This window comes from Enterococcus sp. DIV0170 (assembly GCF_051710765.1).
Classification (GTDB): Bacteria; Bacillota; Bacilli; order Lactobacillales; family Enterococcaceae; genus Enterococcus_A; species Enterococcus_A raffinosus.
Genome location: NZ_JBIOLG010000001.1, coordinates 1,952,672 through 2,414,044 on the forward strand (window position 1 = coordinate 1,952,672; position 461,373 = coordinate 2,414,044).

The 461,373-nt window shown below is 38.2% G+C and carries 434 protein-coding genes, 3 tRNA genes, 2 pseudogenes, 1 riboswitch and 2 other annotated features (2 of these 442 only partly in view); of the genes and pseudogenes, 90 read left to right on the top strand and 349 right to left on the bottom strand.

What is annotated here, in order from left to right:
* Window positions 1-60 carry the beginning of a PTS sugar transporter subunit IIA gene (locus tag IGI50_RS09450; RefSeq protein WP_218255800.1) on the bottom strand. It extends 399 nt beyond the left edge of the window, so only the first 60 of its 459 coding nucleotides appear in the window; it begins with the start codon at window positions 58-60; the stop codon falls past the left edge of the window.
* 17 nt (window positions 61-77) lie between these two features.
* Entirely contained in the window at window positions 78-1,145 is a 1,068-nt protein-coding gene (gene ulaG, locus IGI50_RS09455; RefSeq protein ID WP_438776799.1) for an L-ascorbate 6-phosphate lactonase, read from the bottom strand.
* Between the two features lie 222 nt (window positions 1,146-1,367).
* Between ulaG and IGI50_RS09460 the strand changes: the two genes are divergently transcribed.
* Window positions 1,368-2,132, top strand: coding sequence for a DeoR/GlpR family DNA-binding transcription regulator (locus IGI50_RS09460; RefSeq protein WP_218255804.1), 765 nt, complete (start codon window positions 1,368-1,370; stop codon window positions 2,130-2,132).
* 50 nt (window positions 2,133-2,182) lie between these two features.
* Here IGI50_RS09460 and IGI50_RS09465 read toward each other — a convergent pair whose 3' ends face one another.
* The 10 genes from IGI50_RS09465 to IGI50_RS09510 form a co-directional block, all read right to left on the bottom strand.
* Window positions 2,183-3,430 carry an MFS transporter gene (locus tag IGI50_RS09465; RefSeq protein WP_438776800.1) on the bottom strand — a complete coding sequence of 416 codons (1,248 nt, stop codon included), beginning with the start codon at window positions 3,428-3,430 and terminating at the stop codon, window positions 2,183-2,185.
* A gap of 2 nt (window positions 3,431-3,432) precedes the next feature.
* Entirely contained in the window at window positions 3,433-4,626 is a 1,194-nt protein-coding gene (locus IGI50_RS09470; protein ID WP_311855237.1) for a M20 family metallopeptidase, read from the bottom strand.
* Between the two features lie 257 nt (window positions 4,627-4,883).
* Window positions 4,884-5,522: a bifunctional 2-keto-4-hydroxyglutarate aldolase/2-keto-3-deoxy-6-phosphogluconate aldolase gene (locus IGI50_RS09475; RefSeq protein WP_438776801.1), complete on the bottom strand. Its 639-nt coding sequence runs from the start codon at window positions 5,520-5,522 to the stop codon at window positions 4,884-4,886.
* 9 nt (window positions 5,523-5,531) lie between these two features.
* The gene (gene hxlB, locus IGI50_RS09480) at window positions 5,532-6,074 is read right to left on the bottom strand and encodes a 6-phospho-3-hexuloisomerase (protein WP_438776802.1); all 543 of its coding nucleotides are present in this window, start codon (window positions 6,072-6,074) and stop codon (window positions 5,532-5,534) included.
* Window positions 6,074-6,697, bottom strand: coding sequence for an orotidine 5'-phosphate decarboxylase / HUMPS family protein (locus tag IGI50_RS09485; protein ID WP_438776803.1), 624 nt, complete (start codon window positions 6,695-6,697; stop codon window positions 6,074-6,076). The genes hxlB and IGI50_RS09485 overlap by 1 nt, the downstream gene beginning before the upstream one ends.
* Complete coding sequence (locus IGI50_RS09490; RefSeq protein ID WP_438776804.1) at window positions 6,694-7,656, bottom strand: sugar kinase; 963 nt, start codon at window positions 7,654-7,656, stop codon at window positions 6,694-6,696. The genes IGI50_RS09485 and IGI50_RS09490 overlap by 4 nt, the downstream gene beginning before the upstream one ends.
* A 68-nt stretch (window positions 7,657-7,724) precedes the next feature.
* Window positions 7,725-8,996: a gluconate:proton symporter gene (locus IGI50_RS09495; protein WP_218255817.1), complete on the bottom strand. Its 1,272-nt coding sequence runs from the start codon at window positions 8,994-8,996 to the stop codon at window positions 7,725-7,727.
* Window positions 8,997-9,009: 13 nt separating this feature from the next.
* Window positions 9,010-9,255: a hypothetical protein gene (locus IGI50_RS09500; RefSeq protein ID WP_218255819.1), complete on the bottom strand. Its 246-nt coding sequence runs from the start codon at window positions 9,253-9,255 to the stop codon at window positions 9,010-9,012.
* Window positions 9,256-9,358: 103 nt separating this feature from the next.
* Entirely contained in the window at window positions 9,359-10,099 is a 741-nt protein-coding gene (locus IGI50_RS09505) for a sugar phosphate isomerase/epimerase family protein (protein WP_438776805.1), read from the bottom strand.
* A 184-nt stretch (window positions 10,100-10,283) separates the two neighbouring features.
* Window positions 10,284-11,267 (bottom strand): LacI family DNA-binding transcriptional regulator, encoded by a 984-nt coding sequence (locus IGI50_RS09510; RefSeq protein WP_438776806.1) that lies wholly within the window; start codon window positions 11,265-11,267, stop codon window positions 10,284-10,286.
* A 247-nt stretch (window positions 11,268-11,514) separates the two neighbouring features.
* Here IGI50_RS09510 and IGI50_RS09515 point away from each other — a divergent pair, with 247 nt between their 5' ends.
* The gene (locus IGI50_RS09515; protein ID WP_218255823.1) at window positions 11,515-12,303 is read left to right on the top strand and encodes a Cof-type HAD-IIB family hydrolase; all 789 of its coding nucleotides are present in this window, start codon (window positions 11,515-11,517) and stop codon (window positions 12,301-12,303) included.
* A gap of 31 nt (window positions 12,304-12,334) precedes the next feature.
* Here the strand turns inward: IGI50_RS09515 and IGI50_RS09520 are convergent, their stop codons facing one another.
* Window positions 12,335-13,660 (bottom strand): citrate/2-methylcitrate synthase, encoded by a 1,326-nt coding sequence (locus IGI50_RS09520; protein WP_376713201.1) that lies wholly within the window; start codon window positions 13,658-13,660, stop codon window positions 12,335-12,337.
* 186 nt (window positions 13,661-13,846) lie between these two features.
* On the opposite strand from IGI50_RS09520, the gene acnA reads away from it, so the two are divergent.
* Window positions 13,847-16,495: an aconitate hydratase AcnA gene (gene acnA / locus IGI50_RS09525; RefSeq protein WP_438776807.1), complete on the top strand. Its 2,649-nt coding sequence runs from the start codon at window positions 13,847-13,849 to the stop codon at window positions 16,493-16,495.
* Complete coding sequence (gene icd, locus IGI50_RS09530; protein WP_438776808.1) at window positions 16,495-17,730, top strand: NADP-dependent isocitrate dehydrogenase; 1,236 nt, start codon at window positions 16,495-16,497, stop codon at window positions 17,728-17,730. Before acnA ends, icd begins: the two co-directional genes overlap by 1 nt.
* Window positions 17,731-17,959: 229 nt before the next feature.
* Here icd and IGI50_RS09535 read toward each other — a convergent pair whose 3' ends face one another.
* On the bottom strand, window positions 17,960-18,187 hold the full coding sequence (locus IGI50_RS09535) for a hypothetical protein (RefSeq protein WP_010746156.1): 228 nt from the start codon (window positions 18,185-18,187) through the stop codon (window positions 17,960-17,962).
* A gap of 117 nt (window positions 18,188-18,304) precedes the next feature.
* Window positions 18,305-18,781, bottom strand: coding sequence for a GAF domain-containing protein (locus IGI50_RS09540; RefSeq protein ID WP_218255831.1), 477 nt, complete (start codon window positions 18,779-18,781; stop codon window positions 18,305-18,307).
* A 324-nt stretch (window positions 18,782-19,105) separates the two neighbouring features.
* On the opposite strand from IGI50_RS09540, the gene IGI50_RS09545 reads away from it, so the two are divergent.
* A complete protein-coding gene (locus tag IGI50_RS09545; protein WP_438776809.1) occupies window positions 19,106-20,515 on the top strand; it encodes a peptidoglycan DD-metalloendopeptidase family protein in 1,410 nt (469 codons plus the stop codon).
* 146 nt (window positions 20,516-20,661) lie between these two features.
* Here the strand turns inward: IGI50_RS09545 and budA are convergent, their stop codons facing one another.
* From budA to IGI50_RS09565, 4 genes are all read right to left on the bottom strand, one after another.
* The gene (budA, locus tag IGI50_RS09550; protein WP_438776810.1) at window positions 20,662-21,375 is read right to left on the bottom strand and encodes an acetolactate decarboxylase; all 714 of its coding nucleotides are present in this window, start codon (window positions 21,373-21,375) and stop codon (window positions 20,662-20,664) included.
* 95 nt (window positions 21,376-21,470) lie between these two features.
* A complete protein-coding gene (gene alsS / locus IGI50_RS09555) occupies window positions 21,471-23,123 on the bottom strand; it encodes an acetolactate synthase AlsS (RefSeq protein ID WP_438776811.1) in 1,653 nt (550 codons plus the stop codon).
* Between the two features lie 141 nt (window positions 23,124-23,264).
* Complete coding sequence (tsaA, locus tag IGI50_RS09560) at window positions 23,265-23,729, bottom strand: tRNA (N6-threonylcarbamoyladenosine(37)-N6)-methyltransferase TrmO (protein WP_218255836.1); 465 nt, start codon at window positions 23,727-23,729, stop codon at window positions 23,265-23,267.
* Window positions 23,730-23,912: 183 nt separating this feature from the next.
* Window positions 23,913-24,737 carry a MerR family transcriptional regulator gene (locus IGI50_RS09565; protein WP_438777584.1) on the bottom strand — a complete coding sequence of 275 codons (825 nt, stop codon included), beginning with the start codon at window positions 24,735-24,737 and terminating at the stop codon, window positions 23,913-23,915.
* Window positions 24,738-24,843: 106 nt separating this feature from the next.
* Between IGI50_RS09565 and IGI50_RS09570 the strand changes: the two genes are divergently transcribed.
* The 4 genes from IGI50_RS09570 (at window position 24,844) to IGI50_RS09585 (ending at window position 27,713) form a co-directional block, all read left to right on the top strand.
* Window positions 24,844-25,707 carry an SPL family radical SAM protein gene (locus IGI50_RS09570; protein ID WP_438776812.1) on the top strand — a complete coding sequence of 288 codons (864 nt, stop codon included), beginning with the start codon at window positions 24,844-24,846 and terminating at the stop codon, window positions 25,705-25,707.
* Window positions 25,708-25,786: 79 nt separating this feature from the next.
* Entirely contained in the window at window positions 25,787-26,059 is a 273-nt protein-coding gene (locus IGI50_RS09575) for a hypothetical protein (protein WP_438776813.1), read from the top strand.
* Between the two features lie 23 nt (window positions 26,060-26,082).
* Entirely contained in the window at window positions 26,083-27,003 is a 921-nt protein-coding gene (locus IGI50_RS09580) for a LacI family DNA-binding transcriptional regulator (protein WP_438776814.1), read from the top strand.
* Window positions 27,004-27,266: 263 nt separating this feature from the next.
* A complete protein-coding gene (locus IGI50_RS09585; protein WP_438776815.1) occupies window positions 27,267-27,713 on the top strand; it encodes a hypothetical protein in 447 nt (148 codons plus the stop codon).
* Window positions 27,714-27,754: 41 nt separating this feature from the next.
* Here the strand turns inward: IGI50_RS09585 and abc-f are convergent, their stop codons facing one another.
* The gene (abc-f, locus tag IGI50_RS09590; RefSeq protein WP_438777585.1) at window positions 27,755-29,248 is read right to left on the bottom strand and encodes a ribosomal protection-like ABC-F family protein; all 1,494 of its coding nucleotides are present in this window, start codon (window positions 29,246-29,248) and stop codon (window positions 27,755-27,757) included.
* A 741-nt stretch (window positions 29,249-29,989) separates the two neighbouring features.
* Between abc-f and IGI50_RS09595 the strand changes: the two genes are divergently transcribed.
* Window positions 29,990-30,964 (top strand): serine hydrolase domain-containing protein, encoded by a 975-nt coding sequence (locus tag IGI50_RS09595; RefSeq protein WP_438776816.1) that lies wholly within the window; start codon window positions 29,990-29,992, stop codon window positions 30,962-30,964.
* 33 nt (window positions 30,965-30,997) lie between these two features.
* Here IGI50_RS09595 and IGI50_RS09600 read toward each other — a convergent pair whose 3' ends face one another.
* The 3 genes from IGI50_RS09600 to IGI50_RS09610 all read right to left on the bottom strand — a co-directional run bounded on the left by IGI50_RS09600 (window position 30,998) and on the right by IGI50_RS09610 (window position 33,052).
* A complete protein-coding gene (locus tag IGI50_RS09600) occupies window positions 30,998-31,537 on the bottom strand; it encodes a DUF1697 domain-containing protein (protein ID WP_438776817.1) in 540 nt (179 codons plus the stop codon).
* A gap of 10 nt (window positions 31,538-31,547) precedes the next feature.
* The gene (locus tag IGI50_RS09605; RefSeq protein WP_438776818.1) at window positions 31,548-32,297 is read right to left on the bottom strand and encodes a GNAT family N-acetyltransferase; all 750 of its coding nucleotides are present in this window, start codon (window positions 32,295-32,297) and stop codon (window positions 31,548-31,550) included.
* A 185-nt stretch (window positions 32,298-32,482) separates the two neighbouring features.
* The gene (locus tag IGI50_RS09610; protein ID WP_438776819.1) at window positions 32,483-33,052 is read right to left on the bottom strand and encodes a TetR/AcrR family transcriptional regulator C-terminal domain-containing protein; all 570 of its coding nucleotides are present in this window, start codon (window positions 33,050-33,052) and stop codon (window positions 32,483-32,485) included.
* A gap of 283 nt (window positions 33,053-33,335) precedes the next feature.
* On the opposite strand from IGI50_RS09610, the gene IGI50_RS09615 reads away from it, so the two are divergent.
* Together IGI50_RS09615 and IGI50_RS09620 are read left to right on the top strand one after the other, a co-directional pair.
* Window positions 33,336-34,067 (top strand): ABC transporter ATP-binding protein, encoded by a 732-nt coding sequence (locus tag IGI50_RS09615; protein ID WP_438776820.1) that lies wholly within the window; start codon window positions 33,336-33,338, stop codon window positions 34,065-34,067.
* Complete coding sequence (locus IGI50_RS09620) at window positions 34,067-35,158, top strand: ABC transporter permease (protein WP_438776821.1); 1,092 nt, start codon at window positions 34,067-34,069, stop codon at window positions 35,156-35,158. Before IGI50_RS09615 ends, IGI50_RS09620 begins: the two co-directional genes overlap by 1 nt.
* A 77-nt stretch (window positions 35,159-35,235) precedes the next feature.
* Here the strand turns inward: IGI50_RS09620 and IGI50_RS09625 are convergent, their stop codons facing one another.
* Together IGI50_RS09625 and IGI50_RS09630 are read right to left on the bottom strand one after the other, a co-directional pair.
* Window positions 35,236-35,835: a PepSY domain-containing protein gene (locus IGI50_RS09625; protein WP_438776822.1), complete on the bottom strand. Its 600-nt coding sequence runs from the start codon at window positions 35,833-35,835 to the stop codon at window positions 35,236-35,238.
* 327 nt (window positions 35,836-36,162) lie between these two features.
* Window positions 36,163-36,558: a TraX family protein gene (locus IGI50_RS09630; protein ID WP_438776823.1), complete on the bottom strand. Its 396-nt coding sequence runs from the start codon at window positions 36,556-36,558 to the stop codon at window positions 36,163-36,165.
* Between the two features lie 343 nt (window positions 36,559-36,901).
* Between IGI50_RS09630 and IGI50_RS09635 the strand changes: the two genes are divergently transcribed.
* Window positions 36,902-38,377: a helix-turn-helix domain-containing protein gene (locus IGI50_RS09635; protein WP_438776824.1), complete on the top strand. Its 1,476-nt coding sequence runs from the start codon at window positions 36,902-36,904 to the stop codon at window positions 38,375-38,377.
* A gap of 47 nt (window positions 38,378-38,424) precedes the next feature.
* Here IGI50_RS09635 and IGI50_RS09640 read toward each other — a convergent pair whose 3' ends face one another.
* The gene (locus IGI50_RS09640; RefSeq protein WP_438776825.1) at window positions 38,425-39,471 is read right to left on the bottom strand and encodes a BtrH N-terminal domain-containing protein; all 1,047 of its coding nucleotides are present in this window, start codon (window positions 39,469-39,471) and stop codon (window positions 38,425-38,427) included.
* A 63-nt stretch (window positions 39,472-39,534) separates the two neighbouring features.
* Entirely contained in the window at window positions 39,535-40,347 is an 813-nt protein-coding gene (locus tag IGI50_RS09645; protein WP_218255867.1) for a MerR family transcriptional regulator, read from the bottom strand.
* A gap of 223 nt (window positions 40,348-40,570) precedes the next feature.
* Here IGI50_RS09645 and IGI50_RS09650 point away from each other — a divergent pair, with 223 nt between their 5' ends.
* Together IGI50_RS09650 and IGI50_RS09655 are read left to right on the top strand one after the other, a co-directional pair.
* Entirely contained in the window at window positions 40,571-40,948 is a 378-nt protein-coding gene (locus IGI50_RS09650; RefSeq protein ID WP_438776826.1) for a hypothetical protein, read from the top strand.
* Window positions 40,949-40,985: 37 nt separating this feature from the next.
* A complete protein-coding gene (locus IGI50_RS09655) occupies window positions 40,986-41,594 on the top strand; it encodes a PadR family transcriptional regulator (RefSeq protein WP_438776827.1) in 609 nt (202 codons plus the stop codon).
* A 374-nt stretch (window positions 41,595-41,968) separates the two neighbouring features.
* Here the strand turns inward: IGI50_RS09655 and IGI50_RS09660 are convergent, their stop codons facing one another.
* Both IGI50_RS09660 and IGI50_RS09665 read right to left on the bottom strand, forming a co-directional pair.
* On the bottom strand, window positions 41,969-42,349 hold the full coding sequence (locus tag IGI50_RS09660; protein WP_218255873.1) for a VOC family protein: 381 nt from the start codon (window positions 42,347-42,349) through the stop codon (window positions 41,969-41,971).
* A gap of 41 nt (window positions 42,350-42,390) precedes the next feature.
* The gene (locus IGI50_RS09665; protein ID WP_438776828.1) at window positions 42,391-43,338 is read right to left on the bottom strand and encodes a LacI family DNA-binding transcriptional regulator; all 948 of its coding nucleotides are present in this window, start codon (window positions 43,336-43,338) and stop codon (window positions 42,391-42,393) included.
* A 528-nt stretch (window positions 43,339-43,866) separates the two neighbouring features.
* Here IGI50_RS09665 and IGI50_RS09670 point away from each other — a divergent pair.
* The 3 genes from IGI50_RS09670 to IGI50_RS09680 all read left to right on the top strand — a co-directional run bounded on the left by IGI50_RS09670 (window position 43,867) and on the right by IGI50_RS09680 (window position 48,102).
* Entirely contained in the window at window positions 43,867-44,367 is a 501-nt protein-coding gene (locus IGI50_RS09670; protein WP_311855264.1) for an NADH-quinone oxidoreductase subunit NuoE family protein, read from the top strand.
* Between the two features lie 96 nt (window positions 44,368-44,463).
* The gene (gene nuoF / locus IGI50_RS09675; RefSeq protein ID WP_438776829.1) at window positions 44,464-46,341 is read left to right on the top strand and encodes an NADH-quinone oxidoreductase subunit NuoF; all 1,878 of its coding nucleotides are present in this window, start codon (window positions 44,464-44,466) and stop codon (window positions 46,339-46,341) included.
* Window positions 46,342-46,353: 12 nt separating this feature from the next.
* Window positions 46,354-48,102 carry an NADH-dependent [FeFe] hydrogenase, group A6 gene (locus IGI50_RS09680; protein ID WP_438776830.1) on the top strand — a complete coding sequence of 583 codons (1,749 nt, stop codon included), beginning with the start codon at window positions 46,354-46,356 and terminating at the stop codon, window positions 48,100-48,102.
* 53 nt (window positions 48,103-48,155) lie between these two features.
* Here IGI50_RS09680 and IGI50_RS09685 read toward each other — a convergent pair whose 3' ends face one another.
* The 9 genes from IGI50_RS09685 to IGI50_RS09725 form a co-directional block, all read right to left on the bottom strand.
* Window positions 48,156-48,698, bottom strand: a complete 543-nt coding sequence (locus tag IGI50_RS09685) for an ECF transporter S component (RefSeq protein WP_218255881.1) — start codon at window positions 48,696-48,698, stop codon at window positions 48,156-48,158.
* Window positions 48,699-48,990: 292 nt separating this feature from the next.
* Window positions 48,991-49,986, bottom strand: a complete 996-nt coding sequence (locus IGI50_RS09690) for a sugar kinase (protein ID WP_438776831.1) — start codon at window positions 49,984-49,986, stop codon at window positions 48,991-48,993.
* Between the two features lie 139 nt (window positions 49,987-50,125).
* On the bottom strand, window positions 50,126-50,863 hold the full coding sequence (gene dagF, locus IGI50_RS09695) for a 2-dehydro-3-deoxy-phosphogluconate aldolase (RefSeq protein ID WP_438776832.1): 738 nt from the start codon (window positions 50,861-50,863) through the stop codon (window positions 50,126-50,128).
* A gap of 12 nt (window positions 50,864-50,875) precedes the next feature.
* Window positions 50,876-51,970, bottom strand: coding sequence for a DgaE family pyridoxal phosphate-dependent ammonia lyase (locus IGI50_RS09700; protein ID WP_438776833.1), 1,095 nt, complete (start codon window positions 51,968-51,970; stop codon window positions 50,876-50,878).
* Complete coding sequence (locus IGI50_RS09705) at window positions 51,960-53,066, bottom strand: amidohydrolase/deacetylase family metallohydrolase (RefSeq protein ID WP_438776834.1); 1,107 nt, start codon at window positions 53,064-53,066, stop codon at window positions 51,960-51,962. The genes IGI50_RS09700 and IGI50_RS09705 overlap by 11 nt, the downstream gene beginning before the upstream one ends.
* Before the next feature lie 8 nt (window positions 53,067-53,074).
* The gene (locus tag IGI50_RS09710; RefSeq protein ID WP_311855272.1) at window positions 53,075-54,163 is read right to left on the bottom strand and encodes a DUF871 domain-containing protein; all 1,089 of its coding nucleotides are present in this window, start codon (window positions 54,161-54,163) and stop codon (window positions 53,075-53,077) included.
* Complete coding sequence (locus IGI50_RS09715; RefSeq protein ID WP_311855273.1) at window positions 54,160-54,447, bottom strand: hypothetical protein; 288 nt, start codon at window positions 54,445-54,447, stop codon at window positions 54,160-54,162. Before IGI50_RS09715 ends, IGI50_RS09710 begins: the two co-directional genes overlap by 4 nt.
* 43 nt (window positions 54,448-54,490) lie before the next feature.
* A complete protein-coding gene (locus IGI50_RS09720) occupies window positions 54,491-55,840 on the bottom strand; it encodes a PTS sugar transporter subunit IIC (protein ID WP_311855274.1) in 1,350 nt (449 codons plus the stop codon).
* Between the two features lie 169 nt (window positions 55,841-56,009).
* The gene (locus IGI50_RS09725) at window positions 56,010-56,711 is read right to left on the bottom strand and encodes a GntR family transcriptional regulator (protein WP_218255893.1); all 702 of its coding nucleotides are present in this window, start codon (window positions 56,709-56,711) and stop codon (window positions 56,010-56,012) included.
* A gap of 165 nt (window positions 56,712-56,876) precedes the next feature.
* Between IGI50_RS09725 and IGI50_RS09730 the strand changes: the two genes are divergently transcribed.
* On the top strand, window positions 56,877-57,482 hold the full coding sequence (locus IGI50_RS09730) for a DUF1349 domain-containing protein (RefSeq protein ID WP_311855276.1): 606 nt from the start codon (window positions 56,877-56,879) through the stop codon (window positions 57,480-57,482).
* A 251-nt stretch (window positions 57,483-57,733) separates the two neighbouring features.
* Here the strand turns inward: IGI50_RS09730 and IGI50_RS09735 are convergent, their stop codons facing one another.
* From IGI50_RS09735 to IGI50_RS09760, 6 genes are all read right to left on the bottom strand, one after another.
* The gene (locus IGI50_RS09735) at window positions 57,734-58,912 is read right to left on the bottom strand and encodes a tyrosine-type recombinase/integrase (protein ID WP_161900764.1); all 1,179 of its coding nucleotides are present in this window, start codon (window positions 58,910-58,912) and stop codon (window positions 57,734-57,736) included.
* Between the two features lie 102 nt (window positions 58,913-59,014).
* On the bottom strand, window positions 59,015-59,284 hold the full coding sequence (locus IGI50_RS09740; RefSeq protein WP_420022098.1) for a helix-turn-helix domain-containing protein: 270 nt from the start codon (window positions 59,282-59,284) through the stop codon (window positions 59,015-59,017).
* Window positions 59,285-59,840: 556 nt separating this feature from the next.
* A complete protein-coding gene (locus IGI50_RS09745) occupies window positions 59,841-60,077 on the bottom strand; it encodes a helix-turn-helix domain-containing protein (RefSeq protein ID WP_161900765.1) in 237 nt (78 codons plus the stop codon).
* On the bottom strand, window positions 60,077-60,493 hold the full coding sequence (locus tag IGI50_RS09750; RefSeq protein WP_161900766.1) for an RNA polymerase sigma factor: 417 nt from the start codon (window positions 60,491-60,493) through the stop codon (window positions 60,077-60,079). Before IGI50_RS09750 ends, IGI50_RS09745 begins: the two co-directional genes overlap by 1 nt.
* A gap of 1,047 nt (window positions 60,494-61,540) precedes the next feature.
* Window positions 61,541-61,876 carry a hypothetical protein gene (locus tag IGI50_RS09755; protein WP_438776836.1) on the bottom strand — a complete coding sequence of 112 codons (336 nt, stop codon included), beginning with the start codon at window positions 61,874-61,876 and terminating at the stop codon, window positions 61,541-61,543.
* Between the two features lie 663 nt (window positions 61,877-62,539).
* The gene (locus IGI50_RS09760) at window positions 62,540-62,779 is read right to left on the bottom strand and encodes a metal-dependent transcriptional regulator (protein WP_161900768.1); all 240 of its coding nucleotides are present in this window, start codon (window positions 62,777-62,779) and stop codon (window positions 62,540-62,542) included.
* Between the two features lie 231 nt (window positions 62,780-63,010).
* On the opposite strand from IGI50_RS09760, the gene IGI50_RS09765 reads away from it, so the two are divergent.
* Together IGI50_RS09765 and feoB (IGI50_RS09770) are read left to right on the top strand one after the other, a co-directional pair.
* Entirely contained in the window at window positions 63,011-63,247 is a 237-nt protein-coding gene (locus IGI50_RS09765) for a FeoA family protein (RefSeq protein WP_161900769.1), read from the top strand.
* Window positions 63,234-65,135, top strand: coding sequence for a ferrous iron transport protein B (feoB, locus tag IGI50_RS09770; protein WP_438776837.1), 1,902 nt, complete (start codon window positions 63,234-63,236; stop codon window positions 65,133-65,135). Before IGI50_RS09765 ends, feoB (IGI50_RS09770) begins: the two co-directional genes overlap by 14 nt.
* Window positions 65,136-65,540: 405 nt before the next feature.
* On the opposite strand, the pseudogene IGI50_RS09775 reads toward feoB (IGI50_RS09770), so the two are convergent.
* The 32 genes and pseudogenes from IGI50_RS09775 to rpsP form a co-directional block, all read right to left on the bottom strand.
* Window positions 65,541-65,868, bottom strand: a pseudogene (locus IGI50_RS09775) (integrase core domain-containing protein); the annotation flags it as partial.
* A gap of 469 nt (window positions 65,869-66,337) precedes the next feature.
* The gene (locus IGI50_RS09780) at window positions 66,338-67,456 is read right to left on the bottom strand and encodes an RNA-guided endonuclease InsQ/TnpB family protein (RefSeq protein WP_272927992.1); all 1,119 of its coding nucleotides are present in this window, start codon (window positions 67,454-67,456) and stop codon (window positions 66,338-66,340) included.
* Window positions 67,457-67,775: 319 nt separating this feature from the next.
* Complete coding sequence (mgtA, locus tag IGI50_RS09785) at window positions 67,776-70,514, bottom strand: magnesium-translocating P-type ATPase (RefSeq protein WP_237580451.1); 2,739 nt, start codon at window positions 70,512-70,514, stop codon at window positions 67,776-67,778.
* 117 nt (window positions 70,515-70,631) lie between these two features.
* Complete coding sequence (locus tag IGI50_RS09790) at window positions 70,632-71,096, bottom strand: GNAT family N-acetyltransferase (RefSeq protein WP_438776838.1); 465 nt, start codon at window positions 71,094-71,096, stop codon at window positions 70,632-70,634.
* 4 nt (window positions 71,097-71,100) lie between these two features.
* A complete protein-coding gene (locus tag IGI50_RS09795; RefSeq protein WP_237580453.1) occupies window positions 71,101-71,784 on the bottom strand; it encodes an MgtC/SapB family protein in 684 nt (227 codons plus the stop codon).
* Between the two features lie 137 nt (window positions 71,785-71,921).
* Window positions 71,922-72,091: riboswitch (M-box (ykoK) riboswitch) on the bottom strand.
* 611 nt (window positions 72,092-72,702) lie between these two features.
* Window positions 72,703-73,614, bottom strand: a complete 912-nt coding sequence (locus IGI50_RS09800) for a conjugal transfer protein (protein WP_438776839.1) — start codon at window positions 73,612-73,614, stop codon at window positions 72,703-72,705.
* A 15-nt stretch (window positions 73,615-73,629) separates the two neighbouring features.
* Complete coding sequence (locus tag IGI50_RS09805; protein ID WP_161900047.1) at window positions 73,630-74,637, bottom strand: bifunctional lytic transglycosylase/C40 family peptidase; 1,008 nt, start codon at window positions 74,635-74,637, stop codon at window positions 73,630-73,632.
* A 292-nt stretch (window positions 74,638-74,929) separates the two neighbouring features.
* Window positions 74,930-76,751, bottom strand: a pseudogene (locus IGI50_RS09810) (CD3337/EF1877 family mobilome membrane protein); the annotation flags it as partial.
* Window positions 76,752-76,755: 4 nt separating this feature from the next.
* A complete protein-coding gene (locus IGI50_RS09815; RefSeq protein ID WP_438776840.1) occupies window positions 76,756-79,203 on the bottom strand; it encodes an ATP-binding protein in 2,448 nt (815 codons plus the stop codon).
* Window positions 79,190-79,579 carry a conjugal transfer protein gene (locus tag IGI50_RS09820; protein WP_438776841.1) on the bottom strand — a complete coding sequence of 130 codons (390 nt, stop codon included), beginning with the start codon at window positions 79,577-79,579 and terminating at the stop codon, window positions 79,190-79,192. The genes IGI50_RS09815 and IGI50_RS09820 overlap by 14 nt, the downstream gene beginning before the upstream one ends.
* Window positions 79,580-79,790: 211 nt before the next feature.
* Window positions 79,791-82,031 carry a S8 family peptidase gene (locus IGI50_RS09825; protein ID WP_438776842.1) on the bottom strand — a complete coding sequence of 747 codons (2,241 nt, stop codon included), beginning with the start codon at window positions 82,029-82,031 and terminating at the stop codon, window positions 79,791-79,793.
* Window positions 82,021-83,088, bottom strand: a complete 1,068-nt coding sequence (locus IGI50_RS09830) for an AAA family ATPase (RefSeq protein WP_438776843.1) — start codon at window positions 83,086-83,088, stop codon at window positions 82,021-82,023. The genes IGI50_RS09825 and IGI50_RS09830 overlap by 11 nt, the downstream gene beginning before the upstream one ends.
* Before the next feature lie 148 nt (window positions 83,089-83,236).
* Complete coding sequence (locus IGI50_RS09835) at window positions 83,237-83,740, bottom strand: antirestriction protein ArdA (RefSeq protein ID WP_438776844.1); 504 nt, start codon at window positions 83,738-83,740, stop codon at window positions 83,237-83,239.
* Between the two features lie 14 nt (window positions 83,741-83,754).
* Entirely contained in the window at window positions 83,755-83,976 is a 222-nt protein-coding gene (locus IGI50_RS09840; protein WP_438776845.1) for a hypothetical protein, read from the bottom strand.
* Between the two features lie 4 nt (window positions 83,977-83,980).
* Window positions 83,981-84,118, bottom strand: coding sequence for a DUF3789 domain-containing protein (locus IGI50_RS09845; RefSeq protein WP_438776846.1), 138 nt, complete (start codon window positions 84,116-84,118; stop codon window positions 83,981-83,983).
* Entirely contained in the window at window positions 84,115-85,299 is a 1,185-nt protein-coding gene (mobT, locus tag IGI50_RS09850; protein ID WP_438776847.1) for a MobT family relaxase, read from the bottom strand. The genes IGI50_RS09845 and mobT overlap by 4 nt, the downstream gene beginning before the upstream one ends.
* Before the next feature lie 255 nt (window positions 85,300-85,554).
* Window positions 85,555-85,845: a hypothetical protein gene (locus tag IGI50_RS09855; protein ID WP_438776848.1), complete on the bottom strand. Its 291-nt coding sequence runs from the start codon at window positions 85,843-85,845 to the stop codon at window positions 85,555-85,557.
* Window positions 85,835-86,977 (bottom strand): DNA cytosine methyltransferase, encoded by a 1,143-nt coding sequence (locus tag IGI50_RS09860; protein ID WP_438776849.1) that lies wholly within the window; start codon window positions 86,975-86,977, stop codon window positions 85,835-85,837. The genes IGI50_RS09855 and IGI50_RS09860 overlap by 11 nt, the downstream gene beginning before the upstream one ends.
* 76 nt (window positions 86,978-87,053) lie before the next feature.
* Window positions 87,054-87,218 (bottom strand): hypothetical protein, encoded by a 165-nt coding sequence (locus IGI50_RS09865; protein ID WP_202622208.1) that lies wholly within the window; start codon window positions 87,216-87,218, stop codon window positions 87,054-87,056.
* Entirely contained in the window at window positions 87,211-87,885 is a 675-nt protein-coding gene (locus IGI50_RS09870; RefSeq protein WP_161900057.1) for a zeta toxin family protein, read from the bottom strand. The genes IGI50_RS09865 and IGI50_RS09870 overlap by 8 nt, the downstream gene beginning before the upstream one ends.
* Before the next feature lie 78 nt (window positions 87,886-87,963).
* A complete protein-coding gene (locus tag IGI50_RS09875; RefSeq protein WP_161900058.1) occupies window positions 87,964-89,313 on the bottom strand; it encodes an FtsK/SpoIIIE domain-containing protein in 1,350 nt (449 codons plus the stop codon).
* A gap of 63 nt (window positions 89,314-89,376) precedes the next feature.
* Window positions 89,377-89,718 carry a type II toxin-antitoxin system RelB/DinJ family antitoxin gene (locus IGI50_RS09880; RefSeq protein ID WP_161900213.1) on the bottom strand — a complete coding sequence of 114 codons (342 nt, stop codon included), beginning with the start codon at window positions 89,716-89,718 and terminating at the stop codon, window positions 89,377-89,379.
* Between the two features lie 9 nt (window positions 89,719-89,727).
* Window positions 89,728-90,102 (bottom strand): YdcP family protein, encoded by a 375-nt coding sequence (locus tag IGI50_RS09885; protein WP_438776850.1) that lies wholly within the window; start codon window positions 90,100-90,102, stop codon window positions 89,728-89,730.
* Window positions 90,103-90,114: 12 nt separating this feature from the next.
* Complete coding sequence (locus IGI50_RS09890) at window positions 90,115-90,429, bottom strand: YdcP family protein (protein ID WP_161900060.1); 315 nt, start codon at window positions 90,427-90,429, stop codon at window positions 90,115-90,117.
* A 113-nt stretch (window positions 90,430-90,542) separates the two neighbouring features.
* Window positions 90,543-93,752 (bottom strand): MSCRAMM family collagen-binding adhesin EcbA, encoded by a 3,210-nt coding sequence (ecbA, locus tag IGI50_RS09895; protein WP_438776851.1) that lies wholly within the window; start codon window positions 93,750-93,752, stop codon window positions 90,543-90,545.
* An 80-nt stretch (window positions 93,753-93,832) separates the two neighbouring features.
* Window positions 93,833-94,495 (bottom strand): hypothetical protein, encoded by a 663-nt coding sequence (locus IGI50_RS09900; RefSeq protein ID WP_161900062.1) that lies wholly within the window; start codon window positions 94,493-94,495, stop codon window positions 93,833-93,835.
* A gap of 370 nt (window positions 94,496-94,865) precedes the next feature.
* Window positions 94,866-95,213, bottom strand: a complete 348-nt coding sequence (gene rplS, locus IGI50_RS09905) for a 50S ribosomal protein L19 (RefSeq protein ID WP_010746105.1) — start codon at window positions 95,211-95,213, stop codon at window positions 94,866-94,868.
* Between the two features lie 311 nt (window positions 95,214-95,524).
* On the bottom strand, window positions 95,525-96,262 hold the full coding sequence (trmD, locus tag IGI50_RS09910) for a tRNA (guanosine(37)-N1)-methyltransferase TrmD (RefSeq protein ID WP_438776852.1): 738 nt from the start codon (window positions 96,260-96,262) through the stop codon (window positions 95,525-95,527).
* Window positions 96,252-96,776: a ribosome maturation factor RimM gene (rimM, locus tag IGI50_RS09915; protein ID WP_438776853.1), complete on the bottom strand. Its 525-nt coding sequence runs from the start codon at window positions 96,774-96,776 to the stop codon at window positions 96,252-96,254. Before rimM ends, trmD begins: the two co-directional genes overlap by 11 nt.
* A 22-nt stretch (window positions 96,777-96,798) precedes the next feature.
* Window positions 96,799-97,647 carry a membrane lipoprotein lipid attachment site-containing protein gene (locus IGI50_RS09920; RefSeq protein ID WP_438776854.1) on the bottom strand — a complete coding sequence of 283 codons (849 nt, stop codon included), beginning with the start codon at window positions 97,645-97,647 and terminating at the stop codon, window positions 96,799-96,801.
* A 78-nt stretch (window positions 97,648-97,725) separates the two neighbouring features.
* Complete coding sequence (locus IGI50_RS09925; RefSeq protein WP_010746101.1) at window positions 97,726-97,971, bottom strand: KH domain-containing protein; 246 nt, start codon at window positions 97,969-97,971, stop codon at window positions 97,726-97,728.
* A gap of 11 nt (window positions 97,972-97,982) precedes the next feature.
* Window positions 97,983-98,258, bottom strand: a complete 276-nt coding sequence (gene rpsP / locus IGI50_RS09930) for a 30S ribosomal protein S16 (protein WP_010740297.1) — start codon at window positions 98,256-98,258, stop codon at window positions 97,983-97,985.
* Between the two features lie 191 nt (window positions 98,259-98,449).
* Here rpsP and IGI50_RS09935 point away from each other — a divergent pair, with 191 nt between their 5' ends.
* On the top strand, window positions 98,450-99,004 hold the full coding sequence (locus tag IGI50_RS09935) for an NADPH-dependent FMN reductase (RefSeq protein WP_222225547.1): 555 nt from the start codon (window positions 98,450-98,452) through the stop codon (window positions 99,002-99,004).
* Window positions 99,005-99,068: 64 nt separating this feature from the next.
* Here IGI50_RS09935 and IGI50_RS09940 read toward each other — a convergent pair whose 3' ends face one another.
* Window positions 99,069-100,400, bottom strand: a complete 1,332-nt coding sequence (locus IGI50_RS09940; RefSeq protein ID WP_218257583.1) for an ISL3 family transposase — start codon at window positions 100,398-100,400, stop codon at window positions 99,069-99,071.
* A 265-nt stretch (window positions 100,401-100,665) separates the two neighbouring features.
* Here IGI50_RS09940 and IGI50_RS09945 point away from each other — a divergent pair, with 265 nt between their 5' ends.
* Entirely contained in the window at window positions 100,666-101,313 is a 648-nt protein-coding gene (locus IGI50_RS09945; protein WP_438776855.1) for a GNAT family N-acetyltransferase, read from the top strand.
* Window positions 101,314-101,337: 24 nt separating this feature from the next.
* On the opposite strand, the gene IGI50_RS09950 is transcribed toward IGI50_RS09945, so the two are convergent.
* Together IGI50_RS09950 and IGI50_RS09955 are read right to left on the bottom strand one after the other, a co-directional pair.
* Window positions 101,338-101,850 (bottom strand): dihydrofolate reductase family protein, encoded by a 513-nt coding sequence (locus tag IGI50_RS09950; protein ID WP_438776856.1) that lies wholly within the window; start codon window positions 101,848-101,850, stop codon window positions 101,338-101,340.
* An 84-nt stretch (window positions 101,851-101,934) separates the two neighbouring features.
* Entirely contained in the window at window positions 101,935-102,498 is a 564-nt protein-coding gene (locus IGI50_RS09955) for a DNA-3-methyladenine glycosylase I (protein WP_218255906.1), read from the bottom strand.
* A gap of 141 nt (window positions 102,499-102,639) precedes the next feature.
* Here IGI50_RS09955 and IGI50_RS09960 point away from each other — a divergent pair, with 141 nt between their 5' ends.
* The 4 genes from IGI50_RS09960 to IGI50_RS09975 all read left to right on the top strand — a co-directional run bounded on the left by IGI50_RS09960 (window position 102,640) and on the right by IGI50_RS09975 (window position 105,716).
* Complete coding sequence (locus tag IGI50_RS09960) at window positions 102,640-103,026, top strand: GntR family transcriptional regulator (RefSeq protein ID WP_218255908.1); 387 nt, start codon at window positions 102,640-102,642, stop codon at window positions 103,024-103,026.
* Window positions 103,023-103,907: an ATP-binding cassette domain-containing protein gene (locus IGI50_RS09965; RefSeq protein WP_438776857.1), complete on the top strand. Its 885-nt coding sequence runs from the start codon at window positions 103,023-103,025 to the stop codon at window positions 103,905-103,907. Before IGI50_RS09960 ends, IGI50_RS09965 begins: the two co-directional genes overlap by 4 nt.
* Window positions 103,904-105,106, top strand: coding sequence for an ABC transporter permease (locus IGI50_RS09970; RefSeq protein ID WP_438776858.1), 1,203 nt, complete (start codon window positions 103,904-103,906; stop codon window positions 105,104-105,106). The genes IGI50_RS09965 and IGI50_RS09970 overlap by 4 nt, the downstream gene beginning before the upstream one ends.
* 121 nt (window positions 105,107-105,227) lie before the next feature.
* On the top strand, window positions 105,228-105,716 hold the full coding sequence (locus tag IGI50_RS09975; protein ID WP_438777586.1) for a VanZ family protein: 489 nt from the start codon (window positions 105,228-105,230) through the stop codon (window positions 105,714-105,716).
* Window positions 105,717-105,759: 43 nt separating this feature from the next.
* Here the strand turns inward: IGI50_RS09975 and ffh are convergent, their stop codons facing one another.
* From ffh to IGI50_RS09990, 3 genes are all read right to left on the bottom strand, one after another.
* On the bottom strand, window positions 105,760-107,175 hold the full coding sequence (gene ffh, locus IGI50_RS09980) for a signal recognition particle protein (RefSeq protein WP_010746092.1): 1,416 nt from the start codon (window positions 107,173-107,175) through the stop codon (window positions 105,760-105,762).
* A gap of 136 nt (window positions 107,176-107,311) precedes the next feature.
* On the bottom strand, window positions 107,312-107,650 hold the full coding sequence (locus tag IGI50_RS09985) for a putative DNA-binding protein (protein WP_010746091.1): 339 nt from the start codon (window positions 107,648-107,650) through the stop codon (window positions 107,312-107,314).
* Window positions 107,650-108,111: a DUF523 domain-containing protein gene (locus IGI50_RS09990; RefSeq protein WP_218255916.1), complete on the bottom strand. Its 462-nt coding sequence runs from the start codon at window positions 108,109-108,111 to the stop codon at window positions 107,650-107,652. The genes IGI50_RS09985 and IGI50_RS09990 overlap by 1 nt, the downstream gene beginning before the upstream one ends.
* Window positions 108,112-108,232: 121 nt before the next feature.
* On the opposite strand from IGI50_RS09990, the gene IGI50_RS09995 reads away from it, so the two are divergent.
* From IGI50_RS09995 to IGI50_RS10005, 3 genes are all read left to right on the top strand, one after another.
* Complete coding sequence (locus IGI50_RS09995; protein ID WP_218255917.1) at window positions 108,233-108,928, top strand: response regulator transcription factor; 696 nt, start codon at window positions 108,233-108,235, stop codon at window positions 108,926-108,928.
* Window positions 108,925-110,658: an ATP-binding protein gene (locus IGI50_RS10000; protein WP_438776859.1), complete on the top strand. Its 1,734-nt coding sequence runs from the start codon at window positions 108,925-108,927 to the stop codon at window positions 110,656-110,658. The genes IGI50_RS09995 and IGI50_RS10000 overlap by 4 nt, the downstream gene beginning before the upstream one ends.
* A 154-nt stretch (window positions 110,659-110,812) precedes the next feature.
* Complete coding sequence (locus tag IGI50_RS10005) at window positions 110,813-112,282, top strand: IS1182 family transposase (protein ID WP_438776860.1); 1,470 nt, start codon at window positions 110,813-110,815, stop codon at window positions 112,280-112,282.
* A 167-nt stretch (window positions 112,283-112,449) separates the two neighbouring features.
* Here the strand turns inward: IGI50_RS10005 and IGI50_RS10010 are convergent, their stop codons facing one another.
* Window positions 112,450-113,322, bottom strand: coding sequence for a phosphate ABC transporter substrate-binding protein PstS family protein (locus tag IGI50_RS10010; RefSeq protein ID WP_438776861.1), 873 nt, complete (start codon window positions 113,320-113,322; stop codon window positions 112,450-112,452).
* Between the two features lie 238 nt (window positions 113,323-113,560).
* Here IGI50_RS10010 and IGI50_RS10015 point away from each other — a divergent pair, with 238 nt between their 5' ends.
* The gene (locus IGI50_RS10015; RefSeq protein WP_218255922.1) at window positions 113,561-113,761 is read left to right on the top strand and encodes a DUF4649 family protein; all 201 of its coding nucleotides are present in this window, start codon (window positions 113,561-113,563) and stop codon (window positions 113,759-113,761) included.
* A gap of 42 nt (window positions 113,762-113,803) precedes the next feature.
* On the opposite strand, the gene IGI50_RS10020 is transcribed toward IGI50_RS10015, so the two are convergent.
* Window positions 113,804-114,970 carry a pyridoxal phosphate-dependent aminotransferase gene (locus tag IGI50_RS10020; RefSeq protein WP_218255923.1) on the bottom strand — a complete coding sequence of 389 codons (1,167 nt, stop codon included), beginning with the start codon at window positions 114,968-114,970 and terminating at the stop codon, window positions 113,804-113,806.
* A gap of 347 nt (window positions 114,971-115,317) precedes the next feature.
* On the opposite strand from IGI50_RS10020, the gene IGI50_RS10025 reads away from it, so the two are divergent.
* On the top strand, window positions 115,318-115,701 hold the full coding sequence (locus IGI50_RS10025; RefSeq protein WP_438776862.1) for a hypothetical protein: 384 nt from the start codon (window positions 115,318-115,320) through the stop codon (window positions 115,699-115,701).
* 47 nt (window positions 115,702-115,748) lie between these two features.
* Here IGI50_RS10025 and IGI50_RS10030 read toward each other — a convergent pair whose 3' ends face one another.
* The 24 genes from IGI50_RS10030 to rpsB form a co-directional block, all read right to left on the bottom strand.
* Window positions 115,749-116,660 (bottom strand): AraC family transcriptional regulator, encoded by a 912-nt coding sequence (locus IGI50_RS10030; protein WP_438776863.1) that lies wholly within the window; start codon window positions 116,658-116,660, stop codon window positions 115,749-115,751.
* A gap of 69 nt (window positions 116,661-116,729) precedes the next feature.
* Window positions 116,730-116,918, bottom strand: coding sequence for a DUF6440 family protein (locus tag IGI50_RS10035; protein ID WP_010746082.1), 189 nt, complete (start codon window positions 116,916-116,918; stop codon window positions 116,730-116,732).
* A gap of 144 nt (window positions 116,919-117,062) precedes the next feature.
* The gene (locus tag IGI50_RS10040) at window positions 117,063-117,890 is read right to left on the bottom strand and encodes a MerR family transcriptional regulator (protein WP_438776864.1); all 828 of its coding nucleotides are present in this window, start codon (window positions 117,888-117,890) and stop codon (window positions 117,063-117,065) included.
* 20 nt (window positions 117,891-117,910) lie between these two features.
* The gene (locus IGI50_RS10045) at window positions 117,911-118,651 is read right to left on the bottom strand and encodes an ABC transporter permease (RefSeq protein ID WP_438776865.1); all 741 of its coding nucleotides are present in this window, start codon (window positions 118,649-118,651) and stop codon (window positions 117,911-117,913) included.
* Entirely contained in the window at window positions 118,644-119,366 is a 723-nt protein-coding gene (locus IGI50_RS10050) for an ABC transporter ATP-binding protein (RefSeq protein WP_438776866.1), read from the bottom strand. The genes IGI50_RS10045 and IGI50_RS10050 overlap by 8 nt, the downstream gene beginning before the upstream one ends.
* Before the next feature lie 68 nt (window positions 119,367-119,434).
* Window positions 119,435-119,833 carry a GNAT family N-acetyltransferase gene (locus IGI50_RS10055; protein WP_438776867.1) on the bottom strand — a complete coding sequence of 133 codons (399 nt, stop codon included), beginning with the start codon at window positions 119,831-119,833 and terminating at the stop codon, window positions 119,435-119,437.
* A gap of 94 nt (window positions 119,834-119,927) precedes the next feature.
* Window positions 119,928-120,875, bottom strand: coding sequence for a riboflavin biosynthesis protein RibF (ribF, locus tag IGI50_RS10060; RefSeq protein ID WP_311855394.1), 948 nt, complete (start codon window positions 120,873-120,875; stop codon window positions 119,928-119,930).
* A gap of 3 nt (window positions 120,876-120,878) precedes the next feature.
* A complete protein-coding gene (gene truB / locus IGI50_RS10065) occupies window positions 120,879-121,802 on the bottom strand; it encodes a tRNA pseudouridine(55) synthase TruB (protein WP_438776868.1) in 924 nt (307 codons plus the stop codon).
* Window positions 121,803-121,936: 134 nt separating this feature from the next.
* Window positions 121,937-124,018, bottom strand: coding sequence for a cation:proton antiporter (locus IGI50_RS10070; protein WP_438776869.1), 2,082 nt, complete (start codon window positions 124,016-124,018; stop codon window positions 121,937-121,939).
* A 4-nt stretch (window positions 124,019-124,022) separates the two neighbouring features.
* Entirely contained in the window at window positions 124,023-124,313 is a 291-nt protein-coding gene (locus IGI50_RS10075) for a hypothetical protein (protein WP_218255939.1), read from the bottom strand.
* A gap of 123 nt (window positions 124,314-124,436) precedes the next feature.
* Window positions 124,437-124,784: a 30S ribosome-binding factor RbfA gene (gene rbfA, locus IGI50_RS10080; RefSeq protein ID WP_010746073.1), complete on the bottom strand. Its 348-nt coding sequence runs from the start codon at window positions 124,782-124,784 to the stop codon at window positions 124,437-124,439.
* Between the two features lie 85 nt (window positions 124,785-124,869).
* Complete coding sequence (gene infB, locus IGI50_RS10085) at window positions 124,870-127,599, bottom strand: translation initiation factor IF-2 (RefSeq protein ID WP_438776871.1); 2,730 nt, start codon at window positions 127,597-127,599, stop codon at window positions 124,870-124,872.
* 12 nt (window positions 127,600-127,611) lie between these two features.
* The gene (locus IGI50_RS10090; RefSeq protein ID WP_311855391.1) at window positions 127,612-127,914 is read right to left on the bottom strand and encodes a L7Ae/L30e/S12e/Gadd45 family ribosomal protein; all 303 of its coding nucleotides are present in this window, start codon (window positions 127,912-127,914) and stop codon (window positions 127,612-127,614) included.
* Window positions 127,907-128,203 carry an RNase P modulator RnpM gene (gene rnpM / locus IGI50_RS10095; RefSeq protein WP_010746069.1) on the bottom strand — a complete coding sequence of 99 codons (297 nt, stop codon included), beginning with the start codon at window positions 128,201-128,203 and terminating at the stop codon, window positions 127,907-127,909. Before rnpM ends, IGI50_RS10090 begins: the two co-directional genes overlap by 8 nt.
* Window positions 128,204-128,222: 19 nt before the next feature.
* Window positions 128,223-129,440 carry a transcription termination factor NusA gene (gene nusA, locus IGI50_RS10100; protein ID WP_010746068.1) on the bottom strand — a complete coding sequence of 406 codons (1,218 nt, stop codon included), beginning with the start codon at window positions 129,438-129,440 and terminating at the stop codon, window positions 128,223-128,225.
* A 114-nt stretch (window positions 129,441-129,554) separates the two neighbouring features.
* The gene (rimP, locus tag IGI50_RS10105; protein ID WP_010746067.1) at window positions 129,555-130,028 is read right to left on the bottom strand and encodes a ribosome maturation factor RimP; all 474 of its coding nucleotides are present in this window, start codon (window positions 130,026-130,028) and stop codon (window positions 129,555-129,557) included.
* Between the two features lie 166 nt (window positions 130,029-130,194).
* On the bottom strand, window positions 130,195-134,520 hold the full coding sequence (locus IGI50_RS10110) for a PolC-type DNA polymerase III (RefSeq protein WP_438777587.1): 4,326 nt from the start codon (window positions 134,518-134,520) through the stop codon (window positions 130,195-130,197).
* 117 nt (window positions 134,521-134,637) lie between these two features.
* Window positions 134,638-135,906 (bottom strand): RIP metalloprotease RseP, encoded by a 1,269-nt coding sequence (gene rseP / locus IGI50_RS10115; protein ID WP_438776872.1) that lies wholly within the window; start codon window positions 135,904-135,906, stop codon window positions 134,638-134,640.
* A gap of 175 nt (window positions 135,907-136,081) precedes the next feature.
* Window positions 136,082-136,876: a phosphatidate cytidylyltransferase gene (locus IGI50_RS10120; RefSeq protein WP_218255948.1), complete on the bottom strand. Its 795-nt coding sequence runs from the start codon at window positions 136,874-136,876 to the stop codon at window positions 136,082-136,084.
* Window positions 136,873-137,673 carry an isoprenyl transferase gene (locus IGI50_RS10125; RefSeq protein WP_218255950.1) on the bottom strand — a complete coding sequence of 267 codons (801 nt, stop codon included), beginning with the start codon at window positions 137,671-137,673 and terminating at the stop codon, window positions 136,873-136,875. Before IGI50_RS10125 ends, IGI50_RS10120 begins: the two co-directional genes overlap by 4 nt.
* A 190-nt stretch (window positions 137,674-137,863) precedes the next feature.
* Window positions 137,864-138,421, bottom strand: coding sequence for a ribosome recycling factor (frr, locus tag IGI50_RS10130; protein WP_010746062.1), 558 nt, complete (start codon window positions 138,419-138,421; stop codon window positions 137,864-137,866).
* Window position 138,422: 1 nt separating this feature from the next.
* The gene (gene pyrH / locus IGI50_RS10135) at window positions 138,423-139,145 is read right to left on the bottom strand and encodes a UMP kinase (protein ID WP_010746061.1); all 723 of its coding nucleotides are present in this window, start codon (window positions 139,143-139,145) and stop codon (window positions 138,423-138,425) included.
* Between the two features lie 128 nt (window positions 139,146-139,273).
* Window positions 139,274-140,158 carry a translation elongation factor Ts gene (gene tsf, locus IGI50_RS10140; protein WP_010746060.1) on the bottom strand — a complete coding sequence of 295 codons (885 nt, stop codon included), beginning with the start codon at window positions 140,156-140,158 and terminating at the stop codon, window positions 139,274-139,276.
* Window positions 140,159-140,236: 78 nt separating this feature from the next.
* Entirely contained in the window at window positions 140,237-141,034 is a 798-nt protein-coding gene (gene rpsB / locus IGI50_RS10145; protein ID WP_010746059.1) for a 30S ribosomal protein S2, read from the bottom strand.
* Between the two features lie 393 nt (window positions 141,035-141,427).
* On the opposite strand from rpsB, the gene IGI50_RS10150 reads away from it, so the two are divergent.
* Window positions 141,428-141,907: an arginine repressor gene (locus tag IGI50_RS10150; protein WP_218255952.1), complete on the top strand. Its 480-nt coding sequence runs from the start codon at window positions 141,428-141,430 to the stop codon at window positions 141,905-141,907.
* A gap of 71 nt (window positions 141,908-141,978) precedes the next feature.
* Here IGI50_RS10150 and argS read toward each other — a convergent pair whose 3' ends face one another.
* The 10 genes from argS to galE form a co-directional block, all read right to left on the bottom strand.
* The gene (gene argS / locus IGI50_RS10155) at window positions 141,979-143,670 is read right to left on the bottom strand and encodes an arginine--tRNA ligase (protein WP_438776873.1); all 1,692 of its coding nucleotides are present in this window, start codon (window positions 143,668-143,670) and stop codon (window positions 141,979-141,981) included.
* A gap of 285 nt (window positions 143,671-143,955) precedes the next feature.
* Entirely contained in the window at window positions 143,956-144,969 is a 1,014-nt protein-coding gene (gene argF, locus IGI50_RS10160) for an ornithine carbamoyltransferase (RefSeq protein WP_438776874.1), read from the bottom strand.
* Window positions 144,970-145,321: 352 nt separating this feature from the next.
* Window positions 145,322-145,804: an IS200/IS605 family transposase gene (tnpA, locus tag IGI50_RS10165; RefSeq protein ID WP_174520530.1), complete on the bottom strand. Its 483-nt coding sequence runs from the start codon at window positions 145,802-145,804 to the stop codon at window positions 145,322-145,324.
* Window positions 145,805-146,203: 399 nt separating this feature from the next.
* Window positions 146,204-147,226 carry a tRNA (adenosine(37)-N6)-threonylcarbamoyltransferase complex transferase subunit TsaD gene (gene tsaD, locus IGI50_RS10170; RefSeq protein WP_438776875.1) on the bottom strand — a complete coding sequence of 341 codons (1,023 nt, stop codon included), beginning with the start codon at window positions 147,224-147,226 and terminating at the stop codon, window positions 146,204-146,206.
* On the bottom strand, window positions 147,219-147,644 hold the full coding sequence (rimI, locus tag IGI50_RS10175) for a ribosomal protein S18-alanine N-acetyltransferase (RefSeq protein ID WP_218255959.1): 426 nt from the start codon (window positions 147,642-147,644) through the stop codon (window positions 147,219-147,221). Before rimI (IGI50_RS10175) ends, tsaD begins: the two co-directional genes overlap by 8 nt.
* Entirely contained in the window at window positions 147,645-148,193 is a 549-nt protein-coding gene (gene rimI, locus IGI50_RS10180; RefSeq protein ID WP_218255961.1) for a ribosomal protein S18-alanine N-acetyltransferase, read from the bottom strand.
* A complete protein-coding gene (tsaB, locus tag IGI50_RS10185) occupies window positions 148,177-148,884 on the bottom strand; it encodes a tRNA (adenosine(37)-N6)-threonylcarbamoyltransferase complex dimerization subunit type 1 TsaB (protein WP_438776876.1) in 708 nt (235 codons plus the stop codon). The genes rimI (IGI50_RS10180) and tsaB overlap by 17 nt, the downstream gene beginning before the upstream one ends.
* Before the next feature lie 125 nt (window positions 148,885-149,009).
* The gene (locus tag IGI50_RS10190; RefSeq protein WP_438776877.1) at window positions 149,010-149,999 is read right to left on the bottom strand and encodes a LacI family DNA-binding transcriptional regulator; all 990 of its coding nucleotides are present in this window, start codon (window positions 149,997-149,999) and stop codon (window positions 149,010-149,012) included.
* A 12-nt stretch (window positions 150,000-150,011) separates the two neighbouring features.
* Complete coding sequence (galT, locus tag IGI50_RS10195) at window positions 150,012-151,493, bottom strand: UDP-glucose--hexose-1-phosphate uridylyltransferase (protein WP_438776878.1); 1,482 nt, start codon at window positions 151,491-151,493, stop codon at window positions 150,012-150,014.
* 11 nt (window positions 151,494-151,504) lie between these two features.
* Complete coding sequence (gene galE, locus IGI50_RS10200) at window positions 151,505-152,494, bottom strand: UDP-glucose 4-epimerase GalE (RefSeq protein ID WP_438776880.1); 990 nt, start codon at window positions 152,492-152,494, stop codon at window positions 151,505-151,507.
* A 204-nt stretch (window positions 152,495-152,698) separates the two neighbouring features.
* On the opposite strand from galE, the gene IGI50_RS10205 reads away from it, so the two are divergent.
* Window positions 152,699-152,866, top strand: coding sequence for a DUF3042 family protein (locus IGI50_RS10205; RefSeq protein WP_010746048.1), 168 nt, complete (start codon window positions 152,699-152,701; stop codon window positions 152,864-152,866).
* Between the two features lie 27 nt (window positions 152,867-152,893).
* On the opposite strand, the gene IGI50_RS10210 is transcribed toward IGI50_RS10205, so the two are convergent.
* The 11 genes from IGI50_RS10210 to IGI50_RS10260 form a co-directional block, all read right to left on the bottom strand.
* A complete protein-coding gene (locus tag IGI50_RS10210; protein WP_438776881.1) occupies window positions 152,894-154,666 on the bottom strand; it encodes an FAD/NAD(P)-binding protein in 1,773 nt (590 codons plus the stop codon).
* Between the two features lie 108 nt (window positions 154,667-154,774).
* Window positions 154,775-155,587: a sugar-phosphatase gene (gene yidA, locus IGI50_RS10215; RefSeq protein WP_222225575.1), complete on the bottom strand. Its 813-nt coding sequence runs from the start codon at window positions 155,585-155,587 to the stop codon at window positions 154,775-154,777.
* 139 nt (window positions 155,588-155,726) lie between these two features.
* On the bottom strand, window positions 155,727-156,128 hold the full coding sequence (locus IGI50_RS10220) for a rhodanese-like domain-containing protein (RefSeq protein ID WP_438776882.1): 402 nt from the start codon (window positions 156,126-156,128) through the stop codon (window positions 155,727-155,729).
* 26 nt (window positions 156,129-156,154) lie between these two features.
* Window positions 156,155-157,111: an ROK family glucokinase gene (locus tag IGI50_RS10225; RefSeq protein ID WP_438776883.1), complete on the bottom strand. Its 957-nt coding sequence runs from the start codon at window positions 157,109-157,111 to the stop codon at window positions 156,155-156,157.
* Between the two features lies 1 nt (window position 157,112).
* Window positions 157,113-157,319: a YqgQ family protein gene (locus IGI50_RS10230; protein ID WP_010746043.1), complete on the bottom strand. Its 207-nt coding sequence runs from the start codon at window positions 157,317-157,319 to the stop codon at window positions 157,113-157,115.
* 255 nt (window positions 157,320-157,574) lie between these two features.
* Entirely contained in the window at window positions 157,575-158,237 is a 663-nt protein-coding gene (locus IGI50_RS10235) for a rhomboid family intramembrane serine protease (protein ID WP_010746042.1), read from the bottom strand.
* A gap of 47 nt (window positions 158,238-158,284) precedes the next feature.
* Window positions 158,285-158,821 (bottom strand): 5-formyltetrahydrofolate cyclo-ligase, encoded by a 537-nt coding sequence (locus IGI50_RS10240; protein WP_438776884.1) that lies wholly within the window; start codon window positions 158,819-158,821, stop codon window positions 158,285-158,287.
* A gap of 56 nt (window positions 158,822-158,877) precedes the next feature.
* Window positions 158,878-159,873: a GDSL-type esterase/lipase family protein gene (locus tag IGI50_RS10245; RefSeq protein WP_438776885.1), complete on the bottom strand. Its 996-nt coding sequence runs from the start codon at window positions 159,871-159,873 to the stop codon at window positions 158,878-158,880.
* Between the two features lie 17 nt (window positions 159,874-159,890).
* Window positions 159,891-160,874: a FecCD family ABC transporter permease gene (locus IGI50_RS10250; RefSeq protein ID WP_438776886.1), complete on the bottom strand. Its 984-nt coding sequence runs from the start codon at window positions 160,872-160,874 to the stop codon at window positions 159,891-159,893.
* Entirely contained in the window at window positions 160,871-161,854 is a 984-nt protein-coding gene (locus IGI50_RS10255) for a FecCD family ABC transporter permease (protein ID WP_438776887.1), read from the bottom strand. The genes IGI50_RS10250 and IGI50_RS10255 overlap by 4 nt, the downstream gene beginning before the upstream one ends.
* Window positions 161,855-161,858: 4 nt before the next feature.
* Window positions 161,859-162,644 carry an ABC transporter ATP-binding protein gene (locus IGI50_RS10260; RefSeq protein WP_438776888.1) on the bottom strand — a complete coding sequence of 262 codons (786 nt, stop codon included), beginning with the start codon at window positions 162,642-162,644 and terminating at the stop codon, window positions 161,859-161,861.
* 159 nt (window positions 162,645-162,803) lie between these two features.
* Between IGI50_RS10260 and IGI50_RS10265 the strand changes: the two genes are divergently transcribed.
* The gene (locus tag IGI50_RS10265) at window positions 162,804-163,730 is read left to right on the top strand and encodes an ABC transporter substrate-binding protein (RefSeq protein WP_438776889.1); all 927 of its coding nucleotides are present in this window, start codon (window positions 162,804-162,806) and stop codon (window positions 163,728-163,730) included.
* A gap of 58 nt (window positions 163,731-163,788) precedes the next feature.
* Here IGI50_RS10265 and IGI50_RS10270 read toward each other — a convergent pair whose 3' ends face one another.
* The 7 genes from IGI50_RS10270 to IGI50_RS10300 form a co-directional block, all read right to left on the bottom strand.
* Window positions 163,789-164,526, bottom strand: a complete 738-nt coding sequence (locus tag IGI50_RS10270) for a DUF6681 family protein (RefSeq protein WP_438776890.1) — start codon at window positions 164,524-164,526, stop codon at window positions 163,789-163,791.
* Window positions 164,523-164,930 carry a hypothetical protein gene (locus tag IGI50_RS10275; protein ID WP_438776891.1) on the bottom strand — a complete coding sequence of 136 codons (408 nt, stop codon included), beginning with the start codon at window positions 164,928-164,930 and terminating at the stop codon, window positions 164,523-164,525. The genes IGI50_RS10270 and IGI50_RS10275 overlap by 4 nt, the downstream gene beginning before the upstream one ends.
* A 177-nt stretch (window positions 164,931-165,107) precedes the next feature.
* Window positions 165,108-165,257 (bottom strand): 50S ribosomal protein L33, encoded by a 150-nt coding sequence (gene rpmG, locus IGI50_RS10280; protein WP_010740369.1) that lies wholly within the window; start codon window positions 165,255-165,257, stop codon window positions 165,108-165,110.
* 124 nt (window positions 165,258-165,381) lie between these two features.
* Complete coding sequence (locus IGI50_RS10285; protein ID WP_010746033.1) at window positions 165,382-165,855, bottom strand: glutathione peroxidase; 474 nt, start codon at window positions 165,853-165,855, stop codon at window positions 165,382-165,384.
* Between the two features lie 105 nt (window positions 165,856-165,960).
* Window positions 165,961-168,078 carry a penicillin-binding transpeptidase domain-containing protein gene (locus IGI50_RS10290; protein ID WP_438776892.1) on the bottom strand — a complete coding sequence of 706 codons (2,118 nt, stop codon included), beginning with the start codon at window positions 168,076-168,078 and terminating at the stop codon, window positions 165,961-165,963.
* Window positions 168,079-168,461: 383 nt separating this feature from the next.
* Window positions 168,462-170,402, bottom strand: coding sequence for a threonine--tRNA ligase (gene thrS, locus IGI50_RS10295; RefSeq protein ID WP_438776893.1), 1,941 nt, complete (start codon window positions 170,400-170,402; stop codon window positions 168,462-168,464).
* A gap of 314 nt (window positions 170,403-170,716) precedes the next feature.
* Complete coding sequence (locus IGI50_RS10300) at window positions 170,717-170,893, bottom strand: 2-hydroxymuconate tautomerase (RefSeq protein WP_010746030.1); 177 nt, start codon at window positions 170,891-170,893, stop codon at window positions 170,717-170,719.
* Window positions 170,894-171,085: 192 nt separating this feature from the next.
* Here IGI50_RS10300 and IGI50_RS10305 point away from each other — a divergent pair, with 192 nt between their 5' ends.
* From IGI50_RS10305 to helD, 3 genes are all read left to right on the top strand, one after another.
* Complete coding sequence (locus IGI50_RS10305) at window positions 171,086-171,496, top strand: VOC family protein (RefSeq protein ID WP_218255990.1); 411 nt, start codon at window positions 171,086-171,088, stop codon at window positions 171,494-171,496.
* A gap of 17 nt (window positions 171,497-171,513) precedes the next feature.
* The gene (locus tag IGI50_RS10310) at window positions 171,514-172,380 is read left to right on the top strand and encodes a VOC family protein (RefSeq protein ID WP_222225588.1); all 867 of its coding nucleotides are present in this window, start codon (window positions 171,514-171,516) and stop codon (window positions 172,378-172,380) included.
* 129 nt (window positions 172,381-172,509) lie between these two features.
* Window positions 172,510-174,792 (top strand): RNA polymerase recycling motor HelD, encoded by a 2,283-nt coding sequence (gene helD, locus IGI50_RS10315; protein WP_438776894.1) that lies wholly within the window; start codon window positions 172,510-172,512, stop codon window positions 174,790-174,792.
* A gap of 57 nt (window positions 174,793-174,849) precedes the next feature.
* On the opposite strand, the gene IGI50_RS10320 is transcribed toward helD, so the two are convergent.
* The 31 genes from IGI50_RS10320 to IGI50_RS10470 form a co-directional block, all read right to left on the bottom strand.
* Window positions 174,850-175,569: a YebC/PmpR family DNA-binding transcriptional regulator gene (locus IGI50_RS10320; RefSeq protein WP_218255996.1), complete on the bottom strand. Its 720-nt coding sequence runs from the start codon at window positions 175,567-175,569 to the stop codon at window positions 174,850-174,852.
* A 71-nt stretch (window positions 175,570-175,640) separates the two neighbouring features.
* Window positions 175,641-176,780, bottom strand: a complete 1,140-nt coding sequence (locus IGI50_RS10325) for a nucleotidyltransferase (protein ID WP_311855360.1) — start codon at window positions 176,778-176,780, stop codon at window positions 175,641-175,643.
* 88 nt (window positions 176,781-176,868) lie between these two features.
* Complete coding sequence (locus IGI50_RS10330) at window positions 176,869-177,597, bottom strand: class I SAM-dependent DNA methyltransferase (protein WP_311855359.1); 729 nt, start codon at window positions 177,595-177,597, stop codon at window positions 176,869-176,871.
* Window positions 177,597-177,953 carry a ribosome silencing factor gene (gene rsfS, locus IGI50_RS10335; protein WP_278758301.1) on the bottom strand — a complete coding sequence of 119 codons (357 nt, stop codon included), beginning with the start codon at window positions 177,951-177,953 and terminating at the stop codon, window positions 177,597-177,599. Before rsfS ends, IGI50_RS10330 begins: the two co-directional genes overlap by 1 nt.
* Window positions 177,954-178,028: 75 nt before the next feature.
* Window positions 178,029-178,625: a bis(5'-nucleosyl)-tetraphosphatase (symmetrical) YqeK gene (yqeK, locus tag IGI50_RS10340; protein ID WP_218257361.1), complete on the bottom strand. Its 597-nt coding sequence runs from the start codon at window positions 178,623-178,625 to the stop codon at window positions 178,029-178,031.
* A complete protein-coding gene (locus IGI50_RS10345; protein WP_376713204.1) occupies window positions 178,615-179,199 on the bottom strand; it encodes a nicotinate-nucleotide adenylyltransferase in 585 nt (194 codons plus the stop codon). Before IGI50_RS10345 ends, yqeK (IGI50_RS10340) begins: the two co-directional genes overlap by 11 nt.
* Before the next feature lie 86 nt (window positions 179,200-179,285).
* Window positions 179,286-179,597 (bottom strand): ribosome assembly RNA-binding protein YhbY, encoded by a 312-nt coding sequence (gene yhbY, locus IGI50_RS10350; protein WP_010746020.1) that lies wholly within the window; start codon window positions 179,595-179,597, stop codon window positions 179,286-179,288.
* A 30-nt stretch (window positions 179,598-179,627) separates the two neighbouring features.
* On the bottom strand, window positions 179,628-180,737 hold the full coding sequence (yqeH, locus tag IGI50_RS10355) for a ribosome biogenesis GTPase YqeH (RefSeq protein ID WP_010746019.1): 1,110 nt from the start codon (window positions 180,735-180,737) through the stop codon (window positions 179,628-179,630).
* Window positions 180,738-181,262, bottom strand: a complete 525-nt coding sequence (locus tag IGI50_RS10360; protein ID WP_010746018.1) for a YqeG family HAD IIIA-type phosphatase — start codon at window positions 181,260-181,262, stop codon at window positions 180,738-180,740.
* Window positions 181,263-181,389: 127 nt separating this feature from the next.
* A complete protein-coding gene (locus tag IGI50_RS10365; protein ID WP_010746017.1) occupies window positions 181,390-182,124 on the bottom strand; it encodes an amino acid ABC transporter ATP-binding protein in 735 nt (244 codons plus the stop codon).
* Window positions 182,125-182,142: 18 nt separating this feature from the next.
* Window positions 182,143-182,832, bottom strand: coding sequence for an amino acid ABC transporter permease (locus IGI50_RS10370; protein ID WP_010746016.1), 690 nt, complete (start codon window positions 182,830-182,832; stop codon window positions 182,143-182,145).
* Between the two features lie 12 nt (window positions 182,833-182,844).
* The gene (locus tag IGI50_RS10375; RefSeq protein ID WP_311855357.1) at window positions 182,845-183,684 is read right to left on the bottom strand and encodes a transporter substrate-binding domain-containing protein; all 840 of its coding nucleotides are present in this window, start codon (window positions 183,682-183,684) and stop codon (window positions 182,845-182,847) included.
* A gap of 152 nt (window positions 183,685-183,836) precedes the next feature.
* The gene (locus IGI50_RS10380) at window positions 183,837-184,643 is read right to left on the bottom strand and encodes a transporter substrate-binding domain-containing protein (RefSeq protein WP_438776895.1); all 807 of its coding nucleotides are present in this window, start codon (window positions 184,641-184,643) and stop codon (window positions 183,837-183,839) included.
* Window positions 184,644-184,774: 131 nt separating this feature from the next.
* A complete protein-coding gene (locus IGI50_RS10385; RefSeq protein WP_438776896.1) occupies window positions 184,775-185,560 on the bottom strand; it encodes an acetyl-CoA carboxylase carboxyl transferase subunit alpha in 786 nt (261 codons plus the stop codon).
* Window positions 185,557-186,426, bottom strand: coding sequence for an acetyl-CoA carboxylase, carboxyltransferase subunit beta (gene accD / locus IGI50_RS10390; protein ID WP_218256012.1), 870 nt, complete (start codon window positions 186,424-186,426; stop codon window positions 185,557-185,559). The genes IGI50_RS10385 and accD overlap by 4 nt, the downstream gene beginning before the upstream one ends.
* 11 nt (window positions 186,427-186,437) lie before the next feature.
* Entirely contained in the window at window positions 186,438-187,802 is a 1,365-nt protein-coding gene (locus tag IGI50_RS10395) for an acetyl-CoA carboxylase biotin carboxylase subunit (protein ID WP_438776897.1), read from the bottom strand.
* 6 nt (window positions 187,803-187,808) lie between these two features.
* Window positions 187,809-188,231 carry a 3-hydroxyacyl-ACP dehydratase FabZ gene (gene fabZ, locus IGI50_RS10400; protein ID WP_010746010.1) on the bottom strand — a complete coding sequence of 141 codons (423 nt, stop codon included), beginning with the start codon at window positions 188,229-188,231 and terminating at the stop codon, window positions 187,809-187,811.
* Between the two features lie 12 nt (window positions 188,232-188,243).
* On the bottom strand, window positions 188,244-188,714 hold the full coding sequence (gene accB, locus IGI50_RS10405) for an acetyl-CoA carboxylase biotin carboxyl carrier protein (protein ID WP_438776898.1): 471 nt from the start codon (window positions 188,712-188,714) through the stop codon (window positions 188,244-188,246).
* 2 nt (window positions 188,715-188,716) lie between these two features.
* Window positions 188,717-189,943, bottom strand: coding sequence for a beta-ketoacyl-ACP synthase II (fabF, locus tag IGI50_RS10410; protein ID WP_010746008.1), 1,227 nt, complete (start codon window positions 189,941-189,943; stop codon window positions 188,717-188,719).
* Between the two features lie 17 nt (window positions 189,944-189,960).
* Window positions 189,961-190,692: a 3-oxoacyl-[acyl-carrier-protein] reductase gene (gene fabG / locus IGI50_RS10415; RefSeq protein ID WP_010746007.1), complete on the bottom strand. Its 732-nt coding sequence runs from the start codon at window positions 190,690-190,692 to the stop codon at window positions 189,961-189,963.
* Window positions 190,676-191,620 (bottom strand): ACP S-malonyltransferase, encoded by a 945-nt coding sequence (gene fabD, locus IGI50_RS10420; RefSeq protein WP_218256020.1) that lies wholly within the window; start codon window positions 191,618-191,620, stop codon window positions 190,676-190,678. Before fabD ends, fabG begins: the two co-directional genes overlap by 17 nt.
* Before the next feature lie 64 nt (window positions 191,621-191,684).
* Entirely contained in the window at window positions 191,685-191,912 is a 228-nt protein-coding gene (locus tag IGI50_RS10425; RefSeq protein WP_010746005.1) for an acyl carrier protein, read from the bottom strand.
* Window positions 191,913-191,964: 52 nt separating this feature from the next.
* Complete coding sequence (locus IGI50_RS10430; RefSeq protein ID WP_438776899.1) at window positions 191,965-192,927, bottom strand: beta-ketoacyl-ACP synthase III; 963 nt, start codon at window positions 192,925-192,927, stop codon at window positions 191,965-191,967.
* Window positions 192,924-193,364 carry a fatty acid biosynthesis transcriptional regulator FabT gene (fabT, locus tag IGI50_RS10435; protein WP_010746003.1) on the bottom strand — a complete coding sequence of 147 codons (441 nt, stop codon included), beginning with the start codon at window positions 193,362-193,364 and terminating at the stop codon, window positions 192,924-192,926. The genes IGI50_RS10430 and fabT overlap by 4 nt, the downstream gene beginning before the upstream one ends.
* Before the next feature lie 199 nt (window positions 193,365-193,563).
* The gene (locus IGI50_RS10440) at window positions 193,564-194,727 is read right to left on the bottom strand and encodes a class I SAM-dependent methyltransferase (RefSeq protein WP_438776900.1); all 1,164 of its coding nucleotides are present in this window, start codon (window positions 194,725-194,727) and stop codon (window positions 193,564-193,566) included.
* Between the two features lie 164 nt (window positions 194,728-194,891).
* Window positions 194,892-195,122: a YkuJ family protein gene (locus tag IGI50_RS10445; protein ID WP_010740403.1), complete on the bottom strand. Its 231-nt coding sequence runs from the start codon at window positions 195,120-195,122 to the stop codon at window positions 194,892-194,894.
* A 104-nt stretch (window positions 195,123-195,226) separates the two neighbouring features.
* Complete coding sequence (locus IGI50_RS10450; protein ID WP_438776901.1) at window positions 195,227-196,093, bottom strand: NAD(P)-dependent oxidoreductase; 867 nt, start codon at window positions 196,091-196,093, stop codon at window positions 195,227-195,229.
* A 63-nt stretch (window positions 196,094-196,156) separates the two neighbouring features.
* Window positions 196,157-197,395: a glycosyltransferase family 4 protein gene (locus IGI50_RS10455; RefSeq protein ID WP_438776902.1), complete on the bottom strand. Its 1,239-nt coding sequence runs from the start codon at window positions 197,393-197,395 to the stop codon at window positions 196,157-196,159.
* 15 nt (window positions 197,396-197,410) lie between these two features.
* A complete protein-coding gene (locus IGI50_RS10460; protein WP_438776903.1) occupies window positions 197,411-198,454 on the bottom strand; it encodes a glycosyltransferase in 1,044 nt (347 codons plus the stop codon).
* A 168-nt stretch (window positions 198,455-198,622) separates the two neighbouring features.
* Complete coding sequence (ptsP, locus tag IGI50_RS10465) at window positions 198,623-200,350, bottom strand: phosphoenolpyruvate--protein phosphotransferase (protein WP_010745998.1); 1,728 nt, start codon at window positions 200,348-200,350, stop codon at window positions 198,623-198,625.
* Window positions 200,350-200,616, bottom strand: a complete 267-nt coding sequence (locus IGI50_RS10470; RefSeq protein ID WP_010745997.1) for a phosphocarrier protein HPr — start codon at window positions 200,614-200,616, stop codon at window positions 200,350-200,352. The genes ptsP and IGI50_RS10470 overlap by 1 nt, the downstream gene beginning before the upstream one ends.
* 439 nt (window positions 200,617-201,055) lie before the next feature.
* On the opposite strand from IGI50_RS10470, the gene IGI50_RS10475 reads away from it, so the two are divergent.
* The 3 genes from IGI50_RS10475 to IGI50_RS10485 all read left to right on the top strand — a co-directional run bounded on the left by IGI50_RS10475 (window position 201,056) and on the right by IGI50_RS10485 (window position 205,218).
* Window positions 201,056-203,278 carry an ATP-dependent Clp protease ATP-binding subunit gene (locus IGI50_RS10475; protein ID WP_010745996.1) on the top strand — a complete coding sequence of 741 codons (2,223 nt, stop codon included), beginning with the start codon at window positions 201,056-201,058 and terminating at the stop codon, window positions 203,276-203,278.
* 149 nt (window positions 203,279-203,427) lie between these two features.
* A complete protein-coding gene (locus IGI50_RS10480; RefSeq protein WP_010745994.1) occupies window positions 203,428-203,724 on the top strand; it encodes a DUF1827 family protein in 297 nt (98 codons plus the stop codon).
* 162 nt (window positions 203,725-203,886) lie between these two features.
* Entirely contained in the window at window positions 203,887-205,218 is a 1,332-nt protein-coding gene (locus IGI50_RS10485) for an ISL3 family transposase (RefSeq protein WP_438776904.1), read from the top strand.
* 22 nt (window positions 205,219-205,240) lie between these two features.
* Here the strand turns inward: IGI50_RS10485 and IGI50_RS10490 are convergent, their stop codons facing one another.
* The 4 genes from IGI50_RS10490 to IGI50_RS10505 form a co-directional block, all read right to left on the bottom strand.
* On the bottom strand, window positions 205,241-207,058 hold the full coding sequence (locus tag IGI50_RS10490; protein ID WP_438776905.1) for a hypothetical protein: 1,818 nt from the start codon (window positions 207,056-207,058) through the stop codon (window positions 205,241-205,243).
* A gap of 23 nt (window positions 207,059-207,081) precedes the next feature.
* The gene (locus IGI50_RS10495) at window positions 207,082-208,659 is read right to left on the bottom strand and encodes a peptide chain release factor 3 (protein ID WP_010745992.1); all 1,578 of its coding nucleotides are present in this window, start codon (window positions 208,657-208,659) and stop codon (window positions 207,082-207,084) included.
* 217 nt (window positions 208,660-208,876) lie between these two features.
* Window positions 208,877-210,253 (bottom strand): hemolysin family protein, encoded by a 1,377-nt coding sequence (locus tag IGI50_RS10500; protein WP_028020446.1) that lies wholly within the window; start codon window positions 210,251-210,253, stop codon window positions 208,877-208,879.
* Window positions 210,254-210,365: 112 nt separating this feature from the next.
* Window positions 210,366-211,490, bottom strand: a complete 1,125-nt coding sequence (locus tag IGI50_RS10505; protein WP_010745990.1) for an AI-2E family transporter — start codon at window positions 211,488-211,490, stop codon at window positions 210,366-210,368.
* 76 nt (window positions 211,491-211,566) lie between these two features.
* On the opposite strand from IGI50_RS10505, the gene IGI50_RS10510 reads away from it, so the two are divergent.
* On the top strand, window positions 211,567-212,022 hold the full coding sequence (locus tag IGI50_RS10510; RefSeq protein WP_438776907.1) for a GNAT family N-acetyltransferase: 456 nt from the start codon (window positions 211,567-211,569) through the stop codon (window positions 212,020-212,022).
* A 59-nt stretch (window positions 212,023-212,081) separates the two neighbouring features.
* Here IGI50_RS10510 and ntdP read toward each other — a convergent pair whose 3' ends face one another.
* The 3 genes from ntdP to recX form a co-directional block, all read right to left on the bottom strand.
* Window positions 212,082-212,615 carry a nucleoside tri-diphosphate phosphatase gene (gene ntdP, locus IGI50_RS10515; RefSeq protein WP_010740416.1) on the bottom strand — a complete coding sequence of 178 codons (534 nt, stop codon included), beginning with the start codon at window positions 212,613-212,615 and terminating at the stop codon, window positions 212,082-212,084.
* Window positions 212,616-212,712: 97 nt separating this feature from the next.
* Window positions 212,713-213,864 (bottom strand): A/G-specific adenine glycosylase, encoded by a 1,152-nt coding sequence (gene mutY, locus IGI50_RS10520; RefSeq protein WP_438776908.1) that lies wholly within the window; start codon window positions 213,862-213,864, stop codon window positions 212,713-212,715.
* Complete coding sequence (gene recX / locus IGI50_RS10525) at window positions 213,857-214,654, bottom strand: recombination regulator RecX (protein ID WP_438776909.1); 798 nt, start codon at window positions 214,652-214,654, stop codon at window positions 213,857-213,859. Before recX ends, mutY begins: the two co-directional genes overlap by 8 nt.
* A 184-nt stretch (window positions 214,655-214,838) precedes the next feature.
* On the opposite strand from recX, the gene rlmD reads away from it, so the two are divergent.
* A complete protein-coding gene (gene rlmD, locus IGI50_RS10530; RefSeq protein ID WP_438776910.1) occupies window positions 214,839-216,212 on the top strand; it encodes a 23S rRNA (uracil(1939)-C(5))-methyltransferase RlmD in 1,374 nt (457 codons plus the stop codon).
* 33 nt (window positions 216,213-216,245) lie between these two features.
* On the opposite strand, the gene IGI50_RS10535 is transcribed toward rlmD, so the two are convergent.
* The 3 genes from IGI50_RS10535 to IGI50_RS10545 all read right to left on the bottom strand — a co-directional run bounded on the left by IGI50_RS10535 (window position 216,246) and on the right by IGI50_RS10545 (window position 218,866).
* Entirely contained in the window at window positions 216,246-217,478 is a 1,233-nt protein-coding gene (locus IGI50_RS10535; protein WP_438776911.1) for an LCP family glycopolymer transferase, read from the bottom strand.
* Between the two features lie 239 nt (window positions 217,479-217,717).
* Window positions 217,718-218,326 (bottom strand): superoxide dismutase, encoded by a 609-nt coding sequence (locus tag IGI50_RS10540; protein WP_010745984.1) that lies wholly within the window; start codon window positions 218,324-218,326, stop codon window positions 217,718-217,720.
* A gap of 72 nt (window positions 218,327-218,398) precedes the next feature.
* On the bottom strand, window positions 218,399-218,866 hold the full coding sequence (locus tag IGI50_RS10545) for a GtrA family protein (protein ID WP_438776912.1): 468 nt from the start codon (window positions 218,864-218,866) through the stop codon (window positions 218,399-218,401).
* Between the two features lie 162 nt (window positions 218,867-219,028).
* Between IGI50_RS10545 and IGI50_RS10550 the strand changes: the two genes are divergently transcribed.
* The gene (locus IGI50_RS10550) at window positions 219,029-219,844 is read left to right on the top strand and encodes a DUF1189 domain-containing protein (protein ID WP_010745982.1); all 816 of its coding nucleotides are present in this window, start codon (window positions 219,029-219,031) and stop codon (window positions 219,842-219,844) included.
* 88 nt (window positions 219,845-219,932) lie between these two features.
* Window positions 219,933-220,880, top strand: a complete 948-nt coding sequence (locus tag IGI50_RS10555) for a phosphoglycerate dehydrogenase (RefSeq protein WP_438776913.1) — start codon at window positions 219,933-219,935, stop codon at window positions 220,878-220,880.
* A 60-nt stretch (window positions 220,881-220,940) separates the two neighbouring features.
* Here IGI50_RS10555 and IGI50_RS10560 read toward each other — a convergent pair whose 3' ends face one another.
* The 13 genes from IGI50_RS10560 to IGI50_RS10620 form a co-directional block, all read right to left on the bottom strand.
* Window positions 220,941-221,873: a glycosyltransferase family 2 protein gene (locus IGI50_RS10560; RefSeq protein ID WP_438776914.1), complete on the bottom strand. Its 933-nt coding sequence runs from the start codon at window positions 221,871-221,873 to the stop codon at window positions 220,941-220,943.
* 11 nt (window positions 221,874-221,884) lie between these two features.
* Window positions 221,885-222,178, bottom strand: a complete 294-nt coding sequence (locus tag IGI50_RS10565) for a HesB/YadR/YfhF family protein (protein WP_218256058.1) — start codon at window positions 222,176-222,178, stop codon at window positions 221,885-221,887.
* A 12-nt stretch (window positions 222,179-222,190) separates the two neighbouring features.
* Window positions 222,191-222,856: a potassium channel family protein gene (locus tag IGI50_RS10570; protein ID WP_028020455.1), complete on the bottom strand. Its 666-nt coding sequence runs from the start codon at window positions 222,854-222,856 to the stop codon at window positions 222,191-222,193.
* 104 nt (window positions 222,857-222,960) lie between these two features.
* Entirely contained in the window at window positions 222,961-223,593 is a 633-nt protein-coding gene (locus IGI50_RS10575) for a response regulator transcription factor (RefSeq protein ID WP_010745977.1), read from the bottom strand.
* Between the two features lie 33 nt (window positions 223,594-223,626).
* A complete protein-coding gene (locus tag IGI50_RS10580; RefSeq protein WP_222225618.1) occupies window positions 223,627-224,724 on the bottom strand; it encodes a sensor histidine kinase in 1,098 nt (365 codons plus the stop codon).
* Window positions 224,721-225,443, bottom strand: a complete 723-nt coding sequence (gene liaF, locus IGI50_RS10585) for a cell wall-active antibiotics response protein LiaF (RefSeq protein WP_010745975.1) — start codon at window positions 225,441-225,443, stop codon at window positions 224,721-224,723. The genes IGI50_RS10580 and liaF overlap by 4 nt, the downstream gene beginning before the upstream one ends.
* 137 nt (window positions 225,444-225,580) lie before the next feature.
* On the bottom strand, window positions 225,581-226,060 hold the full coding sequence (gene greA / locus IGI50_RS10590; protein WP_438776915.1) for a transcription elongation factor GreA: 480 nt from the start codon (window positions 226,058-226,060) through the stop codon (window positions 225,581-225,583).
* A gap of 95 nt (window positions 226,061-226,155) precedes the next feature.
* A complete protein-coding gene (gene mltG / locus IGI50_RS10595; protein ID WP_028020457.1) occupies window positions 226,156-227,298 on the bottom strand; it encodes an endolytic transglycosylase MltG in 1,143 nt (380 codons plus the stop codon).
* 688 nt (window positions 227,299-227,986) lie between these two features.
* A complete protein-coding gene (locus tag IGI50_RS10600) occupies window positions 227,987-228,937 on the bottom strand; it encodes a glycosyltransferase family 2 protein (RefSeq protein ID WP_438776916.1) in 951 nt (316 codons plus the stop codon).
* Window positions 228,938-229,004: 67 nt separating this feature from the next.
* Window positions 229,005-229,955, bottom strand: coding sequence for an NAD-dependent epimerase/dehydratase family protein (locus tag IGI50_RS10605; protein ID WP_438776917.1), 951 nt, complete (start codon window positions 229,953-229,955; stop codon window positions 229,005-229,007).
* A 117-nt stretch (window positions 229,956-230,072) separates the two neighbouring features.
* Window positions 230,073-231,164, bottom strand: a complete 1,092-nt coding sequence (locus IGI50_RS10610; RefSeq protein WP_438776918.1) for a glycosyltransferase family 1 protein — start codon at window positions 231,162-231,164, stop codon at window positions 230,073-230,075.
* A 12-nt stretch (window positions 231,165-231,176) separates the two neighbouring features.
* On the bottom strand, window positions 231,177-232,217 hold the full coding sequence (locus IGI50_RS10615; RefSeq protein ID WP_438776919.1) for a glycosyltransferase family 2 protein: 1,041 nt from the start codon (window positions 232,215-232,217) through the stop codon (window positions 231,177-231,179).
* A 14-nt stretch (window positions 232,218-232,231) separates the two neighbouring features.
* A complete protein-coding gene (locus tag IGI50_RS10620) occupies window positions 232,232-233,623 on the bottom strand; it encodes a sugar transferase (RefSeq protein ID WP_438776920.1) in 1,392 nt (463 codons plus the stop codon).
* Between the two features lie 419 nt (window positions 233,624-234,042).
* On the opposite strand from IGI50_RS10620, the gene IGI50_RS10625 reads away from it, so the two are divergent.
* Together IGI50_RS10625 and IGI50_RS10630 are read left to right on the top strand one after the other, a co-directional pair.
* A complete protein-coding gene (locus IGI50_RS10625) occupies window positions 234,043-235,344 on the top strand; it encodes an ISL3 family transposase (RefSeq protein ID WP_438776921.1) in 1,302 nt (433 codons plus the stop codon).
* 221 nt (window positions 235,345-235,565) lie between these two features.
* Window positions 235,566-236,897, top strand: coding sequence for an ISL3 family transposase (locus IGI50_RS10630; RefSeq protein ID WP_218257583.1), 1,332 nt, complete (start codon window positions 235,566-235,568; stop codon window positions 236,895-236,897).
* A gap of 192 nt (window positions 236,898-237,089) precedes the next feature.
* On the opposite strand, the gene IGI50_RS10635 is transcribed toward IGI50_RS10630, so the two are convergent.
* From IGI50_RS10635 to map, 29 genes are all read right to left on the bottom strand, one after another.
* Window positions 237,090-237,836, bottom strand: a complete 747-nt coding sequence (locus IGI50_RS10635) for an acylneuraminate cytidylyltransferase family protein (RefSeq protein ID WP_438776922.1) — start codon at window positions 237,834-237,836, stop codon at window positions 237,090-237,092.
* Complete coding sequence (locus IGI50_RS10640; protein ID WP_438776923.1) at window positions 237,833-238,747, bottom strand: Gfo/Idh/MocA family oxidoreductase; 915 nt, start codon at window positions 238,745-238,747, stop codon at window positions 237,833-237,835. Before IGI50_RS10640 ends, IGI50_RS10635 begins: the two co-directional genes overlap by 4 nt.
* Before the next feature lie 3 nt (window positions 238,748-238,750).
* Window positions 238,751-239,740, bottom strand: a complete 990-nt coding sequence (locus IGI50_RS10645; protein ID WP_438776924.1) for a Gfo/Idh/MocA family protein — start codon at window positions 239,738-239,740, stop codon at window positions 238,751-238,753.
* Window positions 239,740-240,885: a DegT/DnrJ/EryC1/StrS family aminotransferase gene (locus IGI50_RS10650; protein ID WP_438776925.1), complete on the bottom strand. Its 1,146-nt coding sequence runs from the start codon at window positions 240,883-240,885 to the stop codon at window positions 239,740-239,742. Before IGI50_RS10650 ends, IGI50_RS10645 begins: the two co-directional genes overlap by 1 nt.
* A 2-nt stretch (window positions 240,886-240,887) precedes the next feature.
* Window positions 240,888-241,541: an acetyltransferase gene (locus IGI50_RS10655; protein WP_438776926.1), complete on the bottom strand. Its 654-nt coding sequence runs from the start codon at window positions 241,539-241,541 to the stop codon at window positions 240,888-240,890.
* On the bottom strand, window positions 241,514-242,662 hold the full coding sequence (gene neuC / locus IGI50_RS10660; protein WP_438776927.1) for a UDP-N-acetylglucosamine 2-epimerase: 1,149 nt from the start codon (window positions 242,660-242,662) through the stop codon (window positions 241,514-241,516). The genes IGI50_RS10655 and neuC overlap by 28 nt, the downstream gene beginning before the upstream one ends.
* Complete coding sequence (neuB, locus tag IGI50_RS10665) at window positions 242,659-243,672, bottom strand: N-acetylneuraminate synthase (protein ID WP_438776928.1); 1,014 nt, start codon at window positions 243,670-243,672, stop codon at window positions 242,659-242,661. The genes neuC and neuB overlap by 4 nt, the downstream gene beginning before the upstream one ends.
* 5 nt (window positions 243,673-243,677) lie before the next feature.
* Complete coding sequence (locus IGI50_RS10670; RefSeq protein WP_311855665.1) at window positions 243,678-244,691, bottom strand: UDP-N-acetylglucosamine 4,6-dehydratase family protein; 1,014 nt, start codon at window positions 244,689-244,691, stop codon at window positions 243,678-243,680.
* 11 nt (window positions 244,692-244,702) lie between these two features.
* Window positions 244,703-246,127: a lipopolysaccharide biosynthesis protein gene (locus tag IGI50_RS10675; protein WP_438776929.1), complete on the bottom strand. Its 1,425-nt coding sequence runs from the start codon at window positions 246,125-246,127 to the stop codon at window positions 244,703-244,705.
* Window positions 246,124-247,197, bottom strand: coding sequence for a polysialyltransferase family glycosyltransferase (locus tag IGI50_RS10680; protein ID WP_438776930.1), 1,074 nt, complete (start codon window positions 247,195-247,197; stop codon window positions 246,124-246,126). Before IGI50_RS10680 ends, IGI50_RS10675 begins: the two co-directional genes overlap by 4 nt.
* Window positions 247,194-248,657, bottom strand: coding sequence for an O-antigen ligase family protein (locus IGI50_RS10685; protein ID WP_438776931.1), 1,464 nt, complete (start codon window positions 248,655-248,657; stop codon window positions 247,194-247,196). The genes IGI50_RS10680 and IGI50_RS10685 overlap by 4 nt, the downstream gene beginning before the upstream one ends.
* Window positions 248,658-249,819: 1,162 nt before the next feature.
* Entirely contained in the window at window positions 249,820-251,964 is a 2,145-nt protein-coding gene (locus tag IGI50_RS10690; RefSeq protein ID WP_438776932.1) for a glycosyltransferase family 2 protein, read from the bottom strand.
* 4 nt (window positions 251,965-251,968) lie between these two features.
* Window positions 251,969-255,130: a glycosyltransferase gene (locus tag IGI50_RS10695; protein ID WP_438776933.1), complete on the bottom strand. Its 3,162-nt coding sequence runs from the start codon at window positions 255,128-255,130 to the stop codon at window positions 251,969-251,971.
* Between the two features lie 2 nt (window positions 255,131-255,132).
* The gene (locus IGI50_RS10700; RefSeq protein WP_028020287.1) at window positions 255,133-256,338 is read right to left on the bottom strand and encodes an ABC transporter ATP-binding protein; all 1,206 of its coding nucleotides are present in this window, start codon (window positions 256,336-256,338) and stop codon (window positions 255,133-255,135) included.
* A 14-nt stretch (window positions 256,339-256,352) separates the two neighbouring features.
* Window positions 256,353-257,165 carry an ABC transporter permease gene (locus tag IGI50_RS10705; RefSeq protein WP_010745955.1) on the bottom strand — a complete coding sequence of 271 codons (813 nt, stop codon included), beginning with the start codon at window positions 257,163-257,165 and terminating at the stop codon, window positions 256,353-256,355.
* A 337-nt stretch (window positions 257,166-257,502) separates the two neighbouring features.
* Window positions 257,503-258,144 (bottom strand): DUF2922 domain-containing protein, encoded by a 642-nt coding sequence (locus tag IGI50_RS10710; RefSeq protein ID WP_438776934.1) that lies wholly within the window; start codon window positions 258,142-258,144, stop codon window positions 257,503-257,505.
* Between the two features lie 48 nt (window positions 258,145-258,192).
* Window positions 258,193-258,576: a hypothetical protein gene (locus IGI50_RS10715; RefSeq protein WP_438776935.1), complete on the bottom strand. Its 384-nt coding sequence runs from the start codon at window positions 258,574-258,576 to the stop codon at window positions 258,193-258,195.
* A 312-nt stretch (window positions 258,577-258,888) separates the two neighbouring features.
* Window positions 258,889-260,151 carry an EpaQ family protein gene (locus IGI50_RS10720; RefSeq protein WP_438776936.1) on the bottom strand — a complete coding sequence of 421 codons (1,263 nt, stop codon included), beginning with the start codon at window positions 260,149-260,151 and terminating at the stop codon, window positions 258,889-258,891.
* Between the two features lie 20 nt (window positions 260,152-260,171).
* A complete protein-coding gene (locus IGI50_RS10725; RefSeq protein ID WP_438776937.1) occupies window positions 260,172-262,268 on the bottom strand; it encodes a DUF7657 domain-containing protein in 2,097 nt (698 codons plus the stop codon).
* Window positions 262,225-263,097, bottom strand: coding sequence for a glycosyltransferase (locus IGI50_RS10730; protein WP_311855648.1), 873 nt, complete (start codon window positions 263,095-263,097; stop codon window positions 262,225-262,227). The genes IGI50_RS10725 and IGI50_RS10730 overlap by 44 nt, the downstream gene beginning before the upstream one ends.
* 17 nt (window positions 263,098-263,114) lie before the next feature.
* Window positions 263,115-263,960: a dTDP-4-dehydrorhamnose reductase gene (gene rfbD, locus IGI50_RS10735; RefSeq protein WP_311855647.1), complete on the bottom strand. Its 846-nt coding sequence runs from the start codon at window positions 263,958-263,960 to the stop codon at window positions 263,115-263,117.
* A 190-nt stretch (window positions 263,961-264,150) separates the two neighbouring features.
* Entirely contained in the window at window positions 264,151-265,179 is a 1,029-nt protein-coding gene (rfbB, locus tag IGI50_RS10740; RefSeq protein WP_311855646.1) for a dTDP-glucose 4,6-dehydratase, read from the bottom strand.
* Window positions 265,180-265,282: 103 nt separating this feature from the next.
* Entirely contained in the window at window positions 265,283-265,855 is a 573-nt protein-coding gene (gene rfbC, locus IGI50_RS10745) for a dTDP-4-dehydrorhamnose 3,5-epimerase (RefSeq protein ID WP_218257364.1), read from the bottom strand.
* Between the two features lie 11 nt (window positions 265,856-265,866).
* Complete coding sequence (gene rfbA, locus IGI50_RS10750) at window positions 265,867-266,736, bottom strand: glucose-1-phosphate thymidylyltransferase RfbA (RefSeq protein WP_311855645.1); 870 nt, start codon at window positions 266,734-266,736, stop codon at window positions 265,867-265,869.
* 68 nt (window positions 266,737-266,804) lie between these two features.
* Window positions 266,805-267,542 carry a glycosyltransferase family 2 protein gene (locus IGI50_RS10755; protein WP_311855644.1) on the bottom strand — a complete coding sequence of 246 codons (738 nt, stop codon included), beginning with the start codon at window positions 267,540-267,542 and terminating at the stop codon, window positions 266,805-266,807.
* A gap of 15 nt (window positions 267,543-267,557) precedes the next feature.
* Window positions 267,558-268,352 (bottom strand): glycosyltransferase family 2 protein, encoded by a 795-nt coding sequence (locus IGI50_RS10760; RefSeq protein WP_311855643.1) that lies wholly within the window; start codon window positions 268,350-268,352, stop codon window positions 267,558-267,560.
* A gap of 15 nt (window positions 268,353-268,367) precedes the next feature.
* Complete coding sequence (locus IGI50_RS10765; RefSeq protein WP_010745943.1) at window positions 268,368-269,486, bottom strand: glycosyltransferase family 4 protein; 1,119 nt, start codon at window positions 269,484-269,486, stop codon at window positions 268,368-268,370.
* An 87-nt stretch (window positions 269,487-269,573) separates the two neighbouring features.
* A complete protein-coding gene (locus IGI50_RS10770) occupies window positions 269,574-270,497 on the bottom strand; it encodes a YihY/virulence factor BrkB family protein (RefSeq protein ID WP_010745942.1) in 924 nt (307 codons plus the stop codon).
* Between the two features lie 15 nt (window positions 270,498-270,512).
* Window positions 270,513-271,277: a type I methionyl aminopeptidase gene (map, locus tag IGI50_RS10775; protein WP_311855641.1), complete on the bottom strand. Its 765-nt coding sequence runs from the start codon at window positions 271,275-271,277 to the stop codon at window positions 270,513-270,515.
* 335 nt (window positions 271,278-271,612) lie between these two features.
* Between map and IGI50_RS10780 the strand changes: the two genes are divergently transcribed.
* Complete coding sequence (locus IGI50_RS10780; RefSeq protein ID WP_028020300.1) at window positions 271,613-272,056, top strand: flavodoxin; 444 nt, start codon at window positions 271,613-271,615, stop codon at window positions 272,054-272,056.
* 112 nt (window positions 272,057-272,168) lie between these two features.
* Window positions 272,169-273,407 carry an aminopeptidase gene (locus IGI50_RS10785; RefSeq protein WP_311855640.1) on the top strand — a complete coding sequence of 413 codons (1,239 nt, stop codon included), beginning with the start codon at window positions 272,169-272,171 and terminating at the stop codon, window positions 273,405-273,407.
* Between the two features lie 47 nt (window positions 273,408-273,454).
* Here the strand turns inward: IGI50_RS10785 and IGI50_RS10790 are convergent.
* The 4 genes from IGI50_RS10790 to sfsA all read right to left on the bottom strand — a co-directional run bounded on the left by IGI50_RS10790 (window position 273,455) and on the right by sfsA (window position 276,732).
* Window positions 273,455-273,528 (bottom strand) — tRNA-Arg (locus IGI50_RS10790).
* A gap of 189 nt (window positions 273,529-273,717) precedes the next feature.
* Complete coding sequence (locus tag IGI50_RS10795; protein WP_311855639.1) at window positions 273,718-274,896, bottom strand: DEAD/DEAH box helicase; 1,179 nt, start codon at window positions 274,894-274,896, stop codon at window positions 273,718-273,720.
* A gap of 8 nt (window positions 274,897-274,904) precedes the next feature.
* On the bottom strand, window positions 274,905-275,906 hold the full coding sequence (locus IGI50_RS10800) for a Gfo/Idh/MocA family protein (RefSeq protein WP_010745935.1): 1,002 nt from the start codon (window positions 275,904-275,906) through the stop codon (window positions 274,905-274,907).
* Window positions 275,907-276,000: 94 nt separating this feature from the next.
* The gene (gene sfsA, locus IGI50_RS10805) at window positions 276,001-276,732 is read right to left on the bottom strand and encodes a DNA/RNA nuclease SfsA (RefSeq protein WP_311855638.1); all 732 of its coding nucleotides are present in this window, start codon (window positions 276,730-276,732) and stop codon (window positions 276,001-276,003) included.
* A gap of 233 nt (window positions 276,733-276,965) precedes the next feature.
* Here sfsA and IGI50_RS10810 point away from each other — a divergent pair, with 233 nt between their 5' ends.
* Complete coding sequence (locus IGI50_RS10810; RefSeq protein ID WP_010745933.1) at window positions 276,966-277,322, top strand: DUF4828 domain-containing protein; 357 nt, start codon at window positions 276,966-276,968, stop codon at window positions 277,320-277,322.
* Between the two features lie 112 nt (window positions 277,323-277,434).
* A complete protein-coding gene (locus tag IGI50_RS10815) occupies window positions 277,435-278,907 on the top strand; it encodes an IS1182 family transposase (protein ID WP_438776938.1) in 1,473 nt (490 codons plus the stop codon).
* On the opposite strand, the gene IGI50_RS10820 is transcribed toward IGI50_RS10815, so the two are convergent.
* Complete coding sequence (locus tag IGI50_RS10820) at window positions 278,901-280,337, bottom strand: glutamate synthase subunit beta (protein ID WP_438776939.1); 1,437 nt, start codon at window positions 280,335-280,337, stop codon at window positions 278,901-278,903. The two genes, IGI50_RS10815 and IGI50_RS10820, sit on opposite strands and share 7 nt — an antisense overlap.
* Window position 280,338: 1 nt before the next feature.
* Window positions 280,339-284,835, bottom strand: a complete 4,497-nt coding sequence (gene gltB / locus IGI50_RS10825) for a glutamate synthase large subunit (RefSeq protein ID WP_438777588.1) — start codon at window positions 284,833-284,835, stop codon at window positions 280,339-280,341.
* Window positions 284,836-285,044: 209 nt separating this feature from the next.
* Between gltB and IGI50_RS10830 the strand changes: the two genes are divergently transcribed.
* Together IGI50_RS10830 and zwf are read left to right on the top strand one after the other, a co-directional pair.
* Complete coding sequence (locus IGI50_RS10830; RefSeq protein ID WP_028020306.1) at window positions 285,045-285,692, top strand: metal-dependent transcriptional regulator; 648 nt, start codon at window positions 285,045-285,047, stop codon at window positions 285,690-285,692.
* A gap of 120 nt (window positions 285,693-285,812) precedes the next feature.
* Entirely contained in the window at window positions 285,813-287,327 is a 1,515-nt protein-coding gene (gene zwf, locus IGI50_RS10835) for a glucose-6-phosphate dehydrogenase (protein WP_010745929.1), read from the top strand.
* Between the two features lie 95 nt (window positions 287,328-287,422).
* Here the strand turns inward: zwf and ileS are convergent, their stop codons facing one another.
* The 17 genes from ileS to IGI50_RS10920 form a co-directional block, all read right to left on the bottom strand.
* Window positions 287,423-290,209 carry an isoleucine--tRNA ligase gene (ileS, locus tag IGI50_RS10840; protein WP_218256091.1) on the bottom strand — a complete coding sequence of 929 codons (2,787 nt, stop codon included), beginning with the start codon at window positions 290,207-290,209 and terminating at the stop codon, window positions 287,423-287,425.
* Between the two features lie 98 nt (window positions 290,210-290,307).
* Window positions 290,308-290,521, bottom strand: a binding site (T-box leader).
* Window positions 290,514-291,218 carry a DivIVA domain-containing protein gene (locus tag IGI50_RS10845; protein WP_218256093.1) on the bottom strand — a complete coding sequence of 235 codons (705 nt, stop codon included), beginning with the start codon at window positions 291,216-291,218 and terminating at the stop codon, window positions 290,514-290,516. Its footprint overlaps the feature before it by 8 nt.
* Window positions 291,219-291,240: 22 nt before the next feature.
* Complete coding sequence (locus IGI50_RS10850) at window positions 291,241-292,023, bottom strand: RNA-binding protein (RefSeq protein WP_010745926.1); 783 nt, start codon at window positions 292,021-292,023, stop codon at window positions 291,241-291,243.
* A 12-nt stretch (window positions 292,024-292,035) separates the two neighbouring features.
* Complete coding sequence (locus tag IGI50_RS10855; RefSeq protein WP_174520502.1) at window positions 292,036-292,311, bottom strand: YggT family protein; 276 nt, start codon at window positions 292,309-292,311, stop codon at window positions 292,036-292,038.
* Window positions 292,312-292,324: 13 nt separating this feature from the next.
* On the bottom strand, window positions 292,325-292,963 hold the full coding sequence (locus IGI50_RS10860; RefSeq protein WP_010745924.1) for a cell division protein SepF: 639 nt from the start codon (window positions 292,961-292,963) through the stop codon (window positions 292,325-292,327).
* Window positions 292,964-292,972: 9 nt separating this feature from the next.
* Window positions 292,973-293,650 carry a YggS family pyridoxal phosphate-dependent enzyme gene (locus IGI50_RS10865; protein WP_438776940.1) on the bottom strand — a complete coding sequence of 226 codons (678 nt, stop codon included), beginning with the start codon at window positions 293,648-293,650 and terminating at the stop codon, window positions 292,973-292,975.
* Window positions 293,651-293,664: 14 nt separating this feature from the next.
* Window positions 293,665-294,903: a cell division protein FtsZ gene (gene ftsZ / locus IGI50_RS10870; protein WP_010745922.1), complete on the bottom strand. Its 1,239-nt coding sequence runs from the start codon at window positions 294,901-294,903 to the stop codon at window positions 293,665-293,667.
* A gap of 21 nt (window positions 294,904-294,924) precedes the next feature.
* Complete coding sequence (gene ftsA, locus IGI50_RS10875) at window positions 294,925-296,250, bottom strand: cell division protein FtsA (protein WP_010745921.1); 1,326 nt, start codon at window positions 296,248-296,250, stop codon at window positions 294,925-294,927.
* Window positions 296,251-296,415: 165 nt separating this feature from the next.
* Window positions 296,416-297,525, bottom strand: a complete 1,110-nt coding sequence (locus IGI50_RS10880; RefSeq protein WP_438776941.1) for a cell division protein FtsQ/DivIB — start codon at window positions 297,523-297,525, stop codon at window positions 296,416-296,418.
* A 3-nt stretch (window positions 297,526-297,528) separates the two neighbouring features.
* A complete protein-coding gene (gene murG, locus IGI50_RS10885) occupies window positions 297,529-298,620 on the bottom strand; it encodes an undecaprenyldiphospho-muramoylpentapeptide beta-N-acetylglucosaminyltransferase (RefSeq protein ID WP_438776942.1) in 1,092 nt (363 codons plus the stop codon).
* A 9-nt stretch (window positions 298,621-298,629) separates the two neighbouring features.
* Window positions 298,630-299,994: a UDP-N-acetylmuramoyl-L-alanine--D-glutamate ligase gene (gene murD / locus IGI50_RS10890; protein WP_438776943.1), complete on the bottom strand. Its 1,365-nt coding sequence runs from the start codon at window positions 299,992-299,994 to the stop codon at window positions 298,630-298,632.
* Window positions 299,995-300,008: 14 nt separating this feature from the next.
* The gene (mraY, locus tag IGI50_RS10895; protein ID WP_438776944.1) at window positions 300,009-300,971 is read right to left on the bottom strand and encodes a phospho-N-acetylmuramoyl-pentapeptide-transferase; all 963 of its coding nucleotides are present in this window, start codon (window positions 300,969-300,971) and stop codon (window positions 300,009-300,011) included.
* A gap of 15 nt (window positions 300,972-300,986) precedes the next feature.
* The gene (locus IGI50_RS10900) at window positions 300,987-303,176 is read right to left on the bottom strand and encodes a penicillin-binding transpeptidase domain-containing protein (RefSeq protein WP_438776945.1); all 2,190 of its coding nucleotides are present in this window, start codon (window positions 303,174-303,176) and stop codon (window positions 300,987-300,989) included.
* On the bottom strand, window positions 303,177-303,554 hold the full coding sequence (ftsL, locus tag IGI50_RS10905) for a cell division protein FtsL (RefSeq protein ID WP_010745915.1): 378 nt from the start codon (window positions 303,552-303,554) through the stop codon (window positions 303,177-303,179).
* A gap of 5 nt (window positions 303,555-303,559) precedes the next feature.
* Window positions 303,560-304,513, bottom strand: coding sequence for a 16S rRNA (cytosine(1402)-N(4))-methyltransferase RsmH (gene rsmH, locus IGI50_RS10910; RefSeq protein WP_438776946.1), 954 nt, complete (start codon window positions 304,511-304,513; stop codon window positions 303,560-303,562).
* Window positions 304,514-304,528: 15 nt separating this feature from the next.
* On the bottom strand, window positions 304,529-304,960 hold the full coding sequence (gene mraZ, locus IGI50_RS10915; protein WP_010745913.1) for a division/cell wall cluster transcriptional repressor MraZ: 432 nt from the start codon (window positions 304,958-304,960) through the stop codon (window positions 304,529-304,531).
* 168 nt (window positions 304,961-305,128) lie between these two features.
* Window positions 305,129-305,500 (bottom strand): DUF3397 domain-containing protein, encoded by a 372-nt coding sequence (locus IGI50_RS10920; protein ID WP_010745912.1) that lies wholly within the window; start codon window positions 305,498-305,500, stop codon window positions 305,129-305,131.
* A 227-nt stretch (window positions 305,501-305,727) separates the two neighbouring features.
* Here IGI50_RS10920 and IGI50_RS10925 point away from each other — a divergent pair, with 227 nt between their 5' ends.
* On the top strand, window positions 305,728-305,844 hold the full coding sequence (locus IGI50_RS10925) for a DUF4044 domain-containing protein (RefSeq protein ID WP_010745911.1): 117 nt from the start codon (window positions 305,728-305,730) through the stop codon (window positions 305,842-305,844).
* A 26-nt stretch (window positions 305,845-305,870) separates the two neighbouring features.
* Here the strand turns inward: IGI50_RS10925 and recN are convergent, their stop codons facing one another.
* The 13 genes from recN to IGI50_RS10990 form a co-directional block, all read right to left on the bottom strand.
* Window positions 305,871-307,541: a DNA repair protein RecN gene (recN, locus tag IGI50_RS10930; RefSeq protein WP_218256108.1), complete on the bottom strand. Its 1,671-nt coding sequence runs from the start codon at window positions 307,539-307,541 to the stop codon at window positions 305,871-305,873.
* Between the two features lie 28 nt (window positions 307,542-307,569).
* Entirely contained in the window at window positions 307,570-308,028 is a 459-nt protein-coding gene (locus IGI50_RS10935; RefSeq protein ID WP_010745909.1) for an arginine repressor, read from the bottom strand.
* 15 nt (window positions 308,029-308,043) lie between these two features.
* A complete protein-coding gene (locus tag IGI50_RS10940; RefSeq protein ID WP_438776947.1) occupies window positions 308,044-308,859 on the bottom strand; it encodes a TlyA family RNA methyltransferase in 816 nt (271 codons plus the stop codon).
* Window positions 308,860-308,903: 44 nt separating this feature from the next.
* Window positions 308,904-309,788, bottom strand: coding sequence for a polyprenyl synthetase family protein (locus IGI50_RS10945; RefSeq protein ID WP_010745907.1), 885 nt, complete (start codon window positions 309,786-309,788; stop codon window positions 308,904-308,906).
* Complete coding sequence (locus tag IGI50_RS10950; RefSeq protein WP_438776948.1) at window positions 309,788-310,009, bottom strand: exodeoxyribonuclease VII small subunit; 222 nt, start codon at window positions 310,007-310,009, stop codon at window positions 309,788-309,790. The genes IGI50_RS10945 and IGI50_RS10950 overlap by 1 nt, the downstream gene beginning before the upstream one ends.
* On the bottom strand, window positions 310,009-311,343 hold the full coding sequence (xseA, locus tag IGI50_RS10955) for an exodeoxyribonuclease VII large subunit (protein ID WP_010745905.1): 1,335 nt from the start codon (window positions 311,341-311,343) through the stop codon (window positions 310,009-310,011). Before xseA ends, IGI50_RS10950 begins: the two co-directional genes overlap by 1 nt.
* A gap of 15 nt (window positions 311,344-311,358) precedes the next feature.
* The gene (locus IGI50_RS10960) at window positions 311,359-312,216 is read right to left on the bottom strand and encodes a bifunctional methylenetetrahydrofolate dehydrogenase/methenyltetrahydrofolate cyclohydrolase (protein ID WP_438776949.1); all 858 of its coding nucleotides are present in this window, start codon (window positions 312,214-312,216) and stop codon (window positions 311,359-311,361) included.
* A gap of 57 nt (window positions 312,217-312,273) precedes the next feature.
* The gene (nusB, locus tag IGI50_RS10965) at window positions 312,274-312,732 is read right to left on the bottom strand and encodes a transcription antitermination factor NusB (RefSeq protein ID WP_010745903.1); all 459 of its coding nucleotides are present in this window, start codon (window positions 312,730-312,732) and stop codon (window positions 312,274-312,276) included.
* Window positions 312,725-313,150: an Asp23/Gls24 family envelope stress response protein gene (locus tag IGI50_RS10970; protein WP_010745902.1), complete on the bottom strand. Its 426-nt coding sequence runs from the start codon at window positions 313,148-313,150 to the stop codon at window positions 312,725-312,727. Before IGI50_RS10970 ends, nusB begins: the two co-directional genes overlap by 8 nt.
* A 182-nt stretch (window positions 313,151-313,332) precedes the next feature.
* On the bottom strand, window positions 313,333-313,890 hold the full coding sequence (gene efp, locus IGI50_RS10975; protein WP_010745901.1) for an elongation factor P: 558 nt from the start codon (window positions 313,888-313,890) through the stop codon (window positions 313,333-313,335).
* A gap of 216 nt (window positions 313,891-314,106) precedes the next feature.
* Window positions 314,107-315,171, bottom strand: a complete 1,065-nt coding sequence (locus tag IGI50_RS10980) for a M24 family metallopeptidase (RefSeq protein ID WP_035016346.1) — start codon at window positions 315,169-315,171, stop codon at window positions 314,107-314,109.
* A 124-nt stretch (window positions 315,172-315,295) separates the two neighbouring features.
* The gene (locus IGI50_RS10985; RefSeq protein WP_438777589.1) at window positions 315,296-315,529 is read right to left on the bottom strand and encodes a GlsB/YeaQ/YmgE family stress response membrane protein; all 234 of its coding nucleotides are present in this window, start codon (window positions 315,527-315,529) and stop codon (window positions 315,296-315,298) included.
* 200 nt (window positions 315,530-315,729) lie between these two features.
* A complete protein-coding gene (locus IGI50_RS10990) occupies window positions 315,730-316,431 on the bottom strand; it encodes a hypothetical protein (protein ID WP_438776950.1) in 702 nt (233 codons plus the stop codon).
* A gap of 154 nt (window positions 316,432-316,585) precedes the next feature.
* On the opposite strand from IGI50_RS10990, the gene IGI50_RS10995 reads away from it, so the two are divergent.
* On the top strand, window positions 316,586-317,113 hold the full coding sequence (locus tag IGI50_RS10995; protein WP_010745897.1) for a PadR family transcriptional regulator: 528 nt from the start codon (window positions 316,586-316,588) through the stop codon (window positions 317,111-317,113).
* A 109-nt stretch (window positions 317,114-317,222) separates the two neighbouring features.
* Entirely contained in the window at window positions 317,223-318,446 is a 1,224-nt protein-coding gene (locus IGI50_RS11000) for an MFS transporter (protein ID WP_438776951.1), read from the top strand.
* A gap of 84 nt (window positions 318,447-318,530) precedes the next feature.
* Here IGI50_RS11000 and IGI50_RS11005 read toward each other — a convergent pair whose 3' ends face one another.
* From IGI50_RS11005 to IGI50_RS11040, 8 genes are all read right to left on the bottom strand, one after another.
* Window positions 318,531-319,241 (bottom strand): glucosamine-6-phosphate deaminase, encoded by a 711-nt coding sequence (locus tag IGI50_RS11005; protein ID WP_438776952.1) that lies wholly within the window; start codon window positions 319,239-319,241, stop codon window positions 318,531-318,533.
* A 63-nt stretch (window positions 319,242-319,304) separates the two neighbouring features.
* Complete coding sequence (locus tag IGI50_RS11010; protein ID WP_311855817.1) at window positions 319,305-320,117, bottom strand: RnfABCDGE type electron transport complex subunit B; 813 nt, start codon at window positions 320,115-320,117, stop codon at window positions 319,305-319,307.
* Window positions 320,118-320,130: 13 nt separating this feature from the next.
* Window positions 320,131-320,721 (bottom strand): electron transport complex protein RnfA, encoded by a 591-nt coding sequence (locus IGI50_RS11015; protein WP_010745893.1) that lies wholly within the window; start codon window positions 320,719-320,721, stop codon window positions 320,131-320,133.
* Window positions 320,721-321,398: an electron transport complex subunit E gene (locus tag IGI50_RS11020; protein WP_311855816.1), complete on the bottom strand. Its 678-nt coding sequence runs from the start codon at window positions 321,396-321,398 to the stop codon at window positions 320,721-320,723. Before IGI50_RS11020 ends, IGI50_RS11015 begins: the two co-directional genes overlap by 1 nt.
* 12 nt (window positions 321,399-321,410) lie before the next feature.
* Window positions 321,411-321,974: an FMN-binding protein gene (locus tag IGI50_RS11025; protein WP_438776953.1), complete on the bottom strand. Its 564-nt coding sequence runs from the start codon at window positions 321,972-321,974 to the stop codon at window positions 321,411-321,413.
* Window positions 321,971-322,912, bottom strand: a complete 942-nt coding sequence (locus IGI50_RS11030; protein WP_010745890.1) for an RnfABCDGE type electron transport complex subunit D — start codon at window positions 322,910-322,912, stop codon at window positions 321,971-321,973. The genes IGI50_RS11025 and IGI50_RS11030 overlap by 4 nt, the downstream gene beginning before the upstream one ends.
* Window positions 322,909-324,234, bottom strand: a complete 1,326-nt coding sequence (rsxC, locus tag IGI50_RS11035; RefSeq protein WP_028020337.1) for an electron transport complex subunit RsxC — start codon at window positions 324,232-324,234, stop codon at window positions 322,909-322,911. Before rsxC ends, IGI50_RS11030 begins: the two co-directional genes overlap by 4 nt.
* Window positions 324,235-324,563: 329 nt before the next feature.
* Window positions 324,564-325,928, bottom strand: a complete 1,365-nt coding sequence (locus IGI50_RS11040; RefSeq protein WP_438776954.1) for an adhesive domain-containing protein — start codon at window positions 325,926-325,928, stop codon at window positions 324,564-324,566.
* A gap of 345 nt (window positions 325,929-326,273) precedes the next feature.
* Here IGI50_RS11040 and IGI50_RS11045 point away from each other — a divergent pair, with 345 nt between their 5' ends.
* The 9 genes from IGI50_RS11045 to IGI50_RS11085 all read left to right on the top strand — a co-directional run bounded on the left by IGI50_RS11045 (window position 326,274) and on the right by IGI50_RS11085 (window position 332,575).
* Complete coding sequence (locus tag IGI50_RS11045; protein WP_438776955.1) at window positions 326,274-326,642, top strand: LPXTG cell wall anchor domain-containing protein; 369 nt, start codon at window positions 326,274-326,276, stop codon at window positions 326,640-326,642.
* Window positions 326,642-327,268, top strand: a complete 627-nt coding sequence (locus IGI50_RS11050; RefSeq protein WP_222225671.1) for a WxL domain-containing protein — start codon at window positions 326,642-326,644, stop codon at window positions 327,266-327,268. The genes IGI50_RS11045 and IGI50_RS11050 overlap by 1 nt, the downstream gene beginning before the upstream one ends.
* Window positions 327,269-327,430: 162 nt before the next feature.
* Entirely contained in the window at window positions 327,431-328,447 is a 1,017-nt protein-coding gene (locus IGI50_RS11055) for a DUF916 and DUF3324 domain-containing protein (RefSeq protein ID WP_438776956.1), read from the top strand.
* Window positions 328,448-328,607: 160 nt separating this feature from the next.
* Entirely contained in the window at window positions 328,608-329,132 is a 525-nt protein-coding gene (locus tag IGI50_RS11060; RefSeq protein WP_438776957.1) for a PadR family transcriptional regulator, read from the top strand.
* Window positions 329,133-329,158: 26 nt separating this feature from the next.
* Window positions 329,159-329,974 carry a helix-turn-helix domain-containing protein gene (locus IGI50_RS11065; protein ID WP_438776958.1) on the top strand — a complete coding sequence of 272 codons (816 nt, stop codon included), beginning with the start codon at window positions 329,159-329,161 and terminating at the stop codon, window positions 329,972-329,974.
* Window positions 329,975-330,022: 48 nt separating this feature from the next.
* Window positions 330,023-330,445 carry a VOC family protein gene (locus IGI50_RS11070; protein ID WP_438776959.1) on the top strand — a complete coding sequence of 141 codons (423 nt, stop codon included), beginning with the start codon at window positions 330,023-330,025 and terminating at the stop codon, window positions 330,443-330,445.
* 113 nt (window positions 330,446-330,558) lie between these two features.
* Window positions 330,559-331,176: a TetR/AcrR family transcriptional regulator gene (locus tag IGI50_RS11075; RefSeq protein WP_438776960.1), complete on the top strand. Its 618-nt coding sequence runs from the start codon at window positions 330,559-330,561 to the stop codon at window positions 331,174-331,176.
* A 17-nt stretch (window positions 331,177-331,193) separates the two neighbouring features.
* Window positions 331,194-331,973, top strand: coding sequence for a M23 family metallopeptidase (locus IGI50_RS11080; RefSeq protein ID WP_174520503.1), 780 nt, complete (start codon window positions 331,194-331,196; stop codon window positions 331,971-331,973).
* 188 nt (window positions 331,974-332,161) lie between these two features.
* The gene (locus IGI50_RS11085) at window positions 332,162-332,575 is read left to right on the top strand and encodes a GNAT family N-acetyltransferase (RefSeq protein WP_438777590.1); all 414 of its coding nucleotides are present in this window, start codon (window positions 332,162-332,164) and stop codon (window positions 332,573-332,575) included.
* Window positions 332,576-332,607: 32 nt separating this feature from the next.
* On the opposite strand, the gene IGI50_RS11090 is transcribed toward IGI50_RS11085, so the two are convergent.
* From IGI50_RS11090 to IGI50_RS11120, 7 genes are all read right to left on the bottom strand, one after another.
* Window positions 332,608-333,216, bottom strand: coding sequence for a DUF3267 domain-containing protein (locus IGI50_RS11090; RefSeq protein WP_438776961.1), 609 nt, complete (start codon window positions 333,214-333,216; stop codon window positions 332,608-332,610).
* Window positions 333,217-333,769: 553 nt separating this feature from the next.
* Entirely contained in the window at window positions 333,770-334,147 is a 378-nt protein-coding gene (locus IGI50_RS11095) for a DUF3021 domain-containing protein (RefSeq protein WP_438776962.1), read from the bottom strand.
* A gap of 14 nt (window positions 334,148-334,161) precedes the next feature.
* The gene (locus tag IGI50_RS11100) at window positions 334,162-334,611 is read right to left on the bottom strand and encodes a LytTR family DNA-binding domain-containing protein (RefSeq protein ID WP_438776963.1); all 450 of its coding nucleotides are present in this window, start codon (window positions 334,609-334,611) and stop codon (window positions 334,162-334,164) included.
* A gap of 157 nt (window positions 334,612-334,768) precedes the next feature.
* Window positions 334,769-335,488 carry a hypothetical protein gene (locus IGI50_RS11105; protein WP_438776964.1) on the bottom strand — a complete coding sequence of 240 codons (720 nt, stop codon included), beginning with the start codon at window positions 335,486-335,488 and terminating at the stop codon, window positions 334,769-334,771.
* Window positions 335,489-335,791: 303 nt separating this feature from the next.
* Complete coding sequence (locus IGI50_RS11110; protein WP_438776965.1) at window positions 335,792-336,943, bottom strand: hypothetical protein; 1,152 nt, start codon at window positions 336,941-336,943, stop codon at window positions 335,792-335,794.
* Window positions 336,944-336,963: 20 nt separating this feature from the next.
* On the bottom strand, window positions 336,964-337,761 hold the full coding sequence (locus IGI50_RS11115; protein ID WP_438776966.1) for an SDR family NAD(P)-dependent oxidoreductase: 798 nt from the start codon (window positions 337,759-337,761) through the stop codon (window positions 336,964-336,966).
* Between the two features lie 15 nt (window positions 337,762-337,776).
* The gene (locus IGI50_RS11120) at window positions 337,777-338,526 is read right to left on the bottom strand and encodes an SDR family NAD(P)-dependent oxidoreductase (protein WP_010745872.1); all 750 of its coding nucleotides are present in this window, start codon (window positions 338,524-338,526) and stop codon (window positions 337,777-337,779) included.
* A 441-nt stretch (window positions 338,527-338,967) separates the two neighbouring features.
* Here IGI50_RS11120 and IGI50_RS11125 point away from each other — a divergent pair, with 441 nt between their 5' ends.
* Window positions 338,968-340,212 (top strand): HlyC/CorC family transporter, encoded by a 1,245-nt coding sequence (locus IGI50_RS11125; protein WP_438776967.1) that lies wholly within the window; start codon window positions 338,968-338,970, stop codon window positions 340,210-340,212.
* A gap of 210 nt (window positions 340,213-340,422) precedes the next feature.
* Here the strand turns inward: IGI50_RS11125 and sufB are convergent, their stop codons facing one another.
* The 18 genes from sufB to IGI50_RS11215 all read right to left on the bottom strand — a co-directional run bounded on the left by sufB (window position 340,423) and on the right by IGI50_RS11215 (window position 356,091).
* A complete protein-coding gene (gene sufB / locus IGI50_RS11130; protein ID WP_218256163.1) occupies window positions 340,423-341,817 on the bottom strand; it encodes a Fe-S cluster assembly protein SufB in 1,395 nt (464 codons plus the stop codon).
* Between the two features lie 70 nt (window positions 341,818-341,887).
* Window positions 341,888-342,361: a Fe-S cluster assembly sulfur transfer protein SufU gene (gene sufU / locus IGI50_RS11135; RefSeq protein ID WP_010745869.1), complete on the bottom strand. Its 474-nt coding sequence runs from the start codon at window positions 342,359-342,361 to the stop codon at window positions 341,888-341,890.
* Window positions 342,348-343,583, bottom strand: a complete 1,236-nt coding sequence (locus IGI50_RS11140) for a cysteine desulfurase (RefSeq protein WP_010745868.1) — start codon at window positions 343,581-343,583, stop codon at window positions 342,348-342,350. Before IGI50_RS11140 ends, sufU begins: the two co-directional genes overlap by 14 nt.
* A complete protein-coding gene (sufD, locus tag IGI50_RS11145) occupies window positions 343,583-344,860 on the bottom strand; it encodes a Fe-S cluster assembly protein SufD (protein WP_438776968.1) in 1,278 nt (425 codons plus the stop codon). The genes IGI50_RS11140 and sufD overlap by 1 nt, the downstream gene beginning before the upstream one ends.
* Window positions 344,861-344,873: 13 nt before the next feature.
* The gene (sufC, locus tag IGI50_RS11150; protein WP_010745866.1) at window positions 344,874-345,644 is read right to left on the bottom strand and encodes a Fe-S cluster assembly ATPase SufC; all 771 of its coding nucleotides are present in this window, start codon (window positions 345,642-345,644) and stop codon (window positions 344,874-344,876) included.
* A gap of 125 nt (window positions 345,645-345,769) precedes the next feature.
* On the bottom strand, window positions 345,770-346,207 hold the full coding sequence (locus IGI50_RS11155) for a GFA family protein (RefSeq protein WP_438776969.1): 438 nt from the start codon (window positions 346,205-346,207) through the stop codon (window positions 345,770-345,772).
* A gap of 175 nt (window positions 346,208-346,382) precedes the next feature.
* A complete protein-coding gene (locus IGI50_RS11160) occupies window positions 346,383-347,153 on the bottom strand; it encodes a DeoR/GlpR family DNA-binding transcription regulator (protein ID WP_010745864.1) in 771 nt (256 codons plus the stop codon).
* Window positions 347,154-347,247: 94 nt separating this feature from the next.
* Entirely contained in the window at window positions 347,248-348,108 is an 861-nt protein-coding gene (locus IGI50_RS11165) for a ketose-bisphosphate aldolase (RefSeq protein ID WP_218256167.1), read from the bottom strand.
* Window positions 348,108-349,505, bottom strand: a complete 1,398-nt coding sequence (locus IGI50_RS11170; RefSeq protein WP_438776970.1) for a PTS fructose transporter subunit IIC — start codon at window positions 349,503-349,505, stop codon at window positions 348,108-348,110. The genes IGI50_RS11165 and IGI50_RS11170 overlap by 1 nt, the downstream gene beginning before the upstream one ends.
* Window positions 349,502-349,960 (bottom strand): PTS sugar transporter subunit IIA, encoded by a 459-nt coding sequence (locus IGI50_RS11175; protein WP_438777591.1) that lies wholly within the window; start codon window positions 349,958-349,960, stop codon window positions 349,502-349,504. Before IGI50_RS11175 ends, IGI50_RS11170 begins: the two co-directional genes overlap by 4 nt.
* Before the next feature lie 219 nt (window positions 349,961-350,179).
* Window positions 350,180-351,022 carry a MetQ/NlpA family ABC transporter substrate-binding protein gene (locus IGI50_RS11180; RefSeq protein ID WP_010745860.1) on the bottom strand — a complete coding sequence of 281 codons (843 nt, stop codon included), beginning with the start codon at window positions 351,020-351,022 and terminating at the stop codon, window positions 350,180-350,182.
* A gap of 75 nt (window positions 351,023-351,097) precedes the next feature.
* Entirely contained in the window at window positions 351,098-351,784 is a 687-nt protein-coding gene (locus IGI50_RS11185) for a methionine ABC transporter permease (protein ID WP_010745859.1), read from the bottom strand.
* On the bottom strand, window positions 351,777-352,811 hold the full coding sequence (locus tag IGI50_RS11190; RefSeq protein ID WP_035016339.1) for a methionine ABC transporter ATP-binding protein: 1,035 nt from the start codon (window positions 352,809-352,811) through the stop codon (window positions 351,777-351,779). Before IGI50_RS11190 ends, IGI50_RS11185 begins: the two co-directional genes overlap by 8 nt.
* A gap of 159 nt (window positions 352,812-352,970) precedes the next feature.
* Window positions 352,971-353,222 (bottom strand) — a binding site (T-box leader).
* A 62-nt stretch (window positions 353,223-353,284) separates the two neighbouring features.
* The gene (locus IGI50_RS11195; protein WP_010745857.1) at window positions 353,285-353,617 is read right to left on the bottom strand and encodes a glycine cleavage system protein H; all 333 of its coding nucleotides are present in this window, start codon (window positions 353,615-353,617) and stop codon (window positions 353,285-353,287) included.
* A 4-nt stretch (window positions 353,618-353,621) separates the two neighbouring features.
* Window positions 353,622-353,975, bottom strand: coding sequence for an arsenate reductase family protein (locus IGI50_RS11200; protein WP_010745856.1), 354 nt, complete (start codon window positions 353,973-353,975; stop codon window positions 353,622-353,624).
* Window positions 353,968-355,167, bottom strand: a complete 1,200-nt coding sequence (locus IGI50_RS11205; RefSeq protein WP_010745855.1) for an FtsW/RodA/SpoVE family cell cycle protein — start codon at window positions 355,165-355,167, stop codon at window positions 353,968-353,970. The genes IGI50_RS11200 and IGI50_RS11205 overlap by 8 nt, the downstream gene beginning before the upstream one ends.
* A gap of 89 nt (window positions 355,168-355,256) precedes the next feature.
* Entirely contained in the window at window positions 355,257-355,877 is a 621-nt protein-coding gene (locus IGI50_RS11210; RefSeq protein WP_438776971.1) for a DUF1361 domain-containing protein, read from the bottom strand.
* Window positions 355,878-356,018: 141 nt separating this feature from the next.
* Window positions 356,019-356,091, bottom strand: a tRNA-Thr gene (locus tag IGI50_RS11215).
* Window positions 356,092-356,225: 134 nt separating this feature from the next.
* Here IGI50_RS11215 and IGI50_RS11220 point away from each other — a divergent pair.
* A complete protein-coding gene (locus IGI50_RS11220; protein WP_438776972.1) occupies window positions 356,226-356,462 on the top strand; it encodes a hypothetical protein in 237 nt (78 codons plus the stop codon).
* Window positions 356,463-356,582: 120 nt separating this feature from the next.
* Here IGI50_RS11220 and upp read toward each other — a convergent pair whose 3' ends face one another.
* From upp to IGI50_RS11250, 6 genes are all read right to left on the bottom strand, one after another.
* Window positions 356,583-357,212, bottom strand: a complete 630-nt coding sequence (gene upp / locus IGI50_RS11225) for a uracil phosphoribosyltransferase (RefSeq protein ID WP_010745795.1) — start codon at window positions 357,210-357,212, stop codon at window positions 356,583-356,585.
* A 157-nt stretch (window positions 357,213-357,369) separates the two neighbouring features.
* Window positions 357,370-358,611, bottom strand: coding sequence for a serine hydroxymethyltransferase (glyA, locus tag IGI50_RS11230; RefSeq protein WP_438776973.1), 1,242 nt, complete (start codon window positions 358,609-358,611; stop codon window positions 357,370-357,372).
* 68 nt (window positions 358,612-358,679) lie between these two features.
* Window positions 358,680-359,693, bottom strand: a complete 1,014-nt coding sequence (locus IGI50_RS11235) for an L-threonylcarbamoyladenylate synthase (protein ID WP_438776974.1) — start codon at window positions 359,691-359,693, stop codon at window positions 358,680-358,682.
* Window positions 359,694-359,870: 177 nt separating this feature from the next.
* On the bottom strand, window positions 359,871-360,704 hold the full coding sequence (prmC, locus tag IGI50_RS11240) for a peptide chain release factor N(5)-glutamine methyltransferase (protein WP_438776975.1): 834 nt from the start codon (window positions 360,702-360,704) through the stop codon (window positions 359,871-359,873).
* A complete protein-coding gene (prfA, locus tag IGI50_RS11245; protein WP_010745791.1) occupies window positions 360,697-361,770 on the bottom strand; it encodes a peptide chain release factor 1 in 1,074 nt (357 codons plus the stop codon). The genes prmC and prfA overlap by 8 nt, the downstream gene beginning before the upstream one ends.
* A gap of 3 nt (window positions 361,771-361,773) precedes the next feature.
* Window positions 361,774-362,355, bottom strand: a complete 582-nt coding sequence (locus IGI50_RS11250) for a thymidine kinase (protein WP_010745790.1) — start codon at window positions 362,353-362,355, stop codon at window positions 361,774-361,776.
* A 210-nt stretch (window positions 362,356-362,565) separates the two neighbouring features.
* On the opposite strand from IGI50_RS11250, the gene IGI50_RS11255 reads away from it, so the two are divergent.
* The gene (locus IGI50_RS11255; RefSeq protein ID WP_438776976.1) at window positions 362,566-364,101 is read left to right on the top strand and encodes a YfcC family protein; all 1,536 of its coding nucleotides are present in this window, start codon (window positions 362,566-362,568) and stop codon (window positions 364,099-364,101) included.
* Between the two features lie 15 nt (window positions 364,102-364,116).
* Here the strand turns inward: IGI50_RS11255 and IGI50_RS11260 are convergent, their stop codons facing one another.
* A complete protein-coding gene (locus tag IGI50_RS11260; RefSeq protein WP_438776977.1) occupies window positions 364,117-364,575 on the bottom strand; it encodes a MerR family transcriptional regulator in 459 nt (152 codons plus the stop codon).
* Between the two features lie 81 nt (window positions 364,576-364,656).
* Here IGI50_RS11260 and IGI50_RS11265 point away from each other — a divergent pair, with 81 nt between their 5' ends.
* From IGI50_RS11265 to IGI50_RS11280, 4 genes are all read left to right on the top strand, one after another.
* The gene (locus tag IGI50_RS11265; RefSeq protein WP_438776978.1) at window positions 364,657-365,388 is read left to right on the top strand and encodes an SDR family oxidoreductase; all 732 of its coding nucleotides are present in this window, start codon (window positions 364,657-364,659) and stop codon (window positions 365,386-365,388) included.
* A gap of 113 nt (window positions 365,389-365,501) precedes the next feature.
* Window positions 365,502-366,899, top strand: coding sequence for a TrkH family potassium uptake protein (locus tag IGI50_RS11270; protein ID WP_438776979.1), 1,398 nt, complete (start codon window positions 365,502-365,504; stop codon window positions 366,897-366,899).
* A gap of 188 nt (window positions 366,900-367,087) precedes the next feature.
* Window positions 367,088-368,440 carry a MurT ligase domain-containing protein gene (locus IGI50_RS11275; RefSeq protein WP_438776980.1) on the top strand — a complete coding sequence of 451 codons (1,353 nt, stop codon included), beginning with the start codon at window positions 367,088-367,090 and terminating at the stop codon, window positions 368,438-368,440.
* Complete coding sequence (locus IGI50_RS11280) at window positions 368,433-369,119, top strand: type 1 glutamine amidotransferase (RefSeq protein ID WP_028020371.1); 687 nt, start codon at window positions 368,433-368,435, stop codon at window positions 369,117-369,119. The genes IGI50_RS11275 and IGI50_RS11280 overlap by 8 nt, the downstream gene beginning before the upstream one ends.
* Before the next feature lie 40 nt (window positions 369,120-369,159).
* Here IGI50_RS11280 and manA read toward each other — a convergent pair whose 3' ends face one another.
* The 3 genes from manA to IGI50_RS11295 form a co-directional block, all read right to left on the bottom strand.
* The gene (gene manA / locus IGI50_RS11285) at window positions 369,160-370,110 is read right to left on the bottom strand and encodes a mannose-6-phosphate isomerase, class I (protein ID WP_438776981.1); all 951 of its coding nucleotides are present in this window, start codon (window positions 370,108-370,110) and stop codon (window positions 369,160-369,162) included.
* 87 nt (window positions 370,111-370,197) lie between these two features.
* The gene (locus IGI50_RS11290; RefSeq protein WP_438776982.1) at window positions 370,198-371,229 is read right to left on the bottom strand and encodes a serine hydrolase domain-containing protein; all 1,032 of its coding nucleotides are present in this window, start codon (window positions 371,227-371,229) and stop codon (window positions 370,198-370,200) included.
* A 137-nt stretch (window positions 371,230-371,366) separates the two neighbouring features.
* Window positions 371,367-372,188: a VOC family protein gene (locus IGI50_RS11295; protein ID WP_010745781.1), complete on the bottom strand. Its 822-nt coding sequence runs from the start codon at window positions 372,186-372,188 to the stop codon at window positions 371,367-371,369.
* A 301-nt stretch (window positions 372,189-372,489) separates the two neighbouring features.
* On the opposite strand from IGI50_RS11295, the gene IGI50_RS11300 reads away from it, so the two are divergent.
* Together IGI50_RS11300 and IGI50_RS11305 are read left to right on the top strand one after the other, a co-directional pair.
* Window positions 372,490-372,798 (top strand): rhodanese-like domain-containing protein, encoded by a 309-nt coding sequence (locus tag IGI50_RS11300; RefSeq protein ID WP_010745780.1) that lies wholly within the window; start codon window positions 372,490-372,492, stop codon window positions 372,796-372,798.
* A 98-nt stretch (window positions 372,799-372,896) separates the two neighbouring features.
* Window positions 372,897-373,517, top strand: coding sequence for an NAD(P)H-dependent oxidoreductase (locus IGI50_RS11305; protein ID WP_438776983.1), 621 nt, complete (start codon window positions 372,897-372,899; stop codon window positions 373,515-373,517).
* 36 nt (window positions 373,518-373,553) lie between these two features.
* On the opposite strand, the gene IGI50_RS11310 is transcribed toward IGI50_RS11305, so the two are convergent.
* Window positions 373,554-374,717: an AI-2E family transporter gene (locus IGI50_RS11310; protein ID WP_438776984.1), complete on the bottom strand. Its 1,164-nt coding sequence runs from the start codon at window positions 374,715-374,717 to the stop codon at window positions 373,554-373,556.
* Between the two features lie 12 nt (window positions 374,718-374,729).
* Window positions 374,730-375,074: a PTS glucitol/sorbitol transporter subunit IIA gene (locus tag IGI50_RS11315; RefSeq protein WP_438776985.1), complete on the bottom strand. Its 345-nt coding sequence runs from the start codon at window positions 375,072-375,074 to the stop codon at window positions 374,730-374,732.
* Window positions 375,075-375,180: 106 nt separating this feature from the next.
* Here IGI50_RS11315 and IGI50_RS11320 point away from each other — a divergent pair, with 106 nt between their 5' ends.
* The gene (locus tag IGI50_RS11320) at window positions 375,181-376,200 is read left to right on the top strand and encodes a lactonase family protein (RefSeq protein ID WP_438776986.1); all 1,020 of its coding nucleotides are present in this window, start codon (window positions 375,181-375,183) and stop codon (window positions 376,198-376,200) included.
* A 7-nt stretch (window positions 376,201-376,207) separates the two neighbouring features.
* On the top strand, window positions 376,208-376,375 hold the full coding sequence (locus IGI50_RS11325; protein WP_438777604.1) for a hypothetical protein: 168 nt from the start codon (window positions 376,208-376,210) through the stop codon (window positions 376,373-376,375).
* Between the two features lie 813 nt (window positions 376,376-377,188).
* Here the strand turns inward: IGI50_RS11325 and IGI50_RS11330 are convergent.
* The gene (locus IGI50_RS11330) at window positions 377,189-377,614 is read right to left on the bottom strand and encodes a hypothetical protein (RefSeq protein ID WP_010745774.1); all 426 of its coding nucleotides are present in this window, start codon (window positions 377,612-377,614) and stop codon (window positions 377,189-377,191) included.
* A 153-nt stretch (window positions 377,615-377,767) separates the two neighbouring features.
* Here IGI50_RS11330 and IGI50_RS11335 point away from each other — a divergent pair, with 153 nt between their 5' ends.
* Window positions 377,768-378,274 (top strand): GNAT family N-acetyltransferase, encoded by a 507-nt coding sequence (locus IGI50_RS11335; RefSeq protein WP_010745773.1) that lies wholly within the window; start codon window positions 377,768-377,770, stop codon window positions 378,272-378,274.
* Window positions 378,275-378,323: 49 nt separating this feature from the next.
* On the opposite strand, the gene IGI50_RS11340 is transcribed toward IGI50_RS11335, so the two are convergent.
* From IGI50_RS11340 to groES, 9 genes are all read right to left on the bottom strand, one after another.
* Complete coding sequence (locus tag IGI50_RS11340; RefSeq protein ID WP_010745772.1) at window positions 378,324-381,002, bottom strand: calcium-translocating P-type ATPase, SERCA-type; 2,679 nt, start codon at window positions 381,000-381,002, stop codon at window positions 378,324-378,326.
* 243 nt (window positions 381,003-381,245) lie between these two features.
* Window positions 381,246-381,992 carry a tRNA 2-thiocytidine biosynthesis TtcA family protein gene (locus IGI50_RS11345; RefSeq protein WP_438776987.1) on the bottom strand — a complete coding sequence of 249 codons (747 nt, stop codon included), beginning with the start codon at window positions 381,990-381,992 and terminating at the stop codon, window positions 381,246-381,248.
* A gap of 18 nt (window positions 381,993-382,010) precedes the next feature.
* Window positions 382,011-383,816, bottom strand: coding sequence for an LTA synthase family protein (locus IGI50_RS11350; RefSeq protein WP_438776988.1), 1,806 nt, complete (start codon window positions 383,814-383,816; stop codon window positions 382,011-382,013).
* A 191-nt stretch (window positions 383,817-384,007) separates the two neighbouring features.
* Entirely contained in the window at window positions 384,008-384,832 is an 825-nt protein-coding gene (gene nadE, locus IGI50_RS11355) for an ammonia-dependent NAD(+) synthetase (protein WP_438776989.1), read from the bottom strand.
* Window positions 384,833-384,847: 15 nt separating this feature from the next.
* Window positions 384,848-386,320, bottom strand: coding sequence for a nicotinate phosphoribosyltransferase (locus IGI50_RS11360; protein WP_010745768.1), 1,473 nt, complete (start codon window positions 386,318-386,320; stop codon window positions 384,848-384,850).
* Window positions 386,321-386,483: 163 nt separating this feature from the next.
* Complete coding sequence (locus IGI50_RS11365; RefSeq protein ID WP_438776990.1) at window positions 386,484-386,843, bottom strand: DUF1827 family protein; 360 nt, start codon at window positions 386,841-386,843, stop codon at window positions 386,484-386,486.
* 154 nt (window positions 386,844-386,997) lie between these two features.
* Window positions 386,998-389,913, bottom strand: a complete 2,916-nt coding sequence (locus IGI50_RS11370; protein ID WP_438776991.1) for an FAD-dependent oxidoreductase — start codon at window positions 389,911-389,913, stop codon at window positions 386,998-387,000.
* Between the two features lie 361 nt (window positions 389,914-390,274).
* The gene (gene groL / locus IGI50_RS11375; RefSeq protein ID WP_010745765.1) at window positions 390,275-391,903 is read right to left on the bottom strand and encodes a chaperonin GroEL; all 1,629 of its coding nucleotides are present in this window, start codon (window positions 391,901-391,903) and stop codon (window positions 390,275-390,277) included.
* A 22-nt stretch (window positions 391,904-391,925) separates the two neighbouring features.
* Complete coding sequence (groES, locus tag IGI50_RS11380) at window positions 391,926-392,210, bottom strand: co-chaperone GroES (protein ID WP_438776992.1); 285 nt, start codon at window positions 392,208-392,210, stop codon at window positions 391,926-391,928.
* Window positions 392,211-392,409: 199 nt separating this feature from the next.
* Between groES and IGI50_RS11385 the strand changes: the two genes are divergently transcribed.
* Window positions 392,410-393,054 (top strand): lysostaphin resistance A-like protein, encoded by a 645-nt coding sequence (locus IGI50_RS11385; protein WP_438776993.1) that lies wholly within the window; start codon window positions 392,410-392,412, stop codon window positions 393,052-393,054.
* A gap of 78 nt (window positions 393,055-393,132) precedes the next feature.
* Window positions 393,133-393,753 carry an NAD(P)-dependent oxidoreductase gene (locus IGI50_RS11390; protein ID WP_438776994.1) on the top strand — a complete coding sequence of 207 codons (621 nt, stop codon included), beginning with the start codon at window positions 393,133-393,135 and terminating at the stop codon, window positions 393,751-393,753.
* 47 nt (window positions 393,754-393,800) lie between these two features.
* On the opposite strand, the gene IGI50_RS11395 is transcribed toward IGI50_RS11390, so the two are convergent.
* The 7 genes from IGI50_RS11395 to IGI50_RS11425 all read right to left on the bottom strand — a co-directional run bounded on the left by IGI50_RS11395 (window position 393,801) and on the right by IGI50_RS11425 (window position 400,982).
* Window positions 393,801-394,610, bottom strand: coding sequence for an MBL fold metallo-hydrolase (locus IGI50_RS11395; RefSeq protein WP_010745761.1), 810 nt, complete (start codon window positions 394,608-394,610; stop codon window positions 393,801-393,803).
* A gap of 48 nt (window positions 394,611-394,658) precedes the next feature.
* A complete protein-coding gene (locus IGI50_RS11400) occupies window positions 394,659-395,504 on the bottom strand; it encodes a two-component system regulatory protein YycI (protein ID WP_010745760.1) in 846 nt (281 codons plus the stop codon).
* The gene (locus IGI50_RS11405; protein ID WP_010745759.1) at window positions 395,505-396,818 is read right to left on the bottom strand and encodes a YycH family regulatory protein; all 1,314 of its coding nucleotides are present in this window, start codon (window positions 396,816-396,818) and stop codon (window positions 395,505-395,507) included. It abuts the gene before it with no gap.
* Window positions 396,815-398,644, bottom strand: coding sequence for a cell wall metabolism sensor histidine kinase WalK (gene walK / locus IGI50_RS11410; RefSeq protein WP_010745758.1), 1,830 nt, complete (start codon window positions 398,642-398,644; stop codon window positions 396,815-396,817). The genes IGI50_RS11405 and walK overlap by 4 nt, the downstream gene beginning before the upstream one ends.
* Before the next feature lie 2 nt (window positions 398,645-398,646).
* Entirely contained in the window at window positions 398,647-399,351 is a 705-nt protein-coding gene (gene yycF / locus IGI50_RS11415) for a response regulator YycF (protein WP_010745757.1), read from the bottom strand.
* 235 nt (window positions 399,352-399,586) lie between these two features.
* Window positions 399,587-400,441, bottom strand: coding sequence for a DegV family protein (locus tag IGI50_RS11420; RefSeq protein WP_010745756.1), 855 nt, complete (start codon window positions 400,439-400,441; stop codon window positions 399,587-399,589).
* Window positions 400,434-400,982: a DUF1836 domain-containing protein gene (locus IGI50_RS11425; RefSeq protein WP_438776995.1), complete on the bottom strand. Its 549-nt coding sequence runs from the start codon at window positions 400,980-400,982 to the stop codon at window positions 400,434-400,436. Before IGI50_RS11425 ends, IGI50_RS11420 begins: the two co-directional genes overlap by 8 nt.
* Window positions 400,983-401,139: 157 nt before the next feature.
* Here IGI50_RS11425 and IGI50_RS11430 point away from each other — a divergent pair.
* From IGI50_RS11430 to IGI50_RS11440, 3 genes are all read left to right on the top strand, one after another.
* Window positions 401,140-401,212, top strand: a tRNA-Lys gene (locus IGI50_RS11430).
* Between the two features lie 444 nt (window positions 401,213-401,656).
* Window positions 401,657-402,835, top strand: a complete 1,179-nt coding sequence (locus IGI50_RS11435) for an LPXTG cell wall anchor domain-containing protein (protein WP_438776996.1) — start codon at window positions 401,657-401,659, stop codon at window positions 402,833-402,835.
* Between the two features lie 214 nt (window positions 402,836-403,049).
* Window positions 403,050-404,147: an LPXTG cell wall anchor domain-containing protein gene (locus tag IGI50_RS11440; protein WP_438776997.1), complete on the top strand. Its 1,098-nt coding sequence runs from the start codon at window positions 403,050-403,052 to the stop codon at window positions 404,145-404,147.
* Window positions 404,148-404,302: 155 nt separating this feature from the next.
* Here IGI50_RS11440 and IGI50_RS11445 read toward each other — a convergent pair whose 3' ends face one another.
* From IGI50_RS11445 to opp3b, 5 genes are all read right to left on the bottom strand, one after another.
* On the bottom strand, window positions 404,303-405,262 hold the full coding sequence (locus IGI50_RS11445; RefSeq protein WP_438776998.1) for a hypothetical protein: 960 nt from the start codon (window positions 405,260-405,262) through the stop codon (window positions 404,303-404,305).
* Between the two features lie 457 nt (window positions 405,263-405,719).
* Window positions 405,720-406,673, bottom strand: coding sequence for an ABC transporter ATP-binding protein (locus tag IGI50_RS11450; RefSeq protein ID WP_438776999.1), 954 nt, complete (start codon window positions 406,671-406,673; stop codon window positions 405,720-405,722).
* Between the two features lie 27 nt (window positions 406,674-406,700).
* Window positions 406,701-407,747, bottom strand: coding sequence for an ABC transporter ATP-binding protein (locus IGI50_RS11455; protein ID WP_222225720.1), 1,047 nt, complete (start codon window positions 407,745-407,747; stop codon window positions 406,701-406,703).
* 6 nt (window positions 407,748-407,753) lie between these two features.
* On the bottom strand, window positions 407,754-408,788 hold the full coding sequence (gene opp3C, locus IGI50_RS11460) for an oligopeptide ABC transporter permease (RefSeq protein ID WP_010745748.1): 1,035 nt from the start codon (window positions 408,786-408,788) through the stop codon (window positions 407,754-407,756).
* Complete coding sequence (opp3b, locus tag IGI50_RS11465) at window positions 408,788-409,729, bottom strand: oligopeptide ABC transporter permease (protein ID WP_010745747.1); 942 nt, start codon at window positions 409,727-409,729, stop codon at window positions 408,788-408,790. Before opp3b ends, opp3C begins: the two co-directional genes overlap by 1 nt.
* Window positions 409,730-410,043: 314 nt before the next feature.
* Here opp3b and IGI50_RS11470 point away from each other — a divergent pair, with 314 nt between their 5' ends.
* Window positions 410,044-410,388, top strand: a complete 345-nt coding sequence (locus tag IGI50_RS11470; RefSeq protein WP_438777000.1) for a DUF3899 domain-containing protein — start codon at window positions 410,044-410,046, stop codon at window positions 410,386-410,388.
* 45 nt (window positions 410,389-410,433) lie between these two features.
* Here the strand turns inward: IGI50_RS11470 and IGI50_RS11475 are convergent, their stop codons facing one another.
* Window positions 410,434-412,095, bottom strand: coding sequence for a peptide ABC transporter substrate-binding protein (locus IGI50_RS11475; protein ID WP_438777001.1), 1,662 nt, complete (start codon window positions 412,093-412,095; stop codon window positions 410,434-410,436).
* Between the two features lie 605 nt (window positions 412,096-412,700).
* On the opposite strand from IGI50_RS11475, the gene IGI50_RS11480 reads away from it, so the two are divergent.
* From IGI50_RS11480 to leuD, 4 genes are all read left to right on the top strand, one after another.
* A complete protein-coding gene (locus tag IGI50_RS11480) occupies window positions 412,701-414,215 on the top strand; it encodes a 2-isopropylmalate synthase (protein ID WP_438777002.1) in 1,515 nt (504 codons plus the stop codon).
* 55 nt (window positions 414,216-414,270) lie between these two features.
* A complete protein-coding gene (leuB, locus tag IGI50_RS11485) occupies window positions 414,271-415,317 on the top strand; it encodes a 3-isopropylmalate dehydrogenase (protein WP_060789421.1) in 1,047 nt (348 codons plus the stop codon).
* A gap of 74 nt (window positions 415,318-415,391) precedes the next feature.
* Window positions 415,392-416,765: a 3-isopropylmalate dehydratase large subunit gene (gene leuC / locus IGI50_RS11490; RefSeq protein WP_438777003.1), complete on the top strand. Its 1,374-nt coding sequence runs from the start codon at window positions 415,392-415,394 to the stop codon at window positions 416,763-416,765.
* Window positions 416,765-417,349 (top strand): 3-isopropylmalate dehydratase small subunit, encoded by a 585-nt coding sequence (leuD, locus tag IGI50_RS11495; protein ID WP_438777004.1) that lies wholly within the window; start codon window positions 416,765-416,767, stop codon window positions 417,347-417,349. The genes leuC and leuD overlap by 1 nt, the downstream gene beginning before the upstream one ends.
* Before the next feature lie 109 nt (window positions 417,350-417,458).
* Here leuD and IGI50_RS11500 read toward each other — a convergent pair whose 3' ends face one another.
* From IGI50_RS11500 to IGI50_RS11520, 5 genes are all read right to left on the bottom strand, one after another.
* Window positions 417,459-419,234 (bottom strand): ABC transporter ATP-binding protein, encoded by a 1,776-nt coding sequence (locus IGI50_RS11500; protein ID WP_438777005.1) that lies wholly within the window; start codon window positions 419,232-419,234, stop codon window positions 417,459-417,461.
* A gap of 43 nt (window positions 419,235-419,277) precedes the next feature.
* Window positions 419,278-419,979 carry a MarR family winged helix-turn-helix transcriptional regulator gene (locus IGI50_RS11505; RefSeq protein ID WP_438777006.1) on the bottom strand — a complete coding sequence of 234 codons (702 nt, stop codon included), beginning with the start codon at window positions 419,977-419,979 and terminating at the stop codon, window positions 419,278-419,280.
* Between the two features lie 231 nt (window positions 419,980-420,210).
* Window positions 420,211-420,345, bottom strand: coding sequence for a FeoB-associated Cys-rich membrane protein (locus tag IGI50_RS11510; protein ID WP_141741222.1), 135 nt, complete (start codon window positions 420,343-420,345; stop codon window positions 420,211-420,213).
* The gene (gene feoB / locus IGI50_RS11515; RefSeq protein ID WP_438777007.1) at window positions 420,333-422,495 is read right to left on the bottom strand and encodes a ferrous iron transport protein B; all 2,163 of its coding nucleotides are present in this window, start codon (window positions 422,493-422,495) and stop codon (window positions 420,333-420,335) included. The genes IGI50_RS11510 and feoB (IGI50_RS11515) overlap by 13 nt, the downstream gene beginning before the upstream one ends.
* Complete coding sequence (locus tag IGI50_RS11520) at window positions 422,496-422,966, bottom strand: FeoA family protein (protein WP_438777008.1); 471 nt, start codon at window positions 422,964-422,966, stop codon at window positions 422,496-422,498. It lies immediately after the preceding gene.
* 393 nt (window positions 422,967-423,359) lie between these two features.
* On the opposite strand from IGI50_RS11520, the gene nrdH reads away from it, so the two are divergent.
* The 3 genes from nrdH (at window position 423,360) to nrdF (ending at window position 427,096) form a co-directional block, all read left to right on the top strand.
* Window positions 423,360-423,578 carry a glutaredoxin-like protein NrdH gene (nrdH, locus tag IGI50_RS11525; protein WP_010745735.1) on the top strand — a complete coding sequence of 73 codons (219 nt, stop codon included), beginning with the start codon at window positions 423,360-423,362 and terminating at the stop codon, window positions 423,576-423,578.
* 308 nt (window positions 423,579-423,886) lie between these two features.
* Window positions 423,887-426,046: a class 1b ribonucleoside-diphosphate reductase subunit alpha gene (gene nrdE / locus IGI50_RS11530; RefSeq protein WP_060789414.1), complete on the top strand. Its 2,160-nt coding sequence runs from the start codon at window positions 423,887-423,889 to the stop codon at window positions 426,044-426,046.
* Between the two features lie 84 nt (window positions 426,047-426,130).
* Window positions 426,131-427,096, top strand: coding sequence for a class 1b ribonucleoside-diphosphate reductase subunit beta (nrdF, locus tag IGI50_RS11535; RefSeq protein WP_010745733.1), 966 nt, complete (start codon window positions 426,131-426,133; stop codon window positions 427,094-427,096).
* A gap of 105 nt (window positions 427,097-427,201) precedes the next feature.
* Here nrdF and IGI50_RS11540 read toward each other — a convergent pair whose 3' ends face one another.
* From IGI50_RS11540 to IGI50_RS11640, 21 genes are all read right to left on the bottom strand, one after another.
* Window positions 427,202-429,682, bottom strand: a complete 2,481-nt coding sequence (locus IGI50_RS11540) for an ABC transporter permease (RefSeq protein WP_438777009.1) — start codon at window positions 429,680-429,682, stop codon at window positions 427,202-427,204.
* Window positions 429,683-430,342, bottom strand: a complete 660-nt coding sequence (locus IGI50_RS11545; protein ID WP_438777010.1) for an ABC transporter ATP-binding protein — start codon at window positions 430,340-430,342, stop codon at window positions 429,683-429,685.
* 142 nt (window positions 430,343-430,484) lie between these two features.
* Window positions 430,485-431,612, bottom strand: coding sequence for a sensor histidine kinase (locus IGI50_RS11550; protein ID WP_438777011.1), 1,128 nt, complete (start codon window positions 431,610-431,612; stop codon window positions 430,485-430,487).
* Window positions 431,585-432,259 carry a response regulator transcription factor gene (locus tag IGI50_RS11555; protein WP_438777012.1) on the bottom strand — a complete coding sequence of 225 codons (675 nt, stop codon included), beginning with the start codon at window positions 432,257-432,259 and terminating at the stop codon, window positions 431,585-431,587. Before IGI50_RS11555 ends, IGI50_RS11550 begins: the two co-directional genes overlap by 28 nt.
* Before the next feature lie 115 nt (window positions 432,260-432,374).
* The gene (locus IGI50_RS11560) at window positions 432,375-433,079 is read right to left on the bottom strand and encodes an MgtC/SapB family protein (RefSeq protein WP_010745728.1); all 705 of its coding nucleotides are present in this window, start codon (window positions 433,077-433,079) and stop codon (window positions 432,375-432,377) included.
* Window positions 433,080-433,148: 69 nt separating this feature from the next.
* Window positions 433,149-433,856 carry a pseudouridine synthase gene (locus IGI50_RS11565; RefSeq protein WP_438777013.1) on the bottom strand — a complete coding sequence of 236 codons (708 nt, stop codon included), beginning with the start codon at window positions 433,854-433,856 and terminating at the stop codon, window positions 433,149-433,151.
* A gap of 95 nt (window positions 433,857-433,951) precedes the next feature.
* Window positions 433,952-434,527: a CatB-related O-acetyltransferase gene (locus tag IGI50_RS11570; RefSeq protein ID WP_438777014.1), complete on the bottom strand. Its 576-nt coding sequence runs from the start codon at window positions 434,525-434,527 to the stop codon at window positions 433,952-433,954.
* Window positions 434,528-434,759: 232 nt separating this feature from the next.
* Window positions 434,760-435,461, bottom strand: a complete 702-nt coding sequence (nagB, locus tag IGI50_RS11575) for a glucosamine-6-phosphate deaminase (protein ID WP_010745725.1) — start codon at window positions 435,459-435,461, stop codon at window positions 434,760-434,762.
* Window positions 435,462-435,617: 156 nt separating this feature from the next.
* Window positions 435,618-436,106: a hypothetical protein gene (locus tag IGI50_RS11580; protein WP_010745724.1), complete on the bottom strand. Its 489-nt coding sequence runs from the start codon at window positions 436,104-436,106 to the stop codon at window positions 435,618-435,620.
* A complete protein-coding gene (locus tag IGI50_RS11585; protein ID WP_438777015.1) occupies window positions 436,087-436,893 on the bottom strand; it encodes a DUF3100 domain-containing protein in 807 nt (268 codons plus the stop codon). Before IGI50_RS11585 ends, IGI50_RS11580 begins: the two co-directional genes overlap by 20 nt.
* On the bottom strand, window positions 436,890-438,158 hold the full coding sequence (locus IGI50_RS11590) for a M20/M25/M40 family metallo-hydrolase (RefSeq protein ID WP_438777016.1): 1,269 nt from the start codon (window positions 438,156-438,158) through the stop codon (window positions 436,890-436,892). The genes IGI50_RS11585 and IGI50_RS11590 overlap by 4 nt, the downstream gene beginning before the upstream one ends.
* Before the next feature lie 461 nt (window positions 438,159-438,619).
* Window positions 438,620-439,759: a mannitol-1-phosphate 5-dehydrogenase gene (locus tag IGI50_RS11595; RefSeq protein WP_438777017.1), complete on the bottom strand. Its 1,140-nt coding sequence runs from the start codon at window positions 439,757-439,759 to the stop codon at window positions 438,620-438,622.
* Window position 439,760: 1 nt separating this feature from the next.
* Window positions 439,761-440,198, bottom strand: a complete 438-nt coding sequence (locus IGI50_RS11600; protein ID WP_028020713.1) for a PTS sugar transporter subunit IIA — start codon at window positions 440,196-440,198, stop codon at window positions 439,761-439,763.
* A gap of 28 nt (window positions 440,199-440,226) precedes the next feature.
* A complete protein-coding gene (locus IGI50_RS11605; protein ID WP_438777018.1) occupies window positions 440,227-442,278 on the bottom strand; it encodes a BglG family transcription antiterminator in 2,052 nt (683 codons plus the stop codon).
* Window positions 442,279-442,365: 87 nt separating this feature from the next.
* Entirely contained in the window at window positions 442,366-444,132 is a 1,767-nt protein-coding gene (locus IGI50_RS11610; RefSeq protein WP_438777019.1) for a PTS mannitol transporter subunit IICBA, read from the bottom strand.
* A 179-nt stretch (window positions 444,133-444,311) separates the two neighbouring features.
* Window positions 444,312-444,683 (bottom strand): DUF956 family protein, encoded by a 372-nt coding sequence (locus tag IGI50_RS11615; RefSeq protein ID WP_438777020.1) that lies wholly within the window; start codon window positions 444,681-444,683, stop codon window positions 444,312-444,314.
* 250 nt (window positions 444,684-444,933) lie between these two features.
* Window positions 444,934-445,563 carry a 4'-phosphopantetheinyl transferase family protein gene (locus tag IGI50_RS11620; protein WP_438777021.1) on the bottom strand — a complete coding sequence of 210 codons (630 nt, stop codon included), beginning with the start codon at window positions 445,561-445,563 and terminating at the stop codon, window positions 444,934-444,936.
* A gap of 6 nt (window positions 445,564-445,569) precedes the next feature.
* The gene (locus IGI50_RS11625; RefSeq protein WP_438777022.1) at window positions 445,570-447,993 is read right to left on the bottom strand and encodes a non-ribosomal peptide synthetase; all 2,424 of its coding nucleotides are present in this window, start codon (window positions 447,991-447,993) and stop codon (window positions 445,570-445,572) included.
* A 40-nt stretch (window positions 447,994-448,033) separates the two neighbouring features.
* The gene (gene yqeK / locus IGI50_RS11630) at window positions 448,034-449,011 is read right to left on the bottom strand and encodes a bis(5'-nucleosyl)-tetraphosphatase (symmetrical) YqeK (RefSeq protein ID WP_438777023.1); all 978 of its coding nucleotides are present in this window, start codon (window positions 449,009-449,011) and stop codon (window positions 448,034-448,036) included.
* Window positions 449,012-449,013: 2 nt separating this feature from the next.
* Window positions 449,014-449,397 carry an aspartate 1-decarboxylase gene (gene panD, locus IGI50_RS11635; protein ID WP_438777592.1) on the bottom strand — a complete coding sequence of 128 codons (384 nt, stop codon included), beginning with the start codon at window positions 449,395-449,397 and terminating at the stop codon, window positions 449,014-449,016.
* Window positions 449,398-449,409: 12 nt separating this feature from the next.
* Window positions 449,410-461,373, bottom strand: partial view of an amino acid adenylation domain-containing protein gene (locus IGI50_RS11640; RefSeq protein ID WP_438777024.1) — the 3' portion only. 3,930 nt of this gene lie beyond the right edge of the window; only the last 11,964 of its 15,894 coding nucleotides appear in the window; its start codon lies off the right edge, out of view; its stop codon occupies window positions 449,410-449,412.

Sequence of the window (461,373 nt, forward strand, 5' to 3'; positions counted from 1 at the left end):
ATCCGTTATTTCTTTTTCGGAATAGTTGATTAGTTCATTATCAAAAAAATATTTAAGCATGTTGCTGCTCCTTTCTTCTATAGGAATGATGGAAATGGCGTGTCATTTTCTATTGAGAAGACATCTTCAAAACCGCGATAGAAGTTAAATTCAAGATCATCTCTATCTGTTGGATAAATGAATTTCCCGCCAACTTGCCAAATATATGGCTTAAAATCATATTTCAATCGGTCTTTTTTGAATTTCCATATTTCAGTGATTTCCTTTGGATCTGCCATGAAGTTCGCCCAAATGTCGTAATGAACTGGAATAACCACTTTTGCATTGAGCGATTCCGCCATCCGAAGCATATCCACAGAAGTTACCTTATCGGTGATGCCTCGTGGATTTTCACCATAGGCGCCAAGACAAACATCAATTTGGTGTTCATTTCCATGCTTAGCAAACATATTTGAATAATGTGAATCTCCTGCATGGTAAAGATTGCCGCCAGATGTTTCGAATAGATAGTTCACAGCGATTTGATCCATGTCTTGCGGTACTTTCCCTTTTAATGTTACTTCTGGGTCTTCATAAGTTACTAAGGCCGTCCGGTCAAAGGCTTCTAAAGCCACTACATTAATATCTTTGATTTTGACTTTATCTCCTGGTTTTACAATGATTGTCTTTTCTTTTGGAATCCCCCATTTCAACCAAGTGTTAACGACTTCTGTTGGGCCAACAAATTTTGCTTCTGGGCAATTTTGATGAACTGCCGCCGCTGTATTGATATCAAGATGATCGGAATGGATATGTGTTACGACAAGAGCATCGACATTTTTCACTTCAAACGGATCAATGACAAATGGCTGTGTTCGTAAGTTAGGCTGCATCTTTTGTACACCGCTCATTCGCATCATTTGATGGCCTTTTTTCATCATACCGTTACCATGACTACGTTTCCCCGTTCCACACCATAAGTCACACAAGATATTGGTTCCTTCATGGCTCTTCAGCCAAATTCCTGTACAGCCCAACCACCACATAGCGAAAGTTCCTTCTTTAACTACTTCTGATTCAATTTCCTCATTTAAATATGTTCCCCATTCGGGAAAGGTATCTAATACCCAGCTTTCTTTAGTAACTTCATTGATGTTTTTACTCATTATGATTGCTCCTCACATATGTTTGTTATGACTTACATTTAAAGCTTAAAGTGTTTTCGAAGCTATGAAAACCCTTTTATATGACTTTCTACTCTTTATATGATTTTCTTTCCATTTTTAATGATTTTCTTAGTATAATGTAAGCGGTTAAAGAATTTTAAACGAACTTCTCGATGATTAAAATCATTTATACAGACTAAGTGTCCTATAGGAGGTAAAACAATGAAGAACTCACTCATAAATATCGATAAACGTCAAAAAGAGATTCTAGAGCTACTCCAGCAATCGGAAAAAATGACGACTCTTGAACTGGCGCAGTCTTTAGGCGTATCGATTAGTACGATTCGGAGAGATTTAAACTTATTGGAAGAAAAGAACGATATTATCCGTAATTATGGTTACTGCTCCTACAATTATGATAATAAGACCGACTTTGATCAATCTGGTCCAGAAAGAATCAAGCAAGCGATTGCAAGAGAAGCTAGTAAATATATTAACGATTACGATACACTATTCATTAATTCAAGCTCGACCGCATTAAAAACCTTAGACTTTATTCATTCCAATCATCTAACGATTGTTACCAACAATGTAAAAGTCAATTACTCCCCTCACAAAGATAATTGCAGCTATATTCTGACAGGGGGAGAAATGCGATTTCCAAAAGAAGCATTAGTCGGTGATATTGCATTAAATACAATCTCTTCAATGAATGCAGATGTTTGTGTCATCGGATGCAGCGGTGTCAGCGTAGAAGATGGGGTAACAACTAAAATCCTAAATGAGTCTACTATTAATGAAATGATGATCAATAAAACAACTAGATGTAAAATTCTAGTTGCTGATCATCGAAAAATCGGACTGACCTCAAAATTCAAAATTGCGGATATATCTGTCTTTGATTACTTGATAACCGATCAATTTTGCTCACAAAAAAGATTGAGCGAAATCATGAATGCCGGAGTAAAAGTAATTCAAATTGAGTAAAACAAATACCCTTCAAACACTGTTACGATGTTTGAAGGGTATTTGTTTTACTATTCGGCTTCTAAGGTATTGCCTTTTCTTTTCGGTATTTGCATTGAAAATATCCAAGTGATCATTGTAATAATCGTTAAAGCAATCAGTAATTGCCAACCTGTTTGATAGGAACCTGTTTTGTCATAGATATTCGCTATCAATAAAGAACCAAATGTTAAGCCAACCTGTGAAATACTACTAATTAATCCATAAACGTCAGCATAATGTTTTCTGCCGTAAATACGAGCCGTAATTAGTGGTGGCGATACGGTTCCAATAGGTGTTCCCAATCCGAAACAGACTGCCATCAGATAGACCATCACAATCTGATGCCCATTTAGTAACAAAATAAAAGCTAATGTCATGAAGCCACATCCAAATATTGTACTTTTTACTGTTCCAAACCGATCGTCAATCCAGCCTAATATTAATTTCCCAAAAACTCCGACTAAAGAATACAACGAAATGATAGAGGATTTTACAACTACCCCATGCATTTCTTCAAGAGCCGGCGGAAACTGCCCTAATGATCCAGAATTCAGCAACCCATTACAGAAAATACCAATCACCAGCATTAAAAAGATCGGCTGTTTGATTAGTTGATTGATCTTTAGCGTTTCTTTGCTTTCAGCCCTTTCCGCTTGAATGGACTTATCACTGGCACCATAAGCCTGTAAGCCCATTTCCGCCGGCGTTTTTTTCAGCACAAACAATGAGACGGGAATGGTAATGACCAACAATAGAATTGCGATAATTCGATAGGAAGCACGCCAGCCGAAATTTGCTAACAGGTAGCTCAATACGGGACTAAAAATGAAGCCCCCCAATCCTATACCTGCCATAGCAATACTCATCGCCAATCCACGCTTTTCCTCAAACCAGTTCGTAATAATCATACTTACAGGAATCAGTGTACTGCTTGTGTAAGCAACTCCCAATACAATTGCCAATAGATATAGTTGCCAAACAGCTGTGGCAAATGAAAAGCTAAAATATGCCGCAATGAATAACAGTAACGCGATCGTTTGAATCCTTTTTAGATTTCCAGTTGCCAATTTTCGTGCCACAAATGGAGAAAATACTATACCCATCGATTGTGTGATGGTATTGACTAAAGTAAAAGCACTGCGAGAAATCCCCATATCTTCTGTGACAGATAGAAGATAAACGTTAGCTAATGACATAACCATCGGAACAACTGTCGCGGTAATACATACACATCCGATGACAACTTTCCATCCGTAGAAAATCTTTTTATCCCCCATAACTAAGTCTCCTGACTAAAATAGCCTGAAACAATAGTCGCCATTGATTTAGCAGCAATCAGCATAGACGCTTCATCAATATCAAATTTGGGATGGTGATGAGGATAAGCAGTTTGTCCTTCTCCTGTTGCCCCTATATAAAAGAAACAGCTAGGCCTTTCTTGACAATAATAGGCAAAATCTTCAGAAGGTGCGATTGGTCCACTGTCAATAACATTTTTTAATTCTGTAAAAGAATGTTCCTTTAAGCAGTTTGCAACAAAACCAGTCAAGTCTGGATCATTCATCAAAACTGGATAATCGTCAACATAATCTAGCTCGAAAGAAGCACCATAAGCTTCACAAACACCTTTAACCACAGCTTCAAAAGCCTCTTTAACAGTTGATCGACTCGCCTCATTCATCATGCGAATGTCCCCTTCAAGAAAAACAGCATCTTTCAGAACATTCGCAGAACCTTTTCCGTCAAAGGACCCAACAGTTAAAGTCGTCATATCAAATGGATTCACACGTCTGCTGACAATACTTTGTAGATTGACAACAATTTGGCTTCCGACTAATACAGCATCGATTCCAGCATTTGGCATCGAGCCGTGGCTCCCTTTCCCTTGGATCTTTAGTTTGAATGTTGCACGTCCGGTTTGTGTTGCTCCAGCATGATAATAAACAGTTCCTAAATCAAATCCAGACATTACATGACAACCAAGCACATGGTCCACCCCTTGAAGACAACCATCTTGAATCATTTGGATAGCTCCTCCAGGCGGTGTTTCTTCTGCCGGTTGATGAAGAATTGTAATTTTCCCATTCAATCGATTCTTCATTTCGATTAGACTCTCTGCTAAGATCAGCATATAAGCCGTATGAGCGTCATGACCACAAGCATGCATTACCCCAGGGTTTTCTGATGCAAAAGGCAACCCTGTTTCCTCTTGGATTGGTAACGCATCAAAATCAGCTCGCAACGCTACATTCTTCCCTGGCTTTCCACTGTCAATTTCAACAACTACTCCGTAACCGCCTACATTTTCTTCCACCTTACAATCTAACTCTTGATAAAACTCAGCAATGTACTTCGCTGTTTTTTGTTCCTTGAAAGATAACTCAGGGTGCGCGTGTAAATAACGTCGGATATCAATCATTCGCTCTTTTTTACTTTCAAGAATCAGGTGGATTTCTTCTTCAAAATTATTCATAATTTCCTCCTTTAAAGAATAAATTTCCTTATCAAAGAAATATTATCATATGTTTCCGCCTATTTACAAGGATTCCAGGAGAATATAAAACACAATTTTATTATTTTTATTTACAAAAATGAATAAATAACTGCAAGTATTTTTGGTTAAAATGCGTATGCATTTCGCCTATAAAATTACACTGGTTATTTAATTTTATAAAAAAATTAGTTTTCTTGTCTATTTTTCAATAAACAAGAAAACTATCAAAAAAAGTATTAGCTATTTTGCCATTTTTTTAAATATTCTTTCGACGCATTTGTTACCTGAATAAAGTCATTTTCTTTTACACCCTTAAATAAATTACCGCCTACACCTACAACTACCGCACCTGCTTGTTTCCATTCTGATAAATTATCTAGATTAATGCCCCCAGTAGGCATAATATTCAACTGGGGCAAAGGTGCTTTCGCTGCTTTGATCATTTGTGGTGTAAAATTATTAGCTGGAAATAGTTTTACAAGCTCTGAGCCGCTTTTCATTGCCTGCTGCATTTCTGTCACAGTCATACACCCGGGAATATATGGAACTTGATATAGGTTGCAAAGCTCAGCGGTTGTCTGATCGAAACATGGACTAACAATGAATTCTGCGCCCGCTTCAATCGCTAAACGAGCAGTTATCGCATCTAAAACGGTCCCTGCGCCTATGACAACCTCAGAATCACTTTCAACCATTTTTTTCAGGTTGGTGATTAGTTTCGCTGCTTGTGGAACAGAAAAGGTTACTTCAATTCCTTTTATTCCTCCCTTTACAACTGCTTTGGCAGCGTTATAAGCATCTTCACTAGATTTTTCTCTTATTACAGCGACGACACCAGCTTTTTCAATACGTGTAAGTACTTCAGGCTTTTTCATTGTTTTCACCTACTCTACATTCACATGTTCGTGAAGCGCATCTTCATTTGATGTTTGATCTCTCTGAGCAAGTTTCAACGTTAATGCATCTAAGGTGATGTGTACCGTTTGATCGAACAGTGTGGACAATAGTTGAATAGATTTTACACCCGCGCCTGTTTTAGTCGCTCCTGGTACTACAATCACTCGATCAGCTAATTTTGCCAACGGCGACTCTTTATCACTTGTCAAAACAATAATAGACAAGCCCATTTTTTTTGCTGCTTCAGTATCTGCCACTATCCCCTTTGTAGTTCCTGATCCTGAAATGGCAATCCATGTATCCCCTTTTTGAATAGACGGAGTGATTGTTTCACCCATAACATAATCTGTATAGCCTATATGCATCAAACGCATAGCAAACCCTTTTGCCTGAAAGCCACTTCGACCCGCACCGATAACAAAGACTCGTTTGTTCTTTTGGATCAGTGGCATTGCTTGATCTAATTCTTGTTCATCTACTAATTCCATGACTTGATTGATTTCTTGCATAATTGTTTCGATTGTTTTCATTAATGAACAGCTCCCATAAATTCATTTACTGCTTGTAAAGGATCTTTAGCTTTAGCAATTTTTGATCCTACTATGACAATTTCAATAATCCCTTGTTCTGTTAAAGACTTTGCCTGCTGTAAATCAATGCCACCCGCAATTGCCAGTCGTTTAATTTCTGGAAATCTTTTTCGAAAAGCTGCAACGCTAGCTATTGCATCAAACTGATCTTTACGATCAATAGAATGGTGCAGCGCGTAAATCGCATTTGGAAAGCCCTTGATTTTCTCAATCTTATCCTCTTCAACTTCTAACAGATCAATCATCATCGTTTTCTTCTCCTGCTCCGCTACTTCATAGCATGCTCTCAGAGTTTCGACAGATGCTGCCCCCATCGCAGTAACAATATCAGCTCCGTGACGAAATGCCTGTGTAAACTCATAAGCACCTTCATCAATAGTTTTACTGTCTACCAGTAAACTAGTTTCTGACAATGCTTCTCTCAATTTTTCTATCGCTAAATTACCATAATCCTTCACTAATGACGTGCCCATTTCTAAAATGTCTGTTTTACCATTTAATTGTTCCGCTAAATGGACTGCATCTTCCATTGAGACACGGTCAATTGCCGTTTGTAATCTCATGCTTCCACTTCCTGTTTTTGTAAAAATTCTTCTAACTCCTGCGGTGTTGGGTAACCGTCATTATCTCCAGGTGACTGAACAGCCATCGCACCGATCGCATTGGCTCGAACAACTGCCTCTTCTAATGTTTTTTCTTCTATTAAAGCAGTGATTAATCCCACCGCAAATCCATCCCCTGCTCCAACAGTGTCCACAACCTTTTCAACTGTAAAGCCTGGTACAGTATAACTTGTTCCGTCTTTCTGTTTTACATATGCGCCATCAGTGCCTAATTTTACGATGACTGTTTGAGTAACCTCACCATTATTTAGATAAAAATCTGCGATTGCTTCGGGCTCACGGCTACCCATTAAAATTTCACCCTCATTGATTCCTGGTAACACAATCTCAGCATGTGACGCTAAACCATTGATTGTTGTTATCATTTCTTCTTGGCTCGCCCAAAGTTGAGGGCGCAGATTAGGATCAAACGTTGTTCGAATTTGATTTTTTTCTAATAGATTGATTAAGTACCTGAACGCTTTTTGCGCTTCTTTTGAAATCGCTGGGAAAATACCCGATAGATGCGCCATCTTTACTTCCGAAAAATCAATTTTATCCAACACAGCCTGATCAAAATGCGCTGCGGCGGATCCTTTACGAAAGTAGAAAATACTTGGATCTCCTTGACTGACACGATCCTTTAATTGAAATGCTGTCCAAAAATCAGCAGTTTCAGAAATATAATCGGTTCCAATTTTATTCTCATGCAAGCGGTCAATGATAAATTCACCGAAAGGATCTTTTCCGACCTGTGTAATGTATTCGCTGCTATGCCCTAAACGTGATACTCCGACGGCAACATTCACTTCTGCACCAGCAAGAAATTTTTGAAAGTGGCAAGCGTCTTTTAGAGACTTGTCTACCTCTTCCGATCCAAATAATGCAATAGGTTCTCCGATAGTCAAAAATTCACTCATGTTTATTACTCCTTTTCAAATTTAATGTATTTTCAAGTCATTTAAATAATGAAACTAATAGTTATTTGTTACAGCAAGATATACGCAGCGACTAAATTTAGAACAGTCGCAGCCCAAGCCCATGGCATTCCCGTCAATAGGAAGGTTTTGGTGTCTAACCCAGCATATTGGACAGACCATAAGTTCCATGATTGAGTAATACATGCAGATACCCCCATCATAGACGGTACAACTAGCAATCCATATAAGAAGTATTGGTCAAACATCCCCGTTCCTACCAAGATTGCCGCAGTAGCAGCACCTGCACCATACAACATCAATGGTCCTCTGAAGTACGAAAGTGGTGCGATAATGGCCACAATAATGATTAGAACAAGCTTGCTGCTTGGAATGATCTCTTGGAATACACTAGTGAAACCACTCATTGCATGAACTGCGGCGGATTGGAACATCGTTAAGACAAACAGCATAATCAATAAGCCAGCAATGTCACTAATTGCATGTTTAGCGGTTTCATTCATCATAGTGACAAATTTGCTGTAACGTTTCATATTACCAGTAGCAGCGAAGGCAATAATTGTAGATAATAAGAGTGCTGGTACTGCATCCCATTTAGCAAAAATACTTAATGCCACAGGCATGACTGGCAACACATAGGTCCAGACAGGGACTTCAACAATTTCTTCTTCACTATCACTTTCAATGATCTCAGGCTTGCCATTTCGAATTTTCTTCGCATTAAACAAGATAAATAGGATCAAAATCACCATTTGGACGCCCATCGCTACAAAACCAAAACGTTGATAGTGCGGACCCCATTCAACTTTTGGAAAAAAAACTTGAAATTGAACGAACAATACATTATTGACATACATCGCTGCACCAATTGCGATGGTAAAAATAGATACTGCAATATTTTTTGGTACACCGATTGAAAACATGATTGGGAATAAAATGACTCCAACTGCTATAGCAGAACCCACACCATATGAACTAGTAAATATTAAAGCGATTACAAGAGCGATTAAAATCGTAGCTAAGACTGGACTCTTCTTTCCAACCTTTTCTGTACGGCGACTGATACTACCAGCAATCCCCGTATCAACCAACACTCGACCAAACCATGAACCGAAGATGATATATGAAGCTGTTTTCCCATAATTCAATACGGGTTCAGTAAAGATTTCTTTAACAGCCGTATTAAAGGGAACCATTCCGATGATTGTCCACAGAACAGCCATTACAAAGAAACCAACAGTTAAGTTCCCGCCTTTCATAGCATAAAGAACAAAGATGATAAAAGTTACTGCTAATAGTATTCCAGTTATTGCACTCCCCACGGTGGTTCACCTCCTAATATTTATTTAACTCACTTAAGATACGTTGATATTTTGAGATTGGTTTCCCATGATCTTCAACAAAAAAATCATTTTCCATATGATTAAATTTTTGAATTAAATAGTAACCAGTCAAGTATGCTGCCAATGCTTCTTTTGCGGCACCTTCCATATTTTCTTTATCAATCTCTGGTCGATGAATCGTTTCCATAAAATGATACGCGAATTTTTCTGGATCAATCTTTGTTTGTTGCTCGGTCATAATACTTCCTCCTAAACTATATGAATGAATTCGTTGTATTTTGTTTGACCTTTCGACAATCCGACACAACACAGCGACGTGCCAGTTTATCATCTAGACACTTTTACTTACCGTTTCCTTCTAATAATTTCTTTGCCTCTAAAATTTCAGTAGTTATAGTTGTCGGATACTCAATTGCGACAGGAACGTCTTGTGGTAAAATTTGTAAAACTTTTCGCCAATCAATTTCCCCATGATCAAGCCCAATAGCCTGTGGATTTTGGTCTACCAATTGAACATCCTTTACATGGATATACTGTACATAATCTTTTAGTAATTCAGCAGCCGCTCTTTCATCTTCTCCAACAAATCGCCAATTTCCAAGATCATAAACATACCCAATGTTAACGCCTGCTTTCGTCACAGCCTTCATATAAGTGTCAATTGCAGCGATTGTTCCAGATGTTTGGGTTTGATCATTTTCAATTGAAATAGCTATACCCCTATCAAGAAGCGCTTTCAATTCATTCAGATAGAGTTCACCATTGTAGTCGCCAATGTTCCATTTAATATGCTTAACACCCATTTGTTTTGCTTCAATCACATATTGTTCTAACTTAGGATTGATTTTTCCATTAACATAGACCTCATCAGGAACACTGTAAAACAAGTCTAGCCCCAAGCGCTTCGCTTCTGATTCAATAACATTTTTTTCTTCGTTAATATCTCTAAAATACTCTCTTCTAATTTCAACCTGTGTAAATCCTAAGTCTGCGGCTTTTTGTAATAAATCAGCCTGAAGTGCTCCATCTTTAACTTTATCAGCAAAAACTAAAAAATTTAGAACTAATTTTTCTTTCTTCATAATTTCGCTTCCCTTCAATTGGTTAACCGGTTTCTATATACGTATAGTAAACCGGTTTCCAAATAATGTCAACGGTTTCATTTTTAAAAAACATTTTTTTGAACAAAATAAAATAAGCTATGTTTAGAAATCGGTTTCTAAACATAACTTATCTTAGAAAAACATCTTTTTTAAAATAACTAAATTAAACTGATTTCCGCCAACGAATAACTGAAGGCACGATAATTTCCTGTTGTATTTCACGTTTAATTAACAGATCCATCAAATATTGACCAGCAATTTTCCCAATTTCTCTAGATGGCTGTTCGATACTCGTTATTCCTGGTCCAACAAGCTCTGTTAAATTCCAATCATCGAAACCAGTAATTCCCACATCCTCTGGTATTTTGATTCCATGTTGGATCAGCCAAGCAAGAACATCCATTAAAACTCGGCCATTTGATGCAAAGAGTAAATTTTTTCTTGTATCAGCGATAATCGGTGGCAAAGATTCAGTTAATTGATCTTCATCTGTTACTTCAAGCAGCTTCCATCCTTTTCCAGCTTTCTCCATTGTTTTCTTAACCGTCTCATAACGGAGTTCTCTGGTACTCACATCTTGTACGGGTTCGCTAATAACAACTACATTTTCATAACCTTTAGCTAGCGCCTTCTCTATAACTTCTTGTGTCGAGTCGATATTATTGGTCATCACGGAAGACCACTTTTCTGGCTCAGTTTGTCGATCAACTAATAGTAATGGAATATTTCGTTCAGTAATGAAATCATAATTGGCCGTTTGTCGTGAGGATGGTTGTAGAATAATTCCTTCGACGTTTTGATCAATCAGTTTTTCCAAAAGTTCTTTTTCTTGTTTTACGGAATTTGCAGCATCCACAATAATCATTTGGTAGCCGCTTTTTTCAAGAATCGATCCAATTCCTTTTAATAATAAGGAGGAATAAAGATTAGAAATATCGGCAACCACAACACCAATCAAATAGCTATGTTTTGATTTTAATGCTTGGGCCTGCTTACTAGGACGGTAATTCAACCGTTCAATTACTTCCGCTATTTTTTCCTTTGTCTCTTTAGACATATTGCCATAGTTATTATTTAAAAATCGAGAGATCGTTGTTTTAGAAACCCCTGCTTCTTCGGCAACCTCTTTGATTGTAATTTTTTTCATTTCGTACGCTCCAACTATCTTTTTTATTATTGTAGCGAATTTCTAAGCAATTGGAAAGATTAGCCTTTTGCTGAAATTGTTTTAATTTTATTTTATACTTCTAAACGTTTTTTTATGCAAATCATTAGTTACTTTGCTATCGAACTCATTACGTTCACATTAACAGAAGGGTTTTAAAAAGTTTCGTGCTGTATCGCCTTTTTTCTTTTATAATTAGTGTAATCGAATTCATTAAGGAGGAAAACGTATGAATGATTATCATGTGGCCTTTTTTGACATTGACGGTACACTAGTGGACCATCGATTACCACATCACTTATCTTTTCTGGATCGCATTCCGGATTCTGCAAAAAAAGCACTAAAGCAGCTAAAAGAAAATAATATTGAACCTGTGATAGCTTCGGGGCGGCACTACCAATTAATCGATGAATTTGCTTCTGACTTAGGAGTAAGTAGCATTATTTCTTCTAATGGTAATTGTGTTCACTACCAGGGAAAGATGATTCACAAAAATGTATTGTCCCCCAAATTACTAAATAATGTGTTAGATCATCTACAAGAACGAGAAATTGACTGCTTGATTGAAACACCACACAATTTATATTGCTTTGAATCGAATAAAACAATGAAGCATCAGATTGCAGAGAATAATATTTTAAAAAGTCATGATCCATTACCCAATGATGTTGTTCAACTTCTTGTTCCTTGGAATGAGACAATTGATTACCAGCTACCCAAAGACTCTGTTCTAATTGCTGAAAAGGTAGCTCCTGTCGCAGCAAGTATTCATTTGAGGAACGGAACAAAATCAGAAGGGATTCAGAAAATATGTAGCGCCATGAACATTTCGACAGAACAAGCTTTAGCCTTCGGTGATGAAGAAAATGATTTCACTATGTTTGATGTGGTAGGCTTCCCTGTTGCCATGGGTAATGCCGTATCTGCTTTGAAAGAAAGGGCTGCTCATGTGACATCATCAGTATCTGATGATGGGATTTGGAATGCTTGTATAGAGCTAGGGTTAATTACGGATTAGAAAAACCGTCAGAAATATTCTGACGGTTTTTTTATCGTTTGATCAGTTCTTGGTACACACGATCCTCTGAGACTTCCATATAAGCTGGACGAATAATCTTTTGTACGTTGATTAGTTCTTCAATTCGATGAGCGGACCAGCCGACAATCCGAGCGATTGCAAACATTGGTGTATACAACTCCTGCGGCAAATCGAGCATATGGTAGACAAACCCGCTGAAGAAATCAATGTTCGCACTGACTCCTTTATAGACTTTACGTTTTTCAGAAATAATCTCTGGTGCTAAGCGTTCAACCTTGCGGTACAAATTAAACTCGGCAGATGCTTCTGATCCCTTTTCTGCCGCTAATTTTTCAACATATCGTTTAAAAATTTCTGCGCGCGGATCAGATTCAGCATAAATCGCGTGCCCCATCCCATAAATCAGCCCTTGTTTATCAAAGGCCTCTTTATTCAGTATTTTTTCCAAATAATCTCTAATTTCGTTCTCGTCTTCACAATCGTTGACAGTCGCTTTCAAATCTTCCATCATTTGTGTAACTTTGATATTTGCGCCACCGTGTTTAGGTCCTTTCAATGAACCTAATGCTGCTGCAATCGTTGAATAAGTATCTGTCCCGCTGGAAGTTACTACTCTGGTTGTAAACGTTGAGTTATTTCCTCCGCCATGTTCCATATGTAAAACAAGGGCCATATCCAATGTCTGTGCCTCTTGGAAAGTATACTTTTTATCTGGCCGTAACATTGTTAAGATTGCTTCTGCTGTGCTAAGATTTTCATCTGGCCGATGAATATACATACTATCTCCTTTTGTATAATGATTATACGCATGATAGGAATAGACCGCGATCATTGGAAATGTAGCAATAAGAGACAAGCTCTGATCCAGCACATTTTCTATACTAACATCATCAGTTTTTTTGTCATAACAGCCTAATGTTAGAACGCTTCGAGCCATCATGTTCATGATATTATGTGATGGCGCCTTCATAATAACATCACGTACAAAGTTTGTAGGAAGTGTTCGTCTTTTGCCAATCAAAGCTCTAAATTCCGAGAGTTCTGTCTGAGTCGGCAAGGTACCAAATAATAACAAATAACTGATTTCTTCGAAGCCTAAACGTTCTTCTGAAACAAAACCGTTGACTAGTTCATTGATATCTATTCCACGATAACGTAACTCTCCATACTTGGAAATGACCTTGTCCCCATCCATAATTTGGGGATGAATCGTAGAAATATTGGTTAAACCAGCTAAGACACCTTTCCCGTCGAGGTCACGCAAACCCTTTTTAACATTGTGTTTCCTATATAAAGAAGCCTCTAAATAATCTTCTTTTCGGCATACCTCAGCCATTTGGTTCAAATCTAACATCTCTGTGTCCTCCTAACCATTTTTATTTTACAATCGGGTTAAGAAACATTATAACACCATTGGCGTAAAATGAAATACTTTTAATAATTTCATTTACTTTCTTTTTTTTTATTCGTATAATAAACCCATCTGATTTTAAATGATAACGTAATTAGGAGGTATTTTGTATTGAATTGGAAAAAAGAGCTTACTGTGAATAACGAACATTATACATACTACGATCTTTCAGAAATTGTCAGTGCTTACCAGAAAAGGATTGCTGATTATCCATTCAGCATAAGAGTCTTACTAGAAAGCTTAGCGCGGCACAATGAATTGGTTGATTTAGAGAATCTAATTGCTTTTAATGCAAAGGAGCCGACAGGCGTTGTTCCTTTTCGTCCGTCACGAGTCGTTTTACAAGACTTTACAGGTGTTCCAGCAGTAGTGGATCTCGCTGCTATGCGTGATGCTGTTGTTAAACTAGGGGGAAATCCTAGAGTAATCAACCCTGAAATTCCAGTAACATTGGTTGTGGACCACTCTGTACAGGTGGACTGCGCAGGTACAAAAGACAGTTTATCCTACAATACCGAAAAAGAGTTTGAACGAAACCACGAACGCTATCAATTTCTCAAATGGGCCCAACAAGCCTTTGATAACTTTGAGGTGGTTCCTCCAGAGACCGGGATCATCCATCAGGTTAACCTTGAATATCTTTCAGATGTAATTTTAAAAAATGATCAGAATCTACTTTATCCCGATTCTCTCGAAGGAACAGATTCTCATACCACAATGATTAATGGATTAGGAGTACTGGGTTGGGGTGTCGGAGGGATTGAGGCGGAAGCTGCTATCCTAGGCGAGGCCTCCTATTTTCCTACTCCTGAAGTCATTGGAGTAGAATTAACTGGAACGTTAAGCCCAGGAGCAACAGCAACAGATTTAGCACTTTATTTAACTGAACTCCTGCGTAATGAAAAAGTAGTAGGTAAATTTGTTGAATATTTTGGCTCTGGCTATAAAACACTCAGTCTTTCCGACCGAGCAACAATTGCAAATATGGCACCTGAATATGGTGCTACCTGCGGTTTCTGTCCGATTGACGAAGAAACCTTAAGCTACCTTCGTTTAACAGGTCGTTCCTCCGAGCAAGTTGAGTTAGTCGAAGCGTATGCAAAGAAAAATCAACTATTTTATGATGGAAGTGAAACTCCTGTATATACACGTATCATAGAGTTAGATCTGTCAACAGTACACTCTTCTGTCGCTGGCCCTAAGAGACCTCAGGATCGTATTCCGTTAGCAGATGTCGCTGACAATTTTGAATCATCGTTAACAAACCCAAGTGGACCGAAAGGCTTTGGCCTAACACCGGAAGAATTCACTCGGAAAGAAACAATTCAAGGGACCGATCAATTTATTGAAACTGGCGATTTAGCTTTAGCGGCTATTACTAGTTGTACAAATACTAGTAACCCGTCTGTCATGATAGCTGCTGGCTTGTTAGCTAAAAAAGCGGTTGAACTGGGACTAAAAGTTCCGTCAACTATCAAAACTTCTTTGGCCCCAGGTTCAAAGATTGTGACGCAGTATTTAGAAAAAGGCAACTTGCTAGATCCTTTAGCTAAACTAGGCTTTGATATTGTGGGTTATGGCTGCACGACATGTATTGGTAACTCCGGCCCTTTAGATGATGAGATTGAAACTACTTTAAAAGAAAGTGAGCTCGTTGTTTCCGCTGTTTTGTCGGGGAATCGAAATTTTGAGGGACGTATTCATCCATTAATCAAGGCGAACTATTTAGCCTCACCGCCATTAGTAATCGCCTATGCTTTAGCTGGCTCTATCAAAAAGGATTTAACAAAAGAAGCACTTGCTGAAGTTAACGGAAAAGAAATTTATTTAGCTGACCTATGGCCTTCTCAAGAAGAGGTAAATAATTATATCAATAATTTTTTAAATCCCGAAGATTTTAGAGAAGCATATAAGAATGTTTATCAATCAAATGAACGTTGGAACAAAATCGAAACCTCAGATGGTGATTGTTACGACTGGGATGATACGTCGACTTATATCGCTAATCCCCCTTTCTTTACAAATCTCGATCAAGAAAATAAGAATAATTCATTGATAAATCTCCAAGTATTGGCTAAATTCGGAGATACAGTAACAACAGACCACATTTCACCAGCGGGTAACATTGGACTTCAATCACCTGCCGGTAAATACCTAAAAGAACATGGATTGACTTATAAAGAATTTAACTCTTTTGGATCAAGACGTGGAAACCACGAGGTAATGATGCGTGGTACATTTGGAAATATCCGTATTCAAAACCAACTAGTCCCTGATACAACAGGGGGATATACGAAGCTTTCTAATACAGGAGAGGAGCTTTCGATTTACGATGCTGCTATGCGCTATCAAAACGAAGGTATTGGGACAATTATTCTTGCTGGTAAAGATTACGGCATGGGTTCTTCCCGCGACTGGGCTGCTAAAGGAACAAATCTTTTAGGAGTCAAAGCAGTACTGGCTGAGAGTTATGAACGAATTCATCGTAGTAACCTTGTCATGATGGGCGTTATTCCTTTTGAATATCTTGCAGGTGAATCAGCAGAAACACTCGGTTTGAACGGTTTGGAAAGCTACAGTTTTGCTCTTCCTGCAGAACCAGAGATCAATCAAATCATTCACGTGACTGCCAAAGGCGAAAAAGATATCGCCTTCCAAGTAAAATTACGTTTCGATTCCGAAGCAGACATTGCTTATTGGAAAAATCAGGGTATTTTACCACTTGTTATCAACAAAAAAATGCAAAAGGAGCAAGCTTAATGACATACACATTCAATCCAGTCATCCCCTATATTGAAGGCGATGGAATCGGCCCAGAAATCTGGCAAGCTACAAAACAAGTTGTTGATGCAGCGGTCTCCTCAGCATATTCGGATGAACGCAAAATTGATTGGCTAGAAATTCTTGCTGGCGAAAAAGCTTTCAATGAAAAAAGTACTTGGCTTCCAGATGAAACACTGGAAGCTATCAAAAAGCATAAGATCGCTATAAAAGGGCCATTAACGACTCCAATTGGAGAAGGCTTTCGCTCGTTGAATGTCACTTTGCGCCAAGAGTTGGATCTCTACGCTTGTGTTAGACCCGTACGCTATTTTAAAGGAGTTCCATCACCTTTGAAGGAACCTGAGAAAACGAACATGACCATTTTTCGTGAAAATACGGAAGATGTGTATGCGGGTATTGAATTTGCTAAAGATTCCGAAGAAGTTGAAAAGCTTATGAATTTTTTGACAGACCAGTTCTCTGTCACCAAAGTTCGTTTTCCTGCAACTAGTGCGCTAGGAATCAAACCGATTTCCCAAGAAGGCAGTAAACGATTGGTAGCCGCTGCGTTAGACTATGCGATTGAACAAGGAAAAAAACGAGTCACATTAATTCATAAGGGAAACATTATGAAATTTACAGAAGGTGGGTTTAAAAATTGGGGTTATGATTTTATTGAAAAAAATTATCCTCAAGCCTTCACCATGAATCATTATAAAAATATCTCTGCAGATTCAACAATTGAAAAAGCAGAGAAAGCATTAGCAGATGCCCAGGCTTCAGGAAAGATTATTGTCGATGATGTAATTGCTGATAACTTTCTGCAACAAATTCTGCTTTATCCCGAGAAATATCAAGTAGTAGCTACTACCAATTTAAATGGTGACTATATTTCAGATGCTTTAGCTGCTCAAGTTGGTGGTATAGGCATTTCCCCAGGTGCCAACATTAATTACAAAACTGGGCACGCTATTTTTGAAGCAACTCACGGCACTGCCCCAGATATTGCTGGGAAGGGCTGGGCTAATCCTTGTTCTCTACTTTTGTCAGCAACGATGATGCTAGATCACCTTGGGTGGTTTGAAGCAAGTCAAAAAATTGTGAAAGCTATTGAACAAGCACTCCAGAAACAAAAAATGACTCATGATTTCGCTCAAATGCTGAATATCGATGAACTGTCTACAACTGAATTTGCAAATTACTTAACTTCCTTTATCTATGAAAAACTATAAAATAAAGCAAACACCCATGATATCACGTTCGTCATGGGTGTTACATGCGTTTATTTCTAAGTAATAAGCCATTTAAAAAAGGATTTTAGCTCCGTTATTCTCTTTTTTTATAGTTTATAATAAAAAAGGTGCCGTTATTTAAATAATGTGGCCAAAATAGTTTTATTATGACACATCAAAAAAGCACTCAGAAAATCATTCTGAGTGCTTTTTTAACAGGACGGTCTTTTTAACTAAAGAAACATTCTTTAGAAATGATTCCAGCAACTTCACTATATTTGATCAACACTTGCCCATTTACTTGGTCAATCTTATCTGCATCCAATCCGTAAAATCGTTCAACATTTACGATACAGCCGTTACTCTCTTTACGGATTACTTCTCCAATGATCGGCCGAGCAAAATCAGTTTTACGGCACTCATAGCTTTCCCCTACAATAATCGCTTCTTTATTCATTCAACCACCTCATTAATGTTTTATACTACACTTATATAGTAGCATTAAGCGGATTAAAAAGCCACATTAAGGGTGTTATTTATGAAATAAGCGTGTTTTTAAGCAACATTCGTAATTTTAACCGATATTTTCTAATAATAATGAGACATATTGCTCTAAATAAAATCTGTCAATTTGATCGTACATACCAATTTCCGAACTGTCTAAGTCTAATACACCAATTAAGCTATTCCCCTTCTTCATAGGTACAACAATTTCCGAACGAGCAGCAGAATCACAGGCAATGTAATTTTTGTGTTCTAATACATTATCAACAATGAATGTTTGATTTTTTTCAGCTGCTTCTCCACAAACTCCTTTTCCCATCGCGATATGGACACAGGAAACATTCCCTTGAAATGGCCCCAAGACCAACTCATCATTTTTGAACAAATAGTACCCAGCAAAAACTGTGTCTTGCAACGTTTGATTTAATAATGCAGATGAATTTGCTAAGTTTGCTATTAAATCTGTTTCACCTTCCAATAATGCTTTTTGTTGTAATAGCAACAGTTTATATGCTTCCTCTTTCGCTTCCTGATTTTTCCAAGTCATAAAGGTACCCCCATTTTTATACAAATATATTTAGTTAATAGTTTATTTGAAATATCGAATCCTTAGTAAACTAATAACTTTTGGTTTATTCTACCCTAACTTAATGAATAACTCCATTAACTATAAAGAGTTATTCAAAGAAAAAACTTTAACTCGCTCACCAAATTGACATTCTGTCAAGTGATTTATTGCTTATTTTTACATTTAAATATTTCATTCTCATTACAAACTATACGGTTAGATAAAAATTCAAATACTTTAAAGTTTTTGCTCATATCTTCTTATATAATTGAATCCGAAAGATGAAAAAAGTGAGGGAATCCATTGATTAAGTTGAAAAAATATACGGCGCTAACTTTATGTGCCTTAACATTAACTAGTACTCCATTGAGCGTCTTAGCAGATGAATATGATCAAAAGATTGCCGATCAAGATAAAAAAATCTCTGAGTTGCAGCAAACAGAGCAATCTGCTGAGGATCAAAAAGCGGCTGTAGAACAACAAGTTGCAGCTGTAGAAAAAGAAGTTAGCGAAGTCTTGAAAGAAAAAACCAATGAAGAAAAGAAAATGAGTGACTTAACTGCTAAGATTGGTGTCCTTCAAGAAAAAATTCAAAAACGTGAAGAACAGATTCGTAATCAAGCAAGAGATGTTCAAACCAAGCATGATTCTGCTTCTATCGTGGATGCCGTAATCAACTCTAAATCAGTTGGTGAAGCTGTGAAGAAAACCATGGCTGTCTCTACTATTTTAACAGCTAGTAAAAATATCATGGAACAACAAACAAAAGATAAAGCTGAGCTTGAAAAGCTTGAAAAAGAAGCGGAGCAACGTTTAGTAGTAATTAATAAGAAAACTGCTGAATTAAAGGAAAAACAAGACCAACTGGTACAAACGAAATTGGATCAGCAAGTGAAAATCAATGAGATTCAAGCAAGCATTGCAACAGAAAAAGGTCAAAAAGAAAAATATGAAAAACAAAAAGAAGAAGCAGAAAAAAAACGCCAAGAAGCATTGAAGGCTTTAGAAGAACAACGCAAGAAAGAAGAAGAAGCGCGTGCTAAAGCACAAGCCGAAGCTGAGAAACAAGCGAAAAAAGCCGCAGAAGAAGCTCAAAAAGCAGCGGAAGAAGCGGAAAAGCAAGCTGCTGAGGCTGAGACTGCTAAACAAAAACAAGAAGCGGAAATCGCTCAATTAGAAGCTCAACAGCAAGAACAGCAAGCGAAACAGCAGCAAGAGCAAGCTCAAACAGTCACAGATACAAGCGCAAGTCAAGTAACAACGAATCCAATGGTTACAACAGAAACAGAGTCAAAACCCGCTACAAACAGTAGCGGCTGGGCTTCTCCTCTATCAATTGGTTTAGTAGTTACTAGTCCATTCGGACCTCGTCAAGACCCTACTGGAGCTTCTGGTACCCAGCATGACGGTATCGACTTCGCTGGTTCTGCTGGCACACCAATCATGGCTTCTAAAGGTGGAAAAGTTGTTGAGGCTGGCTTCCACTGGTCTGCAGGGAATCATGTGGTCATTCAACATCCAGATGGTTACTACTCTTATTACATGCATATGGTCTCTGCGCCAAGTGTTGGTGTTGGTTCTGAAGTAAGTGCCGGCCAAGTATTAGGTGGCATGGGAACAACAGGCAACTCAACTGGTGTCCATCTACACTTAGGAGTTTCAACTGCTTTATGGTCAGGCTTCGTTAATCCTGCCCCACTATTAGGTATTTAATATGATTTAAAAAGTGTGGAACAAGAATGGTCAGACTGTATCTGATTCCTGTTTCACACTTTTATTTTGCTAGAAAGAATGATTTTCTATCAGTCCTAGAAATTATAGAGCCATAAAAATACCGCACCTGAACAGGTGCGGTATTTTTATTCGGCTTCTTCAATATCTTTCGTAATCTGGTCTAATTTAATTTCATTTTTTAAATAGGCTGCATTTTCTGTTGGAAAATGTTGACGAAATTCTGCTAACTCCATCAGATTGACCGAACCTTCACTTAATTGGAAATCTAATACATGACCGCCGAATTTACGATCATCACTAATAAAGTGAAGATGAAAGCCTGCTGCGGCGGCTCCATGAAATAATCCGGGTGTAAAAAATCCTACAATTGTACCGGTTATATCTTCTGCTTCAAACTCTGGCTGGTTTCGAGCAATTTCTACAAAACGTGGATACGGTTTTTCTTGTTTTGGTGCAACACGCACATGCATGTTTTTAAACAAGCCTTCTATTTTGACCGCTGCAAATAAATTGTGACTAATTTGGTCTAATATCCAATTTTTAACAGTATCGTCAGTAACATTAGATAAGGAGTAATTTACATCCGATTCAAAATTCGTTACTGCAGCATATGGCGTCAACTCTTCACCAGATAATTGGTTGATTTTTCCCGTTTCATCAGCATGATAAATAATACCATCTAGAAAGATAACCTCTCCGTTTGATCCCTCTAACGTTCCTAGACCAAAATTTCCGTAATTTGATAATGTACCAATTTTTTCTGTACCCTCCATCAAATCTTGCATTAACCCACCCAATGTTCCATGTTGGTAGATATAACTTTTTGTTTTCACTATCATAATAATCCCTTCCTATTACTCTCACAACTATTAGTCAGCTTATTGTTCACAGTTAATTGAGATAACGATGCCGTTTGGTTTATATAATTCGTATCTTAATAAAATTGATCCGGTAAAATTGTCTTCCCTAATTCTTTGTTGTCTGTATAATCAATAGGGATATCAATAACCACAGGTCCATCTGTTGCTAAACCTTCTTGGATCGCTGCTTCCAACTCCGTATTTGATGTTGCACGCAGACCCTTTGCTCCAAAAGCTTCCGCATATTTTACAAAATCAACAGGTCCGAAATGAACGCCTGAAGAACGATCATATTTCATTTCTTCTTGGAATTCCACCATGTTGTAGCTGCCATCATTCCAAATCAAATGAATAATTTTTTGTTTCAAACGAACGGCTGTCTCTAATTCTTGTGCCGAAAACAAGAAACCCCCATCTCCAGAAATTGAAAAAATTTGTGTATTAGGTCGAACCAGTGCAGAAGATATCGCCCATGGTAGAGCAACACCTAATGTCTGCATCCCATTACTAAATAGTAAGTGACGTGGTTCGTAGCTGCGAAAATGACGAGCCATCCAAATATAATGACTACCCACATCCACAGTCACAGTCATATCATCTGTTACATTTTTTTGTAAGGTCTCAATCACTTCTAGTGGATGTACTCGACCTTCAACTGTTTTAATTTTGCTATTGCCATTGGTTAATTTTTCTTGCAGCGTAGATAAATAATGTTCAGCATCAGCAGACAACTGATACGATTCAATTGTTTCGCTTAGTTTTTCAATTGTTTTTTCAATGCTACCAATTAGCTCTGCTTCTGGTTGCATGTATTGATCAATTTCCATAGGCACTTCATCGATGACCACAATACGCGCATCCTTTTCTGCATTCCAGTTTCTTGCTTCATACTCAATTGGATCGTAACCAATCGCTAAAACAAGATCACTGCGCTTCAGCAACATATCTCCCGGTTGATTACGGAATAATCCCACGCGACCAAAGAAACGGTTCTCTAATTCCCTAGAAATAATCCCGGCACCTTGGAAAGTCTCAACCACAGGCAAACCTGTTTTTTCTACTAATTTTCGGATAGCCGCTGTTTCTTTTTTACCAGAAGCACGCATTCCGACGAGTAGTGTCGGCAGCTTCGCATCACTGATACGTTTTACTAAATCAACAATATCTTCATCAGAAGCTGATCCCAATATCGGCGCTGATAGCGGATTGATCGCATCTCCGTTAACCTCTCCATCCGTCACATCTTGAGGGATGGATAAGAAGCTTGCACCTTTTTTGGCAGTCTTGGCAATGCGATAAGCATTTGCGATGTTTTCAGATAATGTTTCTGGATCCTGTATTTCTGAACTATATTTTGTAATTGGCGCGAACAGCGCGGCGTTATCCATGCTTTGATGAGTTAACTTAGAAAGGTCTGAGCGTTTTACTTGTCCAGCTAAAGCTAATACTGGATCCCCTTCCGCTGTTGCTGTAACTAAACCGGTCGCTAGATTACTTGCGCCGGGGCCGCTTGTAGCAATCACTACTCCTGGTTCTCCAGTTAATCGTCCAATAGCTTGAGCCATAAAAGCAGCGTTTTGTTCGTGACGTGCCAAAATTAATTTTGGTCCGTGATCCTCTAATGTATCAAACACACCATCAATCTTGGCACCAGGGATCCCAAAGATAAACGGTACGTTATGGTTTTCTAAACTTTTAACAATGATTTCTGATCCTTTACTACTCACTGTATTACATCTCCTTAAAATCTGTATCACTTACATTTGACAATATAGCACCATTTGATTTATTTATCAACGATGAAACACTCTATCGAATTGTTTTATCAAAATTCAAAAAAAGAAGCCTCATTTCTGAGACTTCTTCCTTTAATCTGTAAAATTGAATTCTGCTTCCCAATCAAAATCTCCTGAGCTTTCAAAACTTTGCGGCCAATGCTTACACCACTCTGGACCTGTGAAGGTCTCTAAAATATCTGAACTTGCTGTATAGGGCTTAATATCCAGAATAGGACTGTCATCCTCTGCATCAAGGTATTCCAAATACACTTTATTTCCCTGAATATTCATAATTTTTGCGGCAGATAATGCGATTGGGTTGGGTCTTACGGGGCCTCGCGTCGCAAATGTTCCCAGTTCGTCTGGCCCATTTGTATAAGGCTTGCTTACAGTCACTCCTCTAAGTTCCGGAATATCTAAATGGTGAAACCAGTACAAAACATAAAGATGACTGAAATCATCTAATCCTATAAGACCCTCTTGATATTCAGGTAACACTTCTAGATAGACTCCTGTATCCATCTGTTTTACTTTTCCAATTTCTCTAATTTCCATAATATCTCCCCACTCGGATTAGTAGGCCTCCGTATTTAGAACAATAAAAAATGATAACGAACAGTTTAGTAATAAGTAAGAATTATCTATTATTTTTAATTCTATCTAAATAGCCATTAATCAAACCTACATCTCCTAATTTTTTTTGAGTCGCGACCTCTAATTAGAAGATAAATCCTTACGTTACGTGAGAGTCAAGGGGATCAATGGAATTTGTAGTTCGGTTAGAAATTCTTCTGGATTATCAGTATGTTCTGGCCCAATATGACAAATTTGTCGAGTTGTTTTTATCATTTCAAATTCTGGATGTTTGTCTAGCCATTCGGCAAAGGATCGATAAGCTTCTGGAAGTTGATGGTAATTTCCCTTAACGAGCATGATAGCAGCTTGATCATATTCAGAGAGCTCTCTTACTTCCAATGGATTGCATCCCTCCTCGTCAGAAATAATCGCCACCTCAATGTCTACGTCCTCTTCTAGATATTCCTCATCGTGAAAAATAGTTAAACTTTTTTCAGGCTCAGAAGGAACAAAAATTTCCTGTTTTTTTAGCAAGTCCATGAATTCCTCCCATAGCAAACCCTCATGATAAAAACTTTTGATTTTTTTTCGAAGACTAATGACTCTGGTAGCAGGAAGTTTTCTTATTGTTACTTGATATTTTTCCTTCTGCTCCATTCGCTGGATCATTTGATAGATTTGTTGTTGGCGAAATCGATCTCGCTGAATTTCTTTTTCAATCTCACGATCTTTTTTTAATAATGCTGCAGTAAAAATCTTTTTATCTTCTTGGATTAAACTTTTAATTTCTTTTAAAGAAAACTTTAAGTCCTTCAATAAAACAATTTGTGCCAAAATTTCTAATTGCTTTACTGAATAATAGCGATAACCAGATTCTTCATCAATTAGTTGTGGGTGAAGCAGATCAATTTCATCGTAATGACGCAATGTTCGAATTGATACTTGTCCAAGTTGAGAGAATTCCCCAATTTTCAGCAATAAAAGCACCTCCATCTAATATTATACTGATACTTTTGATTGTTTACAGTAGATTTTTATGGGATAATATAAGCGAACGTTCGTTCTTTTTAGTGTTTTAAGAAAGTGGTGTCCCATGCATTATAAAGAGTACAAAACAATTCTATCTGCAAAAAATGGTTTGAACCTTTTTCGAGGATGCACTCACGGCTGCATCTACTGCGATAGTCGCAGTGACTGTTATCAAATCAATCATATCTTCGAGGACATTGAAGTGAAGTCCAATGCCCTAGAAATCTTTGAACAAGAATTACAGCGACGTCGTAAACCTTGTATGATTGGTACTGGCGCTATGACTGACCCCTATATCCAAATAGAGTCGCGTCTGCAACTAACACAAGGAGCATTGAAGTTGATTGATAAGTATGAGTTTGGTGTCGCAATCCAAACGAAGTCTTCACGGATTCTTCGTGATTTAGACCTACTAACATCCATCAATCAGAAGACAAAAGCCGTTGTGGAAATGACTTTGACCACCTATGATGAGAACTTGTGTAAAATTCTCGAACCTCACGTTTCAACTACTAAAGAACGATTTGAAACATTATTAAAGTTTAAGGAGGTTGGCGTCCCAACTGTTGTTTGGTTATCACCGATCCTTCCTTTCATAAATGACACGGAAGAGAATTTACGTGGGATCTTAGATTATTGTATTCAAGCTGGTGTAAAGGGAATCCTTTGTTTCGGTTTTGGTGTAACTATGCGGGCCGGAAACCGTGAATATTTTTATCAGCAATTCGATAAGCATTTCCCAGGAATGAGACAAAAATATACATATGCTTTTGGTGATAATTACGTCTGCAATAGTCCCAATAATGAGCTATTAATGAAGATTTTTGGCGAAACTTGTCAAGAACATGGTATCCTTTGGAGAAGTAATGAAGTGTTTGATTATTTACATTCGTTTGAAGATAAACGCAAGCAGCTCTCCTTATTCTAAAAAAAGGAATAAAATGCTTGCTATGAAACTCGTTTCATAAATTATACTTCCTTTGTAAAGAAAAAAAGGAGGAATTTTTATGAATACGTATGTGAAAGTTCAACACGAGAATACACAAGAGCATTTTCAAGTTTCCCTGCATTTTTCTGAAGATCATTTGAGGCTTGTTCAAAGTCGAGGGTTTAAACGACCAATTATACAAAACCTTAAATTGCGTGAAATCAAACATTTATTTATTAATGAGTTTTTAGGTTGTCCCATCGTTAGTTTCTTTTATGAAGATCGATGGTACACATTTTATCAATTTGGACCAGCAGTTATCGAATATCTAAAGGAGCATTTAGCTGCTTAGTTTTATTTTAAAGAGGGGATTCCATGGCAAATATCCGTGACATCGCAAAAATCACCGGCTACTCAGTCTCCACAATTTCAAGAGTTATTAATAACCATCCATATGTTGATGACGAAAAGCGAGCAAAAGTTCTGCAAGTCATGTCTGACTTAAATTACGTTCCTAATCGTTCTGCGCAAAATCTTAGTTATGGACGAACCAAAAATATTGGTGTGATTTTACCATTTATCAATCATGATTATTATGATCAGATGCTCAGTGGTATCATGCAGGCGGCTTTTGACCACGGGTATCAAATTAGTTTGTTACCTACGAACTATGATCAAGAATTGGAAAAGCGCTATTTAGCTGAATTTTCAAAGCGCGCATTTGATGGGCTAATCGTCACAACAAAGGCGAACTCGATCAAAGTCTTTCTTGATTACTTGCAATACGGACCAATTATTTTTTGCGAGGAAATTCCTAATGCTGATGTAAGCTGTGTGTATATCAACTTAAAAAATTCGATTAAAGAAGCATTTGGCTATATGAAAGAAAAAGGAATCAAAAATCCTGGTATGACACTGGGACGAAGTAAAAATATTAGTCACAACTCAGAATTTTCTATTCAAAAAGCAAAAGAGGTCTATCCTGATTTTGATGAGGCGAATATTTTTTGGGATTGTATTGTTGCTACAGATGGTGTGCAAGCAGCTAGTTTCTTCAAAAAACAAAAAGTCGATGGCATTTTAACTTTTGGGGATAGCATCGCTGCCACAATTTTACAACAATACAAAAGTGAAAAACCTTTAGTGATTGGACGAGAAAATCTTTTGATTAGTGAAGTGATGGGTTTTGCAACCATCGATCATCACTTAGCAGAATGCGGTAAGAGGGCATTTGAGGCTTTCTACCATAACAAACATGAAAAGATTTGTATCACTCACCATTTTATAAAAAGATAAAAACGACAACCAGCTGACTATGTTGGTTGTTTTTTTATTCGATCTAACTTCATCATATATTTTTCCCAATAATTTGATGATTGCTAAATTTCCTGAATGGAAAGTTTACTTTACATACGTGTAAAATGAACTTATACTTATCATAAGGAGAAGGAAAGGAAACTTTCCATGTTTTGCTCATTGAACTACAATCTATTCATTGTCTCCTATTTATTCTACTCTTGGTATAGGTATCTTTCCATTTTGCTAAAGGAGGAGGAATCATGAAAAAAACAATGCTTTACACAGGGATTCTATACATGTTATTTGGATTCGTATGTTTAACGATTGCTTTAACGACAACTTTTAAATTAGAATCCTTATTATGGGGTTTTGCAGGTGCAGGGATTTGTCCGGGGGCAATTATGATTGGCAAGTACTTTTATTGGTCAAGCTCTAAACATCAAGCAGAATATGAGAAGCGTCTGAAGAAAGAAGCAATCGATCTGACTGACGAACGGAAAATTATGTTGAGAGACAGAAGCGGACGTATAGCTTATACAGCTATGTTACTGCTACAGCTCCTTCTAGTATTTCTATTTCCCATTCTTAGTATCTTAGATTACTTTTCTCCATTTTCTAAGTACGCTTGTATTGGGTTGGGGCTCTTACTAATCATCCAATATCTTTTCGGGATTGTCGCTTACAATCGTTTAAGTAAAACTTTATAGTTAAAGGACCAATTGAATTTTCCACTCAATTGGTCCTTTTATTACAGTATCACCATCTTGTCATTAACCTTTTTCACAAAATATTCGTCATGTTCAATCAGAATCATCGTAGGCTTTGCGCGAAGCAATAAATCTAAAATTTGCTTTTGATTGAAGACATCGAGATAATTTAAAGGTTCATCCCAAACATAGAGATTGGCCGCTTGCGACAACGATTTTGCTAATTCAACTTTTTTACGTTGCCCCATACTCATATCTTGGATTTTATTATTGAATACTCGTCGCTCTATGCCAAGTTTTCTCAGATTGTTTAAAAATTGTGAGTACTCCAAATTCTCTTTTTCCGCAAACTCTGCTAGTGTCCCTTCATTGCTTTCATAATTTTGTCTTATTCGACTAATCTTTAAGCCATGTGCTCGGTGGATCACACCACTAACTTCGCCTGAAAACTCTCCCAGAAGTGCTTGAATTAACGACGTTTTTCCGCTTCCATTTCTCCCTATGATCGCTAGACATTCTCCTCGTAATAGTTCAAAACTAATTGGTTTAAATAATGGTTTGTCAGAATATCTCAATACTAAATTTTCTACATTGAATATTCGTCGATGATAATTTTCTTCGTATGAAATTTTTAAGGAATCAATAGACTCGATATTTTTTAGTAACTTTTCTTTCTCACTGATTTTCCCTTCCACTCGTTGAACAATTGCTTTTGACCGCTTCATCATACGAGCTGCATCAGCACCAATCGCGCCTGGACTAACTCTTCGATATTCAGTATCGATAAATCCCTTAGGTTTATTTGTTTTATCTTTCTCTCTTGTAAAGGACCACTCTGCTTTTTCCTTAGCTGTCTTATGCAATCGATTTATTTCTTTTTTTAGTTTGATATTCTGAATTTGCTCATAGGCATCGCGCTGTGCTTTTTGCTCTTCATAGGTCGAAAAATTTCCTTGATAAAGAATCAATTGATTTTTTTCGATCGCTAAAATATGATCGACTGTTTGATCTAAAAATGTTCGATCATGACTGACTACGATGTATCCTTGCTGCTTCTTTTTAAGGTACTTCGCAACCTGCTCTCTTCCTTTTATATCTAAATGGTTCGTTGGTTCATCAATCAAAGGAAAAGAATTTTCATCAGCAAATAAGAGTGCCAGAAGAACTTTTGTTTGCTCGCCACCAGACAATGTGAAAAATGGACGCCAAAGCACATTCAAGTCACAATCCAACATTGTTAACTCCCGCTCTATTTTCCAAATCTCTAACTCTTCCTCCGATATAGCAAAATATGTTATCTGTGTAGGATCTTCAATTTTTTTAGGAAAATAGATCATCTGTAACTGATGCGTAATTTTTCCTTGATAAGGAAGTTCTCCTCTTAATAGCTGTAATAACGTTGTTTTCCCACGCCCGTTTCTCCCCACTAAACCAAGCTTCCAATCAGCAGAAATAGTCAATGTAGTATCATCAAAAAGCAATGATCCAAGTTGGTCATAGCCAAAGGTTAAGTGATCAATTTTTATGTTTGTAATAATAAACACCTCATGTTAGCTTCAATGAAGCTCACAGCTAGCTCAGCGTAAATGAACGCGTTCTATCTTCATACTCATACGATTCTACTAGACTGTGCCCTTCAATATCTGGCAAAAGCCACCTGCATGATAATGCTTTTCCAATAAACTGCGAAAAGCAGAACACGCAAAAGACCCAGTTATTTCCGAAAAACTGGGTCACAGTGTTTTTTTAGACAATCAGGCCTACAACAAATAAGCCTTTTTTTGCATAAAAAAGAACCCCGATGACATTCACCAATTTTTCGAAAATCTGCACACTGCTCCCTTAGTCTCCAGAGGTACAGTCTAAATGCAGCTTCCTACTTCATTGATGAATAAAACATACGGGATCCCTCGCTTTCCTTCTTCTAACTTTACAATATCACGAAAACGTTTTAGCGTCAAAATCTCCTCAATTCGGTTATGCAGGAGTAAATAATTAATCATCTATTTCATTTTCTTTATCGGCAACCAGATTTCTAAACAAGCTTGATCTTCTAAGGATACGTAAGTTTCCAGCTCCGTTTTTGAGTAAAATAATTATAATCAAACTAAAAAACTAATTTAGAATATAGAAAACTAAGTATAAAAATTCCATACATGCCCTTCAAGTTGGATTGAGATGAAAATATAAAGTAATTTTTTAAAATAACGCTTGATTATGATTTTTAATCCGCTTACTCTAAATATAGAAGGCGCCTTCGGAAATGGAGGAACACGATGAACGATAAAGAATTTAAGCTGATTCAACAGAAAATCGAGACAACTCACGAAAACATTACAGGGATTATTGTGCAAAAAAATAATCAGAGGATTTATGAACAGTATTTTAACGGCTGCGATGAAGCCAGTAAGATCCATGTGTATTCAATTGCAAAAAGTGTTTTATCATTATTATTGGGAATCGCTCACGATGATGGCTCTATCGATCATTTAAATCGTCCGCTAATGGATTATTTCCCTGAATATCAACCGAAAGATCCAGCGCTCAAAAATATTACACTAAATAATTTACTGACGATGACCACACCCTACAAATATAAGTCTGGGCCGCTGACTTATATCAGATATTTTATGAGTAAAGATTGGGTGAAATTCACGTTAAAAAAAATAGGCGGACACCAACCAATTGGAGAGTTTAACTACACACCGCTGATTGGACCTGATCTACTGTCTGCGATTCTTGCTCGTTCAACGAATCAAAGTACTTTAGAATTTGCTCGCGAAAAGCTATTCGAACCATTAGAGATTGCTATCGAGAAAACCATCCATTTAAAATCCGCTAAAGATCAAATGGTATTTAATCAATCGACCACCTCAAATGGATGGGTCGCAGATGATACCGGGTTGAATGCAGGGGGCTGGGGATTAACCTTTTCAACGCGAGATATGATAAAGCTTGGAGAATTAATCTTAAACAACGGTATTTGGAACGATCAACAGATTGTTCCAAAAAGCTGGTTAGAGGCTATGCAGAAAAAGCACAGTCATTGGGAGCAAGAAGATCTTCATTATGGCTATTTATGGTGGATTGTTGATCCCTCTAAACCGATTATTGCGGCGATGGGAGATGGTGGCAATATTATTTACATCGATCACGAACAAAAACTTGTTGTTGCAATCACCGCTTTTTTCAAAGAAAACGTTTTCGATCGAATCGATTTTATCCAGCAAGAAATTTTACCGCTTATCTAAAAAAATCAAGCAGTTTAGCGGCTGCTTGATTTTTTATTGATTCATTAATAATAGCTTATTAATCGTATTCGCATTACGGATTGTCACCTGTTTATTGACCGAGGAACTGGCGATTTTTGACCAGCGCGCCTTATTGAATGTTTGACGAGGTGCCGACCAGAAAATCACCTCTCCATGATGTGCGATTTTTTCATAATCAGGTTTTATTTCACCAACTACTTTAAATACTTCTGATACCGTCATTGGAGGAATCAGAAAAATAGCGTAATGAACCGTTTCCTTCTCCTGATTCCACCAATCTGGTGCATTCATTATGGTATCAGCTAGTTCTTCAACAGCCACAACAGTTACTGGAATGGTTAAATCAAATTGATCAGTAATTATTGCTTCACATTGTTGGATCAATTTTTCTCTATCTTCACTTTCACTAGAAAACAGCACATTCCCGCTATTAATATACGTTGCAACTTCTGAAAATCCGATTGCCTCAAAGGCTTTTTTCAATAAAGGCATCGCAATTTTATTTTTACCGCTGACATTGACTCCCCGTAAAAAGGCAATATACTTTTTCAACTTCTTACACTCACACTCCTGCCAATAATTTTTTTAATACATTCTTGTTCAACATATGAATCGTTAAAAATTTCCCTTGATAATACACTGCCCAATTATTGAATATTCCCGGCAGATTTTTTGCTTTTTCAAGGCTGTCTACTGGAATCAGAGTCAATGGAACCTTTTCTTCCTCACAATATTCCTGCACCTCTTTTAAACCATTAGGAATGAAGGGACATTGTTGACCATAAAAAATCGTCAATGCCTGATCATTAATAGTCTGTTGCCTAGCCGTCTCGGAAAAAGCAGGCACTGTTCCATCAAGAGATAATGCTAAAAGTTCGTAACCGCCCTCAATTTGATCAACTACTTTAAACCCGTGCCTTTCAACAAATTTTTTATCTGTCAAAAAAGGCGTCTTTTTTTGGGAACTGATCACACAAACACCAGATTTATTTTGACACTTAGCATCGTCAATGCAAGACTGCAGCAGATTTTTCCCGTGACCTTGTCCTTTAAAACTACCAGAAACCCATAAACAATAAATATACAAATAGTTTTCTCCAACTACCGGTACCCAAGCCGTTTCCAAAGGTGCATATTCAATAAATACTTTCCCATTAGCATCCAATTTGCGAAACACATGACCTTCCGACAAACGCTCACTGAGCCAGGCTCTTTTTGTATCGACACCTTCTTGATGCTTTTTGCCTGAGATCGCACAACATAAGTGTTCATTTGCAATATTTTTTTCAGTAAGAGTCACATAATCAACCATCAAATCCCACCTTCATTTTTTTATTTTAAGTATAGCATTAAGTTGACTTTCGCCAATTCAATTTTTTTATTCATTATAAAAAATCTTTAAAGAGTATCAAAATTTGATATGCTCCCTATAAAGTAGATTTGGAATTTTCGTTTTTTTCCTTGTCTACTTTATAGGGAGCATATCATTGAATCTCTTTAAAGCTTTTCCGATTTCTTAAAATCAAAGGTTATTAATCGGTCCATTATCCTAACCAATTCTTCTGGTGATTCCTTTTGTCCTCGATTGATCCAATCCTGTAAAACACCAAACAGCGCATTACTTAAAAACAATAACGCGTAATGTTCTTCAATCTCATTCTTGATCTTTAAATCTAATTTCGGAAAAATATTGATTCGGGCGTTTTCCTGCATCATACGTTTAATATAATTTTGAACCTCGACCGATCCATTTTCTGAAATTAAAGCGGCGATTAACTTACCATCACTTTGGAGATAGACCAACATATTAGAAAACAAAGCTGTTTTACTGGTATCGGCATTTGAGAAAATAAATTGATTCGCCTGATCCCGAAATTCTTTTAAATTGACTTCTACTAAATCGTATTTATCTACATAGTGCAGATAAAAACCGCTGCGGCTGATTTCTGCTTCCTCACAAATATTCGTTACAGTAATCTGCTCAAATGCTTTCGTTTGTAGCAATCTAGTCATTGCCGATAAAATATTTTTACGAGTTCGATAGTAACGTAGGTCTTTTTCCTTCAACGTGGTATATCCTTTCACAACATAGTGAACATTTTTTTATAATATGTCCATTATTAGAGTTCTTTTCTTGCATCACAAATTCGTCGTTCTATAATCCATATAGTACAAAATGATAGACAGTCTGTCTATTATGCTATCTCTATCCTAGACTTTTAGCAGTTCAGTAAATAGATTATGTACGAAAAAATATTCGTTCTATTGTGTTAACAGCCATCATTTTTCCCATCTAATTCATTAACACTATAAAACGAATAATCGAAAAGAAGAACAGGAGGAACATATTTTGACGACAGAAAATAATACTGTAGCGAAAATTTCTCACGCCTACAAAGCTTTTGATAAGCGTGAGGTCTTACAAGATGTCAATCTTCCAATTGAATCCGGAAAAATTTTAGGATTGATCGGACCGAGTGGTGCTGGAAAGTCTACAACTATAAAATGTTTGCTGGGAATGGAAAAGTTAGACAAAGGGGAAACGACCATTTTCGAAACCAAAATGCCTAATCGAAAAATTTTAGGTCGTGTCGGCTACATGGGACAAAGCGATGCTTTATACAATGAGCTGACTGCCAAAGAAAATTTGATTTTCTTCGGACAGCTGATGGGAATGGAAAAGGATAAACTGAAACAAGCGATCGATAAAAATATGTCCTTAGTCAATTTAACGGATTTTCTAAACCAAACTGTCAAAACATTTTCAGGTGGAATGAAACGACGACTATCCTTAGCAACTACTCTCTTGTCCAATCCAGATTTAATCGTTTTGGATGAACCAACAGTAGGAATCGATCCTAGCTTGCGAGTGGCAATTTGGGACCAGCTTCGTTCTTTGGCCGATCAGAATAAAGCCATCGTTGTCACCACTCATGTCATGGATGAAGCCGAAAAATGTGATTACGTCGGATTAATTATCGATGGAAAGCTATTCGCGTTTGGAACCCCTACTGAGTTGAAACAAAAATTTGAGGCTGATTCAATTGAAGAAGTCTTCTTAAAAGCCGAGGTGGAAAGCTAATGATGCGCTTTAATGCAATTTTAACCCGTGTAGTCAAAGAATTAATCCGTGATAAGAGAACGTTAGCCCTTATGTTGATTGCGCCAGTTATTGTCTTATCCTTGATGAACGTTGTTTTTGATTCCAATTCTGAAACACATGTCAAAATCGGAGTCGACCAAACGGTTCCCTCCGCTTTAGTAAAAAGTTTTCCTTCAGATGAAGTCAAAACCAAAAAATATTCCGATATCAAAAATATTCACGACACTATGAAGGAAAATGATTTAGATGCCTTTATCACTCTTGACGGATCAACCCTTCATGTTTCCTATGAGAATGAAGACCCTAGCAGTACTGCCCAAATTAAAGGGATGATTCAAAATATTTTGACTGCTAACAAAATGAAAGAGATGAGTAAAGAGCTTCAGGAATTAGCTGTTCAAGCACAAAAACCGATAACTATTCAAAATTTTAAAATCAAAGACTCGTATGTTTACGGTGATGCAAACAGTACCTTCTTTGATAAAATCTTTCCAATTTTAATTGGATTTTTCGTGTTCTTCTTTGTTTTCTTGATTTCTGGAATCGCCCTTCTTCACGAGCGAACCAGCGGAACACTAGAGCGATTGCTAGCAACACCTGTAAAAAGAAGCGAAATTGTTATGGGCTACTTAGTCGGTTATGGTCTTTTTGCGATTCTGCAAACTTTTATTATCGTCTTTTTCTCTATTTATGTCCTCGACCTGCAAATAGTCGGTAGTTTATTATGGGTAATAATGACTAATATTCTTATTGCATTAACCGCATTGTCAGTGGGAATTTTTGTCTCGACATTTGCTAGTTCGGAATTTCAAATGGTTCAGTTTATTCCGTTGATCGTTATCCCACAGGTATTCTTCTCAGGATTGATTCCTTTAGATACCATGGCAGACTGGGTACGTGATCTTGCTTACATCTTCCCTCTCAGCTACGCGGGTAATGCATTAACTAATATTATGATTAAAGGACAAGGATGGGAGAACATTTGGCCTGATCTAGCCGTTCTCGTACTTTTCATCGCCCTCTTTACTATTCTAAATATTATTGGGCTTAAACGATATCGAAAAGTTTAATAATCTGAACGAATAATCTCCTCAATCTAAATAAAAAAGGCTCATGGATACTATCTCCATGAGCCTTTTTTAAAGCATTAATCATCCGTTTCAGTTTCTAAAACATCCCCAGATTGTGCATTGATCTTTACTTCTGTTTCTTTCTGTCCATCGATTACTTTGACTTCCCAATAGGTAGTCCCCATATCCTTGTCTAAGCTCCAGTCAGTCGCTTTCCCGCTGCCAACATTTTCTGTAGCAATTTCGGAAACTTTCTCGATGCTTAAAAGATTTTCTATGTTCAGCTTGTCTTCTTTTCTTTTTACACCTTCTTTGTCTTCAATATCTAATTCTTCTTCACGTTCTTTAGAGACCTTCTTCGTATCGGCGTCCACTCGGACTTCATATTCTTTATTGTAGTCAACCCCTTCGATTTTGTAAAAATAGTTCCCAAAAGAAGTTTCTAAATCAATTGAAGTAATATCGCTATCTGGGTATTCCTTTTGATATTCCTTGATCGCATCCTCTACACTAACCTTGAAATTTGTGTTTTTTTGACTACTTGATTGACTTTTGCTTGTTTGACTTGTCTGTTTTGAGGTAGAACTCGAACTGATTGATTCCTCCGAATCTGAATTACAGCCTGCTAGACCACCTAACAATGCAACTGATAAACCTAAAATAATTACCTTCTTCAAAAATATCCTCCCCTTGCTTCATTTTGTTTATACCATTTTACAATCATTATAGATTATTTTGGACCCGTCTAAAGTCCTATTACACTACTTGAATCATCTCATTTATTTTAGAATCTGTAAAATTTTTAGTTATTTTGATGATAATTCTAAGGTTTACACTTTACTCTTTCAAAGGAAACCTTAAAATAGAGTCTTTTTTCTGTTAAAAATCAAGTATAATCTCCCACTTACCATCGCCGATAGAACTACTGATTAATAATTTAAAAAAATTTTGACCTGCGATTTTTCTAGTCTCATTAAAGTTCACCTGTTTCTTCTAAAATCACTTCATTGAATCACTAGACGAATCAATGCTAAAGCAACTAAATGTAAAGGATAAAAATTATAAAATCCCCATTTTACCCAACTTGGCGAATAGCCTCTTTTACCGTTATACGCAAAGAGTAACGGGATGACTAATAGCATACCTAATCCAGAAAAAACTTGAGAAAATGGCCTTGATTGGGGTGAAGAGACATATATTAATAGCCGCATCGACATTAGAATAAATGTCGTATATATAATTGGTAATTGGATTTCCCACTTCGTATTTTTCCATCTGTAAAAACCAAAAATCAGTAAAACACCCACCAAAGGCCAATCAGAAAACATAGTCACCATCGTAAAGAATAAAACCACTAAATGCCTCAAGAAGGATGAATCAACTTTCTTATAAACTATCATTAGTAGCAATCCTGTTGGTAAAGTGAAAAAAAATTATTTACTAATTCAATAAGAGTGAAGGGATTTTTTCCATTAAAGAGGAGATGAAAAGGATAAATAGAAATCAGCAAAAAAAACATCATTCTTATAGCATAATGTTTTCGATTACTTTCAACTTAAACCCATCTATTATTTTATTCACTCTATACATCCCTCCATATATAACGAGTATGACACAAATAAATCAATAATTCTTCCAATTTTCAAAATAAAAAGGACTTTATATATTAATTATATTATTTATTTTCAGTTGAGAAATTTTACTATATACTAAAGGTATCAATCGATTGAAAGAGGGTTTAACATGAGACATGCCTTATCTTCTACCCAAAATCGTCAAATTAAGATAATTGAATTACTTCGAACAACTAACAGCTATGTATCTGTAAAAAAAATAGCGAAAATTGTGGATGCGGTTCCAAAAACAATTGTAAATGATTGCCAAGAAATTGAAGAGCGATGGAATGCTATTCTACAAATCGAAAGAAATACCTCTGGAGATTTACATCTAAGTGAAAAACATAACCATACCGTACGTGAAGTCTTTTCTGATATTTTAAAAGAATCTCCAACTTTTCAACTTTTGGAAATTCTTTTTTTTCAACCTGGAAAATTACGGACTGAATTGGAAAAGGAACTTTTTCTCAGTTCTTCAAGTCTGTATCGCCGCATCGTCAAATTGAATGAAGGACTAAAGATGCGTGGTTTACAAATTGATCGTAATAATCTGATGCTAACTGGAACGAACGAGCTTCAAGTTCGTTTATTCATGGCTGCTTATTTTTTAGAAGTTTATGATGTCTATGAATGGCCCTTCCAGTTAGATCAAAAAGTAGTCTGGACTACTGTTAATCAAATAGATAGGCATTTTGATCTAAAGTTGAACTTCCTGCAAAGGGCTGAGCTCTCCTTTTTAATAGCCGTTAGTATCATTCGACAACAGCAAGGATTTCTTAACTCAGATAAGCGTGACTTATCTAGTGAAAAAACGCTCTTGTATGAAACACTAATCACTGAGTTGCTGCCTAGTTTCTCTCTACCTATTACTGAACTGGTAAAGAAAGATTTGATCCAAACTATTTTTTGGTATGATTTCAGCTGGGATAATTTAGCTGAAGAGGAACGAATCGAACGCTTTAGTGATAATATAATCGATTTAATCGTCAATGCTTTAGGAATTACTATTTCTAATGAAAGCCGTAAAAACTGTATTTCATTATTTAAAACGGTCTATAACTCCTACAAAACCTATCCCTATGAAACGTACATTGCTTATAACAGACAGCTATACAATAGTTTGACTATTCAACGAGATTTTGCTGTTTTTAGTAAGGTCTTAGAAAAAATCTTAAAGGATCAAGAATCAAAAAACCGATTTCCTTGGTACACAATGTACTATCATCAAGTTTTATTTGAGCTATTTATTTATTGGAAGGATCTTCCAAAACAATTAGATCAATTAAGAAGACCTGTCCTTACTGAAGTCTGTAGTGACTTAGGACCAAAACATGCTCAACTTCTCGCCTATTATCTGAATAAAAATTTTCATGATAAACTTTTGTTGGATATTCATTCCGAAAAAATTTATGCTGAAGTCGCGTCTGATTCATTAATTTCTGACCTTTATGTGACAAATTTTTCTACTCCAATAATCCCTGAGGAAAGATTATTTGTTTTAGAGGACGTCCCTTCAATAAAAAGTCTGGCTGCTTTGGGAAGAAAAATTGATGACTTCAGAATGAATACGTTAATTAAACAGCTAGATTATTTGAACGAGTAAAACAGTAAATTGAACAGTATTTCTGTTCAATTTACTGTTTTATTACTTTAATTACATATCGAAAATTCTAGCTCTTCCAATAGAATTTTTTCGGTATCCGCTAATGTAAGAATGTGTTCACTTAATGTGCATAATAAACTGTCATCACCCGTCGCTCCCAGCTGCCATAACTCTTCTGCAAGTGAATCCCATTCTTCTCCCAGTTTCATGAAGCCTTGACCAATCTGCTCAAGACTCTGATTGTTAAACAACTGATTGGCCTCGATTAAAAACTCTCCGTACATTTTTCGGAAGGCGCCTCCACCTGTACCACCATCTTCACTAATCTGGAAGTAGTTCGTTATACCAGCGATTTTCCTTTTACTTTGGTCAAAGGATTTCCATTTTAAAATTTCTTGCGAAAACTTGATGATTCCATTGATTCCTAACAACTTAGCTGGAGGACGCAGCATATTGTCACAGGTCTCTTTTATAGCAGCAATAAGTTCCCTTTTTTGAATTCCCTCGTAAGATGAAAAATCAAACTCTAGATATTTATTGTTTGCTGGAAAGGGTCTAAAATTGCTATTTCGTGCACGTTCCATTTCTTGATAGCTGACCCGATGATAATCACAGGCGATTTTTCCTTTAGGTGTACGAATGGGATAATCCGCGCAATCACGATCAGTTAGATAAAACTCTTGATTTTCATCATCATAGCCAAATAATACGACAGCATGTCCGCCAAAATGACTGTTTCGATCCATGTTTAAATAATTTAGAAACGGCATGTCCACATAAATCAAAACAGGTTTATTTTTCTGAATCAGTTTTTTCGTTTTAGCTAGAGCTACTGGATAGTTTTTCGGTTGGCGACATTTGATACGAACTCCTAAACGTTCCGCAAGCTTTGCTTCAAACTCGATTGGTTTTGATCTGCCAGAAATCATCGGCGAGTGGGCTAAGTTGATGTAAGTAAATGACAAGCCAGAACCAATACCGAAGAGCATAGCTTCAGATAGTGGTCGATGATAATAGTCAAAAACCTGCTTTAAAGCATTAGTAATACAGTGCTTCCCTCCCGAGGGATGAAATGCTTCAATAATATGTTTCATCGTGCTTATCCTTTCAATAATAAAAAGCGGTTAGATAAAAGAATTAACTGCTAGATACTAAGCTTATTTTGAAACAACAAAACCTGATTCAGTCACCCAGTTTTCTGGATTTGGATCTTCTCCTGGAGAAACGTGACCAATATTGATCATAGGACCAACGATTTTATACTCGTTTGCTTCTAACCACTCGGCGATAGTTTGAGTCACTTGCGGCATTTGCTCAAAGCTGCCGCTGAAGGTCACCGAAGCCATGATAAAGGCTGGCTCTTTTTTGAACTCAACGGTGTGAACTTCAGGGTAGTCTCCAACCACACTTGTTTGAACTTCAACATCCGCATTTTTCTCGACATATTCCACATCATGAAAAAGAGTCATATTCAATGGCGGCTGCTTCATTTTAGCATTCGTTTCTTTCAAACCTTGCTGCAATTTTTGCCACAAGTCCCCTTCCAACGTGTAATCCGCGATTACACTGCGAACACTGAGCACATTTCTTTCTGGAACTTCCTTTACTACTACGTTATATTGAGTCATGCTTTTTCCTTCTTTCATCTTCTGCTTGAGTAAAGAGACCATTCGCTGTTTTTTCAACAGCTCATCTAAGTCTTCCTGCAATTTTTCTTCTTGAAGTGTGTAATGTTTCTCTAAAAAATCTAAATCATTGGTGTCAATAATTTCCTTGATTGTTTTTAAAGGCAAACCCGTTTGCTGCAACAATTTGATTTGATTGAGTTGTGCCAATTGGTCCGCCGAGTAGTATCGATAATTGGTTTGATCATCAATTCCTTTCGGTTTTAGAAGACCTAACGTGGCATAATGGTCTAATGTGCGAACTGTAGTGTTTGATAATTTTGAGAATTCTCCAATTTTAAACATTTAGTTTTCTCCTTTTTTGTTTCGCTAGCTTACTTATAGTATAGAGTCACACGTAACGTGGGAGTCAATCACAAATTCAAAAAAATTTTAAAAGAGATTGCGTATTACTTTTAGTAATGTTACTATTAGTAATATAAAGGCAGAAAATTTTTACAATCTCGTTTGACAAGTAGCGGATTGAACAGATTACCAAACATCATAAAACTATTTAGGGGGAAACAAAATGGAATTATTTTCAATCATTGGGGCAGTGATTTTTGGAATGATGGCAGTATTAACCTTATTAGTGACACTGGGACTTCCGTTTGGTGAGTTTACTATGGGAGGAAAACATAAGGTTCTACCAGTTAAAATGCGTTTTGTTAGTGGCAGTGCTTTCGTTTTTCAATTAATAGCGATCTTCTCTGTCCTTTATGTTGGCAAAATTATTTCATTGAACATCTCTTTTTCGCTAGCACGTGGAATCTGCATCTTCTTCGGATTTTACTTGCTGTTGAATACTGGCATGAATCTTATGTCCTTCAGCAAAAAAGAAAAATATGTAATGACACCTTTAGCCTTGATTGGATCAATCTGTTTTTTCGCAACAGTCTTTTTATAATTTTTTTAATGATATAGCTTTTTGAGGAGTTGGAAAAATGGACACTATTATCTTAGGTTTTCTAATGATTCAAGCATCAACAATTTACGAACTGCGTCAATCAATTAAAAATTCCCTTTCAACCGTTAGCAGCGATAGTACCGGCAGCATCCAAGCAGCTTTAAAAAAGCTGCTGAGCAAAAACATGATCACCTTTAAGGAACGAGTTGACACTGGGGTGAACAAAAAAGTTTATTATATTACTGATACTGGAAAAGAATATTTTCAAAAAGCAATTTCTCAACCGATCCTTTACAAGGAAAAGAATATTGAATTAAGTAAATTCTTTTTTATGGGGTTTACTAACGAAACAAAACGAGATGAATTACTAGCAAATTATATTAAAGAATTGGAACAAGAGCTGGCATCTTTAGAAAAACTCAGTGAAAGGATAAGTCCTCGCTTTCAATTTGATGAAACTACTATTAATGATTTAAAAGAGCACGGTGGTGCCGTTGAATTCATGACCTTAAAAAATGTGGAGGATATCGCCCGTTTTCAATACGCAACTTTGGATCTAGGAATTGAAAAGGCAAAATTTGAAATTCAATGGTTTAAACAATTTAGGAAACTACTTAATTTAGAACCGTCCAAAAAAGAGCAGTGAAAAAATCACTACTCTTTTTTATTGCAATAATCGCTCCATTATTTATAGAGATACTGGATGACCTAGTTGGTGAAACGATGTGCTTGGGTATCCCCTATACATATATTATATTTTCTTCCGCTGGAACCGATTCAATATAAAAATCAGCTCTTTATTAAATTAAGCTATATCATGAATGTTTCAAAACTCTCATTTATCGCCCTTTATCTTCATCTGTAATAACGAGAGCCATTTCCTTTTCACAAATCTATGATAGCAATTTGAATTATTCAATCACATTTGTTGATTAAAGATACTTCTCAACATGATAGAAGTTTTTTTACCTGGCCAAACAAAAGCAACCAATTATTCAACTTCTCATAACATAAAATAATTTAATCTGTTGTAAGCTCAATCAAATTCCCTTCAGGATCTTGGATGACCGCTTCATAATAACCATCTCCAGTAGTTCTAGGTCCACTCAACAATGGAAAACCATCTGCTAAGAATGTTTCAACATACGCATCGACATCCACCTTTGTTCCAACTGAAATCGCCAAATGCGTGTAACCTAAACTATCTGCTATCCTGTTAGAAAGATGTTGCTTAGAGGTCAGCTCTAAGCGACTTCCTGAATCAAAGCTGACAAAATATGATTGAAAACCAGTTCTTTTATTATGATAACGCTCTGAACTGCGAACATTAAAATACTTTTCATAAAACTCTCTCATTTTTTCTAAATCCTTCGTCCAAATTGCTACGTGCTCGATATGCATTCTCTTATTTCCTTTCCTAAATCAAAATTTTCTATTGTATTTTATCTTCTGATAATTAATGGCTCCTTAGCTTTATGAATCATTTCTTGCTTAGATACAATATAATCCACTACTTCAAATCCAATGTCCTCTGCAAGAAAATCAATTGTAGTAAAATTTAATAACTGACTATAGGGTAAATTCCCTTCACCAATAATATGATAATCCTGCTTGTGAAGGAAGCCTATTTCTTGGAGCCCATGAATAATCCCTGCTGCTGTATCATCTGCACTCGCATAAATCACCTCAGGAATCGTCATTTTTTTGTAAGTTTCTTTTGCCCAATAATAACCGTCATTGAAGCCTTCAATTCCTGGAAAGAAATTCTCACCAGTTATTACCTCACCGAAGTACTTTTGATAGCCCTTTGCCTTATCTTTAGCACTAATGCTCTCAGAAAGTGCTCGTTTATTAGTGAAGACCACCTTGGAAAATCCCTTCTGAGCAAGTTCCTTAAACAACCGATGGTATACCATAGTACGGTCTGGATAAATCATAGGAATTTTTGGATCATCAACCTTTTCAGTAGAAATAATTCGGCCTCTAGAGTTGAGCTTGTCCCAATTTTTTAAATTTTTCGCTCGAGAAACCAACACTAATCCATCAATCATTCGTTTCTCTAATAGTGAGTAATACTCCTTTTCTGCTTTTTCATCATAATAAGTCGGTAGAAGTAAAACCTGATACCCCTTTTCTCTTGCGTGAAACAGCAAGCTATTTACTAATCTATCGTAACAAGAGCTGTTATAAGGCAAGGTAACACCAAGTGTATAATTTTTGCCATTACTCAATTTTACTGCATTGCCATTAACCACATACCCTGTATCCTCAATCACGGATTGTACCTTCTTTCGGATATCTTCTGAAACGTATGGATGCTTGTTAATTACCCGTGAAACCGTTGACTTAGAGACACCTGTAATTTTTGCAATGTCGCGGATATTTACCATTGGAACTTCCTCCTAAAGACAGTTTACACTACCAATGTAACCTATGGGACGCGTCCCATGTCAATAAACTATTTTATCATGGTCCGTTCATCTTTCTCCTCTTTTTCTGCCAAAAATGAATCATGCAGCTAGAACAATTATCAGGTAAAAACAACTAAACAAATCTTTTTTAAGTTTTATTTTCCTTCTCCATATTTTCATCAAAGAAATTAAAATAACACTGTGTAAAATAAATCTTAAATATTCAGCCTTCTTTATGTGCTTTTACTAATCATCATTCACAATTTTTAGATAACAAATTTTTTATCTATATCAAATCTTTTTAGTTCATTCACCCCTATAAAAACAATGTCTATTAATGCAACGAAGATTATTCGAGAACAGTTCTCATTCTCATTTGTCTGATTAATCACAAAGATGCTGATATTTTTGATATACTTATTTTATATAGAATAATTTTTTCAAATAAAATTATGATGAGTAGTCAGAAAATTTGATTTAACATTAGGAAGGAGGAGGCATAGATTTATGAGTACAGAAGCAGTATTTGAATTTATTGAAACTGAAAGCCAGTATCAAGAGTTTCAAGCTTGTATCGAGGAGTTAAAAGGCCAACGAGGCGCGCAAATGCCCGCTCTACAAGAGGCACAGAGAATCTACGGCTATTTACCAATCGAAGTTTTGAAAAGGCTTTCTAAAGAGCTGGAACTTCCCATGGAGGAACTTTACAGTACAGCAACCTTTTACGCGCAGTTCACTTTCGTCCCTAAAGGAGAACATACGATTAGTGTTTGTATGGGAACTGCTTGCTATGTAAAAGGTGCAGGAGATATTTTAGATTCGTTTTCAACGGAACTAAATATCGAACCTGGTGAAACAACAACCGATCGGAAATTCACCTTGGAATCATGCCGTTGTATTGGTGCCTGTGGCTTAGCACCTGTCTTAACTGTAAATGAAGAAGTTTATGGTCGCCTATCTAAGAAGAAGGCCGACAAAGTATTGTTAACGTATCAAAAGAAAGAATAACTGGTTGTTGCTCCTTTACTTTTCAAAAGGTGTATAAAAATCTTTTGGAAAGAACGTTGTCGTTGAATAAAGCCTCAAGAGTCAGGAGTAAAAAATATGAGAGATTGGAATGAATTAAAGGAACTTCGAGATACATATCGTCAAACCGTAACAATGCGTTTGGACGATGAAGGTCTCAATAAAAATCAGTACGAAAAGGAAATATTAGTTTGTGCCGGTACAGGATGTATTTCTTCTAAAAGTGGGGAATTTGTTGAAGCTTTAAAAGAAGAAATGGCAAAACATGAGTTAACAGACAAAATAAATATTGTAAAAACTGGCTGTTTTGGATTATGCGCTCAAGGACCAATTGTCATTATTTATCCAGAGGCCGTCTTCTATCACCAAGTACAGCCAAAGCATGCAAAAAAAATTGTTTCAGATCATTTAGTTAAAGGAAAACTAGTTGAGAAACTTTTGTACCACGATAACGAAACGAAAGAAATTATCAATAAATTGATGGATACACCTTTTTATCATAAACAAAAGCGTGTCGCCCTGCGAAATTGTGGGCGGATCAATCCTGAAAAGATCGACGAATACATTGCTTTCGATGGCTATCAAGCCTTAGCAAAAGTAGTCTACGAGTATTCACGAGATGATGTGTTGAATACCTTAGAGACCTCAGGGCTAAGAGGACGCGGCGGCGCTGGTTTTCCTACCTTTATGAAGTGGTCATTTGCTAAAGCTAGCCAATCAGATCAAAAGTATGTTATCTGTAACGCTGATGAAGGAGATCCTGGTGCGTTTATGGATCGATCAGTTTTGGAAGGAGATCCTCATGCTGTTATCGAAGCAATGGCTATCGCAGGATATACGATTGGAGCAAACCAAGGATATATTTATGTGCGAGCAGAATACCCGATTGCTGTTAATCGATTACGAATCGCAATCAAACAAGCTCGCAAAGAAGGTCTTCTAGGAAAAAATATCTTTGGCAGTAATTTTTCCTTTGATTTAGACCTGCGTTTAGGCGCGGGAGCATTTGTTTGTGGCGAAGAAACTGCATTACTAGAAAGTATCGAAGGACATCGTGGTGAACCACGTCCTCGGCCTCCATTCCCTGCTGTAAAAGGATTGTTTGGAAAGCCGACAATCGTAAACAACGTTGAAACCTTAGCCAACATTCCTCAAATTATCTTAAGAGGTCCTGAATGGTTTGCTAGTTTTGGAACGGAAAAATCGAAAGGAACGAAGGTTTTCGCTTTAGGAGGAAAAATTCAAAATACTGGCCTGGTTGAAATCCCAATGGGAACGACTTTGCGAGAAATTGTTGAAGATATTGGCGGAGGTATACCTGAAGGCAAGAAATTTAAAGCCGCTCAAACAGGTGGTCCTTCAGGTGGCTGTATCCCACAAGAGCATTACGATGTTCCGATTGATTATGAAAATTTAAAGAAAATCGGCTCAATGATGGGGTCTGGCGGTCTAATTGTTATGGACGAGGATAACTGTATGGTGGACATTGCTAAGTTCTTCCTTGAGTTCACCGTTGAAGAAAGTTGCGGAAAATGTGTACCTTGTCGTGTGGGGACGAAACGTCTTTTAGAAATTTTAGAAAAAATTACTATGGGAAAAGCAACTCTAGCAGACTTGGATCGAATGGAAGAACTTTGTCACCACATACAAGAAAATTCCCTTTGTGGACTTGGTCAAACCGCTCCAAATCCTGTACTTTCGACCTTCCGATATTTCAAGGATGAGTACTTGGCCCATGTTGAAGAGCGTCGATGTCCTTCTGGCGTATGTAAGAACTTGATTCAATATCGAATTTTGCCTGATAAATGTACAGGCTGTCGAGCATGTGCTAAAGGTTGTCCAGTTAGTGCGATCAGTGGTGAAGTGAAACAAGTCCATGAAATCGATCAGTCGATCTGTACGAAATGTGGCTTATGTATTGATACTTGTCGCTATGATGCGATCACGGTCATATAGGAGGTGGAGCAAATGAAAGAAGTTATGATAACAATCAACGGAAAAATTTGTACTGCTCCTGAAGGATCGACGATTCTTGAAGCAGCTCGAATCAACAACATTGAAATCCCTACTTTGTGCTTTTTAAAAGAAATTAACGAAATTGGCGCTTGCCGTATGTGTGTGGTGGAAGTTAAAGGTGCTCGCAGTTTAGTGACTGCTTGTGTTTATCCAATTAGTGAAGGAATGGAAATCAATACCAATTCTAAGAAAGTTTTCGATTCACGTAGAGTCACACTGGAATTGATCCTATCCACACATGAACGAAAATGCCTTTCCTGCATCCGTAGCGGAAATTGTGAGTTGCAAAAACTATGTAAAGAATTTAATGTCGCAGATGAGGATTATTTCAATGGAGAAAACTGTGAATACGAATTCGATGACAGTGCGGTGCACATGGTCCGTAATAATAATAAATGTATTTTATGTCGCAGATGTGTTGCCGCTTGTTCGAAATGGCAAGCTGTCGGCGTGATTGGACCAAATGACCGCGGATTTAATACGCATATTGGCAGTGCTTATGAACAGAACCTAGATGATGTCCCATGTATCTCTTGTGGCCAATGTATTGTTGTTTGCCCAACAGGAGCGATCCATGAAAAAGATCAAACACAGGAAGTTTGGGATGCATTAGAAGATCCAACGAAGCATGTGATTGTACAAACAGCCCCTTCTATTCGAGTTACTCTTGGTGAAGCTTTCAATATGCCAATCGGTACTAATGTTGAAGGAAAAATGGTTGCTGCATTAAGACAAATCGGCTTTGATAAGGTTTTTGATACGAATGTCGCTGCAGATTTTACTATTATGGAAGAAGCCAATGAATTTTTAGAACGGGTTGGAAACGATGGACCTTTCCCAATGTTTACCTCTTGTTCGCCAGGTTGGGTTAAGTATTTAGAAGCCTATCATCCTGAATTGATTCCTAACCTGTCCACCTGCAAATCACCGCAGCAAATGTTTGGCGCATTAGCGAAGACTTGGTATGCGGAAAAAGAAGGCATCGATCCAAAAGATATTTTTGTTGTCGGAATCATGCCATGTACGGCGAAGAAATTCGAAGTCACCCGTGAAGATCAAGCCGCAGCCGGATATTCTGACTGTGATGTGGCGTTGACGACTCGTGAATTAGCACGGATGATTGATAAGGCCGGGGTTCGTTTTGTGGAACTGGCAGACGAATCGTTCGATGATCCGTTCGGTGAAGCAACAGGAGCTGGCTATATCTTCGGTGCTACCGGTGGCGTTATGGAGGCAGCGTTAAGAACAGCTGCGGAAACTTTGGCTGGTCATTCACTGGAACAAGTGGAGTTCACAGAAGTTCGCGGGATGAAAGGAATCAAAGAAGCAACCTATGAAATGAGCGGAGCAACGATCAACGTGGCGGTCGCTTCCGGCATCAGCAATGCGAAGAAATTGCTAGAACGAATCGAATCTGGCGAAAAATTCTATCATTTTGTTGAAATCATGGGCTGTCCCGGCGGCTGTATCAACGGCGGCGGGCAACCTGTCCAACCTGCATCGGTTCGCAATTTTGTCGATTTGAAAACCAAACGGGCCGCGGCTTTGTACTCTGAAGATAAAGGCAAAGGCTTGCGGAAATCAAACGACAACCCACTTGTTCAAAAAATCTATCAAGATTTCTTAGAAAAACCTGGAAGCCTAAAAGCTCATCATATTCTCCATACAAGCTATCGTGATCGTACTAAAGTGAAGGCATAAAAATAGGGCCCTAATCGTGAAATTCGATTAGGGTCCTATTTTTTAGCTAACTGCTATGCTCTTTGACGATTTAATGCTTTTGACAATACAGGTACAACTAAAATTGATAGCCCTCCACCAATTAAGGCAGTAATTAACTGCGGAAATGAGAAGGCTCCTGAAACCATAGCTGCTTTGGGAGCAGGCATTTTAAGTAACACTGGAACGACGAACTGTACAATTGATAAGTATAAGACACCAAATTTTGCCACCGCTCCGATGATGGTCGCTACCACAAAATTAGTAACACTTTGTCTTTTGTTGAAGCCCGCAATGAAATGCCAGATGGTTACTAATACAGCATTTCCAATCGCAACACAAAAAACAATTTGTGGGAATGCCGGTCCAATACCAAAGATAAAAGCAAAGAGCGGTGATAATAACGCAATAGTAATGCCACTGGCCAAGCCTCCAGTAGTAACAGCCACAATCAAAATCAAATTGACCAATGAGCCTGTCACTAAGGTATTCCCTAACCCAGAAGTCACCGCCTGTACGACAATCAATAATGCCAGTAATACACCTGTTTGAGCAACCCATAATGCTTTTCGATTCATACCTTCGGAAAAGACTATTTGCAGAGTTTCACAAATAGCTTTCCTTCACTTCCCTTCTCATTTCGATTTGAATGACGATCATTTGAAGATGAGTAAACCATGAATAATTACTAGTTATTTCCTAATATAATAATTGTACCAGATTTAGGTATCTAAAAGAAAACCAAATTAAGCAGTCTTTTATTATTAATTTGCATGGAGTAAACTTGCTTCAAAAGTACAAAAAAGAATGAACAGCTTTATTCAGCTATTCATTCCTTCGTTTCTATATGATTTTAAATAGTTAGATGAATCAGCGTATCAAATCAATCCCCGGATTTTCCAAAACGGTAAAAACCTGTTCTTTCGTTGTCAACGGCACATCCCCATGGATCGTGTGAGCCAGTACCGCATTCATCGCAGCAAATTCAACTGTTTCTTGTAAACGCCATCTCTCCACATACCCCGTTAAAATTGCTGCAGCATAGGCATCACCAGCACCAATTCGATCTAAGATTGTTAATTCACGCTTTGGACTAACCGCATATTCTTCACGACTATAAAGAAACCCCTCTTGCTGTTTTTGTTTGTTTTCTGAGAATCTTCTAGTACCCGCAAACCACTCAATCTGATACTTATCCATGAATTGCATAATCAACTCATCTTCCGTGCCTATCATCTCTAACTGAAGTAATTCAGTCAAATCTCGCACACTCCCAAAAACAATATCACAATACGGCAGGATTTTTTCATACTGTTCCCTCATAAAGGCAACTTTATCAGGCTCAGTGTTCAGACTCGGGCGGAAATTAAAATCGAAACAAACTTTTTTTCCGGCCTCAGCCGTTTTTTTCGCTAAAGTGTGCGCAGCATCACGTGTATCATCCGTCAAGCTTAATGAAATCCCACAAATTTGGACCAGATCATTCTCAGCAACAACTTTCTCGAAATCATAGGCCTCATGATTGCTAAGACCAAATGAACTATGGTGACGATTCTGATACGTCACTTGTGTCGGACGTGCGCCATACCCATTTTCGGCAAAATAGCTGCCAATATGATGATGAGCGAACCTTAATAAATCCGTCTTGATTCCGTATTTTGCTATCGCTGCTTTAGCCACTTGTCCAAGCCGATTATCTGGCAATACCGTCACCAACGAAGTCTCATAACCAAACTGAGCCAGATTCGCCATGATGTTGACACCGGTACCCGTGTAATCCATCCGTAAATCATTTGTTTGATCCAATAATAGGTATTCTGGCGGTGATAGCCGTAGCATTACTTCGCCAAAAGCAGCAAATCTCATAGCTGACTCCCCTCTTCTTATTCATCAGTAGATTTTCATTTAAAAAATGAATTCTTTTCACTTGCCATATATCATTCGATTTGTTTTTTTATAGGTATATTTCTTCTGCCACATCAACTGTAAAAAGTGAACGAACTTATTACAACACTTTTTTACAGATTTCAAGCAATTCTTTAACGTCTTCAGGACGTGTATCGCCGGTTTCAGCATCGATAATCGAGCTGTATACATGAGGGATGATTTTCTTCACGTCGGCATCTACTGCGATTTGAATGATTTCTTCAAAGTTGTCCAAATCAATCCCGCCAGTAGGTTCTAAGTAAAAATTATACTTGGCACAAGCCTCCGCCACTGCTTTAAATTCTTCCTTATGAGCAAGGCCTTTCATTGGGAAATACTTAATGGAGCTTCCACCCATATCCTGCAATAATTTGATTGCTGTTTCGATTGGGACAATTCCTTCTGCTCCTTGCGAACTCAACGGTCCTGTCGCGATATTTACGTAGCCGACTTTTCCTGTTGGTGAAACTAAGCCATTGATAACTGTTTCAGATTGACCTAACAACGCTCTTGATGTACCAACACCCGTAAAGACTTGGTTTACATGCTGAGGCTGTAATTCTCCAGATATACGTGAAACCATTTGACTCTGATTTGGATCACCCGCTCCTAAGCCAACAGATAGCGCATTGTTCGTCGCCTTTTGATAATTTTTCATATCTATGATTGCAGCTTCATCACTCTCATAATTTTTCGACAATACACCTAAGATAACATGCCCTTCAGCTGCTTCATAGCAGTCCTTGGCATTTTCCACTGAATTAGCCAAAACGTTTAAACAAATTCGATCTTCTAAATAATTTGGTTGTAGTGACATTTTCTTCTCCTTTTAATTCATAATCTCACGTAAACGTGCTGCGATTACAGCCATTGCTTTTGCATCCACAGAACGGATATCAAATTCGATAACGCCATTATTGGCTTGATATTCTCTCGTATAAACAGCCGGCGATTCTTTTTTTAGCTCGGCAATGACTTCTTTTGCTGTATGATTGCCTGAAACATGAACGTTTGCGCGGTAAATATCACGACCGGCACCATCTTGAACAACCTTAGCTGTTAAGCCATCGATTTGATTGACTGATTCAATGAATGGTGCCAATCTTTTTTTCATCGAATCCCCTGATTCACTTCCGTTGTTTAAATAGTCCTCTATCGCCTGAGTAAAACCAAGAATATTGTCTTTACCAATCTTCATCGCTCTGCCGATTCCTTTGCCCTGTAAACGAACCCATTCGATTTTATTCTTTTTACCGATCACTAACCCAGCACTTGGTCCTTCGATCGCCTTTGCCCCAGAATAAATCACTAAATCAGCACCCGCCTTGTAATAGAAGAATAAATCTTCTTCCGCAGCGGCATCCACGATTAGAGGCAATTGATTTCTGTTCGCAACAGCCGCCGCTTCTTCTACAGTGAGCATACTTTTTTGAACCGTATGATGGCTTTTAACATATAAAATTGCTGCTGTATTTTCAGTGATCATCATTTCTAGATGCTCTGCTGAACACATATTGGCATAGCCAGCCTCTACGACTTTCCCACCGCCTTGCTCCACCATTACTTCGACAGGAGTTCCATAGTCGACATTATGGCCTTTCGGTAAAATGATCTCTCGTTGTGTGATACGATCAGTATAGGGATGATAAGCATGATAGATATCTCCTTTACCAATGACCGCGGCAACACTTTGTACAATTCCTGCTGAAGCAGAAGAAACGATCTGTGCGTCATCTACCTTTAAAAGCTGCGCAATATATGCTCCGGTTTTTTCACTTAAATCAGCCATTTCAAAAAAATGTTCGCCACCAAAACGCTGCGCTGCCAATACCGATTCTGATACTTTTGATACACCTAAAATTGTCATCCGACCAGAAGCATTAATCACTTCTTTTAACCCTAGCTTTTCAAAATTAATTGTCATAGACTTGACCTCCAATGATGGTTTTCACAGGGATGATTTCCTGCTTTACTGTACAAGTATTCCCATTAGAATCTGTCACTTCTTTTTCAGAGTCCTCAAGGATGAATATTGTAATATCCGCATCAAAACCAACAGCCAGTTTACCTTTTCCTTTTAAATAGAAATTTTTTGCTGGTGCTTCTGTGACCTGTTTGATGATTTCTTCCCAAGAATACCCTACTATGAAGAGCTTTTCCATTGTTGTTGCTAGATCATAAACTGGTCCATTTTGACGATTTCGGACATAGATATCTGAACTAATGGAGGAACTGATCATTCCTTCATTCAATGCCTGTTTTGCCACTTCAAAATTGAAACTATCCGTACCATGCCCAATGTCAAAAATAATTCCTTTTTTATATCCTTCCCATACAAAATCCTTTATTTTATGAGTTGTTCTATCTAATATTCCATTTTCCTTACCATTAAAACAGTGCGTCAATACATCACCTGAATCCATCAAATCCATTATTTCTGACAATTCAGGAGGAGCGGAGCCAACATGAACCATCAAGGGCAGTCCACCATACTCACTTTGAAATTCTTTAGCTAAACGTAAGGGTTCGATCCCACTTGAACCAATCACTGTTTTGCTCATCCGAGCTTTCAAACCTACGATAAACTCTGGATATTTTTCAATTGCATCTCTAACAGCATTATGTTGGACTTTAGTTAGATCAGCTAATTCATCTTGCTCGACAATCCCCCATTTAGAAATGTTCAGTAGCGCATACACATTGGTTTTCGCCTTTTTTACTAGTTCACAAAAATTGCCGATGTTTTCTGCTCCGGTTGTTCCCGCATCGATGACAGTCGTTACACCTCTATTTACTCCGACCTCATCAGGGTAATCATAGTACAGACTCATTTTTTCATAACAATGAACATGATCATCGATCCAGCCTGGTGAAAGGTACTGATCATCTGTTAAAGCAAATTCATTTTGACTTTTATTTGTGATTTTATCAGCTATTTCTACTATTTTTCCATCAGAAATCCCTAAATCAAATTTCTGTCCGTCAATTGTTTTGGCATTCCGCACAACTAAATCCAACATTTTCGTTCCTACTTTTCTGTGAATTTGAATTTTGACCATGGATGAATAAATGATAAAAGAATCTTTTCATCCTCAATGATCTGCCCAACTTTATTCTTTCTTGAATCTTTATGGGCTTTTAGTACAACTTGCAACTCATTTTTATACTTACCAAATTCATCGTTTCCGATCACAATATCACCTGGCTGGAACTCAATTTCATTGTCATGCGGTGGATTGGCTTCTTGTCCGTATTTTTTGCGGACAAAAGTCGAACGAACCATCTGATCTGTGATGTCTCCTCGACGATAATGTTGTTCGTTTAAAACAATTTGTTTCTCTACATCAGTAATATCTGATACGAACTCAACGGCAAATTCAGTTTGATAGCGATCCACTTCTCCCATCGCTTTTAGCTCTTCTTCTGAAGCATAGGCATTTCCGATGATCACGTCGTCAATTAATTTGGTGGCAAATAAATGTTTTGTTGCTGTCTCAACCGACAAGTGGCGGTGCATCTCTAGAGTTGGCAAGCCATCATTGATATCCCATGGGCCAATAGTCCCTACTTGAGAAGAAACAAACGCTGCTGTTCGGATCCCATAAGCTTTAAAGCGTTCACTGCATTTCACAAAGAAATCATAAGGTAGAGCTGTTCCCTCTTGAGGATAAAAATTGTGACAACCATATAGAAATGGCGTATTGGCTTCATAGGTCAGAATATTGTCTAAGTAAGCCACGTCATTACTCATGTTCAGTTCGATTGCCACACCAAATGGATTATAGGTCAGCATAGCTTCTTTATTTCCATCAAAGCCTAAATCCAAACGAATGCCGTCTGCACCTAATTCATGAAAGAAACTCATATCATCATAAGAGATTCCCAATTCTTCAAAAATATTTGGTGCCACGTCTAGGATCGTTTCATACCCTAACTCTTTGGCAAAGAAAATCAATTCTTTAAATTTCTTTTTGACAACCTCTTTGCCTTCAGTAACCTCTAGCATACTCATAAAAATACGGCTAAACCCATATTTATGCGCCAACTTAATGTAAGCTTTATCTTGTTCAATCTCACTGTGGTCTGGATAGACCGAAATTCCTAATACACGTTTCATACACTTTTTCCTCGTTCCATGTCATCAAATTTTGAGCGGTATTTATAAGCAATCAATGATGCCGAACAAATCGTAACGGTCATCACCAAGAATGGAGCAATATTTAGTACGACACCCACCACGACCGCTGACGTAATACCTGCCAAAGAGCCTAATAAAATATACCTGAGTTTCATTTCTTCCAATTTTGCTGGTAGTTTCCCCTTTTCCAAATAAATATGGCTCGCTAGAAAAAGAAGGATCAAATAAATTAAGTTCATTTCATTACCGAAGAGGACAGTCATTGGACTATCCTCTCTACCCTTTCTGCTATTGAACAATTACTTCTTAATTTGAAGTTGCCTCCTGCAAGCTTGCAGCTTGTTCTTTTTTCGATTTTTCTTCTGCTTCCAGTTCAGCTGCTTCACGCGCTAATTGCTGTTTTTCAAATACTTTAAAGAACGGGTAGTAAATCGCCATTGAGATCAAGAAGTTGACGATTACCAGAATCGCTGCGCCAATACTCCAATCGGTACTCATCCAAGCAGCAATCGGTGCGGGGATGGTAAAGCCATAACGCGCGACCATCATTGGAATTAATCCTGAGACTGTCAAGAAATAAGACAGCGTCGTTGTCACTAATGGCGCTACGATAAACGGAATCCCTAATAGTGGATTCATTACGATCGGCGCACCGAAAATCATCGGTTCGTTGATATTGAAAAGTCCTGGTAAGAAAGACAAACGGCCAAGGCTCTTTAAATATTTTGATTTTGAGAACATGAAGAATACGACCAATGCCAGAGTAGTTCCTGCTCCGCCGATCCAGATGAACCATTGTAAAAATTGCTCAGTGAAAATATTTGGCATTGCAGTGGCACTAGCACCATCCGCAAAAGCTTCCATATTTTCAGCAATCGACAATTCCCAGAAAGGACGAATCACTGGCCCCATGATCGCTGGGCCATGAATTCCTAATACCCAGAAGAAGCAAATCAAGAAAACTGTTAATAAGCCGCCAAACAAGCTATTTCCTGCTAATACATCTTTAAACGGCATTAATAAATTACTCAAGAATCCATTGATATCAAAACCAATCATATGGCGAATCACCCAAAATAAAACTAAAATCGCTCCTCCGGGGATTAACGCCATAAATGAGTTGGTTACTTCTGGTGGAACTCCGTCTGGCATTTTAATCGTAATGTTCTTTTCGATGAAAATACGATAGATTTCAACTGAAATAAGTGCTGTCACAATTGCGCCAAACAATGATGCTGCACCAAGGTTTGCAATATTGATGTAACGACCAGCATCAATAACGCCGTCCACATTGTCGAATACGCGAAGCGGAGGTGCTGCAGTTACTAGAAAAGCCATGACTGACAAGATTCCGGCAGTTAAGGAATCAACTTTATAGCTTTTAGCTAATTGTGAAGCTATCCCGAATGTTGCGTATAATGCCAAAATACCTACTGTGTAACGAAAAGGAATATCTAAAATAGCTAAATACGGTTCAATCATTGCGGCGACTGAAGGAATCGGAAAATTCAAGAAGATCGTGAAGAATGAGCCGACGATCGTCAGCGGCATCGTTGCCACGATTCCCTTTCTGATTGCCATCATATGTCGCTGGGTACCAATTTTGTTAGCGAACGGCATCAATTTCTGTTCAATCGAATTTACAAGTCTATCCATTTCTTAACCTCCGTTTATAACATTATAATGTTTACAAGGTGAATAATAGCATATGCATTTTCTATTGTAAACGCTTTTTAGATTTTATTTTTCACTTCTTTTTAAAAAAAGCTTTTCAATTGTTTTATATTTAAAAAAGCTGCAATAGAAATCTATCACAGCTTCACTCTTAGGTTTCATATTCAATTTGATACGCATGGTCGGAAGTATTGTAAAAAGCTTCAGAATACTCAATCACCTTTTGATCATAGTCATACGATTTTCGCATTCTCTTCAAAGCAACCTTTGCCTCAGTTTGAAGAAGTTTTTGTTGCTCATTTGTTAGCTCAATCGCTAGGAAATCATCCATGAAACGTTCGATGTCTAATCCATTTTGATAAAGGATTCGATAGAGGGATTCTTGCTCTAACTCTTCTTTCGTAACCCTTTCCAAAGAAGTCGGCAAATAATGCGTCGCGTAGATATAAGGCTTCCCATTTAAAACATACATTCGCTGAAAGCAAATCGCTTCAGAACCAAAATACTCAAATGCCGAATCACATTCATTAAGCTCTACGTTTTTAACGTCAATTATGACTTTTTCCACGCTTAGATTTGATTTTTCTAAAATTTGAGTGAAACTAACAGCCTTCGATAATTTATTGTAGGGGCGTTCACTGAGTACGGTTGTCCCTTTTCCACTCTTTTTTTCTACATATTCATCCGCCGCGAGCAGCTCAATGGCTTTTCTGACAGTGATTTTACTTACATCAAAAAGTTTTTCAAGCTCCGTTTCCGTCGGCAGCATAGTACCAACAGGATATTTGCCGGAAAAAATATCTTCCTTTATTTTTTCTGCAACTTCTAAATACAACACACGTGTTTTTTTCATACGTTCCACCTTCCCCACAAGCAGTTCTTCATTTAATTAGAATAGCATTTAGATGAGTGTTTGCAAAGTTAGATTGTATTTACTGCTTAAATACATGTTAACGTAGCGCATCGGTTTAATTTTTGCTACTCTCTTTATATCATAACTATTACAGGAGGACCATAGATGGAATTACGAGATTTCCAATGGACACGTTTTCCGGCAAGCTATCAACTTTTCGAAGACAGGATAGAAATTGTGACAAAGCCTCAAACAGATCTTTGGCAAAATACTTATTATCACTTTCAAAATGATAATGCCCCTGTATTTCAAATGACAACCGAAAAACAATATTTCAGTTTTGTCGTAAAGACGGATTTCGCTGACAGTCATCAGCGTTTTGATCAATGTGGCATCGTCATGTACCTAGATAGTAAAAACTGGTTAAAAGGTTCTATTGAATACGAGAATAAAGACTATCAGCATTTGGGAAGTGTCGTGACAAATCAAGGCTTTTCTGATTGGGCGACAACAGAGATTGATGCCTCAATCAAATCAATGTGGTACCGCTTGAGCAGACGAGAAAACGACTATTGTATTGAGTGTTCAACTGATGGAATCACATTTCAACAAATGCGGATTTGTCATATGATCAACGGAGGTGGAAAAATTCAGTTCGGAATCTATGCATGTTCTCCTGAGTCCTCTTCTTTTAAAGCAGTCTTTACAAACATACAGTTAATGGACTGTCAATGGTTGGTCCATGATGGACAACAACCTGACACAGAGTAATTTAAAAAAGAAGGAGCTGATACAAAAAATGTTCGGCTCCTTCTTCTTTAAAATGGGTAAATAAAAAACCCTTGATTTCTCAAGGGTTCGAAAGACATCTTTAAAATTAACGACGAATTTCTTTGATACTTGTGAAAAGTCGTTAAAGTATTGATATAAAAGGATTTTTTCTACCTCTGACTACATATTGACTAACTTGATAAAAAATCATTTTTCAAGAATCTTGTAATACCAGTGCTTTTACCATTTTTTTAACTCTCTAAAGAACTAAAAGCAATCAGAGGTTTTACCTTTTCATTTGACGTTAAGTGGCGATAAATTTTCGAAGTTGTTTGGTCAGTATGGCCTAAGCGATCCTTCAAGACTTCCCAGCTACAGTGCTCCGCTACTAAACTTGCCATTGTATGACGAGCTAAATGAGTATGAAATGGCTTATTAATTCCTGAGCGGTTCACACACCGTTTCACATGATCGTTTACATACTCTCGACGATAAGGAACACCACGTTTACTAGAATCAAGATACACAAATAAATATGTTTCTTCTATAGTAAGCCTGTGATATTGTCTCATCTCATCCAAAGCTTCAATCAACTGTTGTAGCTTTTCCATAACTAGAGGAGTTACTAAAACTCGTCTAGCAGAGCTAACTGTCTTAGTAGTTTCAATTCGAAAATCCTTACTCTTACCTTTAACTGCTGTTTGCTTATAGAATAGAATTTCATTTCTTTTGAAATCTATATCTTCAGGCTGTAAAGCAAGAGCCTCGCTGACACGGCAACCAGTGTAAAATAGAACATGGAATAGTACAGACATTGGTAACTCCTCATGAACAATGCCATAATTCAGAAAAGTTCTTAATTCATCAACAGTAAGAAACTTGTCCTCAATATTATTCACGGCTTCTTTTAAATCAGTTACCGTTAACTGATATTTTGGTATTCTCACAGTCTTCATTGGATTTTCACTCATCAAATTCATTCTTTGACAGTATTTGAAAACCATATTCAGAACTTGAATAAGTGATTGTAAACTATTTTTGGCATAGCCAACATTTGTTCCATTAACGCCACATTCCTTTAGAGTAAAAAGCAGTTCTTGAAGGTATTCTGGTGACAAATCAGACAACTTTTTATCACCAATCCATCGAACAATAATTTTTAATTGTTCTTCTCGCTTATCATAGGTTGTTTCCTTTTGCTCATTTAATGAGCGATAATATTGGAACCATCTCGCGCCTATATCACTAAACCTCTCGCTATTCGAAATTAATTGTTTCTTGTCTCTGTGCCGTATTTCCATTTGCAAATATGCAAGTTGGGCTTCACGCCTCGACTTGAAACCACGTCTAGTTGTTCGAAAAGCTTGAAAATACCATGTAACTCTCCCCGACGAACTTATTTGTTTCTTAAATCGATCTGTTTTCTTCATTGCTATCTCCTCCTAATTTGAAGGAACCCAACAGGTAGAAAACTCTTGAAATTCTCTCTATCTATATCATGATTGTATCGCAAATTAAAGGAAAGGAAAATACTATAAAGATCGAAAATAACGTATTTTCTCATGATAATCATCTGAATCACATTCCTGTATCCAATCTAACACTTTCTCACGAAGATAATGTCCTCTTATGCCGTTCCAACAAGGAGGAAAGTCTCCATTTGTTATCAATCGATTCAAAGTGCTCGCACTAATTTGAAACTCATTCATTAAATCTTGGTTTGTTAAAACTAAGGGCAGGCAGTGAAAATTTTTTAAATCACTGAACTCAGATTGAATCTGAGTTTTTATGGTAGAATAAATATTCTCGATTTCTTTGTCACTCACGTTAAACTCACCTACTTCATGTATCGTATTTTAACTATTGGATACTCCCAAAAAATGGTATACAAACGGTACATACTTCGGAACTTAATTTTCTAATAAAATTAAATACTCTTCATAAATTAATTATTTGACTGAGTCAATAAAACAATATAGTTCTCACAATTGATTTACATTTTAGGAATTAGCTAAAAACTATCCCCATTCTTCTGCTTCATCACCTCACTACCAGTGCCCTAGTCATAGGCATCATTGGAATTTCACCACCCCCCAAGTTTACGACGGGCCTTACGGAAGTATCATTATCGACTTTATCATCATTGCAGCAAATGACAAATTTGCTTTACTCATTCTTATTCGCTCGTGCAAAAAGCATGTTTTGGCAAAATAGCAAGAGCGTCGCTCAAACAAAGCCTTCGTCTGATAGAGATGTATTTAATTATCAAAGAACGAGTGACTTTTCAGCCTAGAGAAATAATTCATCCAATGAGCTATTTGACTCACTTCTCTAGACTGAAAATGGGAAGGAAGCAGTTTATTTAACTTTAAATACGAGAATTTTTTCAACTAACTTTGCTTCGATCTGATGGCACATATATTCATCAATGCAATATTTTTCATAGTTATCTGCCCCTTCGTAATACCCTTTGCAGAAACTTTGAATATAGGAATGATATTTGAGCAACACCTTATTTATTGCCTCCCGTTCGCCTTTTACCGCCAGAATTATTAAATTAAAAGATACAAGATTATCCGTTTGATTTTTCTTCACTAAGTATCACCGCCTAAATAATTCTTCAGATATTCTGTCGCTCTCTTTCTTCTATACCAAGCACCACTTAGACTGATCCCCATCAAATTAGCAATTTCTCTATCCTTAAATTCAAAATAGTAAAACAAAAAAATAATATTCCTGTCTGTATTATTTAGACTTAGCAAGGCTTCTCCTAGTACATCGTTGTGAACAGCGATGGTCTCACCTAAAATTTTAAATTGATCGAAACCAATTTCTGATTCCAATCCCTGATTATTATGAAATCTTTCATCTTCTATCACTCGCTCCAATGAAACTTCCTTTTTCAATAAAACTAACTTTTTACGCTGTAAATCAATCCCCTCATGTTTAATAATACTTTTACAGTAAGAATCAAAAATGTGTTCAATTGATTCTCGATATTCTTTGTCCATATCAATAACCCTCCATACTGCTCCTTCCCATTGTTCAGGTGTTTGAATATGAAACAAATTTTTTCTTCACTATTACTACGAAATCAACCCAACGATTTTTCGAAAACTTTTGTTTTTTTAATAAAAAAACCCATACCAGATGGTATAGGCGCTTATTGTACCGATAACAATACATAATTATTAATAAAGTCGGTTTGAAGACACAATGTGCGTCAATCCTAAACTTTATTGTGAGAAGAATGGAATAGTTTCCCAATTGTTTTAAAAACTACTAGTATTTGAGCAATCTAACTCAATTGCATTTTGATTTTGCGAAAAAATTAACATACTTGGTGTCAGTGCTTCATTCCCAATTACATAGTCCATACTCAACCTAACCATAATTTCAATTTTCGATAATCCCGAAGCATCCGATAACAACAACTGAATCATCAAGCTATTGCATAATAAGTTAACTCTTGAATTGAAATGCGTTTTTTTCTCGTAGAACCACTAATAATTTATAAAACGGATACTTTACTCTCCCTCAAATACACATATGAACAAGCAATCACAATTTTCCGAGTGTCTTAAAACCGTTCAACTCTTAATCATCTAAAACATTAACCTCATTTTTTTATATGTTCTTAGAAGCACCCAACGACGATATGTCAAATGACACTCTCAACCTAAAAAACACGAGAAAAAATGAAAAACGTTTACTGTTAATTGAGTTTAGATAATTATGTTATTAATGTTTATTTTAGCTAATCCGTTTATATCCAAAATTTTTGTGACGACATGGTATCTTTCATGTTTATTAACATTATACCCATACAATAAATTTTCTTTTATTTACTTAATCTATGAGCCAATCGGTCAAATCACTTTAAATTATTTAAGAATTTAGAAAATACAACTCTTTTAATAATCTCGTTTTTAATCATTCTTTTTTCAATCCTCTTTTTTGTAAGTTCGCACATTTTTCTCTCCTTAGAATTTATTTATAGCTGAAAAATAAATAATAAATATTCTTTTTATAGATTAAATTTTTGAACACTATACGCTTCACTTATCTTTCTTCTCGGTCTCTTCTAACATCATAGAAAGAAATCCAGGGTCTATCTCTTCTGAATATGGACTGAAATGCTTGGAAAGAACATCACCACATTCTTCTAAAACCGCATAAATGTAACATTCCACTGTCCGGGATATCAACATTTCTAAATCTAGCTCTTCAACACTTTCAGTAGCAGTATTGAATTGATGATGCATAGCAGATAAATACTTTTCTATCTGTCTTTCATATTTTTTGTTATTCCAAGAAATATGAGCCGCTCCATGAGCAGCAAAAATATCAGATAATATTCGCCAGTCCAAATATTTTTCATTTTCTAAGATCACAACAATTTCCCCTCCTACATAATAAAATGTTCAACTTTCTCATTTTATTCAGTTTTCTTATCCTTAGTTGTATTTCAGCTAAATTTTAGTTGTTTCTGTAGTTCAGACGAGTATTGTTTTTAATAATTGAGAATCCAAAATGGGCTATGTTGCTAGCTAACAGCAACGAAAAGTCTCCATTTATAAGATTGGGGGATAAAGACTAGAACATAAATTCAAAAACGTACCTCCAATCATATATAACCGTTTTTAAAATTCTATCGTAAAGATATTATGAATTAAACAGTCATATTAGTATTAAGTACAGCGGTAAATATCTTTGATTTAAAATATAAGAGTATCCAAAATAATGCATATTCAATATAGAGTTAATCCTTCTATTTGCAATATCCCCCGAAACTGGGCAAAGAGAATCTTTTAGATTCGTTACTAATATTTAATTAAATTACGATATATGCATAAGCATTCAATCATACTAAAACACTATTTTCTAGCGTCTGTTTTTAAAAGTATAGTGATTACTATCAGCAAAATTATAGAAAAAAATAGTAACCCTAGCGTTAAAAAAAAGTAAGCAAACATGCACTACCTCTCCTATTCTTGAGTCAAACAATAATTACAACAAATTGCCCGTTACCACTTCAAATAAACTCCGCTAATTTTTCATCCCCTTATATTTTTACTGTAATCTCCAATTAAATTTTCCCCCTTTTTTGTTAACTGAAAACAGCTCTTATTCAAATAACCTTCAAGTTCTAGCTTTTCCAACATTTCACTAACGGAGGACGGACTAATACCTAGAATTTTAGCTAAATCATTATTCTTGATTACCTTATCTTTAGCTGATAACTCTTGTATTACTAACAAATAAATTAATAGTGTAGTCGATTTTATTTTCACCATAGCAGCTCTCTCCTAATCATCTAAGAACATTACGATGCCCCTTTCCACGTGTTATATATCAAGAACCTTTTCAAAATCCAAATTGCCCTGTCTTTTTTAGGATAACCTAAATTTTTTCTTAGTTCAACTTAAATAACGATGAGAATTTGTAATTTCTACCTTGAACGTATAAAGTTTTAGCCATATAATAAATAAGTATTCGGTTTGCCTAAAATATAAAGGAGGTACAAAATGCAGTTACAAAATATCATTATGGATGAAGCGTATGATGTTGTATCAGTTAATCATCCAGATGCTGAAATGAATCGAAGGTTACTAGACTTAGGTTTTTATGAAAGAACTCCCATAAAAAAGATTCTAATAAGTCCAAAAGGGGATCCTATAGCCTACAGAGTACGCGGCACAACGATTGCTCTACGGAATAGCGATGCACAATATATCGAGGTGAAAAGATATGGAGATAACTAACTCTGGGTTTGAAATTCAAAAGAAAAAAAAGACTGATCGAACAATAGCGTTGGCCGGGAACCCCAATGTAGGCAAAAGTACAATTTTTAACGAACTAACAGGAATGAGACAGCATACCGGTAATTGGCCCGGAAAAACCGTTGATCTTGCCCAAGGATACGTTGAACACGATCATAACGGGTACGTCTTCGTCGATTTACCCGGAACTTATTCGTTGTTAGCTCATTCTCAAGAAGAAGAAGTTGCAAAAAACTTCATCAAATCCAAAGATGCAGAAGCAACGGTAGTTGTTTGCGATGCTACTAGTTTAGAGAGGAATTTAAACCTTGTGTTGCAAATAATTCGAATAACTCCAAAAGTGATTGTGTGTGTCAATTTAATAGACGAGGCAAAAAAGAAGAAAATTTCTATTAATTTAGCTAGGTTAGAAATGCTTTTAGGCGTTCCTGTTGTAGCTACATCTGCTGCAAAAAAACAAGGACTAAATGAATTGATGGATACCATAGAAAAAGTGATAGGTAAAGAAGTTACTTCCAACCGAAATATGCGTAAGGCACTAGATCAAATTCATGAAGATACTCAAACTGAATCATTAGCACTTTTAGAAAGAGCATCTATTATTGCAAAAGAAGTAGTGAAATTTGAAAATCAGAATTATGATCGGAATGATCGTATCCTAGATAAAATATTAACTCAAAAAATTACTGGAATTCCAATGATGATACTACTACTACTAATTATTTTTTGGTTTACAATCGCTGGTGCTGATGGACCATCTGATTTTTTGGCTGATCACTTCAGCCAACTTGGAGAGTGGTTAACTATTCAAGCAACGCGACTAAATATTCCTAAAAATATCCAAAGTGTTCTTATTGATGGGATTTATAAAGTTTTATCTACAGTTGTAGCGGTAATGTTACCCCCAATGGCCATATTCTTTCCAATTTTCACAATGCTTGAAGATTTTGGTTATCTACCAAGAATAGCTTTTAATCTTGATAAGTATTTTCAAAAAGCTGGCGCATGCGGAAAACAAGCATTAACTATGTGTATGGGTTTTGGTTGTAATGCAGCGGGAGTTGTTGGAGCAAGAATCATTGATTCACCTCGTGAGAGACTGATTGCTATTATTACAAATAATTTTGTTCCTTGTAATGGTCGCTTTCCAATTTTAATAGCTGTAATTACTATGTTCTTTGTCGGATCTTCAGGAAGTTTAGTTAATTCAATAATATCAGCAATATTTTTAACATCAGTGATTGTATTAGGTGTTATATCAACAGTAGTTGTATCTCGTTTATTATCAAAAACTATTTTAAAAGGACTTCCTTCTTCATTCACATTAGAATTACCTCCATATAGAAAACCTCGCGTCGGTCAAGTGCTCGTTCGCTCAATTCTTGACAGAACACTCTTTGTTTTGTGGCGAGCTATCATAGTGGCCGCTCCAGCGGGACTAATAATCTGGATTCTAGCTAATATATCAATTGGGGAGCTATCATTGTTCCAACATATAACACAATTTATTGACCCCCTTGCAAAACTTATGGGACTTGATGGAACTATCTTAATGGCTTTCATTTTGGGGCTTCCAGCCAATGAAATAGTTATACCGCTAATGGTTATGGGATATATGGCGACAGGCACAATAACTGAATATAATTCGTTAAATGAGTTCCACCAACTATTGATTGATAATGGTTGGACGTGGTTGACAGCAATGAACGTATTACTATTTACGCTGTATCATTGGCCTTGTTCCACTACGCTTTTAACAATTTATAAGGAAACCAAAAGTAAAAAATGGACATTTGTTTCCTTCATCGTACCAACCATAATAGGCGTTGCAATTACTATAATCACCACCACCATTGTTCGTGCATTCTAATTTACGTCTCAAACGTATTAGTTACGTCGTAAAATATTTGAACATAGTAAAAAATATATCCACAAGCTGTATTCCGCAAAGAGTTAACTTTTCCTGAAGGCTCTAACGGGCTGTAAACGTCGATATAACAGTATTTTATTGCTTTAGTAAATACTGTTATATTCCATTAATTTTTTGTTAATTGTAGTTAGTTTTGATTTAGTTTTGAGCTGTTTTAACCAGAAAAACATCGATATTTTGAGAAAATCCAGTGAGGAAATTGCGATCTAGAATGAATACTTAAAATCAACTAATAATTCTTTTGTTTATGTCTATCATTTTAGACTTACATTAAATACTAGAAGCATATATTTTTAGCTGATGAAGACTAGTTATTTAGATTTGAGTCAATATATTAGACACATTTTAGTAGAAATGGTTACCCCGTTTTCTTTTTGATAGGTTCTCAAACTTCTGTGAAGTTAGATAGTCAATCGAGTTATGAATTCGATTACGATTATAGAAACCTTCAATGTAGCTAAATAGCGCACGATTTGCTTTTTCAAAATCTGAGTAATTTGTTGTATATACTCCTTCCTTTTTTCAATGAAGCATGAAAAGATTCGATACTTTCATTGTCATAAGGTGTTCCTTCTCGACTATAGGAATGCCTTATTTTGTTGGTTTTAAGCCATTCTTCCACTTCGATTCCTGTATACTGGCTGCCGCCCAAATCAGTGTCTAGAATCATTCCTCCGGAATGTGATAATATATGTTTGTCTCTACGAAAAGTTGTCTGAAATTTGATACTAACACTAAAAAATTGAAGTCTACTTTTCAACAGACGTTTACCAAAAGAATATGGAAATTTGATCTGTCTACAATAAAAAACTCCTTTCGATAAAATAAATGGTTGATAACCATTTATCGGTATATCGTAAGGAGTTTTTATCGCTAAAACATCTTTTTCCGCCATAGAAACATGATTTTTATATACTTTCCAAAAGATATTGGCTAAAAATCATTGATATAAATACCTAAAGAATACTATTATGACCCACTAACATGCATTCTAGGAGTCGTTGCCAATATCTATCAAAGTCAATATAAATATTGTTTATTTCCTGATTCATCGTGTTGAGGCTAAACTATTAATTATAAAAAATGAATAGAAGCATAACACTCCACAGGCGTATATTCGGATGCAACGCGTCCTATATTATCTAATTAATACTATAATCGATTAAATTCAAACTAGTATTTCTATCCTTTAAAATTGTATTGTTGCATTCTAGACACTGGTATACAGCTCCAGATTCTAAAAGATTAAAGTTCATACTTTTACATCTATAACATATTTTACTACAAGGGTAGGTTGGGGCCACTTCGGTAAAATCAATATTTAGTTCTTCACATTTGTAGTGGAGTTGCCTTTTTAATTCATAATAGCACTCCTTTGATAACCTTTTCTGATGTTCTTGTTTTTTCATTAATTCATGAAGAGGTAAATAAGAAATCACTATTTTCTCAGGGCGCTTCTTGAGAATGGTTGTGGTAACATAGTGCCAATAGTTTTCACGAATATTTGAAATTTTCCTGTAGATCAATTGAATTCTTATCTCTAACTTGTGAAGATTCTTTTTTTCAACAAATAATTTATCTTCATTCATCCTTATCTTTCGACGATGTTGTTGTTTTAGTCTAGCTAGTTTTTTCTCAAGTTTTTTCATTGTGTTAGTTTGGTTTATTGAAGTAAATTTTTCTCCTGTAGACAACACAACTGGATAAGTTCCATCCAAGCAAATTCCCAAAGTACCACTTATTGGATAAGTTATTTGATCAACTTCTAATCCCACAGCTAAATACCAATACTTTCCGTCAAAAGAGATTCTAGGATTATATACTTTCTTATTCACCGGCAAATTTACATTCGTTTTTACCCAACCTATTTTTTCCAACAATACAGACTTATCCTTAAACTTTATACGTGTTGAATCATTATAAAATGAGGGAGTTGTTTTCTTCTTGGTTTTATATTTCGGAATTTCAACATATAAATTACTTGACCCATCTATTGTATGAAACCACTTTTTGTAAGCATCACAAGCATCTTTAACAGCTTGTTTTGCTATATTATTCGACACTAAGCTTAACCAATAGTATTTAGGCCGTTTTTTCATTTTTGTAATATGTTTTCGAATCAACTGGTCGGAAAGGAATCCCCCATCATTAAATCGATAATTCATACGTTGCATACTTATTGTATAATTATAGACCCAACGAGCAGTTCCCGCGGATTGCCATAGCTTCATTAATTGTTCATTCGTGGGACATAGCCTTATCTTTTTCCTCGAATCATTTTTTTCCCTCCCTCGAGATTAATGATCTCTTCACCAGAATATTATTGACAAGTCTCCATTAAAATCATTAATTATAAATAGATAATGAAATGGAGTCTTCACTATATTTCTGTTGCTTTGAATCACAAACGACCAGTACAGACACACACACATATACAACAAGAAAAGTATAAAAATCACTAACAAGCTCACTCTTCTCACTTCTTTCGTTGTTCCCTTCGTAAAAGAAACACACTATTTTTTTGATGACGGGTAACCTGAAAAATTGCCTACTTGACTGTATACTGTAAGATAATCCATTTTATAATAACTCTTTATAACGATGGATATAGAATCGTTTCACGATGGTCACTAAAGCCAAGTACGCCACAATAGTAGCTGCTAACCATAACCAATAATCGGTCGGCAAAGCCGCCAATCCTAAGCTTTGTCCAAAGTTTGTAAATGGCAAGACCGTCCCTACAGCGATACCTAGTGAAGTAATAGCTGTCATGATAAATGAACCCCTGCTTTGAATAAACGGAATCTTCGGCGTCCGTAATGCATGTAGTACTAAAGTCTGTGACCATAAGGATTCCACAAACCAACCAGCATGGAACACAGCAATAAACGCGACTTGTTGAGCTGGTGTCAGAGTATGAAATTCTCCGCCAATAACAGCCGGACAAATGACAAAATACATGAGTAAATAGGTCGTAATATCAAACACGGAACTTGTTGGTCCTAACCAAATCATAAATTTCCCAATACTAGAAGCTTCCCAACGTTTCGGTTCATCAAGATATTCTCTATCCATGTGATCCCAAGGAATCGATACACAGGAGATATCATAGATAAGATTTAAAAAGAGGATTTGCAAAGGCAACATCGGTAAAAATGGTAAGAATGTACTGGCAACTAAAACTGAAAACATGTTTCCGAAATTTGAACTTGCTGTGGCTTTGATATATTTCATGATGTTTCCAAATGTTTCTCGTCCAGAAATAATCCCTCGTTCCAAAATCATCAAGTCTTTTTCCAATAAAATAACGTCGGCGGATTCTTTGGCAATGTCAACTGCGGTATCCACTGAGATACCAACATCCGCTGCTTTCATAGCTGGTGCATCATTGATTCCGTCACCAAGAAATCCTACAGTATGACCATTTTCGCGTAAAATCCGCGTAATTTGTTGTTTTTGGTGTGGATTTAGTTTTACAAATACGTTGTATTTTTCTACTAAATGGCTGAGTTCTTGATCTGAAATATTTGCAATATCCTCGCCACTGATTAACTTTTCTGTCCCCAAGCCAACTTGTTTACAAACTGATTGTGTTACCAAGGCATTATCCCCAGTCAACACTTTCACACCAACTCCATGCGTCTTTAAAGTCTCTAAGGCTTGTTTAGTTGTTTCTTTTGGAGGGTCTAAAAAAGCTAAATAGCCAATTAAAACCATCTCAGATTCGTCTGCTACTGAAAACTCTCCTACAACGCTAGGATTTGTCTTTTGTGCAACACCAATCACTCGTAAGCCGTCTTCATTTAATTCGCTTACCTTTTTCAATATTTCTTGTCTAACCTCATCAGTCAATTCTGTAACGGTCCCTCTAAAATCTACAAAGCTTGAGATGCTCAACATTTCTTCAATTGCACCCTTAGTGATCATTTGGGTTTTTCCACTAGTATCTTCTACTACCACACTCATACGTCTACGTTCAAAATCAAAAGGAATCTCATCAACTTTTTTGTAACGTATTTCTTTCGTATCCAGTTCTTCTTTTGCCGCATCAATAATAGCAACGTCCAACAAGTTTTTTAATCCTGTTTGATAATAACTGTTTAAATAAGCATGGCGTAATACACGATCGTCTTCCTCGCCAGATAAGTCCAAATGATACTCCAAAATGATCTTATCTTGTGTCAGTGTTCCTGTTTTGTCGGTACACAACACATCAATAGCACCGAAATTTTGAATCGAATTCAGATTTTTTATAACCGTTCCTTTCTTCGCCATAGCTGTTGCCCCTTTGACCAAATTGGTTGTAACAATCATAGGCAACATTTCAGGCGTCAAACCAACCGCTACAGATAAACCAAATAGAAAAGCTTCCATCCAATCCCCTTTAGTAAATCCGTTGATGACTATAACTGTTGGGGCCATCAAAGCCATAAACTTGATAAAGAGAAAAGAAGTTTTTCGAATGCCCGTTTCGAAACTTGTTTGAATCGGCTTACTTGATAATGATCCCGCAACATTTCCAAATAGAGTACGATTACCAGTTCCAATTACCACACCTTCGGCACTTCCGCTAATAACATTGCTTCCCATATACACCATATTCTCGTAGCTAGTTTCTGAATTATGTTGTGTAACAATGATATCTGATCTTTTTTCTACTGGGTAACTTTCTCCTGTTAGTGCGGATTGTGAAATAAACAAGTCCTTAGTTGCAATGAGTCGGATATCAGCCGGAATCATATCCCCAGCTGATAATTTGACAATATCTCCACAGACAATTTCTTCCATAGGAATTTCATCATATTTGTTCTTCCGTTTTACGGTTGCAGTTACTTTTACAAGCGATTTTAGTTTTTCCGCCGCTTGATTTGATCGCACAGATTGAATTAAAGTCATTGTTCCGCTGATCAAAACCATTGCGAAAATAATACTACTCCCAAAAAAATCACGATCTTCCGGTGCTACAATAACAACATCTGTAATAAAAGAAGTAATCCCCAATCCAATCAGAACTAACGTAAAGGGAGTGATATAGGCTTTTACCATTTCAATGAAAAATGGTGTTTTCTTTCCATATGAAATCTTATTATCCCCATATTCATTTCTTGCTCTGATTGCTTGTCCCTCAGATAGTCCTTTTTTTGATGTTTGAAATGTATCAAAAAGATTTTCAATTGTTTTTCGTGCTATTAAACCATAATTTACATCGTGATTCCCATTATTTTTAATTTCCACTCTTCTTTCCTTCTCTCCAAAAAAAATTCGCCACAATCCTATCCCAATCATTAGGTATAGAATGATATTTCCTAGCGTCTTCATAAAACTTCCTCCTTGCTAGGGTTTGGAGAGTCCAGGAACTAAAAACAAATAGACAATAATAATTTATTTGTTTTTAGTTCACTCTTTTTCTGCAAACCCAACTGCCTCGAACTACTGTCATCCATTTGTTTTCATCTCCTTTTTTTTCGAAAAGTATACTAATTCTTTTTTAAATACTTTTAATGTCAACCCATTTTCATGATAAGCATCCATTAAATCACAATACCCCATTTTTTCATAAAATCCCCAGGCTTGTTTTCTTCCAGTTAAAAAAATGATGGAAAAGTTAAAATTTCTAGCTACCTGCTCGGCATACACAATCAGTCTTTTCCCCAGACTTATTCCTTGATAATCTGGATGAATAGCCACTTGCTTTATTTGAATGCAGTTTGAAGAGCAGGGATGCATTAGTAGAGTACCTACTGTCACGCCATTCCGTTTGACCACCAAGTGAATGTCATTTATCTCACTAATAGGTGAGGCTGTCATATAGGGTTGCCCTGCGCTGGCTTTCAACAACTCATTCCGTAAGATAATCGCTTCCCTGTAAGTTTGACTGTCCCATCTAACTATAGTAAACACTGTTTTACCATGTTTCTTCCTCCTTCGTTAGCTGATAAACTTCAAGTACCTCTTTGTTTCTCGATAAATGAGCAATGATTTCCTTCATTGCTAGATCCATATTTGAAGCGGGCTCAAGCTCAACCTGTAATTGAACCATATCTCCAGCAAGGTCTTGACATACAAAATGACAGAATGATAAATAATACCGATCTAGTTGGGCGATAGTTTCTGTTCTCAGCGAAACTTCGGATGAAATTTTACCTGTAATGATCAAAAAAGAATTTTGCACGTTATTTACAGTATCAGGTCGATAAACTTCCGCAATTTGATCAAATCGATGAGAAATAAAACGTATCACAATGTTAACAAAAGTGATCACAATTGCTGCCAAGAAACCTTCTTTAATCGATCCCGCACCAATCATTACTCCTACTGCCGCTGTACACCAAAGTGTCGCAGCAGTATTTAAACCTGTAACGCTAAAACCATCCCGTAAAATGATGCCTCCTGCCAAAAAACCTATCCCACTAACTACTTGTGCTGCTATTCTTGTTGGGCTAGTATCTGTCGTAAATGTCGAAGACAAAGAAACAAAAATTGTTGCCCCCAGTGAAACTAAAACCATCGTACGTACTCCAGCTAGTTTTTTTCGCCACTGACGTTCAATTCCAATCAATCCACCTGCCAGCACACTCATAAACAACATAATTAAAAATTCATAGCATCACTTCCTCTCTACGTTATTAAAAATAAAAATGAATATGTTAAATAAAAAAACGGTTTTCCGCACAAAAACTCCGCGAAAAACCGTTCTAAAATCATCAAATCACATGACAAAATAAGACGTCGATCTAATCGTTGAGTTTTGGCACTATACAACGTAAAGACAAACATCTTAGCTACCTTAAGAAAAGCCTTGTATTCGACAATCCCTGTTCTACCCATTGGCGTCTCTCGACATTTTTGGGCAGTAGCCTATGTTTGCATAGGAGCCTCACCTAACAAATCATATTTTATTTTCATGGAAATAGTAACAAAATGAATTAGCTCTGTCAACAAATAGTTTTAGACTTGTAAAAAAAATTTGAATAATAATTAGTCAATAATAGAACAATCCGGTTTAGATATTCAAATTAAAAACGAAATTTGATCCCAAAGAATACTATGGATTTCCAAGTAACTAGGCTAAACCCCTCGTTAAGGTATGTTCACTATCTACTAGAACAATACTTGCTAAGGTACAGTTTCTCGACCATTCATATCTTCGGATTGTGGGTTCTTTTTGCCATTGCATCTCACAATAATATATAGAATTCGTATATAAAGAATCTATTCTAATAATTTTAACCCAAGTTTCGAATTGTTAATATGTCAAATGTTCGAGGTAAATATTCTACCAAAATTCTGACCTCGATAAAAACTAACCTATTTTCCAACAAACAAATTTAGACTAGCTCAGCTTGATCATCCTCATTACTATATCAGGAAATTATTTTCTCACTCCTAAATCTGCCATCAGTGGATACTTTTGTGAACTATATAATATGATATTTCCAAAATAAGATTTTTTTATATTCATACGTTATCAAGTTCAAAATGTCAATTTAGATTAGTTTTTTTTAATTTAATACACATTTATAATTTTCCAGTTCCCTGACTTTTGTAAAGTAAAACAATATTGAAAGCTATCCGTTGACTTCGAAATGACATCTAGATACTTAGCCACAACTGAAACTTGAATACTATCTCCTTTTTGTTGATAAACAATCCCAGCCAGCTCAGAAAATTTTAAATTGGTATTGATTGGTGGCATTGCGTTATTTTCAACATAATACTCAAGTTCTTTTTCTGGTGCTGTCGGATAAAGTTTGAAAAACGTCTCTAAAAATTCAGTGATTTCTTCCGTTGTTTCGGCATCAATTTTTGAATCACTTTCTAATTGTTTTGCCTCATATTTTGCCTTCTCTGGTTTTCCAATCATAGTAGGTAAATTAGTCACAATATAATTTCCCTTTTCGTCTTTATAGATTGTCACTCGATAAGCAGAAGAAGTAGGTTGTGACTTTTCCTCTTCTGTAATCTTTTGATTCACTAAAAATGAAATGACAAATTTTGTTGACTGTTTTTCAACACTTAAAATTTTCACAGATTCAACCTCTGAACTAGTTGGAATGTCCGCTCTAACCATATCTTGGCTCAATCCTAATCCTTCTTCTGTTAAATATTGACTAAGTGTACTCACTCTCTTTTCAATTGCTTCTTTGTTATTCTTCCATGAAAAGTATTCTTTCGCAAAATCGATCGTAAAATTCTCTACTCCTGAGGTATTTACTACTTCCTCTCTCACTACTACTTTTTCATGAGTCGTATGCTGATCAATCGCAGTAAAATTCTTGTAGATACCAAAAGACACACTACAAAAAAGTAAAATCCAAAGAGCAGTCACTATTTTTCGATGTTTGCCCACTGATACTATCCGTTCTTTCTTCTGTTTAGAAATCTTCTCCTTTTGACTTCGTTCAATTTTTATCTTCATCGTGATTCCTCTTTTCTATTGTTTATATCGTCCAGCGCCAATGATATGCTGTTGCCAATAGGTTTCTGTAAGATTGGTCCATCCCACTGGATCACCCGCATGGAACATTCGATTGTCTCCTGCGTAAATGCCCACATGAGTGACATAAGTACCCGCATCATAAGTGGAGTGGAAAAAAATCAAATCTCCTGGTTTAGCATCTTTCAGGTCAATATGAGTCATGGCATCATACTGATCTTGTGCGACTCGCGGAAGCTTCAGACCAACTTTGGCATAACACCATTGGGTTAATCCACTACAATCAAAACCTGTTTCAGGACTCGAACCACCAAATACATAAGCAGTACCTTCATATTTAAACGCCTCATCGAAAATTCCCTGAACCGTTTTATCATCAAATTGTGTCGTAGTCAGGTATTGTTTCACCAACAAACAATAAAACATATTCCCGTAGTTATAGCGCCAGCCACCATTTTCCTTAATCGCAATTGGATTGGAATAATGAACCTTTTGTCCTCCTGACTTTTCTTTTGAAAAAGATTCAGCTAAAGCAAAACGATGCTTTTTACCATTTTTTGCCACATGATCCAAATACCCGCCACCATAGTTATAGGCCTGAATGATACTATCTTGATCACATCCTAGCTCCTTTGCCCGCTCGACTAACGAAGCAAAGTAAACACACCCTTGTTTGATAGATGCTTCTGTACTCAATGAATTTGGAGGTAGCCCTGCCGATTCAGAACTTTGCATCACATCTTCCATCGTGCCGCCTGATTCTATTTGAATAATCGCCAAAAGAATCGGAACATAGTCTAATATGTCCGATTCCTTGGCATATTTCTCTACAAGCGAACGATGCTTTAAAACTGCCTCTGAAACACTGCTAGACCCAGCAGAAGAACCATTGCCACTACTTCCTTCACTATCGTCACCAAACAATAAACCGACACACATCACAATCCCCATAAAAGAAATCATTAGAATAGTTAGGGTGATTGTACTCAATTTCTTTATTGTCATTTTTCATCACCTTGCCTTAACTTAGCTCTATTAGAACGATTCTTTTGATAATGAAGGCTTTTTTCTTTTGCTAAAGTGGATTGATTTTTCAATTGTTGGCTACGCGTTAATTTTCGATTTACTGGCGAATGAATAGTTTGTTGGAGAATTTTACGTTCAACTTGTGGTTTCCTGCTTTTCTGCGAATCTTTTTCTAGTTGACGGCGATCCTTTGAAGGACGTTGCTTTGTAGTGACAAGTTCTTTCGCTGACACATTGGTTCGTCGATTAAAGGTAGAATCTCGCTGAGCACCCAACACTTGACGCTTTTCATCCATTATTTTTTGCCGTTGTTGTCGGTGATTGTCTCGTTGTTTCTCTCGTTCTTTTTTCTCCCGAACAAGACCTCGCTTAAATTCTTCTGGTGCTTTTTTTGTTTTTTCTATTCCTGTATGAAGAAGATATTTCAAGTTCATTGGTGTATCAGACAACTGTTCTTTTGCTTGTTTGGCTTTATCTTTTATTCTGGCTTTTGAATCAAGTGCCACACCAACTTTTCTACCCACTAAGTTCATTCGTGAAGGTTTCTTATTACTAACTACCGGATTTTGTTCCGTCATATCAGGGACTAATTTTTGGCTATCTTGCATGGACTGGTTCTTTCGACTAGATAATTTAATGGTTTTTGAACCATTTTTCACTCTTGAAGGATTGGCTGCTAATTTCCCGCCAATTGCAGCACCCTCACCAAAAGCTAGAGTTCGTCCAACATTTCGATTGAGTTGTCGTAATTTTCGATTCATCAACATTTGAGGTCTCCGCATGACAAGTCTCCCCATTGACTGACTATCATTACTTTGAAGATTGAACATACTCATAATGTCGCCTAATTTGAAATAGATACCGGCAAAGGTCACGATTTGAAGAAACGCAACCATAAAGAACGGGTAAGTAGCTGAGATATTGAAAAACATCGTGGAGATACTAAAAGCAGTCGTAATTACTAAGGTGACCCCTGCTCGCATCATAATCGTATTGAACAAACGAATAATCGCCTTTTTTCCCAAGCTCTCATAAGTTGGTAGCATCGATAATAAGAAGCTGATTGGCAGAAACATAGCGAAAATGATAAAGAGAATTTGGGAGAACAACATAATCCCCGTCAATAAGAAGACAAAGAATGAGATACCAATATTAAACAACACCAAAAAGGCCACGGTCCCTAATCGGTTCATGGTCTTTGTAATACTTAGATTCGCATTGTCGTTGTCTTCAATTTCAGCTTTTACCGCTTCTTCTCGATCCTTTCCCTTATTTTCATCCGGACTCACAGATAAAATCTTATTGACCCGGTCTTCACCAATTTCTTCAATATTGGAATCATCAAATTGCAACAAGAGCCAGGGTTGTTGAACTTGAATCGAAAACAAACTATCTCGAATCAAATCAACGCTATCCTTTCCTTGACTTTCAGAATTAGGGACGACAATCTTAGTTCCTAACGTAAGAGCTGCTTCACTAACATCCGAACTGAATTCATTGATTTTCGTGATATAAGTTGGTGCATATGCAATAAAGGAACCGGACAGCAGAAAAATCACCACAAAATTAATCACTGCTCGTACTGCTTTAGTGGCTTCACGTTTAAGTAATCCAGTATAAGCCACATACATTCCCAAAGACAAAATCATCAATAGCAAAAAACCAAAGTAAAAACCCGAAGTCTGCATACCATTTTCATTTATTCCAGCCAGTGTTTGAATATTTTTTCCAATACTTTCTGCCGTATCCGAAATAAAATCCAACTTGTAAGCTTCTTGTACCACATACCCAGTCGCATTTGATAAATACAAACTAACGGTCCAAATAAAATTTGTAATGGCATAGAGACCGTACATTACACTTTTCCCTAACCCATCGCCCCAGTTCCAAGGTAACCAGTCCCATGAACTATCTACAAAGAAATCCAATTGATAGTTATCAAGTGAATACTGAGAATAAAGATTACCATCTTTAACGGTATCATCAACTAATCCAGTTGCTTCCACTACTGTACCAATCAGACTCGAAAGAAGTAAAATGGTGCAGAGACTAATTGCAATTATTCCCACAATTTGGAAAAAGTTCTTTTTCATCTCCTCACTCCGTTCTTCCTTGAATAGGCGGACGAGTATCAAAAGCATAGAAGAGTTCTTCAAAGACTGGATGTACTTGTACCACACCAACGCGGCCATACAAATCTTGCATCAAGCATTGGCCATTTTCCAAATCCCGCAGACGCTTTTGATTGCTTTCATCTTCCTGATCCAAACCGAAGAATTCTAACGTCTTCTTTATTTCATGAATATCCGTGCTGCGAAAGGCAAACTTCAGTCCAATATTATTTTTCAAACGTTCATCTAATAGATCATCACTATTTTGAGTGACAAAATAAACGCCGGCATTCATGGCCCGGCCAGCACGAACTAGTTTATTCGAAAGAGTTTTTCCTTGGGCAACTTGAAGGAAGCTCCAGGCTTCATCCAAATCTACAATTTTAAAGATTTCACGATTGCTATGGATAAAATCTAAGGCAAAGGTCGAAATGACGATCAACATGGAAACACTAAGCAATTCCATCGTGGTGTATTCTTCAAATGTAGTCTCCGCATCTGGTAAAACCAAATCTGCCACCTGAATGATATTCAATTGTTTATCTAAGCTAATCGATTGTGTAATTGAACCATCTGAAAAAAGTAAATGCGCAAAATCATAATCAGTAAACGATTCAATATGATCGGCAATATTTTCCGCAACTGGTGTCCCATCGTTTCGAAGCTCGGTAATGACTTGTAACAACCCACATTGATTGCTTTGGGTAACGGTTCGAATAGCTTTTCGTAAAACGGGAAATTTCTCTCCATCCCGGCTGGAAATACCAGTTAAGAAAGTCAAGATATCACTTGCTAGACTTTCAGAATCCTTCTTTTTCTTCATGATCACATAGGGATCAAGTAACCCTTGATTTTCTGGTTTACTAGTTAGATTGAGGATATTAATTTCACTTGCAATTTCTGGCAAGGTTTCTTTCCAGCTACCGCGCTCTCCTTTTGGATCAACAATTACTGCTTGACCGCCAAATAAGACAGCATAATAGACTAAGAGATTGTTACTAAAAGATTTCCCACCACCTAATGAACCAAGAAAAGCGGCAGCCAGTGCATTAGTGATAGAACCTTTGACTCCTTGTGAAGCCAATGCCGGTTTAAGATACACATTGCGTCCGGTATCCGCATTGTAACCAAAGTAAATTCCCTCCAATTCTCCTAACATTTGAGTTGCCCCGAAACCAAGTCCGGCAAGAAAATCAGAAGTGACATATTGGATATAGTCGTTCATGTATCGCTTACTAGCTGGCAAAAACTCTTCATGTAGTCCTATCATATCGCCAAAGGGGCGAACCAATTTTACGTTGGTATCATCGTAAAAATCTAAAACTTCATCACACCGGCGCTTTAATTCGTCCAATGATTCTGCACTCACTCGAACAACATAGCTTAATTTATACATGGATTCTTTTGATTGATCCAAGGTATTTTCTAGTTCATCTACTGAATCCAAGGCATCTAGAACATTGGAATTGGTTTCATTGTCGGACTGGTACGCATGATTGTCTAAGTCTTTCAGTTCTTTTTTCTTATTGCGAACTGTCGCCAGTGCCTTTTTATTCGTCACGATTTCTACATTCATACTCGTGTCGATTGGGAAAGTGAATTGTTGTTGCTGATAATAGAAAAGTTCCGAGGAAGGAAACTCCATCTCACCGACAATCGTATTAATCGTTAGATAGGCCACATAAGATTCATGATTCTCGTGCTCCATTCGTAAATACCGTGGCTTCTCTTCAATCAAACATCGACTTGGACGAAGTAGGTCATATCGCTTTATCAATGTTTCAGATTTTAACTTTTTCTTAGGTAGTTGAAATTCATATTCTTCAAACGGTGTTCCCTTTTCTCCATAAATATGTTCAATCAAATAAGTCAGATCACTAGGTGTTACTCGTCTTACTTTGAATCTACGAGCCAATTTACTTTCCATCAATTTTTCAAGCTTAGTATACCGTCGAATTTCTTCATTGGATAAAGAAACAAAATCACCCATCAAATGATGATTGACCCCATAAACAAACTCTTGAAGTCCGGAAAAGAAAGAGTTCTTGATATTTTTCAGGTTTACTTCTTCATCTGTCACAATTAGTTTGAAGCCAATAAAAAAACGATAGTCAATTTGACTATCGCCAATCATAGATACTAAAGCATCCGTCTGTAAGTCGATTCTCTGTTCTGCGACTTCTTTCAAGCGACCAGTAATTTCCTTTTTCGATCGTTCCTGCGTGGCACGAATACTACTTTCTGTTGCAATCTGTAAAGCATGGATCTTCCCCTCACGATTTTGCGCAATCAGTTGACGAAAGTTATCATGAACTTGATATTTCTGTTCAGGAGATAAAAAAGAATAATTGTACGGAACTAGTTCATAGTAAGCAAAGCATTCCCCCTCTTGATTAAAAACAAGATTATTTTCGATATATTTAATCGGATACATAATTCACACTCCTCACTAGGGTGATTGGTTCATCCCATCGTTTTTTCTGTTCTTTAACTTTTTTTCCCGCAAATGTAACCTTAAACCGCAAGCGATAACTAATAAAGGATCGTAAAAATCCTAATGGTTTCTTTCCATCAAAGGTCTTTTGTGACATAAACCAAGTGACTGCCACTGGTATCCCTAAGTATTTTAAAAATGCCCCCTCTATCATAGATAGCGGAGGCACATGGGCAAATACAATGACAAACAGCAAGGATAAGACAAACCAAGCCATCTGATTAAAGGTTATAGGAAAAGGCAGCTGAAAGTCATTTATCGCGTAAATGACTTTTTCAACTGCCCAGATACTGGTATAACTTTTTATTTTTTTCATAATAAACCCCTTTCTAAAATCCATCAACAATAAAATGTTCAAAAATAATTAAGAAAACTGTTCATACTCAATGTATAGATAGAAAAAAGGATGATAATTTGGAACAATCCATGTTATCATCCATCTTTTTCTATGCATAAACTACTATTTTTTCAGAGCGTATAACTCTAATTCTAAACAAATTTATTACTGTATAGAATACTGTTATTTTCTACTCGAATTTAACTTCTTCATTTAATGTTTGGAAAATGTCTTGTTTCACTTGAATATCCAATTGATTTACTATCCAACCATTCAAATTACAGTTACGGATAAATTCATCAATACGATTAACTCCATTAATTTCTTTCAAAGTAACTACAACTCCAAATCTGAGCCCCTCTCCATCTTTTGGGTCTAACCTGTTTGTTGTTTTTACTTCCATTCCCCAATTCTTATTGTTTTGATAAGATTTTTTCATTTGTTTATTTGGTTTAGGTACTTCAGCGATATATTTTACATTATCCCACTTTCGGAAATTTGAACGAGCATCAACTTCAAGAAGTAGAAACCTGTCTTCGAGATTCACTTCATCCTCATTTTGTCGGTCACCTTTGATATCTTTAATTTTCCCATCATCTTTGATTCTTCCAAAATGAATATTTAATTCGGTATTCGTATAATCAACCCCTTGCCCCCGATTACAAGTTGGGAAGTAGCACATTGTTGCTCTTGCTACATAAGGGTATTTATTTTCAGTCAAAGGTACTGGAAAACTATAATTATACGAATTCCATTTTTCACTTACATCAGTCACAAGAAATTTGATTTCATCATCTGCAGTTTGAACTATATCTTCGATTCTTATTGGAACCGTTCCGTGTCCGTATAGAGAGATTTGTTCCGGCGTAGGTTTGTCGTTCCAGCCTTTTGCTGAATCAATAATCATAGCCTTTGCAAGTTCTCTGTTTAATCCTAATATATCAATAAGATACGATAACTTCCTTGCAATCCAAGGTGCAGCATATGATGTACCTGACACCTTCGCCTCCCCTAAAGGCTCACAGACAGTAATATATTGCTCTTCACTACCACCGTAGTAACTTACGTCAGGCTTCGCGAAGAATGATAACGCAATGCCTCTTCTAGAATAATTTGTAGAAAGTCCTTGCTTTGTTACAGAATTTACAATCATTCCATTTATAGAATCAGCGGGTGATCCAATTTTTTCAATATCTGGAACTGTTTTATTGGTTCCTGCTATTACAAAAATAACATCATACTGGAATTGAATTTGATCCAAAACTGCAGCCTCTGCAGAAATGAAATTATCATTAATTTCTTGATTACTACCTAGTGAAATATTCCAAACCTTGATATCCAAGTTAGATGACACAATTTCTCTGATTTTTTTTATGATGGTAAAGGAAGAAAAATTTCCACCTGTTGCTATTCCAAAATGTCGTACTCTAAATCGACCACACCCATCATCTAACCAAGGATTTAACTTTGGTCCATCTACGATAATTGAGGAAACACCAGTACCATGTCGAAAATCTTTCGCTTCAATTGGTATTTCCATGTCAATCATTTGATGATATTCTACCCAGGTACTAAAATACACCCGATTATCAAAAAGTGTATCAATTACGCCAATAGTTGGTTCCCCATCTGGATCTGGAATACTCATTAATACATCTGAAAAATCATCAACAAAATCACTAGGTGACATTTCAGATAAATCTTCAGTTGCCATAGATACTAAATAAGGGGCTTTTTCATATAAGATATTTAGTTCATTCTCATTCAGAAATACTGTTTGGTCTCCCAATACACGTGAGTTGATTATATCAATTCCTAATCCTTTAAGCAGTTTACGAACATCCATATTTGTATCAAATAAAGTAACAATACTTTCGCTGTTCTTCCTATCAGCTAAATCAACTTCAAAATTTTCAATATAGGATACATCTGCGATAACTTGCTTGAAAAGTGACTTACTGATAACTGAGTTCTCAAATTTGATACGTCTAATTATTGCCGCATCATCAAAACTCTCCTTGTCTATTGAACCATTATAATGCTCAATTAATATTTCTTTTGCACTTTCAAGTAACCTTATTGTTTTTTCAAGATCAGAAATTGATAAATAATAAGTAATTATATGTTTTGTTTTATCGTCATTAAATTTTGCACCTACAATTGCAGCATTTGAGTTTACTCCCTTTAATAAACCCGCAATCCGATTGCTTTTAGCAACTATTTTACAATAGTGGACACTTATTAATACCCCCGAAAATGGTCTGGATTCTTTTAACCAAAATTTCTTAATTTGATCTATTTTATTTTTTAGCAAATCCAAGCTACTAACAGCTACATCACGTTGACTATTCATATTTGCCCCACCTGGTCGGCCTGATCTAGCTGCTTGAACAAACCTTTTACCTCGAAGTTCTAATACGTTATTCGCCATCTAACTTATCCTCCATCAATTTTCTAGAGACACTACTTTTTGAATCTCCCGTCAACTTTTCAATTTCTCGGACAGTAAAACCTTGCTTATGCAATTCTTTGATACGTGTACTTTCAAGATTCCCAATAAGATTATTATACAGTCTTCTTAGATAATCATATCCATTTTCAGTATCGCTAAATGCCAATGAAGTTTTTATAATATTTTTCAAATCCCCAGGATATGGTAGGTCTGGGGAAACATTAAGGATTTTTCTGAATAGTCGTACATCCTTAGAGATATTTTTAAAGTTCTTAGAATAGGAAGCAAAAAAGTACTCGCCTACTTCAATAAGATCTTGTTTTGAATATCTATTGAAACTTATAACCGCATCAAAACGTCTAGAGAGGGCTTTGTCAAAATTGGAAAATAAATTTGTAGTTGCAATTAATACGATTTCGTTGTTCAAATCAGTCAATCGATCTAACTCTCTTAATATAGTGGAAGTTACACGCCCCATTTCACGTACATCATTTTGATTTATCCTATCCAAAGCTATAACATCGATTTCGTCAAACAGAATAACGGTTCTATCTGGATAAGGTAATTTATTAATTTCTTGGAATACATTAGATATATTTTTATTAGTCTGACCAAGTCTACTATCAATTAGGTTATCGAAATCAACATAGTATAGTGCTCTACCTAAAAGTCTAGCAACTTGCTTAGCGGCCTCTGTTTTGCCACTCCCAGGCACTCCTTCAAAAAGAAATTTATTAATACCAATATTGTGATGTACAGCATTAATGATTCCCTTTATGTCTTCAGTAATCTCAACAGGTAAATTTAATGGTGACAGATTATTTGTATCAATCGTTTTAAGAAGGTCACTTTCAAAGTCACTCGCTTGCGGAGTATACAGATTTGCCTCGGCTATCAATCCCATTATATACTCTGCCAATTGATGGTCCCCCATACTATCAAACCGTTTAGCAATCTCGATCGCTTCGTTTCTAAAGGCATTTTCGTTTTTTTCAACATGGTACTTAATTAGATTTAAAATATTTTGTTTTCTCACGATTTGACCCTCCTATCTTAACAAGAGCATAACACATTTCGGGACAAAAATACATATATTGGGACAAAAATGTGATTTTTATTCCATTTGCTATGTGAAGCAGACAAAAATACCTTTATACCAATAAAATATTTCTTAATAAGAATTTCTAGACTATATATTCAAACACACCACGACTAGTTACCAGATAATTTCCTTCAATCTCCAAGTCACGGCCATAAGCCTCATAATCAATATAATTCTGAAGATTAGTCGGTACCTCACCCAAAACACCAGTTTCTTCAATCAAATAATACGCCACATCACTCATATCATTACAATCCGGATAACAAATAATATCATCCACATGTTCCACCATCTCCTCAAAAGAATTGAAGAAGGCATGTTGAATTTCTGAAGCAACTTCTCCGATTGGGGTTCCGTCTAGCTCTTCTGCTAGTTCACACAACCGATTAATCTCTTCAATCGGTGTGTATTCATCAATCTCAAAAGGAAGTTCATAATCATGAATCGCATACTCCTCGTGTTCATCGTTTAGTCCAATACGTTCTTTAACTTCATCAAAATCAACAGGTGGGGTAAACCACGCCCCCACCAGCTCTCCTTCATTATATTTCCCAAGGTTCGCAATATAAATTCGCATCTGCTCCATAGTCTGATTCCTCCTTATGCGCCGACAATCCGGTTAAACAAATTGAGTAGAACATCTTTCACGCCCGCTGCATTAAAGACCAATCCTACCGCAATTAAAGCAATTACCAAGAAGCCAATCAGTTTGGAAAACTCACGTTTGAAGCCTAAAAACAAACCAATGATCACAATCGCCAATAAAACTAAGGATTGGGCATTGGTTAAAAACCATTGATATAAATTCTGTCCAAAATTCATTTCATCACTTTCCTTTCTTTTCCATTACTCGGTCTGCAGCTTCACTTACATTCATCAAACACATCACGGTGACACCAATTATGTCACCACCGAATACCAATAAAATAACTTTTACAATTCCCATACTGACTCCTCTTTTCATATAATTAAGTTTTCAATCGCCATACTTTGTTGCTCCAAAATCTTTTTATGCCGATCCGATAACTGAGCATTCTGTACCATATCAAGAATATAAGTTGTCTGATTTAACCGATCTAACTCCTTAGCCATCTTCCAAGTAGGTGCTACTTGTCGCCCCAGCCAGTTTAACGTTCTTTCAATGGTATACGGCTTCGGTTCAGAAGTCAGTTGAATTTCCTTGCGATTTCGCCCGATAAAGCGACCCCATTGTTCATTTAGCGGCCAGTTCGTTCGCCGTTTCCCTTCGACTTTATCTGCAAATCGTAAGTAGCGGGTAATAATGGAAAATGCGGTACTTTCAATACTTCGCCCTTTTAACAAATCTTGTATCGCATGATAAGCACGATCATTTTTCAATCGGATTTCAAAGCGATTCTTCGTTTCAGTCTGGTCTAATGGAATCCCCAATTTGATATATTGCTCATAGTCTTTTTCGTACAAACAAAAATAAACCTCACTCTTGAGGCTCCCGATATACAAAGTATTTCCCATCCCATCTTTTTCATCTGATTTTAAAAGTTCACCCGAATGGTAACTCTTAAAGGTACGAAACAAAGAAATACATTCTTCCTTCTGACATTTTCTCGTTAATTCAGGAATATTCAATAATCCAATCCGATCATTGATTGCTAAATCCAAGCGTTTCATCACGCCCCCTGCTTTTAGACAATCATCGAAGAAGTCATACCAGCTACGTTTTTGAGCGAGCAAAAAGGTTTCAAATTGTCGACACCCTCGCCCCTTCAATTCCAAAAGAACTCCTTTCTCTTCCTCATGAGAAAGCATCACCACAATATCACCCATGATGTATTGTTCTTGGTAAGAATAAAAGGCATAGTCTTCATGAAGCATATAGTCAAATTTCAAATGCAAAATCTCTTGCACAATCTTTCGGGCATTCGTTGTGGGAAACCGAATTCTCACGTAATCAAATAGTAACGTCAAAGGCAAATCAGGATTAAAACTTTCCAATTGGTCGAATACTTTTCTCATTGTCTTCGCAGATGCCGTCACGCCACCATTTTCCATTTGATTCAAATAGGGACGACTCAATCCACAAGCAGTAGCCAATTTATTTTGAGAAACACCATATTGAGTGCGTCGCTCTTTTAATAAACGATAATCTAAGTTTCGTTGTGCCAAGTTCTCACCTCCAAATGAGTATGTTAAATTTTTCAAATGAGTTAACATCGGGTCAAACAGCTAATTATTCTTGCTATAACAACAATTCTTAATCGCTGCTTGCTTGTTTTTTGTGTTTTTGTACCCCCCTGTTAGATACGGGGGGTGAAACATCATGGCCGGCTAACGCCGTCCATGAACAGGCACAGCACCGCAGAGGATTTCTGCTTCGCAAATCCCCCGCGGTCAGTGCCTATCAGTTTGGTTACTTAGTTGTCATTCATCCGTAATGCCATCTGCCTCAAGCTCTGCTTTCATTTCTAACAAGTATTGACGAATATCCAGTTCTTTCGCTTGGTCCGCAATCCGTTCAAATTCTGCGATTACTTGATTTATTTCAATTCGAGGATCACTCTCCTCGTCCATCAAATAAGGATCACTAGCGACTTTCACCCCATTCTTGCGAATTTCAAAGTTTAGCCAACGTAATTGCTCTTCCAATTCTGGGTCTGACTGAATCTTTCCAATCACCCAATAAACTTCCCCAATTAATTCATCATAAATCATGGACCTCCGCCTCCTTTAATCTTCTGGCAATATCAAAAACGACCGGAACTGTTACAGAATTTCCAGCCTGTTTATACAACTGACTATCTGAATTCACTTTTGCTGCTCTTTCAAAAGCCCAGTCAGGAAATCCTTGTAGCCGCCAGCACTCTCGCGGTGTCAATTTACGTATCTGATATTCTTCTGTGAGAACTGCTTGTTGGTCTCCTGTCAGTAAAGTATGAACACTCTGTTTTCCAAGACGACCACGGCGACTTTTAGAACGAGGAAAAGCCAGGTTCACACTATCCCCTGGCTTGACTTCTTGATATTCTGTTTCATTTTTGCGAACCATGATTTTTGTGCCACCTTGTTTCGTGGACAAGGTTGGCGCTGTTCCAGTGATATCATAAACTCGTTTATCTTGTTCATAATTTCCAGGCAACATACCCGCCACCAATATGCTCTCCTTTACTGGCTGAGCAATTTTTATACTCTCATCACCTGTTAGTGTTGGCGAAATACCGTCTGAACCATAGACTTGCCCACCCATCCCGCGATTGGAGGGATTAATATTCAGCAAGTTTCTGATTTTTTGATCAGATGCTGCAGACGATCCAAGGATAGGAAATACTTGTTCGGTACATGCGTCTCGAGAATGTCCGATAAGAAATACTCGCTCACGGCTTTGGGGAACGTAGGCCTTTGAGTTAAGCACCTGCCATTCCACATCATACCCCAATCCATCCAACGTTCGGAGGATCGTTTCGAACGTAGCCCCTCCTTCGTGATTAAGCAATCCTCGGACGTTCTCAAGGAATAAAAGCTTAGGTTGGAGAAGAGCGGCGAACCGAGCGATTTCAAAGAATAGAGTACCTCGAGTATCGGAAAATCCTTTCCGCTTTCCCGCAATTGAAAAAGCTTGGCACGGAAAGCCACCGCAAAGGATGTCAACTGGTCCGAGGGATTGAACAAGCTCGTCTGGTACACTTGTGATGTCATACATTTCCACCTCCTCTTTCGTATTATGGATTGCCTTATAGCTACGTCTAGCAAATTCATCAATTTCACAAAAGCCGATACAGTGATGTCCAGCTTGTTCCATGCCAAGACGAAAACCACCAATACCGGCAAATAAATCTAAAAAAGTCATAACTCACCCATTTCTTTGCAAAGAAAAAAGCCAAGAACATTTTCGTTCTTGGCTCATAAATAACTGTTTTACCTTTCTATTTCTTATCTAATCCAACCAATTTTCTTTGTTTTTCATTGGCTTGATCGGCAATATACTTAATTACCATTTTAAATTCTTTCGCAGTAGCCTTTTCTGATAAATCAGCAATGCTCTTATTATATTTTTTTACAATATTCGTTACTTGTTCTTTCTCAGTCATGTAATTGAACCTCCAAATCTTCCTCACTATACTGTAATGGCAAAAATAACTCAAGATTATCTGCGGCATAATGAACTTCAGAAATATTATTCATATAATCTTTGATAATGATATGAAGCAATACATCTGGATGTTTGCTCTTTACTTTTTCAATATTTTCTCTTGATTTAAAAAAAGCATTAATGAACGCTTTTTTCGGAACATGGCGACCTTCCGCAATTTCGCGCTTTTGAGTAAAATGCCATGCAGTCTTCGGATCTTGATAAACATAGAAAATTGTTACTCGAAAATGATTTTTCAATGCTCGAGAAATATTTTTTTCAGCACTCAATATAGCAAATGTAGCATCTAATATAAATGAATAGCCATACTCCAAAACATATTTGAGGGACTGTTCAACTAACCACGAAGATGCTTTTTGGAAAAGGCTAGAATTTTTCCCATTGTAATCAGGAAATTGTGTACGAAAAAAATCGGCATCAATAATCACATGATTATCATAATTTTCAGCCAAGCCAATCGCAACTTCTGATTTTCCAGCACCAGGACTTCCAGCCATAAAGACCGCATCTCGACCAGCTTCAGGGGACTTTCCTTCGATAATACAAGAAATAAACTTATCCTTATTTGCTTTTGCGTATTCTAAATAAGAATCATTCATTTCCACTTTTTTCCTCCCCTTTCTCTCCATCCATTACAAGTATTATACGTCATTTTCAGTATAAAGTCAGTCTTTGAAAGTTATTCAATTACTCCTATCTATTTTTACTAATTTGTGAATAGAACTTAAAAAATCATATTCCTTTGGAACCAATGGCGTGTAAAACTCACTGATCACGCTACCTCCTGTATCGACATAGCCACGACCTTTGATTCGCTTCATAAAGAAATTTTTATCAACTTCACCAAACATCATGGAATATCCAAGATCACTCATTCGACCCAAAGCGACACGAAAATTGAACTGATCACGAATCCCGTCTCCCAGATATTTTGCATCAGGTCTTTGACAAGCAAGAACTAAAAAGAAACCTGATTGTCGGCCTAACATGACAATTTGCTTGAGTTTATTTAAAATCACGGCACTCTCTTTTGTCGTTAACATTTCCATATAAGCCACATATTCATCAAAAATCAAGAAATTTGGCGCAAGTCCTAGATACGCATAATTCTCTCCTGTTTTGTAGTTTGGCATTTCTTTCATCGCCGTACTACGAGCCATCATACGTTCATAAAAATTCGCCACGCAAGTAGAAATCTCCTCCTTCTGATAATAAACGTGGGGCATTACGGTAGTTAAATCCGCCAAATCTGCATTTTTCGGATCGAGGACAAACAATTCCGCATCAGATTTTAGTAGAGCTTGAATAATCGTTAATAAAAAATAGGTTTTCCCACCGCCCGTACCGCCAGCTATTAACATATGGGGCAATGAATCATACGCCCATACTTGGTTTTTCATCAATCGCAAACTGCCGTTTTCTGCTACGACTTCCTCAATTCCAATCCGATTGGCGATCATATCATAGAGCAACGTATATTCGACATAAGAATCTTTCAACTCCTTTTCTACTAGCTCACAGTACAATCCACTTTCCAACTTTTTTTCCAACTTCAAGAGCTGATCCTGATACTTGCCTAGCGAGATTTGAACAAAAATTGAAAGTAGACCGTCCTTCATTCGATAATAGATTTTGGGAAAGTAACTGATTGTCTCTTTAGTTCGATTGCTATTGAGGTCTTTGAAAAAACCTTCCTGCTGCGATTGTTTCACTTCATACCAGTGATTTTCTAAAATCATTCGCGCCAGCTTTTGTCGATGCCACAGGCTCCGCCAATGATTGGGAAAAAAATGAATATAAAGTAATATCATACTCCCTGATAGTGCCATACTTGCAAGTATAAAAATCAAATCCCAGATGGACCAAGACCTTTCTATTCTTAGTAACGATAACTTTGTAAAATCAAGACTCAGAAGTTCATCGAGATAAAAGATACTCAGCCAACCTAAAAATAGGATTATCAGCCATCCAAGAACAAAGTGATAAATTAGATTTTGATCTCCTGCACGTATACGGTGTCCTTTGTAATACACTTTTTCTTCACCTCCAAAAAAAGACCCAAAGAAGTTTAATTGGGCCGCTTTCCACTATTTTCTTTAATTATTTACCTTGGCGGGAAACTGTTTAGTTTGGATGAGTTGTTGCAAAAATCCTTCAATCACAGTGGGCATTTCCATTCCCAGTGTTTCTATCACTGATTCCGCTTCCCGACAAAGACGTTCATCTACTTCCACCACTATATAGAAAGAGCCAGCTTCGTCTAACCAATCTAGGACGTCCAACTCATCCACATTTTCTTCCGTTTCAAAAAATTCCGGATGCATAAGGAGAAACATCTTTTCATCTACTGTCAGTGCTTCATTAACTTGTTCACTCGTCAACTCCCCCTTTCCATACTGATCCAAGCAGTCTAAAATATGTTCGACATTGATTTCCATTTTCTTCACCTATTTCTTTCCCTCATTTTTAACATCAGAATTACCTTGATTGATTTGACGTTTCAATACCAAATCATCTGCTTTAATAAACCAATTAACTGTCGTTCCTTCACGGAAAACATAATTCGCAACAGTATCCACGACTGGGTTTACTAATTCGATCTCAGTGTCATAGCCAAACTCTCGTAAAGGTACATTCGCCGGAATGCTCACTTGAATCATTCGACCTTGAGCAGATGATTTCAAATTATACGTCCGCTCTTTTACCTCATTACTAACCGTCCCATCTTCATTTTGCTTGCGTACTTCTCGACGCAGTGCTGAAAAACGCAACTTGCCAAACGTTAATTCTGAATCTACGACAATACCTTCTGCTAATCTCATATTCTCTTCCCCCTATGCTTTCACTAAATCATCGACATACAATACATAATCCGTAAAACCTCGGTTTTCGATTTCATAACCATTGGCAACTAAGTGAGGATTGACTGCTTTTAACGGTTGATCTTGGTCAAAATCTTTTTCACCGGCCTCTGCTGCTACCACTACCTCAATATCATCGGCGCGTTGTTTACTAGAATATAAATGGTAACTACGTCCAATTACAGAAGTGTTTCGACCATACCCTTCTGTGAGAATTCTTCCTTCCCCACCATAAGTTATTTTTCCAAAAGTCTCTGTCATATCTGGCACGACAAATTTTAATTCCATTATTTTTCCTCTTTTCATTTTTAGTTTTGGATACAAAAATAGCACGACCACTATAATCTGGAGGTGGTCGCGCACATTGCTTCATATAGTTAAATTTTTTCATTCAATCATTCTTAATTTCGACGATTCCAGAAGTAGTAACCAGCCGTTACAAAAATCAAAGTAAAGCCGATAAACAATAAAAGGGTGGAATTCTTTTCACCAGTTTTAGGGAATTCTTTCACTGTTGAATCTCCTGGTATCGTAGATGCTTTGGGTTGTTCTGGTGTACTAGGAATTGTTGGAACCTCTATTGGTGATAGTGTTTGCGATTTTTCTGACAAGTCTTCATTATGCTTGCCATTGATAGTTCCATCTTTATCGTAATTAATTTCCGTAAAAGTAAACTTGGTGCCTTCAGGATACTTGCCGGTATCTACTTTTTCAGCAAGCACAGTTCTGGTGAATTCTTTGTCATTCACTTCATAATCAATCTTGCCAGATTTCCAAATTTCTTTGTTTGTTCCATCTGGAAGTAAAGCATACAGGATTGTTTCAAAAGCTTCTTTTGATCCGTCTAGTACATCATGAGTAATGGAAACATCATCAAACATATCCACTACATCCCCATGAGTGAAGGTTTGTGAACCATCCTCTAAGTGAGCCTTGGTTTGAATTGATACATGACGTTCAACCGTACAATTCACCGTTTGGGCTTGATTATTCAAGCTGGCATCTTCGGCAACTGGTTCATCGCCGGCATCATAGGACTTTTTGTCTTCATATACATAATTGAATAAGACGATTGTTTTGTCCAAAACTTGTTCAGCCGTCAGTTTATGAAGTATCTCCCAAGTGCCAGCTTTTTCTTTATTGGATAACGCAGCAGTTGTTTCAGCAATCACAACTGGTTTCGCCTTTTCATCTTTTTCTTGTGCTTCTTTCGTTGCCTGAACGTCAATCGCCTGGGACACCACATACCAATCTTTTCTAATTTCATGCAGGTTGTAGCTCAATTTATCAATTAACTCAGTAGAATCTAAATTAGCTAATTCTTTGTTGCCATCTTTCCAAGTTGCGAGGGAAGTCAAACTATCTTCTTCCTCAGGCAAATCATAGAGCATCAACCGATTCAAGCTAACAGAAAAATCATTATTGGTTAATTTCTCATAAGGAACCGTTACAGTCTTAATCGGATGTTTTTGACCTTGTTCCGTAATGGTAAAGATATACTCGCTTTTGTCATAGTTTTCTTTATTTTCCTTGAAATTAGAACAAATTTCTAAAGGCTGAATCTTCTGAAATCCTTCTGGCGCCTTAACCTCTTCCAATAAATAGTCACCATAAGGAATGTTTTCAAACTTGCCGTATCCATTAAATCCCAATTGTTCATTGTAACCTGTCGTTGCCTCATCTTCAGCGCCGGTAATTTCATTGGTTCCTTCCAACGGTATTAATTTGAAAGTCAAATCATTAAACCCGGTTCCGGCAGTTCCAGCAGCAGATCCAGCAAACTTGAAGAAATCAAAACCAAAGCGGATTACTTGTTCCTTCGCTGTGACATCGCACGTAATCACCGCATTTCCCTCGTTGTCATCAACTTTTTTTATTGAGACAGGATATTTTGTTTCATCCAAAGTATAGCCTTCGGGTGCTTTCGTTTCTTGCCAATAATACTCATTGAGGGCCAAATGCTTAACCGCCACTTGATTGTTTTCATCTAGCGTTAGAGTGACTCTTTCCTCAGAAGCTTTCGTTCCTGTTACTAACTCTGGTTTAAACGCATCCGCCCATTTGACGGCTTGACCATCTTTTTCAGTAAACAAAGTGTATTCTGCACCTGTAAATTCTGCTTTTCCTTGAGTCTTATCCCCAGTATCTTTATCTTCCTTCGTCAAAGTCGTTTCGCCAGTAATTTCTTGGTTTTTACCTTCGACATGACTGGTAACAAGTGCTACAGTTTGGTTGGCATATTTCAATTCAACTTTTACTGGTTTAAAGGTGTTCACAAAACCATTACTAGCCTTTGTTTCTGTCACATAATACGTGCCCAATTCCAATGCGTCAGAAATATCTTTTGGTGTTTCCGCATGCCCTTTTTCATCGGTAGTAATTTCTTGAACGATTTCACCAGTCGGGCTACCTTTACGAATGGCAAAGGTATTGCCCGCTAGGGAATAATTCTCACTCCAAAGATTATCTCCCGTTTCTACCCCAGTCTTATCCAAAATAATTTGACCTTTTTCACGCGTATTTTTAGAAGTCACTGAAATGGTTTCGCCAGCCTTTATCGTTGCGGTCATTGGTGTAGTATCAATCGTATAAGGTGCTGGGACTGATTTTTCAGTAATCGTTACTTTTGTATCATGTGGAATCCCATCAATGTCAGCAAGCCCATCTTTATCGGTAGTAACATCTTTTTCGGGAAGAACTTTCCCAAAATCTAAATGGAATACTGTCCCTGGAACAACATTACCAGATTCCTTGTCAACCTTTTTAATTTTCAGTGAACCCTTTGTTTCAACATCAATTTTAATAGTATAAGTGTTGGGCTTATCAATTGCCCCTGCCATTACAGTTTGACTCCCAAATTTTTTATAAGTGACAGGTGTTCCATTATCTGCGGTTTTTTTTAGTGTCAGCACTCCTTGTTTTGAATTTACATTTGGTGTAATCACCAGTCGATTGCCATTAACATGATAATCAACATTTGCCGTATTTTGGATTACTTCATCAAATTCAAACAAGTTCACTCCTTCCGTATCAGTCACAGTAGTCGATTGGCCTAACACCGTTTTCAACGTAGAATTATGGAAACTTGGTTTTTTTTGATACTCTTCAATTACTCGATTGATTTTGGACTCAATCTCAGCAATGTTTATCGAACTACCATCCGGTCTTTTGATTGAATTTAGAGTATAACCATTAACTTCTTCCCAAATCATTTTTTGTGCAACTATATTGGTATCCATATCAGTCCCTGCGTATTTCCAAAGAACGGAAACCAATTTTGCTTTTTCTGGCATAGATGGTAAGGGATTTTTCTCATAACCAGGTGTAACCTCTGTAGGAATTTTAACTCCTGGTTCAATACAAAATACTGTTTGCTTTTTACCATCATATTCTGCATATAATGTTGTTGTTACTTCTGAAAGTATACTTCCATCACTAAATTTTCCGTTTACTTCATAAAGCTTATTCATGTCATAGGTGATTGTCACTTCTTGCGGATAGTCAAATTCGCTCGCAAAAGCATTCGTTGGTACTATTGAACCCCCGATTGTTTGACACAGTACTCCTAGAATAGCAAACAAGCGCCAATTTCTAAATCTAGTTCTTTTCATAGAATGAGTCTCCTTTCATTTTTGGGTAATAAAAAAAGACATCCAAATTTTTAATTTTGAATGTCTAGCCCAGAGTATTACTATTCAGTTTTCTTCTTTTTAGATAAGTTGTTTCTCTGCTTATAGATTTTGATTCTTCGATAATCAAACCCTATTTCTGTCATCAACTCTTCCCAATTTTTATTTGTCCTTTTCATAATTGTATCAACTGACGGTAAATTCGAGGATCCTGAAAGTTTTCGGAACTTCGTCATTGATAAATCATCTTGTAACCTTAACCGAATTAGTTCGTTTCTTAATTCTAACAACAACTCAAAATGGGTAAGTAAAGATTCCTCTGTATTCTTTCTAAACAGATGCCTTACATCTCCAAATCTCTTTTTCAATGTACTTAACGAAGGAACGTCTTTCCCTACTGATTTTTTTTCATACATCCGTTGAGAAGTTATCTTCTCAACTTTAATAAAAGTCTCTACTATTTTCAATAAATCTTTTTCTGGTGTTTTAGCCCATTTTCCATATTCAGTATTTTCAATGCCAATACTAGCTAATAATTTTTCCCATGATCCATATTTTTGATTGATAAACCACATGCTTGGAGCAGTATTTGGATTCTCTGATAGTTTTTTCTGATATTGACGACTAGATTTAATTCCGTGTTTTTCAATGAATTCATTAATTACTAAAATAAGTTTTAAGTCACTTATGTTTTTCCAAACAATACGACCATCATCTTGTTTCACAATAAAAGCTCCTAGAATTTATTTAGATAGAAGTCTATCACATCAACTTTTTAGTAGAGAAGTATATGTTTTGGTTTTTTTTTAAAAAGTCGACCTTTTTAGTAACTCGGATTCAAAAGTTGCTAAATTCGGTAAATGTTTTGGTTTTTTCCGTATTACATTTGTCGTCAGACTGACTACTAAATTTTTCCCTATTTTGACGACAGTGATAGTCAAAGTCGGACAATCTAGGACAATTCAGAGGAATTTGAGGAAAAAATGACCCAAAACAGCCAAAATTGGCTTAAAACTGTGATAGAGAAAAAAGAAAAAGCCCTTGATATACAAGGACTTTTCACAGATTTCAGATTTCCAAGGAAGTTTTCCGTGTTTATCTTCTGATTTCTTTGATACGAGCTGCTTTTCCGTGTAATGCACGTAAGTAGTAAAGTTTTGCACGACGCACTTTACCGTAACGAACAACTTCGATTTTAGCAACACGTGGTGTGTGTAGTGGGAAAGTACGTTCCACACCAACACCGTTAGAGATTTTACGTACAGTGTAAGTTTCGCTGATACCAGCTCCACGACGTTTGATTACAACGCCTTCGAATAACTGGATACGTTCGCGAGTTCCTTCGACAACTTTCGCGTGAACACGAACAGTGTCCCCAGGGCGGAATGCTGGGATGTCAGTACGTAATTGTTCTTGAGTTAGTTCTTGAATCAATGGATTCATCTTTATCATTCTCCTTATTCCAAACATTCTTAGGACGGTCGTCCCAGCGGAACATCGTATAATAGATGAGCTTTGCACTCACCAGAACATTCTAACAGAGGAATATCTATCTGTAAAGATAAAATTCTTGTCAGAAGAAATTATTTTTATTGTGCTGTGGGTGTTGATAAGCTGTTACTGAAAAAACATTTTGGTTACAGCAACCGGACAACTAATAGTTACTATAAGCGATACTTGTCGTTTTCAATTTGTAAATTTCTATTTTTCCTCTAAACAAGAAAGCCTTAACTATTTAAGGACTTTCTGAATGTTTATTGTTCTTCCTGTTTTATCTCTGCTAAGAATTTTTCCATCTCTGGTGTTAATTCTACTTTCTCCAGCATGTCTGGTCGACGTAAATAGGTACGACGCAATGATTCCTTCAATTGCCATTCTTCGATCAACCGATGATTGCCATTCATTAAAACTTCAGGTACACCCATCCCTTCAAATTCTGCCGGACGAGTATATTGCGGATGTTCCAGCAAACCAGTGGAATGCGAGTCCGTTTTGGCTGATGTCTGATTGCCTAAAACATCCGGTAATAAGCGAACTGTCGCATCGATCATGACCATTGCGCCCAGCTCACCGCCGGTTAAGACGTAGTCCCCTAACGACACCTCATCCGTCACTAATGAGCGAATCCGTTCATCATAGCCTTCGTAATGTCCACAAATAAACACGAGTTGTTCTTCCTGGGAGAATTCCTCTGCCATTTTTTGATTAAAGGGTTTCCCAGCAGGGTCAAGCAGAATAATCCGTTTTTTTTGATTACCTGTTTCTGCTTCGATTGCTTTCAAGTTTTCGAAAATCGGCTGAACCTTTAGCAGCATTCCAGCTCCTCCGCCATATGGGTAGTCATCTACCTGTTTATGCTTGTTATCTGAGTATTGGCGAAAATCATGAACATTAATTTCCAATAAATCTTTCTCAACAGCTTTTCCGATAATTGACTGGCCTAATGGTTCCTCAATCATTCTAGGAAACAATGTCAATACATCAATTCGCATCGTCCAACAACCCTTCTGGAATTTCCACGTGGACGACCCCTTCAGTTAAATCGATGTCTTTCACGACAGATTCGATGTAAGGAATTAATGCATCCTTTTGACCCTTGCGCTTCACGACCCAAACATCATTCGCACCTGGAGATAAAATCTCCGTGATCTTACCAATTTCTTTTTCATCTTCATCAAGGACAGTCAGCCCAATAATCTCATGATAGTAATATTCATGCTCGTCTAACTCACTTAATTGTTTTTCCGAAATTTTTAGGATTCCATCGCGAAAAGGTTCAACTAGATTGATATTTTCATAGCCTTCAAAGCTCAGTAAATCAAAATTTTTATGTCTGCGATAACTTGAGATCTTCAGCGGAAGGACCTCTTGCTTGTCACGAAACAAGAAAAGCTGTTCCCCGACTTGATAACGTTCCTCCGTAAAATCAGTAGTGGAAATCACACGTACTTCTCCACGAATACCGTGAGTATTGACGATCTTTCCGACTTTATAATAATTTGTCACGAATCTTCCTCTTTCTTTTCATCTATTTTGCCATTGAGACAGCCATCTTCAAGCTGTTCATTGAATCCCCATTCATGATGGTATAAACAGTTTGATTATCTTGCCAAACCACACGATTTGATTGATAATCGCCTGGTGCTACCCGCAAAGAAATCTGCCCAGCATCCTTTGGAACAGGTAAAAAAGCACTTTCCAGGTATTCAACCGTTTGTTTCGCTAATGGTATAGGATCTTCTTGCTCAAGATTATTTGCTTGCACAGCTAAACTCCAATTGCCTTCTTTCCACATAATGAAGCTAGAGCCGGCTCCAGCGCTGCGATAGCCGATAATCTGGTGACCTAAATCCACCTGCTGACCATTTTGATCATAGGTTTGCCCAACTTCATTTCGAGCAGTTTCTTTTGAATCAACGGTTTTACGTTGGAATTGAGCGACGGGTGTTTGTTCGTTAAGAGAAGGATCATTGAATGGTGTATCCTCATTAACAGCATAGTAATTAACCTTTAGCGTTCCCTGCTCTTCAGAAGCAGCGATACCGATTTGTTTTCCTCCACTGATGGTTGCAGGATCAGGGAATTTGTCATTTGGATAATTGGCTTTTAGCTCATCCCATGCTGACATGGCATGATTGCCGTGAGATGAATCGGTTTTTGTCGAACTTGTTTGTGTATTTGAACTAGTCGACGAATTTTTAGTTGAGCTGTCGTTTGTTGAATCAGCTTTTTCTGAAGTAGATGTACTTTTTTTCGAGCTGTTTTTTCCAGTCTCCGTGGTGGTCGATTTTGTCGTACTATCTTTTGAATCATTACTTCCTGAATTACAAGCGGCCAAAACAAACAACGCACTAAACAACAACAAATATTTTTTCATGATGGAACACCTCCACCCATAGTTTACCGTATTTTTAACGAAAAAACACCCGAATCAAACTGACTCGAGTGCTTTACTTTATTTACCATCCACGATGTTAAGCCGAACTTTTTTCGGGCCATTTGTCCGAACGCTGTAGACGATCGTACGGATCGCTTTTGCCACTCGGCCTTGTTTTCCGATAATTCTACCGATATCTTCGGGTGCAACCGTTAAGTTGTACTCTAAGAAATCTTTAGACTCTTCGATCTCTAATTTCACTTCTTCAGGTTTTGTCACCAAAGGGTGGACAATGGTCAACACAAGGTTAGTTAAATCTTGCATAATTGATCACCTTATTTCTTAGCGAATTTAGCGTCGTGGTGTTTTTGCATGATGCCTTCTTTAGAAAGGATGTTACGAACTGTATCAGAAGGTTGTGCACCTTTTTGTAACCAGTTTAAAACATCTTCTTCTTTTAATACGACTTCTGCAGGGTTTTTCAAAGGATTGTAAGTACCCACAGTTTCGATAAAACGTCCATCACGAGGAGAACGAGAATCAGCAACAACGATACGGTAGAAAGGTTTCTTTTTAGAACCCATACGTTTCAAGCGAATTTTAACTGCCATTGTATAACTACACCTCCATATAATTAATCACAAGATGTAGTCTAACACGCTTTGAGTTAGCTGTAAAGAGTTTTTTCTTTACAGCTCTATTTTTCTTTCAAAGCATATCCTTTGCACATTTTACTTATTTTTTGTAAGATACATTCATAGGATAACTTATGTATTGTTATTTCGATTTAGGAGGAATTATTATGACAAAAAAAATTGGTATTTTAGTAGGGAGTCTTCGTAAAGACTCATACAACAAAATCGTTGCAAAACAATTTGCTGAATTATTGCCTGAAGGTTTCGAGGCAAAATTTATTGAGATTGGTGATCTACCATTTTATAATGAAGATCTTGAAGTGGAAGGCTCTGTTCCTGAAGCGTGGACACGTTTAAGAAACGACGTTAATGAAGTAGACGGATTATTCTTTGTAACACCTGAATATAATCGTTCCGTTCCGGCTGCATTGAAAAATGCATTGGACGTTGGTTCTCGTCCAATGGGCAGCAGCGTTTGGGGTGGTAAACCTGGTTTAGTTGTGACGGTATCACCTGGTGGCCCTGGCGGTTTTGGTGCAAACCACGCTTTACGTCAATCATTAGTTTTCTTAGATGTACCTACTTTGCAACAACCTGAAGCCTATATTGGCGGCATCATGAACTTAGTTGATAACGACGGACATATTGCTGACGGTACTGTTGACTTCTTCAAGATGATCACTGACAAATATATTGAGTTTTTCAATAAATTAACTAAATAATTTGGCTCTTCGTCAATGAGTGTTGGTGAAGAAATTCAATAGAATAATCAAGTCATTCACACGGCTAGGCAGCTCTTCTGTCTAGCCGTGTTGTCGTTCTGGTCTTGTTCATTTGGGTGGTTTTCTTGAAATACTTTCCGCGATACAAAAAGATTCGTTCTCGGTAGTTTTGGAAGTTTCTAAAGCCATAGGCCATTCGTTTTAGTACTTTGATATGGTTGTTCAAACATTCCAGTGGCCCGTTGGAATAGGGAACCCGCAACGCGCGTTTGATTTCTGTTTGGTACTTTTTGAAGGTCGTAATCACTGGTTGGTAGTGTTCTGGTAACTCTTTGTAATTTTCCTTTAAAAGCTTCGTGAAATCAGGAACATCTCGTCTTCTGATAGCGGACAGAAAGTGCTGATAGACTTCGTAGCCTTGCTTTAAGGAGTCATCGTAAGACAACAGGCGATCGACGATTTCTGCTTCCGTTAGATGTGCCCGAAAAGAAGGTCGCCAGTAGCGGTGTCTCCCCTTCAATTCCCACGCATTCTTCTGAAGCAGTTTCCAGTATTTCTTTAAATGTTTTGATCGACTGTCGCCCTTTCTAAAGGACTTCATTATCTGAATTCGGTGATTGGTAAATGCTCGGCCAATGTGTTGACTGATATGAAAGCGATCGGCGACGATTCGGGCATTCGGAAAACAATCTTTCACCAATGTACGATAAGGTGTATAGAAATCTGAAACAACCAAGCGTACCTGTTCCCGTACCTTTCTGGGATAACGCAAGAAATAGTCGCGTAAAGGATCGAGTTGACGATTTTCCACAATGTCGATCAGTTGATGGGTTTTGCCATCCATCATGACAAAGCTCATAGCACCCGAGACATTTTTCACTGATTTGAATTCATCAAAACACAACACTTCTGGCAGTGGCTGGTTCAAAGAAATGGTTTTAGGCCGAAGGCTGCGAAGGATCCGAATAACCGTTGTTGGAGAAACGTGTTTCATGCGTGCAATCAAGGACATAGAAAGAGGCTCACTTAATAGTTCGAGAACGGCTTGTTTGACTCTGCGGGCAATGGAGCAGTGACGATCACTAACCGAATCTTCGGCTAAAAAAGTTTTTCCACAGTGTTTACACTTAAAGCGTTGCTTGTTTATCCGCAGAATCGTCTTGTAGTTACTGACGTCATTTAATAGGATAGAGACTTTCTTCCAGCCCCATTTAATGATCGTTTGATCATTTTCATAGCGGCAATGAAAGCATTCCTCTGGTCGATAGGTTAATGTGCCATCAAAAACAAAACAGGTCTCGTCCTTGATTCGCTCTTTGCGAAAGGCATTCTCATGAAAGGTAAGATTTAGGTCTAGAATATCTAGTAACTCTTTGGTAAACTCTGAATAGGACATCTTGAAACACTCCTTTGAATGGTTTTCGTCGACTTTATTCTAAAGGATTTCAAGGTGTCTGTTTGCGTTTATTAAAAAAAAGAAAAAGTGTTGGCAACAGAAGGTGTCACCAACACTAGATATTATAGAGCCAATAATTTTAGCGACAGAGACTGTAGAGATGCCTGACAATTTAAGACATTCTACAGTCTTTTTATTATTTCTTCCCTTCACTTAATTCTGCCTGTGCTATACTTTATTTATTAAAAAAATTGGAGGAAATTAGTTGACTGTAAATATTAGACTCGAAGAAGAAAAAGATTATCGTATTGTTGAAGGAATCACTCGTGATGCATTTTGGAATCTATATCTTCCAGGCGCGGAAGAACATTATGTTGCGCATTCACTTCGCAAGCATCCTGATTTTATTCCTGAATTGACCTTTGTCATTGAACTAGATGGCAACATAATCGGAAGTATTTTTTACAGCCATGCCAAAGTCGTCTCTCCCGAAGGAACAGAATATCCCCTTATTTCTTTTGGGCCTGTTAGTATCAAACCTGACTATCATAGACAAGGTTATGGTAAAATGCTGATTGAACATTCGATCGCTGAAGCAAAACGTTTGGGCTATGATGCGATTGTACTTGGTGGATTCCCTTATCACTATCATCCTTATGGCTTTATTGGTACAAAAAAATACAACATTTCAATGCCTGATGGTAAATTTTATACAGGAATTATGGCGTTGCCCTTGAAAGAAGGCGCTTTAGATAATGTCCATGGTAAAATTATCTTTTCTTCAGGTTTATATCCAAATCCTGAAGGTTTAGCAGCATTTGATAAGACATTTCCAAACAAAGAAAAAAAAGTTTTGCCTTGTCAGGCAAAATTTGAAGCTGCAGCAAGCGAAATTGATGAAAATGAGTATTAAAAAAGCCAGAAATCTGGCTTTTTTTTATTTTTTTAAATGTAGTTGCGCAAATTGCCCGAATTGCTCTGTTTCTAGTAGTTGAAGCTTTTGTTGATTTGATTGGGGTAAAAATAAAGGAACACCCTCACCTAACAAAATCGGTACGATTTGAATCCACCATTCTTCAATTATTCCCGCCTCTATTACTGGTTTTAATAAAGAGCCTCCACCTACTATCCAAACAGTTTTGTCTGCAGGCAGCTCCTTTATAAACTCCACAGGATCTTCGTTAATTAATTGCATCGTGTCATCTACTTGAATCGTTGAGTGAGTGAACAGAAAGTTTTTCTTCTCCGGATAAATTGCTTCTAACTCAGCATCTCGTTTGATTGCTTCATAAGTCCGCCTGCCCATTATCGTGTAATCGATTGTTTGATAAAACGCATCATAGGGAACAAGCTCCCCACCTTCTTGCCCGTACAGCCATTCCAATCGATCCTCTTTATCTGCTAAATACCCATCTAAACTAATTGCTCCATAAAATACTGCTCTAGCCATTATCCCGCCTCTTTCTCCTATTTACCTGACCAAACGTACCAAGCACAACAAATATTTCCCTAGTTATGTTCAAATCAGAAAATATTACTTACTTAGTTCAGTATAGCGAAAACAAGACATTTCGTGATCATTGACGATTCCAACAGCCTGCAAAAAAGCATAGATCGTCGTACTGCCAACAAACTTGAACCCTCGCTTCTTCAAATCCTTCGCAATTTTATCAGATAACTCCGTTTTAGCTGGCACTTCTGAAGATGATTGAATGTGGTTATCCACCACCTGATGATCCGTAAAGCCCCACAAGTAATCGGAAAAGCTTAAGCCCTCAGCCTGCATCTCTAAGATTTTTTGTGCATTGATGATCGCAGCTTCGATTTTTCGACGATTTCGGATAATTCCTGCGTTCTGCATCAATTCTTCAACTTTTTCTTCATCAAACTGTGCGACTTTTTCGATCTCGAACTGTTTATAAGCCTGATCAAAATTGTCCATCTTATTTAAAATGGTCTGCCAACTCAGTCCCGCTTGGTTCATATCTAAAACTAATTTTCGAAAAAGTCGCTGATCATCATACTCTGGAACACCCCAAGTCGTATCATGATAGATTTGCATATTTTCATTACTCCCAGCCCATTGACAACGATACATCTTCACCACTCCTAAATTACAATTTTAAAAAACGAACATACGCTCCCCTTTAGTATATCAGAAATATTGAAAAAATCATTGCTTAAATCAAGTGTACTATGTATACTAGTACACACAAACGACTTTTAAGGTGGTGAAGAGATGGTTCGTATCGATAAAAACAGCAGTCGAGCATATTATGAACAGTTGGTACTAGGGATCAAAGAAGATATCTTACATGGCGTTCTACAACCAGGAGATAAGATTCCCTCAGTTAGAGAAATGGCGAAGCAATTATTAATGAATCCCAATACCATCAGTAAAGCGTATAAAGTGCTTGAGAACGAAAAAGTTCTAGTCACTGTAAAAGGCAAAGGTACGTTTGTTCGTTCGATCGAAGAAATTCCTCGAGATGAACTTCGCGTCCAAGAACTTAAGAAGGATTTAAATGAATTAGTGATTGAAGCGCGCCACTTACAAATCTCTCAAGAGGAATTGCTTCAATGGATTAAAGAGGCAGAAAATAATTTTGGAGGTCCGTCATTTTGAATATCAAAAATTTAACAAAAACAATTGATCAACAGCCTGTCTTGAAGGACATATCGTTCACCTTAACAGAGAAAGAAATTGTCGGCCTCGTTGGTCGAAATGGTTCAGGTAAGACCACCTTGTTCCGTGTACTTGCTGGACACTATTTGCCTGACAGTGGCGATATTCAAATCAATCAAGAATCTCTATTCCAGCACCCCGCTGTCAAACAAAATCTTTTTTTTATCGATGAAAAAGAGAATTTCCTTCGTACCTACTCTATAAAAAAAATCGCGAAGTTTTATCAGCTGGCCTACCCTAAATTTGATCAAGTCCTATTTATGGATTTGATTAGAAAGCACGAATTACTCTTCAACCGAAGTTACCGTCAGTTGTCAAAAGGTCAACAGGCTTTATTTCAAGTAATTCTTGCTATTTGCTCTAATGCTCAATATTTATTATTAGACGAGCCTTTTGATGGGTTAGACGTAATTGTCAAAAAAGAAGTGATTGGATTATTGATGGAACACCTTGGTGAGCAATCGAGAACCGCATTGATCGCCTCTCATAATTTATCTGAATTAGAAAGCTTAGTCGACCGAGTCTTACTCCTAAAAAATCAAACAATCAGTAAAGACTATCGATTAGAAGAGATGCGTGAAAAGGCAAAAAAACTTCAATTAGTATTCAAGACGAAAAAAGTACCTGCTCTAGTAAAGGAAAATTCTAAAATGCTCGACTTCCAAGGTCGTGTAGTAACTGTCGTCTTCGAGCGTTTTTCAAAGGAACTTGAAGAAGCAATCAAAGAGTTTGATCCGTTGGTTTATGAAGAATTACCGCTTTCTTTAGAAGATCTTTTCGAAGCAAACCTAAAATCTCATAAAAAGGAGGCCATGAAATGATTCGGTCGATATATTTTGAACGATATAAAAAAGTTTTGTTCGCAGCTTGTTTGTTAGTCGTCGGTATCTGCATATTCACGGCAATTAGTCAGAGCAATCAATGGAGGGACTTTTATAACGATCCTGAAATCAAAGCTCAATTTGAGGCAGATCGCGATAGCTATACTTATTATGATGAAGAAAAAATGACAAATGTCCCTTATAAATCTTATAAGGATTATCGTGATACAACCTTGGTCTTTTATAATTCTTTCTCTATATATGAATTAAGACCAGATATTAAAACGATAATGAAAGCGGAAAACTATTCGAATAAAATTCCTTATAGCCCAAGCTTTGGTCGATTCTATTTAGGAACTGCCTTATTATTTATTGTCCCTCTTGCTGGCTTTTTGCTTTTCTTTATCGATCAAAAAACAGGCTTCAATCAATTTCTTTTCTCTTTAGGCGTTTCACGAAAAGATTTGTTTAAGAAAAAGCTTTTATATGTCGCGTTACCATTTTTGCTTTCAATTTTAGTCGGACAATCCTTGTATGCTTTATTGATTCATACTCTGATCCCTGCGCCATATATGAATGCTACTCTGGGGCAGCTTTTTACTTCCGTCATTAGTAATTTTTGCCTATTATTCATACTTTTTTCTAGTAGCATTTTTATTGGAGCCATGGTTGGAAATATCGTTTTTGGGCCTTTGACTTGGGGCGTGTATTGGTGGTTGACACTTTCAGTACCATCTACTATCTATCGATTAGGAAATATGATTTACACATCAAAGAATATTTTGCATAAACAATTTCCTGAAACGCTATTTGTTTACTCTGTTGGAAAAATGGGCGGTTTCTGGTGGATGAGTCTTCTTTTCTTATTGTTGGGTTCAACGCTTCTTTTTTGGGCATACAAAAGTTTCCAAACCCTTTCATTGGAAAAGGAGAACACCTATTTATTGTATAGAAAGTCCCGATGGCCGATTTGGATGATTATGACAATTTTTACCTCGACTATTCTTACTATTAATTTCTTTGATCCTTGGTCTTACTTTATCCAAAGAAGAATTTATGATCGCGCAACGGATTCAATCATTGGACCAATACTAACGAGCGGCACTATTTTCTTGATTGTTGGAGGTATTTGCCTGCTCATCGTCTTTTTCAAAGAAATTCGTTCTGCTATCAACAAACTACAACATCAGACGGGGTGATTTCTTGGGTGTTTTAGATCTCTTCTTTCGACTTTACCTTATGACTTGCGTTTTTTTACCCTGTCTCATTTATCAATTCTTTACCTTGAAGGACAAGGAAGGTACTATTTTCATTTCTTCGATGATTTGGCGAGGGATCTTCCTATTTTATCTCTATTTAGTTATTACTGTTACTGGTGTCGGAACCCTCGAGGACCTTCTTAGCTATCCAGAGCTTTTTAGGCCTGAGGAACTCAATCTTATGCCCTTCCAATCTGAAGTAGGATTATTAAATATTCTTAATATTATCATGTTTGTTCCTTTTGGCTTCCTGTTACCATTGATTTGGAGTCAATATCGTGCTCTCCGGTCTGTCGTCTTTCTTGGTTTCGAATTTTCGTTGATGATCGAGTTGCTGCAACTTTTTAATCGCCGTGCAACAGATATTGATGATTTATTAATGAATACACTTGGTGCTCTTGTTGGTTTCCTCTTTTGGCAGCTCAGCAAAAAGATTATCAACAAGGTTCCTAATAGCATCCAAGCGTTTCCTAATCAAGAACCGAAAATTTACCTTTTATTAAGTTTGTCAGGAGTCTTTTTCTTTTATCATTGGCGTTTCTTCTTATAAAAAATGGTGCTTATCTCAATATTTGAGACAAGCACCATTTTGTTTATTTGCGTTTCTTTTTCTTTTTCTTGTTTTTCTTGACCATGCGATTCATCGCCATTTTACCCATCTTACCTTTAATACCGGTACCAAACATTTGATCCATCCCAGCAGGCATGCTGCCTTTACTCATTTGTTGCATCATCTTACGTGATTCTTTAAATTGCTTGATCATTCGATTGACTTCCACCACTGAATTTCCAGATCCAGCAGCGATACGGCGACGGCGACTTGGATTTAACAAATCTGGATTTTCGCGTTCAGCTGGAGTCATAGAAAAGACCATCGCTTTTTTTCGTTCAACATCTTTAGGGTCCACTTTAACATTTTCAATACCTGGCATTTGACTCATACCAGGAATCATTTTTAGTAAGTCCTCAATGGGTCCCATTCCCATTACTTGATCCAACTGCTCGATAAAGTCATTAAAATCAAAACTATTTTCCTTCATCTTGCGAGCAAGTTCTTCTGCTTTTTTCTCATCATAATCTTGCTGTGCCTTTTCGATCAGAGTCAACATATCACCCATGCCCAAAATTCGGCTGGACATTCGATCTGGATGGAAGACTTCTAAATCGGTTAGCTTTTCACCAGAACCGATGAACTTGATTGGTGCACCCGTTACCGCGCGAATTGATAATGCCGCACCACCACGAGTATCCCCATCTAATTTAGTAATGACAACACCGGTAATTCCGAGTTGTTCATTAAAGCTTTGTGCCACGTTAACGGCATCTTGACCTGTCATGGCATCAACTACTAGCAAAATTTCATTTGGTTGTGCGATTTCTTTGATTTGCTTTAATTCATCCATTAAAGCCTCATCAATATGCAAACGACCAGCCGTATCAATCAAAACATAATCGTTTTTATTTTCACGGGCTTGTTCCATCCCTTGTCGTACGATTTCAACTGGGCTTACCTCTGTTCCCATATCAAAAACTGGAACATTTAATTGTTGACCCAATACTTTTAATTGGTCAATGGCTGCTGGACGGTAAATATCGCCCGCAATCATTAAAGGACGAGCCTTCTCATTTTTAATCAGTTGATTGGCAAGTTTTCCAGCAAAGGTCGTTTTACCAGCCCCTTGCAACCCCGCCATCATGATGACTGTTGGAATTTTAGGTGATTTTTCAATACCAACAGCTTCAGATCCTAGAGTCTTTGTTAACTCTTCATCTACAATTTTTACAATTTGTTGCGCTGGTGTTAAGCTTTCCATGACTTCTACACCTAATGCACGTGTTCGCACTTCTTTGGTAAATTGTTTCACGACCTGTAAATTGACGTCGGCTTCTAATAAGGCCAAACGAATTTCTCGCATCATTTCAGTGACGTCAGATTCCGTGATTTTTCCTTTTTTTCGTAATTTTCCCATCGCAGCTTGTAACCGCTGCGTTAAACTTTCAAATGCCATGACTTATTTTCCTTTCTGTCAATAAACTGCTTCATTTAATATACTCAAATTCTCTATTTTTTTTCAAGCCTTTTATTCAAAAGGCTATAGAGTCACTAATTTTGAATCTAGCAATAAAAACGTAGAGCTGATGGAGCTATTCATCTAAATCCTGTAAACCGATAATTGTCTCAGCTAAAAATTCATCTTTAGGATAATGCTCTGTTACATATAGCGCAAGTTTGTCCAGTTGTTCCTCTCTTACGATGTAATCAGAGAACAAATGCAACTTCCGCTCATAATCCTCTAAAATTTTTTCTGTTCTTTTGATATTATCATAAACCGCCTGCCGACTCACCTGATATTCCTCTGCAATTTCTCCTAAGGAAAAATCATCTGCGTAATACAACTCCATATAATTCATTTGCTTTTCTGTTAATAGCGTTGCATAGAACTCAAACAACGCATTCATGCGATTCGTCTTTTCGATCTCCATTACGTCATCCTCATTTCTCGCCAATTTTCTTCGGAGTACACGGCTAATCCTTTTTGCTTAAAATAAGCGGTTGCTACACCGATTCCTTTAATTCGCATACCTGAGAAGCTGCCATCATATATCAAGCCACTCCCACAAGATGGGCTTCTTTCCTTTAAAATCAAAGCTGTAATCTGTAATTTTTTTAACTCTTCGTACGCCCTGATAGCCCCTTGTTTAAATTCCTCAGTTAAATCATTGCCCATAGTATCGAAAACTCGCGCCTGTCCGCGCCATACGTCCATTCCATCGCCACCTTGTATTTCAGCGGGATTTCGTGGTGTTGAAAGACCGCCTAAAACTTCAGGACAAACCATGATGGCTTGTCCGGTTTCCACTAATCTTTTCAGATCAGCGATTTCATTTGAACCGCCATCATAACGACAAGCAATGCCGCCTAAACAAGCACTAATTCCTAACATCGTTATTTCTCCCATCAAATTAATAGAAAATAGGTGACAAAACTGCCTTCCCATTATACCATTTATTCAGGTATGGAAATAGTCTTTCACAAATGAAAAGTTTTTAAAAAAGGAGACACATATGAAACGTGTATTAGTTGTAGACGATGAGCTTTCGATCGTAAAGTTATTAAGCTTTAATTTAGAAAAAGAAGGGTATGCCGTCACTACTGCTGAGGATGGAAAAGAAGGCTATGAGTTGGCCTTGAATGAAAAATTTGATTTCATTATTTTAGATGTCATGCTGCCATCGATGGATGGATTGGACATCGCAAAAAAATTACGACAAGAAAAAATTGATACGCCTATCTTAATGCTCACTGCTAAAGACGATGCGATTGATCGAATTTTAGGGTTGGAAATTGGAGCAGATGATTATCTAACCAAACCGTTTTCTCCTCGAGAAGTACTAGCCCGCATGAAAGCTATCTTTCGTAGAGTGGAACCTCGTCAAGAAGTCGTTGAGCATGAATTTTTAACTGCAGGAGATATTAAGGCCGACCTATCAAACTACCAGGTGACTGTTCGCGGTGACAGAATTGAGCTGACACCAAAAGAATTTGAACTTCTCGTTTATTTCATGAAGCGCAAAGAACGTGTCATAGATCGAGATACCTTACTAGATCGAATATGGCAATATGATTTCTCCGGACAAAGTCGGATCGTAGATGTTCATGTCTCTCATCTGCGGGAAAAAATTGAAATGGACCCTAAGCATCCCCAATATTTGCAAACTGTACGCGGCTTTGGCTATAAATTTCAGGTGCCGAATCAATGAAACGCAAGCATTTAGATTATCTTATTCCTTTTTTACTTATTTGTTTGCTTTTCTTTGGCAGTTGGAAACTAGCTAACCATTTTTATACAAAAGAATTGTTGGAGCAACAGGAAGAATTTTTGACCAGCAATGGCGAACTCATTATTCATCGATTAGACCTACAACAGCTGGACTCAGAAAAAAACCGATCAGCTATCGAAATTTTTTCTCAGGAAGCTCATGACCGTATTACATTGTTAGATGCTCAAGGAAAAATTATTTTTGATAGTTCAGACCCAAGTCTTTCAGGAAGCCGTGAAAATCGTCCCGAAGTAAAAATTACTCTAAACAATAATAGTGTTGGGTCTTCCGTTCGTTATAGTACTACTTTAAAAACCGAACTGCTTTATACAGCACAACCCATTCGTTCTGGTGATAAAACCGTTGGTATTTTGCGTGTTGCAAAAAGAACGTCCGCCTTTCAACCGAAAACTCGGAATTTTCAACGAACCATTTTTATTATCTTGTTTTTATTTTACGTGTTTATTTATTTGATTATCTGCTATTTAACTTATCAACGAAATCGTCCTATTGAGACAGTCCTGCCGGTCCTGCAGCGAATGCTGAAGGAACCTGAAAAAAGTAATTACGTTATGCAAAACTCGCCCCAATGGCAAGAGCTTTATCTCACGGTGAATCAAATCAGTGAGCAATTAAATGAAACCTATGCCGCATATACCTCCACGGAGGAGCAGTTTTCGACCCTCTTCCATGAATTGACGATTGGTGTCTTCATTATTGATACTGAAGGTCGCTTTATCATGATCAATCCAGCGATGGAGGAGCTCCTGCATATTGGGGGTGCCAGTCAGCACTATTATTGGCAGGTCATTGAAGACAATAAGTTTATCCAATTAATTCAACAAGTTCTAGTTGATAAAAATCAAGTGCACCAAGAAATTTCAACGAAGCTTCCAAGTTCCATGAATTTAGATATTCGTTTACGTTATATCGAAAATGAAATCAAAGGTGATCAAATCATGGGGACTGTTTATGATTTGACTCATGTGCGGCGTCTAGAAAAAATTCAACGCGATTTCGTTGGTAATGTCTCACACGAATTGAAGACACCTGTAACATCGCTATTAGGCTTTACAGAAACTTTATTAGATGGTGCCAAAGATGATCCCGAATTAACCGATGAATTTTTGACGATCATGCAAAAGGATGCGAAACGTTTGCAGCGATTGATCCAAGATATCATTGAGCTGTCAAAAGATAGCGCTGATTTAGCGGAAGACCGCCAAACAATCGAACTCAATTATTTCTTGCAACAGCAAATAGACTTATATAGCCATCTACTCAAGACGAAGCACATTACTGTATCCATAGATGGCGCTGAGAATTGCTTCTATCAAACTCGATTGACCTTCTTCCAGCCAATCATAAAAAATCTTCTAGAGAATGCTATTCAGTATTCACCTGAGGAAAGTCAAATCGAAATACGTTATCGTCTGACAAGTCAGTTAGAAATCACCGTTACCGATCACGGCATTGGAATGTCAAAGGACGATCAAAAACGGATCTTTGAACGCTTTTATCGTGTCGATAAAGCACGTGCTCGTCATTCAGGTGGAACTGGATTAGGACTTGCTATCGTTAAAGAGTACACTGAAATTTTGGGCGGTGCTGTCAAAGTAGAGAGTCATCCAAAGCTTGGCTCTACTTTTACTGTCAAATTGCCAAATTAAAAAGGATCGCGGCTTATCCGGAGCCACTGATAAAGTTCAATAACAAAAATTGTCGAAAGAGAATGCAGGCATTTTCTTTCGACAATTTTTTCTTTTAGATAGTGATTCGTTGTCCAGATATCTTTATAATTAGAAGTATCTAGGGGGCGATTTCATGCTTAAACAAATGGTTCAAACCACACTTAGTCCATATAGTGATCTTTATGATTTACTCATCCCAGCCGATCATATTTTGCGTCGGTTCAATGAGTTAGTTGACTTTTCTTTTGTTTACGAGGAACTAGAAAATAAATATTGTTTAAACGATGGTCGCAATGCCTATGATCCGATTAAGTTATTCAAATATTTGATGTTAAAAGCGATGTTTCCCGCGTCTGATGTGGATCTCGTTGCTCGCAGTAAAACAGACATGGCCTACAAATATTTTCTTGGCTTGGCTCCAGAAGACGAGGTCATTGATCCAAGTCTACTGACGAAATTCAGACGACAACGCTTGAACGATTCAAATTTACTAGATCTCTTATTGAACAAAACCGTTCAGCTCGCGATCGAAAAAGAGATTATCAAAAGCAAAGGAATTATCGTAGATGCCACACATACCGCTTCTAGATTTAATAAAAAATCCGCAATAGAGCTCTTACGTTCTTATTCAAAAAAGGTGCGCAAAGCGATTTATACAGTAAAACCTGAAGCGAAACAGATCATGCCTGAAAAAAATCAAAAAAACGAGTACCAAGCAGAAAAAGACTATGTAAAGACGCTCTTAAAAGCAATTGAGGAACATCCAGAATGGTTCGTCATACCTGCAGTCGCGGAGTCAGTCAATCAGTTAAAAGAAACGGTTGAAGATTGCCAAGAATATGAAGTCTATTCTCACGATACGTCCGCAAAGGTTGGACATAAAACCGCAGAAACAGAATTTTTCGGCTATAAAACCCATCTGGCTATCACCGAAGAACGAATTATCGCAGCCGCAAGTGTGACTGGTGGGGATGTTGGAGACGGCCCATATTTAAAAGAATTAGTTGAAAAATCACGTACGAACGGAATTGATGTGAAGGAAGTTATCGGTGATACAGCGTATTCAGGAAAAGCCAACTTACTTTTTACAGCAGAAGAAAAAATTAAACTTTATTCAAAACTTCATCCAGTGATTTCAAATGGCACACGAGATCCCGAACAGGAGTGGGAATATAATAAGGACGCTGGAATGTACGTCTGTCCCAATGGACAATTGGCCTTTCGAAAAGCTGTTCAAGGAAAGAAAAATCAAGGAGAAAACCAACGATTGACCTTCTATTTTGATGTAAAAAAGTGCCAAGCTTGTCCATTGAATGAAGACTGTTATAAAGAAGGGGCAAAAAGTAAAACGTACAGTGTGACGATTCAATCCAAAGCACATAGCGACCAACAGACATTTCAGGAAACGGAAGCGTTCCAAAAACGTTACCGTATGCGTTATATGATTGAAGGAAAGAATAGTGAAATCAAAAACAGACATGGCTACAATGTTTCCTGGTCTAAAGACATTGAGGGCATGATGCTTCAAGGAGCCAGTACGCTCTTTGTCACTAATTTAAAACGAATCGTTAAGCTGATTGATGAAAAAGCGGAAGAAAAATAATAAAGAACGCCCGATGATCAACTTTGTAGGCTGATCATCGGGCTTTTTCCGTTCATTAATCTGAGTTTTTGTAGAAACTAGGGTACTTTATCAGTGGCTCCGCTTATCCCGCGATCCTTTTTAATATCCATATTTCTTCCACTTAGACGGTCAAAATATTCTCAGCATTACTTAACCGTTCCATCTGCTGCGCGTTCCACCTTCATTGAGGTAATAGGCAAGTAACCCAAGTCTTTAACAGGACCAGATTGAATTTCATCACTTGTCATATACTTCAAGAAATCGGCCAACGCTTTTTCCGGTTTTCCATTTGTATACATATGTTCATAAGACCAAATTGGCCATTTATTCGTTGTAATATTTTTATCATTAGCTGTTACACCATCTAATTCTAAGGGCTGTAAACTATCATCCACGTAAGAGAGTGCAAGGTAGCTGATTGCACCAGGTGTTTGTGCCACAATTTTTTTCACTGTTCCAGATGAATCCTGTTCTTGTGACTGAATTGGTTCTTTGCCATCTAAGCCCCATTTTTCAAAAGTAGCTCGAGTTCCGCTTCCTGACGCACGGTTTACGACTTGAATGGCTTCATCTTTTCCACCAAGTTCTTTCCAATTTTTGATTTTTCCTGTAAAAATATCAATCAATTGCTGTTTTGTAACATCTTTTACACCCACATCTTTATTTACTACTGGAACAAAGCCCACAACAGCTACTTTATGATCAACTAATTTACTAGCATCTACACCCTCTTTTTCTTCAGCAAACACATCTGAATTACCGATTTCTACTGCTCCGCTTTCCACCTGACTCAAGCCCGTTCCGCTTCCTCCGCCTTGAACAGAGATTTGAACAGTCGGATGATTCTGTGTATAGCTTTCTTGTGCAGCGTCAACTAAGGGTTGTAATGCTGTTGAACCTACCGCTGTAATTTTCGCTGTTTCCTCTTTCGCAGAACTTGAATCTTTTGTCGCATTCCCACTGCCGCAGCCAGCTAAGATAATTCCTGAAAATGCTAATGCTAAAATAATTTTCTTCATCATGTACACTCCTTATAATAAATAATGCATTTTAAAGAGACTCAATGAACCTTTTGACTCTCTCTTATTTTTAGTACATGGTTACTTTAACAATAGAAAGTAAATATCTTATTGATTGCATGTAAACGATCCGTAAAGTACTGTAAATATTTGGTAAAGGCATATTAGCTTACTTTTTATTAGTTTCAGTATATAATAATCCTGCAATGAAAATTATTAATGAGAGAAGCGAATAGCAATGTTAGTCATTACTTATGAATTAAACGGATCACAAAAAGAAAAAACTTATACGAATGCCAATGATTTCGTAGCAGCTCAATTGAAAGAGGTTCCCGATTTACCTGATTATTACCATGTTGTAAAAGCAACAGTGGAGGGTAAAGAAATTGATTTAACCGACAAAACAATCAGCGGACTCTTTAACTACTTAAACAAATAAAAAGAAACGATCAAATCGAAAAATTGATTTGATCGTTTCTTTTTATTTTCCTACATAGGCTGCCAAACGATTCATTGCTTCAACCAAATTCTCCATGGAAGCCGCATAACTGATTCGAACATAGCCTTCCCCTTCAGGTCCAAAGGCAATTCCTGGAATAATTGCTAATTGATTTTTTTCAGCTAAATCAACACAAAAGGCCATTGACTCCTGTTCTAAATTCGCTGGGATTTTGGCAAAGATATAAAACGCCCCAGAAGGACGTGCGACATCAAACCCTAGTTTCGTCATCGCTTGATAAACATAATCCCGACGCTCACGATATTCTTCTCTCATTATCTCTGCATCTGATATTCCTTGTACTAATGCACGGACCGCAGCTTTTTGTGAAATCGTGGAAGCTGCTGTTACTAAATATTGATGAACTTTTATAATCTGCTCGGTTAACTCAACCGGTGCAAAAATAAAGCCAATCCGCCAACCCGTCATCGCATGAGATTTTGATAGTCCATTAATCAAAATCGTTTGTTCTCTTAAATATTTTCCAAAGGAAACATGCTTTGTTTCATAATTCAATTCACTATAAATTTCATCACTGATTACAAAAACCGGATATTTTTTTAAAGTTTCACTTAACGCTGAAACTTCTGCTTCATTGTAGGCAACACCTGTTGGATTGGATGGTGAGGTGATAATGATCGCTTTCACCTTATCACCATGCTCTGCCATCGCCTGGTCAATCTGTTCAGGAGTTAAAACAAACCCAGTCTCTCGTGTATCAATATAAACAGGCTCCGCTCCTGCCAATAAAATTAATGGCTCATACCCTGGATAGGTCGGCGCCGGAAGCAAAACCTTGTCTCCCGCTTCTAAAATTGATAGCAAACTCGCCGACAACGCCTCAGTTGCTCCGACTGTCACTAAAACCTCAGTTGTTGGATCATAATTGACTGTATATTTCTCTGATAAAAAACGACTCGCCGCTTCTCGGACATCCATCAACCCGGACATCCCTGTATAGTGACTAAAATTATCCCTAATTGCTTGCTGCCCTGCTTCTTTCACATGCTCGGGGGTATTAAAATCCGGCTCGCCTAATGTCAACTTTAGCATATTAGGAATTCCCGAGACTTTTTCATCAAATTGACGAATCAATGAGACGGCGATTTCATAGACATTTTTGTTAAATCGATCTTGCAATTTATTCATATAACCCCTCCATTTCTAATCATATTATCACAATCTCTCAGATAGTAAAGAAAAAATAGTTCACTTTTATCTGCTTTACAGCAATGATTTGAAAATTTTCTTGCTTATTACAACGATAATTTTTACTTTCGGAGGCCCCTTTATAAAAATTCAGGTTAAGCCGCTATTCTTTTTTTAGAATTGAAAAAAGAATCAATAAGAAAAAATTTGAAATTAAACAGGTGATTATTTGTTGATAACAGTATAAAAGAACTTTCATTATTATTAGTATTTCAGAGTTTTATGTTGAATTGACCATTTATGAGTCATAAAATAACCGTAGAGAACGTTTTAAGGAGGGCTATTTGATGGTCAAAAAAAGAATCATGCAATTACCATTCATTTTCTATTTGATTCCGTACGTTCATCTCTCTCTAGCGATAGATTATTTATTTGATTCAATCATGGGAATTTTTTTCTTTTTAGTACTTACTGTCATCCTCGGGTATTATGCCAAAGCCAGTCAACAACTTTCTTTATTAATAGCTGGAAATATCCTTAATATACTACTAAGTTGCGCGTTAATTAGCTTTAAAAGTCCTTTAGTTAGTTTGTACCATTCTTCTTCTCCATATTTTGCGGCGATTCCGCTAATTGTGCTTTTTCTAATGACACAACTGACAGGCATATTTTGGGGATATACGTTGCATAAAGAAACTGTTCTTTCTGTCAATAAAGAAAAAAAGAATTAAGAGCATATAAAAAGCTTCTGATCCGTAAGGAACTGAAGCTTTTTCTCTTAACCTTTGACAAGCTCTTTTGTTGGCTTGATCCATATTTCGATTTTGGGTTCATCTGTGACATTCACATACTTTTGGATCAAAAAAGGCTCCATGTCTTCCTTACCGATTCCATGCCTTTTTATCCATGTTTCAAAGAAGTAATTGTTCGCCTTATACAATGCATCCTCAACTAAATAGTCAAAACTTTCAGCTTCGAATGTACAAACATAATACTTACCCGGTTCAACACTCAATTGATTAAACCCATTTATTGGGCTATTATCAGAGCTAGCTCCTACAAAATACTGTACTTTTCCAGGAATAGCATCCGTCGAAAAATAATCGATGGATAGCCCCTCTGCCAATAAATTGGGAATCCCTTCCTTTTTTTCGAGAAACGCATCCCATAACTCGATCAAGGTGTTTACACCAACCGTATTCATTTCTTTTGAATCGATTTTTTTTGAGACACCCGTATAGTATTCTGTTTCCTTTAATACACGTTGATTTATTTCTAACACCATATCATCCACCATCAGTGGCACATCTTCATCGACCATCGTGTAGTAGATCGATAGATCTGGTTTCAAAAAATCCGTCAGTAACAGATTATTTCTTCTATAAGCTTCAGGTGTTATACAATAAATTTCTTTAAAAGCTTTCGTAAAACTTTCATGGCTGTTGAACCCATATTCTAGAGCAATATCCGCAATCCTTAGATTCGTTGCTTTCAATAAAGGTTTCGCATTTGCAACTCTTCTAGCCTTTATATACTCCTTTACTGTCTTTCCAACTAGACGACTGAATAATTTTTGGAAATAATACATGGATAAATAAGAAACGTTCGCTAATTCTTCTATTGATAATTCTTCCTTGATATTCTCTTCAATATAGTCCACTGATTGCTGAATGGCTTCCCACGCGTGCATCCTATTCACTCTCCCTTATAAGAAAAGCTTAGTATAAGTTTTTCTTATAGGCTTGTCCCCCAATGTCCTCTATTTCTTATCTATTTCATCAATAGGAGTAATAACTGGTTTTCCATCCTTGTCCAACAAAGGGGTCAAGCCTCCTGCATAACCGACCTTGTTGAACAAATAATTCACTCCTGTTTCACGGTCAATAAAGATCATGAGCGCATCTAACTTTCCTTGAGCGTATACTCTTACAAAACGTTCTTTCGCCATTTCCATTCCTCCTTTCCTTTTTGTAACGCTTTCATTAAAACTACAACTAGCGTAGCATATCGATAGAAGGCAAACAATTATTAATCGCCATGATTCTTCAAAAAAACAAAAAGAAATCTTTTGAACAAGACTTCTTTTTGCTTCTCATATTTTCTTAACTGGTATTTGAATTTCTGTTAACCAATCGTCTTCGTTATCCTTATTCCACATTCCATCAATATAGTTTTCCCGAATAGAATCGATAATTTCATATCCGTTTTCTTCAGTAAACTTAATCGCCGCAGCAAATGCCTTCGGAATCGAGGTATATGGCCCCTTATGCATTGTACAAACTGCCATTGGAACTTCAGGAATTACCTTGAATTTCAAGTCACCGAAATCCTCTTTCTGTTCTGTTACTGCTTCACAAACCTCAACACCAATATTTTCATCTTTATATTCATTGTCATAATAAATATTGAAACAGTATTCGGGCATCGCACAGACACAACCGACTTTCTCCATCATTGCACCCATCTCTGGCATGATAGAACTCAATGATTCAAAATTTGGAATTACTTTTTTCATCGATGCCACAATGACTTCTGGTAATCGTTTGACTACCATATGATAGCTTTCTTCTTCCTGTTGTAAATACCCTTCAATCTGCGAGAGCATCGACATGCGTTCAGATATCTCTTTCATTAATTGCTGTTTTTTTCGACGTAAGATTCGCTGCTCGCTTACTCCATCTTGAACCTGCTTAATTTCTTCAATGCTATAGCCGATTCTACGAAGAGCTAAAAGCCGGTGCAGTGGTTCTAACTGGCTAGAGCTATAATAGCGGTACCCATTATCCGGATCAATGAAGCGAGGGCGAAGCAGCCCCACTTCATCATAGTAACGTAATGTTTTGATCGTCACTTGGTTCATTTTTGAAAACATACCAATTCGATATAGTTTTTCTTCAATCTTTTCACATTCGTAGTCCATAAGATTCTCCTCTCTTTTTCTTATTCCCAACGAAAGAATTTTGCCGCTAAGCCAAATCCTAGGATAGTGATTCCTATCAACAGTACCAACACAAATTGAGGATTTCCTATGGGCTGATTAAGACTTACACTTTTCAACAACTGCACTCCCTGTGTTAATGGTAGAACATTCGCAATCCTTTGCATCCCATTTGGAAATAACTCAAACGGAATAACTGCACCCGATAAAAACAGCATTGGGAAATAAACCAAACTGCAAATCAAATTTGCAATTTTAATATTTTTACACAAGCTAGCGATCAATAGTCCTAAACTATACATCGAAATCATAACCAAAAAATAACTTGCAATCAATAATCCCCAGCTTCCCTGCATGCGGTAATCAAGAAAGAAAACAGCGACGAATGCAACTAATCCTGCGGAAATAATTGCTGTGATCATTGCAATCAGCACTTGAGTCGCTATCAAATGAATCGGTGAAGCGGGAGTCACAAAAAAATGTTTCAGTATTTTCTTATCTCGATAATCACATATTGTCAGTGGAATTCCCATGAAAGCAGTAGCACATATTCCCACTACTAAAAGGGAACTGAAACTGCTATCTAAAAAAGTATAAGAAGTAGTGCCGGCTTGTTTGTTTCCTGCAATCATCGTCGTCAACAATAAGACACCTAATGGCATACCGATGCCAAAAAGAACACCGTCAATTGACCGAAGCGCTAATTTACCTTCCACTTTTGCTAAACTAAGAACTTTATTCATACTCATCCTCCCCTACATACCACAGATAAGCCTCTTCCAAACTATTCTGGGAACTCTCCTCCAGCAATTCTGAGATTGATCCCTCCGCTACGATACTTCCACGTTTAATCAAAAGTAGTCGATCACAAAGAATCTCTGCTTCTTCCATATAATGAGTCGTCAAGAAAATAGTTAAGTTCGTCTCCTTGAGCTTCAATAATGTTTGCCAAACACTTCTACGTGCCTCTGTATCCAGTCCTGTCGTCAATTCATCCAAAAAAATAATTTCTGGATTAGGAATCAATGCAAGTACAATAGAAAGTTTTTGTCTTTCCCCACCAGAAAGCTTCTCAACAAATTGTGACTCAAATCTTTCCAGTTTAAACAAACTTAGTAATTCACGGTAAGAACGAGGCTGCTTATACAAACTAGAAAGTTCTCGACATAACTCGCCTACACGAATGTTGTTTTGATAACTAGACGATTGCAATTGAACACCTACTCGCTCAAAAACTTCACGGCGCTGCTTGCGCGGATCGAATCCTAAAATCTTGGCTGAACCTCGATCTGGACGTTTAATTCCTAAAAGTGTTTCAATAGTCGTCGTTTTTCCTGCCCCATTTGGTCCTAACAAACCGAAAACCTCACCTTTTCCGATGGTAAAGCTCAGTTGATTAATGATATTTCTCCCACCGATTCCCTTAGTTAGTTGTTCTGCCTCGATAGCTACATTCATTGTGTTCCTCCCCTTTCACTAACAGAATACTGTCTCCTGTTAAGGGAGAGTCAATCACCAAAGTAAATTTATTTTGGTTTCACAATAAAAATCGTTCCTTCTTTTTGATACCCTTGCTTTTCATAGTATGGATCGACATCACTCATAACATAAACCATCTGATCAGGGAAATCTTTACAAGCCTGCTCCATCAAGTATCGACCATAGTTTTTTCCTCGAGAATCTGCGTTAACCAATAAATCATAAACATATACGCCAAAGCCATCATCCTCTCGGCAACGAGCATACCCACAAATTTTATTCTCCTCCAAAAGCAGATACGTCAAAGATGTTTCTAATGCCGTCGCATATTTTGTTTTTCCACCACCAAAACAATAGTCATGCCAATCGGATTCTTTTTCCATCATTGTGAATAATTCTTTTTCATCAGTCTTTTTATACGTCCGAATCTGCCAGTTTTTTTCCATCCTATTCATCCTTTTTATTTTTATGATAGCAAAAATTTGACCATTCTGCTTTAATGCTTTTTTCTCGAAAAAAAAGACACTCATTTCTGAGTGTCTATAACTGGTTAAAGTAATCTCTCGTAGCCTGCTCATCTTCTTCTAATTGCTTAATTAGACCTTGAGCAGACTCAAAGGCTACTTGTCCACGCAGCATATGATACCAACGGACTTTGACTTTTTCTCCATAAATCTCTTGATTGAAATCCAAAATATTGATTTCTACTGTCAACATCCGATTAGAGCCAAAGGTGTCGTTATGACCAATTGACCCCATCGCTGGATACCAGTCATCACCGATTTTGATCTTATTTACATAAACACCTTCTCTAGGTAATTTCATGTCATCAGGCACTTGAATATTCGCCGTCGGATAGCCTAAAGTCCTCCCTCGTGCTTCCCCATGAATGACCGTCCCACTCGTCTCATAAATATATCCTAACAAATGATTGGCCTCGTCTAAACGTCCTTCAGAAAGCAAGCGGCGAATGCGCGATGAACTGATTTTTTCAGTTTCATGTTCTTCTGTTTTCTTAGCAACAATGATTACTTCAAAACGATCATTAGAATAAGTAGGCAGATGCTTTGCATCAGCGGTTTGATCTTTTCCAAAATTATAATCAAAACCGGAAACTGCCACCTTTGCATGAAGTCCAACGATGTATTGATCGACAAAATCTTGTGGTTTTAAAGCCGCAAATGAAGAGGTGAATGCTACTTCATAAAGTAGATCAACGCCCAGTTCCGCCATTCGCTCCTCTTTTTGTCTCAATGTAGAAAGATACTTGATAGGTTTACTTTGTACTTGCTGAAATACCACTGCAGGATGTTGGTTAAAAGTCATTACTGCTAATTTCAATTTTTTTTCCTGTGCGATCTTTTTTCCAGTCTTGATCACTTCTTGATGCCCGCGATGAACACCATCGAAAAAGCCTAAAACTAAAACACAATCACCCATAGGAATTTCTTCTGGCTTATAAGGATGACGTAGCTTAACAATTTCCATTTGCTATACCTCGTTTCGAATCACTTTACTTGGCTTCAAAAGCCAATTTTTTTCTGGATGCTGACTATAGAGACTGACTAGCAGATTTTGATAGTAGAAAGCGATTAATTTTTCTGGCATCTTTTTGATTCTAAAAGCTTTCATAGGTAGCACTTGACCATTTTTTACCCTTTGCCAATCCTCCTCTGTTAAATCAATACGAGGAAAGTCTTTCATAGCCTCTTCAATCGGCTGCAGTGCTTGATCAATCTGCTCATTTTCCATTAATTCGCTAACTTGTGCCAAAGTAACTGCTTGTCCAACTGAAAAACCGCCGCTTGCTAAACGCGTTAAATCAGACATATGTGCAGGGTAGCCTAGTTTCTCTCCAAGGTCCACCGCTAATGTTCGAACATAGGTCCCTTTCCCGCAAGTGACTTGAAATCGCCAGCTTTGTGTCTTGTTCTCTTCATTGTAGACGGGCTCTGTTGTTCGTTGAAAACTTTCGATGACAGCTTGTCGTTCTGGGCGTTCCACCGTTTCGCCAGCTCGCGCATATTCATATAAACGTTTGCCATTTACTTTTACCGCTGAGTACATAGGTGGGATTTGTTTGATTGTCCCAATAAATGACTTCATCATTCGATCAATTTCTTCTGTCGATAACACGCCGTCCAATGCTTTAGTTTCTACAATATCGCCACTACGATCCTCAGTTGTCGTTGAAAACCCTAGTGTAATTTCACCTTCATAAATTTTCCCACTATCTTGCAGATATTCGATCACCTTAGTTCCCTTTCCTATACAGATGGGTAAGACCCCATCGACATCAGGATCTAATGTTCCTCCGTGGCCAACTTTTTTTGTTTTTAAAATTTTTCTCAATTTAAAGACACAGTCATGACTTGTCATGCCGCGTTCTTTCCATAACGGCAAAATACCGTCCATCGCTGTTTCCTCATTTCATTTTATAATCAACGCTCCCATTATAGCATAGCTAATCTGAGAAATGGCAAGTTAAAGCTGGAGACTAGTTGTCCTCTTTTCTAACAAATAAAAACCGCCATTTATTATGACGGTTTTTAATATTTTTCTTCCTTTACTTTTTTCTTGTGACGTTGACGATTAATCACAAATGAGATACTTGGATCAGACGGTTGACGCATTGCATAAGATTCTAATTGATTCACTTGATGACGATAATTATTGGCTGCAAAGTTAGATATTTCTTCGCTACCTTCATACTTATCAATAATTTTTCTTTCTAAATAAAAACCGCGAATTAGTTCTTTAGCATAGATTGGATCTTGTTGAATTAAATACGTTCCAAATAATCCATGACCGCTAACTTGATGCATTAAATTTTTTCGTTCATCAACGAAAAAATCAATTAAATCTTCATCATACACATCACGCAAGTTTTCCAAGCTGTCAAGTATAGCTTCACTATTTCGAATAAAGATTTTTCTAAGATTAGAAATATCTTCGTTATCAACCGTTTCTTTCCGTTTTTGTCGACGTTGCCAGAACATTTTCGGATGCATGATGACACGAATAATTCGACGAACAAAGATTAACCAAAAACTAAGCAAGGACAACATTTGCTTCGTAACAGATTCAGATACATTTGAAATAAATCGTGAATATAAGCGATAAGCACCGGAATCAATCTGATGTCTCCTGAAACTTTCATCGAGACCATCTCGTTCAACCGAAATAATTAATGCTTGAATTTCTTGAAATTCTTGTTGTGCACTCTCTGGCATTGAATTGTTAAAAACCATTTGGATGCGGCCTTGATAATTTGCGATAACTGCTAGCAACGCAAAACGTTCCTTTTCACTCAATTTTTTATTGTCTAGATCCTCATACAGTTCACTAATAACCTCTCTAAGAATCAACATTAATTTAGGGTCAGTCGGCGGAACCACTTCCCCTTCAGATAGAATTGGTAACAAGATCATACCAATAATCAGCGTCAAGAATGTCACACATGCAGTAATAAACAGTAATAGCGAGCGCTCTGGAAACTCTAGTCCGTTAATTGTTGTCGGTAAAATAAAAATCGTCGCTATACTAACTGTTCCCTTAACGCCCCCGAAGGTCAACAATAAGCGATCTCTTAACTGTTCATGACTCTTTTTCCATCCTTGTGTCACAATATAAAAGCCACTAACGAACAGAAACCGTAAAACAAATAAAAGAGCTGTAAGTAATAAAACGATGCCTAGGAGATGAATGTTTGAATAATTACGACTATTCCAAACGGGTGAAAAGACTTGTGAAAGCTCAATGCCTAAAAAGATAAAAACTAGCGCATTCAACATAAAACTGATTGTACTCCATGAACTCTCGGTTACATTCGAAAGCTGTGCTTCAAAAAGTGTCACACGACGAAAACCAGTCGCTTGTAAAACACCTGTAACAACCGCAGCAATAATTCCAGAAGCATGGAATAGTTCAGCAATAAAATAAGCCGCAAACGGTAAAATCAGCTCAATTAGCAAATAAGCTGATACATCTTGAGCGGAAATTCGTTCAATAATTTTTATAATTTCATTCTTTATCCAAATAATCAATAGACCAACTAGTACTCCCACGATACTTGATTCAAGTAAAGAGATAGAAGCATCAGTCGCAGAAAATTGACCTGTTAATAAAGCGGCTACTGCAAACTGGAAGGCCGTAACACCTGTGGCATCATTAATTAACCCTTCCCCTTCTAAAACATGCATTACTGATTCTGGGATGTTTAAACGTTTCGCCAGAGAGCTAACTGCCACAGCATCTGTGGGACCTAAAGAGGCGCCAAAGGCTAAACAGGCAGCAATCGGTATCGCTGGCAAAATACTATGCAGAACGAAGCCCAAACCAAATAGCGTAAAAATCACTCCGCCAAAGGCTAATAACAAGATCAATCCAAAATGTTTTAAAATCGATGGAATATCTGCTGTCTCTCCTTCACGAAAAAGCAAAGGAGCAATGATCATTACAAGAAAAACTTCCGGTTCAAAATGGATAGAACTACCTACTTCGGTAAATCCAAGAATGATGCCGGTGATGATTTGGATCATGAAGATTGGAAACGACGGAAAAACTTTTGCTAAAACATTCGATAAGGTAATGGCAATGGCTAAAATGATAATAATCTCAATTAGGCCCATTCACTCACCTCTTGGAACAATTTTCTTTCGCCTTAAATAATAATTTTAAAAATTCTCTTTTCTTACTAATAATTCGATCTTCCAATTCAGATAGTTCTTTTGACTCACCATCCAATGAAAGTTGAGCACGTTTTGTTTCCATACGTAGCAAATCGTGCTTCATTCGTTCTAATTTACGAGAAGTTAAGACATTGATTTTTTTTATTTTTTGTTTAACGGCTTTGCGTTCTTCAGGGCTCAAATTTTCAAATTCTTTATGGAGAGCCTTCATCCGTTCTTCAAATTCCGTAGTCATTTTAGACGTTGCCTCCTTGAAAAATATCCAGCAAAAGGATTCATTACAAACTGCATACACTTTAACAGGATTTGACCAATAATGCAAAAAAGAACCCGAAAAATTTTTCAGGTTCTAACGAATTTATTCTTTATTTAAGTCGCGAATCATCTGATCAATCTTAGAACCATATTCAACTGATTCATCCAACTCAAAAAACAGCTCCGGTGTTTTGTAAATTGATAATGCATGTCCTAATTCTCGACGAACTAACCCACTTGCCTTATTCAATCCTTCTTGTGCCTTTTCTTTATCTGACGCTTTATCAGATAATAAGCTATAATAAATCGTCGCTTGCTGCAGGTCGCCAGTAACGTGAACATCCGTGATATTTACTTCTTGCACACGCGGATCACGAACTTTTTTTCGTAAGATGTCATTGACTTCTTTTAAAATCTCTTGAGCGAGACGACGATCGCGATAATTTGGCATATCGACTGCCTCCTTGTTCATACTAGTAGATTAATTTTTAATCATTCCACTATGCACTAAGAGTACATAGTGGAACGAATAATTATTATTTAGGCTTGATTTCTTCCATAATAAAGCCTTCGATAACGTCGTCAACTTTAATATCATTGAAGTTTTCGATCATGGCGCCACATTCGTAACCCATCTTAACTTCCTTCACATCGTCTTTGAAACGTTTCAAGCTAGCAAGTTTGCCTTCAAGAATAACGATTCCATCACGAATGATACGCACACCGCTGTCACGTTGGATAGAACCTTCGTTAACGTAACATCCAGCGATAGTACCAACTTTAGAAACTTTATAGGTTTCACGAACAGTCATTTGACCAGTAATTTTTTCCTCGTATTCTGGATCAAGCAAACCTTTCATCGCCGTTTCGATTTCTTCGATTGCTTTATAGATAATACGGTGTAAACGAATATCTACTTCTTCTGTTGATGCTTGTTGTTTTGCTTGCGGTGTAGGACGAACGTTAAATCCAATGATAATCGCGTTACTTGCCGCTGCTAAAGTAACATCACTTTCATTGATTGCTCCAACTGCGGAATGGACGATTTTCACACGTACGCCTTCAACATCAATTTTTTTCAATGATGCTGCTAATGCTTCAGCTGAACCTTGTACATCTGCCTTGATAATGACATTAACTTCTTTCAATTCTCCTTCTTTAAGAGATTCAAATAAGTTATCTAATGTCACACGGGCACTAGCACTGCGATGCTCAAGCAACGCGCGTTTCGCACGTTCTTCCCCGGCAGCGCGAGCTGTTTTTTCATCATCGAAGATTGCAAAACGATCTCCTGCTTGAGGAACATCATTCAATCCAGTAATTTCTACTGGTGTTGCTGGTCCGGCCGCTTTTTCTCGGCGTCCGATATCATTTGTCATTACACGAACACGGCCATAGGTATTTCCGACAACGATTGGATCTCCGACTCTCATTGTACCTTGCTGAACCAATAAGGTTGCAACTGGTCCTTTTCCTTTATCTAAACGAGCTTCAATGACTGTTCCGATTCCGTGTTGCGTTGGATCTGCTTTCAAGTCTTCCACTTCTGCAACCAGTAGAATCATTTCTAATAATTCCTCGATATTTTGGTTGAATTTCGCTGAGATTTCAACAAAAATCGTATCGCCGCCCCAAGCCTCTGGAATCAGTTCATATTCGCTCAATTCTTGCATTACATGCTGCGGATTAGCACCAGGTTTATCAATCTTGTTCACGGCTACGATAATTGGTACTTTCGCTGCCTTCGCATGGTTGATTGCTTCAATTGTTTGAGGCATCACACCATCATCAGCAGCCACTACTAAAATCGTAATATCCGTGATACTTGCTCCACGGGCACGCATGCTTGTGAAGGCAGCATGTCCTGGTGTGTCTAAGAAAGTGATTGGCTTGCCATCAATATCAATTTGATAAGCACCAATATGCTGAGTGATTCCTCCTGCTTCACCACTTGTTACACGTGAGTGACGCAAAGTGTCTAACAATGTTGTTTTACCATGGTCAACGTGTCCCATGATCGTAACTACTGGCGGACGAGAAACAAGGTTTTCCTCATTAGCTTCTTCCACATCGAAGAAACGGTCGATATCAGCGATATCAATTGTCACTTTTTCCTGTGGTTCGATTCCGTAATCAGTTGCCAACAGTTCAATTGTATCTTTATCTAATGGTTGGTTTTGGTTGACCATTACCCCCATCATGAACAACTTCTTGATGATTTCAGCAGGCTCGCGATGAATCTTCTTAGCGATATCTGCAACATTCATACCCTCTGTATATTCTAAGATTTCTGGCAACTCACGGAATTTACGTGGTGGTACAGCAGGTTTTTGGCTTTGTTGATGCTTGCCCTTTTTCCCTTTTTTGTTGAATTTGTTTTTGTTACGATTTTGATTGCCACCAAAGTTATTGTTGCGGTTTTGATTACCGTAATTATTTTTATTACGATTTTGATTGCCGCCTTGTGCAGATGAACCGCCTTGGTTCGAGCGTTGCGCATTGCCTGCACCAACTTGTGCTGGACGTTGTCCCTGGTTTTGGCGTTGTACGTTATTCGAGCCACCTTGTGCTGGACGCTGTCCTTGGTTTTGGCGTTGTGCGTTATTCGAGCCACCTTGTGCTGAACGTTGTCCTTGATTTTGGCGTTGTGCGTTATTCGCACCACCTTGTGCTGGACGCTGTCCTTGGTTTTGGCGTTGTGTATTATTCGCACCGCCTTGTGCTGGACGCTGTCCTTGATTTTGACGTTGTGCGTTATTCGAGCCACCTTGTGCTGGACGCTGTCCTTGATTTTGGCGTTGTGCGTTATTCTCACCACCTTGTGATGAAGGCTGTCCTTGATTTTGGCGTTGTGCGTTATTCGCACCGCCTTGTGCTGGCCGTTGTCCTTGGTTTTGGCGTTGTGTATTATTCGTGCTTCCTTGATTTGGACGTTGTCCTTGGTTTGAACGATTTGCGTTCGCTGAGTTGTTCTGTCTATTGTTTTGTGTCAAGTCTTTATTTCCTTTTCTATTCTGGAAATTTGGGTTATTCTTCGAGCTCTTTCCATGGAATTTTGGTTTTTCGTGCTGGTTAGCTGATGGTTTTGCTTGAGTAGTTTGTTTCGTTTTGCTAGAAAAAGCTTGTTTCAATTTTGATTCATCATCTCCGGACAATGAACCCATATGATTATTAACGTCAATCCCTAGGGTTTGTGCTTTTTCCACAACATCCTTACTTGATTGATTCACTTCTTTGGCAAATTCGTATACTCTCTTTTTTCCCATGCAATCACCTTCCTAACCTGTTATTAACGTCATAATTTTGTTGGCGAATCCTTGGTCTAAAACCCCTATTACTTTTCTCGGTTTGCCAATCGCGCCTAAAATCTCTCCTTGAGTAAATTCGACAAAACATGCCGTTTGATAATACTTACTTTTATCTGATAGTTTCTTTTGAGTGTTTTCACTCGCATCAGTAGTAACAATCACGAGACTCACTTTATGCTTACGAATTTCGTTGATTGTCAATTCTTCTCCTGTGATCAGTTTGCCTGCACGCATAGCAAGGCCTAACATGTTCAAGGCCTTTTGTTTATTCATTGCCGAAGAGCTCTTTTCTGGCTTTTTGGTGTTTCACATAATCTAATAGTTCTTGATAAAATTCATCGCTTAGTTCCACATCCAACGTACGATCTAAAATACGCTTTTCCCACGCTGCTTCAACTTCTGCCGGCTCAAGAGCCACATAGGCTCCACGCCCTGGCTTTTTACCAGAAGGATCAATTGAAACCTCGCCTTCTTTTGACTTAGCAATGCGAATCAATTCTTTTTTAGGAAACATTTCACCGGAAACTACCGATTTACGCAAAGGAACTTTTCTTTTTTTCATTTGCTGTCCTCCTATTGAGTTATTGATCCGTTTGATCTGAAGCAATGTTTTCTTCATCTTCAATCATATTGTCAATTGTTACTTCTGCTTCTGTTTCGATGTCTTCTACTTCCGTTTCAACCGCATCTGCTTCAGAAGTGATTTCTTCAACCTCAGAAACAATGTCTTCTACTTCCGATTCGTCATAGGTTTCATAAAACTCTTCCATGTCCGATTCAGATTTGATATCAATCTTATGAGCAGTTAGTTTAGCGGCAAGACGCGCATTTTGCCCCCGTTTACCGATAGCTAATGACAGCTGATAATCAGGTACAACAACCGTGCAAACTTTTGGATTATCAATATCAAAGATAACATCTTCCACTTGGGCTGGATTTAAAGAGTTTGCGATAAACACCGCTGGATCTTCATCCCACTCAACGATATCCATATTTTCACCTTTTAACTCATTTACAATTGCTTGTACTCGTTGTCCTTTTGGCCCCACACAGGTTCCTACTGGATCAATGTTCGGGTCGGTTGAACGAACAGCCACTTTTGCACGATCACCAGCTTCGCGAGCAATGCTGACGATTTCAACAATACCATCGTAGACTTCAGGGATTTCCTGTTCAAACAAACGACGTAATAAATCTGGATGGCTTCGGCTTACGAAAACTTGAGGTCCTTTTGAAGTGTTTTCTACTCGAGAGACATATACTTTAATACGGTCGTGTGGTTTGTAATGTTCATTAGGCATTTGATCTTGTTTTGAAAGAACTGCTTCGATCTTACCTAAGTTGACATAGATGTAACGATTGTCCTGACGCTCAACCACGCCTTGCATAATGTCTTTTTCATAAGCACTATATTCATTGTAGATGATACTACGTTCTGCTTCACGAACACGTTGCAAAATAACCTGTTTCGCTGTTTGTGCAGCAATTCGACCAAAATCTTTTGGTGTTACCTCAAATCGAATCGTATCACCGATTTCATAGGCTGGATTGATTTCCATTGCATCCTTTAAAGATACTTCTAATTGTGAGTCCATAACTTCTTCCGTTACTTCTTTCACGGCATATACATGGATGTCGCCTTTTTTTTCATTGAATTCGACTTCAACATTTTGTGACTGGCCATAATGACGTTTGTAGGCAGAAACTAAAGCCGCCTCCAATGCCTCGATCACGATTTCCTTCGAAACACCTTTTTCTGCTTCTAGAGTATCCAACGCATTCAGCATTTCTTTACTCATTCTAACTTTCCTCCTAGTTCATATTAACGAATCTATCCTTCAAAGTAAAAAGAAGTTGTACTTTTGTCACATGCTTCAATCTACTAATAGAAAAATAGGTTTGACATCATTTACTTAAAATTCGATTGCATAACGAGCTTTCGCAATATTTTTACGATCAAAGACCATGTCCTTGGTGCGTGTTTTGATTTTTACCGTTAGCGTCAACTCATCTTCAGTTAGCTCTTTCAAAAAGCCTTGATATTGTTTTTCGCCATCGATATTTTGGTACAACGAAACATTAATATATTGACCCATCGCTTTTTGATAATCCGCCTCTTTTTTCAATGGACGTTCAGCCCCTGGAGAAGACACTTCTAGAAAATATGCTTGCGGAATCGGATCTGGGTCGATCGAATCCAATTTATCACTGAGTTTTTCACTGACAAAGGCACACTCTTCAATATCAATGCCGCCTTCTTTATCAATAAACACTCTTAAAAACCAACTTTTCCCTTCTTTGACGAATTCCACTTCGACAAGTTCAAAATTTTGCTCGTCTAAGATCGGTGTTACTAAGTCAGTCACTGTTTCGACTACACTGCTCAAACTGTCAGCCTCCTTTAATCCATTAAAAAGAGTGAGCGAAAAATCCGCTCACTCACCATCAATCTATGATTACATTGTCATAGTAGCACAAATCTATTGAAAATTCAACCTTATCATTTTCATAATAGGAGTTCCTTTCATTTTTAGGTTGAATTTATCTTTTTCTTTACATATCAAAAAGTGAAAGTTGGTTTTCATCTGGTAAGTCTTTTAGGACACCGTGAGTATCCATATATTCAATCAATGTCTTAGATACCTTTCCTCGAGAAGCTAAATCTTCCTTCGACAAAAAGATTCCGTCTTTTCGTGCTTCAACAATTTGTTTCGCTACGTTCAAACCAAGTCCAGGAACTGCACGGAAAGGAGCGATTAGCGTATCTCCGTCAATGACAAAATCTTGAGCATCTGATTTATATAAATCAATCATTCCAAAATGGAAGTCACGCTCTAGCATTTCATTACACAACTCTAATACCGTTAACTGATTTTTCTCTTTTGTTGAAGCGTCCATTCCCTTATCTGTAATAGCCTTCATAGCTGCTTTCACAGCATCTTTCCCTTTAGCCATTGCTACTAAATCAAAATCATCGGCACGCACCGAAAAATACGCACAGTAATACAGGATAGGAAAATAAACCTTAAAGTAAGCTACTCGCAACGCCATCAACACATAAGCTGCCGCATGGGCTTTAGGAAACATATACTTAATTTTAGAACAAGAATCAATATACCAATCGGGAACATTGTTTTCTTTCATCGCGGTTAAATAGGTTTCACGTAAGTCATCGTCAATTTTGTTCCATTGCCCTTTACGAACTGTCTCCATAATTTTGAAAGCCATTCCACTATCCAATCCAGCGTGGATTAAGTAAACCATGATATCATCTCGACAACCAATTACTTCAGCCAAATTGGCTTCTCCGCGACTAATCAACTCTTCTGCATTTCCTAACCACACATCGGTACCATGGGATAAACCGGAAATTTGAAGTAACTCAGCAAACGTCGTTGGGCCAGTTTCTTCTAACATCCCTCGAACAAAACGTGTACCAAATTCAGGGATTCCTAATGTCCCTGTTTTAGAATATATCTGATCTGGCTCTACGCCTAATACTTGAGGCCCTGCAAAGATCTTCATTACCTCTGGATCATCTGTTGGAATCGTTTTGGGATCGACTCCCGATAATTCTTGCAACATCCGAATCACTGTTGGGTCATCATGACCAAGGATATCGAGCTTTAACACATTATCATGAATTGAATGGAAATCGAAGTGTGTCGTTTTCCACTCAGAGTTTTGATCATCAGCTGGATATTGAATCGGAGTAAAATCATAAACATCCATGTAATCAGGGATAACAATGATGCCTCCAGGATGCTGTCCGGTGGTCCGCTTAACTCCCGTCGCACCTTTAGCTAATCGATCCACTTCTGCATTACGAAAATGCAAATTGTGGTCTCGCTCATATCCTTTAACAAATCCATACGCTGTTTTATCAGCGACCGTACCAATCGTCCCTGCTCGATAAACATAATCCTCACCAAATAGTACCTTAGTATAATTATGTGCTTCTGCTTGATAATCACCAGAAAAGTTCAAATCAATATCTGGTACCTTGTCTCCATGGAAACCCAAGAAAGTCTCAAACGGAATATCATGACCATCTTTATTCAAACGTGTACCACATTTTGGACAAGCTTTTTCTGGCAAATCAAAACCAGAACCATAAGAGCCATCTTCAAAGAATTCTGAGTACTGACACTCAGGACAATAATAATGTGGTGGCAATGGATTAACCTCAGTGATCCCGGTCATAGTAGCAACAAAACTTGATCCTACAGAACCACGTGAACCAACTAAATAGCCATCAGCATTACTTTTATGCACTAGTTTTTGAGAAATTAGGTAGATCACTGAAAAACCATTTCCGATAATGGAAGTCAATTCTTTTTCTAAACGTTTTTCGATAATATCTGGTAAAGGGTCACCATACAATTCTCGTGCACGATCGTAACTTAATTTTTTGATTTCTTCTTCAGAACCTGGAATTTTCGGCGTGTATAAATCGTCTTTCACTGGAATAATCTCTTCGCAGCTATCCACGATTGTATTAGGGCTATCAACAACAATCTCTTTAGCCAACTCAGGTCCTAAGAAGCTAAAAGCCTGTAGCATTTCATCTGTTGTCCGAAAATGTACATCTGGCAAACTATGACGGTTCAATGGGTTTGCACCACCCATTGAACTAATCAGAATCTTACGATAAATTGCATCTTCTTTATTCAAATAATGAACATCCCCAGTAGCAACCACCGTTTTATTCAAATCTTTTCCGATTTTAATTAAGTTTCGCAAAATGTCCTCTAAATCAGACTCATTCTTCACTAGTTCCTGTTCAATTAGTGGCGCATAGACAGCTTTTGGCATTACTTCAATATAATCATAAAAGGCTGCGCGATTTTTCGCTTCCTCAACACCCTTTTGCATCATCGCTTCAAAGATTTCTCCTTGAGAACAAGCAGAACCTATTAAAAGATTTTCCCGTAGCTTATTCAACTGGGAACGAGGGATTCGAGGAACTCGTTCGAAATACTCTACATTTGACATCGAGATTAGTTTAAATAAATCTTTCAGACCTGCCTGGTTTTTTGCTAAAATCGTAGCGTGAAATGGGCGTGCTCTTTTATATGAGTCTCCTTCACCGACATGATCGTTCAACTGATCATGATAATTCATTTCATGCTTTTCGATTGCTTCCTTAACAAAAATCCATGCTAAGTGTCCTGTCGCTTCTGCATCATAAACCGCCCGGTGATGTTGCTCTAAATTAACACCAAATTTTTTCGTTAAGACACCTAAACCAAACCGCTTAAATTCTGGATACAAGAAACGAGCCAGTTCCAAAGTATCAATCACTGGATTTGGTGTTTCTGGCATTCCGTGACGAACATACGTTGTATTAATGAATCCAATATCGAACGTTGCGTTATGGGCCACCAAAATCGACCCTTCACAGAATGTTTCGAATAATTCCATGACTTCTTTTTCTGGTTTTGAGCCGCGAACCATTTCATCGGTAATTCCAGTTAAATTAATTGTTGTTTCTGACAGTGGATGTCCTGGATCAATGAATTCCTCAAAAGTATCAATCACATTTCCTTTATGCATCTTAACTGCTGCCAACTCAATAATCGTATCATAGACAGCTGATAGCCCTGTTGTTTCCACGTCAAAAACAACATAAGTAGCATCCGTTAACGATTCGTGAGCATCGTTGTAGGCAATCGGAACACCATCAGAAACGACATTTGCTTCAACCCCATAAAGAATTTTTACACCAGCTTTTTTACCGGCCGCATGGGCATCAGGAAACGACTGCGCGCCACCATGATCTGTAATAGCAATCGCTTTATGGCCCCATTTCCCTGCTTGTGCGACTAGTTCGCTAGCACTGTTTATTGCATCCATCGTGCTCATATTAGTATGCAAGTGTAGTTCTGAACGCTTCTCTGTTGCTGTATCTTGACGTTCTGGATGTTTGACTTCTTGAATATCTTGCGCATTCATAACAAGATCACGCATGAAGGTATCCTCTTGGACGCTCCCTCGGACACGAATCCAACTATTATTTGCTATCGCTTCAAAAATGGCCTCATCCTTTTCTCCATTGGAGAATTTCTTCACGACGAAGGAAGATGTATAATCGGTCATTTTCAAAATCAAAATTTTCCGTTTTGATCGCAACTCCCGAACTTCTTTATCGAAAATAAAGCCCTCAATAGTAATTCTGCGTTCTTCTTCAATTATATTTCCCATAGGTGTAATGGATTCATCTGCTGGAATATTTCGTCCCATTTGAATAGGTCCGTCAAAATGAGCAGCATTTTCTTTTTGCTCTTTTTTCTTCGATTCATACTGCGCTAAACTTGCTGCAGCTTGTTCTTGCATTGCTTGGGCTTGCGCTTGCTTGCGAACTTCGAATTCCTGCAATTTTTTATCTGCTTGCGCTTTGTCCACTTCTGGATCAATCCTCAAGTGTGGAAAACCGTATGAAACCAGGTTTTCTTCAATAAGAGGAAGATACTGTTGCTTCAGAAATGGAATAACCGTCTCGTTGTCAATCAATAAGACAATACGTTTACCTTGGATTATTGGTAACGGCTTACTTAAGACTTGTTTGACCAAAGGTGTATCACATTCTTGTTCACTCAATGCCAATTGCCAATAATTTTGAAGAAGCTCTTCTTCAAATTGATTCTCTTCTGGGATGATATGTAATTTCACCTTTGCAATAGATTGAAAGGCAAGTTGTAGCTTTTGATGAAATGCATAAAATAATTTTGCCGGTAATATTTTCGGTGTTTGAATAAAAAATTCCCAAACTCGCGATTTCTCATGAACAACAACTTCCTTGATCTCAGATTCTTGAATCATTGGGTGTTGCTGCTCTTTCTCGGCCAATTCAATTTGTCGTAGTAAATTTTCGAACATTTCACGATTTTTAGACAAAATGACATCTCCTTCACTTTTTCAAGTATGTTCCAGTATACCTGTTTTTTTTTATGATTGCATTAGAAAAAGGATCGAAAAAATTTCGATCCTTTCATTTTAAAAGAAGAAACGCTGAATATCATTCCATGTAACCAATATCATCAAAAGCATGATAAATCCAAATCCAATCATGGTAATCATACCTTCTTTGTCTGGATCAAGTGGTTTTCCACGAACACCCTCAATAAAATTCAGCAATATTTTACCACCATCAAAAGCCGGAATAGGAAGCAAATTAACAATACCCAAATTAACGGATAATAACGCCATTAAGTAGGTGACTGTTTTAACTCCTGCACGCGATGCTTCGGCTGACATTTGATACATCATCACCGGTCCACCCAGCTTGTCTAAACTAAACCCAGTAAATAGTGACCCTAAGGCACCGAAAATTCTTTTAACCATATCCCATGATTGAGTTAAACCACCAATCACTTTATCCCCAAAGCCTGTCTTCATGTAAGGTGTTACACCAATTTGTCCTACTTTTTCACCATTACTCTTCACACTCTTTGGTATCATTTGCATTGTTTTTTCTTTGCCATCATGTTCTGCTATGATAGTTAATTCTTTTCCGGGTTTCTTAGTAATTGTATTGGTTAGATCATCCCAAGTGGAAATCTTTTTTCCATCTACTGAAAGAATTGTATCATGATCTTTAAGACCAGCAGCCGCTGCTGGACTACCAGCTTGCACAGTCCCAATTTGATTAGTATCGTAATTTGCTACTCCACCTTGCAGAAATGCTAAAGCAATAAACAATAGAACCGTTAATATAAAATTATTCATCGGACCAGCAAAATTTGTCAAGATTCTTGAACCCAACTTGGCAGATTGAAACTGAACATCCCGCGGGGCAATTCGGACTTCTGTTCCACTCTCTTCAATCACAGTCGCATTATGCTGAACCTTATAAGTCGTCTCTTGACTTTCATCACCATTCACGTATCCTTTGATAACAAGCTCATCCACTAAGTCGGCCGAAATCAACTCCATTGGAATACTATTTGGTAACTGAATTTTCTTACTGGTATTGATTCGATGAACCTCATTTTTAGAAGTTAATTCCACAGATAATGGCATTCCTGGGCTCAGTTCTGTTTCTTCATCTTCTAATCCTGCCATTCGTACATACCCGCCAATCGGCAATAATCGCAAAGTATAAGTAGTTCCATCTTTTCCCATATGAGCAATTAGTTTAGGTCCCATGCCAATCGAAAATTCACGAACCAAAATCCCTGCACGTTTTGCAAAGAAAAAATGTCCAAACTCATGAACGATTACAAGAACCCCAAATACAATTAAAAACGTAATAATCGTACGCATAATTTTCCTACCTTCAATTAGTTTCTTAGAAACAGTTTATCATAGTCTCGAAAGAATATATTCCTTTACCGATCATTTCATAGAAAATTTAAAAAAGTCTCCTATATAAATTCAATCTTTCCTTTGGAGTGTTTCTCTCTCTTATCTCCGAAAAAAAAAGAGCTATTATGCTCTTTTAAAAAACGCCTAATAAATGCATCATTGGAAAAACAAACAACATACTATCGAAGCGATCAAGAATACCACCATGTCCTGGTAAAATTTTTCCTGAATCCTTCACACCATAATGGCGCTTAATTGCTGATTCTACCAAATCCCCAAATTGACCGACAACTGAGAAGATGATTATGAAAATAACCATCGTCACTAAATTATGTTGAAACACATTAGGTTGAACCAAAATAAAGACAACTGCAACTACTATCGCACTGGCGATACCGCCCAGCGCTCCTTCAATCGTCTTGTTTGGTGAGATGTCTGGCCATAATTTATGTTTTCCGACTTGTCGCCCTACCATATAAGCACCAATATCTGTGGCCCATACAATAAAGAAGGCAAAAAGTAAGATCGCCAGTCCATCTGCTCGTGCTGTTACTAAATTTTGGAATCCAACACCAACATATAAACTAGCAACAACAGGAAAACCTGCTTCATCAATAGTGTAGGTGTTCTTGGATACAACCGAGAATCCTAAAATGATCATAACTGTCAAATAGAATAATAGAAAATTACTATTATTTCCGCTTAAAAAAGGCATCCAACGTTCTGCTGGTAAGACTAAAAATACCGCACCTAGAATGGATAGGACGCCTTCAAAACTTAAAATCGCAAGTCCCTTCATACGGAACAACTCATATACACCAATTCCTGCTAATACTGCTGCCGCTAGCTCCACTGCAATTCCACCGACATAAAGAATCGGAATAAAAATCGCTAAAGCAACAACAGCGGTAATAACTCGCTGTCTCATTTTTTATCCTCCTTATTCAAACCGCCGAATCTCCGATTTCTCTGTTGGAAAGAAGCAATAGCTGCTTCTAAATGATCACCATCAAAATCTGGCCATAAGGCTTTTGTAAAATAAAGCTCACTATAGGCTAACTGCCAAAGTAAAAAATTGCTAATTCGTTCTTCGCCGCTAGTCCGAACAACTAGCTCAGGATCTCTCAGTTCTTTTGGTAGAAATCCTGTCATCAAGTGATCACCGACAATGTCATCATTGATCTCTTCGATTGAAAGCTCATCCTCTTTAACCTCTTGAGCCATTTGTTTGATGGCAGTAATAATCTCAGCCCGGCTCCCATAATTTAATGCGAAATTCAAAACAAGTCCATCGTTTTTTGATGTTTGCTCGATTGCACGTTTTACCGCATCTTGCGTATGTGCAGGCAAATACTCTTCGTATCCCATAACATGAACTTGCACATTTTCTTCAATCAACTCTGGTACAAAAGTATCAAAAAAATCAACTGGCAGCTGCATTAAAAATTTGACTTCATCCTCTGGACGCTTCCAGTTTTCAGTTGAGAACGCATATAGCGTTAATACTTTTATTCCTAAACGATTTGCATGTTTCGTGATTTTTTTGACTGTCTCCATGCCTTCTTTGTGTCCGGCGATTCTTGGTAAACGACGATTTTGCGCCCAGCGTCCATTTCCATCCATAATAATCGCAACATGCTTAGGTACAGAACCTTCAGGATCGAAGACGAATTGCGCATCCTCTGGTGTATATTTTTCTTTTTGTGGAAAAAATCGCAATACCATGTTTTTCCCTCCTTTATTTAAGATAACAAATTAAAAATACTTCTAGAAAGTCATCTGCCATTATAACAATAAAATGAGCTTATTCCTATGAAAAATGAATACCTTTAGGCTTTTTCAATGATTTTTCAGTTGAATTGAAGGATAAACACAACAAAAAAACCTAGAGAAATTTCTCCAGGCTTTGATTAACTTAAACCTCTAATAATTCTTTTTCTTTCTCAGAAACAATTGAATCAATGGCCTTGATATTTTCATCGGTTAACGTTTGGATGTCCTTTTCCATGTTACGTAGATCATCTTCTGTCAAATCGCCATTTTTTTGTTGTTTCTTGTAATCGTCCATCGCATCGCGACGAATGTTACGTACAGCAATTTTTGCGCCTTCTGATTCTTTCTTTACTTCTTTAGCCAATTCTTTACGACGTTCTTCAGTTAATTGAGGAATGACCAATCGAATAACGTTTCCGTCATTTGCTGGGTTTAATCCAATATCGCTTGCTAAAATTGCTTTTTCTACATCATTAATCATATTTTTATCAAACGGTGTAACCATTAACACACGTGCTTCAGGAATAGTGATTGAAGCCATTTGGTTAACGGGTGTAGGTACTCCATAGTAATCTACCACAATGCGATCAAGTAAACTCGCATTTGCACGACCAGCACGAATTTGCCCTAATTGGCGTTGTAGAGCTTCCTGTGCCTTTTTCATTTTGTCTTTTGCTTCGTTCATTACTGCATCTGCCATTTTATTTCCCCCTTACAGTTGTTCCGATGTTTTCACCGAGTACGACACGTTTAATATTTCCTGGTTCATTTAAATTAAAGACAACAAGTGGAATATCATTGTCCATACTTAATGAGCTTGCAGTTGAATCCATGACTTGCAATCCCTTAGCGATTACATCTAAATGAGTCAATTCTTCATACTTCACAGCATTTTCATCAAGTTTTGGATCTGCCGAATAAACACCATCGACGTTGTTTTTAGCCATCAAAATCACGTCTGCATTTACTTCCGCTGCTCTTAAAGCCGCCGTTGTATCCGTTGAGAAGTAAGGATTTCCCGTTCCACCTGCAAAAATAACGATTCGTCCTTTTTCGAGGTGACGTTCTGCTTTGCGACGAATGTATGGTTCAGCGATTTGACGCATTTCGATTGATGTTTGAACGCGCGTCGGTACATCAATATTTTCTAATGCATCTTGTAAGGCTAACGCATTCATCACCGTTGCCAACATCCCCATATAATCTGCTTGTGCGCGTTCCATGCCCATTTGAGCACCGATTTGTCCACGCCAAATATTTCCACCGCCAACAATTATTGCCATTTCGATTCCTAAATCATGAACTTCTTTAATTTCTTCCACGATCTCTGAGATCACAGGTGGATTAATACCGAATTTTTCGTCGCCAGCTAGGGCTTCTCCACTGAGTTTCAATACTACACGTTTATACTTTGGTTCATTCATCTCAATACCTCCACTGTCACTCTATTGATATTTTAGCATACTCTGTCTTTGAAGCGAGCCAAATTTGAATTTGCTTAAAAAAAGGGAGCGCACATCTCACGTGCGTTCCCGACTGTTAAAAAACAGAATTATTTTTTAATTTGGCTCATAACTTCTTCAACAAAGTTATCTTCACGTTTTTCGATACCTTCGCCTACTTCGAAACGAACGAAGCTTGCAACTGTAGCGCCTTTAGAAGATACATACTTCTCAACAGTCATATCAGGATCTTTAACGAATGGTTGATCCACCAAAGCGATTTCAGCTTTAAATTTATTTAAACGACCAATCACCATTTTTTCAACAATGTTAGCTGGTTTGCCTTCGTTTAATGCTTGTTCAGTTAGAACTGCTTTTTCATGCTCTAATTCTGATTCAGGAATTTGGCTTTCGTTAACATAACGAGGGTTGATTGCCGCAACGTGCATTGCAACATCTTTAGCAACTGATTCGTCAGTAGTACCGTTCAACAGAGCTAAAACAGCAATACGTCCGCCCATGTGAAGGTATCCGCCAAATGCTGCATTGTCTTCTTTTTCAACAACTTCAAAACGACGGAAGTTGATTCTTTCACCAATAACTTGTGTAGCTTCAATTAATGCCGCTTCTAAAGTTTCACCTTTAGCGTTCGTTAATTTCATCGCAGCTTCCATATCAGCTGGTTTATGTTCAGCAACTAAGGCCGCAATTTCTTTCACCAAGTCTTGGAACATTTCATTTTTAGAAACGAAGTCTGTTTCTGAGTTTACTTCTACAATTGCAGCAGTATTTCCATGGATTGCAACTGAAGCTAAACCTTCAGCGGCAATACGATCATTTTTCTTAGCTGCTTTAGCCATACCTTTTTCGCGTAAAAGATCAACAGCTTTTTCAATGTCGCCTTCTACTTCTACTAATGCACGTTTCGCATCCATCATCCCTACGCCAGTCATGTCGCGTAGTTCTTTTACCATTTTAGCTGTTACGTCTGCCATTTTAAGGGCCTCCTTAGTTTTTCTAAAAAAGCTGCTTCAAAGGAAAATATTTACTTTGAAGCAGCGTATGCTACTAAATTATTCAGCTGATTCAGTAGAAGCATTGTCGCCTTCTACTACATCAACGATTTCTTCGATTGAAGTTGCTTGTCCGCCATCTTCAGCTACGAAGTCTTCTTCAGCTACTTGATCTTCCCCTTGGTTTCCTTCGATAAACGCATCAGCCATTTTTGCAGTAATTAACTTCACGGCACGAATAGCATCATCATTTGAAGGGATAACTACGTCGATTTCATCTGGATCGCAGTTTGTGTCTACCATAGCCACGATAGGAATGTTTAATTTTTGAGCTTCTTGAACAGCGATACGTTCTTTACGTGGATCAACGATATACATTACATCTGGAATGCGAGGCATATCAGCGATTCCGCCTAAGAATTTTTCCAAACGTTCACGTTCTTTATTCAAACCAACTACTTCTTTTTTAGGTAATACTTCGAAAGTACCATCTTGTTCCATAGCATTGATTTGTTTCAAACGAGCGATACGTTTTTGGATTGTATCCCAGTTAGTCAAAGTTCCACCTAACCAACGATGGTTTACGTAGTATTGACCAGCACGTACTGCTTCTTCTTTGATTGCTTCTTGAGCTTGTTTTTTAGTTCCTACGAACAATGCAACGCCACCATCTTCAGCAACATCTTTCATATAATCGTAAGCTGCATCTACTAATTTGACTGTTTTTTGCAAGTCAATGATGTAGATTCCATTTCTTTCTGTGAAGATATATTTCTTCATTTTTGGGTTCCAGCGACGAGTTTGGTGACCAAAATGTACGCCGGCTTCTAGTAATTGTTTCATAGACAATACTGACATTTGTGTTTCCTCCAATTGGTTTTTTGTTTTCCTCTTCTGCTCTCTTCTTTATAAGGAACTGACAAGCAGCACCGCCTTATAAATCAAGCCAGAATGTGGATTTTTTATGTATAGTCGCCTACACACAATTAGTAATTATACAAGAGTTTTTTTAATAAATCAATCTTTTTTATTTCACTTTTTGATACATTAATATTTATATAGAGTACTGGTTAAAAAAACTTTTTCTGCTATACTAAATGCATAATTATCATTTTAACTTTTTACACTACTCAAACGTGAGTTGAACAAAGAAGTCGTCATTTATAGTTATATACTATGTAACCAATCTGATCAATTCTTTATACGTGTGAAATATGTTTGGTTCAGCACATAAGAATAAGGAGTTTTTTTATGCGAAAAAAAGATCGACACGAATTAATCAAGAAGCTTATCTTGGAAAACCCAATTAGAAATCAAGGAGAATTAATGGAGTACTTATCAGAGTACCAAGTCTCTGCTACTCAAGCAACGATTTCGAGAGATATTCGAGATTTAAAAATTATAAAAACGATTGATGAATCCGGCAATCCGCGTTTTGAATTGTTTCAAGAACGTAAAACGCCTACAGAGGATGATGACATCAAACGATTAATCCGTATGTCAAACGATGTGATAGTCAAAGTTGATACCGTTCAATTTATGACGATCGTCAATACTTTGCCCGACAATGCACATTTATTAGCTTCCGTTCTGGATGATCTATCGAGTGAACTAATCGTAGCAACAATGGCAAGCTTTGATACGATTATTATTATTTCAAGAACACCTGGGGATGCTCAAAAAGTCACTACGTTTTTACAGGACCCAACACAAAGTTCAATTTTTAAATAAAAAAATTCCGACCTTCAAAAGTTAGATTTTCACCTTAACTTTGAAGGTCGGTTCAAAATTTCTCCGTTTTTTTACATTTTATTTGGTGCATGAACACCCAATAAACGTAAATCTTCTTTCAATATTACGGTTACTGCGTAAACTAATGCTAGCCGAGCATCTTTTTGATCATCATCCACTAAAATTTTCGTATGTGCATAATACTTGTTAAATGCTTGCGCCAATTTAATTGCATGCTTAGCAATTACAGATGGCTCATATTGATTTGCCGCTTGCATCACTACTTCAGGATAATTTTGCAGTAATTTGATGATCTCCCAGCTATCCGCATCGTTTAACGCATATACTTCTTCAGAGTCAACATTATATCCCGCTTTCTCCAAAACAGTCATTGCTCGCGCGTGAGTGTATTGAACATAAGGGCCGGTTTCGCCTTCAAATCTAACAACTTCCTCCAAATTGAAATCAAAATTGTTCAAACGATCATTTTTTAAATCATGGAAGACTACTGCACCAACACCTACTTGGTGTGCAACTTCTTCTTTATTTGGTAAATCAGGATTTTTTTCCTGAATCTGCGAAAGTGCTGAGTCTTTAGCTTCATTTAGGACTTCTTCTAAGAGAACAATTTTCCCTTTACGTGTAGACAATTTTTTCCCGTCTTTTGTGATTAATCCAAATGGAATGTGAATCATATCTTCAGACCAATCGAAGTCCATTTCTTTCAGAACAGCTTTTAATTGTTTGAAGTGTCCGCTTTGTTCATTTCCTACAACATAAAGTGACTTAACAAAATTATATTCACGTTTTCTGTAAAGTGCTGCAGCTAAATCACGTGTGATATACAAAGTTGCCCCATCAGATTTTTTGATCAGTGCAGGATTTAAGTCATACTTTTCAAGGTCGACAATTTCTGCCCCTTCATTCGTTTGCAATAAATGTTTTTCCTCTAACATTGTTACGACTTCATCCATTTTGTCATTATAGAATGCTTCTCCATTATAGGAGTCAAAATTTACTTCCAGCATGCCATAAATTTTATTAAACTCTTTTAGGGACTCACTACGGAACCATCTCCATAATTCTAAGGCTTCATCGTCATTCTCTTCTAATTTTTTAAACCACGCCCGGGCCTCATCATTAAGTTCGGGCTCTTCTTCAGCCTTTTCATGAAACTCCACATACAAACGTAAAAGCTCATTGATTGGTTCTGCTTTAACTTTCTCTTCTGAACCCCATTTTTTATAAGCCACGATTAATTTACCAAATTGAGTACCCCAGTCGCCTAAGTGGTTAATTTTTATTGGATTATAGCCAATCTTACTTAAAATCAAACTGATAGAATTACCAATGACTGTTGAACGTAGATGTCCCATTGAGATAGGTTTTGCAATATTTGGAGAAGACATATCAATTGTTACATTGCCCTCGTTACCAATATTGCTATCACCGAAATGATTTTTCTCTTTAGCGATTTGTTTTAAAACCATACTCGAAATAATTTCTTTCTTCATGAAAAAGTTCAAGTAAGGCCCCACCACTTCGATCTTCTCAAATGCTTCTGGATTGATTTGTTCCGCTAGCTCACCCGCAATTTGTTGTGGTGCTTTACGAAAAACTTTTGCTAAAGCGAATGTCGGAAAAGCAACATCCCCATGATCAACTGATTTGGGATTTTCTAGCAAACGTTCCACTTCTGGTAGCGTCAGATTTTCCTTAACTACTTCAAATACAGCTTGTGCGACGATTTCTTTATTATTCATCCAAATTCCTCCCTTATAATACAAAAAAGTCCCTGATGTATAAATACATCAGAGACGAGAATTCCCGCGGTACCACTCTTATTGTCATAAACGACCAACTTAGGCTATAACGGTAGCTGCCGTTTCATCTCAAAAGTGCGCCATCTATTTTTGTTTATTCGGCTCTCACCTGCCCGAACTCGCTGCAAAACAGACTATAGACTTCTCTTTTTCATCGATGAATGATTTATCTGGCATTTATAGTAACAGAAAAATCACCATCTGACTAGTCAAGAAATATATTTTTTATACTTTAGGGATAAATAGGTTGCCTAGTGTCGCAGCCATTACAGCTTTAATGGTATGCATGCGGTTTTCAGCTTGTTGAAACTGCAAAGCCCTCTCACTGCGAAAGACTTCGTCAGTCACTTCCATTTCAACTAACCCGTACTTCTCTTTAATTTCTTCTGCAACTTCTGTTTCAAGATCATGAAAGGCTGGTAAGCAATGTAAGAAAATCGTTTCCGCCTTTTTCGTTTTTAACATCAACTCTTGATTGACTTGATAGGGCAATAATAAATCTATCCGTTCTTTGAAAGCTGACTCCTCACCCATGGACACCCAAACATCGGTATATATAATATCCGCCTGAGCCACGCCTTGATCAATATCATCAGTGATAAAAACTTTAGACTGTGAAGCTTCCGCATATTTTTCAGCCATGACAATTAAGTCTGATTCAGGAAATAGGCTTTTAGGTGTCACGATTGAAATATTAACACCTAAAATAGCACTGGTAATCAATAAAGAATTCGCCACATTATTTCGACCATCACCAACATAAGCTAAGGTCAAGCCTTCTAGTTTTCCAAAATGCTCCTTAATAGTCAAAAAATCCGCCAACATTTGAGTAGGATGCCATTTATCCGTTAAACCATTCCAAACAGGTACACCGGAGTATTTTGACAAGTCCTCGACAGCCTTTTGAGAAAATCCGCGATACTCGATCCCATCGAACATACTTCCTAGAACTTTTGCTGTATCTTCTACCGATTCTTTTTTCCCTAATTGAATATCATTTTTTCCTAAATATTCTGGATGAGCGCCTAAATCAATCGTTGCAGTAGTAAACGCAGCGCGAGTACGAGTAGAAGTTTTTTCAAAAAGTAACGCGATATTTTTCCCCGCTAAATATTTATGCGGAATGTTTTTTTGTTTTAATGCTTTTAGATGCGCAGCAAAATCAATTAGATAAAGCAACTCCTCTTTAGTAAAATCAATTTCTTTTAAAAAACTCTTTTCTTGAAAAATATTAGTCATGATAACCCCTCCATTTTTGAATATTAATTCTATACTAGAGATAATAATTCATTTTTATTCATGATAACTGAATAAAATGAAAGTATCAACCGTTATTTGTATTCATTTACAAAAATTGTCTTTAAGCTTGCCGTATTTTTTTCTTTGGATGCTTAATCAGTTTTTAAATCGGGATTTAACACACAACGTCTTCATAGAAAAAAATATACTATTTAAATCAGGACCACCCGTGAAAACGGGTGGTTTGCTCTGCGGGTGAAACCCCTTGTTGCTATGACTACGCCTCAAGACGTTACCCTTCACCTTGTTCAGGCTCAGTGTCTTTGTCACTTTCACGACCAGTTAAACTGGTTTATTTTTTTCGATACTTCCTATCTGAAAACGGATCTTCATATTCTCTTACGCTTAATTTATCAACTGCTTGGTCGTGTTGCTCCTGCTCTCGAATATACTTTGCGATTGTTTTTTCATTCAATCCCACCGTACTTACATAATAACCTTCTGCCCAAAATTTTCGATTTCCATATTTATACCTCAAATTTGCATGTTTCTCGAAGATCATCAAGGCACTTTTTCCTTTCAAATAACCCATGAAACTTGATACGCTGATTTTGGGTGGGATGCTTACCAACAGATGCACATGATCGGGCATCATATGTCCTTCTATGATTTCTATTTTTTTGTATTTACACAACCGCTGAAAGATTTCTATCAAGTCTTTTCTCACTTGATTGTAGATAACTTTTCGTCTAAACTTTGGAGTGAAAACAATGTGATACTTACACATCCATTTTGTATGCGCTAAGCTATTTGCTTTGTTTGCCAAAAATACCATTCCTTTCTTTTTGAGCCTGAACACTCTTATTGTAAAGGAATGGTATTTTTGGTGGTAAAACCACTTGTCTCTACCCGCATAGCGGGTAGTTTACTTGTTTCGGACAAAGTTCGTCCGAAACTGGGCATCTAGGCCCATAAGAAAAAGCAGCCAATATTTGGCTGCTTAAGTATTACTTCTTCTTTCTTGGATCACAAATATACTAAAATATTTAATATCTTAAAATTTTTTTCCTGTCGATTCTTTAAGGTAACTTTTTTGTAGTCATTCCTCTAACCAATAATTCCATACATTTTAAAAATAGGTATCTGCTACAAATTTTTTTCATCTGTTTCAGAGTCTATTATTATTTTGAAATTTTATCCTATGCTTCTTTCTCCACCTTTTTATCGCAAGGAGTTAGATATGCTGAAAAGCTAAACTCGGATTGGCATTCAAACTCATATCTGCAAAATGATTCTTTTGCAATTCAACATGAGCAGCAGCCCCAATCATCGCCGCATTATCACCACATAAACGTAAAGGCGGAACAATTAAATTAACTTCAGTCAATTCTGCTTCAATCATTGCTGTCATCTTTTCTCGCAATCCTCGATTAGCTGCTACTCCCCCAGCAACAATTAATTGCTTAACTGGATAAGTTTTACAAGCTTTGATTGTCTTCGTAACTAGTACATCAACAACGCTTGCTTGAAAACTTGCAGCTAAATTCATTTTATTTAATTGTTCTCCTCGTTGTTCAGCGTTATGAGTTAAATTGATAAAAGCACTCTTTAAGCCACTAAAACTAAAATCAAAATTATCTTCCTTAATCATCGCACGTGGAAAGTCATAGGTATCTTCACCTTGATGAGCCAGTTCATCGATTTCTTTTCCGCTAGGATAGCTTAAGCCTAGAACGCGACCAACTTTATCATAAGCTTCACCAGCAGCGTCATCTCTTGTTTCACCAATAATTTCAAAAGAGCCATCTTCAACCATGTAGACTAATTCTGTATGGCCACCACTAACTAGTAAGGCCATTAAAGGAAATTCTAAAGGTTTAACTAAACGTGCCGCATAAATATGTCCTGCCATATGATTAATTGGCAATAAAGGTAACTCGTTTGCCCAAGCAAAAGCCTTCGCAGCACTTAAGCCAATTAATAATGCGCCAACAAGTCCTGGACCATAAGTTACCGCAACAGCACTTAATTCTTTAGAAGTCACATTTGCTTCCTCCAAGGCTTCTTCAATGCACAATGTGATTTGTTCAACATGGTGACGGCTGGCAACTTCAGGAACAACTCCACCAAATCGTTTGTGACTTTTTATTTGCGAAGCAACAATATTAGATAGAATTCTTTCGCCGTTCTCAATCACTGCAACACTTGTTTCGTCACAGCTACTTTCAATTGCTAAAATAAGTTCTGATTCATTCATCTATATTTCCTACTTTCAAAGACATCAGTACAGCATCTTCTTGAGGGTGCTGATAGTAATTTTTTCGCGTGGTCATTTCTTGGAACCCAAATTTTTCATAAAAAAGACGCGCCTCTTGATTCGAAACACGTACTTCCAAAAAAATACTTACTATTTTCTGTGACTTAGCATGCTTAATCAATCGCTTCAATAGTCTTTTTCCATGACCTTGTCCTTTTGATTGTACTGCAATATTTGTGATTTCAATTTCATCACAGACTTGATGAAATCCCAAAAAAGCAATAATCTCTGTTCCTTCAGTGAAGTAATGACTATGAGCTTGTTTTATGTCACTAGCAAATTGTTCAGCTGTCCAAGGTGAGCCATGTGCATAAGCAGTTTGACTTATTTCCCAAAATTTTGTAGATAGCTGCTCCAATTAGTTCACTTCCAAACGTTTAATCATGTCTAGCGCGTCTTCATTATTTTCAGTATAATAATTTTTACGAATATTCCGTGCTGAGAATCCCAGCCTTCGGTACAACCGCTGCGCATCTGTATTACTAAGTCGAACCTCCAAAGAGAGAGTTTCACAATCGTTCATTATAGCGAATTTTTCTACTTCGTCAATCAATAGCTTACCCATCCCACGATTTTGAAAAGTCGTTCCGACTGCAATATTCGTAATATGTGTATCGTTTCCTATCAAACGACTCCCAATAAATCCAGCAATTTCCTCTTTTTTAGTTACGATACAAATATACAAATGAGGAATCGGCGAATGAATCTCAGAAAGAAAGGCGCTTTTTGTCCATGGAGTCTCGCCAAAATAGACATCACGTTCAAGCGCAATCAGTTCTTTAATATCTTGATCAGCTATTTTTCTTAGTAGATACTCTTCATCCCTTAGTTTTACATATTTCGCATTGAAAGGATATTGTTTCCCATATAAAATGGTCTTTACTAAACCACTAAATTTTTTCAACATAATTCTCGTCCTCTGGTTGGTGTGTCTCCAGCCACTTTTCTTCTGCCTCCACCCGTTTTAAATACGCGGGTACTAACCCATGGACATTTTCAACTGGCTGCGCTAAGAAACCTAATTTACCTAGGATTATTCCATTAGGCAGATTTACTTCATCTTCTTCTGATACGTCTGCGTTTGTTAAAATTGATTCTATTTGATCTTTAAACTTGCTAGTCTCTCCGATAAATAATGCTGGTTCTTTGATTTTATTCAATAAATCAGCTAGTGGTATGTGCTGATCAGCTATTACATTCACAAGCTGTTTGTTTTCCCAACGATAAACCCCCGCATATACATTGTTACGCCGTGCATCCATCAATGGAACAATCAACTTATTTATACGAGTATTTCCTGCAATAACAGCCAAACTAGAAACCGTTGCTAACTCAATTTTCAATGTTTCTGCTAACGTCTTTGCGGTCGTTACTGCAATCCGAATACCTGTATACGAGCCTGGACCCTTCGCAACGACGATTCGATCCAGATCAGTAGGCTTCAAACCAGCCGCCTCCATCACAGTTTCAATTGCTGGCATTAAAGTTAAACTATGATTCATTTTTCGGTTCAACTGAAAATGAGCCAAAACATTATTGTCCTCTAAAACAGCCACTGCTAAAGTTTGATTGGATGTATCTATCGCTAATAATTTCATAAAACGTCATTTCCTCGCATTTAAGATAGCCATATTTTAACACAAACTATATTTCCTTCCTACTAACTGTTTAAACTTTCTGATTTTCTAAAATTTTTACAGAAAAAAGCAGCGAAATTCGCTGCTTAAAACTTTTTGGTGGATTCTCGTTGAACCAACTTAGTTGCCAACATAATTTTCCTTGGTACTGGAGAGAACTCTTTTGCCAAATCTAAAATCGTTGATACCGCTAATTCCCCCATCCACTCAGTTTCTACCTTGATCGTTGATAATGCGGGTGATACATATTTAGCTACACTAACATCATTGAACCCAATCACTTCTATATCTTCTGGAATTCGCAAACCAGCCGTTTGAATTGCTTGCATCGCTCCCACGGCTAAAGCATCACTTGACGCGAACAAAGCACTTGGTCGATCATTCATTTTCGTCAAAAAATTTTCCATTGCAATTTTTCCGGCTTCCATAGAAAAAGCTGACGATAAAGCAAACTCTGGTCGATAGAGATTGATTTGCTCCATCTTTAGTTTGAATGCAACTAACCGTGGATCTTCTATCGGCTGAAGATTATGCTTCGTTTTTTCTTCCCCTGAAAGGATTCCAATTTTTTTATGCCCATGCTGGATAAAATAATCAATTACAAGATTCATACTTTGATCAAAATCGACTACTAAAGAATTTAATCCCATACTCATCCCATCAAAATCGACAAAAAGCAGGTTCTCATCAATTTGCTTTAACCGACGAATCTGTTCAGCATCAAACTTACCTAAAGCAATTGTTCCATTCACTTGGTTATCTGACAATTCATCTAAACCTTCACGACGAATTTGGATATTTAACTCTTCCGCCTTTTTTTCTATCCCTAGACGAATCGACAAATAATATAAATCTGCTAATTCTTCTGCATCATCGTACCATTGAACAAGCCGAATCACAGCTTTACCAATTTTATTGGTTCGTTTATGTTTAGTATAATTTAGTTCCTCTGCCACTTCAAAAATGCGCTGTTTTGTCTCATGAGCAACAGATAATTCTTGATCGTAATTCAATACACGAGAAACGGTGGCAGGAGAAACACCTGCTAATTTAGCAATATCGCGAATAGTTGCCATCGCTGCCCCTTTCTACAACGTTTTGATAAAACGCATAAAACCTTCTTGTCCTTCAACATCACGCTTAAATACTCCCGCATCTTCCAAAACACGAGCAAAAACAGCCCCTACTGCTTTTTGTACGACCTGTGTTACATTCTCACGGGTAATTTGATTGTCCGCTTTTAATTGATCCGCCCATACAATATGATAATCAGCTATATTATTCTCTTTTTCTAATAGATAATTTTCAACTTCCTTAAGCTCTGTTTCTAAGCGTGGCGGTAAAACAGCCAACCCCATTACCTCGATTAAGCCAATATTTTCTTTTTTGATATGTTGTACATCTGGATGTGGATGAAAAATTCCATCGGGAAACTCTTCCGAAACATTGTTGTCTCGTAAAACAAGATCTATCTCAAAAAGATTTTCCTTGCGACGAGCAATAGGAGTAATCGTATGATGTGGGATGCCATCTTCTGTGTGAGCAACAATTTGTAACGATTCGTCTGAATAGGACTGCCATTTTTCCAAAATCATAGTTGACGCTTCAATCAAATCGTTTTGATTTTCCCCTTGTAAGCGAATCACAGATAGAGGCCATTTTACAATTCCCGCCTTAATATTTGAAAAGTCATTTAATTGAAAAGTTCTTTCTACTTCAGCAGTCGCCATCGGAAATGTATGTCGACCGCCTTGATAGTGGTCGTGAGATAGAATAGAACCACCAACTATTGGCAGATCTGCGTTCGATCCAACAAAATAATGCGGTAGAACTTCCGTAATTTTTAATAACCTTTGAAAAGTCGCTTTTGTGATTTTCATCGGGCGGTGCTCTTCAGATAAAATTATGCAATGCTCGTCATAATAGGCATAAGGCGAATACTGAAAACCCCAACTTTCCCCATCAAGATTCATTCGAATAATTCGATGATTCGCTCGTGCTGGATAATTTAATCGTCCTTTATAGCCTTCATTTTCCATGCATAACATACATTCAGGATAATCTACCTTCACCGCTTGACGTTCTGCTGCAATTTGTTTTGGATCTTTCTCAGGTTTAGAAAGGTTGATTGTAATCTCTAATTCCCCATATTCAGTTTCTGCAGGAAAGATAATATTTTGGGCAATTTCTCGTGTTTTAATATAGTCGTTTTCTTTACTTAACTTATAGAAATAATCTGTTGCCTGAATAGGATCTTTGGAATAGTACTGAGCAAAATAAGCATTAACTACAGATGGTGGAGGTGTCATTAGATCCATCAGCTGAGCCTCTAAAATTTCTTTTTCAGCTTGCAGACTTGTAATTACTTTATTTTTTTCTGCCTGAATCAAAAGCTGATCAACTAACTCTACGGCACTGTTTGAAACTCTACGAATCTCAGCTTTCTCTAATGAATTTTCACCAATCATCGCAATAACACGATTTTCTAAATACAAACGATCCATTTCCATCCAGCCACCTGATTGGATAGCTAACGTAATGAAATCTCTGGCGATTTGACTGATCGACACTTTTTTTCCTCCTACTCCTCATATCCATGTGGATGGCCAACATGCCAGTTCCACGCAGTTTCTATAATTGCTTTTATATCTGTGTATTCTGGTTTCCAACCTAAAGTCTCTTTCACTTTTTCACTAGAAGCTACTAAACGACTTGGGTCCCCAGCACGACGCGGTCCAATTTCTGCCGAAATTTCTTTGCCTGTAACTTCACGCGCTGCATTCAGCATTTCTTTCACTGAATAGCCGTTATTTGAACCAAGATTGAAGAAGTTGCTCGGATTCCCGGCTTTCAAATATTCTAATGCCAGAATATGTGCAGCCGCCAGATCTTCAACTTGAACATAGTCACGAATACAAGTGCCATCTGGAGTATCATAATCATCACCAAAAATTGTCAAATGATCTCTTTGTCCTAATGCCACCTGTAAAATAATTGGTACTAAATGTGTCTCGGGATCGTGATCCTCTCCGATACTTGCGTCAACCTTCGCACCAGCAACATTGAAATAGCGTAATGCTACATAGCGCATGCCATAAGCATTATCACACCATCTCATCATTTTCTCCATCATTAATTTACTTTCGCCATAAGGGTTAGTAGGATTGGTAGCCACTTCTTCTGTGATGGGTGAAACACCTGGTTCGCCATAAGTTGCTGCAGTTGAAGAAAAGACAATATTTTTAACACCAAATTCCTCCATAACTTCTAATAGGCTTTCCATACCGACTACATTGTTATTGAAATATTTTAACGGTTTTTCCACCGATTCACCAACTAACGAACTAGCCGCAAAATGAACGACACCTTCAATTGACTCTTTCGTAAAGACATCCTTCATAAATGCTTTGTCACGACAATCCCCTTCATAAAATCTTGCATCTGGATGAACTGCTTTACGATGACCCGTCAACAAATTATCCACAACTACAACATCATATTTTTGAGTAATTAATTTGTCGACTGTATGAGACCCAATATAGCCTGCTCCACCTAATACTAAAATTGCCATTCAATCTACTCCTGTCTCTTCAATTTATTTAGTAAACAAATTATAGTTTGTTTACTAAATAAATGCAACCTTCTTTTCCATTCGTTAAACTTTTCATTTTACGTATTTTGCTTCATAATAGGTGTATAGGAAAATTAATGATACATGGTTAGCATTTTTCGATAAGAAATATGTTTCTTATAGTTTAGAAAGGAGTGATGACAGATGCGTAAATTTGCTTCAGGATTCGTTACTGGTACTTTAGCTGCAGCTGCAGTAGTTGCTAGCGTAGTGATGGGTGTTAAAAAGAAGGTTATCGATCCAATCGAGGAAAAAGAATCAAAAATTGATGAAAATCGTAAAAAAGCTCGTAGAAAAAGAATTGCTCGATAAAAAAGAAAGCCAAGTTGGCTTTCTTTTTTATTTATAAATTGTAGTGACGATCCTATTTGCCAAATCAAACACGCGATCCTCACTTTTAGGTCGAGGAGAAGCAGCATTTAACCAATCTAGTCCTTCTAGTGGGATTCCGTAACAATAAACATGGGGTAACACCTTATCGTTTTGATCTATCACTTGATGTGTTTCGCGAGCAACTTTGATAGCACCCGTAAAATGTTTCTTCCCCTTGAACGGTACATTATGAGAAGATAAATACCCTTTTTCTCGCATTCGGATTAGTAGAGAATTTTTTGTTCTTTTTAAACTTGTAGCTGGAAGACGTGCTTCGATGAAATTTTTTGTTTTAAAAAAACGTGCATGAGCCCTCTTACTATAGGCTAAAAATTCTCCACCCTCTCTTTCAACTACCATTTCTGGTGCTAAAATTTTAACGATTCCTGCTTCTATCAAAGCCAATAATTGTTTTTGCCGAATGACTGGAGCACCAATAGTTAAAAAACTATAATTCCGATTGAATGTCCCAAAGAAATCATCAAAATACTCTTTCGGTGTAAATTTTTCGTGGTCCAACATGTAGTTAAATGGCGCCTGAAGTTCTTTATATGTATCAACTGCAGCAGCAATTGGCCCAGTTTGATTTCCTAACTCTGCCTCAGTGATATCTTTTTTTAAATATTCTAGAATAAAATTAGGAAATGCTTGTGGAGAAACTCCCTTCGCTGGATTTAGAAGAACGGACCAATCTAAACGAGACTCGATTGGTATCTGATATTTTTTTAAAACAGATTCTCTATCATTTGAACGATAGTCAGACAGAAAAGCTTCTAACTCCATTTCCGTACTGGACAATTTTTTTTGATAAAATATTAGTTCTGCTTCTTTTTTAAGTAAATCAAATAATTCATCAGCACTACCATTAAATTGTGTCATGAACTTTTCCGTTAAAATTTGCGGTTGTGCATCCTCTCCAGGTTCTTTTTGATTATTTGGACGCGCATGATAGGGTAATCCTCTACCTGACCCAGCAATCAAAAGTTGCTCTTTACCAGATGGGTGATATACCAAACAACCATCCTCGCCTTCGAAAAACTTTCCGCCCCATCTATCTACAAATAATGCAATATAATCAAAAAAGCTTAACCCTAATCCGCGAAGTATTACTGGCTCTCCTTCAATCAGATATCCTAACTGCGTATCGGAAGGATTTCCTGGACTTTGATAGAAAAGTCCATGCTTGTTTGCATAATTTTTATTTTCTTCTTCAGACCGATTCAATTCATTTTGAGAATGTCCCGTTGCTAAAATCACATCATCTACCTGATAAATCCCCGAAGCTTGAAGAATGATTTGATTCTCCTCTATAATCAAATCAACGACTCGCTCTTTAACCATTTTAACCATCACATTTTCAGGTAACGTTTTTAAAAGTTCGTCAAAAAACCACTTTTGGTAAACGCCATAATAACGTCGTTGACAATAGTCATTTTCCTTTAAATTTGTCTCCGAAAAAAAAGTTTCACCAAACGCTAAAGAAGACAGATAACTCGGTGCCTCTTTTTGGCTCCATTCTGCTAGATTTGGGCCTTCATCCTCAGAATAGAGGGTCACATGCTGCATAACCGTATTCATGATAACCTGATCCGTTTGGTTCTCACGCCAAATGTTCCCACCTGGTCCATCAGGATCGAACAACAAAAGTTCTATTTTTTCTGACTCAGGTGCTTGCTTAATTAATCGGTCCAATGCAATTAACCCATAAGGTCCCGCTCCAATAATCGCGATTTTTTTCATATTCATTCCTCATTTTTGATAGATTCGTCTCTTTAAGAGTAGAGAATAATCGTTGAATAATCAATAAAAAAAAGTTTCTGATGATTTTTTCACCAGAAACTTTAAAAACTATTTTAGCACCCAACGCTCAAATGCTTCCTTAACGCCATCCTCTAAATTTGTTGCTACAGTATAATCAGCAGCTGCTTTGACTGTCTCACTAGCATTTCCCATAGCTATGCCAGTTCCAGCAAACTCAATCATTGATAAGTCATTTTCTGCGTCCCCAATTGCCATTACTTCAGCTTTTTTTACTCCTAGATGTTCACTCAATTCTTTTAGAGCCAATCCTTTACTGGCATTGGAATTTAATACTTCAAGGAAATAAGGGGTACTGCGAACGATTGTATATTTCTCAAAGTACTCCGCCGGGATTTTTTTGAAGGCGCCACTCAAGATTTCAGGATCATCAATCATCATCATTTTAACAGCCAACACATTTTCCGCAATTTCCTCCGGTGTGCGATAATGTAGCGGCATATTTACCAAGTGGGATTCCAGAACCGTATATTGGCTGATATCACGGTTGGCTGTGTACATTGCTTTTTTATCAGCGATGTGCAGATGAACATTTAGCGAACGTGCCAGATAATCAATTTCTAGGTAATCTGCTCTCGTCAGACTATGCTCAGCTACAACGTCCCAAGTTTTTGTATTTAAAACTAAGGCGCCATTATAAGTAATGATGTAATCATCCTCATTATCTAATCCTAATACCTCTAACTGTGATTTTGTTCCTGATAACGGTCGTCCAGTAGAAAGAACGACATATACTCCAGCCCTGCGAGCTTTCTTAATACAGTCAACGACCGGCTGATTGATTTCATGATGATCGTTCAGTAATGTTCCATCTAAATCTATGGCAACTAACTTTATACTCATACAATTCTCCTAATTCTTATTTATCTTATACAAAAATGTTTTCAATTTCTATGATAGTCGTAATTTAAAAGCACGTCAATTTACTAAATTAATGATTGAAAAAATAAAAACAGCCAGACTCTAATCCGGCCGTTACTAGTTAATCAATCTTTTTCTGTTTCACTTTTCCAGTCCATTCTTGCATACCGCCTTTAAGAATGTACAAGTCCTTATAGCCTTTTTTTCGTAACATGTTCGCTGCACGAGCACTAACGGCCTTATTATGATCATAAAGATAGATTGGTTGGTCTTTTCGTAAAGAACTATAAGTTTCTTTCAACATACTGAATGGAAAGCTACGTGCTCCTAAAATATGCTTTGCGTTAAACTCATCTCGTTCACGTACATCGATAACTTGAGCTTTACGCATCCCCGCTTGAAATTCTTCTTGAGTGATAATTTTCGCAGAACGTTTCATCATGATCCGCACAACTAACTCATAAAGTCCAAATAGTACAAGGACCGAAATAAGTACGATATTAATTTTCCACCAAATTGACATGCCTTAATTCCTCTCTTATTTTTAATCTATTTTGCTAATGAAGCCGCGCCAATTACACCCGCTTCATTTCCTAATTCTGCTAGTTTGATCTTAGTGCTTTCACGTACTTGTGGGAAAGTAAATTGTTTGAAATAGTTTTCGACACGACTACGCAAGAATTCTCCTGCTGCCGAAACGCCACCACCGATTACGATTGTTGAAGGATTCAACGTATTACCAAGATTGCCGCAAGCTAATCCCAAATAGAAAGTCACTTTATCAACAACCATTAAAGCTAAATCATCGCCTTCAGCTTCAGCTAATTCAAAAACATCCTTACTTGTGATGTCTTCACCATTATCTAGACGAGCTTTTAGTTTCGAGCCGCCGGCGTATTCTTCCGCTAGTTTACGAGCGACACGAACAACTCCGGTTGCACTCGCGATAGTTTCTAGGCAGCCTCGTTTGCCACAGGTACACTCAAAACCGTTTGGATCAACTGTTATATGCCCAACCTCACCCGCACATCCGGCAATCCCGTGAAGTAATTGACCATTCATTACGATTCCGCCACCAACACCAGTGCCAAGAGTTATAAACACGACATCTTGTTCGTTGTCTCCTGCACCCTTCCAACGTTCACCCAAAGCGGCAACATTAGCATCGTTATCGATACTGAACTTAATTTTCGTTCCTTTTTCTATTTCACTTTTAACTTGTTGCATGGTAGTCCAATTTAAATTGTAGGCGCCAATGACTGTTCCTGCTTCGATATCGACACTACCAGGCGTTCCCATGCCAATTCCCATGAATTGTTCTGGCTTCATATCATATAAAGCAAGATGATGGTTGATTGATTCAATGATGTCTGGAACAATATGAGAACCATCATCTAAAATATTCGTCTCAATACTCCATTTTTGCTGAATTTCACCTGCTTCAGTCAAAATTGCAAATTTCACAGTTGTTCCACCTAAGTCAATACCTAATAATTTTTTATCCACTTTAGTCACCTTCTCGACTTTCTTCAATGTGATGTTCTCGTTTTAATATGCCCCAGCCTTGCAAATAAGTATCACGATCAATAACACGACTCTCGTACAAATTCTTTAATTCAATCTGCATTAATTCGATATCGTATATTCGTTTGCCAACATAAACATAGATACCAAATTGCTTTAAAAGCTGCTGTACATCATACAAACTTTCCATCAAACCACATCCCTAATATTATACAGAAAATTTTCTCTTTTTTATAGCCTATTTTTTTATTTCCTAGTTTATTTTTGATCCAATTATCCATTCTATATTTTAAATTATTGATTGAATAGCCACAATTCCAATCCAATGATTCTTTCAATACTTACTTTCCAGTAAAAATTTTCTCTTACTTTATTGTTAAACACAAGCAGATAATTGTTTGGCTATCACCATTTAAAACGCGGACAACTTTGTCCGCGTTTATTCCTACATACTAAATTTTCTTAATCCAAAGAAAACAAAAAGAACGATAGCAAAAATGAAAAACAATACAGCAGTAACTCGTGCCCTTGTGGTAAAGCGGTCCTGCGAATAAGGTACCGCTAGCGCCCAGCCAGATAAAGCTCCTCCAATGATACCTCCTAAATGCCCCCAAATATCAATCGTGGAATCAAATAAACCAAAGGCTAAGTTCATTAAAATGAACAATGCAAACTGGCGAGTCAAAGCTTGAATTGCTCCGTTGTCCCGATAATGCAAACCTACTATTAAAAAGGCACCAAACAACCCAAAAATCGCTGTACTAGCACCACCCGATAACGTGGTCGGCTGATTAAACGCAAAACTGGCAAAATTCCCCATTACACCACTTAGTAAATAAATGATTGCAAATCGCCAATGACCAAAAATTGCTTCGCATTGTTGTCCCATATAATAGAGCACAACACCATTCAAGGCGAAATGCATTAAACCAAAATGGATAAACATCGGTGTAATAAAACGCCAATACTGATGCTGCCAAATAACCGAAGGCGCAAACATTCCTAATTGGTTTTCTATGGATAATCCTGGTAACAAGTACTGCATTATAAAAACAATTGTATTAATTGCAAAAAGTGTGTACATCACATAAGGTCTGTCTTTTCTCATATATCCACCTCTCTTATTCTTCAATATTTTGACCAAATGGGGGTTGCTTAAGATAGAAATAACTGTTGAATTGGTTGATCAAACGCCTCTATCTGCCAATCCTCCATTAACTGCTCAGCAAACACAAAACTACATGTTTTTCCCTTATAATTCGCTAAGTAGCGATCATAATATCCCCCGCCAAAACCGATTCGATAGCCCGCTCTATTAAAAATCAGCCCCGGGACAATCAGCAAATCCAGTTCGTCCGGTTGTACCTTATCATCGATGTCAGGCTCCTCCACACCGAATTTCGTCGTATAATATTCTGTCGTCGAATCGATCCAGTGAAAGATCATCTCACCCTTTGGCAAAGACTTAGGAACAGCAACTTTTCTTCCCGTGGCAAAAGCACGCTCAATTAGGGGAGCCGTAGGAAACTCGAGTGAAGTTGCCATCGTCACACCAATTGTTTTTACATCTTTCCACGTACTGCTTCGAAAAAAATTATGATAAATGTTCTCAATTTGAACTTTTCTTTCCCCATTCTCTTTTATTTCTTCTAGCCGCCTGATCGCAAGTTGTCGTAGCTTTTCTTTCTCCATTTACTCACCTTCTTATCTAGAAATACTAACAAACTCAGAACAAAATAAAAAGGGGATTACTCCCCTTTAACAAATTCACTAGAAATTTGACGAGCAATCGCTAAACCGGCGATTGCATTAAAATGCAAATGATCCCCACTATCAAACATCGGATTCAGATATCCCGAGGATTTTTCAACGATTGAAGAAATATCCCATACATTAGTGTAAGTATTCAGTAACCACCGGTTGATCTCTTTCCTGACCTTTTCCTTCTGTTCGTCCATCTCAGGATAGTCCATACAGGGAGTCAACGTGCATAGTTGATAAGCTACCTCTTCATACTCACATACCTGAATGATCTTTTCTATTTCCTTCTGAAATTTTTTTACTGAAAGATCCCCGTGGATTAAATCATTAATTCCAATAAATAATATGACTTTTTTAATCCCTTTATGACTAGCGAAACATTTTTTCAAACGGTGAAACGCACTGTAGCCGTAAAAAAATTCTTTGGAATCCTTCGTCATAATATCGCTGCTTGACCTCAGTAAACAGCTGCCATTGATTCCTTGATTAACCAAATAAATATTTTGTTCACGAAACATTCTCTGCAGTGGTGCAGTCCATGTTGCCCCTTCAGTCAAAGAATCTCCTAATGCGATAACGCAGTCACCTGCAACTTCTGCCTCGATCGCCAATAATCCAGAGCAAAAGTTTGATACGGAAGTTGAAGCAAAAACATCAGCGTCATTAACGGCGAAACCACTTTCCATTAAGTCGTTTTGAAAAGCAATCTGCCACTTTTGAGCCTCAGGGTCAATTGAGATTGGAGCTGTCCTAACTATTTCACCTGGAGCAATGGAGAGGTCACCAATTTGCTGTCGTCTATCATTTGTCTGAATAAACAGATTACGAATCTTCTCCACTTGATCCCCATAATCATTTGCAAAAACCAGCCTAATTGTTCCAACAGGCGCAATTTGGCGCAATGTCAGAAAAACCTGCTTTTCTCCATTACTATGATGAGCAATTCCTCTTTGTGCATGACTCCATATTGTTGTCCAGCTCATATAGTCAAAACTCCTTTCTATTTGCTTTTTTTCATTAGCTGTAAAATAAAATAAGGGGCGCCAATTAACGAGACAATAATCCCTGCTGCCATCTCACCATTTGGTAAAATAACCCTAGCTATAATATCACTAAACAGCAGTAATCCCCCGCCAATTAGGGCTGACATTATCAATGTTTGATTATTCTTTTTGCCCGTTACTTGTCGAGCAATGTGGGGCGCAATCAAACCAATAAAACTAATGCTTCCTGCAACTGAAACGCTCACTGCTGCCAAACAAACCGCACAAATTAAAAAGAATAACTGTGTTCGCTTCAATTTGACACCTAATCCGACTGCTACCTCATCCCCTAATTCTAAAACTTCTAATGAACGCCCGCGAAGTAAAATCAAAGGCAGTAAGCAAAAAATCCACGGTAATAATAGCAACACATGCTGACGAGTCGTCCCCCATATCGTTCCAGCCAGCCATGTTGTAACAAATTGATAATTATCCTTAGAGACTCGAATGGTTCCGATTAGAGTCAATGCTGAAATTCCAGCGTTAACCGCAACACCTGCTAAAAGCAAACGATTCGGTGTAATCCGTTCTGCTTCTCGTCCGAAGTAATAAACAAATCCTGTCGCGATAAAACTTCCGACACATGCAATCAAAGGTAAGTACCAACTGCTTTCACCTGTAACAAAAAAACCTAAATATATTAAAACCGTTAATCCAGCCCCCGCATTGATTCCTAATATTCCTGGATCAGCCAAATCATTATGAGTAATCGTTTGAAATAAATATCCGGAAACCGCTAATCCCACACCCGCTAGTATCGACACTAACATTCTAGGAAAACGAAAATCAAAAACGATTAATTGCTGACTTATACTCGCTTTATTTTGAAAGACACTAAGTAGATCATTTAAAGTAAGAGGAATAGTTCCCACTGTTAAACTGAGCAAAATACCCAAAAACAGTAAAAGAAATAAAATTATCCAACCCAGCTTTTTTCTCATAAGCTTCCCTTCCTAATCTGTAAAAGTAAAAATGGAACTCCGATAATTGTAATGATTACCCCTGGCGGTGTCTCCAGTGGCGGAGCAATTAATCGGGAAGCAATATCCGCAACAACAAAAAATAAGGCGCCAAATAGCCCTGAGGCCGGAATCACATAACGATAATCGTGTCCGACAAAAAAACGAACAACGTGTGGAACGATCAATCCAACAAAGCTGATTGTCCCAACAAGAGCAACAGAGCTACCGGATAAGAGTAAAACAATGAAAAGAGTCAATTGACGGATTCGAGCAGGATTTTTACCTAACGAAGTTGCCGTATCATCCCCTAAACTCAGTAAGGTTATTTGCGGACTGATTAAGCAAGCTCCAATGAGCCCTAGTAAAATCAGTGGAAAAATCGTTTGCAATTGACTCCACGTAAGATTTGAAGTTCCGCCGACGAACCAAAATGTCATATCCTGATTCAAGTCAAGCAACAAACTGACACTTTGACTAATTGCCGTGAAAAAAGAACTAATAGCGGCTCCTAATAAAACAATTCGAACAGGAGATAAGCTAAAAGAAACCTTAGTAGAGATAAAGTAAATCAGTAGAATTGATACAGAGGCTCCAACAAATGATCCAATTATGCCGATCGCTGGAGAAGGTTGCTCATTCATTGCAAAAACTAGTGCAAGTCCTAATCCTGCTCCAGAGTTGATACCAAGCAGCCCAGAATCTGCGATTGGGTTAGATGTGATTCCTTGAATCAAGGCACCAGCTATTGCGAAGGCTGATCCAACTAGGACTGCTCCTATCATTCTTGGAAGGCGTAAATAACGAACTAGTTGTTCTCCTTGATTAGCAGGATCAAAATTTAACAAGGCTTGATGAACATCTGCCCATTTACTGGTAACTGCTCCATACCTCAAAGAGAAAAACATCGCTACGATAAGGAACAAAGCAACGATAAGAAAAAAGTATCTTCGTTTAACCATTTCACTACTCCTTTACTAAATCATAAGCAATAACTAAAGGTTTCTCACTATTTGGTAATGTAGCAAAAGTGGCTTGTATATCAAATAAATTTAATAGTTTTTCAGCTGTAAAAATTTCTTTTGGCGTTCCTTGAAAAATTAATTCACCTTTTTTCATTCCTAATAAATAATCAGAAAAACGCGAAGCATGATTCAAATCATGAATTGTCATCAGAATCGTTTTTCCTTGTCGATTTATTTCTTGCAACAATTCCAAAATCTCTAATTGATGTGCCGGATCTAAAAAAGTAATTGGTTCATCTAAAATTAATATATCCGTATTCTGCGCTAACGCCATGGCAATCCAAACACGTTGCTGCTGTCCCCCTGACAAAGTTGTCAATGTCCGTTCTTTTAAAGCTTGTAGATTCGTGGCTTCTAGAGCCCAATTAATTAATCGATGGTCTTCTTCTTTCAAACCTGAAAATCCTTTTTGATAAGGAAATCGTCCATAGGCAACAATTTCTTCCACACTCAGTCCATTTACCTGACTACTTGATTGTGATAAAGAGGCAATCTTTTGTGCGACTGATTTAGTATCCAATCGCTGAATATTTTCACCATCAATAAAAACTTCTCCTTTAGCTGGCTCAAGAATACGTGCCAATCCCTTTAGAAAAGTAGACTTCCCACTACCATTTGGACCGATTAGGCTAGTAATCTGCCCTTTGGGAATTTCTACTGTAATATCCTTCACAATTACTTTTTTATCGTATCCGATTGAAAGATCAGCTGTAGTTAATTTTGTCATAGATCTTCCTCTTTTCTCTGATAATCGTTCTCAATTATGACCTTCTTTTTCACCATCGTCAACCATTTGTGAAAGAAAACTCTCTGTTGACACCCTTGATTCTTTCAGTAATAATATCAATTGAGAACACTTCTCAATTAACCTCAAAGGAGTTTTTTTATGTTCAAAAAAATAATTTTAGGAACTGCTGCCTTATTGGCTTTGTTTAGTCTATCCGCTTGTGGCCAAAGCAGTGACGACAAAGATACAAATAATGACGTTCAAACATTAACTGATGCACAGAATCACAAGGTCGATGTTCCAAAGAAGCCTAAAAGGATTATCGCCTCGTATTTAGAAGATTACTTAGTTGCATTAGATGAAAAACCTGTGGCACAGTGGACCGTTGGTAAAGGGAAAATTCAAAATTATCTGCAGGATAAGTTAAAAGATGTTCCAACGATTAACTATGATTTACCTTATGAAAATGTATTAAAGTTTGAACCAGACTTATTATTAATCGGATCAAACGGTTCTTTAGAAGGCGGGAAATATAAAGAATACGCTAAAATTGCTCCAACGTATGTAGTAAAAAATGGGGACAACGTTACTTGGCGAGATCAACTTGAAGACATCGGAAAAGTACTAGGTAAAGAGGACAAGGCTAAAAAGGTTGAGAATGATTATGACCAATTGGTGGATAAAACAAAAAATGACTTGAAGGACAAAATCCAAGGCAAGTCAGCAGTTGTCTTATGGGTAACAAATAACTCCGCGTTCATGGTGGCAGATACTCGTTCTAGCGGTCAACTTCTTTATCAGGAATTAGGATTTGAGATTCCTCAATTAACTAAGGATATCAGCAAAAAGGCAACCGCTGACTTCTCACAGGTTTCATTAGAAAGTCTTTCTCAGTTAGACGCTGATTACATTTTTTTAGTTAACAGTGACTCTGGAGCTGCGATGTTTAAGGATCCTTTGTGGAGCAATATACCGGCAGTAAAAAATAATCACTTGTATGAATTTGATGGCGAATCAAGCTGGTTATATAATGGACCTATTGCCTATACCAAAATGGTTGAAAATATTCGCGAAGTCTTGAAATAAAAAGCCGACCTGATCAAGTTTCCTTCTGTTTTAAGAAGGAAACTTGATCAGGCGGCTTTTACCTTTTATTACGACGCGACCGTGTAGCTGAAGCTACTTCTTCTTTTTTTACCAAGAATTTCAAACGATACGGCTCGTGATAACGAACCCCGTCCTTAACGAAATCTCCACCAACAATAAATAATCCAATCGGACTCAGTGGTTCATTTTGTCGGATTGTTCCAATCGTTTCAAGGTCACGATAATTTTTTCCAATCTGTAATCGATAGGTGCTAGAATCAATCTGTTTCACATAATAATAAGGATATAGTGTATTTTCTTCAATTAAGAACCCTTCTTCTTCTGTTAAATCACGTGTCTTAATTTCATTATCATCGATTAATGCTTGAATATTTTCGACTAGCCGTAATTGGTAATCCTCGGTAAAATCAACTGAGATTTCCTGCGCCTGTTCAAACACTTTCTTCGTTTTCTGTTGTTTTTCATTTTGAATGTTAAAGGCATCATCTGGCAAATATTTAACAAAAAGCTGCGTGATGTCTCCTTTTAAATTTTTATCTAAGAAATAAAAGAAAAAATTCAAAATAATGAAATAGACCAATCCAACAAAAACTAAGCCATAGAGTACTAATTGCAAATAGTTTTGGTTAAGCCAAAGTCCATAAACAATACGTAAAATATAAATGGTAGGTATGATGCTTAGCAACGTATATGCACGGTTGGAATATTTAGGACTGATATCCAAAAAGCCTAAAAATTTATTTAAACCATTTATTATGTCTAATAGTATCGTCATTGTGTATCACCTGCCTCTGAGCTCGCTGAATCATTGGCTGGCTGTAGCTGTTGTGAAGGTGTTGTTTGTGACTCCTCTACAGAAGATGATGGCGAGACAGGGTCGTTAGAAATAGAGGACTGTGTATCTACAGATTGGTTCCTTTCGATTGTACTTGCCTCAATATTATTGTTTGTGTTAGATACTTCCGTTGACGATTGTTCGTTGATTGTGCTTGTTTCATTAGTCATACTATTTGAATCCCGAGAAGAATCAGTCGTAGAAGTAGTTGATGACTCTGACGTTGGTGTGGAATCTTTTACTTGACGATAACTGGAATTATTCAAAATTCCTGAAGTCGTAGCGATCAAAATCGATAATGTTAAAAGAGCAATGGGCTTCAAAATCGGCGGAACTTTACGCATCGGATCCTTCCTTTCTAAAATTATTTTATTTAATAACTAGTTTTATCACTGGAAGGTTAGCTTTTGTTTAGGATTCTATGAAGTTTTTATGTAGATTTCTGAAAACACGTCAGAAAAACTTTCGTTTATTGATAAAAAAAGTCAGCAATCGAATGGATTGCTGACTCGTAAGTGCGGTTATTTTACTTCTTTATGCAAAGTAACTTTGCGTTCGCGTGGGCAATATTTCATTTTTTCCAAACGATCAGGATTGTTACGTTTGTTTTTATTTGTTAGGTAGTTACGTTCTTTACAAGAAGTACATTCTAAAGTGATGTTTACGCGCATGATTTTCCCTCCCTTGTAAATACAAGTTTTCCAAGATATTTCTCAGACTTTGATATCATATCATGTTTTGATTTCCTTGACTAGTCTTTTTTCAAAATTTGTTAAGTAGTTCTACTTGACGATTTTAAAGTTGCGCCTCAATATCCTTTGCAATATCTTCAGGCTTCGTTTGCGAAGCGTAGCGTTTTATCACGTTTCCTTCACGATCAATAAGAAATTTTGTAAAATTCCATTTAATTGCCTTGTTAAGTAAACCACCTTGCGCGCTCTTTAAATAGCTGTACAATGGAGCTTCGTTTTCTCCATTTACATCAATTTTAGCAAACGTTTGAAACGTCGTATGATATTTCAACTGACAAAATTCTGCAACTTCTACATCCGTTCCAGGAGCTTGATTGCCAAATTGATTGCAGGGAAAATCAAGAATTTCAAACCCTTTAGCTTTGTACTGTTCATACAAATTTTGTAATCCTTCGTATTGTGGTGTGAAACCACAGCCTGTTGCAGTATTAACAATTAATAGAACCTTTCCTTGGTAGTCCGCTAATGATTTTTCAGTTCCATCGGTCTGTTTTACTTCAAAATTATACACTGACATGTTTAGCACTCCTTTTTCATAGTGGTCATTCTTTTTCTTGGAGAAGAGATCGTTTTACTCATTAATCGTTCATCAGAAAAAGCTAAGGAGCAATGCCCCTTAGCTTTATTGTACGCCATATGTGTCCGCAAATGCATTTATAATGTCTTTTGCAATAGCCTTATTTGTATCATCATGTTCTTCATCCAAGTTTGGAAGCATTACACTAATCGCGATCTGAGGGTTGTCATAAGGGGCATAAGCTACAATATTACTATTAATAGTACTTTCACCATTTTCGGCAACAGTCTCAGCCGTTCCGGTTTTTGCAGCGGGATCTAACTTGGCAGAGGCTAAATCTTTAGCCGTTGTATACGCATCGCTTCCATGCACAGCCTGGTAAAATCCTTGCTTGATAATTCCCATTTGGTCAGCTGTAATATTCACTTGATCTAACTTTTTCCCTGTAATTTCTTGTTGCAGCTTTCCTAAACCGCCACTTTCATTGTTCCCGTATATCCCTTTAACTACATGGGGAGAAATTCTAGTTCCGCCATTGGCTACTGTTGAAGCATACTGTGCTAACTGCATTGGAGTATACGTGTCATATTGTCCAAATGACAAATCGAGTAAATTCCCGCCACCAGGACCGTTTTCTTTCCCAAATTGTTCATTTACTAAACCGGGAGATTCATTTGGTAAATCAATTTGTGTTTTAACACCCATTCCATATTCGGCAAACGCCTTACGTAATTTGTCATACATTTCCTTGGATGAAGCACTTTCCGGTAATGTCATGTTTTGCTGGTATTGAACCCCCAACATTCGTAAGACAATCTGCATCATATACGCATTAGAGGACCACTCCAACGCCTTAACAGTATTCAGCGGGATTTGATTTCCTAATACCTTATTATAGATAGAACCTTTCAACGCTGTTCCAGACAACTTAATCGGTTGATCAATTAAGGTATCATTTCCGCTTATTACACCTGTTTGGTAACCGGCAGTAACCGTACCCGCCTTCACTACTGACCCTGGTTCAAATGCGCTGGTAATCGTTCCCAAGGTATTTTCTTCTATATTTTTACTATTGATATCATGAGTGAAGCCTGTCATCGCTAATACTTCACCTGTGTTAGGATTCATTGCAACTGCGTAAGCACCGGGTGAGTATTTCGCAACACCGCTATCGATCAAACCTTGGTAGTGATTCTTTAAGATATCCTCTACTTTTTTCTGGAAGTCTGAATTAATCGTAAGAACAAGATTCGATCCCTTTTCTCCTGCTTTGACCTCTTGCTGCTTCTCGATCGTACCATTTTGATTCAGGGTTACTTTATATTCCCCTTTTTTACCTTGAAGCTGTTCCTCATATTGCTTCTCTAGGTAACTCTTTCCGACACGGTCATTCCGCGCATAGCCTTTTTTCAATAATGCATCTGCTTCCTCGGCAGGCAGACCTTCTTTTTCTGTAGTGATTGTACCTAAGATACTTTTTAACGAGCCGTCTAAATCATTATTATAAGAACGGTCCCAGTCTGTACCTGTAGAGACGCCTGGTAAATCAGAGGCCCGCTCAGCGACTACAGCCAACTCTTCATCAGTGACACCTTCGTTTTTAATGAAGACCGTGCTTAGTGCTGACGCTGCATTCATCCGTTTAAAGATCGTTGCAACTTTCATTTGGTCGTCATTAAGTTGAATCTCACTATCTTTGACTTTATCGACTAACTTCTGATATTCATTCGTAGTATCTAAATTTTTCTCCTTGAAGGATAAACGATCTTCAGCCTCTTTCAAGTGGTCTTCGTCCGCCAACCAATAGTCTTTTTTATCACGTGTCGTCAAATTCTCATCTGCAGGAACATCGATCAATTTGTTTAGTTCTGTTGCAAGTTTAAGAATTTCTTTCGCTTTCATCTCATTTCCGCGAGTAAAAGTAATAGCACTATTTGGCGTGTTCTTAACTAACGCCGTGCCCTTTGCATCGTATATCTCTCCTCGAGGAGCATTTTCCTTAACAGTTATGGTCGTTGAAGCCTTCATTTCCGCCTTCATCTTGTCACCTTCGACAATTTGAAGATAGCCTAATCGTGAAACTAAAATCACGAACAAGCCAAAAATGACAAAAAACAAAAAGTTTAACCTAAACGGAATATGACTTCTATTTTGATTTCGCCCGCCTTCGTCCGCCAGCTTCAATTTTTCAAAAAATTTTTTAAATGGATTTGTAAATTTCATTCATCTGTTCCTTCCACTTTGACAGTTACTTGTCTTATTGTAGCCGAAAAACAGTTTTTTCAAAAGGATTATTCGTCCTTCCTTTACCATAGTTTAATAACTTTATACTCTTTCCTATTCAAAATGCCAAAGTGTTTCACACGATAATGAAAAAATTTTATTAGCTTAACTTTTTTTGCGTAAAATGTGGGTTCTTATTAGATCAAAAACACATTTTACGTGAAACAATCACTTTTCGATTTGCCTGTGGAAAACTTTATTGGTTTAGAAGTTGAGTATTACGCATTTTTTTTAAAAAGTTTTCCACAAATGAATCGTTTTTATGTATTCACTTAACGTATAAGTCCAAAAAAGAAAGCGGTGAGAGAACTCACCGCTTCAGCTTAATTACGACTTAAATTGTCGATATCATCCTTAATTGCTTCAACAAACATATTCAAATCTTGGGCTTCTTGCTCTTCACTACCATAACGACGAACATTTACTGAAGCACTCTCAACTTCTTTATCTCCAATAACTAATAGATAAGGAATTTTTTGTGTTTGTGCTTGACGAATCTTGTAGCCAAGTTTCTCGTTACGATCATCAACTTCGACACGAACGCCTTCACGAACTAGACGATCTTTTACTTCATAAGCATAGTCTCCGTGATGCTCTGGTGATACTGGTAAAATCGCTACTTGTTCAGGTGCTAACCATGTTGGAAAGGCTCCTTTGTATTGTTCAATCAAATAGGCAGTGAATCGTTCCATTGTTGAAACGACACTACGGTGAACAACCACCGGACGATGTTCTTTTCCATCTTCACCAATATATGTTAAATCGAAACGCTCTGGTAACAAGAAGTCAAATTGAATTGTCGAAAGTGTTTCTTCTGTTCCAATTGCAGTTAAAACTTGAACGTCCAATTTAGGTCCATAGAAGGCTGCTTCTCCATCCGCTTCAAAGTAATCAAAACCAGATTCATCCATTACTTCTTTTAACAGCCCTTGAGAAGTTTCCCACATTTCATCATCATCAAAATACTTTTCAGTATTTTCAGGATCCCGATAGCTTAATCGGAAACGATAATCCTCGAAGCCGAAATCTTTGTATACTTCTAAGATTAAGTCTAATGTACGACGGAATTCTTCTTTTATTTGGTCTGGACGAACAAAAATGTGTGCATCATTCATTGTCATTTCACGAACACGTTGTAGACCAGACAAAGCTCCAGATTTTTCATACCGATGATCCATTCCAAGTTCAGCTAAGCGAATTGGCAATTCACGGTATGAGTGAATATGATTTTTGTAAATCATCATGTGGTGTGGACAGTTCATTGGACGTAAAACTAATGATTCTTCCCCGTCTCCCATGTCCATGATTGGGAACATATCTTCCTTATAATGATCCCAGTGTCCAGATGTTTTATATAGGCCTGTATCAGCCAAGACTGGTGTATAGACATGCTCATATCCCATTGAGATTTCTTTATCAACAATGTAACGTTCAATGATACGGCGAATCGTTGCCCCTTTTGGCAGCCAGAATGGAAGTCCCGAACCAACTTCTTGTGAAATCATAAATAGGTCTAATTCTTTTCCTAGTTTACGATGATCACGTTCTTTGGCTTCTTCACGCATTTTTAAGAAATGATCCAAATCTGCTTGATTAAAGAATGCTGTTCCATAAACACGCTGCATCATTTTATTGTCAGAATTTCCTCGCCAATAAGCACCTGCGACAGATAATAATTTAAAAATCTTGATTTTCCCAGTTGATGGTACATGTGGTCCACGGCATAAGTCAGTGAACTCGCCTTGTGTATAGGCTGTGATGACTTCGTCTTCAGGTAGATCCGTGATCAACTCTACCTTATAAGGGTCATAACTGAAGAAATCTAAAGCTTCTTGTCGACTCATCACTTTACGCTCAATCGGCAGATTTTCTTTGATAATCTTCTTCATTTCTTTTTCAATTGCTGGGAAATCTTCCTCACTAATTTGTGCGCCTTCACCATTATCCGTATCATAATAGAAACCGGACTCAATGGCTGGACCGACACCGAAATGCATATTTGGGAATAAGCGACGAATTGCTTGTGCCATTAAGTGTGCACTTGAATGACGAACAAGTGGCAAAGCTTCTTCATCCTTTTCAGTGATGATTTTTAAGTCCGCGTCTTCTTCGATTGCTCGATTCAAATCTTCTAGCTCACCGTTTACCACAACAGCTAATGCTTTTTTGGCTAATGAACTGGAAATACTTTTTGCAATTTCTAAGCCAGTAATACCATTGTTAAACTCTTTTGTAGATCCGTCTGGAAATGAAATTTTTACCATCCTGTAATTCCCCCTTGTTTGTTTTGATTGATAAAAAAAGTCCTAGTACCGAAAACGGTACTAGGACGAATAAACGTGGTTCCACCTAATCTTTGAGCAGAGTTTCTGCTCCTCACAAGCGATAACGGCGCTGTCCGCCTCTGCATTTATGCAGAAGTCTCAGAAAGTGGTCATTCCTTGTGCTTGTCTGGAAAAGTTTCAGCCATGCTTTTCCTCTCTGTTAAACAGCCTCCAAGTTCAGGTGTCTTTCTTCATCAATCAATTACAAAGTCATTATAAACACTTATTGATTTGAATTGCAAGTATAATATGAATTATTTCCACTTGCCACCTTGCGCATATTTTCCTTTTTGCATTTCATTAATGATTACATGGATATTCTCTTTAGGTGCTCCGGCAGTTCTTGAGACTGCTTCCGTTACTTCTTCCACCATTTTCGTTAATTGTTCTTCTGTTCTTCCTTCGACTAACTCAATGTGAACAAATGGCATAACAAATCGCTCCTTTGATTTATATAGTTCTATCGTTTCATATTTTATCATAAGTAAGAATAAAAAGAGAGAGCAAACCCATTTCTGGTTTCAACCGAATGAATACAATAATTACCTATATTTTCAAGTCGAATTGTTATTGAAAGCCTTCTCTTCATGGTAGAGTATATGCATAAGATGGGAGGAATTATCATGGACATTTATTTGCACTTTAAAGATCAAGCAGCAGAAGCTATTATGTTTTACGAAAATGTGTTTAAAACAGAACCTGCTAAAATTATGACTTTTGGAGATATGCCTCAGGATGATGAGCATCCGATAGATGAATCAATAAAGAAGTTGGTGATGAATTCAAGCTTGATAATTAACGATACAACGATGATGATCTCTGACAGTCCTGAAGGATTAGCCCCACCAATAACTATTGGAAATAATATTGCTTTAGTTTTTAATGCCTCCACCGAAGAAGAGGCATCAGATATTTTTCTACAATTGGCAAAAAACGGAGTGATCCTATTACCACTTGAAAAAACATTTTGGGCAAAATTGTATGGCATGGTAAAAGATCCATATGGTGTCATTTGGCATATTAATCTTTATTGAAGGAAGGTTGAGTAGTCATGGAACAGCAATTTGGCTGTTGTCTCTGGTTTGATGGTCAGTTAGCTGAAGCAGCTGACTTTTATATGAAAACATTTGAAGACAGCAAGAAAAAGAATGAAACTCATTTTATTAGTAATGAACACGGTACGATTGGCGACTTGTTAACCGTTACTTTAGAATTAGCAGGCACTGAATTTCTTTTATTGAATGGCGGACCGGATTTCGAACCAACTCCTGCCATTTCTTATGTTGTTAACTGTGAAAACGAAAAGCAACTCAATGACGTTTGGAAACAATTGAATCAGAGCGGTGAAACTTTGATGGCTTTGACTGACTATCCTGAGCTTGGCAAATTTGGTTGGACGAATGACCGCTATGGGGTTTCTTGGCAGGTTCGCTTGGGAGAGAGCTTACAGACGATTATTCCCTGCATTATGTTTGCGAATAAAAATTATGGATTGGCTCAAGCGGCTATCGATGAATGGATCACAACTTTCGGCGGAAAGCAGACTTTCGTTATAAAAGGAAAAGATGACCGTTTACGTGCCTCTGGCTTTCAGCTTCGGGGTCACGATTTGATTATCATGGATAGCCCTGAAAAACACGCCTTTGACTTTTCCATGGGAAATTCCTTTTACTTTTATTTTAACGATCAAGCAGACATTGATCATGTGTGGAACTTAATCACTAAGAATGGAAAAGAATGGCCATGCGGTTGGATGGAAGACCGTTATGGTGTTTCTTGGCAAACTGTTAACAATGACCTGTTGGCGTGGACGAATGATTCAAATTTGGAAAAAGCTCGACGTGCCACGGAAGAGATGTACAAAATGAAAAAAATTGATCTTGCTAGGATCAAACGCGCTCATGACGGTATTCTTTGATTTCATCAAAAAAGAGGAGAACCCTCCTCTTTTTTTTGCGCAAACTCTCCTTTTGCCTCTCCTTACTCTTATGTGCTATACTATTATGCTGTTATAAACAGTTGACGTAAAAATAAAGGGGGATGCTCAATGAACGCGAGAGAGTACGAACAAGAGCACGTCCAGCAAACAAGCGCTTTGATTCAACAGGAAATTGCTTTTTTGGACAGCCAAAAAAAAGAAACCAAATCAAAATTTGATACAGATATGTTAGAAAATGCTGGTCAAAGAATTCAAGGTGGTTCCTTTGAGGCATTAGCTGAAACCATGGCTGATACACGACAGCACGAAGCAGAGCTGCTTTTACGCTATCAAACATTCGCTTCACAAGAAAAACGTCAAAGAGTGTTGAAATTGATGGGAGAAAATCCTTATTTCGCGCGCATCGATTTTAAAGAGGATCAAGAGGCTGAGACGCTTTATTTAGGTATCGCTTCTTTGAGAGATACACAAGAAGAAACGGTCGTAATCGACTGGCGGGCACCTATCGCGAATCTCTACTATGAAGGAACACTCGGCCAGACAGAATACGAAGCTCATGATGCGATTATTCCTATCGAATTATTATTGAAGCGGCAATTCAAAATTCGTGAGGGGCAAATACTATCGATGGTTGATACCTCAGAAGCGATTAATGACGATTTCTTATTGGAAATCTTAGATGAAGCCTCTTCAAACCATATGAAAAATATTGTAGCAACGATCCAGCGTTCGCAAAACGAAATCATTCGTGATACGAGAAGTAAGGTTTTAGTTGTTGAAGGAATTGCCGGCAGTGGAAAAACCTCAGCTTTGCTTCAACGAGTTGCTTATCTGCTTTATCACAACCGAAAATGGTTAGAGAATGAACAGGTCTTATTGTTCTCCCCTAACCACATTTTTTCAGATTATATTTCAACTGTCTTACCCTCATTGGGAGAAAGCGGCATACCAACAGAAACCTTTAAAACTTTTTTGGGCGCGCTATTACCTATGTATCATATTCATACCGAAGAAAGCCACGAAGAAGTCTTTCTTTCTGGACAAGATGATCGAGTACTGCGAGCAAAAAGTAGTTTTGCAATTGTTCAGGAATTGTATAAATATGTTGACCGAATCGCTGACTTGGGCCCATTATTTCGTGACCTCAAGCTAAATCAAGATGTTTTAATCTCAAAACGACAAATCCGCAGTTGGTATCAAGAGGCTAATCCTGAATTACCGATGTATCAACGAATGCAGTTGTTGCAAACGAAATTGTTAAAAAAATTAGGCGGCTTAGAAAAAGACGAAATGAAAAAAGACTGGGTCAAAAAAGCAGCGGATGAGTTAGTTGACGCTGTCTTTATTAATAATCCCGATATGGAAGATTCAGAAAAGGCTGAACGTCGTTTGCGTCGGCAAATGGCACAGAAAGTCGTCCGAAAGAAATTGCGACCACTCCGCAGACAAATCAATCGTTTCGGATTCATTAATTATGCGAAGCAATACTTGCATTTTTTGCAAAGCCTGCCGAAACGTTTATTAGCAGATTATCAATTGACAGAGGGTAATTGGAAAACTATGCTTGAAGAGCTATTAAAGGACTTCAAGCGAAAAGATATCAGTTTAGAAGACGGGACCTTGCTGTTTCTTCTGATGAAGTCCATTCATCCACTCGACGTAAAACAAAAGGCTCGCTTCATTTTTATTGATGAAATGCAGGATTTCTCTCCAGCCCAGGTGGCTTTGCTACGTCATTTATATCCAAGAGCAACCTATACGTTGTGCGGCGATTTAAACCAAAAGGTCTTTGGTAATGAAAGCATGGTTCATTCCTTAGAAGAAATTTTTCCTGATCAAGCTTTGACGCATTTTGAATTAACGACTAGTTATCGTTCGACGGAAGAAATCACTCATTTTGCAAATCAGTTTCTGACTCAAGAAAATCGAGTTGAATTAACTGCACGAGTTGGCGACCTACCAAAAGTTTATTATGCGAATGAAACACGTCAAATGATTGATGGGTTAATTCATCAAATTGACGAAACAGCCGAACTAGCTAAATACTGGCGCACAGCTATTATCGCAAAAACAGTCGAAGAATGTCAGACGCTTTATGATCAATTGACCTCCGAACAAAAAGATCACGTACAGTTGTTGACTGATGAAGAAGATTTTATGAAGAAAAGTCTGATTATTATTCCCACTTATTTAGCAAAAGGGTTAGAATTTGATCGTGTCTTTGCTTGGAACGTCTCACCAGAGAATTATTACACAGAGCAAGATAAATTAATTCTTTACACCGTTTGTACTCGTGCGATGCACGAACTGAATCTTTTAGTCATTGGAAAGAAAAGTCCTTTACTAGAAACAATTCCCGAAAACTTATATGTACAGACTTCTTTCGAATAGAAAGCTTTAATAAAAAACCATTCAGCTCTTATTAGAGTTGAATGGTTTTTTTATAAGCTAGTCTTCTAACTCAACATTGTGATAGACCTGTTGAACATCTTCTAGTTCATCCAACACATCGATCATCTTTTCAAATTTTTCTAAATCTTCCCCAGTTAAAGTTACTTCGTTTTGTGGAATCATTTGCATTTCTGCGACTGAAAATTCTGTGATCCCTTTTTCTTTTAAAGCTTCTTGAATTGCATTGAAGTCTTCGGGTTCTCCGTAAACGATAACTTGACCCTCTTCATCCACAACATCACGAACATCAATTTCCTTGTCCATCAGATATTCTAAAATTTCATCTGCATCTTCACCTGAGAAGCCGAATAACGCAGTGTTGTCAAACATATAAGCAACTGCACCAGAGACACCCATATTTCCACCGTTCTTGCCAAATGCTGCACGAACGTCTGATGCTGTCCGGTTTACATTATTCGTTAAGGCATCAACAATTACCATTGAACCATTAGGGCCAAAGCCTTCATAACGTAATTCTTGGAAAGTTTCGTCTCCTGACCCCTTCGCTTTTTCAATTGCGCGATCAATAATATGTTTTGGCACATTATACGTTTTAGCACGTTCGATTACGAAACGTAATTTTTGATTTGCATGCGGATCAGGTTCACCTGATTTTGCTGCTGCATAAATCTCGATTCCAAATTTAGCGTAAATTTTACTGTTATTTGCATCTTTCGCAGTCTTTTTTGCTACGATATTCGCCCATTTACGTCCCATGTTTTCACTTCTCTTTCGTTAATTTCATACTTTCTCATTATAACGGCTCATTTAAGCTTTGGAAAGTATTTTTATGCTTGAATAGGAAATCGTCCAATTGTTTGTTCTTGTGGATGGATCAATTGATAGATCTGATCGGCACGATAAGTCAAAAAATGTTTCTCTTTTTCTTTTTGACCAATTTTTGCTGCAATCGGTAAAGTAAACTGTTTTTTTCGTTTGTTTAGATACGCTTGACCCTTTTCAGTAAAACCTAATATATGAAGCATTGAGTTTTCTTGCTCAGCGATTATTTCTGTTTCTTTGATCTGCAACAAAACATAGGTCAAAAGTCGCTGTAATCGTGGCTGAGTATATCGTTTGGTACTAATTAGCTGCAGGTATTCTGAAAAGCTGGCCGCTTCCTGCTCGATTAAACGATGCTCAACCCCTTCTCTCATTTGATAGATTTCTCGAAGGTCGCTTAAGGAGTTTGCACGAAGTTGATAATTTAAGTAGGGCCAGAAATCTGACCACGATATTTGCGTATTTCGTAACTCTTCCAACGTCTTATTAGGAACAAAAGCGGATATATCCTCGCCTGCGAATACTGCATGTCGGATTCCTGTAGCACTTGCAAACTGATCCATGATTAATGACTCGTCGTGATAGCCTTGATCCATCCTAGCTAAAGGAAAAATTTCCATCGGTTGTGCATACAACGCATTTTCCTTCGCATAGCTCAGTCCTAAAATATGATTGGGTGGAAAATTCTGCGCCTTCGGATAGAGCTGTGAAACCACCTCTGCCATTTTTTCAGGATAACTCCATCCAATTGGTAACTCATGAAATAATTGATCAATAGCAGGCTTCTCCTCAATAAAGAAGCGTCCATAATCCGCATAGTCAAATTGGTGTTCATTATCTGTGCCAAAACAGAGCGCATTACACTTGAGTGCCTGCAATAATTTAATGCTTCCCTTAGCAAAATAGTCTGCAGATTGAACTGCCCATGAAAAAGGTAGCTCGACCACGAGGTCAACCCCATTCTCTAATGCCGCTGCTGCACGAGACCATTTGTCAGTGATTGCAGGCTCACCTCTTTGTAGAAAGTTACCACTCATCACTGCAACAACAATATCCGCACCGCTTAATTCTCGTGCTTTTTCTGCATGATAACGGTGTCCATTATGAAATGGGTTGTACTCAACAACGATTCCGCAACTTCGCATTTTTCGACTCCTCACTTACTATCATTTACTTGCTATTCTGTACATTCTCTCAATAAAAAATTCACAAAAAAACCGAGATTTCTCTCGGTTACTTATTACAAACAAAAAACCAACGTTTGCTTTTTTCATTTGGATATTCATCCATAAAATCTGCGAAGACTTCCACTTTAAATCCAACCTCAGTAAGCATTTTTTGATACATATCTAAAGGATAGGTTCTCTCTTTGTGCAATTCATCAAACCGCTCAAATATCTCCTCTTCCTGTTTTACAAAAAAAGTCAAAAAGTGTTCAATACTGTGGTCCGAATCGCCAGGATAGCTATCCCATAAAAAGGCAAAATCCTCAGTCTGATCGTGATAACTATATTCAGGAAAGATCGTGTCAATTTGGTAAGTTGAATGAACGTCAAAAATAAATGTTCCTGCTTCCTTCAACAACTGATAGACCCCTTCAAAAACTTGCTTAACTTGTGAGGCATCCTGCATATAGCAAAGAGAATCAGAGAAACAGGTTACAGCATGATAGCTTCCAATATCCGTTAAATCCAGCATATCTCCAGCAATCCAATTGACTGCAACCCCCTCTTGAAGAGCACGGTCATTGGCAAGTGTCAGCATTTCTTCTGATAAATCTAAACCAGTCACGTCAAAATCCTTTTTTGCAAATTCTACTGCTAATGCACCAGTCCCACAAGCTAATTCTAATAGTTGATTGGTTTCTTTGGGTAGATGACGCAATGAAAAATCCAACCATTGCTGATATAAAGAATCATCCATCACCTCGTCATAAACAAAAGCAAATGTTTCATAAGCCATTAGTCTAACCAAGCCTCGATATTTTCAAGTGGTGCATCTGACCACAGTTTTTCTAAATTATAAAATTCGCGCTCTGACGTGCTAAATACATGGACAATTACATCACCTAAGTCAATCAAGACCCATTTACCGCCATCTTTTCCTTCAATACGTTTAACTTCTACTTGCGCCTCTTCCTCTTTATCAACGATTTCATCTACAATAGCATTGATTTGACGATCAGAGTTTGCTGAACAAATCATGAAATAATCCGCCAATAATGATACCTTTGAAACGTTTAATGCCACAATATCAACTGCTCGCTTTGAATCAGCTGCTTTAACGGCGATTTCTAACATATTTTTACTATCTATGATAATTCTCCTCCTTATTTTTCATACCATACGACATTCTTCTAAACAACTAGAATACTTAGTTGCTTCATTCAATCATTATTTTATCCCAGCAACCCACCGATTATACGTTTCAATTGTTTTCGGATAGACTGGATTCTCCGCCTCAATTAAATGAGCCAGCGTATGTTTTGTTTCAAATGCGACTGCCTGATCTAAATCCCTCAAAGCAATCACACGTGCATCTTCAACACCAGGGAAAGATCTCCCTGGTTCAATATAATCTGCCACGTAAATTATTTTATCTAACAACGTCATCTCTGCCGCTCCCGTTGTGTGGAGACGGATCGCATTTAATATTTCCTCATCTGAAATATTCAGCTCACGAGCCACAAACTCCGCACCAACAAGACCGTGCCAAATAGCGTTACCATATTTTAATAGCTCTGTTTTATTTGCGTAATTTCCTCGTTCAATCGCAAGTTGGAATTCTTCATCTGAACGTTCCTTAGCATAATCATGGGTTAAGGCAGCGATACTCGCTTTTTCTGGCGATTCACCAAACTGCTCTGCCAAAGCAATCGCAGTTTCTTCTACACCCAACACATGTTTAAAACGTCGCTCACTCATTCGCATTTGAACGGCTTGCATCAATGCCTCACGATCCATTACTGTATATCTATCACTATACTTCATCAAGATACAATCCTTCTTCCGCAATATACTCTCGTACACGATCTGGTACCAGATACCGAATAGAGCATCCCTGATTCACTTGCTTTCGAATGTAGGATGAAGACAGCTGTATCTCTGGAACATCTACCCAAATAATTGGGTATGGGCTCTCTAGTGCATAGCCGGCCCGTTTAACCCCTACGAAGTTGACGATACGCACAAGCTCATCAATCCGGTGCCACTTAGGCAGATAGGCTACTTCGTCTCCACCAATGATAAAATAATACTCCGTATCTGGATTTTCTGTGGTTAACTCTAGCATTGTATCAAAGGTATAGCTTTTCCCTTTTCGAGCCAGTTCTCTAGTATCCACTGACAAAAAAGGATTATCTTCAATTGCCAGCTTGACCATCGCAAGTCGATGCTCGCTATCAATAGTCTTCTTTTCATCCACATGCGGCGGTAAATAACTCGGCAACAGGTGTACTTCATCAAATCCCATTTTTTGTCCCACCTGCTCAGCGATCATTAGGTGCGCGTGATGGATAGGATTAAAATTCCCCCCTAGCAGTCCTACCTGCTTCTTTGGCAGCATAGTATCTGTTAGTGATTCAACTTTTGGAATCGTTAAGACATCCTGATACAACGGTTACTCCCCCTTAATTTTTGATCAATCATTGTTTAGATACTTTGAACTTCTTTTGAAATCTTTTGATATTTTTCTTTACTTGAAGCCTTGTACAATACTAATACACGTCCAATAATTTGAACAATCTGGCAATGGATCTTTTCTTCTAAAACATGTGCTACATCTTCAGCAATCTCATCAGTATTTTGTAATAAATTAATTTTTATTAATTCTCTTTTCTCCAACGCTTCAGCAATTTGAACAATTGCTGCCTCATTCATCCCGTTTTTTCCAATTTGGAAAATCGGTTGTAAGTGATGTGCCTGACTACGCAAGAAACGTTTTTGTTTTCCTCTTAGTTTCATTAATACTCCCCTTATTTTAGATGAAAGTTTTTAGACCAATGCTTTTCGGGTCAAAACATCTACACCCTTTGGTGCCCAGCCAGCGACTACTGCTGGTTTTGATACGGTTACCCAGCCTAATCCAGCAAAAACAATATCGGTTTTTTCTTTAATTGAAAATTCAAAGCGAACTAACTCTGGAAAATCTTCTACCTCATCTGGACGTGGCGGCTGCAATAATCCTCCAACGTGCTTCTCATAAAAGGCATCCGCTTTTTCTAATTTTGTTCGATGCGGATCAATGTCATTTGACACATAGGCAATAAAGGATGCGCGCTCTCCCTGAATAAAGTCAAATCGAGCCAATCCACCTAAGAATAACGTTTGACCAGCATTTAACTGGTAAACTTTTGGTTTAATTTCTTTATGGGGCGCAATAATTTTCAAATCTTTTTTTCCAAGATAATGAGCCATCTGATGACGATGAATAATTCCTGGAGTGTCAAAAAGATAATGACCATCATCCAGTGGAATTTCTATCTTATCCAATGTCGTTCCAGGAAACTGAGAGGTCGTAATTAAATCTTGTACACCAGCGGTTTGTTTGATGATTTGATTAATCAATGTTGACTTGCCTACATTTGTCACACCAACTACATATACATCGCGACCATCCCGGTACTCTTCAATTTTCTCTAATAGTTCGGCCATTTCATTTGCTTTGCGTGCACTCGTTAATAAAATATCCACTGGGCGCAGCCCTTCCTCGTGGGCACGTTCACGCATCCATTGAGTTAGGCGACCTCGCTTTAAGGACTTAGGCAGCAAATCAACCTTGTTCCCAACTAATAGGACTGGGTTATCACCAACAAATCGATGTAAGCCTGGAATCAGTGAACCATTAAAATCAAAAATATCCACCACATTCACAATCAACGCGTCTGCTTTTCCAAGCTCATTCAGCAAACGTAAAAAATCATCATCCGTTAATGATACATCTTGAATTTCATTGTAGTGGCGCAAGCGGAAGCAGCGTTGACAATAAACTTCACCATTTGCTAAGCCCTTTTCTAAAGCTGACTGCGGAGTATAACCTAATTCATTCGGATGCTCGGTCTGAATCTTCGCGCCACAACCGATACAAAATAATTCTTCTTCCATTTATAATTCACTCTTCCATTTCATTTCAGGGTCTTTGCGCAATAAAATATGCATGACACGACGTTCAAAAAATCGATTGATCCGCGTATTCCATCCATCTGTATCAAGAATCGGTCGAACAAGAATACTACGGATTCCTGCTGCGCTTGCCCCGCGAATATCTGTCATTACTTGGTCGCCAATCATAACAATCTCATCTTTAGAAACGCCTAATTGTTTCTGCGCATTTTTTATTCCTACAGAAAAAGGTTTCATTGCCCGTGAAACAAAATCTAATTGAAAGCTTTCTAAAGCCTTCGCGACCCGACTGGCTTTATTATTTGATACAACAACCACAGGAATTCCTGCTTCATCCATCATTTTTAGCCAATCAATCAGCTCTTTTGTCCCATTCGGATTGTTCCAAGCAATTAGCGTATTATCCAAATCCGTTAACACTGCTTTAAATCCGTGAGCCTTCAATTGTTCCGGGGTTATTTGATAAATGGCTTCGACCATCCACGTTGGTTTGAATTTATCTAACATGGCAACTCCTATAACTTTATTTATACTTCTACAAAACCTGATTATAACGCAAATTTTTTGAAAACTCTACATTTGGGTACAAAGGTTTAAAAAAAGACTAGGCTTTCTTCGCCTAGTCTTACTAATTTTATAATACTTTTGATAAGAAATCGATAGTTCTAGGATTCTTAGTATGATCGAAAACTTCTTCAGGAGTGCCTTCTTCAACGATTACTCCACCGTCCATAAAAATTACCCTATCTCCCACCTCTTTAGCAAAACCCATTTCATGGGTAACGATCATCATCGTCATTCCTTCTTTAGCCAATTGCTGCATTACTTGCAGAACATCCCCAACCATTTCAGGATCAAGCGCAGAAGTTGGTTCATCAAAAAGCATGACATCTGGTTGCATCGCTAATGCTCGAGCAATAGCAATCCGTTGCTGTTGTCCTCCGGATAAAGATTGCGGATAAGCAGTCGCTTTTTCAGACAAACCAACTTTTTCCAACAGCTCTTTAGCTATTTTTTCTGCCTCAGGTTTAGCCATTCCTTTAACTTTAATAGGGGACAAGGTAATGTTATCTAAAACAGTCATATTAGGAAATAAATTAAACTGTTGAAACACCATACCCATCTTTTCTCTCGTCTTGAAAATATCGTTCTTTTTATCTGTAATATCGGTTCCTTCAAACCTGATCGTACCAGAAGTAGGAACCTCTAATAAATTAACGCAACGTAAAAACGTACTTTTCCCAGATCCAGATGGTCCGATAATTACAACAACTTCTCCAGGTGTGATCTCTGCTGAAATGTCTTTAAGAACCTCGTTATCACCAAATTTTTTATTTAAATGTTCAATTTGAATCAATGCTTCTGTCATTTTACTCACCTCTGCTCCTTATCGCTGATACCCTTTTCCAAGTTTTTTCTCCCATAAGTTCACTAAGCGGGAAGTGATGAAGGTCATCACGAAATAAACAACCGCAGCGACAATTAAGGGTTCCAATGGAATATAGGAATTAGAAACAACGATTTGAGCGGATCCCATTAATTCGTTAATTCCTATCGTTGCAAGTAGAGAAGAATCTTTAATCAAAGTAATAAATTCATTCCCTAAAGGCGGTAAAATGTTTCTTAACGCTTGTGGTAAAATCACATAGCGCATTGTTTGAGATGGACGCAGTCCTAATGAATGAGCTGCCTCGGTTTGTCCGAAGTTTACAGCTGTGATTCCCCCACGAATGATTTCCGCAACATATGCTCCAGAATTCAAGGATAAAACAATCATACCTGGAATTAAACGATTTAAACCAACGGTCAATACACCGACGTTCAAATCAGTAGATGGGAAAAATCCCTGTAAAATCAGAAACCCAATCGTGATTTGCAGCAACATCGGAGTACCGCGAAGCACTTCGATATAGATATTTGCTAACCAGTTTAAAGGTTTATGTTTAGACAGCTTTAAAAGAGCCATAGCCAATCCTATTAAAGTCCCTAAACAAACTGTCACAAGCGAGATAATCACTGTGATTCCCGCTCCTGAAACGAAGTAAGATAAGTATTTATCTAAAAAAGAAAAGTCCAAAACATGCTTCCTCTATTCTTCTGATGATTTTTCGGCTAATTCGTGATTTTGTTTAACAAACTCATCAATCTTGCCTTCATCATTTAACTTTTTAATGATTTTATTGATCTCTGTTTGTAATTCTTCACTGCCTTTTGGCAATGCAATGGCAAAAGCTTCATCTTTAGATGCCTCTAAATCAATGTTTGCAATCATCAAATCAGGATTTTGCTGTACATAAGATTCTGCAATTGTTTTTTCTACAACCATCGCATCCAATGAACCACTATTTACTTCGATGACCATGTTAGGAACCTTTTCGATTGAAACTAATTTTGCATCTTTCATTTGTGTTTTTACTACATCTTCTTGGATTGAGCCTTTTTGTGCCCCGACGTTTTTATCTTTTAAAGCATCTAAACTTGTAAATTTGTCTTGATTTTTCTTATTGATGATTACTACTTGTGGTGGATTGTAGTAGTTGTCAGTAAAGTCAAATTGTTCTTTCCGTTCTGGTGTTGCAGAAATTGCAGAGATAGCAATATCTGATTTTCCTTCTTTTAAAGATGCCAGCACTGTATTAAAACTCATATCAGATACTTCAGCCTTCACACCAAGTTCTTTTGCTATCGCATTGACTAAGTCAATGTCAGCACCAACAATCTTATCCTTTCCATCTACCATTGTATGGAATTCAAATGGTGCGTAATCAGCAGAGGTAGCTACTTTTAATACGCCAGCTTTCTTAATTGCTGCTAATTGGTCTTCTGATTTTGCATTTGATGAATCGGCAGTTTTATCTCCGCCTCCTCCACATGCTGCTAGAGTGAATAGTGCTACTAATGTCATTACTAAGCCGGTAATTTTCTTCATCCTGTTTCCTCCTAAATAGTGAATCCTTTTTTCAATGAATTTATTATAGCATGAAATTTTCATAAAACAAGCAAATAGTTGTATAAATATTAGATATAATTCGAAATTAGGTTTATATATTGTATATATTCAATTGCAAGTGTATAAATATTTTAATTTCCACTTTCTTGCGCTAATTGATTATTCTTCTCCACCATTTTTTCAATTTCTCCAGTTTCCTTTAACTCTTTTATATGCTTATTAAGCGCCGCTACTAATTTTTTATTTCCTTTAGGAACAGCGATACATAGAGAATCCTCCTTCATACTTTTCAATGGAATATTCGCAATCATTAATTCTGGATTTTTACTCACGTAGGCGTCGGCTACAGTCTTCTCAACAACTAAACCATCTAAAGAACCATTTTTTACCTCTAAGAAAATATTCGGCAGCTTTTCAATCGACACTAATTTAGCATCTGTCATTTGTGATTTTACAATATTTTCTTGAATGGTCCCCTTTTGAGCACCGACTTGCTTATCGGAAAAATGATCAATTGATGTAAATTCATCTTCATGCTGCTTATTGATAACGATTACTTGAGGCGATGTATAATAATCTGTAGTGAAATCAAAACTTTCCTCACGTTCACTAGTAACCGAAATTGCTGACACCGCTACATCGGCTTTTCCTTCTTTTACAGCAGCTAAGACTGCATTAAAACTCATATCCAGCCATTCCACTTTTACACCCATTTTTTTAGCGATAGTTTCCATCATTTCAATATCAGCCCCGACGATTTTATCTTTACCATCCATTGTTGTATGGAATCCAAATGGCGCATAATCTGGTGAAGTGGCTACTTTGATGACTCCATCCTTTTTTATAGTATCTAATTTTTCTTCTTCCTTCTGATTACCGCATGCCGCAAATAAAACTATTAGTACCATACCTAAAACAATCTTCAACCCTTTTTTCATAACCCTTCCCCCATAATCTTTTTTAATAGTATAGCATATAATTTCGTTTTTACTACCTATTTATGTATATTTATTTATTATCAAGGGTATTTACGTATAAAAAAAGACGGCTATAGCCGTCTTTTTGAGGATTAAAATTTACGAAAGCGTTGATATCTCTTCTCAATCAATTCTTCTTTTGAGTATTGAGAGAGCTCAGTGAGTTTTTCGATTAAAGATTTTTTCAACATACGAATAATTTTTTCCTCACTTAATTTTTTACCTCTTAGTGTTTCAGGAATCACACGGTCAATCACGTCCAACTCAAGTAATTCTGCAGCGGTAATTTTCATTAACTCAGCAGCTTCGTCAGCACGTTTCCCATCTTTCCAAAGGATTGATGCAAAGCCCTCAGGTGAAAGGATCGCGTAAATACTGTATTCCATCATCCAAACCTCATCAGCCAAAGCTAAAGCTAATGCACCGCCACTTCCACCTTCACCAGTTACGATAGAAATGATTGGAACTTTTAAATCTGACATCTCTAAAAGATTACGGGCGATTGCTTCGCCTTCCCCACGTTCTTCTGCCTCTACGCCGCAAAAGGCTCCTGGAGTATTGACAAAGCAAATAACAGGACGATGGAATTTTTCAGCTTGCTTCATTAATCGTAACGCTTTGCGATAACCTTCAGGATTGGGTTGTCCAAAATTACGATCCATGTTCTCTTTCAGGTTGGCTCCTTTTTGAATACCAATAATTGTGACTGGTTTTCCAGCCAAATTAGCGATACCCCCAACAATTGCAGGATCATCTCCAAAATGGCGATCACCATGGAGCTCTTGAAAGTCAGTGAAAATTTTTTCGAAATAGTCTAGGCTAGTCAAACGCTCTTGATGTCTGGCCAACTTAACAATTTCTCCAGCAGTTAGACTCATTCTTCACACCAGCCCTTCTGTTGATGAAATGCCAATAATTGCGATAAACGATCTTTCAACATCATTCTTGGAACAATTTGATCAATAAATCCATGCTGTAAAAGAAACTCAGCTTTTTGAAAATCGTCTGGTAGCTGTTGACGTATCGTTTGTTCAATTACCCGTCGTCCAGCAAATCCAACTAAGGTTTGCGGTTCGGCTAAAATAACATCGCCCTCCATTGCAAAGCTGGCAGTAACTCCTCCAGTAGTTGGATCTGTTAAAACAGTAATATAAAGCAGTCCCGCGTTACTATGACGCTTAACAGCTGCAGAAATCTTGGCCATCTGCATCAATGAGAAGATTCCTTCTTGCATTCGAGCACCACCTGAGGCAGTGAAAAGAACAACAGGTAACTCTTCATCTACCGCCTTTTCAAAAAGCCGAGTGATTTTTTCACCTACAACAGTACCCATACTTCCCATAATGAAATTGGCATCCATCACACCAATGGCCACTATTTGTCCATTGATTGTTGCTTTTCCTGTCAGTACAGCTTCATCCAAGCCTGTTTTTTCCTTCATTGACTCTATTTTTTTTAAATACTCCGGAAAATCGATCGGATTTCTTTGTTCTAGTTGGTTGTCCCAGTCAATAAAACTTTTTTCATCAATCGTCAGAGCCAATCGTTCCCAAGCACTTATTCGGAAGCTATAGCCGCAATGAGGACAAACTTTTTCAGTACCAATTTCTTTTTTATACAAGGTACGTTTACAGTTTGGACATTTGGCCCACATATCATCCGGTACAGTTGGTTTCGTTGTTGGTACACTGTCGCGGTTAGGATTGATTCGAATGTAGTTTTTTTTCTTGTTAAAAAGTCCCACCTATATTCCTCCTACTCGCTTTGCTGCCACTCAGGTAAAAATGTTTTTTGCAAGAAGCTTGTATCATAATCACCAAATAAAACACTTGGATGACTGATTAAATCCATCTGAAATTCAACGTTAGTAATTACACCATCAGAAACGAATTCGCCTAAAGCACGCTGCATCTTCATTAGTGCATCAAAACGATCTTCACCATGAACGATGATCTTCGCAATCATTGAATCATAATATGGTGGAATTGTCACACCGCTATACATCGCGCTATCTACTCTCAGTCCTAGCCCTCCGCTAGGCAAAAGAAGTGTTTTAATCTTACCAGGAGATGGCGCAAAGTTAAATGCTGGATTTTCAGCATTTATTCGACATTCAATCGAGTGTCCATGAAACTTCACGTCTGACTGCTTCAACCCCAATAGCTCTCCCGCAGCGATTTTGATCTGTTTCTTCACAATATCAATGCCTGTAATCATCTCAGTAATTGGATGTTCCACTTGAATTCGAGTATTCATTTCCATGAAGTAGAAATTTCCCTCTTCATCTCGAAGAAATTCAATTGTTCCAGCACTTTCGTAATTTACAGCCTTTCCAGCTTTAACGGCAATATCACCGAGCATCTTACGATTTTCTTCACCAATAACGACAGAAGGAGCTTCTTCTAAGACTTTTTGATTATTTCGTTGCAACGAACAATCACGTTCTCCTAAATGAATCACATGACCTTGCTGATCTCCCAAGATTTGAACTTCAATATGCCGAGCTGGATAAATAATTTTTTCCATATACATGGCATCATCACCAAAGGCTGCTTTAGCCTCTGATTTGGCCGACAAGAAATTTTTTTCAAGTTCATTTTTCGTAGGAACTTTACGAATTCCTTTTCCACCGCCGCCAGCAGCAGCCTTCAACATAACCGGATATCCGATTTTATCTGCTAATTTCTCTGCTTCTTCCAGTGTGTCGATGGCTCCGTCACTACCAGGAATTACAGGGACACCTGCTTTTTGCATCAACTGGCGCGCATGAATTTTATTTCCCATCGCATCAATAGTTTTTTCGCTTGGTCCGATGAATTTAATGTTGCATTCGGCACACATTGTCGCAAATAAGCTATTTTCAGATAAGAAACCGAACCCTGGGTGGATGGCTTCGGCGTTCGTCACGATCGCTGCGCTTAGAATTTCCTGCATATTTAGATAGGACTCACTAGAACGAGCTGGTCCGATACAAATCGCTTCATCTGCCATCTCGGTGTGCAACGCTTCTTTATCCGCTTCTGAATAAACCGCAACTGTCTGAATTCCTAATTCACGACAGGCACGGATAATTCGTACAGCGATTTCGCCACGATTGGCGATTAATATTTTTGAAAACATAAACATCTATCCAATCATAAAAGTCAGTTCTGCTTCGGCTACTTTTTTGCCATCGACATAGGCGATGCCTTTTCCACAACCTGCTGAAGAACGAACTTTTGTTAATTCTACTTCTAAAACTAAGGTATCTCCTGGAACAACTTTCTTACGGAATTTTGCTTTATCAATTCCACCGAAATAAGCCGTTTTCCCTTTAAATTCATCCATTGATAACAAAGCAACTGCTCCGGCTTGAGCCATTGCTTCGACGATCAGCACGCCGGGCATTACTGGTTCGTGAGGAAAATGTCCTTGAAAGAACGGTTCATTAACAGAAACGTTTTTCTTTGCTTTGATACTTTTTCCTGGTTCCAATTCCTCTACGCGATCAATCAATAACATTGGGTAGCGATGCGGAATAATTTCTTTGATTTCTTCGATCGTTAACATGTAGTTCTCCTCCTAGCTAATACGAAACAATGGTTGTCCATATTCAACAACATCTTCATTTTCCACCAAAATCTCAGTGATAGTTCCATCGAAATCACTTGTGATTTCATTCAACAGCTTCATCGCTTCAATGATGCAGACTGTTTCCCCTTGTTTTACAGTATCACCCACTGATTTATAGGCTTCTTGTTCTGGCGACGGCTGTAAATAAACGATCCCAACGATAGGGGAAGTGATTACCTGACCAGTCCCTTTATTTTCAGCAACAGGTGTAGACTCTGCTTCCAAGTTCGAAGCTGCTGGTGTATTCGATACTACGGGTGCAACTTCAGTAACCTGCTCAGTTTTCACTGGTGCTGCGGTTTGTCGACTCGTTTGATTTTTATTCATGTATAATTCAAAACTGCCTTCCCGTAAATCAAACTCGGTTAGGTTAGAATCATTAAATTGATTCAACAGTTCTTTGACTTCATTGATCTCCATTTTTAGTCCTCCCAGCGTTTCAAACAGATCACAGCGTTGTGACCGCCAAAACCTAGAGAATTACTTACGGCGTAATTTACCGTTGTTTCTTTTGCTTCGTTCACAACAACATTTGTCTTAACTTCTGGATCTAATTCTTGAATATTTGCGGTTGGCGGAATAAATTGGTGCTGGAGTGCCATCAATGAAGCAACTGCTTCAACACCGCCAGCTCCACCTAATAAATGTCCCGTCAATGATTTAGTGCTGCTGACATATGCATTGTCAGTTAAGGCTGTCGCAATTGCCTTACTTTCAGCCACATCATTAGGTGGGGTACTTGTCCCGTGAGCATTTACATAGTTTACTTCTTCTGGTTGAATTCCTGCTTCTTCAATTGCTGCCGTGATCGCTCTTGCGGCACCATCGCCATCAGGAGTAGGTGAAGTCATATGGTACGCATCACATGTGGCTCCATAGCCTACAACTTCGCCTAAGATAGTTGCACCACGTTTTTGAGCGTGCTCCAATGATTCTAAGACTAAAACACCAGCTCCCTCACCCATTACAAATCCATTTCGATCTTTATCGAAGGGGATTGATGCACGATTTGGATCTTCTGAGGTACTTAATGCTGTTAATGCCGCAAAACCGGCGATACCGATTTTATTGATACAGGATTCAGCTCCCCCAGCTATGATCACATCAGAATAGCCATGCTTAATATTACGGAATGCTTCACCGATTGAATGTGTTCCACTGGCACACGCAGTTACAGTACTAGTACAAATACCTTTCGCACCAATCCGTAAGGCGACATTCCCTGCTGCCATATTAGCAATTGCTAACGGAACAAACATCGGAGATACTCGTGCCGGACCCTTTGCATCCATTTTCAAGACCTGATCCTGGATCGTTCCTAAACCGCCGACACCGGAACCGATCATCACACCGAAACGTTCCATATCTTCTTCTTCAGTGTTAATCCCGCTCATTTCCATCGCTTCAAGCGCTGAATAAATGGCATACAACGAGTAGGTTTCCATTCGTTTAGTATCTTTTTTAACAAAATATTTTTCTAAAGGTAAATCTTTGACTTCACCTGCTAAAGTGACACCTGTTTCACTGGCATCAAAGCGCGTGATTGGACCGAACCCATGATTTCCTTCTTTTAAATTATTTAAAAATGTTTCTTCATTATTACCAATTGGTGAGACAACACCAAAGCCTGTAATTACGACACGATTCATTTTATTCCGTCCTTTCTTTACATGACCATTCCGCCATCAACGTTCAATACCTGACCGGTGATGTAACTGTTTTGTGCTAGAAATAGAGCCGCTTTTGCTACATCATCCACACTACCAAAACATTTTAAGGGAATTTGACCTTCCATTTGTTCTTTGACTTTATCATTCAGTTCATCTGTCATATCTGTTTTGATAAACCCTGGAGCAATCGCATTGCAGGTAATCCCTCGCGGAGCTACCTCTCTTGCTACTGCTTTAGTAAAGCCAATTACGCCTGCTTTACTTGCTGCATAATTGCTTTGACCGACATTTCCAATCAAACCAACAACACTGGAAAGATTAATAATAACTCCCGCACGTTTTTTCATCATTTTTTTCAAAACCTGCTGAGTCATATTGAAGGTACCCTTTAGATTAATGTCCATAACTGCATCGAAATCTTCCGGCTTCATCCGTAAAAGTAACTGATCTTTTGTGATGCCGGCATTGTTGACTAGAATATCAATCGAACCTAAGCACTCCTCACATTCCTTGATCATGTTACCTGCTTCTTCGAAAGAGCTGATATCTCCACAAATGCTGCTGCATTTCACCCCGAAACTTTCGATTTCCGCAATTTTATCTGCAGGGATGGCTTTGCGACCATTCAATACAATGTTCGCACCAGCTTCAGCAAATGCCTTAGCAATCCCCCAGCCGATCCCACGACTGCTGCCGGTAATGAATACTGTTTTATTCGTTAGTTCCATTCGAACCTCCTAAAAAGCTGATTGTGTCTGCCAATGTTTTTACATCTTCTACACGACTAGTCGCAAGTGACCGATCAATTTTCTTAATAAAACCAGTCAGCGTTTTTCCAGGACCAACCTCAATCAAACGTTCAATACCAAGTTCTTTTAACGTTAAAACACTGTCGCTAAAACGAACCGGTGACATCACCTGTTTTGTTAATAAGGAAATGATTTCATCCTGAGGCATGATCTCCGCAGTAGTATTTGAGATAACTGGTACTTGCATCTCGCTAAATGAGATTGTTTGTAACACTTCGTTCAACCGTTTGCTAGCTGGTTCCAATAATGCTGTGTGGAAAGGACCGCTAACATTCAATGGAATCATTCGCTTTGTTCCAGCAGCTTGCAATAATTCTTCCGCTTTTTCAACTGCAGCAGTTTCGCCGCCAATCACAATTTGTTGCGGAGTATTATAGTTTGCTGGTGAAACAATTCCGATGGCAGAGGCCTGTTTGCAGCATTCTTCAACCACTTCTGCCTCAGTATTCATGACAGCTACCATCTTGCCACTGCCAGTAGGTGCTGCTTCACTCATGAATTGCCCACGTTTATGAACCAGTCTTACTGCATCACTGAATTTTAATGCTTCAGAAGCAACCAAAGCAGTGTACTCCCCTAGGCTTAGTCCTGCTACTGCATCCGCTCGAAAACCTTTATCGATTAACACACGCAAAAAAGCGGTGCTGACTGTTAAAATTGCTGGCTGAGTATATTTCGTCTCATTTAATTGATCGTTTTCTTCGAAGCATAAGTCTTCCATTGAAAAGCCCAGTAAATCACTAGCTTCTTCAAATGTTTCTTTTACGATTTTCTCCTGCTGGTATAACTCTTTGCCCATTCCGACATATTGAGCGCCCTGCCCACTGAACAAGAATGCTGTTTTCATGATCGTCTCCTAATAGCAGGAAAGGCCAGGCCTTACGCCTAGCCTTTTCCCGAAATTTTATTAATTAAGCGTTTTGTTGTTTTTCAACGTATTCAACTAAATCTTTCACAGTTGTAATGCCATCTTCAGTTTCGATTTTCACATCAAACTCGTCTTCGATTTCGTTGATAATTTGGAATAGATCCAAGCTGTCTGCTTCAAGATCTTCTTGGATATTTGTTTCTAATTTTACTTCTTCTTTTTCTACTCCTAGTTCTTCTACGATAATGTCTTGGATTTTTTCGAATGTCATAAGTTGTTTCCTCCGATAATTTTAAGTTTTTAGTTTTATATTTTTAACAAACTTATAGCTGAATCAGCAGGTTGCCCCATGCTAGTCCACCGCCATAGCCTGTCAATACCACTTTTTGATTGCTGTTTAATGATAAAATATTAGCTTCAACAAGTTCATCCAATAAAATAGGAATACTTGCTGCCGAAGTGTTCCCATAATTCATTAGGTTCATCGGAAACTTCTCAATCGGCTCGTTCATTTTGCGAGCGATTTTTTCAATGATTCGTTTATTGGCTTGATGCAGAAGATAATAGTCAACTGTCTCCTCACCAATAAATTCTTTCAAACTTTTGGTTACGTCATTTAGGGCGAAGTTCCAGATTCCACGGCCGTCCATTGATAAACCCGTACTAGTTTCTGCCTCTTCATGGAAGATATTACTATTTTTGCGATAACCGGAAGTTAATGCATTGGCACGCTCACCATCCGCTCGCAGCATTTGCTTCATTATAGAAGGCTCTTCATTTGCCTCAAGCAAAACACCGGCGGCGCCATCTCCAAACAGAACAGCCGATGAACGATCTTGCCAATCTAGAAGCTTCGAAGTCTTCTCTCCACCGATAACGATTCCCCGCTTCATTCCACTGCGAACGAAATTTTCAGCGGTTGCTAATGCATAAACAAATCCAGCACAGGCAGCCGTTACATCAAATGCCATCGCTTGTTTTGCTCCAAGTTGTCCTTGAACCTGACAAGCCACAGAAGGTGATGTGTAGTCTGGTGACATTGTAGCGACAATAATAAAATCCAAATCCATTGGGTCTATTGCTGCCTTATCAACCAGTTTTTTCGCTACCTGAAAGCACATGTCCGAAGTATTCTCCACTTCTGCGATGTGGCGCTGCTTGATCCCAGTTCGTGATTGAATCCACTCATCTGAGGTATCCATCCATTCTGCCAAGTCATCATTCGTCACTACTTTTTCAGGTAAATAACGCGCAGTTGCAATTATTTTTCCGAAGCTCATACTCATTTGATCTCCTCTAAGTAACTATATAGATTTACTAGCGCCTTCAAGAAAACCTCTTGCTCTTCTGCATTCAAATCCTTGATGGCACTTTTGACCATTTCATGATGAAAATGCTGATGAACTCGAAAGACTAAGCGTCCTTTTTTTGTCAAACCTAGTTTAACCACACGGCGATCATCCTCACTGCGGATTCGCTCTACATAGCCCTTTTTCACTAAGCGATTGATTGATGTCGTCAAGGTCCCAACTGTTACCAATAATTCCCTGGCAACTTCTGTGGTCGTTTTCTTTTTGTACATCCCGATTGCATCAATGGTGTGCATTTCTGTAATCGTCAAATCGCTGAATTGTGATTTTTTTAGTTCGTTTTCTTCAATCGACAGAACATCGTTGAAAATTGAAACTAAATAGGTATTTAATTCTTCCCAGTTTCTTTCCATGTCCTCACCTAATTAGTTTGATTATCAAATCATTTGATGTTCAAACTATATCTTATTTTATTTCTGAATGCAACAAAATTTTTCCAATTAACCAAAAATTAATGATTAAATCGAGGAGGATTTGACTGATCTACTTTTCAATTTACTTTGATAACCAAAGGAATTTTCCATATAAAAAAAAGCGGGAATCCCGCTTTTTTTATACATTTCGATGCATTGGAATGTTGTTGTTATTTGGATGAACCAATAAATATTGGATAACATCAATATTGCTAGCTTGAAAAGATGCCGCGCAAGCCTGTAGATAGAGATCCCACATTCGATAAAAAGCTTCATCTTTTTGCGCAATGACTTTCTCTTCTACATTGTGGAAGTTTTTCGTCCAATGTTCAAGAGTTAATTGATAATCACGACGGAGACTCTCAAGGTCAATTAGCTGCAGATCATTTTCAGTAATATGACCGACTAATTCAGTTACACCTGGAATATAGCCCCCTGGAAAAATGTATTGGTTGATCCAAGCATTTTTCGCTCCGCCTTGTTGACGACTAATTCCATGAATCAATGCAGTTCCACTTGGCGCCAAATGATTTTCAACAACCTTAAAATATTCCTGAAGGTTTTCTGCCCCAACGTGTTCGAACATACCAACACTTGTAATGTGATCAAAAGTCCCTTTTAGATCCCGATAATCCATCAATTCAACAGATACCGTATCTTCAAGCTTCTCTTTTTTAATAATTTCTTGAATATGTTGATATTGCTCTTCACTCAATGTGATTCCTTTAGCCTTGACCTTATATTCTTTTGCGGCAGTCAAAATCAATGTTCCCCAACCACACCCGATATCTAAAAGTGTGTCTCCAGGTTGAATGAACAATTTGTTCAAAATGTGATGCACTTTGTTAATTTGAGCTTGCTCCAATGTATCCTCTGGTGTTTCGAAATAGGCACAAGAATAAGTTAGAGTACGATCCAACCACATCTCATAGAAATCATTTCCCAAATCATAATGGCTATGAATATCGTGAGCTGATTGTTTTTTTGTGTGTTTTTCTTTCGGCATCCATTTTTTGAAATTATTATTATGGAAAAATCCGTTGGCTTGGTTATACACATCGTAAATTAAAGCCTGTATATCACCTTCGATTTCAATTTTCTTTTCCATATACGCTTCTCCAAGTGCCAAAGAAGCGTTGTTGATTAATTCTTTTACAGGGATTTTTTCATTAAAAATAATCTTGAATACTACTTCTCCCTCAGAATTTCCATACTCTTTAGTAGAACCATCCCAAAAAGTTACTTGCGTTTTTTGTGAAAAAGATGGTTTAAATAATTGATTGTATACTTCTTTATCTAACATAATATTGCCTCCCTCATCATATCTTCCGACTAAATCTTAATTAGTTCAAAAGATTTGCCCTTGGTTGGCGAAAAAAATAGGAAATCCTCATAAAAATATCATCAAAAATTATATGAAACCCTTTTTCTAAAAAGAAAGGTACAAAAAAAACGGGTTTCCCCGTTTTATTGAATCAAATCATAAATTTCCATCGCAACGATGTCGATGTTATCAAATTGATAAGATTGTTTGCTGTCGCTTTCAGTCAGCTCAAATGTTTCTGTTGTATTATCATAAGTTACAGTACATTTTTCCACGCCCTCTTTTTCAAAACGACGCAATTGTACTTCATTATCAGTCGATTCAGTCATTGCTTCTAAGCGTTTAATAATGGCAACTAATTGTGAATGTTTCATCTAGATGCCCCCCTTCTTCTCAATTCTGTCTTATTGTATCAAATCCGACCGTATCTTGCATTGATTTTCATCAATTAATTTATGATTTTTTTACTAAATCTAACTTAAGATTGTTCCCACCACAATTTAATTAAAGCTTGTGTTCCATCATTCTCAAATCCTTGTTCCGCTAACTGTTCGTATAGCTCCGTAGCCAATTTTGTTGCAGGTAGCTGAAGCTGCATTTTTTCCGCTTCATCTAGGGCAATTTTCAGGTCTTTTATAAAGTGCTTAACGAAAAAGCCAGGAGAGTAATCTGCTTTTAAAATGCGTGGCGCGTAATTTGTCATTGACCAGTTTTGCGCTGCCCCGCCTCCTAACGTTTCTAAGACCTTTGGTACATCTAGATTCGCCGCTTTTGCATAAACAAGCATCTCAGTCATTCCAGTCATGGTTCCAGCAATCATAATTTGATTGGCCATTTTTGTGTGTTGTCCTGCACCGGCTTTGCCTTGCAACGAATAACTTTTACCCATAATTTCAAATAGTGGTAACACTTGCTCATAGGCTGTTTGATCGCCGCCAACCATAATGGTTAAAGTTCCGTTTTGCGCACCAAGATCTCCTCCTGATACTGGCGCATCCAAAGCGGCGGCACCTTTTTCCTTAGCTGTCTCATAAATTCTTTCCGCTAAAGTTGGGGTAGATGTTGTTAGATCCACAAGAATCTTATTTTTTACCTCTGTCGAATATATACTGTTTTTCCCAAAATAAATTTCTTCAACATCACTTGGATACCCAACCATAGAAAAAATAATATCGCTCGTAGCAGTTACCTCTGCTGGTGTTGACTGCCACATGGCTCCATGTTCAACTAGGTCATCTGTCTTGCTTTTCGTACGATTATATACGGACACTTCATGCCCTGCAGAAAGAAAATGCTTCACGATGGATTTTCCCATCACGCCTGTTCCGATAAAACCTATTCTCATGTTATTACCTCCTAATAAAAAAATAATCCATCTCCAGTATACATGAAGAGATGGATTTCAGCTTTATTTATCTTCACCATTTCGAAGTGAGTTAATCCGTATGCGCATTTTTTGAACGGTTCGAGCAGGAGTGCTCGTCTCTGTGTGATTTTCAGCATAATAGATCAACATTTCTTGATAGAATTTAAGAATTTCATCGCCAAAACGCTCTGCCGATATTTCAACTAACTTGTTCTTTTGAACTATTGGATCAATTGGAATCTGCTGCTGCACGTATCGAACAAAGCTCTCGCTAAAGTCTTCATTTCGTTCGAAGGTAATTCCTAAAGACTCATCATTTAGTAGTTGCGTGAGATAGTCATTCCCCTCTACGACACATTGCGTTCCTGAAGCAATCGCTTCAGCATAGGTCAGTCCTTGTGTCTCCGAAGTCGAAGCACTAACAAAATAATCTGCTGCATGATAATAGTAGGCGACTTCTTCATGAGGGACTTCTCCTGTAAATTGAACATAATCTTCAATTTCCAACTCACGAGTCATCGCTTCTAAGTCTTCTCGATAGGGTCCTTTGCCAACAATGACCAAACGAGCATTCGGGTAACTCATAAGTATCTCTGGGAATTGTTGCACGATGACATGAATGTTCTTTTCATAAGAAATTCTGCTTAATGACAAAATCATCAAATCATCAGGCTGTATTCCAAGTGTTGTTCTTAATTTCTCTGTGTCCTCTTTTGTAATATCTGAGCGAACAAAATGTTTCACGTCGATCCCTGTCGGAATGATCCGCATTGGAATATCTACTTCATAGCGCTTCAATGTATCAACTACCCGTTTGCTTGGACAAACAACTCCCGTAGAATGATTGACGAACATTTTAATAAAATGCTTTACATGCGTTGGGCGAACGACCTTTCCATTTGCAATATAATGGAGGTAGTCCTCATACATTGTATGATACGTATGAACGACAGGTATCCGTAAACGATTCGCTACCATTTTTCCTAGAAATCCTGCACCAAACTCTGTATGTGTATGAATGATTTCCAGTTCTAATTCCTTTGCCACTTGATAAGCAAACCAAATTCCCCTTACTACGATTCGACGATCCTTGAAGGATACAAAAGGAACGCTGGGCATACGTACGATATCTTTTTCAAACTCATCCGCATCTGGGTCAGTCGTTGTAAAAATATAAACTTCATGTCCTTGCTGTTCAAGTTCGTTTTTCAATGTTCTGATCGATGTTGCTACCCCGCTGACCTGGGGAAAATAAGTATCTGTAAAAAAGCCGATTCGCACGACTATTCCTCCAAACTATTTTGTGACTTTTGCATAAATTTGATGATCATAGGGTAACCCTAGGACCTCTTGATACACAGATTTTAACTCAGTACCAATTTGTGTGATACTTTTTTCCTGAGCTGTTTTAAAGCCTGCCATCGAAAGATTCGGTAACCGTCGATTCACTAACTGTCGAATTAATTCTTCAAACTCCTGATTATTGGTCCCCATATAGCAGTTTTCACGATTTGTTAACCATCCATCATAAACAGGAATATCTCTTAATAATACTTGTTGTTGACTTGCTAAGGCCTCCAATACGACAATTCCTTCTGTTTCTTCATAAGAAGGAAAAAAGAATAGATCTGCACCAGAATAAGCTCCCTCTATGAGATCTCCATTGATATAACCTGGAAAAATCACGTTTTTAGGATGTGCTTTTTTAACAAGGCGCCGGATATTCGCAGGGATCGAAAGCATAGGCACATCGCCAAACCAAATGAAGGTATAGTCTGGCATTTTTTCTGCAAGCTCGACAAAATCAAGAATCCCTTTGCGCTCAAAAAATAAACCTACACATATGATCACCTTTTGTGTTTCTGATAAATTGAAATGTTTCCGAAAAGCCGCCTCTTTATGTTCATCTGGATAATACCTTTTCAAATCAATACCGTTTGAAATCGCCGCAATCGGTTGTTTTAATCCATAACTGCGAAGTAACTTCTTTGAATAAGGCGTAGGAGTGATCAGGTGATCTGCCTGTTCATACAAAGAGACTAGCCATTTTTTTACCAAAGGAGCAAGTTGGTTTGAGCCTACAAATGAATTACGGAAATCTTCCTCCGTCGAGTGTGCATGGAAGACCACTTTTTTACCGAGTCTTTTTGCTTTTCTGACTAGTTGAAGGCTCTTCAGTCCATACGTATTAATATGTAATATATCATAATCAGTCGCACTTGGGTCAAGAGTATAATCAATCCCCATTGATGCCAATGCTCTTTTTTGATGGCTTAAGGCACGTCCAATCCCTGATTTACCAATAACATTCTGACCTTCAAAGTAAAGTAATATTTTCATATGCAGCCTCCTTAAAAACAAATCAATTATATCACAAGCACTTGATTTTTATCTCAACCTATAGTCTGATTTTACTCCTTCTTCATCATTTCAGCTTTTTTCCATTTTATATTTTATAACAAGAAAAAAGACCGCTGTCCGAAAAGACAACGGTCTTAAAATAAAAATCTATTTTACGTATTCTTTTACTAGTTCTTCGACTTCTTCCATTGTGTCGCACTCTTTCAACGCTTTTTCAGCCAATTCAGCCATGTCAGTCGTTGTTAGACGCTTCATCAAGCTACGAGTTCTAAGGATTGATGTCGCACTCATAGAGAACTCATCTAAGCCCATACCCATTAACAATGGAACAGCTGTTTGATCGCCAGCCATTTCGCCACACATACCAGCCCATTTGCCTTCAGCATGTGCTGCATCAATGACGTTTTTAATCAAACGTAAGATTGATGGGTTGTATGGTTGATACAAGTATGAAACACGTTCGTTCATACGGTCAGCAGCCATTGTGTATTGAATCAAGTCGTTTGTTCCGATACTAAAGAAGTCAACTTCTTTTGCAAACTTGTCAGCTAAAACAGCTGCGGCAGGGATCTCGATCATGATACCGACTTGAATCGTATCAGAAACCTTCACGCCTTCGTTAACAAGCTTTTCTTTTTCTTCGTTGAACATTTTCTTCGCTGCACGGAACTCTTTTAATGTTGCAACCATTGGGAACATGATGCGTAAATTGCCATGAACTGAAGCGCGTAACAATGCACGTAACTGTGTACGGAACATATCGTCGCCTAATTCAGATAAACTGATACGCAATGCACGATAACCCAAGAATGGATTCATTTCGTGAGGTAATGTTAAGTATGGTAACTCCTTGTCTCCACCGATGTCCATTGTACGAACAACAACTGGTTTGTCACCCATGCCTTCTAAAACGGCTTTATAAGCTTCAAACTGATCGTCTTCCGTAGGGAAATCTGAAGAGTCCATATATAGGAATTCCGTACGGTATAAACCAATTGCCTCAGCGCCATTGTTATGAACGCCTTCAAGATCTTTTGGTGTACCGATGTTCGCTGCTAATTCAAAATGCTTGCCATCAGCAGTAACTGTTTCAGCATCTTTTAATTTTTCCCATTCAGCCTTTTGCGTTGCATAAGCTTCGCCAGCTTTTTTGTATTCAGCTGCTTGTTCGTCTGTTGGGTTCACAATTGTTTCACCAGTAATTCCGTTAACTGCAAGAACATCGCCTTCTTTAGCTTTAGAAGTGATTTCCTTCGTACCAACGATTGCTGGGATTTCCAATGAACGAGCCATGATTGCTGAGTGAGACGTACGTCCGCCGATATCAGTAACAAAGGCTTTTACGAAGTTCTTGTCTAATTGCGCAGTATCACTTGGTGTTAAGTCATGTGCTACAACAATTACTTCTTCATCAATCATTGATGGATCTGGTAGAGATACACCTAATAAATGTGCCATTACACGTTTTGTAACGTCACGAATATCTGCTGCACGTTCTTGCATATAAGCGTTATCATCCATCGCTTCGAACATGCCAATATACATATCAGTAACTTCTTTAAGTGAGCTTTCAGCATTCACTTTATTATCTTGAATGTGTTGTTTGATTTGACCAATCATTTCTGGATCTGAAAGAACCATTAAATGAGCATCAAAAACTTGTGCTTCTTCTTCACCTAAGCTTTTCGCTGCTTTATCCCGAATTTTTTCTAGTTCAGCAGAAGAAGCCGCCAAAGCGTCATCAAGACGCTTTTCTTCGGCAGCAGTATCTTCTACATTATTTTGCTTGAAAGATAAATCCGGTTGTACTAGCAGATAAGCTTTCGCAACGGCTACACCGTCACTTGCGGCAATACCTTTTAGTAATTCAACCATTATTCAGATAATCCTTCCTTTTTCATTGTTTCAACAATTGCTTCCATTGCTTCTTTTTCGTCAGCACCTTCAGCAGAGATAACAACGTCAGAACCTTGGCCAACACCTAGAGACATAACTCCCATGATTGATTTAAGGTTAACTGATTTTCCTTTATACTCTAAGTTAATATCAGAGTTAAATTTGCTTGCAGCTTGCACCAATAAAGTTGCGGGACGTGCATGAATCCCTGTTTCTGCTACTACGTGAAAATCTTTTTTTTCCATATTGACCGTTCTCCTTTATAAAAAAAATGTTTTTTTATGTTAGGGCTTTAATGATAACATCCATCATTTTGAGCCCTTCATTTTCTTAGATTACCATTTTTTTGCGGTGGATACAACAATTTTAGTCGATTTATTCATACGAAATGTATGCCCTTTCTTAAAATATCTGACTAGACCGTTTAACTTCCTTATCCCGCTTGCTTTCATTTTTTTTACATAACAATACTGCATAGTAAAAAATTCAGATTTTGTTCTTTTTAGCACTCGACTACTTCGATTGCTAAAAAACGAAACAAAGTGTTTGCTTTTATCTGAAATCTCGTTATAATTGTTTTTAAGGTCAGTGAAAGTCAAACAACTGACCAGCGTATCTTTTTACGAGACTCGCTTACTCGATGTACAATGGAAGAAACAATCAACTATTGAAAGGGTGAAAAAAATGCTTTGCCAAAATTGTCATGAAAATGAAGCAACGATTCATTTATATGCAAATGTCAATGGTCAACGAAAGCAATTAGATTATTGCCAAAGTTGCTATCAAAAATTGAAGAATCAAGCTGGAGGTGCGCCCCAAATGGCAGGAAATGATCCTTTTGGTTTTGGAAGTTTAGATGATTTGTTCCGCTCAATGTCTCAACAAATGCAACAAAGACAAGGTGCTGCAGATCAAACACCACCAACACAATTCGGTGGCGGAAATGGAATTAACAATCAACCCCCTCGCGGAAATGGCGGCGGTGGCTTATTAGATGAATATGGAATTAACATTACTGGTCAAGCGCGTGAAGGAAATATTGATCCAGTCGTTGGACGAGACGATGAAATTCAACGTGTGATCGAAATTTTGAATCGCCGGACAAAGAATAACCCTGTTCTAATTGGTGAACCTGGTGTAGGTAAAACAGCCGTAGTTGAAGGCTTAGCGCAAAAGATCGTAGATGGCGATGTTCCACAAAAATTAATGGATAAAGAAGTTATCCGCTTAGATGTCGCTTCTCTTGTTCAAGGCACTGGTATTCGCGGTCAATTTGAAGAAAGAATGCAAAAGCTGATTGAAGAAATCCGACAAGCTGAAAATATTATTCTCTTCATTGATGAAGTTCACGAAATCGTTGGTGCAGGTGCTGCTGGAGACGGCAACATGGATGCTGGAAATATTTTAAAACCAGCATTAGCTCGTGGTGAGCTGCAAATGGTCGGTGCGACAACCTTGAATGAGTATCGCATTATTGAAAAAGACGCAGCTTTAGAACGTCGGATGCAGCCTGTTCGTGTCGAAGAACCTTCTGTTCAAGAAACGATCGAGATTTTAAAGGGATTGCAACCTCGTTATGAAGATTACCATCATGTAAAATATACAGATGAAGCGATCAAGGCTGCTGCTGAGCTTTCAAATCGTTATATCCAAGACCGTTTCTTACCTGACAAAGCAATTGATTTGTTAGATGAAACAGGTTCAAAGAAAAACTTAACAATTCAGATCGTGGATCCAAAAACGATTGATAAAAAATTAGCAGAGGCTGAGCAACAAAAATCTCAGGCTTCACAAGAAGAAGACTTTGAGAAAGCAGCCTACTACCGTGATCAAATTAATAAGCTGCAAAAAATGAAAGAACGTCAGTTAACAGATGAAGAAACACCTGTCATCTCTGAAAAAGATATGGAAAAAATCGTTGAAAAACGGACAGGTATCCCTGTTGGCGAATTAAAGGAAAAAGAACAAACACAATTGAAAAACTTAGCTGTTGATTTGAAACAGCATGTAATTGGTCAAGATGAAGCAGTTGATAAAGTAGCCAAAGCCATCCGCCGTAACCGTGTTGGCTTGAACAAGAAGAACCGTCCAATCGGCTCCTTCCTGTTTGTTGGACCAACTGGAGTCGGTAAAACAGAATTGGCACGTCAATTAGCAGAAGAATTATTCGGTTCAAGTGATTCAATGATTCGCTTTGATATGAGTGAATACATGGAAAAACATAGTGTTTCTAAATTGATCGGTTCTCCTCCAGGTTATGTTGGTTATGAAGAAGCTGGACAATTGACTGAACAAGTCCGCCGTCATCCTTATAGCTTGATTTTATTGGATGAAATTGAAAAGGCACACCCAGATGTGCTTCATATGTTCCTACAAATTCTTGACGATGGCCGCTTGACGGATTCTCAAGGTCGGACAGTCAGCTTCAAAGATACAATTATCATTATGACTAGTAACGCTGGAACTGGCAAGATTGAAGCAAATGTCGGTTTTGGTGCAGCTAGAGAAGGCGTTACTCGCTCTGTCTTAGGTCAGTTAAAAGATTTCTTTGCGCCTGAATTCTTGAACCGTTTTGACGGAATTGTTGAATTCAGTCCATTATCAAAAGAAAACTTGATGAAGATTGTTTCATTGATGTTGGAAGATGTGAACGAAATGTTAGCTTCACAAAAGCTTCACATCGATGTTCCTGATAATGTGAAAGAAAAATTGGTTGATTTGGGATACGATCCTGCCATGGGCGCTCGACCTCTTCGCCGAACGATTCAGGAAAATATTGAAGACGGCATCGCTGAATTCTATTTAGATCATCCAACGATTACTGATCTTAAGGCTAAACTTGATAAAGAAGACCATATTGTTATCACGTCAAAGCCTGAACGTCTAGCAAAAGAAGACAAAAACTAATGACTTTAGGATTCTCGTATAAAACGAGAATCCTTTTTTTATCAAATTGTACAAATTTTCTAATTAATATGAGCATCCTCCTTCTTTTTTCTTAATCTTTCTTATATAATTACATTATGAAGTAAGGTTAAGGAAGAAGGTGTTTCGGGATGAAACTTATTAATGTGACAAATAGTCATTCTCAATTGGTTTATAATCAGCTGGAGAACACTGATGCAAATATGATTAAAGTTTATACGATCGGCAACACGACGGTCATCTACACGGATGCCTATAAACATGCGGAGATTGTTTTAAAAAACGACAATCGAAACATCCTGCCATCGGAAGTTGATTTTGTACATAAGTATTTCAAACGAAAATTAGACGAAGGTATTTACGACTTTTCCAATATTTCTTATTTGGAATCTCCCGGTCTGATTGAAATGTCGATAACAAAAAAATAGCTGAAGCTTAAAGGCTTCAGCTATTTTTTTGGCTCTATAATATCTAGTGTTGGTGACACCTTCTGTTGCCAACACTTTTTCTTTTTTTTAATAAACGCAAACAGACACCTTGAAATCCTTTAGAATAAAGTCGACGAAAACCATTCAAAGGAGTGTTTCAAGATGTCCTATTCAGAGTTTACCAAAGAGTTACTAGATATTCTAGACCTAAATCTTACCTTTCATGAGAATGCCTTTCGCAAAGAGCGAATCAATGACGAGACCTGTTTTGTTTTTGATGGCACATTAACCTATCGACCAGAAGAATGCTTTCATTGCCGCTATGAAAATGATCAAACGATCATTAAATGGGGCTGGAAGAAAGTCTCTATCTTATTAAATGACGTCAGTAACTACAAGACGATTCTGCGGATAAACAAGCAACGCTTTAAGTGTAAACACTGTGGAAAAACTTTTTTAGCCGAAGATTCGGTTAGTGATCGTCACTGCTCCATTGCCCGCAGAGTCAAACAAGCCGTTCTCGAACTATTAAGTGAGCCTCTTTCTATGTCCTTGATCGCACGCATGAAACACGTTTCTCCAACAACGGTTATTCGGATTCTTCGCAGCCTTCGGCCCAAAACCATTTCTTTGAACCAGCCACTACCAGAAGTGTTGTGTTTTGATGAATTCAAATCAGTGAAAAATGTCTCGGGTGCTATGAGCTTTGTCATGATGGATGGCAAAACCCATCAACTGATCGACATTGTGGAAAATCGTCAACTCGATCCTTTACGCGACTATTTCTTGCGTTATCCCAGAAAGGTACGGGAACAAGTACGTCTAGTGGTTTCAGATTTCTATACACCCTATCGTACATTGGTGAAAGATTGTTTTCCGAATGCCCGAATCGTCGCCGATCGCTTTCATATCAGCCAACACATTGGTCGAGCCTTTACCAACCACCGAATTCAAGTGATGAAGTCCTTTAGAAAAGGCGACAGTCGATCAAAACATTTAAAGAAATACTGGAAACTGCTTCAGAAGAATGCGTGGGAATTGAAGGGGAGACACCGCTACTGGCGCCCTTCTTTTCGGGCACATCTAACGGAAGCAGAAATCGTCGATCGCCTGTTGTCTTACGATGACTCCTTAAAGCAAGGCTACGAAGTCTATCAGCACTTTCTGTCCGCTATCAGAAGACGAGATGTTCCTGATTTCACGAAGCTTTTAAAGGAAAATTACAAAGAGTTACCAGAACACTACCAACCAGTGATTACGACCTTCAAAAAGTACCAAACAGAAATCAAACGCGCGTTGCGGGTTCCCTATTCCAACGGGCCACTGGAATGTTTGAACAACCATATCAAAGTACTAAAACGAATGGCCTATGGCTTTAGAAACTTCCAAAACTACCGAGAACGAATCTTTTTGTATCGCGGAAAGTATTTCAAGAAAACCACCCAAATGAACAAGACCAGAACGACAACACGGCTAGACAAAAGAGCTGCCTAGCCGTGTGAATGACTTGATTATTCTATTGAATTTCTTCACCAACACTCATTGACGAAGAGCCATTTTTTTTATTAATTTTTTTAGCGATTGCAGGTATTTGAATAATACCAATGAACAGAAGAATCTCGATCCATTGAATCACAGGAACGCCTGCTCCGGTATAAATCATCATAAACAAATCTTTCCGTTCTGGTGCCCATGAACAGAACCAGGAAACCCCTATTAGGAAGATTAAGTAAGATAATCCTATACCCACTATGATCAACAGCAGCCCCCTAAAGATTTTTAACTGTGCTTTTGAAAAAAGACTGCCAATGAGAATGATCACTAAGCCGAATCCACAGATGACTAACCAGATCGGAGTCAGGTCACGATAAACTTGAATGATTCGATTAGATATTGTTGCTGTTCTCACCAGTTTAACGGGTTTTGAATCTGGATTATTAATATCTTGCCAGTTTCCTGAAAAAGAATGATTTAATAATTTTTCTGCCTTAACCACATCTTCCTTTGGTCCCAGCGTAGCATCTGCCCCTTGACCATACTCTTTATAGAAAACAGTATATTCAAATCCGCTTTTCATGAATTCGCCTACTAAAGGCAGATCCTTTCTTAATTTTCCATCTCCGGTTGCGGTGAGATAGATTTCTTTTTTCTTTTTCAATTGACCTTTTTCATAAGCCTTCGATAATTCTGAATCAACTTTCTGCCAAAATTCTTCCGTCTTTTTGCCATCCTTATAGTAGCCCGCTTGCGCTGCGGCATCTCTAAGAGCCCAGAAAATAATATCTCCAGCGATATCTTCACCTCCGCTCCAAGGACTTCCCTTATAAATCCAATCGATATTTTTAGCAATGGATTTAAAGGTAGGAGAAACAGCCTCAGCTTTTTCTAAAGCCTTCTTTGAGACCCAAACTCTGCTATTGGTTTCATTAAGCTTTGTTCCATCATCCATTCGAATCAGCTGCTTTGAAACACTGCCGAATGCGCCGCCCGTTCGATCATTAACTATAGATATTCCATAATGTTCCTGATTCATCTGCTTCAATCCTTTGGTCATGGAAAAAAGCATGACAAAGGGCAATAAACATAATAGTAGCTTAATCAGCTGCTTCTTCGTGAAATAAAACTTTTTTAAAGACTTTCGAAACGTCTTCAGCTTAAAATTCGAATCATTTTCAAAGATGACTGATCCAGAGATAACCAACAGTCCTACTAACAATAAGGGGAATAACCAAAGTGAATCTTCACGAATATACCAATAAAATGGAAAGATTAAGGATAAACCGATACTCCACGGAATAAACGACCTTAGGCTTTCGTTTCTTCTGAAATACAGTCCTACAAGACAAGCTATGACCAATATCACTGCTGGAACCACCAAGGTATTTCGATAAATTCGTGTGCTATATTCACTCGTCAGAGTAACTGGTGAATACAAAAAGAATGCATAGATAAACGTCAAAAGCCATCGGTTTTTTACTAATGGTCGCAGAGCAATTGCAGCGATCCCACTTGCTAAAACATTAAAGAGCCCTAAAAAAACTCCGTAAGGTAAATGAAGTTTATTCGCCCACACCATAAAAAGCGAGTAGGAAATCCCCTTGGATAAAGTTTTCGTCGAATAGTCACCCAACCAATTCCCTTTAAGCATTTCTTCGCTATACCGTATAAACAACTGGTCATCATAACCGGCAAATAAGTTGATAAAATAGGGAGCTTTGGCGTTCAGCACTAGACGAAAGACTGTCAAACTAAGCAAAACAACTAACAAGATCAAGTTAGCTGGCTGTTTAATTTTTTTTAACCTTTTTTCTGTGCGGCTAATTTGTTTTTGCATCAAAGGTCCCTTTCCTCACTTTTTTACATCAAGCTCTTTAATTCTACATCTGGATATTTATCAGCAAACCAACGCATCGCGAATTGGTTTTCAAATAAGAACAAGGGCTGATCGAACCGATCTTTTGCTAGAATGTTTCGGCTGGAACTCATTCGTTCATCCAGCTGCTCAGGGTTGATCCAACGCGCAATTTTATTCCCCATCGGTGTCATAACAACCTCAGCGTTGTATTCATTCAGCATCCGGTGCTGGAAAACCTCAAACTGCAACTGACCAACAGCTCCGATGATATATTCATCCGTTAAGTAGGTCTTGTATAATTGAATCGCGCCCTCTTGAACCAGCTGATAGATACCTTTGTGGAAGGATTTTTGCTTCATTACATTTTTTGCAGTTACTTTCATGAATAGCTCTGGCGTAAAGGAAGGCAGCTCTTCATATGCGACTTTCAATTTTCCTTCATAGAGAGTGTCCCCGATTTGATAGTTTCCTGTATCGTAGACACCAATAATATCCCCAGCTACAGCCTCTTCCACGTTTTCTCGAGCGTCAGCCATAAACTGCGTTACGTTGCTCAGCTTCATCTTCTTTCCGGTCCGCCCAAGCATAACATCCATCCCGCGTTCAAAAGTACCCGAGCAAACGCGAACAAAAGCGATCCTATCACGATGATTTGGATTCATATTTGCTTGGATTTTGAAGACAAAACCTGAAAACTCTTCTTCATAAGGAGAAACAGCTTCTCCTTCTTCCGTTTTATGTGCATGAGGTTTTGGCGCTAAATCAACAAAGCTTTCTAAAAAAGTTTCCACTCCAAAGTTTGTTAACGCAGATCCGAAGAAAACCGGAGTTTGATCGCCTCGTTCGATTTTTTCAAGATTGAACTGATCGCCTGCTTCTCGCACCAATTCCACTTCTCCTAGAACATCCTCGTAAATTGATTTCTCTTTTAAAGGATGTGGACCAGCGATTTCACCATCGGTTAGCTTCACAAATCGTTCTCCTTCGTATTGCTCAGGGCGATAGAACTCAATCCGTTCATTGTAGATATCATAGATACCTTCCAACCCTTTCCCCATACCAATCGGCCAGTTCATTGGATAAGATTCGATATCCAATAATTCCTCTAGTTCTTCTAATAGCTCTAACGGTTCACGACCATCACGGTCCAATTTATTGATAAATGTAAAAATTGGAATTCCACGGCGTTTTACAACTTGAAAAAGCTTTTTCGTTTGTGCTTCTATCCCCTTAGCGCTGTCGATAACCATGACCGCACTATCTACTGCCATCAGTGTACGATAAGTATCTTCCGAGAAGTCTTCGTGCCCTGGTGTATCTAAAATATTTACTCGTTTTCCGTCAAAATCAAACTGCATAACAGAACTCGTTACTGAGATACCACGTTGCTTCTCAATATCCATCCAGTCAGATTTTGCAAAGTTGCCTGTTTTCTTTCCTTTTACTGTTCCAGCCTGACGGATCGCTCCACCAAATAACAAAAGCTGTTCAGTGATCGTCGTTTTCCCCGCATCCGGATGGGAAATAATCGCAAAGGTTCGGCGACTGTCTACTTGTTGTTTTAAATTAGGATTGTTCATTTTATTGCTCCATTCATATATCTAGTATCTTTCAAATTCCAACCCAATCAGTATAGCATGGATTTTAGTCTATTGGAAAGTTGAATCGCTTTGATTTTCATATAGATTTTCCATTGAAATCAGTCATCAATTTTGCTTCTTTTTCGATAAGGGATACGTAAGGATAAAAGCAAAAAGAAAACACTCTGCTAAGCAGAATGCTTTCTGATTTGGTGTATTAACGACGCGGCTCGTCATCATCGAAATCTTTGGTAAACAGTCGGCGTTCTTCTTCTGGTTCAGCATTTTCATGCTCTTCAGGATGAAAAATTGCTCGCAGAGTTAAAACACGCGACCCTTCCATTTCCTCAGAGATCAACGTTAAGTCGTCCACATCGAAGGAAAGCTTTTCACCTTCATCAGGAATTGTTCCTAAGGCGGTGATCAAATAGCCTGCCATTGTATCGACATCGCTCATATGCAGATTTAATCCGAATTCTTCATTAAACTCGTCAATCAGCATTTTCCCGTTGATCAGATACTCGTTGTCTCCGACCTTTTCATAAAGCTTCTCAATTTCATCTGACTCATCGTCGATTTCACCAACGATTTCTTCTAGTAAGTCCTCTAACGTTACGAGCCCAACCATACCGCCGTATTCATCCAAAAGGATTGACATTTGGTTTTGCGTTTTCTTCAATTCATATAGCAGATCATCGATGAAGATCGTTTCTGGAACAAACAAAGGTTCTTGTAAGATCTTTTGCAAAACGACATTTTCAAAGCCGAATTGACGAGCAGCCTTTAATAAGGTTTTTGTGTGTAGGATTCCTACAACTTTATCTTTGTCCTCGTCATAGACTGGAATTCTTGAATAGCTTTCATTTAAAATCTCATCGATATTTTCTAATACTGGATCATTGATATCAATCATGAAGGAATCTGTCCGAGGAACCATTACTTCCCGCGCAACTTTTGTGTCTAATGAGAAAACACCTTGCAGCATTTCAATCTCATCGTTATCTAAGACACCTTCATTTTCTAGCATATAACGCATTTCGTCACGAGTCATTTTCGTATCTTCATCATCAAACGTCATTGGAGTAATTTTTGCCAATAAGTTTGTTGATGCTGTTAACAACCAGACGAAAGGTTTTGTGATTATTCCTAATTTACGAACAACACCCGAAGTAAATTGTGCCACCTCTTCGGTCTTGGTCATGGCAATTCGTTTGGGATATAATTCTCCAAATACAATCGAAACATAGGTCAATAAAAGCATGACGATCGCAGCAGCGATTGGTCGTGCCGCTGAGCCGCCGCCTAATAACGGTGCTAAGCGAGCAGATAAACTATCCGCCAAGGATGCCCCTGACAAGATGTTGACTAAAGTAATCCCCACTTGAATCGTGGACAAGAAATTATTCGGGCTTTGAATAACCTCCAATAATTTTTTTGATTTCAGGTTTCCTTCTTCTGCTTTTTGTTCTACTCGGTTTTTATTGACCGACACCACCGCAATTTCAGCCGCAGCTAAAAATCCGTTGATTAACGTCAAAATTACTAATAAACCTAGTTGTAATAATAACGACTGACTATCGGGGTCAGCATTCATAATTGCATTCGCTCCTTAATTTAAAGTGTAAAAAAAGTGGCACAAAGGCCACGATAAAATCGTATCACATCACTTGTTTTTATGCAATCATTTCCGAGCGAAGAGCTCTTGGCTAATTTAAAAACTCTTGTTCACGCTCTTCCTGCTTGCTTTGCTTCACTATTTTCACGATAAATATCACCACAGTACGTAAAATAGCATAAACCGGCACACCAAGAAAAACGCCTAATATTCCGGAAAGATTTCCAGCAACCAACAGGATCAAAATAATTGTCAGTGGATGGATATTCAATGATTTACCAATTACATTCGGATAAATCACATTCCCATCGACCTGCTGTACGATCAAGACAATAAGGATACATAATAATGCTTTGGTCGGCGAATCAAAAAAGGTATAGATCAACGCCGGGGCTAGTCCTAAATAAGGTCCTAAATAAGGAATCAAATTCGTCAAGCCTGCAATCACTCCGAATAGAAAGGCATAGTCAACACCAATCAGGAGATAACCTAAAAAGGTGAAGGTTCCTACAAACAAACATTCAATTGCCTGCCCACTGATATAGTCAGACAATGTTTTATTAAGCTGCTGTAAAAGCCCCTTAATATTGTCACGCTGCTTCTCTGGGAAAAGGCGCTCGATATTTGGCACAAGCTTCTCGCCGTCCTTCAACATGTAAAATAGAATGAACGGGACTGTAACTAATAACAAGACTACTGTCGTGATCTTGCCAATAAGTGATCCAAGCCCATTTGTCACACCAGTAAGTGATTGCTGAATAATGCTTCCAGCTGATACATCCAGGTTGCTGATATATTTATCAACATCCAGTTCTTTAAAGAGTGGGAAACGGGTGGCATTGTCCGCAGCCTGCTGCAGCCAATCTTGCATATTGCTGATAAATCCTGGAATATTTTTTGCCAAAGAAACTAGCTGTTCCACTAAATTAGGGATTACACTCATAAAAATCAACACGATCATACCGATCAATAAAATAAATATCAAAGCGATCGCCAATAGACGCTTCACGCCCATTTTCATCAATAGATTGACTAATGGATTTAATAAATAATACAAAAAGCCAGCGATCAAGATCGGTGCAAACAACGTGGTGAAGAATGTCCCAATCGGTTGAAAGACAAAATCAATTTTTGATGAAACAAAAATTAACGTGGCGATGACCAGAAGTTCCACTGACCAAAACATTAATTTTGAATTTTTAATTTTCTCAAACATCCATCTACTCCTTTTTCTAGATTTAGTTTATAGTATACATCATGTGGAGAAAAATCCCCTTGAGGAAGGTGTCATTATGAAAATTTTAATCACTAAGGATACGATGAGCGACATTTATCTCGACGCCGTTCGAATCCGTCAAAAAGTTTTTGTTCAAGAACAAGGCGTCCCTGCTAATCTAGAAATCGACGAAAATGAAGCCTATTCCGTTCATTTTGTTCTTTATACAGTGGAAGAAAAGCCCGCCGCGACTGTTCGCCTATTGCCCCTGGACGACCAAACATTTAAGTTACAGCGCATGGCTGTTTTGAAGGAATATCGTGGAAAGAAACTTGGTGCTGAGATTATTGCCGAGGCAGAGAGTTTCGCAAAACAACAAGGATTTAAAACGATCGAATTAGGCGCACAATTAACCGCAGAGGCCTTCTATCAAAAATTGGGCTATGTTGCCTATGGCGAGATCTTTCAGGATGCTGGAATCGATCATGTGCATATGAGAAAAGAGTTGAAAAAAACATTTTCCTGTACATAAGTATACTCAAATTAATCACAAAAAAGGCTATACCATCTTTTTGGTACAGCCTTTTCTTTCTACTTTCGCGACAATTGCTTATAACGATCATACCAAATATCAATATAGCCTTGGGAAAAAGGCCCCTTTTCATTGTTAATCCAGTCCACTAAGATTTTGACATTTTCCTTGAGAATATAATCAATTTCTTTAGAGTAATGCATCTGCTGACTATGGGCTTCGTATTCATCAACGTCTAATAGACGTTTCTCCCCATCCGGAAAAACTTTGACATCTAAATCATAATCAATGTACTTCAGTGCCTCGTCATCTAATACATAAGGTGATGCTAGATTACAATAATAAGAAACTCCCTTCTCTCGAATCATTGCTATTATGTTGAACCAGTATTTTTGATGAAAATAAACGATCGCTGGTTCGCGAGTGACCCATCTTCTGCCATCTGATTCTGTGACCAGCGTGTGGTCATTCAAGCCGATCAGAGAACACTCACTTGTTTTTAATACCATGGTATCACGCCACGTTCGATGCAAACTGCCGTCGTGTTTGTAACTTTTGATCGTTACAAACTCTCCTTCTTTTGGAACTCCCATAGCTACCCTTCCCTCAGCGAAAGATAATTTCGCATTTGTTTGGGTGTTATCACACCGACATCAGAATTATTATAGCAATAAAATGAAAGATTGCCTACTAATCTTTGTCGTCTGCTAAATTATTTTCAAAAACTTCCAACATTTTTTGCTGTGGTTTTGGAAAAACATAGTTTTCAAAGTCATTGGGTTTCACCCATTGACCTTCTATCGTTAGAGCTGCCGTACTCCGACCATAAAAAACTAGAATATGCCAACGTAAATGACTGAAGACATGCTTAACCTCGCCAAGAACCTTTTTCTGCCATACGACTGCCTGTTCTGGAAAAAAGTCGGGACTATCTTCTGCCACTAAGCTACTGGAAAACAAATTCCAAGCGCTTGGATCATATTGCTCCTGCAATTCTTTAAATCGCGCAGCAGTTACCTCTTCTAATGGGAACAACCACATGTTTGCTAATAACCCTGTTTCTGGTCGCTGCTGAAGAAATAATTCTTGATGCTTGTTCTCAATAATTCCAGCCACGTAATAGACGTCTTTGGGTTTCAATTTTTTAGACTTTACAGGAAAGTCTGTCTGTCGATTTTCACGATAAGCTTGACAATAACTTTGAATCGGACAGCTCTCACAGTGCGGGCTTGTTGGTGTACAGATACTGGAGCCTAAATCCATCATCGCTTGATTAAAATCTCCTGGCTGATCCTGACTGATGATTTTCCGCATTGCCTCATCAAAGGGTCTACGGCTGCTGGCTTTTGCAATATCCGCTTCAATACAAAACAAGCGGCTGACGACACGCATCACATTCCCGTCAATGGCTGGCTCAGGAATTTCAAAAGCGATACTGCTTATGGCTCCAGCCGTATAAGGGCCAATTCCCTTTAACGAACGAATCTCCTCAACTGTGGAGGGAAACACTCCATTGAACTCCTCCATAATCTGCTTTGCTGCCGCTTGAATATTTCGTGCTCGAGAATAATAGCCCAAGCCTTCCCAGACCTTCAACAACTTATCCTCTGGTGCGTTAGCAAGATCCTGAATCGTTGGAAATTGCTCCATAAAACGATAAAAGTAATCAATCACTGTATCAACGCGAGTTTGCTGCAGCATGATCTCTGAAATCCAAATACGGTAAGGATCGTGATTATAACGCCAAGGAAGGTTTCGCTTTTCCCGCTGATACCAAGTAAGAAAATCATCCTGAAAACTTGTTACCTCTTCCTCTGTCCATTCTTCCCAAGCCTTACTCATCCTCTTCCTCTTTTCCGCGAATGAAGGCATCAATTTGATCTAATTGAAACCCTTTTTGATACAAGCTTTGTTTAACCTTCTGTCGTCGTTTCGCTGGTTCAAAGCGTTGATTCTTACGCCATAATTTTTCACCCTGCAATTCCAGCGCATCATTTTCCTGCTCTTCAATCTCAGAAAAATCAATCTCTGCCAGAACTCGTTTACTGATATCACTACTGAATCCTTTTGTCATCAACAACTGCTGCAGCTTTTGCTGAACTTCTCGTTGACTGTTATGATGAAATTTTCTCAAAGCCTTCTGTGCAGTATGCAACGCTACCTGATATTGCTCATCGCCTTCGTAAAGATAAAGAGCCTGTTGGATGTCGCTATCCTTCACTCCTTTTTGTTTTAACTTCTGCTGCAGCACTCGAGGACCTTTGTCCCCTAAACGCATCTGTGTTCGAATAAAACTTTCACTGTAAACAAGATCATTTAGCAAATCCATCTCTTTAAGGCGATCAACGATTTTTTGGCGATCTGTGCTCTCAATTTCATTGTCCTTTAGATAGGTCCGAATCTCTTTTTCTGTTCGTAGTTGATAACTTAAATAGTTCAGGGCCATTTGATAGCCCATGTCTTCTTTGCCTTCTTGCTTGATTTCATTTAAAGTTTTCTTCTCTAACTCTTGTCCTTTCAAGAGTCGATGACGAACAACGGTATCTTCAGATAATCGCAGCTTCTCCCCATTAGAGAACTCCACTTTATAAAAAGGTCCGCGCCCTTGGCTAATTTTTACTACCGTTAACATCCTGTATCCCTCCCATTCGAATCAATACCTCTACTTTAATAAACGCTCTCACGTTCTCAAATTCTCCATCAATTATTGCCTTAGCAAAAATTAATTCTATCATAGATGATCAACCAATCGATAAAAATATGCTAAAATGAACTGCGCTGAACAATCGAAAATATTTTTAAGAAAGAGGCTGACTATGGCTGTTCAATTGAAACCAAATCAAACACTGAACTTAAAAATCAAACGTCTAGGAATTAATGGTGAAGGAATCGCTTATTATAAACGTTTGATTATCTTTGTCACTGGTGCTTTACCCGGTGAAACGGTTGTTGCACGAATCACAAAGGCAACGCCACGCTTCGCTGAAGCCCACCTAGTTAAAGTTACGAAAAAAAGTCCTGATCGCATCGCCCCGCCTTGTCCTGTTTATGAAGAATGCGGGGGCTGCCAACTACAGCACTTGGCTTATCATAAGCAGTTAGATTTCAAAAAAGATTTGCTTCGGCAAGCTCTGGAAAAATTTAAACCTGATGGTTATCAAAACTTTGAGCTCCGCGATACGATCGGAATGGATGAGCCTTGGCGTTATCGAAACAAGGCACAATTTCAATTGCGCAAAAACAAAAAGACCAAGCAAGTAGAAGCTGGTCTGTATCAAGCGGAATCTCATCAATTAGTTTCCATCAAAGATTGTCTCGTTCAGGAGCCGACGACACAGAAAGTCATCAATACTGTTGTAAATCTATTAACAAAATATGATATGCCCATTTATGATGAGCATTCAAATTCAGGAATCATGCGAACATTAATGGTTCGGATTGGCATTGAAACTGGGGAAGTACAGCTAGTTTTGATTACTAAAACAAAAAAATTACCGCAAGGAAATGCCTTGATCCGAGAAATCACCCATCGTTTGCCGGAAGTTGTTTCTATTATGCAAAACATTCAGGACAAAAAAACTTCGGTTATCATGGGCGATGAAACCATCCACCTCTGGGGCAAGGAAGTCATTAATGAAAAGATCAATGAGGTAAGCTTTGAGCTTTCTCCTCGTGCCTTCTTCCAGTTAAACCCTCAGCAGACGAAGATTCTTTATCAAGAAGCGATTCACGCGTTAGATTTAACGACACCAAAAACTGTTATAGATGCTTATTGCGGTGTAGGTACGATCGGCCTTTCCTTAGCAAAGCAAGCCAAAGAAGTTCGTGGCATGGATATCATTCCTCAGGCGATCGATGACGCCAAGAAAAATGCGGCAACAATGAATCTGACCAATACTCATTATGAAGTCGGAACCGCTGAGAGCCTGTTGCCAAAATGGTTGAAAGATGGCTTTTCGCCGGATGCAATTGTAGTTGATCCTCCAAGGACGGGCTTAGATACTCAATTGCTAAAAGCCATTGAACAATCTCCTAGTCCGCAAATGGTCTATATTTCCTGCAATGTCTCAACATTAGCGCGTGATCTTGTGAGCCTTGCCAAAATTTATCGTGTCGAATATCTTCAATCTGTAGACATGTTTCCGCAGACAGCACGCTGCGAAGTCGTAGTAAAGCTTACCAGAAAATAAAAAAGGGCGTGACCTCCATGGGTCACGCCTATTTTAATAGCCGGCTGCTGGCTGTCCATAAGCCGCATTTGGATCAGTGGCACCACCATAGCCTTGATCCGTTTGGTTTGGATCTGTATAACCAGGATCACTATAACCTTGATCGTTCTGAGTGGTATCTCCATACTGCGGATACCCGTTGTCAACACTTGATGAATCCCCGTAAACACCGCTATTGTCGTAATTATTAGGATTGTCATAGCCTGGTGCATACTGACTTGTATCTTCACTGGCTTTTCCATCTGAATCATCGTAGAACAAGCTGTCTGCATCAGCTTCTTTCAAATTAGGCAACGTATCAGCAGTCGGTAAGCCCAACTGCTTCTTCAATGTATTTTGAATACCTAACAGTTCGTTGGTTCCTAAAATCTGATAATAGATTTCGTCGATCATCTGACTCTTACCTACTAGTTGTTTTTGCTTGATGGTATCAAAAGCTGATAGATAATTTGTTCCAATATCCATCATGTCGTCCCAATCCAAATCAGTCTTCATATTCTTTTCAACGGCCTTCAAAATCTTCTTATAATTACCGACACCGTTGATAGACATTGCTTTTCGTAAAATCTTTGTTACAACCTCACGTTGACGTCTTTGCCGACCTACATCGCCTTCTGGATCTTCATAACGCATCCGCGCATAGGCCAAACCCTTTTCACCATCTAAGGTTTGTTTGCCTTTAGCTACGTGAATGCCATCTAAAGTAAAGTCAATTTTATTATTGACTTCGATGCCGCCCACAGCGTCGATTAGATCCTTCAACCCACGCATATTGATAGAAACATAATGATCCAGAGGTATATCTAAGAGTGTCTCAATGGTATCCATCGACATCTCTACGCCGCCGAAAGCATAGGCATGATTTAACTTATCATTTGTTCCATAACCAACAATCTTCGTTAAAATATCTCGGTCAAGACTGACAATCGTTGATTTCTTCTGCTTCGGATTGATAGTAACCACCATCATACTGTCCGACCGTCCTTGATCCGAACGACCAAGATCTCCAGTATCAACTCCCGCAAGCAAAATTGAAAAAGGTTCTGCATTGTCGATATTTGGCTTGTCGCCTTCTCGTTTTAAACTCGTTCGTTTAACAGTTTGTCGAATGCTGTCTACCATTTTACTAGCATCATTTGTTACTTGAACAGCATAGTAGGTAATCCCACCTATAAATAAATTCAGTAGGACCAAGAATCCTACGACAACTTTTTTCCAGCGACTCATAGCACACCTCTATCAACGATTTTTTACGTTTTATTTTCTCATAGATCAGCCATCGGTTCAACCACAGCCGAAAAATAATTAATTTTATATAATGGAAACTTAAAAAGTATTAATTACTCGATTCCCTTTAAATTCGATTTATACCATAAAAATATGAAGATTTTTGGAAGGGCACAAAAATAAACGCAAAAAAAAAGAAAGACTAGTAGAACTAATCTTTCTTAAAAAATCTTATTTGATTATTTAGCTGCTGCTAAATTTTCGTTTGCTTGATCCCAGTTTACAACATCCCAGAATGCCGCAATGTAGTCTGGACGTACATTCTTATATTTTAAGTAGTATGCATGTTCCCAAACATCCAAACCAATAATTGGTGTTTTGCCGTCCGTCAATGGGCTATCTTGATTCGCAGTTGATGTAATTTCTAATTTGCCGTTGTTCAATACTAACCATGCCCAACCAGAACCAAAACGTCCTGTTGCCGCTGTCTTGAATTCTTCCTTCATTTTCTCAAAGCTGCCGAAAGCTTGATCAATTGCTTCTTTGATCGCACCTGTTGGTTCGCCGCCAGCATTAGGCGCCATGATTTTCCAGAAGAAGCTGTGGTTTGCGTGTCCACCACCGTTATTGCGTACTGCTGTACGAATGTCTTCAGGAACTTCATTCAAGTTCGTCACTAATTCTTCGATTGATTGTTCGCCTAATTCTGGGTATTTTTCAATCGCAGCATTCAAGTTGGTTACATAAGTGTTGTGGTGCTTGTCATGATGCAAGTGCATCGTTTCAACATCGATATAAGGTTCTAACGCGTCGTAGCCATAAGGTAAATCTGGTAAAGTATAAGCCATTGTTCAATTCCTCCTTAAAATATCTTACATATTGACTGTATCAAACAATGCAGGGTTCTTCAATAGATATGCCTATCGTGACGAAGAATTCGTTTTCTCGTCTTCGATAATCTCGACTTTCTTGAAGATAAAGACTTTACTGAATACATAGTTTGCAACAACGACGACGATTTGCGTAATGATTTTGGCGATCAAATTACCTGTATGTAGCATATCGATAAATAAAAACATACAAGCCATATCCATACCAAAGGACAGCACACGATAAAAGATAAATTTACCAAACTCCCATGCTAGAGCTGTAAAGCCTTCCGTTTTTGACTGGAATACCCATAATTTATTCGTGACAAAAGCAAATAGCACCGAACAAATCCACGAAATGGCGTTCGACACTGGCCAGCTTAGGTGAAAAGCCTGGTAAGCGAGAGCAAAGGTTACAATATTAACAACGGTAGCTAGCCCGCCAAAAAATAAATAAATGAATACTTCCCAAAGCTTTTTCTCTTCTAAATAATTTCTAAATTGCTGATAGATTTTCATGATTGCTCACTTTCTTATTCTTCTCTACTTAATGTAAGATAGCGAAGCTTGAAATAATAGTCAATTCTTTCTTGCATTCTTTTTACATTTTTACAGATCACCTTGTTATTTCAAGCCTACTTCGCTACAATGGCTCTTGTATAAAAAGATTGGAGCGATCACATGACCTTTCGTCAATTAATCAAAGGATCTCTTTTTCGTTTTGAAGATCTAAAATCAGCAAAGGACACGCCCTTTTGGAAGTCCATTGTCTATCTATTAGGCTTGAGTCTGCTGCTGGCGATTCCAAGTGTTTATCAAGCACTTCAAGTGATGAATCAAATCAAAGCGGATAGTTTAGAAATCGTTGAAAAGATTCCCGATTTCAAAATTGAAAATGGCGAGATTAAGACAGCGAAGCCGGAAAAAGGATTCATCTATCAGACTGATTCGATCATTCTGACCTTTGATCCTGACGGCAAGCGATCACAGCAGGATGTCGAAAAAGACTTAGTCGGAAATTATTTTAGTGTTGGATTACTGAAGGATCAAGCATTACTTGTATTGCCAGATTATGGCGGTGTCAGCTCGGCAATGTTTGGAGATAACGTGCTGAAATTCTCCTATAAACAGGAGCCACTAAAAAGCATGACCGGCGACAAGCTTAGAGCTGGTTTGGAAGACTTGGAAATGCCGATTTGGACACCGCTGGTGATGTTATTGGCAGGACTTTACCCTTCCTTTATCAATTTATTTGTTACGTTAGTATTTGCTGGTATCGCAGGAATGATCGTTGCTAAACTACGCTTAAGACGAATCACTTTCTTTGAATGTTTTAAGACCATCATTTTCTGTGCAACAATTCCGGTGATTCTAGCAACCATTATCCTATTGTTCCAACCAAATTTTGACTCAAGTCTGTTAATTACCTTTATCAGTTTATTTGTCTTTTTCCGAGTAACACACTATTTTCCTAGAATCGAATTACCCACCAAATAACTGCTTACGATTCCGTAAGCAGTTTTTTTTTACTATTTTTGTTAAAATGAATGCGATGTTTCAAGTAAAAATGAAATGAGGAAGTCCTATGTCACAACCAATTATTTACTTACAGCGCGAATTTCGCGAAGAATTTATTGAAAAGATTCAAACCATTGCTCCTGATTATCAGATAAAAACCTCGCTTAACGAGGAAGAACTGCAAGAGGTAGAAATTTCTGTCGGCTGGTCAAAGAAGTATAGCGAAGCATTGCTCCAGTCCCCACAGTTAAAATGGGTTCAATCAATTTCTGCAGGTGTCGATTATTTGCCGCTAGATGAATTTTCTAACCAAGAAATACTATTATCAAATGGCAGCGGCATTCATGCCCTCTCTATCAGTGAACATATTATTGGTGTTCTACTCAGCTATTATCGTGGCTTAACACAAGCTGTCAAAGCTCAAGAACAAAGAGACTGGGTCCAAGATACCATTCACTACGACCAGTTAGCTGGAAAAAACTTATTAGTCGTTGGTACGGGACACATCGGTCAACAATTGTCAAAATCGATTCACAGCCTAGGTGTAAAGGTTTATGGAATCAATACCACTGGTCATCCAGTTGAAGGATTCATCGAGACCTACTCCATCAAGAATTTGGCAAAGATTGTCCCTGAAATGGACATTGTGGTAGGAATCTTGCCTGGAACACATGAGACCTATCATATTTTCAACAGTGATATTTTCGAGAAGATGAAAAAATCTGCTGTATTTATAAATGTTGGACGAGGAGATACCGTTCATACCAAAGAATTGATAGCCGCACTCGAAGAAAAACAGTTCGCCTTTGCAGCTCTTGATGTCTTTGAAGAGGAACCTTTACCAAAAGAAAATCCACTATGGGAATTTGACAATCTATTGATCACCCCTCATATCTCAGGTATGACTGTCAATTTCCAAAATAAATTTATGAAAATCTTCTTGGCGAATCTAAAGTCTTACGTAGAGAATAAAGAATTGTCGGTGAATCAGGTAGAGTTAGAGCGGGGGTATTAAAAAAAAGGTATTAGTCTCAGCTTCTGAGATTAATACCTTTTTTTGCTGTGTTCTGAAAACTTACAGCTCCATCTTCTTTTCAGTCTCTTTAACTATATAAACTGGCCTTTTTTTTGTCTCCATAAAAATCTTCCCGATGTACTTGCCAATAATACCAATACAAAGTAACTGCACACCACCGATGAATAAAATAATTGTCACCATCGATGGCCATCCAGAAGTTGGATCACCAAAAATTAATGCACGTACAATAATAAAAAGCATAGCAATTCCTGATGCCACACAGGAAAAGGCCCCAACGAAAGATGCAATATTTAAAGGCACATCTGAGAAATTTACAATCCCATCAATTGAATAATTAAATAGGTCCCAAAATGACCATGATGTCTTCCCCGCTACACGTTCATGATTCTCGAAGGAAATATACTCCGTATTAAAACCAACCCAGCTAAATAAACCTTTGGAAAAACGATTATGCTCAGTCAATTCTAACACTGCATCCACCATTTGACGCGTCATCAAACGATAATCTCGAGCTCCATCCACCATCTCTGTTTCGCTGATTCGATTGATTAAGTGATAGAACGCCTTAGCAAATAGATTTCGAATAGGCGGCTCTCCTTTTCGATCTGCTCGTCTTGTACCTACACAGTCTATGTCTGTTGTCTCAATCATTTCAATCATTTGTGGCAACAATTCTGGTGGATCTTGTAAATCCACATCCATTACTGTAACTAAATCTCCTTTGGACGCTTGCAATCCGGCATATAAAGCAGCCTCTTTCCCGAAGTTTCTCGAAAAAGAAATATAGCGAACAGTTTTATGCTTTCGGGCTAATTCTCGAAGAACCTCTAGCGTTCCATCCTTCGAACCATCGTTAATAAAAATATATTCAAAATCATGAGCTATTTCTTTTTTCGTTTTTTCCATTTCTGCAAAAAAAAGAGGAATAGCCTCCTCTTCATTAAAGCAAGGAACAATTACTGATATCATTCGAGTCACTCCTAAACTTGATTAAAATCGTACTTAGGTTCATCTAGTTCAGAATCGTAATCCACTACTAAATTGTATCCCTTGAAAAACCATTCATCTGATTCTTCGATGTAGAAAAGTTGATCAGCTACCTTAGTTTCTACAAGTGGACTTTCTGGAATATCCACGGACATCCCAACAGAAAAACCATCATGAACCTGTGTTTTTCCATATACTTTTCCATAGAATTTAATACCTTGGCCTTCTGCTAATTCTAGTTCTCGTTTGAACCATTCTTGCGCTTGAGGCGTTATCGTTAATTTCATGCTGAAACCCACCTATCCATTCATTTTCTCATCTAAATAATCCACATCTTCATCTCGCCCAATTACTACTAAGTGATCATTTTTCTGTACGACCTCTTCAGCAGGGGGCGTTACGATTGGATCTTGATTATCCCGTCGAATCGCTACGACATTCAAACCAAATCGTTGACGAAAATCGAGTTCATCCAATGTTTTTCCATAAAACTTGCGATTGGTCACATTGATTTCCGCTAAGGAAAATTCATCTGAAAGTTCAAGATAATCTAAAATATTCTTTGAAACTAGATTGTGTGCAATTCGTTGGCCCATATCTCGTTCAGGATGAACAACCCGGTCCGCACCAATCTTCTCTAACACACGAGCATGATACTCATTTTGAGCTTTTGCCAAAATATTAGGCACACCCATTTCCTTGACCATTAAGGTTACCAAAATACTCGCTTGGATATCCTCACCGATCGCCACGATCACATGATCAAAATTTCGGATACCAAGAGAACGAAGCGTCATCTCATCTTGTGCGTTCGCAACTACCGCATGGGTCGCGATATTCATATACTCATTTACTCGGTCTTCACTGCTATCAATAGCCAAAACTTCTTGACCCGATTCAACCAATGTGCGGCAAATACTTCCGCCAAATCTTCCTAAACCAATAATGACAAAACTTTGTTTCATGCTATCTCCTTAACTATTCGAAATATTTTATTTGATCGATGCTCGTTAAAACTTACATGTCTTAGTATAACAAAGAGCGGGTCAATAAAACAGAGAATGACTCTCTATTTTATCAACCCGTGTTTAAAGGCATAAATCGCAGCTTGTGTGCGATCTTCAACTTCTAATTTTGCTAAAATATTGGAAACATGTGTCTTCACCGTTTTCAACGTAATGAATAATTCATCCGCAATTTCTTGATTACTCATCCCTTGTGCAATCAGTAATAGAATTTCCTGTTCACGATTTGTCAACTCTTCGTGGAGAACATGACGATTACGATTAGATAGTTGTTCCATCATTTTGGTGGTTACTTCAGGCTCTAAAACGCGTTCGCCATTATAGGTCTTACGGATAGCATTGGCGATTTCATGAGCTGTCGACGTTTTAAGCAAATACCCAGATGCTCCAGCTTCGATAGCTGGATAGACCTTTTCATCATCAATAAAACTAGTTACAATCAAAATCTTGGCTTCGGGCCAATCTTTCAATATTTTCTTCGTTGACTCGATGCCGTCCATTACTTCCATCACCAAGTCCATCAAAATCACATCGGGTCGAAGGTCCATCGCCTTTTCATAGCCTTCCTCGCCGTTTTCAGCTTCCCCTACCACTTCGACATCTGATTGGATCGATAGGTAAGAAGAAACGCCTAATCGAACCATTTCATGATCATCAACTAATAATACTCGTATCATTCTCTGCCTCCTAATTCCTATTAATGTATTCTTCTACTCTGCTTGATTTTCTAATGACTTATCCGCTACAGCCCTTGTATCAGCGACCACAGGAACCTTGATCTCGATGCTTGTTCCTTGTCCTTTAAAACTAATGATCTTCGTTGAACCACCGACACCGGCGATACGTTCACGTATATTACGAAGGCCGTAGCTACCTGCATGCTCATCTTTTGATTCAAAGCCAACACCATCATCTATTACTCGTAACAAAATGTTCTGCCCGACTATTTTTAAATATACTTCGAGTTCATTCGCTTTTGCATGGCGTAGTGTATTGGAAAGCAATTCTTGTACCACTCGAAATAATTGATCTTCAATGCTGGCAGAAACACAAATATCCTGTACATCCCATTTTAACTGAATTTGAATTTTTGTCTGCAGCTCTTTTAATAATTGCTCGATTCCTTGTCGTAAACTTTTTCCTTCTAAACTAATCGGACGCAAATGCAGCAACAACGCACGCATTTCTGATTGAGCCGCATTGATAATATCCGCAACCATCGCTAATTGCTTCTTGTAGGGCTCTAATTCTTCAGAATGTTGCGACTGTTCATTTAACGCAGACATCATCATCATAGCCGCAAACAGCTGCTGAGAGACCGAATCATGCAGCTCTCGTGCTAAGCGATGACGTTCCTCTTCTAAAATCTTTTCCTTGGTCGTTCCGTCTACCATTTGTGGCTGACTGCTTAATTGCTGCAACTCTCGGGACATACTGACCAGCTTCTCTTTGATTCGCTTGATATCATGATCCACTAAAAGCATTTCTTTATTTTGTGAGATAGCCACATCTAATGAAGGCTGATCGTAATTGCCTGATGCAAGACTTTGTAATTTCCCTTCAATTTTCCCAAGTTGACGTTTTTCTATAAAGGTGACTAAAAAGTAGACCACCGCACTTACGGTCAAAGCGATCACAATTATGTGTACAAATAAGGGAATATAGAAGATTCGTGCAATAAACAATTGTGCAAACAATTGCTTTTTCCCAATAGCGTACATATACAAAAAGAGAGTCGTGAGAATCAGTAAAAAGGAAATCAGGCCAGAATACAAGGAAACTTGTAAACGGGAGTATTTTCCCATCATACGCGAATCACCTCGACATCCCCCACTAAGGTATTCGTGATGACTTTTAATCTGCGGGGACTTTCATCATAATCTTCGCTATACATTTTAATCGTTTCATTGCGCAATACTTGCGTCTCTTCATCAAATTCAACCTTGCCATATAGAGTCGCATGTTCAAAAAGAATGCCAATCCCATAAGGCACTAGAATGCGTGTTCGACCAAAGCCTTTACGGACAATCACGATACTATCCTCTTTTGGCAATAAGGTATTTCCTAAATCGACAATGGTGTCGCCAGCTAGGATCGCCACATTGATGTCGTCCCATTCAAAGACCTGTGTACCAATTCGATCATTGCCAATCCAGCTTTGTTTTTTTCGTTCTCCATTGTGGCTAGTCGGATCCGTCGTCTCAACCATCACAATACTTTTCTTATTCTTCAGAGAATGATTCGGTATTGAAATACCTGCAATTTCAAAGCCCTTCAAACCAAGGAATATGACAGCAAAAATCAACATCAACCAAGTCGCGGGACTATTCACTAGACAGATGATTAGAATCACTGAGCCTAAGATCAATTGGAATTTACTTCGGCGATGTTTGCGCAATGCCCAATATATATTCAATACTCCAAAGAGTAACATGATCAACATCGCAGGATTTGAAGATAGTTGCCATAACAAGAAAATTGCAAGTAAGGCTTCAATTACAATGAAAAAGCGCCATGGACTTTTCATTTTATCTTTCCTCCCAACTTTTATTTATACCTTATTCTACTTTTTTTACACTCGGAATACTATCGGTCTAAGGTCGCAACCTCTTTCACATCCGAACATAAAAGAAAAGAGGCGACAAGCGCCTCTTTCATGCATTTCTAGTTTTGTTTCACATTTGTGATCTTAACTTCCATGTTTCCGCCAGGTGTCGCAATCGTCACAACGTCTCCAACACTTTTACCAATAAGCGCTTGAGCAATTGGTGAGTCATTTGAGATTTTTCCAGTTAACGGATCTGCTTCCGCTTTTCCGACAATCGTGTATTCTTCTTCTTCCTCATCAGGCAGTTCAACAAAGGTCACTGTTTTTCCGATTGATATCTCGTCAGAATCTACATTCTCGTTATCGATGATTTGTGCGAAACGGATCATGTTTTCTAAAGTGCTGATACGGCCTTCAACAAAGGCTTGTTCGTCCTTCGCAGATTCGTACTCAGAGTTTTCTGATAGATCGCCAAAGCTACGGGCGATCTTAATTCGTTCAATGATTTCTCCACGTTTTACTGTTTTCAATTCTTCTAATTCCTGCTCTAGCTTTTCTTTTCCTTCTAGAGTCATCGGATATGTTTTTTCTACCATTTTTCTTCTCCTTCAATCAACTAAATTACGAAAGGTAATCTTTTATAGATTTAATCCACAAAAGATTACCACGTAATTACTGTATTGTAAATTGTTTATTTCTCTTTATTGACATATTTTTCGACTAATTCCATATGCTCTTCATATGTCTTCGCATAATAGACTTTTCCTGTTGAAATGTCTGCAACAAAGTAATAGTAATCATTCTTTGTTGGATCAAGGACTGCTTGAATTGCTTCTTGACTCGGGTTATCGAACGGTCCAGGTCCATAACCAGTATTCGTATAAAGGTTATACGGCGAATCTACTTCTGTATCCTTGATAGTTACAACTTCTTTGTGTTCACCTAACGCATAAAGAATGGAAATATCTGACTGTAAAGGCATTTGAGCTTCGATCCGATTAAAGAAGACCTGTGCAATCTTCTTACGATCAGACTGCGTAACTCCTTCTTTTTCAACTAGTGAAGCTAAGGTCATTACTTCTTGGACATTTAACCCTTTTTCCTTAATTTGACTATAATAAGGCGTCAGGATTTGATTGGTTGTATCAACCATTTGCGTCACTAAGTCTTCCAGACTCCTGTTTTTATGCACATTATAAGTCGCAGGGAATAGATACCCTTCTAGACGATAACGAACATCCTTGGCATTACCAGCATCTGTTAGTAAGTCTGGATACTGTGCCTTCAACTGATCAAAGAATTTCTCATCCTTCATTACCTTGATAAAATCTTCTTTCTTGAAGTCGGTCTTCTTCGCAACTAAACTTGCGATTTTATCAACATCATAGCCTTCAGGAACTGTTAATTTAGAAGCGTCATCCAATGGTTCAGCACTTCCACCTTGCTGCAGCTCTTTACTAATTTGATCCAAAGTCATATTTGGTGAAAATTGATAATACCCTGCTTGGAAATTGGTCAGATTTTTGAATTTCGTGTAAAAGTTGAAGACCATCCCATCTCGGATAACATCACCATCTTCTAAAATATCCCCGATTTGACGGTTAGATGAACCACTAGGTACCTCTACTTGTACTAACTTTTTATCATTTTTATCTAACGGCTTCAATCCAGCGCTCACGTAATTGTATCCTGAGATTGCTAAAATGCCCGCGACGATCAAAATACCAATCGTCAATATATAAACTATCTTCCGGACGACTCGATCCTCTTTGCGACGTTCTGCTCGTTTCAAGTTGCTCTCCTCACTTAAATCCCCTTCAAATTCCTCGTCCATTTGACGTAATTCTTCAAATTTCTCGCCAATTCGCTGGAAAATTGATGGTTCTTCTTCCACGTGCTCATTCGTAAGTGATTCTTTTTCACTTTCTGCTTTCGATTCCTTTTTTGATGGAACTGCTGTCACAGATTTTCTTGAATCGTTAGAATGCGTGGTTGATTTTTTATTCTGAATTTTAGAAGATCTCTTTTCTTCTTCAATAGCTTTCTTTTTCTCAGCCTTAATTCGTTTGTTTTCTTTTCGTTCTTCAGACTTTGAAATAGAATCACTATCGGAAACCTTTTTTTTCGGAACCGCTTCTGTTTTTGGCTCTTTTGGTGGCTCCTCTTTTTTTATTTCCTTTTTAGATGATTCAGACTTCTGCTCAGAGGCAGTTGTATCCTTCTTATCTCGTCTATTACCAAATAAACGCTCATAGGACGAAGCCAAATCGTCATCGTCGTTTGCATCTTTTTTTACTTTCGAAGATTCCGGTCTCGTGTGCGTTTTCTCTGTTGCGTCAGCTTCACGATTTTTTCGACCTTCTTCTAAAGCCCGCATAATCTGCTCTTTAAAAGATCCTTCTTCTGAGTGTTGGTTTTGATCCTCAGACAAAAACAACTCCTCCTTACTTCATGTCATAACTTAAACCATTATACATGAAATGAAAGAGGAGTGAAATGTAAAATTTATTTAGTTAAGGAAATTATATTTTTTTCTTATGAAGATCTTCTTCGTATAATCGATACAAGTTTAACTCATATTCTTTTTTTGTATTTGTTACCACCGTGTCTAAGATCAATCCGGTAATTAATAGCAGTAAAGAAAACACCATTAATCCTGTCGCTAAAACCGAAGACGGAATTTTCGTAATAAAACCAGTGCGAATAAATTCATTAATCACTGGCACTCCAAAAACAAGTCCGAACAAAAAGAAAATTAAACTAAATACCGAGAAGAACAATAAGGGTTTGTAATCTTTGAACATCTTTAATATCGTCAATAGAACCTTCATTCCATCTGAATAGGTATCTAATTTGGATTCACTGCCTTCTGGTCTGTCACGATAATCAATCGGGATTTCCACTAACTTAAAACGTTTATCTAACGCATGAATCGTAAATTCTGTTTCAATTTGAAAACCAGAACTCATTACTGGAAAACTTTTTACAAACATCCGATTAAAACCACGATACCCAGTCATCACATCTTTAATGTTTGCCTGGTACAAACGATTGATCGAATTCTTTACTAAATTATTCCCAAAATCATGGAAAGCTCGTTTATTCTCATTAAAATATGTGCCATTTGATAAACGATCCCCAATGACCATATCTGCTCTTTCCTCTCTCAAAGCTGTAATCAGCTCTTGAGCGTACTCAGCCGGATACGTGTCATCACCATCCACCATTAAATAGTAGTCAGCTTCTATATCAAAAAACATTTGGCGAATAACATTCCCCTTGCCTTGCCGCGGTTCTTTTTTAACAATGGCCCCTTCATTCAAAGCTATCTCATACGTATTATCCGTAGAATTATTGTCATAGACATAAATATCCGCTTTAGGTAATTCCCTTTGAAAATCATTGATCACTTTCTTTATCGTAAGTGATTCATTATAGCAAGGGATGAGGATGGCTATTTTTTCATTGTTCATGTTTACTCTCCTAACTTCACAACTATCTACCATAATACCAAAAAAAAGTCGGATATGCTCCGACTTTTTAAATCAATTCTTCTGAAATTAAATATTTTTTCATACCTTCTTGAACACTAAAATTAGGATTATATCCTAAACCCTTTAGTCTAGAGATATCGGCAACAGAATCCTTGATGTCGCCATCCCTTTCAGATTCATGTTTCAGTGCCAACTTAATGCCTAATGTTTCATCTATGACCTCAATCAACTCATTCAATGTAATCGCGTTTCCTGTACCAACGTTAAATTGCTTCCCAAGAGACTCTTCTTTGCTCGCCACAAGTAACAGAGCTTGGATTACATCCTCAATGAACACAAAATCTCGAGATTGCGAACCATCACCAAACAATGTGAATTGTGTATCCTCACCCTTTTGAATTTTCTTATAGCGATCAACCAAAATTGAAATGACACCACTGTAAGGAGATTCTGGATTCTGATTTGGTCCATATACATTAAAAAAGCGCACCGCACTCGTCTTAACACCATAAAGATGGTTATAGTCCAGCACATATTGTTCCGCAGCAAATTTGTCTACCGCGTAAGGAGTCAAAGGTCGAATAACGGATTCCTCATGCTTAGGTAATGTAGGTTCATCTCCGTAAACTGCTGCCGATGAACTGAAAACCAGTCGCTTCAAATCTTTTTGATATTTTCTAATTAGTTCTAACAACATCAAAACACTCTCAAAGTTAATTTGATGCGTTTCAACTGGGCGTTCAACCGAATCCGCTACACTGGCGATTGCTGCCAAATGAAAAATGTAATCAAATTGATTGCTTGAAAGAATATCTTCCATTAATTCTTTATCAGTAACAGAACCATTGATAAATTTGAGATTTGAATTGTCATCTAAGTTTTCTTCTTTTCCCATTGATAGGTCATCAATTACGATTACTGAATTTTCTTTAGATAGATAATTTGCTAGTGTAGAGCCGATGAAGCCGGCGCCGCCTGTGATTAGGTAATTATTCATTTTGAGGTTCCCAAATCTTTCTTAATTTTTATATTACGGATATCTAACACTGATGTTGCAAAGACTTCTAATCCAGTATTGATCTCGTCTAAGATCAATAATTTCTCAGACATCTTACTACTCCTCACATTTGCGATTATATATTCTTTCCATTTGTTTTGTGGTATATGACACATCATAACTTTGCAACTCAACTGTCATGTCATTATTAAATGGTGGCTCTATTATAATATCAACCCACTGTTCACTATTCTTATCCAGTGAAACAAAGCTCACATTTTTTGTTACCTTAGTATCTTTAGAAATAGTGTCAGCCAAAACAAGTTTTAGACCAGCAGCTTGAGCTTCTAGTCCGACCATTGGTAATCCTTCATATAATGATGTCATTACAAAAACATCCATTATTTTTAGTAAATCAGGAATGTCTTTTCTTTCTCCTAATAATTTCACCCTACTTTCGATTTTTTTAGAATGAATCTTTTGCTCTAAATCCTGTCTTAAAGCCCCATCTCCAATAATCAACAAATATGAATCTGGATATTTTCTTAATACTGACAAGAAAATATCAAGCAAGTATTCTTGATTTTTCTGTCTTTCCAATCTACCAATATTTCCAATCACAAAGGAATTTAAACTTATTCCCAAGTCATTTCGTTTTTCTTCTCTTTTTGAACCCTTCTTTTTATAAAGATTCAAATCAATTCCATTATGAATTATTTCAAAAGGATGATCTTTGAACAAGTTTTCTCCTGCCTCTTGGCTGACTGCAAGAAAATCAGTCGCATTAGACAAAAGTAAATAACTAAGAAATCGTCTCAAAATATTCATAAGAAAATTTTGAGATTTTCCATCTTCTGTAGCATGACTATGAGCAATTCTTTGTCTAATATTATTTTTTTTTGCTAACCAGAGATTAATTCCACCACCAAAATAAACCTCATTATGAGCAATATCAAATTTCTCTTTTTTTAACAGTCGGTTTACTTGTATTAAGTATTTGATAATATTTCTCTTCGGATTAGCAACTACAAAAATCCGTCCACCTAATTGTTTGATTTCATTATGATAGTTTTGAACTTTCTCAAAATCATCATATATTAAGAAATCAAATTGAAACTTATCACGGTCTATTCGTCTATAAAGATTCATCATAAACGATTCAGCACCGCCTAAACCCATTCTTCCCTGAAAATGAAGTACTCTTTTCATTGTGGTCCCCTTCTAATACTTTCTCTTTAATATTGCCATCAGTCCAGGCATTTTCGTCTCAACAAAAGTTCCTGAACTAAACACGAATATAAGTACAAATCTTGGCATATTAAAAAGTAATTTAGTAACTTTTTTTGCCACAGTATCTGTCGCAGCTATTTTCTTAGCCTCTTTTATGGAAAAATCCTTCAATATCGAACTAATCTCTAACTTTTTCTGCTTTTTATTTATTTTGTTAGTTTCTAAAATCGAAAAAATAACAGAAGTTGTCCCCTTAAGTAGCAAAGCAGCCATCCCACTCTTATTTTCATTGTTTGTAAGAATATTACTTCTTTCATAAAACTCTTTAAAAGTTCTAAACTTGTCACTACTGTATTGATTCGTAATACCTTGACCACCCTCAAAATCGTAAATATATTCGATTTTTGAATTCATAACAACTTTAGCTGAATACTTATAATAGTCTAAGTTAAAAATTCTATCTTCACAACTGCGATAATTTTTAAAACGAATATGATTAGCTACTACGATATCTCTTCGATAGCACTTATTCCATACAACATACATCAACTGTTTATTCATCAATTCATACATATCAAATAGAAATGCTTCATTACTCTCGTAAAAATGATTATTTACTAGGTAATCTTTCTCATCCACTACTTTTCCTTTATCCAATGTTCTAAAAGAAAATGAACTAATTATTAAGTCCAAATTAGGATAAGAAGAGATAATTGCTTCATAATCCCTCAATATCGTCTTTTTAGGGTAATCATCTGCATCAAAGAAAAGCAAGTATTCCCCCTTAGCGTAATCTATTCCATAATTTCTAGCTAAACCGGGCCCCTCATTTTTTTTGTTGAACAATAAAAACCTTGTATCATTCTTTATGTTCGTCTTAATAACAGTTTCTGTATTATCAGTAGAACCATCGTTTATAAGCAGAACCTCAAAATCCGATCCAGCGATATCTCTAATTTCCTTAATAGTTTTAACGATTGTTTTTTCAGCATTATAGATAGGAATAATTATACTAAATTTCAAATTAGACATGCCTTCACCTCAAATCACTCAAAAATTTTCTCTTTAGGAAAATCTATTTTATCTAATGATGTAAATACTTCGTCTTCTTCTAACCCCTGGGAAGAAACTTTATCAAAGAGAATTTTTATTGTTTGAAGCAAGATTTTCAAATCTAACATAAATGAGTATTTCTTTATATACAGCAGATCAAATTTCAACTTACTATTGTAATCTGAGGCATATTTCCCATAAACTTGAGCATAACCAGTAATTCCAGCGCGTACATTGTGGCGTAAATAATAGTAAGGATTTTCCTTATTAAATTGCTCAACAAAAAATGGACGTTCCGGACGCGGACCAATAATCGACATATCACCATTAAGAACATTGATTAGTTGCGGTAGTTCATCAAAACGAACAGCACGAATAAATTTTCCGACTGGCGTCACTCGAGCATCATTACTTTTTGCGAGAACTGGACCTGATTTAGACTCGGCTGTTGCGCTCATAGAACGGAATTTATAGATTGGAAACTCTCTTTGGCCTTGTGTAATCCTAATTTGCTTATAAATAATCGGCCCCGGTGAAGTTACTTTTACTAAAACTGCTGTAACTAACATGAATGGCGAGGCAATCACTAATAAAATCAGTGAAACTACAATATCAAATAGACGTTTAAGCATAGCATCTTCTGAAGGAATACTAAATCCTGAAGATTCAATAATACTTTCATCCTCAAAATTCATAATGTTTGGATTAATTGTAATCAAATTATCAAATGTAGTATTTAAAAACAGTTTTTTTTCTTCTTTAGTTACCAATTGATAAACTTTTATTTTTTCAGATTCCTCTATTTCTGAAGCTAAATAAACTATATCAACATCCTTAATAATTTTAGTTAAATTATCATAAAAATGGTCTATAATTACTGAATGTACTTTATGTTTATTGTTTTTTTGTGAACTGAAATTTTGAACGGCTGGTGCAACTTCCTTTTCAAAACCAAGGATTGTAACTTTTTTATCCGAACTTAACTTCATATAAGCTTTATAAACAATTGATCGATAAATAATTAATAGAACAGTTCCTACTATAAATGAAATTAGAATAACCATTCGAGGGAAAGCAAACCATCGCCCTGCAAAAGTAATAATCATAATCCCCAAAGACATCAAAAACTGTCCGATGACAGTGACAAAAATAATATCACTAATGATTCTATTATAGAAAACATACGTTCCTAGTAAAACATTCAATATGATAAAGAACACCGAAATAAATAATGCAGAACTTTCAAACGTTTGAAAGTTTCTCATTGGAATGGCTCCGTCAAATTTTAGCCAAAAACTATAATAGACAGAGATATTATAAACAATCACGTCCATCAAAATAATAAAAACTCGACGGGCGGCGCTCCATTCACCACTTTTATTCATATAAACACTCCTAATCCACGAATAATCCATTACATATCTTACCATATAGGAATAAAAAAAAGTAGTCTACTTGAAAAAAGGACCCAACGAAGAGATTTAATGTTTTTGAATTTTCTGAATACATATTATTGTTTTCATAATAACAGGGGGAGTTAACCTACAAAAAATATGCAATCCTACTATTTTTAAATCTTATATTACCTAATATATTCTAAAAATAATTATTTTTTATATTCTGGCTGATTGAAAATTTTATTTCTTTAGAACATAAAGAAAACCTTATGTGCTGCAATATATAATAAGCAGATAACCTCTCTTTTTAGACATGTATCGAAACAAGTTAGCCACTAAAATAAACAAAACATACAGAAGCTCCGTTAGAATTGAATCACCACAACACAATCAAAGGAGCGTTCTGTATGCCTGATCTTCATCATATCAAACTACTACTTGGAATCAAAGATAAAAACATTTTCATCACAAATGTGGAATCGAAGAGCATTAAGAATATCAAGACTCTTGTTGTTTCTGCGACGTTAAGTAAAGAAATTCGTCGCTGTCCTTTGTGTAAACAGATGAATCATGAAGGCATGATCGTTAAGAACGGAAAGAAAAAATCGCTCATTCAACTTAATAAATGTGCGAACCAACTGACTTATCTTGCTTTAGCGAAACAACGCTACCACTGTCGTGGCTGCCACACCTATTTTACGGCGAATACCTACATTGTCGATAGAAACTGCTTTATCGCTAAACAAGTGCGCTATAAAATTTTAGAAGAGCTAACTGAAAAACAAGCAATGACGACAATCGCTAAGCATTGCGGCGTTTCTTGGTCGACCGTTTCTCGGACACTCGCTTCTCTGATCCCCATGACAAAAGTAAAAAGAAATTGGTTACCGCGTTGTTTATTAATGGATGAATTTCGTTCACTGAAAAATCAAGTCGGTCCCTATTCCTTTTCTTGTATGGATGGCGATACTGGAAAATTACTGGATATTCTTCCTTCACGGAAGAAAAAGGCCCTCGTTTCTTATTTTATGCAATTTGAACGACGCGCACGATTGAAGGTAAAGGTCATCGTGACGGACATGAATGCTTCTTATGCCTCTCTGATAAAGGAATGTTTTCCAAAGGCAAAACTCGTTGTGGATCGTTTTCACATTGTCAAACATCTCATTCGCAAATTTGAGGATATACGCGTACGAATCATGAAAAGCTTTGATCGTAACGATCCAACACAAGCCAAACATTATCGACAATTAAAGGCGTTGTCTCGGCTTCTGATCAAACGACAGGACAAGCTTGTTTATGACAAATGGACCAAATGGCGCAATTTTGGTTGGGCGTATCTCACCGAAAGTGAAGTGGTGGATCGTCTGCTTTCGATCTCTGACGAATTACGAATCGCCTATTTTTACTATCAAGAAATTCTTCAAGCGTTTCACGACAAAGAGGCGGACACTTTCTTTAAACTTGTAAGAACGATGCCCAATTCCGTTCCAAAAGAACTACATCATATAAAAAAAGCTTTTATAAACTATGAATCCGGCATTCGTTTAGCCCTCGAATTGCCTTATTCAAATGCCAAAATAGAAAATCTGCATACCCACATCAAAGCATTGAAACGAGTCGCTTATGGCTTTCGAAGCTTTCGGAAAATGAAGACCAGAATTTTCTTACTAAATAATCTGATTACCTATGAATCAAAAAACATCTAAAGTAGAAAAGGAATTCTACCTTAGATGTTCTTATCTCACTCTATCAGTCCTATTTGACAAAGAGCCATAATATCTGCGGAAAGTATTTCGGCTCTATAATATCTAGTGTTGGTGACACTTTCTGTTGCCAACACTTTTTCTTTTTTTTAATAAACGCAAACAGACACCTTGAAATCCTTTAGAATAAAGTCGACGAAAACCATTCAAAGGAGTGTTTCAAGATGTCCTATTCAGAGTTTACCAAAGAGTTACTAGATATTCTAGACCTAAATCTTACCTTTCATGAGAATGCCTTTCGCAAAGAGCGAATCAAGGACGAGACCTGTTTTGTTTTTGATGGCACATTAACCTATCGACCAGAGGAATGCTTTCATTGCCGCTATGAAAATGATCAAACGATCATTAAATGGGGCTGGAAGAAAGTCTCTATCCTATTAAATGACGTCAGTAACTACAAGACGATTCTGCGGATAAACAAGCAACGCTTTAAGTGTAAACACTGTGGAAAAACTTTTTTAGCCGAAGATTCGGTTAGTGATCGTCACTGCTCCATTGCCCGCAGAGTCAAACAAGCCGTTCTCGAACTATTAAGTGAGCCTCTTTCTATGTCCTTGATTGCACGCATGAAACACGTTTCTCCAACAACGGTTATTCGGATCCTTCGCAGCCTTCGGCCTAAAACCATTTCTTTGAACCAGCCACTGCCAGAAGTGTTGTGTTTTGATGAATTCAAATCAGTGAAAAATGTCTCGGGTGCTATGAGCTTTGTCATGATGGATGGCAAAACCCATCAACTGATCGACATTGTGGAAAATCGTCAACTCGATCCTTTACGCGACTATTTCTTGCGTTATCCCAGAAAGGTACGGGAACAGGTACGCTTGGTTGTTTCAGATTTCTATACACCTTATCGTACATTGGTGAAAGATTGTTTTCCGAATGCCCGAATCGTCGCCGATCGCTTTCATATCAGTCAACACATTGGCCGAGCATTTACCAATCACCGAATTCAGATAATGAAGTCCTTTAGAAAGGGCGACAGTCGATCAAAACATTTAAAGAAATACTGGAAACTGCTTCAGAAGAATGCGTGGGAATTGAAGGGGAGACACCGCTACTGGCGACCTTCTTTTCGGGCACATCTAACGGAAGCAGAAATCGTCGATCGCCTGTTGTCTTACGATGACTCCCTAAAGCAAGGCTACGAAGTCTATCAGCACTTTCTGTCCGCTATCAGAAGACGAGATGTTCCTGATTTCACGAAGCTTTTAAAGGAAAATTACAAAGAGTTACCAGAACACTACCAACCAGTGATTACGACCTTCAAAAAGTACCAAACAGAAATCAAACGCGCGTTGCGGGTTCCCTATTCCAACGGGCCACTGGAATGTTTGAACAACCATATCAAAGTACTAAAACGAATGGCCTATGGCTTTAGAAACTTCCAAAACTACCGAGAACGAATCTTTTTGTATCGCGGAAAGTATTTCAAGAAAACCACCCAAATGAACAAGACCAGAACGACAACACGGCTAGACAGAAGAGCTGCCTAGCCGTGTGAATGACTTGATTATTCTATTGAATTTCTTCACCAACACTCATTGACGAAGAGCCGACAAAAAGAGCTGCCCAGCCGTGTGAGTATCTCGATTATTCATTGAATTTCTTCACCAACACTCGTTGAAGAAGCACCAAATTTGATAAGTAATAATTATTCATATTGACTTAAAGTTCATGAGTATCCATCATATACCTTTATAGATTTCTTCTATCCCTTTATCATTATCCAAAATGAAAGGTAACAAATGTTCAAGCCATAAAAAATCTTCTTCACTGTCAATATCCAAAATCAGATAATCCTTCATCTCGATTATTCCACAATGTCCATCAAACAAATAATCTGTATTCATCAGAAAAGTCGGATCAAAGAGATACATAGAGGCATTCATATCATAAATGAGTGGCGCTTGCTGTCTTGATGTGAACGTTGATTGAATCACTAATGAAACTTCTTCATCATCTTTTGCTTGAACCATATTAAAATAAGGATTTCTCCTAGATGAAACTACAGATAAAACAACATCTAAATCTGATTCGATTCCTCTTTTATATAAGCTTTCCAAATCATTGATTGTTCGTAAAGGGGAAGTGATGTCTAAATCAATCACCTTGTCATACTTACTTCCAGTTATCATTTCCATTTGAATAAGAGTGTCTCTAATAACCATAACTTTCCCAACAGTATCATTCGCTAATTCTGCTTTTCTCTCTACATTTATAACAGATGGCATTAATTCAGATACAAGCTTCTGTAGCTCTTTACTATCTGTGTTAAGTGCAACATTAATATTTATCTCAGGATTTCTTTTTGAAAATAATCTTATTAGGGATAGTGCATATCCAACCAGAGGCTTATGATGAAGTCGTTTTAAATTCTTATTCTTTAGCCCCTTTGAACCAGCTCGCCCACATATTGTAAAAAGTATATTCATTTGCGCTCCTCTGTAATCTTTAAAACTTTATTCGCCCATTCAAGATTGTTTTTGTTCTCAACTCCTGTTGTAACTTTCTCTATAAAATATGCTAGCTCTTTCTCATACATTTCATTTACTGACTCTTCAAATCTTATTGTTTCATTCATTGAATGAATATAAATAAAATTGTTTAATAAATCTACCTCGATTTTTTCATTATCAAATAGAATTGTTAATGTTCTTTCTGGAAATCGCCCAAAATAATCAAGATGAACTTCGACTAGCTGCTGCTCATATTCAAATAAATAATCTGCCACGTCATTTGAATCAATGTTCAAACTTGATTTTTTCCCAAAATAAGCTTTTCGGTCTTTTGGAAATCCAAACAAATAAGTCATATAATCCAATTCATGGATACAGTCCAATTCAACTCCACCACCCATAGCTTTTTTAGCTGAATAGTCTTTAGTATAATCTCCTTCTCGCCAATCAGGTAAAAAGGTAGAACAAATGATTCTTGATGAAATAGGATGTTTACCTTCAATTATTTGATTTAACTTTCCAAAAACTTTTTTATATCTTAATGGACAAGCAATATAAATTCTATTATAGTCGATATCAAATTTTGAAATATCTTTAGATGATTCAAAAGCTGGTTTTTCTAAAAAAATATACTTAACTTTATCAATGATATTATTTAATGACTCTTCGTGTTTAAATGTTGGATTCGTGATGAACGCAACATCAAAGTCTGTTGATAAATCGGAATAATCAGTTACAACAGTCAAATTAGGGAACATATCTAGTTTTTTGCCGGATGTTCTAAGAGCTGTAATATCTAGGGGAATTTCTGCCTTGCTACAATAATTTATCAAATTTGATAAATGACGTCTTCCAATTGAACCTAATCCAATAAAAAGTACTTTCATTTTTTACCCCTCGATCATATTAATTAAATCAATTATTTTTTTATCTTTTTGAAATGTATAACCTGGTAATTTGCCATTATCGAGACATTCAAAAAATTCATGAACCTCTTCAAAATAAGCATTTTCAATAATAGTAGTTGAGTAACTATCATTTTTGTCTATATCACTATCTTTATATAGATTAACTTTGTCCATTTTCTTTTCCCTATTGTTCCACCTCGACAGAGAGTTTGGATTTCCCCCCCACTCAACTTGAAGATTTTCTCCTATAACTATTAAATCTCTTTTTGCTTGCCTCGATATAATATTGATATTGATCGTCCCTTGAATACCAGTCTCATGACGAAATAGTATGGAGTAACTATCTGGATATCCTATCTCCAAAGTACTATACTTATGTTTTTCTATCGTGAAATTTGTTACATTTCCAAAAGCCTCAATTAACCATGGAAATTCAATAGCCATTATTTCTCGGCAACCATTTGTTCTTAAGTCTGAGACAAAGAAATCACGGTAATCCTCCCACGGGTGCCAATCAGGTAAATATTGTCCAACATGATATTGATAACTAACATTTGAATCATTTTTAATTTCTTTTATTAAATATTGAATCTCTCGTCGCTTTAAAAATGTCGAAGATAGATACAATAGTAATCCTTTTTCTTTTGCTAAGTGAATCACTTGATCATAATAATCATTTAACAAATTGATTTCAGTAAATACATTCAATCCAAAAGATAAAGCTTCAATAATAATGTCCTTATGACTGATAGGTGATGTACAAACAAAAATAGCTGTCATCGTTTGATTCGAAATAGCTTCTTCAATTGTTGCATAAGTGTGAATTCTGTATTGTTCTTCGATTTCATTTCTTCGTGAGATATTTGAGTCAATTCCAACGATTGAGATAGTAGAATCATATTGATTAATCAGCCGAATGCGTCTTTTTCCCATTGAACCGAGACCAATAACGGCCACCTTTCTTTTACTCATTACTTCACTACCTCTTTAACATTCTTAATGACATACTCAAGTTGTTCATCATTCATATTTGTACCTGAAGGCAAGCATAATCCTTTATTAAATAAAGTTTCAGAAACAGAAACTTCATTTTCAACATGTTCATAGAACAGAGAAGATTTGAATAGAGGTTGTATATGCATTGGTTTCCATAATGTGCGTGTTTCAATATTATACTCATTCAGCTTTTGAACGACCTTAACTACATCATCTATATTATCCGCTGTTTCTAATGTTAATGTGCTTAACCAACGATTAGGTTCAAATCCTTCTAGCTCAGGCATCATTCTAATTGAGTCAATTGATGCAAATTCCTCAAGATAATTCTTAAAAATCTGTCTACGTCGAAAAATTCGTTCTGGCAAAATTTCCATTTGACCACGACCAATACCAGCAGAAACATTACTCAAACGGTAGTTATAACCGATTTCTGTGTGTTGATAATACGGTGCCGTATCCCTAGCTTGTGTTGCTAAAAAACGTGAATGATCTACAAAGTGTTTATTATTGGAGATGAGGGCACCACCACCAGAAGTAGTAATGATCTTATTTCCATTAAAAGAAAAAATGCCAATATCTCCCATGGTTCCGGCTTTCTTCCCCTTATAAACGGATCCTAACGATTCTGCGGAATCTTCAATTACTGGAACATTATAGCGGTCCGCAATTGTCAAAATTTCATCATATTTTGCCATCTGTCCATACAAGTCAACAACAATGATTGCTTTTGGAAGTCGATTATTGTATTCAGCTTCTATCATTGCTCTTTCAAGAGCACGGGGGCTCATGTTCCAAGTTTCTGGCTCTGAATCTATAAATACTGGAATAGCTCCTTGATATAAAATAGGGTTAATCGTAGCGATGAAAGTAAATGATGGAGCAAAAACAATATCATCTCTTCCGACATTTAATAAACGTAAAGCCAAGTGAATCGCAGCGGTTCCTGAACTTGTAGCAGAGGCTCCACCTTTAGACCCAGAAAAATCAGAAATTGCTTGCTCAAATTTATCAACATTTTCACCTAAAGGAGCGATCCAATTATCATCGAAAGCCTTCTTAACATATTTTTGTTCATTTCCACCCATATGTGGACTAGATAATAAAATTTTATCATTCATTATTACATCTCTCCCTTTTCTACTGCTGGAACGCCTAAAGCCAAAGTTCGTTCTGATATATCTGTTACAACTGCTGCACCGGCACCAATTGTAGTCCACTTACCGATAGTTACCCCCTGTATGCAGCAAGCACCGATACCGACATGGGATCCCTCGGAAATTCTGACACCACCGGCTAATGAAACTCCAGGTGATATGTGAACGTAATCTTGAATACAATTATCATGTTCAATTATCGAAGAAGTATTAATGATGCAATGTTTCCCAATTGTACAATCCGTATTCAATACAGCATTGGGCATCACAACACTTCCTTCATCTATAACTGAAGATGATGAAATAATCGCGCTAGGTGAAATAACTGTCATATAGTGAACTTTAAAATGTGATAATTTTTCAGCAATTTCTTTACGTACCTGATTATTACCAATCGCGATAATCAATTGAACATTGTCAAAAAAAGATTGTTTTTGGTGAAAAAGATCTACCATTGTACCTAAATATTCTAACCCTTTGAAAGTCTTTACACGATCATCAAAGAAAGCAACGTCTGTTACTTTTAAAGTCTGCAATATATCAAAAATAACTTTGGCATGTCCTCCAGCGCCAGCTAATATCACACGACTACTTAATATGTTATCCGCTTTTTCAACCATTTCTCATCGTTCTCTTCTCTCATGATATCGTTTAAAATTTTTCTAACTCGTTTCGAACTGTTTCCGTCTCCATATACGTTAACTATTGGATGGTCTTGTATCGAATTTGAGACCGTAATTGCCCTTTTTATCGCTCCGCTAATTTCCGAAGTATTAGTTCCAGTATCAATGATGTTTTCTGAGCGCTCTCTACCAATTTGTCTAGAACCTATATTGACAACTGGTATCCCATATGACGCGGCTTCAATAATACCAGATGAAGAGTTACCTATTAGAATCTTGGCATTCTTTAATACTATAAGATATTCCTCTGGTTCAAAATTAGTGACAAAATATATATTTGTCAAACCAGCTGCTTGATATGCTTTCCGAATAATGTCTCCTCCAGCATCTGAATTAGGTAAAATACAAACAATTGGATACTCTAAATGTTTTACTGATTGAATTAAATTATCCACTTGTCTTTCAATATCCTTGTATTCTGTAACGACCGGATGAAATAGTTGAAGTATATAATTCTTGGATCTAATCATTAAATTGTATTTTTCAGCTACTTGATCAAAATCTGGAAGATTATCATTTAAAATAGAATCAATTCGCGGAGCGCCTACGACGTTGATACGCCATGACTCCTCCCCCATTTTAATTAATCTTTCTTTTGACCCCTCTGTTGCTACAAGATGCACATTTGAAAGTTTTGAAATTGCATGTCGGATAGATTCGTCAACTGTACCAGACACTTCACCTCCATGAAGATGAACGCATTTTATACCTAAATACAAACAGGCAACTGCTGCAGCAAGCATTTCTCCACGATCCCCTAATATCAAAACAAAGTCTGGCATTTCATTACTGAGATTATCAGCAAATTCATTAAGTTCAATTGCTGTGGTCCGAGCCATATTTTTTCTAGTATTCTCAAGAAACAAGCTATCCACTTTATGAACGATACGAAAACCATCTTTCTCTATCAAGTTCATAGTATATCCATATTTAGTAACTAAATGCATCCCCGATACCAAAAAAGACACGTCCCAACCATCCCTAACTAATTCCTTTGCAACAGGTCGATAGATTCCATAATCTGCTCTAGTACCAGTAATTATTACTATTTTTTTCACTTTTTAAGCACATCCTCTGTAATAACAGTATCTGCTTCAATTAATTGAGATGCCTCTCTACCAATTAGCGAATAAATTTTTGCAGGTTCAATTCCAGTACCTGGTCGTTTTATTGTTATCATATCCCGAGTAATCTTAGTTCCTACCTTGATATCAACTTTTGAAACAACGCTTTTTCTAGATGTTCTACGTGTACTCTCTTCAGACGGCATACTTCTTTTGACACCATCTCCTAAGAAAATCTCTGTTAATCGTACTTTATCTACAAATTCTTTAAATTGTGCTGGGTCAAGAGAGGCTTTGTGGTCTGGTCCAGGTAAATTTCTATCTAAGGTAAAATGTTTCTCAATTACCTCTGCTCCCATGGCAGCAGCACAAATAGCGACTTCATAACCAATAGAGTGATCCGAATAACCAACTGGTAATCCTAGTTCAGTTGATAAAGTAGTTATGGCCTGCAAATTAATATCTGAGAAATCTGCAGGGTAATTGCTTGTACAGTGAAGAACTGTAACAGGACTATATTCAAAACAAGAAACAGCTGCTTGTACCTCATCCATATCTGCCATTCCAGTAGAAAGTAAAACAGGTAGTCGGTACAAGTCAAGCAGTCTCAAAAAAGGAATATTTGTCAATTCTCCCGAACCGACCTTAAAAGCTTTTACACCAATTTCCTTTAATAGACCAGCACTTTCTTCATCGAAGGGGGAGGAAAGAAAATCAATCTGATGTTGGTCACAAAAAATTCGCAACTCTAAAAAATCATCATTGGTTAGCTCTAAGCGTTTCAGCATATCATATTGTGCCTCAACTTTACTCGTATTCTCTTTTTGATAGCTAGCCATTTCAGCTCGTTTTGTCACTAATCTATCTGTTTTGAATGTCTGGAATTTTACAGCGTCTGCCCCAGATGCTTTTGCTGCTAAAACACTCTCTTTAGCGAGAGCTAGATTTCCATTATGATTTACACCTATTTCTGCAATTATATATACTTTAGTATTTTTTTCCATAATGATCACTCCCCCTTCTCCAAAATATTTATATTTTTTAACGTATCAACAAATTCATCTTCGCTCATAAAATCAGTATCCTCCGACGAATAACTTGTAATCGAAACATGATCATATTTTTTATAAATTGGATCTTCTGCATAATCAACAGGAGGAATTACATACATGTCCTCATTTTCATACGCCCTTTGAATTTCCTCATGAGTCATTAATTCCTCATATAGTTTCTCGCCTTGACGAATTCCAACTTCAACAATTTTTCCAGTATATGGTTTATCACTCGTAGCATTATAATGATTTCGTAGTGATTTGGCTAATGTACTAATTTTTATTGATGGCATTTTAAGAACGTACGTTTCGCCGTGTACCGAATGGGATGCTGCAGCTAGCACTAGTTTTGCCGCTTGAGGGATAGACATCATAAATCTTGTCATATTCTTATCTGTCAAAGTAATATCAATGTTTTGTTTTAATTGATCCAAAAAAAGTGGGATTACTGAACCACTTGATCCCATAACATTTCCGAAGCGCACACAAGAAAAAACTGTCCGTGTTTTCCCTTTGTACTGATTTGCTGCAACTACAAGTTTTTCACTTAACAGTTTTGTTGCTCCCATCGTATTTTGCGGATTAACAACTTTATCAGTACTAACAGCTACCAATTTTTCAATATTATTATGAATCGCTGCTTCAATAACATTTTGTGTTCCAAGAACATTTGTCTTGACAGCTTCCATTGGATTATATTCACTTGCAGGCACATGCTTCATTGCTGCCGCATGAAAGATGATGTCTGCATCTTTACACGCATACTCGACTCGTTTATAATCACGAACATCACCAATTAGAAAACGGACGTTCTCATAGTCTTTCAATTCTTGTTGCATATAAAATTGTTTCTCTTCTCCACGACTAAATATTCTAACCACTTTAGGATTGTGTTTCAATAACTGTCTCACGATTTCACTTCCAATTGAGCCAGTACCACCTGTAACTAAAATTGTCTTTCCTTTAAACATTGTTAACACCCCTATTTTAAGTTTGAATCGGCTTTGAATTTATCTTTATTCTTTCTAAAGTACAATAACCCACCTGCACTGATGAACAGTAAACCGATATATCGAATGAATATACTATCTAAGAATGCATGCAAAAATATCGAATAACCAACCATTATTAAAGTTGTAGTTATAATTGTTTTAGTTGGAAACAACTGCTTACCAACAAATCTTTTAGCCATAGGATAATGAAAAAGAAATAATAAGAAGTAAGTAATCGTTGTAGTATACCCTGCTGCAATAACACCATATCTAGGAATAAAAATAAGATTTAAAATAATATTTATCGCTGCACTTGCAACTGTACCAAAGGCAATATAATTTGTCTTTTTTTTATAAAATTCCGTGTTGACTGGAAAGCTATAAAGAAACTGAAAAAAATAACCTAAACTAATTGGAATGACCAGAGATAATCCCGAGTAATAATCAGAAGGCGCCATAAACTTAGCCAAATCAATCGATATCGTCATCGTTCCCACTGCAATTGCAGTAAAAGCAAAGATGTAATATTGGGATACTCGAAATATTTTCACATCATTCTTCTGTTCCATTTCATTGTAAAACCATGGAACCCAAGCATTATTCGTTGATGCCCAAATGACACTTAGTACTATTCCGATATTACTAATATAAGAATAAACTCCTGCTTCAGAAGGACCTAGTGTCGAGTTGATCATAATCCTATCGAATTGTGATAACATAACATTCGCTAAAGCATGCGGTATTAAGGGGACAGATATACACAAAGCATACTTCCAAAAAGAAAAGTCGATTAATTTCTTGCCTTTTACCATAATCATCATATAAATTGTTAAACCGACAATTCCTAATGCTAATGCTCCGCCAAAAGCTCGTCCCGAATATCGATCATCAGAGAATATCGTTAACATCAAAAGAACGGATAATCCAATATTCAGCAATGTTGAAATAAGAGATAATGCTAAATAGCGAAAGTGTTGAAAGTGGATCGTAAAGTAAGCCTGAATATAAGAAATTAGAAAAGTTGCGTAACTCTGAATCAACATAAGATTAAAAAGCATCTGATTCATATCGAAAACTGCTTGTGCAAACAAAAAAATGGCGTTTCCAATAATCAACATAGCTAAAAAGCTTAGCGTTGATAGAAATAAAATACTCGATAGATAGGGCTTGATTCGTTCTTTGAAATCAAAACTTGCATTATTAACAGATGAGTTTAAGCTTAGACCAATAAATAATGAAAAAATACTTACAAAAGAAGTGAAGTTATTGATCAAACCATATTCTGCTTGGGTCGTAATATTAACAAAAATCGGGATTGTGATGAAGGAAATTCCTTTTATGAAAAAATTCCCTATAGTGTACCAAAAACTCGATTTCACAAGATTTGATTTTTTTAAGCTAAATAAAATTTTCATTTTAAAACCTCAGAAATATTTTTTTTGATTTCTTTTCTACTTCTTGGATTCATAATAAGCAAATTTTGTAGCGATTGACCCTCACTTAGCTCTCTCCATAAATTCGAAATCTGTCTTGCAACAAATTGTGCTTTTTCATTCAGCTTATCAGGTTGAGTTAATAAGTACTCTGATAGAACCATCGTCGGAATCTTTTTCTTTAACATTATACTCGTTGAAAAGGAAACTGTAGACAACGGGCTAACCGTGATACTCTTGTCTAGCTTCTCTGAAAGCATGCATAATTCAAATGGCACATCTGCTTGAATGAGCGAATACATTCCTTGATACTTACTAGACTTGCTCCTAGGATGCAACTTTACAACTATCTCCTTTTCTGGAGCTAACTCACTAAGTTCACTTAATAGTTCTACTTCATCCACACCATAACCGTCACTTTTTAGTGGCTGGTCTATATATATGAGCTTATCTTCAAGCTCAAACTTACTAGTATATGAAAAAATTCTATTCAGTAATTCAACAAATCCATCTTGTTGATCAACTTTGGGAATCTTGACTAAGTTTCTCTTAAAGCACGAGAGTTCTGGTTCATAGACATAATAATCAGAAAAAGTTGCATTTAACAGACTGTTTCTTTTAAACTTCCGATAAACTTTCCTTGTTATCCCTTTATTATTAAAAACCTTGTTAGAAACATAGGCTGCTAAACCATCTTCAACATAATGGAGTTTGATATCCTTGTTATCCCGTTTCATTTGTTCATAAATTATTTTGGCATAATAATTATTACCAGAGATGAAAAAATCTGAATATTGGCAATTAACAAGCTTAAATTTATCGATTCCTAACGAAAGATTGATTAGTCTAACCACCTTATTTCCCATTCTTGTATAATCAACAAAATAAATATTTGTAAAAACATTTTCCTTATTTAGATTTTCATAAATATTTTTAGCGTCTTGAAACTCAGAATAAATAAAAAGATCACTCTCTTTATCACGGAAAAAATTCTTTTTGATGTTGACTATATTTATAATTTGAAGCGGCGTCCAAGCAATGAAGGCAATCATTTAGTTTCACTCTTTCTAATTTTAGAATATTTTGATGTCTGGATTATTAATAATCCAAAAACGAACCAAAATAGTTGTGACACAGCATCACGCTTATTGAATAGAATGTGTGCCTCAACAAGCTCATTTGCAAATACTGAAACTAAAAAAGACAGCATTAACCCAGCAATTAAAATTTGACTATCATTTCGTTTGAGAAAAGTTTTAAAAATATAAAAAAATGATAAACCATAGAAAACATAGACAATGAAGAAACCAATTATACCTGAACTTAACAGAACTTGAAGATAACCATTGTGCATATTTCCATGCGATCGTTTTAATTCTTTGCGATCTAACTCAGTAAGATGCAGTGTAGATAATGCATTGTCTGTTTCTGATACATGATAAAAGTTTATATCACCATAACCAAATAAAGGTTTATGTTTCCACACAGTAATAGCCGCTTTCCAAATGGTAAATCTACCAGATGAAACCTCCGCACTGGGTTCAGAATGCTCAATAGTAATTTTACTAGAATCGTCTTTATTTTCTTCCGTCTTTTTAATATTTTTACTATTATTTGATACCACTTTACTAGTATTTGTTACCAATGGAATATAACCCAAAATAGATTTAGAAAAATCAACACCTATACTAAAGAAAAGTAAAAGTAATATTGCGCCTACAATAAATTTTTTCAAAGATAGATGTAAAAAAGATAAAACTCTATTACGGAAACTTTTGTTAACAATCATTAAAAAGAAGAGTGAAAGTAAAAATGCATAAATAGTGATCTGCACCCCTCTAGAAGAAGAAAGAATGTAATAAAGAAGTTGTACTATACCATTTGTAATTAAAAAGGCATTGTATTTTTTTGATCGTTCTTTTTTTTGTGAAATGATAAATAATGAACAAATTACAGATACAAAACCAAAAAATGCGCCTACATTTGGGCTAGTATATACTCCAAATAGTCGCGACTCCATGAATCCTTGACGTGCCGATACTCCGGAAATACCTGTGGGAACATGATAAGAAATAATAAAACAAAATTGGACAATAGAAATAAAGCCAGCCAATAAGATAATACATATAAAAAGATTGCTCAGTTTAATGAGGTTTTTCATCTCTAATTCATAATCTTCTCCTATCGGAAAGAGTACTAAACAAGAAATAGCCAGATAACCTAAATTATAAACATTTCGTATTAGTCCAAAATCACGATTTAGAATAGAGGTTATAGCAAATGAAACTAGTAGTAAAAAAAGAAGTAGTCCGTATTTCATTTTGAAAACTGAACGTTTTACGAATAATTCATTAATTGCTATTATCCCCCCCCAGATAAAACAAATTTTTGAAGGTATGTCTGCAATATTCATTGTAGAAGGCATGAAGTAAATCGAACAAACTAACAAATTGATCATACGAAAATAAAACTTATTTAACAATGTCTTATCTAAAAAACTATAAACTCCCAATTTTTACCATTCCATTCTAATAGATTTTCTTATTATTTGATTTTAACACCAAAAATCTGCAATTGATTGATTACTGCTAAAGATCCCAAACCAACTAGGCCTTTTCATTAATTAATTCAAAAGCTATCATACCATACTAAATTTTAAGTTGTGAAATGACAATACTTTTTTGACAAAATTATAAGTTGTCATGGAATCTTAGCATTATCGTTCTAAGTACTCTTAACAATGAGTTTTGATCCGATATTTTACGGCCGAAGCTCATAAAAAAATTAAGTTAATCGCCGATGCTAAACTCAAAGTCATTGCCAAGAAACTGATCCGCCGACCACTTATGATAGTAAATTAAAGCATCATAACTCAATTTCAAACGTATAGCATAATTAATTCCACCAATGCGTAAAGTCTAATAATTCTTGTTATAAGTATTTTGGTGGCTCAAAACCTTACTAAATTGAACAAAAATCTATTTTGACAGACTTATAAATTCAGCCATTCCAGTATCATAAATATGTTTTTTAAGCGTGCGTAAATAATAAATATATATTCAATTATTTTACTGACAAATTCTCTCCTATATACGTGTATATAGTGTCATTTTAGATAATGAATAGGAAAGCCGAGTAAAATTTTTTTGACTGATACCGCATTTTTTATCACCATAAAATTTCTTAGTTGAACAACTTCAGTATGAGCCAGTTGTAGTGCCAATTTTACCGATGTGTCATAAGTTTGATTCAGTAAAAAGTGCTTCTATCGTTTTTTAGATGATCTTTCAATTCAGTTCAAAAACTATACAAGCTTCATTTGATCAGAAAAATGCATTTTAAAATGAAACAATGTTTATGACAATCGTAAAACTTGTTTCTTCATAATGCAACAAGTTTATGGTGATTAAATTGAATCCGAGGTTGGCTAAGAATTATTTTGAATACAAAGTGGCTCATCTACGCAACTTTTCCCAGTTCATATGGGAATTAGTTTTTTGTGAGGTATAAATTGACTATTTATTGTTTGAAATCATATGAATGGAACCCGTTATTCATATTCTGCATAAAATCTTCTAGAATGCTTTTGATATTTTTAACACTATGATTTCCTTTGTGAAAACAATTAAAAGATTACCTTGCAAACATTTTATCTAAACGAGCTTTCTATTAAACTATCTACTCAACCTCACCGAAAAATCTCCGCCACCCCGTGTCAAATTCGGATTATAATACGGATCGTTCTCGATATATTCAGTCCAAGTGTCTTCCATATACTTGGTTTCCTGTTCAAAGCGTGCTTGTTTTTCTGGTGTGTTTTCGTATCCTCGGGATTGAGATTCAAAATGGTACAATTCTGCTCCGTGAAGCCACACATTGTTGTGGCCTTTCTCGTATTCTTTCAGGCATAAATCAACATCGTTGAAGGCCACAGTCAGTTCTTCGTTGAATCCGCCGATTTCAGAAAAGTCTTTGGCACGAATCATTAAGCAAGCAGCTGTCACCGCTAAGTAATCAACATTTATTTCTAATTTCCCGAAATAGCCGAAGTCTCCTCTTGGGAAGGTATGGTGTCCGTGACCAGCCGCCCCACCCATTCCTAAGATAACTCCTGCATGTTGAATGGTATTGTTTGGATAATACAATTTCGCACCGACACAGCCGATTCGTTGGAATTGCGCGAAGGACACCATTTTTGTCATCCATTCTGGTGTGATCACTTCAGTATCATTGTTTAAGAATAGCAAATATTTTCCTTTGGCAACTTTTGCAGCTAAATTATTGATACGTGAGTAGTTAAAGGGAATATCAATTGATTCCACAACAAAACGTTTGCCCAGTTGTTTTTGATAATCGGCATAGAGTTCCTGCATCTCAGGCTGATCACTGCCGTTATCTGCCATCACAATTTCGTAGTTCGAATAGGTCGTCTTTTCAATAATTGAATCGATACAGCGTTTCACATCATCGTAGCCGTTGCGTGTAGGAATAATCACGCTGACTAGATCTTCGGAAAGGACTTTGTAATCTACATCGTATAGTCCATTTCCTGCTGCATGATTGACAGTCGCTTGAATTCTTCGACGGGTGATCGCGTCTTGCACTGCTTTTAATCCAGCATCGAAAGCATAACTCTTCGTTGACTGATCGGCAGCGGTCGAGCTTGGTAAAATACGCCAGTAGTATAGAATTTGCGGGATGTGCGCAATTCGATCAGCAGATGTTTGTTCAGTGAAGCGTAGAACCAAGTCGTAATCCTGTGAGCCTTCATAGCCTACACGAAAGCCGCCGATTTTCTCCATGATTGAACGGCGATAGACGCCAAGATGGGAAATATAATTTGTTCCTAATAATAAATCAGGCGACCAATCGGGTTTGAAGGCCGGATCAAACCGTTTGCCGACCATATCGATCTTGTCTTCATCACTATAAATCAAGTCTAAATCAGCATTTTCGTTTAATCGCTTCGCTACTTCATACAAAGCGATCGGTGCCAATTCATCATCATTATCTAATAAGGCAACAAATTCACCCGTCGCGATTTCTAACGCAGAGTTCGTTGCTTTAGAGATGTGTCCATTTTCTGAACGGAAAACGATCTTGATTCGAGAATCCTGAGCCGCATATTTTTCTAGTAACGGTCTTACTGCGGCGTCTGTAGAATGATCGTCTGCCATGCACAGCTCCCAATTTGGATAGAATTGGTTCTGAACGGATTCGATACATTTGGCTAACCATTTTTCTTCCACATTATAGACGGGCATTAAAATAGAAATTACAGGTTGATAGCTGAAGTCCTGAATTTCTGCTTTGATTGACGCAATATCCCAATTTTCATTTTCAGCGATCCACTGTTGGTAGCTTTCATCGGATTGTTTGTCCTGCTCCAACTTGATTCGACGCAGCGTACTTTTTAACCCATTGCGTTTTAGATAGCCCAAGCCTTTACGTGCTTTCCCATACAAAGATTGGAGTTGAGACGGCTGCTTCGGCTCTTTCATAATATTTTCGTTTGGGATAAAAGCTTGCGTCTGTTTTCCCGCTTCAAATTGGAACTCGATGGACACTTGTTCTGCCGGGTCTTTGACTTCGATCTTAAGGTTAAAACCCATTTGCAGACTGGCACTGGTTTTATGTGCGGCAGCTACATCTGAGCGAGAATACCATTCGATTTTCTGGCTAGTTGTATTTCCAGCAAGTACTTCAATCGTTGGTACTTTTTTTGAAACTAGATCCAGAGCCCAGCCAGTGATCTCTAACTGCTTTGTTTCTGGATGAAAACTGCATTGATCAATGCAAACTTGTTCATTTTTTGCCATCGGATTAGCCTCCTATGTTGAATTGATTTGGATTGATCAATGGATCGTTCAATTCTTCAGAATATTTATTAGTCAAAGCCTCGTAAGCCTCTTTTTTTACATAAAAATGATTTTCGCCAGGATAACGAACTTCAAAGTACGGATCAAAAATCAGTTTCTTATTTCCTTGCGCTAAGCGAATAGAAAAATCGATTCCCTTAATTGCTGCTGGTAAGTTTAGATCAAAACCGCCTAATGCCAAAAAGTCTTCCTTGCGAAGAATCAATGCATCTTCTGTTGCCGTGTAGATCTCACGCGGCAGCGCTGGACGGAAATAGGTTCCGATCGTCTTATTAGAGAGTCCCTGCTGTTCATAAACAATCCGCTCATTCGCAGGATCGATAATGACACCGCAATTCAAAATCGCGTCATCTTTGCTGATGACTTTACCGGCAACCGCGCCTGTATGTGGCAAGCGAACAAAATTCATCGCTTCTTTTAGCCAAGTGTTTTGTGTTGGTGCTAGGTCTTCTGCTAAAAAGACTAAAAATTCACCTGCTGCTTCATCAGCCAATTCATTTTCGTTCTTGCCTGTAAAGCTTCGGACACGCTTATCTGTTGCTTTAGCAGTATTTGTCAGAATTTCAAAATCGCTCCATTCTGTTGCAAGCAGCGATTCCAGCTGTTTCTCCCTTAATTGTCCGTTTACTATGATGGAAACTTTGGGTTCTCTTTCATACTTAAAATCAATTTTGTAGGCGCCATAATTTTTAGTCATAGTAACCACACCATCAAGTTGACGCCGGTCAAGTGCTGCCTGTACCGCATTCTGTCCAGCGACATAAGCATATTCTTTACTTTGAGGATCCATCGCTACAGAGGTTTCGATGGTGCGCCAATGATAAAGAATATTTGGAATATGATAGATTTTTTTAGCCGCTTCGGTAGCTCGTAAGACAAAGTCGTAGTCTTGACTGCCGTTAAACTCTGTTCTCAGACCGCCAACAGTTTCTACGATAGAACGCTTCACCACTACAAAATGAGTAATATAGTTATGCCCCAATAGCAGAGTTTCATTCCAATTCGGTTTGAAAAATGGATCGAAGCGTTTGCCGCTCATGGATAATTTATCTTCATCTGTATAAATAAACTCTCGTTGTTGATCTTCATTTAATGCTTTCACTACGGCTAATAATGCTGTGTCCGCTAAAATATCATCATTGTCTAAAAAGCCAATGTAATCGCCAGTAGCAATCTCGATTGCTGAGTTTGTTGCCTCTGAGATGTGTCCATTTTTTTCTCGCAGCACGATTCTCACACGCTCATCAGCGGCTGACAGCTCCTGAAGCAAAGGCTTGATGTGGGCTTTTGGTGACGCATCATCCGCTAAACATAGCTCCCAGTTTGGATAAACTTGATTCGTCAACGATTTCACGCATGCTCGCAGCCATTTTTCGTCTACATTATAGACAGGGACCACTAACGAAATTTTAGGTTGGAACGTTAAGTCTTTTGATGCATCGATCAATTGCGTGCGTGTAGGTTCTTCGATCTTAGTCATCCACTCTTCATAGTCAGCACTTTGCTGTTTTGAACGTTGATAGTTTTTCACCGCACCAGAAAAGCCATTGCGTCGAATTGATCCCAGTAAGTGTCGGATTTTTCTTGTGACTGGTGTCGTAGTAGCTTTTGCTTGTTTCGCGACAATTGGATAGACCTGATCTTGATCATCTACTACCAGCAGTTTGATCTCTTCTAGTATTTGCAGCTCTTTAATGGTTAAAATAAAACCGAATTTTTCTGTCGAATCCACGCCGAAGACTTCGTTCACGTCCGGACGATAGATCGCGTTAACCTGTACCTGATTCATTGAGTAAGCCAGTAAATAATCTAACGGCATATGTGTCTTTTCTGAAAAGCCCCAGCCTTTGATAATCGCTTCATTCTCATTCTCATTATTTTCAATCGACTCAATCGTCAGTTTGATTCCTTTGAGCTCCTCGTTGGCTTCAACAAAAGGAATATTCTTCAATTGGTATTGATACTGATCAAAATAGTTTAGCTTCAACGTCAACAAACGATTTTTGGCTTTCTCATTTGCGACATCTTCCATTACTTTCACTTCAGAAGGGAAGAATTCTTCTTCATTTAATACGTTGACATTCACGGTATATTCTTTTCCTGCTACTTTCGAACCGTCAATTACTACATAAGGTTCTTCCGTAACATCTGGAAACATTAAAAGATCCTCTTGATACCAAGAAGCATTGGTTTCTTCGATCTCTAGTAATTTATTGTCAACGACGACAGACAATTGAATCGCAGCGGGAACTTTCCCAATTACGATTCGTAATTTTTCTGTATTCGCTGGTGCGTGATGAGTCGTTGTTTTGTTTTCATCTGTCTGATTATTAAAAATATACGGCTCTATTTCAAACTTTCCACCAATCAAATAAGCTAGCTGCATCTGCTTATTATAGTTAGAGTTGATTGGTTTCACTCGTTCAGGCTCTTCTACAGGCTCTTTACGCAAGGCATAAAAATATTGGTAGACTTCACCAAAGGGACGATTTTTAAAATCATAGCGCACCATTTGCGGCAATTCCTCATAGCTTGCCGGCAGTTCATTTTGTCCTACCTGGGAATACGTGAAATCTTCTCGACGAATCGACAACCCAATCCGCTCAAACAACTCTTCAAATCCATGCTGGGTATAAAAACTATTATGCGTTTGGTCTAAGAGGCCATATTGCTTCCAGCCTAATTTATTATTGAAAAGGTCAATCAGCACGGAGTTATGCGCCAAATTTGGGAAAGTTAACAAAATTTCCCCATTTGGTGCTAAAAACTTACTTGCCTCTTGAAGTGCCTTTTCTGAATCCGTTAAATGCTCTAATACATCAGCAAATATAATGAAATCAAACTTTTTACCTGAAAAGTGATCGTACCATTTATATTCTTCGATGTTTCCTAAAAAGCCGTCCTGGGCAAAGCCCATGACGTGCTTAAATAAGACCGGATCAAATTCAACGATCGCTACTTCACATTTTTTTTCATTGATTAAATATTGGGTCATGCGCCCATTTCCGGGACCAAATTCTAAAACAGCAGAGCCATCTGTAATCTGACTGATGATTTTCCCCACACTTGTATGTTCCTCAAGCGACAAATCAAAATCATACTTCATAATTAAATCGTATCCTTCCACTTATGATCCAAAACAACTATGCCTTCGCCGACATATTTACCAGAGATAAACATTGTCAGATATCTTGTTTTGTACACTAACGGCACCGTCGCATTTTCTTCAAAAAGGGCTACATCGAAATAATACTCGCCACCTAGAAGTGCCATTTTTTCATATTCTAAATAGAAGACATTCTCTCCCTTTTTCCAAGGAATGGATTCTTCATCTAATAACGTATTCAAGCCACATACATAATTATTGTCTACCGTTCGGATCGCCACGCCAAGTACTGGCTTCTTAATTGAATCGTCTTTGACATTGTATGTTACCTTAACTACAACTTTGCTATCTTGCTCAACGATCTCTAATGGCTGCAAATCACCATCCAATAATTCTGCAGATTTTACTTCTACAATGTCATAGGCAGAAAAATCTTCTGAACTAGAATTGTCTCGATCGACTGTCTTCAATGATTTCTTCTTCAAGAAATTTTCATAGGTCTCAGTAATTTCCATCGTTTCACCTTCTGCTTCGACCACACCATTCTTCAACCAATACACACGGTCACAGAAACGGCGAACGGCATTCACATCATGAGAAACGAATAGAATCGTCTTACCTGCATTGCGTAATTCCGTAAATTTTTCCATACATTTTAATTGGAATTCCAAGTCACCGACGGCCAACGCTTCATCGACAATCAAAATATCAGGATCCACATTGATTGCTACAGCGAAAGCTAGGCGCACGAACATCCCACTAGAATACGTTTTTACCGGCTGATACAAATGATCGCCAATATCTGCGAAGTTGATAATATCATCAACTTTGTCTTGCATTTCTTCGCGTGAAAAACCTAAAACCATCCCGTTTAGAAAAATATTTTCGTAGCCGCTGTATTCAGGATTGAATCCTGATCCCAGCTCTAACAAGGCTGCAATATTCCCTTCAATCTTGACCTCACCTTCTGATGGAGTTAATACTCCTGTGATGATTTTTAAGATCGTTGATTTCCCTGAACCATTTTCACCGATGAAACCGATCATTTCGCCTTTTTTTACTTCCACGTTGACATCATTCAAGGCATAAAAAACCTCGTGATACGTTTTTCTTGTCGGACTCAATGCTTCCTTTAAACGGTCGGAAGGCTTTTTATACATATCATATTTTTTCGTTAAGTGGTTGATCTCAATTACTGTTTCAGTCATTTAGCTTTATCTCCTTATAAAACATCAGAAAAATGTGGTTTCAAGCGTTTGAACACGATGCTTCCAACCACTAGTAAAATCAAAGTTACGACCCAGAAATAGATCGTCAGCAAAGGCTTCTCCCAAAACCATTGCTCGCCAAAGAAGGCGTCCCGATATCCTTGGACCACATAGAACATTGGATTGAATTTTAAAATAAATTGAATCGTTGGATGTGCCGCAAATTGATTGATGCTCCATAGGACAGGTGTCCCCCACATCAAGGCTTGCATGATCACACCAATAAACTGATTAATATCTGGGAAGAACGGTTGGATCGAAGAAGTGATCCACGTCAATCCCGTTAAAAACATCATCATAGCAAAAAGGTAATAAAACATCTGAAGAATGTGCAATCCTGGTGTGACATGATTAAACACGCCTACGATAAAAGCAATGATTATAAAAAACACATGCATATACAACGCAGAAAAGAGTTTTACAGATGGTAAAATACGAATATTAAATACCACTTTTTTTACTAAATAGCTATATTCTCGAAAAACATTCGTCGCGGACCCTAGGACCTCCGAAAAGTACATCCATGGAACCAAACCGGTTAACAGGAAGACAATAAAAGGATATTTCCCGTCTGTCATAGCTGCTTTAAAGCCGACACCGAAAACAAACCAGTAAGTCACTACCATCACTAACGGATTGGCGAAGGCCCAAAAGATTCCAAGAGCCGATCCAGCATAACGTGCCTTAAAATCATTAACGGAAAATTGTTTTAGTAAGGTGCGGTTTTGAAAAATCTCTTTAAAAAAACTCAGTAAGTCTTTGAACATTTTTATTCCTCTCATCTAACGCTTGATTTAATATTTCTACAGTTGATTAACGTTATTATTCTACAGAAAGATATATGTAAAAGCAAGATTATTAAGAAAAGCTTCGTTAAATCCAACTACTTCTGGAAAGCTTATTTTTACTTATTCAGCAAACACTATCTGCACAGGAAGTTTTAGCATTCGACGTGTCCCTAGTCAGAAGCTTTTGAGAGTCTATGATACGACAAATAGCCCGCCAAATTAGCGAGCTAAAATTTCTCTTAAGTTTTGACTTTATTGATTATTTTCTATATACCAACGTTGGATTTTTAACATGTCATCTCAAATTATTGCTTCGCTACTCTCGCTTTCGAAGGCGATCCAGTAATCGCTTTCGTTCTTTCTTAGGCGGATCTAACGAAACTGCTGGAAGCTCTGCAGGATCACCCAGATTTTCTTTAAGCTTTTCTGTCAAAATAAGTTTTACTGGCCTTTCACTCTCATCGAATTGAATATTTTCCAATTCATACTCGTTAGGCATGCAAGCAACTACTAAGGCAAAAACCTGCTCTTGAGTTATTTTTAAAGGATTCACTTCCACAGGCAGTTCGATCTTTTGAACCAACACACCAGGCTCTGGTCTTTCCTCCCAAACAACAAAGTCTTGAGATGTGCCAGCATTCCCAGATTCCACTACTGATCCTTCAGAAGCAGTCACATTTTGCTCGGCTTCTTCCGTTTTATTATTTATATTAGATGATCGAGTAACTCCTACATCAGTATTGTTATTAAAAATCTCTGTCTCAATGGTTTCGATCAAGGTCGCGTGCTTGACCTTTTTAAATAAGCCGACTCCCTTTTTTTCAAATAAATTCAGCTTGGTTAATTTCGTTAAGGACGCTTTTATTTCCTCCCCAGTCTTCGTAGGGTCAAAGTGTTTAATTCGCAAATGCTGGGATTTTCCATCGCTATTTTCAAATTCTGCATCTAATGTGAACATCGCTTTCTTCCTCTCTATTTTTTTCGTGTGTTTCTAACTTTTTTATCGTCATGATTCCACTAATCTCACCAATGGCTCCTTAACAATTTGTGAATAAAGCGCTTTTATTTTTTCAGTAATAAAATTTTTCGCTGGAAATAATTTCAGAGATAACAGACACCATTCTTTTTTATCGAAGTATCCCGCAAAATAATGATAAAAACGTCGCATCGTAGCCGATGAACGCGTGTGTAAGAAAATGTACTGCACTAAATCCTTCAGCAGCAGCGAGAAGTCCCCTTCGCACAGTTCATCTCTTACCTGCAGTACCAATAATAATTGAATCGTTCCATTACCGTCATGAGTTTCTTTGAAATAATTGTTTACTCGCTTTTCCAGTGTCCCTCTTTTTAGCTGGAACAGCTGTTGGCGATTTAATCCGTAATCTTCCATGGTCTCCTCCTTTTCCTTTTTAATAATTACTTTCACCTGAGAGCTCTACACAACTAAAATAAGCCTTTTTTAACGAGGCTTTCAACTCTTATTATTTATTTCGAATTAAGATAATGAAATAACTTGTACAAACGGACTGTTTCCAATGGTATTCGTTTCATTAAATAATGATAAAAATAAAAATTCTCATTTTAAATGATTTAAATGGCATTTTTCTAATTTAACAACACGTTTCCTTTAGGTTCATAGCAAAAGAGCGTTTCTATTAAACTTGTTTCAAAACAAATTCAATAGAAACGCTCTATTTTTTCACTATCCTCTGCGGCTTCTCCGAGTGGTTGGACTTATTTCAAACTCTTCCTCTTCCCTCGGGCCGAACACATTCACCGAATAATCAAGTGGTTCTTCATATACCGGATTCTTCTGCCAAGCCAGACCTAGCAAACAGAAGGTGATTGGGATCCAATAAGGAGCCATCAATGTATCTTCCATCGTTGATTGCAAAAGTACCGCAAAAAAGGCGATAACAAAACTTAATTGTGTTGTCTGGGTCTCCTCCTTAATAAGGATCAGCCAAACATTGTATAAGATAAAGAGACTCATTAATACTAGTCCGACTAAACCAAATTGCCCCAGCGTGGCATTGTAGCTATTGTGATTGCCTAAGATTTGCTGCCCACGCTGAAAAGTAAACGGCGGCATTCCTACCCAAAACTGCTCTTTAACTTTAAATAAAGTATCATAGAAATGCTTCCAGATTTCTTCACGTCCCGTAAACAAATCAATATTACTAGAATTTGCTAGAAACAACGACAAGGGAAAAATGCCGATCAAAAAAATACTATAGCCAATTCCATAGGCCCATTTCATTTTTTCTTTTAAAAAGTTGGGCCACAAATCGAAAAAGACGAAAACGACTACTGCGATAAAGGCCGCTTGGGATTGAACTACCCAAGTACAAGCTAATGCGGCAAAGTATACAGGGTATTTCAGCAGCTTGGCCCACGTCCATTCTAACGATTGTAAGAGCGTCGCTGTTAAGAAACTAGAGCACATGACACTGCTCCCGATTGTATTGGTATTAATCCAAATTTCCTGAAGCTTATTGCTTTTATCCCAAATGCTGATGCCGGCTGCCGGCTCAGGAATCTCTGTAAAAATTCGAAAGGCGGTAATTAGTAAAACCATTGCTGTCAATCCAGCAAAGACTACCCTCAATCCTTTTGTAAAACGAACCAACTTGAAATCCAGCACTACAAAAATTATCAGTGCGATCGTAATGTCCTGTAAAAAGCCGGCTTCTCTCAACCCATCAAACTGACGGAAAAAGAGGACTGAAAGGATCGCTACTCCGATCCAAATGAGGTCATCAAGTTTTATACGATAAAAATTTAATACTAAAACGACCGTTGCTCCTATCGGCATGTAACGGTTCATACTGGCATAAATGTTAAACATTCCTTGTGTGCCTATGCCCTTCGTCCAAAGGAAAAAGCATAACAGTGTCATTCCAATCAGAATACAGGCACTAATGACGTTCAATAGATCTGACGCACCTTTTTTGATTTCTACCATTTTTTTCCTCCGAACTTTAATTAGTTGATGTACCCGTCTTCAGCAGGCGCTGGTTGAGGGATCTCTTGGTAATTGTCCGTTCCACCGATCGGGTCTACATTTGCTGCTGCTTCTGCCTGCGCTTCATCTGAAGTAAAACTCAAGCGATAAATCGTCCATTTATCCTTATCAGGACCATATACTGGTTCAAACTGTGCGTAATTCAATGGATTGTAGTCCTCTAATGGACGCTTGCTGATTACGTATTTGATTCCAAGCTTTTCAGCATCTGTGAAATTAAGAGTGACTGTAAAATTATCAGGACGATCTAAACGAAAATCCGTTTTTCCTTTATCAATAAAAGCCCGAACATGCGCATAGCGATTATAGATTTCTTCATTCTTATGCTTTGGATCAATCTTATGCCATAACTTCATATCTGGATAGAAACGAACTGAGTTGATCGTCTTGACTCCCAAGGCTGGAGTAAAATTGTACAGATTATCCTCCGAAAGCCACAATGCATCTGGATCTTCTTTTTTTATCTTGACGATTTCTTCTGCCAGTGTCTTCTTATCAATCGCGCCTGTTCCATGAACGATTGGATTCACTGTAATTCCTGAGACCAAAACTAAGATCGTCATTGCTAGTATAAAGAACTTCTTTAGTTTGAACAATAGCGCAAACATGATTAGCGCAAACATTACTAGGGTCATGAAAATTTCAAAGTTATTGAAATAGAGTCCCATGATAGAAGATGTCACGGAATGGGTAGCTAAAATCATGACTAAACCTAGGAAAATCAGTTTTATCCACCAAGGAATTTTTGTGTACTCCCAGATAAAGTTGATCATCCATAAGGACAAGAGAACCGCACCAAATCCTAAGGTTACTAAACTACGGGTACTGGTAACATAGGTCAGCATTAAAGCCTTCGCAATCCCATGACTATAACCAAAATAAGTCCAGCCGAAAATAAAGCAGCAGAATAAGCCTAATATTGCTCCCATATATTTTTCTTCTTTCCCTCGTTTACAGAAGAAAATAAAGGGGGATAAAAGAACGGTTAACGGAAGAAAATTGAAATATGAAGCAACTTCTCCATTATTTGTTCCATGGAAATTAAAATTATCAAATGGAATCTTCCAGTTCGTTAAAAACAAGAAGAAATCAGAAGGCGGACGTCCCCCACCTTCAGCTTCTCGATGCCCCGGATAAATTGTGTTAAGCGTCGCATCAATCGCCTCTTTTGACGTATTATAAAAATGTAAAAGAACAAACCCGATAATTCCAAGTCCACCAATAATAATCGGTAAGTCCCATGCATCCAACACCAGTTCTTTCCTAAAATGAATCAACGTGCCAAACAACCAAAAAAGAATCAGGTAAGCTAACGGTACCTGATGAGCTGGGTATAGAACTAAAACAAATCCAATCCCATTAATAACGATCAAGCTCATCATCAGTAGCCGCATCAATACATTCCTATGCTTCGCAATATAGTAATGGCTGGCCACCATAATTGCCAAGGTGAAAAACATCAAATCGCCTACGTGCTGCATGAACCACCATTGAATCGAAGGCGAAAAAGTGATCCAAAATGCCCCAAGCAAAGACAAGTATTTGTTTCGTTTCGTTAAGATCATCACCATTTCAAAGCTTAGTAAAAGCATTGCGATGATCTTAAAGCCCCAATAAAAAGACAGTCCGCGTTCCTTTCCTAAAAAGAAAAACCCCCAGTTAAAAGGCTTGCCGATCACCGTTAAATCCTTTACCGGTGAATTGTAGGCAATAATCATGTTTTGCCCTTCTTTGCCATACTGTTTATTCACAACTGGGTAATCACTTTCAGCCTGTGAAAAATAAAAAGGGGTTTGAACCATCCACTCGTCCGAACGAACTTCTCGATTTTCGCCTAATATCACATCAGTTTTCTTATCATCACTACGCTCTGAAACGATCTTATCCCAAGAGCCGATTGAACTTCCATTTAAATTCAATACTACAATTACTATTAAAAAAAGAAGCCCAATTATATAGCGGAAACGAATAATCTGATCCACGAGCCACACAAAAGGATTGGTTCTCGTTCTTTCATCTGGTATTTCCCTCGTTCGCTTTTGTGCCCTTGTGTCCATTTCTTCCTCCTGAGAATAAAAATTTAAATGTCATTTTTCCATAATTGAATTTTCCTGTTAACACCTGTTTGCATCCACGAAGTAATAATTGTCTGCGATAGCTTGAAAAAAATTGTGTTGCATATAAAGAATAATAGCATTTTTCAGCCTGAATAATTGCCTGATAGCGAGAAAAATTCATATGATTTGTATAATCTAAGACAGATAGTTGATGTTGCAGTGTTTGCGAGAGAATTTTTATTTGCTTTTTTTCTATAAAAATCCGCCAGCTCACCCAATGATCCAAATAATCTAAAGGAAACTCTTCGTTATACCCGTCAATTTCTTTTAAAAAGCATTTCCGAAGTGCAGTGGCAGAATTAATCACCATGATATCTCGAGAATATAAATGAGCCTTTTTAGGTAGGTCAGTATGTAATGGCCGCAGGGTATCGCTGCGGACAGGTGATATCTGCTGTTCCCCGTCTTTGATAACTGGAGCTATAGCTACCACGGATGGTGGTTGTTTAGAAGCCTCTTTGACTAATTCTTCTAAATAGGCCTGTGTAAGTATAGTATCTTGATCCAAAGTTAGTAACCATTCGCTAATTGGATCCCCCTGTTTTAGTACATGATTATAAGCCTTTGCCAGACCGACGTTTTGTGAACTGTGATAATAATGAAAACGTTCCTCTAATCCCTGAGGCTTATTTTCTTGTGGACTATTGTCAAAAATTGTCACTTGTTTTATTTCAGGAAAACTATGAGAAGTGAGAAGCTTGTTCAAGCTATTGATCGTTGACGATTCAGAAAACGTCATATTGTATAACACCACCACTATTTCGAACAAACTTCACACCACCTTTTTTATTGTTTTGCTTCCAACTCTAAAAAGCTTGCTAGGGCTTCTTGCCACGTTGGAATCTCAAATCCTAATGCCTTCGCTTTGCTCAAATCCATAATAGAATACTGTGGACGTGTTGCCTTCTGCGGATACTCCTCAGAAGTAACAGGTGCTACTTCTACATCTGTATCTTTTAAGATTTCTTTGGCAAATTCATACCAAGAACAACTGTTTTCATTAGATAAATGATACACACCATATGGTGCCTTTTCTTCAACTACAAAAGTCATAAATTCAGCTAAGGTCCGAGTCCAAGTAGGACGTCCGAATTGATCATTTACAACAGTTAATCGATCATGTGTTTTAGCTAAATTTTGCATCGTGTAGATGAAGTTGTGTCCATAAATACCAAATACCCAAGAAGTACGAATGATATAGTAATCCTCCATGATTTCTTGAACAGCCTGTTCTCCTAAAAGCTTAGTTCGGCCATATTCACTCAATGGATTGGTTGCATCGTCTACTTGATACATCCCCTCTTTTTTCTTTCCATCAAAAACGTAATCCGTACTAATATAGATCAGCGTTGAGCCGGCAGTTTTGGCTGCTTCAGCAACATTTCGCGTACCTTCCACATTGATTTTTTCATCAAGCTCTTTGCCTTCATCTTCCGCTTTATCAACGGCAGTGTATGCCGCACAATGATAGATGATTTCTGGCTTCATCTCAGTAATAAAGCTATATGTCGCTTCTTTATCAGTAATGTCCAGTTGATCCGCGTCTGTTGAAACGTACTCGATTTTCTTTTCGTCTAACAAATGACGAAGCTCAGTTCCTAATTGTCCATGTCCACCTGTAAGTAAGATCATTTCTATCGACTCCTTGTAAATTATTTAATTGATTCCTTAAAAACAGAACTGACAGCTTGTTCTATTTTAGGTATTGATTTTTCTAAAAACAAAAAGATCAGTCTTATCCTCACTGTCATACTGCTAAACCGTTTCTTTGCAAAGCATAACTGACAAAAAGGCAGGTTGCACCTGCCTCATTTAATTGGTATTATTGGCCATTTTTCGCGTAGTTGCTTTCAACAGCTTCTTTTTCAGCACGCCACCAAGCTTCATTTTCCGTGTACCACTTAATGGTATCTTTCAGACCTGAACGGAAGTTGGTAAACTCTGGCTTCCAGCCCAATTCCTCCCGCAGCTTCGTAGAATCAATCGCATAACGCAAATCGTGTCCTGCGCGATCCTTTACATGATCATAGGCATCTTTTGGTTGGCCCATTTCTTCTAAAATAAGCTCCATTACGGTCTTATTGTCTTCTTCGCCATCGGCCCCGATCAAGTACGTTTCTCCGATTTTTCCTTTAGTCAGGATTAACCAAACTGCTGAGGAATGATCGTTAGTATGGATCCAGTCACGTACATTTTTTCCGTCACCATAAAGTTTTGGTCGAATTCCGCTCAAAACGTTGGTGATCTGACGTGGAATAAATTTTTCAATATGTTGATAAGGACCATAATTATTGGAACAATTTGAAATAGTCGCTTGCAGACCAAATGAACGGACCCACGCTTTGACTAGTAAATCAGAACCTGCTTTCGTCGATGAGTATGGGCTTGAAGGATTATAAGGCGTTTCAGCCGTGAATTTCTCGCCCGCTCCTTCACCATGACCAGGTAAATCTTCTCTTAAAGGAAGATCGCCATACACCTCATCTGTTGAAACATGGTGGTAACGAACATTGTTTTTACGACAGGCTTCAATCAATGTATAAGTACCAATAATGTTCGTTTGAACGAATGGAAATGGGTCTTTTAATGAGTTATCGTTATGAGATTCCGCCGCGTAATGAACAACAGCATCTGTAGTTTGCACTAAACGATCCACTAGTTCTGCATCAGCAATATCACCGACAACTAATTCTACCCGATCCTTTGGCAGACCAGCCAAATTTTCTTTGTTCCCTGCATAAGTCAGCTTATCTAAAACTGTTACATGAACTTCTGGATGATTGTTTACAACATAATGTACGAAGTTCGATCCGATAAATCCTGCTCCGCCTGTTACGATAATATTTTTCATCTGTATGTTACTCCTATTTGATATTAAAATACTCATTTCCCACTATCGGAAAATGGATTTGATTTTCAACACGTTTCTTGCCCTTTTTCTATAAAGACTGTTCTTAAATTTCACCATATACAAAAGGATTTTCAGACTCAAATTCCTTTAAGGTCGGTTGTTTCGCATCTTTTTCTGAGGTAATAGCTTTTTCAATGTCAATTGGCCAATCAATGGCTAGATCTGGATCAGCGAATGAAATCCCGCCATCTGCTTCTGCATCATAGTAATTATCACATTTATACATAAAGTTAACATTCGGTGTTAATGTTACAAAGCCATGAGCAAACCCGCGAGGAACCAGTAATTGACGATGGTTGTGCTCTGAAAGGATGTAGCCCTCCCATTTCCCATAAGTTGGACTTCCTTTACGAATATCCACGATCACATCAAGTACCGCTCCTGTTACTACACGAATCAGTTTAGTTTGCGCTGATTTGCCTTTTTGAAAATGCAACCCACGCAGGACGCCTGGTTGTGTCGATAGTGAGTGATTGTCTTGAATGAAATCAAAATCAATGCCTGCGGCTTTGAAATCCTCAACTGAATAACTTTCAGTGAAGAAACCGCGATGATCACCAAACACAGCCGGTTCAATGATTTTAACATCTGTTAAATTTGTTTCAGTTACTTTAATTTTTCCCATGTCTATTCCTCTTCTGCTAAACGTAGTAAATATTGACCATATTGATTTTTCTTCAAAGGTTGAGCTAGTTCAACTAATTGTTCTTTCGTGATGTAGCCCATGCGATAAGAAATTTCTTCTAAACAAGCTACCTTCAAGTTTTGACGCTTTTCGATCGTCGAAATAAAGGTAGAAGCCTCTAATAGAGATTCATGCGTTCCAGTGTCTAACCATGCAAAACCACGGCTCATCACCTCTACTGATAACTTATTTCGTTTCAAGTACTCTTTATTTACATCTGTGATTTCCAATTCACCACGTTCGGATGGTTGAATGTTTTTCGCAATCTCAACTACGTCATTATCATAAAAATACAAACCAGTGACTGCATAATGCGATTTTGGTTTTTCAGGTTTTTCTTCAATAGAAACTGCCTGCATGTCATCATCGAATTCTACCACACCAAAACGTTCTGGATCATTCACATGATAGCCGAATACTGTTGCGCCTTCAGTTTTCTTCGCTGCCCGCTGCAGCATGCGTGAAAGGCCATCGCCGTAGTAAATATTATCGCCTAACACAAGGCAGACACTATCGTCACCAATGAATTCTTCACCGATAATAAACGCTTGAGCCAAGCCGTCCGGACTTTCTTGCACTGCATACTCGATATGGATTCCTAATTCATGGCCATCACCAAAAAGATTTTCAAACCGTGGTGTGTCCTGTGGTGTTGAGATAATCAAAATTTCATTGATTCCCGCCAACATCAATGTAGACATTGGATAGTAGATCATTGGTTTGTCATAAACTGGCATTAATTGTTTCGAAGTTGCTTTGGTTAGAGGGTATAAACGAGTACCGCTGCCCCCTGCTAGAATGATTCCTTTCATACTTACGCTCCTTTTTTTTACATACGAACACATTATACCTGATGTTGGGTACTAGAAAAATCGTTTTGCTACTTTTTTTTAATTTCTTTTATTCTTTTTCTAACTAATTGCAAGGCATTCCAACGCCATTTGAATTGTTGGATCCGAGAAGCAGTTGTTTTAATCTCTGAGGCATTCAAGCCATGACGACGATAATAAACCAATTGCTCTGGAATAAAAACTACACCGTGATAATAATCCGCCAAAAGTCCAATCCACATGTCATGCATGGGAACATCTTCAGGGATCGGCAGGATAATTCCCTTCAATTCTGACCGAAAGGCCATTCCTGCACCAATATAGCTGCTTTTTACGATGTTATGCCAAAAACCAGAATGTGTATGACGCATCGCTTGATAGGAAGGAACCAAAACCTCAAGATCATTATCCACGATAACTAAGTCAGAGATCACGACCGTTGTTTTAGGTTTTTCGAAATAAGGCAATGTTTTTTTCACTTTATCTGCATGCCAAATGTCATCCTGATCGCTTAAAAAAATAATCGGATGGCTGCTTTGCTGGATGGCGTTGGCAAAGTTTGCGATTAATCCTTTCCCATCATTTCGAAAAAGCTTCACTCGGGGATCCTTCGCTTTTAACTCTAATAAAAATTCCCACGTACCATCTGTTGAATGGTCGTCGGAAATAATCAACTCATCATGTTCTGAAAGCTGCGGGAATATGCTGTTCAATTGTTCTTCAATAAAATGGCGACCGTTGTATGTTGCCATACACACAGAGATTCGCATCTTGGACTGCTTTTGCATTCCCTACCTCCAAAATTAAAAGAATTGCCAGCCCCACTTTTGAAAATATTTTCTCATGGACTGTAAAAAAATAAAAAATAGCTTGCGGCTTTTCACTGCCCCGCGTTCATATAAATGAACAACGGAAAATTGTGGGCTATATACCGCTTGATATCCTGCTTGTTCCATTTTTCGACATAAGTCATTATCTTCGAAATACATAAAATAGCGTTCATCAAAGCCATTGATTTCATTAAACTTAACTAGATCTACTACCATGAAACTGCCGGAAATCATTCGGACGAAACTATCTCGATCCTCTGGCAGATCACGACATTCAAACTTTGCTAACCGTTTGGCAAACAGTCTTTTAACAAGTTTAAACGGGATGAAACGCAGCATATAATCAAAAACGTTTAAATGATTGCGTATTAAATATTGGGTCGTGCCATCTTCGTTTAAAATCTTTGGTGCTAAAAGCCCGCACTTTGGTTGTGCCGCCAAATGAATTGCCATCTCTCTTAGATGATTTTCAGAGAGAATAATATCTGGGTTAAAAATAATGCCATACCCAGAAGAACCTAATAAATTAGCATTATGTCCAAAACCAAAGCCCTTATTCTCTTCATAAAAATTGATGGTAATAAACGGATAAGCCAGATACTTCCTCAATCTTTCTCGATACTCTGGTTCTGAGGCATTATCAAAAAGCTTGATTTGGATTGTTTGATCCTCCCCTAAGGTCTCAATCAATGAATCCAAGCTTAGAAAAATTTTGTCACTGTTGTGGGTCACGATGCTGACAGTCACATTAATATCATTCCTATTCATAACGGACGACAACACTCATTTCTTCAAATATTTTTGCAGTACCTGTGAGCGGTACTCTTTATTCCCGAAAAAGCGGAAACTCTTCGTAATAAAGCTGTATTTTTCACTAATTAATCCAATCAGCTCTAGCAAGAAGGTTAAGGCAAAAGTCATAGCAACAATTAAAACAATCGTACCTACACGACTAGTATAATTCAACAGTAACGCGGAGAATGAGAACAACACGGCGATAGCATAAATCGTTAGAACTGCACCACGATGAGTAAAGCCTAGATTTAATAACCGATGATGCAGGTGCTGCTTGTCTGCAACAGAAATAGGCATATTTTTCGCTTTCCGTCGAACCATAGCAAAGAACGTATCCGTTACTGGTACACCTAAAATTACCAATGGCGTAATCAAGGAGATGAACGTTACATTTTTCAATCCTTGCAAAGTCAGTACAGACATCATAAAGCCTAAAAACAATGCGCCAGTATCCCCTAAATAAATCTTAGCAGGATGAAAATTATATGGAAAGAAGCCCATGATACTGGCAACTAAACAAAAAATAGCTAAGGAAATATAGACAGTGGATGAATGAAGGAAAAAGTAACCGATCACACCAATCGTTGTCAAACTTATAATAGATACACCTGAAGCCAAACCATCTAAACCATCAATCAAATTCAACGCATTCGTAATGCCGAAAATCCAAAAAATAGTCGCTGGTAAACTTAGCCAGTCTAAATTGATTCGCCCAAATAACGGTGCAGTGAAGAAATCAAAACGAATTTCTGCAACGTAATAAATGACTAACGCGGCCAGTAAAATGCCAACACTTTTTTGTTTAGGCGACAATTCAAACTTATCATCCAGCAATCCAGTAATGATAATAATTAACCCACCTAATAGAATCTTACTTATATAATCAAATGGAATCGCCTCACGAAACAGAATCAATGATGAAATAGCAAAAGTAATAAAAATTGGCAACCCACCAGCACTAGGCATCGGCACTTGATTCATTCGACGCGCATTCGGATTATCAACCAACCCTGTCTGAACCGAAATTATTTTAAAAATCGGGGTCAAAATCAATGCAATCAAAAAAGTTAAAAAATACTTGATGATTAATCCGAATGATACTAACATATTGCCACCTGCCTTTTTACTAAAAATATTATATAAGATTCCTTGCTCTTTACAAGGTTCTCCTAGAATCTTTCAAAAATCTTGAGATTATTTTTTCTTTTTAATGAAACGATCTTTTAATTTGTTAAACCATTTGTTGACCCGATTTGATCCTTCGGTAACTTCCTGACCCGTATGGTATTCTTCAATCGCCACATTTAACACGCCGCCCAAAATAATGATCGTCGCGGCAAAATTCAGCCAGAACATTAATACAATGAAACTTCCAATGATTTGATAACCAGAAACGCGCTGAGCGAAGGTTTGCGCATAAATGCTGAAACCTTGTGCTAAAACAATCCAACCAACTGTCGCAAAAATAGTTCCAGGAAGTGCATACTTGACTCGTACATGAGCATTCGGAATAACGATATAAAGTCCGCCTAAAATAACTAACAGCCCAATCAAGGTCACTGGCCAGCGTAAAGCTAGAAATGTATCAATAATATCTGGAGAAAAACGTAATAATTGCTGTAACGCATCTAGAATGACCTGTCCAGCACTGAAAAACAGCGCGACGGCGATGATTGCCATCATCAAAACCCCGACGATTCCTACCGATACAATTCGACTGATCACGAAGTTTCCGCGGTCTTCAACACCATAAGCACGATTTAAAGCTGTTTGAAGCGCATTGATTCCTCGACTGGAGGACCACAATGCTGCTAAAACTGAGATCGACAGCATTCCGCCGGAAGTGTTCTCCAGCAGACCCGTAATCGCCGGCTTTAGAAAGCTAAAAACATTTGGGGGAATCGCCTCGCTCAAATAAGGCAAGACTGTTTCTGGTGTAATATTAAAATATGGCAGCAAGTTTCCCACAATGATCAATATTGGAAAAAAGGACAGCAACAAATAATAGGCGACTACCACAGAGCGGTCGCCTATTTCTGTTTCTGCTACATGTTTTTGGATCGATTGGATAAAATCCATTAGTTTTTTATTTTTTTTAATTTTATCTATTGGTCCCATAAAGTCCTCGTCGTTCTAATATGTTCCTTCTTCACCTTGTGAAGTCAAAATTTGTGGCCCTTCTTTCGTGATCGCCAATGTGTGCTCATACTGTGCACACCAGCCGCCATCGCGTGTGTAAGCCGTCCAGCCGTTTGGATCCATCTTCATTTGCCATACACCTGTATTAATCATCGGTTCGATGGTAATAACCATGCCTTCTTTTAGACGAAGGCCTTTTCCGGCAACTCCATAATGAGGGATCGCGGGCTCTTCATGAATGGTTGGCCCAATGCCATGCCCAACAAAATCACGCACAACTGAGAAGCCTTCCCCTTCAGCGTAGGTTTGAATCACATGACCAATATCCCCGATACGATTTCCAATTTGTGCTTGTTCAATCCCTAAGTACATCGCTTTTTTTGTTACATCCATTAGTCGTTGAATTTCAGGCGAAACGTCTCCGACTGCATAAGACCAGCAAGAATCAGACATCGCACCTTTGTATTCCACGCACATATCAACTTTGATCAGATCGCCATTTTTCAATGGTTTCTTTCTTGGAAAACCATGACAAATTTCATCATTGATGCTGCAGCAGGTCGCATATTCATACCCCTCAAAACCAATTTGTGCCGCTACACCACCGTGACTTTCAATAAAGTTTCTAACAAAATTTTCAATATCCATACTAGTAATTCCAGGTTTTATAAAATCCCGTAGATGACGATGGACATCAGCCAGCAGTTCGCCTGATTCGTTCATCATTTCTATTTCGCGGGGTGATTTCAATGTAATCATGTTCTCGTCTCCTTATATCTTATCGTTTACTTTTTATCTCTAGTTTTCTTGGTGAAAATATTTTTTATCGTTCATCAAGCATAGTCTGTGAAAAGCTGGACGAACATCCTTTTTCATCTTGTCCATTTTAACATAACCCTATAAAGCGAACAAATGGTTAGAGAGGAGTGATTTCCTTTTGATTTTTATTTTGATATAATGACCATAAATTTAGCTTAAAGCTAAGGATGTCCATTCGACTTTTTGCCGTTCATTAAGTAATTTTTTCAAAAGATGAATACTTGAACGCAAAGGTCGTATGAGCTACGACATTCAAAAATAAGGAGGAAATTTTTTTGACATTAGCAAAAATCGTATATGCCAGCATGACTGGAAATACCGAAGAAATCGCCGACATCGTCGCAGAAGCCTTCGAAAATCTAGATCTTGACGTTGAAATCGATGAATGCACACAAGTCGACGCAGAGGATTTTGAAGATGCGGATATTTGTGTCGTTGCCACATATACCTACGGTGAAGGGGATCTGCCTGATGAAATCGTAGACTTTTATGAAGAACTACAAGAATTAGATCTAAGCGGAAAAATCTTTGGTGTTTGCGGCTCTGGGGATACTTTCTATGATCAATACTGCAAATCCGTTGATGATTTTGATGCTGCCTTCGCAAAAACCGGGGCAACTCGTGGTGCGGACAGCGTGAAAGTTGAGATGGCTGCTGAAGAGGAAGACATTGAAAACTTGGAAGCTTTTGCAAAAAAAATCGTTGAAGCTGCTTCCTAATTAATCGAACAAGATGTGCCAGTAATGTCTGGTGCATCTTTTTTTGAACACATTTTCTTTTACGAAAATCTAAGAAATGCTAAGATGGAACTAACGAAATGGAGGGATTCAAATGGTTTTACCTAATTTTGAGACGCTTTTAAATAAATACGCACATTTGATTACAAAAGTTGGTGTTAACATACAAAAGGATGATACCGTGGTTGTCTATGCCAGCGTAGAACAAGCACCATTGGCCCGTCTAGTGACGAAAGAGGCCTATCAATTAGGCGCTGCAGAAGTCATCGTCCAATGGAATGATGACGAGGTTCAGCGAGAATTTTTAAGTCATGCAGCAGAGGATCGTATCAATGAAGTCCCACCCTACAAGGTTGATGAGGCCAACACTTTTGCCGAAAAGCGCGTGACTCGTATCAGTATTGTTTCTCAAAATCCAGATGCTTTATTAGGGGTTGATACCACCCGTGTCGCAGCCTATCAAGCAGCAAGAGGAAAAGCACTGCAGGCTGTAATGGAGGCAACTCAATCCAATAAATTACGTTGGACTGTCGTAGCGGCTTCAAGTCCAGCTTGGGCAGAAAAAGTATTCCCTGAACTTGCTTCAAGTGCAGAACAAGTTGATAGACTTTGGGAAGAAATTTTCAAAACAACTCGCATCTATACAGACGATCCGGTCAAGGCTTGGGAAGAGCATGACGCAACGATGCGAAAACAAGCAGAACGTTTAAATAAAGAACAGTTCTATGCTCTTCATTACACCGCTCCAGGGACTGATATTGTTATAGGTCTGCCTGAGAACCACGTTTGGGAAGGCGCCGGCAGTTTTGCTGCGGACGGCAATGAGTTTATGGCGAATATGCCAACTGAAGAAGTATTCACCGCACCTGACCGTAATCGTGTTGACGGCTTTATTACCAGCACTAAACCGTTAAGTTACGCCGGAACAACACTAAATGAAATGAAGTTTACATTTAAAGATGGTAAGGTTGTGGAATTTTCTGCTAAAGATGGTACAGATGTTTTAGCCTCCTTACTAGACATTGATGAAGGGGCGAAACATTTAGGTGAAGTTGCCTTGGTCCCTGATCCTTCACCAATCTCTCAATCAGGAATCACGTTCTTCAATACGCTTTTTGATGAAAATGCTTCGAATCATTTAGCTCTTGGTGCTGCTTACCCTTTCAGTGTTGAGGGTGGTACTGAAATGAATAAAACGCAACTTGCCGAGGCCGGTCTAAACAGCAGCCAAACCCATGTTGACTTTATGGTGGGTTCCGCTGAAATGAACATCGACGGTATTCGTAAAGACGGATCAAAAGTTCCAATTTTTAGAAATGGTGATTGGGCCTAATTACAAAAAATCCACTTAGAAATAATTTTCTAAGTGGATTTTTACTACGTTCTCGACTGGAATCGAACCAGCGACCTATCGCTTAGGAGGCGATCGCTCTATCCTACTGAGCTACGAGAACATGCCTATCCTATTGTAGCGATTTTAACTTATTTTATCAAGGTGGCTAACTTAAATTTAAGGAAGCTAAGCTAAAAAAAGGAAAAAAATTGCAAGTCGCCAATTACTAATAGATGAATTTTTCTCAAATAAGAATTCAAAAAAGCGCATATGAACGATACTCCTAAAAAAATAAAAAAAGGAAAAAGACTTATTTTCGTCTTTTCCCTTTTTTGTTTTTGCTTTTTTTCTTTTTGGGTTCACTCTGTCGTGTGGGTTCTTCCGTTAAAAGCTCCCCTCCAAATAAATAGATTGGTGCAAGCTTCACTTCTAGCTTCTTCGCGATTTTTGTTAAATCAGATTTTTCTTGTGGTGTCACCAGAGAAATTACAACACCGCTATTCCCCATTCGACCAACGCGTCCAGCACGATGCAGATAGCTTTCTTCACTTAAAGGAACATCCGCATTGATTACAAATGGCAGTGCTTCAATATCTAAGCCGCGACTTGCCAAATCTGTCGTCAACAGACCTAGTGCCTGATGTTTTTTGAATTGTTCAATCGCATTTTTACGAGATAGCTTTGATTGGTCAGATGCCAAACTTGCGACAGGTAACTCATGATACAATAATTTCTCTTCGGCACTTCCCATGTCATTCAATTGATTGAAGAAAATCATCCCCCAAAAGGCTGGCAGATTTAGTAAACGTCGTAATTGATCGACTTTCTTTCGATCACTAGTTTCTAAATAGAAATGCTGTACAGCCCCTTGACTCTTATCCTCTTTTGAAACATCCACAACAAGTAACTCCGACTCAAATTGATTCAGCTCTTCTAATACAGCATCGGCTGTGGCAGAAAAATACAAATGCTGTGCTTCATTATCACTTGCTTTCAAAATTTTTTGAATGAGCTGAAGGCTCTGTCCTTGAATCAGCTGATCCACTTCATCGAAGACCAAGGTTTGAATGTGAGCTGCCTTAATTTTTTTTGCTGTAATTAATTCCAATACACGTCCAGGTGTACCAATCAATAATTCTGGTTTTTTCTTTAGGGCTTCCTGTTGACGTTTTACGTTTGCTCCGCCAATCAAAGCCTGTACTTTCATCCCAGAACCTGCCAACCACTTGCGTGCAACCTCAACTACCTGCATAGCTAACTCTTGGGAAGAAGTCAGAACTAAAACTTGGCTAGCCTTTCCTGCTTCCAATCGATTAAGTAACGGTAATAAATACGCGAGGGTCTTCCCGCTTCCAGTCGGTGCAATTCCAACAAGATTTTCTCCCTCGCTAATAGGAGCAAAGACTTTTTCTTGGATCAAAGCAGTTTTTTTAAAGCCTGCTTCATCCCAGTTTTTCTTTAAAAATGGTACAAACTCTTGATTATCCATAATTCCCTCTATTTCTTATCAGCATCAAAAACAATGCCTGCACTTTTTCGCATATCATAGATTACTTGGTTCACATTTCGAGCTAATTCCACCCATTCTTCATAATCCGTCCCAAGTTTGCGGTCAGTAGGGTTTAGAATGACCTGCGCAAACACATTAGCTTCTTCAACCATCGGATTTTCTAATTGGTGAACGTTCAGTTTTTCTCTTCGCTGATGATCACGATCATGAAAAACAGCTTCGCTAATCGAATTCACCGCATTCATAACTAACGTTCCATTTGTTAAATAGATTTCTGACTGTTGGAAGCTGTCTCCAATTTTGCCTGTTCGAATCGTCACATCAAAGTTCTCATACCGTAAAATACCGGTGCCCATTCCGTCAACGCCTGTCGAAAGCTTTTGTCCAAAATAAATACTTTCCTTAGGCATTCCGAACCAAGCCAGTGCCGCATAAATCGGATAAACGCCTAAATCAGCTAACGCGCCTCCAGAAAAGTGTGGTGAAAAGATATTCGGTTCTTGTCCATCCAACACTTGATCGTAGCGAGAAGAATACTTCATAAAACTAAAGTCCGCACCGATAATACGATCTTTGTAAGGAAGAAAGTCTGCCACTGTTTTAAAGGATTGCTCATGGATATTACGAGCCGCTTCAAAGAAAAAGACTCTTTTTTGATTTGCTAACTCGATAATTTCATCCATCTCTTGCGGTGTTGAGAAGGCTGGTTTTTCAACGATCACATTTTTTCCTGCAAGGATGCCTTGCTTTGCCTGTTCAAAATGCAGACTGTTTGGTGAGGCAATATACACAGTGTTCAAATGTTCAATGTCAAAGAATGTCTTAAGATCTGTGGCATACTCTACGTCGCCATATTTTTCACCAAATTTTTGCGCCGTTTCAAGTCGGCGTGAATAAACAGCCGCCAATTGATACTGTCCTGTCTCATGCGCAGCTTGAACAAATTGATCCGTGATCCAATTCGTTCCAATAATCCCTAAATTAATCATGCTTGTTTCCTCCCTATTTTTGAGTCTTTCAATTTTCTTGCTTTGAAAAATACGTATACATTTTACTTTTGATAACTTATTAACCCCTGCGTACTCACGAATTAGGGTCAATAAATGCTTGCTCTAAATCAAATGGAACCGTCTGCTTGATTGAAATCGTTTCTTGATCCACGTCACAATTATACGCTAAAACTTGAACTCCGTCTCCTTCAGCCATTTCTACCGCCTCATAAAGCTTCGGCTGCATCACACGATGAATTGTCGCCGCTTGGATGTTCGGAAACTGGACAATGAATAATAGATAGCAATGATACCCCATGGCTTGCGCCAGACGCAGCTCTTCTACGTGCTTCAGACCTCGTAATGTTGGCGCATCAGGAAACGCACCGATCCCATAATTTTCAAGGGTCAATCCCTTTACCTCGACAAAGCCTTTTTCCTGAAGATCCGTCTCAAAATAAATATCAAATTTTGACCGTTCAAACGTATACTCCCGTTTTAAATAATTAATTGTCCCCTTTAATCCAGGCAACGTAATCTTTCCAGATAAAACTCCCTCAGCTGCCAAAGCATTAGGGATTTGTGAGTCAATATTGATCCACATCTCTCCCTTTTTGACTGCGATCAAATCATAAGCCGTTTTCCGTTTCTCTGACGGCTGATGGTTCACCGCTACTAGAGCGTTCGGAACAAGTAGTTCTTTACTACGCCCAGTATTTTTTACGTGGGTGACAATTTCTTCGCCTGAATCAATTAGGCGGCAGCGAGCAATAAACCGATTGCTCCTTTCAATAAAAATAGCTAAGTGAATGGCAGAATACTTCATTTTTTATCAAAATCCTTCTAAAAAAAGTTAAATAGTCCTTAAGGCTGATGGTAAGATGACAGACTTTATTATATAGTATAACAAAGCCCGTGTGAAAGTATTCTCGTACAACTTTTTCAAGTGTTTTCAGAGAACTAGCGATTAGCTAGAACGATCTCAAATCAGGATTCTGGCTTAAAAATTATTCAGCAATTTTTTATTGGTATTCGTAAGGTTGAGAAAGGAGTTTTTTGATGAGATTGAAATGGCCCGTCTTCCTCAGTGCGACATCTCTCGGTGTAGCTGCAGTGAGTTCAAAATTTGTCCGCAAACGTGAAGCGAAGGACCTTAATAGCAGGTATGTCGGTTCTTGGGAGTTCACTCATCCAAAAGAACACAAACATCATACCATAACGATTTACCCTGACTTATCGATTATTTTAGATGGCACAGCCATCATCTACCAACTGATTGAATTGAGTGAACAAAAATTAGCGATTCAAGATCAATATGGCTATCATTTATTGATTAAAACAAAAAATGGTACGCCAGACACTCTCTATGATGAATTAGATGACGTGTCCTTTCCTATCGTCCCTGTAAAAAAATAAAAAAGATGCCAATTGGCATCTCAGACTGTAGACAAAGTCCATTTTATGGGTGCTGTCTACAGTCTTTTCTTTTATAATGGATTTATGAAACCGAATACAGGAGGGATAGTTTATGATGTCCAAAAACAATACGAATGGTAGAAACCAATTCGCGATGGTCACGATTGACGATCTGGTTCCTCATGATCACCTTGTTCGAAAGATTGATGCGGCGATTGATTTTGAGTTCATTTATCCAATTGTTGAAGAGACTTATTCAACTTTAGGACGACCAAGCATTGACCCCGTTATTCTTATCAAATTAGTGTTTATCCAATACCTCTTTGGGATTCGCTCCATGCGACAAACAATTAAGGAAGTCGATACCAATGTCGCTTATCGTTGGTTTTTAGGATTTTCCTTCGAAGAAGACATCCCGCATTTTTCCACTTTTGGTAAAAATTATGTCCGGCGGTTTCGAGAAACCACGTTGTTTGAAGACATTTTTGCTTATATTTTGGGACAAGCAGTCAAAGCAGGCTTTGTGACAGAAGATAACTTATACCTTGATTCGACGCACATCAAAGCCAATGCCAATAAACATAAGTTCACGAAGGAAATGACTCATGACGAAGCGAAAGCCTATCAAGATGAATTAGAAGATGAAATCAATCGTCAACGAATCGAAGCAGGAAAACGCCCTTTTACTTTGGACTTAGAAAAGGAAGTGGAGCTGAAAGAAAGAAAAATAAGTAAGGCCGATCCAGAAAGTGGCTACTACGTCAAAGGCGAACGAGAAAAACAGTTTGCTTATTCTGCCCATACATCCTGCGATGATAACGGATTTGTTCTTAGCACGATTGTGACTCCCGGAAATATCCATGACAGCCAAGTCGCATTTCAACTCGTCAAACAATCGAAGAGACTTTTTCCAGAAATCAAACGAGTGGTTGCGGATGCTGGCTATAAGACCCCGAAGTTTGTTCACTTTTTGACGCACTGGAAACTTCGGCCAATTTTACCCTACTCACGCCCGAGAGGAAAGAAAGGGTTGTTACCAAAAAAGGAATTTGTCTATGATGAGTGTCACGATTGCTATCTTTGTCCTAACGATCAAATGTTAAAATTTTCTACAGTCACCCGAGAGGGATATCGAGAATACAAATCAAATCCGAAAAAATGCATAAGTTGCCCGTTGCTAAAAAGCTGCACGAAAAATAAAAATCATCAAAAAGTGATCACACGGCATGTTTGGGCGGATTTGATGGACGAAATTGAGCAGCTTCGCCTGACAGATTTGAATAAAGAGATTTACAAAAAGAGAAAAGAAACGATCGAGCGAATATTTGCAGATGCAAAAGAGAAGCATGGGATGCGTTGGACCAAGTATCGAGGCTTGGAAAAAGTCGCGACGCATACGATGCTAGTGTTTGCTGCAATGAATTTGAAGAAACTGGCCACGTGGCTATGGAAAGGCAAAGAGCCTTTATTTTTTTGCTCTGAATTTCGAAAGGAAATGTATAAAAAGACGACCGAAACTCGCATTACGAGTTTGGGTCGTCTTTTGTCTACAGTCTGGATGCCAATTGGCATCTTTTTTTATTGATGAATCAAAGACCGTAAGATCTGATCCACGTTTTCTGCAGCTTTACGTCCTTCACGAATTCCCCAGATCACAAGACTAGGGCCCCTTCTAGCATCGCCTGCCACATATACTTTTTCATTATTTGTTGTATAGTCTTCATAAATCTCATGAACATCGAAGGCGTCCAATAGATTTTTCTCTGCACCTGTAAAGCCCATCGCCAGCAATACTAAATCTGCCTTCAGGGTTTTCTCCGTACCCTTGATTGGCTGGAAGCGTGCATCGACCTGAGTCGTTTCAATCGCAATTACCTGTCCTCGTTCCGCACCGATAAAGGACGTTGTGGAGGTACTATAAGTCGTTAGCGCATCATTTTTCAACGCTCCCTCTTCTTGGCCATACCCTTGGCGATTGATCATAGAATATTCTGGCCAAGGATTATCAGGTGTTCGGTTTGAAGGTAGCTGAGGCGTGATTTCCAGTTGTTTGACAGAAGCAGCACCTTGACGAATTGCTGATCCGATACAGTCATTTCCTGTGTCTCCACCGCCAATAACGATCACATGCTTGCCTGCTAACTTCTGATCCGTTACTTTCTTTCCTTGCTGTAAAACAGTTTTCGTGCATTCCGTTAAATAATCTACCGCAAACTGAATCCCCTGCAGTTCACGTCCTTTGATCTTTAAGTCTCGAGGCACGCCGGCACCGCTGGCAATAATGACACGATCATAATCTTTTTGCAAGTCAGTGGCACTAATATCTGTTCCAACCTCGGTATTTAAAACAAAGGTGATTCCGACTTCCTTCATTACATCAATTCGACGCTGAACGATTTCTTTATCCAACTTCATATTGGGAATCCCATACATCAACAAGCCGCCAGCACGGTCACTACGTTCATAAACCGTTACTTGATGGCCCAGCTGATTTAAGCGCCACGCGGCTGAAAGTCCAGCCGGACCAGAGCCAATGATCGCTACTTTAAAATCTGTCCGTTCATTCGGCAGCCCATCTGCTTTGACCCAATCATTTTCAAAGGCATGATCGATAATGAAGCGTTCATTATCATGGATCGTCACGCCAGAACCGTTCAATCCTTCTGTACAAGATTTTTCACATGGCGCAGGACATACTCGACCTGTCATTTCTGGTAGAGGGTTAGTCTTTGCCAATCGATCAAAGGCGTTCTTAAAATCGCCACGAAAAACAAAATCATTCCATTCAGGAATCAGGTTATCGTTAGGACAACCTGATACTGCACGTTTGCCGCCATAAAAAATTCCTGTATGACAAAATGGAATCCCGCAATTCATACAACGAGCCGCTTGTTCTTTCCGTTCCTCTACACTGAGGGGTGTTTGTAATTCCTCCCAATCTTGAATTCGTTCTTCGACTGGACGATAAGGATTGTCCTTTCGGGGGTATTTTAAAAATCCAAATGGATCTGCCATCCTAGCCACGCTCCTTTCCAGCCGGTACCGTTTGTTCGCCGATCACTTCGATGAAGGCTTTCTCAATTAACTCGTCACCTTTTAGACCTGTTTTCGCTAATTCCTCTGTTACTCGAACCATTTCGTGGTATTCTCTTGGGTACACTTTGACAAAATGTTTTTGAGCATTTTCCCAATCATTCAATAATTCAGCTGCTTTTAATGAATCAGTATAGGCAAGATGCTTCTCAATCATTTCCTTCAAGACCGCATCATCGCCAGCTTCACCTAATTTGAAAAGATCCACCATCTCTAAGTTACATTTATCGGCAAAAGTCCCTGTCGGATCATAAACATAGGCCACCCCGCCAGACATTCCCGCAGCAAAGTTTCGACCAGTTGGCCCTAAGATGACCGCAACTCCGCCAGTCATATACTCACAGCCATGATCACCGACGCCTTCGACGACCACATTTGCCCCGCTATTACGGACACAGAAACGTTCGCCTGCTTTCCCTCGGAAGTATCCTTCTCCGCGATTTGCGCCGAAGCAGACCACATTTCCGACGATTGGTGAATTTTCAACATCGTAAGCCGCATCCTTTGGCGGTACGATAATTACACGGCCGCCGCTAAGACCTTTCGCCACGTAGTCATTTCCTTCACCGATGAGTTTTAATTCCATGCCTTGGGTGATGAACGAGCCGAAGCTTTGACCCGCAATGCCAGTATAAGTGTATTTGATCTGACCAGGCATCAGCTGGTAGTTTCCAAATCGCTCAGCGATCCAGCCGCCCATTCGTGCACCGACTGTTCGATTGACATTATTGATTGGATAGGTCATAGCTACTTGCTCACCATTTTTGATGGCACCTTCAGCAAAATGATCCAATTCAGGCCATTCACGTTTTTCTTTGAATGGATCTTCTGTTTTCCGTTCAATACCAACGCTTGTTGATAGAATTCTTGAGAAGTCTAACGATTTTGCCTTGCCCTTCGCAATAAAGCGCGGCGCTAAAACTTCTGTGTGTCCGATCATCTCGTCGATACTTCTGAAGCCTAATTCCGCCATAATTTCGCGTAAATCCTCTGCGATGAAATACATCATATTCACTAAGTGTTCCGGTTTGCCAACAAAGAATTTTCGCAATGCCGGATTTTGTGTCGCTACCCCCACTGGACAGGTGTTCAAGCTGCAAACCCGCATCATTACACAACCGATCGCCACTAAAGCTAACGAAGCAAAGCTGTATTCCTCAGCTCCTAATAAGATCGCCATCGCTACATCGCGGCCCGTCATTAATTTGCCATCAGTTTCTAGGGTCATCCGCTGACGTAAATTGTTCATAGCTAATGTTTGGTGCGCCTCAGCAACACCCATTTCCCAAGGAAGTCCTGCATCACGTATCGAATTACGCGGTGAAGCGCCTGTTCCGCCATCATAGCCAGAGATTACGACAACATCTGCTCCAGCTTTAACCACCCCTGTCGCAATGGTCCCCACCCCTGTGCTTGAAACCAGCTTGACATTAATTTTCGCATACGGATTGATTGCCTTCAGGTCATAGATCAGCTGAGCCAAATCTTCAATCGAATAGATATCATGATGCGGCGGAGGCGAAATCAATCGCACACCTGGTGTAGATCCGCGAATTTCTGCCACCCAAGGGAAAACTTTATTGCCAGGTAATTGCCCACCTTCTCCAGGTTTTGCTCCCTGCGCCATTTTGATCTGCAATTCTTCAGCACTCATCAGATATTCCGCATTTACACCGAAACGACCTGAAGCGACCTGCTTGATTTTACTGTTGAAGTTCTTGCCATCTGCTTGCGGTTTGAATCGTTTACGATTTTCTCCACCTTCACCGCTGTTGGATTTCGCGCCAATACTGTTCATGGCTTCAGCGATACATTGGTGAGCTTCCTCACTTAATGAACCATATGACATAGCCCCTACTTTAAAGCGTTTCACGATTTTACTAGCAGGCTCCACTTCAGAAAGTTTCACTGCTGGACGGTCCTTTTTAAATTCCCAAAGCGCTCGTAAATTTGTCGGTTCGTCTAAGGCCTCCTGATTCATTTGTTCAACATAATGTTTGAATAATTGATAATCCCCTGCTCGAACGGCTTGTTGGAAATTATAAATTGTCTTCGGATTGAATAAATGATGTTCGCCATCCGCCTTGTATTGGAAGCTTCCTCCTGAAGCCAACAAATCATTTTGTTGTGGACCATAGGCTAGAGAATGACGCTGCAAATACTCTTCTTCAATTTGATAAAGCGACAATCCGCCGATACGGCTGGCAGTCCCAGTAAAGTATTTATCTGTTACTGGCTGACTGATCCCCACAACTTCAAACAGCTGTGCACCGTGGTAACCGGCAATGGTCGAAATACCCATGCGGGACATCACCTTTACGATCCCTTTTTCAGCGGCTTTACGGTAATTTTCCAAGCCATTTTCAATGTCAAAGTCATTTAACGTCGCATACGCACCATAAGGATGGATACCGCTAGCACCATATCCAATTAAAGTGGCAAAATGATGAACCTCGCAAACTTCCGCAGAGTCAACAACCAAACTTGCCAACGATGCTTTTCCTTTACGGACCAAATGATTATGCAACCCTGATACAGCTAATAAAATAGGCATCGCCATTTTTTCCTGAACAGCCCCACGATCACTTAAAATCAAGATCGTAGCGCCCTTATCAATCGCGGATTCAGCCTCTTTAAACATCTGTTCTAAGCCATCTTCTAAAGCATTTCTATTCCCGATAGGATACAGTGTTGAAATGGTTACGGCTTTTTGCTCTTTAGTATTTAACTGAGCGATTTTTAGAAAATCAGCGCTGCTGAGAACTGGGCTCTTAATTTTTAGTTTTTGACAGTTATGAGCATCGTCTACCCGAATATCGCCGTCACGTCCTAAGAACATCTCTGTTCCGATAACCAATTGTTCACGGATCGCGTCAATCGGCGGATTCGTCACTTGAGCAAACTGCTGCTTGAAGTACGTAAACAATGATTGCGGCTTGTCACTCAAAACAGCTAACGGAGAATCATACCCCATAGAAAGTACCGGCTCTTCTCCCTTCTCTGCCATTTGCAGCAAGGCTCCGCGAATAATTTCATCTGTATAGCCGTTCAGCTTCCACATTCTTTGCAATTCTTTGCCCGTAACGGCGGCTTCTTGAACTTCTGTTTCAGCAAGCTGAGAAAGCTCAATACGATTTTCAGCTAACCATTCTTTGTAGGTATGAGCCTTTGCATATTTTTCTTTGATCTCTTGATTGCGGTAAAATTTCCCATTGATGGTATCAACTAGGATCATATTCGCAGGTCCTAACACACCTTTTTCAATCACATTAGAAGGAGCAAAATCCACGACACCTGATTCAGATGCTACCTGAACAAAGCCATCCTTTGTTATAGAATAGCGAGAAGGTCGTAACCCGTTCCGGTCCAACGTCGCACCAACCATTTCACCATCCGTGAAACATAAAGCCGCCGGTCCATCCCAAGGCGCCATAAAGCTGGCATTGTATTCTTGGAAGGCGGTCATTTCCTCGCCTAACCCTGCTTCTTCCGACCAAGCCTCTGGTACCATCATCATTAAAGCGTGAGGAATATCACGTCCATTACGATACAAATACTCCATACAATTTTCTAGCTTGGCCGAGTCAGAATCCTCTTCGTTATATACTTCGATGCCATGACTCTTCATCCAGTTTTCTGATCCACGCAGGGTATTGATTTCCCCATTATGAGCTAAGAAACGGAATGGCTGAGCGCGGTCCCAACTTGGAAATGTATTGGTAGAAAAGCGAGAATGTACAACTGCGATACTCGCTGCAAAGTCTTCATCCTGCAAATCATCATAAAAAATACCAACCTGATAAGCATGCAGCATTCCTTTATAAACAATCGTTTTACTAGATAAGCTGCAAATCGCCATTTCTCCTGCGTGATATGTTTTCTCCAATTTACGACGCAAGCGGTACAGCCGATCCTCAAAATCTCGATCTGTCTGTACTTCCAACGGTCGTTTTATGAATAATTGCACAAAGCTAGGCATCACTTTTTGGGCACCAGGGCCACAATTTTCATACTGGAACGGTACGTCTCGCTGCCAAAGGACCAAATAACCAGCAGCTTCAATTTCTTTTACAAGCGCCTGCTGCAAGCCATTCTTATGTTCTTCTTCTGCAGGTAAAAAGAACATACCTACTGCGTACTGTCCACGATCAGGTAAACTTACGCCTGCCGTTTTTGCTTCACGTTGAAAGAATTTATCTGGAATCGTCGCTAATATTCCTGCCCCATCACCAGTTTCTGGTTCTGCACCAGTTCCGCCGCGGTGGTTCATTCGTTCTAACATTGTTAATGCATGCTTCACTAATTGATGTGAAGCTGTACCTTCCATCTGAGCAATAAAGCCCATACCACATGCATCCTTCTCAAAAGAGGGATCATACATGGTCGGGGCCGCTGTTACTTGTTGCTTTGTCATTGACATCAATCCTTTAAATAGTTTGACAATTCTCATTTATTTTTAATATACTACCTTTTTTTAAAAAGATAGGCAAGTGTTCTTAGAAATTTTTTTTAATTACCTGTGTTATTACGGCTCTGAGACTTAAAAAGAAAAGACCAATCAAATGGAAAAAATAAAAAATATTTGGTAAACTTAATCTGATATGCTTCGTTACGAAAGGATGAACATCAATGACACCGAATCGCGAAGATTACTTAAAATTAATATTAGAATTAGGTGGCGACAAAGAAAAAGTTAGCAATAAAAAAATCGTTGCAGGTTTGTCCATTTCTGGTGCTTCTGTCAGTGAGATGATTAATAAACTAGTTAAAGAAGGCTTAGTTGAACATTCTCCTTATCAAGGTGTTCAATTAACACCCGCTGGTTTAGAAAAAGCCAGTACCTTAGTTCGTAAACATCGATTATGGGAAGTTTTTTTAGTCGATCACCTTGGCTATTCGTGGAATGAAGTCCATGATGAAGCAGAAGTATTAGAGCATGTGACCTCCTCACAATTGGAACAGAAATTGGATAATTACTTGAACCATCCAACCTTTTGTCCTCATGGCGGGATGATTCCGCAGCAGGATCAAACCGTCCACGAAGAAGACCGCCAAACACTGACAAATTATCCAGTCGGTACGAAAATACGTATTGCCCGTGTTTTGGATGAAAAAGAGCTGCTTGACTATTTGATGGATCTCGGCGTAAAAATCCATGAAGAATACGAAATTTCAACGATTGCGGCCTATGAAGGACCAATTACTTTACAAAATGACCAAAAAGAGGTTTCAATTAGTTACAAAGCAGCGTCAACAATTTTTGTTGATTCATTATAGAATGAGTCCCCGTCCACCCTTTGCAGTTTTGACAACGCAAATGATAAAAACAAGCTCTGCTCTTTTGGATGGTAGATGCTCTAAAAATGAATACATTATTAGGAACTAGGAGTGAATCATATGGAACAAGCAGCATTATTCACCATCTTCGGCGGTACAGGTGATTTAGCAAAGAGAAAGCTTTACCCTTCATTATTTCGTTTATATAAAAAAGGAAATTTAGCAAAGCATTTCGCCGTCATTGGTACGGCTAGAAGACCTTGGAGCGATGAGCATTATCGCGAAATTGTGCGTGATACGATCAAAGATATTGCCCTTACTGATGAAGAGGCACAAGAATTTTCCAATCACTTTTTCTACCTTTCACATGATGTGAATGATACAGAACATTATGATCAATTAAAGAATTTAGCGGATGAATTAGATGAAAAATATGGTCTACAGGGCAACCGTCTATATTACTTAGCCATGGCACCTCAATTTTTCGGAACAATCGTTAATCATTTGAAGTCGCAAGAAATTTTAACCACCACAGGGTATAACCGATTAGTAATCGAGAAACCGTTCGGCTTTGACTACGATTCTGCGAATGAACTGAATAATCAGATCCGAAAAGTTTTCCCCGAACAAGATATTTTCCGAATTGATCATTACTTAGGAAAAGAAATGATTCAAAATATTTCCGTGATTCGTTTTGGGAATAATATCTTTGAATCCCTTTGGAATAACCGATATATCGAAAATGTACAGATTACCTTTTCTGAAGCCCTTGGTGTAGAAGACCGCGGTGGCTACTATGAACATAGCGGTGCATTAAAAGATATGGTTCAAAATCATATCCTGCAAGTCGTTGCTTTACTAGCAATGGAAGTCCCAACTTCTTTCTCTAACAAATCTATTCGTGAGGAAAAAGTAAAAGTTTTGCAAGCCATTCGTCGCTACAACTCAGAAGAAGTGTTACAAAATTTTGTGCGCGGCCAATATGACGCGGGTACGTTAGATGATAAACAATTCGTCGCCTACCATGATGAACCAAATGTCTCAAAAGATTCTCTGATGGAAACGTTTGTCGCTGGTAAATTTTTAATTGATAATTTCCGTTGGTCAGGTGTTCCTTTTTATGTTCGAACTGGCAAACGGATGACAGAAAAAGGCACCCGCATCAATATTGTCTTTAAACAGGTTCCCGTCAATGTCTTTAATTTTGAACAAGCAGAAGTCGATGGAGAAGAATTACCACAAAACATTTTAACTATATATATCCAACCAACAGAAGGCTTCTCCTTAACCTTAAATGGAAAGAAAATTGGACAAGGTTTCAATACTGAACCAGTTAAATTGGATTTCCGTCAGAGTGCCGAGGTCACTGAAAATAGTCCTGAAGCCTATGAAAAATTACTATTAGATGCATTAAACGGCGACAGCACTAACTTCTCTCACTGGGATGAAGTAGCAAACTCATGGGAGATTGTTGATCGCATTCGTACTACCTGGGATCAGACTACACCAGGATTTCCAAACTATGCTGCTGGAACTATGGGACCACAATGTGCCTTTGATCTCTTAGCTAAAAATGGTCACGAATGGGCGTGGCAGCCGGATCAATGGTATCGTGAACGTGGAAAATTAGAATAATTCAAAAAAAGCTTACGGCTAAAACCGTAAGCTTTTTTCTACGTCAAGAAACCCGTGTGACGCAAATCAACACGGGTTTCTTCTATTATAAAGGGTTATTCCAATCCTTCAGCTACTGCCTCTGGATAATTTTCTTCAACGATATGCGCACATGAAGCACATAAATTTGGAAGTTTTTCATCTTCACCAACTGTCGTACGTACTTGACGACAACGATCACACACTTCCCCTTCAGCTTTTTCAACTAAGATCGCGACATCTTCAAATGTCATGGCATTTTCAGGTGCTGCTTCTTTTGAAATACTGAATGAATCTGGCGATACGATCAATAACTGTGCAAGGTCCGCATCTAGTGCTGTTAATAGAGCACCTACTTGTTCATTTGGATAGATGGTCACCTTCGCTTCTAGAGACTTACCGATAATTTTCTCATTACGGGCCTCTTCTAAAGCCTTCAAGACGTTGTCGCGGAAATCCATAAAGGCCTTCCATGTATCTAACAATTCAGCTTGATTAGGGTATTCATCATAGCTTGGCAATTCTGCTAACTGAACATACTCCTCTTCTTCTTTCAAATAGCTCCAGATTTCTTCCGTTGTGTGAGGGATGATCGGCGTCAATAATTTTGTTAATGCAACTGCCGCTTGATAAAAGACTGTCTGCATACAACGGCGTTCATAACTGTCTTCCGCTTGAATATAAACAACGTCCTTCGCGAAATCCAAATAGAACGAAGACAAATCAACCGTTAAGAAATTCACGACTGTTTTGTAAATTTGAGTAAAGTCGTATGCTTCATAACCATCTTCACGAACAGTTTTAATTACTTGATTCAAACGAACTAACAAGTATTTATCCACTGAACGTAAATCATCATAGGCTACTGCGTGTTTTGTTGGTTCAAAATCACTCGTATTGGCTAATAAGAAACGCATAGTATTACGGATTTTACGATAAACTTCCGATACTTGATTCAAGATATCCATTGATACTCGAACATCCGCTTCATAGTCCACACTGCTGACCCATAAGCGCAAGATATCTGCACCCATTTGCTTGATTACTTTATCCGGTACGATTGTATTTCCTAGAGATTTACTCATTTTTCGGCCTTCACCATCTAAAGTAAACCCTTGAGAAAGTACTGACTTGTATGGAGCAACGCCATTAATAGCGACACTAGTCGTAATACTTGAGTTGAACCAGCCACGATACTGATCAGAACCTTCCAAATACATGTCAGCTGGGAATGTTAAGTTATCACGTTGACGTAACACTGCTTCGTGAGAAGAGCCTGAATCGAACCACACATCCATAATATCTGTTTCTTTTGTAAATTCTCCGTTTGGTGAACTTGGGTGAGTAAAGCCTTCTGGCAATAAATCCTTCGCTTCACGTTCAAACCAAATGTTAGAACCATACTCAGCGAATAGCTGTGCCACATGTTCTGTTGTTTCCGGTGTGATGATTGCCTCACCGTCTTCACCATAGAAGATTGGCAATGGAACTCCCCATGCACGTTGACGAGAAATGACCCAATCCCCACGGTCACGAATCATATTGTACAAACGAGTTTTTCCCCATGGGATGATCCAATCGACTTTTTCAATTTCGTCTAAGATATCTTGACGGAATTTATCAATAGAAGCAAACCATTGAGGCGTTGCACGATAAATGATTGGTTTCTTTGTACGCCAGTCATGAGGATAACTATGCGTAAAGAATTCTAATTTCAATAAAGCCCCATTTTTTTCTAACAGTTCTGTGACCATTGGATTGACCTTGTCATAAAAGACTCCTTCAAACCCAGGCGCATCAGCAGTCATAACACCGCGATCATCAACGGGGGAAATGATGTCTTTACGATATTTCTTCCAGGCAAAATAATCATCTTCCCCATGTCCAGGCGCTGTATGAACCAGTCCAGTACCGGCATCTAATGTGACGTGATCGCCTAAGATGACTAGAGATTCTCGATCATAAAATGGATGCTGCGCAGTCATATACTCTAAATCTTTTCCGTTAACTTCTTTAATAACCTTAGGATCTGTCCAATCTAACTCCTCAGCAACATTTGCCAATAAGTCTTTCGCAACAACAAATTTTCTCCCATCTGCTTCCACCACCACGTAAGTATACGCTGGGTTTGCAGAAATTCCTTGGTTAGCTGGTAAAGTCCATGGAGTCGTTGTCCAGATAATAAATGAAGTATCTGTATCCAGAATTCCTTTACCATCCTTAACCTTAAAAGCAACAAAAATAGAAGGCGATTTAACATCCTTATATTCAACTTCCGCTTCGGCCAATGATGACTCACTAGATGGTGACCAATAGATTGGTTTTAATCCTTTATAAATGTAGCCCTTTTCCGCCATTTTACCGAACACACGAATTTCAGCTGCCTCGTAATCAGGAGTAAGAGTGATGTAAGGATTGTCCCACTCACCAGCGATCCCTAACCGTTTGAAATCATCTCGCTGCTTATCCACTTGTGATAGCGCATATTCTTCACATTTTTTTCGATACTCAGCCATCGTCATTTCTTTTCGTTTGATTCCTTTATTAGCAAGAACTTGTTCAATTGGCAATCCATGTGTATCCCAGCCCGGTACATAAGGTGCACGAAAACCTGACATTGATTTTGAGCGCACGATGATATCTTTACTAATTTTATTTAGTGCATGTCCAATATGGATGTTTCCATTAGCATATGGAGGGCCATCGTGGAGAACAAAGGTTGGTTTTCCTTCATTTAATTTTTGACGCTTTTCGTAAATTTTATTTTCTTCCCATTCTTTTTCCCATTGTCCTTCACGATTTGGCAAATTGCCACGCATCGGGAACCCAGTTTTACCTAGTTGAAGGGTCTCTTTTGTCTTCACTATCAATCGTCTCCTTTTTCTATTTTAAGGTACTACTCAAGATTGAATAGTCCTTGATAAATCAAAAGTTTAAAAACACAAAAAAACAAGCTTGTCCGCAAAGGGACGAGCTTGTCGTGGTACCACCCAAAATTTGAAACCAAAAAGTTTCCTCTAATCATTGTTAACGGAATGACCCGTCGATTGCTACTAATATTTCACAACCGCATGATCTAGAGGATCTTTCTAATTAGAGGGTCTGCCGAACTTCCACTATCATCGGCTCGCTAAAAGAATCTAATCAGCTTTTCTATTCTAGATTAGCTTAGTTTTCGTCTGATTTAATTAATTCAGGAATGTCAATCGTTAATCCCATATCTTCTTCAGGTTCAGGAGTAATAATTGGTTCATCTGAGTCTACTGCAACCACATCATCGTTGTCAAGTTCATTAGCTAAAACTTCTTTCAGAACTTCATGTCCATCTCCCACATAGGAAGACATTGGTTTTAGGACTTCTTCCCAATCGCCACTGCGCGCTTGATCGATTTGTGTTTCTAACAGCAACAATAATTGTTGATGGAAAACACGCGTTTTCTTTTTCAAGTCATTTGTTTCCGCAGCTAATTGACGAGCTTTAGAAGTAGCATCAGTTAGAATTTCTTTTGCTTTGTCTTCGGCAGTTGTCGTCAACAAGTTAGCCTTTTGCATTGCATTAGAAATCAGTTCATCTGCACGGTTTTGAGCAGATGTGACAATTACTTCAGATTCCTTGCTTGCAGAAGATTTAACCTTATCAGCGGTATCTTGTGCTACAACGATTGATTGGTTCAACGCTTCCTTCAATTCATTGAAGTACTCTAATTTTTCCTCTGAATGCTTCAATGCTTTTTCTAATTCACGATTTTTGGCGATACTGTCTTCATAATCGCGAACGATCATATCTAAGAAGTCATCGACCTCATCTTGGTTATAGCCACGCATTTTCGTGGAGAAATTCTTATTTTGAATATCTAATGGAGTTAATGCCATTTTTTTGTTCACCTCATAAATTTTATTTTCGCAAAACGCCTAAACGCAAACGAAATTTCTCTTTCTTTGTTTTTCCCTCTAATCCTTGAATCTGAATTCGACCAAATCCCCGGACTGAAACGACATCTAATAAATCTAGCAAATAATCTGGGCGTTCATTTACTGACCAGTTGACTTTCACCTTGCCGGCTTCTACTAACTGTTTTGAACGCTGACGCGATATATTATAGACGGTTGAAATAATTGCATCCAGTCGCAGAGAAGTTGCTGTAGTAGTTTCCTCTAACCAACTATCTTTAGGAATAATAATGTCTGTGTAAGGCCGTTCCTCTAAATGAACTGTCACACGACCAATTTTTGTTACTTGACTAACGATATAGCTAGCAGATTCTTTTGCTAAAAAGATTTGCCAACGATCACCGTCAGAAATAATATCCCCAAAATAATCACGCTTAATTCCCGCATTCATCAACGTCCCCAGAATCTTTCCATGAGAAAGTTCAGTGAACTTTTGCGGATAATTGATCTCAATCATCACCAGTTCAAAATCATCGATCTGCGGCTCGTAATAATCAGGATAAATCATGCAGCGACAACGTTCTGCATCTTCATAACCGCCATAAAAAGAAAATTTTAATTCGCTATTTTCACGAATCAATGTTTCTAAAATATACGCCTGACGAGGATCTAAAAAATTCGTCAAATAAGGAGCGTACTGGCTTTCAACTTGTTCTAGCCAATCGCCAACACTGTCAACAAATGGATGCTCTTCTGGTCTAAAATGTTGATAGACATTCGCATTCATAGTGCCACCTCCTTAATAAATAATATTTATCAGAATTCTTTGTAATACCCCCATTGCAAAATTTAACGCTAAAATCGCAGCCATCACTGAAAAATCAATCCCGCCAAATTGTAATGGCAACCGTCGAAACAAATTAAGAAACGGCTCACAAATTCGGCCTAAAAGCTGACCAAATCTAGATTGGTAGGCTCCTGGGAACCATGACATCAACGCATAAACAACTAAAAGTATCGTATAGAGATAAACTAAACGATTTAAATAGTAAAAAAGTGTAATAAGTAGATTCAAATAAGCGGCTCCTTTACATTCCTAATCCATAAATATCATCATCAACCATTGAGCTCAATGCAGTATTCGTAATTTCAACATTTGTCGGCGTACATAAGAACATCTCATTGCCAACACGCTTAATATCGCCATCAATCATAAATACCGCGCCCGTTAGAAAATCAACCACACGTCTTGCCTTCATCTCATCTAAAGATTGAAAATTAATTAGAACCACTTCGCCTTGTCCAACACGTTTGGCGATTGTCATCGCTTCATTATAGGCTCTTGGTTCAACCACTGAGATGCGGTCTTTTTTCTTTTCTTCCATTCTTGGAGCAAGTCGTTGTGCCCGACTGTTATTGTTTGGCATAGACACGACTTTTTCACTTTTCTTAGGCATACTTTCTGCTTTTTTCATCACAGCCTCTGCCCGTCGATTCGTAGGAGTTTCAACAACTGGTTGTTGTACTCGCTCCTGTACTTTTTGCTGTACTCTTTCTTTTGGTCTTTCTTGCTTTTGGTATGTTGAACGTGCCGTTACGCGTTCTTTTTTAGGCGCGCTTTGTGGGCGGCTAACCTGCTTCTTTGGGGCAGGTGCTGCTACTTCTTCATACATGTCATCATCTGCTAAACCAAAAAAATCAGTGATCTTTGCTAGACTAATTCCCATTAACTTTACCTAACCTTTCCTAAATAATGCCGTTCCAATTCGAACAAATGTGGCGCCTTCTTCAATTGCCGTTTTGAAGTCTTGGCTCATTCCCATACTCAATTCTGTGCATGGGGCGTATTGCAAGTTTAGTTTTTTCACACTTTCTTGAAGATCTTTCAAGGTTGAAAAAATTGTTCGAACTTCCTGCTCACTCGCTTCATAAGGAGCCATGGTCATCAAACCAATCACTCGTATCTTATCCAACCCTGCTATTTCCTGAATAAAAGAATGAAGCTCTGCTGGGTTGATCCCATGCTTCGATTCTTCACCAGAAACATTTATCTCAATAAAACAATCTATTTGATGTTCCGCACGTTTTTGAATTTCTTGTGCTAAACGCAAACTGTCCAGTGCATGAAAATAATCAATTTCATTTATAATCAATTTTACCTTGCGACGCTGTAAATTACCAATAAGATGCCATTTAATCTGCTGATGTTGTGAAAGACTTTGCTTTTTCTCTAGTAATTTATCTACCCTATTTTCCGCTAAATCCAAAATTCCCAACTCAACGAGTTCACTTGCTGTTTTGGAGTCGACACTCTTGGTCACCGCAACCATTGTAACATCCTTTGGGTTACGTGAAACAAGAGCACACGACTCCTGAATTTCTTGCTCGATTTTATGCAAGTTTTCAGCGATCATGTGCTCTCCCCCTTTTATTTTCTACGGCGAAAGAATGGTGGTGTATCTAGTTCTTCGTCTTTTTCAGGTTTTACTTCTTCACGATTGAAGGTTTCGAATTCTTTCTTTTCGATGTTATCAAATTGTGTTTCTTCAACCTTCGGGCGGATATTTTCTTCTTTACGAATATCCCATTCGCCAAATGCAGATTGCCCTTCATTATTTCTTGAAGGTTCGATATCTAAATTTTGCTTTTGTGGAACTGATTGGATTTGACTAGCACGTTGTGTGTTACGTGTAGCCTTACGCTCCTTTTTTGTTGGGTCAATTCCTGTCGCAATTACTGTCACGCGAATTTCATCGCCTAATTCTTCGCTGATTGATGTACCTAAAATAATATTTACATCGCCTGTAGCTGCACTAGCAACGATGTCAGAAGCATCTTGTGCCTCAAATAGCGTCATATCTAAACCGCCAGTAATATTTAACAATACTTGTTCTGCACCATCAATAGATGTTTCTAATAATGGAGAAGAAATAGCTTTCTTCGTCGCTTCGACAACACGATCTTCACCGCTAGCAACACCAATACCCATCAAAGCAGTACCTTGATTAGCCATAACTGTTTTCACATCAGCGAAGTCCAAGTTGACATAGCCAGGAGCTGTAATCAAATCAGAAATCCCTTGCACTCCTTGACGTAAAACATTGTCTGCTTCACGGAAGGCCTCAAGCATTGGCGTTTTCTTATCAACAACTTCAAGTAAACGATTGTTTGAAATGATTAATAGTGTATCAACGTTTTCTTTAAGCAATGAAATGCCTTCTGCGGCAAAACGTCCGCGTTTTGGTCCTTCAAAGCTAAATGGACGAGTAACGACTCCTACTGTTAATGCACCTAAATCTTTAGCGATTTTCGCAACAATCGGTGCTGCACCAGTACCAGTTCCCCCACCCATTCCGGCAGTAATAAAGACCATGTCAGCACCTTCTAATGCATCACGGATTGCTTGTTCACTTTCTTCTGCTGATTTTTGACCAACTTCAGGCTGTGAACCAGCACCTAAACCGCGTGTATATTTAGGGCCTAATTGAATAACTGTTTCTGCTTTTGAATTTTTAAGAGCTTGTACATCAGTGTTTGACGCGATAAATTCAACGCCTTTGACGTTTTCCTCGATCATACGGTTGATGGCATTGCCACCGCCACCGCCAACACCGATAACTTTAATAACTGCACCTTCGTTAATATTGTTATCTATTGAGAATTCCATATTTTCTATTCCTCCTACAAATTAGTCAAAAATATTAGAGAAGAAGTCTTTAATCTTCCCGGTTACTTTTTCTTCATTTTTTGGTTTTGATTCTTCTTCGTAATCATTTGAAGCTTCGTAATCGTCATACACAGGTGCCGTCGAGACAGCGCTCGTTTGAGGTGAAGCAGATAAAGAAACTTTTTCACCGGTCACAGCTGATTTTGCCAAATGATATACATCGCTTAATTCAGCTGAATAATTAACGATACTAATGACATTTGTAAAGACTGGATTTCTCAAGCCCATTTGGTTTGGTACATGCAGTTTCACTGTCGTTCCAAAAATATCTTCAGCTAAGTCAACTACGCCTGGCAAGCTTGCAGCACCACCAGTTAACACGACTCCACCTGGTAAGTCAAGCGCTTCGATTTCATCTAAAGCTTCTTTTGCTTTGCGGAATATTTGTTCTAAACGTGCTTCAATGATTTCAGCTAAATAGCGCTCATCGACTTTAATCGGATCTGTTTTACCAATCACATCTACAGGGAAATCTTCATCCGCTGATGTGCGGCTTGGGTAAGCATCTCCATAGTTAATTTTTAATGCTTCCGCATTGTTAAATGACGTGTTCAAAACAATCGAGATATCTTTAGTAACAAATTCTCCACCTTCTTGATCCACGTGGGTGAATTTTAATTGTTTATCATGCATAACGGCCGTTGTTGTTTGTCCGCCACCCATGTCAATAACAATCGTACCAAAATCTTTTTCTCCATCAGATAATGTAGATTCTGTCAGAGCCAAAGATGTAATTACTGTCTCAGCAACAGACAAGCCCGCTTTTTCAACACATTTGGTAATGTTATGAATGATTGTCTTAGGACCAGTAAATACTAATCCGAACATCTCAAGACGTACACCGATCATACCGCGTGGATCTTTGATTCCTTCAAAACCATCAACGGTAAACTCTTGAGGCAATAGTGCAACTATTTGTCTTTCAGGAGGAACCGAACGAACCATTGCTGCTGAAGCGACATTACGAACATCTTCATCCATAATCTCTTTAGACTCATTATTCACAGCGATCATACCTTGGCAAGGCTCAACTTCTAATAAGTTGGCAGGTAATCCTACACTGACACTTTTAATCTGAATCCCAGCTTTTTCCTCGGCCTGTTTTACTGCTCGTTGAATCGCCTGTACTGTTTTATCAATATCTACGATAATCCCACGATTGATTCCTTCTGATTTTGCGTTTCCAACACCAATGATATTCATTTGGCTATCGATGTACTCGGCTACAACAACTTTTATCGATGTTGTCCCGATATCAAGGCCTACATACATTCCTGCTTTTGCCATGAATGGGATTCCCTCCTATTTTCAAATAAATGCTTTATTCAGATTTAATATTTTAAGTTACTGTTAAGCATGAAATATAATTTTTTGCAAGTAATTCACTGCCTTCAATTTTAACACATTTTGCCTAGAATGAAAAAGAAGATTCAACATTTTCTTGTAATAAATTTAATCATTTCCAACTGGCGTTTCAGATTGTCCTGTCGAGCCTTGCGTTGAATCCTCAGTAGCTGAATTTTCAGTGTACGGATAGCTATATATTCCAGCTTCCATGTCAACTACGCCTTTAATCTCTTTATCGCTCATTTCTTTAGCAATTTGAGGGTAGTATTTCATTTTATCCCCTAGATCGTTGATACTAACCAACACTTTATTCCCATCATTCATGAAAATTTCCAGTAACTCTTTGTTTTCACTTGTCGGAGCATACTTTATCTGAGATATTCCTTGTTTTACTTCTTCAGATAATTTTTTATATCCTTCAAGAACTTTCAATATTCGTTTTGATCCAGTGAAGTTCTCCAAAATTGGCAACTCTCCATCGCTTTTTTCAACTTCGACTGGAATAATCTTTCCATTCGAAATTACAGGTGAGTATTTCCCATCACTTTCTAAATAGGCGACCTCTGGATACTCTTTCACTTTCACTTCAAAATGATTGAAGCCATCGATGTGAACTTCCGCATCCTCAATCTGAAGTTCTTGCTTTTTCAAATTTTTCACATTGTCACTACGATCAAAATATTGACTCCAAAGATTATCTCCAACTGAAAAATTGAGTTCTTTTTTGATTATCTCTGCCGAAATTTTTTCATTCCCAGTAATGCTTACTCCACCTAACTTACCTAAGGGTGAAATGTAATATAATAATAGTATCGCCGGGATTGAAAATAATCCAATTAAAATGGAAGATCTTCGAACGAGACGACGATTTCGTTCATGTTTAATATTGGGGAGACGCTCTAAGAACGAACCGTTTTTTGGACCTTTGGCAGAATCTGGTGCTTCTTTTTCTTCTGTATCTTCCAGATCCTCATCAACAGTCGGTGGATCATCCATATCTGCTGCTTCTCTTTTTTCATCGGCGGGTTCACTAGTATTTGTGTTTTCAGCTGACGATTCAGAAGATTTCGGCGGTGTTTCAGGTTCGCCCTTCTCGAGCGCTTTTTGCTTTAAATACTCCATGTTTGCTAGTTGCCACGGAGTCAAACTCTCTTGTTTTGTTTTTTCTTCTTTTTCTTCTGGAAACTCTTCACGACTAATGATCCTCACCTCCAATAATTATTTAACGATCTCGTTTACCAATGACCACATGCGTTCAGCTGCGTCAGGAATTCCTTCTTGACGAGAAGCTTTTGCCATTATTTCTCTTTTTTCATTGTTACTCATGATTTCATCTACCGCTTCAACAAGATTTTCACCTGTTAAATTAGCATCTGCAATCATTTTAACAGCACCCGCGTTTACCAAACTCTGTGCGTTTTTTGTTTGGTGGTCATTGGTAACATATGGACTCGGGATTAGGATGGCTGGTAGTCCCAATGCAGTAAACTCTGCTATGGATGTTGCTCCAGCTCTACCTATCAATAAGTCTACATTTGCCATAACATCCGTCATATTTTTTATATAAGGTTGAAGCGACAAGTTGCGACTGATTTTTTCTACATCAATTTTTTCAGAAATCTCGTTATAATAACGGTCTCCAGAAGCGTATAATACCTGATAATCTTTTTGCGAGAATTTGGGTAACGCCTGTATGACTGCTTGGTTTATTTTAAGTGCACCCTGGCTGCCGCCAAAAATTAATACTGTTGGGGTATCTGGCAACAATTTGTATTGTTCCAATACGTCTGATTTTCCACTAGTGACTACTTCTTGCGCTCGAGGATTTCCCACTAATACAGTCTTATTTTCCGGAAAATATTGAGCAGCATCAGGAAAACAGATGCCCACCTTATCAGCAAAACGGCTCAAAAATTTATTTGTAATACCCGGTACGCTATTTTGCTCGTGAACGATCGTCGGAATTTTCATTCTTGCTGCGGCATAAACAACCGATCCAGAAACATATCCACCTGTACCAATCACAACATCTGGCTTAAATTCTCGCAATATTTCCTTCGAGCGTTTGATACTTTCTAGAAAGAGCTGTACGGTTTTTAAATTATCAAACGAAAGTTTCCGTTTAAATCCTTGAATTTTAATTGTCTTAAAAGAGATGCCTGTTTCAGGCACGATTTTATTTTCCAAACCTCGATGCGTCCCTACATATAGAAATTCAGAATCAGGTTGGATTTTTTGTACGTAACGGATAAATGCCAGAGCTGGATAGATATGTCCACCAGTGCCACCGCCTGTAACAAGTATTCTCATTTCATTTCCCTACTTTTCTAGTTGTTTCACAGCATGCATAAATTTATCTCCGCGTATTTCAAAGTTTGGGTATTGATCCCAGCTTGCATTTGCAGGAGATAATAAAATGCTATCGCCATCTTCACTCTGTTCATAGGCCAAAGGAACAGCCGTTTCAACATTAGAGGTCAAAATAACTGTCTGAATCCCTGCTCTTCTTGCAGTATCAGCCAGTTTGTCCTTCGTTTCGCCAAAAAGAATCACTGCTTTGACACCTTCTAATGACGGAATCAGCTCATCAAATTCATTTCCACGATCCAAGCCGCCCGCCAGTAAAATTAAACGATCATTATCAAAGCCACTTAGCGCCATTTCGGTTGCTAAGCTGTTTGTTGCCTTTGAATCATTGTAAAACTTGCGTCCATTGATCGTATCCACGTATTGTGTTCGATGAGGAACACCATGAAAATTACTTAACGCTTTACGAATTCCTTCATTAGAAATACCTTTTAATTTTGCTACTGCAATTGCTGCCAAAGCATTCTCAATATTATGAGCGCCAGGTACACCTAAATCAGAAGCAGCCATAATCTTTTCTTTTTTGAAACACAGCTGTCCATCTGATAGGTAAGCCCCGTTATCTAACTTTTCTGTTGTAGAAAAAGGAACAATTTGTGCCCCAGTTTGTGTGCTCAACTCTTGTAATTCTGTTGAATTCCAGTTTAAAACTAAATAATCATCTGCGGTCATGTTTTGTTGGATTGCCCATTTAGCTGCTACGTAATTTTCACGCGTTTTATGATAATCTAAATGCGCTTCATAAATATTGGTAATAACTGCTATTTGTGGCTTAAAGCTTTTAATTCCCATCAATTGAAAACTCGACAATTCCATAACGATGTCGTCATCTGCTGTAGCCTTAGAAGCTACTTCACTAGCAGGAAAACCAATATTCCCAGCTAAGTGTGCTTTACCAGTCTTTCTCTCTTGATTCAATAATAGACCGATCATGGTAGTTGTTGTCGTTTTCCCATTCGTTCCGGTAATACCAACGATAGGACATTCTGCGACTTGATAAGCCAACTCCACTTCGGTCAAAATTGGAATATGCAATTCTTCGGCTTTCGCCACTAAGGGATTATCATAAGGAATACCAGGATTTTTTACCATTAATGAAAAATCTTCATCTAGTAATTCGATTGGATGGTGACCTGTAATCACTCGTACACCCTGCTCCAACAGTCCTTGTGCCTCAGGGTTTTCTTCGAAAGGTTTTCCATCGTTTACCGTAACAAGTGCGCCCAAGTCGTTTAATAACTTGGCCGCACTAAATCCACTCTTCGCTAATCCTAACACTAATACCTTTTCGTTTTCATATTGTTTGATTTGTTTCATTTCCTAGTCATCTCCTACAGTACGATCAATAAAACAATAATAGATGCAATCAGTCCGATTGCCCAAAATACAGTATCTACTTTCCATTCGGACCAACCTGACATCTCAAAATGATGATGCAACGGTGACATCTTAAAAACACGTTTCCCTGTCATTTTAAAGGAAGTAACTTGAATAATCACGCTTGCTGTTTCAAAAATATATACCAGACCGACTAATAGCAATGTCCATTCTTGATGTAGAACAATTGAAACAGCTGCCAACAATCCGCCTAAAGCAAGAGAACCGACATCTCCCATAAAAATTTTCGCAGGTTTTCTATTGTAAGGAAAGAAACCGACTAAACCACCCATTAAAGCTAGACACACGATTAAAACTTCATATTGTTGTTGGTTCCAAGCAATAATACCGTATGTTGCAAATGAGATTGTTCCTAGGCCTGAAACTAGCCCGTCGATTCCATCAGTTAGATTTACTGCATTTGAGAAACCAACCAACCAAAAAATCACAAAAAGTCCATAGACAATATTTAAGGGTAAATCGATGCCAAAGAAATTCAACGTATTTGGATAACCTTCCATTCGGTAGATTAAATAGAAGACTATCGCAACAACAACTTGCGCAATGAATTTCTGCTTTGAAGTTAATCCTTCATTTTGCTTCTTAGCTAATTTGATAAAATCGTCCAGAAATCCAATGATTCCATAAAGTAATAATACGAATACTAGAATTAATAACGAGGTTGTCATTTGCTGCGTCCAAAGACTAAACCAGATTGATGTAATCACTGCAGCGGCTAGAAAACCTAAACCACCCATCGTTGGTGTGCCAGCTTTTGTATTATGCCATTTTGGCCCTTCATCACGAATTTCTTGTCCTTGTTTCTTCATCCTAAAATAGCCAATAATAAATGGCATGCCTGCAACAGTAATTGCGAAACTACTGGCAAAAGCGATAAATAGTTGTGCCGGTTGCATTTTTTTCTCTCCAGTCTAACCTAACGTAATTTTCAATTTCTTCTTCGATATTTCCGAATAGGGAGCAATATTTTGTTTCGTACAGTAGCCGTCCCCTTTAAATGTGACATCAATATCCAGCAAATTAGTCAATTTCAAAATATCTGCTTTAGACCAGCCACGAACATCAGGCATCTCTTTCTTGCCGTCTGTCAACAAAATAAGATGTTCATTTGCCATTACCTTTTCACCTGGTTTGGCAGACTGCTGTACAATCTTATCTCCATCGCCAACTACTACAGCTGTCAGTCCACGCTTATTGGCATCTGCTGCAGCTTTTGATGTTGAAAGATTACGATAATCTTCAACAGTAACCTTAGTATTACTTTCTTCCTCTGAAGAATCAGATTCATTATTTTGGAATTCCATTGCACGACTCAATAAAGGATTAGCGATGTCTCCCAAAATACCTGCCTTATTTTCCTGCGGCTGCTTCATTGTTAAATATAAAATGTATTCTGGATCCTCTGAAGGAAGCATCAACGCAATTGAATAAATATAGTTTGTATCACCTGTCAAATATCTACCATTCTCAGCAATTTGAGCGGTCCCTGTTTTAGCAGAAATATGATATCCGGGTACTTTATATTGATCATAAGCAGAACCGTAATTTTCACTTTCTACGGTATCACGCATGTATTCACGCACCTTTTGTGCGGTCTCAGCCGTAATTGGTTCACCTACGACTTCTGGCTTTGTAATAATTTCTTTACCTGTATTAGGGTTAGCTATTTTTTCAACATAATGGGGTTGCAGCATTTTCCCGTCATTTGCAACAGCAGTAAAGCCGCGCATCATTTGAAAATTCGTTACCCCAATAGCTTGTCCATATGAACTCATCGCCTGGTCAACGATATTACTCGTCGGCAGAGTTCCTTTTGATTCACCAGGCAAACCAGAATAAGTACTTTGACCAAATCCAAAGCGTTTCACGTATTCAGGCCAACGATCCCCAAGTTTTTCTTCCAACTTCACCATTCCGACATTACTAGACCAAGATAACGCTTGGCGCATTGTTAATATTCCTTTTTTGCCTAAGTCCCAGTCATTAATGGTCGCATCAGCCACTTGGATCTTTCCAGAAACGTAGCTTTCATTTTCATTAAAGACGCCTTCGTTAACGGCTGCGGCAGTGGTAAAAACCTTCATAGTTGATCCTGGCTCATAGCTATCTTCTACTAAGAAGTTTCGCCATGCGTCAGATTCTCCGAGCCCTTCCTTAGTCTCTGGGTTGAATGTTGGTCGTTGAGACATTGCTAGAATATCCCCTGTTTTCGCCTGCATCAGCATAGCCGTCATCTCTGTAGGATTGGCTTCTGAATTCACTTTGTCCAATAACGTTTCTAAATAGCTTTGTAAGCCTGCGTCTAAAGTAGTATAGATATCTTCTCCGTCGACTGCTTTCTTTTCTTCTGCAACACTACCAGGAATTGGGCGTTGGTTTTCGTCCTTTTGATAAACTACTTTTCCATCTTTCCCTTTTAAAACATCGTCGTAAGCTGCTTCGACACCCATCATCCCAACTAAATTTTCATTTTTATCTGGTTGAGCATAACCTATGAAGTGAGAAGCAAAATTTCCATTCGGATACATTCGATCAGTGTGATCGGTGAAATATAGTCCTTTGATTTTAGCTTTCTTCATCGCATCTTCGATATTTTGTTTGGTCTCCTCGGAAATGTTTTTTCCCTTATTGCCAAACTCAACTTGGTAATACTTACTTGTCCCGTCACTATTTATGCCGCTCTTTAATGTTTTCAAAGCTGTTTTTTCTTTAATTCCTAAATACTTATGTAATATAGAAGCTAATTCATCAAAGTTTTTCTCTTGGGCGTAAAGTTTATCTTTTCCTGAAACATAGCTTTCCGAAAGAATTGCATAAACGGAATAAGAGGTAGCATCTTCTGCTATAACCTCACCGTTACGATCATAAATCGTCCCTCGTTTAGCCTTAACAACTTCACCACCATGATAAAGCTCTTCCGTCTTAGCTTTTAATGATGTTCCTGCTACATGTCCACCTGCCACCACATAAATCATGCGAACGGCAAATAAAAAGAACAATCCAATACTCGTAGCAAACAAAATAACGCCTACTTTTTTGCGATTGTTCATCGGAGTCAAATTCTTTTTTCGGATTTTTCTTCTTAGCCTTTTAAAGCTCATTTACTTCACTTTCCTTAAATTCGCGTCATTGATAGAAAGACCCGCTTTTTCCGCAACTTCTTTCAAACGATCAGATCGAGACAATTCACTTTTTTCTTGTTGTAATTGCGTCGCCGTTTTTTCTTTCGCATCAATATCGGTTTGAATACTAGTAATTTCATTTTGTGTTTTGCTGATTTCATTACGATAATTTACCATCACGATTGACAGCCCAATTAACATCACTAAGAAAGCTAACACGGCAAATTTTTCTACTCGTGTAATTTTCTTTAAACGATCTCCTGGAGAAACGAAGACTTTGAAAGAATCTGGCGTTTGTTGAATCTCATTTTGCTGAGAATCAAATTGAAATGGTTGTTTATTTTTTAATTCTGCCATAATTCCTATCCTTTCTTCACTTTCTCAGCGATCCGCAATTTTGCACTTCTCGCACGATTGTTCTCATTTAATTCCTCTTCTGAAGGAATAATTGGTTTTCGATTAACTAATTTTAGCATTGGCTGAAATTCTTCCGGTACCATTGGTAAGCCAGGTGGCATATCCTTAGGTGTGCTAAATTCTTTAAAAATGATCTTCACGATTCGGTCTTCTAATGAATGAAACGTAATTACACTGACTCTTCCGTTAACAGATAGCATATCAATCGCTTGTTCCAAAGAACTCTCAATTGCTCCTAGCTCATCATTCACAGCAATCCGAACAGCTTGGAAAACCCTTTTTGCAGGATGACCGCCTTTTCGTCTTGCCGGAGCTGGAATAGCTTCCTTAATTATATCAACGAGCTCGCCTGTAGTTTCTATTGGCTTTTCTTCACGTTTGCGTTCAATCAAACGTGCGATTTGTTTAGAGAATTTTTCTTCTCCGTAACGAAAGAAGATTTTTACTAATTCATGGTAAGAGTAATCATTTACAACTTGATAGGCACTCAAGGGAGCATCCTGATCCATCCGCATATCCAATGGAGCATCTTGATGGTAACTAAACCCACGTTCAGCCTCATCTAGTTGCGGAGAGGAAACGCCCAAATCATATAAAATCCCATCGACTTCTGTCACGCCTAAATAATTCAGTTCTTCTTTTAAATCTCTGAAATTAGCTTTAATAAAAGTCACTTGCTTTTTTTCGACATATTTTGTCAAACGAATTTTCGCGTTATTAATCGCTTTTTGATCTTGATCAAAAGCATAAAGATGTCCATCTGCGTTTAACTGGCTTAATAAGTACTCACTGTGACCAGCACCGCCTAATGTACAATCAACATAAATACCGTCTGGTTTGATTGCTAGACCATCAACTGTCTCGCGAAGCAAAACGGTTGTATGTTGAAAGTCTGTCATTGATAATCCTCTTCTCTAAAATCCAAAATCGACCATTGTCTCTGCAATGTCGTCGAAACTAGCTTCTGTTTCTTTTGTAAAATCATTCCAACGAGCTTGATCCCAAATTTCAATGCGATTGGCTACACCAATGATGACGCATTCTTTTTCCAAAGAAGCGTGACTACGCAAAGATGCCGGTATATTGATCCGACCTTGTTTATCAATCTCACACTCGGTAGCAGCAGAGTAAAAGAAACGAACAAATGCACGCGCATCTTTCTTTGAAAGCGGCATTTCATTTAGCTTTGTTTCTAATTGGTTCCACTCGGCTAAAGGGTAACCGAACAAACACCCATCCATACCTCGGGTAACAACAAACTTCTCGCCTAACTGTTCACGTAATTTTGATGGGACGATCAATCGACCTTTTGCATCAATATTGTGTTGAAATTCACCCATGAACATCTAGACTTCACCCCTTTTTACCACCGCATGAGATTAGTCTACCACAATCCCCCACAATCTACCACACTTTACAAAAAACAAAAATAACAGTTTCTTGACCTTTTCTAACCATATTGTTTTATCGGGAAATACGCAGGTAATAAAGAGTTTTTTTAAAGTTTTTTTCATTTATAAGGCATTAATAATACTTGCAATAATCAAAATAAAATAGACCAAAACTGATAATAAAAACGTTAAGCGCCAAAACATTTTGAAAAAGCGACCATACATGATTTCACGATAGCGATAGGCTTGGAAAACGACGACGCTAATACCCAATAATAGAATGGATAGCAAAAAATATGGTAAAATTGAAAACGTACTGATACTTTTTGATATTTCGTGCATTCCAACGATTAAAAATGGTACAGTAATATCTGGCGTTTTCAAATTGAAGCGTTGTTTTAATTTAAAAGTTGTTACGATATAATCAGACGCTAAAAAGACGATAATCGGGAAAATGTACCATAACAACAAAATTGGTGAAAATGATGCCAACAAATACAGTCCTTCCTCTTCTAACTACTACCTTCACTATACTGCATTATCGTTACATTCGTGTTTCAATTCATTTAAAATATAAAGGATTTAGCAAGTTTTAACAATTGAATTCGCAATATTGACGCGAAAAGATTTCTTAGTATTTTTTAAAAGTTTTTTCAGTTATTTGCGGAGTTTCAAGAAATGAAGTATGATGAATTTGAGATTTTTTTGAGGATGGTGACGGCATGAATAACAAAAAATCTACCAGTACTTTTTCTAAAGTTACCAAGGTTGTTATTTGGACCATGTTAATTTTAACAATCGGTTCATTGGTTTTGAGTAGTCTACTAAGTATTATGTAAGCAAATAGCCGGAGCATGAGCTCCGGCTATTTTTTTGCTAATTGCAATAATTCTTTTGCATGCTTGACAGTTAAATCTGTAATCTCTGCTCCTGCTAACATACGAGCAATTTCGTCAATACGATCCCTTTCAGTTAACTCCTCTACCTTAGTTAAAGTCCTTCCATCAACTATCTCTTTACGAATAAATAGTTGATGATCAGCTTTAGCGGCTACTTGAGGTAAATGAGTGATACATAAGGCCTGTGAATTCAGACCAATTTGATAAATCTTGTCTGCAATCGCTTGGGCGACTCGCCCACTCACTCCAGTATCTACTTCATCAAAAACAATACTCGTTAATCCCTGAGTTTTTGAGAAAATGGTCTTTAAAGCCAACATGACTCGAGAAATTTCTCCTCCTGAGGCCACTTTAACTAGAGGCTTCAATGGCTCTCCAGGATTAGTCGTTATGTAAAACTCTACCTCATCTACTCCCTCTGCATTAAAAGAGCTCTCTTTAAAACTCACTTCAAACCGAGCATTCTCCATGTACAAATCCTTCAGTTCATTTTGGATTGCTGATTCTAATTTTTTCGCCATCTTTTTTCGCGCCGCTTGTAGCATCTCAGCTAAGTGTTGTAATTCGTTTTCTTTTTCATATAGTTCTTTTTCTAATCTTTCCAATTTGTCTCCAGAGAAATCTGAATCCAAAAGTTCTTCACTAATCTGATCATAATAGTTTAGAATGATCTCGATCGAATCTCCATACTTTCTTTTCAGTTGATGAATTAGTTCAAGCCTTTCATTAACTATATCCAAGCGCTCCTCATCTAACTCTAGCAAATCTAATTGACGCCCGATTTCACTGACCGCATCTTGCAAAAGATAGTAGGCACTATGAACATTATCAGATATGCCTTCATAGTCAGTATCTAAAGAAGCTATTGTTTGAAGTTCCTGACTAGCTGAACCTATCGCATCTAAAGAGTTTGTTTCTTCATTTGTCATAGCTTGGTAACTATAAGAAAGACTATCTACTATTTTCTGATAGTTCGTAAGTTTCTCCCGCTCTTCCATCAGTTTTTCTTCTTCACCAATAGATAGCTCTGCATTTCCAATTTCTTCTTGTTGAAAAGTTAGCATATCGATTCTTTGAACAAAAGATTGTTCATTTTGTTTAAATTTTCTAACTTGATTCATTAAAGTTATATAGCTATGATATGCGGTCTGATACCTAATTTTTTTCTCTTGAAAAGCCGAGTCACCAAAACTATCTAAAAGACGGAGATGCGATTCTGGATGCATCAATTCCTGGTGGTCGTTTTGGCCTTGAATGTCTACTAAGAATTGACCAATTCTTCGTAAGTTCGCCAAAGTAACAATTCTTCCGTTCACTCGTGAGACACTTTTTCCTGAGATATTCAAATCTCTTTGAACAATCAATCCTGCCTCATCTACTTCAATTCCAAGTTCTTCCATTAGTAGACTGAACTCATGTTGCTTAGGTAAATCAAAAAGCCCCTCAACTAAACATTTATCACTACCTTGACGAATATATTCGATGGATGAACGAGCTCCAGCTAACAAGCTAACTGCGTCAATAATAATTGATTTTCCAGCGCCTGTTTCGCCAGTTAGAGCTGTCATTCCATCAGTAAATCCTAAATGCAACGAAGAAATGATCGCAAAATTTTTGATTGTTAGCTCTTGCAACATTTTCATATTCTCCTTTTAATGAGACTTACTAATTATTCTGGCTTTTTTCAACGATATCTTGTTTTATATATTTTGCATCGTCTTCTGTTCTTGCAATCATCAAAACACTATCATCATCATTCAAGGTCGTAAATAAATTTTTCATGAATTGTTTTTCTAATAGATTTGCACAGGCAGACGCATTTCCCGGAAGTGTTTTAACACTGATAAATTTCTCCATTTGATCAATAGAAACCATGGCATCTTTTAACAAATCAGCCAGTTTTTCATTCACGTCTTCCTGTTCTTGAAGGGGCATACTGTATCGATACCCACCATTCGGAGAAGGTACCTTAATGAGTTTCATTTCTTTGATATCACGTGAAATTGTTGCTTGAGTTACTTTCACACCTTCTCGCGCAAGAACTGTTACAAATTCCTCCTGCTTCCTCACATCATACTCGCTCAATAACTTAGTAATAATGCGATGGCGCTCGTCTTTTCGCATTTCTTTTCCTCCTGATTATTTATCTAATTGCTGATGAGCCTCTGCTACAACCATTTCCAAATCAATTTCTGATTTTAAACAACCTGTTTCAGGTACTTTTTTCAAATGAGCCAAAAACTCAATGTTTCCTTCCCCGCCAGTAATAGGAGAAAAAGTCAGTTCCTCTACATTAAAACCATGCGCTATTGCAAAATCAGTAATTTCCTTTAACACCATCAAATGTGTTTTTGGGTCCTTAACAATTCCCTTTTTCCCTACAAATTCTCTTCCCGCTTCAAATTGTGGTTTAATCAACGCGACCACGTCTCCGTTATCCATCAAAATTTCATGTAAGGGAGGTAAAATCAGCTTTAAAGAGATAAAGGAAACATCAATTGTTGCAAAATTTGGTTGTCCCTTCTCAAAATCTGCTAACTTAGAATAACGGAAATTCGTCCGTTCCATGACAACTACTCGCTCATCCTGACGTAGTTTCCAAGCCAATTGATTATAGCCAACATCTAAGGCATAGCTTAACAAAGCACCGTTTTGCAATGCAACGTCCGTGAACCCGCCTGTAGAAGATCCTATGTCCAACAGAATTTTTTGATCAATATCTACATCAAAACTTTTTAGAGCCTTTTCTAATTTTAATCCACCACGAGAAACATACGCTAAGCTTTGCCCTTTTACTTGTAAAACTGTCTCAATTGAAATTTTTTCACCAGGTTTATCTAGTCGTTCATTTTTTTGATCATATACTAAACCAGCCATCACGCCGCGTTTAGCCTTTTCTCTGGTTTCAAAAAGTCCCTGATTAAAAGCCAACACGTCGACACGTTCTTTTTTCATGATATCTCCTATTTCTTATAATAGATTTAACTTCATCCAACACATTATTTCTTCAGAGCAAAGAGCGCTAGTAAATCTTCGAAAATTTCAGGCTGAACTTCTGCCACTTTTGATAATTGTTGGATTGTATCTTCAGCTTGACTTAACTCGTCTACCAGAGACTGCTTAGCCCCTTCAACTCCCAATAATGCTGGGTATGTGCTTTTATCTGATTTTTCGTCCTGACCGACTTGCTTTCCTAATTCTTCTGTTGAACTCACAATATCCAATAAATCATCCCGAATTTGAAAAGCCAAACCAATATGCCCACCAAGTTTTTTTAGAAGTTCAAGCACATACTCCGTTTGATTCGCAAGGATCCCTCCAGCTACGAAAGCATAAGTCAACAAAGCACCTGTTTTCCCACGATGAATTATCTTTAATTCGTCTAATGAAACATGCTGCTTTTCCGCCGCCATATCTCCCGCTTGTCCTGCAACCATGCCTCCAGTCCCAGCAGCCTTTGCTAATAACTGGATCAACAAGACAGTTTCAGTGGAGTCTAAAATAGTTTCACTGAGCAGTTGAAATGCACCCGTTAAAAGGCCATCTCCTGCTAAAATTGCTAATGCTTCACCGAAAACCTTATGATTCGTCGGTTTCCCACGTCGTAAATCATCGTCGTCCATTGCTGGAAGATCATCATGGATTAATGAATAGGTGTGAATCATTTCTAATGCTCCCGCAGTCTGGTAAACGGGCAAAGACAACTCTTTTTGAAAAGCTTTTACTGTCGCCAATACTATTAACGGGCGAATCCTTTTCCCCCCCGCATTAATTGAATAAAGCATACTTTCCTTTAACTCTTCATGTGTTGTGTAGGTGTTGATAAAATCAATTATTTCTTTTTCAACTTTAGGTAGCTCTTCAGCAGAAAGCTGCTGTAACATTAGGCTTCCTCCTCACCTGTAAAAGGCACTTCTTCATCTTCACTCATCATCTTGGTTAATGTCTTTTCTGCTTTCGTTAAAGTATCCTGACATTGCTTGCTTAAAACCATACCTTTTTGAAAGGCTTCAAGTGCTTCTTCTAATGGCACATCGCCACGTTCTAATTGTGACACAATATTTTCTAGTTGAGTAATTGATTCTTCAAAGGTTATATTTTCCATTATTTTTTTCCTTCCTCAATTTCTAAGATTGATGCCTTTACATTTCCATCAACAAAATGCACGACCATTTCTTTTTCTTTTAAATTCTTAACAGAACGAATTACTTGGTCATCTTGGGTCGTATATGTAAACCCTCGTCCCATCGTTTTTAGTGGACTTAATAAATCAAGAGACATAACTGCCTGCTGTAATCTACGCTGTTGAGCTTCTATATATCCCTGCATTTGCTGCTGTAGCCGTTCCTGTAAATATGTCATTTGCTGTTGCGCTTGTTTCAAACGATTGATAGGATTGGCTTGGGCCAAGCGACTGCTGTACTGCATCAATTCGCGTTCTCGCTGATTGACTAAAACAGTCATATTTTGTTGCAATTGTTGTACTAATCGATCCAATCGCACACTTTGCGCTTCGTATAATCGTGCAGGCTGTCTAAAGATATAGGATTGCTGCAAACGTTCAAAACGGTCTTTTTTTCGTTGTAATTGATGCATAAAGGCCTGTTCTAAACGTGCTTGTTTCTCTTTAACTCGTAAAATTTCTTCCGATAAAACAGGTACCGCTAATTCTGCAGCTGCTGTTGGCGTTGCTGCTCGGACATCTGCAACTAAATCAGCGATCGTCGTATCCGTTTCGTGCCCGACTGAAGAGATGACGGGAATCGGAGATGCTGCAATTGCTCGAGCGACAATCTCTTCATTAAAAGGCCAAAGATCTTCAATCGATCCCCCACCTCGACCAATAATCATAGTATCAAAATTCAACTTCTCGGCCTTTTTGATATTTGAGACAATATCTGCAGCAGCTTTATCTCCCTGCACCAATGTGGGAAATAAAACCAGTTGCACAATGGGATATCGGCGTTTTACTGTTGTAATAATATCTCTGATCACTGCCCCACTAGGACTAGTGATTACAGCGATTCGTTTCGGAAAGCGAGGCAATGACTTTTTGGGGAGAGAAAACAATCCTTCTTTATCCAATTTCTCTCGCAATTCTGCTAATGCTTGATAGAGCGCACCGACACCGTCAGGCTCCATATGATCTATATAAATCTGATAGTTGCCACTAGCTTCATACAATGCCACGCGACCTACCACTAATACTTTCATACCTTCTTTTGGCGTAAACCTCAGCTTTTGAAACGCTCCTTTAAACATAATAGCACTTATTTTGGAACGTTCATCCTTTAAACTAAAGTATTGATGACTGTTTGCTCGCATACGGAAATTTGATATCTCTCCGGTCAAATAGACCCGCTCTAAATAGGGGTCTACATCGAACTTCCGTTTAATATACTTGTTTAAAGCACTGACGGTTAAATATTCTTGTGCCATTTAAACACCTCTTTGTTATTCGTGATTCAGTACTTGTCGCTCACAACATTCGACTGTTTGCTGCATTAACATAGTGATGGTCATAGGTCCTACTCCCCCAGGAACCGGGGTAATGTAGCTAGCGATCGGTTCGACTTCATCGAACTTCACATCACCTATTAGTTTTCCATCTTCATTTCGATTCATTCCAACATCAATGACAACTGCTCCTGGCTTAACAAATTCTTTTGTAACGAAATGGCCTTTGCCGATTGCTACAACTAAAATATCCGCCTTACTAGCTACTTTTGCCAAATCTTTCGTTTTTGAATGGGTTAATGTGACTGTTGCATCCGCCTCTAATAATAAAATCGCCATTGGTTTACCCACAATATTGCTTCGACCTATCACTACTGCCTGTTTACCTGCCAAAGGGATATCATATTCTTCAAACATTTTCATAATGCCATAAGGAGTACAAGGAATCGTATGGGGCATTCCAGCAAATAATCTTCCCATATTCATTGGATGGAACCCATCAACGTCCTTTAAAGGATTAATTGCCAGTAAAACCTTTTCTTCATCAATATGATCTGGCAAAGGTAACTGAACTAATATTCCATGAAATTCATCTGATTGATTAAATTGTTCGATTTCTCTAATCAGCTCAGTTTCAGTAATACTTTCAGGATAACGTTTTACCTCTGAATGGATACCAATTTTCTTAGCAGCCCGTTCTTTATTTCTTACATAGATCTGGCTGGCTGGGTTTTCTCCGACCAATAGGACAACCAATCCAGGATAAATTCCTTTTTCTGCCAACGTATTCACTTGACTTGCTGTTTCTTTTTGAAGTTTTTCTGCCAATTTTTTACCATCGATAATTTGCGCCATATTAATCCCCACTTCTTTTTCTGTATAGTTTAAATGAAGCTGGGAAAAATAGCTTTATTAGCTATTTGCCCCAGCTTCATCGATCTCTTTCATTACATTAGATAAGATACCATTGACAAACTTTCTTGACTGGTCGTCACTGAAAGTTTTGGCTAACTCGATTGCTTCGTTTAAAACTACTCGATTGGGTACTTGCGTGTTGTACAACATTTCATAGATTCCTAGTCGCAAAATAATCAAATCCATTTTTGCAATTCGTTGAATCGTCCAGTTAGAACGCAGGTGTTTTTTAATAATTTCATCCAGCTCTGTTTGATGATCGACAACTCCACCAACTAATTCATCCAGATAGATGGGAACAAATGCTTCTTCGTCATCACTGACAAATTCTTGTTGATCAATACTTAAAGCATGGTTGATCGCATCTTTTTTAGTTAATTCTTGATTAAAATCTAAGGGAAATAATGCCTGCAATGCTTTTTCCCGAATCTCGTGACGTGACAATTCTTTACTCATTATTTTCCTCTTCATCATTAAATAATTCTTCTAGAGTCGGTTGTTCCAATTTTTCCGCAACTACACCAACAACATGAATGTTTACTTCACTTAAAGCTAAATCAGTCATGAACAATACTTGCTGTTTTACACGTTCCTGCATTGCCATCGCTACTTTTGGTACAGAAGTTCCATAATCGAAGTAAGAATAGATATCGACTTTTAAACCATCTTCGTCGTTTTTAAGATAAACGCCTTTACCGTGTGCTGATTTACCAAGCAATTCAGTGACATTGCTAGCTAAGGAACCACGCATGCCATAGACACCATCAACTTTTGAGGCTGCAATTCCGATAATTACTTCGATTACTTCTGGCGCAATAATAATCTCACCAAGTTCTGGGCTTTCGCCTAAAACTAAATTTTTTTCATCTGCCATCTTACTCTCTCCTTATTCCTCCAAATATCCTTATTTCTCTAAAGAAAAATAAAGTCGTTACTGATATCGTATATCATCTAACAGAATATACACAATTAATTTAAAAATCTCTGTTCATAAGAAATTAAATATTAATGATGTTTCTAAATCTTCAACTAATCAAAATGGAACAGCAAAAGCGATTATGCTCGAGAAACATAACTGCCATCTTGTGTATTAACAATCAGCTTATCTCCTTGATTTACGAAGAATGGTACATTTACTGTCAAGCCAGTTTCCATTACAGCGGGTTTTGAACCACCTGATGATGTATCACCCTTGATATTGGGCTCCGTTTCTGCAACCTCTAGAGTAACAGTATTAGGAAGGTCTACCCCTAATACCTCATTACCATACATAATAACAGTAAGTTCAGTGTTTTCTAACACGTAGAGCATTTCTTCCGCCACTTGTTGTTTGGGCATCTCAATTTGTTCATAGCTCTGCATATCCATGAAAACATAGTTGTCTCCGTCATCATAAAGGTATTGCATTTTTTTATTATCAATTTGAGCTTTCGCTACTTTTTCACCTGCACGGAACGTTTTTTCTTGAACTGCTCCAGTACGTAAATTTTTAAGTTTTGAACGAACGAAGGCCGCACCTTTACCTGGTTTTACATGTTGAAAGTCAACTACGCGCCAAATGCCGCCATCCACCTCGATAGTCAAACCAGTTTTAAAATCGTTTACTGAAATCATGATACTTCCTCCTAATTCACTAAAAGATAATCAAAAGAAGTGATTATCTACCTATTACCCCATCTTTACAGATTTGGTTCTAGTTTATCATTTCTTGTTTACTTACGCTACCACTACTCTGTTTAGGTCATTCGTTTTTAATGAAACTATTTCTTAACAAAAAACACAGCCTTGTTTCCACTAAGTTTTTTACAAGGGATACAGAAAGCAAAAAGTTTATAAAATAATCAGTTCTTTTGATGATTGAGTTAAGATTCGATTGCCCTCAGCTAAAATCACTAGATCATCTTCTATTCGCACACCACCTAAACCAGCTATGTAAATACCTGGTTCATCCGTGATAACATTGCCCACCGTTAAGGGCTCTTCATTGGAACGGCTAATATTTGGTCCTTCGTGAATGTCCAAGCCAATACCATGTCCAGTAGAATGTCCGAAAGCTTCACCATATCCAGCTTCCGTAATAATGTTCCGAGCAACGGCATCCAATTGTGCACCAGTTACACCAACTTGTGCTGCAGCTAGAACGTTTAATTGCGCATCTAATACAATTTGATAAATATCTTTTAACTCTTGACCAGGGTCACCTATCGCAAAAGTTCGTGTAATGTCTGACACGTAACCTTGATATACACAGCCAAAATCAAGTGTAATTAAATCTCCCTGCTCGATCATTTTTTCACTGGCTACACCGTGGGGTAAAGCGGAACGTACACCACTTGCAACAATCGTATCAAACGATGTTCCTGTTGCACCAAGTGAACGCATGAAGAAATCTAGCTGGTTAGCCACCTCAATCTCTGTCATTCCAGGGCGAATCATTTTTAAAACATGTTCAAAACCTTCATCAGCAATGGCACATGCTTTTTCAATAATGGCGATTTCACCGGCGTCTTTCTGCTCTCTTAATTTTTCAATTAGTCCACTTGCAGGAGCCAATTCAGCATCTATCGCTTCTTCAAAAATTGAATACTCCGCATAAGTGATATACGAATCTTCAAACCCAAGAACATTGACTCCCTCACTTTCCATCAGTTTGAGTATCTCACTTGTAATGTCCCCTTGATGTTGAAGGATCGTCATTCCTTGGACTTGTTCGCTCGCTTGTTCAGTATAACGAAAATCGGTAATAAAAAAAGCGTTGTTCAATGTGATAAATGCTAAACCAGCAGTTCCAGTAAAATTCGTTAGGTAACGAAGATTAGCTGGACTTGTTACTAAGTATGCATCTATTACTTCTTTTTTCATCAGTGCACGTAATTTTTCAATTCGTTTTATCATTCTCATCACCCATTATCCATTATAACAAAGAGTGTCAAAAAGCTGAACGAACACGTCTAGAAAAACAATAGAAGCTTCACAAAAAAACAGAAGCCGAAAATCGACTTCTGTTAATTCATGATCATCATCTTCCAGTGAAGAAAGAAACGACTGCTACAACTACGACAGCTCCTAGAATAGAAGGAACTAACGCCATTCCTGCTAAATGAGGACCCCAGTGACCAAAAATCGCTTGACCTATATAGGAACCGGCTAAACCAGCGATAATATTAAAGAGACAACCCATCTGCTTTCCACGTCCTGAAAGGCTGCCACCAATTGCTCCAATGACAGCACCTACTATTAATGTCCAAATCATCATTACCCCTCCATTCTTGATACTAAATCTAGTTTAATTTTTAATATTAGGTCATTGTCAATAGCCTAATATTAGTTTCATAAAAAAGTTTCGCAGTTGTGAAACCAAATAAAACGTTGATATAAAAACTTTTTCGTAATTGTAAGCGGCTAAATTGATTGATAAAAACGCTTTTTTATCTCTGCCTGTGAATAACTTTTTTATTTCAACAAATCCGTTCGTAGTTTTATGCTGTTTTTACCCCAATTCACTCTATCTAAATAATATGGAAAATCACCATTTAAGGAAAAAGTATCGGGCTCTGGTACATTGATTTTATTCATCCTTGCACTACCTTTTGCTAAATAACCTGTACCCATTTTCAACATGTCTTTTAAATTAAGATTACTACCGGAATACTCTTTGACCGTACCATAATTATTAGTGATAGATGATAAACGAGGACGCACTGTTTTTCGCTTCATCAATCGAATGATGTCTTCTTGCCGTTCAAAAACATCCATTCGACCATCTTCATCAATTTGATAACTGATATAAGCATCAATTTCCTCTAGTGTCATTCGTTGTTTTCCTTTTGAAAACCGTTGACCATTTTTTAAAGCAACAAAGTTTTTATAAACTGTCACTGGCATTTTACCATCTTCTTCAAGTCCCACTTCTTTCACACCAAGTAGGCTGTCTTCTTTTTTTAAAATCAAATATTTTTTTACTTCTATAGAAAAAGCGAGTGAAAAATAGGCTAAAAATTTTTCAATCGTCACTTGAGTATACAACTCACCCAGTGTCACTTTTTTAATTTTTATTTCTGGAGAAATCCGCAACAAACTGTTTACTCCGCTAGTTAAGTCATAGACAAAAAAACTTGAACAAGTTTGGTCATCAAATACAAATAAAACTTTCATGACGATCTTCCTCTCTAAAACAAGTTTATTAAAGATAAAAAGAAAAAACATCCGCCGCAAGTCTGAAAGTTATTCTTTTTCATGCTATTTATCTAAATAATGATACAATAAACAAGAATTAAAAACGAAACCTTTCACACAAAAGGAGCATGTCATGAATACAATTAGTTACGTTGTTTTAGCTATGCTTGTTCGGTCACCTCTAACTGGCTATGAATTAAAGCGTTTTTTGAATCTTTTTTGGGAGGCGCATCATAGTCAGATTTACCCGACATTGAAAGAATTACGCAAACAAGGGTTTATCGAAATTATTGATATTCCTGACGGAAAACGTAAAGTCTATGATATTACTGCATCGGGAAAAAAATTAGTAAAGGAATGGGTACTTATTAAAAGTCCTACACCGTCTCAAAAAGATGAGTTCTTGGCAAAAATCTTTACTATATCCGCATTAGATCGTGACACTGCTAAATTTTTGATTATGGAACGCAAACAACTCTTCAACGAGCAATTAAATGAGTACTCAAAAGTACTGAACAATTTGAACGATCTCACTGGAGAAGAGTATAAAAAAAATTTTGGAAGAGAATTAATTGTTGAACGAAAGATTCGTTTATGCAAGGAAGAACTCTATTGGTGCGAATGGGCAGAAGAAAGAATTGAAGAGTATTTTACTGAATAATCATGTTAACACAGCTTTTAAAGAAAAGCTGTGTTTTTTTATTAGAAATTATATGTAAATTTATTTATGTAAATATTGACACAAATAAACATTATGATTAAACTATTGAATGGAAAGTGGTGACCTAATGGAAAATTTAAATGAAAACTTAGTAACGGAAAAAGAAAATGACAAAGCTGCGTATGTCGTCGCATTTGCTTGCATGATCGCTTTTATGGGAATCGGGTTAGTGGATCCCATTTTGAACTCGATCGCCAAATCTTTACAAGCTACACCTGCTCAAACAACGCTCTTGTTTACTAGTTATATGATGGTAACGGGAATTGTTATGCTATTTACTGGTTTTGTTTCTAGCCGAATTGGTATGAAGAAAACCTTAATGTTAGGACTATTTATTATTATCGTTTTTGCACTTTTTGCTGGATTATCTAATACAATCAATGCTTTAATCTACTTTAGAGCTGGTTGGGGATTAGGAAACGCGTTATTTATTTCAACCGCGTTGTCCGCAATCGTTAGTGTTTTAATCGGTCAAACAGAAAAATCAATCATGCTTTATGAAGCTGCAATGGGATTGGGAATGTCAATTGGACCACTTGTTGGTGGTTCACTCGGTTCTGTCTCTTGGCGATTGCCTTTTGCTGGTGTATCCATTCTGATGCTGATCTCCTTTTTATCAATATCGATCATGTTTAAAGAACCTAAGGATAGTACCAAAGAAAAAATTGATTTTTTTGCCGGTGCTAAAGCTTTAAAAAATCATAAATTACGCTCTATCGGTTTGATTGCCTTACTATATAATTTTGGCTTTTTTACTTTACTCGCGTATGCCCCTTTCTTGATGCCTCACTTTTCAGAAATGGAAATTGGCATGACCTTTTTTGGGTGGGGAATTTTGTTAGCAATTTCCTCAATTTTCCTAGCAACACGATTTGAAAGAAAAATTGGTACCTTTTATACTTTGATGATTGGTTTTATTGGATTTGTCATTTGCTTGCTGTTAATGGGGATTAATGCGGATCAGCCGACACTTGTTGCAGCGGCTTTAATCGTAGCAGGCTTCTTCCAAGGAATCATTAATACACTGATGACTACTATCGCGATGGAAATTCCAGGTATCAAACGCAACATTGCTTCCTCTACTTATAGCTTTGTTCGTTTCTTCGGTGGTTCATTAGCACCGTTTGTCGCAGGAATGATCGGTGCAAAGTTCGGGGGCAACTACACTTTCTATTTTGCCAGTGCTATGGTCCTGATTGGAATTATATTGGTTAAAGTTCATTCACAATACTTTGAAACAGTAGAAGAGGAAGAAAGCGAAGAGAATCTATAAAAGACTAAAGGGAGCCCCTTGATAGGCTCCCTTTAGTCTTTTATAGATTGTTTGAATTTCATTTTCAAAGCTTAATACATTATTTTAATCTAAATAAATTGCAGCCTCTTTATCTAAAAGCACTGTCAAATTAGGATGCAGGCGCAAAACTGATGCCGGCACATCCTCTGTTATCGGTCCTTCTAAAGCTTGTTTAATAATAGATGCCTTCTTTTCACCACTAGCTATTAACACTAGTTCTTTCGCCCCTAGAATCGTTTGAGTACCAAATGTGACCATCTCTTTTCCTGGTGTATAAGGCGTCATCCCATCGATTAGCTTGTACATCTCATCTGCAGGATCAATAGGGACACGATACACCCCATAATCAAAGGACATAAATTCTGGCATATTCCCACAAAAGTGACCATCATTACCAATTCCCATCAATACAAGATCTAAACCGCCATCCTCAGCAATTTTTCGATCGTAAGTCTGATAGTTCTTTGCGTCTAAAACTTCAATGTTCTCATCTTTAATTCCTAGCGGGTGATATAGCTCTTCTTGTAGGGCTTGCATTGTCAACCCGTATTTTTGATTCATCAAAGTGATTTCATCAAAATTATAAAAATGTGCCAAGCTCTTATCAAAGTCCACTTGCTTTAACCGATCAGCCAAGATCTTATAGGCACGCTTAGGAGAAGAACCTGCAGTTAACGCCAAGTTCATACGACGATTCTCCGCCCATTTCATTAAAATAATATCTGCCGTAAGTTGGCTTAATGTCTCATAATTTTCTGTTACTATTAATCTCAATTCAATACCTGCCTTCTTTAAAGAATAGTAGAAAATGAAAAGGGTCTCCAATTAAGTAAGAAATCAATTTGGAACCTTTTCTTTTACTGGCATCTTCAAAATACAATTTTGCGGGCAAGCCTCTATACAGTCGCCGCAATTAATACAAATATCTGGATCAATTACTGCTACATTATTTTCCATTTTAATGGCTTTTTGTGGACAAGCTTTCACACAACGATTGCAGGTGATACAACCAACATCGCAAATTTTTCGGACACTGCCGCCTTTATCTTGATTCGAACAAGAAACGATTGATGTATTTTCTGCTGGCAGCATTTTTATCAAATTTTTAGGGCATGCGTTAATACATTTCAAGCAACCAACACATTTGTCTGGGTCTACCTTTGCAACCCCATCAATAATATGAAGCGCATCGTATTCGCAAACTGCCGCGCAGTCACCAAATCCCATACACCCAAATCGACAATCCTGCGGTCCACCAAAAATTTGATTCGCTCCATAGCAAGTAGTCGTCCCAGTATAATCCATTTTGCTATTTGTAAACTCACAAGTTCCATTACATCGGACAAATGCCGCAATTTTTTGTACATCGTCAACTTCGACACCTAGAATCTCTGATAATGCTTGGCGTGTTGACGCTCCTCCAGGGGTACAATTAGTGGCCCCTGCATTCCCCTCTGCCATTGCTTTTGCATATCCATCACAGCCAGAAAAACCACAAGCACCGCAATTGATTCCGGGTAGAGCACCTCGTAAAGCTTCTTCTTTTTCATCAACCGGCTTATGAAAAATGATCGTGGCGAGCGAAAGAATGACCCCTGCGATCAATCCCATACCGCTGACAATGCCAATGGGTATCATGATTTCTGTCATTTTTTCTCCCCCCTTAACGGAATAATCCTTCTGCCAAACCGGCAAAACCAAGAAATGATAATGAAACAATAGCCGCAGCAATCAATGTTATGGGTAACCCTTGCAAAGAATCTGGAATATCATTTCCTTCAAGTCGTCCACGTACACCAGCAAAGATAACCATAGCAACTAAAAATCCGACACCCGCCGCAAAGGAATTGACCATTGATTGTATGAACGAATAATTTTTAGAAAAATTCAGAATCGTTACACCTAATACCGCACAGTTTGTGGTGATTAAAGGTAAATAGATGCCTAATGCATTGTAAAGTGAAGTCATGTAGCGTTTCATCACAACCTCTACTAGCTGCACCAATGCGGCAATTGTTAAAATAAAAACGATTGTCTGTAAATAATCCAAACCCAACGGAATCAATAGAGAAGCATATATTGGATACGTCACTAATGTTGCTAATACCATAACGAAGGTTACCGCCAATGACATGCCAACCGCCGTATCTAATTTCTTAGACACTCCTAAAAATGGACAAATACCTAAAAACTGCGATAACACAAAATTATCGGTCAAAATCCCTGCTACTAAAATCGTTACAAAAATCTGCATTACTGATCACCAGCCTTTTCATCACAAACTGTCGTACAGGCTTCAGCGATGGGACATGCTGTACAATCGATTTCTTTTGTTTTGCGATCACTTAATTTATTCGCCACCATAACCAGCATTCCAAAAACGAAAAATCCACCTGGCGGCAAGAGCATGATTGTCATCGGCGGAACCACTCCTGCAGTAATCGGCATCCCAAACAAGGTACCACTGCCAAACAATTCGCGAATTCCTCCCATACAAAGAAGCGCCATCGTGAATCCGACTCCCATACCCAAGCCATCTAATGCTGAATGAAGTACTGTGTGGTCTTTGGCATAAGCTTCTGCCCGCCCTAGGATAATACAGTTCACTACGATTAAAGGTAAATAGATTCCCAACGTTGCATCTAAGGCGGGAGCCAACGCCTTTACTACTAATTGAACCACCGTCACAAAGCCCGCGATAATGGTAATGAATGCTGGAATACGGACACGGTCAGGAATTACTTTACGTAAGAGAGAAATTACGACATTGGAGCCTAAAAGAACTACTGTCGCTGCAATCCCCATTCCTATACCGTTAATAGCTGATGTGGTAACTGCCAATGTTGGACAAGTCCCTAACATGAGACGCAGGACAGGATTTTCCTTGATTAAGCCTTTACTAAAAATAGCTGATGCTTTTTCTTTTTCCACTAGTTCTCCCTCCTATTTCTCTGACTTAGTCACTTGCTCAAACAACGCAAGTGCTTCTTTGACCGATGTGGCTACAGCATTAGAAGATTTGGTTGCTCCTGTGACTGCTTCGACTTGGTTTTTACTCGAAGGAGAATTCTTGACAACTTCTAGCGTCTCATTAAGTCCAGAAAATTGATCCGCAAATTCTTTTTTTGTGACGTTTTGTCCGAGTCCAGGGGTTTCATTCGAAGCGTCTAAAACATTTACCCCGACAATTTTTCCATCCTCAACAGCACTCATAACACTTACATCACTACCATAGCCATATGACTTAGTCACAAAGAGATACCCCAAAGTCTTACCTGAGGAGTCCAGTGCCTTATAGCCTTGATTTTCTCCAGTCACTTTAATTTCTTGAAAATCATCTGCTTTAATCAACTGACTCATAACACTTTGCGTCTGCTCCCATTCTTGCTTTGCAATACGCTCCTTGAACATAGCCCGTGTTCCTGCGACAGCAAAAGTGATGACCAGACAAATGATAAATAAACAAAGCGCATCAGTAAAAATTACTTTAGAACCTGATCGTTTCATTTTACCTTCGCCCCCTCACCAAAAACCTTAGGAATGGTTAGATTCTCAATATGAGGGACAAGGATATTCATCAATAAAATTGCATAGGAAACACCCTCAGGCAATGCAGCGAAGAAGCGGATCAAAACAGTGATAACTCCACATCCGACTCCAAAAATAATTTTGCCATTTCTTGTAATTGGAGATGTTGTATAATCAGTCGCCATGAAAATAGCTCCTAGTAATAATCCCCCAGACATCATTTGATACAAAGGATCCCCACCTAATATAGTAGAAAAAATAACTACGGTACCAATAAAGCAGAGAGGAATAATTGGCGAAATCACTTTTCGAACAACTAAATAAGCCCCTCCGATCAAAAGAGCCAATGCACATGTCTCTCCCAAACTTCCTGCTCGAACTCCTAGAAACATATTAAGTAGTGAAGGAATAGGCTGTCCGGTCTGAGAAGCTGAAAAGTAGGTTGCCGACGAAATGACGTCTGGTTGAAACATGTAATAGTTCAATGGTGGCTGCCAAGTGCTCATCTGTGAAGCAAAAGACATCATCAAGATGATACGGGCAGTAATTGCTGGATTTACGAAGTTCTGTCCAATCCCTCCAAAGAATTCTTTTACGATTACAATTGCGATTACACCGCCTAGAATGGCCATCCAAAAGGGCAACGTTACGGGTAGATTCAATGCTAACAATATTCCCGTAACAACCGCTGTCAAATTGTGTATTGTGTCTGGACGTTTCAGAATCTTTCTCGTTACATACTCACTGATGACACAAGCACTAACCGTTACTATGATTAAAATAAGAGCACGAAAACCAAAAATAATTGTCGACGCGATGACTGCTGGAATTAAAGCAATAATCACATCCAACATAATACTGCGACTACTGCGTCCACAGTGAAGGTGCGGCGAGATGGATACAGGTAATTTGTTCATTGAGCAGCCTCCCTTTCTAACTGTTTTGCTCGTTTCATGGATTGAACAAGTCTACGCCCCGCAGGACAAACAAATGCGCAACAACCGCATTCCATACAGGCCGATACATTCAGATTCTTCAAGCCAGCTACATCATTATTTCGTGTGCAGCGTTCAATCTGTACAGGCAACAATGACATTGGGCAAGCCTCTACACAACGACCACAACGGATACATGGGGATTCCTCCGGTAAGCTTTGCTCGGCTGATAAAATTGTGATGGCATTCGTTTGCTTAGTAATTGGTAATTCTGTAGAAAACTGTGCCATTCCCATCATAGGTCCGCCTAAAATAATCTTACTCGGCTCATCGATCAATCCACCACAGAACTTTATAACCTCACCAATTGGTGTACCGACTGGAACTACAACGTTTTTTGGCTGCGCAACATTTCCATCAACTGTTATTCTTTTATGGGTCAGTGGCATCCCAATCTCAATGTATCTTTGTAAAAGCGAGACTGTCGAGATATTCGTAATCAAGCACCCTACCTCAGATGGCAGCTTGCCTGGTGGAATTTTTCTACCAGTTGTTGCATATACCAACATTTTTTCCGCCCCTTGAGGATATAAAGAAGGAATCTCCATCACATCAATCCGTGGATCAAGATCTGCTAACTCATTCAAATGCTCCCGTAGCTTTTTCAACCCTTTCGGTTTATTACTTTCAATTCCTATCACCCCGTGAGGAATATTCAAGTAAGTCATCAACGCTTGCATTCCTGCGATAATTCGTTCCGGATACTCCAAGCTTTCGCGATAGTCAGATGTGATAAATGGTTCACACTCTGCTCCATTTATCACCAATGTATCAATTGGTGTATCTTCTTTGACATTCAACTTCACATGCAATGGAAATCCCGCTCCGCCGATCCCTACAATACCGCTGTCTCGTGCGGCCTTCAGTAAATCTTCCTTAGAATTAATCTTAATCGGTGTTGGTTCTGGGAACTCTACTGGTAACCCATCACTTGCAATATGAATAGCCTCACACATTTGACCGTTCGCCATTAGAATGGGTTTGATCCCTTTTACCTTGCCAGAAACAGAAGCATGGATTGGTGCTGAAACAAAAGCCTCTGAATCACCAATAACTTGCCCAACTGTAACAGTATCCCCCTTTTTTACCGTTGGTGTACAAACACCACCAATATGTTGTTGCATTGGAATAGTTACAATTTTCGGCGGTTCCATAAAAACGCTTTCATATTCTGCCGTGTTTTTATTGTGGGGAACCTTAACGCCTCCTTTAAACTTTGCGATAGCCTTAGTTATTGTATCCATAGACAAACCTCCCTTGTAATTCGAAAATATTCTGTAACTCAATTATCATTTTATACTCATGATTTTTCAATGAAAATGAGCACAATCTTAATTCAAAAATGTATCCCTGCAAAACAAATTAACCTAGAATAACAGATTACTATCCACTTTCAACCATCTTTGATAAAACCTTGAGAAATTTTTTCACAAATTTTTTTTACCAATAATTTAGCTTTCTTCTGTATATTACTATATTTATGATAGCACAGTGAAAAACAAATGTAATTAGTTTTCACAAACTCAGCAAAAAAAAACCTAGTGCTCAACTAGGTATTTTTCGGGTTCGTCATTTATGGTGTATTAGATAATGTCCATTGTAAAATAGTTTGATAACTACCAGATTGTCTCTGTGTATTTTTAGGCACAAAAAGCTCAAATTGGTTCAAAGGGATTTCTACATAGCCTGAAGCTGTGGTGTTACTTAAAGACACCAGTGTTACCTGATTACCAGGAGTTACTTGAACCTTCTGATTAGATAATCCAGAATAGTTAGAAAAATTCGTAGTTAATGCTCCTAAAGAAATACCTAGCTGGGCATTGTTCAAATTATTTTGCCCATTGTTCCAATTACTAGCCTGAATTACCTTTAGCTGCCAAGCTTTCGCGATTGTTCGAGTATCCTCTATTCGAATCATTCCTGTTTGAATCGGATTGCTACTGTTGCCACCAATATAGGCTTTCCACGTTTCATCAGCTACTGTTTGGATCGGATGAGTTCCGAAGTTTAAATTTGTAGGCAGCAAATCACTTTTCATTGTCAGTGAACCAGCTGAGAAATAAATATTCGTATTACCACCAAAGTTACTCAATAACTGAATAACGATATCATCACTTTGAATGATTCCACCACGAATACTTGCCCTGTAATCTTGTGCTAAACCTATTGGACTAGAAACAAATGTTGGAATTGAAACGTTCGTGGCTCCTAAGAGTGAAGCCGAAACAAGATTTGTACTAATCGTCGAATCTGGATTTTCTAAGGAAGCTATTAAACTATTCACACTAGATAATACAGAGGTAAGAATAGTCCCTACTAATCCTAACGGCAACGTATCTAAAATATTTTTTAAATCCTTCAGTCGTGTAGCTAATGTACTGCTTAATATTGGTAACAGTCCTTGACTGATATTAACTCCTAGTAAAGTAGAAGAAAGCTGTTCGGTTGAAATTGGAATATTATGAGTACCAAAATCTTCATTCTTAAGATTGGTAATTGCTTGATTGATATTCGGAATCGTTGGCCGCAAAGTAGGAAGTAAATTAAGAACGGAAATTAAGCTATTCAATAAATCCAACAATCCCCCAACAGGCAAATCAGCCGCCGGAATCGTTACTGCAGTTGTCACAGACGCTGCTCCATTCGGTACGACTTTGCTTGATAGTTCTGTTGGAACCGAAATCAACGCGTATTTTTTCCCGGTTTTTATCAATCCTACACCTGTAGTTGTCCCATTAATAGTAAAGGTCACTGGTTTTTGACTCACATTTAAATAGGGTGTTGCTGCTGTCGTTCCACTGTCATTATTTACTTGAGTATTCCCAAATAAATCAACAGATACCGCACTGACAATTATGTTAGAGCTTGTCAAGAAAAGGAAAAAAACTAAACTAATGAACCAAATTATCCGAAATAAATAATACCTTTTTTTCTTCATCCTCTCTCCTCCTTGTGCTAGTTCACTTTTGAGTCTGTCAATAATTTCCTCCAAAAGAAAATAATCGAAAATCATCTATTTTTTCATCCAAAGTACATGATTACCGCTTTCAAACACATGATTTTCTCAATAAATATACCGATATAACACGGGTTCTCACTACTAATTAAACAGATAAATCTCTTGTCTAGAAAATTTTATGCTCACCTGTAAAGACAGTCCGAGCAATTTTATACCACTTTTAGAGATTCTGGCTATATAATCACCGCATAAGTTTCACGCCCTTTTCTGCGCAGAAAAGAGCTAGTTTTGCCGCTTGCATAATATTGAGAAAGGAGGAGAGAATTGAAGAAGCAAATAGTGATCATCCTGTGGTTACTGTTGTTCTTTGGCGCTCTTTCTCCATTGGCTGAAGCTGCAGTAACCGACGGAAAAGTTCAATATTATTACGAAAGTAGTACGTCTATCAGCACTAGTCATTCATCCAGTAGCATAACAAAAGCTTCAGCATCCTTACACTCAGAATCCGGCAGCGCAACTAAAAGCCAAACAACGACTTCAACCAATCTTCAAAGTGGAAGCATGCATTCAAAAATTACACATTTTCTAAAAACAAATGATCAAAAAAATCTTTTTTTAATCGTCATTGGATTTTTGATTCTTGCGATTGCCTTTTTAGGAATAAGAATTACTCATAATAGGAGGAAAAACTAATGAAAAAACAATTTGCTTTGCTGTTTGCTGGGCTCTTTGCTGGCAGCCTGTTTGCTTTTTCAAATACTGCCCAAGCAGTAGATACCACTGGGACCGTTGATTATACCGATGGCGGCATCACCTTTGACCCGCAAGTCCCAGGAAATGCTAGTGCTTCATTACCAAAGAACTTAAATTTTGGTTCTCATGCCATCCAGACAACCAAGGATGAAATATGGACCGCAACATCAGATGGTGTACAAACATCACCCGCCACTACAGGACAAATTGCAGTTAGTGATAACCGTGGTGGAACATCAACTGGTTGGTCGGTGAAGGTTAATCAACCTACCCAATTCACAGCAAACTCAAATACTCTGACAGGTGCAGCTCTGAGCTTTACGGTAGGAACATTAACTAATAATGTGAATTCCGCACCAACTGGAACCCGTATTGCCAATGGCGCAAAAACAACAATGCTTGTTAATCAGTCCGTTTCCGTTCTAACCGCACAAGCGAATGAAGGCGTCGGTGAAACTGCGTTGCCGATTTCTAAGTTTGAGTTGGATGTTCCGAAAGATACAGCCAAACAACAAGCACAATACCAGACAACATTAGTTTGGACATTCTCAGCGACACCTAGCTAAAAAAAACTAGGATGGAGTTCCACCAATAGTCTCGTCTACTGAGAAGACGGCTACAGGCTATTCGGTCCTGGCTCCATCCTTTAAAATATACAAAGGGGAAAAGTAAATTGAGAGAGACTCTTCCATTACGCGGAAAATACAATTGAAGTAAGGAGATAGAAAATGCTGAAGAATCATTTAAGCTTAGTAGCACGAGGCCTGTTCCTCATTTTCGCTTTTTCATTTTTACCAATTGTCGCTCATGGAGAGTCATTGGATACCTTCGATGCGGTGATCCACCCTTCGGAGCATCAAATTGATAAAAATCAGCTTTATTATGATTTGCAGTATCAACCAGATGAAGCTGAACGTCTGACGGTTACTTTGACCAATCGGACAGATCAGTCAATTAAGTTGAAAGCATCATTTAATCGAGCTATTACAAATAGTTTGGGCGTTATTGAATATTCGGGGATGAATATGGATGAGAGCCATTTTGGCCCCAATATTACCGACTATGTGAAGCTTAGTGATAAAGAAATTAACTTAGCGGCAAACCAATCAAAGGATGTTTATCTAGATGTAAAGATGCCTTCAAAAGAATTTGAAGGTGTCTTAGCTGGCGGCTTGTATATCGAGCAAATATCTGACACAAAAGTCGATGGAAATATCAAAAACGTTTTTTCACGAGAAATTGCTGTGTTGCTTCAAAACACCACTGACGAGATAAGCCCAGAGTTAAAGATCATCAATGCACAGGCTATACAAGCCAATAGTCGTAACGCAATAAATGTAACTGTAGACAATGAAAAGGCAACCTACGTTAAAGATGTGACAATAAACTATCAAGTCGAAAAAGACGGTAAAACCATTGTTAAAGATAAAAAAGAACAGTTATCATTGGCACCAAGTTCTAGCATGCCCTTTTTGATTCAGATGAACAATACAGAGTTTTCACCTGGTGCTTATACAGTCAAGATGACTATCAGCTCAGGAGGTCAAAAATGGACAGGCACACCAACATTCACTGTCAATCAAGAGAAAGCAAAAGAGTACAACGAAAAGGATGTCTCAATCGAAGATAAATCGACAAATCCTTGGATCTGGATCGGACTTGCAGTGATTATCGTGTTATTAGCTATCGTGATAGTAATGTATAATCGAAATAGAAACTTGAAGAAAAAAATAAATGGACAATAATTGTTTAGATTCGGTGCTTCATAATTGAAGCACCGTTTTTTTGTGTGACTCAATAGTTTGAACGCTTGACTAAACGTTAGAAACCAAATACTATAAAGTATAGTAGTCTCTTAAATATCACTCGTGTATATAGTATAAAAATCTAAGAGGAGAAGTTATCATGCGGACAATAGATTTGATTGTTCTAGGGGTCTTAAAAAAGGAAGATCTTAGTGCCTACGATATTCAAAAATTGATTGAATATCAGAATATTTCTCAATGGGTAAAGGTCAGTACGCCAACTATCTACAAAAAAATGTTACAGCTTGAAACGCAAGGATATGTCAAAAGTAGGTTGATGAAAAATGGCAAGATGCCTGAAAAGGCTATCTACTCATTAACAGCAAAAGGCCAAACAGAATTTGAAAAGTTGATGCTGGGAATCGCTGCACGTCCGATCAATGTTTACTTGGATTTTAATGCGGTCATTTTAAACTTGGACAGCCTAGCGCCTACTGATCAAAAAGCCTGCATCAGTATCATCGAAGCCAATGTAAAGAAAATGAAGGTGGAATTGGACAATCAGTGGGTAAACTCCCAGAATTCAACTGTCATTCCAGAAACTGGAAAAGTCGTTATACGACAACAGTTTTATTTAATTGAAGCAATCGAGAAATGGATTGAAGAAATTAAAAAAGGATTCTAATAAGATGCTGTTGAAAGGTGATTCCCATGCTAAATAATGAAAGCATTTCTCAAAGTACTTTACCTAAAATAAACGCAGATTCCATCATCATGAGACCCCATGAGCTGTTACTTCCATACATAGCAAATTATACTTTTACTAATCCCAGTAAAATGTCTACACAGCAAACAATTTTGCCCACAATCAGTTCAACCTTGGTTTGTACCTTTCAAAATGGAAAATTTACAGCTGGTTTGCGAGGTGTGAATACCCGTTCAACGATGATTGCTGATTATGCACGTCAATTTGATTTTATGTTTCTTGTTGAATTTCATGCTGCAGGGTTATATCCATTCTTACAAATTGATCAAAATTACCTGGCGGATGATGGGTTTCTTTTTAATGACTTAAACCGTAGTTTGTCCCAACAAATCGCTGAAGCTTATTTCACAGCTAAAGACATTCTCTCCTTGACAAATAAATTGGACCACATTTTCTTGACACATCTGACTAACAAACAAATCAACCCCACCTTCTCGATTGCCTTTGAAAAGCTGCTTAAATGCAAAGGCGATATTCGCGTAAAGGACTTGGCCAGCGAGACATATTATAGTGAAAAACAATTGAACCGCTTGTTTATGAAATATGCCGGCGCCCAAATAAAAACGTGTTCACGAATTATTCGGATGAAAAACGCAACACATCTGTTACAGGAAAATCAACGAATTAGTCGTTTGTTCGAACAAACAGGTCATTATGATGACGCTCATTTTCTACGTGATTTTAGCGACATTTATGGTATCACTCCAAAAAAATATTTAAAGAATATGTCTGTTTTTTACAATGACCCCTATAAATTGTGAGCGTATACTCTTGTTTAAATAAATCAACAAGAAAAGGTGGTCGATCCTATGTTTACGCCCTATATCCGTTTTAATGGCAATTGTGAAGAAGCTTTTTTATGGTATGCGCAAGTTTTCAACGGAAAAGTACAACACTTATCCAGATACAGCGATAGCTCTCCTAATTCAGACATTTTCTCAACTGATAAGCTGAACGGTAAATTAATGCATGCCAGACTAACCATTACAGATTTTAATGGGCTTACTGGTGGCGATTATCTAGAGCCCATTGAAAAAAATGGCAACATTTCAATTCAGGCACATCTACCTGAAGAAGCTTTTGCCAGAAAAGTTTTTTCAGAGTTATCAAGTAAAGGAACTATCATAGCAGAAATTGTTGAAAATCCTCCACCAGATGATCGCAGCATCAGTGGCTGTGTCCAAGACAAATATGGGGTTACCTGGATTGTCTCTGCGATGAAAACTGTTTGATTGAAAGAAAGTCCATGGATAGTATAATGGGCTTTCTTTTTTTGCACCAAATTGACCTATTAGGTAAAGGGTGATAGAATGGTGTTGACCTATTAGGTAAAGGAGTAGAATTTATGACCGATTTTAATACCAACGACCCGAAGATTCAAAGAATTATAAATGCGGCGTTAAAAGAATTTTCTCTGAGAGGCTATGATGATGCCTCTACTAATCGAATTGCCAAATCGGCTGGACTATCTAAACCATTGATGTTTCATTATGTAAAAAGTAAAGAGGATCTGTTTTGGCTGCTTGTAGATTATTGTCAAAAAACAATTGATGAAGACTACTTAAAACAAATGGATTTTCAAGAAAAAGATCTTTTTAAACGGTTACGTCAGTCTTATGTCCTACAGATTGAACTAATGAAAAAAAATCCATGGATTATTGATTTTTCTAATAAAACATTCGAGTCAAAATCAGAAACAATCAACGCCAAACTAACTGATCGTTCCAAACAGGATTGTTTCCATTGTAAAAATCCTTTATTCGAGCAAATTGATGAATCAAAATTTCGATCTGAGCTCACAGTTGATCAATACAAACAATTGATTTATTGGGGAAATATCGGGTTTACGACTGAAGTTTTAGCTGAATTGAAAAATGCGAAGTATGAAGCTATTGATTATCAGGAAATCACCGACAAATTGATACAATATCTTGAAAATCTCAGCAGGATTTTCTATCAATAAAAATTGAGAGGTGCTTGATGAGAAGAAAACTATATTTAATTGGCAGCTTCCTATTTTTATCAATTGTCGGCTTTACTCAAGCAACAAAGAATTTCTCCCAGCAGAAAGAGGGATTTACAATGACACAATCAAAAATTTCCATTGCTTTTCCTTTACGTGGCGAATGGTTCACAGAAACAAGCCCGGCTGATCGTGTCCCAAGTCATGGAACCAATCATTTTGGACTGCGTTACGCTTTTGATTTCATTCAAAAAGATCGGAAAGGTGCCTCTCATACAGGTGGAGCAGCTGATTATATTTTCAAAGGCATTCCTTTAGATAACTATTATTGTTTTGGTCAATCGGTGTTTGCCCCATTTGACGGAGAAGTAATTAGTGTAAAAGATAATACGCTCGATGGCGAAATGGCTTCCTGGATTCACGATCAAACCACAGCGATTCGCCACTCCCTCTTTTTTAACCCAGAACGAGATGGTTTTGAAGCAATCGCTGGTAATTATGTCATCATCAAACAATCTGAGGGGATTTATGCAGCCTTTTGCCATTTGCAAAAGGAATCAATTGCCGTCACAGAAGGCGAATTCATTCAACAGAACGCTTATCTCGGTAATGTTGGACACTCTGGTAATTCTACTGAGCCTCATCTACATTTTCAACTGATGGATTCATCTACGATCGAATTAGCAAAGGGGCTTCCCTTCGTATTTAAAGCGTATGAAAAGTATGATGGGCAATCATGGATACCCGTTACTAATGAAATTCCCGCTGTCGGCGAACGAATTCGCTTCTTAGACTAACTCAGAAAGCAACTTTGATGCAGAAATATTTATTTAATGCAGTCTATTATACGAGTACAATTAGATCACTATTGAACAAGCCGAAAAAAGAACTTCCAGCGATTCGCGTGTTTTATTTTTTCTTTCCTTTGAAAAATAGCGTAAAATAATTCTATATTCGTAAAGTAAGGAGGAACAGAATGGAAAAATTGGAGAACTACAGTATTAGAATCGATATTCCTGAAGTAGAAGAGTATCTTGCTTTACGCAAAATTTGCGGTCTATCGGATCGAGGGATAGAAGCCAGTAAAACAGGGTTGAGTAATAGCATCTACTCTGTCATTATTCGACAAAATAAGGACCAAAAGCTAGCTGGAATGGGGCGGCTGATCGGCGATGGTGGTACAGCTTATCAAATCGTTGATATCGCTGTTCTTCCTACTGAACAGGGAAAAGGATTAGCAAAGACAATCATGCGACTTCTAATGACTTATATCGAAAGTGAAATTGACCCTCAGGCTTATGTGAATCTGATTGCCGATCGTCCTGCTGATAACCTTTATAAGCAGTTTGGTTTCGTTGAAACAGCACCAGAAAGTCTAGGAATGTATTTGAAAAGATAAAAAATAAAGGACTCCTTTTTCAGGAATCCTTTTTATTTTGTAAATACCACAAATCCTGGTAATTCTGGATGATCGACAATTAGCCCCTCTTGAACCGAACGTGCACCCCAAAAAATCAGCAAATCTCCTGCTGCCATGAAAATATTGAAAGCGGAAAGTAAAATTAGTTCGGTATTCGGAAATATCAGTGAGAGGAGAAAACTGCCCCCGCCTAATATAATAACTGGTGCCAATACACCAATTTTATACGCTTTTACTTCTAAAGCTTCTTTGCAGTGACAATACGGCATGAACTCTTTAAGATTGAATCCAAAGGTGATACTTTCCATTTTATTCTTCGCATAGTGTGCCCAAGCCAAGCCATGAATCAGCTCATGAATGAAAATGGATAAGATGAATGAAAAAAGAAATCTAAGAAAATTGATTTCCCAAAGTGGTGTGGCCTCCGCCCCCCAGCGCCAAAAGAATCCCACAACAACCACTATGATAAATGGTACCGGTAACAAAAGACCTTGCGTGCCAGCTTCCTTTGCTGAGAATGTTTTGTCTTTTTTATGATAGTGTTTTTCTTGCATCTCCTGACAGATCGCATCAAATCGTTCATATTTCTTATCCTTTTTCCGCCTTTTCCTTGTCTCCATAACTATTCCCCCATTCCCATGTTCCACATAGATCTACCCTTTAATTTTCTAACTTACCCTTTCCATCATGATATAGGCAGGACTCTGCTACGTCAAAATCTAAATTCATAAGAAATTCTTCATCAATGAGTTTTTAGGTGAATAAAAAACAGCTAAAAACTCTTTCTTTCAAGAATTTAGCTGCTTTTATATCTAATTTTTTTCTGATGTGCTCTTTCAAACAGAAAATCTACTTTCCTAGAAAATGGCTTTCGTGAACAAAGATTGTGTACATGAAGAGAGGAAGCCACAACTTTATCATATTCTTATTTTCCCTTGAATTCCTGCTGACATTCTTCTCAAAAACTAATAAGGTTAGGTCGAAAGGTTAGATGACAACAAAAGAAATTGAACGGCTGTCTACAACTCTATATAAAAACCATTCTCCCCTCACTTATATTATACCTGTTTGTGTGCTATTTCACGTTTTCGTTTTTTTGATAGTTTAACAAATTATTGGGAATAGTCAAAAGAAGCCATCGAAAGAACCGATGACTTCTAAAAATGCTTGTTTTTATCGTAGCTTCTGATTAATTTTCTCAATTTCTCGTTTGTATTTCAAATAGTAAAAAATCCAAATTGCAAAAAAGATAACGAAGAAGGACGTCGATGCTGATAAAATGACCTGCCATTTAAAAGGAAACCATTGATTTATTCCCGCTGCAACAATGAAGGCAAGAAAACTTCCACCCATATGAATCAAGGTTTGTGCTAAAATCGGCAGTTTCTTCACATTATATATCATACTCAACAGACCAATGACAACGGAAAGCAAAACAAAGCTTGCGACAATTTTTCTTACTTCGCTATCAGCAAAAATATAGGCAAAGAGCATACAAATGGTACTGCCAATTCCGATTGATTGTATTAATAGCTTTATTGTTTTTTTCATTTTTAGTTCCTCCTTTAAATACCTAAATGTTGTTTCAACTGATCAACAAAACGTCTGGAAACAGTGATTCTCTGCCCATTTTTCAAATAAGCGTATAAGCTGCCGGAAAAAGCAACCTCTAGTTTTTTGATTTCTTTCGTATTCACTATTGCAGATTTAGAAACCTGTAAAAATTGCTCTTTAGGAAGCTCTTCTTTTAGCGCCGCCAGTGATTTCCGATAGGAATAGTTTTCGTCTGCTGTATACAAAGTCATAACCTTATTGAAGACTTCCAAATAAATAATTTCTGATTTGTTTAGCAAGACAAACCCCTCTTTCATTTTGACCACTAATTGGTTTTCTTGATAATCCTCTAATCGCTCTACAATTTGAGCTCCTATCTCTTCCTCGTCTGCACGGATTCGGACTTCCGGCTCTACCCACTTCTTTCCAATCTCCATATGAATCTTCAACCCTTTAAACATGTGCCACCCCCGTCTGTATCTCTATAGTAAGTCATTTGCTTGCTTGAAAATAGACTTTTTTCCTTTCCGGTGTAATAGGTGTCCTATCCGGTACCAGCTCGTTTGATTACTATGAGAACAAAAAAACCAGAGACCTAAAAAGGTTTCTGGTTATTCCTTATTCCTGAACCATCTCTACACCCGCTGGATCAGTTGTGTAATCAAACTGGCTTTCTGTCTCTGTCTGTTCTTCTCTTAAATCAAGTACCAGCTGATGTTCCTGCAGCGCTGAAATTTTTTCTGTGATTAACAGTAATAGCTGCTTCAAACTTTCTTCAGTGTTGACCTTATTCTCTACAATTGCTTGGCAAAGATATTCGATTTGATGGCTTTGCTCAAATAACTCTAAGTAGCTTTCCACTGAATGATCCGCTTCACTAATAAGCTGCCAATCAGTATCATGATAATACGTGTTGTACATCAAAAAATCTAAACGATACACTGCTAAAACAAATAAATCTCGTACTTTTTTGTTTTCTCTCAATAGCTTCGCTAGTTCTGTTGAACCATTCGCTATTTCGCCGCCCAACTCCACTAAAACAGTGTAATTATTTTCGTACTCTTTTCTCAATTTCGTAAACAGCCGTGTCGTTTTAGCAACTTCCTTCTGCTTTTCGCGATATTTCAAAAATTGGAACATCAATAATGCTGCTAAAAATGAAAAGAAGCAACCAAAGAAAGCTGTTGACGCATTAACAAATGTCTTAATGATGTCGATGTTTTCGCTGAATAGCTCTTTGTTGAAATAGATAAAACCTATACTCGTCACCGCGATTACTTCGCCCACCAATAAAACTACCAAAGAAACAATCACTAATTTTTGCTTTTCTGAAATCATTTTTCACCATACATTCAAGTTGAATGCTTCTCCTTATATTTTTTTAGTCAAATTTAGAAAAATAAGTCCTCTCGCCTCCTCATTTCACTTATTAAACATTTTAAACACGATAAAATACTATTTTCTAAATTAAATACCCTATAAATAACTATTTGGTAATAAAAAATACTATTTACTCGTTTGTAATCGTGCCTTATTATAGCATTTTTCAAATATTTATTAAACCCCTTCAAACACTTTGACTAAAAAAGTTCATTTAGAAAAAACTCGAAACGTTCCAGCAAAACGTTTCGAGCACCCGTCTTATTCAACTAAACCTTCAACTTGAGGAAGCCCAATTCCTGCTGTATAGACTTCGATTAGGCCTGATGGCAGTTCAAGATCCTCCGTATGACCTTTGACATTCATATGAATGGTGTCTTCTTTTTCTGCCAGAATTTTTTCTTTGAAATCTGGATCAGACAGTGCAGCGACCCCCATTGAAGAAATATCTCCATAATTCAGAGCATCTAATGCTTCATCAGCGGAACGAATCGTCCCTGAGATAACTACAGGGACTCTACTCGCGACAAAATTCTTAATTACTAAACTGACTGGTTTTGTATAGTCACCTTTTTGCGGCATTGCTTTATAGGCATCTTTGCCAAAATTCCCCCCTGCTGCGGAAGAAAGATCAAGGAAATCGATGTCTTGCTCTAATAACTTATCTATTAGCTTCAACGAATCATCTAAATCGTAGCCAACCATTTCACCATGAATCTCTTCAGGAGAGATACGATATCCAACAATCGCATCTGGATTTTCCGCCCGAGCGACTTTTAATACTTCCTTCGTTACTTCAATGGCGAAATTCATGCGCTTCCCGAAGGTCCCACCCCAATAATCCTCTCGCTGATTCGAATAGCTAGAGAAAAACTGCTGGATCAAATAATGATTTGCCCCATGGATCTCTACCCCGTCAAAGCCCGCTTTTAATAAACGCTGTGCGGCTAGACCAAAATCTTTTACTACTTGCCAAACCTCATCTTCCGTCAATTCGGTTACCTTGTATTGCAAGAAAGGAAATTCAATCGCACTTGGTGCATAAGCCTTACCAGTCACGTAACAACCATAAGCACCTTCACGTCCTGGATGCTGAATCTGACCGATGGCTTTACTGCCGTTGCTCTTCATTGCCGCAGCTAGTTTACAGTAAGCTTCGATTGCTTCATCATTGTAAAGTGCCAATTGTTTCGGATGTCCTTGGATATTTTCTTGAACTGTGATCGCTCCAGTCAAAAGCAAATCTGCAAATTTACTGCGCCGTTCAAAGTACTTAATATCTTCCTCGGTTGGTCTGCCTGTTGCTGGATCCGCCGCAAAAACTACCATCGGACACATCGCAAAACGATTTGCCAAACGTCCACCGTGTTTCAAATCAATTGGTTCAAATAGTGGTGCATATTTTTCCTTCATTTCAAGTCCTCCTTCATAATCTAAACTCGTGCATGCGTTGTATACCAGCCGCCGTCGATCGTGATAGTCGCACCAGTGATAAAGCTGGCTTTTTGTGAAGCTAGAAAGGCAAATAATTTTGCTGGTTCCCAGTCTTCCCCGATTCGACGACTAGGGATCGCCTTCAAAGCAGCTTCAGTGCCCAACATCTCCCACGCTTGATCTGGCATCAAATTTGTGCGAATCAATCCCGGACAAACCGCATTTACCCGAATAAAAGTATTGTCACCCTCGTCAATTTCTGTCACTGCTTTTGGTCGTCCAAACATATCCGCTGGATTATTGTTTAATAGTGCTGCTGCACTTTGTCGCGTATAATTCAGCAATGCTGCCTTCAAGACATTATAAGGAACCGAATCCCCAATCATGAAAGACGCTACCGAAGCAGTATGGGTGATACTCGGATTATCTGACTTGCGCAAAAGCGGTACACAATACTTGGTACACATTGCCGCATGCAAGACATACAGCTGAAATGCCCGTTCCAATTCCCCCGAATCAACCTCTTCAACCGTACCCACGATCGCCGAACCCGCATTACAAATCAAACTGTCCAGTTTACCAAATTTTTCCTTCGCAAAATCCACAGCCGCTTTGATCTGCTCCTCATCCGTTACATCACATTTAAATGGCAAAAAATTCTCGCCTAACTCCTTCGTCCGACTAAAATTCCGTCCAATCCCAATCACCTTTGCTCCCTGATCCAGAAACTCCTTCGTTGTCGCCAAACCGATGCCAGAAGTCGCGCCAGTAATCATTACAATATAATCATTTAACATTTTATTTTCCTCCCTCTAATTACTGACTGTCATCAAGCCGCCGTCAATCAACACATCGGCACCATTGATGTACTGTGCATCCGTTGAGGCTAGAAACGCAATCAGATCCGCTACTTCTTCTGGTTTCCCTGTTCGTCCACAAGTAACCTTCGCCATCTGATCGTACATCGCTAACACAGCATTTTCTTCCATGTTGACACCCTCACGCTGAAATATCGGTGTTTGAATAAAACCTGGCGACACACTATTGCAACGCACGCCAATAAAGCCCTGGGCTTGCTGTTTGGTATACAGCACCACGGCGTTTTTCGCTAAATTATATAGAGGATTTTCAGAGCTGACAGTTCGACTGGCTGCAGAAGCAGTGTTGATGATACTTGCGTTGTTTTTCGGAGCATTTAATAAAAGAGGATACAATTCTTTGGCAAACAACATAGGCGCCCGTAACAAAAGACTGAAGCAACGATCAAATTGATCGACTGTGACATCGCGAATCGTTGTATTCTCACCAAAACCTGCATTGTTCACAAATACATCCAACTCATTGTCAAAAGTGTCTTTGATAAATTCGCACGTCTTTACGATTTCATCAGCGTTTCGTACATCACAGGTACAAGGAATAAACTGATCGCCTAACTCCTTCGTTTTGCTAAAATTCCGTCCGATCCCAATCACTGTCGCGCCCTCCCTGATAAACAGTCGAGCCGTAGCTAGACCGATACCAGAAGTCGCACCAGTAATCACAACTTTGTAATCTTGGAACATCGTTCTACCTCCCTTTTCCAAAGCAAAAAGACTTCAAATGAAAATAGGACAGCTGAATTTGTTCAATTGAGAGATTCTTTATGGATTTAAGTTGCGGGCAGGTTGTCTTGGTGAATCGAATAAAAAAGAGGAATACTACACTAATACAATGATATCATTATTCGAGACAGTTAGAAAACGGATTCATGAGAAAATATGATTTTTAGAAAGTCTCTTAAACTTGTTAACTTGTGAAAAATCGTGTCTTGACATTCAATTTGGACTACGATACGGTTAATTAAAGAGTTTTTATTTAAGATAGGAGAATGATACTTTGGATGACGAGGACTCGTTGTGTATTAAAAAAGAAGAATTTGTGATTGATACTAGTAATCCCAAAGTGCGCTGTCTGCAAACAGGGTGCTTTTTTGCATTAGGGGAGAACTATAAGGAGGAAGCTTTTTGGATAACTTGAGCATAATGATTGTAGTACTGGGTATATTATTAGCTTTGTCAGCGTTTTTTTCTTCAAGTGAAACGGCCTATTCTTCATTGAATCGCATTCGAATCACTAAATTGGCAGAGGAAGGAAATAATAAAGCCAGGACCGTTTTGGACTTGTTTCATAATTTCGATCGTCTTTTGTCAGCAATTCTTATCGGAAACAATATCGTAAATATCGCAAGTTCTTCTATTGCGACTGTTCTATTTGTCCGCTATTTTGGTAACGTCGGTGTGACGCTATCGACGGTTGTAATGACGATTCTAGTTTTAACTTTTGGTGAGATATTTCCTAAGACATTGGCAAAAGAATCCCCTGAGACTTTCGCACTTTCAGTTGCTCGACCACTAAAAATTTTGATGACCATTTTTTATCCGTTGACACTCTTTTTTTCTATCCTAAAAGTTGGATTAATGAAACTATTACCAAACAAAGAAGCAACTCCTTCCATTACCGAAGATGAATTGTTGATCCTTGTGGAGGAAGCAGCACAAGAGGGATCGATTGATGAGGATGATGAACTTCTGATTAAGAGTGTGGTAGCATTTAATGATTTGGAAGTACAAAAAATTTTTGTACCCCGCACAGATATCATTTCCATTAACAGTAAAAAAAGTACAGAAGAAATAGCAGAAATTTTTGAATCTTCCGGTTTATCTCGCCTCCCCTATTGTCAAGATAGTATCGATGATGTGAAGGGTGTAGTAAATCAAAAGGATTTTTATTACCATGTACGAAAAGGCGAAAAAAAATTAGAAGAAATTGTCAAACCTATCAGCTTTGTGCCGAAGAGCATGAAGATTTCAGAGCTGATGAAGAAATTTCAAGCCGATCAAATCCATATCGCTATCATTATTGATGAATACGGTGGAACTGCCGGCCTCGTCACGCTAGAAGATATTATTGAAGAATTGGTCGGAGAAATCTGGGATGAATATGATAGTAAAGAACTGGATTATTACAAACTAGCAGATGGCAGCTTCTTAGTAAATGGTCGTTCAGACTTCGAGTGCTTAGAGGAGCTTTTCAATATTTCTAATACAACGAATTCTACAACGGTCGCAGGTTATATTTTAGCTTCAATCGAACGAATCCCCATAGAAGGCGAAACGATTCAGTTAGATGGTTTGAAGATGACTATTTCGAAGATGAGGAATCGGCGGATTGAAGAAGTTGTGGTTGAGCCGGTTGTTGAGGGTGAATAAATAGACCATCCGAATTATTATATACAAGATCGATAAAACAAAAACAGATCGTTTAGTTTTGACTCATACATTGAATAAGTCTCGTCACGAAATAAGGTGACGAGACTTATTTTCTGTGTCCAAATCTTTTCATATTTTGTCTCAAGCAAAATTTTCTATTAAAAAAGCTAGAAACCCATACAACAAGGTTTCTAGCTTAAAATTTAGGTACTACCCCACAGACCCTTCCATCTCATACTGAATCAGACGGTTAAGTTCAACAGCGTATTCCATTGGTAATTCTTTGGTAAATGGTTCAACGAATCCCATAACAATCATCTCAGTCGCTTCTTGTTCAGAGATACCGCGACTCATTAGATAGTACAACTGTTCTTCGGAGATTTTTGAAACCTTCGCTTCGTGTTCTAAAGATACATTTCCATTCAGGATCTCATTATACGGAATCGTATCGGAGCTTGATTGATCATCCATGATAATCGTATCGCACTCGATGTGGCTGAATGAGCCAGCACTGTTTCGACCGAAGCGGACGGTTCCACGGTAATCTACTGCGCCGCCGTCTTTGGCGATGGATTTTGAAACAATCGAGCTGGATGTATTTGGTGCATTATGGATCATCCGGGCACCGTTATCTAACACAATGTTTTTTCCGGCTACAGCGATTGATAGCATTGTACCTCGGGCGCCTTTACCTTCCATATAAACGCTTGGGTATTTCATGGTTACTTTTGAGCCTAAGTTTCCGTCGACCCATTCCATTGTCGCATTTTCTTGAGCTTGTCCACGTTTGGTTTCCAAACTATATACGTTGTTTGACCAGTTTTGGATCGTTGTATAACGGCAGTAGCCGTCTTTTTTAACGAAAACTTCTACGACTGCGGCATGCAAGCTGTCAGAAGAATACGTTGGAGCCGTACAGCCTTCAACATAGTTGATGCTGGCGCCTTCGTCGACGATGATCAGTGTACGTTCGAATTGTCCGGTATTTGCCGAGTTGATACGGAAGTACGACTGGATCGGAATATCGGTTTTCACACCTTTTGGCACGTAGATAAAAGTTCCGCCAGACCAAGCAGCTGAGTTTAACGCAGCCAATTTATTGTCTGATGGTGGTACTAATGTGCCGAAGTATTCCTTGAACAATTCAGGATACTCCTTCAAGGCTGAATCGGTATCGGTAAAGACGATCCCTAATTTGGTGAACTCGTCTTTCATGTTGTGATATACCACTTCTGATTCGTATTGGGCAGAGGCACCGGCTAAGTATGCACGTTCTGCTTCTGGAATCCCAAGACGTTCAAAGGTCGTCTTGATTTCTTCTGGCACATCATCCCAATCGCGAGCTGGCTTATCGCTTGAACGAATGAAGTAGTTAATTTTATCGTAATCCAATTCGGACAAATCAGGTCCGTAATTAGGCATATCTAATTTTCTGAATGTTTCTAAGGATTTCAAACGGAAATCCAACATCCAATCCGGTTCTCCTTTTGCGCGGGAGATTTCGCGAATGACTTCTTCTGACAGACCTTCACCCGTCGTAAAGACTGGTTCAATATCATCGTGGAAGCCAAATTGATATTCCTCTTGCATTTCAGGTACACTCATGTATTCCCGCTCCTTATTCGTTTTAATGTATTCATTTTCTGACTAAAAAAAAGATTAGTCGTTCACTCATTTATTCTTTATGAAATTGCCCTTCGCGAGCTTTTCCTTGTTCGCTAGTCAAAGCTTTGCCTAGTGCCTTCCAAGCCAAGGTTGAGCATTTGATTCGAGCTGGGAATTTTGCAACACCGCTAAGCATCGCTGCATCTCCTAAGGCTTCTTCATCTTTTTCAGGAATCTCATTTCCTTGAACCATTTGAGCAAAAATCACTGCTAGATGTTCGGCTTCTGAAACGGGCTTGCCAATCACCGCATCTGTCATCATGGATGCACTTGCAGTGGAAATTGAGCAGCCGCTCCCAGAAAAGGCAATGTCTGTAATGACGTCGTCCTTGACGATCAATTCAAGTTCGATCACATCGCCGCAAGTCGGATTGTTCATCTCGATCGTTTGCGTAGAATCACTTAGCTTCCCGCGATGGTGTGGATGAGAGGAATGGTCCAAGATTACTTGCCGGTATAAATTATCTAATTTAGATAGCGCCATCTTTGAAAAACTCCTTCGTCGCCTTGATTGCTTCGATCAAACGGTCCGCATCTTCTTTCGTATTATAAAAATAGAAGCTAGCCCGTGCCGTCGCTGGCAGATTTAAATAGTTCATTAACGGTTGTGCACAATGGTGTCCTGCACGTACAGCGACACCTTCCATATCTAGAGCAGTCGCCACATCATGGGGATGGATGCCTTCCAAATTGAAAGCAACCACACCAGTATGATGTTCAGGATCTTGCGGTCCGTAAATGGTGATACCGCCGATCGCTTGTAATTTAGGTAAAACGTAGGCAACCAGTTCTTGCTCATAACGATGAATATTCTCCATACCAATCTCATTCAAGTAATCGATTGCTCCGCCTAGAGCGATTGCTCCAGCAATGTTCGGAGTACCAGCTTCAAATTTCCATGGCAGCTCTTTCCATGAACTATCGTAAAGATTGACAAAATCTATCATTTCACCGCCGAATTCGACCGGCTCCATTTGTTCTAACAATTGACGTTTGCCATATAATACACCGATTCCAGTCGGCCCGCACATTTTATGCCCGCTAAAGGCGAAAAAGTCTGCATCCAACGCTTGTACATCAACTATCATATGCGGTGCTGCTTGGGCACCATCTACGATCATCACAGCGTCGTTCTCATGAGCCATCTCTGCCAATTCTTTAATTGGATTGATGACACCAAGAACATTTGATACATAGGCCAATGAAACAATCGCTGTTTTTTCATTGATCATCTCTTTTGCGGCAGTCATATCAATGAAACCTTCGTCGGTCAGTGGTAGGTAGCGTAATGTCGCCCCCTTCCGTGCCGCTAACTGTTGCCATGGGATAATATTGGAATGATGCTCCATGTAAGAAATAACGATCTCGTCACCTTCCTTAATGAAGGCATCCCCATAACTTCGTGCTAACCAATTTAACCCGGTGGTCGTACCTCGAGTAAACAACACCTCAGCTGTTTCTTTAGCGTTGATAAATGCCCGAACTTTTTCTCGACTATTCTCATAATCTTCCGTCGCCCGTTCGGCTAAAGTATGGACCCCGCGATGTACATTGGCATTATCATGTTCGTAGTAATGACGCAGGACGTCTAAGACTTGCGTCGGCTTTTGTGTGGTTGCTGCATTGTCTAAATAAACAAGTGGTTCATCATTTACTTCTTGGAAAAGAATCGGAAAATCTTTTCTAATCGTAGAAAAATCCCTCATTATTTACTCAACTTCCCTTCGATCGTTGCGATCAGTTGCTCTTGGGTGGCTTTCACTGGAATAGCAGTAATAACAGGTCCTAAAAATCCGCGAATGACTAAGCGTTCTGCTGCCGCTTTTTCTAATCCGCGACTCATCAAGTAGAATAATTCATCTGGGTCAACGCGTCCAACACTGGCCGCGTGCCCAGCAGTTACTTCATTTTCATCAATCAAAAGAATTGGATTGGCATCTCCGCGAGATTTCTCAGATAGCATCAATACACGACTTTCTTGTTGTGCATCGGCCCCCTTTGCTCCTTTTAAGATATGCCCGATTCCATTGAAGGTCAAGGTCGATTTCTCTAAAATAACTCCATGCTGCAAAATGTGTCCAATCGTATGAGGCGCTTTGTTTGTCACTCGAGTATCAATTCCTTGAATTTGCTTACCGTCACTGATAGCTACGATCTTGACTTCTGAATGAGAGCCTTCGCCGACTAAATCAGAGTCAAAGTCTGCGATCACATTGCCATCATTCATGATCCCAATTGCCCAATCAATCATCGAGTCACGCATCAAGTAGCCGCGACGATTCATATAAGTAGCAATATTGGTGCCTAAGGAATCTACCGCTGAGAATTTCACACGTGCGCCTGGTTTCGTGATTACTTCGACTACGACATTCCCAGACAGCTTCTTCGCTGCTTCTCCTTGTGATTCAAAGCGCTCCAAATATGAAAACTCACTGTTGTCTTCCGCCACAATCAAGACATGCTTGAAGAAATGCGCATCGTCATCCCCATTGTGCAAGAAAAGACTTTCGATTGGCTCTTCGATCACAACATTTTTCGGTACATATAAGAAAATTCCATTATTCATAAAAGCTGCATGCAGTGCCGTCAATGAATTTTCTTCAACTGGTACAGCCTTTTGCATGTAGTATTCTTTGACTAAATCAGGATGCTCTTGCATCGCTGTCAGTAGATCAGTGAAGATTACTCCTTGCTCGGCAAGATTTGGTGAAATTTGTTCGAAAACAGTTGTTTCACCAGCTTGTACGATCATTGGATTGTCTTTCATTTGATCAAAGCTAGGAATCGTACTCACTGCTTCTTGGTGTTCTGGTTTTACATTGTAAAGATTCCAACGAGCAAATTTCACTTTTTCAATCACAGGCAAAGGCAGTTCATCGATTTTATTCAACGCATTAACACGCAAGTCAGTCATCCATTGAGGTTCGCCCCATTCGGCTGAAAAAGTTTTAACGGCCTCAAGATATTCTGTCCATTTTTTCATCTATCTTGCCCTCCTAAACTTCTTCTTTGTAATCGATACCTAATTCAGCAGAAATCCCTGCATAGCCTTCAGCTTCTAAACGTTTCGCTAATTCTGCATCGCCAGTCAAGACTACTCGTCCATCCATCATAATATGCACCACATCAGGTACGATGTAGTTCAATAGACGTTGATAATGGGTAATGATCAACGCACCGAATTCTTCGCCACGCATTTCGTTAATTCCTTTAGCTACGACTTTCAAGGCGTCGATATCTAGACCAGAATCGATTTCATCTAAGATCGCAAAGGTTGGTTCGATCATTAATAACTGTAAAATTTCGTTCCGTTTCTTTTCCCCACCAGAGAAGCCTTCGTTCAAATAGCGTTCAGCCATTTCTTCTGGCATGTTCAATAGTTCCATTTTTTTATCTAATTTTTTTAAGAATTGCATAACGGAGATTTTGTCGTCTTCTTCACGGCGAGCATTCATCGCTGCACGCATGAACTCTGCATTACTAATTCCTGGAATCTCACTTGGGTATTGCATCGCTAAAAACAGCCCTAAGCGTGCGCGCTCATCTACCTCTAAATCTAAAATATTTTTCCCATCGAAAAGGATTTCCCCTTTTGTAACTTCGTAGTTTGGGTTCCCCATGATTGCCGCTGATAAGGTAGATTTACCTGTACCGTTTGGTCCCATGATAGCGTGGATTTCTCCCGTTTTCATCACAAGGTTTACACCTTTTAAAATCTCTTTATCTTCAATGGCAACGTGTAAGTCTTTGATTTCTAAAACTGACATGAATGTACCTCCAAAATTTTTTTCTCGTTCTCACATATTTTAGACTAAATGAGAATGGAATACAAACTGATTCACCAATTTTCTTTTTAAAAAGAGCCTTTTATTTAGAATAATTATAAATTTGTTCACTCTAAAGGATGTTCCTCTGGCTCTTGGAAAAGCTTTTCCAAAAACGCAGCCTCCGTTAATTTTTCAGTCGGTTCTTTATAATGGAAGAAAGCAGGTTTTTGATCATAAAAGATTTCCTCCATTAGCTTGGCCTGATCGACTTCATCAAACAGTCCCGCTGGGAAATAATACTCATCATCCGTTAGGCTATGGTAGAACAAACTGCTGCCGCACTTTTTACAGGAACCTCGTTCTGCCCATTCGGAAGATTGAAAACGATGCAGCTGCTCCTTTCCGGTAAAAGTAAAATCCTTCTGCGTTACCCCTGCCAAGGACATAAATGTCCCGCCAAAAAACTTTTGACACATGTGACAATGACAAACGGTGATCTCTTCTGAAATTTGAGGAATGGTGATATGCACTTCCCCACAAAGGCACTGACCTTGAACTTTCATGCTTCTCCTCCTTTTCTTTCTAAAATACAAATAATAAAAAAACTATATTGTTTCTAAAACATCTCTTTTCTTATAGTTTATCAATAATACAATCTTTATGAACATCCTTTTTGTAAAACAATAAAAATCTATTGCAAAAAAACACTGAAAAATAGCTCTCAGTGTTTTTGCAAGATTAGTATAAGCATTTGATATGGTGGTGATTTAATCTACTCATCTTCTCTGCGGATAAAGGTTTCTCAGTAATCAGATAATCGATCTCATGACAGGCGATTGCTTGATACATATATTTGTGATCCAATTTATCATCCGTTGCCAAAACGACCAAATGATTGGCCTGTCTTCGGAAGGCTTTTTTAATCAGCGCTTCTCCTTCATGTGTCTCAGTCACGCCATGCTCAAAATCTAAGCCTCGACAACCAATAAAGGCAATATCTGCATTATAAGTTAATATGTCATTGTATGCTTTTGATCCATTAATTGTCGCTCGCTTCGGCACAATTGAACCACCTAAGACAGATACATGAGCTGTAGTGAACTCGCTTAGCATGGCTGCCGTAAGAACCCCATTAGTAATGACCTGTAGACCATCAAACTTACTTAAATTCTTGATTAAATGTAAGCTGGTAGTACTAGAATCTAAAAAAATGACCATATCATCCTTTACCAAAGTCTCCGCGACATCTGCGATATATTGTTTATTGTCTTCTTCATTCAAACGAGTTACTTTCATTAAATATGGAACATCGATTTTTTTATTGTCAATAATCATCGCACCGCCACGTGTCCGCCTGATCAGCCCACTTTCTTCAAGCAAGACAAGATCTCTTTTTACAGTAGCTTCACTATAATTGACAAGCTCAATCAAATCAGTGACCGTTGCAAACTGATGTACTTTTAAATAATTGACAATTTGTTGTTGTCGATCCTCAATTGCACTTAGCATCTTTCTCCCCCTATTCTTTTCTATAACTGATTATAACTTTTATAAAGGAAAAGAAGACAGCCCTTCCAAAAAAATTGAAAGTTCTGTCTTTTGATTAGTATAATCCAGCTTTTCCGATCGTGTTAAGCACGCCTAATTTATGTTTTACCACTTCTTTCACTTTCTCATTCGCCTCAGGATATACATCGCCTGGCTCGTACATCTCAGGATTATTCGTCAAAATAGCTCTTAAAGCCTCAAAGAAGACGCTTTTCAGATCTGAGCTTAGATTGACTTTTGCTACACCATATTTCACAGCTTCGCTAACCTCAGAATCAGGATTTCCAGAACCACCATGCAAAACAAAAGGAATATCGATACGTTGATTTAACTCTTTTAATAGATCAATGTTCAACTTAGGAGGCATATCTTTCGGGTACAACCCATGTGCAGTTCCAATTGCTACAGCTAAGGTGTCAATTCCTGTTTCTTTCACAAATTCTTCTGCTTGATTCGGATCAGTATAGATGATATTCGCCGTTCCCCCTTCTGCCGAACCATTATTCCCAATAGTTCCTAATTCTGCTTCAACGGAAACATTTACATCATGTGCCAATTTTACAACTTCCTTTGTTAAACTCATATTGTCTTCAAAAGTCTGTGTTGAAGCATCAATCATCACAGATGTATACCCATTACGAATTGCCCGCATAACGTCTTTCACTGAACCACCATGATCCATATGAATGACCACCGGAACTTTGCTATTGTGGGCATATTCTTTAGCCGCCGCAACAAACTCATCATTTAGGTAGGCAATTTCATCAGGATGGATTTCTAAAATTACTGGTGCATTTTGTTTTTCGACCTCTTCCATAATCGCCTTCATCATATCGTAACTGCAAATATTAAACGCAGGAACCGCAAACTGGTTTTCTTTTGCTACTTTCAATAAATCCTTCATTGTATATAACATTACATTTTCACCTCATTAATCATTTTATTATTCTCAACAGTTACAGGTTTTTTCAATAAACCAACTGCTACTGCTGTTACTAACGTACCTGCGACAATCGCCAGAAGATACATCGGCAAATTGTTCATTACATTTGGAATTAACATCACCCAAATGCCGCCATGTGGAGCCATCGAAGTAACACCGGCTGCCATGGAGATTCCCGCAGCAGTTGCTGAGCCAAGCATTAGGCTAGGGATTACACGAATTGGATCGGCGACTGCAAAGGGAATCGCACCTTCAGTAATATAAGAAGCACCTAAAATCCAACATGATTGTCCTGAAGTCCGTTCTTCTTTCGTGAACTTATTTTTGAATAGAATCGTTGCCAATGCTAATCCTAATGGCGGTGTCATGCCTGCTGCCATACAGGCAGCTATTGGCGCATTGACACCAGCGGACATCAAGCCTATTGAAAAAGTTGAGATCGATTTATTTATCGGTCCACCCATATCTGCCGCCATCATGATACCGATCAATAAGCCAAACATTAGTCCTGAAGTATTCCCCAGACCATTTAACCAGCTAGTCAAAGCATCTAGTACCCATGCGATCGGCTTATCAATTAAGAAAACCATCGCTAATCCAATAACTAAGATAGAAACCAAGGGAACAACGATTAATTGATAGATTGCTGCAAATTGCTGCTTGATATTAATTCTATTCGCTAAAAGATCCGTCATATACCCCGCTAATAGACCTCCGATCATCCCACCTAAAAACCCAGAGCCACCATTTGCCGCCAACAAACCTGCAACAATTCCTGGGGCAAAACCTGCCTTTCCAGCGATTGAACTAGCAATACCTGCTCCTAAAGCTGGTACCATCATTGCAACGGCCGTTCCTCCGCCGATCGTAGATAACGCACCTGCGAGTGCATTGTAATCATCAGACTTTGGATCCGATGCCGTAATTCCAAAGGCAAAGCTTAGTGCTATGATTATTCCGCCCGCAATGACAAATGGCAGCATATAATTGACGCCGTTCATAAAATGATTATAAATTCCACTCTTTTGTTCTTGTGAGCCACTTTTCTTATCTAAAGAAACTTTAATCGTCCCAATATCTTCTAAAGCCTCTTCAATCACTTTCTCTGGCTCTTTAATCGCTCGTCCGGTAGAAACACGTTTGATCTTTCTACCTGCAAATCGACTAGTATCTATATCTTTATCTACTGCTAATATAATCGCATCTGCTTCTTCAATTTCACTAGGGGTAAGTACATTTTCAGTTTTTGCTCCTTGGGTTTCAAACTTAGCATCATGACCCAAATTTTTCGCTGTAACCTCTAGTTTTTCAGCAGACATATACGTGTGTGCAATTCCTGTAGGACAAGCAGTTATTCCAATGATTTTCATGATGATTCCTCCTTACTCATTATCTCTAATACTTCCATTGGGCTTCCAGCATTTTTCAGCTGGGTTCGAAATGATTCATTCATTAGCTTTCGTGACAACTTACTCAAAATTTCTAAATGAATATCTGCAGTTTTTTGCGGTACCAAAATAGCAAAAACCCATTCAATATTTCTTCCATCCAGACCTACATAATCAGTAATCTTTCCAGTATGTGCAAAGCAAATTGTAGGCTGTAAAACAGCTTTACTTTTGGCATGAGGGATTCCAAAACCATCCTCTATTCCAGTAGATGTCTCTTCTTCTCTTCGATACAAATCTTTGATCACTTTTTTTGCTTTTGAGACACGTTGCTCTTCTTCCAATAATTGTCCCAGTTTCTCAAACAACTCTTTTTTTGATCGAATTGATTCATCAAAAACAATCAAATCGTTCACCAGCAAATCAATCAACTTCATCATAAAACCTACCTTTACAACTAGGATAGCGCTTTCCTGTTTATGGTGATAACTATAGCATCGCTATCTAAACCGTTCAATATTTTGACTGTTTTTCGGGTTAAAAGTCTTTTAACGATAAAACAGCTCACATAAAATGATCCAAATCGATCACTCTATGTGAGCTGTTTCAACAACCAAAAAACCTCAATACATTTGTACTGAGGTTCAAAAAGTATCTTATTCATTTACCGGTTTTACAGAGCCGTCCCATTTTTCTAAGATCCAGTCTTGTACATCTTTTTCGTGTAAGACTTTGACTAATTTCTTGACGCGAGCATCGTCTTTGTCTTCCGTACGAACAGCAAGAATATTTGCATATGGTGATGTGTCTTTTTCAAGCAACACAGCATCTTTTACTGGGTTCAACCCTGCACCATAAGCAAAGTTCGCATTGATTGCTACTAAATCACCTTCGTCATTGCTGTAGGTTGTCGCTAGCAAAGCAGGATCAATCGAGTGGTCAAATTTCAATTTCTTAGGATTTTCAGCGATGTCATCAAACGTGGCTGTTTCTAAATCTACTCCATCTTTTACTTTAACTAGTCCAGCATCTTGTAAAATGGTGATAATACGACCCCAGTCAGATTCAGAACTCGATGTAATTATCGTCGCACCATCTTTTAAGTCCTTGATATCTTTGATCTTCTTAGAATATAAGCCCATTGGTTCGATATGGATCGCACCGGCATCGGTGAATTTGTAATCATTTTCTTTTACGGCTTTCTCAAAGAAAGGCTTGTGTTGGAAATAATTGGCATCGATATCCTTATCGGCTAATGCCTTATTTGGTAATACATAATCATCGAATTTTTTAATTTCTAAATTCACGCCTTCTTTTTCAAGTAATGGTTTTACATGTTCTAAAATTTCAGCGTGAGGTGTTGGAGAAGCTCCTACAACTAATGTATCACTTTTTTCTTTACTGCTGCTGTCTGATGAACCTGAATCCCCATTTCCACAAGCTGCTAATCCTACCGTTAATAAAGCTACTGCCGCAAAACCTAAAATTTTCTTTTTCATTGTTCGTTCCCCCTAATAGTTTTAATCAGTTTATATTTTCAAAAAGATAATTTTTTGTTTCTCTTGTTTTAATTGTTACCGTTTATCTGTTCGTTTTGTCAAGAAATCGCCAATCCCTTGAACAATGAATACGATAATGAGGATAATCACCGTCGCTACTAAAGTAACCGTGTAATTTCCCCGTTGATACCCTTCCTGCCAAGCTAGTGCTCCGAGTCCGCCCGCTCCTATCGCCCCAGCCATTGCGGTGAATCCAATCATGGATACCGATGTGACCGTTAGTCCTGAAATCAATGCGGGCAAGCTTTCCGGAATTAACACCTTGTAAATAGTTTGAAAATAGCTTGCTCCCATAGCATCCGCCGCTTCTAAAACTCCTGAATCCACTTCACGAAAAGCAATTTCGACTAATCGCGCATAAAATGGTGCTGCTGATAAAACCAAGGCTGGAATCGCAGCTTTGGCTCCTAACATTGTTCCTACCAAAGCTTTGGTAAACGGAATGATCAACACCATTAGGATCATAAATGGCGTGGATCGGAAAATGTTGCTAAGAATAGACACCAATCCATACAAGATACTGCGGGCTGCTGAATGCTTTCTTCCTAATGAATATAGCAGTAAACCTAACAGCAATCCTAGAACAAAAACAATCAGCATGGAAACAATGGTCATAAACAATGTATCATTGATCGCTTCTTTTAAGGTATCCCAAGACACCTGTTGAAAATTTAGATACGTTTCTGAAAAGCTCTTATCCACGATGCAGCACCTCCACTCCAACTTGTTGAGTCTCAATAAAGTTGATGGCTTCTTCGATTTTGTCGGTGTCCCCTGTAAATTGAACCGTCAGTGTGCCAAAAGAATTTCCGGTTACACGTTCGATATTTCCATAGACGATACTAATATTAATTGGAAACTTGCGTATCGCCTGAGAAACGACCGGTTCATTGGCATTGTCTTCTAAGAAGTGCAAAGTCGCTAACGTGCCTTTTGGATTTTCTTTAATAAATTCTTTCAATAACTCAGATGGGTCTGCTTTTGGCTCAAGATCCTGTTGAACGAAAATCTTGGTCACTTCCTGTTGTGGATGGCGGAAAACTTCTCGAACAGAGCCTTCCTCTACGATTTTTCCTAATTCCATCACAGCGACCTTGTTACAGATTTTACGAATCACATTCATCTCATGTGTGATCAACACAATTGTCAACCCAAGCTGTTTATTGATATTTGCTAATAGCTCTAAAACTTCTTCCGTTGTCTGGGGGTCTAGTGCACTTGTCGCCTCATCACAAAGCAAGATGTCTGGATCATTGGCTAAGGCTCGTGCGATACCGACTCTTTGTTTTTGTCCACCAGATAATTGGGAAGGGTAAGCGTCCCCTCTTCCATCAAGCCCCACAAGACTCAATAATTCTTCTGCTTTCTTTTTTCGTTGATCTTTGGCTACACCTGCCAGCTCTAATGGTAATTGAATATTTTCGATGACCGTTCGTGACCATAATAGATTGAAATGCTGGAAAATCATTCCAACTTTTTTCCGAAATGTTCTTAAAGCAGGTCCCTGCAATGTAGCCACGTCTTCACCATTTACTAGAACTTGTCCAGCTGTTGGTGTCTCTAATCCGTTCAGCAATCGAACCAGTGTGCTCTTTCCAGCACCCGAATAACCTACGATGCCGTAAACATCCTTTTCTTCGATCGCTAAATTGATTCCATTGACTGCGTGGATTGGTCCCGTTTTGCCGGTAAAACTTTTCCCTACTTGATTTAACTCAATCAATGCCATGTTTCTCTTACTCCCTTTCACATATCCAACTTGCGGATAACTATTCATCACAGATACCCTAGATAGGATCAGTCCGGCCACAGCTGACTCGGAACTCACGAAATTCATTCCTTCTAAAACAACAAAAAAACTTCCGCCCTAAAAAATGTACGAATGTACACTTAGGACGAAAGTTTGACTTCCGTGTTACCACCTAAAATTCGTTCTGACCTTACGATCACAACCTCTGCCAGTACTTGTTTTCCACGTATACTGAGGTGCTGTAACGGGCACTCCCGTGATAGACTTGGCACCTGCTTCGTCCATCCTGCTCAAAGACCATTTTCCATCTCATTTCCGTAACTCCTTTTCAGCATACTGGAGCTCTCTTTGTACTTTAATCAGATGTACTTTTCTTTTCATCGCTTTCTCATGTGTATGAAAGGATTATATCAAGGAGATTTTATCCTGTCAAACATCAAATGAAAATTTCTTTATAAGTTTTCAAACTCGTCGACATCAACTTCACGTAATGACAAGATCCAGGCATCTAATTCTTCTTTTACATTCAGCGCGGCCGGATCAGCCAAAACTTTTTCACTAACTGAGGAAACAACACCTGTTAATGGGCTTTTGAATTCTTGAACAGCTTTTTCAGCTTCAATCTCCAATAAAGGTTCTCCAGCCTTAACCGTTTGACCAATTTTTGGTAAAGAAATGAACGTCACCTCGCCAAGCGTTTCTGCCATCTCTGCTGTTAATCCCATACAAAAATCTTTATCATTGTGCAAGATCCATAGACCTTCATTTTTTTTCAAGTAACTCATTTATTTAAAACGCTCCTTCGTAAGTTGTTTCTTTAAAACCATTTAATAAAAATTGATCCTCTTTGATTAACAACGGGCGCTTTACTAGCATCCCATCGCTTGCCAATAAATCACTAGCTTCTTTAACGGATAATTCAGCCATCTTATCCTTCAATCCAAGCTCACGATATTTCATGCCGCTTGTATTAAAAAATCTTCTTACAGGCAGATCACTAGCTGTGAGCCACTTTTCAAAAGTATCAGCTGAAGGTGTCTCTTGAACCAAATCAATCGTTTCATAATCAATTCCCGCTTGATCCAGCCAAGCTTTTGCTTTACGACAGGTTGAACATTTAGGATACCAATAAAATTTAAGCACTGCGTGTCCTCCTAATAGGTTTCTTATTCGCACTTTGATAGCGCATCGATAAAATTAAGCCAATCCCGATCATATTTCCTAAGATCGATGATCCTCCTTGACTGATAAATGGTAGTGGAATCCCTGTTAATGGCAGTAATCCAATATTTGCCCCAATATTTTCAAAAACATGAAACAGCATCATCATGATAATTCCTGAAGCGATATAAGCATAAAATTCATTATTCATGTCAAAGCATAACCGAATCATTCGATAAATCAAAATAAAATAGAGCAAAATAACAAAGGCCCCGCCAATAAAACCAAAATTTTCTCCGATTACAGTAAAAATCATATCGGATTCACGTACTGGCACATAGACATGACTAACATTATAGCCCGTTCCAAACATTCCGCCAGAACCAATCGCCATCAATGAACGAGCCAATTGATAGCTTTTCCCCTGAGGATCATGAAAAGGCTCTAGCCATGAGTCAATTCGGGCAAATTGATAATTCTTAAAACCAATATGAGTAAGCAGTTCTCGTCCAGAATCCGTCGTTACTAAAAAGATCAAGGTCCCGCCTACAACTACTGCTAACACAATCGCCGGAACTAAAATCAACCAAGATATTCCCGACATCAGAAACATTCCTGAAAAAATGGCTAAGAAAACCAACATGGTCCCAAAATCCTTTTGTGCTAAAATCAACCCAAGCACTGGGAGGGTCACTAGCAGCATCTTGCCAATTAAAAAGACATCAGACTTTAACGAATGCAGTTTATTCGTTACGTTATGTTTGGTAATAATCAATGCCATCATTAAAATATAGGCGATTTTCATCAATTCCGATGGCTGGAATGTAAATGTACCAAACTTGAACCAGTTTTTTGAACCTGTTGAAGCAGCCAATGCAGGATCGTAATATTTCAACAATGCCAACATAACAGCCAAACCAATAACATATAAAAATGGCGTCAGACGCCACAGAAGCTTTGCATCTAAATGAATGATAATTACAACGGCTAATGCTCCAACTACATACCAAATCGCCTGCATCGCAAGCCCACGAAAAACATTGGGATCTCTGATAGTATCATGAGTCAACGCTACATATAGTGACAGCATCCCGATCAAACATAATAAAAATACGGGTAAAATGACGCCATAATCAATCCGGCTATCATCATTATTCTTTTTTAGTCTATCCATCGTTCATCTCTTTTCCACCAGTATACTCGCTCTATTATAGACGCTTCTTTGCCTAAAGAAAAGCAAGCATCGCTGACTTTGCAAAATCTTTATTCTTCTTTCGTCTCTTGTTGTAAATAAGAAATCAGTCCCCATATTCCCAGCTGTAAAATGCTGAACATCAAGACAAATTGAATTTTTTCGACCGACCAATTGCCAATTAATAATTTCAAAACAGTCACAGGATGAACCACCAATTCGATAGAATGCACCCGATCAAATCGACCAATATAAATTGCGATACTAGAAAGGAGCGCTAATACAGTTACACTACTCACTTTTTGTTTTTTACTGAGTTGAATAGCTGAAAATAATTTGAATACCTGAGCCATACCAATAAATAACATCAAGACGATCGGTAATGCTAATAAAAGATACGACCACCATCCTTGAGAGTCCATTAAAAAATGACCGCCTGGCTGATAAATCCTTAAAGCAGCCAAGTGAAATAAATCTGTCATTAAATACGGAATGTTTGGGAAAAACAAAAGCCACAGAGGGACAAAAATCCATCGCCAAGAATCCTTTATCTGAATAAACAGCTGCGCAAAAAGAATAGGCAACCACGCTAAAAAAACATTCAATCCCATAAATGAAAAGGTTTGTTGTCCAAAATGCATAAATAAAATATAGACCCACACGACTAAATGAAACACATAATTTTTCTTCATACTTCTCCTTAAAAAACTCTATACTTTAACGGTACCATAGAATTTACAAAAACAGTTTGAAATCTTTTTGAATTTCTTTCCCGTAATAATAAAAAGCCGCCACTATCAAAGAGTTAACTTTGACATGACGACTTGAAGTAGTGCCAGCTGCAGGATTCGAACCTGTGACCTACGCGTTACGAGTGCGTTGCTCTACCAACTGAGCTAAGCTGGCATTTCGTACAAGAGAAATTATAAAAAACTTCTGCGAAAAAGTAAAGTAAGATTCTTCTCAAAAAGCGATTACATGAAAAAAACTTGAAAATATGCTAAAATTAGGTATGTGATAAAAGGAGGCGTTCGAAATAGATGGCTACATTTGGTAAAATAGAGGCACACGTTGATCCTTCCGAAGCTGGGAAAAAGTTTCCCGTAAAGACACACGTCATGTTCACTATTCGCGGTCAATCTCAAACTGGGGTGGTCGCTAAACAATTGAAAAACGCAGCAGTCATTGAAATTGATGAGAAGCAAGACAATGAAGACTTAATTACTCATTCCAATGGCGTTGTCGTCATCAATTATAAACAAATGAAAAAGATTTAGATCCTCAATTGCAACAGGCAGTACGGAGACTTCCGTGCTGCTTTTTTATCTAGTCTTCACATTCATACAGCAAAAAATAAAAAACGCGAAAGCAGGAAATTCCTGCCTTCGCGTTTGTACTTATTTTGTTCCGAATAAACGGTCACCTGCGTCTCCTAGACCAGGAACGATATAGCCTTGATCGTTCAATTGATCGTCTAACGCTGCAGTGTATATGTCAACATCTGGGTGTGCTTCCTGTAATGCTTTAACGCCTTCAGGTGCAGCCACTAAACAAACAAATTTCATGTTTGAAGCCCCACGTTTTTTCAATGAGTCAATCGCCATGATTGCTGATCCACCTGTCGCTAACATTGGGTCAACGATAAATAATTGACGACTATCGATATCTTCTGGCATTTTGAAGAAGTATTCATGTGGTTCCAACGTTTCTTCGTCACGGAACATGCCAATATGCCCAACTTTTGCAGCAGGAATCAATTCTAAGATACCATCTACCATGCCGATACCCGCACGTAGAATCGGTACGATCGCAACTTTTTTACCAGATAAAGTTTTTTGAGTAGACAACGTGATCGGTGTTTCGATCTCGATATCTTCTAATGGCATATCCCGTGAAACTTCATACGCCATCAACATCGCGATTTCATTTACTACTTCACGAAATACCTTCGTTCCACAGTTTTTATCACGAATAATCGTTAACTTGTGTTGGATCAATGGATGATCAATTACTTGAAACTTGCCCATAATAAATTGCTCCTTATTCATTTTAATAGAATCATTTTTCATGCCTTCTATCATTTCTCTAAGGTATAGATAGAATTAAATCTACTAGCTAGAGAACCTGATATCCTGCACTCTGCATTTCTCCTAATTATAAGACAACTGCTATAAGAAAACTAGTCTAATGTGCATGAATCGGATGAGAATCTGTTAATTCTAAAACGGCTTTGCGAATCTCTGATAGTTTTTCCTCGTCCCCTTTTGAACGCAGGGTTTCAATGATTAATTCAGCGACCTGCTTTGCATCCTTTTCTTCAAAACCACGACTAGTAATCGCTGGTGTCCCAATTCTGATCCCACTCGTTTCTTTGAAGCTTTTTGATTCAAATGGAATAGAATTCTTATTTACGGTGATGTGCACACTATCCAACAATTCTTCCGCTTCGCGTCCAGTAACATCAAAACCTGTAACTTCAAGCAGTAACAAATGGTTGTCGCTCGCTCCAGAAATCACCCGTGTTTCAGGTGCTTGGTTAAAGACTTTGACCATTGCTTGGGCATTTTTTAGGACCTGTTCACTATATTCTTTAAACTCTGGTGCTAGCGCTTCTTTAAAGGCAACAGCTTTTCCTGCGATTACATGTTCTAATGGGCCGCCTTGCAATCCTGGGAACACTGCGCTATTAATTTTTTTCGCTAAATCCGCATCATTTGTTAAGATCAATCCGCCACGAGGCCCACGTAAAGTTTTATGAGTTGTTGACGTTACTACATCTGCATAAGGTACTGGGTTGGGATGTAGACCTGTTGCGACTAATCCAGCAATGTGTGCCATATCCACCATTAATTTCGCATCCACTTCATCAGCGATTTCTCTGAAGCGCGCAAAGTCGATGGTGCGGCTATACGCACTCGCACCTGCTACGATTAATTTAGGTTGATGTTTCCGTGCCAAAATACGAACAACTTCATAGTCGATCGTTTCTGTATGAGGATCCACGCCATAGCTGACAAAATTATAGAGCTTTCCACTGACATTCACAGGTGAACCATGTGTCAAATGTCCTCCAGCAGATAAATCCATTCCTAAAACGGTATCTCCCGGTTGGATCAATGAGAAATATGCTGCTTGGTTAGCTTGAGAGCCTGAATGAGCCTGTACATTTGCAAATTTTGCATCAAATAATTCCTTTGCACGATCAATTGCCAAATTTTCAACAACATCGACAAATTCACAACCGCCATAGTAACGGCGACCAGGATAACCTTCCGCATATTTATTTGTTAAGACGCTCCCCTGTGCCATTTGTACCGCTTCTGACACGATATTCTCTGAAGCAATCAGCTCAATATTTTGTTCTTGACGCTCCGCTTCATTTTCAATTGCTCCCCATAGTTCGGGATCTAGTGCTTTGTAATCCATCCCAACGCCACCTTTCAATTTTCTGATTTAAGTATACGAAAGTTTCAACAGATAATCGAATCTTTTGTTTACTTTTCGCTAAAATAATTTTGAGCTGCCGCTTTCTTCAAACGATTCATATAAGCCAATCCTAAGTGATCTTCAGGAAAAACCTCGGCAAAGATAACATCGGACTTTTTAGCCTCATCCAAGGCACGTAAGCCACTAAACAATCCTCGAGTAGCCGCCTCAATGGTGTCCTCTTCAAAAACAAAACGATCCGCTGAAGTGTATTTGTTAGCAGTCGTTGGTGTCACCAACAAACCAACTTTTTTATCCCTCGCTTCAGCCCACTCCATCGCCTTTTGCCAATCCTCAGGTTTGATCATTAAAACAGATGTCTCAGGCGAATAATGTTTATATTTCATTCCAGGTGCCTTTGGTGTTTCGCTTTCCTTAACCAAGTGCTTATCCAATGGCACTTCTACGCCTAAAACTTCTTGCAAGACTTCTTGTGTCACTGCTCCAGGTCGTAAAATTGTTGGCTGGTCTCCGCTTAAATCTAAGACTGTCGACTCTACACCGATTTCTGTCGCTCCATCGTCTAAAATCCCGGAAATTTTCCCACTAAGATCATGGTAAACATGTAACGCAGTCGTTGGACTTGGCTTTCCTGACGTATTTGCACTTGGTCCTACTAGTGGCGCTCCTGTTTTTTCAATTAAAGATAATGTTTTTTTATTATCTGGCATTCTGAAGGCTGCTGTGGATAACCCTCCCGTAACAACAGGACTCAAACTCCCTGTTTTGATCTTAAAAATCAAGGTTAATGGTCCCGGCCAAAAATGTTCAATGATTGTTTCAGTTAACGGGTGATAGCTCTCAACAAACTCTTCTGTCATCGAAAAGTTCGCCACATGAACAATTAATGGGTTATCACTAGGACGCCCCTTAACTGCAAATACTTGCTTCACCGATTCGGCTAGAAGCGCATTAGCACCGAGTCCATAGACCGTCTCTGTCGGGAAAGCCACCAACTCTCCATTGCGCAATAACGCCGCCGCTTCCTCTATTTGATCTGATTGAAATATTTTCGTTTCCACAGCTTCTCCACAGCTCCTTTTTCTAACTTTCCTTATTTAAATACTTTCTTTTTCTACTTATCCCCGAGGTGTGGATAATCAAATTGTCAAGTGTGCATAACCATGTTGATAACTTTTTCCGCTCGTGAATCCCGTCACTTCAATGTTCTTTTATTATTTTGTTTGATAAAAATAATTTTACGCAATCACGACCATACGATCATTTCCAGACATATCTTGGTGAATACTTACCTTTTTTTCGGGGAAGGCTGTTTGAAAAATTTCCTTTACCGCTATTCCTTGACGAAACCCAATCTCTAAAAAAATCATGCCATCTATTTTTAGATGATCACGACTTTCCAAAGCGATCTTTTGGTAAATAGCTAGCCCATCCTTCTCAGCAAAAAGCGCCGTTTTAGGTTCATAAGTTCGTACACTTTCATCCATTAAATCCCACTCGTCTTGACTGATGTAAGGAGGGTTGCTGATAATGACATCGTATTTTTCAGAAGCTCCCGATAAAACATCACTTTTCTTAAAATCAATAACTGCCTGCAGCGTCTCCGCATTTTCTTTTGCTACTTTTAACGCAGCTGCGGATATATCAACAGCGGTTACCTGCCACATTGGACGCGCCAACTTTAAACTTATTGCAATTGCTCCCGTACCTGTCCCAATATCAATAACGTTTTTAGGCTTATGATCGTTATTCATGGATAAGCACAAAGCCACCAGTTCTTCTGTTTCTGGTCGCGGAATCAATGTATCTTTCGTGACTTTAAAACGATGATCAAAAAAATATTCATAGCCCAGCAAGTACTGAGGAGGAATGTTCTCCATCAGTCTGGCTAAATCTTTTTTTATCATTGCTTCATCCGAAGAGGAGATTTCCTCCCGCATATGAAGCAGCCATTGTGTTTTATCCCAATTTTTACGGGCTAAAAAAAGGTATTCGATCGCATAGCCCTCTTTGCCAGAAGCTTCTAAAAAAGAAGAAGCCCCTGACAGGACTTCTACATAAGTTTTAGCCATTTTGCATCTCTTCCAGCTTCGTGGTTTGATCATACATAATTAAGGCATCAATAATCTCATCCAGCTTACCTGCTAGGATCTGATCTAATTTTTGAATGGTTAGGCCGATACGATGATCCGTCACACGATTTTGTGGAAAGTTATACGTACGGATACGTTCGGAACGATCTCCAGTACCGACAGCTGATTTACGGCTTGCATCATATTCACTTTGTGCTTCTTGTTGAATCTTATCATAGACACGAGCACGTAAAATCTTCATTGCTTTTTCTCGGTTTTTGATTTGCGAACGTTCATCCTGCATAGCGACAACGATCCCCGTTGGAATATGGGTTAAACGAACGGCCGACGCTGTCTTATTGACGTGCTGTCCACCAGCACCTGATGCGTGGTAAATATCTGTCCGAATATCCTTATCGGCGATATCAATTTCAACTTCCTCTGCTTCCGGCATCACCACGACAGTCGCAGTCGATGTATGAATACGACCTTGAGATTCCGTTGATGGAACACGTTGCACACGATGCGCGCCGCTTTCGTATTTCAGTTTTGAAAAGACGCTGTCACCTGTAATCATCATGATGACTTCCTTGTACCCGCCGATTCCAGTTACATTGGCCTCCATGACCTCTGTTTTCCAGCCTTGGCTTTCAGCATACTTCTGATACATGTTGAAAAGATCCCCAGCAAATAACGCTGCTTCGTCACCACCAGCGGCTCCGCGAATTTCCATAATGATATTTTTATCATCGTTCGGGTCTTTTGGTAATAGCAGAATCTTGATCTCATCTTCTAAAACTTCTTTTTCTTTTTTTAAGTCTGACAGCTCTTCTTTTGCCATCTCAGCCATTTCAGCATCTAAGTTCTCACCTAGTAACTCCTCAGCATCACTGATTCCCTCCACCACTTTTTTATAGCGGCGGTAAGTTTCTACTGTATCGCGCGTATTGGCTTCTTCTTTTGAAAGCTGCATGAAACGCTGGGTATCACTGATGACTTCCGGGTCACTCAGTAATTCACCTAGCTCTTCATAACGATCTTCAATTGCTTGCAGTTGATCGTACATGGATTAGTTCTCCTCCTTAATTTCTGGATGTAAATAATGTTTGCGGCAAACTGGATAATAGGCTTCATTGCCCCCAATTTGGACCTGATCGCCTTCGTAAACTGGGCGACCATCAATATAATGCAGATTCATCGTTGCCTTTTTATGGCAAAACCAACAAATCGTTTTTAATTCTTCTAATTTATCCGCATACAGCAGTAAATATTTCGATCCTTCGAACATCTCATTACGAAAATCATTTTTCAAGCCAAAGGCCATAACCGGGACATCTAAATCATCCACGACTTGTGCCAATTGCAGGACATGTTCTTTTGATAAAAATTGAGATTCATCAATCAAGACACAATAAGGTTTGTAATCGAGACTTTTGATGAATTCAAAAATATTGGTTTCAGAAAAAATCGGTACCGCTGGGCGACTTAAGCCGATCCGACTAGAGATGTTCCCCACCCCTTCGCGTGTATCTAAGCCACTGGTCATCAGTACTACCGGTTTATTTTGTTCTTCATAATTATGGGCGACTTTCAATATCTCGATCGTCTTCCCGCTATTCATCGCACCATATTTAAAAAAAAGCTGGGCCATTTCATGTCACCTTTCCCTTTTGTTCCTATCGTATTATAGCGGAAAAGCTGGATTATTTACAGTAATAATTTTCATTAAGTAATCTCTTAGAAGAATCCTTGCTGATTTTCCAGAAAGTCACAGGCGATCTTTTTAGGATTATAAGCCTTCAGTGCTATACTTTTTAATAGTAATTATTTTTTATTAATACAAACTATAGGAGGCTTTTTCATGGAACAATCGGACAAAAAGAAACGGCGCAGTTTTCCTTCCGCGTACACAGTCATCATCATTGTATTGATTATGGTTCAGGCACTAACCTTTTTCATCCCTTCTGGAAAATACAGTACCCTGACCTATGACAGCGGAAAAGACCAATTCGCCATCACCAATGCACAAGACAAAACAGTCATGGAGCCAGCAACGCAAAAAACATTAGACAAATATGATATTCATATCAAAGTCGACAAGTTTCGCGACGGAACAATCTACCGGCCTGCAGCAATTCCAAATTCTTATGAGCAAATCAAAAAACCAAAACGTGGGATAACAGGAACCATCACTCAGTTTTTACGTTCTCAAGTTCAAGGGATTACTGAAAGCGTCGATATCATGATCTTTATTCTAATTTTGGGCGGCGTCATCGGCATCGTCAATGCCACCGGAGCAATGGATGCTGGCATGATGCGCCTTTCAGAGAAGCTCAAAGGAAAACAAAAATGGCTGATCGTAATCGTCACTACGTTAATCGCGATTGGGGGAACAACTTTTGGACTAGCGGAAGAAACCATCGCTTTTTATCCAATCTTGATTCCGATCTTCTTATTAGCAGGTTATGATACCTTAACGGCTGTCGCCACGATCTACTTAGGGACGGCCATCGGGACAATGAGCTCCACCATTAATCCATTCTCCACGGTTATTGCATCGAATGCCGCGGGGATCAGCTTTACCGATGGCATGCCCTTACGTATTTTGATGTGGATCGCCGCTGTCGGTATTTCGATTCTCTACACGATTCGTTATGCCGAAAAAGTACGCTTGAACCCCGCAGCTTCTTTAGTCGCTGAACAGGCAGAGAGTGATCGCGAACGCTTTTTAAGTGGGCAGGATCGTGAAAAAAACGCTGATTTTACCAGACGTCAAAAATTTTCATTGATCGTTTTTGCCCTAGGTTTTGTAGTTATGATCTATGGTGTCCAGCAGTTAGGTTGGTATTTTACTGAGATCGCTGTAGTCTTTTTAGCGGTAACCTATGTCTTAGCTTTTGTCTCCGGCTTAGGGGAGAAAAAATTCATCGACAGTTTTGTTACAGGTGCGGCTGATCTTCTCGGTGTTGCTTTAATCGTCGGTTTGGCACGTTCTGTCGGTATCGTGATGGAAAATAGCTTCATCAGTGATACAATCATGAATTTCTTTAGCAACGCAATTAGCGGCATGAACAACGTTATCTTCATTTGGTTTATGTTTCTTGTTTACATTATCTTAGGCTTCTTCATCCAATCTTCCTCTGGGCTAGCCGTATTATCAATGCCGATCATGGCGCCTTTAGCGGATGTTGTCGGAATTGATCGTGCATTGATTGTAGATGCCTACAATTGGGGCCAAGGCTTGATTGGATTGGTAGCACCAACGGGGTTGATTCTTGTTTCTCTATCTGTAGTCAACGTTGGGTTTGATAAGTGGATCAAGTTTGTTACCAAGCTATTAATCACGATTATTGTTTTGATCCTCGCCTTCCTAGCCATTGGCGTATTGATCTCTTAGCAAAAATCCTGGATCTTAAACGGATCCAGGATTTTTTGATGCTAAATATTTTTGATGCCACTTACCATCAACTTGTCGGGTCCCCTCTTTGAAGAAAACTTCTTCCGTTCCTGCTTCATTGGCGGTTTGATAGTACCATTTTTTCCAGCGTAAAAAATCAAGCTGTGTTTGTAAATCATAAATTTTTTTCTCCAATGCTGCTTCTTGCTCGATCATAAATGTATACCGCTGTGGCAATGTTTTGTCGCCTTCTACACACCAGTCCATAAATTTCGCGATTTCCTTAACAGGAATTCCTGAGCGTTTCAAGCAGTCGATTACCTCTATATAGCCCAGATCATCTTCGGTAAATTCTCTACGACCAGCTTTATTCTTCTTTATAAAAGGTAATAACCCTGCTTTATCATAGTATCTTAGGGTATCCTGAGAGATCCCATACATTTTAGTAATATCACCAATCAAAAATTTTTTCATTTTCCATACTTCCTTCTTGACCTGGAGTTAACTCCAAGTAGTAGAGTAAGTCTATCATAATTTTGAAAGAAGGCAATTTTAATGGAAAAATCTTTAATCGTCATTACAGGTGCAAGTTCTGGCTTTGGTGCAGAAATCGCTAAACATTTTAATCAGGCAGGTTACCCACTACTTTTACTCGGTCGTCGGACTGAAAAAATCGAGGCTCTACCGTTAAATTTTTACAACGTCATGGTTGAACAGGTTGATGTTACTGACTACCAAGCTTTTGAAGCAAGCATCAAAAAAGCCGAAGCAGCTTTTGGACCTGTCGATCTTCTAGTCAATAATGCTGGGGTGATGTTGTTAGGCAATGTCTTGAATCAAGATCCTAAAGAATGGCAAACCATGATGAACACGAACGTAATGGGTGTGTTAAACGGGATGCAGATCGTTCTACCCGGTATGAAAGAGCGCAAACACGGAACGGTCATTAATATGTCTTCACTTGCCGGAAAGAAAACTTTCACTAACCACGCGGCCTATGTTGCTTCAAAATTTGGCGTTCATGGTTTGAGCGAAACGATTCGAGAAGAATTATCTGGTGACAATGTCCGTATTTCATTAGTTGCTCCAGGCGCCGCTGAAACAGAATTATTAACCCATGTCACCGATCAAGGGGCTTTAACTGACTATCAAGCTTGGAAAGAAGGCATGGGCGGTATCACACTTAACCCTGTTCACGTAGCTGAAAGCGTCAAATTTATTTATGATATGCCTCAAGAGGTCACTATTCGTGAAATTGACATCGCTGCAACTGCACAAGATAATTAACAGTCATGAAGACCTTCCTTACTCCTGCCAAATCGGTGGGAGTTTTTTTTATTGAAGCATGCTATACTGTCTCTATTGTTAAAATTTCGAATAGATGATTTAAGGAGTGCCCCATGAAGTTTGATCGACGAATAAGTTTTCTCAAAAAGAGTTGGAAAAAAATCAATAATCGTTTTTCTTCGATTCAGATCATTGTCTTCTATTATTTGGCCATGACAGTTCTTTCATTGATTTTATTTAGCTTGCCTTTTTTTCGTGAACCCGGTTCTCACGTGTCTTTTTTGGATATGCTTTTCATGGCGATTTCAACCATATCGGTCACAGGGTTAACGACCTTTGATATTAACTCGGTCTTCAATGACGCTGGCATCCTGATGTTGGAGGTCTTATTCCACGTCGGCGGATTAGGGATCATGATGATCACTACCTTCTTTTTTATTGTTTCTAAGCGTCGAATCACGTTAAAGCAGCGACAGCTTATCATGACGGATATGAACCAGCCTCGACTCAGCGGCATCGTCAATTTAATTCGTATTACTTTTACGATGCTACTAGCAATCGAAGTTATATTCGGAACAATCTTCTCTATTTACTTCTATTTGGCTGGTTATTATCATAAAATCTCAGAAGCCATCTTCTTTGGCTTTTATCAGGCGATTTCGGCAGTGACAAACTCTGGTTTTGATGTCACCGGCGAATCGATCATACCTTTTTCTCATGACGTGTTCTTTATCGTAACGATCATGGTGTTAATTTTTATCGGTGGCATCGGCTTCCCAGTCTTGATGGATTTTCATGGATGGATTTATCATAAAAAATCTAAGTCACGGATTCCGTTTCGTTTTAGTCTATTTTCAAAAATTGCGTTATTGGCATTCTTCGTGCTGTTTATCGGAGGAACTGTAGCCATTTGGCTGCTGGAAAAAGACCACAACTTCTCCAATATGAGTTTATTTGATCAGTGGTTGAACTCCTCCTTCTACTCGATGACCACACGTAACGCTGGCCTACAGATTCACGATCTGAATCTCTTCCAAAATACGACATTGATCATTTTCTCCTTATTGATGTTTATTGGCTGTTCACCAAGTTCTGTCGGTGGAGGAATTCGGACGACGACAATTGCAATTATTGGATTGTACCTCTATTCCTTCTTAAAAAATGAAAATGATATTAATATCTTTGGACGGAAAATCGCTCAGGAGGATGTTCGAAAGTCCGTGGTAGTCTTCATGCTTTCGGCAGGAATGTGCCTCTTTAGCATTTTATTTTTAACTGCTACTGAAGATCATTCTCTGATCTCGATTATTGTGGAAGTTACTTCGGCGTTCGGAACCACTGGTCTTTCTTTAGGTATCACTGACGACCTTTCTAATACCGGCAAGATTATGATCGCTATTTTAATGTTCATTGGCCGTGTGGGTATGCTGTATACATTGATGTTATTCGTTCCGAAAGAAACACAAGACTTAGGCTATGAATTTCCAGAAGAAAAGATTATTATTGGCTAGGAGCAAAACTTGCTCCAGCCTTTTTTTGTATATGGTATTCTACACTTTGATGAAGCATATGAATGATAAACAAAATATCTTTCAAGAAGGATACTGCTGTAATCATTAAGAAAAAGGAAAGCTATTTAAACTTTTTTTTCAAATATGATAAGATGAATTAAATTTGTTACAGACATGGAGGATGTGTAATGGGGTTACGAAGTCAACTGGCAATCTCGGCCGGCAAGACCGCCCAATGGGTATTAAAAACGTTCTTTAAAGGCGGATCCAGCTATCCGGGTCAGCTTGCTTTAAAGATGGATCCGAAAATTTTAGATACATTAGTCAAAGACTATAAAGTTGTCGTTGTTACTGGAACCAATGGAAAAACGTTGACGACCGCTTTAACAGTAAATATTTTGAAGCAGGAATTTGATTACGTACTGACGAATCCAACGGGGGCTAATATGGTTCAAGGGATCGTTTCTACCTTCTTAAACGCGAAGGGAAAAAAAGGTGGAAAGAAAATCGCTGTTTTAGAAATCGATGAGGCCAGTTTGAGCAAGGTGACAGAATACATCAAGCCTGAACTGTTCTTATTCACAAATATTTTCCGTGATCAGATGGATCGCTACGGTGAAATCTATACAACGTACAAATTGATCGTGGATGGTGCTGCAAAATCACCGAGTGCGCCAATATTGTGCAATGGGGACTCTCCCATCTTTAATTCATTGGAAACAGTTAATTCAAGAAAATACTATGGCTTTGATCATCTGCCTGATAAGGATCAAGATGCGCACTATAATACAGATGGATTGCTTTGTCCGAAATGTCAGCACATTTTAAAATATAAAATGATTACCTATGCCAATCTTGGAAAATATTATTGTCCAAACTGCGGGTTTCATCGACCAGAATTAGATTACAAATTGACTGAGATGAAGGCAATGGATAATAAATCTTCAGAATTTATCATTGATGGTCAAGATTACAAAATCGAAGTCGGCGGTATGTACAATGTCTATAATGCCCTTGCTGCAACTGCTGTGGCCGAGTATTACGGTGTATCCAAAGAAAAAATCAAGCGTGGTCTAGGTTATGATGAGAAAGTCTTTGGACGGCAAGAAGAATTTGAGATCGAGGGTAAAAAATGCACGCTGGTCTTGGTTAAAAATCCTGTGGGACTGAATCAAGTTATTGATATGATTGGTTTAGCACCGTATCCTTTCTCATTAGTATCGCTTTTGAACGCCAACTATGCTGATGGAATTGATATTAGTTGGATCTGGGACGGCAATCATGAAGCATTTGCTGAGATGGACATTCCCGCAGTGATTGCTGGAGGCGACCGTCATACGGACATGGCTCTTCGCTTAAAAGTCGCAGGTATCCCTGAGGATAAATTGACCGAGACAGAAAGCTTGACGGATGTCATCGAAAAGATCAAACTATTGCCGACGGAACACGTGTATATCCTAGCGACCTACACTGCCGTCTTACAATTACGTAAAGAATTAGCCCAAAAAGGCTACATTGATGGAGGTATGGATCGTGGCTAACTATGAATTGAACTTAGCACATTTATACGGAAATTTATTAAATACCTATGGTGATAACGGAAACCTTCTAACCTTGAATTATTACGCGAAACAAATGGGCATCGAGCTTCACTCAGAAATCGTAAGTATTTATCAAGACTTCGATCCTGATAAGTATGATTTTGTTTTTATTGGCGGCGGTCAAGATTATGAGCAGGTGATCGTATCCAAAGATATTCAGGATAAAAAAGAAGATTTAATCAAGTACATCGAAAACGATGGGGTCATCCTATCGATTTGCGGAGGCTATCAATTATTAGGACACTATTACATTGGTGCAAATGGTGAAAAAATCGATGGAATCGGGGCCCTGGACCATTACACATTAAGCCAAGACAACCACCGCTTTATCGGTGATATTGAGATCCACAATGAAGAGTTCGGTGAGACCTATTACGGATTTGAAAACCATAACGGACGGACATTTTTAGGAGAAGGTGAACGTCCTCTTGGCACGATCGTCAAAGGAAATGGCAATAACGGCGAAGATCAAGGAGAAGGCGTTATTTACAAAAATGTCTATGGCTCTTATTTCCACGGACCGATCTTAGCCCGTAATAAATCTTTAGCTGTGCGTTTACTCCACACCGCCTTAAAAAATAAATATGGCGAAGACGTCATACTTCCAGAATTACCATAAAAAATGACCATCGGCCTCTCGCTGATGGTCATTTTTTTCTTTATTTCGTTCCTGGTGTTGATGCGATTATCTTCATCTCGCCTTCAACTTTCCATTCTGTGATTTGAGCTGGTAGAATACAGCTTGTTCCGGGCTTCATTTCATAGCTTTGACCGTCAACGATCAAGTTTCCATAGCCCTCAACAACGGTTACTAGTGTATAGTCGCCCTCTTTTTTAAGAGAAAGCTCACCAACAACATCCCATTCATAAACGTTAAAGAAATCTGTTTTTAGGTAGGTGATCACTGATGAGGTTCCTTTTTTACTTTCAGAAACCTCTAGTTCAGGACTAATAGCAGGAACCGTTGTGACATCGATAGATTGTTGGATGTGTAACTCACGGGTATTCCCTTGGTTGTCTTTACGATCGTAGTCATAAACACGATAAGTCGTATCCGAGCTTTGTTGTGTTTCTAAAATCATGATTCCTTTACCGATCGCATGGATCGTTCCGCTTGGTACGTAGAAGAAATCTCCTGGTTTAACAGGGACACGGCGCAATAAATCATCCCAACGTTCTTCTTTGATCATTGCTTCCAACTCTTCACGAGTGGTTGCATTGTGTCCGTAGACAATTTCCGAACCTGGTTTTGCATTAATAATGTACCAGCATTCTGTCTTTCCTAATTCACCTTCATGTTCTAACCCATAGCTGTCATCAGGATGAACTTGGACCGATAAATCATCCTCTGCATCTAAAATTTTCGTCAACAATGGGAATACATCCCCTTCAGCGTTTCCGAATAATTCACGATGTTCGCTCCAAAGATCACTAATCTTCCAGCCTTTATATGGCCCATTTTCTACAATGCTAACGCCATGAGGATGTCCGCTGATCGCCCAATCTTCTCCAATTTTATCGTTAGGAATATCAAAGCCAAAAACGGTGTGTAATTGATTACCGCCCCAAATTTTTTCTTGAAAAACTGGTTTTAAAAATAATGGTTCCATGATTCTTGCTCCTTTTTATTTGATTTATTTTCAAGTCTAATACTACTCACCTAGTCCAATATCATTCGATTGGGTTCTCTTTTCTCATTACTTTTGATAGTTTTTCATCCGCTCATTTAAGTAGCAGTTCAAAATCTCATCGCGGTGAGTAATATAGCTTTCTCGATGATCTTCTAAGTGTACACGGTTGGATAGAAAAATGAAGGCAGATTTTTTTTTGATGTCCAGCATTAAAAAAGTCCCCGTATACCCTGTGTGAAAAAGTAATGGTGTTTGATCCAATGGACTGAATTTCAAGTCCCAACCAATTGAACGTTTTCCTTTTTCGTTTGGTGTCTGATCGTTAAGTAAAGCTAAAGTTGTCTTGTCATGCAAATAAATAATATCGCTAACACGTCCAAGATTCAAATACATTTTTGCAAATTTACTTAAATCTTTCACATTCGTAAAAAGACCTGCATTGCCTGCATGCTCAGCCAAGACTCGAGCTTTTGGATCATGCGTTACGCCTTTCAAAATTGTCCCGTTAGGAAGCTTTTCTGTCGGAACGATTTTATCCTCTAACGACTGTGGCAAGAAGATACTCTCTAACATACCAAGCGGCTGTAAAACCTCCTCCTTGAATACTTCGATAACGTCTTTTTGATAAAGCTCTTCAATCAAAAAGCCTAGCAAAATCGTTCCTGCATCTGTATATTGAACCACTTCTCCAAGTTTGTCCCCTGGTTGAAGAGTTAGATAGGCCCCACGTAGTTCTTGCGCATCCAACTGGTCACGATTCGGTATATAGGTCTGGATATTCGATGTATGGGTCAGCAAATGTCGAATGGTAATCGTTTCATTTTGAAATTCTGGTAATAGTTCGTGCAGCGATTGGTCCCAAGAGACTTTCCCTTCTTCTTTGAGCTTTAGCATCACCGTCGTTGTACAGACCACTTTTGTTAAAGAGGCGACATCAAAAAGAAAATCTTCCTGCATGGCAAGCTTTGTTGGTTCGATTTGTGCAAATCCGTAGACTTCTTCTTCCTCTTGCTCGCCTTCGATAAAACGAAGGACTGCACCAGGAAAAACACCGTCTCCCATTTTTTCTTCAATTAAATGACGTGTTTCAGGATACATGACCGTCCTCCTTAAAAATATTACCCAAAAAAGTATAGCATAAAATAAAATTTGAAAGCTTCGGACAATTAAAAAAAGATTTTATTTTTAGCCAGCAGCCATATATAGAAAAAAACCGCGATTTCTCGCGGCTTTTATTATTTCAATACGAACCACCATTCGATGCCTGCTGCATCGTAAAGGGTAATCAGTGATTTTTTCTTATCACAAAAATAGTCTAACTGTTCTTCAGCCAAGTGCTGACGCAGTTCTGACAATGTCTCCTTTGAAACTTTAAATTGTAGGAAATCTAAACCTAAAACTTTATCTGTTGGTAAATCAATTGTCCCACCAGTAGCTGCTGTCAACCCTACATTAAAATCGCCCCTGTTCAAAAGAGAGGCTTCATCGCTCTCATCATGCACCTTCAATCCCAGAATATCTTCTAAGAATGATTGCTGCTTCTTCAAGTCACTCACATTTAAGTGAACCTTGTCAAAATAAGCGCCATGAATTTTTTCACGCTTTGTAGCCTTGGTTAACAATTCGGTAAAATCGATCTCGATCGGTTCCGAAGTTGAACGTTCCTTGCTAGGAGCATAGAAAATTTCAATCTCATTTCCTTCAGGGTCTTCAAAGAGCAAGCCCTTTTCATCATCCGCCTGCAAGGCAGATTTGACTGGATAGTTTTCTTTTTCTGCTCGATAATAAACGTTCGCTAATTCTTCTACATTAGGCACAACTAGTGAAAAGCGGTGCATCTTTTTTATTTCTCCACGATGTTCATCTGCCCGTGGGCTTTCTTCCAACCAAAGCAATTCACTGGCTGGATCTTTGTATCCTAGAATCGCCAATTCATTTTCTTCTCGCAATAAATGTAAGCCAATAATATCACGATAGAAGTGAATCAATCCGTCACGATCTCGTACACGAATAGCGATCGTTTTTAAATTAAGTTTCCCTAAATGAAAATTTCCCATTATTCTCTTCCCTCCGTCACTACCATTTTAACGATGCGATCGGTTTCGCGCAAGCAATATCATTTTTTAAATAATTTAAAACTCTGGGAAAATTTTTCACTGTTCTTCTACCAAAGAATAAATGATTTTATATGAATGCAAGAAAAATGCTTATCAATATTTTCTCTAAATAAAAATTTTTTGAATGTTTTCTTTACTTTTCATCAAATTCCAGTAAAATGACTATGATAACACTTGTAATAAGACAATAAATATATTAAAGTTGAAATCAATCTTAAGAAAGAAAAGGCCGTTGAGAAAAATGAATTACTCAGTAACAACAAAAGAATTTATGATGCTTGCCGCTAAAGAACCCTTGGATGTTTTGGACTTGAGAGACCCTGATTTAAATGATTCCTTTGAACTAGTAGAAGGATCAAATGTCACCCGTATTCCGCTAACCCAATTGCCTAATCGTTTAAGCCAACTTGACAAAGGTAAAACGTATTACCTGTTCACTCAATTTGGCGGTCGTTCAAAAACGATGGCGCAATTTTTAAGAAATGAAGGCTACCAAGTAGTAAATGTGATTGGTGGAACTTCTGCGTATAAACAATATCTAGCAAGTTAACAAAAAATGTTTTTAATGTTTGCATTGAGCAAATAAATTGTCTGTTTTAGATATATTGTGTACGATTCGTTTGTAATTAAATTTAAGGAGTGTTAGTTTTGGCAAATGTTTTAGTAGTGAATGCGCATCCGTTAGCCGCAGAAGACTCACAAACTGTAACTGTTTTGGACACTTTCATTAAGGCCCATCAAGAAAGTCATCCTGAAGATGTTTTCACCATGTTAGATTTGTATTATACAGATATCCCCGAAATTGACGGCGACCTGCTATCGGCTTGGAAATCGCTGCAAAAAGGTGCTGATTATACAGAATTAAGTAACGTTCAACAAGAAAAAGTTCGCGTTTTCAATGAATTTACTGATCAATTTTTAGCTAGTGAAAAAATCGTCATCGCCAATGCTTTATGGAATCTAAATATTCCAACAAGATTAAAAGCATGGTTTGACACAATCAACGTCGCAGGGAAAACCTTCAAGTATACGGCAGAAGGTCCAACCGGATTGATTACAGATAAAAAAGCTCTTCACATACAATCAAGTGGCGGTACATATAACGGTCAAGATTTCTCTGCACAATACGTTAAGGGAATTTTGAATTTTATCGGTATCTCTGAATTTGATTCCATTTATATTGAGGGTGCAGACTATGATCCATCGAGAGCACCTGAAATTATGGAAGCGGCTAAAGAAAAAGCCAAAGCATCGGCTGCTCAATTTTAGCAAACCCATGCTTTGAAACACAAAAAATCCTGTCGATTACTCGTCGACAGGATTTTTTTCTTCGTCCTCATAGAGGTTTGAAACTCCTTTGTACCATTCAAATACATGAATAGCGATAACCTTCGCCACCGCGTAAAAGGGAATTCCTAAGATCACACCAGCGATACCAAAGATTTTCCCTGCTGTTAACAATACAAACATGATTGTTACAGGATGAATTTCTAATTGATTCCCCAAGACCAATGGTGAAACGATTCGACCTTCGATTGTTTGCTCAATCGCAAAAACAATAATCACTTTAATCAACATAATCGGACCCGTAACAATCGCAATGAAGACGACCGGTACCATGGCCAAAAACGAACCCAAATACGGAATCAAATTCAAAAATCCTGCTAAGATTCCTAATGTGATAGCATAATTCATTCCTACTAAAGAGAATCCAATAATGAACATTACCGCCACTGCGAAAGCCACAGTCAACTGTCCGCGAATATACGAAGCCAACTGGGAATTCATTTCAGTCATCACTCTCAATGTTGGTTTACGTGTCTTTGTCGGTAGAAACTTAAGGATATATGGCGCTAACTGATCGCCATCCTTTAATAGGAAAAACAAGATGATCGGCGCGGTGATCAACGCAATCACCACGGTTGCAAGAGTCGACACAACGCTTCCTAAGCCCTGTAGCGTCACACGAGAAATATTTTGAGCAGTCTCTGTTAAGGATTCCAATATTTTCTGCAGACTATTATCAATATGCTGCTGAAATGGCTGGAAGGCTGGATCTTTGAAGATCTCGCTTATCTTGTCACTAATCGTATCAAAATATCCTGGCAAGCTTCTCATCATTGAGCCCACTTGTTCCCGAATCTGAGGAATAATAACCACGATCCCCCAAATGATTAATGCCACAACAGCAATAAATAGTAACACGATCCCTATCGTTCGCTTGATGCCCTTTCTCTCTAAAAAATTGACAACTGGATTCATTAAATAATAAAGGATCCCCGCAATTACCATCGGCAAGCCTACGATAGCAAAAAATTGTCCCACAGGCTCAAACAGATAGGATACTTTTGTAAAGACCAACGCAATCAACAGCAGCAGCAATACGATGATCAGTGCCACAACCACTTGACTGTTTAAGAACCATTTCCAAAACCAAGAGGTCTTGTGCGTTAATTTCTTTTTATCCACTCACTCACGCTCCTACTGATAACTGATTTTCATTCTGACTTCCAATTTAGGAAGCTTTTCCGGGGTAACATATATCCCGTTTGGAATCGCGCCAACTTCCTCTTGAAAGAAAACAGTCGCATGTCCAATTTCATTTAGATTTTCATTCGCTAATGGTCCTACCCCATTTATTTGATAGCTTTGATCGCCAAAAATAAGTTGTCCGCCTTTTTTTAGCTCAACCAATTCTTCATTAATTTTCTTTTGAACGATCGAAACATCCAACAAGTCTGGTGTGATGCTCTCACCAAAAAGAACTAAAATATTTTCATCGTTAATCGCATGTTTTCCAATTTGAGTAATTTCTGTCACTGTCATATGTCACGCTCTTTTCTTATTTATTTTTCAATTATATCACAAAGTTAGCGCTATCCAAGTGGGAATAAACTTGCTAAAATGGACATAGAATGAAGGAGGTTTTTTAATGATTCACACGATTACTTTAGGCACATACACACGACGCATTAGTCAAGGTATTTATCAAATTGAGTTAGATACTTCAACGGAGACATTAAACAACTTAACATTAGTAACAGAAGAAACCAGCCCTACCTACCTTACGAAGAGTAAGCAGCAGACCCTATATTCTGTGACCAGTCGCGAGGGAAAAGGCGGACTTTCCAGTTATGATTCTCAAAATAAATTTTTGAATGCAGCCACAGAAGAAGGCGCTGCCCCTTGCTATGTTGCGGTAGACGAAGCCCGTAAATTAGTATACGGCGCAAATTACCATAAAGGTGCATTGAACACATATAAAATTCAACCTGACGGTTCACTTGAAGCAGCAGCGTCTCTTTCCCATAAAGAACCAACAGGCCCTCATAAAAATCAAGACAAGGCACATACCCACTACACAGATTTGACACCGGATCAACGTCTAGCTGTGTGTGACCTAGGTACTGACCGTGTCTATACGTATGATGTTAGTGTAGCCGGTGAGGTTGAAGAAGTTGCTGTTTACGTTGCGGAGCCTGGAACGGGACCGCGTCATTTGGTATTCCATCCTAATAAAGCTATTGCCTATCTTTTTGGTGAATTGGACAGCAGTGTTAGTGTCTTGTCCTACGATGAAACTGATGGCAGCTTTACTCAAAAACAAAAAGTTTCCACCTTACCACAAGATTTTGATGGTGAAAATGGTGGAGCAGCTATTCGGGTTTCTAATGATGGACGTTTCTTATACGCATCAAATCGTGGTCACAACTCTATTGCAGCCTTCGCGATCGCAGAGGATGGCTTAAGCGTTGAGACTATCCAAATCATTTCTACTGAAGGTGATTTCCCTAGAGATTTCGCTTTGAGCCCAGATGATGCCTATGTTGTCGCAGCAAATCAGAACAGCGACAATCTAACTCTTTACCGTCGTGATAAAGAAACCGGTTTATTGACAATGATTCAAAAGGATGTTTTTGCTCCGGAAGCTGTTTGTGTGTATTTCGGGTAGAAAGGAAATGATTATGGACAAAGAAGCAGTGATTGAACGATTAAAAAAAGATCTGGATCTGCCTAATTTTAAGGGGCGGTTAGAAGAGAAAGAGTATACAGAGGAAGAGTATCAAAAAATCAAGAATGATTTAAACGATTACTTTGAAAATTATGTAAGAAACATCGAGAATTAACATTTTAAAAAAGGCTGACCAAAAGTGAGTTTCACTTTAGGATCAGCCTTCTTTTTATTTAATGAATAACATCGTTTCGATTATCTAGTAAAATATTCGCTACGTACGCATTCATACTTACTCAATGAAGCTGAGGCACATCGGATACACTGCTAAAAGCAGAACTCGCAGCTATCTCATTTTGAAGGATTCATTTTTGAAGACCACAAAAAATGATTCTGATTTTCGTTGCGCATACGATTCTGCTAAACTACACAAATTCTTATAGTCTTAAAAACTCAATGATTATCATTCACATCGGATAAACTGCTAAAAGCAGAACTCGCAGCTACCTCATTTTGAAGGATTCATTTTTGAAGACCACAAAAAATGATTCTGATTTTCGTTTCGCATACGATTCTGCTAAACTACACAAATTCTTATAGTCTTAAAAACTCAGTGATTATCATTCACATCAGATAAACTGCTAAAAGCAGAACTCGCAGCTATCTCATTTTGAAGGATTCATTTTTCGAAGACCGCAAAAAATGATTCTGATTTTCGTTTCGCATATCATCCAACTAAACTTCTTGTTCCAAGACTCCTTAAAAAAATAATCCCACTCATACTTTAACAAACTGTGAAAAGTTGGACTGACAAAAAAAGCACCGATCGGCAAATCGGTGCTAAAGGAGTATTACCTAAATGCAATGAAAAAGAAAAGGTTGTTATTGGTTATGAATTAATCATACCTGATCTTTCCCTATTTGTATTTAAAATAACGTTATAAGAAAATTAGAAAACCTTTGTTCTATTTGAATTTTGGCTTGTTACCTATTTCAATAACAAATTCGTGATTTTTTGAATTGTTTTGTAGATCGTATCCGTTGCAGCATCTTGTTTTTTTTCAGCTGCATTAAAGGCTTCCTCATTTACTTCCGGTAATAGGCTGTCTGTCATTTCTTGGCAGCCAGCGACATATTGAATATAGGCTTTTTCGAAGCTTTTATGATTTCCCATCACTTTTGCTGGTGCTTTCAGCAGACCTATTTTTTCTAAATTTAATTGGTAAAATTGTGTTCCTTCTTTAAAAAGTTCATGGATTTCAGATAAACGTTCTTGATCAAAATCAGCTATTTTCTTTTCATCTAAAGCCGTACGTATTTCCTCATAGCTTGGGTGTAGACGTTCTCCCATTTTTTCTGTATTTTGGACAATTTCATTAATTTCTCTAGCGTAAAACCCTGTATTAGGTCGCATTCATTTCTTCCTACTTTCTATCTTTTAATACTTTCATTTTACCGATTTTCGAACAAGATGCAAAGCTGCCTAGAAAATATTAAGAAATGACTTCATTTTTACTTTAATTGATGATACCGTTAAAGGAACAATTATTTCTTAGGAGGCATGTTTATGGATAAGATCATTCGAAAATGGCGGCTAGAGGATGCGAAAGATTTAGCGGGAATGTTAAGCAATAAGAAAATTCAAGACAACTTACGCGATGGCCTTCCTTATCCTTACACTGAGAAAGACGCACAAGCATTTATTCAAGACATGCTAGCGGCTGACTCAACCAAAACTTTTGCATTTGCGATAATTAACGATGAAAACAAAGCCATCGGCAGTATTGGTGCTTTTCGATGTGAGAACATCCATCGTCAAACGGCTGAGATGGGCTATTATTTAGCAGAAGAGTACTGGGGCAAAGGAATTGCTACGGAAGCTGTGAAACAGCTGGCAGGTCATGTATTTAATCAAACAGACATCATGCGTATTTTCGCCGAACCTTTTTCAACAAACAGAGGCTCTTGTCGCGTATTAGAAAAAAGCGGTTTTCAATTTGAGGGAACGTTAAGAAAGAATGCCGTCAAAAACGGTGAAATCAAAGACATGCAGATGTATGCCTTAATCAAATAAAAAACCTTCGCATCTCGGTTAATTGATCGAGATGCGAAGGATTCTTTTTTTACTTATCTTTTTGTGCTCCTCGTTGGAAAGCTTTTACGATTTCAACGATTGGAATAATCGCAAAGGATGCACCGATGACGATGCCCCATTGATAAAGATCAAGATGAGCTACTCGGAAGATATCATTCAATCCAGGAACGACGATGATCACCATCATCAATACGAAGGAAAGTAAGATCGCCCAGTTGAAGCTCTTGTTGCGGAAAGGTCCTACTTTAAATAAGGATTGATGAACTGATTTCACGTTAAATGCGTGGAATAGCTGCATCAGACCTAACGTAGCAAAGGCCATTGTCAACGCATCTGAATGAATCTCTCCATAGCTGGTATGAACGGGCCATTGAATTGCGGACCAGTAAACAAACAATACAGTAGCGGCTTCTAAGATTCCTTGATAGATAATACTAGAGAAGACCCCGCCTGAGAACAGGTTCGAACTACGGCCACGAGGTTTGTGCTGCATCAAATCTTTTTCAGCTGGTTCCATACCTAAAGCAATTGCTGGGAATGTGTCAGTTACCAAGTTGATCCATAACAAGTGGATAGGTAACAAGGTGTCCCAACCAAGCAATGTTGCGATAAACAAGGTCAACACTTCACCCAAGTTGGCAGCCAATAAATATTGAACTGCTTTTTGGATATTTGAGAAGACCTTTCGTCCTTCTTCAACAGCGACTACGATTGTGGCAAAGTTATCATCCGCAAGGACCATATCAGAAGCACCCTTAGAAACTTCTGTCCCTGTGATTCCCATACCGATACCGATATCTGCCTGTTTCAAGGCAGGAGCATCATTGACACCATCACCGGTCATGGCAACGACTTTTCCTTCTTTTTGCCACGCTTTGACGATTCGAACTTTATGCTCCGGAGAAACACGGGCATAAACAGAATAATGTTCAACTTTTTGAGCAAACTCTTCGTCAGTCATTTCATTTAGTTGAGCACCCGTCAATACAGAGTCATCATCGCCCTTTTCAATGATCCCTAAACGAGCAGCAATAGCTTCCGCTGTATCTTTGTGGTCCCCTGTGATCATGATTGGGCGGACCCCAGCTTCTTTCGCTACACGTACCGCTTCAGCTGCTTCCGCACGTTCTGGGTCGATCATGCCGACTAGCCCAGCAAAAATCAGATCATTTTCAATGATTTCAGATTCCAGTTCAGCAGGAACCTGATCAACATACTTATAGGCCATTCCTAAGACACGCAAAGCTTGCTGCGCCATGTCTTTATTATTGGCTAAAATATCTTGTTTTTCCTTGTCCGTCATTGGTACAACTTGACCATTTAACAGAATTTGTGTTGCACGATCCAATAAAACATCCGGTGCTCCTTTAACAGCCACCAGTATCTTCCCGTCTTTTTCTTCGTGTAAAGTACTCATCAATTTACGATCTGAGTCGAAAGGTAATTCACCAACCCGAGGTTCCTCGGCTACCTTTTCACGAACATCAAAATGATTATTCAACCCAAATTGGACAAGCGCCGTTTCAGTCGGATCACCAATCAAACTGCCATCTTGAGCAATTTTAGTATCATTCGCATAGTTCATGACCTTCATCGCCATGCTGTCACTAGGAACTTCGCCGTTTGCTTCATACTGATGATTATCTACATATAATTTTTCAACAGTCATTTGATTCAAGGTCAACGTCCCTGTTTTATCTGAAGCGATAATATCTGTTGAACCTAAAGTTTCAACTGCTGGTAATTTACGAATGACAGAGTTACGTTTAGCCATTACTTGTGTTCCTAAAGCAAGGATGATCGTAACGATCGCAGGTAATCCTTCTGGGATCGCCGCAACGGCCAATGAGATCGACGTCAATAACATATCGACCCAAGAAGTGTTGTTAAAGACTGTTCCTACGAAAAACATCACTACCGCAATGATAATAATTGCAAACGTCAAGAATTTACCTAATTGATTCAAGTTATTCTTAAGCGGTGTTTCAGTCTCGTCCGCTTGTGCCAACATTCCAGCGATTTTTCCTACTTCGGTATTCATTCCGGTGTTGACAACGACACCTTTACCACGACCATAGGTGACGTTGCTATTTGAGTAAGCCATATTCACACGATCACCAATGCCGACTTCGCCTTCATCGATCACGATGAGCTCTTTTTCAACGGGGACAGATTCACCAGTTAAGGCCGCTTCTTCAATCTTTAATGAAGCAACCTCAATCAAACGCAGATCCGCTGGTACCACATCTCCGGCTTCCAGCATAACGATATCCCCAGGAACAAGATCTGTTGATTTTACTGAACTTGTGTGTCCATCCCGTAAGACATTTGCATTCGGTGTAGACATTTCACGCAGCGCTTCAATCGCTTGTTCTGCCTTAGATTCTTGTACCACACCCATTACGGCATTAATAATAACAACAGCTAGAATAATGATCGAGTCGACTACCTCATGTGAGACGACTGCGGAAATAACCGCTGCAAATAGTAAAACAATGATCATTAAGTCCTTGAATTGCTCCAAGAAGCGGGCGAGCATACTTTTCTTTTCACCCTCTTCTAGTTCATTCAAACCATATTCATTCAGGCGTTTTTCTGCTTCTGCAGATGTCAGCCCTTCTTCTGTTGTTTGAACTTCTGCTAAAACCTGTTCTTTTTCTTCCGAATAAAAAGGCTTTATCAGTTGTTGTTTTTTCTCCTCTGACATTCTTATCCTCCTTAATATAGTGTTCCTTTCGGGAGTAAAAAAAATAGACTTGTGTATGCGAAAAGACACATACATAAGTCTCACTATTTAAGACAACACCAGAAAAATATTTTTTTCTTGCTGGTGGCGTTGCCACAGCTTGCGCTGCTAGTTACTCCCTCATGAATACAAAACGAATTATAGCATGAGAAAAGGCGGGAATACAATCACTACTTTTAAAATAATCGATTGTAAGAGCTTCCACTAGAGACTTTTGGTCCAAAAATCTTCAGCTGTTCCTTGTTCCATGCCCATTATAAACTTTTCCCGTATATCTGGGTAGTTTTTAGCAAGGTTCGTCACCAAGTTTTTTATTTCTTCACGCTTTGTTTTCTTATCCACAGGACAAGGATTAAAAATGACTGGTAATTCTTCACGTTTCACAAGTCGAATGATTTGTTTTTCTTCAAGATAGATCATGGGGCGGATTAGGGTCACGTTTGTCTTGGTCAGATAACTTTTTGGTTCAAAGCTGTTCATTCGTCCGTGAAACAAAAAATTCATAAAGTATGTTTCGATTGCATCATCCACGTGATGACCTAATGCTACTTTTTGACAGCCTAACTCACTGGCTCGATTATATAAAATCCCTCTGCGAAGCTTTGCGCACAAGGAACAAGGTGATTTTTCTTCTCGGATATCAAAAACAACCTTTGCGATATTCGTAGGCACAATTTCTAGTGGATAGCCCAAACTTTCCACAAACTCCTTCATAGGGGTGATATCACAGCCATCAAACCCCATATCAAGAGAAATTGGAATCAATTCAAAGTCAAAACCTAAACGCCCTTGTCTCCGAATTCGATCCAATAAATAAAGTAAGGTGGTACTATCCTTCCCACCGCTCATGCCAATCGCCACTTTATCGCCAGGCTCGATCATCTGGTGATTCAAGATAGCGCGGCGCAAAGGATTGTAATAGCTCTGATTGTCTTTCTTTTTAAATCCCATACTTACTCCTTTAGCTCTTTACTCAAAAAAATTTTGTTTTAAACTATACTGCTTGCCAGCAGTGATATCATACTGGATCATTTGATAGTCTTGATACAACTTTTCTTGCTTCTTATTTAAACGAGCTTCTTTGAACCATTGCCCGCTTTGATAATACATGCCCTTTTCAAAGGCCGGCAGCTCCTTTTGTAAAGAGACTAATAGGGTTTGAAACCCGGTCATTTGAATTCTTCCCTGCTGAAAAAGATCCGCCGCAAAATAAAATGGACTCGTTGTAACCTGCTGATTATTTAGCTGATGGCGATTGTCATACATTAAGAATTCTGTCTCATGCAATAAATGCCTTTGATTTTCTTCTTGTACTGCAGCAGAGTAAATGCCCGGTAAATGATCACCCCAAAAAACAACCAGTGTTCGTTCAGGCAGTTCATCCAATCTTTCTAAAAAGGCCTTCAATGCCTCGCTGCTATACGCAATATCCTGCAGATAGCTTCTTACTGCTAAACTGTTGTCTCCTTGAACGACATAGGGCAGCTTATCGTATTTATTTTCGTAGGGCATATGCGTCTGCATCGTTACCAGATGTAAAAATTGCGGTTTATTCTTTTTTTCCAATTGATCAAAAATTTCTTGGTAAGCAGCTTCGTCAGAAATGTAAGGATTGTTTTCGATCTTATCCGTATGTTTCATCGTACTTTCATCTAGGAATTGGTCAAAGCCAAACGTTTGATAGACGTCCTTCCGCTTGTACATGGATGTATTGTAGGGATGAATCGCAGTGGTTTCATAGCCACGTTTTTTTAAGGTACTCACTAATGAAGGAAACGTTTGAAATTCTGGAACTAACATTGTATAGGGAGTCGTCATCTGCGCGTTAAAGAGCTCCATAGAAAATCCGGTCAACGCCTCAAACTCAATATTAGCGGTCCCGCCCCCATAATTCTGCGACAACATTTGTCCGCTATATGTTTTGTCTGCGACTGCTCGATAGTCCTGTAATGGATCTCCTCCGTACACTTCCAAGCCCTTTAAGCGTGCTGGATCAGAAAAGCTCTCACTCATGACATAAACGATGTTTGGTTTTTCAATATCCTCTTCATTTTGCTTCGCTTCATAGGTTTCCGTAACTTTTTTTACAGCCGCTTCTGAATAATTCTCTGGCTTTTCCATCGCATCTACTGGTAGATTGTATAAGAAACCGCCCATAAATCCTGTATTATAGTAATTCATTTTTTGACTGTAGGGAATCCATAAGGCGGTTTTATTATACGCCTTTCGCAATAAATTCCCTTGTTGGTTAAACCCGCCAATATATAGCAACAGCATACTTGTTAAAAGAAAAAATCCCAATCGAATCCATTGTTTTTTCTTCTTCAGCTTTAAACTTTTCTTTATGCTGAAGATGACTAAAACTACACCGGCTGTTAGTAGCAACAAAAATAGAAGGAATATTGGCACTCCAACCATATCCCGAATCATTCCAAATTCTGTGATCATTTTAAGATCATCGGGATAAATGGGTTCCATTCGATACTTCATTTTCAGATAATTGGCTATTCCAACACCAATCACTGCTAATGTATAAAATACGCTGCCTGCTTTTAATGAACCTAAAAAACTACTAAGCCATCCGTAAAAAATCAGTAAGACAAAACAACCTAAAAAGAATTTTTCGGTATGCCAAGAAAAGGCGAATTTAAAGGCTAAATCAAAAGAGAAATCATTCTGAGTCAGCTGAAAAAAAAGATTTGAAACAAGAATCAAACCAAACACACCGATTCCTTTTAGAAATTGGCGCCATGGAAGTTTTCGAAATTTTTGCATAGCTCTCTCCTATTCATGAACACCTAAATATTTTAGCGAGAAAACTATGGAAAGTAAAGAATACCTATACATCTCTCCCTTAAACAGATAGTTATTTAAAATTTGATACTTTGAAAGATTCTACTCTCTATTTTTTGTATGAGTCAAAAAAACCTAGTGAAGCTTGTTCTCCACTAGGTCTTAGTCATCATTTATTTCCAAAAGTCATCAAAAATAGTGATTGGTAAATGACGTTTGTGCTGGGTCTTGTTCCACCAATTTTCAATGGTTTCCTGCGCTTTTGAATCAATCTCTTTTCCTTCTAGATAATCATCGATATCATCATAAGTCACGCCCAACGCTACTTCGTCCGCAATCAGAGGTTTCCCGTCTTCTAAGTCGGCAGTAGGCACCTTCGTATATAAGGCTTCGTCCGCTCCAAGTTCTTTCAACAACATTTTTCCTTGTCGTTTATTCAAACGGAACAACGGTAAAATGTCTGCCCCGCCATCACCGAATTTTGTAAAGAAGCCTGTAATGTTTTCAGCGGCATGATCCGTTCCGATAACCGCCCCTTGATTATCTCCAGCAATCCCATATTGTGTAATCATTCGTTGACGCGCTTTGATATTGCCCTTGTTGAAATCACTGATGGAAACACCCGCTTCTTCTAAAGCGGCTACTTCTGCATCAACGGCTCCTTTGATATTCACGCTTAGACTAACATCTGGTTGAATAAACGCTAGCGCTCTTTTCGCGTCTGCTTCGTCGGCTTGGGCGCCATAAGGCAAACGTACAGCGATAAACTTGTAGTTTTCATCGCCTGTCTCTTGACGCATTTCTTCCATCGTAAGTTGTGCTAAACGACCGGCCAATGAAGAGTCTTGCCCACCGCTGATCCCTAAGACAAATGTTTTTAAAAATGGGTATTTTTTTAAGTAAGCTTTTAAGAATTCAACGCTCTTACGAATTTCTTCTTTCGGGTCGATGGTTGGCTTGGTTCCTAATTCATTAATAATGTCTTCTTGCAACGTCATAAAACGTCCACTCCTTTAATCTTCTTGTTCTGTTTGTACCACAGATTTACGTACTTGGTCCATAATTTTGTTCTTATGATTCCAACACTCCGTAGAAAGATCGACTGGATATTTTTGCGGATTCAAGTCACGTTTGTATTCTTCCCATAACGAATCAAGGCTTTCTTTCGCCGTTTGCTTCACCGTTTCTAAATCAGGAAGTTCATAGATTCGTTTTCCATCTACAAAGATATCTTTGAGAACCGGACGTGCTTCAAAATTTTTCACTGTTTTATTGATATAAGGATAGACTGGATGGAACATATAGATTTCTTTTTCTTCTCGTGGATCTTCGTCCCATAGCGTTACATAGTCTCCTTCTGATTTCCCATCAGATTTACGTGTAATTCGCCAAACCTGTTTTTTCCCAGGCGTCGTTACTTTTTCTGCATTACTGGAAAGTTTAATGGTGTCTACCATTTCTCCCTTTTCATTTTCAATTGAGACCAATTTGAAAACTGCACCTAACGCTGGTTGATCATACGCTGTAATTAACTTTGTACCAACACCCCAGACATCGATTTTCGCGTGCTGCATTTTCAAGTTTAAAATCGTACTTTCATCTAGATCATTTGAAGCATAAATTTTCGCGTCTGGAAATCCAGCCTCATCCAGTTGTTGGCGTACTCGTTTTGAGATATAAGCCATATCCCCGCTATCGATTCGGACACCTAAGAAATTGATCTTATCGCCCATTTCCCGTGCTACTCTAATCGCGCTTGGCACTCCTGATTTGATCGTGTCATACGTATCGACTAAGAAGACACAGTCTCGATGTGTTTCTGCATATGCCTTAAACCCGTCATAGTCATTACCATAGGACTGAATCAATGAATGAGCATGCGTTCCACTATCTGGAATACCGAAAATCTTTCCAGCTCGTACATTACTGGTAGCATCTGCACCGCCAATATAAGCTGCTCGTGTACCCCAGAGTGCAGCGTCTAATTCTTGCGCACGTCGTGTACCGAATTCCAATAATGGATCCTCACCGATAACTGATTTGATTCGAGCGGCTTTGGTCGCGATCAAGGTTTGAAAGTTCACAATATTTAAAAGTGCCGTTTCAACTAGCTGGCATTGTAATAAAGGCCCTTCTACTTGAATAATCGGTTCGTTACTAAATACCAGTTCGCCTTCTATGGCAGAACGAACAGTACAAGTAAACTCGAATTCCCGCAAATAATTAATAAAATCTGCTGGGTATTCCTCTACCTCCGACAGGTAGGCTAGATCGCTCTCACTGAATGATAGTTTCTCCAAGTACTTAACTAGACGCTCTAATCCAGCAAAGATGACATAACCGTTATCGAACGGCATATTACGGAAGTAACACTCAAAGACGGCATGAAGATCCGCTCGACCCGTCTCCCAATAAGTTTTCATCATATTGATCTGATAAAGGTCCGTATGAAGTGTCAAACTGTCATCTTCGTACAACTTTTTCATAGTCATGCTCCTCATTTTGTTTTTAGTAGTTTAAACTATTTCTCTCATTATATCACAAGAGTTCTGAGGGAGTAGCTTTTGCTCCCTGCTAATCCGTGAATTTTTTATCATAGATTGTTTATTTGATAAAAAAAAGAAAGACACGCGGTCTTTCTTTCATCAATTATTCTGTTGGTACTTTGTACTCTATTGCTATGATGTCCTTATAGGTTTCTTTAGGACGCAAACCAGCTTCCATGATTTGTTTTTTATAGCCTACATTCACGGTTACATCTTCACGGTCCACCTTCAATAGTCGGTGAATGATTGTGTCGACCTCTTGATGACTGATCTTTCGTTTGCGATTTAACAATAGCAAATCAATCGTATCAAATCGGTCAGCGTAAATGATTTTTGTGCGATCATACGCATATAATTTAAGAAGCTTCACAGCTTGGCGCTTATCAAAAAAGTATTTCGTTAGATTAGGATATAGTGTTTCCAAGTTAACATTGCTATTTAATGGGGTCTCAATTAATTTCATTCAACAATCTCCTATTCTATTTATTTTAGTCGAAATGACTGACTTTAATTCTTAACATTGACTATTTTACCATAATGATCGATTGTTTTTTTAAGGAATAAAAAAAATTTACAAAAAAGAAAAAAATCCTGAGACAGCCGCCTCAGGATTACTTTTACTGCATGACATATTCTACTTGTACTGTTTTTTGAACACTTTCCGCGGCCAGTTTACCAGAAGTCAATGCCCAAGCATTATTGGCCCCTGATGGAGAGTCGCTTCCCATTACGCCGCCCACTAATTCACCTGCTGCGTAAAGCCCTTCAATCGCTTGATCGTTGCGATTCAAGACCTGTAACTGTCCGTTTGCGACTAGACCACCCATCGTTGTCGCAAAACGCGGTTTTTGTTCAATCATATAATAAGGACCTTCACCAACTTTTTCTTGTAAAAACTCCAATTGACGACCAAAATCTCCATCCTTTTGTTTTTCCACCCAGCCATTATATCGAGCCACGGTGTCTACTAGACTATCATGTTCCATTCCCGCTTTTTCAGCTAGCTCTGTTAACGTGTCCGCTCGGAAGATTTGTGGGGTTTCTTCTTCGTTTTCGATCCAACGTTCCAAATCTTCTCTTGTAATACCGCCTTCTTCTACGGCTTCAGTAAAGATTTCGAAGCGTTCAGCATCCATCAATAGGAATAACATTTGCGGATCTTGCTGTAAGAGCACTTCTAGAATTTTCTTATTGCTGGCACGTTCATTGATTACCCGTTTTCCAGCAGTATTTACTAGCAATCCGTTCCGTTTCAACACTTCAATGTTCCCGCCGATAGTTGATTTTGCATACCCTTGAGAAACTTCCACACCATTCGGGTAAATCTTTCCATACTCCATCAGACGTGTCGCCGCGTTCAACTCAGGTGTTGTAGTCATTAATATGCCATCACCTGTAGAGGACTTGGTCCCATAAAAGAGAATATTATTCAATTCAGAGCTCAACAGGTTCGGATTGTTCCCATAGCCGCCAGTTGTAAGAATGACTGCTTGCGCATGGATATTGTGCCGCTTACCAGTATCTTCAACAGCCGTTAAGCCAGTCACTTTGCCGTTTCCATCCGTTAGCAATTGTTCTGCTTTTGTTTGCAGATAAATCGTTACATTGCTTCTTTCCAATGCCTTTCTAGCACTAGCCGCAAACCCATGTCCGCCATCTTCATATGCCAGCTCACGATTCTTACGATATTCTGCTAAAGTATGCAGCCCGTTTTTCATATCGTATTCGACACCCATATATTCGTGAACCCAATCAGTCGTTTCACCAACATTTTCAGCTAAAGTGGATAAAAGCTCAGGGACATTTAAGCCACTACCATTAGCTAAGAAATCTTCTATCATGCATTCCGCTGTGTCATCACAAACGCCTGCTGCCGCTTGCAGCTTGGAGCCCATAACCACTTGATTCCCGCCACTGATAGAGATTGCTCCACCAACAAAGCTTAATTTTTCTAACAGAATCGTTTTTAAGCCCATCTGATCTGCTCTTAACGCCGCAGAAATCCCTGCTGCCCCAGAACCAACAATTACTACGTCTGCTTTTTCTTCTACAACCTCTTTGGACCATTGAACCGTTGGTTTTGGTCGAGCCTTCAACACTTCTGAACTAGCCCCAGCCATTTCTACTGCTTCAGCCACGCCGTCAATCAATCCTTGACTAGATGCAGAAGCTCCAGAGATTACGTCCACATTCAGTGTTTGACCGTCTATGATTTGTTGTGGCAAGCGAATGAACACCTGATCGGATAACCCTTCTGATTCATTGCTTTGATCTGCTTCGATTTTTTCAATCCGTTCTTCTGAAAAGGTCACATTCATCGCAAGCTCGCTATTGTGGCCTTTCGCCTCAACCGTATAAGTACCAGGTTTGAAGGTTAGTTTCACTTTTTGTAATTCTTTCAATCGTTCATGTTTCCGTTTCTCTTCTTCTGGATCAATAACCATATAGGCCATGAAATCCCATAAAGGAGTCGGAATTAATAATTTTCTTTGGGCATTCACATGGGCATAATCAATCACCTCTACACCGTCTTTGATCATGTTTACCCAGTTTGGTTCAATCAGGAATCCTTTGCCGACTGCTAATAGATCATAGCCTAATTTCAACGCATCTTCCGCGTCTGCTCGTTGGAGGATAGACCCCACACCCATGATCGGAATCTGTGCCAACGCAGGTGAGCGTTGCGCTAGATATTTCGTAATCAGCGGCTCCGGATCATCCGAATCAACGATTGAAGGACGCGTATAGGCTCCCATTGAAAAATGGAAATAATCTGGATGCAACTCTGCAAGCGTATTCAATAAAAACATCGTATCTTCAAAATGGATGCCCGGCTCTTCTAACTCTTCTGGTGAAAAGCGATAACCGATGATAAAGTTTTCTGCTTTTTGTTCTTCTGCTACTCGCTGCACTTCTTTCATGACCTCTAAGGGGAATTTCGCCCGTTTTTCACGGCTGCCGCCCCATTGGTCTTCTCTTCGATTTGAATGAGGAGAAAAGAATTGCTGTAAAATGAAGGTGTTGGCTCCATGAATCTCCACACCGTCAAAACCAGCTTCGATTGCACGGCGTGTGGCATCGCCAAACATCGTAATCATTTCTAAGATTTGTTCCTCTGTCATTTCACGAGGGACAGGAGCATTGGGACGCAAAGCTGCGACTGGACTTGCAGAAATGGGTGTTGCGCCACCATTGATTTCCGGCCAAGCCATCCGACCAGCGTGATAAATCTGCATGATCGCCTTTGAACCCTTTGATTTAATAGCTGTTGCCAATTCTGTCAAACCAGCAACTTTTTTATCTGTATCAACACCTAATGCGCCGGGAAATCCGCGTCCTTTGTCTTCCACAAAGCAGCTTTCAACAATAACTGCCGCCGCATCCCCAGAGCGAAACGCGTAATAATCAATGATTTGCTGTGTGATCTCTCCATCATAAAAGGCCGATTGCGTCGTCATTGGCGACATAAACAAACGATTCTTAAAACTTGCTCCGGATGCTAATGGAATCTCATCAAATAAATTTCTTAACATATGGTTCTCCTTTCAAAATGAACGCCTACTCATCAAAAAGCTCTCGTTATGTAACAAAATTCACATGTGCGGTCAAATGATTAACAAAGGACTTTTTCAGTCAATTCTTCTTTTGTACCTGCTGTTTCATTTGCATTAGTTTTTTTCTTGATAATTTATGAACAAGGAAGTATATTTCCTTCTTACGCTCATTGTAAGAAATTTAATCGATAAATTCCAATAGTTTATTTACATAAAATATATAAATAGTATTTATGATTACAAAACGGCTCTCGATTCTTTTTGTGAACACAAAAAGACCGTGACAAAAGTCACGGTCTTCATCTTTTAAGCAACGAGTAATTATAGAAGAACTTCTATCTTACATCATGCCGCCCATCATTGAAGGGTCCATTGCTGGAGCAGCTGCTGCGCCACCTTCAACTGGTTTGTCAGCAACAACGGCTTCAGTAGTTAATAATAATGCTGAAACAGATGCTGCGTTTTGTAAAGCTGAACGAGTAACCTTCGTTGGGTCAACGATACCCGCATCAATCATATTTACATATTCGCCAGAAGCAGCGTTGAATCCAGTGCCACGGTCAGCATTTTTCAGTTTATCAATGATTACTGATCCTTCGAAACCAGCATTTTCAGCAATTTGACGAACAGGTTCTTCTAAAGCACGTACAACAATCTTGATCCCTGTCGCTACATCGCCTTCAGCATCTAAATCAGACACTTTCTTGATCACGTTTACTAAGGCTGTACCACCACCAGAAACAATACCTTCTTCAACAGCGGCACGCGTAGAGTTCAACGCGTCTTCAATGCGTAGTTTCAATTCTTTCAATTCCGTTTCAGTAGCTGCGCCGACTTTCACTACCGCTACTCCACCAGCAAGCTTAGCTAAACGTTCTTGTAATTTTTCACGATCAAAATCAGAAGTTGTTTCACCAATTTGGCGTTTGATCATTTCAACACGGTCAGTCAAAGCAGATTTATCGCCAGCACCTTCAACAATTGTTGTATTGTCTTTATCAACGACAACTTTACCAGCAGTACCTAAGTTTTCGATTGTTGCTTCTTTAAGATCTAAGCCTAGGTCTTCTGTGATCACTGTTGCACCAGTTAAAATGGCGATATCTTCAAGCATTGCTTTGCGGCGATCCCCAAAACCAGGAGCTTTAACAGCAACAACGTTAAAGGTACCACGGATTTTGTTTAATACTAATGTTGGTAATGCTTCACCATCTACATCATCAGCGATGATTAATAATGAACGAGATTGTTGTAGGACTTGTTCTAACAATGGCAAGATATCTTGAATGTTCGAAATTTTCTTGTCAGTAATCAAGATGTATGGATTCTCTAAAGCAGCTTCCATCTTATCATTGTCTGTTACCATGTATTGAGACAAGTAGCCGCGATCAAATTGCATTCCTTCAACGACATCTAATTCTGTATCGATCCCTTTTGATTCTTCAATAGTAATAACACCGTCGTTGCCAACTTTTTCCATTGCTTCAGCAATCAGTTTACCAACTTCTTCACTACCTGAAGAAACTGCAGCAACTTGTGCGATCGCATCTTTTGAATCTACTTCTTTAGAAATGCTGTGTAGTTCTTCAACTGCCGCTTTTGTAGCCAATTCAATCCCGCGACGAATGCCCATTGGGTTCGCACCAGCAGTAACGTTTTTCAAGCCTTCACGAACGATTGCTTGTGTAAGAACTGTTGCAGTCGTTGTTCCATCACCAGCGATATCGTTTGTTTTAGAAGCAACTTCAGAAACAAGTTTTGCGCCCATGTTTTCAAAATGATCATCTAATTCGATGTCTTTTGCGATGGTCACACCGTCATTTGTAATTAATGGTGAACCATAAGATTTTTCTAAAACAACATTACGTCCTTTTGGCCCTAATGTTACTTTTACTGTATCTGCTAATTTGTCTACACCGCGAAGCATTGCTGCACGCGCATCTTCAGAAAATTTAATATCTTTTGCCATGATTCTTTCACCTCATTATTTTTTATTCAACGATTGCCATAATATCTTTTGCAGCGATAATTAAGTATTCACTGCCTTCATATTTCACTTCTGTACCAGCATATTTTTCAAACATTACCATATCACCAACAGCTACTGGCATTGGACTTTTTTGACTGTTTTCCAACACATTGCCTTCACCGACAGCCACAACTTTCGCTGTTTGTGGTTTCTCTTTTGCTGCAGAAGCTAAGACTAGGCCTCCAACTGTTTTTTCTTCTTCTTGAGTAACTTCAAGAATGACGCGATCACCTAATGGTTTTAACACAATAGATCCCTCCAACTAGTAATGATTTTTCAAATCGTTAGCACTCGATAACTAAGAGTGCTAACTCACAATTCTTATAATACCATTTTTGTTTCTTTTTGCAAGTCCTTCGTTTGCCTTTTTCTGATTTTTTATCTGGGAAGTTTTTCCTCAAAATGTGTTATACTTGGGAACAATAACTGTTTAGAAAGGAAAAACAATGAGCGAAAAAAAATATAGCTTTATAACCATCTTTACTTATGGATTGGTTCTGTTTTCTCCTATTGCTTTTTTACGTGTCTTTCAAGCAAATCCATCACAGATCATCCAATTGACGACACTGGCTTACTTTCTCGGTGCCGCATTAATGGTATTTTATCGTTTGAAATCACGCGTATTTGAGCTGGAGAAGCAACAAAAGAATTTTTTGATTACTCTTTTGATAGGAATCGTTGGCATTCCTGCATCATTACTCTTGCAAATGATTCTCTTACAAATTGAACAACGCTTCCTTGGACAATCGCTTTCTTCACAAAATACGCAAAATATCGTCCAATTGATTATGAACAATATGATTTTTATTTTAGCGACAACGATCGCTGGACCAATTATGGAGGAATTTGTTTTCCGCCGCGCCATCTTTGGCGCACTAGAAAAACGATTTGGTTTCTTCTTACCTGCACTGTTGAGTTCAGCACTATTCGCCTTTGCCCACAATGATGGTCACTATCTGCTATACGCCGGATTGGGCTTCTTGTTCTGCGGCATGTATCGCTATAGTGGACGTATTTGGACATCTATGATTACTCATGTAGGCATGAATCTCCTAGTGATTCTTACTCAATTAGCCCTTCAATCCTCGTAATGGATGATTCGAATTCTTTGCTATTTTATAAAAACCTCCTTAGACTAAAGGCAACACATAGTCTAAGGAGGTTTTTTAATGAAAATAGCCATTATCGGTGCCACCGGAAATGCTGGTTCTTTAATTTTGAACGAAGCGTCGAGTCGTGACCTAGCTGTTACTGCCATCGTAAGGCATCCAGAAAAGCTAAAGGTAAAGGTTCCAATTTTAGTGAAAGACTTATTCGAGCTTACTAAGAAGGATGTCGCATTTTTTGATGTAGTGATCGACGCTTTTCGTCCACCTAACGGGCAGGAGGAGCTTCATCAAACTTCTCTAAAACATCTCAGCACTATTTTACAAGGAACGGATACTCGCTTGATCGTTGTCGGCGGCGCCTCTTCTTTGTTTATCGATGAGAAGCACCGCATGATTGATGTCTCTGATCCTAAAGCTGTTTATTATCCAACCGCTTATAACATGTATCAAGCATTTATGGATTTAAGAGCTGCTCAGCAGTTAAACTGGACCTACATAAGTCCAGCGGCAAACTTTGTGCCAAACGGAGCACGCACCGGTCATTATCAAATCAGTGATGACCATTTACAAAAGAACGATGAAGGAAAAAGCGAGATCAGCATGGCTGATTACGCGATCGCAGTAATTGATGAAGTCATCGAACCTAGACATCTCAATCAGCACTTTAGCGTGTACAGTTGAGTCTTCTCAAAAAAATGGCAAGCCTGCTAAGACAGACTTGCCATTTTTTAAATTGCGAATAATTCCGTTGCACTATCAGGATCGGTATCAAAAATTTGAAATTGATGATTTACCCCAAGATCATAACGAGTCAATGTTTCCTCCATCGTCATATGGGCCAACTCTTTCATATTATTTTCCTTACTCAAGTGTCCCAAATAAATCCGTTTGGTCCGATCGCCAAGAATATCCGTCATGACTAAGGCGCCATCATCATTAGATAAATGTCCTCGGTCACCTAGAATTCGCTGCTTCAAGCTCCAAGGATAGGCCCCCATCCGCAACATCTCTAAGTCATGATTGCTTTCAACTAAGTACGCGTCTGCGTCGCGAATTGTTCCGCGGACATGTTCACTCGCATAGCCAGTATCCGTCAGCATCACAAATGAATGACCATCTTTGTAGAAGCGGTAAAATTGTGGTGCCGCCGCATCATGTGAAACGCCAAAACTTTCGATATCTAAATCCCCAAAAGTTAAAACCTTTCCCATTTCAAAAATGTGCTTTTGCTCAACGTCTACTTTTCCAATCAAAGGAGACATTGCCTCCCAGGTCTTCTCGTTCGCATACACCGGCAGCTTATATTTTCGTGCAAGAACGCCAACGCCGTGAATATGGTCGCGGTGTTCATGGGTGACTAAAATCGCATCTAGATCCTCAGGTTTTCGATCGACCTCTGCTAATAGCGAAGTGATTTTTTTTCCACTCAATCCAGCATCAACCAGAATTCTTTTTTGCGGACTTTCTAAATACAATGAATTTCCAGTACTTCCGCTTGCTAAAATGCTGATATTGAAGGCATTATTCATCTCTAACATGAGCAATTGGTCCTCTCTTTTAAAACTGTCCTCAGTATACAACCCTTTTTATGGATTTTCCACCTTTGGAACTAAATTGTTTGTAATCACTTGATTATTCAACGCATTGACTTTCTCAATCTGCGTCGTCTTATCTGACGTCTTTATTCTGACAAACCAGACGGGAACATAGACATTCTTCTCTCGGACTTCGAGGGTTCGAAAATACCCTAGATAGATGTTCGTAATCGTTGATTTACTAGGAATATTATTATTGATATACAGTGTATTCAGAATTTCTTTTTCAGAATAAAGTGTCATCTTTTCACGCAGTGGCTCAATCTCTTTTAACCGCGTCTGAGTGTACTTCGAAACCTGCTCCTGATCATCATTTTTAACAATATCTAGCGTCACTCGAGACGTTTCATCAATAAAAGGAATCCCTTCATAGGTCTGTGCACCTACAATTTTTCCTAATTCATTGTCCTTTTTAGAAATATCTGGCAGATAAGTGTATTCTTCGCCATCTACAATGAATTGTTTATCCTTCATAAGACGTCTGAAGCTGCTGGTCGCTTTTTTTAAATCAAAATCTGTGTCTCCAGTTGGCGTACTACTTAGAACTTTATCAGAGATATCCCAAATTCCTGAAATCGTCGAACCGGCGTCTCCATTCACTAATGACTCGAATGTATCTTGCTCGGCACTTAAATAGTACCCCTCTTTATGATCATCCGTTACCTCATCCGTAACACTGATATCATCATTTTCGAGTCGCTGCAGGATGTCTTCTCTTTGATTAGAATTTGTGACTAAGCTTTGTTCATGCTGATTATTCCAATAGATACTAAAAAGGAAAATATTCAACCCGATAAAGACGAGAAAAAAGATCCATTCAATTTTTCTAAAATCCAATTAGCTCGCCTCCATTTCTAGGTTCCCTTGCATCAGCTGATTCGCAGGATACCAAGTGTTGTCATATTTGACGAACCATTCTGGAGTTAAAGCTACTAATTTATTTACACCATCGATATCTTGCCATGTATAACCAATAATAAAGCTTTGTATTTTTGTTAAATCTATCCCGACCGCCGCTAAATTATTTTCAATTTCAAGGGTACTAGGTAATTCAACCTCTTCATCAGAAGGGATCGGCACCTGAACCGTATCCACACTCGTTTCAATTTTAATTTGCGGAGTGGCAGCATTAGGTTGATGCTCTATCTTTACGCTCATTTTCCCTTTCGAGGTTTGGCTGAAGATCGGATATCCTTCCACAAAAATCCGGTAATTTACTTGTCCATCATGATGATCAAAATAACGTAAGTTCCCGACGGCTGTCCCTAACCGACTCACATAGTTAAAGCTTTGACTATAGATGCTTTCCTTTGCTAAGTCTTCTGGCAGCTCACCAGTAAATGTCACTAAGCGCTTTTGTTCGTCCATGATTAGTTCCTCATGGCCGCTTGAAAATGATCGCGCCCCATTTTCTTCTTCCTCTCCTTTTGCTTGATCAGGATTTTGGAAGAAGGCATTTCTAAAGAGAGAATAGGATTGGGTCGTCAAAATGTAACTATATTTTTTTAAACGAACCCGCTCCTTGGTTCGCAGCAAACGAGGAATCAATGGATTTTCATCAGACATTGGTAGATACTTTCCCTGATTTTTTTGGTAGATGGTTTCTAAACCAGAAAAATCTCCTGACATTGTCGCTTCATAAACAGTGTCCTTACTATAATTCAAAAAGCGAATCTTCTTCTTTGAAAAATCGATTTGAATTTTTGAAAAGGTAATACTATCTGCTTCCTTCAAAGAGTTCAAATTGATGGGCATATCAAAAACCTTGATATACTCAGTCAAAGAAAAACCGCCCTCATAGTTCAGCTCGATGCCACTGTCTAACCAATAATAGTTTTTGATTTCTTCTTCGCCTTGAGCGATTTCCTGCAACTGCCCAAAGGTACTTTCTGTTAAACGTGCTTGCGTGGTAGCTAATAAGTTCTCGCTGCTCGTTTGAAATTTCCCGTCGGACAAGTCCCAAATACCTCGTATAGGTAAAAAAGCATCGGTGGCCTTCGCATAATTTTGGTCGTTCTTTACTGTCTGTTTGCTTGTATTAATATCTGCTGTTTTAGAAGTAGGGCTAAGCCATATAGCGTACGTTAAGACGAGGCTGAGTAGTATCAGAGCAAAAAGTGCTACACGGATGATTCTTTCTGATAGTTTCATTCCCAGATATCCTCCTCATAAGGTTCATAAGGTAAAGAAATATAAAACGTAGATCCCTTACCTTCAACACTTTCGACCCAAATTTGACCTTGATGGGCCTTCATCACTTCTTTAGAGATGGCCAAACCTAGTCCTGTACCGCCTTGTTGACGCGCACGTGCTTTGTCTACGCGATAAAAACGTTCAAATACTTTTTCTAGGTCCTTCTTAGGTATGCCCAACCCTTCGTCAGAAATACTTAGTACCACATTGTTATGTGTTTCCATTAAGTGAACTTCGATTTTTCCGCCGTCAGGTGAATATTTGATTGCATTATTCATGACATTGTCAATTACTTGCATAATCTTGTCCGTATCGATTTCCACCCATAAATCTCGCTCGGTGAACTCACGGACGATGCGGTAATTTTTCTCTTGGCTATTCACCATCATATCGAAACGATCCAGGATATAATCAACCAGCTCATTGAAATTCACCAGCTCAAGATCCATTTGCTGCGCGCCTGAATCCATACGTGAGAGATTCAATAAATCATTGATCATACGAATCATACGGTCAGTTTCGCCTAACGTCACATGGATAAATTCTGGTGCCACTGTTTTGTCTTGCCAAGCACCTTCTTCTAATGCTTCTAAATAACTGCGAACGCTGGTTAACGGTGTCCGTAATTCATGAGAAACATTGGAAACGAACTGGCGCCGTTCCTCAGCGGTTTTCTCTTGCTCTGTAACATCGTGGAGTACGACAACCAAGCCACTGATAAAGCCTGACTCTCGCCGAATCATAGCGAAATCGGATCGTAAGGTCATGCTTCCTTCATCAGAATCTGGTTTTGAGCGAGTAATCAAAATTTCTTCTGGTGTTTCTAATAATTTTCTCAAAGTATATTGCTCTTCTAAATCAAGCAAGGAGAGAATGGACTGACCGATCGCCTCTTCATTCGTCGTATCTAATAAGGAGAGCGCCATCTCATTAATGGTGATGACTTTCCCACGTCGATCAGTAGCTATAACACCATCTGTCATATGCGTTAAGACGCTATCCAGTCGATTCCGTTCAGCCTCCATCGTATCTTGAGCATCTTCGATTCGATCAGACAGCTTGTTGAAGGTTTCCGCAAGCTGACTCAATTCATCGTGTCCTTGAACGTCTACTTTTTCAGAATAATCCCCCTGAGCGATTCGCACCGCCTGCTTTTGCATCTCTTTGATCGGTTTTGTGATCGATCGCGCGACAAGTAATGCGACAACGATCGAAATCAATCCTGCGATCAACGAAGCGGTAAAGAAGATCAAAGCGGTATTACTGATTTCGGTATATTTTTGTTCAATGTCACTCTTAACATAAAGAGCCCCGATCACAGCCGAATCGCCGGTCGGGGACTGAATAGGTTGGACATTGATATATACCCGCTTATTATTGTCATCAAGTGTTACATATTGTTTCATTGAAAAATCATCAATATCACTGTACTCGTTCTTTTTACCAACGATCGTATCTTTTTGACCTACATCATTGGTAGCTACAACGATCCCTTTATCATCTACTACCCACATTTCACCAATGTCAGCGGCGGTATTATTTTCGAGAATACGCTGCAGCTGATCTGCTTCGTTGTCGCTATCCTCTGCCATTGTCGCTCCCAGAGTCGTGCTTAACAACGACACACGCTGATTCATGTCTTTGGTAAAGCTATTGATGGTTGATTTTTCAAGTCCTCTAATAAAGTAAGCACCGATAATCTCAATCGAAATCAGCAAAATCAAAATAAATGAAAAGGCAATCTTGAAATTGACCGATCGATAAAAACGGACTTTCTTTTCCATACTTACTCCTGTTCAGGGTTTCGTAGATAATAACCTACGCCACGTCTTGTTACTAAATAGGTTGGATGGCTTGGATTGTCTTCGATTTTTTCACGCAGACGTCGCACCGTTACATCCACTGTTCGGACATCACCAAAATAATCATAGCCCCAAACAGTTTGTAATAAATGTTCCCGCGTCATCACTTGACCAATATGTTTTGCTAAATAATGCAGCAATTCAAATTCGCGATGGGTTAATTCGATTGTATCTCCATGTTTGGTTACCATGTAAGCATCTGGATGGATCGTCAAGTCTCCGATTGTCAAATCACTTTGCGCTGTCTGTTCTTCTTCCTTAGGCGCTTGTCCTCCACGGCGTAAATTTGCTTTTACGCGAGCGACTAATTCGCGATTAGAGAACGGTTTCGTTACATAATCATCCGCGCCCAATTCCAACCCTAAGACCTTATCAATCTCAGAATCTTTTGCCGTAACCATAATAATCGGCATTTCATGGGTCTTGCGTACTTCACGAGCCACTTCTAAACCGTCTTTTTTAGGCAACATCAAATCTAATAAAATTAAATCTGGGTTTACTTCTTCGACTTTTTCTAAGGCTTCTTCACCATCATACGCAGTAAAGACTTCATAGCCCTCCTTGGTTAAATTGAATTTCACGATGTCCGAAATCGGCTTTTCATCGTCAACTACTAGAATTTTTTTCACTAAGAGTCACCTCATACCTTCATAGGATTGTATGTACGCCTTACCATTATACAATAATTTCAATACTGTTTCACCTTTTCAAACAGACGACGTTTTTTTTACAACTATTACTTAAGAAAAAATGAAAAAAAGAGACAAACTGAGTTCATCTCCTTCTTTCTATGCATACATTCTTTTTGAGAGCCTGTGAGCCGTCTACATACGTTCACTTTATTCTCTTGAATTCTGTTGACATTTAATCAAGCACTTGGCAAACAACCCCTAAGGAGCCAGGGCCAGTATGAACGGATAACGCCGGAGACACTTTCCCAAAATAAATATTTTCGGCTGTTGGGAATAGCTCGTGTAGCCGTTCGCGAATTTTTTCAGCCGTTTCTAGAGCATCCGCCTGGGTTACCGCTAAGTTGAAGCGCTTATGGTTGCCTACGTGTTCCTTCACTAGTTGAATGGTTTTGTCGATGCTCTTATTCAGCCCGCGTACCTTCGCTACCGTGTAGTAAATACCATCTGAATTGCACGAAATGATTGGCTTCAATTTCAGTGCGCTTCCTAGTAAAGAGGAAACTAAGCCAATTCGTCCACCTTTTTGCAAATATTCCAACGTATCCACATTGAAAAAGATTTTAGTCTTCGGAATTTTACTTTCTACTTCAGTAATAATTTCCGTAAATGATTTTCCTTCTTTAACTAAGTCGCCAGCGTAAATCGCTAAAATACCAGCGCCAATCCCCACATTTTTGGTATCAATTGATTGGAATGTTAGCCCTTCATAATGCTCTCCCAACACTCTTAACGCATTATAAGTACCGCTTAGACCGCTAGAAATCGTCACAATTATTACGTGGGTATAACCTTGAGACTTAATTTCATCAAAGACTTTATGAATCAGTTCCCCATCGGGTAAAGATGTCGTCGGCAATTCTTTTTTAATTAATGGGAAAATCGTATCAGAGCTGATATCAATCCCATCTCTATATTCTCGATCACTAAAAATAATCCGTAACGGAACCATAAAAAAGGGTCCATTATCAATTACTTCCTTTGGCACATCCGTCCCAGAGTCAACTAGGATTGCAATTTTCTCACTCATCAACTTCGCCTTCTTTCTCTTTATCCAACTGAATAATCTTCTCAGCCAACATCTTCTGTGTAAATGACGCGATAGCGCTTTCCATCGCTAAATAATAAAAATCTTTGCTGCTGCGGGTCAAATTCACCTCTTCACCTAAAACAATCTTTGCTACTTGCAGCAATGCTTCCTCCTGCACTTTGCAAAAACTATTGTAGGCATCCTTCGGTTCATTAATCGCCAGCTGCATGCGAATCAGTTCATTGATATCTGGAATCGCAAATACTTGTTTCAATAAAGTGATCGCAATTAAATACGCTAGATGGTTGCGGTTATATCTTTTTTTCACTGGTGGTGGTATTAATTTATGTTTAACATAGTTGTTGACCATCGCACTAGATAAGAGCTGATGCTTTTCATCTTCCATCAACGGCGATAGGTAGCGGTCAACAAGAGTGATGACTTGATCCATATATAATTCTAGTTCAGGTAACTCTTCCCACCTAGGCAAGCGTACTTCTTTCAATTCTTCTGCCCAAGTTCTGAGTTTCGTTTCTTCCATTTTTCACACTCCTCTCAACGATAGTTTATCAAAATTACGGTAATTATACAATATAGTTTCGAAAACTAGATAATTGAAGCGCTTTTTAGATAAATTTTTTTAGTTTTGTTCTTGCTTTTTTATTTTTCCAGTGCTAACATATGAAAGTACTTTGTTTGGGCCGTTAGCTCAGTTGGTAGAGCAGCTGACTCTTAATCAGCGGGTCGCGGGTTCGAGCCCCTCACGGCCCATTGGGTGCCAAACCCACGTCACCAGTGCATTCTTGGCTACTTCGGTAGTTTAGAAAAGAATGTGCGTGGTGACTTTTTTTGTTTTTATGGAAGTTTCCATATTAAATAAATTGCTGCACACAATTTTTTACGTAATAGCAAAGACTGATGCAACAGAGTTGATTATCCCACTAGCCAGTTATTGATTATGTCATATTTTCATCACCACAAGAACTTAACTTTCAAACCGATTAAAAGATTGAAAAGTGAGTCACCAGTACACTCTTAACGTTATCTGACGTTTTGACTGAAGTGTAAATGGTGACTTTTTCTTTTAAAATATTTCTATTAAAATGACTTTTTATAATAATAATATGATATATTTATATTCGAAAAGCATATCAAATTGTTTTTATAAAAGATATTTTCGTTGTCGTTATAGCTATGAAAATAAGGAGTGATCCCGTGAAAAAGGTTGTTTTATTTAGTTTATTGGTACTGATTTTCCCCACTGCTGCTCTGGCCGACACTTTTGAGAGTGTTCCTGATGAATTGACGACTACAGATCAAGAACAAGTCACTGAAAGCACATCTATATCTGAAGTGGTCACATCTGAAAGCCAAGCACCTGCTTCTAGTGAAACTCAGGCTTCGGTTGAACCCACAGTTGAAAGTGAAGTGGAAAATTCTGAAGAATTAACTGCTCCGCAAGAAACCCCTGTTGTCGATGAAGCATTCGTAGAATCCGCAACTACTGAAGCGATCGCAAGTAGTTCTGAGAACGTTGAAGTGAAAATAATCCCCTCAGCAACAGCTGTAGCAAATAGGTCTTTAGCCGTTGCTCCTAAGAAAGTGACCCCTGAGGAAATTGCTGAGAAAACGAAGCCATTTCTAACCTTCCAAGAGGATTACCTCATTACTGAAATGAAGTACACTTGGCAAATTCGCGAAGTCTTGACCAATTCACAATTTAAGATAGATCAAGCAGAGCTGAATGGCTACACAGATCAAGAACTAGAGAACGCGTTCAATTTGCTTGCGTGTTACAGTAATGATATTACTTACATGGATTGGAGCGGTTATATTCGTATTCTTCGAATGGTTTACCGCGATAACGTACTCTCTTGGCCAGAGGTGGAGAAGGCCTTAACCTTCGTATCTTCTAATTACGATACCGTTGCTGAATTAACCAAAGACATCGATCAATTGCAATTTTACTTACGAACTCTTCATTCAAGTAAAGAAGGCTTTTTGCCTCTTCGTCATTTTACAAATGACGAATTGCTGCAAATTTTAAACAGCCTCAGCGGGTTCGAAGAAGAACTGAGTAAAGGACAACCGCTGTTTGCAGGTATCCTCCACTGGCTATATAATTCTCAAGATGAAAATTACTTAAACGAAAACGGGATTAAACTTGTACCACCAATCGAAAGTCTTTCGTTGTCGACTGAATCTATTTCTCCAATAACAACAAGCCCAATTTCTGTTAATGTTCTAGACAATACCGCTCAGGCACAACAAGCAACCGTGGAAAAAGAATATCCTAAAACAGGCGAATCGAATACCTTCCCGCTAACAATCATCGGAACTGTATTCTTGTTTATTACAGGTCTTGCAATTTTAGAAAGACGGTTTCGCATTTAAAATAGGATTGTAACTCAATCAAACCAGCTGCTTAAATCCTTTAACAAGGGTTTAGGCGGCTGGTTTTTTGGAGCGAAAAGAGAAAAAAACGGTGAATTATTCTTTTTTGTATTTTGTCCCATAAAAAACTTTTTTTGATTCTTTCATTTTCTATCTTTACAAAAATATTTCTTATGTTACAATTGTGTTACAGAAATATTAAGGAGTGATTTAGATGAAAAAAATGGTTGTTTTTAGTTTGTTGGTATTAAACTTCCCCCTTGTTACATTCGCAGATTCTTCCGATAGTGTCCCTTACCAGACCGTAAGTTCCAGTCAAGAGCAATTCGTTGACCAGGTTTCAGAAACAGGAACCGGTGATCAACTCCCTACTACCACTTCTCAAGCTTCTACAGAAGAAACAGTTACAAAACAAGCTGCAGCAACCAATAGCACTGCTGCCAAAGAAACAGAAAAAAGCGAAGTAGCAAAAGATACTCCAACGACTGAAACAGCCACTGTTGAGAAAAAACAGGATGAAACAGTACAAACATCTGAAATAGAAAAGAAGAAAGTTGATACTATCACACCTCAAAAAGCTGCTGCAAAAACGTCAGAATCCCCAACAGCATTGGAAGAAAGTCTTAATAAAGAGTGGACAGCTGAAAAAATCCGTGAAAATTTAACTGGGACAGATTACGGAATCGATCAAAATGAACTTAAGGGCTACAGCGATCAAGAACTAACCAATGCCTTTAAACTATTCAACCGTTATAACTTCGATATTACTGGCATGGATCTAGGCAGCTATGTACGAGTTCTACGTATGATTTATAAAGATAAGGAAGTTTCTTGGGCAGAAGTTGAAAAAGCATTAGTGTTTAATCCCCATAACTTTCAAACTACTGTTGAATTAGCTAAAAATATAGATCAGTTACAACATTATCTTCGTGTGCTTCATCCTGGTATTCAACATTTTTCAAATGAAGAAATGCTTCATATCTTGAATCACCTTAGTGGCGCTGAAGATCAATTAAGTGCTGCAAATGGACTATTTGCAGGTCTTGTTCGTTGGCTTTACGACTCTCAACCTGGAAATGCACCTATCGAAAACGGCGCACCTATTCAAAACATAGATACAACTACGCAGCCAATCGTTGAAAATCTCACAACGAATCCTACTAGCGTTGTTAAGAATAATGCACAAGCTACTACTCAAAAAGAATACCCAAAAACTGGTGAACGCCGGACTGCCTCACTAACGATTATGGGAATCATTGTATTCTTCCTAACAGGTTTAGTTCTCCTGAAACGACGTGCTCAATTGAAATAAAGCAAATAAACTGCCTTCTTTACCAATATTAAGTGATTTCTATTTTTCACTTAGCGAACCAAAATATTCTACTAGTGAAAGCGAGTACGCATGTGCTCGTTTTTTGCTTTTTAAAGGCTCGCTGAATAAACCCTATGGGCAAAAAAAGCACATCGCTATCTCTTTCCAGTCAATAGTTTCTTAACTTTCCTTTCCCATTTTCTTTTCTCTCGTCCCTGATCAATTTCCTCTTGCGTTTTGCCGTGACGTCTTTCAAAGCTTTTGGGCTTATGTGCCGTTGCAGCGGCTGAATCATTTGGTGGCAACTCCCAAGGCAGCGGGTACTTCGCATCGATTTGATCAGCGAGCTCCTGATAGTTCAGCTTGCGTTTTTTATTTTCATTCGAAGGTTCTGTCAACACCGTTTCCTCTTCAGGCTGTTCTTTTCTCTCAGAAGTCTGACATTTTTCATCCGTTGATTCCAACTCAGCTGTTTCTTCTTGTTCTGGTTGAATCGCCTCATGCTGTGTATCAATACAGTTTTTTACACTTTTGAACTTCACATAATCCGCAAAACGACGAACGCTACCCGCTTGGAAGATGGTCAAGGTCGTCAAAATTTCCAATATTTCCGCCGTTTCACTTTCTTGTCCGTGCGGGACCTGTTTCGTGTCACGCAATGTCCAGGCGTATCTTTTCCCGTTGCCATCTTTAAAAACCGTCGCAAGATCAAATTGAAACGCTGTCTTCTCGAAGGTCTCAGCGGCTCTCTTTATCAATAATTTCCTATAAGAATGAGCTTGTTTAGTAAGCTCGAGGTATTCTTCTTTACTCTTAAACAGGCGATCAATGACCGTCTGCCATTCTTCTTCACCTACAAAATAATCGCGGAAATAAACACAATGACGACGCAAGGTATCATTAGGTGCAGCGGTCAGAAAAATCTCACGAATCAGCTCTGGGAACAGGTAGGAAAAATCCCCCACAGAAAGTGCGTCACGTACCAAAATAGCCACTGCCGCCTCTACGATCTCCGCCGCATTTTTTGTTTCTTCATAGCGCTGAGTCACGCGTTTTTCCAAGCTCTTTCTCAACATACCAAAAATTTGTCGCTGCCCTAACAATGCTTCTTTCATTCGTTTCATCCTCCGTCCGTTGTTTTTGATTCCTTTGTAGTAATGATTCTTATGTAACCGTTCACAAAAATATTTTATACATAAAATAACCATGAAGTAAATAGGTTCTATGAAGTATTCACTAATGATAATTTATTTAAACCTTTTGGATAGTAACTTCTGTCGTTCATTAGTTACATTGAAAGTCATATTAATAGCTTTAATAAATAACTATTTGGAGAGTTTCGTTAGCGAGAAACAAATAGAAGAAACCTTTATGTATTTTTTTAAAATAAATAGAATTATTTTATCTAGTAAAAGTTGACTATCTTCTATATATAGGAAGACTTATTAAAAATCGATTTTCTCGATAAAAAGTTGTGTTCTACGGTTAGGTATCAAAACTATTGCGAGTACTTTGAAAAAGCTAACCTAAAAAAAGCCAAAGCAGGCTAAACATCTGCTTTGACTTTCCTTTTTATACGGCCACTGCTTTCTCATTTTTCAAATGTTGCAGCTTCTTTTTATAATATGCAACTTCATCTTCAGAAGAATAAATGAAGTGACCAGGTGCGATTTCACGCAAATTTCTTGCTTTGCCGTCGTGAGGTTCGGTTTGATATTTTATTCGTCGTCGTTGACGCTCATGATCAGGATCTGGCATCGGGATAGCTGATAACAGGCTTTCAGTATATGGATGCACCCCATAATGATAAATCTCATCACTACTTCCAACTTCTAATAGATGGCCGTTATTCATGACTCCAATACGATCACTAATATGTTTGACCATTGAAAGATCATGGGCGATAAACAAGTATGTCAAGTTGTGTTCCTTTTGCAAATCCTGTAGTAAGTTCACGACCTGAGCTTGGATCGAAACGTCTAAGGCAGAGATAGGTTCGTCACAAATGATGAAGCGCGGACGAACAGCTAACGCGCGGGCAATTCCAATTCGCTGACGCTGACCGCCAGAAAATTCGTGGGGATAGCGTGTGCCGTGACTGGGATTCAAGCCGACTGTTTCTAATAAATCATTGACTATTTTATCTCGTTCCTTCGGCGTTTTCGCTAAATTATTGACGTCAATTCCTTCAGCAATGATATCTTTAACCTTCATCCGTGGATTCAACGACGCGTATGGATCTTGGAAAATCATTTGTACATCGCGGCGAAAGGCGGTCAAATCCGCTTTCCCATGAATTTTCGTTACGTCTTTCCCATCAAATAGAATTTCACCATCCGTTTGCTGATTCAAACGAATAATTGTTCGTCCAGTGGTTGATTTCCCACTGCCAGACTCACCTACTAATCCAAAGGTCTCCCCTTCATTAATATAAAAGCTTACATCATTAACGGCACGAACTTCATTTTTGGTGCCGGTATTAAAATACTGTTTTAAATTATTTACTTCTAATAATCGCTTTTCCATCCTAATCCTCCATTTTCTCGCTAAAAATTAAGCGGAATATTGGTTTTGCTTTTTGCGAAAAATATCCCAACGCCGTTGAATCTCAACTGGAGGAGTCACTGCTGGTGCTTGCGGAGCCAATAACCAAGTTGCAGCCTTATGCGTCTCTGAAAGCTCAAAGAACGGCGGCTCCATTTCTGCATCAATCTTCAACGCGAACTCATTACGCGGGTAAAAGGCATCGCCCTTTGGCGGGTCCAATAAATCTGGAGGAGAACCTGGAATAGCATACAAGCGGTCACTTTCGCTTTCTAGTGTTGGCATGGACCCAAGCAATCCCCATGTGTAAGGATGTTGCGGATTATAGAAAATTTCTTCCGCTGTACCAACCTCCACAATCTTCCCTGCATACATGACAGCTACTCGGTCGGCAACGTTGGCAACTACTCCCAGATCATGGGTAATGAAAATAATTGAGGTTTCGATTTTTTCTTGGATTTCTTTTAGCAGCTCTAAAATCTGTGCCTGAATCGTTACATCAAGAGCTGTTGTCGGTTCGTCGGCAATCAGGATTTCAGGATTACAGATCAAGGCAATGGCAATCACGATTCGTTGACGTTGTCCCCCAGAAAACTGATGGGGATAGTTTTTCAACCGTTTTTCTGCGTCTGGAATTCCAACTAAGTTCAATAAATCCAAAGCAGCTTTCAAGCTTTCCTTTTTAGAAACATTCTTGTGCTTGCGTAAAGATTCTGCCACTTGCTTACCAATTGTCATGGTGGGATCTAGGGATGTCATAGGGTCCTGAAAGATCATTGCGATCTCACGTCCGCGAATTTTCTGCATTTCTTTTTCAGATTTATCAACAATGTCTTGCCCTTTAAATAAAATATGCCCCTCATCAATGTTGGCGTTACTAGAAAGCAAGCGCATGATCGTACGGGTAGTAACGGATTTTCCGCTGCCGGATTCTCCTACGATCGCTAAGGTTTCCCCTTTATTCAACTCAAAATCCACTCCACGAATCGCACGGACCTTTCCGGCGTACGTATCGAATGAAATATTCAAATTCTTCACTTCTAAAATTTTTTCCATAGATTGTCACTCTTTCATTTTCGGATCGAATGCGTCACGTAGACCATCGGCTAACAGATTGAAACAGATCATGATCAGCGAAATAGTAACCGCTGGAATCCATAACAAGTATGGCAAATACAGGAATGTTTTATAGCCATCATTCAACAACGTTCCTAGTGAAGCGGCTGGCGGTGTTAACCCTAGACCAATAAAGCTTAGGAAGGCTTCGAAGAAAATAGCTGTTGGAATGCTGAACATCATTTGAATAATAATCACGCTGGAGATATTCGGAATGATGTGCTTGAACGCAATCTTCCATTTCGACTCGCCCAGGGTCATCCCCGCTAAAACGTATTCTTGATCCTTCAGCTTGAGGGTCTGGGCTCGAACGATTCGGGCCATGGGTATCCAGTTAGTAATAGCCATCGCTGCTACAATTGAAAAAATCCCCGGTTCAAAAACAACCAGCATTAAAATCATGACTACTAGATTGGGGATTCCAGAAAGAATCTCCAAGAAACGCTGCATCGCATTATCGACTTTTCCACCCAGCATTCCAGAAATCAAACCATAGGCAACACCGATCGTGATATCGAATAAAGCTGCGATAAAAGCGATCAACAATGAAATTCTTGTTCCCATAAACAAACGACTTAATACATCGCGTCCTAAACCATCCGTTCCCAACAGATAATTCACGTTATTAGGAACATCTGCTTGAGCATATTTATCAACCAATTCACCAGCCACCATTGTTTTTCCATTTAGGCCGTCAATGTTCAAACCAGGAACTCGAGGCGGTAAATTAATATAATCAACATTTTGCTTGCTTGGGTCTTGTGGCGAAACAAAGATCGTCACAATGGAGACGACAATAATTATAGCCAATAGGATCATTGAAATGACTGCCGCCTTATTTTTCTTTAAGCGGCGCCAAGAGTCTTGCAGAAAATTCAACGAAGGTGTCGCAATTTCTTCGCGTTCCTTTTCGGTATTTTTTTGTAAGGGTTGAAATTCATCAGCGGGAATATCAACGATTGAAGGATATTTCATTTCCATTAGCTCTTACTCCCTTCTGATAGACGAATACGCGGATCAACTAAACCATAAAGAAGATCGACGACCAGAATAACAAAGACTAGCATAAACGAGTAAAGAATCGTTACAGCCATGATCGTTGGATAATCATTGGTCATAATTGATTTTACAAATTGCTCTCCGATACCAGGTATAGCGAAAATATTCTCGACCACTAACGATCCTGTCATTAACGCGACGGCTAATGGTCCTAATAATGTCATCAACGGGATCAAACTATTTCTCAATCCATGTCTGAAGGCAATTTCCCATCTACTCAATCCTTTAGCTCGTGCAAGCTCCACATAATCACTATGAAGAACCTCCACCATTTCGGTTCGAATAAAGCGTGCGGAATCAGCTAAAGGCGACATCGCTAATGCCAATGTCGGTAAAATGGTGTAAGCAAAACCTTCCCATTTTGCGATCGGCAAGATACGTAATTTCATAGCAAAAATGTATTGTAGCAAAACGGCAAAAACAAAGTTGGGAATCGAGCGACCTAAAATCGCGACTAAAGTGGATGCCGTATCTGCCCATGAGTTTTGTTTCATGGCGGAAATCGTTCCTAAGATGATCCCGACAAAAGTACCAAATACGATTGCCTGCAACCCTAATTGCAAGGAAGGTCCGATGCGCCCTGCTAATAGTGCGGCAACGGCTTGATTTTTGAATTGGAAAGAAATACCAAAGTTTCCTTGTACTAGGTTTGATAGATAAATTCCGTACTGCACGATGACGGGTTTGTCTAGCCCCACCTGCTTATTCAGCATCGCAATCGTTTCAGGACTCAATCGTTCTTGATTGGTATAAGGTGTCCCTGGTAATAATTGCATCAAGAAAAATGTGATGGTGGCAATCAACCATAAAGTAATCAACATGAAAAAGACACGCTTTAAAAAATATTTCAAATAACTGCCCATGAGGTGCCTCCTAATTCATTTTAATGTATTCATTTTTTTACAAAAAATGAGTTTTATTTTCATCACGTATATCATTCCGCTAATCTGCTAAAGCAGTAAGGGGAACTGACATCCTAATTCATTTTAATGTATTCATTTTTTACAAAAACGAGCGTTGTTTTTAGCTCGTATATCATTCTGTTCTATTTCAGAAAAAGCTTTTTATGATTCGTTCTTAAATTTTGACTTCTACTTTTGTTTTGGTTTAGAGTAGGAAGAACGTATGAATCATTTTTATTTAAAGAGTGTTACTCATTAATTATTGGAGTGTATGTATGAAAAATAATTTATTTCCCATTGGAATCAGCAGCGGCTTGATTGTGCTTATTGTGATCTACTCGCTTATTCAAGGGTCGCTTTCTTTATTGATTCTATCTAACCGATTTTTTTTAACTGGATTGCCTTTTTTAATCGTTGGTATCCTGCTTTGGATTTTTTCTTCAGGCTTCTTCGATCATTTTCAGCATTCGATGCATCAAGCGTTTGGCAGAAAACAAAAGAAAAAATCAGAATTTCAGCCTCTCTCCCATGTTGGACAGGGACGATATTCTTTTTGGTTGATCATTGCAGCCATTTTGATCGGTTCTTCAATCATTTGTGCATTGCTGACAATGATTTAAAAGGAAGTTGGAACGAGGTTCGTTCCAACTTCTTTTTTTGTCTAATTATTCCTCTACATAAGTCCATTTGTAGTCCCAAGAAGCGCCAGCTGGATGGTGAACAATTCCTTTGACCTTCTCGTTAACTAAATGTGCTTCGGATAATTGATAAAGCGGTGCGACACCAGATTCTTTAGAGATAATCTCATTGGCTTTTTGTAAATCATCCCAACGAGCTTCCTCATCGCTAGCATCTTTATTCCCTGAATCTTCAACTGCCTTGTCGTATTCCTCATTGCTCCAGCGACCGCGGTTATATGAGTTTCCTGTTACGAACAAGTCAGTAAAGCTTGATGGGTCCGCATAGTCTGCACCCCAGCCGCCTAGTAAAACATCAAAGTCCCCAGCATTTGAACGATCCAAACGAACTGAAAATGGTACAGGAGTTGGTTTCACTGTGATTCCTGGTAGTGTTTCTTCCAACGCACTTTGCATGTATTCAATGACTTTCTTAGAGGAATCAGTATCTGAAGCCATTAATTCAAACGATAGCTTGTCGATCTTCAATTCCTTCTTCGCTTTGTCCCAATACTCTTTCGCCTTTTCCTTATCGTAAGGAGCTAAATTGCCTGCTTCTTTTGCAAAATCCTCATCTGTTTTAGGATTTTTGGACATACCTGATGGGACTAACCCCGTCGAAACAACTGATCCATCTCCTAAAACTTGGTTGACTAAGGATTTCCGGTTGATCGCGTAAGAAATTGCTTTACGTAAGTTCTCGTTTCTAAATGGTGAATCTTCTTTTCGTTGATTGTATTCAAGGTAGCTAGTACGAGCTTCTTTGAAGGATTTGTATGCTGGATCATTCGCATTTTGCTGCGCCAACTCACCAGATAGGATCACATCATCTGCTTCGCCATCTTTGAATAGATTCAAGGATGTAGAAGATTCTTTTACTACATTGACTTTTACTTTAGATAATTTCACTTCGTCTTTATCCCAGTAAGTATCATTTTTCTTATATTCCCATTCAGTATCTGTTCCGGGACCATCAAAGCCTTCTAATGTGAAAGGTCCATTGTATACAGATTTATCACTCTTAGTGGCATACTCTTTTCCATTTGCTTCTACCACTTTTTGATTTTGTGGAAAGAAGGATGGGAATGCCAATAGGTAATCAAAATACGGTGTAGGCTTTGCCAACTTGATTTCTAACTCATGATCATTCACTGCTTTGATTCCTAGTTCTTCAGGAGCTTTTTTACCGGCAGAAATATCCGCCGCATTTTCCACTGGTTCGAAAAGATACGCGTATTCTGAGGCTGTCTCTGGTTTGACTGTTCGTTGCCATCCGAAGACATAATCTTTAGCTGTTACAGGATCACCGTTTGACCATTTTGCATCTTCTCTTAACTTCACTGTATAGGTCTTACCATCGTCGCTGACCTTAACTTTTTCACTGGCACCTGCTGGCTGCGGTTTATTGTCCATATCCAAACGATAGATACCTTCATAAACATTATTAAGTGCAGTAAAACTAATTGTATCTGTCGCTACAGATAAGTCGGCTGTCGGCATTTCCTGTTGAACCACTAAATTGAATGTGCCGTTGTCTTTTGCTTTTGCGCTTGAACTGCTCTCATCAGTTGAAGCACTACTGCCGCCATAACACCCCGCCAAAGCGAGCCCGCAAACCGCGATAATACCGTAAGCTAATTTGTTCCTCATATCTTTTTCCCCTTTTGATTCAATTTTCAGAATAATTATGAAGTTCTGAATATGTCGAGTAGTTTAATCATTTATTTTTAATAAATCAACACATATGCTCTAATAATCTTTTTACTTTTTTGAAAAAAGCCTAAGAAAACTTGTGAATCCAACAATTTCCCTATTAAAATTTTTTTATTCTAATAAAAACACCTTAAATATTTGTTCAAAGCCCTTTTTTCTCACATATTCATGGTAGAAACTAGCAGTTGTTCGTGCTAGTTAAAAACTGCTCAAAGTTTTCCTTTTTAGAATTTCATCAAATGAATTTTTAATCCCTTATCGATTTATTAAAAATATTTCTCATCTTTTTTTCATAATCGTATTGACTTTTCTTTTCTTTTTTTATACGATGTATACAACAATTTTTAAAAAATTCTGACAATAAACGGGTGGTTGCCATGATGAAATCAAATAGGTCTTTCAACGCAACTTTATTATTATAGCTGGGACTTTCTGAAAAATATTTCATAAAGTCCCTATTCGCATTGCATCGGAGAAGAAAATGGTTCTTTTCCGATGGAGTGCTTTTTTTATACCCGTTTTTGAATGAAGGAGGAGTAAAAATGAGAAAGATTCAATTTTTTGACACCACATTAAGAGATGGTGAACAAACACCAGGAGTAAATTTTAATACGAAAGAAAAAATTCAAATCGCGCTTCAATTAGAAAAATGGGGGGTTGATGTCATCGAGGCGGGATTTCCCATCGCCTCCCCCGGCGACTTTGAAGCAGTACAAAATATCGCCCGTCAAGTAAAGACGATGACAGTGACCGGATTGGCACGTTGTCAGAAAAAAGATATCGATAGAGCCTATGAAGCATTAAAAGACGCGGTCGATCCTCAAATTCACGTTTTCTTAGCTACAAGTGACGTTCACATGCAATACAAGCTGAAAATGTCGAGAGAAGAAGTTCTTTCTTCTATTAAAGAGCACGTCAGCTATGCACGAAGCTTGTTTATGAAAGTACAGTTTTCTCCGGAAGATGCTTCGAGAACAGAAAAAGGCTTCCTATTAGAAGCGGTACAAACCGCTATTGATGCTGGCGCTACGATCATCAATGTACCGGATACCGTTGGCTATTCAAATCCCACGGAATATGGCGCGATCTTTAAATCATTGATTGAAAATATCCACAGCGATCAAGAAATCACCTTCTCCTCTCATTGTCACGATGATCTGGGTATGGCGACGGCAAATGCGCTGGCAGCGATCGAAAATGGGGCAAATCGTGTAGAGGGTGCCATCAATGGCATCGGTGAGCGAGCAGGCAATACCGCATTAGAAGAGGTCGCTTTGGCGTTAGCCATTCGTAAAGACTTCTATCAGTGCGAGTCCTCTATTGTATTAAATGAAACAAAACGAACCAGCGAATTGGTTTCACGCCTTTCAGGCATTCCAGTTCCGAAAAACAAAGCCATTGTTGGTGACAATGCCTACGCTCATGAATCAGGCATCCATCAAGACGGTGTATTGAAGAATCCCGAAACCTACGAAATTATTACTCCGACTCTTGTCGGCGTGAATCAAAATTCTCTGCCGCTTGGAAAATTATCAGGGCGCCACGCATTCAATGCGAAACTAGAGGAACTAGGTTATCAATTAAATGATGCCGACAGCAAAGAGGCCTTCAAACGATTCAAAGCCTTGGCCGACAAGAAAAAGCAAATTACTGACAAAGATTTGGTTGCTCTGCTTGCGGATCAATATAGGGAAGAAACGGAGAAATACAAGCTGACAGACGTTCAGGTTCAATACAGCTCAAATGGTTATCAAGGCGCTATCGTCTCAATCGTCGATGAAGAAGAGGAAGTAAAAGTTGCCTCTCAAATTGGCTCAGGCAGCATTCAGGCGATTTATAACACCATCGATGAACTGTTCCAGCAAGACCCTGAGTTAACGGACTATGAGATTCAGGCGTTGACCGGTGGTGAAGATGCTCAGGCTGAAGTTCGCGTGACCCTTTTGGATAGAGAAACGAAAGATGAGTTTCGCGGCATTGGTGTCGATTTCGATGTGCTGCACGCATCAGCCAAAGCTTACGTACAAGCGAGCAATCACTTAAAACAAAGAAACTAACCCAATTATTGATTCACTAGTCAATTAGAAATGAGATATGGATAGGAGCAGACACATGAATAAAAAAATTGTTGTATTAGCCGGTGACGGCATCGGGCCAGAGATTATGGAAAGCGGCTTAAAGGTTTTAAACGCTGTAGAGAAAACTTGCAGCAGCACATTCCAACTAGAAAAATTTCCTTTTGGAGGGGCTGGAATTGATGAAGCCGGTGCTTCACTCCCTGAAGAGACATTAGCTGCTTGTCAGGGAGCCGATGCGATCCTATTAGGTGCCATCGGTGGGCCAAAATGGGAGAAAATGACGGACACGCCAGAAAAAGGCTTGCTTGCACTTAGAAAATCATTGAATCTTTTTGCGAATATTCGCCCTGTCTCCGTCTCTTCTGCCCTACGGCACCTTTCTCCTTTAAAACCGGAGATTATTGAAGGAACCGATCTAATTATCGTACGAGAGCTCAGCAGCGGCATCTACTTTGGCGAACCTCGGGAGTTAAATGAAACAATGGCCTTCGACACTGCTCGATATCATAAAAATGAGATCGAACGGATTCTCCACGCTGCATTCAAAATTGCTCAAGGTCGCAGTAAAAAAGTGACCTCCGTTGATAAGGCAAATGTTTTAGCTTCTAGTAAACTATGGCGAGCAACCGCTGAAGAAGTAGCGAAAGATTATCCAGACTGTCAGTTAGAACATCAATATGTGGATTCTGCGGCAATGAAGCTGATTCAAAATCCAAAAGCCTTTGATGTGATCGTCACTGAAAATCTCTTCGGTGATATTTTGAGCGACGAGGCTTCTGTCCTACCAGGTTCGCTAGGAGTGCTTCCAAGTGCGAGCCATAGTGATGGTGGGCCATCTCTTTATGAACCTATTCACGGCTCGGCTCCAGACATTGCAGGAAAAGGAATCGCCAACCCGATCTCAATGATCTTATCCGTAGCAATGATGTTACGCCAGTCCTTCCAAGAAGAGCAGGCCGCTCAGGCAATTGAAGCTGCGTGTGACACAGTCTTATCAAAGGGACTTTTCACACACGACCTAGGTGGTCAAGCTTCTACGGATGAATTTACCGATGCTGTCCTTCAGGAACTAACAGTATAGCCCTTTATTATATAGAAGGAAAAATTAAGAGTTCTACTGACTAACTAATTATCAATGAATAAGGAGCGGAAAATATGGGAAAAACACTATTTGACAAACTATGGGATCGCCACGTCGTCCACGGCGAAGAAGGCGCCCCGCAATTGCTTTATATTGATTTGCATTTGATCCATGAGGTGACATCTCCACAGGCCTTTGCGGGGATTCGTGAAGCAGGGCGAACACTGCGCCATCCAGAGCGGACCTTTGCTACGATGGATCATAATACCCCGACGGTCGATATCTATAACTTTACTGACCTAGTCGCAAAAAAACAGATTGATACACTAAGAGAAAATTGCCAAGAATTTGGCGTACGGCTGTGTGACAACGGCAGTGATCACCAAGGAATCGTCCATATGGTCGGTCCAGAAACCGGACTGACTCAACCAGGGAAAACCATCGTCTGTGGAGATTCCCACACGGCGACACATGGGGCTTTTGGGGCACTTTCTTTCGGTATCGGCACGAGTGAAGTCGAACACGTCTTCGCCACTCAGACATTGTGGCAAAATAAACCAAAAAATATGGGCATAAAAATTTCTGGACAGTTGCCGAAGGGCGTTTACGCGAAGGATATCATTTTGGCCCTCATTGCTAAGTATGGAACAGACTTTGGTGTCGGCTACGGAGCGGAATTCTATGGGGAAGCCATCCAAAGTCTATCAATGGAAGAACGTATGACCATCTGTAACATGGCCATCGAAGGTGGGGCAAAAATTGGCTTGATTGCTCCTGATGACAAAACCTTTGATTATGTAGCAGGGCGTGAATATGCACCGAAGGATATGGCTGCTGCTGTCCAAGACTGGAAAGAATTGTACACAGATGACGATGCCGCCTACGATAAAGAATTGACACTAGATGTCAGCGAATTAGTTCCTTTCGTAACGTGGGGAACGAATCCTGAAATGGGGGTACCTTTTGATGGCACCTTCCCTGAGATTACCTCACCGGATCTACAAAAAGCTTATGACTATATGGACTTGAAGCCAGGACAAACCCCTGCAGATATCCCAGTCGGATATGTCTTTATTGGGTCATGCACGAATGGTCGGCTCTCAGATCTTAAGGAAGCCGCAAAAATAGTACAGGGCAAAAAAGTGCATGATAGTGTCACTGCTATCGTGGTCCCTGGCTCACGCCCTGTTCGTAAAGCGGCCGAAGAAATCGGACTGGACAAAATTTTCAAAGAGGCAGGCTTTGAGTGGCGCGAACCTGGCTGTTCGATGTGTCTCGGTATGAATCCAGACCGCGTACCAGCCGGGGTACACTGTGCTTCAACATCCAATCGAAATTTTCAAGGCCGGCAAGGAAAAGATGCCCGCACACATCTTTGCAGTCCTGTCATGGCTGCACTAGCCGCCATTCATGGAAACTTTGTTGATAGCCGTAAGGAGGTCATCTAATGGAAAAATTTACGATCTATACTGGAAAAACGGTTCCCTTGATGAACGATAATATTGATACCGATCAAATCATTCCAAAGGGCTTTTTGAAGCAAGTTGACAAGTCCGGCTTCGGCAAGCATCTCTTTGATGAGTGGCGCTTTTTAGAAGACGGTTCACCTAATCCCGAGTTTATTCTGAACGCACCAGAACGAAAAGAAGCGACGATCTTGATTTCAGGAGAAAACTTCGGCTCTGGTTCTTCGCGGGAACATGCGGCTTGGGCAATTCAGGATTATGGCTTCAAAGCAGTCATTGCCGGAAGCTACAGCGACATCTTTTATATGAATGCCTTGAAGAATGGGCTATTGCCGATCCGACTAGATCAAGAGGTAAGAGAGATTTTGAGTCAACTGCCTGCCGATCAGTCGATCACTATCGATCTGCCAAAACAAGAAGTCCAAACGCCAGAGGCTAATTATGCCTTCCAGATCGATCCAACATGGAAAGATAAATTGATTAAAGGGCTTGATGATATCAGCATCACCCTTCAATATGAAGATGAGATTGAGAAATACGAGAAACAGATGCCAACATACGAATAAATAAGCCAGTCTTCAGCCTATTCTCGTCTGAAATGTTTATACTGGCATTCGCTTAAAAAAATCGCGTAAAACTTTCCAAAGTGGAAGCTTTTACGCGATTTTCTTTTATTTAATTCACAACCTGTTCTTGTACATATTGCGCATAAAGCGGATGAGAGGCAATCAATTCAGCATGGGTCCCGTGACCAGTCACCTGGCCTTTTTCGATAAAGTAGATATGATCGGCATCCACAATCGTTGATAGCCGGTGAGCGATCACCAAGGTTGTACGACCTTCCATCAACTGATCCAAAGCCCGTTGAACCTTTTCTTCCGATTGTGAGTCCAAGCTGGCTGTCGCTTCATCCAGCATCAGGATTTTAGGGTCTCGTAAGAAGGCTCGGGCAATAGCGATCCGTTGTTTTTGTCCACCGGATAATTTCACTCCACGTTCACCTAATTCTGTTTCTAACTGCTCTGGAAAATCGCGAACGAATTGATCGGCATAAGCCAATTCCAGACCATGCCATAACTCTTCTTCGGTAAGTGTTCGATCGAGTCCATACTGCAAATTCTCACGAATGCTTCCTGCAAACACCGCGCTGTCTTGAGAAACATAGCCAATCTGTGAACGCCAATTGGTTAAGTTAATCTGTTCGATCGCTTCATCGCCAATTTTTACTGTCCCCTCTGTTGGTTGATAGAAGCGTTCCAACAAGGCAAAGATCGTAGATTTCCCTCCCCCGCTCGGTCCAGCAAAAGCAATCACTGTATTTGGTTTTGCTTCAAAGGAAACCTTTTTCAAAATAGGGCGATCCGCTACATAATGGAAGGAAAGATTTTCTGCCTTGATCGTTTTACCTGAAACATCCACCGTATTGCCTGTTTCAATAGGCTCTAGATCCGTTTTTAGTATTTGTTCAATCCGTTCAGTCGCTCCCATTGCTTTTTGCACTTGAGAAAAGAACATCGCAAAGCTGGCAGCCGGCATCATAATATTAAAAAGATACAACAAGAAAGCAACCAATTGTCCGCTTGTTAACGTTCCAGCCTGAACACGAACCGCTCCATACCCTAGGATACCTACGAATAAGCCCAACATAACGGTCGTGATGATTGGCTGCAGCATCGCCTCGACCTTTGCATCCTTGATTCCTAAGCTGAAGATCTTATTGATAAAGGAGCCGCCACTAGTCTTCTCAAACTTTTCTCCGTTACTTGCTTTGATTAAACGAATCTCAGAAAGCTTTTCGCTAGCTTCGGCATTAAAATCAGCCGTCGCGGCTTGAAGTTGACGTCCTAAGCGCGACATAATTCGTCCAATCGGCATCATGATCAACGCCATGATCGGAACTGCTAAAAACATCATCGCCGCCATTTTCCAATCCATTACAAACAAGATGATCATTGATCCAACTAGTTGGATCGCTCCAGTAATGAAGTTCGGAAATTGCGTCGCGACTAAATCCTTTATTACTGTTGTATCATTTACTAGTCGGGAACTGCTTTCTCCAGATTTATGATCATCATAATAACCGACAGGCATTTGCAGCAGATGACTCCATAATTTCTCACGCAGCGTTTTAACAGCACTTTCCCCGACATAACGCAACAGGAAGCTCCCGATCGCGCCAAAGGCCAGCTGTGCGACAAAAGCCAAAACTAATACGATCAGCATTGTCTTATCAATCTTTGCAAGCTTGCTTGTATCAATCAAGCCCTTTGTTAACTGCGGAACGATCAAGCTAGCCCCGCTTGTTAACAAGCTTAGAAATAAACCAATAGCAAACAGTGCTTTTTTAGGATTGACACTCAAGATCAATCGTAAAAAATCCTTCAATTTGTAATTACTCTTTTTTCCACCTTCAATAGTTTCATCAGGTGCCATACTCATATCCCGATCCATCGTTTGTCCCTCCTACTTCATAGCAGCTTTCCGCTTACTTTTTTTAGAAATCTTCCCATTCAGTATCTTTCGCGTCTTTTTCTTTAGCTCCTTCATTAAAGCAGCCTCTATTTCCCCAAAAATCCCGACGAAAATCATGCTTGAAGTCGCGAGAGAACACTCTTGAAGCATTGCGCATCTCTCGTTGCATTTGATTTCGCATCCGATGCTGTTCTTCTCGCGAAAGCTGCTGCCAATCCTCTTGCCAATTTTCAGCAAATTGATCCCTCATCGCTTGCATCTGACGCAGACGATCCATTGGGTCAACAAACCGACCGGCCTGTTTCTGAAACTCTTCTTGCCAGCCAGCAGAAATTTTTTGCAGATACTCACTAAAGTGTTCCTGTTCTTCCTTTGATAAGCCTACAAAGAACGCTTCACTCTTATCTTCATCGGCATGACTCACCTTCTGAGCCTTTTGCTTTCCTTTTTCCGTTAAAAAGACGCGTTTGATCCGTTTGTCATGCTCGGCTTCTTCACGTATGACATCACCGTTTTTTTCCATTTTTTTCATTGATTCTGCCAGTGAGCTGGGACGAATATCTAGAATCTCAGCCAATTGACTTTGTATCAATCCATCTTCCTTAGCCAAAATCGCCAAAACACGTTGCTGACCAGTTAGTTTCTGCCTTTTGCTCATAAAAGCATTACTGGCAGAACTGATAAAGCGTAATTGACGCATCAAATCCTTCGTAAACTCACTCATGATAAAAATCCCCCTACCTCATTTATAGTAGCTACTGTCTTCTATTCAATAAAGTTCGGTACCGAACTTTATTTCGATTGCTATTATAGTTCGGTACCGAACTATTGTCAATAACTTTGCTATTTTTTTCTTTCTAAAAAATGAAAAGTGACCAAAAGGTTGATTTCATCAACTTTTGATCCCCCTTTACTGTAAAAAAAAGACCCGATGATGATCATCGAGTCCATAGCTTTAGTGCTTATGTTGTTCTTCTTTCACTGGACAGCTGCCGTCACAGTCTTCACAGGAGCTGCCATTTTTGATTCGCCGATAGACAATGGCACCGGCACCGCCAAAGATCAATATACTTAATACTATAGTTGCCATTCTTTCACCTCTTTGATTTCCTCAATGGTAATTGTTGGTGTTCGCTTAACTGGTTTTCTAACGATGAAATAAATCATCACTACGAGTACAATCGCTGCTAAAATCAAACCAACTCCGATTTCGCCATTTTCAAAAATCACATGTCCAAATTGATAAATGATAAAGCTCACAGCATAGGCCAAGCCGCATTGATAGCCAATCGCTCGCCACGTCCATTTGATGTCCCCCATTTCACGATGGATCGCGCCGATCGCAGCAAAACAAGGTGCACATAACAAGTTGAATACTAAGAAGGAATAGCCGGCGATTGGTGTATATGCCGCTTGCAGAGATTTCCAAATTTCTACGCCATCCTCAGCAACTTCTGCATGGCGATATAAAATCCCAAAGGTGCCGATAACATTTTCCTTCGCGACCAAACCAGTGATCGCCGCAACTGCCCCGCGCCAGTCTCCCCAACCTAATGGAGCGAACAATGGTGCAATCAAGCCGCCCAATGCAGCTAAGATACTATCGTTTTCATTGACCGCTTGCAATGAGAAGTTATAACTTGAGATAAACCAAATAATAATACTTGAAACAAAAATGATTGTTCCCGCACGTTTCACAAAGGCTTTACTGTGGTCATACGTATAACGAACCGTATTTCCAATTCTAGGCATATGATATAAAGGAAGCTCCATGATAAAAGGAACCGGATCTCCAGAAAAAAGCTTGGTTTTCTTTAATGCGATGCCGGATAATACGATTGCTCCCATCCCGACAAAGTACGCGGAGGGCGCTACCCAACTGCTGTTAGGAAAGAAGGCACCCGCAACTAAGGCAATAATCGGCAGTTTCGCCGAACATGGCATAAAGGTCGTTAACATCGCGGTCATCCGACGATCCTTTTCGCTTTCGATCGTACGACTCGCCATTACTCCAGGTACCCCGCAGCCTGTAGCAATCAGCATCGGAATGAAGGACTTCCCTGACAATCCGAATTTACGAAAAATCCGGTCCATCACAAAAGCGATGCGAGACATATACCCGCAATCCTCCAATAGTGCTAAGCACAGGAAAAGAACCATTAATTGTGGAAGAAACCCTAAGACAGCACCTACACCTGCGATAATTCCATCTAATATCAGGCTTTGCATCCATTCGGCAACATTCCAAGATTGCAGCGTTGAGCTCACAAAATTAGGAACAATATCGCCAAATAAATGATCATTTACCCAATCCGTTCCCATAGCACCGACTGTCTGGATCGCGATATAGTAAATCAGCCACATCACTAAAGCAAAAATCGGCAAGGCTAAGAAACGATTCGTTACAACGCGATCGATCTTGTCTGAAATCGAAAGCTTGAATTGGTCTTCATCCACCACACAGAGTGTTTTCAAATGTGTAATAAAATTATAGCGTTCATTGATAACGAGACTTTCAGCATCTTCACCAAAAATCTTTTCTGTGATCTTAATGATTTCATCAATTTCTTTTTGTTGGATTGAACTAAGATCCAAGGCTTTTTGCGCACGTTCATCTCGTTCAAATAGTTTTAAACTGTACCAACGGCTATATTGTGCCTGCGCTGTACTGCCAAGCACTGCTTCAATCTCATTAATCGCTGCTTCCAAACGATTGTCGTAATGGGGAAAATTGATTTCTTCCACACCTTTTTTAATAAGATGCAATGCTTCATTAACTGCCTTATCTAAGCCCCAATTCTTCAACGCACTGATCCCCACTACGGGCACACCTAAAGCATAAGCCAATTTCTCTAGATTGATCTGTTTTCCACTTTTTTTGATAATGTCCATCATGTTTACTGCAACGACCACAGGAATTCCCGTTTCGATCAGTTGCGTCGTTAAATAAAGATTCCGTTCTAGATTCGTCCCATCGATAATGTTGACGATAGCATCAGGAGTACCAGAAAGTAAGTAATCACGAGCAACAACTTCTTCTGGAGAATAGGGAGAAAGTGAGTAGATCCCAGGCAGATCATCAATGATCACTTCAGAATCCTTCTTGTAGATTCCTTCTTTTCGTTCGACCGTAACTCCTGGCCAGTTTCCTACAAACTGATTGGTTCCTGTCAGAACGTTGAAGGTACTTGTTTTCCCACTGTTAGGATTTCCCGCTAAAGCAATATGTGTCTTTGCCATCTATTCCGCCTCCTTAGATACGACCACCATCTCTGATTCGCTTTTCCGTAAACTTAATTCATATCCTCGGACCCGCAGCTCAATCGGATCACCTAGAGGCGCCAGCTTCACGACTTTCACCTGAGTTCCCTTAGTCAAGCCCATATCCATCAAGCGGCGCTTTACCGCTCCCATGCCATGAACATTAACCACAATTCCTTGTTCACCCGCATTTAGTTGATCCAATGAGACCCACGTTTCTTGATCTTCCGTTAGGTTCTTCACATGTATCTGCTTTAATAAAGACTGAGACAAAGCCAGTCGCGTATTATGTAATAAAACGATTCCATTCTCGCCAGATTGATTCACGACGGCAACTTTTGAACCGACGATCATCCCCAAATCCTGCAATCGATGCTTAGTATCATTTTCTAAAGTCATTTCATCAATTTGAACGACCTGGTTCAATGAAACATCTGCCAAAGTTGTCATACACTTCTCCACCTTACTGTTCGACTTCTAAATCTAATTAATAATGAGAATCTTTCTCACTAAGAATAGCTTCATTTCATGGCAAAGTCAATAAATGGTCGAAGAATTTCTCTATTTTTTGAGCAATTTGTTTGACAATCTCTGTTTTATTTGTTTCTTTTTTCTTTTTTTCGTTATTAAAAAAACTTTTTTGCCGTAAAAAAACATCCCAGAACATTTTTTTGAATTCTGTAAAGGGATTTTTCTTTGAAACCGTCCGTTTTCAATGTTTTTGCAAAAAACACAAAGAGTAGTATACCAATATTTCACCACCACAATATATGGTATCAAACGATTGACTTTTTCCCTACATCTTTTATACTAGTAATTGTAGAAATCAAGGGAGGTCGTCTTATGGTAAAAGTATATTCAAAAAACAATTGTATGCAATGCAAAATGACAAAACGTTATTTAACTGAGAATCAAATTTCATTCGAAGAGGTCAACATCGACAATGAACCCGAAGCTCTAGGTTTTCTAAAAGATCAAGGTTTCCAAAGTGTCCCAGTTATTTTCGGTGGACAACAAGCCATTATCGGTTTCCGTCCAGATCAATTGAAAGCATTAGCATAATTTAATAGGTCGCGGCAGAAGCGTTTAGCTTCAAGAACCAATTAGGTACTGTTCCACATCAGCTCGGGTGGGGCAGTCGCTGTATCTCACAGCAATAAGAAGGACTATCCTAAAACAGCCGTTCATGTTTTAGTGATCATTCGGCTTATTTCTGAATGCTAGTTCTGCTTAGTGAAACTTAGCAGCAACTGTATGCGTAGCTTGCGTAGAAGAAGCTGCTTCTAGAGCACCGTTTTTAGAAACTTTGCGATCCACGATTGCAAAGTTTTCTTCTTTATTATAGATAGAAAAAGGAAAGATGTGACGAGATGAGTTTAAAGGACCTAGGTGAAGTATCTTACTTCAAATTAAACAATGAGATCAATCGTCCAGTAAATGGACAGATTCCACTAAATAAAGACAAAGAAGCCTTGGCTGCTTTTTTTAAAGAAAACGTTGAACCAAATACCCATACATTTTCTTCTGTACAAGAGAAAATAGACTATTTAATAGAAGAAGACTTTTTAGAAGCAGAGTTTATCGCGAAATATACCCCTGCTTTTATTGAGAAGCTCTTCAATTACTTAGCTGACCAAAACTTTACATTCAAATCATTTATGGCAGCTTATAAATTTTACTCACAATATGCCTTGAAAAACAATGCGGGCACCGAGTATTTAGAAAGCTATGAAGACCGTGTTGCCTTCAACGCCTTGTATTTTGCTGATGGCGATGAACAATTGGCTTTGTCTTTAGCAGATGAAATGATTCATCAACGGTATCAACCAGCTACCCCTTCTTTTTTAAATGCAGGTCGTAAGCGTCGCGGAGAACTCGTTTCTTGTTTCTTGATTCAAGTAACAGATGACATGAACAGTATCGGCCGTTCGATCAACTCAGCTCTGCAATTATCACGTATCGGTGGCGGTGTAGGAATTAACCTATCGAACCTACGTGAAGCCGGCTCCCCGATCAAAGGTTATGACGGCGCGGCAAGTGGTGTTGTTCCAGTCATGAAGCTGTTCGAAGATAGTTTCTCTTACTCTAACCAGTTAGGACAACGTCAAGGTGCAGGCGTGGTTTACTTAGACGTCTTCCACCCAGATATTGAAATGTTCTTATCAGCCAAAAAAGAAAACGCCGATGAAAAAATCCGTGTGAAGACTCTTTCACTTGGTGTGACTGTACCGGATAAGTTTTACGAATTGGCTCGTAAAAATGAAGATATGTATTTATTCAGTCCTTATGGTATCGAACGCGAATACGGCGTGCCTTATTCCTATGTGGATATCACCAAGGAATACGACAACTTAGTCGCAAACCCAAACATTCGCAAGAAAAAAATTCGTGCCCGTGATTTAGAAAATGAACTTTCTAAATTGCAGCAAGAATCTGGCTACCCTTATATCATCAATATTGATACGGCAAACCGTGCCAATCCGATTGATGGAAAAATTGTTATGAGTAATCTATGTTCCGAAATTTTACAGGTTCAAACACCTTCTACTATTAACGGGCGTCAAGAATACGATGTACTTGGTACAGACATTTCATGTAATCTTGGTTCGACGAATATTGTTAATTTGATGGAAAGTCCTGACTTTGGTCAATCCGTTCGTACAATGGTACGAGCATTAACCTTTGTTACCGATGAATCTGACATTGATGTTGTCCCTTCTATTCAAAATGGAAATAAATTGAATCATACGATTGGTTTAGGGGCGATGGGCTTACACAGCTTCTTCGCAAAACACTTGATGGAATATGGCTCAGAAGAATCCATCGACTTTACTAATATCTATTTCACTTTGTTAAATTATTGGACATTGATGGAAAGCAACGAGCTTGCAAAAGAACGTAAGACAGTCTTCCATAACTTCGAAAAATCGGCGTATGCTGACGGTTCTTATTTCGATAAATACACAACAGGTGAATTTTTACCAAAAACAGATAAAGTCAAAGAAATCTTCAAAGATATTTTCATTCCTACCGCTGAAGATTGGCAAGCGCTAAAAGAAGCTGTCCAAAAAGATGGACTTTATCACCAAAACCGTTTAGCAGTTGCTCCAAATGGCTCCATTTCTTATATCAATGACACAAGTGCCAGCTTGCACCCAATCACTCGTTTGATTGAAGAACGTCAAGAGAAGAAAATCGGCAAGATCTATTATCCAGCTCCTTACTTGAATAATGATACTTTGCCTTACTATACTTCTGCTTATGACATGGATATGCGAAAAGTGATCGATGTATACGCAACTGCTCAACAACACATTGATCAAGGGATGAGTCTGACCTTATTCATGCGTTCTGAAATTCCTGAAGGCTTGTATGAATGGAAAACAGAAAGCAAACAAACAACTCGTGATTTGAATATTTTACGTAACTACGCGTTTTATAAAGGCTGTAAATCAATTTATTACGTTCGGACCTTTACAGATGATGCAGAAGAAATCGGCTCAAACCAATGTGAAAGCTGCGTAATCTAATCATTATTATTGTTACCTCTCGCGCTGCTCGCACGAGAGGTAATACTGTGAGAAATACATTAATACGAACTAGGGGGAAATTTCATGGCAGAAACTTATTATGAAGCCATTAACTGGAATGAGATCGAAGACGTCATCGACAAGTCGACTTGGGAAAAATTAACAGAACAATTTTGGTTAGACACTCGGATTCCTTTGTCTAACGACCTAGACGATTGGCGCAAACTATCTCCATTAGAAAGAACCGTCGTCGGACATGTTTTTGGCGGGTTAACATTGCTTGATACCGTGCAATCAGAAAGCGGAATGGATCAACTTCGCGAGGATGTACGCACTCCTCATGAAGAAGCTGTCCTGAATAATATCCAATTCATGGAGTCTGTTCACGCAAAAAGTTATTCTTCTATCTTCAGTACATTGAACACCAAAGCCGAGATCGAAGAAATTTTTGAATGGACAAATACAAATCAATACCTGCAAAAAAAAGCCGAAAGAATCAATGAGATTTATAAAACCGGAACACCCTTGGAAAAGAAAATCGCTAGTGTGTTTCTAGAGACCTTCTTATTTTATTCTGGTTTTTATACCCCTCTTTACTATTTAGGGAATAATAAATTGGCTAACGTAGCTGAGATCATTAAATTAATCATTCGTGATGAATCCGTACATGGAACCTACATTGGTTATAAATTCCAACGAGGATTCAATGAGCAAACCGAAGAAGAACAAGAACGTTTGAAAGAATGGATGTATGATTTACTGTATGAATTGTACGAAAACGAAGAGCGTTACACGGAAGAGCTCTATGATGAGATCGGCTGGAGTGAAGAAGTCAAAACCTTCTTACGTTACAATGCCAATAAAGCTTTGATGAATCTTGGGATGGACCCGCTTTTCCCAGATACAGCGGATGATGTGAATCCAATTGTCATGAATGGTATTTCAACAGGAACTAGCAACCATGATTTCTTCTCACAAGTTGGGAATGGCTACTTGCTTGGTCAAGTTGAAGCAATGAATGATGATGACTATTTGATTGGTTTAGAGTAAAAAAAACTGTCAGCGAAAATGGTAGGCTCCCCCTTAACTAGGACTTAATTATTTCTTTGTCTTAGTTTGGGGTAGCCTATCCAAACGCGCTGACAGATTTTTTGTTTATTCTGAGGCTTGAATACGTTTGATGACCGCTTCTTTATTTACAAGTGTCGTAGTCGCATAGGTCAAAATCAATTGGACAATGACAACTAATAGCACCATCAGTAAGACTTGAATTAATGGGTACTGATATACCTTTATTTGCATCAACCCATTATCTTTGGCATATAGAAAGACTAAGTACCCTATGATACTGCCGATCCCCACTCCTGACAAGAGAATTCCTCCTGCATATACGAAGCCTTCCATTTGAAGCATTCGCTTCATTTGACGATCGGACATACCAATGGCTTGCATCACACCCAATTCTTTTTTCCGACTTAAGATGCTGTCGATCGTTGTATTAATCAAATTCATGATCCCAACGATCGCTAAGACCAGCATAATCGCATACCCTGCGCCAGTCATCATCTGCATAGAGCCTTCCCACTGTTCCAAAATCTCTTTGTAGCTTTGCAAACGGAACATGTCATTCTCTTCCGCCAACTCTTCAATTGCGGGTTGCATCGCTGCTGCTTTGCCCTTTGCTGCTTTGATATTCACATAATAGGTCAAATTATTTTTTGACATTTTCTTCAAGGCTTCATTACTCATCAAGAAATTGTCATAATTGCTGATTGCTTGTGTAAAGTCTCCACCTGCAATGACTGTCATTTCTTTTTCATAGGTACGATTACCATCAAATATCTTAACGGTCAACGTATCTCCAATTTTGATTTCTGGATAATTAGCCAATAAATAGCCTGTCGCAATCACTTTATCTCCAGAATTCAATTCCTCATAGGTCGCGCTGCCAACTGAAATATCCTTTTTGAGCTGACCCATTTGTTCTTCCGTAATGCCTCCGATGGATAGCCCCATAGGCTTATCTGTTCCTATTTCCTTAATGCTGGAGATTTCACCTGTAATTGATTGGAAAGCTTCGACTTTTTCTACTCCATCGATGGCTTTTATTCTATTGATCATCTCATTATTCAAAGGATTATTTTGTTGAATTGCTGTCCATTCTCGTTCTGGACGCATCTTGTCTCCACTGACAGAAGCAATACTCAAACGATAATCTGCGGCGATCGTGTCGCGTGCAATCTGTTGAGGATTCATACAGCTAAAAACAGTTGAGACGACAACAAACAAAATTCCGATCATTCCTAAGGAAAAGATGGTAATTAGCGTGCGCTTTTTGTTCCTAGATAGATTTGCATGAGCTAAACGGTTTAAATTGAGATTGATGAACCCTTTTCGCTGTTTTTTCTTCCCTTGTGTTTGCCCAGTATAACGCATCGCTTCAATTGGCATAATCTTACTCGCTTGACGCATTGGTTTTAAAGAAGCGAGTAATACAGTTATTAATGTGATCGCGATGGTCATTCCAATGATCCATGGAAGTATTAACGAAACTTCTCCGTTATCTAGCACTTCACGCATTACTTCCATTATCACAACTTCATTTTCTATTGTGGACATCATTTGAACAAAAACGAACTTTACAGTAGCAATTCCGATCAGCAGGCCAATGGGAATCGCGATGCCAGCGACGATCAAGTTTTCTTTTAGAATGATTTGACGGATTTGCTTTTTAGTTGCTCCTAGAGCGGCCAGTTTGCCAAACTCCTGAACTTTATTGATTAAAGATACATAGTAGATACTGTAAATCGTTAAGGCTCCAGCAATCAAGATAATCCCTACAATAATCACCATTCCCGTATAAAAAGCCGGATCAACATAATTCGCAAATAGATAATCGCTATTCTCAACAATATTATCCTCGATCACATCAAAGTTTTTTCCGATTTCCTTTACCCGTTCTTTGATGGCATCTGTGGAAGTTGCAGCCTCATCAGATAAACGAACCATCACCCGGTAGCTTCGTTGATTTTTTGGAATTGTTTCTTGCATTAACTCCTTTGAGACAAGCATCGAAAAAATCTTTCTGCCAGCTTGATTTTTACCATCAGGAGAAAACCCTGTCAGACGAAACGTTCTTGTTTGTTCCAGACCTAAGCCTTCTTCTTCAAGAAATTGGACAGGGATAGAAATATCGTCACCAATCTTAGCATTGGGATAGCCAAGTTCCTTCAATGCATTTTTAGAGAGAACCGCATCATTTGCTTTTCTAGGTGCATGACCACTGACAAATGTTTGCTTTGTTAATTTTTGTGCCTCGGCATCTAAATAACTGATCAAGATATAGTTATCTTCTGATAAAATTGATTCTCCCACATCTTGACGCAAACCATATTCGTCAATCGCTTCGTGTTGAGTAATTTTCTCCATATTTTCTTCAGAAACACTACGATACATTGCATGCCAAGTCGGATAGACCTTATTGACAGCCGCGTTTTGAACATTCACAACACCTAATCCGATTGACGTGATCAGAAAAACCAACACACTGGTCAAAATAATCGCGATCCCTGATAGCAAATTCTTTCCTTTATGGTACTTGGTATTGGCAACAGCTACCGTATTGGTCATCTTCATTTAAATCACCCGCCCATCTTCTAGGTGGACGATATAATCAGCCGTTTGCGCGATCCCTTCATCATGCGTAATCATAATCAAGGTTTGACCAAATTTTTCAACAGATTTCTTTAGTAGTGACATCACTTCTAATTCTGTCTTCGTATCGAGATTTCCTGTCGGTTCATCCGCTAGAATAATTGCTGGTTCCGATGCAATCGCCCGAGCAATTGCTACACGCTGCTGTTGTCCCCCAGAAAGCATGCTAGGCAAAGCTTTTTTTCGATCATTGAGTCCGATGGTCGTTAATAATTCTCCAATGAACGCTGTATTGACCTTTCGATTGTCTAATCCAATGGGTAAAACGACATTTTCCCATACGTTCAAGGAGGGGATCAAATTATAATTTTGGAAGATGAAGCCAATTTTTTGTCGACGAAAGACGGCCAATTGTTCATCTTTCATTCGGAAAACATTTTTTCCATCAACAATAACCTGTCCTGAATCTGGATGATCCAATCCGCCAATCAAGTTTAGCAGCGTGCTTTTCCCTGAACCTGATTTACCAACGATTGCTACAAAATCGCCCTTTCCTATCTCTAAATCAATATGATCAACCGCCTTTACGATTGCATTTCCATCATCATAATGTTTTACTAAGTCTCTAATTTTTAAGATCATTTTTTTACGCCCTCTTTCCTTTTTCTCATTTCTATACTCTTAGTATAAAAAAGAACCCTTGCAGGATTCTTTCAGCGAACATAACAAATTTGTAAGAAACATCAAAAGAGGTCTTTGATCATTCATAAATCCAAATGAGGAGTTAATCTAGCGGCAACGTCAATTGAAAATTCGAACCATTCGGATGACGGGGCTTCACCATGACCGTCCCCCCTTGACCTTCGATGATCTTGCGTGTGAGATACAGTCCGACACCAGAGCCTTCGACAGCAGAATGATTGCTGCCACGATAAAAGCGTTGATAGATCTTATTTTGCTCTTCTTTTGAGATTCCAGGACCTTCATCTTTAATCTCTACTAAAACATAGGTTACTAATGACGAGGCTTGTATTTTGACCGCCGTTTTTTCAGGCGAATACTTAACCGCATTTTCTAAAACATTTCCCAAAGCTTCTAGTGTCCATTTTTTATCAACGCACACCAAAAAGTCTTCCGGCAGCTCTACTTCCACTTCGATTTCTTTTTCGATCGCCTTCATGATGACACCATTCACCGCTTGATTGATCAACTGCTGCAAGGATAATTTCTCTGGCTTCAATTGAATCAGATCTGTTTCTAGCTGCGAAATTTTGGATAAACCATCTAGCATCAGATTAAGCTTGTTGATTTGGACTTCGGCTTGTTCCGCAAAATTTTGCCGTTCAGCTGCTTCATACTGATCTGAAAGTGCGATATCTAGGCTTAATTTCAATGATGCTACGGGGGTTTTTAGTTGATGAGTAATATCTGTAATGCTGGACTTCAAGTTCCCTTCTTCACGTTGGCTTCGTTGCAGCATCAATTCATTATAGGCAGTTGCTTCTTGATATTCTTCCGTTTTTACCTTTAGCTGATCGTAAATTTTTCGTTTTTGACGAATCAGCCAAAAGAAAAGGACCGATAATACAGACCAAAAAACAAGAAATAATGCTAAATTTCGGATAAAATAGGTCTGTAAAATATGTGATAGATTCATTTTTCCTAATAACCCATATTTTTCTTCCAATTCTTTTCCTTCAATTACCAACTCAGCCGTTTTCGACGCATCAAAATTTTCAATCAGCTTCGCTTCAGAAAAAGATGCTTCCTTATTTAGTCTAGCTAGAGTGGCCTGCTGATTCTCCTGCAGTTCGGAATAGAGTTTCATATTATGCAGGATAAAGACAATCAAACAGCTCACAGTCAGTAAAATATAGAGAAGAATTATTTTTTTTGAACGTCGTTGATCCATAGATAGCCCACTCCCCGAACTGTTTTGATCCGTTCTTTGCCTACTTTTTGTCGCAGCCGACTGATGTTGACCGAAACTGTATTGGTATCAACATATTCCCCTTTGGTATCCCATATTTGGTTCAACAGCTGATCCAAAGACAAAATTTGTTTCGGATTTTCCATAAAGAAGATTAACAATTGAATTTCTGTCTTGCTTAAAGGGAGCAGCTCGTCATGTAATTTGACCTTCATTTCTGTTAAAGAGACAGATAACTCTCCCGAAAGCAATTCTTGTCCTTGATTACTAGCGACACGCTTCATCATCGCTTGTACCTTAGAAACTAAGACCATTAAACTAAAAGGCTTTGTCATATAATCATCCGCTCCATGAACATAGCCCGTCACAATATCATGCTCTTGATTGTAAGAGGTCAGCATCAAGATCAACACGTTCGACTGTTCTCGAATCTTTTGACAAAAATCCAAGCCATTACCATCTGGCAATGAAAGGTCGCTGATGATTAGATCAACATCATTTTGCTGAAAGGCCTGTTCTGCCGAAGCAATATCTAAACATGCCAAAACCTCATAGCCTTCTCTGGTTAGGCATAGCTGAATCCCATTATTTAAATTTGAATCATCCTCTAACAAAAGAATTTTCCCCATTTTTTCCTCCTAGAAACTTTACATACTTTCACTCTATCAATGAACGAAGGCTCTGACAACACTACTTTAATGAAAAAGAGGACAAAATCATTTTTCAATGATTTCATCCTCTCTTTTAAACATTGATCATGCGAAGTTTAGTAATGTTCTTATACATTGAAAGATCCTCAATCACATCTGTGTAATTCATCCCTCGCGGCAGATCAATCGTATAAACATTCGTATAGATGCGGTAGTCATCCATAAAATCGACATCGAAGTCGACATCCTCCACTTCGATTTTTTTACTTTCAAAATAATTCATGATAAATTCTTTGGTCGCCTCACGATGGATGTAACGAATCTCCAATTTCTTGATAGCATTGATTTTAATGATCCGTTTAACGACTGTTAATGCTAGCATGATCCCAACAAAGCTGCAGATAGCGATAGTATAATACCCCATTCCAATCGCGATCCCCAATCCAGCACCTGCCCAGATCGAGGCCGCAGTCGTTAGTCCTTTAACTGACCGATTGCTGACCATGATCGTACCCGCTCCTAAAAACCCGATCCCGCTGACAACCTGCGCAATCAATCGTGCTTCATCCGCTCGAACGACACCGACAAACTCCGGTTTTGCCGCAGCATAGCGCAAGGCTTGATCCGCGATCTCTACTTGGATCAGGGCGATGATCGTCGCCCCCATACAAACCAAGATGTGTGTACGAATTCCTGCAGGACGATTTTTGTATTCTCGTTCAATACCGATGGCGCCACCCATAATCATAGCTAAAAACAGCCGCAGCATAATTTCGTAAACTGATAATTTTAAATCCATTTGTGCACCACCTCAATTTCTATATCTCTTCACTTCCAGTATAGCACGGTCAATAAAAAAGAGAGTCTCTTAGCCTTTTAATAAGCGTAACTCCTCCGCTGTCAATGGACGATAGCTGCCTTTCGCTAGATCATCCGGTAAAGTCACTTCACCCATTCGAATTCTTTTCAGGTAGGTCACTTCTTTTCCACAGGATTTAACCATGCGTTTGACCTGATGAAATTTGCCTTCGTGAAGAATGATTCGAACCTTGGATGAATGCTCTGCAACTTCATCAATGAACAATTCTGCTGGCAGCGTTAATTCTCCATCCAATGGAATCCCCGTAGCGAATTGCTGTTGATCTTCCACTGTCATCCTTCCGCTAACTTCAGCGAAATACTCTTTTTCTACATGTTTTTTTGGTGATAACAATTCATGGGCTAGCTTTCCATCATTTGTGATCAGCAAAAGCCCCTCCGTATCTTTGTCTAATCGCCCCACTGGGAACAAGTCCTTGCGATAATCCTTTGGCGAAAATACGTCCATGACTGTTCGGTCACGCGCATCCTCTGTCGCACTCACTACTCCCGCTGGTTTATGTAATAAATAGTAGTAATACTCTTGATAATGCAGTTTTTCGCCATCAAACTCTATCCGATCCTTTTCAGGATCTACTTGCCTTTTATCTGATTTCTCTTTTTGCTGATTTACTGAAATTTGTCCTTTTTTAATCAGCTGTTTTACTTCCTTGCGGCTACCTAAACCCACTTCAGCCAAAAATTTATCTAAACGCATTCTGCTTTTTTCCTCCGGTTAACTTTTCTATTTTTCACTATAGCCAAAGGAAAGAAAAGAAGCAAGCCCAGCCACATTTGCGGCTGAGCTTTTGATTACTTCGTTAATTGATCGATGTCACCATTTCTCAAATACGGAATCCCCCGTTGAATTTTTTCATACGGCCAATCCCACCACTGAAGCTGCTGTAATTTTTGAATCGTAGATGGATCAAATCGTTGCTTCAGTTCCTTCGCCGGCACTCCGCCAACCACCGTGTACGGCGGCACATCTTTTGTGACTAAGGCACGCGCACCGATAATAGCCCCATCACCAATCCGAACCCCTGATAAAATAGTCGCTTCATAACCAATCCACACATCATTTCCAATGATGATATCCCCTTTATTGTCCCAAGCCGAAGTGACTTCCTGTTTATCCAACTGCCATTCCTCATAAAATAGAGGAAATGTATAAGTAGATAACGCCGATTGTCGATGATTCGCACTGTTGAAAATAAAGGTCGCGCCACAGGCTATCGAACAAAATTTTCCAATGATCAGCTGGTCATGATTAATGGGATAGTGATACAACACATTGTTCTCCTCAAATTGGCACGGGTCATTGCGAAAATCGTTATAGATTGTATAATCTCCAACAGAAATAGTCGGTCGCGTAATCGCTGCATTCAAATAAATCGTCTCATTATCATTGCTTCTAGGGTAAAGCTTTTTAACTGGAATAGTTTTTCACTCCTTATTAGTAATCATTTTTCTATTGGGCAACTATTCCAGTTTAAACAATGCACCTTCTCATCAAATCACTCTCCTAATCATTCTTTCTCTTAAAACCAGTATAGCACCCTTCTATTCTTAAATAAAAAAAGTACCAAGGAACATTTCCTTGGCACTAAACGACTGCTTCTTATAATTTGCTTGCTGCGTCTTCGTCAATGATGACCGTTACATCCGCATGGTTTTGTAATACACTTGCAGGTACATCCGTTGTTACTTCGCCATCAATCATGTTTTTGATTGCATCCGCTTTGTCTGCACCGAAAGCCATCAATAAGATCTTTTTACTTTGCATAATTGAACCGATCCCCATTGATAAGGCATGCGTTGGTACGTCTTCAACTTTATCAAAGTTTCGTTTGTTGGCTTCGATCGTTGATTCAGTTAATTCAACAACATGAGTCGTTACGTCAAATGGTGTTCCAGGTTCGTTGAATCCGATGTGAGCATTGCGTCCGATACCTAGTACTTGCAAATCGATTGGATGATCAGCGATTACACCGTCATAACGTTTGCATTCAGCTTCTAAATCTTCTGCCTTCCCATTTGGTACAAATGTTTCTTTAAATGGTTTTTTGTTGAATAGTTGATCATTCATGAAGTAACGATAGCTTTGTACATCGTCGCCTGCTAATCCAACATATTCATCTAAGTTTACAGAAGTCATTTCTGAAAAATCTAAATCACTAGAAGTCATTTCTTTATATAAAGTTTCAGGGGTACTACCAGTTGCTAGTCCTAATACTTTTACGCCGTTTTCCATTCCATCTTTGATGATTTCAAATGCTTTTTTTCCGCCTTCGTTGGCATCTTTCACGCGAATTACTTTCATGGGTAAACGCTCCTTTATCAATTTGGTATACACCAATTTTAACACCCTTTTATCAAATTTGCAACAACAAAGTCTAGACCAAAATATGAATTTTTTCTTACGAAGTCTCATCAAAAAAAGCTGAAGAAGCTTCAATCACTCCTTCAGCTCACTCAGTTATTTTCCTGACAAGAACAACCCAATTTGGGCGATCACAGCACTTCCTAAGTAAGTCCCGATAAAAACAAAGACAGCGACAATCGCAACTTTCCAAGAGGTCTTTCGCAGATCCATCAAACTATCTGCCACTGATAATCCAGCGAAAGCTAAAATCGGTGTCGTAATGGACAAGAAATCAACCCCAGCAATTGCTTGGACAAAGAAATCAGACAACAAGCAGAAAAACAATGATGTTAGAGATACCCAGCCCAAGATTGGAAAATCAGCTAAAACCTTAATATTTGTTTTCTTTACTAACGTTGAGATGAAGACACCAATCATTGAAAACGCCCATAAGACTACTAACCCTTGAATGGTATTGAAAGTAATCGGTGTAGACTCTGGATTTTTTATTAACTTGATCCCTTGGGTAAATAAGATCAGTGAAATACTCAATAATAAGACCAGTGAAATTTTGATATACTCGTTAGACTGTTTCTTTTCCACGACGTGCTCCTCCTGTCATTAGGTTATACATGAAACGTTGCAATGGCACCGCAATGAAGACCATCGTGTATGTGCCCAGGAAGCTGGTCAGCAATTGACTTGCCGCTGCATAAGCAGCAATGGTCGTTTCATTTTCAGGCATTAATGCGATCAGTGAAGAAGAGGCTGCGGTCATCATACTTGCAGAACCTACTCCTGAGCTCATCGCCAACGCGCGGTAATCAAAGCCTAATCCAGCCATAATCGGTGCAAAGATACTAAAGAAGATCGATCCGAATAAAGTCCCGATCAGATAGAGAGACAGCACCCCGCGACCTTCTGCCGAATCCAATGTATATTTTTCTGAAATATACGCCAATTCGCCTTCACGTCCTAAACCTAAAGTCGCTCCGATTGCTTCACGACGTAATCCAAGCATCAATGCGATGGGCAACCCGATAAGTACCGTTCCGACATTCCCCAACTCCTGAAATAGAAAAACCCAGCCCACTGTTAAAATTTCTTTCAACCTTGGTGCCACATCGGCGCCATAGCGAGCCATTAGCGGCAGCATGATGTATAATAAATACTTTGCAGAAAATTGAATATTGCTCTTTGAATAAATCTTTGCGATAAGACCTTTACGTATCATTGGTAAGCCAAACAACATCGCTAGTAAAACAGAAAATACTAACGGCAACACGGTGATCGTAGTAATTCCTAACGAGATGAACTGCATCCCAATCATTTCCGCAACCGTTACAACAACAACCACAAAACCAATTAACCAAACCAACTGCTTTTTCATACATTCCCTCCAATTGAATCAATCAATTCCTTATATTCCTTAAATGAACGGCGATACAATTTCGACTCGTCCAAATGACCGGACATTTCTGATAAAACTTCTGCTAAAAATTCAGGAAACGTTTCTAACACAAATGCTGGATCAATCATTTTGAAATCATCTCCATGAATCGTTCCTTCAAATCCTCCGTAGCTGATTTGGATACAAGGCATCATAAACGCCAAATCACCAATATCACCCGCTGCTGCGATTCCTCCACGGTCATCAATGATATCTGGAATCTTATCGAACTTCGCGAATGCTCGCTCCACAAAACTATTCAAATATCGATCCTGGACAAACGGCAGATAGCCCATCTCTGTTTCGATAGTTACGTCTCCCTCTAGCGCATAAGCACTTCCTTGAGCCGCGCGATCTAGTTTGCGAGCAACCTCTGGCATATATTCCAATGTTTTGCAGCGTAAATCCGTTCCGACCGTGATATGATTTGGAATCACATTTGTGGACATGTCACTGTCCATTACGATTGGATTAACACGGATGGATTCTGTATCTTTAAACTGCTGACGACTCAATCCAATCGCGGTATTGAACAAGGTCGAGATGCTATACGCATTGATTCCTGAAAATGGATCAAAGCCCGCATGAACTGCCTTGCCCGAAAAATGATATCTCTTATACAAGAAGCCCGCCAGATCACAATTGACTTCAATAGTAGGACGTTCGAATACTTCCCCAATCGCATGAACACAAACACCAAAGTCCACATCATCAAAGATCCCTAAGGACATCGCTTCTGGTTTCCCACCTAAAAATTGAATTTTTCCAGCCGCGCGTAGTTCTTTTCGATAATCAAGATCTAAATATTCCTCCGCAGGAACAAAAATAAAGCACAAATTAAAATCAAGTTCTTCATAGTTCTGGGTCTTTACATAATGATCATACAAGGATAAAGCAATCGCGACTTGGGTAAAGTGCCCACAGTTATGAGCAGCTCCCGTTTCTGGATCCGCTTGAAAATGTGTCGGCGCATAAACAGCATCCAGCTCTGCGATGAAGGCCATCGTCTTCTTCTTATCTGTAGATAAAAAAGTTTTGATCCCAGTTTCAGAAAATTTAGAAAATTCAATCTGTGGATTGATCCGTTTCAATTCATTAATGACCTTCTCCGAGGTGCGATATTCCTTGTAGCCTAATTCTGGATGTAAAAATAAATCGTCAGTGAACGCCTTCAACTCATGATAGTAATCAGCAAACGTCGTCATTTAACTCCTCCTTATTTTTGAAAAAAAGAATCGATAGATGAAAAGAAATTTCATATTTGAAAGCATTCAAATCCTCTATTTTTCTTAATTTATCCGAAAAAAATCGTGCAAAATTCTCTATTCCTCATTTTATATGTGAAATCGAATTTCCCGACTTTTTCTATAATATCGTTTTAACAAGAAAGAATCAAGCGGTTTTTGTTTAAAACACGAACTATTTTCGCATATAACTCAAAAAATGTTTCTAAATAATGTTTTCTCTTTTTAATTTAAGGATACATGACAAAGAATAGTCTTTCACTTTTTTCTCTATGTTTGTTCATAATTAATAAAAGCCGAAACGTTTATTATATTTTTTGAAATAAAATTTCGTCATTAAGTAAAGTCTATTTTCTAACTCTATTATTTTTTCACAAAAAAATCCCAACACAAATTTTTATTTTGTGCTGGGAAATAGATTTTTATTTTTGATATTTTGCGGCGATTTCCGCAATCAACTCATCATCCTGCAAATCTGTCACTTGCTGGATCACTTCCGCAACAGATTTCTCTTTTAGGTAGCCTTGCAGTTCAACACTTTGTTCATCGTTGGGATCATCATAATTTAGAATCATCACTACAACATCCACCAAATTGGTGTAAGCCAACCCCCGTTCCTTTAATTCGCGAATTGGACGAATAAAGCGTTCATCGAAGCCTAACTTGCGAATAGGTGTCCGTGCGACACGACTAATGCTATCAGAAATATACTTGTTTTCAAAACGACTAACGATTTTATCTATATAAGCTGAATGTTTTTCTTGATCGAATTGCCACTTATCAATCAATAGACTCCCCGTTTCCCCAAGAACCGCACGGAGCTTTTCTAGTACCCGTTGATCCGCAATCGCTTCATCAATCGTTTTGTAGCCTTCATAGGCACCTGTATAAGCAACTGTCGCGTGGCCTGTATTAACAGAAAACAATTTCCGTTCAATATACGGTTCTAAATCTTCTACATATTCCACACCTTCAAGATGCAGCTTTTTATTTTTACTTTGTGTAGCGTCAATCACCCATTCGCTAAATGGTTCAACAGATACAAACAAAGGATCTTCATGATGTTGGATCGGCACAATGCGATCAACTGCTGCATTAGGAAAACCAATGTATGTTTCTACATATTCCTTGTCTTCATCAGATAGAAAAGCTTGGACTTTTTCCAATAAGAATTGACTGCCGCCAATCATATTTTCGCATGCCACCACATCTAATGGTGCCTTATTTCCTTCGCTGCGGCGTTTTTGAATTCCTTTAGCGATTAATTCCGCAATAAAAGGTAAGATATTAGGGCCAATCGCCGTTGTCACAATGTCCGCTTTACTTACTGAATCAATCACGGCTTCTGGGTTCGTTTGATTGTTTAGCCCATCCACATTTGAAACGTGGATTTCTTTTTGACTTTCATCCGCTAATTGGATCGTATATTCGTTTCGTTCATTCAAAGCATTGATGATTGTTTCATTAATATCAACAAAATCAATGGAAAACCCATTTTTTGCCAATATTTCTCCAATAAATCCACGACCAATATTTCCTGCGCCAAAATGTGTTGCTTGCATCCTATTCTACCTCCTGAAGATAGCTGATAACTTCTTCTTTTGTTTTCGCATCTGCTAATTTCACGACATTTTCTACATCTGAACAGAAAATCGCGATCTTCTGTAAGATATCCAAATGTTCATTTTCAATCCCAGCGATGCCAAACAGGACCATCGCTACATCTTCCGTATCATCTTTTCCAAAATGTACACCTGTGGGAACCTGAATGACTGAAATACCGCTCTTTTTGACGAAGCGCTTCGCTTCATCGGTTCCATGTGGAATCGCGATAAAGTTTCCCATATAGACAGAAACCAATTCATTTCTTTCAATCATCGCATCCACATAGCCTTCTTCTACACAACCTGCATCGACCAGAAGCTGCCCGCTGGCGCGAATTGCCTCTTCCTTGTTTGCATATTCTTGATCTAATAAAATCATTTCTGGCTGTAATTCCATTTTCAATTCCCTCCGATTTTTAGTATCGTTAGTTTTCCCGAATCTCTTTAACAAACAAAGAGCTTAACAATTGATAAATAATCTCTTTGTTGCCAAATTTGTAGATTTCAGTATTCAGATCACTTTCGATCACTGAGCTGCTGATTTTTCCTAGTAAGCTTTGTTGGCTTTCCGGCATTGGATCAGGTGCTAATAACAGCAAGACCCGTGTTAGTTCAATACTCTTTTTGTCCATTCCTTGAATCAAGAATTTCTGATCCAAGTCATAGATTGTAAACAACGGTTCCTTGACATGAGCATCCGCACAATGGAACAACGCAAAGTTCGTATTCGGAACACCAATAGGTGCCACTAAATAGCGCTTAATTACTTTATCCGTAACTATCTGAGCATCTGAAACGATCGTGCCTTGCAGCTGCTGGATGATTTCCTCCAACGTAAGTTCAATCGTTTCTTGTGCATGGATTGGCTTCACATCAAAATTCTGCAACAGATTATTGGCGATTCGCATCGTTTCATAAATCTCATCAAAAGCTTCGCTTGGCTCTTGTTCCGGTTCATCGATTATTTCACTGACCTTGTCAGGATGCAGTGTTTGAATATATTCCTTGATTTCTTTAATCTCATCATCTAATAAAAGAGGTGAAATCACCTTGTAGGGCAAATTAAAGCCCGGTAAAAATACCGTTGCCAGAATCAAGTCATAACTTTTATAGTCTAATTGATTCATTTCAGAAATCTTTGCAACCTGTACTTTCTCGATTTCATTCAGATACTTATGGATGCGACTCTCTAAAATACGTGCCGTACCAATACCGCTAGAACATAAGACTAATGCGGATAAGGCCCGCCCGTTTGGATGCCGTTCCAAAGATGTCGCAAAATGAATCACCACATACCCCAGCTCATCAGCAGTAAATTGATGATCCGGAAAAACAACCGCCAATTCTTTGATGATCGCTGTCGTCAACGCTTGGTACTTATCGCGAATTTTCTGTAGTAACGGGTTATTCGCTCCTTGAATAACCGTTAGATTCCGCTTCAAAGCCGCAGACATATGAGCAGATAGATCATTAAAAAGCTGCTCATCCTTGCGAAAATCAATCTCAGTTGCTTCAGAGACTAAACGAATCAATTCTTTGATTTTATAGGAAAGCTCGACATCAAAACTATCAATAAAAATATTTTGCGGCTTCTTATAATTCACACCCTCCAGCTGGAAAGCAAAGAAGCGAACCTCCTGGGGCGGAATCGATTTTTTGATTGTTGTGGCGACTTTAATCATGATCTGACTCGCAATCTGCATGCTTTCTGGTTTGGCTTTATTCTCCTGCTCGACTTCGACAAATTGATCTTGAACCATTCGATCAATAGAGAGTGCTAACAAAATCAAGACTCGCTGCAATTGATTGTCCGTCACCTGTTCAAAAGCTTGTTGAGAGACCTGCTCGAAGATGGTTCGTGATAGTAGCAAGCTCGACTGACTTAGTAAATTCAAGAAAAAATTGTCCGTCGTCTTTTTTTCTTCATCTAAAGAATCAATGAAGTGGAAAAAATCAAACTCGCTAACACCGTTATAAATCAAATTGCTCAATAACTGGCGACGCTGTTTTTCCCGCCCAACGATCCGAATTCCTCGCCCCTTTAACCGTTGCAGCTCTAACCGATAATCGGTCAAACTGGTTTCGATTGCTGCTAAATCAGAAGTAATCGTGGCCGGACTTACTTTAAAATCAATCGCCAGTCCTTCAATCGTGGTTTCTTCCTCCATCAATAGCAACGAACAAACAATCGCACTCTGACGTTGCACATTATCGGTAAACAGTTCCGCCTGTTTCTCTTCCAACTGCTGTTGCAGGCGCTCCAAATTTACTGTCTCCCCAACGATGCGATAGCCTTCGCCTCGTGGCTTGATGATCTGAATATCCTGTGATTTGATGGTTTTCTCAATGCTTGAGATCTCACGGTAAACCGTTCGCTTGCTGACCTGTAAAATGTCTTGCAATTCCTCCGGTGTAATGCCGTTAGGATAATCTAATAAAAGGGAAAGTATCTTTTTTTCGCGAATCGAAAAATACACAATATCTCCTCCAATAATTTCAAAAGGGTAAAAGCAGTGAGAATCCCCACTGCTTTAAGAGTAATACGATTCTAGATAAAAGACTACTTATTTCCTTAAGTTTTGAATGACTTTATCGTATTTTTCCGAAGCGACCAAATCTGACAACGGTACATGAGTAGCGCTTGGCGCTTGTTGCTCAGCTTTGATTGTTTCATCATTATTAGTAATGATTAAAGCGTTTGTTTCATCTTTTAGTGAGCTTATCGGTTCAACCGCTACCGGATACGCTAATTGATTGTCCTTCAATAATTTTTTCAGGATCGTCGCTCCCATATTTGCTGAGCCCTTCACTTGATCATAACCAAAGATAATGTGATCGACTTTCGAGTAGTCTGCTAATCCTTCTACCACATCATCTGTCAGCGGCTTTTTTTCATTGTCACCTGCAGCTGGTTCAGTAGACAGGCGTTCAACGATTTCATCATAACGCGGAGAGTTCATGAAATTCTCCACTTGAACGAAGGTTGCACTTGGTGCCTTTTGTGAAGCCCGTTCATGCAATTCTTCTTGAGTGACAATCAAGGCATTTGGATCATCTGTTAAGTTATTAATTGCTGAGTTTGAAACTGGCAATCCTAGACCCGCTTTCTTCACTTTATCGCGCAATACCGAAGCCCCCATTGCGCTTGAGCCCATCCCCGCATCACAAGCAAAGATGATCTTGTTGATATTACCAAACATTTCTTGGTTGTCAGCTTTCACTGAACTTTGACCTTTTGATTGTGCTTTTGCATCTGCAACTGCTGCTTGAGTTGCTGCCAAATCATCTTCTTCGTTGTGATCCGACTTGATAATAATCATAGCGACTAAGAATGAAACAGCACACCCTACAACGATCCCAGCTAGATTAGCAAAAATCGCATCTGGCGGTGTCATGGCCATTACAGCAATGATTGATCCTGGAGAAGCAGCAGCACGCAGCCCTGCACCTAACAATTGGAAAGTAAAGGTTCCGGCAACCCCGCCAGCCATAACAGCTAGGAATAAAAGGGGTTTCATCATGACATATGGGAAGTAGATTTCGTGAATCCCACCTAAGAACTGGATAATAATTGCTCCTGGAGCAGAAGATTTCGCTGCACCTTTACCAAATAATGTAAAGGCTAATAAGATCCCTAAACCTGGTCCAGGGTTAGCTTCTAATAAGAATAGAACAGATTTTCCAGCTTCTGCTGCCTGCTCGATCCCAAGTGGCGTTAAAATACCATGGTTGATTGCATTGTTCAGGAATAAAATCTTCGCTGGTTCAATAAAGATGTTTGCTAGTGGTAACAAATGCATATTAATAATTGATTCAACACCGGCTGCCATCAAATTGGTTAACGAGCCAACAACTGGCCCAATCGCATAATACCCGATAATTGCCAAAGCAAATCCAATCAAACCAGAAGAAAAGTTATTCACTAACATTTCAAATCCAGCTTTGATCTTTTCTTGGAAAGCGTCATCAAATTTCTTGATGCACCAGCCGCCTAGAGGGCCCATCATCATTGCACCGATAAACATTGGCACATCTGATCCTACGATAACCCCCATCGCTGCGATCGCCCCTACTACCGCACCACGTTGTCCATGTACCATGCTGCCGCCTGTATAAGCGATTAATAATGGCAATAAGAATTTCAGCATTGGATCAACTAGTGACGCTAGCTGCTCATTTGGAATATATCCATCTGGAATAAATAAGGCAGTGATAACACCCCAGGCAATAAAGCCGCCAATATTGGGCATAACCATTCCCGACAAGTGACTCCCGAGACGCTGGACTTTTGCCTTTAGTCCACCTTTTTGTCCAGTAGCTTGCATTTCCATTTTCTTTTCCTCCTTAAGAAATAAGATAAAATGATTTCGTTTACATATTTATCATATCCTCTGAGGTATCCGCTTTCAATCAAATCTAGATAGAGCTTTGGCACAGAAGTTTGTGACAAAATTAAAGTTTTTGTCATTAAATACAAAAAGGACAAGCCCTCAGACTTGTCCTTTTATTACTATCGTTTAAATATATTTGAAACACCACGTTTCAGTACATCAAAGAAACTTAACGAGCGAACCATATGACTCGGATCAACATATTTGCGAACCGCACGCAAGACTTCTTTTGGCTGCTTAGAAGAAAATGAATAGGTGCCATTTTTTTTCGTTTGGATCGCGTAACGCGGAATCTTTTTCCCTTTGAACATTACTGAAGCAATCACATAATCTACTTCTTCCCATGGAATTTGAATAAAATTACTTGCATCACGTTCATTATAAAATTCAAATCCTTTGTCACCGATCATAATTTTCCCATAATCCGTCAAGCCTTGATAAGAAGTCGCCTTCACAACTAAATCGACCTTTGTATTAAGTGATTGAACCATGTATAAATCCCCTATCTAAATTTTTCAAAATGTATTGATAAATCTAATCCCAAATTATTTTTCTATAATGTGTTTAGTAAAGTTCTTACAACCATCTTAGTTTAATGCGACAATACTTTATCTGATTAAACAAAATCCTAATCTGCCATATTATCCAAACATTGTCTAAACACAAACAAATAGCAAATTTTCTTTATATCATCTATATTATATCAAAACAAAAGGATAAACGAGGTTCTTAAAGAAATATTTAGTCAATCATTTCTTTAAGAACACTTTCAGAAATCAGGCAAATCTCAGGATTTTCTGTACTTCTACTTGCTATACAAACGCTACAATTTTCCAAATCAATAAATTCCAAAAATACTTCTAGGTTATTCTTATCATATATTTGTCCGTTATCAACTGTTATATCTGTTCTTGGATATGAGTACCAATCCTCATTCCAAAATTTACTAATTGCTTCTTTAGCAGTCCAAATGATACTCTCATTTATAGATCTATTTTCAACAAGTTTTTTTTCGTCTTTTGTAAAAGTATTGTTTACTATTGACTCGTCAATGAACTCGTTAAACTCACAATCTATCGCAACTTCATTATCTGATATTACTATAGTTATGATATTTTTAGAATGAGAAATTGAAAAATACTCGGTACTACTTTTAAAATAAGGTTTTCCGTGTCTACCAACCTCAAATTCTGGAATAATCTTCCCATATGCTATGCATAATAGTACATAAGCTACAGCAGAATTATACCTATCTTCTTTTCTATAAAACTCGTTTGAATACTTATAACGCTTTGGTGCATGACTTCGGACAAAGTCCATAACTTCACCATACAGTATCTCTTTTATTGGATAAATTACCACTTTTTTCATTTGGTCTTACCTTACCTTAGTAGTGACTAAATGAAGAATCTCCCTAATCTTGTCACAAGTTTCAGATTCGACAAACAAATAATCATGCTTTGAAAAGACATCTACAATATCACAGTTACTAAATAATTTTCTAATTTGCCAATTACTTAGTGGTTTGTCTTCGACCATACTTCGAACAAACACTGTCTGTACAGTAGCTTTCTTTGGCTGATAATTGATTAAATCTTGAAAAATGAAATGGTTATTTCTAATCAATCTTTCAGTAGTAATATTTTTCTGAGTCATACCTTCAAATATATGAGTTTCTTCAAAATATTTTCTAAAATACCCACTTTTCTCCTTAACCTTAGCCACCTCAATGTCACTTTTATCTAAATAAAACGGAGAATCCAAAATTACTAGCTCATCAACCTTTTTTAAATTGATACCATTCGTAAACTGATGATACATTTCACTGGCTACAACTCCTCCATAGCTCCATCCCATCAATTTTATTGATTTATGTTTTTTTTCTGGAGCAAAATTTTCTATTAAGTCTATATAATATGAAGATATATTCTCAATTCCATTTATTCTTTCACCTGACGTTAGGAGATTGTATGGTTCAATTACATATATAGGAAAATTAGTTTTTTCAATTTTTTCAAATAGTGGTCGATACACATCACTTCCAGTATTTCCAGAGTGAATGACAAATAATGCCGGATTATTCCCCATTTCTTTTGTTCTTTCAGCAAAAGTATAAATCGGCTGAAATTCTCGATCTGTTACTAACATTTTTGCCATATCACATAATTTGCTTTGAAGATATAACTCTACAAAATTTACTCTCTTATTTAATTCTTGAAAAATTTTTACCCCAAGTTCCATAATTTGAAGTGATGTAGCACCTAATTTTTTGAAGTCGGTGTCAAATCTGATTACTTTTTCATCAATGTTTAGTAATTGTGCCCACGCTCTTTTTAAGTATTCCTCAGCAACCTTTTGTTCTTCGCCTATAATTCTTTTATCAACTATATTCGGCTGATTGAATAGATTCCTGAACAATTGTTTTTCATCTGTTTTTCCATTCCCACTCAATGGGAATGATTCAATTTGTATTATTCTTGTAGGTAGCATCACCAACGGTAATTTCTTACTAAGTCTTTCAATAATCTCATTTTCCCGTTCAACATAATTGCTAATGAACCAGCAATAAATATTATTATCCTTCACAGTAACATGAGTTTGCTTGATTCCTTTTACACTTTCTTGAATGGCTTCCTCAATCTCAATTAAGTCAATTCTCACACCATTTATTTTATATTGGCTATCTTTTCTACCTAAAAAATCAATATCTCCATTTGATAGAATCCGTGCAAAATCCCCCGTTTTATAGCCTCTGATTTTTTTTCCATCTAAAGTAGTTACTGTAACAAATGTTTGGTTTGTCGCATTCATATTTTGATAATATCCAAGAGCAACTTGAGGTCCATAAATGAATAGTTCTCCAGTATTTTCTGGAGAAAGAACCTGATTCTGTTCTCCTAAAACTAAAGCCCCCATATTTAAAACTGGTTTTCCAATAGTAATTTTCCTATCTAAAGCCTTTATTTCTGAAATAGTTGCAGCACCACATTCAGTATTACCATATACATTATATACCTTATACGTTATTCCTTTTAACTCTGTATTTGGAAATCTTTGTCCTGATAGTGTCAATATTCTCAAGTTTGTATTCTTCATCATATTTATTATGCGCTCTCCAATTACTGCTGTAGTATTCATAAAAGTAATTCTATTTTTTTGAATGAATTCCTCTAGTAATCCAAGATCATGTCTTACTTCTTCACTTGCAATATAGAGTGTCGCACCAGCATAAAGAGTTGAAAAAAGTTCAATATAACTAATAGCAAAAGAATAAGGCGTATAAGCAGCTACATTGTCCTCAGGAGTAATTTGGAATTCATTTTTTTCCCAAATAACCGTATTCATCACATTTTCTTTTGGAATTTCTACTGCTTTTGGTTCACTAGTCGTCCCAGAAGTAAAATAGATTGCCCAAGCTCTAGATTGGTTGCAATTAGATTTATCAATTCTCTCAAACTGATAATTTCCAGAATCACTTAATGAAATTATTCCATATGCATCAGCAATATTAATCATTTGATTGAGTCGTTTAGATGGCTGAGAAATATCCTGTGGAATGAACGTAATACCTAACTTAGTTAATGCCAAAACCATTATTGGGAAATATATATTTCTTGGAAGTTGAAGGACAACACACTGATTATAAATTGAAAATCTATCAATTACTTTAATAGCTTCTTCTACTTTGTTTTTTAATTCTAAATAAGTTATCTCTTGAGTCTCGTCTACTAAAGCAATATGATCAGGTAAAATATTTGAGTATTCAAATATCTGATCTAAAAAGTCACTTTCTTTATTCATAAACATTCTCTCCTCAAAACTACAAAAAATGATTTTTTACTTAATACGAAACAAATTCATATGTCTTTGCAATTACTTTTGTTAATTCTTGATCATCAAATTTACTTTCATCTTGATAATTTAGTATTGCATCAAGAATCCTTGGATTATTAATATTAAATTCATTTTTTGCAAAATAGTAATTTATCTCTGAAATTAAGTTTCTCGAATCAAAGTCCAGATTCAAAGCCCGTGCTACTATTTCTTTTTGATTATTAAATACCGAGTTAGAAGCTGTTGTTAGCGCAGCTGCGATGAAAGCTTCATCAGGATCAATCGACTCCTCCAATGCAAAATTATACGCAGTCCTTGATAAACAAAATATTCTTTTAAACTCTGTTTTAATCTCATCTAAAAAATATTTTTTTCTTATATTTGAATCAATTTCAAAATCGTTTGCATTGGTAAAGTCACTTCTTTTCCATTCTGGAAATTGTTTATTTTGTAGATAATACCCATAACTCCTTTTTAGAAATGGATGTACAACATATAAGTCAGAATTCCATAACCATTCCAGAAAATAAATACATCCCTTATTTAAGGATTCATCTAAAGCCTTAATTAAACCAGTTAAATATGGCGGATCTCCATTGCGATCCCAATGTATTTTATCGGCAATAAAAACAATTTTTACTAGATCTGTCGCCTGATCAATACACGTAGTATGAAAAAGAATTGCATCTAATATATCTAAATCATGGATACCAAACAAATTTCTCGCAAAAAATTCACCTTGTTTAGCATGAACTAGCATAGGAATTTCTAATTCTTCTCTAAATAGCGGTATTTTGCATAATTCTGCTACTTCCACTCTATCAAAATCTGGAATCGCTCCACCTAGATCATGGAGGCTGCCTGCAATAAAGGCAGCCTCAGGATCTACATTAAATCTTTTTGCTAGTTCATATGCGACTTTTCCAACACCAATTGCATGTAAAAAATTTTCAGTAACTGGTGTTAAGAATCCTCTTTCTCGCATAATTATTCCAACTCCTCTGTTAATATTCCATATTTTTCATACCGAACTTCCTTATCAATTTGATTGTTTCTATCTACTAAAACCACATATGGCTTAGTATTTTTCGCTTTTTCTATTTCCTGCTGACAATAGCTCATAATAATAATCTTATCGCCAACTGAAACACATCTAGCTGCGGCCCCATTTAAACAAATAGTTCCAGAATTCCTTGGGCCTGCTATTACATAGGTTTCAAATCTTTCGCCATTATCAATGTCAGCGATCTGTACCTTTTCATATTCGAGTATATGACTAGCTTCCATTAGTGCCTCGTCAATAGTAATACTACCTACATAATTTAATTCTGCTTGTGTTACCGTGGCTCTATGAATCTTTCCTTTTAACATTTCGACTAACAATTATATTTCCTCCTCAAAAATTTCCTTTAATTCTATATCTGGTTTTTCAATTATTAAATTCAGAATTTCTGAATATGTGTCAATAAAATCTTTAACCTCTTCTTCTTTAAATAGAGCTCTGGCATAATTAAAGTCCAAATTTTGTCCCCAAACAAACAAGGTTAGATCACTGAATGCTTCTTTTTGAATCTGTTTATTCATTTCGCTGATGCTTTCAAACAAATTCGACTGCTTCAAAGCCGCACCTTTAAATCCCTGAATACCAAAGTATAAAATATTACCATTTAATTGAAGATTATTTTCTTTCAACATCTTTTCAAATGGAATATCTTGATTATTTTGTGCAGAAACTACTTTCTCATTCAATCTATCTACAAACGATTTAAAAGTTTCATCTCTTCTAATCTTCATTTGCAATAACAATTGATTAACAAACAAGCCAATTAATTTGTCGATCCCAGGAATATTTCTATTTAATGTTGGAATTACAACGGCAACATGATCTTGGTTGCTTTTTTTGGATATCATCAAATAGAAAATGCTTAAGAGCACATTGTGCATTGTATATTCGTTTTCTTTTAGGAAATTTTTGAGCTTATTATATTTAGCATCCTCAATATGATAGTAAATATCAGCACCTTCATCCGTGTTTCCTTCTTGCTTATTATCTTGTGATAGATGAATACCTTCAAAGTCGACTAGCTCATTTTTCCAATAGTTTAATTGTCCAAGCTTCTTATCACTATTCAAAAACTCATATTGACATCTTGAGAAGTCCTTATATTGGTATGGAAGTTCTTGTAACTTCTCTTCATTATAAAGTGCTTCAATTTCTTTCAAGAATAATGAAGTGGACCATCCATCAAATGCTACATGATCAATAACACACGTAAATTCATTATCATAAATATTTACTTTTATAGGTATTTCTTTTCTCAAGTCAAACACATGATTTAAATAGTTCTCAGAATCAATCTTTTTTGTCGTAACATTCAATTTTTCATTATCAACCGTTTGAAAACCTTCAAATATCTTTGTTCGAAGAATTTCATGTCTATTTACAACTGCAATTACAGCTTCTGCAAGACGTTCTTCCTCTACATTTTTCTTGATTTTGAAACGGATCTTGATGTTACTATATGAATTACTTCTTATATGTTGATACATATATTGAGCATAAGAAAGTTTTTGATCTTTTTCTTCCAAAAATACCTGTTTAGTTACAACTAATTTATTGCTCTCATTAGCTTTTATATCAGGATTTAGCTCAATTAAATGAGCAATTTTTTCTATTGTTTTAGCCTCAAATATTTGCCTAATACTCAATCTATATCCGAAGTTTGATTCAATAATACTTATAAGCTTAATAAGTTTGATTGAATCTCCACCTATATTAAAGAAACTCTCTAATATTGAGGTAGAATCCGTATTTAACTCCAATATTTCACATACTATTGCCAAAACACCTTTTTCAATGATATTCCGTGGTTTGACAAATTCAGTACGGTTATCGTAAGTTATCTTAGGAAGCGCCCTTCTATCAATTTTCCCGTTAATTGTCAATGGAAACTCCTTAACATATTGATACCCAGCAGGCATCATATAATCTGTTAAATATTGAGATATTATGGCTTCAATAACAGTACGTTCAATCTCTACATCTGATTTATAATATACGCCCAAATATTTATTGTCTGTCTCCCCTAGAGCTAATGCTAACACTTGTTTTATCCCAGGTACTCGTAGCATTGCCGATTCAATTTCTCCTAACTCTATACGAAAACCACGAATTTTCACTTGAAAATCATTTCTACCTATTAACTCAAAATCTTTATTCAATAATCTTCTAACAATATCACCAGTTTTATAAAGTCGAGAATATTCAACAGTTCCTGCATAATTATATGGATTATCAACAAAGTTTTTTTCAGTTAGTTCTGATTGACCATAGTATCCTTTGGATAATTGTGGACCACCAACATATAATTCTCCAATCGCCCCATCAGGAACTAAGCGCATATTATCGTCTAAAATAAAGTGAGCATAATTTGGAAATGGTTGTCCAATATTCGAATAATTATTCTCAATTTTTTTCATAGAAGTCCATACAGTACCTTCTGTTGGCCCGTATATATTAATCAAGTTAATATTTCTGAAGCGATTTGCAAATGAATCGTTCATTTTTTCTCCACCGACTAAAATAGTGGTCAAGTTAGTATCTAGAATTCTTCGATCGTTGTTTTGGAATAGATAACTTATCTTTCCAGGAGTAGATTGTAGTATAGTTATTCTGTGTTTTTCCATAAATTCAGGGAATTCTTCGGGAGACCCTACAAAAAGATTAATCGGTTTTCCTCTTAATAGTTGGCCGAACACTTCAGTTCCAAAGATATCAAAGACATATTCAGCAATTCCACCAAATTCAATGTCATGTGTACCAGTTTTTTTAATCGCAGCCAGAATATTTCCTAAATAGCAAATGAAATTACGATGTTCTACCATTACACCTTTTGGTCGTCCCGTCGTTCCAGATGTAAATATAATGTAAGCTAAATTCTCTGGGTTAATTACTAAATTTAAGTTAGATTCATCTTTTGAAAACTTACTATCCATGAAATCTTCATCGATAGTCAAGCTAGCTCCTACTTGCTCTTGAATATAAGAAATTCTCTCACTAGGAAAAGTAGGGGACATCGGTACATAAACTCCACCAGCCTTTAGTACTCCTAAAATCGCGATTATCATTTTTTCAGATTTACGTAAAAGTAATGGAATTCTATCTCCTATATTAATATGATACTTTTCTACTAACGTACGCGCTACCCGATTTGATTCCCTATTCAATTTATCAAAAGTAATTTCAATATCTTCAAATTTGAGAGCGATATTTTCTGGTATTGATTGAGCTTGTTTTTCAAATAGCTCGACAATCGTATGATTGGGATAATTTTCTTGACCAAATTCTGGAATCGCCTGAACATACTTAAATGTTTCCTTATTTTGCGTTATCTGCTTAATTAAGTACTTCATAAAATCAAATAAGCGATGAATTGTACAACTATCGAATAGCTCTGCTGCGTATTTAATACGTATGTTTAGTTCATTAGCAATTTCATTCACTACAATAGTTATAGGGTAGTCTAATTTCTCTAATCCGTCAGATTTAGCAATTTTTAAACGGTTAGGACTTAAAGCAGAATTAGGTATTGGATAATTCTCAAAGATAAATACCGTATCGAATAAGCGATCCCCATTACTTTGTAATTCTGCGAGATTTACATTATTATGAATGATATTTTCATGATTCAAATTCTGTAAATCTTTTAACTCTGAGATAATCGTTTTACCCTGATGTCTGAATTGAACTGGAAGAGTCCTGATAAATAAACCAACACTATCTTCTATGCCGTCAATCGGAATGTTTCTCCCTGCATTCACTACTCCTACTGTTGTGTCTTTTATTCCTCCATACACACTTAAAACTTTATGCCATACATACTGAATAATTATATTCACAGTTATACTTTGTTTTTTTGAGAATTCGACTAAATCACTGAACTCTTTTCTGGTTAATTTGAAAATTTGATCTTCAGGATGAAGAATTCGATCGTAAGTTTCAATTTTTGTACTTCTCATTTTTTCTTTAAATAATCCAGTTAAGTCAGGATGTGAAACTTCTTTAAGCGTGTTGTTCCAATATTCATTATTTTGGTTTTTGGTGTCTTCCAAATATCTTTGAGAATTAATGTAAGCTTTATCCTCAATTATTGTGAAAGGTTCATCTTTTATAAGAGAATAATAGGCGTCATGAACAAAATTTATTAGTGTAGGATTAGACCAACCATCCAAAATAGCATGGTGATTTGTCAATATGCACGCATAATGATTGTCTTTAATTTTGACTAAACGAATTCTAAAGAGATTCCCCTCTGACAAATTAAATGGAATATCCCTTTCAAATTCAGCTACTTCAGTTACAGACTTATTCTCAATGTATTCAAAATCTACAACACCTTTTTTAAATATCACCTGCAAAATTTCATCATAATCAGAATTCAAAGATAAGCGTAAACTTGGATATTTTTTTTGTGCTAAAATCCAAGCTTTTTTATATGCTTCCACATTAATTTTATGTTCATATTCAAAGATGAATGAACATATATATGCATCATCATTAGTCGTATTGTTTAAACTATGATAAACAAAACCTTTTTGTAAGGTATTAGCAGGTAAAATCGTTTCTAGTTCTACGTTTTTTTGTAGAGAATTAAGTTCATCTTGAGAAATGATCTGGTTTACATCTTCAATTGTCAAGTAAGTTCTAGGTGTTTTATCAAGCATCGTGACTAGTAACTCAAGTTCATTCTTGTATTGCTGAGAAATTTGATCAATGTTCTCAATAAAACCACTAAATTCCATGTTTAGAACTTTATTAAATATCACTCCGTTGATACTCAAAACCTCTTTAAAAGAAACATCAGTAGATTTTCCTAAATCAGCTTGAACAATCGACCATTCCTTTGTTTCACTTGAACCAATCTGTCCTAGATAATTAAACATCACCTTTGGTAGTTCCTGAGAATGAATTCCTTTTTTTGCCCCATACTCTAGTCCATAATTTACTTCTCTATTAAATGTTTTAGTTTCTAATAAGTTCGTTGATATTAATTGTGGATAGATTGTTGTAAACCATCCGACAGTTCGTTGAGTATTGATATTGCTTTTTATTTCAGCACGACCATGAGATTCTAATTTGATACTTGTCAGTTCACTACCGTGAACTCTTTTTAACGTTCTTGCTAAGACTGTTAAAAGAACATCATTAATGCTTGTATTGTATACTTGATTTACTTTATTAAGTAACTTAGCTGTTAGCACAGTATCAAATTTTATAGAAAATTTTTGATAATCATTTCCCAGTTTATATTCCTGCGCTACATTTGTTTCATTCAAATTCGATACAGTATTTTTACCAAGTGAATGAACTATATCACTCCATTGGCGATAACTAGTCTGCTTATTAGGAAGTGTTCTACCTTCATATAATTCCTTTAGATCATTTGTAAGTATTTGCCATGAGACACTGTCCATAACTAAATGATGGAATATCATAATTAATATATTTTCATCTGCTTTAATTGCGAAGCGATACAATTTTCTTGCTAGTTTAAAACTGTTTTGCAATTCATTTATTTCGTCTACATTTTGAACGTACTTTAATTCAACTTCGTCAACAGCATCTGCATACTCTTGAATGCCATTTTTGAAAGTTAATCTTAATGCATCATGATAATTAACTAGTTGTGTCAAAGATATTTTCAATCTATTTATATCTACATCATGAGGAAGTTTTATTGCGAACGCTTGGTTGAAGTATGATGAATTGTACTCATCAAAAAACCACTTTTGAATTGGTAACATATTCACTTCGCCAGTTAAAATTCCCTGTTCACTGAGAATGTCAATATTCTGTATTTCATTAATAACATGAGATATTTCTCTAATTGATTTTGATGCAAATATCTGCTTAATAGAAATTGTCTTATCCAGTTTTTGTTTGATACGATTACTCAATTGAATTGCTTTAATAGAGTCTCCACCCATACTAAAGAAATCAGATAAAACGCTAATTTCATTTGCATCACGTTCTAACAATTCTGAAAATATTTCTTGAACACAACTTTCAGTCGTATTTTCGGGTTTAATATACTCTTCAGTTTTTAACTGTGGACCTGGTAATGCTTTTCTATCCAGCTTTCCATTTATAGTTAGTGGAAATTCTTTTATATATATATAGCTTACTGGAACCATATAATCAGGAAGTTTTTCTTTTAAAGTTATTTTCAATTTTTCAATAGGCAACTTTTTTGTTCCTGTATAATAAGCTACCAATTGATCCTTAATTTTTAAAACGACTGCTTGCTGGATATTTTTAATCTCTAATATTCTCTTTTCAATTTCGGAAAGTTCAATTCGCAATCCATGAATCTTAACCTGAAAATCATTTCTCCCTAAGTATTCGATTTCCTTCGAGTGAAGTATACGAACAAGATCCCCTGTTTTATAAATACGACCTACTTCAGGATGGATTATAAATCTTTCTTTTGTTAAGTCAGGTTGATTAATATAACCTTTTGCTAATTGTATCCCACCCAAAGCTAGTTCCCCAATAGCACCTTCGGGCAGAAGTTGGTTCTTATGATTCAAAACATAACAATTTGTATTTGGGACCGGATTTCCAATCAAAACCTTTTCTAAATTTGCCTTATTACAATCAAATGCAGTAACATCAATGCTTGCTTCAGTCGGTCCGTATAAATTATAAATTTTCGTTCTAGGAAGCAGTCGGTTAAATCGCCTAACACTGTTAACATTTAAAGCTTCTCCTGAACAAAAAACATATTTCAACGATGTGACATCTAATTGATTTGACGCATCATCACTGTAAGATTCTAAAGTATCTAGGAAAACATCCAACATACTTGGAACAAAATGCATTACAGTAATTTGTTTTTTCTGAATTTCTTTCGATAAATATAATGGATCCTTGTGTCCATTTTCCATAGAAAAAACAATGCTTGCTCCCACTAATAATGCCCATACTTGCTCCCAAACAGATACATCAAATACATAGTTTGTTTTCTGATATATTTTATCAGTATCCTCGATTGGATAATAATCATTCATCCATTGAACACGATTAATTAAACCTGAATGTTCAATCATAACTCCTTTTGGATTTCCTGTTGTTCCAGACGTAAATATGATGTATGCCAAATCATTCAATTTGGGTTTATTTTTTATAGGATTTTCATTTCCTTTAGAGAATCCTTCAAATGATTGATCGACAATGATTGGACTTGCAATCTGATTAATAATGTATTTTTTTCTTTCTTCGGGAAAATCTGGAGATATAGGTACATATGAACATCCCGCTTTTAGTATTCCCCAGATTGCAATCGCCATTTTTTCACTTCGTTCTAGTAAAATGGGAATCTTATCTCCATAATCTACACCATTCGCTAATAAGTAGTTCCCAAACTGATTAGTCAACTTATCAAATTCGTAATAAGTCAATTTTGTATTTTGATATTCAACAGCAATATGATTTGGAGTTTTAGCAACTTGCTCCTCAAATAAATCAACGACTGTTTTAGTTGGATAGTCGGTTAAATCGCCTATTAGTCCAGCACTGTTTAATTGAATTTTTTCTACTTCCTGAAACTCATTCTTAATAACAAGCTTAATTAATTCAACATAATAGTTAATCATCGACTGGATTGTGTCAGCATTGTAAATATCCGTACAGTAATTAAAGTTAATGAGTCCATTTTCAATAATTACTGATAAATCATATTTGGCATAATTTAATTCTAAATGTTTATTACATCCAGTAAATATTTCGTTATTCACTAATTGATCTGGTGCAAAATCTTGAACACTAAATAATACCTGAAAAATTGGGTTTCTAGATGTGTCTTGGTGAACCTCCAATACTCTCACAATTTGTTCAAAAGGAATGTCTTGGTTATTTTGAGCATTTACTACAGTTTTATTATTTTGTATAAAAATATCTTTAAATGTATATTTGCTTCCTATTTTTGTTCTGATTGGAAGTGTATTGATAAAGAAACCTATCAAATCTTCTGTACCTTTTGTATGTCTATTTGCGAAAGGTGTTCCAACAACAATATCTTGTTGATAGCTGAACTGAGCTAATGTGACATCTAAAATACTTAACATTACTGTGTACAAACTTATCTCATATTTTTGGGCTAATTGTTTTAGTGCTTCTTGCCACTCCATTTTGAATTCCACATTAATATCTTTACCATTATAAGAGAATTCTTTGGGTCTTTCTAAATCGGATGGAAGATTAAGCGGCTCATAGTCTTTTAGATTTTTCTCCCAATAACTCTCTTGCATATTAAGCTTTTGATCATTGAAATTCTCTCTTTGCCAAATTGAATAGTCCTTATATTGATTTTGTAAAGGATTTAGTTTAATTCCTTTGTAAAGATCATTTAATTCATTCAGCAATATTTCTGTGGACCAACCATCAAATGCAATATGATGAATACTAATCATGAGCTGATGATTATAGATATTAACTCTTATTGGTAGTTCTTTAGATAAATCAAAAGATTTCTCTACAAAATCTTTTGCATCTATGGCTTCCCGGGTCACTTCAACTCCATATGATTGAATAACTTGAGCTCCGTCAATAATTAGAGTACGAAGAATTTCATGTCTATTTACAATTTCTTTGATTGCGACTTCTATTTTTTCCAAAGAAATTTCTGATGATAAATCAAGAATTAATGGAATATTATATGCCTTTAAATTATTTTCAAATTGATCAATAAACCAAATTCTTTCTTGCGCATATGATAACTCATAACTCTCTCCATCAATTATATTACTTACAAGTTGTGGTGTTCTCTTTTCTAAATTAGCCATATTTTTAATATTTCTTGCCTGAAGAATTTGTTTTACTTGAAGATCAATTTTATTAGACAGTTTTATGGCAAGAATAGAATTACCACCCAATTTGTAAAAATCATCAGTTATAGAAACTTTTTCTAGCTTCAAAAGTTCACAAAATACTTCTGCGATCTCTACTTCTCTTCTAGTATGAGGAACAATAAACTCTCTTTCTTTAAGTTTAGGTTTAGGTAATTTCTGGATATCAATTTTTCCATTAATTGTTGTTGGAATTTCAGACAATTTGACATATTGATTAGGAATCATATAGGATGGCAAAATTTCGTCCAAAGCTTCATTTAATTCCCCAGTATAATATGCGATGATATTATTATTGTTAACTATTGCTACACACTGCTTAATAGATTTTTGCTCAAGCATGCGCGCTTCAATCTCACCTAATTCAATTCTAAATCCTCGGACTTTAACTTGAGAATCATTTCGTCCAATATACAATAAGTCCCCAGAATCGACCCTCTTTACAATGTCTCCAGTCTTATAAATCCTTCCAAATTCAGGATGATCTAAAAATGAATTCTTGGTTTTCTCGGTATCTCCAATGTAGCCTCTTGCCAGTCCAGCACCACCAATGTAAAGTTCTCCAATAGCATTATTAGGTAGTTCTCTTAAATGAGAATCTAAGACAAATGTCAGTACATTTGACAAAGCCGTTCCAATATTTCGTGGATCCATTTCTTTTTTATAAAACTTTACAGTCGCACAAACAGTTACTTCAGTTGGCCCATATGCATTAATTATCGTTGTGCCATTCATACGATAAGCTTCAAATATTTCCTTAGGTGTGGTTTCTCCAGCTACAATAAGTGTTTTTAGTGGCAGTACATCCTCCGAGTTTAATATTGACGGAGGTAATGTAGCCATATCTATATTATTTCTACCTATCACTTTTTTTAATAATTGAAAGTCTTTCCGGGTATCTTGGTTAAGAAGATACGTTGTAGCTCCCACTAGAAGAGTGTAAAACAATTCAAATACAGAAGCATCGAACACAAAATCAGCAAAGTGAACAGCAGTAGTCTTACTATTGATATTGTATAGTTCAATTTGGTTATAAATTGTATTTACTACACCCTTATGTTCAACCATAACCCCTTTAGGTAGACCAGTGGTTCCGGAAGTGAAAATAATATAAGCTAAGTTTGAGTTATTGGTTTCTATTTCAGGATTACCTGTATCTTCAGAACTAACTAAAAAATCTTCATCAATAATAAACGGCGCTTTTATCTTATCTAAAATATAATCAATCCGTGATTGAGGATATTCAGTACTAAGGGGTACATAACAAGCACCGGCTTTTAATATTCCCAAAATAGCAATTACATATTTCTCAGATCTCTCCATAAGAATCGGAATTCTTGTTTCATGGGAAATTGATTGAGTGTCTAATAATGTATGCGCGAATTTATTAGATTCCTTATTCAATTGATCATAAGTTATTCTTTTATTATTGTAGACGATTGCTAAATTGTCAGGGTGACTAGCAGCCACTTTTTCAAATAGCTGATGAACCGTATCATTTGGATAATTTTTCTTTGTTTCACGTATAGTATCTATTTCAAATACTAAATCAGAAATTGATTCATCCGATTTAGCAACCATTTGATTCAAAATGGTTTCATAGGTTTTAGCGATCCCATTAATTGTTTCTTTTTTAAATAGACTAGTTGCATAGGTAAATTCAATTTGATCTTTTCTGTGCATTACTGAAAGATCAAACTTAGTACTCCCCAGACTTAAATTATCATTAACTGATTGGTATAAGTTCCTAGAATCTATTAAATCAACATTATCTTGAAATCCAAACATAATTTGGAAAATTGGATTTCTTGATAAGTCAGACTCTATTTCAAGTGCTTGTACTATACTTTCAAAGGGAATATCTTGAAATTCCTGAGCTTCTGTAATTTGTTTAGTATTTTGTCGAATTAACTTTCCTATAGACATATCAGGATTAATTTCACTTCTCAGTACCAACGTGTTTACAAAAAAACCAATTAAATCTTTCGTTCCTTTTATATGTCTATTGGCAATTGGTGTTCCTAGAACAATATCTTTCTGATTACTATAAGTTGAAAGTAAAATCATGAATGCAGTTAATGTGACAGTGAACAAACTAGTCTTATAATTTTTAGCAAGATCCTCCAATTCGCTCATTAATCCTGATCGCAATTTATATACTAATTCTTGTCCTTTATAATCAAATTCTGTTGGTCTACTATAATCTGTTGGAAAGTCTAGAGCTTCGTATCCAGATAACTTATCAACCCAGTAGCTCTTCTGTTCTTTTAAATAATCTTCGTTTTGAAATGTTCTTTGCCATCTTGCATAATCTTTATATTGTATCTCTAGTTCAGGTAACTCTTGTTCATAATAATAGGCAGTAACTTCGTTCAAAAATATATTTGTAGACCATCCATCAAATGCTATATGATGAACATTTATTGATAGTTCATTTAAATATATATTTATCTTTATAGGGATTTCTTTTGATATATCAAATCGATAAGCAAAGTATTTAGAATTTTCGATCTGATTATGTGTAATTTCAATATCAACATCTAACACTTTCTGATGGTCATTACTAATTATAGTCCTTAAAATTTCGTGACGATTTATGACCTTCCTTATCGACCACTCTAACTTTTCTATATCTACATTGGGAGCTAATGTGACCACAATAGGAATATTGTAAGCTTGGGATCCGTCTTCCAGTTGATCAATATAGAAGAGTCTTTCTTGAGCATATGATAGTACTTGATCAGTCTCTTCATCAAATAATTGTTTTCTAGCTTCAAGTTGTTTACTGTGTACCTTTGCGAGCTTTCTTATAGTTTTTTGCTCGAAGATATCCTTTACTTGAACGTTTATTAGACTGGATAATTCAATTGCCGCAATTGAATTACCTCCAATACGGAAAAAATCTGCGTCAATAGAGATTTTAGATAAGCCCAAAACTTTGCATACCGATTTAGTTATTTCATTTTCACGTTCTGTTTTCGGCGAGACGTATTCTTCCTCATAACTCATTTTAGGTAATTTTCGTATATCCGTTTTACCATTTATAGTTAATGGAATGTCTTCAATGCGCATATATGCAATTGGAATCATATATTCTGGAAGATACCTTCCTAAATACTGAATAATTTCTTGTGTAGCTATATCTTCTTCTGACGTAAAGTAGGCAATTAAGTTCTCTCGATCTATGGTTATGGCTACTCGATCAATCTCATCTATTTCTAGTAACCTTTTTTCCACTTCTGATAATTCAATTCTGAATCCACGAACTTTAACTTGTTGATCCTTTCTTCCAAAATATTCATAAGAACCATCTTCTAATCGACGCACTAAATCACCGGTATCGTAAATTATTCCTTCTCCAAAAGGATTAGCAATATATCGTTTTTTTGTTTCCTCTAATTGATTTATATATCCACGTGTTACCTGATTCCCCCCGATAAA

Coding starts and splice junctions, on each gene's coding strand:
- ulaG (WP_438776799.1), bottom strand. CDS start 1,145: ATGAGTAAAAACATCAATGAAGTTACTAAAGAAAGCTGGGTATTAGAT.
- IGI50_RS09460 (WP_218255804.1), top strand. CDS start 1,368: ATGAAGAACTCACTCATAAATATCGATAAACGTCAAAAAGAGATTCTA.
- IGI50_RS09465 (WP_438776800.1), bottom strand. CDS start 3,430: ATGGGGGATAAAAAGATTTTCTACGGATGGAAAGTTGTCATCGGATGT.
- IGI50_RS09470 (WP_311855237.1), bottom strand. CDS start 4,626: ATGAATAATTTTGAAGAAGAAATCCACCTGATTCTTGAAAGTAAAAAA.
- IGI50_RS09475 (WP_438776801.1), bottom strand. CDS start 5,522: ATGAAAAAGCCTGAAGTACTTACACGTATTGAAAAAGCTGGTGTCGTC.
- hxlB (WP_438776802.1), bottom strand. CDS start 6,074: ATGAAAACAATCGAAACAATTATGCAAGAAATCAATCAAGTCATGGAA.
- IGI50_RS09485 (WP_438776803.1), bottom strand. CDS start 6,697: ATGAGATTACAAACGGCAATTGACCGTGTCTCAATGGAAGATGCAGTC.
- IGI50_RS09490 (WP_438776804.1), bottom strand. CDS start 7,656: ATGAGTGAATTTTTGACTATCGGAGAACCTATTGCATTATTTGGATCG.
- IGI50_RS09500 (WP_218255819.1), bottom strand. CDS start 9,255: ATGACCGAGCAACAAACAAAGATTGATCCAGAAAAATTCGCGTATCAT.
- IGI50_RS09505 (WP_438776805.1), bottom strand. CDS start 10,099: ATGAAGAAAGAAAAATTAGTTCTAAATTTTTTAGTTTTTGCTGATAAA.
- IGI50_RS09510 (WP_438776806.1), bottom strand. CDS start 11,267: ATGAAAAAAATTACAATCAAAGAGGTTGCCGAAGAAGCAGGGGTTTCT.
- IGI50_RS09515 (WP_218255823.1), top strand. CDS start 11,515: ATGAATGATTATCATGTGGCCTTTTTTGACATTGACGGTACACTAGTG.
- IGI50_RS09520 (WP_376713201.1), bottom strand. CDS start 13,660: ATGGCTGAGGTATGCCGAAAAGAAGATTATTTAGAGGCTTCTTTATAT.
- icd (WP_438776808.1), top strand. CDS start 16,495: ATGACATACACATTCAATCCAGTCATCCCCTATATTGAAGGCGATGGA.
- IGI50_RS09535 (WP_010746156.1), bottom strand. CDS start 18,187: ATGAATAAAGAAGCGATTATTGTAGGGGAAAGCTATGAGTGCCGTAAA.
- IGI50_RS09540 (WP_218255831.1), bottom strand. CDS start 18,781: ATGACTTGGAAAAATCAGGAAGCGAAAGAGGAAGCATATAAACTGTTG.
- budA (WP_438776810.1), bottom strand. CDS start 21,375: ATGATAGTGAAAACAAAAAGTTATATCTACCAACATGGAACATTGGGT.
- tsaA (WP_218255836.1), bottom strand. CDS start 23,729: ATGGAAATTAGAGAAATTGGAAAAGTAAAACAGATGGATACAGGAGTC.
- IGI50_RS09570 (WP_438776812.1), top strand. CDS start 24,844: ATGCATTATAAAGAGTACAAAACAATTCTATCTGCAAAAAATGGTTTG.
- IGI50_RS09575 (WP_438776813.1), top strand. CDS start 25,787: ATGAATACGTATGTGAAAGTTCAACACGAGAATACACAAGAGCATTTT.
- IGI50_RS09580 (WP_438776814.1), top strand. CDS start 26,083: ATGGCAAATATCCGTGACATCGCAAAAATCACCGGCTACTCAGTCTCC.
- IGI50_RS09585 (WP_438776815.1), top strand. CDS start 27,267: ATGAAAAAAACAATGCTTTACACAGGGATTCTATACATGTTATTTGGA.
- IGI50_RS09595 (WP_438776816.1), top strand. CDS start 29,990: ATGAACGATAAAGAATTTAAGCTGATTCAACAGAAAATCGAGACAACT.
- IGI50_RS09605 (WP_438776818.1), bottom strand. CDS start 32,297: ATGGTTGATTATGTGACTCTTACTGAAAAAAATATTGCAAATGAACAC.
- IGI50_RS09620 (WP_438776821.1), top strand. CDS start 34,067: ATGATGCGCTTTAATGCAATTTTAACCCGTGTAGTCAAAGAATTAATC.
- IGI50_RS09630 (WP_438776823.1), bottom strand. CDS start 36,558: ATGATAGTTTATAAGAAAGTTGATTCATCCTTCTTGAGGCATTTAGTG.
- IGI50_RS09635 (WP_438776824.1), top strand. CDS start 36,902: ATGAGACATGCCTTATCTTCTACCCAAAATCGTCAAATTAAGATAATT.
- IGI50_RS09640 (WP_438776825.1), bottom strand. CDS start 39,471: ATGAAACATATTATTGAAGCATTTCATCCCTCGGGAGGGAAGCACTGT.
- IGI50_RS09645 (WP_218255867.1), bottom strand. CDS start 40,347: ATGTTTAAAATTGGAGAATTCTCAAAATTATCAAACACTACAGTTCGC.
- IGI50_RS09650 (WP_438776826.1), top strand. CDS start 40,571: ATGGAATTATTTTCAATCATTGGGGCAGTGATTTTTGGAATGATGGCA.
- IGI50_RS09655 (WP_438776827.1), top strand. CDS start 40,986: ATGGACACTATTATCTTAGGTTTTCTAATGATTCAAGCATCAACAATT.
- IGI50_RS09660 (WP_218255873.1), bottom strand. CDS start 42,349: ATGCATATCGAGCACGTAGCAATTTGGACGAAGGATTTAGAAAAAATG.
- IGI50_RS09665 (WP_438776828.1), bottom strand. CDS start 43,338: ATGGTAAATATCCGCGACATTGCAAAAATTACAGGTGTCTCTAAGTCA.
- IGI50_RS09670 (WP_311855264.1), top strand. CDS start 43,867: ATGAGTACAGAAGCAGTATTTGAATTTATTGAAACTGAAAGCCAGTAT.
- nuoF (WP_438776829.1), top strand. CDS start 44,464: ATGAGAGATTGGAATGAATTAAAGGAACTTCGAGATACATATCGTCAA.
- IGI50_RS09680 (WP_438776830.1), top strand. CDS start 46,354: ATGAAAGAAGTTATGATAACAATCAACGGAAAAATTTGTACTGCTCCT.
- IGI50_RS09685 (WP_218255881.1), bottom strand. CDS start 48,698: ATGAATCGAAAAGCATTATGGGTTGCTCAAACAGGTGTATTACTGGCA.
- IGI50_RS09690 (WP_438776831.1), bottom strand. CDS start 49,986: ATGAGATTTGCTGCTTTTGGCGAAGTAATGCTACGGCTATCACCGCCA.
- dagF (WP_438776832.1), bottom strand. CDS start 50,863: ATGTCACTACAACCAAATTATTTAGAAGATCGAATTTGTTTAAACGTT.
- IGI50_RS09700 (WP_438776833.1), bottom strand. CDS start 51,970: ATGACAATTAATTTTGAAAAGCTAGGGTTAAAAGAAGTGATTAATGCT.
- IGI50_RS09705 (WP_438776834.1), bottom strand. CDS start 53,066: ATGTTGGATTTAGTTGTGCGGAATGCCAAAACAATTGACGGACAGAAA.
- IGI50_RS09710 (WP_311855272.1), bottom strand. CDS start 54,163: ATGAAACGTGTATTAGGAATTTCGGTCTATCCAGACCACAGTGAGATT.
- IGI50_RS09715 (WP_311855273.1), bottom strand. CDS start 54,447: ATGACTGTCCTCTTCGGTAATGAAATGAACTTAATTTATTTGATCCTT.
- IGI50_RS09720 (WP_311855274.1), bottom strand. CDS start 55,840: ATGGATAGACTTGTAAATTCGATTGAACAGAAATTGATGCCGTTCGCT.
- IGI50_RS09725 (WP_218255893.1), bottom strand. CDS start 56,711: ATGAAAAAAACACGTGTGTTGTATTTAGAAGTTGCAGAAAAAATAAAG.
- IGI50_RS09730 (WP_311855276.1), top strand. CDS start 56,877: ATGGAATTACGAGATTTCCAATGGACACGTTTTCCGGCAAGCTATCAA.
- IGI50_RS09735 (WP_161900764.1), bottom strand. CDS start 58,912: ATGAAGAAAACAGATCGATTTAAGAAACAAATAAGTTCGTCGGGGAGA.
- IGI50_RS09750 (WP_161900766.1), bottom strand. CDS start 60,493: ATGGACAAAGAATATCGAGAATCAATTGAACACATTTTTGATTCTTAC.
- IGI50_RS09760 (WP_161900768.1), bottom strand. CDS start 62,779: ATGGTGAAAATAAAATCGACTACACTATTAATTTATTTGTTAGTAATA.
- IGI50_RS09765 (WP_161900769.1), top strand. CDS start 63,011: ATGCAGTTACAAAATATCATTATGGATGAAGCGTATGATGTTGTATCA.
- feoB (WP_438776837.1), top strand. CDS start 63,234: ATGGAGATAACTAACTCTGGGTTTGAAATTCAAAAGAAAAAAAAGACT.
- mgtA (WP_237580451.1), bottom strand. CDS start 70,514: ATGAAGACGCTAGGAAATATCATTCTATACCTAATGATTGGGATAGGA.
- IGI50_RS09795 (WP_237580453.1), bottom strand. CDS start 71,784: ATGTTGTTTATGAGTGTGCTGGCAGGTGGATTGATTGGAATTGAACGT.
- IGI50_RS09800 (WP_438776839.1), bottom strand. CDS start 73,614: ATGAAGATAAAAATTGAACGAAGTCAAAAGGAGAAGATTTCTAAACAG.
- IGI50_RS09805 (WP_161900047.1), bottom strand. CDS start 74,637: ATGACAATAAAGAAATTGAGTACAATCACCCTAACTATTCTAATGATT.
- IGI50_RS09815 (WP_438776840.1), bottom strand. CDS start 79,203: ATGTATCCGATTAAATATATCGAAAATAATCTTGTTTTTAATCAAGAG.
- IGI50_RS09820 (WP_438776841.1), bottom strand. CDS start 79,579: ATGAAAAAAATAAAAAGTTATACCAGTATCTGGGCAGTTGAAAAAGTC.
- IGI50_RS09825 (WP_438776842.1), bottom strand. CDS start 82,031: ATGGCGAATAACGTATTAGAACTTCGAGGTAAAAGGTTTGTTCAAGCA.
- IGI50_RS09835 (WP_438776844.1), bottom strand. CDS start 83,740: ATGGAGCAGATGCGAATTTATATTGCGAACCTTGGGAAATATAATGAA.
- IGI50_RS09840 (WP_438776845.1), bottom strand. CDS start 83,976: ATGAATTTTGGACAGAATTTATATCAATGGTTTTTAACCAATGCCCAA.
- IGI50_RS09845 (WP_438776846.1), bottom strand. CDS start 84,118: ATGAAAAGAGGAGTCAGTATGGGAATTGTAAAAGTTATTTTATTGGTA.
- IGI50_RS09855 (WP_438776848.1), bottom strand. CDS start 85,845: ATGATTTATGATGAATTAATTGGGGAAGTTTATTGGGTGATTGGAAAG.
- IGI50_RS09860 (WP_438776849.1), bottom strand. CDS start 86,977: ATGACTTTTTTAGATTTATTTGCCGGTATTGGTGGTTTTCGTCTTGGC.
- IGI50_RS09865 (WP_202622208.1), bottom strand. CDS start 87,218: ATGACTGAGAAAGAACAAGTAACGAATATTGTAAAAAAATATAATAAG.
- IGI50_RS09880 (WP_161900213.1), bottom strand. CDS start 89,718: ATGGAAATCAATGTCGAACATATTTTAGACTGCTTGGATCAGTATGGA.
- IGI50_RS09885 (WP_438776850.1), bottom strand. CDS start 90,102: ATGAGATTAGCAGAAGGTATTGTCGTAGATTCAGAATTAACGTTTGGC.
- IGI50_RS09890 (WP_161900060.1), bottom strand. CDS start 90,429: ATGGAATTAAAATTTGTCGTGCCAGATATGACAGAGACTTTTGGAAAA.
- ecbA (WP_438776851.1), bottom strand. CDS start 93,752: ATGAAAAGAACTAGATTTAGAAATTGGCGCTTGTTTGCTATTCTAGGA.
- rplS (WP_010746105.1), bottom strand. CDS start 95,213: ATGAATCCATTGATTCAAGAACTAACTCAAGAACAATTACGTACTGAC.
- trmD (WP_438776852.1), bottom strand. CDS start 96,262: ATGCGAATTGATGTATTGACATTGTTTCCTAGAATGATTGAGGAACCA.
- IGI50_RS09920 (WP_438776854.1), bottom strand. CDS start 97,647: ATGAAAAAATATTTGTTGTTGTTTAGTGCGTTGTTTGTTTTGGCCGCT.
- IGI50_RS09925 (WP_010746101.1), bottom strand. CDS start 97,971: ATGCAAGATTTAACTAACCTTGTGTTGACCATTGTCCACCCTTTGGTG.
- rpsP (WP_010740297.1), bottom strand. CDS start 98,258: ATGGCAGTTAAAATTCGCTTGAAACGTATGGGTTCTAAAAAGAAACCT.
- IGI50_RS09935 (WP_222225547.1), top strand. CDS start 98,450: ATGACAAAAAAAATTGGTATTTTAGTAGGGAGTCTTCGTAAAGACTCA.
- IGI50_RS09940 (WP_218257583.1), bottom strand. CDS start 100,400: ATGTCCTATTCAGAGTTTACCAAAGAGTTACTAGATATTCTAGACCTA.
- IGI50_RS09950 (WP_438776856.1), bottom strand. CDS start 101,850: ATGGCTAGAGCAGTATTTTATGGAGCAATTAGTTTAGATGGGTATTTA.
- IGI50_RS09955 (WP_218255906.1), bottom strand. CDS start 102,498: ATGTATCGTTGTCAATGGGCTGGGAGTAATGAAAATATGCAAATCTAT.
- IGI50_RS09960 (WP_218255908.1), top strand. CDS start 102,640: ATGGTTCGTATCGATAAAAACAGCAGTCGAGCATATTATGAACAGTTG.
- IGI50_RS09970 (WP_438776858.1), top strand. CDS start 103,904: ATGATTCGGTCGATATATTTTGAACGATATAAAAAAGTTTTGTTCGCA.
- IGI50_RS09975 (WP_438777586.1), top strand. CDS start 105,228: ATGATTTGGCGAGGGATCTTCCTATTTTATCTCTATTTAGTTATTACT.
- ffh (WP_010746092.1), bottom strand. CDS start 107,175: ATGGCATTTGAAAGTTTAACGCAGCGGTTACAAGCTGCGATGGGAAAA.
- IGI50_RS09985 (WP_010746091.1), bottom strand. CDS start 107,650: ATGGAGATCGAAAAGACGAATCGCATGAATGCGTTGTTTGAGTTCTAT.
- IGI50_RS09990 (WP_218255916.1), bottom strand. CDS start 108,111: ATGTTAGGAATTAGTGCTTGTTTAGGCGGCATTGCTTGTCGTTATGAT.
- IGI50_RS09995 (WP_218255917.1), top strand. CDS start 108,233: ATGAAACGTGTATTAGTTGTAGACGATGAGCTTTCGATCGTAAAGTTA.
- IGI50_RS10000 (WP_438776859.1), top strand. CDS start 108,925: ATGAAACGCAAGCATTTAGATTATCTTATTCCTTTTTTACTTATTTGT.
- IGI50_RS10005 (WP_438776860.1), top strand. CDS start 110,813: ATGCTTAAACAAATGGTTCAAACCACACTTAGTCCATATAGTGATCTT.
- IGI50_RS10010 (WP_438776861.1), bottom strand. CDS start 113,322: ATGAAGAAAATTATTTTAGCATTAGCATTTTCAGGAATTATCTTAGCT.
- IGI50_RS10015 (WP_218255922.1), top strand. CDS start 113,561: ATGTTAGTCATTACTTATGAATTAAACGGATCACAAAAAGAAAAAACT.
- IGI50_RS10020 (WP_218255923.1), bottom strand. CDS start 114,970: ATGAATAAATTGCAAGATCGATTTAACAAAAATGTCTATGAAATCGCC.
- IGI50_RS10025 (WP_438776862.1), top strand. CDS start 115,318: ATGGTCAAAAAAAGAATCATGCAATTACCATTCATTTTCTATTTGATT.
- IGI50_RS10030 (WP_438776863.1), bottom strand. CDS start 116,660: ATGCACGCGTGGGAAGCCATTCAGCAATCAGTGGACTATATTGAAGAG.
- IGI50_RS10035 (WP_010746082.1), bottom strand. CDS start 116,918: ATGGCGAAAGAACGTTTTGTAAGAGTATACGCTCAAGGAAAGTTAGAT.
- IGI50_RS10040 (WP_438776864.1), bottom strand. CDS start 117,890: ATGGACTACGAATGTGAAAAGATTGAAGAAAAACTATATCGAATTGGT.
- IGI50_RS10045 (WP_438776865.1), bottom strand. CDS start 118,651: ATGAATAAAGTTCTTAGTTTAGCAAAAGTGGAAGGTAAATTAGCGCTT.
- IGI50_RS10050 (WP_438776866.1), bottom strand. CDS start 119,366: ATGAATGTAGCTATCGAGGCAGAACAACTAACTAAGGGAATCGGTGGG.
- IGI50_RS10055 (WP_438776867.1), bottom strand. CDS start 119,833: ATGGAAAAAAACTGGCAGATTCGGACGTATAAAAAGACTGATGAAAAA.
- ribF (WP_311855394.1), bottom strand. CDS start 120,875: ATGGAAATTGTTAAGCTACGTCATCCTTATAAGCCAGAAGAAATTCCT.
- truB (WP_438776868.1), bottom strand. CDS start 121,802: ATGGACGGTATTTTGCCGTTATGGAAAGAACGCGGCATGACAAGTCAT.
- IGI50_RS10070 (WP_438776869.1), bottom strand. CDS start 124,018: ATGGGCCTAATTGAGATTATTATCATTTTAGCCATTGCCATTACCTTA.
- IGI50_RS10075 (WP_218255939.1), bottom strand. CDS start 124,313: ATGACTACGGAATTTGAAGAACGGATGAAGGCTCTCCATAAAGAATTT.
- rbfA (WP_010746073.1), bottom strand. CDS start 124,784: ATGCCAAATTATCGCGATCGTCGTCTCGCTCAAGAGATTTTAAAAGAA.
- infB (WP_438776871.1), bottom strand. CDS start 127,599: ATGGGAAAAAAGAGAGTATACGAATTTGCCAAAGAAGTGAATCAATCA.
- IGI50_RS10090 (WP_311855391.1), bottom strand. CDS start 127,914: ATGAATAAACAAAAGGCCTTGAACATGTTAGGCCTTGCTATGCGTGCA.
- rnpM (WP_010746069.1), bottom strand. CDS start 128,203: ATGAAAAAAAGAAAAGTTCCTTTGCGTAAATCGGTAGTTTCCGGTGAA.
- nusA (WP_010746068.1), bottom strand. CDS start 129,440: ATGAGTAAAGAAATGCTGAATGCGTTGGATACTCTAGAAGCAGAAAAA.
- IGI50_RS10110 (WP_438777587.1), bottom strand. CDS start 134,520: ATGTTCGAAAATTTACTACGACAAATTGAATTGGCCGAGAAAGAGCAG.
- rseP (WP_438776872.1), bottom strand. CDS start 135,906: ATGCGTACGATTATTACGTTTTTAATTGTATTTGGGGTTCTTGTAATC.
- IGI50_RS10120 (WP_218255948.1), bottom strand. CDS start 136,876: ATGAGACAGCGAGTTATTACCGCTGTTGTTGCTTTAGCGATTTTTATT.
- IGI50_RS10125 (WP_218255950.1), bottom strand. CDS start 137,673: ATGGTATTGCGATTTTTTCCACAAAAAGAAAAATATACACCAGAGGAT.
- frr (WP_010746062.1), bottom strand. CDS start 138,421: ATGGCAGATGCAGTAATGAACGAAGCAAAAGACAAAATGAAAAAGGCA.
- pyrH (WP_010746061.1), bottom strand. CDS start 139,145: ATGAATGAACCAAAGTATAAACGTGTAGTATTGAAACTCAGTGGAGAA.
- tsf (WP_010746060.1), bottom strand. CDS start 140,158: ATGGCAGACGTAACAGCTAAAATGGTAAAAGAACTACGCGACATGACT.
- rpsB (WP_010746059.1), bottom strand. CDS start 141,034: ATGTCAGTATTGTCTATGAAACAATTACTAGAAGCCGGCGTACATTTT.
- IGI50_RS10150 (WP_218255952.1), top strand. CDS start 141,428: ATGCGAAAAAAAGATCGACACGAATTAATCAAGAAGCTTATCTTGGAA.
- argS (WP_438776873.1), bottom strand. CDS start 143,670: ATGAATAATAAAGAAATCGTCGCACAAGCTGTATTTGAAGTAGTTAAG.
- argF (WP_438776874.1), bottom strand. CDS start 144,969: ATGACTAATATTTTTCAAGAAAAGAGTTTTTTAAAAGAAATTGATTTT.
- tnpA (WP_174520530.1), bottom strand. CDS start 145,804: ATGGTATTTTTGGCAAACAAAGCAAATAGCTTAGCGCATACAAAATGG.
- tsaD (WP_438776875.1), bottom strand. CDS start 147,226: ATGAATGAATCAGAACTTATTTTAGCAATTGAAAGTAGCTGTGACGAA.
- rimI (WP_218255961.1), bottom strand. CDS start 148,193: ATGTTGAAAAAATTTAGTGGTTTAGTAAAGACCATTTTATATGGGAAA.
- tsaB (WP_438776876.1), bottom strand. CDS start 148,884: ATGAAATTATTAGCGATAGATACATCCAATCAAACTTTAGCAGTGGCT.
- IGI50_RS10190 (WP_438776877.1), bottom strand. CDS start 149,999: ATGGCAACTATTCGCGATATTGCTAAATTAGCAGGTGTTTCTCCTGCC.
- galE (WP_438776880.1), bottom strand. CDS start 152,494: ATGGCAATTTTAGTATTAGGTGGAGCAGGCTATATTGGGTCTCATACA.
- IGI50_RS10205 (WP_010746048.1), top strand. CDS start 152,699: ATGCGTAAATTTGCTTCAGGATTCGTTACTGGTACTTTAGCTGCAGCT.
- IGI50_RS10210 (WP_438776881.1), bottom strand. CDS start 154,666: ATGAAAAAAATCGCGATTATTGGAGCGGGACCTTATGGGTTAATTGCA.
- yidA (WP_222225575.1), bottom strand. CDS start 155,587: ATGAGTATAAAGTTAGTTGCCATAGATTTAGATGGAACATTACTGAAC.
- IGI50_RS10220 (WP_438776882.1), bottom strand. CDS start 156,128: ATGTCAATTTGGTGGAAAATTAATATCGTACTTATTTCGGTCCTTGTA.
- IGI50_RS10230 (WP_010746043.1), bottom strand. CDS start 157,319: ATGGAAAGTTTGTATGATGTACAGCAGCTTTTAAAGCAATTTGGTATC.
- IGI50_RS10235 (WP_010746042.1), bottom strand. CDS start 158,237: ATGAGAAAAGACAGACCTTATGTGATGTACACACTTTTTGCAATTAAT.
- IGI50_RS10240 (WP_438776884.1), bottom strand. CDS start 158,821: ATGGAGAAAGAAAAGCTACGACAACTTGCGATCAGGCGGCTAGAAGAA.
- IGI50_RS10245 (WP_438776885.1), bottom strand. CDS start 159,873: ATGAGCTGGACAACAATATGGAGTCATGCACAAAGAGGAATTGCTCAT.
- IGI50_RS10250 (WP_438776886.1), bottom strand. CDS start 160,874: ATGAGAAAAAAGCTGGGTTGGATAATTTTATTTCTTTTACTGTTTTTG.
- IGI50_RS10255 (WP_438776887.1), bottom strand. CDS start 161,854: ATGGTTAAACGAAGATACTTTTTTCTTATCGTTGCTTTGTTCCTTATC.
- IGI50_RS10260 (WP_438776888.1), bottom strand. CDS start 162,644: ATGACAAAATTAACTACAGCTGATCTTTCAATCGGATACGATAAAAAA.
- IGI50_RS10265 (WP_438776889.1), top strand. CDS start 162,804: ATGTTCAAAAAAATAATTTTAGGAACTGCTGCCTTATTGGCTTTGTTT.
- IGI50_RS10270 (WP_438776890.1), bottom strand. CDS start 164,526: ATGACGATACTATTAGACATAATAAATGGTTTAAATAAATTTTTAGGC.
- IGI50_RS10275 (WP_438776891.1), bottom strand. CDS start 164,930: ATGCGTAAAGTTCCGCCGATTTTGAAGCCCATTGCTCTTTTAACATTA.
- rpmG (WP_010740369.1), bottom strand. CDS start 165,257: ATGCGCGTAAACATCACTTTAGAATGTACTTCTTGTAAAGAACGTAAC.
- IGI50_RS10285 (WP_010746033.1), bottom strand. CDS start 165,855: ATGTCAGTGTATAATTTTGAAGTAAAACAGACCGATGGAACTGAAAAA.
- IGI50_RS10290 (WP_438776892.1), bottom strand. CDS start 168,078: ATGAAATTTACAAATCCATTTAAAAAATTTTTTGAAAAATTGAAGCTG.
- thrS (WP_438776893.1), bottom strand. CDS start 170,402: ATGGTAAAAATTTCATTTCCAGACGGATCTACAAAAGAGTTTAACAAT.
- IGI50_RS10300 (WP_010746030.1), bottom strand. CDS start 170,893: ATGCCATTTGTTCACATTGAGTTAGTCGAAGGAAGAACAGAAGAACAA.
- IGI50_RS10305 (WP_218255990.1), top strand. CDS start 171,086: ATGGACATTTATTTGCACTTTAAAGATCAAGCAGCAGAAGCTATTATG.
- IGI50_RS10310 (WP_222225588.1), top strand. CDS start 171,514: ATGGAACAGCAATTTGGCTGTTGTCTCTGGTTTGATGGTCAGTTAGCT.
- helD (WP_438776894.1), top strand. CDS start 172,510: ATGAACGCGAGAGAGTACGAACAAGAGCACGTCCAGCAAACAAGCGCT.
- IGI50_RS10320 (WP_218255996.1), bottom strand. CDS start 175,569: ATGGGACGTAAATGGGCGAATATCGTAGCAAAAAAGACTGCGAAAGAT.
- IGI50_RS10325 (WP_311855360.1), bottom strand. CDS start 176,780: ATGCGAAGTTGCGGAATCGTTGTTGAGTACAACCCATTTCATAATGGA.
- IGI50_RS10330 (WP_311855359.1), bottom strand. CDS start 177,597: ATGGCTTATGAAACATTTGCTTTTGTTTATGACGAGGTGATGGATGAT.
- yqeK (WP_218257361.1), bottom strand. CDS start 178,625: ATGAAGTATAGTGATAGATATACAGTAATGGATCGTGAGGCATTGATG.
- IGI50_RS10345 (WP_376713204.1), bottom strand. CDS start 179,199: ATGCTGCCAAAGAAGCAGGTAGGACTGCTAGGGGGGAATTTTAATCCT.
- yhbY (WP_010746020.1), bottom strand. CDS start 179,597: ATGAAACTAAGAGGAAAACAAAAACGTTTCTTGCGTAGTCAGGCACAT.
- yqeH (WP_010746019.1), bottom strand. CDS start 180,737: ATGGAAGAAGAATTATTTTGTATCGGTTGTGGCGCGAAGATTCAGACC.
- IGI50_RS10360 (WP_010746018.1), bottom strand. CDS start 181,262: ATGTTAGATAAATTCAAACCAACGTGGATGGTCGAAGCCATTTATCAA.
- IGI50_RS10365 (WP_010746017.1), bottom strand. CDS start 182,124: ATGACAGAAGCATTGATTCAAATTGAACATTTAAATAAAAAATTTGGT.
- IGI50_RS10375 (WP_311855357.1), bottom strand. CDS start 183,684: ATGAAGAAAATTACCGGCTTAGTAATGACATTAGTAGCACTATTCACT.
- IGI50_RS10380 (WP_438776895.1), bottom strand. CDS start 184,643: ATGAAAAAAGGGTTGAAGATTGTTTTAGGTATGGTACTAATAGTTTTA.
- IGI50_RS10385 (WP_438776896.1), bottom strand. CDS start 185,560: ATGAGTCTAACTGCTGGAGAAATTGTTAAGTTGGCCAGACATCAAGAG.
- IGI50_RS10395 (WP_438776897.1), bottom strand. CDS start 187,802: ATGTTTTCAAAAATATTAATCGCCAATCGTGGCGAAATCGCTGTACGA.
- fabZ (WP_010746010.1), bottom strand. CDS start 188,231: ATGTTAACGATCGAAGAAATCAAAGAAATTATTCCGCATCGCTACCCA.
- accB (WP_438776898.1), bottom strand. CDS start 188,714: ATGGAGATCAATGAAGTCAAAGAACTGTTGAATCAATTTAATGATTCT.
- fabF (WP_010746008.1), bottom strand. CDS start 189,943: ATGAATCGTGTCGTAATTACAGGCTTTGGTGTTGTCTCACCAATTGGT.
- fabG (WP_010746007.1), bottom strand. CDS start 190,692: ATGGAACTAACGAATAAAACAGTATTCATTACCGGCAGCAGTCGTGGG.
- fabD (WP_218256020.1), bottom strand. CDS start 191,620: ATGAAAACAGCATTCTTGTTCAGTGGGCAGGGCGCTCAATATGTCGGA.
- IGI50_RS10425 (WP_010746005.1), bottom strand. CDS start 191,912: ATGACATTCGAAAAAATCCAAGACATTATCGTAGAAGAACTAGGAGTA.
- IGI50_RS10430 (WP_438776899.1), bottom strand. CDS start 192,927: ATGAGTATGAGCTTCGGAAAAATAATTGCAACTGCGCGTTATTTACCT.
- fabT (WP_010746003.1), bottom strand. CDS start 193,364: ATGGAAAGAAACTGGGAAGAATTAAATACCTATTTAGTTTCAATTTTC.
- IGI50_RS10440 (WP_438776900.1), bottom strand. CDS start 194,727: ATGTTAGATAAAGAAGTATACAATCAATTATTTAAACCATCTTTTTCA.
- IGI50_RS10445 (WP_010740403.1), bottom strand. CDS start 195,122: ATGAAACATTCACAATTAGTTGCCATTATTAAACGCTTAGAAGCAATG.
- IGI50_RS10450 (WP_438776901.1), bottom strand. CDS start 196,093: ATGAGAATAGGTTTTATCGGAACAGGCGTGATGGGAAAATCCATCGTG.
- IGI50_RS10460 (WP_438776903.1), bottom strand. CDS start 198,454: ATGAAAATATTACTTTACTTTGAAGGTCAGAATGTTATTGGTAAATCA.
- ptsP (WP_010745998.1), bottom strand. CDS start 200,350: ATGGTTGAATTACTAAAAGGTATTGCCGCAAGTGACGGTGTAGCCGTT.
- IGI50_RS10470 (WP_010745997.1), bottom strand. CDS start 200,616: ATGGAAAAAAAAGATTTTCACGTAGTAGCAGAAACAGGGATTCATGCA.
- IGI50_RS10475 (WP_010745996.1), top strand. CDS start 201,056: ATGCTTTGCCAAAATTGTCATGAAAATGAAGCAACGATTCATTTATAT.
- IGI50_RS10480 (WP_010745994.1), top strand. CDS start 203,428: ATGAAACTTATTAATGTGACAAATAGTCATTCTCAATTGGTTTATAAT.
- IGI50_RS10485 (WP_438776904.1), top strand. CDS start 203,887: ATGTCCTATTCAGAGTTTACCAAAGAGTTACTAGATATTCTAGACCTA.
- IGI50_RS10490 (WP_438776905.1), bottom strand. CDS start 207,058: ATGCAAAAACAAATTAGCCGCACAGAAAAAAGGTTAAAAAAAATTAAA.
- IGI50_RS10495 (WP_010745992.1), bottom strand. CDS start 208,659: ATGAACAATCCTAATTTAAAACAACAAGTAGACAGTCGCCGAACCTTT.
- IGI50_RS10500 (WP_028020446.1), bottom strand. CDS start 210,253: ATGAATGCTGACCCCGATAGTCAGTCGTTATTATTACAACTAGGTTTA.
- IGI50_RS10505 (WP_010745990.1), bottom strand. CDS start 211,490: ATGTTTGAGAAAATTAAAAATTCAAAATTAATGTTTTGGTCAGTGGAA.
- IGI50_RS10510 (WP_438776907.1), top strand. CDS start 211,567: ATGAAAATTTTAATCACTAAGGATACGATGAGCGACATTTATCTCGAC.
- ntdP (WP_010740416.1), bottom strand. CDS start 212,615: ATGGGAGTTCCAAAAGAAGGAGAGTTTGTAACGATCAAAAGTTACAAA.
- mutY (WP_438776908.1), bottom strand. CDS start 213,864: ATGAGTAAGGCTTGGGAAGAATGGACAGAGGAAGAGGTAACAAGTTTT.
- recX (WP_438776909.1), bottom strand. CDS start 214,654: ATGTTAACGGTAGTAAAAATTAGCCAAGGGCGCGGACCTTTTTATAAA.
- rlmD (WP_438776910.1), top strand. CDS start 214,839: ATGGCTGTTCAATTGAAACCAAATCAAACACTGAACTTAAAAATCAAA.
- IGI50_RS10535 (WP_438776911.1), bottom strand. CDS start 217,478: ATGAGTCGCTGGAAAAAAGTTGTCGTAGGATTCTTGGTCCTACTGAAT.
- IGI50_RS10540 (WP_010745984.1), bottom strand. CDS start 218,326: ATGGCTTATACTTTACCAGATTTACCTTATGGCTACGACGCGTTAGAA.
- IGI50_RS10545 (WP_438776912.1), bottom strand. CDS start 218,866: ATGAAAATCTATCAGCAATTTAGAAATTATTTAGAAGAGAAAAAGCTT.
- IGI50_RS10550 (WP_010745982.1), top strand. CDS start 219,029: ATGACCTTTCGTCAATTAATCAAAGGATCTCTTTTTCGTTTTGAAGAT.
- IGI50_RS10555 (WP_438776913.1), top strand. CDS start 219,933: ATGTCACAACCAATTATTTACTTACAGCGCGAATTTCGCGAAGAATTT.
- IGI50_RS10560 (WP_438776914.1), bottom strand. CDS start 221,873: ATGATATCAGTAATTGTTCCTTGCTTTAATGAAGAGGAGGCTATTCCT.
- IGI50_RS10565 (WP_218256058.1), bottom strand. CDS start 222,178: ATGAAATTAACGATAACGCCTCAAGCGCAAGAATGGTTCAAACGAGAA.
- IGI50_RS10570 (WP_028020455.1), bottom strand. CDS start 222,856: ATGAAACAAAGTTTTGTCATTATTGGTTTAGGAAGATTTGGCGGAAGT.
- IGI50_RS10575 (WP_010745977.1), bottom strand. CDS start 223,593: ATGATACGAGTATTATTAGTTGATGATCATGAAATGGTTCGATTAGGC.
- IGI50_RS10580 (WP_222225618.1), bottom strand. CDS start 224,724: ATGATGGGAAAATACTCCCGTTTACAAGTTTCCTTGTATTCTGGCCTG.
- liaF (WP_010745975.1), bottom strand. CDS start 225,443: ATGAAAAGTCCATGGCGCTTTTTCATTGTAATTGAAGCCTTACTTGCA.
- greA (WP_438776915.1), bottom strand. CDS start 226,060: ATGGTAGAAAAAACATATCCGATGACTCTAGAAGGAAAAGAAAAGCTA.
- mltG (WP_028020457.1), bottom strand. CDS start 227,298: ATGGACGAGGAATTTGAAGGGGATTTAAGTGAGGAGAGCAACTTGAAA.
- IGI50_RS10600 (WP_438776916.1), bottom strand. CDS start 228,937: ATGAACAATGAAAAAATAGCCATCCTCATCCCTTGCTATAATGAATCA.
- IGI50_RS10605 (WP_438776917.1), bottom strand. CDS start 229,955: ATGAATAATTACCTAATCACAGGCGGCGCCGGCTTCATCGGCTCTACA.
- IGI50_RS10610 (WP_438776918.1), bottom strand. CDS start 231,164: ATGAAAAGAGTACTTCATTTTCAGGGAAGAATGGGTTTAGGCGGTGCT.
- IGI50_RS10615 (WP_438776919.1), bottom strand. CDS start 232,217: ATGTCTAATTTGAAATTTAGTATAATTATTCCTATCTATAATGCTGAA.
- IGI50_RS10620 (WP_438776920.1), bottom strand. CDS start 233,623: ATGAATAAAAGTGGTGAATGGAGCGCCGCCCGTCGAGTTTTTATTATT.
- IGI50_RS10625 (WP_438776921.1), top strand. CDS start 234,043: ATGCCTGATCTTCATCATATCAAACTACTACTTGGAATCAAAGATAAA.
- IGI50_RS10630 (WP_218257583.1), top strand. CDS start 235,566: ATGTCCTATTCAGAGTTTACCAAAGAGTTACTAGATATTCTAGACCTA.
- IGI50_RS10635 (WP_438776922.1), bottom strand. CDS start 237,836: ATGAATATACTTTTTACAATATGTGGGCGAGCTGGTTCAAAGGGGCTA.
- IGI50_RS10640 (WP_438776923.1), bottom strand. CDS start 238,747: ATGAAAGTACTTTTTATTGGATTAGGTTCAATTGGAAGACGTCATTTA.
- IGI50_RS10645 (WP_438776924.1), bottom strand. CDS start 239,740: ATGAGTAAAAGAAAGGTGGCCGTTATTGGTCTCGGTTCAATGGGAAAA.
- IGI50_RS10650 (WP_438776925.1), bottom strand. CDS start 240,885: ATGAATGATAAAATTTTATTATCTAGTCCACATATGGGTGGAAATGAA.
- IGI50_RS10655 (WP_438776926.1), bottom strand. CDS start 241,541: ATGGTTGAAAAAGCGGATAACATATTAAGTAGTCGTGTGATATTAGCT.
- neuB (WP_438776928.1), bottom strand. CDS start 243,672: ATGGAAAAAAATACTAAAGTATATATAATTGCAGAAATAGGTGTAAAT.
- IGI50_RS10670 (WP_311855665.1), bottom strand. CDS start 244,691: ATGTTTAAAGGAAAGACAATTTTAGTTACAGGTGGTACTGGCTCAATT.
- IGI50_RS10675 (WP_438776929.1), bottom strand. CDS start 246,127: ATGAAAATTTTATTTAGCTTAAAAAAATCAAATCTTGTGAAATCGAGT.
- IGI50_RS10680 (WP_438776930.1), bottom strand. CDS start 247,197: ATGATTGCCTTCATTGCTTGGACGCCGCTTCAAATTATAAATATAGTC.
- IGI50_RS10690 (WP_438776932.1), bottom strand. CDS start 251,964: ATGGCAAAAAATGAACAAGTTTGCATTGATCAATGCAGTTTTCATCCA.
- IGI50_RS10695 (WP_438776933.1), bottom strand. CDS start 255,130: ATGAAGTATGATTTTGATTTGTCGCTTGAGGAACATACAAGTGTGGGG.
- IGI50_RS10700 (WP_028020287.1), bottom strand. CDS start 256,338: ATGACTGAAACAGTAATTGAGATCAACCACTTAACGAAAAAATATGAT.
- IGI50_RS10705 (WP_010745955.1), bottom strand. CDS start 257,165: ATGTTCAAAGACTTACTGAGTTTTTTTAAAGAGATTTTTCAAAACCGC.
- IGI50_RS10710 (WP_438776934.1), bottom strand. CDS start 258,144: ATGTTCACATTAGATGCAGAATTTGAAAATAGCGATGGAAAATCCCAG.
- IGI50_RS10715 (WP_438776935.1), bottom strand. CDS start 258,576: ATGGAAGATTACGGATTAAATCGCCAACAGCTGTTCCAGCTAAAAAGA.
- IGI50_RS10720 (WP_438776936.1), bottom strand. CDS start 260,151: ATGGTAGAAATCAAAAAAGGTGCGTCAGATCTATTGAACGTCATTAGT.
- IGI50_RS10725 (WP_438776937.1), bottom strand. CDS start 262,268: ATGGACACAAGGGCACAAAAGCGAACGAGGGAAATACCAGATGAAAGA.
- rfbD (WP_311855647.1), bottom strand. CDS start 263,960: ATGATCTTACTTACAGGTGGACATGGACAATTAGGAACTGAGCTTCGT.
- rfbB (WP_311855646.1), bottom strand. CDS start 265,179: ATGAAAAATATTATCGTAACAGGCGGAGCAGGATTTATCGGATCGAAC.
- rfbA (WP_311855645.1), bottom strand. CDS start 266,736: ATGAAAGGAATCATTCTAGCAGGGGGCAGCGGTACTCGTTTATACCCT.
- IGI50_RS10755 (WP_311855644.1), bottom strand. CDS start 267,542: ATGCAAAAGCAGTCCAAGATGCGAATCTCTGTGTGTATGGCAACATAC.
- IGI50_RS10760 (WP_311855643.1), bottom strand. CDS start 268,352: ATGAATAGGAATGATATTAATGTGACTGTCAGCATCGTGACCCACAAC.
- IGI50_RS10765 (WP_010745943.1), bottom strand. CDS start 269,486: ATGTTAGTATCATTCGGATTAATCATCAAGTATTTTTTAACTTTTTTG.
- IGI50_RS10770 (WP_010745942.1), bottom strand. CDS start 270,497: ATGGGACCAATAGATAAAATTAAAAAAAATAAAAAACTAATGGATTTT.
- map (WP_311855641.1), bottom strand. CDS start 271,277: ATGATTACATTGAAATCACCCCGCGAAATAGAAATGATGAACGAATCA.
- IGI50_RS10785 (WP_311855640.1), top strand. CDS start 272,169: ATGGTTTTACCTAATTTTGAGACGCTTTTAAATAAATACGCACATTTG.
- IGI50_RS10795 (WP_311855639.1), bottom strand. CDS start 274,896: ATGGATAATCAAGAGTTTGTACCATTTTTAAAGAAAAACTGGGATGAA.
- IGI50_RS10800 (WP_010745935.1), bottom strand. CDS start 275,906: ATGATTAATTTAGGGATTATTGGAACGAATTGGATCACGGATCAATTT.
- sfsA (WP_311855638.1), bottom strand. CDS start 276,732: ATGAAGTATTCTGCCATTCACTTAGCTATTTTTATTGAAAGGAGCAAT.
- IGI50_RS10810 (WP_010745933.1), top strand. CDS start 276,966: ATGAGATTGAAATGGCCCGTCTTCCTCAGTGCGACATCTCTCGGTGTA.
- IGI50_RS10815 (WP_438776938.1), top strand. CDS start 277,435: ATGATGTCCAAAAACAATACGAATGGTAGAAACCAATTCGCGATGGTC.
- IGI50_RS10820 (WP_438776939.1), bottom strand. CDS start 280,337: ATGGCAGATCCATTTGGATTTTTAAAATACCCCCGAAAGGACAATCCT.
- gltB (WP_438777588.1), bottom strand. CDS start 284,835: ATGTCAATGACAAAGCAACAAGTAACAGCGGCCCCGACCATGTATGAT.
- IGI50_RS10830 (WP_028020306.1), top strand. CDS start 285,045: ATGACACCGAATCGCGAAGATTACTTAAAATTAATATTAGAATTAGGT.
- zwf (WP_010745929.1), top strand. CDS start 285,813: ATGGAACAAGCAGCATTATTCACCATCTTCGGCGGTACAGGTGATTTA.
- IGI50_RS10845 (WP_218256093.1), bottom strand. CDS start 291,218: ATGGCATTAACTCCATTAGATATTCAAAATAAGAATTTCTCCACGAAA.
- IGI50_RS10850 (WP_010745926.1), bottom strand. CDS start 292,023: ATGAATGCGAATGTCTATCAACATTTTAGACCAGAAGAGCATCCATTT.
- IGI50_RS10860 (WP_010745924.1), bottom strand. CDS start 292,963: ATGGGAATTAGTCTAGCAAAGATCACTGATTTTTTTGGTTTAGCAGAT.
- IGI50_RS10865 (WP_438776940.1), bottom strand. CDS start 293,650: ATGATCGCTGAAAACTTGCATAAAATCGAGCAAGAAATTCAGGAGTCG.
- ftsZ (WP_010745922.1), bottom strand. CDS start 294,903: ATGGAATTCTCAATAGATAACAATATTAACGAAGGTGCAGTTATTAAA.
- ftsA (WP_010745921.1), bottom strand. CDS start 296,250: ATGGCAAAAGCAGGAATGTATGTAGGCCTTGATATCGGGACAACATCG.
- murG (WP_438776942.1), bottom strand. CDS start 298,620: ATGAGAATACTTGTTACAGGCGGTGGCACTGGTGGACATATCTATCCA.
- murD (WP_438776943.1), bottom strand. CDS start 299,994: ATGAAACAAATCAAACAATATGAAAACGAAAAGGTATTAGTGTTAGGA.
- mraY (WP_438776944.1), bottom strand. CDS start 300,971: ATGCAACCGGCACAACTATTTATCGCTTTTGCCAGTAGTTTCGCAATT.
- IGI50_RS10900 (WP_438776945.1), bottom strand. CDS start 303,176: ATGAGCTTTAAAAGGCTAAGAAGAAAAATCCGAAAAAAGAATTTGACT.
- ftsL (WP_010745915.1), bottom strand. CDS start 303,554: ATGGCAGAATTAAAAAATAAACAACCATTTCAATTTGATTCTCAGCAA.
- rsmH (WP_438776946.1), bottom strand. CDS start 304,513: ATGACAGACTTTCAACATACAACCGTTTTGCTTCGCGAGACAGTTGAT.
- mraZ (WP_010745913.1), bottom strand. CDS start 304,960: ATGTTCATGGGTGAATTTCAACACAATATTGATGCAAAAGGTCGATTG.
- IGI50_RS10925 (WP_010745911.1), top strand. CDS start 305,728: ATGAATAACAAAAAATCTACCAGTACTTTTTCTAAAGTTACCAAGGTT.
- recN (WP_218256108.1), bottom strand. CDS start 307,541: ATGTTGCAAGAGCTAACAATCAAAAATTTTGCGATCATTTCTTCGTTG.
- IGI50_RS10935 (WP_010745909.1), bottom strand. CDS start 308,028: ATGCGAAAAGACGAGCGCCATCGCATTATTACTAAGTTATTGAGCGAG.
- IGI50_RS10940 (WP_438776947.1), bottom strand. CDS start 308,859: ATGAAAAAAGAACGTGTCGACGTGTTGGCTTTTAATCAGGGACTTTTT.
- IGI50_RS10945 (WP_010745907.1), bottom strand. CDS start 309,788: ATGTTACAGCAGCTTTCTGCTGAAGAGCTACCTAAAGTTGAAAAAGAA.
- IGI50_RS10950 (WP_438776948.1), bottom strand. CDS start 310,009: ATGGAAAATATAACCTTTGAAGAATCAATTACTCAACTAGAAAATATT.
- xseA (WP_010745905.1), bottom strand. CDS start 311,343: ATGGCACAAGAATATTTAACCGTCAGTGCTTTAAACAAGTATATTAAA.
- IGI50_RS10960 (WP_438776949.1), bottom strand. CDS start 312,216: ATGGCGCAAATTATCGATGGTAAAAAATTGGCAGAAAAACTTCAAAAA.
- nusB (WP_010745903.1), bottom strand. CDS start 312,732: ATGAGTAAAGAATTGTCACGTCACGAGATTCGGGAAAAAGCATTGCAG.
- IGI50_RS10970 (WP_010745902.1), bottom strand. CDS start 313,150: ATGGCAGATGAAAAAAATTTAGTTTTAGGCGAAAGCCCAGAACTTGGT.
- efp (WP_010745901.1), bottom strand. CDS start 313,890: ATGATTTCAGTAAACGATTTTAAAACTGGTTTGACTATCGAGGTGGAT.
- IGI50_RS10980 (WP_035016346.1), bottom strand. CDS start 315,171: ATGATAAAACGAATTGAAAAATTACGTGCACTGATGAAAAAAGAAGTA.
- IGI50_RS10985 (WP_438777589.1), bottom strand. CDS start 315,529: ATGATTTGGACATTAATAGTAGGTGCTGTCATTGGAGCAATTGGTGGC.
- IGI50_RS10990 (WP_438776950.1), bottom strand. CDS start 316,431: ATGAAAGTTTTATTTGTATTTGATGACCAAACTTGTTCAAGTTTTTTT.
- IGI50_RS10995 (WP_010745897.1), top strand. CDS start 316,586: ATGAATACAATTAGTTACGTTGTTTTAGCTATGCTTGTTCGGTCACCT.
- IGI50_RS11000 (WP_438776951.1), top strand. CDS start 317,223: ATGGAAAGTGGTGACCTAATGGAAAATTTAAATGAAAACTTAGTAACG.
- IGI50_RS11010 (WP_311855817.1), bottom strand. CDS start 320,117: ATGACAGAAATCATGATACCCATTGGCATTGTCAGCGGTATGGGATTG.
- IGI50_RS11015 (WP_010745893.1), bottom strand. CDS start 320,721: ATGCAGATTTTTGTAACGATTTTAGTAGCAGGGATTTTGACCGATAAT.
- IGI50_RS11025 (WP_438776953.1), bottom strand. CDS start 321,974: ATGAAACGATCAGGTTCTAAAGTAATTTTTACTGATGCGCTTTGTTTA.
- IGI50_RS11030 (WP_010745890.1), bottom strand. CDS start 322,912: ATGAACAAATTACCTGTATCCATCTCGCCGCACCTTCACTGTGGACGC.
- rsxC (WP_028020337.1), bottom strand. CDS start 324,234: ATGGATACAATAACTAAGGCTATCGCAAAGTTTAAAGGAGGCGTTAAG.
- IGI50_RS11040 (WP_438776954.1), bottom strand. CDS start 325,928: ATGAAGAAAAAAAGGTATTATTTATTTCGGATAATTTGGTTCATTAGT.
- IGI50_RS11050 (WP_222225671.1), top strand. CDS start 326,642: ATGAAAAAACAATTTGCTTTGCTGTTTGCTGGGCTCTTTGCTGGCAGC.
- IGI50_RS11055 (WP_438776956.1), top strand. CDS start 327,431: ATGCTGAAGAATCATTTAAGCTTAGTAGCACGAGGCCTGTTCCTCATT.
- IGI50_RS11060 (WP_438776957.1), top strand. CDS start 328,608: ATGCGGACAATAGATTTGATTGTTCTAGGGGTCTTAAAAAAGGAAGAT.
- IGI50_RS11065 (WP_438776958.1), top strand. CDS start 329,159: ATGCTAAATAATGAAAGCATTTCTCAAAGTACTTTACCTAAAATAAAC.
- IGI50_RS11070 (WP_438776959.1), top strand. CDS start 330,023: ATGTTTACGCCCTATATCCGTTTTAATGGCAATTGTGAAGAAGCTTTT.
- IGI50_RS11075 (WP_438776960.1), top strand. CDS start 330,559: ATGACCGATTTTAATACCAACGACCCGAAGATTCAAAGAATTATAAAT.
- IGI50_RS11080 (WP_174520503.1), top strand. CDS start 331,194: ATGAGAAGAAAACTATATTTAATTGGCAGCTTCCTATTTTTATCAATT.
- IGI50_RS11090 (WP_438776961.1), bottom strand. CDS start 333,216: ATGGAGACAAGGAAAAGGCGGAAAAAGGATAAGAAATATGAACGATTT.
- IGI50_RS11095 (WP_438776962.1), bottom strand. CDS start 334,147: ATGAAAAAAACAATAAAGCTATTAATACAATCAATCGGAATTGGCAGT.
- IGI50_RS11100 (WP_438776963.1), bottom strand. CDS start 334,611: ATGTTTAAAGGGTTGAAGATTCATATGGAGATTGGAAAGAAGTGGGTA.
- IGI50_RS11105 (WP_438776964.1), bottom strand. CDS start 335,488: ATGATTTCAGAAAAGCAAAAATTAGTGATTGTTTCTTTGGTAGTTTTA.
- IGI50_RS11110 (WP_438776965.1), bottom strand. CDS start 336,943: ATGAAGGAAAAATATGCACCACTATTTGAACCAATTGATTTGAAACAC.
- IGI50_RS11115 (WP_438776966.1), bottom strand. CDS start 337,761: ATGTTAAATGATTATATTGTAATGATTACTGGCGCGACTTCTGGCATC.
- IGI50_RS11120 (WP_010745872.1), bottom strand. CDS start 338,526: ATGTTCCAAGATTACAAAGTTGTGATTACTGGTGCGACTTCTGGTATC.
- sufB (WP_218256163.1), bottom strand. CDS start 341,817: ATGAGTGTACCTGAAATGCAAGAGGAATATCAATTTGGCTTCCACGAT.
- sufU (WP_010745869.1), bottom strand. CDS start 342,361: ATGGCGCTATCTAAATTAGATAATTTATACCGGCAAGTAATCTTGGAC.
- IGI50_RS11140 (WP_010745868.1), bottom strand. CDS start 343,583: ATGAGGGATTTTTCTACGATTAGAAAAGATTTTCCGATTCTTTTCCAA.
- sufD (WP_438776968.1), bottom strand. CDS start 344,860: ATGAAAAAATGGACAGAATATCTTGAGGCCGTTAAAACTTTTTCAGCC.
- sufC (WP_010745866.1), bottom strand. CDS start 345,644: ATGTCAGTTTTAGAAATCAAAGACTTACACGTTGCCATTGAAGATAAA.
- IGI50_RS11155 (WP_438776969.1), bottom strand. CDS start 346,207: ATGAAAGTTCAAGGTCAGTGCCTTTGTGGGGAAGTGCATATCACCATT.
- IGI50_RS11160 (WP_010745864.1), bottom strand. CDS start 347,153: ATGCTAAGTGCAATTGAGGATCGACAACAACAAATTGTCAATTATTTA.
- IGI50_RS11165 (WP_218256167.1), bottom strand. CDS start 348,108: ATGTTATATACAATGAAGGATTTATTGAAAGTAGCAAAAGAAAACCAG.
- IGI50_RS11170 (WP_438776970.1), bottom strand. CDS start 349,505: ATGAAAATCATTGGAATAACTGCTTGTCCTACAGGAATTGCACACACG.
- IGI50_RS11175 (WP_438777591.1), bottom strand. CDS start 349,960: ATGAAGTTGATTGATTTGCTGGTGAACGATTTGATTGTTTTTGATGAA.
- IGI50_RS11180 (WP_010745860.1), bottom strand. CDS start 351,022: ATGAAAAAGAAAATTTTAGGTTTTGCGGCAGTAGCTTTATTAACGGTA.
- IGI50_RS11190 (WP_035016339.1), bottom strand. CDS start 352,811: ATGGCATTGATTGAGTTAAATCAAGTAGGGAAAAGTTTTACCGGCAAA.
- IGI50_RS11195 (WP_010745857.1), bottom strand. CDS start 353,617: ATGAGTTACTTGAAAAAAAATGAAGGTCTATGGATCTTGCACAATGAT.
- IGI50_RS11205 (WP_010745855.1), bottom strand. CDS start 355,167: ATGGATAGACTAAAAAAGAATAATGATGATAGCCGGATTGATTATGGC.
- IGI50_RS11210 (WP_438776971.1), bottom strand. CDS start 355,877: ATGAAGAAAAATTATGTGTTTCATTTAGTCGTGTGGGTCTATATTTTA.
- IGI50_RS11220 (WP_438776972.1), top strand. CDS start 356,226: ATGGCTACATTTGGTAAAATAGAGGCACACGTTGATCCTTCCGAAGCT.
- upp (WP_010745795.1), bottom strand. CDS start 357,212: ATGGGCAAGTTTCAAGTAATTGATCATCCATTGATCCAACACAAGTTA.
- glyA (WP_438776973.1), bottom strand. CDS start 358,611: ATGGATTACAAAGCACTAGATCCCGAACTATGGGGAGCAATTGAAAAT.
- prmC (WP_438776975.1), bottom strand. CDS start 360,704: ATGGCTAAAACTTATGTAGAAGTCCTGTCAGGGGCTTCTTCTTTTTTA.
- prfA (WP_010745791.1), bottom strand. CDS start 361,770: ATGTACGATCAACTGCAAGCAATTGAAGATCGTTATGAAGAGCTAGGT.
- IGI50_RS11250 (WP_010745790.1), bottom strand. CDS start 362,355: ATGGCCCAGCTTTTTTTTAAATATGGTGCGATGAATAGCGGGAAGACG.
- IGI50_RS11255 (WP_438776976.1), top strand. CDS start 362,566: ATGGAACAATCGGACAAAAAGAAACGGCGCAGTTTTCCTTCCGCGTAC.
- IGI50_RS11260 (WP_438776977.1), bottom strand. CDS start 364,575: ATGAAAAAATTTTTGATTGGTGATATTACTAAAATGTATGGGATCTCT.
- IGI50_RS11265 (WP_438776978.1), top strand. CDS start 364,657: ATGGAAAAATCTTTAATCGTCATTACAGGTGCAAGTTCTGGCTTTGGT.
- IGI50_RS11270 (WP_438776979.1), top strand. CDS start 365,502: ATGAAGTTTGATCGACGAATAAGTTTTCTCAAAAAGAGTTGGAAAAAA.
- IGI50_RS11275 (WP_438776980.1), top strand. CDS start 367,088: ATGGGGTTACGAAGTCAACTGGCAATCTCGGCCGGCAAGACCGCCCAA.
- manA (WP_438776981.1), bottom strand. CDS start 370,110: ATGGAACCATTATTTTTAAAACCAGTTTTTCAAGAAAAAATTTGGGGC.
- IGI50_RS11290 (WP_438776982.1), bottom strand. CDS start 371,229: ATGTATCCTGAAACACGTCATTTAATTGAAGAAAAAATGGGAGACGGT.
- IGI50_RS11295 (WP_010745781.1), bottom strand. CDS start 372,188: ATGGGAAATTTTCATTTAGGGAAACTTAATTTAAAAACGATCGCTATT.
- IGI50_RS11300 (WP_010745780.1), top strand. CDS start 372,490: ATGAATTACTCAGTAACAACAAAAGAATTTATGATGCTTGCCGCTAAA.
- IGI50_RS11315 (WP_438776985.1), bottom strand. CDS start 375,074: ATGACAGTGACAGAAATTACTCAAATTGGAAAACATGCGATTAACGAT.
- IGI50_RS11320 (WP_438776986.1), top strand. CDS start 375,181: ATGATTCACACGATTACTTTAGGCACATACACACGACGCATTAGTCAA.
- IGI50_RS11325 (WP_438777604.1), top strand. CDS start 376,208: ATGATTATGGACAAAGAAGCAGTGATTGAACGATTAAAAAAAGATCTG.
- IGI50_RS11330 (WP_010745774.1), bottom strand. CDS start 377,614: ATGCGACCTAATACAGGGTTTTACGCTAGAGAAATTAATGAAATTGTC.
- IGI50_RS11335 (WP_010745773.1), top strand. CDS start 377,768: ATGGATAAGATCATTCGAAAATGGCGGCTAGAGGATGCGAAAGATTTA.
- IGI50_RS11340 (WP_010745772.1), bottom strand. CDS start 381,002: ATGTCAGAGGAGAAAAAACAACAACTGATAAAGCCTTTTTATTCGGAA.
- IGI50_RS11345 (WP_438776987.1), bottom strand. CDS start 381,992: ATGGGATTTAAAAAGAAAGACAATCAGAGCTATTACAATCCTTTGCGC.
- IGI50_RS11350 (WP_438776988.1), bottom strand. CDS start 383,816: ATGCAAAAATTTCGAAAACTTCCATGGCGCCAATTTCTAAAAGGAATC.
- nadE (WP_438776989.1), bottom strand. CDS start 384,832: ATGACGTTGCAAGAAGACATTATTAATGAATTAGGAACCAAGCCAACC.
- IGI50_RS11360 (WP_010745768.1), bottom strand. CDS start 386,320: ATGAAAAAGTTGTACGAAGATGACAGTTTGACACTTCATACGGACCTT.
- IGI50_RS11365 (WP_438776990.1), bottom strand. CDS start 386,843: ATGAAATTAATTGAGACCCCATTAAATAGCAATGTTAACTTGGAAACA.
- IGI50_RS11370 (WP_438776991.1), bottom strand. CDS start 389,913: ATGTTAAGAAATTTATTTGATGAGATTCCATTAGCATCCGGAGCAAGT.
- groL (WP_010745765.1), bottom strand. CDS start 391,903: ATGGCAAAAGATATTAAATTTTCTGAAGATGCGCGTGCAGCAATGCTT.
- IGI50_RS11385 (WP_438776993.1), top strand. CDS start 392,410: ATGAGCGAAAAAAAATATAGCTTTATAACCATCTTTACTTATGGATTG.
- IGI50_RS11390 (WP_438776994.1), top strand. CDS start 393,133: ATGAAAATAGCCATTATCGGTGCCACCGGAAATGCTGGTTCTTTAATT.
- IGI50_RS11395 (WP_010745761.1), bottom strand. CDS start 394,610: ATGTTAGAGATGAATAATGCCTTCAATATCAGCATTTTAGCAAGCGGA.
- IGI50_RS11405 (WP_010745759.1), bottom strand. CDS start 396,818: ATGAAACTATCAGAAAGAATCATCCGTGTAGCACTTTTTGCTCTGATA.
- walK (WP_010745758.1), bottom strand. CDS start 398,644: ATGGAAAAGAAAGTCCGTTTTTATCGATCGGTCAATTTCAAGATTGCC.
- IGI50_RS11420 (WP_010745756.1), bottom strand. CDS start 400,441: ATGAGTGAGAAAATTGCAATCCTAGTTGACTCTGGGACGGATGTGCCA.
- IGI50_RS11425 (WP_438776995.1), bottom strand. CDS start 400,982: ATGGAAGAAACGAAACTCAGAACTTGGGCAGAAGAATTGAAAGAAGTA.
- IGI50_RS11440 (WP_438776997.1), top strand. CDS start 403,050: ATGAAAAAAATGGTTGTTTTTAGTTTGTTGGTATTAAACTTCCCCCTT.
- IGI50_RS11445 (WP_438776998.1), bottom strand. CDS start 405,262: ATGAAAGAAGCATTGTTAGGGCAGCGACAAATTTTTGGTATGTTGAGA.
- IGI50_RS11450 (WP_438776999.1), bottom strand. CDS start 406,673: ATGGAAAAGCGATTATTAGAAGTAAATAATTTAAAACAGTATTTTAAT.
- IGI50_RS11455 (WP_222225720.1), bottom strand. CDS start 407,747: ATGGAAAAAATTTTAGAAGTGAAGAATTTGAATATTTCATTCGATACG.
- opp3C (WP_010745748.1), bottom strand. CDS start 408,788: ATGGAAATGAAATATCCTTCAATCGTTGATATTCCCGCTGATGAATTT.
- opp3b (WP_010745747.1), bottom strand. CDS start 409,729: ATGGGCAGTTATTTGAAATATTTTTTAAAGCGTGTCTTTTTCATGTTG.
- IGI50_RS11470 (WP_438777000.1), top strand. CDS start 410,044: ATGAAAAATAATTTATTTCCCATTGGAATCAGCAGCGGCTTGATTGTG.
- IGI50_RS11475 (WP_438777001.1), bottom strand. CDS start 412,095: ATGAGGAACAAATTAGCTTACGGTATTATCGCGGTTTGCGGGCTCGCT.
- IGI50_RS11480 (WP_438777002.1), top strand. CDS start 412,701: ATGAGAAAGATTCAATTTTTTGACACCACATTAAGAGATGGTGAACAA.
- leuB (WP_060789421.1), top strand. CDS start 414,271: ATGAATAAAAAAATTGTTGTATTAGCCGGTGACGGCATCGGGCCAGAG.
- leuC (WP_438777003.1), top strand. CDS start 415,392: ATGGGAAAAACACTATTTGACAAACTATGGGATCGCCACGTCGTCCAC.
- leuD (WP_438777004.1), top strand. CDS start 416,765: ATGGAAAAATTTACGATCTATACTGGAAAAACGGTTCCCTTGATGAAC.
- IGI50_RS11500 (WP_438777005.1), bottom strand. CDS start 419,234: ATGGATCGGGATATGAGTATGGCACCTGATGAAACTATTGAAGGTGGA.
- IGI50_RS11505 (WP_438777006.1), bottom strand. CDS start 419,979: ATGAGTGAGTTTACGAAGGATTTGATGCGTCAATTACGCTTTATCAGT.
- IGI50_RS11510 (WP_141741222.1), bottom strand. CDS start 420,345: ATGGCAACTATAGTATTAAGTATATTGATCTTTGGCGGTGCCGGTGCC.
- feoB (WP_438777007.1), bottom strand. CDS start 422,495: ATGGCAAAGACACATATTGCTTTAGCGGGAAATCCTAACAGTGGGAAA.
- IGI50_RS11520 (WP_438777008.1), bottom strand. CDS start 422,966: ATGACAACTTTGGCAGATGTTTCATTGAACCAGGTCGTTCAAATTGAT.
- nrdH (WP_010745735.1), top strand. CDS start 423,360: ATGGTAAAAGTATATTCAAAAAACAATTGTATGCAATGCAAAATGACA.
- nrdE (WP_060789414.1), top strand. CDS start 423,887: ATGAGTTTAAAGGACCTAGGTGAAGTATCTTACTTCAAATTAAACAAT.
- nrdF (WP_010745733.1), top strand. CDS start 426,131: ATGGCAGAAACTTATTATGAAGCCATTAACTGGAATGAGATCGAAGAC.
- IGI50_RS11540 (WP_438777009.1), bottom strand. CDS start 429,682: ATGAAGATGACCAATACGGTAGCTGTTGCCAATACCAAGTACCATAAA.
- IGI50_RS11545 (WP_438777010.1), bottom strand. CDS start 430,342: ATGATCTTAAAAATTAGAGACTTAGTAAAACATTATGATGATGGAAAT.
- IGI50_RS11550 (WP_438777011.1), bottom strand. CDS start 431,612: ATGGATCAACGACGTTCAAAAAAAATAATTCTTCTCTATATTTTACTG.
- IGI50_RS11555 (WP_438777012.1), bottom strand. CDS start 432,259: ATGGGGAAAATTCTTTTGTTAGAGGATGATTCAAATTTAAATAATGGG.
- IGI50_RS11560 (WP_010745728.1), bottom strand. CDS start 433,079: ATGGATTTAAAATTATCAGTTTACGAAATTATGCTGCGGCTGTTTTTA.
- IGI50_RS11565 (WP_438777013.1), bottom strand. CDS start 433,856: ATGCGTTTAGATAAATTTTTGGCTGAAGTGGGTTTAGGTAGCCGCAAG.
- nagB (WP_010745725.1), bottom strand. CDS start 435,461: ATGAAAGTAATTCGCGTGAAAGATGCCAACGAAGGCGGAAAAAAAGCA.
- IGI50_RS11585 (WP_438777015.1), bottom strand. CDS start 436,893: ATGAAAAAGCAGTTGGTTTGGTTAATTGGTTTTGTGGTTGTTGTTGTA.
- IGI50_RS11590 (WP_438777016.1), bottom strand. CDS start 438,158: ATGACGACGTTTGCTGATTACTATCATGAGTTGAAGGCGTTCACTGAC.
- IGI50_RS11595 (WP_438777017.1), bottom strand. CDS start 439,759: ATGCAAGCAACACATTTTGGCGCAGGAAATATTGGTCGTGGATTTATT.
- IGI50_RS11600 (WP_028020713.1), bottom strand. CDS start 440,198: ATGGAATTACAGCCAGAAATGATTTTATTAGATCAAGAATATGCAAAC.
- IGI50_RS11610 (WP_438777019.1), bottom strand. CDS start 444,132: ATGGAAATGCAAGCTACTGGACAAAAAGGTGGACTAAAGGCAAAAGTC.
- IGI50_RS11615 (WP_438777020.1), bottom strand. CDS start 444,683: ATGGTTCAATCACTTAATACAAAGGTCGATTTAGTTGTGAAGGCGACT.
- IGI50_RS11620 (WP_438777021.1), bottom strand. CDS start 445,563: ATGAAAAAAGTGGTAATTTATCCAATAAAAGAGATACTGTATGGTGAA.
- IGI50_RS11625 (WP_438777022.1), bottom strand. CDS start 447,993: ATGAATAAAGAAAGTGACTTTTTAGATCAGATATTTGAATACTCAAAT.
- yqeK (WP_438777023.1), bottom strand. CDS start 449,011: ATGCGAGAAAGAGGATTCTTAACACCAGTTACTGAAAATTTTTTACAT.
- panD (WP_438777592.1), bottom strand. CDS start 449,397: ATGTTAAAAGGAAAGATTCATAGAGCCACGGTAACACAAGCAGAATTA.